This window comes from Granulicatella elegans ATCC 700633, assembly GCF_000162475.2.
In the GTDB taxonomy this organism is placed as follows: Bacteria; Bacillota; Bacilli; order Lactobacillales; family Aerococcaceae; genus Granulicatella; species Granulicatella elegans.
In genome coordinates this window covers 560,901-953,928 of sequence record NZ_KI391971.1, presented here as the reverse complement: position 1 = coordinate 953,928, position 393,028 = coordinate 560,901, and the positions used below count along the sequence as shown (strand labels likewise).

Below are 393,028 nucleotides of genomic sequence, written 5' to 3'. Positions count from 1 at the left end.
AAGAAGATTATGAGTGTTTATGACATGCATAAAGGAGATTCCAAGACAATTACCTTATGAATTTAAGAAGAAGTTTGAAGTATTCAAACGTTTTAAGAATGGGATTTATGAAGCATTTACGACAGGATATTCCAATGGAGCTATTGAAGGGACGAATAATTTCATTAAAGTAATTAAACGAGTGGCATATGGATATCGAAATTTTGAGAATATGAAATTAAGAATAAAGATTATCAAAGGATGTTTCTTTACCCCGGTCAATAGAAAGTCATTATGATTTAAGAAAGGTTGTATAGAGTCATTTTAACTTGACAATGAGCCTCCATGGGCATGTTGAATTGGGGGAAGCGAAAAATAATATCAAATTTCACAGCCCCCAAATCGCTAATCGCGGATAACATGCCCCTGCTCATTATAAAGTTAAAACTAGATTTCATTCATAGTTATGTTTGTGGTGGATTCATCAATAGACTAAATATTTCAGTTTCTCCCACCTTATTTATTAAAAATTAAAGACTTAATTTGGTGTTACATTTGATTCACCAACAGAATTTGTCGATGAGCCTATATTAAGAATGAAGAGGTTGGAATTCCAGCCTCTTTTTGTATGCAACGAGGATTGCTAGAGATTTTAATGAAAATATGATAGACTATCCAGGAAGAAAAGGAGTGGTGATCATGAAAAAATTAGCAATTATAGGCACAGGGTGGATATCTTCATCTTTTGTAGAAGCGGTGCAACAAACAAATAGTTTTGAAGTAGTATCTGTATACAGTAGAACACTACAAAAAGCAGAAGAATTTGCTAAAAAGCACCAGATTCCTTCTTGGACAAATCAATGGGGTGAATTTTTATTAGAAAATAATTGGGATGTTGTCTATATCGGATCACCAAACCATACACATGGTGACTATTCAAAACAATTATTAGAGCATCAAAAAAATATTATTGTTGAAAAACCTTCTTTTTTATCGGTTGAAGAGTGGGATGAAGTTCATCAATTAGCGACGGAAAAAAACTTATTCGTGATTGAGGCTATTCGTCATTATTATGAACCAGCCTTCCAAGAAATTAGAAAAATAATTGCTCCTAGAATGAATGAAGTAAAAGGAGCAGTTTTATCGTACGCAAAATATTCTTCAAAATATGATGCATTTTTAAGAGGCGAAATTGCGAATTCATTTTCATTATCCTCTGGTGGGGGTGCTTTAATGGATTTAGGAGTTTATCCTATTTACAATGCGATTAGTTGGTTTGGAATGCCAGAAAAAGCTCATTATCAAGCACGTAAATTACAAAATCAAGCGGATGGACAAGGAATTGTATCATTGGAGTATCCAACATTTGATGTAACGATTTTTGTTGGGAAAGTATTAAATGTATGTCTTCCTCAAGAAATTTACTTTGGTAAAGAGACACTACAAATAAATGACTGCCAAGAAATTAAAGAAGTCAAAACACTATATATGAGTGAAGTTGTGGAAACAAAGGAATATGAACTTCGTAGAAATCCATTAGAATGGGAAGCTATTGGTTTTGTAAAAATATTAGAACGTACACCAGAATCCCTAAAACAATATGAACAAAGTAAAAAAATAAGTCGTAATGTTTTAGAAGTGATTGAAGCATTAAGAAATTCAGCAGGAATTACATTTAATTAAGGAGAAATCATGAAAGAATATATTCAAAACAAATGGAATGAAAAAGGTTTTAAAGACTTAACGCCGATTCAAGAAGCAACAAAGGAATTGATTCAAAATGGGGAAGATGTAGTAGCAGTCTCTCCAACTGGAACAGGAAAAACATTAGCTTACTTGTTACCCTTATTAGAAAAAATTGAAATCAATCATGAACTACAAGCAGTCATTTTAGTACCTAGTCAAGAATTAGCACAACAAATTGGTGAAGTCATTCGTGAATGGAAATTGCCAGAACTAACTATGTTAGTTTTAGCAGGAGGAGCTAATGTAAAGCGTCAAATTGAAAACTTAAAGAAAAAACCTGAATTAGTTGTTGGAACACCAGGACGATTAACAGAATTAGCGAATCAAAGAAAATTAAAACTTCATCAAGTTCAAACACTTGTTTTAGACGAAGCAGATTATTTATTAGCACAAGAACATTTAGAACAAACTCGTTCCTTTATAAAAAAATGTCCATCACAACGACAAATGATTTGCTTTTCAGCCACTAAAAATGAAATATTAGAATCTATTCACCAATGGATTAATATGACACCAAAATGGGTTGAAAATGAAAAGAAAATGTCAGGAAATGGGAATGTAAAACATGTGTATATAGAATCTCCTGTACGTAAAAAAAATGAATTGTTAAGAAAGTTTGCAAATATGAAGGAATATCAAGCATTAGTATTTGTCAATTCACTCGCAAATGCAGGGATTTTAGCAGAAAAATTACAATATCACAATATTCCTTGTGCCTTATTAACGAGTCAAGAAAATCAAATTAATCGTAAAGCTGCGATTCAGGCGTTTAAAAAAGGAGAAGTTCCTATTTTATTAACAACGGATGTGGCAGCACGTGGATTAGATATTGAAGATTTACCAGTCGTCATTCATTATGATTTACCTGAAAATAAAGAGGTATATACTCACCGTTCAGGTAGAACTGGAAGAATGGGAAAAGATGGATTAGTTATTAGTTTTGTTACAGAAAAAGAAGTAAGAGACTTGAAAAAATTGATCCCAGCTGATGCAACACTAGAAGCATTTCAAGTTCATTCAAGCCAACTACAAGTTGCACAGAAGAAAAAAGTGGTGGAAAAGAAACCTTATAAACCAAAAGAGAAAAAAGGAACTGCAAAAAAAGCTTATCCATCAAAAGATAAAAAATCCTTTAAAACTAAAAAATCATCAGGAAAGAAAAAGTAAAAAGGAGTCTCTTAAATGCTTACATTGGAGTTTTTAAAAAATCATTTAGAAGAATATCATTTACCGTATGAAGACAAAGCTGTGTTCATTCAAGTCAAAAGACTCCCACATGAAGAAAATGCGATTTGCTATTGGTCTTCAAAGGGATGTGTATTTTTGGGGTTAAAAGATGATGCGACTTTTACTGATACAAGACCTCTACTATTTCCAGTTGAACGAGTAGAGAAAGTACAGTATCAAAAGAAATTTTTATCAAATGATGAATTCAGTTTTGAAGTTGAAGGAGAAAAGTTTCAATTTGAAATTCCTCATCGTTCTAAATATTTTTCAAATCAAAAAGAACAATTAAAACTGTTCCGAGTAATGATGGAACAATAAAGGAGACGGACATGGAAATTATTCGTTCGCACCAAAATGCAATGGTAAAAAATTATCAAAAGTTACAAACTTCCAAAGGTAGAAAAAAATCGGAAGCGTATATGATTGAAGGGGAACATTTAGTTGAAGAAGCCATTCAATCAAATATTTCCATTCAACGTTTAGTAGTCAGTGAGGACACGATTCAATTTTATGAAAAATGGACAAAGAGCTATCCAACAATGTTTGTTTCAAAAGAAGTGTTTGAAAAGTTATCGATGACTCAAACGAATCAAGGTATTTTAGCGATTGTACCATTAGAAAAGAAACCATTGGTCGAAGTTCCTCAGGGGCGTTATCTTTTAGCAGATGCGGTTCAAGACCCAGGTAATTTAGGAACGATTATTCGTACTGCCGATGCTGCAGGATTTGATGCAGTTGTTTTAGGAGAAGGCTGTGTGGATTTATACAATGATAAAGTTGTTCGATCCATGCAAGGAAGCCAATTTCACGTAGCGATTTATCATGAAAATTTAATGGATGTATATGGGAAGTTAAAAGAAAATGATATTCCAATCGCGGTAACAGCACTTCATCGTGATGCTAAAGATTTCAAATGGTTAACTGGCAGAGACTCTGTTGCAATTGTGGTTGGAAATGAAGGAAATGGCGTTCGTGACGAATTGATTGAATCTGCGGATTTCATTATTCAGATTCCAATGTTTGGTCAAGCAGAATCGTTGAATGTTGCTATTGCGACGGGGGTACTTATGTACCAAACGAGAATATAGTTTATAGGGATTGGGCTGATGTTGTGAGGCCGCCAGCAGCCTTGCGTTGCAAGTCTCATGGCTAATTTTTGAGCCTTGGGTCTCAAAAATTGCCTTAAAAGCTTCCTGGAAACAGGAAGCTTTTATTTCACAACGGCGCCCAATCCCAGGTGCTTCAGTCATAACATGAGGGGACGTTTAGGATGTAATCTTTTACGTTCTGTCGTGTGGCAGAGGCGCTTCGCTGTCTGCCTAATGAGGGACTATTTGAGGTTAGTGAGTTAGCCCTAGTTTAGTACTTCTCATCGGTTTTGAGCGTTTTGTTTGATTGATATCTTTATCTGTGCTATACTATTTACGAATTAAGATGACGTGGAAAGGAGAGTGAGCAGGAATGCTCACTCTTTTTACGCAGTTATGTAAAGGAGGTTATCTATGAGTAAAGTAGCAGAATTAGTTTCAACACTCGCTTTGCCAGTTATTGAAGCAGAAGGGTTTGAATTAGTCGATTTAGAGTTTGTAAAAGAAGGGAAAAATTGGTTTTTACGTTTTTACCTTGACAAACCAGGTGGAATTGATTTAGATGATTGTGCGTTTATGAGTGAAAAATTTAGTGAATTATTAGATGCACAAGATCCAGATCCGATTCCTCAAGCGTATTTCCTTGAAGTATCTTCTCCTGGTGCTGAACGTCCTCTGAAAACTGAGAAAGATTTGAAAGAAGCGATTGGACAATATGTTCATTTATCTTTCTATCAACAAGTTGAAGGTGAAAAGTTTTTAGAAGGATTTTTAACAGAAGTAACTGATGAGTCAGTGACTTTAGAAGTGAAAATTAAAACGCGTAAAAAATCAGTTACGATTGTGCGTGAAAATATTGCAAAAGCTCGATTAGCGATTCAATTCTAGGAATCAATGAGAAACATTTTTGACAAAGGAGTCACATTATGAGTAAAGAAATGATTAAAGCATTAAATATTCTTGAAGAAGAAAAAGGGATTTCTAAAGAAGTTGTAATTACAGCTTTAGAAGCTGCTCTTGTTTCTGCTTATAAGAAAAACTATGGACAAGCACAAAATGTTGAAGTTGAATTTGATGCGAAAAAAGGAAAAATGCATGTATACGCAGTGAAGGAAGTTGTGGAATATGTATTTGATTCAACACTTGAAGTGAGTATTGACGAAGCTCATGAATTACATAAAGCTTATGAAGTTGGAGATAAAATTCGTTTTGAAGTAACTCCAAAAGACTTCGGACGTATTGCTGCACAAACAGCGAAACAAGTCATTATGCAACGTTTAAGAGATGCTGAACGTACAAATATTTATAACGAATTTATCGAATATGAAAATGAAATTATGACAGGTGTAGTTGATCGTCAAGATTTCCGTTATGTATATGTGAATTTAGGTAAAATTGTTGCAGGAATGACAAAACAAGATCAAATTCCTACTGAAGAATATTTACCAGATCAACGTATTAAAGTATTAGTATCTAAAGTTGATAACACAACTAAAGGTCCATTAATTTTCGTAAGTCGTACACATCCAGATTTATTAAAACGTTTATTTGAACAAGAAGTTCCTGAAATTTACGAAGGAGTTGTAGAAATCGTTTCTATTGCTCGTGAAGCAGGAGATCGTGCCAAAGTTGCAGTACGTTCTAGAGATACGAACTTGGATCCAGTTGGTACTTGCGTTGGACCTCGTGGGCAACGTGTTCAAAATATTGTAAATGAATTAAATGGCGAAAATATGGATATCGTTGAATGGAACGAAGATCCATCTGTATACATTGCGAATGCATTAAATCCTGCACAAGTTGTGAAAGTAGATTTTGACTCTGATCGTAATAGCTGCATTGTTGTAGTTCCAGATCATCAATTATCATTAGCGATTGGGAAACGTGGACAAAATGCTCGTTTAGCAGCTAAATTAACAGGTTTCCGTATTGATATTAAATCAGAATCAGCTTATCAAGAATATTTAGACCAATTAGATTCAGAATTACCTACAGTTGAAGAAGATTCAAGTGAAGAAGTTCAAACTGAAGAATAATCAAGAAGGAGGCATCTTATGAAAAAAAGAAAAGTTCCAATGCGTCGTTGTATAGCTTCTGGAGAAATGATGCCTAAGAAAGAATTGGTACGGATTGTTCGTAACAGTGAAGGTGTCGCTCAAATTGATCCTACTGGAAAAGTCAATGGAAGAGGAGCTTATATTACATTAGAACCGACTCTTGTTGAAAAAGCGTGGAAGAATCATTTATTTGAACGTCAATTAGAAATCGAAATCCCAGATAGTTTCTATGAAGAACTATTGCAATATGTGGATCACCAAAAAGCTAGAAAAGAGTTATTTAGTGATGGAAAGCATTGATAAAAAGAAAGCTCTCAATTTATTAGGTATGGCGACACGTGCTCGTAAACTAATATCTGGAGAAGAGCAAGTACTGCAAAGTATTCAAAAAGAAAAAGTGAATCTCGTTATTTGTACAACAAATAGTAGTGAGAATACCGTAAAGAAAATCAAAAACAAATGTGAATATTATGAAATCCCTTTTATTCAGCAATTTACAACGGAAGAAGTTTCGCAGGCGATTGGAAAACAACGTTCGATTATCGCCATTGCTGATCAAGGTTTTACAAAAAGTCTGATGAAGATGAAAGGATTTAACGATATGAACGAATAGGAAGGTGAACGTATGTCAAAAACACGTGTATATGAACTTGCAAAAGAGTTAAAACTACCTAGTAAGGACATTATCGAAAAAGCAAAACAATTAGGCATTAGTTATAACAGCCATATGTCAACAATGGAAGATGGAGAAATCGCAACAATTAAAGCTTCAATTTCAACAAAGAAAGAAGCTCCAAAAAAAGTTGTTGAAAAGAAAGAAACTCCTGCGCCTAAAAAAGTAGAGGCGAAAAAAGAAGCAGCACAACCTAAAAAGGAAACTGCTAAAAAAGAAGCAGTGAAAAAAGCTGAACATAAATCAGCACATTCACCAAAACAACAGGAAAAAAATCATCAACCAAACCAAAATCAAAATAAACATGGACATAAGAAGGAATCTATGCAAAAACAAGAAACAGTAGCAAACAAAGGACCAAAACATCAGTCACGTGATGAAGAATCATATTCAAATCATCGTGAATCTAAAAAGAATAATGATTTCAAACGTGGAAATCAAAAACGTGGTGGCGAACGTAATCAACAAGAAAACTTTAATAAGAAAAATCGTCATCAAAAAAATAATCGTAAGCAACAAAAGAATGCTGAACAAAAACCAGCAGTTCCAGCACGTAAATTCCATGAATTACCAGATGTATTAGTATATACAGATGGAATGACAGTTGCTGAATTAGCTAAAAAGATTAAACGTGAACCAGCAGAAATTATTAAAAAATTATTCTTATTAGGAGTAATGGCAACATTAAACCAAGGATTATCGAAAGATGCGATTGAATTATTAGCAGCAGACTATGGTATGGAAGCTGAAGAAAAAATCGAAAAAGATATTTCTGATTTAGATGTATACTTTGAAGAAGCAGCTGCTGAGAGCGACTCACACGCAGTTCGTCCTCCAGTTGTTACAATCATGGGACACGTTGACCATGGTAAAACAACTTTACTTGACCAATTAAGAAATTCTTCTGTAGTAGCTGGAGAAGCTGGAGGAATTACACAACATATTGGTGCTTACCAAATTAAAATTGATGGTAAACCAATTACATTCTTAGATACACCAGGTCACGCGGCATTTACAACAATGCGTGCTCGTGGTGCGGATATCACAGATATTACAATTATTGTAGTTGCTGCTGATGACGGTGTAATGCCACAAACAATCGAAGCAATTAACCATGCTAAAGCGGCAGATGTTCCAATTATTGTTGCTGTAAACAAAATTGATAAACCAGCTGCTAATCCAGGTCGTGTAATGCAAGAATTATCTGATTTAGGTTTAGTTCCTGAAGCATGGGGTGGAGATACAATCTTCGTTGAAATTTCTGCTAAATTTAATCAAAATATCGAAGAATTATTAGAAATGATTTTATTAGTAGCTGAAATGCAAGAATTAAGTGCAAATGCGAATCGTTTAGCCTTAGGTACAGTTATTGAAGCTCGTTTAGATAAAACAAAAGGACCTATCGCAACATTATTAGTTCAAGAAGGAACGCTTAAAGTTGGAGACCCAATCGTTGTCGGAAATACATTTGGACGTGTTCGTGTAATGGTGAATGACCAAGGACGTCGTGTGAAAACAGCTGTTCCAGCAACTCCAGTTGAAATTACAGGGTTAAATGCATCTCCACAAGCAGGAGACCGCTTCGTAGTATTTGAAGATGAAAAATCAGCTCGTGCAGCCGGTGAAGAACGTGCAAAACGTGCTTTAATTGAACAACGTAATGCTTCAAGCCGTATTACTTTAGATAACTTATTCTCAACATTAAAAGATGGAGAAATGAAAGAAGTTAACGTCATTATTAAAGCTGACGTACAAGGTTCTGTAGAAGCATTAGCTTCAAGTTTACAAAAAATTGAAGTTGAAGGCGTACGTGTGAAAATTATCCATACAGCTGTTGGGGCAATTAATGAAAGTGATATTACTTTAGCAACAGCAAGTAATGCGATTATTATTGGTTTCAACGTAAGACCTACACCTCAAGCGAAGATTCAAGCTGAATCTGATCAAGTAGATATTCGTTTACACCGTATTATTTATAACGTTATTGATGAAATTGAAACAGCAATGAAAGGTATGTTAGATCCTGAATTTGAAGAGAAAATTACTGGTTCTGCTATCGTTCGTGAAACTTATACAGTATCTAAATTAGGTACAATTGCTGGTTCATATGTTACTGAAGGGGTTGTAAAACGTTCTAGTCAAGTTCGTTTAATCCGTGATAACATTGTTATTTATGAAGGTGAATTAGCAAGCTTGAAACGTTTCAAAGATGATGCTAAAGAAGTGAAATTAGGATTTGAATGTGGAATTATGATTGAAGGCTACAATGATATTAAAGTAGATGATATTATCGAAGCATTTGAAATGGTTGAAATTAAAAGAAAATAGTCGTTAAATGATGGAATGAAGAGAGGAGAGTATCAAATGGCGAATTTCCGTGTTGGACGTGTTTCTCAAGAGATTTTGAGAGAAGTGAATGATATTTTGTCAAAAAAAGTTCGTGATCCTCGTGTGCAAGAAATTACGATTACTGAGGTAGATGTAACGGGCGATTTACAAATTGCGACGGTTTATTATACAACTTTACAAACTTTAGCGAGTGAGCGCCAAGCAACTGAGCGTGGATTGGAAAAATCTAAAGGTTTAATTCGTCGTGAATTAGGGAAACGTTTATCTCTCTATAAAACGCCTGAATTAATTTTTAAACGTGATGAGTCTGTTGATTATGGAAACCATATCGAAGAATTGTTGAAGAGTATCCAACAAGAAGACGAACAACGTTAATTAATAAAAAAAGAAACTCTCTGTAGTAGCTAGGGACGCAAGCAGCCTCGCTGTAGTGACCCCAAAAAGTTAGACTTTTTTGAGACGACTTTAGTCGTCTCTTTTTTCGATTCTTAAAATAAAATGTATGAATAACCCCCTAGGGGGTTCGCTCCAATTTTTGGCGTTTTTTTCTCTATACTAAACGATGTATTCTATATTGTACAGGACTCATCCATCCCAATTTTTCTTTAATACGATCTTCATTATAGTATTTAATAAATCGTTCAATTTCATTTTTTAATTCTTCATAACTATAAAATATTCTGCCATAATAAACTTCTTGCTTAAGCAAGCTGAAAAAATTCTCCATTATAGAATTATCTAAGCATGTTCCTTTTCTGGACATACTTTGAAATATTTGTCCATCCTTTAATCTAGAAGAATATTCTTTTAATTGATAAGCCCATCCTTGATCAGAATGAAAGGTTCTTCTATAAATACAATCTGATGTTATTTTTATTGTTCTGTCTAATACATCCAGAATATTTTTTACGGAAGGATGTTTTGTAATATTATAACTTAAGATTTCATTGTTAAACATATCCATAAATGGATCTAAATACAATTTATGGAGTGTTCTATTTCCTCTTTCATCTACTTCATAATACTTGAATTCTGTTGTATCTGTTGTGATTTTTTGATGTGGAATAGAAGTATGAAATCTTCTCTTAATTCTATTAGGCGCAATAACTCCAATTGTACCTTGATAAGAATTATATTTTCTACTTTTACGTGTAAAAGATGTTACTTGTAGTTTTAATTTTTGAATAATACGTTGAACTTTCTTTTTATTAATAGAATATCCTTGATTACGAAGTGTTGCATGTATCCTTCTATAACCATAATCCTTATACACACTACGAATTTCAAGTATTTTTTCTTCCATATCTTTATCTGGATGTTCTCTATTAAAACGTTTCTGCCAATACATAAAAGTTGATTTAGCCATACCTACATACTCTAAAAGATCTTTTAATTTGTATTTTTCTCGGAGACTGTCAATGACTTTAGCCGTTCTTTCGTTCTTGCTTCGTCCTCTAAATTCAGTCTCCGCATTGCTTTTAAAAAGTCATTTTCCATCCTTAGATGATAATTTTCTTCTTCTATTCTTTTAAATTCTTCTTCAGTTATTTTCTTTTGTTTTTTTGATTTTATTGGATGTTTTTTGTGAAATTCCACAGTATATTCCCTACCTTCCTGAGGGTTTTTCAAAGCTTCAGGGCCATCTTTTTTATATTTTTTAACCCAAGATCCGATGACCCCATGATTTAAAATTCCATATTTTAACCCTAATACACTATATGAACCATTTCCCTTTAGGTAAGATTCTACCACTAATAGTTTCAATTCAAAAGGGTATACACGTCCATTCTCTAAAACTTTTAATCCTTCATTGCCAAACTCATTATAGGCTTTTACCCAATAACCAATTTGTCTAGTGGATTTTAAACCAAATTTTTTACTTAAAATTTGATAGCCACCTTCTCCACGAAGATATGCTTCCACAACTTTCTTCTTAAATTCAAAGTCATATTTAGCCATAAAAATACCGACCTCCAAAAGTTAGATTTTTGGTCCAACTTTTTGGGGTCGGTACACGCTTTTGTGAGTCTCATTGCTAAAAATTTAGCCTAAGGTCTCAATTTTTCCCGTAATGGAATCCTGATAAAGGATTCCATTACTTGAGCTACTACGGAGAGTAATTTTTTATTATAATTTTTTACGTTTTGTACTAAGAAGAATTAGTTCTTAAGATAAAAAGAAACAAAAATTTCTATAGTAATATGCGTAAAAGTAGCCATTTGGCTACTTTTACTAGGGAAATTTGAGACCGTGGCTCAAATTTTAGCCAAGAGACCCCATAGGGGGCTACTGGCGTCCTATATTACTATAGAAAAATATTTTTCCTGCTTTTATTTATTGAAATAACTTCGTGAAAAATTTTCTAACTGTGGTATAATAAAAACACTATGAATAAAAGAGGTGTGTTATGATTTCTGCAAATGAGACTTGGATTCTTTGGTCCATTATTATCGTCATTGCAACAGCAAGTATTTATTTAGAAAATCATTATGAGTGGGCATCGAAAATTAGTGGTCCCATTATTGGTTTATTAGCAGCAGCTACATTAAGTAATGTTGGCATCATTCCTGTTGAATCTCCTGTTTATGATCAAGTATGGGATATTGTAGTTCCATTAGCGATTCCGATGTTGTTATTCACATGTGATTTAAAACAAATTTGGAAAGAAAGTGGACGTCTATTAATGATTTTCTTAATTAGTTCTGTTGGAACTATATTGGGGGCTTTAGTAGGATATGCCTTCTTAGGAAAATTAATTCCCGTATTGAATCATATTGCCGGAATGATGGTTGGAAGTTATATCGGTGGTGGTGTTAACTTTGTGGCAGTTGCTTCTGCATTTGATATTCCAAAAGAATTAATTTCTGCAGCTACTGTGGCGGATAATTTATTAATGGTATTTTATTTCTTAATTTTATTAATGATTCCATCTATGGCATTTTTCAAAAAACATTTTAAATCTGCTTATTCAAATGAAGAATTAGAAGACTCTAAACAATATCATTCAAAAACAGTAGTAACGTTACAAGATATTGCCTTTGTATTTGCGATTGCAGTAGTGATTGTAACGGTAAGCTTTAGTTTATCAAAAGGAATTGCGACTCTTGGACAAAATAGTGTGATTCAATTTATTTCTAATAAATATTTGATTCTAACAACTTTAACAGTTGCAGCTTCAACAATTTTTTCTTCATTTTTCAAGAAAATTCATGGAGCAAATGAAATTGGAACTTTCTTAATTTATTTATTCTTTGTCGTAATTGGAATTCCTGCTTCAATTGAAGCGATTATTGCGAAATCTCCATTACTTTTAGTATTCTGTGCCATTATGGTCTTTGTAAATATGTTCGTGACATTCTTGGGGGCAAAAGTATTTGGATTTACCATTGAAGAAGCTATTTTAGCATCAAATGCAAACATTGGAGGTCCAACAACAGCAGCAGCCATGGCAGTATCAAAAGGCTGGCATCGCTTCGTAGCACCAACCATGCTAGTAGGAACATTAGGATATATATTAGGAACCTATATCGGAATATTAGTAGGAAACTTACTCATGTAAAATAAAAGACAAACATCAACTTAGGAAAACCTAAGAAGATGTTTGTCTTATTTATTTGAAAAAAGACTTCCTATAGTAGTATGGGAAATATAAGCCAAGGCTTATATTTCAGGAAATTTTGAGACCCAGGATCAAAATTTAGGCATATAAGAAGTACAAAACATGTTTAGAGTTATGCTCACCAAAAAAGACTTCCTATAGTAGTATGGGAAATATAAGCCAAGGCTTATATTTCAGGAAATTTTGAGACCAAAGGCTCAAAATTTAGGCATATAAGAAGTACAAAAAAGTTTAGTGTTATGCCCACCAAAAAAGACTTCCTATAGTAGTATGGGAAATATAAGCGAAGGCTTATATTTCAGGAAATTTTGAGACCTAGGCTCAAAATTTAGGCATGAGACCGTAGGTCTGCTGCCGTCCTAATACTACTATAAAAAGGAAGTCTATTAAAGAATTATTTTTCTAGGTAAGTAACCGCCATTGCATCTATGCCTGTATGGCTCATAATAATTGGTGAAGTCATTACAATTGTAAGTTTAGCGTCTGGGAATAACTCACGTAAAGTATCGATTTGAGATTGATTAAACTCATTCAATCCAGCATGCATAATCCCAATTTCTTGAATCCCATTAGGGCAAGCTTTCATTTCCTCAAAAACTTCATCATATTTCTTCTGAAGAGACTTTAGACCTCTCCCTTTTTGAACAATCTCAATTTTACCATTGATGACTTCTAAAAATAGTTTAATGTTTAATAAATTCGAGAAAGCTCCCATGACACGACTAATACGGCCACCCTTAATTAAATTATCCAAATTTAAAACTGTTAAATATAATTTCGTACGTTGACGAGTACTTTCAATAACTTCTAAAACTTCTTCAGCACTTTTGCCTTCTTTGGCAGCATTCGCAGCTTCACGAACAATAATCCCCATTGAACGAGAAGTAAAGTCTGAATCAACAACTGTTACAGTTGATTCTGTAATATCTGCTGCTTGTCTTGCAGCATTTACAGTTCCACTAATTGAATTCATCAAGTGAATCGAAATAATTTCAGAACCGTCTTTTCCTAATTCATCATACAGTTCTACAAAACGACCAATAGAAGGTTGAGCAGTCATTGGTAATTCAGAACTTGCAATCATTTTATTTTTGAATTCTTCTTTTGTAATAGTTTCACCGTCTAAATAATGTTCCTCTTGAATGGTAATATTTAATGGAACTACATGAATATTGAAATCTTGGATTTCTTGTTCGGTTAAATCAGCAGTTGAATCTGTCACTATGATTATACGAGACATGTTGTCACTCCTTTTAACTTAATGTATTTCTATCATATCATATTTTTTTACAAAACACCTAGCATTAATATTTTTTACTAAGGATAGTGAATGGTTCTAGCATAGGATTTGTTTTTTTTTAAGTAAATCTGTGATAAAATATGATAAGTTATTAAGTTAAATTTATTGAAAAAGGAAGAAATCAATGGACGGAATTTTACCACTATGGAAAGAAAAAGGAATGACTTCATTCGACTGTGTCTTTAAAGTTAGACGCTTATTACAAACGAAAAAAGTAGGGCATTCAGGTACATTAGATCCAGAAGTAGATGGCGTTTTACCAATTTGTGTTGGAAAAGCAACAAAAGTGGTAGAGTATTTATTAGAATCCAATAAAGTCTATCAAGGAGAGATTTGTTTAGGCATTGCGACTGAAACAGAAGATGCTCATGGAGAAATCGTGAAACAAGAAGCGATTATGACTCCATTTACAACAGAAGAAATTGATTCCATGATGGAAACTTTCATTGGAGAAATTACTCAAATTCCTCCAATGTATTCTGCTGTGAAAGTTAATGGTAAAAGACTGTACGAATATGCTCGAAAAGGAGAAGTTGTTGAACGTCCAGAAAGAAAAGTTAATATCTACGAGTTTAAACGAACTTCGACTCCTAAATATGATGAAGTGACGAAAACACAAAAATGGACTTTTGAAGTGAGTTGCAGTAAAGGGACTTATGTTCGTACATTAGCTGTTGATTTAGGAGAAAAACTAGGAGTACCTTCTCATATGTCGCAGTTAACTCGTATTAAAAGTGGACCATTTATGTCAGAACAATGTGTGACCTTATCACAATTAGAAGCTTTAGTGGAACAAAAGCAAGCAGAATCGATTCTTCGACCTTTAGAAGAAGTGTTTCGTACATACCCTAGAGTGGATATTAGTGAGGAATTTATGACAAAAGTGAAAAATGGTGCCATTTTAACTACTAAAGAATTACCTCAAGTGATAGAACCTTCAACTTTTTATATTGAAGGTGAATTAATAGCCTTATACGGACCTCATCCTGAGAAAAAAGGACTATTAAAACCGATTAAAATGTTTTAAGGAAAGAGAGATAACATGCAAATTATAAAAATCACCCATCCTTATGAGCCTTCTCAAATTGTTCAAGAGCCGATAGTGTTGGCACTTGGATTTTTTGATGGAATTCATTTAGGGCACCAGGAAGTGATTCAACAAGCAAAGGAAAAAGCTCAAGAATTAGGCGTGAAATTAGCGTTAATGTCATTTGATCATCATCCTTCCATTATTTTCCAAGGAGCAGATCCAGACGAATTACAATATCTATCACCCTTTGAAAGAAAGATAGAGTTATTAGAAGAATTCGGCGTAGATATTTTTTACGTTATTGATTTTACAAAAGAATTTGCTTCATTAAGTCCTCAAGAGTTTGTTGACCAATATATGGTTGGGCTAAATGCTGTAACGGTTGTTGCTGGATTTGATTACACTTATGGAAAAAAAGAGATTGCTAATATGGAATTATTACCTACTTATGCAAAAGAAAGATTTTCAATTGTTACGATTTCTGAACAGCAGACAGAAAAACAAAAAATTGGTTCAACAGCGATTCGAAACTATTTAGAAACGGGTCAAATTGAAGAAGCAAATGCCTTATTAGGCTATGAATATACAATGATTGGAAAAGTTGTTCATGGTTTTGGGCGTGGAAGTGCCTTATTAGGATTTCCAACAGCGAATATTGATGTTTCAACGGACACTTATTTATTGAAAAAAGGAGTTTACATTGTAGAAATTCAAGTAGAAGATAAGTGGTATCCTGCGATGGCTTCAATTGGAGTGAATCCAACGTTTAATGATGTAACGAAAATTACGATTGAAGTGTATATTTTAGATTTCCAAAGAGATATTTATGAATTGCCTGTAAGAGTAAAATGGTTGCATTATTTACGAGACGAATTAAAATTCGATGGAGTAGAGGCACTAATTGCTCAATTAAAAGAAGATGAAGTAAATACAAAAAAATATTTTGAAAAATAATGGTGAAAATATGTGGTACTTGAAAAATTTTGACGAATTATCTAAAAAAGAAGTCATTGAAATTTACAAAACAAGAATTCAAACCTTTATTGTTGAACAACAATTAAATTATCAAGAAATTGATGAGATTGATAAAAGAGCGTGGCATTTATTTGAATCAGATGAAAATGGTAAAGTGATTGCTTATTTACGAATTTTCCAAGAAGTAGATGGAGCTCATATTGGACGTGTCATTGTTGATGAAGATTATCGTAGACAAGGAAAAGGAACTGCACTGATGGAAAGAGCGATAGAAATTTGTCAAGAATGGTATGTCGATCAGCCGATTATGATTCATGCACAAACGTATTTACAACACTTCTATGAATCATTAGGCTTTGAAGTTTGGTCACAACCTTATCAGCTAGTTGGAATTGAACATATGGATATGATTTTAAAATAGGAGGCATTTGTATGATTACTCGTTACACAAGACCGGAAATGGCTAAGATTTGGTCAGATGAAAATCGTTATCGTTGTTGGTTAGAAGTTGAGATTTTAGCTTGCGAAGCTTGGGCAGAGTTGGGAGAAATTCCAAAAGAAGATGTCCAAAAAATTCGTGACAATGCTAGTTTTTCAGTGGAAAGAATTTTAGAAATTGAAGAAGAAACAAGACACGACGTTGTAGCTTTTACTCGTGCAGTGAGTAAAACATTAGGGGAAGAACGAAAATGGGTTCATTATGGTCTAACAAGTACAGACGTTGTGGATACTGCCTATGGTTATCAATTAAAACAAGCGAATGATATTTTACGTAAAGATTTAAGACGTTTTTTAGAGATTATCCAACAAAAAGCACTTGAACATAAATATACCGTCTGTATGGGAAGAACGCATGGGGTACATGCAGAGCCAACGACTTTTGGGTTGAAGCTTGCATTATGGTATTCAGAAATGAAACGTAATATCGAACGATTTGAACGTGCTGCTCAAGGTGTTGAAGCTGGAAAAATTAGTGGAGCCGTTGGAACTTTTGCCAATATTCCAACTTCTGTAGAAGCCTATGTATGTGGTCAGTTACAAATTCGTCCTCAAGAAATTTCAACACAAATCTTATCGAGAGATTTACATGCGGATTATATTTCAACGATTGCTTTAATTGCAACTAGTATTGAAAAATTTGCCACTGAAATTCGTGGTTTACAAAAATCAGAAACACGTGAGGTAGAAGAATTTTTTGCAAAAGGTCAAAAAGGTTCTTCCGCAATGCCACATAAGAGAAATCCAATTGGTTCAGAAAATATGGCTGGCTTATCAAGAGTGATTCGTGGACATATGGTAACAGCGTATGAAAATGTCAATTTATGGCATGAAAGAGATATTTCTCATTCTTCAGCAGAACGTATTATTATTCCAGATAGCACAATTTTACTAAATTATATGTTAAATCGTTTTGGTAATATTGTTAAAAACTTAACGGTATTTCCTGACCGTATGCTTAAAAATATGGATGCAACATTTGGATTAATTTATAGCCAACGTGTTCTATTGAAATTAATTGATAAAGGATTAAGCCGTGAAAAAGCTTATGACTTAGTACAACCATGTACAGCATTGGCGTGGGATGAACAACGTTCATTTAGAGAAATTATTGAAAACCACGAAGAAATTATGTCATATTTAGGTACAGAAGAATTGAATGATGCCTTTGATTATCACTATCATATTCGACAAGTTGATGAAATTTTCCACAGAGTTGGACTTGACTAGTGCATTTTTCTAAAAAATATGGTATAAACGTATAGTAAACAAAATATGAAGGAGAGTTAACATGATTAACGTAAGTGATTTAAAAGCAGGAATGACTTTCATTCTTGATGGAAAATTAATTAAAGTGTTGGAAATCAGCCACCACAAACCAGGTAAAGGAAATACTGTAATGCGTATGAAAATCCGTGACGTTCGTAACGGATCAACAGTTGATACTACAATGAGACCTGATGAAAAAGTAGAACGTGCGCACATCGATACAAAAGACGTTCAATACTTATACAGCCAAGATAACGTTGGTGTATTCATGGACTTAGAAAGCTATGAACAATATGAAATTCCAGAAGAAACAATCGAAAACGAATTGAAATACATTTTGGAAAATATGGAAGTTAAAATCCAATTCTACGGAACAGAAGTAATTGGGGTTTCATTACCTTCAACAGTTGTATTACAAGTAACTGAAACTCAACCATCTATTAAAGGTGCTACTGTTACAGGTTCTGGTAAACCAGCAACAATGGAAACAGGATTAGTCGTAAACGTTCCAGACTTCATCGAAGCTGGCGAGTACCTAGAAGTAAACACTTCAGAAGGTACATACGTACGTCGTGCAACTAAATAATGAATAAAGAAAAGAAACAGTTTGCGAAAGCAAACTGTTTTTTTGATACGCTTCTGTTTCCATTTCTACTATCCTATGTTACACTAGCAAAAAGTGAACAAGAGGTGATTGAGATGAAAATTGCAGTAATGGGAGGTACTCCTGTTGATTCAAGATTAGGAAAGGAATTATTAGAAAAGCATGGCTTTGTCGATATTTTACCAGTGCCTATTTCGAATAATCCGATTGAACAAACAACTTTTCAATCTTCATCTAGTGAATATCGAATGGCTTTTATGAGAGAAAAGGTTGAAGAACTACGAGCGAAATATGATGCTATTTTTGTTTATTGTAATTCTCTTAGTTCGGTAGTAGATTTTGATCAATTATCTCAGGAGTATGAGATGCCTATGATTACGCCAATGCAAATGTATCGTCAATTAGCAATGGATTATCAACAAGTAGCTGTAATGGCAGCAAACTCTCATGGTTTAATGGGAGTTGAGAATAATTTATATAAAGCTAATCCTAGTTTACAAGTCATAGGAATTACGTTACTTGAATTAGTAAAATCAATTGAAGCAAATCTCTCACCAAAAGAAATTGCGATAAAGTTTGACTTTAGTAGTTTATTTACATTTTTTAATGGAAGCAATGTGGAAGCAGTTATTTTAGGATGTACTCATTTTCCATATATCAAAGAAGAATTAGAAAGTTTGACTAAACTCCCAATCATTGACGTTGGAGAATACATGGTTCGCACCTTAAAAGAGAAACTATAATAAAGGTCAAAAAATATTAGACTGCTATGTAGTAGCAAACTACAGGGAAAAATTAAGACTACAGTCTTAATTTTTAGCAATGAGACAGCGTTAGCTGGCTGCTTGCGACCTTGCTACTACATAGTACAGTCTATATATTATTAGATTGTATAAGGTTATGTAAAGGAGAAATCCCGATGCATAGCCTTTTTTATTGTATAAAAAATATTTTTAAAATCAGACTAAAGTCCGAGTGTTTTATTATTGACTTACTTTGACCAATATGATAAATTATACATGTGGTTAGCACTCGTCTTAGTCAAGTGCTAAAGAGAGGTGACCAAAATGTTAACCGATAGACAATTGCTAATCTTACAATCGATTATTCAACTATATACGGAAACATTAGAACCAGTTGGATCAAAAAAGTTGATGCAGCAAACGGGTTTAGCAGTTAGCTCTGCAACCATTCGAAATGAAATGATGAAACTAGAAGAGATGGGATATCTTGAAAAGAATCACTCCTCTTCAGGACGAGTTCCATCGAATCAAGGGTATCGCTATTATTTAGATAATATTTTACCCGTTCAGAACAGTCCCGTTTCATTAAGTATTCGAAATCAAATCCGTGAAACTTTCCAACAATCGACCATGGAAATTCAAGATGTCTTTAAAGTTTCGGCAGATATTTTGTCGACACTGACGAATTACACAACAATTTCCATTGGACCCGAAGTAAGGAGTGCTACATTATCCGGATTTCGACTCGTTCGACTAGGGCTAAACCAAGTGATGGCGATTTTAGTCATGAGCAATGGTTTAGTTGAAAATAAAGTTTACTCGATTCCAAGTGCGATTGATGATTCTGACTTAGATAAAGTTGTTCGAATCATTAATGAGGAATTGATTGGCTTGCCACTAGAAACAGTTCTCCAACGTTTGAAGTCTGATTTACCAGCTTTAATGAATCGATATATGAATTCTCAAATTCAAATTGTTAAAGTGATTCAAGATATGATGAACCAATTTGAACAAGATAGACTCCATGTTGCAGGAAGAAGATATTTATTAAACTACTTCGACTCACATGCCAATGTCCATCATTTAAAAGAAATTTATCGATTAATGGATGACCAATCGAAGATGCACGAATTAGTGATGCCTTCTAACCGAGATATCCAAATTCGTTTAGGGTCTGAGATGGATGATCCATTATTAGGAGAATTTAGTATTATTACAGCAAGCTATGAAACTCCAAAACATGATAGAGGAATCATTGCTTTATTAGGCCCTAAAAATATGCCGTATTCGAATGTCCTATCGATTGTTAAAGGATTACAAGAAGAGCTCACAACAACGATGGAGCAATATTATAAAAATTTATAAAAGGAGATGGAAGCTTGGAAACAAATGAAGAAAAAGACGTTCAACAAACTCAAGAAGTAGAAGAAGAGAAATCTCCTGAAACTGAAGAGTTTGAAGAAACTGTCGAAGAAACCGAAGAAGTTGAACCTTCTGTTGAAGAAAAATTACAACAAGAAGTTTCTCAACTAAATGACCAAGTATATCGCTTATCTGCAGAAATTGCGAATATTCAAAAGAGAAATGCAAAAGAAAGACAAGATGCAGCGAAGTATCGTAGTCAATCTCTAGCACAAAACTTATTGAATGTCATTGATAATCTAGAAAGAGCGATTGCCTCACCTAGTGAATCAGAAGAAGCGAAAAATCTTAAAAAAGGGATTGAAATGGTATATGAAGGTTTCTTATATGCCTTAAAAGAAGAAGGTATTGAAGAAATTGAAGCATTAAATCAACCATTCGATCCAAATAAACATCACGCTGTTCAAGCAATTCCAGCTGAAGAAGGACAAGAAAGTGATGTTGTTGTTCAAGTATTTCAAAAAGGCTACATGTTGAAAGACCGTGTGTTAAGACCAGCAATGGTTATCGTGTCTCAATAAGCCAACTAAAAAATTTAAAATTATAGGAGTGTATGAATTATGAGTAAAATTATTGGTATTGACTTAGGAACTACAAACTCAGCAGTTGCTGTATTAGAAGGAAATGAATCTAAAATTATTCCAAACCCAGAAGGAAATCGTACAACACCATCAGTTGTAGCGTTCAAAAATGGTGAAATTCAAGTAGGGGAAGTTGCAAAACGTCAAGCTGTAACAAACTTAAACACTATTTCATCAATTAAACGTCATATGGGTGACGCATCATATAAAGTTGAAATCGAAGGTAAACAATATACACCACAAGAAATTTCAGCTATGATCTTACAATACTTAAAAGGATATGCTGAAGAATATTTAGGAGAAAAAGTTGAAAAAGCAGTTATTACTGTACCAGCATACTTCAACGATGCTCAACGTCAAGCAACTAAAGATGCAGGACGTATCGCAGGTTTAGAAGTAGAACGTATTGTGAATGAACCAACTGCAGCAGCTTTAGCATACGGTTTAGATAAAGTAGACCACGAAGAAAAAATCTTAGTATTCGACTTAGGTGGTGGTACATTCGACGTATCTATCTTAGAATTAGGAGACGGCGTATTCGATGTATTATCAACATCAGGAGACAACCACTTAGGTGGAGATGACTTCGATAACAAAATTATTGAATTCTTAGTGGCTGAATTTAAACGTGATAACGGAATTGATTTATCTCAAGATAAAATGGCAATGCAACGTTTGAAAGATGCTGCTGAAAAAGCTAAAAAAGATTTATCAGGTGTAACTTCAACACAAATTAGCTTACCATTCATCACTGCTGGTGAAGCTGGACCATTACACTTAGAAGTAACATTAACTCGTGCTAAATTCGACCAATTAACATTAGATTTAGTAGAACGTACAAAAGAACCAGTTCGTCGTGCATTAAGCGATGCAGGATTATCAGCAAGTGAAATCGACCAAGTTATCTTAGTTGGTGGATCAACTCGTATTCCAGCAGTTGTAGAAGCTGTTCGTAAAGAAACTGGTAAAGAACCAAACAAATCAGTAAACCCTGACGAAGTAGTAGCAATGGGTGCTGCAATCCAAGGTGGAGTAATCTCAGGTGATGTGAAAGATATCGTATTATTAGACGTTACTCCATTATCATTAGGGATTGAAACAATGGGTGGTGTATTTACTAAATTAATCGATCGTAATACAACAATTCCAACAAGTAAATCACAAGTGTTCTCAACAGCTGCAGATAACCAACCAGCAGTAGATGTTCACGTATTACAAGGGGAACGTCCAATGGCAGCAGACAACAAAACTTTAGGTCGCTTCCAATTAACAGATATCCCACCTGCACCTCGTAATGTGCCACAAATCGAAGTAACATTTGATATCGATAAAAACGGTATTGTAAATGTTCGTGCAAAAGACTTAGGTACTGGTAAAGAACAAACAATTACAATTAAATCTTCATCAGGTTTAACAGACGAAGAAATTGAACGTATGGTAAAAGATGCTGAAGCGAATGCTGAAGCAGATAAAAAACGTAAAGAAGAAGTAGAGTTACGTAATGAAGTAGATCAATTAATCTTCACTGTAGATAAAACATTGAATGAAATAGAAGGTAAAGTAGACGCTGAAGAAGTTAAGAAAGCTGAAACAGCTCGTGATGAATTAAAAGCAGCTGTAGAAGCAAATGACTTAGAAGCAATGAAAGCTAAACGTGACGCTTTAAATGAAGTTGTTCAAAACTTATCTGTAAAATTATATGAACAAGCAGCAGCAGCTAGCCAAGCAGCTCAAGGAGCAGCAGGAGCTGAACAAGCAAGCTCTCAACCACAAGATGGCGTAGTAGATGCTGACTTCGAAGAAGTACAAGACTAATATAGAGCAAGTAAGAGTGGGAGAACTTCTTCCACTCGCTCTTTTGTAGAATGATATGATAAGGAGGGATAATGGTGGCAAAACGTGATTTATATGAAGTACTCGGAGTCTCCAAAGATGCCTCCGATACAGATATTAAACGAGCTTATCGTAAATTATCCAAACAATACCATCCAGATATTAATAAAGAAGCTGGAGCGGAAGAAAAATTTAAAGAAATAGCAGAAGCTTATGAAATTTTAAGTGATAGTCAAAAACGTGCTGCGTATGATCAATATGGTCACGCTTCATACGATCCAAACTCAGGATTTTCTGGGGGTGGTTTTGGTGGCTTTGGTGGTTTCGGAGGTCAAGGATTCTCTGGAAGTTATACAGGTGGATTCGAAGATATTTTCGATACATTCTTTGGTGGCGGCGGTGGTCGTCGTGGAAATCGTGCCAATATGCCACGTCAAGGGGCAGATTTACAATATGTCATGGACTTAACATTTGAAGAAGCGATTTTTGGTAAAGAAGAAGTGATTCATTACCATCGTAATGCAGAATGTGAAACTTGTCATGGTACTGGTGCAAAACCTGGTACAGATCCTGTGACATGTTCTAAATGTCATGGTTCAGGTGTGATCAATGTTGAAAGAGCAACACCATTTGGTAGAATGATGTCTCAAACAACGTGTGATGTCTGTGGTGGTACTGGACAAGAAATCAAAGAAAAATGTGAGACTTGTCATGGGCACAAACATGTAGAAGAAACGCATAAAGTGAAAGTAAAAGTCCCAGCCGGTGTAGAAAATGGAAATCAAATGCCATTACGTGGACAAGGGGAAGCTGGAGAAAATGGCGGCCCTTATGGTGACTTATATGTGATTTTCCGTGTTGGTAAGAGCGATACGTTTGAACGTGAAGGAGCAGATATTTTCTATGAACTTCCAATCAACTTTGCTCAAGCTGCATTAGGAGATGAAGTGGATGTTCCGACTGTTCACGGCAAAGTGAAATTAAAAGTTCCTGCGGGAACTCAATCTGGTACGGTTCTTCGTTTAAGAGGAAAAGGTGCGCCTAGACTTCGTGGTAGTGGAATGGGTGATCAGCATGTTACAGTACGTGTTGTAACGCCTAAGCATTTAACGGATAAACAACGTGAAGCGATGCAGATTTTCGCTAAAGAAGCGGGTACTCATGTTGAGGGCGAAGGCAATTTCTTCAATAAAATGAAGGATGCTTTTAAGGACAGTTTTAAATAATACAATAAATTTTTGAATGACTTCCTAATTATAGTAGTAAAGGACGGCAGCAGCCCTTCGGTCTCATGCCTAAAACTTGAGCCTAGGTCTCAAGTTTTCCTAGTAACAGTAGCCAATTGGCTACTGTTACGCTTACTACTATAGGAAGTCATCTTTTTTTACGTACCATATGAGAGTCCGTAAATATAGTTCGAATGACTTCCTGTCATAGTAGTATTAGGAAGGCAGTAGCCTCGTGGAACGAGTCTCATGCCTAAACTTTGAGCCTAAGGTCTCAAAGTTTCCTGTAAGATAAGCCTATTTGGCTTATCTTACCCATACTACTATAGGAAGTCTTCTTTTTTTGTTCATTTTATGATTTTTTTCACAAATATATTGTATTTCCTTAATAAATCCATATAATTGTAATTAGAAGGCGGGTAGCGTTTTCATATTTTAAGAATTACGAAACTAGATAATGATTAGGGGGAGTTTAACAATGAAATGGTTTAAAAATGTAAAATATAGTTTATTAGCATTACTTGTCTGTTCGGTTACTCTGTTATCAAGTTGTTTCAACAGTCATCCAATAGGGAAAAAATATTCTTTACCTCCTGAAGTAGACCTAAAAGTTGATTCTGAGAATGATGAAAGCGATGAATTATTACTTGAACACGATGGAGAAATAGATATAACTTATTTAGAAAGAGCTAAGCAAGTATTTTTAGTAGACTATCCCAAAGATGAAAAAGAACAATTAGTTGGTAAGACGATAACGATACGTGAACCATATTCTCTTTATAAGTCAGAGGAAATGGATAATAGAAAAAATTTTGAATTTACGATTTATGTAGAGGATGAACCTTATGCTTATATTGGTTTGAGTAAATACGATGTTAATGATGATAAGTTTGCTACATCATTTAGGCAAGCAAAATATTTCCCTAAGAGATTTCCGATGAAACATGGGTGCTATCGTTTTACAAAAAGCAAAGAAGGATTGCGTATTGAATCTGTGAAGTATGATTCAACAAAGCTATATGGAAATTTGAATAACGTAGTTTATACTTTTGATCCAAACGAATTATAAGATATTTTTGAATGACTTCCTAACATAGTAGTAAAGGACGGCAGCAGCGCTGTGGTTTCATGCCTGAGCATACTACTATAGGAAGTCTTTTTTTTTGTATAAATTTTATTTTTCATTCTTTTTCTGAAATTATTCTGAAGAGGGTACTCTACAATGAATTTATAAAGAGTATGAGGAGTGATTTTATGGAAAAAAATATTGAAATTAAGAATTTGTGTAAAGTATATGGAAATATTACCATATTAGACGATATAAATTTTGTAGCAAAGGAAGGGAGAGTGACTGCATTCTTAGGTCCAAATGGAGCAGGTAAAAGTTCTACCTTAAGAATATTATTAGGATTAGATCAAGCAACTTCGGGTAGCGCAACAATTGCAGGAATAAATTATAAAGATATCCGTAATCCTTTATTTGTTGTAGGAGCAACTTTTGATGGACTAGGGTCACCAAGTGATCGAACGGTATATCAACATTTAAGAATTGTAGCAGCCTCTAATGGAATTAAAAAAAGTAGAATTGATGAAGTATTAGTAGTAACGGATATTGTCCATAAAAAGAATGAATCCATTGGACATTTATCTCTTGGCGAGACACAAAGGGTTAGTCTTGCAACTGCATTACTTGGAAATCCACAATTTCTTATATTGGATGAACCGACAAATGGATTAGATCCTAGCGGTATTCGTTGGCTAAGAAATTTCTTAAAAGAACAATCTGAAAAAGGGAAGACTATCTTATTATCTTCCCATATTTTGTCAGAGGTAGAAGCTGTTACGGATGATGTAGTATTCATTCATAAAGGAAAAATTATTGCAAACGGAGAATTAAAGAAAATTATGAAGGATACGGTAAATCTAGAAGAAGTCTTTTTCAACCTTATTCAAGAAGGAGGAAAAGAAGATGAAGTTATTTTATAGTGAATTATTAAAGATTACTTATTCCAAACTTTTCAAAATTGTTTTGCTAATCCTTTTTATCGTACAACCATTTTTTGCCTATCTTGGTATAAAAGCAGTTTTAGAAATAGGATTACAGGCTACTCCTGAGAATACAGCTATTTTGGCAGAAGCGATTCCTCCGATTGAATATTTAGGATTTGATACAGTTATGTTAGGAATGATGCCAATGATTATTTTGGGTGCTGTTTATGGTGGAAGTGAATTCAAAAATCATCAACTGCGAACTACCTTATTAACTAATTGTAATAAGAAGAGTTTATACTTTTTTAAATTAATGACGTTAACACTTTTATCAGCTATCCTTTCATTTCTATCGATTATAGTTACCATTGAAGTGGCTCATTTTACATTAGGAAATTTAGGACTAAGTGTTTTATTAAGTTTTAAAGTTTGGTACTTTATTTTATTGGCGACACTAGCATGGGTAAGTCTCACGATTTTATCTTACTTTATAGCTTTTCTATTTCGAACAGCCATTGCTAGCTTATTATTTTTAATTCCTCAAATTTATAATGTTGGGGAGTTTCTCTCTACTCATTTTGAATGGGGAAAGGCTCTTCCAGTTGCTTTAGGAAATAGCTTCATTGCATCATCGGAAACTAGATTTTCATCTCATCCATTTTGGACGGCTACTTTATTGTTCCTTTGGGTGTTCATTTTTGGGATAATCGCTTATTGTCAATTTGAAAAAAGGGATGTAGGAGGGAATTTTTAATGCTAGGAAATCAGATAAAAAGTGAATTTTTGAAAATAATATATTACAAAGGATTATCGGTAACGTTAGTATTTTCTATTTTATTTCTATTAGCAATGTTACTGTCATTAAATCCTTCTTCTCTAATGATTAATCGAGATTTTATAGTGACACAGTTTTTGCAAAGTATCTATTTATCGCAAACAGTTTTTGCAGTTTTTTCTGCGGTATTTTGGGGAAGAGAGTTTCTTAAAAGTTCTTTAAGGACAAGTTTATTATCGACCCCTAGTCGTGTGAAATTTTTTTGTATCAAGGTAATCGTAACTTTGTTATCGATTTTATGCTGTTTTTGCATAGCCATTGGAGTGGGGATTGGATTAGTAACTTTTTATTTTAAATTTCAATTAAGTCCAGAATTTGTAAGTTTACTATTGTCAAAACTTATTCCACCTATAATTGCTACGTTTCAAATTAGTATAATTACATTCTGCTTAACGATACTTATGGAATCGATGGTTTCTTCTTTAACAATTGTATTATCCATGTTATTAGGACTAGGGCAATTATTATTACAATATTCTTCTCTAATGAATGTACTTCCTGTATTAGTGACTATGAATAGTTTTTCAATCAAAGAAATTTCTATCTATCCAAGTGTTATAGAAGGACTTTTGATTCAATCATTATGGACAATAGTTTTTATTGGATTAGCCTATTACCATTTGCATCTAAAAAGTGTAAAATGAAAGCAAGATAGGAGTGTTGGGGTATGTCATATAAAATTTTAGTCATTGATGATGATGAAACTATTTTAAGATTAATCAAAAATATATTACAGTTAAATGGTTATGAGGTTACTACTAGAAATGGCATTGAGGAAGTAAATATCTGTGACTTTGTCGACTTTGATTTAATATTATTAGATATTATGATGCCACTAGATGGCATAGCGATTTGTAATGAAATTAGAGAACAGATTAAAGCGCCAATTATTTTTATTACAGCTAAAGATATGGAGGAAGATTTAGTGAATGGATTGTTAGCAGGAGCAGATGACTATATTACTAAACCATTCTCAGTAAAAGAGTTTTTAGCAAGAATTAATATGCATCTTAGACGTGAAGAACGAAATAGACAAAATGGTAAACGATTAGAATTTGGTTCGATTTTAATTGATATGAATTTAAAAATAGTTTTTGTTGAGGAAAATGAAATCAAATTAACGAACCGGGAATTTATGATTATTCAGTTACTAGCTAGTCAAACTTCAAGAATATTTACCATTGAAGAAATTTATACTGTTGTCTATCCTAATAGTTCTAATACTCAATTTAGATCCATCTCTGAATATATGTATCAAATACGTTCAAAATTTAAACCTTACCACTTAAATCCGATTGAAACAATGAGGGGAGGCGGCTATAAATGGAAAATAAAATAAGCTTTAAACAACTTGTTCAAAAGACATGTCTTACCATTATAGTTGAGTTTGTAATTGCTATTTTAGTATTGTACCTACTTCCATTATTGTCGATTTCTATTAAAGTTGCTGGTGAAGAAACAGCTCATCCTGTATTATTGAATATTTTTTCTTGGATATATTTATGTATCGCTTTATTAGTGATTGTTAGTTTTAATATACGACAATTACTATTGAAAATACATAAAGAGATGAATATTGTTTACCATCAATCCATGTGGTTAGAATCTAGTGATTTAACAGAATCCTTAATGATTACAGAATTTATAGAAACGAATCAAAAAATTAATCAAATGCAACAAAAAATCGAAGGGATGCTTGAAAAAGAACGCCAACAAAAGGAAGCATTAGTGTTTAAAGTATCAGCAGCTTCCCATGATTTAAAAACACCATTAACAGTTATTCAAGGAAATTCTGAACTATTATCTCATTCAGCTATTGAAGAAAAATATCTTCCCTATATTCAAGATATCAATATAGCAAGCAATCGTATGATTGAATATATTAACCGATTACTATTGTATTCGAAAACTTTTTATGAGAACGAAAATGAATGGAATGATTATTCCTTACAAGATGTCATCGAATCTATTGAACAAGAAATCCATTATTTGCTAAAAGACAAAACAATTGTTACTTTCCAATATGATGAAAAGCTAGATAAAAATACTACAGTATATCTTCATTTGAATTATGTATTAAGAGCAGTGATGAATATGATGCAAAATGCACTGGAGTATAGCACAGCAGATAAAAAAGCAATCAAAGTTGATTTACAATACGCTCATCAGCAGTTAGTGATTAGTATTTGGAATAATGGTGCGCATTTAACTGATGAAATATTACAACATGCAGATTCATTATTTTACCGAAAAGATAAAAATCGCAATCTGAATGATGCCCATTTTGGAATAGGGCTAGCATTTGTTAAAAGGGTGTCAGAATTACATCATGGAACATTAGAAATTAAAAATGAAGATGATGGAGTGAAGGTAACAATTAGTGTTTATACAGGAAAAAATAAAAAAATAGTGACATAAATTTTATTCATCATGTACTTTTTCAAGTAAAATAATCTTCCAAACAACAGAGATATCTTGAGGGTATCTCTTTTTTTATATCGCTAAAATATGGTATACTACTAATAGTATGTTTACAGAATGGAGTGATAAACGATGGATATGTCCAAAGTCATTGAACAAATGGTGGAATCGAAAGATGTCAAAAGAATTAGGGAATTATTCAACCAGAATTATCCTATCGATATTGCTCTAGGATTGGAAGAAGTAACCGATGAAGTGCTTAAAAACTTCATGTATACTATTTCCAATACACGATTAGCTTCTATTTTAGAAGTTAGTGACCCCGAACTTCAAATTCGAATGTTAGAAAAATTACCTTTCCGACGTGTAGGACTATTGTTCCAACAAATGTCCAATGACGATGTCGTGGATATTTTAGGAAATCTACCAATTGGAATTCGTAAAAAATATTTGAATATGATGAAGGGTTCTTCTCAAGATGAAATTCAAACGATGTTAAAATATCCTCAAGATTCTGCCGGAGGGATTATGACGACAGAATTTATTTCCGTGAAGGAACATTTAACCGTTGAAGAAACATTGACGAAGTTAAGAGAAATTTCTCCAAATACAGAAGTCATTCATACAATATTTGTCACAACATTCCAAAATCAATTAATTGGTTGGATTGATATTCGTGACTTATTTACAAATGAATTAGATGTCAGTTTACACGATTTAATGCATACAAATATTATTTCTGTAGTTCCTGAAGAAGACCAAGAGGAAGTTGCTCGTTTATCTTCAAAATATGACTTATCAGTTGTTCCCGTAGTTAGTACGAAGGGCGTTTTAATTGGGATTATTACCATTGATGATATTGTCCACGTTCTTCAAGAAGAGCATCATGAAGATATGCTTTTAATTAGCGGGGTTGAAGGAACAGAAAGAATTGGTGGACCATTTATTGAATCGATTAAGAAACGGACACCTTGGTTATTAATTAATTTAATTACAGCCTTTATGGCTTCAGCAGTTGTAGGGATGTTCCAATCAACGATTGAACAAGTGGTTGTTCTTGCGGTTGCCATGCCGATAATTACTGGAATGGGAGGAAATTCAGCTTCTCAAACTCTAGCTCTAGCAATTCAAGAAATTGCATTAGGACAATTATCATTGGAAAAAGACAAAAAGTATGTTTGGAATGAAATTGTTTTAGGCTGTATGAACGGACTTATTACTGGAGTTGTAGCGGCACTTGCGCTATATATTCCTTATCAAAACTTTTATTTATCGATTATTGTAGTTTTAGCGATGGCAATGAATTTAATGGTGGGAGCAATTTTTGGGTTCTTTGTACCTTTAGTTTTAAAAGCTATGAAATTAGACCCAGCCATTTCGTCAACCATTTTTGTTACAACGGCAACGGACGTTCTAGGATTCTTCTTTTTCCTAGGAATTGCACAAGTCTTTTTACCGTTATTAATTTAGACATGAAGGAGATTATGAATGAATTTAGAAGAAATGAGAAAACGACAAGAGCGCATCAGAAACTTCTCGATTATTGCGCATATTGACCATGGAAAGTCAACTTTAGCAGACCGTATTTTGCAAGCAACAGATACTGTAGCTGACCGTGAAATGCAAGATCAATTATTAGACTCTATGGATTTAGAACGTGAACGTGGTATTACGATTAAGTTAAATGCGGTGGAATTAACGTATGATGCTAATGATGGAACAGAGTACATTTTTCACTTAATTGATACTCCAGGGCACGTGGACTTTACGTATGAGGTGAGCCGTAGCTTGGCAGCCTGTGAAGGAGCAATTCTTGTAGTAGATGCTGCTCAAGGGATTGAAGCTCAAACATTAGCGAATGTGTATTTAGCGATTGATAATGACTTAGAAATCGTTCCAGTTATTAATAAAATTGACCTACCTGCTGCAGATCCTGAACGTGTGCGTACAGAAATTGAAGATGTAATTGGGATTGACGCAAGTGAAGCTGTTCTTGCCAGTGCTAAAGTGGGAATTGGAATTCCAGAAATTTTAGAACAAATCGTTCATAAAATTCCAGCACCTACTGGAGACTTAGAAGCGCCATTACAAGCGTTGATTTTCGACTCAGTTTATGATGCTTATCGTGGAGTAGTCTTAAATGTTCGTATTCAAAACGGAATTGTAAGACCTGGTGATAAGATTCAATTAATGAGTAATGGAAAAACATTTGATGTTGTTGATGTTGGTATTTTCTCTCCAAAACCAATTAGTCGTGATTACTTAATGGTTGGGGATGTAGGGTATATTACTGCTTCTATTAAAACAATCCAAGATACTCGTGTTGGGGATACTGTTACATTAGCGAACAATCCAGCAAGCGAACCTTTATCTGGGTATCGTAAAATGAATCCAATGGTTTACTGTGGTTTGTATCCAATTGATTCTTCTAAATATAATGATTTACGTGATGCATTAGAAAAATTACAATTAAATGATGCTGCGTTACAATTCGAAGCTGAAACTTCTCAAGCATTAGGATTTGGTTTCCGTTGTGGTTTCTTAGGATTACTTCATATGGACGTTATTCAAGAACGTTTAGAACGTGAATTTGATTTAGACTTAATTACAACCGCTCCATCAGTAATTTACCATGTTCAAAAAACAGATGGTACAGAAGTAGTGGTTTCTAACCCGGCTGAAATGCCAGATCAATCAAGTGTTCAATCGATTCAAGAACCATATGTAAAAGCATCTATTATGGTACCGAATGAATATGTGGGAAGTGTCATGGATATTTGCCAACGTAAACGTGGTACTTTTGTAACGATGGATTACTTGGATGAGTATCGTGTTAATGTGATTTACGAAATGCCTCTATCTGAAATTATTTTTGATTTCTTCGATTCATTGAAATCAAGTACAAAAGGATATGCATCATTAGATTATGATTTAATCGGCTATCGTGAAAGTAAACTAGTGAAGATGGATATTATGTTAAATGGTGAAGTAGTCGATGCTTTAAGTATTATCGTTCATAAAGATTTTGCTTATAATCGTGGTAAAGCCATTACGGAAAAATTAAGAACATTAATTCCTCGTCAACAATTCGAAGTGCCAATTCAAGCAGCAATTGGAAACAAAATTTTATCTCGTACAAACATTAAAGCATTACGTAAGAACGTATTGGCGAAATGTTATGGTGGGGACGTTTCTCGTAAACGTAAGTTGTTAGAGAAACAAAAAGAAGGTAAGAAACGTATGAAACAAGTGGGATCAGTGGAAGTACCACAAGAAGCATTCATGTCAGTGCTTAACCTTAACGAAGAAGAGAAATAGTAATTTAATAAACTTTTCTATTGTAGCAATGGACGGCAGCAGCTTCGCAAATGCGAATCTCATGCCTAAAAATTGAGCCTAAGGTCTCAATTTTTCCAGTAAAAGAAGACTGGAAAGACTTCTTTTACTCGTGCTACAATGGAAATTTTTTTATTTCCATTCATTTATGAAATTTCGTTTAAATAATATATTTTATGTTATAGTCTTGCTTTTTTCAAAAGAAGGACTTAAGCAGCTTCGCTAAAGCGAATCTCATTACTAATACTACGGTAAAAAGTCATTTGTGTTGTAACATCATTCATTAACGTTCCTACAGATGATAAACGTTGAAAAAAATGTTATACTAATACTGTAAATGTTCTAGGGAAGGAGTTTGATGGGATGGAAATCGATCCATTTAAAGATTATTTAATAGAATCAGAGCCAGATAAAAAGAAAAAGGTCTATGCATGGCGTACAGCTATTGGTTTACAAGATGTTGATGGATTAAAACCATCTCAGTATTTAATCGAAACTGCTACCCAGAATATCGAAGGGTACATTACGATTGAAGAAGCATTAGACCGAATTGACTCTTATTATGAAGAAAAGGAAGTTCACTTAGCTGAAAAAGAACGTACTGAAGAAGCAGATAAAGTAGCTTCTCGAATTGCACAACTTCTTTCTGAAACAGCATTTTCCTTCACGCCACAGGAGTATATTTCAATTCATCGAAAATTATTTCAAGGAATTTATCCGCATGCAGGTAAGATAAGAGAGTATAATATTACTAAAAAAGAATGGGTACTAGATGGAGATACCATTTTGTATGGAAGTGCATCTGAATTAGAGGCAACCCTTGAGTATGATTTTTCTAGAGAAAGAGAGTTTAGTTATAAAGGATTGACAATAGAGGAAATCATTCATCATTTAGCGGTGTTTATTTCTAGATTATGGCAAATCCATATTTTTGGAGAAGGAAATACAAGAACAACTGCTGTATTCTTTATTAAATATTTAAGAACTCTTGGGTTTACTGTGACGAATGAGAGTTTTGCAGAACATTCTTGGTATTTTAGAAATGCACTTGTTCGTGCAAATTATACGAATTTACCAAAAGGAATTCATGAAACAACGGAGTATCTAGAGTTATTTCTTAAAAATTTATTGTTGGATGAGAATCATCTGTTATCCAATCGTGATCTTAGAATTCATGAACGATAAATTAATTACACTAATAGCGATAAAGTTTTTCGGAACTTATCTAAAACACCGGACTTAAAACACCGGTGTTCTTTTATTGCTTAAAATTTGAAAAAACTATTTAAAAATATTTTTAAATAACTCTTGCATTTTGATTTCAGAAGGAGTATTATCTATTTAAAGAAAATTTTAAATAGAAAGAGATGATTATATGTCTGTAAATGATATTTTGTCTGCATTATCGGATGAAAACCGTCGTAAGATTTTAGAAATTTTACGACAGGGAAGAACGAATACTGGAGACTTAGCACAGAGCTTACAAATCACACCACAAGCATTGTCGTATCATTTAAAAAAATTAAAACAGGCGGATTTAATTTATGAAACAAAGGAAAAGAACTTTATTTATTATGAATTAAATTTAACGGTTTTAGAAGAGGCAATTGTTTGGATGAATTCAATTATTGGAGGAAAATAATATGTTAGTTGAACAAAGAAAAATTTATTTATTAGATGTCATTTTGACTTTTTTACCTATATTACTTGCTTTATGCGTTGTTTGGTATGCACCTGAGACAATTGCCACTCGTTTTGACTTAGAAGGAAATGTTGTCGCAACTGGTTCACGTTGGACGATTCTAATATTACCAATCCTCATTCTATTATTTTCAGGTTTGATGAAATGGATTGATGATAAAGAATTAGTCGGAAGTCAAAATAAGGAAATTAGCCGTTATATTTTTAGACTCACATTATTATTGTTTAACGCTATTGCCTATTTTCAATTTGTCTTAATTTTGACAGGAGTTAGTGTTGGTACACAAAAGGTACGTTTTCTTGCATTTGTTATGGGGTTATTTATGATATTTATTGGAAATGTTAGTCCTAAAATCAAAGAAACGAATAAACACTTTGGGTTCCGTGTTCCATGGATTATGAATAAAGATGAAGCTTTTCGAAAAACACAACGATTCTTTGGATTTGTGAGCATGGTTTCTGGTGTAATCTTTATCTTAATTTCATTATTTGCGGGGAACAAATTAGCATTGTTTCTTGTAAGTATTGTTTTAGTGTTAACGATTGGCATTACTATGGTGTATTCGTATAAAATTAGCAAATAAAGGATAAATGACTTTTCTTCGTAATAGTTTTGGGCAATATTCTCAATTACTACGGAGAAAAGTCTTTTTTCACATTGATTTTTAATTTAATGAGCAGTATACTGTAAGTGAAAACGATAACAATTTGAAGAATGGAGATTATGATGCAAACAGGGCAAAAAATATTAATCGGTATTTCTATTGTAGTAGGTGTTATTTGTATTGAATTAAGTATGTATATCATTCCTTTTATAGAAGAAGTTAAGGAGTTTGAATTCCCTATGTTTGTTGTAGGTGTTATTCTTTGCATCATCTCGATTATTTTTGGCATTAGACATCAAAAAAGTTAAGGAGGGTAGAAGAATTGGGTTACATTCATTTATTTAACAGTAATAGGGGGAGTCTTTATGTTAGGAAAATATAGAGTAGTTAGTATTGTATTGTTAAGTATTTGTTTAGCTTCTTGTGGTCAACAGAAAAATACTCAAGAAACGACGGTTCAAGAAAGTGTTACAACGGTGGAACAAAGTAAAAACACTAACTTTCAATTAGGAAAAGGAAGTAATCAGTTTAATTCTGTTTCATTTATTGAAACGTTTAGGGACAAGAGTATGGTTGCTCATTATGCAGAGGAGTATCCAGATTTTATTCCGCAAATGTTATCAGAGGATGGAAAATTATATGGTAGTGTGGATCATGTTGGTATTTTGGAAATTGATTTAAAAACAAATACCTATTCATTGGTTCATCAAATGAGTGATGCAACAGTTTCCCATCAATGGGTTCGAGCAGTCGACAAAAATTGGGTATTTTTTGAGGAATATACAGACTCAAAAGAAAATGCAAACTTCTACTTATTGAATCGTACAACGGGTGAAGTTACAACTGTCAAAGAGAATGAAAAGATACCATTGATTCAACACATTACCGCATTCTTTACAGAAGATTCGAAATTAGTATTTAATGTTGTTAAGGATAGTAAAGAAGATACATCTTTAAATATGCTTCATCAATTGGAAACAACAACGATGAAAGATCAAGTCGTTGATCAAAATACTTTTTCACCGATTCAATTCAATGGAAAACTTTATTATATTCGCTATGATGCAAGTGCTAACCATTCAGAAGTTGTTCAATACGATATGAAGAGTGGAGAGAAAGAAGTAACGTTGACTCATCAAAGTGCAACAGAACATTTGAATCAATTATTTACGGATCAACATGAATTATATGTTTCACTAGGCACAGATTTAAAGAGTGGAACCATTTACCACGTCAATCAAGCAGAAAAGAAATATGATTGGGTCTATGGATATACAAGCAGAGGATTTATCCAACAAAATCACCTTGGATTCATGAGTTTCTCAGCAACTGATACTGAATCAGGACGATACAAAACACCTTATCGTTTGATTAACTTACAACATCAACATGAATTTGACTATGATGGAAGCATGATATTCCTATCAGAAAAAGGAATGGCATGGGTAGCCTTCAAGAAAGATACAAAAGATATTCCAAAAGGTGAAACATTCCGAAACGAAAATTCAGAAATTCATTATGTTGAATTTGAATGAGAATAATAGTAATATGACAACAATAAGCTCCTAGTAAGTGCTAGGGGCTTGTTTGCACTATAAAGTTCTTTGAGGAAATTATTAGTATTAACTCTTGACTTTTGTTCTTAAAAACATTATATTTTAAGCACGAAAAGGTGGTGTTAGTATGAGTAAAAAAGAATTATTACTTGAAAAAATAAAGGAAAACAATGGAGTCATTACTACTAAACAAGTTATTGAGTATGGTATTCATAAAGACGTATTAAAAAATATGGTTATTAAAGAAGAACTGGAAAAAATTGCTAATGGACTGTATGGACTTCCTGGAGAAAGTATTGATGAATATTTATACTTTACACATCGAATTCCGAAAGGAATATTTTCTCATGAAACCGCAGCTTATTTACATGGATTTACTACAAGATTGCCATTCAGTTATGTTATGACAGTAGCCGTAGGGGATAATGTCAGTCGTGTAAAATCAGTAAAAAGTAATATACTATTCAAGTATGTTAATAAAGAATTTTATAAAATTGGAAAAAGCACTTCCCTTAGTCCATTTGGTAGAGAAATTGTAGTATATGATAAAGAACGTACGATATTGGATCTTATAAAAGACAAAGATAGAGTGGATACCCAAGTGTTTACTGAAAGCATAAAAACCTACTTTTCAAGTAAAGATAAAAATATTTTACGTTTATCAACTTATGCTATGCAACTAGGAATGGAAAATGAGTTAAGATCTTATACAGAGGTGTTGTTATGAAGACATCAGAACAAATTAAAGGAGCAATAAGAAATATAACTAAGAAAACTGGTGTAAATGCAAATTCTTTACTACAAATGTGTCTGTTTGAAGGGATACTTGAGAAAATTTCTAAATCTAAATACAAGAATCATATTATTTTGAAAGGAGGTTTGTTAATTTCTTCATTAATAGGCGTTGAAATGAGAAGTACACTAGATATGGATACAACTATTAGAGGACTTCCAATAAATGAAGAGAATATTTCAAAAATTCTTTACGAAATACTAGAAATAACTATTGATGCAGATATTGTATATCGTTTAATAAAATTAGAACGTATTAGAAAAGAAGATTTGTATGAAGATTTTTGTGCTACAATATCATGTAGATACGGAAAAATTAATGCAAATTTAAATATTGATATAACAACTGGAGATATTATTACTCCGAAAGAAATACAATATTCTTATGAGAAAATTTTAGAGGAAGGTAGTATTTCAATTTTAACATATACAATTGAAACTATTATTGCTGAAAAATTCGAAACAATTTCAAGTAGAAATATTACAACCACAAGAGCCAGAGATTTTTATGATTTGTATATGTTATATAAACTCTATAAAAGTAAGATTGATAGAAATGTACTCAAGGAAGCTATAACACTGACTAGTCAGCAAAGAAACTCTTTTTCTTTAGTATTACAATATAAAGAGATAGTAAAATTATTTTATCAAAGCAATTCTCTTAAGAATTTGTGGGATAAATATATTCAAAATAATCCATATGCTAATGAGATTTCGTTCGATGATACAATTTCTATCTATGAGGAAATTGGTTCTATTCTTGAAAAATATTAATTGAGAAAATAAGGAGGTAAGTAGTTATGAACATCACACTTTTTGTCTACAGTTTAATGTTATGTATGTTAGCATTTTTTGCTTATAAAAATGAGTTAGGAATATCTATTCCTTCAATTCTACTAGTTGTATTGTTAACATTCTTTGCAGGGATTCATCTCTTTTATACGAATATCATTATTAAAGTAGTAATTTCCTGTTTGTTGTTATTGATTTCGTTCATGTTTTTTGTGGATAGAAAGGAAAGTCTTAAGAAAGTACATATGTCGCATCATATTATTAGATTGCTGCTTCATTTAGTTTTAATATTTAATTTATGGGTATTTTAGATTGAAAGAAAAGATGAAACAAAATAAATCATACTAATACTATTGGTAACAATAAAGGTTAATACTGTTAAATAAAAATGGATTGTATATAAAACAAGCTCCTAGAATCAACTAGGGGCTTGTTTATGTTATCGGTAAGCCTTTTGCGTATGCTTCTTTAGCTTCCGCTAAACTCATAATATTAGGACCTCCATCAATATTTGTTTCACCAGTATTCTGCCATTGGCACGTATCACATATATCATATACCGCAGTAATAGTTCCGCATACTGGACAATGTACATATTCGTCACCATTAATGATTATTAAATTCTCTTTTAGACTCTTATTCAAAATCAATATCACCTATCAATAGATTTTTCATTTCTATAAACTACTTTTTCAATTTCATCGATTGTAATAGTAACCGTATCCCAGTCTTCAGGAGAGTCTCCAATGTCAGCTATAAACGTATCTTCGCTTAATTTATCTACAATTGCTGCAGTTTGTCCATCTTTTAAAAGAACAGTATCAAATTCTTCTATTTTCATATTATCACTACCTTTATTCGTATTTTCAGGTTTATTGTATCGTAAATAGTCGGAAGATGCACAGAAGAAATTTGGGAAAGTTGTAGTACTAATTGAATAATAACTATAAACCATACTTTGACATCACTCAAAAAGGTGAAAATAAGAAATATTACTGGCAACTAGTCTTTGCATCATTCATTGAAATTGAACATTGACTATGTTAACGTTAAGGTACTAACAACAGTTAAAGGATAATGACATGAAAAAGAAAACAACAAGTATCATAGAAGAACAATTACAACGACTCAATCGTTCCCCATTATTTGCCATCTCCTTAAGTGGGAAGGAATTATCTCATTCTAATTTTTGGGCATGGATACTAGAACAAGAAGTCGAAGGAAAACATCCATTTATCGAAGTATTTATCCCTGATTTTTATCAAAACGGATGTACATTCATCTCAGTCGAACGAGAAAAGAAACATGTGGATTTAACGATTACTTATAAAAATAAAGCCAATGAAACAGAAGTACTGATTATTGAAAATAAAATTAAGTCCATTCCAACAAAAGAACAATTGATGAGATATGAAGAAGAATTAGGAAAACAAGACTTATCGATTACAGGAATTCTGACAGGATTATATGCATCACTAGATATCCAAGAATTAGGAAAATGGTTATTCTTAAGTTACCATGAAATTGCTAAACGAATCATGAATATCCAAGAAGTACATGCAACAATGGATTTTGCAGACTATATCCAACAATATGCGGAAGATATCGAAGTACTCTATGACTTATTCCAAAGCAAAATGGAGCAAAATAAAGGCAAATATATCATTGGAGATAAAGACTTAGAAAAAATCCGTTATTCTGATATTTATGTAAAACTAAAAGGGTCAGAATTTATGGAAGAAATTAATAAACGACTAACTTTTGAAGCGTATAAAGATTGGGTAAAACCAGTTTGCGGACTCAGCTTCAACCATAAGAAACCAACCCTCAGTATCGTGTTCTCTCAAAGAATCGATGGAGATCCAACAAAAGAAATTGGAATGATTGGCGTACAGATAGAAGGAGACCAATTCAGAATTTATGGAGGGGCTTCGCAAGAAGGCAATTATCATGAAAAAGTAGTGATTGAAAAACTATACGATTGCGATTACTTCAAGAGAAATTTTGCAGAAAAAATCTCAAAACAAGGTCGCACTTCTAAAATGAGAAACAATTATTGTAAGTATGGGAATATTACAGCTAAATATTGCCATTGTTATCAATATTGGAAAATAGAGGACTTTAGCTATGATGCCATTATTGATGAGTTAATAAAGCAAATGAGAATTGCGGAAGAGAAGATTAAGAACGGTTTGACGTTTGGAGAGTAGGAAGAAATTATTGTAGAAAATGATAAGTTTTCGAAGATGTTAGAAATATTTATTAAGTTAGTGGAAATAGATATGGAAAAAAATAAACGATAAAGGACTTGTTGAAGATGAACTTAGGGAAGAATTTTAATCTTTTTCTAATTGATGGAGAAGTAACAGGAAGAATTAAATGTACACTTTCTAATTGGACTGGTTTAGCTTATAAAATTCCACGATTTTATTTAGAAAAATCCAAAGAACGCCAAGATTTAAAGCAAAGTGGCGTTTATTTGCTAATAGATAAGAATGAAAACGGTGAGGATGAAGTCTATATTGGACAAGCAACTACTCGAAAAAATGGAGAAGGTGTTCTGTTTCGTGTGTTAGAACATTTAAAAGACAATAAATATTTTAGTGAAGTAGTTATTTTAACAACTCAAAATAATTCTTTTGGACCAACGGAGATAAGTTATCTTGAAAATAGATTTACGAATATCGCATTAGAAACTGGTAGATATAAAGTTAGAAATGGAAATGAACCAAATATTGGTAATGTTACAGAAGAAAAAGAATCTGAACTTGAAGAGTTTATTGAATATTCAAAGATGGTATTAGGAGTTTTAGGCTATAAAGTATTTATTCCATTCCTTACTTCAAAAGAGAAAATTATTGTAGAAGATATAATAAAAGCTAAATTCTATCTTTCAAGAAAAAGTAAAAAATCTCAGAAATTAATTCAAGCATCCTGTATTAGAACTAATGAAGGTTTTGTTGTTTTAAAAGATAGTATGATTGAAGAAATTGATTCTGAAGCTATACCACTAGCAATTAAAGAACTGAGAACTAAATGTAAAGCAAATAAAGAAATCTTCAATGGAAAATTGACTAAAAAATTATTATTTAACAGTCCGTCCTATGCAGCAGCATTTGTATTAGGAATGCAAACAAATGGAAGAGTAGACTGGAGAGATGAAAATGGAATGACTCTTAAAGAATTAGAAAATTTAGAATCCTAGTATTACTACAAAGAATATCCACCCTCGCCCAATCGTAGCATCATACATACAATCAGGCGAGTATTTTTGTTAAATCAGAAATAATTATATAAAAAAGTTCATAAATTTCCTGAATTAGACCTTCAATGCTATAATGATGCAAGAAGATAACTACTATTTAATTTTTTGGTGTTTGAAAGGAGTTGTAAAGTGAATCAAAAACCTATCCGAAAGCAATGTGAACAGATATGGGCAAGAAATAAATATTACGTATTAAGTAAATCTTATAAAGTTTATTTGGAAATCAGAGAATATTTAAAAGAAACAGAAGTAGAGTTAGAAGTGTTACTTCAAAAAATCAATAAAGTAAATGAGCTAAAAGAAAGTAAAAAAGATTTTCATAATGCGATTCTCCATGTATGGGGCTATTTTAAACATACAGCTGAAAAAGTCGAAAAAGATGAATTGTTTCGTTTACTGGAGGAGTATAGAACTGGAGTAAGTGATCAAAGTTCTATCATTCATTATATCCATACTTTATTAGAGAAATACCCCAATCACTATTTACAACAATCAACGTTAATAACAGGAGAACAAGATGAGATTATGGCATGAGCAAATGATACCAAAATTACCTAAGAATCAATTGTTAGGGCAGCATAGAGAATGTTGTGCACTTAGGGGAAATGGATGGAATAAAAAACATAAAACAGTCGATTATGTATTTTTATATTCTCCTTATCATCTATTTTGTTATCATACATTGATTATGGATGAGATGAGTAGTAGAGGCTACAAAGTAGCAACTGAGTGGCGAGATAAGAATTATCGTGGGAAGATTGCAGAAAGTTACGTTAATCTTGAGGAAATAGAGATAAGCACCCCAATTTATAAAGAACATAATGAAGCATATCTTCAGGAATGTATCGAGAATTTACGATTAAAAGGTATTGAATTCGAGGGATAGATAATCATATAAATGATGAAACCCTGCACCCAAAAGTATAGAGTTTTGGGTGCAGGGTTCTTTATGTCTTATTGTTTTTTCTGTTTTGCACGTTGTTCTAACATACGTTTGACGAACTCAGGCATTTTAACATTCTCTCTGCCTTTTTTAGCGATTAATTTCTTTACAAATTCCGGCATTTGAATATCAGATTCTTGTTCTAGAATGTCTTTTGATGTTTCTGGTGGTAACATTTCATCCAGTGTTTCTTCTTCATGTGTTTTAAGAGTGAAACTTTCTGTTTCGTGAGCTCGAACAGTTTCGTATAAGGCTTCTACTAAGAGTGGATGAGTATCTGGCATTGGTGGTCTGTGATAATGTACGCCAAACTCATCGCATAAGTCCTTACATTCGATATCATTGTCGTATAAAACTTCGATATGTTCGCTAATAAAGCTAATTGGAATGAAGATATAATGTTCAGGGTGTTCCGTTTGTTCTCTTAAGTATTCTAGAACGTCTGGTTTCATCCATGGTAGTCCAATATCACTTTCGCTTTGCCATGTATGAGTGTACTGATGTTTTTCCAAGCCCAATCTTTCTGCAATGATTTGTCCATTCTTATAAATTTGGTCGATATAAGGATCTTCGAATTCCAATGCAATAACGGGTACGCTATGTGCTGAGAAGACGACTTTAAAGCTGTCTTCTTTAACGTCTTCGGTTAAAATCTTTTTGATTTCATTTTCCCAAAATTGTAGTAAGTTTGGATTATGATACCAATCTTTTACCATGTGGAAACGAATGGTTTTACTTTCGATGAATTTCTCATATCCATAAATGGAGTAGTAAGAGTAATGGGGTTCAAGAGCTAAGCCAAGGCATTCTTCGATTCCGTCTTGTTCCATTTGTTTAACGACTTCTGGAATGAATGGAGAGGAGAATTTATTAGCAAAATAAACCGTATATTCTCCTTGTAGGCGTTCTTGTAATTTTGCGGCTTGCTGTTTCGAAATTTCTTGTAGAGGACTTCCGCCAATTTTTTGGTAGTTGTCATACAAGTGTTGGATTTCTTGATCCGTTGGCCGAACACCACGTCGAATATTTGTAAAAAATCTTGCGATATCTTCAAAAGTATATCCTTCAGGTGTACCAAATGTCATAAGTAAAATTGCTTTTTTTGTCATATAACCACTTTCCTATGTGAATTTTTTATCATCATAACATGATTTAGCTCATCTGCATAGTAGTATACATTGAAAAGCAGTATACGAAGAGTTTATAATAAAGAAAACAAATGATAAGGGGGGGTTTCTATGTATCAAAAAGTAGTAGATCAATTAAATGAATTAGGCATTCCATTTCAAATTGTAGAACATGAACCTGTACTAACAACAGAACAAGCAGATCGTTTTATTGAAGGAATTGAAGGTGTTCGTACAAAGACAATGTTTTTAACAAATAAGAAAAAGAGAAATTTTTACTTAGTCATTATAGATGATGCAAAACGATTAGATATGGATGTTTTTAAAGAAATCGTAGAAGAAAATCGAATCAAAATGGCTTCAGCTGAAACGTTAAATGATAAAATGATGCTCCTACCAGGAACTGTATCTCCATTTGGCTTATTAAATAATAGAGACAAAGATATTCAAGTATATTTCGATCAAGAAATTGTATCTGAAGAACGAATGTGCTTCCATCCAAATACAAATGAGAAGACGATTTTTGTTAATACGGAAGATTTGTTTACCTTCTTAAAAGAGATTGGATATGAACCGCACGTGATTCAGTTGTAAAGTGAAACTGACACTATCAATGAACTGCTAGTTTCCAGAAAAAAATAAACCCCAGAAGATTAGGAGAAATACATGACATATAAATTTTGGACCATTCAAAAAAGAGCAATTTTAAAAGCAATTGAGGAAACAGGGATGTATATTCCGAAACGTCAATTAAGTGAATATATACAAGGGAATGAAGAAATGACGGAGTTATATGAGTTTATAACAGATTCCTTTAATCGATTGAATGATATTGAATTAGAAGGAGTGTTATTTGCCTTTGCAAGAGGAACGGAGAAAGGTGTTTCATTTTTCCAAGATTATGAAGAATTTGTCACTTATATGAGAGAACATAAAGACGCAGTCAAAGGATTATGGAAGAGATTCTTATCAGATGATTACGTAGTCATTGAAGTTGATTTCCCAAGAATTTATAATCCAATGTTTGTGGATTTAAATGACTTCCAATTTATTATGCCACCATTTATGTTAGTTCCACCATATACGGAGCAAGATTTCTTACAGATTGTTCAAGCGTTAGAACAAGGGAAGTTTTACCCTTCTGTATTTCCAAGTTACATTATTCAAGGGCTTGTACCATTTTTAAGAGATGAAAATGTGACAAATATTTATCCAATGTTTGAATTAGAATGAGGTGATGATATGAAAAAACTACAAAAAGGAATGCATATTCGAGTATTAAGTCCGTCTTCATCTATTGAAAGAGTCGGAGGATTTGAAGCAAATAGGGCAGCTAAGGAAACGTTAGAAGAGTTAGGATTTAAGGTTAGCTATTCAAAGCATTATTTTGAACACGATTTACTTGATTCTGCAAGTATTCAGAGTCGTGTTGAAGATTTACATGATGCATTTTTGGATCCTACAGTAGATGTCATTTTGGCAACGATTGGTGGATTTAATTCAAATGAACTTCTTCCGTATTTAAACTATGATTTAATTACGAAACATCCTAAAATTATTTGCGGATATTCCGATACGACTGCTATTTTAAATACGATTTATGCAAAAACAGGATTGCTAACGTATATGGGACCATCTTATTCAAGCTTTAAAATGAAGGAACTACAAGAATACCAAACAGCATCATGGCTGAAAGCATTAAGCAATACTCAGTATCAATTAACACCAAGTGAAAAATGGGGCAGTAATGCATGGTATTTACCAGATGCATCAATGACATTTCAACCTACAAAATGGAAAGTATACAACCACGGTAAAGCTACTGCAACTGCAATCGGTGGAAACTTATCAACCTTTTCATTATTAAGAGGAACTCCTTATGCTCCAAAACCAGAAGAGTATGCCTTTTTTATTGAAAAATCAGAAGATGGAGACTATTTTGAATTTGACAGAAATTTGGCAGCATTACTACAAGCTTATCCAAATCCAAAAGCAGTACTAATTGGAAGATTTCCAAAAGAATGCCGTATGACTGAAGAGTTATTATTGTATATATTAGACAAATATCCAGTCTTAAAACAAATCCCGGTGATGTACGACTTAGACTTTGCACATACACAACCATTATTTACGATTACTATTGGAGCAAAAGTAACGGTGGATACAGAGGAAATGTCTATTATTATAGATGAAGAAGGCTTATAAAATATACAGTAAAAGAAACGAAGAAAAGTACAAATTTTACAAAATTTTCAAAAAGCCTTTTCATTATTGTTATAATTTAGTACAATAGCAATGTAGATCAATGAAGGGAGAGAACTTGCATGAGTACAGGTGTATGGATTTTAATCGTCGTTGTAGCTGCCATCTTAGGAGCAATCGGTGGATTCTTTATCGCACGTAAAACAATGATGAATTACTTTCTAGAAAATCCTCCATTTGATGAAAGTATGATTCGTAGTATGATGACTCAAATGGGTCAAAAACCATCCGAACAAAAAGTTCGTCAAATTGCTGCTTCAATGAAAGCACAAGCAAAGAAAAATGCTAAAAAATAATTGAGTAGAAGAGTAGACAATGTCTGCTCTTTTTTTACGTCAAAAAAAGCAAGAATTACCATTGCTACAGTGAGGACGGCAGTAGCCGCTGCGGATCTCATGCCTAAAATTTTAGCCTTGGTCTCAAATTTTCCTCAGTGATAATCATGACCGATTATCACCGCCACTGTAGAATGGTAATTCTTGTTTTTATAAATGGGATTTTGTTCTAACTTATGAAATAGTAGGATAAAGAAAAACCACTCAACAGTGAGTGGTGTCTAAAATAAATCGGAATGTGAACCAGTATCGATTAAAGTTAAAGTTAAAATATCATTTTCTATAAGATAAATAAGTAGCCAATCCGGTTTAATATGACATTCATAATAACCAGTATAATCGCCTATTAACATATGATTACGATATTTCGGTTCAAGTGGAATCCCTTGACTTAGTTGATAGATAACTTCTTCTAGTAATGAAATATCATAACCACGTTTCTTCATCAACTTATAACTTTTTTTAAACTTATTTGTAAATTTTAATTTATACATGATTATTCTTCTTCCAATGCTTTAAAAAGTTCATTTATGCTTGAGTAACCTTGAACATTTGGATCTCTGGAGATTCTTTTAGCTTCTTCCATTGCTCCCAAAGTTTCTTCATTATATTTTGGAACTTCAACTGAAAAAGGTAAGCCACCTCTTAATAAACATTGACGTAAAAAAATATTTACTGCACTAGACATATCTAGACCGAGTCTAGAGAATAGAGCATTTGCATCTTCTTTAATTGTAGTATCAATTCTAATTTGAGTTGGACTTGTTGCCATATTGATTACCTCCTAATTTTCTTTTATTATATTACAAATGGTATACATTGTAAACTTATTTGAGTTATTCTAGAACCTAATTAGATGAAATAGTATTAAGTATTAAATTTACGAATAACCATCAAGAAACGCAATATACGCCCTATAAAAAGCAAGAACTCCACTCTACAGTGGCAGTAATAATCAGACATGATTATTACAAAGGAAAATTTGAGACCAAGGCTCAAATTTTAGGCATGAGACCCGAAGGGGCTGCTGCCGTCCTCACTGTAAGAGTGGAGATTCTTGCTTTTAATTCATTAGAAGTCAATTCCTATTTACGTTTCTTCTCAGGAATCACGTACACAAAGTTAGGATTGATTTCTTTATCCAATTCATCGAATTTTTGAATTAATAATTCATCATATTGCGCTAATTCTTCCTTAGATAAACGTCCCTCTGGTAAATGGATTGGTTCCCCAATTTTTACAAACATCTTTTGACGTTTCAAAATGTTCATAAAAGTAAAAGGTCCCTGATAAACAATCGGTACAATCGGAACTTTTGCCATACGAGCAATTGTTACAGCCCCACCTTTCATTTCATTAGAGTAACGAGTACCCGTTGGAAAAATCACTAAAGCTTTCTGATGTTCCTTAATCTGAGTCACCGGATGCTTAATTGCACTCGGACCAGGTTTCTCACGATTCACCGGAAAGGCACCTAACTGACGGATGAACCATGCAAAAGGTTTCGGCTTAAACAATTCTTGCTTCGCCATCAACACTAAAGACTTAGGATAAACCGCAATCGCAATTAGTACCGGATCTAACCATGAACGATGTGGAGCAACAATTACATACCCAGAATCCTTTGGTAGATTCTCCAATCCCGTCACTTTCGTAAATCCATTTAAAAGAATAATCAATAAACGAACAATAAATATAGTAATTTTATAAATCATATGAAACTCCTTAAAAGTTGATTACTCAAACAGTATGAAGTAGAAAGGGATATTTTGCAAGATTTTCGATAAATATTTTACAAAAAATCTTAAAGAAATCTTATAAATAAAGAACTTTGACAAAAAAATCATAAAAATGAAAACGTTCATAAAACTCGATTAAAGATTGATTACACAAGAAGCGTTGTGATAGAAAACGGTTTATTATATAATGTTTACATGAATAATTACTAGTAGTTATGAAATGATCATGAATTAAGAGACGTCTTAACGGTTATGATTATTTCAAATTTTTGTGTGGCAAAAGCCCTGAGAGAGAAAAGGAGAATGACAAAATGGCAATTCCAAATTTACAAGTTGCATTAGACCATTTACGTATCGAAGATGCGTTAAAAGATGCACTTGCTGTTGGTAGTGAAGTAGACATTATCGAAGCTGGTACAATTTTAATCTTGAATGAAGGGGACAAAGCAATTAAATGCTTACGTAATGTATTCCCTGATAAAGTTGTCATTGCAGATACAAAATGTGCCGATGCTGGATCAACAGTTGCTAAAAACTGTAAAGATGCTGGTGCCGACTGGATGACTGTCATTTGCTGTGCTACCATTCCTACTATGAAAGCTGCTCAAAAAGAAATTGGCACTTTACAAGTAGAATTATATGGTGACTGGACATTTGAACAAGCAGAGCAATGGCGTGAAGCTGGTATCGACCAAGTAATCTATCACCAAAGTCGTGACGCTCTATTCGCTGGAGCAACTTGGACAGAAAGTGATTTGAACAAAATCAAACGTTTAATTGAGATGGGATTCAAAGTTTCTGCAACTGGAGGATTAACAAAAGATACATTGAAAGTATTCGAAGGTATCGATATTTATACATTCATTGCTGGACGTGGAATTTACGCTACAGAAAATCCTGCACAATCAGCTCGTGAATTTAAAGAAGAAATTAGAAGAATTTGGGGCTAATCTCAAGGAAGGAAAGAAAGAATAATGGCAAACATTAAAGATGTAACAAAAGAATCATGGATTCTATCAACATTCCCAGAATGGGGTACATGGTTAAACGAAGAAATCGAACGTGAGGAAGTTAAACCAGGAACATTCGCTATGTGGTGGTTAGGATGTACAGGTATCTGGTTAAAATCAGAAAAAAATACTAATATCCTATGTGACTTATGGTGTGGAACTGGTAAACGTAGCCACGGAAACGGAAAAATGAAAACTGGACACCAAATGCAACGTATGAGCGGTTGCCAAAACTTACAACCAAACTTACGTACACAACCATTTGTTATCGATCCATTTGAAGTGAAAAATGTAGATGCTTTAGTAGTAACTCACATTCACTCAGACCACTTAGATATCAATACAGCTGCAGCAGTTGCTAACAACTGTCCAGAAGCTAAATTCGTTGGACCACAAGAAGTAGTAAACACTTGGTTAGGTTGGGGAGTTCCAGCTGAACGTACAATCGTTGTACATCCAGGAGACTCAGTGAAAATTAAAGACATTGAAATCGTTGCTTTAGAAGCATTTGACCGTACAGCTTTAGTAACTGCTAAAGATGGCGAAGTATTAAAAGGTAAAATGCCTCAAGATATGGACGAAATCGCAGTTAACTACTTATTCAAAACAAGTGGTGGTAACTTATACCATGCTGGTGACTCTCACTACTCAAACATGTTTGCTAAACATGGTAACGAACATGAAATCGATGTGTGCTTAGGAGCATACGGTGAAAACCCTCGTGGTATCACAGATAAAGTAACTTCAGTTGATATGTTACGTATGGCTGAATCATTAAACGCTAAAGTTGTTATTCCAGTTCACTATGATATCTGGGCTAACTTCCAAGCAGATCCTAAAGAAATTACAGAAATCTGGAAATTCAAAAAAGATCGCTTAGAATATAAATTCAAACCATTCATTTGGCAAGTAGGTGGTAAATACACTTACCCAACAGATAAAGATAAATTAGAATTTAACTTCTACCGTGGATTTGACGACGTATTCTCAGTAGAAAACGACGTACCATTCCCATCATTCTTATAATATAAACATCTGATTGACCGTTACTACGGTAACGGTCAAATCTTAAAAAATGGATGTATACGATTTCTTAACTAAATCGTCAAAAAGGAGTTTTATCAGTGTTAAAAGAAATTATTCAAAACAATCGTTTTAGTTTCCAAAAAGGTTTTTCTTCTTGGGAAGATGCGATTCGCACAGCGTGTCAACCATTGTTAGACCAAAACATTATTACAGCTGACTATCCAGGTTACATTATTAATAATGTTCACGAATTTGGTCCATACATTGTAATCGCACCAGAAATTTGCATTCCACATGCACAAGAAGGAAAAGGTGTTAACGAAACAGCGGTTGCCTTCATGAATGTTGAAGAAGCTGTTGACTTCGGTCCAGCTGCTGAATACAAACCACATTTATTCTTTGTATTAGCATCAACAGATAATGAAAAACATTTAGAGAATTTATCAGAACTTGTAACATTAGTAGAAGATGAAAACATTATCAATGCTTTTGTTAATGCTCGTTCAAAAGAAGATTTAGAAAATATTTTACAAGGATTAGGTGAATAATATGGAATTCTTATTTGGCTTTTGGCAATTTTTCTATTCAAACATTTTTACTAAACCACAATACTTTGTAGGTTTAATCGTTTTAGTAGGTTACTTATTATTAGGCCGTAAATGGTATGACGCATTAGCTGGTTTTATTAAAGCAGTTGTTGGTTATATGATTTTAAACGTAGCAGCTGGTGGATTAGTTTCAAACTTCCGTCCAGTATTAGCAGCTTTAGGTGACCGTTTCGGTTTACAAGCAGCAGTTATCGACCCATATTTTGGTCAAGCAGCAGCAGAAGCAGCTTTAAAACAAGCTGGTCATGCAACTGGTTTAACAGTACAAGTACTTTTAGTAGCATTCTTAACTAACTTAGCACTTGTAATTTTCCGTAAATTAACTAAAGTACGTACTGTTTTCATCACTGGTCACATCATGGTACAACAATCAGCTACAGCTACTTGGTTAATGGCATTAGCTTTAGGTGACAATGTACAACAATTACAATTTGTTGTTTTATTGGGTATCGTTTTAGGGGTTTATTGGGCAGTAGCAGCTAACTTAACTGTAGAAGCAACTCAAGAATTAACTGAAGGTGGCGGATTTGCAATTGGTCACCAACAAATGTTCGGGGTTTGGTTAGTAGATAAATTCGCACACAAATTCTCAGGTAAAAACGACAAGAAAATTGAAGATTTAGAATTACCAGGATTTTTATCAATCTTTAAAGAATCAATCGTAGCAACTTCTATCTTAATGGTAGTATTCTTCGGAGCTATCTTATTAGTATTAGGTAAAGATTACTTAGTAAGCGTAAACGGTCAAGAAATCGTAGTGATGGCTTCTAAATTCAAAATGGCTACATTAAAAGAAGGCGACAACTTCTTCTTCTATATTTTACAAATTGCTTTAACATTTACAGTGTATGTACAAATTTTACAATTAGGGGTTCGTTTATTCGTTGCTGAGTTATCAGAAGCGTTCCAAGGTATCTCTAACAAATTATTACCAGGTTCTATGCCAGCCGTTGACTGTGCTGCTGTATACGGATTTGGTTCTCCAAACGCAGTAACAATCGGTTTCTTATTCGGGGTTTTAGGACAAGTAATCGCAATCTTAGGATTAATCGTGTTCAAATCTCCAGTATTAATTATCACAGGTTTCGTTCCTGTATTCTTCGACAACGCAACATTTGCAGTATATGCTAACCACAAAGGTGGTTTACGTGCTGCTTCAATTATGTCATTCTTATCAGGTGTTATCCAAGTTTTAGGTGGAGCAATCGCAGCTGGAGCATTCGGATTAGCAGCATTCGGTGGATGGCATGGTAACTTCGACTGGGATACAGTTTGGGTTGGATTTGGATTCTTAATGCAACACTTCCAATACATTGGTTTAGGTATTGTATTAGTTATTCTTTTAGCAATCCCTCAATTACAATACAGCCGTAACAAAGAACATTATTTCTTAATCGCTGAAGATTACGAAACATATTTAGAAAACAAACAAGCTTAATCTATTTTAAGTGATTATATTTTATAGTAAAATAGATGACGGGTAAGATTGACTTACCCGTTATCAAATTCTAAAGGAGAGATATCAATGAAAGTATTAGCAGCATGTGGAAGTGGAATGGGATCAAGCCAAATTATTAAAATGAAATTAACAAACGTATTCCGTAAATTAAATATTCCGTTGGAAGTTCATCACTGTGCAGTATCAGAAGCAAAATCATCAGCTAAAAGCTATGACATGGTAGTTGTTTCTTCAGCATTATTAGAAATTTTTGATGGATTAGACTTACCAAACACTAAAATCGTTGGTTTACAAAACTTATTATCAGAAAAAGAAATGACTGAAAAAATTTCAGCAGCTTTAGAGCTTTAATTAAAAAGGAGTCTTTTTATCATGGCATATGAAGCGTTAAAACAACGTGTTCTTGAAGCAAACTTATTATTACCAAAACATAATTTAGTATTATTCACTTGGGGTAATGTTTCAGAATACGACCGTGAAGCTGGCGTTATCGCTATTAAACCTTCAGGGGTAGATTATGATGTAATGAAAGCAGAAGATATCGTTATTGTAGATATCAATGGAAATAAAGTTGAAGGAGCATTAAAACCTTCTTCTGACTTAGATACTCACTTAGAAATTTACCGTAATTTCCCAGATGTTAAAGGGGTAGTTCATACTCACTCAACTTGGGCAACTACAATGGCTCAAAACGGCCAAGAAATTCCTGCATTCGGTACAACACAAGGGGATTACTTCTACGGAACAATCCCATGTACTCGTGCGATGACTGATGCAGAAATTAAAGGTGCTTATGAGTTAGAAACAGGTAAAGTGATCGTTGAAACATTTAAAGATAAAGATCCTAATGCAATTCCTGGTGTATTAGTATTTAACCACGGACCATTTGCATGGGGTAAAGATGCTTTTGATGCTGTTCACAACATTACTGTTTTAGAACAAGTCGCAAATATGGCTTGGCATAACTTAGTATTAAATCCAAACTTACAACCAATGTCTCAAACAATTTTAGACAAGCACTATTTACGTAAACATGGTGCGAATGCATACTATGGACAAGGGTAGGAGTTAAGCATGTACGAATTAGGATTATATGAAAAATCAATGCCAAACACATTATCATTCAAAGAAAAGTTAGAAACGGTTAAAGCAACTGGATTCGACTTTTTAGAAATGAGTGTGGATGAAACTGATGAAAAATTAGCTCGTTTAGAGTGGACGAAAGAAGAACGTCTTGAACTTGTTAAAACAATGTACGAAACTGGCGTTTCAATTCGTTCAATGTGTTTAAGTGGACACCGTAAATATCCATTTGGATCACATGACGCATCTGTACGTGAACGTAGTATGGAAATCATGGAAAAAGCCATTGAATTATCGGACGATTTAGGAATTCGTGTCATTCAATTAGCTGGTTATGATGTATACTATGAAGAAGGGGATGCAGATACATTAGAATTCTTTATTGATAACTTGAAAAAAGCTACTTTATTAGCAGCTCAAAAAGGAATCATTTTAGGATTCGAAACAATGGAAACTCCATTTATGAATACAGTGGAAAAATCAATGCGTTTTGTAAACTTAGTAGATTCACCTTATTTACAAGTTTATCCAGATTCAGGAAACTTAAAAAATGCTTCTTTAGAACCTGGCGCGAAAAATGTTTATGAAGATATTGAATTAGGGAAAGGTCATATTGTGGCTGCTCACTTAAAAGAAACAATTCCTGGACATTATCGTGAAATTCCTTTTGGAACTGGACAAATTGATTTCAAGAAAATGGTGGATACTTTCTTATCAATTGGTGTTCGTCGTTTCACTGGCGAATTCTGGTATGTTGGACAAGAAAACTGGTTAGAGGATATTCATTTCGCTAACAAATTCTTACGTTCATATTTCCCAGAAAAATAATTGAAGAATTTTATGTAACATCCTTAGAGTGTCTAGGGATGTTTTTTAGTACGTATAAGTGAATGAATAGATTATACCTCCCTGGGTTGTTGCAGCGCCGCCAGCAGCCTCGCTTGCGAGTCTCATGGCTAAAATTCGAGCCTGTAGTCTCGAATTTTGCGGGAATATATATTTATATATATTCTTTTTGCAACTGAGGAAGGTATAATCTAGTCATTCACTTTAAATATTTATGTCATTTATTGTATTAGAATACATATTTTACGTACGGATTCAGAATACATAGAAAATACTCTATAGTAATAAAAGCAATATAAGTAGCGTTAGCTATTTTTATTACAGGGAAACTTTGATACCTAGGCTCAAAGTTTAGCCAGCAACCTTGCTGATATATCAACAGTATTTTCTATGTATACTGAATCCTATTGTTTTTTCTATTCTAACAGTTATAATTAATTTAATGATGATACGAAAAAGAGGGGAGTGATTTTTTTGTATTCTTATATGCAAAAGTGTATTGATAAAAATTTTAAACCAGTTACGAAGGACGATTTGATTCATAAATTTTCCCAGTTAGGAATTAAACGTGGAGATACTTTATTAGTTCATGCTTCTTTGTCTTCATTAGGGTATGTGGTTGGTGGAGCTGAAGCTTTATATTTGGCGTTAAGAGAAGTAATAGGTATTGAAGGAACGATTGTAGTTCCGTCTCAAACGGTTGAAATATCAGATCCTGCTAGTTGGCAGTATCCTCCAGTTCCAGATGAATGGCATGATGTCATTCGTGATGCTATGCCTGCATATTCAAAGGAGTTATCGTATAGTAAAGCGATGGGAGCTTTTAGTCAATTTATTGGAATTTTACCTGATTCCATTCGAAGTAATCATCCTATGTATTCTTTTACGGCGATAGGAGAGAAGGCTAGTGAAATTATTGGACAGGATTCTTTGGATTTTCCATTTGGAGACAAATCACCATTAGGAAGAATGTATTCAATAAGTGCTAAAGTATTAATGATTGGCACTGATTTTGAAACGAATACTTCACTCCATTTAGCGGAAAATCGATTGAATAGAGAAGTCATTCATGAAAAAAGTAAAATTTTAACGAAAGATGGAGAAAAATGGATATCGCTTAAAAATATTGAATTAGATATTTACGATGACTATTTAGAAGTTCAAAAGAATTTTATGGAACAGTATACTGTTAATCATATTTCAATTAACGACAGTAATGTTTATTTATTCGATATGAAAGAATGTGTAGATTTTGCGGAACACTATTATCAATTAAAAGAATGAGAAAAGCTATTTGACGTACAGATTCAGAATAACATAGAAAATACTCTATAGTAGCAATTGCAGGGAAACTTTGAGACCTAGGCTCAAAGTTTAGCCATGAGACAGCTTTAGCTGGCTGCTGGCGACCTTGCTACAATGTCTACAGTATTTTCAATGTATTCTGAAGAAGTTAAGGGGAAAAATACCTTTTCAAATCATCACGAAAATAACCGAACGTCATAAATTAAAACGTTCGGTTATTTTTATATTTTTTGATATATAATTTGTTTCATTATTTATTAGTTATTTATTATTCATGCTTTCATACATTTATTGTTCGTATTTTACACGTTTACACTGTTTGAAAATGAATTATTTTTATGAAAATGTAGCTAAAAATGTATTTTTCAAGTAAAAACTCTTGTAATTATCGTTCGTATTTTGTATGATTGTACTTGAGGTTGAGAGTTCAATCTTGTAGAAAACATATCTTAGGGGGATATATTTTATGAAGAAGTCTTTTTGGTCAAAATTAGTACTTGGAGTATCAGCAGCAGCTTTACTTGCAGCTTGTTCAAGTCAATCTAGTGATTCAGGTTCTAAAGGTAATGGATCTAAAACAATTGATACTTTAAAAGTTGCATTTGTACCTTCTCGTGATCCAGAAGCGATTGTAACTGCTACTGAACCATTAAAAGAATTATTGAAGAAACAATTAGCTGATGAAGGTTATACAGTTAATAATGTTGAAATCAATGTTGGAACAAGCTTTGATGCAGTAGGGGAAGCTTTAGCATCAGGTACTGCAGATGTGGGATTCATTCCTGGTGGTACTTATGTATTATTTGACAAAGAGGTAGACGTATTATTAACAGCAACTCGTTCTGGTTTAGAAAAGAATTCAACTAATCCAAAAGATTGGAATGATGGAAAAGAATCTAAACGTTCTAATGAACAAGTTACTTCTTATAAAGGCTTAGTAATTGCTGGGCCAACAGAAAAAGGGAAAGCTATTGCTGAAAAAGTGAATAGTGGTCAAGACATTTCATGGGATGATTTAAATTCAGCAAACTGGGGAGTTTTAGGAACTTCTTCTTCTTCAGGATATATTTATCCTACATTATGGCTACAAGATAAATTTGGTAAAAATATTTCAGATTTACAAAATGTTGTTCAATCTGATTCTTATGCTTCATCTGCAGCTCGTTTAGCTTCAGGACAAATTGATATTATGGTTGGATATGCTGACTTACGTTCTGACTATGCTAAAAAATGGTCAAGTGAATATGGACGTTCAGATGAAATTTGGAAAGAAACAAATGTTATTGGTGTAACTCCAGATATTTATAACGATACAATTTCAGTAAGTAAATCTTCTCCAATTGTAGACGACGCATTCAAAGAAGCTTTTGCTAACGCAATGATCAAACTAGCTGGAACAGATGAAGGTAAAGAAGTCATTAAGATTTACTCTCATTCAGGATATAAGAAAGCTAATGCATCTGATTACGATAAAGAACGTGAAGCTCAAAAAGTTCTTAAAAAATTAAAATCAGGTAACTAAGGAAAGAAATGATGATCAAATGAGGGTTAGGAGCGAATCCTGACCCTTTTTTTGAGAAAGAGGACAGATATGATTAAATTTGAAAATGTTTCAAAAACCTATCCAAATGGAGTTAAAGGGTTAAAAAATATTAATTTAGAAATTGAACAAGGTGAATTTGTTTCAATTATTGGTTTATCAGGAGCTGGTAAATCAACTTTAATTCGTACTATCAATCGTATGATTGAAATTACTGAAGGAACTTTAACCGTTGATGGTACAAATGTATCTTCATTAAAAGGAAAATCTCTTCGTAAATTCCGTAGAAATAAAGTAGGGATGATTTTCCAATCATTTAATTTAGTAACAAGAACAACGGTTATTAAAAACGTATTAACTTCAATTGTTCCGGATATTCCATTTCTTCGTTCATTATTTGGAATTTATACAAAAGAAGAAAAATTACACGCCTTAGAGGCTTTAGATAAAGTAGGGATTGTAGATAAAGCCTTTATCCGTGCTGACCAATTATCTGGTGGACAACAACAACGTGTTGCATTAGCTAGAACTTTAGCACAAAATCCTGAAATTATTTTAGCAGATGAACCTGTTGCGGCATTAGACCCTATTACTGCTAAGCGTGTAATGGAAGACTTTAGAAAGATTAACCAAGATTTAAATATTTCTATTTTACTTAATATTCACCATGTGGAATTAGCTTTAGAATATGCAGATCGCATTATTGGTATTCGTGATGGAGAAATTGTTTATGATGGTCCAAGTAGCCAAGTAACAAAAGAAGTGTTAGATTTAATCTATAAAGGAAAGGCGGAGGAGTTACATGAAGGATAATAAACTCTTCGCTTCAAAAGAATTTACATTAAAAAATGGTACAACTGTTACTGAGCCAAAATCAAAAGCTATTTTTGTTGTCATTGGTTTGTTAATTGCAATGTATTTTTCAGCTAAAATTACTGGGTTTAATCTACATACCATTTTAACACGTGGTGTTCAATTTTTTGTTATTATTGGTCGTATGTTTCCACCTGCCTGGGAATATTCAAGTAATATTTGGCAACCATTAATTGACACGATTAAAATGTCATTATTAGGATCATTATTAGGATCAATTTTAGTAATTCCATTTGCCATTGTAGCTTCTAGTAATATTGTTAAAAATAAATGGATTATTAGTTTAAGTCGTTTATTTTTAAGTGTGGTTCGTACATTACCAACTCTTGTAACAGCCTTAATTGCAACTTATATCTTTGGATTAGGAACAATGGCTGGTACATTTGCGATTGCAACTTATACTTTTGCTTACTGTGGTAAACAATTATATGAACAAATTGAAACTGTAGATATGGGAGCTTTTGAAGCAGCTGAAGCTTTAGGAGCAACAAAAGGTCAAGCATTTACAAGTGCAATTATTCCTCAAATTTTACCAACTTACTTAGCAAGTTCATTATATTGCTTTGAAGGTAATGTTCGTTATGCATCTATTTTAGGATATGTAGGTGCCGGTGGTATCGGGATTATTTTAAATGAGAACCTTGGTTGGCGTGAATATGGTAATGTAGGGATGATTTTAGTAACATTATTCTTTACTGTAGTCATTATTGAATCAGTAAGTTACTACTTACGTACGAAATTAACATAGAAGGGGAGTTAAACACATGAATGAAGCAGTATTAAAACAATATGAAAAAGCTCCTCGTACATGGATTGTTCAATTAGGCGTTTTATTCTTATTCATTATCATTTTTGCATGGTCTGGATCAACGATTGAATTAAGTAAAATTCCAGAAAATGGATTACAAATTTCTCAAAGTATTTTACAAGGGATTGTAACTCCTGAAACATCCTTATTGTTAAACTTTACAACGAAAGGTGTTCCATATTTATTATTAGAAACAATTGCAATTGCATTTCTAGGAACATTAGTAGGAGCAATTTTAGCAATTCCATTTTCATTTATTTCAGCAACAAATATTGTACCAAAGCCAGTTGCAATTATTGGACGTACAGCAATTATGGCTATTCGTACGGTTCCAACTTTAATTTACGGATTAATGTTTATTCGTGTAACAGGTCCTGGTGCCTTTACAGGGTTGCTTACAATGTCTGTAGCATCGATTGGGATGATTTCTAAATTATATATCGAAGCTATTGAAGATTTGGATTACAAGATTTTGGAATCATTAGATGCTAGTGGATGTAATTTCTATCAAAAAATTCGTTTTGGGATTTTGCCACAATTAATTCCGGCATTCATTTCAACAGTAATTTATCGTTTTGATATGAACTTAAGAGATGCGACTGTTTTAGGGATGGTAGGTGCCGGTGGTATCGGTGCTCCGTTAATCTTTGCTATGACAGCTTATAAATGGCATGAAGTAGGGGCTATCCTATGCGGATTAATCGTCTTAGTATTAGTCATTGAATACTTATCAACGAAAATTCGTACTCATTTAGCACGTGGGTAAATTAAAAAAGCATGAGGGTTTATCCTTCATGCTTTTTTTCTACTTTTGAAAACATTTTATGAAACAATGGAGCTAATGCATATCCCATTAACGAAATTCCAATAATTCCCATGAAATATAAGACCGTTTCTTGGAAAATACTAAATCCGATTAAAATAACTGGAATTGCCAGAATAGCAACAGCTTCCTTTAAAGAAATAAAAATAAATAAATATCCATCACGAATATAACTCTTAATCGTACCAAAATATTGTGTTCTTGCTAACGAAATTAACATTGCTGTGATCGTCATACATAGAAATAAAAAGAAAATTATCGCTAACATCATGCAAAAAATATTTTGAAAACTATACCAAAATTGAATCACATATACAGTCGCTGCAATGATTGCTGTATAAATTAAAGAGACAGCAACACGTACAAAGAATAAATGTTTTAATTCGTTCCAAAATGTTTTCACTAAATAACCATCTTCATTTTCGGAAAACTTCATCATTGTATAAAACAAAGCCGCCAAAACAGGTCCAATCGTAACAATAGGAATACTAATTACAATCACTAATAAGTTCAACAAAATAAAATCCGCCAACATCGTAGCAAATCTCCAAAAAGGACTTTCCTCATTAAATTTCATCCAAAACCATCCTTTAACTATATAAAATACAAAATACATTATACGATTAAGCCCCAAATTAAGCAAGTTATCGTATGGAAGTTCATATCATATAATTAAAACACAATAGATAACATTCTAGACTTCTAACGTAAAAAGTAAGAAAATATTTTATGCAGTATTTGTAGTTACTTAACGTAAAAAGGAAGAAATAAATTGATACAGTAGCTAAAGTAAAAGAATCAGATAGGATTCTTTTACAGGGAAACTTTGAGACCAAGGCTCAAAGTTTAGCCATGAGACTCGCAAAGCGAGGCTGCTGGCGACCTAGCTACAGTCAATCAATTATTTCGAACGATATATAGGTTTACATAATATATATTAAAGAAAGTTTCATATCAAGAATCCTACCATCTAAAACAATTCCTCCTCCACAATCCAAACCAAACATAAAAGGACGCTCCTCACGAACGTCCTTCTATCCATTATTCAACATTAGAAATATCTATCGATTGACCAATCGATAATAAACATAACATACGTTTAGTAACTTTCTTTTGATAACTTGTTTCTAATGCCTCAGCATATAAATTTAATTGCTGTTTATACTTATCGACGACTTTTTGGATACCTTTTTGTGTTGGTACCACATGATCCGTTTTATAATCAAATAAGATAATCTCATCATCTAATTCCACAAATCCATCAATAATCCCGTGTATCAACATCGAATCTTCATTATCTGGTAAATGTTTAAAGATACGTTTTGCTGTTACAACGTGTGAAAATGCTTGTTCACGGTTTAATAATGCTTGATGTTCCTGTATCCATTGACCAAATTCACTTTGGAAGAAATGATATACTTGGTCAACTGGAATAACTGCAGCAACTTCTTTTTCTAAAAATTGCGTCTCAACTAATTGCTGAATTGTTTCTTGAATAAATTCTGGTGTAATTTCCTTCGTTAAGTCTAATTTTTGCATTAATAAATGTAAACCGCTTCCACGTTCTGCAGCTGAAACTTTTTGTTTAGACTCAATAAAGCTAGGTTTTGCTAATTCAGATGTTAAATAAACATATTGTTGTACATTTTTTTCTGTTTCTTGAGTTTGTTCTTCCAACTGAGGTAGTTGTTTTACATCTGGTTCTTCATTCATTCGTTTAATTTCAGATACACTTTGATAACTTGCTGTAGTGGATGCTAACAAATAAGGATACGTTTGTTTTAAATCTTCTAATAAATTTGATAAATTTTTAACCGGTTTTCCTTCTACTTGCTTTTGTAACCACTCTACTTCATTAATAGAAGTCGTTTCAGTCTCTTGAATCCAATTGAGTGCATTCTGTTTAATTTGTTCAAAGTCAATGACTTCTTGATGGAAGGAAACTTTCTCTTGCTTTCTCATTGTAGCCATTAAAATCCACGTTAAATAATTATCGACATGATAACGAAGAGAATATGGTAATGTTTCATCATCAATATCTTCTATCATCGAATGTTCTTCTTTAAATTTGTCGAAATCTTTTAAAGAACCGACAATAATGAGTTTTTCACGTGCACGAGTCATTGCTACGTACAATTTTCTCATTTCTTCAGAAAGTAATTTATTTTTTTCTGCTTTATAGGCCATTACATATGGAATGGTTGTCCATTGAATTCTTTCAGGAAGTTGTAAATATTTCACTCCGACACCTAATTCATCACTACGAATGGCTTGTTGGCGAATATCTTGCTGATTGAATTTCTTTCCAGCATTCATTAAAAATACTACTGGATATTCTAATCCCTTACTTGCATGAATTGTCATCACACGAACTGCATCTTCTTCGTCAGAAATTTGTGTAGGTTCTTCTAGATCTTGTTTTTTATGTTGCATTTGTTGAATAAATCGAACAAAGTTACGTAATCCTTTAAAGCTAGAATCTTCGAAATCTTTCGCATATTTATACAAAGCATGTAAATTCAAGACACGTTGCTGTCCAACAGATTGCCCATGAACATATGTTAAATAGTTCGTATCCATATAAATTTGCCAAATAAGCGTACTAATAGATTGATGGTTCGCAATATCTCGCCAAGATTCTAACTGATCTAAGAATGATTTTATACGTTCTTTCAATTGCTGTTGTTGAGAACTATCATAATAATTCACTTCTTCTAATGTAAAATGCTCCACAAAATGAACGCAAGCTTCGTAAAACGAACAAGATTTATTGTTTTTACGAATATGAGCTAATGCTATTTCATCTAATCCAACGATTCCTGAACGTAATACTGAAACAAATGGAATATCTTGGGTAGGATTATCAATAATTTTTAGTGCAGACATCATAATGGCAATTTCTGTTCGTTTAAAATATTGAAGATTTTTTTGTACTAAAACAGGAATTTGATATTGAGTAAATATTTCTTCAATTAATCCATTATTAGCCTTTGTTGGCGCTAAAATAACAATATCTTTATATTGTATTGGTCGTTTTTTCGGGTTTTCCTTTGTACTTTCTTCATGCATTATTTCAAATTGATTTGCCATCAATTCTTTAATCTTACCCGCAATAAAATGGACTTCAGCACTAGCTGAACTATCAATCGGACTTTCCGATTCCAATCCAGAAGATTCTTCTTCCTCTTCTTCTAGATTAGCATTTTGAATAATATAGCATTCGCTAAATTTATCTGTATCATCTGAATAATTTAAGTTTCCAGTTTTTAAAGCAGCTGAATCATCATAATCAATTTGACCTAATTCATGGTCCATAATCTGTCTAAAAATTAAATTTGTAAAGGATAATACTTGATCTCTAGAACGGAAGTTTTCAGCTAAAATAATTCGTTTTCCGCCATTTTCATCTGCATAAGCTTCATATTTATCTCTAAATAATGATGGATCTGCTAAACGGAATGCATATATCGATTGTTTCACATCTCCTACCATGAAGAGATTATTCTCCCTAGCAACACTTGTTAAAATGGCCTCTTGAACTCGGTTTACGTCTTGGTATTCATCGATTAAAACTTCAGTAAATAGTTCTTTATAATATTTTTTAGCGATAAGGACTCCATTTTTCTCAGTAGAAAGAATGGATAATGTATCATGTTCTAAGTCAGAGAAATCAATTTTATTTGAAGTTTTCTTTTCTAATTGGAAAGCTTCATAAAATTTCAATACAACTTGAGATAAATGTAACATCATTGGATAAATATTTCTTAAATGCTTCATTTGCACTTCAGGTGACTCGAAAAATGCTGTTGCTAATACTTGATCTTCCCAATGTTTCTTCAGGCTATCTCTTTTACGTTTAATGGCCTGTACTGCTTCTCTATCTGTAGTTTCATCTTTTTTAGGAACAGTTGGGAAACGGTCAAAACTTACTCCCTGCGCTAATGTGTATGCTGCTGTGTAATTACCACTTGCAAATGCTGTATATACTTCCTGAATTTTTTGGGCATCAGCTTCAACTACGTCTTTACACTTTTCAAATCCAGTTACTTCAGCTAATTTAATTAATTCATCATAGGCAGAAACTAAATACTTTAATTCTTCGACAATATAAGGTGCAAATTGATCCTTTATAATAGGAATTTCACCATATTCATCCTTTGTTTCATATAAATCCGCTAAAGAAGAAATCCATTGTTTTGGATTTGGTTTTGAACGTGAAAAATCATATAGTTGATAAACTAATGTTGTAAATCCATCATCATTACGATCACTAGAAAAATAGCGCATTAAACCATCCATCCAAGAATGTTCTTCTAATAATTCATCTTGTATGTTTCGCCATACTTTTTCTTTTAATAAAGTCCCCTCTACTTCATTTAATAGTGAAAATACAGGGTCTAACTGACTTAAATAGAAATAACGACGAATGACTTTCATACAGAAACTATGAATGGTAGAAATCGTAGCATTTGGTAATAAACTTAGTTGTTTGATATACATATGCTTTTTAGTAATATCTGTTTCTTTTGTAATAGCTTTTTCTAAATTAGTACGCAGACGTTCTTTCATTTCTTTTGCAGCAGCTTCAGTAAAAGTCACAATTAATAAAGAATCAATATTAACGCCATCTTCTATATATCCCATAATTCGGTCAACTAATACTTTAGTTTTTCCTGATCCGGCAGAAGCAGAAACTAATAAATTATCGCCTCTTTGCCAAATTGCTTGCCATTGTTCAGGAGTTGCTTGTACACCCTCTGGTTTTACTGGTATCATAGATTATTCCTCCTTTCCGTCAATTTTATTTCTCATCCAAGTTAAGTTTTCTTGAAGAGGCATTTTCGTTAAAAATTGATAGTTATTTTCTGGATTCGTTGCATCAAACATTGAAATTGCACTGAATTTTCCATTCACTGAATCTGCATATTCTTTTAATTCATCAAATGGAGCAATTTGATTTTCTCCATTTAAAATTCTTTCTCCAGCAGTTTTCAATTGATAGAAAGCAAAGTCCATTAATAAATTAATATCATCAGGAGCATAGACTTGGCTAGTTGCCTTGTATTCTCCATCTTTCTTAACGCCAAATGGCAATACAATAGAGTCTCCTGCTTCAAAATCAGGTTGAACTTGTTGCAGAACGCCTAAATCATTCGTTAATAATCCAGATAATTTATATTTTTTCAGACGAGTTTCTTCAAAATCTGCATCTGATTTCAGATCTTTAGCGTTAAAGCTTGGTTGAAAAACATGCATATATAATCCACCATAAGGCGTCACTGTTTTCTTGAATTGGTCAGAAACAATGTTTCTAGCAACTGATAAATACGTTAATAGTTGCAATTGAATTCCATAACGTAATCGATTGATATCAAATTTTTGTGCTGAGGATTTATAATCGACAATTCCTAAATGATAACCCTTTTCGGTTTCTAAAAGGTCTATACGGTCAATTTTCCCACGAATAAATAACGATTGAGTATCGTTCAATGGGATTTCAATTTTCTTATCAGATTTTGCTCCAAAAACAACTTCTGTTTTCCATGGTGTTACTTGTAATTGTTGTAATTGCAATAATGCTGCTGATAATGTTTGTCGAATCGTATCTTGTAGTAGTACTTTTGTCCAATTCATTCTTGGTGTAGCATTTAAAATTTGGAATCTTGCATCATCATTCATAGAGTCGAAAATTTCTTTTAATACTTTTTCTGTTGTAGCTGCATCTATAGCACGAATATCCAATTTCAATTCATGAACTTTGCGAATGAACTGGTCAAATGTTTCATGGAAATATTCCCCAGATCCAGCAGCCGTTAATTCGAACTCTCTACGCTCTCGTACATTTAACCCATATTGTAAGAAATGACTAAATGGATCCTTATAAAAGGTTTCAACTTGAGAAGTTGATAAGTATAAATGATTTCCGTATAATTCAGCAGCCAATTCTTTTGGTAATTGCTTTGCAATATTTAAATGGAATACACTGTCCACTAATGTATGATACTCCTGTTGGAAATCTTTATCCTGTCTTAATAAATGAGGTAAAGCAATCCAAATAGATGGAATATCTTCTTCTTTTGAAAATTTATACTGACGAAGTTTTTGTAATAAAGTCGTAAATAATTCATGAATCGTTACAAACTCGCCCTGTTCAAATCGTTCTTGTTGCTTTTGATTCCCATCTTGGGTAGTAATCTCATATTGATTTAAAATACGTTCTACAAAACTAGATGATTTTAATTTAGCGCCTTTATCTGTATGATGCATTGATAAGTATAACTTTTCAGTTGCTGAAGTTAACACTTTATAAAATAAAAATGGCTCTACTGATTGTTTTTGAATGGTTGTTGGATGTAGGAAACGACCACTATCTAATTTACTTAATAAATACTCTCTTTCTTCATCTGTCATTAGCCCACTCTCCTCTTCCATTCGAGGAAGGACGCCTTGCGATAAACCAATCGCAAAAGTAACCTTTTTAGGAGAATAACGAACAGAATCGATTCCCGTACAGGTTAATTGGTCTAAAGTAGAAGGAGCCATATTATAGTGTGTATGTTCGAATCCAGTATGTAATAATAATTGGAAGATTTCCCAATCAAACGGTTCATCTCCAAAAATATAAACATACTCCTCTAATAATTTTAAAAATTCATTCCATACTTGATCTTGTCTACGAGCTGTCTGGATATCCCCAATATTGGCAGCATGATTTCTCCAATATAAGAATGCTTCCGTTACACCAATTTTTTCTAATAATTGATATAGAAGAGTTATCGCTTCTTTTGTTGTCTCAACTTTATCCAATTTTTTATAAAATGGTTCTAATAAAGAGACGATTTGTTCTCGTAGTTCTTGTGCTTGTGTTAATTGTTGATGGACTAGAACTTCTCTGCTACTTAAGCTATCTTCATCAATGTTTTCAACTTGATAATTCCATGTTTTTCTTGAAATCCAATCTTTTCCTTCATAGCCTTGAGCTAGTATAATCGTTTCAGTTTCATCTAATTTTTGACGATAGTGAATCAAAGCATCTCTTAGCGTAACTTCTTCATCATGCTTATTCTCTAAATTTGCTCGATTTAAGGGCCAGAAACAATATTCACTTCTTAATAGGTTCATTATGTTATGATAACGCCAAAAATGCTTCTGGATAGCAAAAATCGCATCTAGTACTTGAATGAGTGGATGATGCTCCATTGTATCGGATAAATCCATGAAATAAGGAATTTGATACGTTTCTAATAAAGGTTGTAAGAGTGTTTGTTGTTCTTCTAAATTTCTCGATAAAATTTGAATATCTTGGTAACGATATTTACCACTATCGACTAAGGTTTTAATCGTTGCTAATGTTTCTTGGATTTCTTGACGTTCATCTTCATAAGTCGTCCACTGTAAATCTTCAATTTTTCTTGATGTACGATTAGAAGAAGTTTCAAGTCCTCCACTTGTTTCTAGCCAATATTGTTCGAGTTCTAAAAAGTCGGGATGATAAGCGCAATTCTCTTCGTTTAATTCTTTTAAAACTGGTTTACTTTCATCAATCATTAACCAATTTAGTAAACGAGAAACTAATTGACGATTGGAATCAAATAAACTAGATTCTAGTTTTTCTTTTGGTTTAAAAGCATCTGTTGTTGCAGTAGTATAGAACTCTACTCCTCCGCACGATTTCACTAAAGCATCAATTACTTCTAATTCCATCGCATTTAAGTGATACGATTGATCAATTACGACATAAGTATTAGATAAATCCTTCAATGAAATTTCTTGTGCTAATATTTTTAATAAATCTTCCGATTGAACAAAATCTTGTTTTAAATAATCTAAATAATGTTTATAAATGATGCCAAATTCTTTCAAACGTTGATCAATTTCTTCATAAGAATCCTGTTCGAACCACCCAGAGAAATCCTCTATTTCGATTCCTCCTAAACGAAATTCTTGCATAACAGCAGATAAACGTTCAATAAATCCTTTATGACGAGATTCCTTATTAAATAACACTAATTCATCTTGATATTCAGATAATATTTTTTGTAAAATCATACAAATTCCAACCTTGGATAAAGAAGGACGTTGAAGTGCAGCATGATCTCTTAAAAAATACCAGGCCAATCGCTTAAAACTATAAACTTGCATTTTCGTTACTGCATATGAATTTTGTGGTTGTTGCAATAATTGCCCCACTTGTTGAATCATTTCTAATTCAGCAGAAAACTTAATATGATCTGGTACAAGATAAATAACTTGATTCATGTTAGATTGTTTTAACCAATCTGCAATTTTTCTAGATATTTGCGAAACTTTCGCACTTGTTTCTTTTGTAAGAATGACTTCGAAACTCATAAGAACCTCCAATCGTTTATTCCCTTTAACTTAACCATATAACGATGAATTTGTAAACAAAAATAAAACGATTTTTCTACTTGTAGCGTCGTACTACGAAAGAAAAATCGTTTTTAAAATTTAAGGATAAAGTTAAAATTTTTACCCAACTAATTGTTCTAAAATGTCTGGACGGAAACCAAAGAATGGTTCAATTCCATCGGCTACAACAACTGGTAATGATTGGAAACCTAATGCTTTCACTTCTTCTAAAGCCTCTTCTGATTCAAAAACATCTTTAACCACAAATGGTACTTGATTATCCTCAAAAAATTGTTTTGTAAAGTTACATTGCATACAATTTGGTTTTGAATATAGTGTAATTTGACGATTTGACATAAACATCTCTCCCTTTTGTTTCATACAGGTAGTATGATACCTCATATTAGAGGGAAATACAATATATTGTGCTTAATTTTTTTATTTTATTTTTCATAACACAATATATTGGGATAGAACTGTTGTAGTATAAGTCGTCTAAACCTTGATATAAAGGCAAAAACAGTTTTAAAACAGAGTAAATATAAAAAAGCTAAGCACTATATTTTGTACTTAGCTTTTCTTAGTTATTCATGATCTGAAATTTTAATTCTTTTAATAGTTGCAGCAAAGATAGCAAGTCCAATAGAAGCAAATATCACTAGTACCTTTTTATCATGGTAAAAGATGTTAAAAATTATAAACAAATAAATTACATATAAAACTGCCAATAAAATACTTGTCTTTTTCATAACCCTATCCCCTAACAATTATCTTGATAAAATTATATCATAAATGAGACGGATTAGTATACGCTTGGGTCAAATCCACGGTTTGTTACATATCCATCTTTTTCCCAAATATTTTTCTTTTTCTGCTTCGTTTGTTCTTCTACTTTTTGTAAATCTTTTAATAGCGTTGTATTCGGTGGATGAGCATATCCTACTCTAGCTAAACTTTCTTCTACTAAGGTTTGTTGTAATAATTTTCCATCTAAATATACATACATTAAAGCACGTCCATATTTATCTGTATAATCACCAACATCAAATTTACCTTCAACTTTTTTAGCCTTTTTCAATAATTCTTCTGTTTTTTGTTTTGCTTGATCTGCAAATGGTTGAGCAGTCTTTCCTTCTTTAGCTGTTTCTGGCGTATCAATTAGCAATAAACGAATTTTAAACTCTTTTCCATCTAATCGAACGTGGAATGTATCTCCATCCGCTACTTTACCAACTTGAAGAGTATACATTTTTGATTTGTCATATCCAGAAAAATCTACACTACTTTCTACTTGTGTTTGGTTAGTATTCGATTTATTAGAAGTTTTCTTCTGATTCTTCGAGAACAAACCAAGTCCAGAAATAATGAGGATAATTGCTAATATCGCTAACTTAACCAATAGAAATTGTTGTTTTTTCGTTAATTTCATAAAATCTCCTTTCAACGATTCAAAAAATAAGTGACAACAAATCTATTAAGATTACTAAGATCTGTTGTCACTTGATGAATTATACTTCTAATAATTCTTTTTCTTTCACTTGTGCTAAATGATCAATGTTTTTAACACTGTCATCCGTTAATTTTTGAATATCTTTTTCATATCCACGTAAATCATCTTCAGTGATTTCTTTATTTTTTTCAGCTTTCTTTAAGTGCTCAATAGCATCACGACGAATATTACGAACACTAACTTTAGCGCCTTCTGCTTCTTTTCCTACTTGTTTTGCTAATTCTTTACGACGTTCTTCCGTTAATTGTGGAATGACTAAACGAACAACACTACCATCATTTGTTGGAGTAATGCCAATATCTGACATTAAAATTGCACGTTCAATATCTTGTAAACTTGATTTGTCATAAGGTGTAATTAAAAGCATACGAGCTTCAGGAACCGTTACAGAAGCTAATTGGTTTACTGGAGTTGGAACTCCATAATACTCAACTTGCAGGCGATCTAAAAGACTTGCATTCGCACGACCAGCACGAATTCCGCCTAATTCGCGTTGAAGCGCATCTTCAGTTTTTTTCATACGTTCTTTAGCATTTGCAATAATTTCAGTTGCTGTCATATTATTTCCCCCTTACAGTTGTACCGATATTTTCACCAAGAACAACTCGACGAATATTTCCATTTTCATTTAAATTGAAGACAACTAATGGAATATCATTATCCATTGATAATGAACTTGCAGTAGTATCCATTACTTTTAGTCCTTTTTGAATGACATCTAAATGTGTTAATTCATTAAATTTAATCGCATTTGTATCAATGCGAGGATCCGCACTATAAACACCATCAACATTATTTTTAGCCATTAAAATAGCATCTGCTTCAATTTCAGCAGCGCGTAATGCAGCGGCAGTATCTGTTGAGAAGTATGGGTTACCAGTTCCCCCAGCAAAAATTACAACACGTTCTTTTTCTAAGTTTCTAATCGCTTTACGACGAATGTAAGGTTCAGCAATTTGACGCATTTCGATTGAAGTTTGAACACGTGTAGGAACTCCAATGTTTTCTAATGCATCTTGCAATGCTAATGCATTCATCACTGTTGCAAGCATCCCCATATAGTCTGCTTGAGCACGTTCCATACCTACTTCTTCTCCTGTTACACCACGCCAAATATTTCCGCCACCAACAACGATTGCAATTTGAACGCCAAGATCATGAACTTCTTTAATTTCTTTAACAATTTCCTTAATAGTTGGAGGATTAATACCAAAACCTGTTTGGCCTGCTAATGCTTCTCCACTTAATTTTAATACCACACGTTTATATTTAGGTTCAACCATTGTAAGGACTCCTCTTCTTATACATTTCCTAGTGAATTTAGTCTAAAAAAAAGGGGAATAGAGGGCAGCTTCCTACCTTATTCCCCACTAATTGAAATCAATTATTTTTTAACTTGTCCCATTACTTCTTCAACGAAGTTGTCAACACGTTTTTCTAAACCTTCACCAACTTCATAACGGTGGAATAATTTAACTTTACCACCTTTAGAAGCAGCATATTTAGCAACTGTTGTATCTGGATCTTTAACGAATGGTTGGTCATTCAAGCTGATTTCAGCTAAGAATTTATTTAAACGTCCAGCAATCATTTTTTCAACGATATTAGCTGGTTTACCTTCGTTTAATGCTTGTTCTGTAAGAACTTTTTTCTCATGTTCTAATTCATCAGCAGAAACTTCTGAACGGTCAACATATTTAGGATTGATTGCTGCAACGTGCATAGCAATGTCTTTAGCAGCATCTGCATCTGTAGAACCTTCTAATACAGTTAACACACCGATACGTCCGCCCATGTGTAAGTATGCACCGAATGCATCTGCATCAGATTTTTCAACGATTTCAAAACGACGTAATGAAATTTTTTCTCCGATAACTGTAGTTGCTTCAGCAATTACGTCAGAAACTTTACCTTCTGGAGTAACGATTTCTAAAGCAGCTTCTAAGTTAGCTGGTTTGTTAGCTAAAATTACTTCTGATAATTTTGCTACTAATGCTTGGAATTTGTCGTTTTTAGCAACGAAGTCTGTTTCAGCATTTACTTCTAATACAACTGCAACGTTTCCATCTACTAATACGTTTGTAATACCTTCTGCAGCGATACGGTCAGCTTTTTTTGCTGCTTTTGCTAAACCATTTTCACGTAAATAGTCAACAGCTGCATCGATATCTCCTTCAGTTTGAACTAATGCTTTTTTAGCATCCATCATCCCTACGCCAGTCATGTCACGTAGTTGTTTTACTAATTGTGCTGAAATTTGTGCCATTTCAATTTCCTCCTAAATGTTATAAATTTACAAAAATTATTTTTTAAAAAAAGCTGTTTGGATGAAAGATTTCTTTTCCGATTCCAAACAGCCTACTGGTTAGTGATTATTCAGCGTTGTCGCCTTCAACTAATTTTTCAATATCTTCTAATGAAGTATCTTTATCTAAGTCTTCTTCGTCAACTGCTACGTCTTCACCTTGGTTACCTTCAACGAATGCATCAGCCATTTTAGCTACGATTAATTTAACCGCACGGATTGCATCGTCATTTGATGGAATAACAACATCGATTTCATCAGGGTCACAGTTTGTGTCAACCATAGCAACGATTGGAATGTTTAATTTGTGAGCTTCTTGAACTGCAATGCGTTCTTTACGAGGGTCAACGATAAACATTACATCAGGAATGCGTGGCATATCTTTAATACCACCTAAGTATTTTTCAAGTTTGTCTAATTCTTTTAATAGAACACCAACTTCTTTTTTAGGTAATACATCGAATGTACCGTCTTCTTGCATTTCTTTAATTTTTTTCAAGCGGTTGATACGTGTTTGGATTGTATCCCAGTTAGTCAACATACCACCTAACCAACGATGGTTAACATAGTATTGACCAGTACGGATTGCTTCATCTTTAACAGCATCTTGTGCTTGTTTTTTAGTACCTACGAATAAAGCAATACCTCCGTCTTGAGCAACTTCACGCATGTAGTTGTATGCGTCGTCCACTAATTTAACGGTTTTTTGTAAGTCGATGATATAGATACCATTTCTTTCTGTGAAGATGTATCTCTTCATCTTAGGGTTCCAGCGACGTGTTTGGTGACCGAAATGTACACCAGCTTCTAACAATTGTTTCATTGAAATAACTGCCATTTTTGTTTTCCTCCAATTTTGGTTTTATTTTTCCTCCCCAATTTTCATCGACAAGGGTACTTATTCCTAAGCACCACCCTTATCATCCAATTAGGTGTGAAATATGGTTTTTATACCGTTAGTTATATTACACTAATATGAATTAGAATGCAACTATTTTGATACATTCCTTATACTTTTTTTAAAGTAACACATTCCTCATCGTCAACTTCATGTAATTTCACTAAAATTTCCTCTTTTTTTGAAGTTGGAATGTTTTTTCCTACATAGTCCGGACGAATGGGCAATTCTCTATGACCACGATCAATTAAAACGGCTAAACTAATCGTTTTTGGTCTACCGTATTCCATTAAAGCATTTAATGCAGATCGTACCGTTCTACCAGTAAAGATGACATCATCTACTAAAACGACATTTTTTCCATTTAATGAAAAAGGAATATTCGTTCCATTAATAATTGGATCTACCGTTGGATCTGGTTCGTGGCGATCATCTCTATATAAAGTAATGTCAATTTCACCTAGTAATACTGGTTGATTTTCAATGGATTCGATTTTCTTTTGAAGTCGTTTAGCAATATGAACTCCTCTAGTTTTAATTCCAACAAGTACTAAATCATCAACTGATTTGTATTGTTCAATAATCTCATAAGAAATTCTCGTCATTGATCGATTCATCGTTGCTTCATCTAATAAGAATATTTCTGACATATCCATACTCCTCTACTGTAATTCTTGAATCATTTCTTCAAATTCTTTTGGTAATGGACTTTCAAAATATAGTTTTTCTTGTGTAATAGGATGAACAAATCCTAAAGTCTCTGCATGTAAATATTGACCGAATTCTGTAGCATTTTTTCCATTTGGATGGTACATCGGATCATTTAAAATCGGATGATGAATAAAATCCATATGTGCACGTATTTGATGAGTTCTTCCTGTTTCTAAATTTAGTCGTAAAACACTTGTCTCTTTTAACGCTTGAATGACTGTAAAATGAGTAATCGCTTGTTTTCCTTCTTTTTGAACACAACGCTTTAGACGATTATGTGGATCTCTTGCTAATGGTGCATCTACTGTACCGGTAATATGTTCAAAGCTTCCCTCTACAATTGCAACATAACTACGAGTCATGGAGTGATCCATTAATTGATTCGATAAACCAACATGAGCTTGTGGCGTTTTTGCGACTACTAATAATCCAGATGTATCTTTGTCAATTCGATGAACAATTCCTGGACGATATGATTCAGAACCTTTTGATAATTGATCAACATGATATAGTAATGCATTCACTAATGTTCCTGTTGAATGCCCTTTTGAAGGATGAACCACCATTCCGCTTGGTTTATTAATGACTAATAAATGTTCATCTTCAAAAACAATTTCTAATGGAATATTTTCTGCAAGAACCGTTAATTCTTCCTCTTCTTCAATTTGAATCGTAACATGGTCTCCATCTTTTGCTTTGTAGTTAGCTTTGACTACTTCCCCATTAACAGATACAAATCCTGATTTTAACCATTGTTGAATGACTGAACGTGTATGAGATAATTCTTTTGTTAAAATTTTATCGAGTCTTTCGCTTTTTTCTAATGATAGTGTTAATTCAATAATCTTATTTTCCACTTTTTTCCTTCTTTCTTTCGACAATTAAAATATATAAGAATAACGCCGCTACCCCAACAGTTAAACAAATATCTGCAATATTAAAAATTGGGAAATCGATAAATTCAAGTTGAAACATATCTACAACAAATCCTAATCGAACACGGTCAATAAAATTTCCTAATGCTCCAGCTAATAACAAACTATACGTTGTTAATGCAAATTTTGATTTTCCTCTTTCTTGAAACATCAAGTATAAAATAGCAGAAACTCCAAAAGCTGTAATAATATAGAAAACAAATTGTTGTCCTGCTAAAATTCCCCATGCTGCACCAGTATTTTGAATATAAAATAACTTCACAATACCTGGTAATAATTCTTGTCCTGTATGTAATGCAAAATTAGAAACAATCCACATTTTCATTACTTGGTCTGCTGCAATCAATAATAAACTTAAAACTAAATAAATAATCATAAAATACCTCTTTCTACTCTCAATAGCTCTATTGTACCTATTCTACTATTCTTCGTCAAACATGAGATTAGAACCATTAAAACTTTAAAGATCTACTTTAAAAAGTTTATTTTTTACCAAAATTCACCTATTTTCTCCCCATTTTCACATGAAAAACCTATCAAATCGGTTAATAATTTGTATATTTCACAAAAAAACTGTATAATGACAAAGTAATTTGTGTGTCTATAAATTAAGATGCGCGCATTCTATAAGAATGCAGCCTCAAAGTAAGGAGTGCGTTATGAAAAAAATTGCAACGAAGGTATTCTTGATTAGTGCAAGTTTGCTAGTATTTGCAGCCTGCTCTAATACAAAGAAGAGTGCTGAAAAAACTGTTCAAGAAGTACAAGATACCTTACCTGTGGTTGTTGATCATTTAAACAACATCCAAACTTTTGAAGCCAATTTGCAAAGTGATTGGGAAGATGATATCGCTGATGATTCGACTCTAGCAAATTACGCTAAGAAAAAAGGTAAAGTTTTTGATAATCTTCAACAAAGAAAAGATATTCAAAAACAAATTACTAAAACATTAAAAGTGATTCGCGATGATGCGTCTCACCTTAGTAATTTACAAGACAAGGATTTGCCAAGTGTTGAAATCAAAATTGTAAGTTCAAACTTGCAAAAAATTGTCGACAGTATAACAGATTATATTAAAAAATCTGAAGAACAATTGAATAATGAGCAAAAATTCTTTGTTGAAATATCTGGAAATAAATTATCTAAAGATGATTTGAAAGATAAAATTAAAGAATTAAACGAAGCGGCATTGGAGCGTCAAAAGATTTTAGAAGAAATTAATGACCCTCTTTCAGCAATTGATAAACCAATCCGTATTTTAAAAGCTCGTTTAAATGCTAGAAAGGAGTAAGATGCTGATGAAAACAGTCAACAGAATCATGCGTGTCCTTCTTCTAGGAATATTTGTTCTACTCTTCCAATCTGTTCGTGCTGATGAAGAAGTAACACAAAAATTAACATTAAGAACCTCTAGCTTATTAAAAGTTCCAGTAAACTTCCCTACAACTAGTAGTTATGATTCTGGCATTAATATTCCATACCCTAAAGAAGGTGTAAAAGGAATTTATGTACAAGCTTTTAGAGCGAAAGGTGAAGAACTAGATAAAATAGTTCGTTACGTAGACAAAACAGACATTAATGCTGTTGTCGTGGATGTCCGAGATGGTTATGGTAAAATAACTATGCCATTAGAAACTAATAATCAAACAATCCAAAACAATACTGTTAATGAAATTACAGACACAAAACAATTACTGAAAACTTTGGAAAAACATCAAATTTATCCAATTGCTCGAATCGTAAGTTTTGGGGACCACTTAGTTCCTTATCAAAATCCAGATTTAACCTTCCGTACTCTAGCGGGAACTGTTTGGGAAAATGATGAAGGTGAATCTTTCCTAAATCCTTTCTTAAAAGAAAATTGGGAATACATTGCTGAAATTGCAGTAGGTGCTGCTAAAGCTGGATTTAAAGATATTCAATTAGACTATGTTCGTTTCCCTCTTGGATTTGAATTAGTGGAAAAATACTTAGATTACGATTTAGGTGATTATAGTGATTATACTGATATGGATGAAGCACGTATCGCTGCAGTTACTGATTTCGTCTCATTTGTTCGTGAAAAATTAAAACCATATGGGGTTCACCTTTCGGCTGATATTTTAGCGCACGCGATTACTGCTTCTAAAATTGGTGGTATCGGACAAAAATTCACGAATATTGCAGATCATGTAGATGTTATTTCTCCAATGATTTTCCCAAGTCACTGGGTAAATGGAGCTTTTGGTGTAAAAGATCCAGATAAGCAACCATATGATATTGTGACTCAATATATGAAAATTGAAAATGGATATGTGAAAGATTTAAATCCATCGCCTACTTCAAGACCTTGGATACAAGCTTTTACAGCTGACTATTTAGGTGAAGGAAACTTCCAATTGTACACAGCTGATGTTATTAGCCAAGAAATTAAAGCTTTAAAAGAAGCTGGAATTAAAGAATACTTACTATGGAATGCAGCCAGTCAATATTCAACAGAAATTGATTTTTAAGACAAAGAAAAACGACAGAATCATTTAAGATTCTGTCGTTTTTTATACCAAAAGACTTTCTATAGTTGTATGGGCATGATAAGCCAATCGGCTTATCACTCAGGAAACTTTGAGACTACAGGCTCAAAGTTTAGCAATGAGACAGCAAAGCTGGCTGCTTGCGTCCTAATACTACTATACTAAGAAAGTCTATTAAAAATCATACACAAACTTTTTCAAGACACTCTTCGTAACTCCATCCGCATCATTTAACAATGCTGAACCATTACTTGTACGATCCACTAAACTTAAATCCATTGGACGAATCTCTTTCATTTCTCCATTTGTCGAAACAATAACATATTCTTGTTTTGAAGAAATATTGCCATCTAAATAAACAACACGGTGAGGATTATTCTTCAATTCTCTTAAGACCATTAAACCTCTCTTAGCCCTTGTAAGCATAGAAACTTCTAAAACATTGAAACGTTTCACTGATCCACGTTGAGTAGCCAAGAAAGCAGAAACGACTTTAGATTCTGGACTATAAACCATTGCTCCAGCAACAAAATCATCTTTTCTTAGATTAATTGCCTTAACTCCACTAGCAACAGTACCTACAACAGGAACTTCACTTAATTCATAACGTAATCCAAAACCACAATGAGTCACAATAAAAATTTCTTGTTCTTGATTTGGAACTAGCTCAATAGCTACTACTTCATCCGTTGCAGTTTTTAATTTAATCGCATTACTTGTACGAGTTTTATAGCCTCGATACGTATTAAATTCATTCATCGCAGTTTGTTTCACAAGTCCTTCTTTTGTAAAGAATACAACTGTCCAGTCTTGATAAGCATCATTACTATCTTTTTCTTTCACCATACCGGCTAAAATAATTTCGTTAGTCGCTAAAGAAATGGATTGACTTAAATGATGCCCTACATCTTTCCATTTTGCTTCAGGAATTTCATGAACTGGTAGATGTAAATAATTCCCTTTAGACGTAAATAACACTAAACTATCTAAAGTCGATACTTTTTGAACAAGTAAGACTTCGTCCCCTTCACGCAATCCATTCTCTTCAGGAGCACTCGAAGCAAAGGAACGCGGACTAACTCGTTTGTAATAGCCTTGTTTTGTAGCTACTACATACACTTCTTCTTCTGGAATTAAAATCTCTGTTTCAATTTTAATTTCTTTAATTTCCGCTTGAATTTCTGTTAAACGAGGTGTCGCATATTTTTTCTTTAACTCACGTAATTCTTGTTTCATAACTTGTAATAAAGTTTTTTCTGATTTCAAAATACTTGTTAATGTCGCAACACGTTCATTTAAGTCTAATTTTTCTTCTTGTAAAATTGTAATATCTGTATTCGTTAAACGATATAATTGCAAGCTAACGATTGCTTCTGCTTGTGTCATTGTAAAATCATAAGTTTCTACTAATTTTTCTTTTGCATCTTTTTTATCATTACTATTACGAATTAATGCAATCACTTCGTCTAAAATCGATAAAGCTTTCATTAAACCATCTACAATATGCAAACGATCTTGCGCTTTATTTAAGTCAAACTGTGTTCGTTTTGTAATGACTTCTTTTTGATGGGCAATGTAAGAATCAAGTATTTTCTTCAATCCAACTTGCATTGGACGTCTAGCATCAATCGCAACCATATTGAAATTATAATTAATTTGAAGCTCAGTATTTTTCAGTAAATAATTTAAAATTCCTTCTGCATTTGCTTCTTTTTTCAACTCAATGACAATTTGTAAGCCTGTACGGTCTGATTCGTCCCTTACTTCGGCAATACCTTCAATTTTCTTATTTAAACGAATTTCATCGATTTTCTTCACTAATAAAGCTTTATTCACTTCATAAGGAATTTCAGTGACAACAATTTGACTCTTTCCACCTTTAATGGCTTCAATGGATGTTTTAGAACGAACCACTACTTTACCTTTACCGGTTTCATACGCTTGTTCTAATTCATCAATTCCTTGAATGATCGCTCCAGTTGGAAAATCAGGACCCTTTACAAATTGCATTAATTCCTTAACCGTTGCTTTAGGATGATCAATAGTATGAATCGTTGCATCAATGACTTCACCTAAATTATGTGTTGGAATTTCAGTTGCATAACCAGCAGAAATCCCTGTAGCACCATTGACTAATAAATTCGGGAATCGAGCTGGTAAAACTGTTGGTTCTTCTTCTGTATCGTCAAAGTTTAATACAAAATCAACCGTTTTTTTGTCTAAATCACGTAATAATTCTTCAGAAATTTTTGATAAACGAGCTTCCGTATAACGCATAGCTGCTGCTGGGTCTCCATCCATACTACCGTTGTTCCCATGCATTTCTACTAAAACATCTCTTAATTTCCAATCTTGGCTTAAACGGACCATCGCTTCATAAACCGATGAATCACCGTGAGGATGATAATTACCAATTACATTACCAACAGTTTTAGCAGATTTTCTAAATTGTTTTTCACTCGTATTACCTTCTACAAACATCGCGTATAAAATACGTCTTTGTACAGGTTTTAATCCATCACGAATATCTGGTAAGGCACGATCTTGAATAATATATTTAGAATAACGTCCAAAGCGATCGCCCATTACATCTTCAAGATTTAACTCTTGGATATCTTGCTGCATGCTCATATTATTCCTCCTCCATTAATAGTGATAATTGTTCAACAGATGATGGAGAATTTATTTCTTCTTTTTTTGTTTTAGAAACTTTTGGTTGTTCATTCACTGTTAAATGCCCTTCTGTTTCTAAAATACTCTTTCCATCTTCTAAGCTAAATTCCACATGACTTTCAATCCATTTTCTACGTGGCTCAACTTTATTCCCCATTAATGTACTTACACGACGTTCTGCTTGAGCTTTATCATCAATAACAACACGAATCAATGTTCTAGTATCAGGATTCATCGTTGTTTCCCATAATTGGTCTGCATTCATTTCACCAAGACCTTTATAACGTTGTAATAAGTAGCCTTTACCAACTTTTTTAATTTTTTCCTCTAATTCTTTTTCAGTCCAAGCATATTCTACAACTTGTTTCTTACCAGTTCCTTTTGAAATCTTAAACAATGGTGGTAAAGCTAAATAGACTTTTCCTGCTTCAATTAATGGCTTCATATAACGATAGAAGAATGTTAATAGTAATACTTGAATATGAGCTCCATCGGTATCCGCATCGGTCATAATGACAATTTTATCGTAATTACAATCTTCAATATTAAAGTCATTCCCAACTCCAGCACCAATTGTGTAAATGATTGTATTAATTTCTTCATTTTTTAAAATATCAGATAAAGAAGCTTTCTCAGTATTAATAACTTTTCCTCGTAATGGTAAGATTGCTTGGAATTTACGGTCACGTCCTTGTTTCGCTGAACCACCCGCAGAATCTCCCTCTACCAAGTAAAGCTCATTCTTTTTAGGATTTTTCCCTTGAGCAGGTGTTAATTTACCAGATAGAAGAGTTTCTTTTTTCTTTCCTTTTTTACCATTACGGCTCTCTTCTCTTGCTTTACGACTCGCTTCACGTGCTTCTCTTGCTTTTAGAGCTTTACGAATTAATTCTTGAGCAATTTCCCCATTCTCTGTTAAGAAAATGCCTAGATGTTCAAAAATCGTATTATCAACAATACTTCTTGCTGCAGGAGTTCCTAATTTATCTTTTGTTTGTCCTTCGAATTGTAAAATCTCTTCAGGAACACGTAATGAAACAATCGCTGTTAAGCCTTCACGAACGTCACTACCTTCTAGGTTTTTGTCTTTTTCTTTTAATAGCCCCACTTTACGAGCATATTCATTAAAAGCTTTTGTTAAGGCAGTTTTCATCCCAACTTCGTGAGTACCACCATCTTTTGTACGGACATTATTAACGAATGATAAAATCGTTTCAGAATAACCATCATTATATTGGAAGGCAAACTCTGTTTCTACCCCATCAATCGTACTATTGAAATCTACAATTGGAGATAAAGTATCTTTTTCTTCATTTAAATATTGAATAAAATTACGAATTCCTTCTTCATAACAAAATTCATCACTTGTATCCGTTCTTTCATCCGTTAATGTAATCGTTAATCCTTTTAATAAAAAGGCAGATTCGCGTAAACGTTCAGCTAAAGTTTCATAAGACCAAACGATAGTTGAAAAAATATGTTTGCTTGGTAAGAACCGAACTGTTGTCCCAGAACCTTTACGATTTGTTTTTTCTTTTTTAATGGAACTAACTTTTTCTCCACCTGTTTTAAATGTTTGAGTATATAATACGCCATCACGTAATACTTCAACTTCTAACCAATCCGATAAGGCATTTACAACGCTGGCTCCTACCCCATGAAGTCCTCCAGAAGTTTTATATCCACCTTGTCCAAATTTACCACCAGCATGTAAAACGGTAAAAATGACTTGAATGGTTGGAATTCCTGAAGCATGTTTTCCAGTTGGCATTCCACGTCCATTATCTCTAACAGATAGTGAACCATCTTTATGAATTGTGACATCAATCTTACTTGCATATCCAGATAAGGCTTCATCGACTGCATTATCGACAATTTCATAGGCAAGATGATGCAATCCACGATGGTCAGTTGAACCGATATACATCCCTGGACGTTTTCGAACGGCTTCTAAGCCTTCTAATACTTGAATTGAATCATCATTATATTGGTTAGTGACTTTACTCATTCACGACTCCCCTTCTTCCTATTTATAAAACATATCTACTCTATCATACTTAATTTTTCAAATATTGCAAGAATTCTTCCTAACTCCCTTTAAAAACATACTAATTTTTTTAAAATATGCTATAATCAATAAGTATAAATTAAATTTAACGGATAAAGGAGAAAGACATATCTATGCTATCCATTTTTTTAGGTGCTACGATGGCATACTTATTAGGATCCATTCCTTCTGGATTATGGATTGGACGTAAGTTTTTTCAAATTGATATTAGACAACATGGAAGTGGAAATTTAGGAGCTACGAATTCTTTTAGAATTCTTGGTAAAAAGGCAGGAACGATTGTTTTATTAATGGATCTTTTAAAAGGTTCGATTAGTGTTCTTCTGTTAAAGCAAATGGATTTACACGGGGTTTCCCCTCTCATTATTGCATTATTTGCTGTAGTTGGTCATACGTATCCATTATTTGCAAATTTTAAGGGTGGCAAAGCTGTTGCGACTTTTGCTGGAGTTATATTAGCGTATCAGCCTGTATTATTTCTAATTGGTTTAGGAATCTTTATTTTGACTTTGGCTATTTCAAAAATGGTAAGTTTTACAAGTATGCTTACGATTTCAATTGGTGTTCTTTTATCTCTATATTTTCAAGATATGGTTCTGACAACAATAGCATTACTTGCAGATATCTTTATCATTTATCGACACCGCACAAATATTCAAAGAATATTAAATGGCACAGAAGCTAAAGTTGATATTTTTAAATGGAAGAAATAATTTAAAAAACGTAATAAAAGATAGGAAGAAAAATATTTTTTGGTTGTGAGGTCGCCAGTATCCTCTTCGAGTCTCTTGTAATTTCACTACAAAAAATTTTCTTCCTATTTTTTTTACAAAATTTGCATTTATTTACTACAAGTTCTGAATTTACTAACAAAAAGAATAACCTACTGAAAATGTACTGCCCCCAAAAAGTTAGACACAAAAAACTAACTTTTTGGGGGCACTTCATTTATCCTTGTCTTTTTCGTTTTAGTATTGCTTTTATTTTAATCTTAATAAGTGTGATATTTTTGAATCAGTAACTATTCCAATTTATCAATCTTGAAATAAATAAAATCCCTTTGTAATACTATAAAAAATAACTAACAAAGAAATAATTATAAGGCTCGGTTGCCAGAAACCTGATATATCTACTAAACTACTGCCTAAAACTTGTCCAATAAAGCTTACTAAAATTAAAATTATTAAATTGAAAACTACTGATACTAATAAAATTAACACCGAATGTATTATTGCCTCGGCTATACGTATTTTAAAAAGTTGTAATCTTGACACTCCTAGTGTCTTTAACTGTTTAATGTCCTCAATATCTTTATTAGAAGATAAAATCGTAAGAGAAATAGAACTAGTAATAATCAGAATAATTGGAGCAGACAGATAAGCAATAAAGGAAGCTCTTGCTTCGTCTACACCGTTTGCTGTATTCATAAATGAATATATATTTTGGGTGTAAAGAATAAACCCAGAAATGAGAGTTACTCCTATGGTCATTGAAGTTTGTATACTTTTCAAATAGCTAGGTTTGGATAGTAGATTCCAAAATCCTGTATTGATTACATAATTTTCAGTTGGAAACATCCTCATTAAAAATTTTATTAGAAACATTTGAATCGATGGAGATAGTGATTGGATAATAAGGATGTGAATAATTAATAAAAATAATATTATGCTTGACTGTTTTGCAATTATTTCTTTGTTACTGATAAAACCTGCTGAAACAATAAAACCTATACATAGTAACCATAGGAATAAACTAACAGTGGTGTTAACAAAACCAATTACTGTAACTTTTCTTTTTTTCTTTTTTGGTTTTAATAATGATGATATTTTAAGTATTCGGCTTGAATAAAAGTAAGCCCCTATCCCGACAATTGTTGGGACTATAAAAATACTCAATAAAATTGATTGAATGTTGGCTGTAATAACTAAATCAGGTAACTCATCTCTTCCTAATAAATTTTGTAAAAATTTGTAGTAACTATCTGACATGATAAATGAAAGTATTGTGCCAATACTACTAACAATCACTGCCATTAAATAAAACTGTCCAGATACTAATAAAGATAGCTGAGTTCTGCTTGCTCCTAAGATAGCCCATAATTGGTAATCCTTTTTAAAGATATCTATTAGCAGTCTTATATTATTTGAAATAAGGAAAAATAGAGTAGTCCCGCCAAAAATAATTAGCATTTGAAAAAGTTGTGAAGCGTTAATATTAGCAGTCTTTATTGAACTAGCAATCCCAAATAAAGATGTTCCAACAATCAGGCTAGAAACAAATAGTAATGGGATTGTTCCTAACCATTGTCTTTTTGAGTACTGAAATTGGTAAATGATTAATTTTAGCATAATAACTCCTCCTCAAATTAACCTTTACTAGTTTCAAGTGCTTGGTAGAGCTCATCAGCTGAAGGTTTAATAATTTGTTGAGATATTTTTCCGTCTTTTAAAATGAGTGCTCTGTCAGTTTTTGAAGCCAACTCAATATCATGAGTAACCATAAAAACACATTTTCCTTGACTAGCTAAATTACGAAGTGTTTCAAAAATAAGTTTTCTTGAGACGCTGTCCAGAGCTCCTGTTGGCTCATCAGCAAAAATAATTTTACTATCAGCTATTATTGCACGAGTAATAGCTACTTTTTGCTGTTCTCCACCTGACAAGGTAGAAACTAATGATGATAGTTCTGCTTTAAAATTCAAACTATCCAACATTTTTCTTACTTTATTGCTATCAACACTCTTTCCTGAAAGTCTCAGAGGAAGTGTAACATTTTCTAGTACAGGTAGAGCAGGTACCAGATTATAATTTTGAAAAATAATTGAAATATCTTGTCTTCTAAATTGAGCAAGCTTCCCTTCTTTTAAGGTGTAAGGATTTACACCATTGATAACAACTTCGCCACTTGTTGGTTCAGATAAACTTGATAAGCAACTTAGTAAAGTAGACTTTCCAGAACCGCTGACACCAAGTATTGATACAAAATCTCCATAATTGACAGATAAAGAAATATCTTTCAAAATAGAAACAGTTTTGTCTTGTCCTAACAAAAACTCTTTTGAAAGATTTGAGACTTTAACAGCTACATTATTAACCATAACAAATCCTCCTGATTCCATTGTCATCTTTGATTTAATTATACTATATTGGGTTTATGGGAAAATCCACCAATCCTATTTGACAAAGCGCCATATAAAGACGTAACAAAAGATAGGAATAAAAATCGTTTTGTAGTGAAAGTAATGAAAGCTAGCCACTAGCTTTCATTACAGGTAAAATTCGAGCCTTGGTCTCGAATTTTAGCCATGAGACTCGCTTGCGAGGCTGCTGGCGACCTCACAAACAAATAAGATTTTTCTGCCTATCTTTTAACTTTAATGGCGTTTTTCCACTATAAGTTTTAAATATACGTAAAATAGGAATAACCTATTTTTCGGTAAGTTATTCCTTTTTATCTATAAATTAGCCAGTTCATCATTCAATGCTTGGTGAATGTGTTGGTTCTTGATTCGTAAGAATGTTCCTTTTGTTCCTAAACTTCTACTCTCAAGTACCCCTGCAGATTCTAATTTACGAATCGCATTTACAATTACCGTACGTGTAATATCAAATTCTTTGGCAATTTTTAATGCAGTAAATCGTAATTCAATCCCATCAAATAATGATAAAATAATTTTAATGGCTTCAATTTCGCTATAAGAAAGAGATTTTAAAGCTAAATGGACATTTTGTTTTTCTCGGTTTTCTTGTTCAATTCGTTTTGTTTGCCAGTGCAATAATTCTGTTCCAATAACAGTTGCAGCATGCTCTGCTAAAATCAAATCACCCGCTGAAAAGGACTCTTTAGCTTTTCCCATCACAACAAATCCTAAACGGTTCCCAGAAGCATAAATTGGAATAATCGTTGTTTTTGCTTCAAGATATTCCTGTTTTAATTCCACAGGAAAAATTGTTAATTCAGCATCTACTGATATATTTTCTAAATTTGTTTCAATAGAATTCAAAGCATTCATATAAAAATCAGGAAATTGTCTTGTTGAAACATATTCATGCATCCGAGCATTATTTAACTGGAATTGATCATGAAATCCTAGTATCCTACCTTCTGGTGAAGCAATAAATAAATCCACTTTCAATAGAGTCCCTAATACACCACTTAAATTATTAAATGGTAAATCAGCCTTTTCATCTAATGTCCATAAATTATCATATTGTAAAACCGAATTGATTTTTCTTAAATCCTTTAGTACTTGTTGCAATGGTCTCTCTCCTTCCTATAAAATATAACGACTTAAATCACGATCAGCTGTTATCGTATTTAATTTTGAATCTACATATTGCTCAGTAATTTGAATACTTCCCATTTGCATTTGAGGAGCTTCAAATAATAATTCTTCTAATAATGTTTCTAGAATAGTATGCAATCTTCTTGCACCAATATTTTCCATATTACTATTCACTTCAAATGCTGTTCTAGCAAGTGCTGAGACAGCTTCTTTTGTAAAGATAACTTCAACATTTTCAGTAGCCAATAATGCTTTATATTGTTTTAATAGAGCATTCTTAGGTTCTGTTAAAATACGTTCGAAATCTTCTTTTGATAAATCTTGTAATTCCACACGAATTGGGAAACGACCTTGTAATTCAGGCATTAAATCGCTTGGTTTAGCAACATGGAAAGCTCCAGAAGCAATAAATAAAATATGATCTGTTTGAATGGCACCATATTTTGTTTGAACTTGGCTTCCTTCTACGATAGGTAAAATGTCTCTTTGAACCCCTTCTCTAGAAACTTCCCCGCCATTATGTCCTTTTGCAGCAATTTTATCAATCTCATCAATAAAAATAATTCCTGATGTTTCTGCTAATTTTAATGCTTCTGCATGCACATCATCTTTATTCACTAATTGATCTGCTTCTTGTTCGGTTAAAATATCTAACGCTTCTTCTACACTAACTGTACGTTTTGAACGTTTTTTAGGTGTCATTTGGTCTAACATGGATTGGATTTGCATCATTTGCTCCATTCCATTTGAATTACCAGCCATACGTAATGGTTTTTCTTCTACTTCAATCGTAACTTCTTGATTTTTTAATAAACCATTTCTCAATTGTTGCTCAATTTCACGTCTTGATGCTGCAATTTCCTCTGTTACTTCTTCTTTTTCCTCTTGTGGTAGGTCTGTTTTTGGTAAGCCCATTGATTGGAATAAATTCATTAGAGAATCTTGTTGAGGATTTGCCACTTTTTTCATGATACCAGGTTTTAAAATTTTTGCTAATTTACGAACAGCCTTATCATAAGCTTGTGGACGTACATCTTCTTGCTTTTGTTTCTGAACAATACTAATCGCATTTTCAACTAAGTCACGCACCATTGATTCTACATCACGACCAACATAACCTACTTCTGTAAATTTAGTGGCTTCTACTTTAACAAATGGAGCATCAACTAATTTAGCTAAACGTCTCGCTAATTCTGTTTTCCCTACACCAGTTGGTCCAATCATTAATAAGTTTTTAGGCGTCACTTCTTTTTGCATTTCTTCATCTAATAATAATCGACGATAACGATTACGTAGAGCAACTGCTAAAGCACGCTTGGCACTAGCTTGACCTACAATAAATTGGTCTAATTCTTGTACGACCTCTCTAGGTGTCTTACTAATTTTTGAATTCATTTTCCCGTCTCCTATACTACTTCTGTAATAATTGCATCATTTGTATACACATCAATTTCTGAAGCAACTTTTAAACTTTCTCTTGCAATATCTTCTGCGCTTAAATTTTCATCCCCAAAACGTAATAAAGCTCTAGCAGCTGATAATGCAAAGTTCCCACCTGAACCAATTGTTAAAATCCCATCATCTGGCTCAATTACTTCACCAGTACCTGAAACTAATAATAATTGATCTTTATTCATTACAATTAGCATCGCTTCTAATTTTTGTAAGGTACGGTCAGTTCTCCATTGTTTTGCTAGTTCAATAGCTGCACGTTGCAAATTCCCTTTAAATTGCTTTAATTGGTCTTCAAACATTTCTTCTAATGTAATCGCATCTGCAACTCCACCAGCAAAACCAACAACGACTTCACCACCGAAAATACGTCTAATTTTTCTAGCGCTACCTTTCATAATAATTCTTTCACCCATGGTAATTTGACCGTCACCTGCGATAGCAGATTGATTTCCTTTTTTAACGGCACATATTGTTGTCATTTCAAAACCTCCTATGGTTTATGGTTAAATTTGGATGCATCAAAAGTATCTTCCTCTTGTTTTGCTCTTGGAAAATATAATTGATAATTTTGTTGCAAAGCATCTTTTGTAACATGTGTATAAATTTGAGTAGAACTTAAACTAACGTGTCCTAATAATTCTTGAACAGTCTTCATATCTGCTCCATTATTTAATAAATGAGTCGCAAAAGTATGTCGCAACATATGCGGATGAATTTTCAATTGTAATCCACTTTCTTGTAATAATTGATTTAAAATATAGCGAACACCTGTTGTTGTTATCGGATCACCTAGATGATTCACGAATACAGAAGCATGTTCTTTTTTATATTGGCTCATTAAAGAAGAACGACTTTCTTCTAAATAAAGCTGTAAAGCTTCTGTAGCAAAATCTCCGATTGGAACATAACGTTCTTTTGAACCTTTCCCAATGACCAAAATAACGCCATTTTTTAAATCTAATTGCTGTAAAGTTAATTCAGTTAATTCACTCACACGCATCCCTGTAGCATATAATACTTCAATTAACGCGCGATTACGTTGGTCTAAAGGCTGATTTCCATCAATGGAAGCAATAAATTTTTCCATCTCATCTTCATAAAAAAATTCAGGAAGTCGTTTTTGTCCTTTTTTATAAGAAATACTCGCAAATGGATTTTCTTCAACAAAGTCGTGTTCTAATAAGTATTGATAGAACGAACGAAGACTTGATAAGAAACGAGAAATACTGGAACGGTTATATTGTTGTTGATGTAATTTTCCTAGATAAATTCGTACGTCCACTGCCGTAACTTCTGATAATTTTGTTAATGGAATTTCTTTTAAAAACATTAAAAATTGTTCAATATCTCGTTGGTACGCTTCAACTGTTTTCATCGAATATCTCCGCTCGACGGTTAAATATTGAATAAACGCATGAAATTGTTCTTCCATTTAACGACATCCTTTCTCCATATAAAACTGTAGCATAGTTTCTAACAACTGACAACTAAATTGTCAAAATTTTCCAAACAATTTTCACTACAAAAGAAATTCACTTTAGTAGCAAAGGACGCTAGCAGCCACCTTCGGTGTCTCATAGCTTAAATTTGAGCCATGGTCTCAAATTTACCTGTAATAAAATTCGACTCGAATTTTATTACTAATGCTACTAAAAAAATTTCTTTTTCCGTTTTTTCTATAACCACATAAAAAAGAAGCCTTGCGGCTTCTTCTTCATCATTTTTGAATTTCTTCTTTATAATCACATTGGCTACATACAATTTGTTTGCCACTTTTCACTTTCTTTTCTACAAGATAGTGAGAACATTTCGGACATTCTCTTTCTACAGGTTTATCCCATGATACAAATTCACATTCAGGATAACGATCACAACCATAGAATAAACGATTCTTCTTCGATTTTCTCTCGATTACATGCCCTTGATGACAATGAGGACAAGTTACACCAATCTCTTTTACAATTGCTGCAGTATGACGACAATCAGGGAAATTACTACATGCATAGAATTTTCCAAAACGTCCTAATTTAATGACCATTGGACTACCACAAACTTCACAGTTAAATCCAGCAGGTTCATCTTTAATTTGAACTTTCTCAATTTGAATTTCCGCTTTATCCACTTCAGCTTTAAACGGTTGATAGAATCGATCAATGACTTGAACCCACTCTTGTTTTCCTGCTTCAATTTGGTCTAATTCAGATTCCATTTCAGCAGTAAAATGAGTATCTACAATATTTGGGAAATAATTATTAATCATTTGATGAACAATTTCTCCTAATTCAGTTGGTTCAAAACGTTTCGCTACTAATTTAACATAATAACGTTTTTGAATCGTTTCAATTGTTGGAGCATAAGTCGAAGGACGTCCAACACCAATTTCTTCTAATGTTTTAATTAAAGTTGCTTCTGAATATCTTGCAGGCGGTTGAGTAAAGTGTTGTTCTGGATCTAATTTTTGTACAGATACTGTGTCTCCCTCAACTAATTCAGGTAAAACATTTGATTTTTTTGAATCTGAATTATCTTGATATACTTTTTGATATCCTGCAAATTTAATAGTAGATCCATTTGCTTTAAATACTTGTTGATTTTGCTCTAATTCAACTTGAACCGTATCATAAACAGCTGCAGACATTTGACTTGCCACAAATCTAGACCAAATTAAGGTATATAATTTTAATTGATCTTTTGTTAAATAAGATGCAATTGAATCAGGAGTTCTCATAACTGATGAAGGACGAATTGCTTCGTGGGCATCTTGAGCTCCTTCAGAAACTTTTGTTGAACGTGTTGAGTTTGAATACTCACTACCATACTCAGATAAAATATAAGATTTTGCTTCGTCTTTAGCCGTTTGAGAAACACGAGTTGAGTCTGTACGCATATACGTAATTAAACCGACTGAACCTTGTCTTCCTAATGATACACCTTCATACAATTGTTGAGCGACCATCATTGTTTTACGAGTTCTAAAATTTAATTTATTAGAAGCATCTTGTTGCAAGCTACTTGTTGTAAATGGTGCAGCAGGATTTCTTCTTCTTTCTTTTTTCGTAACTTTTTGAACGGTAAATGGTGATTTTTCATCAATTTGTTTTAAGACTTGATTCACTTCATCTTGAGATTTTAATTCAACTTTTTCAGTAGTTGTTCCATAATAACTAGCTGAAAATTTCTTTGTTGATTTTTGGAAAGTCGCATCTAATGTCCAATATTCTTCTGGGACAAAAGATTGAATTTCTCTTTCTCGATCGATAATTAATTTTACAGCGATACTTTGTACACGACCTGCACTTAAGCCTTTTTTAACTTTTTTCCATAAAATTGGAGAAATCGTATATCCTACTAATCGGTCTAAAATACGTCGAGCTTGTTGTGCATCAACTAAATCCATATCTAAATTTCTTGGATTTTTAAAGGCTTCTTTTACAGCATCCTTTGTAATCTCATTAAATTCTACACGAATCGGTTTAGTCGTATCTAATCCTAATAAATGCGCTAAATGCCATGAAATAGCTTCCCCTTCTCTATCCGGGTCACTTGCAAGGTAAACAGCATCGGCTTTACTCGCTTCTTTTTTCAAGGATTTGATTAAATCTCCTTTACCACGAATAGAAATATAATGAGGTTCATAGTTATTTTCAATATCGATTCCCATTTTACTTTTTGGTAAATCACGTAAGTGACCTTTACTTGCCACTACTTTAAAATTTTTTCCTAAATATCTTTCAATTGTTTTCGCTTTAGTTGGTGATTCGACAATCACCAAGTTCTTCTTAACCATATCGAAACTCCCTTCACAGAAGTAAATGCTTGTTTTCAATAATCGTTATTCATCATAGCGAACGAAAGTTTGTTTGTCAAATCAAAAACTATAAGCGTAAAAATTTTATGGGAAATAATGAAGAGATTCTAAAATATCATTCGCATTTCGAATCGGAAATGCTCCAGCAGTAATCAACTCATTTGTCCCTTTAGAATATTCACTTGTTATGTTTCCTGGTAGTGCAAATACTTGTCGATTTTCACTCAAAGCTACATTAGCGGTAATTAAACTTCCACTATGTAATTTTGCCTCGATTACACATAATCCATGACTTAATCCTGCAATAATTCGATTTCGATAAGGAAAATGAAATTTTAAAGGTGGACTATCTAATGGATATTCAGACAGTATCAGTCCTTTTCTCCCAATTGCATCATACAAAGCTTTATTCTCCTTCGGATAGCAAATATTAATGCCATTTCCGATAACTGCAATCGTTTTGCCCTTTAAATCTAATGTAAGTTGATGCGCTAAACTATCTACTCCTCTAGCTAATCCACTAATAATGGATACTTTTCTTTCAAGTATATCGGGTAATAAATATTCTAGCGCTTCTTTGCTATAGGGAGTATGATTTCTTGCTCCAACAATTCCTATGGATAAACGATTAAATAACTCCAATCGTCCTTTATAAAATAATACAACTGGTGGTAAATAAATTTCTTTTAAACGTTGTGGATATAGAACGTCTTCGTACATTAAAAAGTGAATATTTTCTTTTCGATACTGTAATTCTAAACTAGCAAAATCAGTATTCCTAAGCCATTCAAGCTCTTCTATACTTAACTCCTGGTGAATCGCTTCTAATGTAAATTTTCCCTCTGTCCATTCATTTTGACATAAACGTTGATATAATTCCCATCTTTGTTGGCTGCTTCCCTTATCCCTCATCGCTAGAGCAATCATTAATGTTCTTCTTGTCCATTCCATAAAAATAACCTTCTTTCTCGAAATAACATTTCTACTTGTTATATACGAAAAAAAAGGCTAAAAATATTTTTTATTCTAAATAATCTTTTATTGGAGCAAAAGTTTTACGATGAATTGGACAAATTCCTTTTGATTTTAATCCTTCCAAGTGTTTTGGAGTTCCATAACCCGCATTATTAGAAAAATCATATCCAGGATATAATTCATCAAATTCTTGCATCATTTGATCACGCACTTGTTTTGCAACAATACTTGCTGCTGCAATCGATATACTTTTGGCATCACCTTTAATGATGCCAATTTGAGGTGTGTTCACATCAATTTTCATCGCATCAATTAATAAATAATCCGGTTGAATCTTTAATTCACTGACTGCTTGTTGCATTGCTAAACGACTAGCTTGATAAATATTGACTTGGTCAATAATATCTGCATCCACAATTCCAATACCAATGGCAATAGCTTTTTCTTGAATGAGTCGATAAATTTCTTCTCGTTTAGAAGCAGATAATTTTTTAGAATCATCAAACCCTAAATCTTCAATATTTTTCGGTAAAATTACTGCAGCAGCTACTACAGGGCCTGCTAGCGGGCCACGTCCTACTTCATCGACTCCTGCAATAAAACTAGCTCCTTCTTGATAAGCTAATATTTCATAATATTGCATTTCAATAAAATGTTCTGCACGTTTTTGTTCTTTTTCAATTCTTTTTTGGCACGATTTGAGTGCTGTTTGCACTCCTTTTCTCATATCTAAACTTAATTGTTGAAACATTGGATCTTCAATCGAATGAATCGAACTTAAGATTTCTTTAATCTGACTAATGGTATATTTTTCAGTCATTTTATACACCTTCCAAACTAATTGGTGCAGTATCTAATGTATATCGACCTAATTTACCAGCACGAATATCAAAAATAATACGCTCACTTGCACGTTCGTAATCATCTTTGAATCCTAACTTTTTCGTAATAAGTAATAATAAATCAACATCAGATAATTCTAAATCAGTTGCACTCAAACCATAAGGTTTTCTTAAAGCATCTGTATAGTAGGTTCTGAAAATATTAATCGCAAAAAGTGCTACATCATCCATATGTAATAATGAATCTTTAATCGCTCCTGTTACAGCTAATTTATTCCCAATCTCTTGATTATCAAATTTTGGCCATAAAATACCAGGCGTATCTAATAACTCAAAATCATTACCAATTTTTAACCATCGTTGTCCTTTGGTAACTCCAGGACGATTTGCTGTTTCAGCTTGATTTTTTTGAATCATACGATTAATAAATGTTGATTTTCCAACGTTTGGGATTCCTAATACCATTAAACGAATCGGACGAGGACGAACTCCTTTTGCAGCTAATTTTTCAAATTCTTCAGCCATCAATGCTTTTATCGCTGCTTTTACTTGATTCAATCCTTTACCATCTTTAGCTTCAACGGTTAAAACTTCAATACCTTCTTCTTGATAATATTTCATCCATTTCTTTGTTTGAATCGGATCCGCTAAATCCGTCTTATTTAATAGCATTAATTGTTTCTTTTGTCCTTTAATCTCATTTACAATTGGATTACGACTTGATTCTGGAATACGTGCATCCACTAATTCGATTACAACATCTACTAATTTTAGTTTTTCAATGGCTTCTCTTTTAGCTTTAGCCATATGTCCAGGATACCATTGTATCGTTGCCATCAATTTTCACCCTTTCTTACTACTTGTAACTTTATTCTGAACTATTTTAACATACTCCCTTTTTATTTCAAAATTATTCATAGTCACAGGCAAACTTTTAGTGTATAATCACAATACTATTTTTATTTTGAAAGGAAGAAAGATATGAAAAAATTGATTCAACTGATTGATAAATTTGATGGTTCTCAATCAATATTAAGTAATGAAGAATTTTTTATTCGCGAAAAACTATTGCTATATCTAAAATTATTTTGGGTATTTTCCATTATCATTTTTGTCTTATTAGGAATCATTGTCAGTATTTCTTATTTTTTCTATTTCTTTTATTATGCCATTATTTTATGGATCATTACGAAAGTGTTAGATATGTTGCTATACTTTTACTTAAAAAAATAAATAATACGATTATTAAGCATCAATCATTCCATTAAATAATTGTTCACACTTTTCATCTATTAAAGTTTTATTGGCTATTCTTTCTATCCATTCTTTAGGAATGGATTCAAAAGAGTATTTAGCTCCAGCTAATGTACCTGTAATGGCACCAATTGTGTCTGTATCTTCTCCAAGATTCACGGCTTTCAAAACGGCATCCTTAAAACTGTTTGTTGTTCCTATGCACCATAAACAAGCTTTCAGTGTATCCACCACATAACCTGTAGATTTAATTTCCTCACGACTTTTATGATAAAATTCTTCATCAAAAATTTCCTTAAAATAATTTTCATATTCTTCCCAGTACTCAGAATTTTGGCTAAATATTTCTTCTAATTTTATTTGAACGGAATCTAATACTTTTGGAAGTGAATTATTGAATAGCATATCTTTTAATAGAAAAAGATAGATAATCGAGGCAACAATAGACCTTGGATGCCCATGAGTTACCATTGTATATTTCTTTATTAACTCAACTTGCTCAACTAGATTAGACATTTTAATCAAAAGAAAAACTACTAAAGGAGAAATTCTCATTAAAGCTCCATTACCATTAGATCTCTCATCTTTCCCGCCACACGCTTCTGGTGAAATCCCTGATAAATATCGTTCAATTGCTTCATTTGTTGCAATACCTATATCAAAACAATATCCAAAGGGTGTTAAATAACCATCACGATAAGCTACAAATTTATCCATTAAGATACTTAAGTCTGATTTTTCACCTAAATGTTCCATTAAGGCTAATGTCAATGAAGTATCATCGGACCATGTGCCAATGGGTTGATGATATGTCCCATACCCTATCATCTCTGTAAGACTATAACTATCTCTTGCTTCAAATTCTACTGGAACACCTAATGCGTCACCAACAGCAAGCCCATAAATAACAGCCATAATCATTTTTCTTAGCGATTCTAAATTCTCAAATTTATCCATAGAACTTCTACCTCCTATTGAGTTCATTATATCATAAACAAAAAAGCCTTGAAGTGAGCTATCCTACTCCTTCAAGGCTTTCTAATATAAATTATCCCATTGTTGCTTTAAATTTAACTTTCTTAATTTTAAAATCAATTCCCTTTTCTTGAATTGTCTTTTTAAAATCTTGAACAAAAACACGAGCATCATTATCAATTTGAATATATAACTCGTATCCTTCTGGAATTTTCTTCACTTCAACATTGGCAGCTTGATACTGTTTTAAATTACAATGTCGATGAATATCATGAATAACATTCAAATGACTAATCATTCCAGTAATATTTAATTGATACATTTTTCTATGAACACTGAGTTTGCGATGTGTTAATAATTGAACTATTACCACTACAGCGCAACAAACACTGCCAAAGAACCAGAAACCTCCGCCAATAGCCATTCCAATTCCCGAAGTTGCCCATAAGCCAGCAGCTGTCGTAACACCACTAACACGCATATCACGCATGTAGATAATACCCCCACCGATAAAACTGATACCACTAACGATTTGCGCAGCAATACGTGTCGTATCTGCAGCGTCTGGAGTTTCCCAAAAGGCTTCTTTTGAAACAATCATCATTAAAGCAGAAGCTAATGCAACAATGACATGGGTTTTCACCCCCGCTTGTTTATTACGTGACTTACGCTCATATCCTATCGCCCATCCGCATAAACATGCGAGAACGATGGATAAAAAATGACGTAATTCTAATAAAACATCAAATTGATGTAAAAATATTTGTTCCATTAAACTTCTCCTTTCCATTCTTCCTGATATCGTTCTCATAGAATGCTTATTATCGTATAATTTTTATAAGAAAAAGTCAAGCTGAATGCTGTGAGTGATATAATATTTTAAGTTTTTAACTATATTGATTTAACCACCAATACTTTGATATTTCTTTAATCCTTGTTTCCAAAAGAATTGATAAACTAAATAAAATATAATCCATCCTGAACTAAAATTCATTAATGTTTCTAAAGTAAATCGATTAGTACTTAGTAATAACTCATGTACAGGAAAATATCCAATAAAACTAAATGGTATAATCATTAATACAGCTTTTAACCATTGAGGATAGATTGAAATTGGATAATTTCCAAGTTGAGAAACTTCCCAAAAAATACTTTTAAGCCCATCATTTGATACCCACCAAAATGCAGTAGTACTTAAAAATAAATAAATAGCATATCTAACAAAAATAGAAGAAAGTATAAAGAAAAGTAATTTAATAAAGAAGATAACTGTCCATAATCCAGATAATTGAATGATTGATCCTATTAATAACAATAAAGCTACTACCGTTTCAAATACAGATTCTTCATCTAGTTGAAAAATAATAAATTGAAATAAAATATTTAAAGGTCTTACTAAGAAAATATCTAGCTCTCCACTTTGAATCATATATGGAATTTCAAGTACAGTTACAAAAAATATTTCCCATAGAGCATTTACTAACATTAAATATGAATAAAAAAATAAAACTTCGTATCCACTAAACTCACCTAAAAACCCTGTATTCATAACAATGATATAAAGTACAAATAAGGTTGAAATTGTTTCTAGAAAAAAGCCCATATTTCCTAAAACAAAATCAATAGGATACATCATTATTCGTTTGATATCCATTCTTATAAATTCAGTATAAATTTTTCTATAAAATTTTAACGAACGAATCATCATGTTACCCTCCCATAATTTCAAGTTTTGAGTAGACTCTTTTTTGTATAATGAATAAAACTAAGAGAAAGAAAAGAATCCAACAGAATTGAATTAAAAGTGCAGTCGTATAAGAAAATAATTGACTTCCACTTAATATTGCACTAGGAAAATATTGTAATGCAACAAAAGGCAGTTTTAATACAATAAATTTTAAGGGTTCAGGATAAATATCTATCGGTAAAACTCCCCCTCCAAGTAATAATATTAAGCCAGAAATTAAACTTTTAGTTCCATTTATACTAATTAAATACGGAGAAAGTAATCCTATAATATGACCAATAATTAATGAAAGTATCCAACTAAAACATAAAGATAGTAATGCTAACAAAAGAACACTATTTACAGTCATGAGATTAATTTTGAAAAAAATAATATAAATAACCCAAATCGGAATAATTCGATAAATAATCTTATAAAAACTATTTCCAATTTGAATAGAGGAATTAACAAAAAACAGCATTTGTGGACGCTGTAAATAATTAGCTATTGTTCCCTTTAAAATAATATGATTCATAAAGTCAGCTGAAGAAAATAAAGGTAATAAAGACGATAATGTTAAGGCAAACATAGAATAAATAATAATTTGTTGTGTATTCATTCCATTTGTTTTTTCAACATATGTCCAAATATAATACTGAATTACAATAGCGATAAATGTACTCATAATCGTCATAACATTATTCATGCGATATTTTTTATTAGACTTAAACTGGTAAAGTATGTATGCTAATAAACCTTTCATTCTAACACCCTCTTTACCGTCATTAATTCTGATAAACTTAAATGAACAACTTCTAAATTATCAGGATGATAATTATTTTGAATAAATTCAATAGCTAATGTTTCTGAAATTTCACGAGTATCAAAAAAATACTCAGTAGAAAAAATATTCTTTGCTAATACTTTTATAGTTGAATTCTCTATCAATTCATGCTGTCCTTGTTCGTGATAAATTATAACTTTTTTCAAATAAGAATATTGATTTTTAAACTCTTCAATACTTCCTTGATATGCATTGATGCCTTTGTTCAGAATAATAATTCTTTGACAAACTTTCTCAATCTCTTGAAAATCATGACTGGTAATCATGAATGTCGTATTTTTTTGCTCATTAACTTTTAAAATAATTTCCATCATTTTTTGTTTTGTTTGAACATCAATACCAATTGTAGGTTCATCTAAAATGACTAACTTAGGAGAATGAAGTAAAGCACAAACAAATTCTCCACGCATACGTTGTCCTAAAGAAAGTTCTCGAACTGGTTGATTTATATATTCTTTTACTTCTAATTCATTTACTAGCCATTCTAACCATTTATCATCTTCAACAGAGGATTTAGAATAAATTTTTTGTAAAAATTTGAAAGAATCTAACAGTGGTAAATCCCACCAGAGATGAGACTTCTGTCCAAACATAACTCCAATTTCAGAAGCGTTTTTTCGACGATTCTTGAACGAATCCTTTTCAAAAACTGTTACATTACCAGAATCTGCAGGGATAATTCCTAATAACATCTTTATTGTCGTAGATTTTCCAGCACCATTCTCACCTATATAACCAACAATTTCTCCTTCGTTAATTTCTAAATTTAAATCTTGAATAACTGTTTTCTTTGCCTTTTTTGTAAATAATTTTTCTTTAAAAGACTTTTTTAATTGTATATCTGAATCAATATATTCTTTATATACATTTTCAAAACGAATCATACTCTTCTCCATATATCATAAATAAAATTTTATCCGTACAGACTCTCTATACTCCACACACCAATGACTTGTCTTAGTAGTTTTAGGGATGAAACTTGCAAATGCGAGGCTGCTTCCGCCCCTTACTACTATTTTAGAAGTCATTATATAACATCATAAACGCAGAGGCTCTCTATGCTCCACCACTCAATGACTTCTCATAGTAGTAATGATAAAAGTAGCCTAAATGGCTACTTTTATTGGGAATGAGACTCGCAAATGCGAGGCTGCTTCCGTCCCTTACTACTATTTTAGAAGTCATTATAAATAATATTTACTTTTTGAATAAATTCCTCATCGTAAACAATGGTTTACTACGTACAATATTTTCCTCTCCAACAAATGTACGCATCTCTTTTAAACATTTACCGGCATTTTTTACAACAAAATTAAACGAACCAGCAGATTTCGTATCAATAAAGAATCCTCGAATGTAACGATCCTTAAAGAACAGTTGCGCACGTACTTTATCAATCTCGTTCCAAGGAATTTGAATATAATCCTCCGGATTTTTTTCATTATAAAACTCAAACGCTCTATCTCCAACAAGAATATCGCCATGCTTATTTCCAATCCACCCAACAAAAACATTGGCCTTTGTTGTATAAATAACTTTTGTATTTAGTGACTGTGCCATAACCTTCTCCTTATATAATAAACTAATAAGTTTATTTTAACATAAAACAAAAAAAGATGAACAGATATTAAATCTGTTCATCCTAAATTAATCTTTATATTACATAATTCCTGCTACACGACCAAGAATACCTAATGCAAATAATCCAAAGATAATTAAAATTGGGCTTACTTTACGTTTTAATAACCACATACATGCGAATGTTAATAATAAAGCAGCAAAACCTGGAATTAATTGGTTTAAGTTATCTTGTAATGTTGTAACTTTTTCAGGAGTTAATGAAGTACCACCTGCTAATGCAGATAAGATTTTTTGTAAAGTTGAACCATCAACAGCTCCATCAGGGAATTGAATGTATGCTCCTTCAGATAATTTAGCACGAGCAACAACTAATGGGAAGTTAATAGAAGTCCATCGTTGAACTAAAATCCCCATTACGAACATCCCTAAGATTGAAGCACCTTTAGTGATAGTTTGTAAAATACCACCTGATAAGTCACTTGTAATTTCAGAACCTTGTTTATATCCAACTTCTTGTGTGTACCATAAGAAAGCAATACGTACTAAGTTCCAAGAAATGAAGAAGAATAATGGTGCTAATAATGAACCCCCAGTTGCCAATGAAGCTGCAATCGCTCCAAGAATTGGACGAACTGTAAACCAGAATACTGGATCCCCAATACCTGCTAAAGGTCCCATCATACCAACTTTAACCCCTTGAATAGCAGCATCATCAATATCTGCTCCATTCGCTTTTTCTTCTTCAAGAGCTAATGTTACCCCAAGAATTGGAGCAGCAATATATGGGTGAGTATTAAAGAACTCTAAGTGACGTTTTAAAGCATCACTAGCTTCTTCTTTGTTAGGATATAATTTTTTAAGTGCTGGGATTAATGAGAATGCCCAACCACCATTTTGCATACGCTCATAGTTCCATGAACCTTGAAGGAACTGAGAACGTAACATAACGCTAATACGATCGCTTTTCGTTAATGAAACTTTTTTCTCTGACATATTTGTTCCTCCATTCTAGTAATCATTTAAAATATCGCCAAGTGGGTCTCCTGAACCAGAATTTGATCCTGAACCACCTGAGTTATTTTTTTGTAAGTTTAAGTAAATTACAGCAATTGCTAAACCGATAATACCAGTTGCAATTAAAGTTAATTCTTTAATTGGTGCTAAAGCAAAACCTAAGAAGAAGAATGGCCATACTTCTTTAGTTGCCATTAAGTTAATAACCATTGCATAACCAACGGCTACTACCATTCCCCCACCTACTGTCATACCACCAGTAAACCATGCTGGTAATGAACCTAAAGCAGCTTGTACTGCTGAAGAAGGGATGAATAATAAAGCTCCTGCAGGAATTGCAATACGTAAACCTTGTGTAGCTAATGCTACATAGTGCCAAAATTCAACACCACGGAAGTTTCCTTGTTCTGCTGCTCTGTCAGCTTGGTGAACAAGAACAACTGATAAAGTACGAACAATCATAGTTGTTACTAAACCTACAGTTGCTAAAGTGATAGCTGCTGCAATCGCGATATTACGACCATCTGTAGAGAAGTCACCAGCTTTTACATAAATAATGGCAGATGCTACTGAAGCTAACGCTGCATCGGGAGCAACCGCTGCACCGATATTAGCCCAACCTAGAGCTAATAATTGTAAAGCTCCACCTAAAATAATACATTCAGATAAATGTCCTGTTGCTAATCCAATTAATGAACATGCAATAATTGGTTGATGGAATTGGAATTGGTCTAAAATACTTTCCATACCAGCTAAAAAGGCAACAACTAGGACTGCAATAATTGCTACAATATTAAAATCCATAATGACCTCCTATTAAATGCTTAATCCTTCGCCTGCTTTTGCAGCGATTAATTTGAATAAATCAGAAGGTGAATCTCCTGATACTTTTCTAACATCGAATTTTACGCCTAAATCACGTAATTTCTTATACGTATCAACATCTGCTTGGTCAACAGATAATACATTATTAATTTGAACTTTACCTACTGAATGAGCCATAGAACCAATATTTAATTCTGGAATTTCTACACCTTTTTCAATAACTGCTAAAGCATCTTGTGGGTTTTCAAATAATAATAATGCTTTTGTATCGCCAAAACGTGGGTCGTTATAAACTTGAACTAATTTATCCAATGGGATAACGTGAGCACGAACTCCTGGAGGAGCTGCTTGTTCAATTAATTTTTTACGTAAATCATCTTTTGATACTGAATCAGATACAACAATAATACGATTTGGATTTGTTGCTTTAGTCCAGTTAGTAGCAACTTGTCCATGAAGTAAACGAGTATCAATACGAGCTAATACAAACTTAATTTTGCCATCTCCTAAAACTGTTCCTTCTGGAATAGCTCCTTTAGGTGCAACCGTTTGTTCTTCGGCTACTTCTTCTTTCTTTTGCAATTCCTCTGGGCGAACTTTCACACCTTCAATTGCAGTTGGAGCAATCGCTTGCGCAATTTCGTGAGCTGTATTCATTGAGAAACGACTCGCATACGCTTCGATTAACATTGGTAAGTTTAATCCAGCAACAATCGCACGATGTTCAGGAGCTTCTTCAAACAATTTATTTGCTTGATTGAATGGACTACCGCCCCATAAATCGACTAAGAATAAGATTTCTTCTGAATCAACTTTCGCAATGGCTTCTTGCAATTTTCTTTGCAAATCATCTGGTCCTTCACTTGGCATAAATACAACAGATTCAACTTTTTCTTGTTCTCCAAAAATCATTGAACCAGATTGCTTAATACCAGCAGCAAATTCACCATGGCTTGCAATAATAATTCCAACCATATGATTTCCTCCTATAAATCTATATTAATGCATCCTTTTTATGCACCACTCGAAGTTTAACATTATTTTTTTATTTTGTAAAAGAAAACGTTTAATAAATAATAATGATTTTAACTAATTATATAGAATATCTCCTCAAATATTGGAAATTTGTTATAAAAAAAAGAAAACTGGACATTAAAATTCCAGCTTTCCTTTGCATAAATATGACTTTTTAAGAAAGATTAGAAAAAGAAATTACTTATAAAGTAGCTATAGCAATGATACACCGTTAGGTGGCTGCTAGCATCCTAACTACTTTAAATAAATCACAATTATAAACGTACTCTCATATCTTTACGTCAAATAGAAAAAACTTTTCAGAGTAGTATGGGTACAAGAAGTATTCTATACTTCTTGTACAGGAAAATTTGAGACTACAGGCTCAAATTTTAGCCAAGAGACCCCACAGGGGGCTACTGGCGTCCTAATACTACTTTAAGAAAAGTCAATTTCTATCGTTTATTCAGAATATAAATAACCGTAATTCTTTTGTCCTCCAATTCGACCAAATGGCCAAATTGTAAAGACTGCTTTCCCTTCAATTGCTGAACGATCAATAAAACCAATCATTCGACTATCTTTAGAAACTCCACGATTATCCCCTAAAACAAAATACTTTCCTTCAGGAACCTTGGCTTCACCAGTAAGACTCTCTAAAGTAAAATCATCAATAAAAACCGTTTGTTTTGCCAATGCTTCAGTATTAATAAAAGGTTGGTCCACTTTTTTACCATTAATATAAAGAACACCACTCTTCATTTCTACTGTATCACCAGGCATTCCAATAACACGTTTAATATATTCAACATTTTCATCTGGAGCCTTTAGAATAACAACATCAAAACGATGAACATCTCCAACTTTAGATAGCACCATTCGATCACCATTATGTAATGTTGGGTACATTGAAGCTCCACTCACTGTAAAAGGTCTTCCAAGGAAGAAATACACTCCCCCTACAATAATGAACGCTACTATAAATGACCAAATCCAAGACCAAATAATAGACAATATAGAAGGTTTATATTCATACTCATCTTCATAACTCATTTAAAATCTCTCCTTATCATTCAGAATATAAATAAGAGTAATTTGTTTGACCACCAATTCGATTTAATGGCCAAATTGTAAAGACTGCTTTCCCTTCAATTGCAGAGCGTTCAATAAATCCAATCATTCGACTATCTCTTGAAACTCCACGATTATCTCCCATTACAAAATATTTTCCTTCAGGTACTTTTGATTCTCCAGTTAATTCTTGTAAAGTGAAATCATCAATATAGACGGTTTTATTCACAAGTATTTCTTTATTAATAAATGGTTGGTCCACTACTTGACCATTGATATATAATTTGCCATCTTTAACTTCAATTGTATCACCTGGCATTCCAATCACTCGTTTAATATATTCTTTATCTTGATCAGGTGCATGTAAAACGACAACATCAAATCGATGAATATCCCCTAATTTTGACATAAACATGCGATCTGAATCATGTAGTGTTGGATACATCGATTGTCCACTAACCGTAAAAGGTTTTCCAACAAATACAAATAATAAAGCTAATATCGCAAATGATACGGCAAAGGAGGCAAACCAACTCAGTAATTCTTCCCATATTGTTGGTTTAGGAAGTTTTCTTTTACGCATATTACGAGGAATAAATGAACTTACTTCTTCCATTTAAAAACCTCCATTCTATTTTAATAATTCTTTTGCTGCTTGATACTGTGTATCGTTTTGTTGAATTAATTCTCTGACACTATTCATTAATTTTTGAGCAGTCTCTTCATCAACTTCTCCTGTTGCAGTTAATCCTTCTTTTTGTTGATAGGCTTTTACTGCCTCTTTTGTAGCTTCATCAAAATAGCCATCTGCTGTAACAGAATATCCTAAGCCTTTTAAAATCGTCTCAACAGAAAGTACATTTTGTGAAACTGTGCCTACTTTTAATGTTTCTCTTGCATCAATAATTTTTAGAAATGCATAATCAGGTAAATTCACTTCTTTCGTTGGAGTGACTCCTTCTTTATGAATCCAATTTCCCTTTGGGGTTAACCATTTAGCATTCGTATATTTTAGCTCACTATTATCAGTAATATCGACAACACTTTGTACAGTACCTTTACCATAAGTTTTTGTTCCTACAATTTGTCCTCCAGCACCTTCTTTAATAGCTGCTGCTAAAATTTCAGAAGCACTTGCACTTCCTTCATTCACTAGAAGAACATATGGCTGAGTAATTTTGAATTCACCAATGGATGAAGAAGCTTTATAGATTTTTTTCTCGCCAAATCTATCTTCTACTTGAACAATTGGCTCACCATCTTTTAAAAACATATTGGCAACTTTATAAGCTTGATCTAAAAGACCTCCGGGATTATATCGTACATCGAATACAAATGATTTTGCCCCTTTTTCAGTTAAATCTTTTACTGCTTTTTCTAATTCTTCAGCAGTATTTTTTGCAAAACTAGTAATGCGAACATGACCAATTGTTGTATCCTCTTTATCTAATTCAGCTTTTACAGTATTAATCGCAATGCTAGCTCTTGTTAATTTTACTTCTAAAGAAGTGCCCGCGCGTTCAATTGTTAAAACAACATCTGTACCAACTTCTCCACGTACTTTTTTTACAACTTCGGAAATGGTCTTACCAGTCATATCCTCGCCATTAACTTTTGTAATCACATCATCAGCTTGAAGTCCTACTTGTTGTGAAGGACTTCCTTCCATCGTTGTACTAATTACTACTCGGCTTTGATCTGATTTTAATTCAGCTCCAATTCCACCAAATGCTCCATTGACGGTTTCATCTAATTGTGCTGTCTCGTCATTTACTAAATAAGTAGTATAAGGATCTCCAACTGATTCAGCCATTCCTTTTAAAGCACCTTGAATTAATTGTTCACTAGTAACATCTTTATCTAAATAATTTTGTTTTAAATAATAAAATACTTTTTCAATTTGAAAAATTTCATTCTTTTTAAATATACCAAATGCTAATTTGTTATCTGCTTTTGGCAGTTGTGTAATCACTAATGCAACTGTTATAAAAACTGAAATGAGCATTGTAGCAATTAATGAAACGATAAAAACCCATACTCGAATTCCTTTTTTAGGTTTATTAACAACTTTTTCTTGATTTTCTTCCATATATTTTACCTATACATTAACCTTTATGAACTGTTTCTAAAGCAATTTCCATCATTTCATTAAATGTTTTTTCACGTTCTTCTGCTGTCGTTTCTTCACCTGTTAAAATATGGTCACTGATTGTTACAATTGCTAGAGCTTGTTTTTTATGTTGTGCCGCTAATGCATATAAACCAGCAGCTTCCATTTCAATGGCAAGTACGCCATATTCTTGTAATTTTTTTTTGTTTAATTCAGCATTATAGAAACGATCTGAAGATAAAATATTTCCAACGTGAACAGTTGCACCACGTTCTTTTGCTAAATGATAAGCTTTATCTAATAAATCAAATGAAGCTAAAGGTGCGAAGTTTACTTGTCCTTGGAAAATATTTGTAATAATTGATGAATCTGTTGTAGCTCCTTGAGCTAATACGATATCACGAACATTTACATCAGGTTGAATTGAACCAGCTGAACCAATACGAATAATCTTTTCAACTCCAAATTCAGTATATAATTCATTGGCATAAATCATCATTGAAGGAATACCCATTCCACTACCTTGAACAGATACTCGTTGTCCTTTGTATAAACCTGTATATCCAAACATATTTCTTACACTATTATATTGTTCAACATCTGTTAAATAATGCTCCGCAATGTATTTTGCACGAAGTGGGTCTCCCGGCATTAAAACTACCTCAGCGATTTGTCCTTTTGTTGCATTAATATGTACACTCATGTGTGATCTCCTAACTGTCTTATAGACTTTTAAATTTTTCTTACTGTAGATATTCTACTATATTGTCATTAGAAATTGAAATAGAAAAAATAAATTCATTCGATTTTAAATTAATTTTTTTTGCTTTAATCGTACTTCCTTCATGAATTCCTGATAAATTTAATAAGAAATATTGTTTCTCAGTATTTAATTGGAACCATTCTGGAAATTCTATTTGTTGTAATCTTCCTAAAGCTAAAAATACTGGTAAAGAGAAACCTCCTAATTGAACAGACTCTATTTTTAATTGAATGGTTCCTTCTTCCGTTACATAAGGAACTGTCGTCATTTTGTATGGTACAGTTACCCCTAACGCGTTAGCATCTCCAGTAATTTGAATGACTGAATCATTCATCACAAAGTTTGGAAAATTTGGATTTTCTACTTGATTCTTTTTGGAAACAATTTCTAAAATATTTTGAATTTCATTTTTACTTAATGTGACTTCCATCCAATTCTCTCCTTGTTCTACAATTTGCGTTGTTGAAACTTGATGTTTAGTTCGACTAGGAATTATTGAGGAAATCACTACAAATAAATTGATTGCAATTAAGGCAAAAAAAGCAATTTTCCAATAATTCCTTTTCTTTTTAGTTCTTCTTAATAGTGTCATTCTATCACCTCTTTCATCTCTTTACAGCAATTCATATAAAATCTTAACCTAATCTTCTAAAAGAAATGCTTGGAATACATTATTTCCTAAAAACTTTCCTTTATGAGTTAACGCAATTCCCTCTGTTGTTAATTGGATCAATTCCTGTTCTAATAAATCCTCAATAATATCTTGATAAATTTCATTCATATTTCGTCCAAATCTTCTCTTAAATTCAAGATTAGAAACACCAGACATTTTTCTTAATCCTAAAAACATAAATTCTTCGATTTGAGATTTTTTACTTAATACATCCTTTTGTAAAATTGGAAGTGCAAAATTCCGTAATGGTTCTAAATAATGTTGAATGGGACCACAATTTTGATAGCGTTCTTGATTTAAATAACCATGAGCACCAGCACCAAACCCTAAATACTCATCTGCTTTCCAGTAATGTAAATTATGTCTAGATTCGAAACCTGGAAGTGCATAATTACTAATTTCATAATGATGCCGTCCAAAACTTTCCATAGAATCCATGGCTAATTGAAACATATCTGCTTCCTCATCTTGAGTTGGCAAAGGAAGTTTTCCCTGTCTCATTAAATTATAAAAAACGGTCTTTTGTTCTAAAATTAAGGAATAAATCGAATAATGTGGTAAATCTAAATCCATTGCAATTTTTAAACTATCTTCGAAATCTTGAATCGTTTGTTGAGGCAATCTAAAAATCAAATCAATACTTATATTCTCAAATCCTAATTTTCGAGCATTTCCTATACTTTCTAAAACTGTCTTTTTACTATGTTTACGTCCAATTTTTTTTAATAATTCATCATTAAAAGATTGAACTCCCATACTAATACGGTTAACCCCATACTCTTTCATTACTTCTAACCGTTCCATTTGCCCATCATCTGGATTTAATTCCATTGTAAATTCGCAATTCTTCTCTAGTGGTAAATAGCGATGAATTCCTTCAAATAATGTTGCTAATTGCTTTGGCGTTAAAGTTGAAGGTGTTCCTCCCCCGATATATAAAGTCTCTAAAGGAGAGATGGGATGAGCCTTTGCTCGTAATTGCATTTCTCTTACTAATAAATCAACATATTCATCAACCGGTTGCCCCTCAATAAATACCTTATTAAAATCGCAATAATAGCAAATATGAGAACAAAATGGAATATGAATATAAGCTGCTCTTACTGCGTTCATTTGTTTCTCCTTATTCTTTTGGTTTATTTTCCCGAATTTGTTGAATCACTGCTTCATCTGGAGTGATATACGTATTTTGTTGTCCTTCATACACTACAAATCCCGGTTTAGCTCCATTTGGCTTTCTAATTTTTGAAACAGAAACATAGTCCACTGGAACAGTTGCTGAATGACGATATTTAGAATAGTACGCTGCTAACATCGCTGCTTGCCCAATCGTTTCATCGGTTGGATTTGCTGATTCTACAATAACGTGTGATCCAGGAATATTTTGCGCATGTAACCATAAATATTCTTTTTTGGCTTGTTTTAATGTTAAGGTATCATTTTGCAAATTATTTCTACCCACTAAAATTCTTGTACCATCATTTGAGTAGAAAACATATGGTTTTGAAGGTTTTATTTTTTGCTTTCCTTTTTTCATAGCGGAACGCTTTAAGTAACCACTTGCTACTAATTCTTCGCGAATAATTTCTAAGTTTTGCACATCTGCTTCTTCAATTTGATATAGTACTTGTTCTAAATATTGAATTTCTTGATGAGTAACTTCCTGTTGTTTTTCAATATGTTCAATTGAATTTCTTAATTTCTGATATTTTTTAAAATAAGCTTGCGCATTTTGAGAAGGTGTCAACCATGTAGATAATTGAATCGTTAGTAATTCATTATTATCGTAATAATTCTCCACTTGAATTTCAGTTTGACCTTTTTCTATTTGGTACAGACAAGTATTTAATAACTCCCCTTTAATACGATATTGTTCAGCTTTCTCACTCTTTTGTAAATCTTCTTCAAATTTAACCAATTTTTCTCGATTTTTTTTCAATTCTGATTTCAACATTTGAAGTAAATTACCCGCCAACTGTTGAATTTTTTCTTCCTGAACTTTATGAACATAATAGGCTGTTAATAATTCAGACAATGTTTCAAATGATTGATTTTCAGCATTTTGGAATGAATAATATGGACAAACTGTAAAATAGCTTTTTCCATTCGAAAGTTTTGCTAAGGTAGGTGTTGGCTTTTCATTATTTTGTTCTAAAAACTTCCATAAACTTTCAGCAATCGTCTCATCAAACATCATGGAACGTTCAACAATTTCATTTGCTGTTAATGTACTCATCCCTTGTACAAGACTCATTAATGATTTTGCAAGAGAATCTTCTCCTAATCCCTTTGTTAATCTTGCATCTAGTTCAAATAACGTCATTTCAAATGGGTTCATTTTTGTTTGATGAGGAGGTAATTGATAAGTAGCACCCGGTTGTAATGTACGATAAGTATTTTGACTTAATGGAATTCGTTTTAAACAATCAATAATTTGCTGGTTTCTTCGATCCACTAAGAAAACATTACTATGTTTTCCCATCATTTCAAGTGTCAAACGCCATTTTGCTTCATCTCCAAGTTCATCCCTTGTATCCACGTCTAAATGAATAATACGGTCAGCTCCAACTTGAGTAAAATCTTGAATAATCGCTCCTTCTAGGTATTTTCTTAAAATCATACAAAAATTAGGAGCAATTTCAGGATTATCCCCTTTTTCTGTAATAAATTGGAAACGTGCCATCATGGGATGAGCACATAATAATAGTAAGTAATTTTTACGATTGGAGCGAATGGTTAATTGAATTTCATATGGGAGGGGCTGATGAATTTTACTAATTCTCCCTCCAATAATTTCTTTAGAAACTTCATCCGTCATCCATTTTGTAAATAAACCGTCAAATGTCATAAGTTCCTCCATATAGATAAAAAAATAGATTTGAATTTATCTAATTATAAATCCAAATCTATTATATTTTGTGTCGTCATTAGATTAGATTTTACTGTTAAACTCTACTCTATTGTAACGATTTTTAGAAAATTTATCTACTGATATGATAAGAAAGCATAGACAATAAATACAATTGGCTTTCCTACAGTAGCTAAGGACGGCAGCAACCAGCTCTGCTGATTCATGCCTAAAAATTGAGCCTAAGGTCTCAATTTTTCCTGCACTATAAGCCCATCTGGCTTATAGTGCTAAAGCTACAGAGAAAAGCCATTTGTATTTTGTCAGATGTTGATGTATTTTCGATAAATATGGGATTTTCAACTGTAGATAACATATTTCGACTAATCCTTTTTCAACCTCTTTTTGACTTTCAAATAGATTAATAAGAGTAAAATCAAATTCCATAATAATAATAGAATATGACTAGAAGACATTGCTGATATTTTGAAACTTTCAGCAATAGCTTCAGAATAGATGTATGGTAATACTACAGGAAGTACACGTTCAATATAGGGAATAACTAATATTGGAAATAGTAACAAAGTAGCTAATGCTGTCATCGAACTCTTAAAAAATAAAGTTAAATAATATGCAATCAAGAAACACAAAATGCTACTAAAAAGATAAGAGAAAAACTGTATTAAGCTAACTTCCTTAATAGTTCCTTTAACAATGAAGAAACTTACGATAACTAACAATGATAGAATTGCTTGTAATACACAGTCTATTATCTCAACAATCATAATTTTTTGTGTACTGTTATTTTTGTTTCCGGTTAATAAATAGACTATTTTAGATTCTGAATTCTCGACTTCTATAGAGCCATTTATCAGTCCGCCTATCATAAATAAATAAGATGAAATTACCAAAATTTGATTATTAGATAGTATAATATCATTATCATTGATTTCAAATGTTATTAAACTAAGAATACAGATAAATAAAGTAAGCAATAACTGACTTAAAATTTGTATTTTCACAGTAATTAAACTATATTTTTTATACATAAGAGCATATATCATTTCATCCATGTTTCTTCTCCTTCTTATTTTTATACCAAGCTTTAATATACATCATTATAGTTACTATTGATGCTTGAGATAATAATAATAATAAACCATACATTTCTGAAGGATTGTTATTTTCTACTCTTCCAAATGCGAATGACTTTGCACCTGTTAAAGGAAATAAATTTTCAAGCGTCGGAGAAACAATTCTCAATATGCCTGATAAAGTTATAACAAGAATACTTACAATAATAATGACAGACGGAATAGGCTTTCTTGTTATCTTTACTAAAAACATTGAAAGTAATGTCAGTGTTATGGAAAAGATAATAATTCTTAACGTTACTTCTAAAACAAGACCTAAGTTAAGATAATTTTGTAATGTTTCATCTAACATTGCATAGAGCATCGCACTATTTATTAAAGATAGAACAACCGTCAATATACTAGATACAATTATTCCAGAACAAATCTGACCTGTTAAAACTGTCTGCCATTTTGGTGTTAATAATTTAGTAAATGATTCCTGTCCAAATTTATACTCCGTAGATAGAATCAGTGCAAATAAGATTGGAAAAAATAATATACTAGATTGGTAAGGAGAAGATAATATCGCATCTCTTACTGTTTGAAACTCTGTTAATTGACTAGTCGTATCTTCTAGTATAAGAATTTCTGTATTCCCATTTGCTATCGCATTAATTACTTGAATATTTTGAAAGGTAAAGAATACACTGATTCCAATCAAAATTGCTACTCCCCTCCAAAAGAGTGGCAATGAGAATATTTTGTATAATTCACTACTTATATTTTTCATAAAAGTTTACCCCCCTTTAATTTATAACAGATTTAAAATAGGCTTCCTCAAAAGAGCCATATTCTTCAAGAACATCTTTGCTACTACCATCAATTACTATCTTACCATTTGATAATCCTACAATTTTATCAACTGTAAGTTCTAATTCATTCATATAATGACTTGTGATTAAAACTATTTTACCGCCTCTAACAAATTCTCTTAGAAACTCTCTAACCCATCTAATTCCATCTGGATCGAGTCCATTAATGGGTTCATCCAAAATAAGTATTTTAGGATTCGCTAAAATAGCCGTAGCCAGCCCCAATCTTTGTTTCATTCCAAGGGAGTAGTCTTTTATCCTTTTATTACCAACATCATGAAGACCAACTAATTTTAAACATTCTAAACATCTCTTCTTATCTATACCACTAGTTAAAGCAATCCACCTTAAGTGACTATAGGCTGTCCTTGTTGGATTTGGTTGAAAACTATCTAAAAATGCACCTACATATCTAAAGGGGTATTTACCTAATTCTTCATAACTTTTTCCATCAAAAGTCGCTCTGCCTTCATCTGGGGAAATCAAACCTAGTAATATTTTTATTAAAGTCGATTTACCAGACCCATTTGGACCAATTAGTGCCGTTATTTCTCCCTCTTTTGCCGTAAACGAAACTTCTGAAAGAACACTCTTACTAATAAAACCTTTGCTAATTTTCTCAAATTGTATCATTTATCTTTTCCACCTTTTACAAATATAATTTTTGAGACTTAAATAAATTTATCTCTTTATCAATTGGTATACCATCAAATTCCATATATATATATATGTCGTCTACACTTCTTGTTATACAAAATAAATATCAGAAAAATATCAGAAATTCTTATCATAGAAATAGATATAAAAGTAAATCAACCCAATAAAAAATCGCCACCTTAAACAAGATGACGAAAGTAGTTATTAATTTAAAGTTTGAAGATTATCATAGTTGAAAACTAAAGACTAGACTGGTATAGAAATAGTGACAAGAGCACCATTCTCAAAATTACTCAACTTCACTTCTCCACCATGAATTTTCGCTACCCGATTAACAAATGCTAATCCAATTCCGAAATGATTTCCTTGTTCTAAATTTGTTTCCTGATTATCTTGATAGAAAAGTAAGCCATATTTTTCAAGTATATTCTCCGAAAATGAGGAATCGCTATTCCATATAGAAATAAAAAATTTATTATCCATTAACTGATAGTCTATTCTTATGACTGGATAATTACTTATGGAATGGTCAATTGCATTATTGATAATATTTAGGATAGCTCGTAAAAATAAGTTTAAATTAAGTGTTAAATTAATAGGGATTGGTAGGTTATTTGAAATTTGGATTTTAGCCTTTTTGTCAGTACGTAACTTAATTTCTTGTTCAAATAATTCAACTAAGTAATCCGATGAGAAACTCTCCCAATTGGAAGTATCATTATAGAATGTTTTAGAATAATTGATTAGTTGGTTAAAGTATTTATTAAGTTGTTGGCTAGCAAGTTCGATATCTCCTAAACATTGACCAATATTTCCAGTGATGTCCATAGATTGTAAAAATTGAGCATTTCCTTGAATAATTGTTAAAGGTGTCTTCAAATCATGCGCTGCAGCTGAGACTTGAAACATCAATTCCTTTTTTTGCTGTTTTTCAGATTGAATCATTTTTTTAATCGTTGACTGCATTTCCTGAATTTTTTGTCTTGTTTCAATCAGTTCAATTAAAGTTAACTTAGCTGAGGATTGTTCATTTATATCCCCAAGTAGGCTTTGATTATAAACAATATTTGTTTCTTGCTTTATCTTTTCTAAAAGATTGCTAATATTTTTAGCAATAATAGAAAACAAAATAAGACTAATATAAATCCAAGAAATCGTGCTAAAATAAATGGTAAATGCCCCTGCATTTTTTTCAGTAATATTAGTAAATGCAGTAAATAACATTGGTAGAAAATAAAATAGAAAAAGACTAATAAGAAATTGTCTTAAAATTTTAAAGTATGTTTGTCTAATCAGTTGGTTAAAAGTCAGAGCGTTATCCACTGATAACCACCTCCCCAGATTGTTTTAATTGGATTAATTTCATAAGGTTTTAATTTTTGCCTGATTTGGTATACATACTCTGTAATTGACCTCCCCTGAGTTTCAGAATCATGAGGGTAAAGATAATCAAAGAGTTCTTCGTTTGAAAATATTCTATTAGGATTGCTGGAGAGTAACAAAATTAATTGGAATTCTCTTTTTGTAGTGGGAATATGTATATCCGCAATTCTAAGCTCTTCTTTCGTTTTATCAATTGCCAGTGCTCCAAATTGTAGAATCTCACTAGAATTATTATTGCGTACTTCTCGACGGATATGCATCTGTACTCTAGCTACTAGTTCAGGTATGCTAAATGGTTTTGTGATATAGTCATCTGCACCGGACTGTATTCCATATACAATATCTTCTTCTAAATTTTTGGCTGTTAAAAATATGATTGGAACAGGAATAAATTCTCGGATATACTTACAGATTTCAATTCCATCGTGGGGCATCATGATATCTAAAATAATTAAATCATAGCCGATAAAATGACAGATATCAATTTCAGGAATAGTAGTTCGTGTGTCCACAACAAAGTTTTTACTCTCTAGAACATTTTTAATAAGTCTTAAAATAGCAATATCATCATCTACGACTAGAACTTTAGATTTCATAATTGACTCTCCTTTGAAAATATATTTCAAGCATATTCTAGCATAATTTAATAATAGTCTACAATAAACTATGTGAACACAAAATAGTGTACCCTTCCACTAAAAGCTCAGTTTTAAACGTCCACTCATAAACTTTCGTCAAAATAAAATTGGCTTTTCTCTGTAGCTTTAGCACTATAGCCAGATTGGCTTATAGTGTAGGAAAAATTGAGCCTTAGGCTCAATTTTTAGGCATGAGATTCGCTTTGCGAAGCTGCTGCCGTCCTTAGCTACTATAAGAAAAGCCATATTATTATTTCGCTAGTAATTGTGCGATTTCAATAATGACATCACGTGCTTTTTCCATTGATTCTACAGCGACGAATTCATATCGTCCGTGGAAGTTTTCTCCGCCTGCAAAAATGTTTGGCGTTGGTAAGCCCATAAATGAAATTTTAGAACCATCTGTACCACCACGAATTGGTTCAATAATCGGCGTAATGGATAAGTTTTCCATTGCTTTTTGAGCAACTTCAACAGCTCTAAAGTCTTTTTCAATGATTTCAGCCATATTGTAATATTGATCTTTCATATCAATTGAAATGCGATTACTATCTAATGATGCGTTTAGTCGATCTGCAACTAATTGTAAATAAGCTTTTTTCGCTTCGAATAATTTACGATCATGGTCACGAATAATATAAACTAATTTTGCTTCTTCAACAACACCATTAGCATACATTAAGTGATAGAATCCTTCACGACCAGAAGTATGTTCTGGAACTTCAAATTCAGGCAAAGCATTTTGAAATTGTCGAGCAATTTCTAAGGCATTTACCATTGTGTCTTTTGCAGTTCCTGGGTGAACATTTTTCCCTTGGATTGTAATTTCAGCTTGAGCAGCATTGAAACTTTCGTATTCTAATTCTCCTACTGGGCCTCCATCCATAGTATAGGCAAAGTCACATCCAAATTCTTCCACATCAAATAAATCAGCACCACGTCCAATTTCTTCATCTGGACCAAATGCTACACGAATTTTTCCGTGTTCGATTTCAGGATGAGCTAATAAGTATGCACCTGCAGTAACAATTTCACTAACACCTGCTTTATCGTCAGCTCCTAATAATGTTGTACCACCTGTTGTAATTAATGTTTTCCCTACATAATTTTTTAAATTTGGAAAATCTTTTGGAGATAAAACAAATTTACCTTCTTTATCTAATACAATCGCTTCTCCATCATAATTTTCATGGAATTGAGGTTGTACATTACGAGCTTCAAAATCAGCTGTATCTACGTGAGCAATAAAACCAACAACTGGTACTTCTTTTGTAGTTGTAGCTGGAATTGTTGCCGTTACGAAACTATTTTTAGGATTTAATCTTACATCTTGATATCCTAATTCTACTAATTCTTCTACTAAGTCTTTTAAAAACTCTGTTTGACTTGGTGTTGATGGAACAGTTGTGCTTGCTTCATCTGAACGAGTTTCCTTTTTTACATAACGAATAAAACGATCAATTAATTGATTTGGCATATTACATTCCTACTTTCTTATAAAAATTCAAATGGATCTGTATCAATCGTACTTTTAATCACTGATACATTCCAATTTTCTTCTTGATTCCATTGTACAAGCCAGTTCGCTAATTTTTCAATACAAACGACTTCAATATGATGTCCTGCATCTACTAATAACATCGGTGATTCTTGAATATCATGAGCCACATGATACGTAATATCACCTGTTACAAATGCATCTGCCCCTTTACCTACAGCTGCTTGGTAAAAACTTCCACCAGAACCTCCTAGAACGGCAACTTTACGAATCTTGTCTAACGAACGATTTCGTGGAGTGACAAAACGTAATCCTTTTAATTGGAATTGATTTTTTACATAAGTGACAAAATCATCGACAGATAATGGTTCAGGTAATTTTCCAATTCGTCCAATTCCTAGTGTTTTTGCATCATTTTCTAATGCCCAAACTTCATAAGCTGGAACTTCATAAGGATGACTAGCTTTCATAGCAGTAATAATAGCATCTACTTGATTTTCATAACAAATGACTTCTACTTTTTCTTCTACTACTTGTTCTGCTTGATTCACTTGTCCAATTGCAGGATTCGCTCCTTCAGTTGGTGTAAAGCGTCCTACTCCACTAGTTGTAAAACTACATTCCTTGTAACAATTACCGATTTGACCTGCTCCTGCTTCATGCATTGCTTGACGAACTGTGCTTGCTTGTTCTTCAGGCACGAATACGGCAATTTTCATTTGACGAAGTTTTCCTGTTGGAGATAGTACTTCTACTTTTTCTAATTGTAAGACTTCACTTAACCAATCATTTACACCGCCTGAAACAACATCCAAGTTTGTATGAGCCGCATAAATCGCAATATCATGTTTTAAAATTTCTTGATACATTTTATGTTGCGGATTTGTTAAATCAAATTGTTGTACCGGTCTAAAAATTGGTGGATGATGCGCTATAATTAAATCAACATTTTTTTCAATTGCTTCTTGAATGATTGAAGGACGAATATCTAAAGTCGTCATCACTACTTGGACTTCTTGATTCCAATCCCCAAAATGTAAGCCAATTGGATCTTTTCCCATTGCTAAAGACTTCGGAACTCTTTGTTCAAATTTACGGATAATCTCTCTAACGGTTGGCATGATCAATCAATCCTTTCAACTCAAGATATTGATGGTTAAATGTTTCTACTTTTTCAATTGGAATTTCTTTGCTCTGTTTCAATTGCGTTAAAATTTCTTCAATTTTACGTAATTGTCGTTCCCATTTACGAATCACTAAATCCGTTGGGTTCTCAATTAATTTTGGACCGAATTTAATTTGCGTTGCTGTTAATGGGACACTCTCTTCTCTTTTTTCAGCTACAATAATTTCATATAAGCGATGATGATCTTCCACTACAACTTCTTCTAAAATTTCATAGTGATGGTCCACTAACCACTGTCTTAATAAATGTTCTGCAACATTTGGCTGTAACACTAATTTCTCATTACCCGTTAAAGTTCCATTTACACGACCCTGTTCTAAAATACGAGCAATCAATTCTCCTCCCATACCACAAATAGAAATGGCTTTAACTTCATCTTCAGAAGTAACGACATCTAAACCGTCCCCTAAACGAACAGAAATTTTATCGTTTAAAACATAATCTTGAACGGTTTGCATTGCAGACTCGTATGGACCTTTTACAACTTCTCCGGCAATTGCATGTGTGATCAATCCCTGCTGAATGGCATACACCGGTAAATAAGCATGGTCAGAACCAACATCACATAATAATGTCACCCCTTCTAAAAAAGAAGCAACAGTTTTCAGTCTTGGGCCTAATTCTACCGACATTTCTTACTCCTTTCTTTCCATTAGGAAATAAATAAAACTTTTACACCAATACTCTTTAAATACGCAACTGTTTCAGCATCAGCGGAATAATCCGTAATTAAATGAGTAATCATAGAACAATCTGCAGTGTGGAAGTTGGATTCTCTTCCAACTTTAGCTCCTTCAGCTACAATGATTTTAGGGCCATTCGTGCGCTCTAAAATGACACGATTTACCGCAGTTTCAGGTAATGCTACAGTTGTAATTCCATTTTTATTAATACCACCCACTCCTAAAAAGCAAATATTCGCACGTGCTTTTGAAAATGAATTAATGGCAAAATCTCCGACTAAAGATTTCTTTTGCTCAAAAATTTCTCCTCCACTTAACACAACCGAAGCTTTTGAAGAAGCTTTTTTAAAAATAGAACGTCCATTATTCGTTAATATCGTTACATTCTCGTCTGCTAAATAATTCAATAATAAAAAGGCTGTAGAACCTGAATTAATAAAGACCATATCATGTTCGCGAACTAAGCCAGATGCTCGACGAGCAATATTTTTTTTAGTGGAATTATATTGTTTTTGTTCAATATTTTCTTTTTCGATTTTACCTGAAATATATTTTGCTCCACCATAAAAACGTTCAATCAGTCCTTGATCTTCAAAACGTTGTAAATCTCTACGGATTGTAATTTCAGAAACTTCTAATCTGGCAGATAATTCTTCAACAGATAATTGCCTATGTTCCTGTAATAATTTCAAAATTTCTTGTTGTCTCTTAAACACAACACCTTTGCTATTTTTCATTAGTATTCGTTCCTTTTTTCTCTATGAAGAACAGAGGAGAAGCCTTCATTGACGACTTCTCCATTGTTCATTGATTTTAGCGAATTTTTAATGATAATTCTTGTAATTGTTGTTCAGATACTGGACTTGGTGCTTGTGTCATTGTATCCATTGCTGAACCATTTTTAGGGAATGCAATTACTTCACGGATGTTGTCTTCTCCAGCTAATAACATAACTAAACGGTCTAATCCTAATGCAATTCCTCCATGTGGTGGGAATCCATAATCTAATGCATCCATTAAGAATCCAAATTGTTCTTGTGCAGATTCTTTTGTGAATCCTAATACGTTAAACATTGCTTCTTGCATGTCTCTTCTATAAATTCTTAATGAACCTCCACCTAATTCATATCCATTTAATACAATATCATAAGCTTGAGCTTTAGCTGCTGCTGGATCTTCTAATAAAGCATTGAAATCTTCATTTACTGGACGAGTAAATGGATGGTGCATTGCAACATAACGATTTGCATCTTCGTCATATTCTAATAATGGCCAATCAACAACCCATAAGAAGTTGAATTTAGATTGATCAATTAATTCATGTTTTCTACCGAAGTGTAAACGTAATTCTGATAATGATTGAGCTACAACACTTGGTTTATCCGCACAGAAGAAAATAATATCTCCCACTTCTGCATCTAAACGTTCTCTTAATGCTGTTTCTTGGTTTACTAAGAATTTAGCGATTGGTCCTTTTAGACCATCTTCTTCAACTTTCAACCAAGCTAATCCTTTAGCACCGTATTTAGCAACAAATTGTGCTAAGCTATCTGCATCTTTACGTGAATATTCATCTGCTAATCCTTTTAAGTTTAAGGCTTTAACATGTCCACCATTTTCAACAACTGTACTGAACACTTTTAAGTCAGAATCTTTTACAATATCTGCTACATCAATTAATTCTAATGCAAAACGAGTATCTGGTTTATCATTACCATAACGGCTCATTGCTTCAGCAAATGAAAGACGTGGGAATGGAGTTGTTACTTCTACTCCTAATGTATCTTTCATCACTTTTTTCAATAAACCTTCCATCATTTCTTGAATTTCTTCAGCTGATAAGAAACTTGTTTCAATATCAACTTGTGTAAATTCAGGTTGACGGTCTCCACGTAAATCTTCGTCACGGAAGCAACGAACGATTTGGTAGTAACGGTCTAATCCCCCACCCATTAATAATTGTTTAAATGTTTGAGGTGATTGTGGTAAAGCATAGAAACTTCCTTCATGTACACGTGAAGGTACTAAATAGTCACGAGCTCCTTCTGGAGTTGATTTTGCTAAGTATGGAGTTTCTACATCGATAAATCCTTCAGTATCTAAATATTCACGAATCGCACGAGTTGTTTTATGACGTAAACGTAAGTTTTCTAAGACAGGTTTACGACGCATATCTAAATAACGATATTTCATACGTAATTCATCTGAAGCTACTTTGTCATCTTCAATGTAAATTGGTGGAGTTTTAGCTTTCGATAATAATTCAACTTGGTGAACTTCTAATTCCATTGTTCCTGTTTTTAAGTTTGGATTTGTTAATCCTTCTCCACGTAATGCAACGGTACCTGTTACTTCAATAACGTACTCTGGACGTAAGGTATCTGCAATTTCAAAAGCTGCTTGGTTATGTTGTGGGTTAAATACCACTTGCATTACACCTTCACGGTCACGTAAGTCGATAAAAATAACTCCACCATGGTCACGACGTTTTTGTACCCAACCATGTAATGTAATTTCTTTTCCTACTAATTCTTCTGTGACTAATCCACAATAAATTGATCTCTTTTTCATACAAATCCCTACTTTCTATTTTCCAAAATATTCATCAATTGCTGTTGTATCCATTGTTGCTTGGCGGAATAGACTATCAAAATCTTCATATACATCTGCTAAGTCAACTTTTACTTCTTTACCAGTGTTCATTACTTTTAGTGGAACTTGACGACTTGCCAATTCTTCTTCACCTAAAGTAATCACAACTTTTGCTCCATATTTTTGAGCATTTTTAAATTGAGGTTTTGCTTTTCTACCGAAGAAATCACGATCTACAGAATAACCTTGTTGGCGTAAAGAGATAGAAAGTTTTAATACTTCCTCTTCCGTTTCTTCTCCTAACCCAACAATATAAGCATCTAATTCTTGTAAATCAGGAATTTCTACTTGTTCATCTTTCATTAATAACACAAGTCTTTCCATTCCTAATCCAAATCCGAATCCTGGTGTTTCTGGTCCATCTAATTCTTGTACAAGACCATCATAACGTCCTCCACCACAAATCGTTGTTTTAGCACCAAATGATTTTGAATCCGTCATAATTTCAAAAATCGTATCTTGATAATAATCTAATCCACGAACCATTGTTTCATCAATTTCAAATGGAATTTCTAAGGCAGTTAGATATTGTTGCACTTTTTCAAAGTGAGTACGTGCTTCATCTGATAAAAATTCTAAAATACGTGGTGCATTTTTTACGATTTCGATATCACGTTTATCTTTACTATCTAATACACGTAATGGATTTTTATGAAGACGATTTTTAGAATCTTCACTCAATTCTTCAGTAAATGGTTCTAAATAATCAATTAAAGCTTGGCGGTATGCAATACGGTCTGCGGTTTTTCCAAGTGAATTAATCACTAAACGCATATTTGATAAGCCAAGTTCTTTTAATAAATCCCATGCCATTGCAATTGTCTCAACATCCGTTGCTGGATTTGTTGATCCAAATACTTCCACACCTAATTGGTGGAATTGTCTTAAACGTCCTGATTGTGGACGTTCATAACGGAACATTGGAGCCATGTAATAAACTTTATAAGGTTTCTTATGTTCTGGTCCAAATAATTTATTTTCTACATACGCACGAACGATAGCTGCTGTTCCTTCTGGACGTAATGTAATATGACGGTCACCCTTATCATAAAAGTCATACATTTCTTTAGAAACGATATCCGAAGTATCACCCACACCTCTACTAAATAATTCATAACTTTCAAACATTGGTGTACGCATTTCTTCAAATTGATAATCTCCTAAAATAATGCGAGCAGTTTCTTCAATATAGTGCCAAATTTTTATTTCCTCTGGTAATAAATCGGCTGTTCCTTTTGGTTTTTGAATCATTTTATCCCTACTTTCTATGTATAAAAATATGTAAAAAAAAATCCTGACTCAAATGAATGAGTCAGGACGATTATTTCGTGGTACCACCTAAATTTGAATAGAGCTACCTCTATTCCTCTACTAAATAACGGCTCCTTTGCCGGAATAACTTTGCATTATTCTCCTCCAGAGTGTCTTTCAATTCTTTCAGTCTTTATGAGAAACTTTCAGCCATGATTTCTCTCTCTAATTGCTGTGAATCTACTTAGCTCCTTCATTGGATTTCCTATGAAATTGATACTAATTTACTAAAAAGTTAACTGTTTGTCAAGTAATGTGAATAGAAATGTTAACTTTTGATGATAAATCATATTTTAATTATTAACTTACTTATTTTTTTACTTTTTCTCTATTAAATCTATTGTCTCCATCAATTGACCCTCTTTTAACACAATAACATTCGAACAAATCGCTTCAATTAATGTCTGATTATGACTAATCAATACTATCGTCATATTAGTTTCTTCCTGAACTTTTTGTAACACTTGTATAACTTTTTCCTGATTCGCATCATCTAGTGAACTTGTTATTTCATCACAAATTAAGCATTCTGGTTGTGCTAAAATAGCCCTTGCAATGGCACAGCGTTGACATTGCCCTCCAGATAATTGATAAGGATATTTTTCTAGCCAATCGAATTCTAACTCTAGACTAGTAAATAATTCCTGTATCTTTTGAATTCGTTCTGTCTTATTCTTTATTTTCTGCATAAATCTTAACGGTTCTTCTAAGCTTTTCACTATCGTTTGATTCGGATTAAAAGATAGTAAACTATTTTGGAATAAATATTGAACTCTTCGGTAATAGCTTTGTTTTTCATGAGTCAATACTTCTCTTAATTCTTTTTCTTCAATCTTAATACTACCTTCATATGGAATAAAGCCAGATAAAATCTTTGCAAGAGTTGTCTTCCCTGCTCCTGAATGTCCGATGATTCCTGTTACTTCATATTTTGGAATATCAAGTGTAAGATTTTGAAGAATAACATCCTCATCTTTATAATGATTTGTTACATTTTTCAATTGAAAAAATACTTCTTTTTGATCACCACGGTCACGAACAATAGAAATTTTTTCTTCTACTTTTTCCTCTTTCTCTACAAAATAACCCTCTTCTAAAGTCAACACTTTCGTACAAAATTGATACGCTAACTCTCGTTGATGTGTCACCATAATCGTTGCAGTATCATATTGCTTTGCAAGATTAACAATTAATTGCATCATCTCCTTTTGTAAAGGAGCGTCTAAAGCACTAAAGGGTTCATCAGCAATAATTAATTTCGGCTGATTGATAAACGCCATTGCAATCATCACTCTTTGTAGCATTCCTCCAGATAACTCATGTGGATATAATTGTAATACTTTTTCTTCTAATTGAACCATTTTAAGAACTGCAATCATTGTTTGATGATTGGGTTCTACCATTAATTCTTCCAACTGTTTACCGATTTTAAATAAAGGATCTAAACTATGTTGTCCATTTTGGAAAATGATGCCAATATCCTGCCTCAAATAATCTCTTCTCTTTTTAATAGATAAGGTCAACCAGTTTTCTTCTAAAAACTTCATTTTAGTCGCATTCATCATTACCTTTTGATGAATATTACCAAGTAAACATTCTAAAAATGTTGATTTTCCAATACCAGATTCTCCAATAATTCCAATGACTTCTCCTTCTTTAATGGAAAAGTCTAAATCTTTGAGGACTACTTCTTGTCCATATGCAGCATTTAATTGCTTAACGTCAATAATTATTTTTCCCATTAGTCTTTTACCAATTTATTCGTAATATGATAGAAATCAGATGGAGAAAGTTCAAAATTGTGAATATAATTGTTCATCGCTCCATGTAAGTTCACAAATCCAATGTAATCTACAACTGCTTCTTCTCTTGCATAATCTTGAATTTCTGCGACTTCATTACGAATTTTTTCTAAATCTACTTCATGACCTAAGGTAGAAATTTTTTCATCCAACCATGAGTCTGCATTCTTCACATAGTTTAAAGCTCCATCACTAGATAAAGTTGCTGCTAGGAAGTAGTGAGGATCTCCCGTTGGCAATGTTAATGCTGAAGCTAATGCAATGTCATAATCTAATTGATTTAATCCATCAACTTTTTCTTGAATATCAATTTTTAAATCAATTCCTACTTGTTTGAATTGTTGTTGCAGTGCTGTAGCAATTTTTTCATTTGCTAATCTCTTATAAGTTTTTAGAACAATTTGTAATGGTTCATTTTGAGCATTCACTAAAATACCATCTGCATTTTTTGTTTGATAGCCAGCTTCTTCTAATAATTTAGTTGTCATTTCTGGTTGGTAATGTTTATTTGCAAATGTACCACTTGAATAAATACTAGAATCTAAAAAAGCACCGTCTGCAGGAGTGACATGACCTTTTAAGAAGTCTTGTGTCAATTCTTGTTTATTAATCGCATGTAAAATTGCTTGACGTACTTTTTTATCTTGTAATCTTGCTTTATTCAATTCTAAATGGTACGTTCTCGTACTTGGTTGATTATACACTTGAACAGAAGAATCTTTCATTAATGAATCTGCTACGTCATCATTCAAATCTAATCCACCATCAACTTCTTTTGATTTAATCGCTAATTCCAATGTTTTTTGATCTGGAATTAATTGATAATGAACTTCTTTAATCGATGCATTACCATCCCAATAATGAGTGGAAGCTGTTAATGAAATGGAATCATTTGGTTTAAATTCTGCCACTTCATAAGGGCCTGTTCCTATAATTTTGTCACTACTTGTTACATCTACAATAGCTGTTTTAGCATCCACTAATTCATGAATAAATTGAGGACTCGGTTTTTCAGTATGTACTGTAAACGTTAATGAATCATTAGCTGCATAAGTAGCTGTTTTAAAAATTTTTCCTGACTTATGATTTTCTCCTACTCTTTGAAGGCTAGCAATAACTGCATCAGTAGTCACAGGTTTTCCATTAGAAAAAGTAAGATTTTCTTTTAAATGAATTTCCCATGTTTGATCATCAATTTTCTTATATGAGGATGCTAACCAAGGTTCTACATCAAAGTCCTTTGTTAAACGGAATAATGTTTCCCCAATTCCAAAACGAATCGTATACCAACCTTCCCAATCTTTTGCTGGGTCAATTCCGGCTGTGAATTGAGAATATCCAATTTTAAAAGTTGAATTTTGGCTACTTTCTTGTTGTTGAGATGCTGGCTGGACAGGTGCACATCCCACTAATACTACTGCTGCAATGGTTAATAACATATTTTTTAATTTCATCATGATCTCCCTTTCTGTTGAATCCAAATATGAATTCCGTTAAACATAATAATCGTTATCGTAATCGCAAGTCCTGGAGCAACCATTAACCATGGCGCTTGTTCAAATGATAATCTTCCCTCATTTAACATTGTTCCCCATTCTGGTTGAGGAACTTTTACTCCTATTCCTAAAAAAGATAAAGTTGCTAAACTTAAAATAGTACTCGAAATATTGACGATCATATACGTCACTAATGGTTTTTGAATATTTTTTAAAATCGTAATCATCCGATACCATAATGGAGCTCCTTGCATATACATTACGGTCACATATTCTCGAACTTTTATTTTACGAATTTCTCCTCTTGTTAATTTGGCATAATACGGTAAATAACTTATTACAAGAGCGATGACTCCATTTCTTAATCCTCCACCTAATACTCCAGCTACCGTAATGGCAATCAATAAACTAGGAATGGCTAACAAAATATCTAACATACTTGTTATGATTCTGTCGATCCATCCACCAAAGACTCCCGCTAGTCCTCCTAGAAGAATACCGCCTAAATAAGATAATCCAACAATGAACAGAGAAGCTCCAATTGAATATCTAGCTCCTACAATCACTCGAATAAAAACATCACGACCAAAATCATCCGTACCAAACCAATGACGAGAACTTGGTGGACTTAACAAATCATTCGCATTCATAGTTTCGTAGTTTAACAATAAAGTACTCCACAATAGTAATAGAACTACTAAAATAATAATGCCAATTCTGCATTTTTCCCTTTTTATCATGGCAAATCACCGCCTTTAATACGGATATCTGTCCAATTTTGTAATCCATCAGAAATTTGAGTGAGCACTAAATATAAAAAGCTAATAGAAACTACAATCATTTGTACGAGTGGATAATCTCTCGAACTAATACTATCCACTAATAACTTCCCAATTCCTGGCCAATAGAAAATGGTTTCTACTACAACGACACCCGCCATTAAAGAACCAAACGATAATAAAATAATGGTCACCATCGTAGGAAATATATTTTTCAATAAATGTCGTTGAAAGATTTTGGACTCTTCCATTCCACGGTAATAAAGCACTTTAACATATTCATGTTGTAATTCTTGTTCTAACAACGCTGAAAATTGTTGAATAAATTTTGCGCTTACTGGAATAATAATCGTTATTATCGGTAATATTAATCCAGTACCACCTTGCTTAGCTAGTAAAGGAAACCATTTTAATTGAACACTAAATACATACATCAAAAGATATCCTATCACAAAAGACGGCAATGACATTTTGAAAAATAAAATCATTTGAAAGAGTGATTTTACAATCCGGTTTTGACATTGTACAAAAAATATCGACAATGGAATGGAGATTCCTAGTGAAACCACTAAAGTTATCACTGCCAATTGAATCGTATTCATAGCAGCCGGAATGATTAATTTCTCAGTCTTGATATCAGACATTAAACTCTTTCCAAAATCTCCTTGAAGAAATTTAAAAAGCCAATTTCCATATTGTACAAGTAATGGTTGATTCAGTCCCATTTCCTCACGCATGAGTGCAAGAGCTTCTGTAGAGACACGACCTGTTCCTGCTGACATTTTTACAGAAGCTGGGTCACTAGGTGCTAGATGAATGAGTAAAAACACAAAAAATGAAATACCAACAAATAATACAACTATCGTTAAAAATTTTTTCAATACTTTAAACATCCACAACCACTCCTTACTTTTTAGCACATAGTAAGAATAAAGGGGTCGGATTATAAAATTCATCTTTTTCAAGATAAATTCTTTGGCTAATTGATTGATCAATTTGAAGAGAGTCAACTTCTTGATTTAATAAATATTGCACATCCCATTGAGGTCGAACTTCGCTAGAAATGGTTAAACTTCTTTGAATCATTTCGCATTCTGTTAAAGTATCTTGACTTAAATGATGATGGGCATGATGCTGTGGTAAATGACTTGTATCTGTCATACTTGAAGCACCATAATTCCCATCGATATTTATGAGTAATCCACCTTTATTTAATACTCGAAGCCATTCCTGATAAGCTTTTGGAACATCTGGTAATGTCCAAGTAACATTTCTTGCAATGACGATATCAAAACTTGCACCTTTAAACTCAAGATTTTGAGCATCCATCACTAAAAATTGCGCATCAAACTTCTCCTGTTTAGCAAATACAGCAGCCAAATGAATCATTTCCTTTGTTAAGTCAATTCCTATTACTTCATGACCCATTTGACTTAAAATGCCTGTAAAGAATCCTGTTCCACATCCAATATCTAATATTTTTAACTCAGTCTTTTGTGGTAAATATTTTTCAAATTCTGTAATCCATCTATCTTTTAATGGGCTATGAAATTCTCTTGTTCGTTGTTCTAAAAAAGAGGAACTTCGATTTGTCCAATAATTTTCAACACGTTCTTGTATTGTTTGATTCGATGTCATTACGCATCCCCCTTTACAACTTTAATACAAAACATTGGTGTTGCACCGTAATTCAATAGTTCTTCATAATCCCACACTAAATCTCCAAAGTTTTCTTCCGTTTCTACTACTATGCCTTCTTGTGCAGAAAAATATTCCGTATCCCATTGCGGTCTTAGTTGATAAGTTAAAGGCAATTGTTGAACAATCCAGTCCATTTTTTCTTCATCAACACCTTCACCTTGCCAATAATCTTCTAACTTTTCTTCTATAGCTTTTTTCCGTTTTGCTTCAAATTCTTTTTCTAATGATTCATTTTGAAGAAATGCATACCAATTCGCATCAAAAATAAATAAAGCTCCATTGGGTTTCAACACTCTTAACCATTCTGAATAAGCTTGTTGAGGTTTTTCTAAATTCCAAGTTAAATTTCGACTAACAATAATATCAAAACTTTCTGGTTTAAATTCTAACTTTTGGGCATCCATTTGAATGAGTTCTATACTTGAATCTTTTTTACCATATTTTTGAATATTCTCTTTGGCAACTTCTAGCATTTTTTCGGAAACATCAATACCCATTATATTTGTATAACCTAATTCTTCTAAAATAATTGTAAAAAATCCAGGTCCAGTTCCTATATCTAGAACTTTAAGATTTTTATTAGCTGGTAACAATCGTTCAAATTGTTTTTTCCATCTTTCTCTTTGAATTCCCTCTAATTCTTTTTGATTCACTTTGGAATATCCTGAGTAACGATGATTCCAATAATGTTGTATTTCTTCTAACAAGTTCACATTTGTTACTCCCTTTTCACCTTACTTTTATAAATTCTGTTACAAGTTTATCAAAGAGTTTTTGAATTAATGTTAACAAATCATCACATCAAAAATATATTTTTCAATTAAACGTATGTTAACAAAAAAAGAATTTCAGATTTAATCTGAAATACTTCTTAATTCATCACTTTTATCGTAATTTTTCTTCTTCCAAAATCCATTGCCTGTTGTACTTCCGGATAATGTAAATCAATTCGATTTCCTTTAATATCTCCACCTGTATCACCAGCAATCGCAATTCCATAGCCTGGTACTTCCACTAAAGTACCTAAAGGAATTTGAGAAGGATCGACAGCAATAACATTAGGATTTGATCTTAAATCAATTCCCATTGCTGTATAATTACTTAATCCAGGTTGTTTATAAGAATAAGCAGTTGCTTCTGCAGCGAATTCTTTTCCACTCGAAGTAGATTTTACTTCATTTGAAACTGCTTGACTCTTAGGAGAAGTCTCAATACTACCTTTAGATTCAATTTTATTTTCAATAGTGGAAGATTTGACTCCCGTTGAACTAACTTGTTTTGTTTCTTGAACTACTTCATCTTTTTTCTTCTCCTCAGGAGCATGATGTGTCGTAGGTTCCGTATTTTCACTTAATTGTTGAATCTTACTTTCTTGTTCATGGATTGCAAACAATGCTTCTTTATTATTCGCAAGATTTTGTTTTAACTCTTGAATACTATCCGCATAAAGGATAGATTCTGTTTGTAAATCTTCTTGTTTTTTCAATAAAGTATCTTCTGTATCTTTTAATTCTTTATGCGAATTTACTAATGATTGAACCTCTTTATGATAATTTTGAATCGTTAAAATATCCGATTTGAATAATTCTTGAATAACGATTAATCGATGAAAGAAATCCGAAATACTTGTTGCTTGAAGCAGTTGTACAAATCGTTGATAAATTACTCCACTTGATTGTAAAGCTACCATTCTTTCTTTAACGACGGTTTCCTTTTCTGCTAATTTTTCTTGTTGTTCATTTATTTGAAGTTCTAATTCTTTTTGATTGGATTTCAATTCATTTAAGTCTTGTTTCAATCGTTCAACTTGTCGATATTTCTCATTAACATCATTTAACTTTCGAGAAATTTCTTGTTCTAATTGTTGAATCGATTCTTGAGAAAGTTCCTGCGCATGAATGGACATTGGATAACTAGTCATTAATAGACATACTAATCCACTAAAAATAAAACTTTTTCTTAATCGATTATCCAGTACAATACACCACACTTTCTCCATAATATTCTTCATTATACAATTTACATATAAAAAAAACGTAACAACCGTATTACAGTGTTGTTACGTTTCATAATTCAGCATTATTTATTGGAAAAATTTTTTATCGACAAACCTTTCATTTTCTCTAATAATAAAATACAAATGAATAAGATAATCATTATTATAGGGATAATAGTTAATCCCATACTCCCACTTAATTGTGCATTATGAATATTTTGAGGTAATCTTCCTGTTAAAATTTCAACGGAACGTAAATAAGTAAATGGAATAATATGCGCTACTCTCTGTAGAGGTTCAATAACATTAATACCAAAAACTAATCCACCGATTGAAATTAACGAGATAAATAAAGCTACTGTCTTTTGTTTGAAAAAGAAACTAATCAAATAGACTACTTCAACAATAACAATAAATACTAGAAATTCTAACGCTAAACTCCTAAATAATATATCCTGTATTTTAACAATCACTATCTCTTGCTTCACCAAATCAAAAATTGGAAATGGATATTCTAAAGTTCCTAATCCTTGATTAAAAATACCTAGAATTAATGAAATTCCACAAATTGCTATAAATACAGCCATTACATACACCACACCTACTCCAAGAGAGCTAATAGCAAACTTCACTTTTGAAAAAGGAAGTAACTTAGCGGTATCCAAATTGCCTTTAAATCGATCCGTAAATAATTGTGTTAATATAAAAATGATCGAAATTAAAAATAAAGTTGGAATAATGGTAGTTAATGTCCATACTACTTGATCAATGCCATAAGTTGGAAAATCCAAAAGATGCGCCTTAATATTTAATGGATATAAAGCTTCATAAACCTTCCATTCACGATATACTGCCTGTTTAGATTCCGAACTAGAATAAGACTCTTTTGAAATGATTCCGAAAATCTTTTCTTCATATTTAGCTTGTAAATAATAAGCCTCTTTCCACTTTTGTTGTTCTAATAAAGATAAAATTTCTTTTCTTTTTTCTAACTTATTCTGATTCAATTCTAAATTATTCTTTGTAAACTGATATTTTTCTGATTCACTGTCCGTCTCTTTAGATAAAGTATCTTCATTTTCTTTAATCATTTGTTCATTTTTTACAATATTACTTTGTAGTTGACTTTCCAAACTAAGATTCTGTGCCGTTCTACTATTCAAATAAAATGCAATACTGATGACAATTGCTAGCAATGCAACTATAATCACATTTAATCGACTTTTAAAAACTTTTTTCACTAAAAACAAACTAAAATGTTTCATTACTGTACCTCTTCTATTCGACAATTTTCAATCTTGACAATTTTGTCGCAAACATTCATCAGTTCTTCTTTATAGTGAGAACTAATGATAATCAGTTGTTGTGAATGAATTTCTGTTATTCGATTGAAAAACTTAGTGCGATAATACTCATCTAAACCATTTGTAATCTCATCCATTAACCAACACTCTGCTTGACTCATAAAATACATTGCTATTAATAATCTTTGTTTCATACCTAATGAATACTTCCGAATTGGTAAATGAATATAGTCAGCCATTTCCCAATACTCAATTTCATGTTCTAAATTTTGTGAAGAATTCCAAACATTTTTGATATAAAGTAAATAGTCCATTCCACTCAGATTTCCATCAAACCATTCAATCGTTTCATAGTAAAATAGTGAAGAAGGAGCTATAATCTTTCCACTATTTACCGAAATTAACTGACTAATTGCACGAAATAATGTAGTTTTTCCAGAACCATTAATGGCAACCATTCCATAAATATTTCCCTTTTCAAAGGTAAAGTCTATATCTTTTAAAATCATTTCTCTTGTTTTTAGACGAACTTGATTCAGTGTAATCATACAATTCCCCACTTTTTGCTAATTTACATTTTTAAATTGATATCGTTTTCATTTTATCATTTGATATAATTTTTTACAATACAGAAATTACCAACCTCGTATATCTTATCTGAAAAACATATTTTTACGCCTGGATTTGTCTGTTCTTACTTTGTATAAAAAAGACAATAGAAATCATCCTACTGTCTCATCACATCTGTATTATTTTTATATTAATTCCATACATTCCTCTAAAGTCATATCCGAGGCATTATACACAACTGTCTGAAACTCAGTTTCTCCTTTGTCTCTACATAAAATCAAATCAACTTTCACTTCATTCTGCAATTGATATCCCTTTAATATCGTTTGTGGTTTAGTAATTTTCGTTTTTGTGAATCCAATTGTACAAACTTTGTCTGAAGAAGCAAAAGAACAAGAAATCCTATTTTTATTAAAATTCTCTTCAACGATAATTGCTTCTGATGAAAATATTTGAATTGCATTCTCTAAAACACTCATCTTCCTACGAATAGAACCTTTTTGGCTCTTATCATTGATTTCAAAATCACCATCCTCTAAAGTCTTTTGATAACATTTTTCAAAAAACTTTGAGTATTCGGATTTTATGGTGGAAAAGGGCTTATAAATCACCCTTCTCCAAATTCTTAATAAGTGTGGAAAAATCGACACCTAAGTTGTCTGTAATGTCGTGATCATTCACTTCATACCAATTGAAAGTATCGTATAACATAGCTTTATTGAAAGCACTTGAATTAAATCGTGGCTTACGCTTTTTATGGCGCTTCTCATTGAAAAGGATTTTGGCTCGTAAGGCATCAAACGAGTAACCTCTACCCATTCGCTCTACCTGCCTAATAATGCTGTTAATTGACTCCGTATAAGCATTAGTGAGCCTTTTATCAAAGTAGTTGAATATTTCAACATGCCAGTTGTCTACGGCTCTCACGAGGGCTTTATATGCGTCTTTAGAGTTGCCGGACATACAACGGTGTCTCCATTGACTATAACGAAGATGACCTTCATCTGGATCAGGAGTATCCCATATCCAGTAAAACTCTTCTTTGAGTTCATAGGCTTCTTTTAAAGCAGGAAGATTACCTAACCAAGTATCTAAGAGGAATTATTCACGTTCATTTAGATCGTGTTTACGCTTTAGAAGGATAAACCTTTCACGCATAAGGGTACGTCTTTCTTTTTGGCTCATATGGGCTTTCAAATACTTTCTGACGTTATCTAAGGCTTGATTAGCCATTCTAACTACATGAAACTTATCTACGACAACTTTAGCTTGTGGAAGGATAGTGTTCACTGCGTCTTTGTAGGGCTTCCACATATCCATTGTGACGTACTCAATGTAAGTCCTGTCACTGATTTCTGAAAGACGTTGGATGACTGTTTCCTTGTTACGGTTAGGCTTGATGTCATAAATAGTCCTGCGTTCAATATTAGTCAATACAAGCCGAGGTCTACGGATAATATGTATCTCGTCTATCCCAAGCCACTTAGGAGTTTCAAACTGGTATTCACGTTCTTTGAGTACCACATAGTCCTTAAAAACGTTCCTAATGGTTTTCTCGTCAACACCAACGCTTTCTGCGACTTCTACAAAGGTCTTAGACATGGATTGCTCTTGAATGGACTTTAAAAGCCTTTTGGTCATACTACGCTTTTCATCTACAGATATTAGGCGTTCCCAGAAGGTAGATCCGCATTCACGACACTTGTATCGTCTACGGTTCAATTGTAAGCCCACTCGCTTTAAACGAATGGGCAAATCCATAATTAGTTGATTTCTTGAACTGTGTTTGTACAACTTGTCAAAACCACATTCAGGACAACGTTCAGGTGGTCCGACTGCTTCAACTTTAAACATCATATCGGTTTCATTTTCTTGTGGCAGTTCTATTGTTTTAATGTCTGGTAGGGATAATAAGTCTGACATATTATCCATCCTTTATTACTCTGCGGTGTTAAGGTATCAATTATAGATTTGATGTCGAAATCATCAGTGTTAAATTATTTTTGTGACCACAAATGCACTTAGAAAATCCCTTAAAGCATTAGCTGGTTCACTTGAATAGGGAGTTGTAAAAAAGTTCCCTTAGCCTGCACAACAAGATAATTTCGAAATATCTTTATCGAACGTAAGTGCAACTAATTTTAGCCCTTCAGCCATTGTTAAATATGGTGCTAGGGTTTCTGTTAAATCTTCTATCGTTAAGCCCAATTTAACAGCTAATGATGCTGCATAGATGACATCTCCTGCATTTTCAGATACAATATGAACCCCTAATACTTTTAGTGTTTCTGCATCTGCTACTAGTTTAAATACACCGGTTGTTTCACGGTTTACAATTGCTCTTGGAACAGCATCTAAAGGTAATACAGATGTCTTCACATCATACCCTTTCTCTTTTGCTTGTTCTTCTGTTAAACCAACCGTTGCAACCGTCGGATTCGTAAACGTAACAGCAGGAACTACCGATAAATCTATTTTTTTGTTTAATCCACCAATAGCATTATCAGTAATAATTCCACCTTCATAGGCTGCTACATATACAAATTGTGGTCCTAAAGTCACATCTCCTGCTGCATAAATCTTTTCATTACTTGTTTGACCAAAATCATTGATCAGGATTTCATTATTTTTTCCAGTTTCAACACCTGCTGCACTTAAATTTAAAGAATCCGTATTTGGTTTTCTTCCAGTGGCAACAAGTAACTGATCTGATTCAATGATTTCTCTACTGCCATTTACTGTTACGTAAACCCTTTTTATCTCTCCACTTTGTTCAACACGCTCAAAAGTTGCCCCTTTGACAAGGTTTATACCCTGTTCAATTAACGCTTTTTCAACTGACTCTGAAATCTCAGGATCATACTCCTTTAAAAGTCGCTCACTTCTTTGCATAAGCGTTATTTCTGAACCTAAATGATGAAATAGTTGTCCAAGTTCCATTCCAATGTATCCTGAACCAATTACAGTTAATCGTTTTGGTATTTTCTTTAACTCAAGAAGTGTTGTACTAGTTAAATAGTCCATTTTTTCAAGTCCTGAAATTTGGGGCAACGAAGGCGATGCACCTGTTGCAATTAAAAAGCGTTTTGCAGATAACTTTGTCCCATTGACCTCAACCGTACTAGCATCAACGAATTTTGCTTCACCTTTAATTAAATCAAAATTATATTCATCAATTAAATCCATATATTTTTGATTCCGAAGTTCGCTCACCAATTTATCCTTTTGCGTGATTAAACTAGCTAAATCCACTTCTCCAGCGGATGTTTGTAAACCTATAAACGGATTGTCTTTTGATAAATGATTGATTTCCCCTGCCCTAAGAAGAGTTTTTGACGGAACACAGCCAATATTCACACAGGTTCCCCCAACCGTTCCACGCTCAATCATTCCAACTTTTGCACCGTATTCTATAGCTTTAATTGCCGAAGAAAAGGCAGCAGCACCAGAACCAATAATAAGAAGGTCATAATTGTCTTCATTAATTAACGCCACGTTTTCTAGTGATGATACTTCTTCAATTTCTCCGGCTTGGTAATTTGCTTCATCAATCGCCTTTATTGCACTTTCAACCTCAATATCATCGGGCAGTTCAAATACTGCTTCACCACGACGATAACTAGACTCAATATTTTTAGCACCTATCTTTTCAAGTGCTGATTCTACGTGTTTTTCACAACCCGTACAAGTCATTCCTGAAATGTTTACCTTAAATTTATTCATAAAAAAGCTCCTTTCGTTAATTAATCTCTCATGTTAATATTTCTATTATTGGACACAAATGTAATTTCTTTTCATCTGGACATCGTTGTTTTAAGTCGTCTAACATAGTTTCAATTCGTTTTAAATCCTCTATTTGTTTTTGCACTTCCTTTTGTTTTTTAGAAACAAATTCGAACATATCTTGACAACGAACTTCATCTTTATCTACAACACCAAGTATTTTATAAATCTCGCTTAAAGAGAAACCAAGTTCCTGTATTCGTTTAATAAACCCAACACGCTTAACGTCATCATATGAATATAACCGATAACCAGCTTCCGTTCGGTGAGGTTCTTGTAATAAATTTTTTCGCTCGTAATATCTGATCGTTTCTTTATTAACTCCACATTTATCTGCAAACTCACTAATGCGATAAATCATCTTATTTCACCCCCTGAATATTATAAACCATGTACCATAGTACACGGTCAAGTAAATTGGACTATTTTATTTTTTTCCCAAAGTATCACTCGTATGTGATTGATACTTTTATATAATACTATTGATTATCCTAACATCCCACCAGAAAATCCGATTTAAACACCAGTTGTTTTTAAACTATTAAGAAAGTAATTCCACTATATATTCCGAAGACCCAAAACTTTTTTGCTTTTAAGTTTGTGTGAACTCCTGTTAAATGTAAAAAATTATCCTCAAAAGCAGAAACGATATAATATTTCTGATATTTAAAATCCCTGGAGAAAATTAGGTAATCTTTCCGAACTAGCAAATCATAGTATAAAACTGCACAGTCCATCAATTTTAATCGTACTTTTTCTTTAAATGATTGTTCTACCATCGTCTCACCTCAAAAAAAAGGAGGCTGAAAAATCAACCTCCTTTGGTTTTTCACAGTTTCCTTCTGCACTGGATATGGGTTTTCAGTCTCCATTCCGACCTCTGGAAGTAGGTTTAACGTCTCTACTCCGACTCATCACTAATAGTATAAAAATTATCATTCAATTTCCAAGTAAAAATACTATCATAATTGACAAAACCATTGTAACTGGAAATAAAATTAATATTTTTTCAATGTTGTTCATAAGAAATAAACAAAAACACAGTACTTAAGCCATAATATAAGCTGGTAAAGCTTCTAGTAATTCTTGCGTACTTGAGAAGACTTCCCCTCTTAATTTAATGAGACCTACTGTATATAAATTTGCATATGGGAATTGAGATTCAGCAACTTCTTGTAATGCTACTAATTTTTCTGCATTTTCAGCCCCATATTGACGACTATCACTATATAAAGCCAAAATTGGAATACCAGCTTGATACGCAATTCCAATCTCACTAGCAACACCTGCATCAATAATCGCACCATCTAAAATGGCAATAACTAAATCTGCATCTAGTAAAGCATCTGTATCATATCTAGCAATCATCGTTGAATCTGCAAAAGAATTTTTATCATTAATCGCCATTTGTTCTTGTGGAAGATAAACCTCCAATTGAGGATATTCTTCTCGAATTCGTTTAACAAAACTTTCGTTAAAAGCTAATTCCATTTCTGAAAATAATGGACTGGCAAAATAAATTTTTTTCATAGCGCTTCTCTCCTATAGCAAATTAAAGTCGAACTTATTGATATAAAGCATCTACACGTGCTTGAACTTCGTCATTTTCTAAGAACTCATCATATGTTGATTCTAGACGATCCACGACACCTTTTGGTCCGATTTCAATAATACGGTTTGCTGTTGTTTGAATAAACTCATGGTCATGACTTGAGAATAATAATGAACCTTTGAAGGCAATTAAGCCATCATTTAATGCTGTAATAGATTCTAAGTCTAAGTGGTTTGTTGGGTCATCTAATAATAAAACATTTGCTTTTGATAACATTAATTTAGATAACATACAACGTACTTTTTCTCCTCCTGAAAGAACTGTTACTTGTTTCATAACATCGTCTCCAGAGAATAACATACGACCTAAGAAACTACGTAAGAATGTATTATCTTGTTCTTCAACCGGTGCATATTGACGTAACCATTCTAAAATATTTAATTGTGGATTTGAGAATTCTTCCGTCATATCTTTTGGTAAGTAAGCTTGACTAGTTGTTACTCCCCATTTGAATGTACCGCTATCTGCTTCCATTTCCCCAGTTAAAATTTTGAATAATGTTGTAATCGCAATATCTGAACGACTTAAGAAAGCAACTTTATCATCTTTTTTCAATTGGAAGCTTACATTTTCAAAAATTACTTCGCCATCAATAGTTTTTGATAATCCTTCAACCATTAATAAGTCATTTCCGATTTCTCTTGCAGGAGTAAATCCAACGAATGGATATTTACGGCTTGATGGTTGAATATCGTCTAGTGTAATTTTATCTAACATTTTCTTACGAGATGTCGCTTGTTTTGATTTAGAAGCGTTCGCAGAGAAACGAGCTATAAATTCTTGTAATTCTTTAATTTTTTCTTCTTTTTTAGCATTTTGGTCTGCCATTAATTTAGCTGCTAATTGACTTGAATGTAACCAGAAATCATAGTTCCCTACGAATAATTTAATTTTACCAAAGTCAACGTCAGCCATATGTGTACATACTTTATTTAAGAAGTGACGGTCATGGGAAACAACGATAACCGTATTTTCAAAATTAATTAAAAATTCTTCTAACCATGCGATTGATTTAGCATCTAAACCGTTTGTTGGCTCGTCTAGTAATAGTACATCAGGTTTACCGAATAATGCTTGAGCTAATAATACTTTTACTTTTTCAGCTTCCACTAATTCACTCATTAATTTATAGTGTAATTCTTCTGCAATTCCTAAACCTTGTAATAATTGTGAAGCATCACTTTCCGCTTCCCAACCATTTAATTCTGCAAACTCTCCTTCAAGTTCTGCAGCACGAATTCCATCCTCATCAGAAAAATCTTCTTTCATGTAGATGGCATCTTTTTCTTTCATAATATCAAATAATTGTTTATGCCCCATAATAACAGTATCAATAACACGTTCATCTTCAAAAGCGAAGTGATCTTGTTTTAAGACTGTTAAACGTTCATGAGGATCTAAAATAACTTCCCCTGTTGTTGGTTGTAATTCACCAGACAAGATTTTTAAAAATGTAGATTTACCCGCACCGTTTGCACCGATAACTCCATAACAGTTGCCAGGTGTGAATGTAATATTTACTTCATCAAATAATTTACGATCTGAAAATAATAAACTTACGTTTGAAACTTTTAACATGAAATTCTCCTTTTATAACATTTTTATCCTTATTGATTGTACTATAATTATCTATAAATAACAATTAATCACTAAAAAAGATGACACCAAATGGCATCATCTTCTCATCAATTTATTCTGTTACGACCACTGGACGACCTAATCTTTGAACAGTCTCTCCAATATTTCTAAAGTGGTCACTAATACGTTCTAAATTACTTAGTAAATCCATGACGAAAATACCTGAATCGGCACTCGCAATTCCCTTATTCATTCGTTTCATATATTTATCACGAATTTCAATTTTCAATCGGTCAATTTCTCGCTCAATCGTAATGACTTCTTTTACTTTTTCAATATTACCAGTTGATAAAGTATCAATCGACATCGCAAATCCTTTTTGAACTAAACCAAATACATGTTCTAATTCAGATAATGTCTTTTCATCTAATACGATATCACGTTCCAATACCGCTTTCGCAAAGTCTGCAATATTTTCTGCATGGTCACTAATACGTTCCACATCATTTACAGTACTAAATAATTCATCAATAGTTTCTTGGTCAGACGTTGAAACACTTTGTTGAGATATTTCTACTAAATATTCAATAATTGCTTTTTGGAACTGATTCACTTGTTGCTCACTAGCAAATGCTTTTTCAATTTTTTCTTGACTACGTAAGCGAATGGCATCAATCGCATACGTTAAAGTTTTGTCTGCAGCATGAGACATAGCAGCAAATTCATACATTGTATTTTGTAACGCAATCGATGGTGATACTAAAATACGTTTGTCTAAATAAGATACTAGTTTTTCTTCTTCTTCCATTATTTCAGCTTGTGGTTCTGGAATAATGAAGTCTGCTAATTTTACTAGTAGATTTGCAAATGGGAATAATACTATCACGTTCACGATATTAAAAATAGTATGAGCATTTGCAATTTGTCTTGCTATATCAGTAGCATTCATAGAAGTAACAATATTTGTTAAAATTCCAGTAAAAAATAACATAAAATAGATAGTACCAATAATATTAATACTTAAATGAATCACTGCGACTTGTTTTCCACGTCTTGAAGTACCTAAACTACTAATTAACGCTGTTGTACATGTACCAATGTTATCTCCAAAAATAATATATAGAGCTGTAGCAAATGGTAAAACACCTTGTGAAGCTAAGGCAATTAATACCCCAATCGTTGCGGATGAACTTTGAAGAGCTAATGTCATAATAAATCCAAGTGCTACCCCAAATAGTGGATTATGTCCATAATTAACAATCCATTCTGTAAAGGCTGGTAAATCTTTTAGTGGCGCTAAAGCATCTTTTAAATAGTTCATACCGATGAACAAAATTCCAAACCCTACTAAGATTTCAGCAAATTCTTTTACCTTAGGATTTTTCACAATTGCTCCCATTAAAATTCCTGTACCAATTGCAATAGGTGCCCATTGAGAAAGATTAAAGGAAACCATTTGCCCTGTAATTGTCGTACCAATATTGGCCCCAAAAATTACACCAACTGCTTGTTGAATCGTCATAATACTAGCATTCACAAATCCGACTACCATTACTGATGTAGCACTTGAACTTTGAATCACCATTGTTACGAACATCCCAACTAAAACAGCCATCAAACGATTTTTTGTTAATGTACGAACGATACTTTTTAGCTTATCTCCTGCAAATTTTTGCAATCCATCTGCCATTAATTTCATTCCGTACAAGAACAAACTTAAACCTGCAACTGCACCTAAAAACATCTCTAAATACATGGTGTTTTTAACTCCTTTGTTGTCTATTAAATTTTAAATGTTTATGTTCTATAAACAACACGATTGTAACATAGCCACTAGCGCTTGAAAAGAGAAAAATACAAATAACTCCAACCTCTAAATAGACAGAATCTATCTAGAAATTGGAGTTGTTCAATTGAATCGTTACTATAAATCTTTTATCAGTTTTTCTAAATTGCTTGAAGCATGAAACACTCTAAGTATAGTAACTATATGATTCTCATATTTATAAAATATAGCATGGTTATTGACATTAAGACGTCTAATTTTAATTCCTAGTTTAATAAATTCTTTAACTATTGGACATCTCTCAGGAAATAAATTTAAACTATTTATTGATGATGCTAATTGATTGAAATATTTTAATGCAGTTTGTGGAGATTTCAAGTCATTTAAAATATATTCATAAATTAACATCATATCTTTTTCAGCATTTTTAGTAATTTTTACTTCTATCTTAGTCATCAATTTTCATCCTAAACTCATTAAAAAATTCATTAACTGGACGAACATGTTCCCCTTCAGCATTATGATATTCTTGAACCATCATTTTACCAAATTCTTCAGAAGTCATATTTTCAATACTTTCTGAATAAGGAGTCACAGGTAAAGAAATATTAAATGGTATGCTCTTAGTTAGCGAAACTTGCTTTAAAAGTAAAGTAACTAGCGTAGACATTGGCATACCTAGTTGATTTAACACAAATTCAGCAGATTTTTTATCATCTTCATCAACTCTTACATTAATGGTTGCAGTTTTTCCCATCATCACACCTCCTTAAAATGTAATGCAATTGTATTGTAAATTACTACAAATGTCAAATTATATAGGATCATTTCTTTACTCCATAATTAGTGGGCTTGTATAAGCATCTTAATACCTCTTAAAAAGCCAACATAGCAAATTATAACGGTATTTTTTCAATGCATCATTCTTCCATCAACTTTACCTTATATCTAAAAATTTTATGAATAGATAATTCGTAACATAAAAAGTCAACAACATACACGTAGTTAATAATAAAAATCCCATAGTAAGAGACTGATTATTTTGAATCATTGGTAACACTATCATCATCCCAAAAGGAGTATTAAATAGACCAAAAATACTACAAGTACCAATTAAAGTGAGGAGACAAATAATCGACAATATTTCATCTTTAAAAAGGAACACAAAAATTTTTTCTAAAATAAAGTAAATGTAAGTTGACACTACTGGATAAAAAATTGATATTAATAACAAATGAGAAGCTGGATAGATCTTAGAACCTTCTATAGTTCCAATAAGAAATGGATAATTAAAAAAATTAATCCCTAAAGCTATACAATATAAAGAAATTCCAATCAAAATTATTATTACTGGTAAGAAATAAAATAAGCCAAGCGTATAAAACCACTCATCTTTATTTAGCTGTGCCATTGAAATAGGTAATGCTTTGAGTAAACTTTTATGAGATAATTTTCGCTTATGGAAATTAGTAACCATAAAAATATAAAGAAATAAAAATCCACCTAAAGAAAGAAAATAAAGAATAATTTTTATCACTACATAACTAGTTTTATAATGCAAATAATCTTGATTACTTTCACTTAAATATTCTAAAATAATCTTTTCATCTTCCAATTTACTAATATCAGGCAACTTATCAATATAATTGGGTAACAAAGTTTTAAGAGTATTTAATAACCTAATACGTTCTGTATAAATGGACAATAGTTTTTTTGAAGTAACAGGCTTTTTATAACTAAAATTTTCTTCAGACAAGTTTTGATAGATTTGAGCAATTTGTATTTCCGACTCTTCTCGAACATTACTTGGTATACTGTAATCTTTAGCAATTAATGCCTGCAAGTCATCCATCATCATAAATTGAGTATTTAATACTTTTTGTGGTGTTTCTGTAGGAACCCATTTGTTATACCCTATCAATAATATAAACATAACAACCATAATGATAGGAAGCTTTATAAAGTAACCCGTTGAAACTAAATAGTTATAATCTAATTTAATGGAGGAAAATTTTTTCATAACGCTCCCTCTTCTCTTTCAAAGTCATTATTCCAATAGAAAATATAAACCAAATTACACTAGTAATTACAAGTACTAACACTCCTCGAACCATTGAAAAGTGTCCATTTAAATAGAACTCATTTTTAACACCATATATTACTGGTCCAAAACTAAAATAAGACGAAGGAATAAAACCAATATACGGCATTTCAACATTTAAAACTTTCATGACCGTTTCTAAAAATATAACGATTATTCCAAAAAGAAAAGTTAGGATTTGATTACTAAATAGTTGGTTTAATAAACTACATAAGCTTACAATAAATAAATTCAATAACAGTACAAAGCATAAGATAATAAGAAACAGACTGAAATAAGAAATAGTTATAGGTGTATCATTTTCAAATATGACCGTTTTTAAAGTAAAATCTCCTATTCCATTTTTGATTGAAATCACCCCAAAATAGAACAGAAATGCTACAAATTGAACAAAACTTATAACAATCCATTTACTAATCATTTTTTGAAAACTATACCTAAAATTACTGATTGGTTTTGTATTCAATAAACTCCTATGTTTAGAATCTGATAAAAATATAGAATTAGACATCACTAGCGTAAATAAGAAAAGGAATGGTAAGAAAAAAATATTTGGAATTTTATAATCCAATAATGGTAAGAAAGACTGAACAGCAGTTATACCTATCAATTCATTCATTACATTCTTATCATCAAAATTTTTGTCTTCTAATTGTTGATAATGTAACATTGACTGTTGTGTTTGCTTTTTAAATAATATTCCATTTTTAGATGCAGTAGATCCTAAAGTATTTTTATTTGTAATCGTAATCTCATACTTTTCACGAATAGAGTCTTCTACTTCCCAAGCTTTAATCATTAATTGAATATATTTTCTATAATTTCTATTCTGAAAAGCATTTCCAGCATCTATATATGCATTATCAATCTCAACGAATAATTTTTCATCTTCATGTAACTCTCGTTGTGACATTTTACTATCCATTAATAGACTATTTTTGGATTGTTCATGGATTTTTATATTTGTTTGAGTAAATTCATTCATCAATTGATACTGATGATTTAGCTCATAGAGACGTAAAATTGAAAAAATAAATACAATAGAGAGAAAAATGATTACCTGAATTCTTACCAGTCGATTCGTCAATACCATGATAATCTGGCTTTTCATATTACTCTCTCCCTTCATCATTTGAATGGAACAGTTCTTGATAAATGATTTCGCACCCTTTTATTCCATAAGCCAAACTGTATATGTCCTTCAAATTTGATTGAATCCACGAAAATATAAGATCTAGCTCATTCAAATCTATAATACTGATGGTCAATTCTGACGGATTAGATAGCCTATTCAAATTCATAAATTGTTCAGTAAACTCTTTATAACTATCCAATGATGAAAATTGTATTTCGATTGATTGATTACACTGATCTTCAAGTTGATATTTTAAAGCAATCCTCTTATCTTTTAAGAAATACACCTCATCAGCAATACTATTTAAATTATTCAATAAATGTGACGCAATGATAATAATTTTACCTTCATTTTTTAAACTTTGAAGTACCTTAGATATTAATTGCACGTTATCTGGATCCAGTCCATTCATCACTTCATCTAATAGCATCACTTCACAATTTGTTACAACAACTAACGCAAAACAAAGTCTCTGTTTCATTCCTAACGAGTAACTAGACACTTTATTGGAGATATATTCAGTCATTTGTAATTTTGAGACAACTTCATCCACAAATGATGGTTTAATATTCCACATTTCAGCGTAAAATTGTAAATGTTGTAACCCTGTCAACTCAGAATACAAATCATCTTGATTACACATTCTCACGATTTTTCGTTTCATTTCCAAATAATGATTCTTATAATTTTTATCATCCAACAAAACACTTACATCTCTACTATTTAAGTTACCCGCAATAATCTCTATCAGTGTAGATTTTCCAGTTCCATTTGGCGCTACTAATCCAATAATTCTAGGCTTGTCAATTTGAATATGAATATCATTTAATACTTCTTTTTCCCCATATGAAAACTTAGCTATACTAATATTTAACATTCTACCCCTCCTCATTATACCTACCTTTTTAAATAATTGAGCCTCACTTTTTTTCTCAACAGTTCGAAAAAATTCCCAAATCTTTTAATGCTTTTTTAAATTATATTCTTCCTGTAAATCAATGTAAAGGCTTTATTTGTAAAAATGAAGAGCCTTCCGAATCTGTACTGCAACTTATTTGGGATATTTTTTAATGAAATTAACTTATAACAATAGAATAGAAATTTATCAAATAAGGAGTTATGGTTTTAGGTTAACGAATCTTTTAAATGGGACGTAAGCCAAAGAAAAACGCGCCAAAAAATTTGGCGCGAATCCCTAGGTTTTATAAAAAATAAATTTTATCTAATTTTGAACTTATCTTATCATCTAAATGATGTGAAATGATAATGACCGTTTTCTCAGAATCTTCTACAATTTGCTCTTCTATGGCAACCGCCGTTTTAGCATCAATAGCTGAAGTTGCTTCATCTAAAATAATACATGGTGTATTACGTATTAATGCTCGAGCTAATGTAAGACGCTGTTTTTCTCCACCTGATAAATTATTTCCATCTAAAGAAATAATCGTATCTAATTTTTCAGGTAAGTTATTTACTAAATCATACAGTTTAACCTTTTTCAAAATATCAAAAATTTCTTCATCAGTTTTCTTCATACCAAGTAGAATATTTTCTCTAATTGACATATTAAAAATTGCACCTTCTTGACTCACATATGCAATCTCTTTTGAAAAAAGAACATCCTTATTCTTTTCTTTAACAACGCCATTTACTTTTAATTCTCCATCAAAATTATTTATTCTACCTAAAAGAATATTGAGCAAAGTAGACTTTCCACTTCCACTAGGACCTAAAATTGCGTATTTTTTACCTTTTTCAAATTTAAAAGATAAATTATCAAAAATCTTTTTCTCGTCAATAGAATATGTTATATTGTTCCCTTCAATTAAGGATAAATTATCATATTCTATTGTTTCTGCTATCATTTTAGTTTCTAACTTCTCAATAATATCATTCATACCTTGCATTTGTATAACTATTTCTAGGAACATACCTGTAGAATTTAAAAATAACGCTAGAATTGCTGGAACTGATAGTAACATTCCAATACTGATTTCCTTTTGTAATACTAAATAAAGAACAAACATAAACATAATACCTTCAAATATTCTTTGTGAACCATAAAATGCTAAGGTAGCAAAAGAAGTATATTTCTTAGCTACAACTCTCTGATTCTCAAGATCTGTTTGAGCTTGTTTGATTTTTTCTTTTAATATAGAAAGTGCATTAAAATTTTTTAAAACATCATAAGCAGAAGTATATTCCTGCAATGTATTTGTGTATATACCACTTAATTGAGAAAACTTCTGATAAGCCATACCTATTTTCTTTCCAAACCGAGTTCCTACTATCATTAAAATTATTAGTAATAAAAGTGACACAGATCCTATCTTCCAATTAATAGAAAATAATATAATTAGAGATACAGTTGATAATACTACATTACTAAACAGATTTAAAAACGGTTCAAAATAACTTGTTGAAATACGCTCTAAGTCAGTTGTGTACCAAGATATGTACTCTCCATGTTTTATCTTATGATAGTTATCGTATCCCATTTTTTCAATATTTTCACTAACACCACTACCAATTGAAACAATCCAATCTTTAATCAACTTTGCATTATTTATTGATAGACAAGACTTTAGTATTTCAGTAATTGCCATTACTAGAATTAATACAATACCGTATAAAAAATAATTATGATTATTTGCTAAAAAATTATCGAGTATCAGAGTTCTTCCATAACTGCTAAAGATTGTTCCTAATGCAATTAAAATAGTAAGAATTATTGTTCCAAACCATCGATATAAATTTATTGTAATATATTTTTTCATAAGTTCTCCTTTTGCAAAATATTTTATTTTGATATTTTCATTTATACTTCTTCTTATGAACATATATTAACATATCTTTTTTATTTTTTCATCATTTTTTAATTTAAAAATTTTTTTATTGTTTTATCAATTTTAAATAAAGATAATTTATAACCAAAATTTAATGTTTATATTATCATAAAAATAATCTTTTAATAATAAAAAACTCTCCGAATCACTCGGAGAGTCCGTTTTTATTATTTACAACTTCATTGTTAGAAGTTACTGATAATTTAAAACTCATTTTAAGCTTCTCAGGTTAAGACAACTCTCGCTTAAGAGTTTGACTTTCAAAATTCTTCACGTATGGTGCAATATTTTGGACATATTCTAACACGCCCATATACTCTCCTTGAGCATTTCGTACGGCATGATACGTGACATGAATCATTTTATCTTCTTTTTTAAACCACATTTCTTCTTTTTCTTTTTGACCAGATCGTAATTGTTCAAATAATTGTGTCACAATGGCATGGCTTTTTGGTGGATGACAATTAATGACATCTCGACCAATCGCACTCTTTGTGCGTTTGAAGATTTTTTCTTCTCCATTTCCTTCGTTGTAATATTTAACAATATTATCCTTATCCACAAATGACAATTCCATTGGAAGTAAGTTTAATAATAAGTCTAATTGTTCTAAGGATAAGGATCCAGTTGATAATGGGATATCTCCTGTTTCTTGAATTTCTTCTTTAGACTGAATGGTAGATGGTTTCTTTTCTACTTTCCATTCTGCTTCAGGGGTGACAATGCAATAGCCGTATTGTGGGGTATCTTGTGCCATCTTCTCCCAATCATCCACATGAAAAGCTTGCGCAACCATTGGAATCAAAATATTTTCTTCTTTAAAAATCATTTCTAGCAGTTCTTCTTTAGCTACTAGAAACTGTTCCATAACATCATCTGATTGTTCATCAAAAGCTTGTTTGAAATTTTTATAAATTTCTCTAATTTCATCATGGACTCCCCACATCACTTTCGGAGGAGCTGTAATTCCTTTTGATTCCATAATCGGAAATAGAGCATATTCTTTTCTTAAATAATGATTTTCAAACTGATCCAGTAAGCTGATTTGGCGTTTTAGTCCTTTTAACAGTTCTTCATCTTTTGAAGATACATAAGCCTGTAGCAATCGTTCAATACGGTCAATCGCTCCTCTGAGGGCTAAATTTTCCTTTTTAAGAACCATTACTGGGTGTCCTTCTTTTTCAAAATCAGGCATTCCTTCTCCAGATTCTACTTTTGCACTCATTAATGAAGCATGAATCTTACAAAGACGCATAATTTCTTCATAAGTAATTCCTTCTTGCATTAAGTTTCGTTCCATCACTTGAATTTCATAAGGGGAAACGGAATCAAAATGTTTGTTAAATTCTTCTTGAATAATTTCTTCTTTTTCCCCTTGATGTAATCGGAGCATTAATTCTTTTAATTTTTCTTGACGTTCTAATGGTGACATCGCATCATTACTCATTGCTCTCCCTACTTTCTTTTACAATGTATCCATTCAATTCTAATTGACGAATAATTGTATCCAGTGGGATTTTAGCTATTTTAGATCCTTTTTTTAAGCTTGTAATTCTTCCAACTGTTTGAACCATCTGTGGCTGAGATAAAGGCGTGAATCCTAATTCAATAAGTAGCTCTTTTACCTCCGGATGATTTTGTAGAGTTGTATATACTGAATCTTCTAAATAAATCGTATTCATCGAATCTCTCCCATCTTATAATCGTTGTAAGCCTAATAAACCAACTAATAAACAAATCACAACATAAATCCAAAATCTCAATGTTGTAAAGACAACAGGATAAGTTCCTTTTGGAGTTCTATTTGCTTTAATATATGAAATGATTTCTTTACGATAAAGGATTAAGAAAATCACTGATGCACTACCAGTAATCACTAAAAGCATAGTTGTAACAGTATCTGCTAATTCCGGTCCTAAAAGTAAAGGTAATCCACTTTCTACTAAAAAACTAAATCCAAAATTATTTAAGATATGGAAAAATACTGCCCATAAAAAGCTATATTCAAGCGCAATATAGGCAAATAATATCCCGACAAAGAAAGCAAAAAATCCTTGAATTAAGTTCATATGGAATAATCCGAAGATTACTGCTGATAATAATATACTGAAAATCTTCCCATAATCTTTTAAGCGATAAACCACACCGCCTCGAACTAATAATTCTTCTACAAATGGCCCAACAAGCGCTGCATAAATGACTAACATAAAGGAATCATCACCACTTGTGGCAGCTTCAATTGCACTTTTAGTACTTAACCCAATTTGATTTAAGAAAAATTCGAATAAATTAGCACTTTGAGTAAAAATAAACTGACATCCAAATAGTATAATCGCAAACACTGCAAAATATTCTAATGTCATCTTTTTTTGACGATAAAATACGGTCTGGAAAAAATTAATTTTTTGAGTTTTATAAAAAATCGTGATAGCAATAATGACCGCAACAATATAACCAGAATCTGTAAAATTTTGTAGTTGTTCAACCGTTAAACCTGGCATAAAACTTGGACTAAGGGATTTGATCATTTTTACGATTTCACTAGCTACTACAAACACTAAGATAATTCCAATAAAAATACCAAGATAAATTAACAAATGTTTAAACATATCTTTTATAGACTGTTTTAAAGGTGACTCCGGTTTATTCACACTTATTACTTCAGGTACATCCACTATTTCAATAGATTCATTTTCCATATACTAATCCCCTTTCATCATATTTCTTTTGGACACTTCTTAATCGTAGCATTAATAAGAAACAGTTCGACATTAAGCCTGCAATCAAAGCAATCCAATAAGCATAAGGCCCTAAATCGGTCATCCAATCCAACATAATCCCTACTGGAAGACCAATGACCCAAAATCCTAATAAGCATAAAATAAATGGCATTTTCGCATCTTTATACCCTCGTAAAATTCCTTGAATCGGTGCCGCAATCGCATCAAACATTTGAAATAACAAACTATACGATAAGAACACCATTGTTAATTGGATAAAACTTTCTGAAGTTCCATAAAGTCCAGCAATCATTGGACGGTTGAAATATAGCCACACTAATGTTAAAAAGGCAATAATGACAGATGTAGATATCCCTAAACGAATATATTCTTTGGCTGATTGTTGATTTTTTTGCCCAATCTCATACGATACAATAATCGTCAAGGCATTCGAAATACTCATTGGAAAAGCATATGCTAAATAAGAAAAATTCATAGCAGCTTGATGCGATGCAATAACTTGTGATCCGAATTTTGCCATTAACAAACCAACAAGTGCAAAAATTGCTACTTCCCCAAAGACATTAAATCCAATTGGTAAACCTAATGCAAATGGCTCTTTCCACAATAGTAAATGCGGTCTTTCAAAACTTAATACATGATAAGGTTTCAATTTTGGATGTTTTTTAAGAACAATAATCGCTACGATTAATAATACCCAATAAGCCATTGCTGTTCCAAGACCTGCCCCTGGACCACCTAGTTCGGGTAATCCAAATTTTCCATAAATTAATGAATAATTAAAGAACATATTTAATGGAACTAGTAAAATCATTAAAAACATAGAGACTCTTGTTAATCCTAATGCATCAATGAAAGATCGGATTACACTAAAGAGTAAAAATGGAATAAATCCAATCGATAAGAGTAATAAATATTCTCTTGCAATCGTGGATACTTCAGCTTCTAAATGCATTTGATTTAATGCTGGATTCAATCCAATTAAGCCAATACAAAATAAAATAATCGCTAATAAAATTCCAATATACATGAATTGGAATACAATTTTTTGAATTCCATTTTTATCGTTTTTTCCTAGTAATTGCCCTACAATTGGAATAAGTGCTGCTACAATCCCATTTAACAGTGTAAAAAATGGATTATATAAACTTCCTGCAATGGAAACTCCTGCTAGGTGCATTTCATGATATTGTCCTGTCATAACCGTATCAATAAATTGAGCTGAAAAATTTGCTAATTGATAAATTAAAACTGGAATTAAAATTTTAAATAATAATTTCAAACGTTCACTTGTATGATTTGTTTCGTACATATTCACTCTCCTATTACAAAATCTAGTAATTGTTCAACAGAATCTAATACTAATACCGATTGCTCTTTCATTTTTTGAATATCACTACCACTCGTTAAAACAGCAATTCCTCCACCACAATGTTTGGCATATTCCATATCTAAGTAAGAATCTCCAACATAAAAAATTTCATTCAAGGGTACTCCTAATTGCTGACTTGCACCAATGAGTGAATCTGCTATCGGTTTAGCAGCATAATCATCTGGAGTAGCTACAAAATCAAATAAATACCAAACCTTCAATATTTCAAAAATCGTTTTTGTAGGGACATAACTATCATTTGTCACAACTCCAACTTTGATTCCTTTATTTTTTAATTCAGAAATTAAAAAAGCTACATCGCCAATTGGAACAATCATATCTGGATGTGCTAATAAATAATTTCTAAAATCTTTCAATACTTCATCATATAAAGCAGTTTTAGCAATTGGAAAATATTTTCCAATCTCGTCTAACATATCTTCAACTGTCCCAGAAGCAATGACGCTATTGGGTACAATCTCACCTTCTACAATTCCTAATAACTCAAGCATTTGTTCAATTGTAACAGTTGAATCTTCTTTTATATGCTGCTTTAAAATTTTACGGATGACCATTTCTGTTGGCTCAATCCACAAATTGTCTATATTAGTTAAAGTGCCATCCTTATCAAAAAGAATGGCCTTTACTTCAAGATTTCCTTTATTCGTTTGTAATTTCATTTGAATTCCTACTCTACATTTTGTAATTCAACACCAATAATATTATCCATTTTTTCTAATTTTTTTAAAATCACAGATAGATCAGTCGTTGATTCAGAAATATCTAACATTAATTGAACGATTGCTACACTATGAATTGCTAATCCTTGGAATATTGTTAATACATTCATATTATAACTTGCAAATAAATCTAATGTTTTGGATAATGTTCCTTTTTCATTTTTCATATGAATATTTAACGAAGCTTTCCGTCCATAAGTCACTGATGAGAATCCTTGAACTTTTCGATAATATTTATAATATACACTACGTGAAATTCCTACTAATTTTACTGCTTCTGTAACGTCCTTTGCTTGGTTAGTTGCTAATAATTCTTTTGCTTTTAGTACTTTAGAAAACACAGGAGGTACAGCATCTGCTGATACTAAAAAATGTTTTTGGTTTTCCATATTTTTCACCTCGAAACTATTGTATACAATATAAAGACAAAATACTAGGCACCCGCTTCATTTTTTATAAAAATTGTTATAAAAAAAACACTTATTTCACTAACAGATAACCAATCGTTATTACGTGAAATAAGTGTTTGTTATATCACTCTAAAATTTCTTAAAAACTAACTTTTAACTCTATATTATTTTGACATGAAGTCATATGGCGTCAATTCTTCCATTCCAATCATAGGGTCAATACTATAGGAATCAATTAATTCCATTGTTAAAACAAATGGTTTATTTTTTGCTATTGTTTGACTCTCTGAAGGGACTTGAAATTCTTCAACTGTTTCTTCTACTTTTAATGCTACTGTTTTCTCTTCAGAATACTGTTTAGTATCACTTGTTGGTTGAGAAACTTGTTCTGTAGTATCTTCAGACTTATCATCAGTTTGCGGATTTACTTTAATCGTTGTTGAATTTTCTTCTTCAATGGTTAAGCTATCAAAGCTATTACCTTGCAACAAATCTTTTAAGCACGTTTGACGTCTTGCACTTTGACGATTTGCTGCTTCTTGGAAAGCTTCGTATTGCCCACACATAATTAAAAACTTTTTACTTCTTGTTACAGCAGTATACAATAAGTTACGTTCTAACATTCGCTGATATTGACCGACCATTGGTAAAATCACCATTTGGAATTCACTACCTTGAGATTTATGAATCGAACAACAATAAGCATGCGTCAATTGAATAAAGTCATTTCGTTTATATTCCACTTCTACATTATCAAAAGCAACGTATAATTTATCGACTTGATCTTCATTTTCTTTGGCAAATATAATCGCAGTTACTTCTCCAATATCCCCATTATAAATATTTTCTTCTGCGACATTGACTAACTGCAATACTTTATCTCCTACACGGAAAACACGGTCAAATGATTCAATTTCTCGAACGGAATTTCCAATTTTGGGATTTAAAATATTTTGCATCATTTTATTAATTTCATGAATACCAGCTTCTCCTTTATACATTGGAGCAAGTACTTGAATATCTTTTTTCTGATATCCTTTTTTTATCGCCTTCACGACAATTTGTTCAATCACATCTAAAATCTGAGTCGAACGGCACGGAATAAAGGTTCTATCTGGTTGATTTTGAGTAAAGTCCATCGGTAAATGCCCATCTTTAATCGAGTGCGCTAATGTCACAATACTTGAAGAATCTTTTTGTCGATGAATATGCGTTAATTCAATCGATGGAATCTTATTCGATAATAGAAAATCTGTTAACACTTGACCTGGTCCAACCGAAGGTAATTGATTTTTATCTCCTACAAACAAAATCTTCGTTTTTCCTGGAGTTGCACGAAGCAGACGATTCATTAACCAAGTATCAACCATCGACATCTCATCAATAATTAAGAAGTCACAACTTAATGAACGAGTATCATCAGAATCGTCACTTTCTAATTCAACATTTTCTTCTGCAGAAATACCTAACATTCGATGAATCGTAGACGCAGAAATTCCTGTTAACTCATTCATACGTTTTGCAGCTCTTCCAGTTGGAGCAGCTAATTGAATCGCATCAGAATCTACATCAATCTCTTCTAAATAGCGATACATTTCTACAACACCATTAATAATCGTTGTTTTCCCTGTTCCTGGTCCACCAGTTAAAATAAACAAGGATTCTTGCATAATTTTTATGAGTGCTTGTTTTTGAGAATCATCATAAATAATGCCAAATTTCTTTTGAACATGCTGAATGGCTTCTTCAATATCTTCTTCTGAATAATGAGATTTCTTAGAAAGTTCTAAACGATGATGAATTGCATTCACAATACCAATTTCAGCATAATATAACGAAGCTAATGATAGATGATTTTCTTCAGAAATAATGATTCCTTCTCGGATTAATTCATTTAACGCATTGACGATTTGATCGGGTTCAATTAAAAATGAACGAGTTTGCTCCAATAATTTTTGAGCTGCAAGAACCACTTCTTTATCGATTAAATACGTATGCCCTTCTTGATAAGATAAATCCCTTACCACTACATAAACGGCACCTTTAATCCGGTATAAACTATCTGCTGCAATCTCTAATTGTTGGGCAATAGCATCAATTCGTCTAAAACCAAGTCCTTCAATGGACTGTAATAACACATATGGATCTTCTTTAATAATTTCCATTGTTTTCTCTTTATAGAGCACCATAATTTTTTGAGCAAAAATTGGAGTAAAGCCCATATTTGTTAATTCAAATAAAATACGTTCAGTCCCTTGATTTTCGATAATAATGCTACGAATACTCTCGCATTTCTTAGTCGATAATCCGGGTACATTTTTTAAACAATCCTCGTCTTGAATAATTTGCTCAATCGCATTTTCACCTAAGCAATCTACTATTTTTTCAGCAGTTTTTTCTCCAATTCCTGGAAATCGTCCACTAGAAAAATAAGCAATAAGTCCTTTTTTCCCAGTAGGTTGATGTTGCTGATAACTTAAAACGGAAAACTGTTGTCCATATTTTGGATGCGAAACGACTTTCCCATTAAAACGATAGGGAGAATTATCATGAATGGTACCAATAATTCCCGTCACAACTATCTCATCTGAGTCTAGTTGCATACTACTTTCTTGTACTCGAATTAATAATACTTTGTAAAAATTTTGCGGATTTTCAAAAAATGTCGCTAAAACTTCTCCTACAATGTATTCTTCACTCATGACTTCCCTCTTTTCTATCTATTTTAAACGTATTGACGTTCGTTTCCTTCCATATAAGCTTTATCAATAATACCTCCACCTAAGCAGATGTCTCCATCATAAAATACAACTGCTTGTCCAGGTGTAATCGCACGTACTGGCTCTTCAAAGTATACCATAGCTTTTGTCTTGTCGTCTTCTTGGAATACAACACGTACTTTTGTATCTTGTTGACGATATCTGAATTTGGCAGTACATTCAAATTCATTTGGTTTTTCTTCATCTGTATTAAATTGCAAATCTGTTGCAAATAATGAGTCAGAATAAAGGTTTGGATGATGGAATCCTTGTCCAACATAAAGTGTATTGGTGCTTAAATCTTTTCCTACAACAAACCATGGATCATTGGTTTTTCCACCGCCACCGATTCCTAATCCTTGACGTTGACCAATCGTATAATACATTAAACCAGCATGGTCTCCTTTAACCTCGCCATCTAATGTTACCATTTTACCAGGTTTAGCTGGTAAATAATGAGACAAGAATTCATTGAAGTTTCTCTCTCCGATAAAACATACACCTGTAGAATCTTTTTTCTTAGCCGTTGCTAAGTCAAATTCTTCTGCAATTTTACGCACTTCTTTTTTCTCTAAATGCCCAATTGGGAACATTGCTTTTGATAATTGTTGTTGATTTAATTGACTTAAGAAATACGTTTGATCTTTATTATTATCCACTCCACGTAATAAACGAACTACTCCATTCTCGTCTTTTTCCACACGAGCATAATGTCCCATTGCTACATAGTCTGCTCCTAATTGAAGGGCGTATTCTAAGAAAGCTTGGAATTTTACTTCTTTATTACACATTACATCCGGATTAGGTGTTCGTCCTAATCGATATTCTTTTAAGAAATATTCAAATACACGATCCCAATATTCCTTTTCAAAATTAACAGAATAATATGGAATCCCAATTTGTTCAGCTACTGCTGCTACATCTTTATAATCTTCTGTTGCTGTACATACACCATTTTCATCTGTATCATCCCAGTTTTTCATGAAGATACCAATCACATCGTATCCAGCTTGTTTTAATAAAAGAGCAGTCACTGAAGAATCAACTCCACCACTCATTCCGACTATTACACGGATATTTTCCTTATTCATTCATTCACCATCATTTCTAAATTTTTTCTGTTTTAACGATTTGAAGGTCGCTGTATCATTTTTATATCACTTTCTAAAAATTTTTTCAAAAAATTTTTCTCAAAATCTTCTTAAATACGATAACGATAGGAATTATAGCCTTATACACATTTGACAAATAAATTTATTTTCACTACAATTATTATTGGTAAAAGGGGGGCATAAGTGTATGATAATATCTTTACGAGCAGCACGGGTTAATCGTAATTTGACACTCTTAGAAGCCGCCAAATACCTAAAAATTAATAAAGATACTTTAACGAAGTATGAAAAAGATTCTACGAATCTTCCATACTCTTTAAGTAAACGCATGCAGGAACTCTATGAGATCCCAGGCGAAAATCTTTATTTTGGCGATACTTTAAGCTTCGTGGCGCAGTTTAAGCCACTCCCTCACGAAGAAGATCTACAATAATAGTGATCGGAATACCTTCCCGTGCTATGTATAGAAACGAGACAGAGTAAACTCTGTCTCGTTTTTTTATACTTCTTCTAATACGCCACGTTCTACTAATCCTTCTAGAATAAATTCTAGTTTTTCAATCGCATATGCGTTTTTTTCATTTCCATATAATTGAACAGTTTGAAGTCCATCTTTTGTTGTTGTTGAAATTTTTAATTGTTTCATTGCTTTATCGACTGAAACTTTTAATTTTAATCCACGGTGTCCGACTACTAAGTCATCTAAACTGCGAATTAATTGAAAATTACCTGCTTTTGTTTCGACAAATCCATTATCTCTTAATGTATATCCTTTTACTGTTGGAGATACACGATACACATGATTTGAATTTTTTAATGTTGCTGTTTGAGTAAATGCCATATGAACACTTCCTTTCATCACTTTCTTCTAGTTTAGCATACTATGAACGTTTAATCGAGGATATTGAGGAAATAAATGCATCAATATCTTCTTTAGTTGTCTCTCCTCCAAATGATAAACGAACAGATTCTACTACTCTATTTTTATTCTGAGGATACATGAGTGATAATACTGGACTAGGCTCTAAACTTCCTGCAGAACAAGCAGAACCCGCTGAAACAGCTACTTGATTTAAATCACACATAATTAATGTTTGACTAGCAGGAATGCCTTTTAACCATACATTACAAATATGAGGACTCTTTTTTGATGCATCCCCATTGATTTCAAAAGGAATTTGTCGAGCCGTTAATTGTTCTTGTAAATACTCTGACAATTCAATATATCTATTCTTCTTCTCATTTCTAGTTTGAATCGCTAGTGCAAGAGCTTTTTGGAAACCAACAATATATGGAACATTTTCAGTTCCTGCTCTCCACCCTTGTTCTTGTCCTCCACCTTTAATAAGTGCATGAATCGGAGCTTCTTTTTTCTTATATAAAAATCCAATTCCTTTTGGCGCATGAATTTTATGACCTGAAGCAGATAAATAATCAATATGAGAAGTCGCTACATCTATTTCTTCTTGAGCAAATGCCTGAACGGCATCTGTATGGAAATAAGCAGGATGTTCCACTAATAACTCACCGATTTCATGAATCGGTTGATACGCTCCAGTTTCATTATTAACGGTCATAATCGTTACTAAACGTGTCTTCTCCGTTAAAGCCTCTTCCACTTGTTTAACAGAAATACAACCTGTTTCATCAGGAACTAACGCAATAATCGTGAATCCTAATTGCTCAGCATAAGCTGCAGCTTTTTTGACCGATGGATGCTCGATTCCTGAAATAATGATTTCTCCTTTTTCTTCTGCAAAATGCTGGCAAATGGATTCAAACACTAAATTATTCGCTTCTGAACCTGAACCTGTAAAAATAATGGAATCATTCGTAGCAGCATGTAATTCTTGTAATATATCTTTTTTAGCAGCTTGAATCTTTTGTTTTTGAGTACGACCAATTTGATATACACTAGAAGGATTTCCAAAATATGCCATTTCTTCAAAAATTGCTTGTTTCACTTCCTCTACAACTGGTGTAGTGGCAGCATAATCTAAATAATGCAACGATATCGTCCTTTCTTTTGGATAAAATTTTACATCTATCATTTTCTACTCTTACTAGTATAGTATATTTTTCAAAATAAGGTAAATATTTTTGACTCACGTAAGTATTTAAACTATGCTACAATAGAAAGAACAGAAAGTGAGGAGAATTATGAAAAATCAACCATTAGCCTACCGAATGAGACCCACTTGCTTAGAAGAAATTGTCGGACAACAACATTTAGTAGCACCTGGAAAAATTATTGCTCGAATGATTGCCGCTAAACAACTCTCTTCCATGATTTTATATGGCCCTCCTGGAATTGGAAAAACAAGTATTGCCAGTGCCATCGCAGGAACAACGAAGTATGCCTTTCGTACATTAAATGCTGCCACAGATACAAAAAAAGAATTACAAATCGTTATTGAAGAAGCAAAGATGAGCGGAACGGTTATTTTATTACTCGATGAAATTCACCGCTTAGACAAACCAAAACAAGATTTCCTCCTTCCACACTTAGAAAATGGACGTGTAATTTTAATAGGAGCCACTACTGAAAATCCTTATATAGCGATTAACCCAGCGATTCGCAGTAGAACACAAATTTTTGAACTCATCCCTCTTACACCAGAAGAAATTCATCAAGCACTTAACCGTGCATTAACAGATGAAACAAAGGGCTTAGGACAATATGATGTAGAAGTCGAAGACGGAGCAATGCACACCTTTACCCATTTTTCAAATGGAGATGTCAGAAGTTCACTAAACGCCTTAGAATTAGCTGTGAAATCTACTCCAGAAAATGAAGACAGAAAAATTATCATCACAGAAGAAATCGCAGGAAACTGCCTACAAAGAAAAGTATTCGCACACGATAAAAACGGAGATCAACATTATGATGTCATCTCCGCATTCCAAAAATCAATTCGAGGAAGTGACGTAGATGCAGCACTCCACTATATGGCAAGACTCATTGAAGCAGGTGAACTCATTACATTAATCAGACGATTATTAGTCATAGCGTATGAAGATATCGGATTAGCAAACCCCGCAGGAGCTAGTCGTGCCGTATTAGCTGTACAAGCTGCGGAAAAACTCGGCTTACCCGAAGCAAGAATCCCACTTGCCAATGCAGTGATTGAATTAGCCCTCTCCCCTAAATCAAATACAGCCATTCTCTCCATTGATGCAGCACTCTCAGATGTCAGACAAGGAAAATCAGGAAAAATCCCTTCGCACTTACAAGATGCACACTATCAAGGAGCCCAAAAATTAGGACGAGGAACAAATTACCAATATCCGCATAACTATCCAAACCACTGGGTAAAACAACAATACTTACCAGATACCCTCAAACATACACAATACTTCCACCCAGACCCAACTTCGAAATTCGAAGAAGCGTTGAAAGAACAGTATAAGAAATTTCGATAATATGGAAATATCCCCAACAGGAATAGGCGTGCTATTTCTGTTGGGGATGTTTTTGTAGAATGCTATACAATTGAAATATATTATAGTTTCACGCAAAGTGTAGCTATATAGTCATTACCATAATGAGATAATCTATTTCTTTTATCACATGATTCATAAAAATCGATCATAGCAAGACCATTTTTAAGTTGTCCTCTAATCTGACTTTCTAATGTATGGCTAAATTCATATCCATATTCTGGATTTATGGTTAATTTTCCTTCTTCTTCAAGCTCTTTTGAATTAAAAGGGAGTGAATACTTTAAAAGTAATTCTTCATCAGGCTTATCCCATACAATATCAGCATCATACATGTATATCCATGGATTCATAAATCCTACCATTAACAGTCCACCTTTTTTCAATACTCGGGCGGCTTCTTTATACATGTTTTCTAAATCTTCAATATAAACATTTGAAACTGGATTGAAAATAATATCAAAAGTTTCATTTTCAAATGGGAATGGTTTTGTCATATCACCTTGAACTGTGTTGATTGTTAAGCCTTCTCTTTTAGCAACCATTTCATCTCTTTCTAATTGTGAGGTAGAGAAATCCATTATGGTTACATCATAACCTTTTAACGCAAAAACTGGTCCCTGCTGTCCCCCACCACAAGCTAACCCTAATATCTTTTTTCCGTTAGCTTTTTCAAACCATTCTTCGGGAACTTTTTTCCCAATCGTTAATGCAACAGAAATGGGCTTATTTTTAAGTTCTTCTAATTGTTCATGTGTTAATGGAGCAGTATAGTCATTATTCACATTATTCCATCTATTTTCATTAAATTTTATATAATTACTCATCTTATTATCTCCTCGTAATTTTCACCATTATAATTTATGTTAGATGTATTGTCAGTACATTTTTTCAGATCTATAAGTTTTTCATAGTTGTTACAAAAATTTCTATTAAACAACGTTACAATCACACCACTATCAGAGAATGTTTATTTGTTTTTCTTCATTTCTTGTTTTTCTTTTTCACGACTTAAATACCAAAATGAAATATACACTATCAGTGCAATGAAAATATTATGGAGCAAACCTAATTTCATTTGATTGAAAACAAAATAATATATCGTAAAAACTAACGCAATCACAATATTACTTTTAATAATTTTTTTCAGACCAAACTGTTCTTTTCCAATCAGTATAATGAATAAATGGCCTAATAGTATTATTATAATTGACAGTATTATAGAAAACTCTGTTGACCTTAACAAAAGTGTATTCCCTAAGAAGAGTAGAATAAATCCGTAAAACCATTTTTTATTGTGTACCATAATACTCATCTCCTTTACATTTTATATTGTAAATCTAGAAGTTTAGTATGTCACCTGTTTTTTATTTCATTTTCAATTATCGATAACTCACTAAAAAAAGAATACAACTCTCCAATAGTAAAACTAATGACAAAACATACTGTCATCTTCTCCTACATCGAAAAGTCATATTCCTATTTTCTTACGCTTCAATTACTCGAACACTGTCATCCAACTTCGCCCAGTGATTTGTTGGGCCGTGTCCATTTCCTACATAGATTGGTTGAGCAATTGCACCTTGAATAAATTTGCGAGCTGTAATAATGCTTTCTTTCAAAGGCTGTCCTTTTGCTAATTCAGCTGTAATACAAGCGGAGAATGTATCACCTGTTCCATGGGTAGAAGCTGTTTTAATTCGTTTAGCTTCTGTCCAAAATGCTGTTCCGTCTTCTAATAAGACAAAGTCTTTTACAATATCCAACGTTCCATGTCCGCCTTTAATAATGACATTTTTCACTCCAAGATTTTGTAAAATAGCTGCAGCTTGCATCATATCTGTTTCTGTTAAGATTTTCTTGCCAATTAATTCTTCTGCTTCTGGTAAATTTGGCGTACAAACTGTGGCAATGGGTAATAATTCTTTTTTAATCGTTTCAATTGCTTCTGGTTGTAATAATGGATGTCCGCCTTTAGCAATCATAACTGGATCCACAATTAATGGACCAAAATTTACTTTTTTATAATTTTCTACTACAGTGCGAACAACTCGACTATCTGCTAACATTCCTGTTTTTGCTGCACGAATATGAAAATCACTTGCCAATGATTGAAACTGCGCATCAATAAATGCACTTGGCACTTCATGAACTGCTTGTACTCCTAAAGTATTTTGCGCTGTTAAAGCTACAAAAATACTCATTCCGAAAACTTGTCGAGCTTGAAATGTTTTTAAATCTGCTTGAGCTCCTGCTCCGCCGCCTGAATCAGATCCAGCAATAGTCACTACTTGTATAGTTTCATTACTCATTTGCTTCCCCTCCTAAAATTTCCGTTACTTTCTTTCTTAAACAGTAACATTTTTGTTTGATATCTTGAGCTTTCATAATCTCACTAACAATGGCAATTCCTGCAATCCCTGTCCCTTTTAAAGGTTCCATATTGTCTTCTTTAATACCACCAATGGCTACGATAGGAATCGTTACAGTTGTGGCAATTTCCCTAAGCGTTTCAATAGATGTTGGTTGAGTAATGACTTTTGTCGTAGTTGGATAGATAGCTCCTACACCTAAGTAATCTGCTCCGTGTTGTTCTGCTTCTAATGCTCGTTCAACTGTTTTAGCTGTAACTCCTAGAATTTTGTCTTTTCCAATGAGTTTGCGAACTACTTCAACAGGTAATTCATCTGCTCCAATATGCACACCACTAGCATCAATGGCTAAACAAATATCTACTCGATCATCAATCATCAAAGGAATTTGATACGTATCTGTGATAGTCTTAACTTTTTGAGCTAATTCATAATATTCTCTTGTACTGCATTCTTTTTCTCTTAATTGCACAAGAGTCACACCAGACCTACAAGCTTCTTCTACTTTATTCAAAAAGTCTTCTTCTTTCCAATCATAACGTGCCGTTACTAAATAAAGGGCTAATATTTTATCTAACTTCTTCATTTGTCCAGTCCTCCATTTTTAGCATTTCTTGCCAATTTTCTTTGTACAATTTGGATAATTGATTACAAGTTTCTATACGAAAACTTTCCATTCCTTGCTGGAGTACCTTGCTTGCTTTTTCTCCACATACATTAAAGTAAGTAATCGCACCAATCGTAGCTTCCAATGGTTCAATGCCGTTTCCTAAAACACCTGTAATTAAAGCTCCCACTACATCTCCTGTACCGGTAAATAATTCTAAAGAATCTACTCCATTTTTTAGGCAAAAACAGTTTGAATCCGTAAGGATTAAGTCTTGTTCACCCGTTGCTAGAAAAACTGTTTGAGGATAAGTTTTAGCCAACTTTCTTAATGCGTGAGCTAAGTCTTTTAATTCCATTGTACTTTGGTCTTCCTTAGCACTATCGACTCCTTTGGCACTACTCTTTAGTCCAGCTAGTCTTCTCATTTCTGAAATATTTCCCTTTACAACGGTAACGCCAATGTCTAATAAACGTTGTACTAAAGCAAGACGATTGGATAGTCCCACTATTCCAACAGCATCTACTACAAGTGGTTTTTGAGCCTTATTCGCAAGTTTTGCTGCTTTAATAATGCAAGCTTCTTTTTGCTCTGTTAAATGTCCAATATTTAGTAATAAGGCAGATGATACTTGAATAACTGATTCAATTTCTCGTTGGTCTTCAGCCATAATTGGTTTTGCCCCTACGTATAATAATGCATTTGCCACTAATTCTTTTGTAATCCCATTCGTAATGCAATGAATCAGAGGGCGTTGTAATGGGAAAATATTTTCTAAAACTTTTTGCATAATGGACATTCCTTAGTTGGTGCAAATAATTTTTGAATACGTTGGATAGTTGATACGTTTTTTAATTTTACCCAAACTAACCAAGCAATCGTTGAACCAATAATTGCTCCTCCACAAAAACGTGGTGTATAAACAAACCAGAATAATCCAGTTGTTGTTCCAGTAAACCAAACCATTACGGGATAAGATAATAAGGAACCAATTAATCCTGTTCCAATAAATTCACCAATCATCGCTCCATAAATGTTCTTAGTCATTCTTGCTCCAATACCTGCTAATAACGCTCCAAATACTGCACCAGTTAATGCTAAAGGTGGAATTGCTAATAAAGTCATGCGAAGAATCGCTGTTAAAAATGCCATTGCTACTCCGTATACTGGTCCCATTAACATAGCTGCAATGACATTAATCGTACTAGACATTGGTGCCATTCCTTCAATGCGCATTAATGGGGATAAAACCACATCTAACGCTACCATCATTGCTAAAAACATAATTTTTTTATTTCTACTCATTTTTTAAACCTACCTAACCTTCTAATTTCCATGTTTCGTGTGTATATGCCATTTCCCAAAATAGATACTCAAATTGGCAACTACGATAAAATGCTTCTATCATTTCTTCTTTTGTTTCATCTGTTGCTTCTTCATACAAACGTTCAATAACACCACATTCATATTGAACCGCTTCTTTACTATCTTCACCCGCATAGGTCATAATCCATCGTTGATACATTTCATGAGGCGAACCTTGCTTGATTAATTGTTCTCCAATGGCTTGATATAACCACGGACAAGGTAACATTCCTGCACAAGCTACAACAACATTTTTTTCTGCTAGTTGTCGATATAAATGTGATACATAATTATAAGCAGTTGGAGCAATCGGTGTATTTTTGATTTCTTCTTCATCGATACCTAATTCTTGAAAAAATTCTTCTCGAATTAATTGTTCCCCTTCTGCTAAATGTTGCGAATTTCTACGCATTAATTCTTTCACTTCTGCATCATCAGATGCATCAGAAATAATTTGATATAATTTACTAAAATGTTCTAAATAATAACGATCTTGTAATAAATAATAACGAAATATCGAATCCCCCAATGTCCCATCTTGTAATCCCGTTACAAATGGATGTTCAAAACTTCCTTGCCAATAACGTTTAGAAACTTCCATGGCTTTTTCTGTAAATGTCATTTTCCTACCTCCATAACCATGCAATACTATTTCCTACTACAAATAATAAAATCATCCATCCCAAAGCTTTACCATCATTTTTCCAAATAATCGATGGTGTTCGTTTTCCTTTTTCATCAAATCCATGGCTAATCATTGCTTGTTCATATTGCTCTTGTAAGTGATAAGCTGTAAAAATAACTTTGATATAATATAAGCTTGACCAAAAATGTAAGGGACGACCTCTTAATTGACTCGCTTCCTTCATTTGCACAACTTCTCTTCTAATATATGGAAAAGCATGAATAATGACTAATAAGCCATAGACAAAATGAGGAGGCAGCCCTTTTTGTTCCAAAACTAATAATAATTCTTCCAAATCCACACTAAATGCCAATAAAAATCCTAATAGAGCAAATGCAAATGTTCTTGTAAACATCACTGAAGCAAGCTCTAGATGAATTCCTTGAACACGAATCGACCAATAACTACCAATCGCTGGAAATAATGGAACAATCATTGTAGCACCAATAACACCCCACTGCTTCTTCCAAAGAAGATACAGAAATCCAACAACTAATACAAAACTATTCAAGACATTTGAAGGAACAAACGATAATTCAATCGTTACTATGATTAGAAAAAGAGAAAAAGCTAAACTTTTAGACTGTTTTTCCATGTTGCATGCCCCCTTTTTTCAATGTCTGCTCAGTGATTTGAATATGATGTTGACTCACACCTTCTAAAGGAGCTAATCGATGAGAAACGACTAATAATTGTTGATTATGAGTTTGTTGATTCCACTTCATCCATTCTCCTATCAATTGACAACTTTTTTTATCTAATCCGGTAAAAGGTTCATCTAATAATAAAAATGGAATCTCTAAACTTAGCATACAGATTAGCTGAATCAATTTTTGTTCTCCACCACTTAAATACATCAAACTTGTATCCAGTTTTGAACCTAAAGGAGTTTCTGCGAGTATTCGTTCTTGCCATTTATGAGCATGAGCAAATCTCTTCATTCCAAAATTCATTTCATCCCTTGGCATTAAAGTAACAAATTGATGCATTGCTTCTTGAACAGTCAATGTTAAAAATTTTGAACGATTTCTCTTAGTTATTTTTTGCCCCTCATACATAAAATTTCCCTTTACTTTTGACAATTGAACCATCGCTCTTAGTAAAGTTGATTTGCCGACACCATTATCTCCTGTTAAAGTCGTAATCCCTTTTTCTAAAGAAAACTCTGGAATCGACCATAAACCTTCTTTTATAACATTTTGAAAGGTGAAAAACTTCTCTGTTGATGCGCCTTCTTGTTCTAATGAAATAACTGAATGGTTCGATAAGGAACTAATCGGAACCGTCTGTAAGCAACCTTTCTGAATCTGTAATACACGACTAACATATTCGCTGTATCCATTCGTATCATGATCACTGACAATGACTAATTTCCCCTTTTGAGAAAGTTCAAATAATAATTTCATTAAGGAGCGTCTACTTTTTTCATCTACACTCGCAAATGGCTCATCTAATAATAAAATCGGAACATCCATTGCTAATAAGACTGCAATCGCAGAACGTTGTTGCTCCCCTCCAGATAATTGAACAAAAGGTCGATCTAATAGATGTTGCGTTACTGTATCCATCGTAACGTGATGAATTCGTTTTTGAATTTGTTCATAATTAAACCCTAAATTTTCAAGAGTAAACGTTAATTCACTCCTTAAATTTTTCATCGTAAATTGACGATATGCTTTTTGAAATACAGTTCCAGCAATCGTTGCTCTTTCTACAGGTGTCATGGAAGAAATATCTTTTCCTAACAAGTAACACTGGCCTTCAAAATTCATCGGTTTAATACCCGATAAAAATTGAAATAGAGTTGACTTTCCACTCCCCGTATCACCTGTTAATAAAATGAATTCGCCCATTTCTAGCTTGCAATGGAGATGTTGAAGAATGTTAGTTTTCCCTTGCCAAACGCTCACATCTTCTAAAGTGATACCATTCATTGATTAATTTCCTCTTGTAGCTTTTACTTTTTCCAATAAGTTCATTACAATTTTTACAAATACTACACCAAAAACAAAAACAGAAATAAAACGAACAACGATTAATGCAACTAAAAATCCTAAAGAATAAGCGCCATATCCTAATTTGAAATACTCATAAATAAAGCTAAAGACAACTGTACCAATCGCACCTAATGTAAGAGAGAAAGTATCATATCTCTTATAACCCGTTGCAAAAAATCCTGCTTCAGTACCTAAACCTTGAACAAAACCAGAAACTAAAACTCCAACTCCAAAATGAGAACCCATTAACATTTCTGCTAACGCAGCTAACATTTCTCCAAGAGTCGAACTTCCTTTCTTCTTCAACAGTACTCCAATCATCGGAGCAGCCATCGTCCATAATCCAAATAAAATTTCATTCGCAAAAGGCTGATACCCTCCAGACGTTAATGCCACTTCTAATGCAACATACAAAAATCCTGCTCCCATAAATACGCCCCCAAAAAGAAACGCTAATAATGCCATTAAAATGACATCTTTCAAACTCCATTTTTCCATAAAAAAAACTCCCTTCGTTTTCAAAACAAAAGGAGGCACATTCACTAACATTATTAACAGAAGCAATGGAAACTAAATCTTTGAGTTCCGACATAAATACATCATAAAAAATAATATCATTATATATCGAGAAAACAAATCATTAGAAAACATTACTATCGTAACATTCCACATTTCCCTTCGCTGGTACTATCCAGATCAGGTTCAATGGGTATAATCTCAGCCAATTGGCACCCCAAATGTTTTGGTTTTATTAAATTTTCCTTTATCATATCATATTTGAAATCATTTTCAACTTATCTGCTTAAAAAAATATTTGCGCTTTAATTATAAGTAAACGCTATCAATATAAGTATTGATTTTTTATATAAGGAGTGCTACTATAGTGACATAGAAATCTGAGATGTGCGCGGTATTTACTAAGTGTTGACCGAACAATTAATGACTTTTTAGGGATTCAGATTGTTGTTATGGATAACAAGCCATTGCACTTGGAAGTTAAGAAGTAACTCATAGAAGCCCACCTGCTTAGAATGCGGGTTCAAAACTATCAAATACATCAAACGGCATCACCGGAAATCTATCAATAAAGTTTTTACTTTGGACCACTCTTTGAGTGGTTTTTTCTTTTATAAACGGATTTTATCTTTATGAAACCCCTTTTAAAACTATTTCATAGTGGTATAATAAAGATATAAAGATGAAGGAGTGATTGTTATGTTCCATGAATATTCAAAAATTCTAGTTCCGGTAGATGGATCAAATGAAGCTAGATTAGCTTTTGAAAAAGCAATTGAAGTCGCTAAAAGAAATCGTGCTCAAGTGTTAATTGCCCATATTATTGATACACGTGTCCTTCAAACTCCTACTGGTTTCGAAGGAAACTTTAATGAAGAAATTCAAAGACAAACAGAAAACTTATTCCAAGAATATCGTCAATATGCCCAAGAACATGATTTTAATGACATCGATTTTGTTTTAGAATATGGTTCTCCAAAAGTTTATATTTCAAAAAATATTCCAAAGGATTATCAAATTGATTTAATTATGATGGGCGCAACAGGACTAAACGCAGTCGAACGATTATTTATCGGTTCAGTATCAGAATACGTCATCCGAAACGCTAGCTGTGACGTCTTAGTAGTCCGCACAGACCTAGAAAACCAACGACAATAAAAGTCTTCAACACCTTATATGTTAGTGACACTAAAAAAGTATAGAAAAAGAGAACTGGAAAAATTTCCCGTAGTAGCACAGGTAATAGAAGCCAAGTTGGCTTCTATTACTGGAAAAATTGAGACCTTAGGCTCAATTTTTAGGCATGAGACTCGTGTTTTTGCGAGTCTGCTACCGTCCATTGCTACTACAACAAGAAATTCTTTCCAGTTCTCTTTTTCTATTACGCCCCATTAACGGTTTTTTGAATCCAACAGGATTGTCACTGGTCCGTCATTTAGTAACTCTACCTTCATATCCGCACCAAACTGCCCCGTTTCAACAGGAATCCCAGTATCTCTTAACAAACCATTAAACTGCTCAAACATCTTAAGCGCAACATCCCCAGGAGCAGCCTTTGAAAACGAAGGACGATTCCCCTTCTTCGTATCCGCATATAAAGTAAACTGCGAAACCGATAAAATCTCACCGCCAATATCTTGAATACTACGATTCAATTTCCCCTCTTCATCTTCAAAAATTCTCATCTGAACAATCTTACGAACAAGATATTCCATATCATCCATCGCATCATCATGCGTTACACCCACTAATAAAAGAAAACCACGTTGAATCTTTCCAATGATTTCCCCATCAACCGTAACACTAGCATGAGCAACACGCTGTAAAACAACTCTCATAACTCTTCCCTCTTTCTCGCATCCGATTATGAAATTACACGACGAACACTATAAACATCAGGAATTTGATTAATTTTCTTCACAATAAATTCTAATTGTTCCGTATTATGAATTCCAATATTGACCGTAATTGTAGCCATCTTATTAGAATCCACTTTACCATTCACAGAATTTAAAGACTTCGTAATACTATTGATGACATTTAATACCTCATTCAATAAACCATTACGATTGTATCCTTCAACAACTAATTCTGTATCATATTGTTGCTTAGAATTACCCGTATCTTCCCAATCCACATCAATAAGACGAGTTTGTTGATCTTGTTGAACTTTCACATTCGGACAGTCCTTACGATGGACAGAAATGCCACGCCCCTTTGTAATATATCCAACAATTTCATCCCCCGGTACTGGATTACAACAACGACTTAAGCGAATTAATAAGTTATTAACCCCTTCAATAATGACGCCATTTTCATGTTTAATACTCATCTTTTGAGTATCTTTTCGTTGAATTTTTTCAGTCGTTTGTTCAAAAGCTTCTTCTTGCATTTTTTGCTTTTCAATTTCTCGACGAGCTTTATCCGTTAATCGATTCGCAACTGTTTGAACAGAAACTTCTCCAAATCCAATCGCTGCAAATAAATCATCTTCATTGGCAAAATTAAATCGACCAGAAATTTCTTTTAATTGAGTTTTTGATAAAAAGTCTTTTGGAGAAAACTCTAAATCAACAATTTGTTTTTCTAGTAAATCACGTCCACGAAGAATACTTTCTTCACGATTTTGTAATTTAAAGAATCGACGAATTTTATTTTTCGCACGAGTCGTAAAGACTAAATTAATCCAGTCTCTTGATGGACCAAATGAATTAGCAGAAGTTAATACTTCTACAATATCTCCTGTTTTTAACTGATAATTTAATGGTACAATTTTATTATTAACTTTTGCACCAACTGTTTTATTTCCAACTTCCGTATGAATATTGTAGGCAAAATCTAACGGCCCTGAACCTAATGGTAACTCAGAAACATCTCCTTTTGGAGTAAAGACATATACTTTATCACCAAAAATATCTTCCTTCACACTATTCATAAAGTCATTCGCATCTTTTGAATCATCTTGTAATTCAATTAAATCTTTAAACCAATCTAATTGTTTTTGAAGTGGATCAGCCGATACTTTTTGAGTATTTCCTTCTTTATACGCCCAGTGAGCAGCAACACCGTATTCTGCAACAGCATGCATTTCAAATGTACGAATTTGAATTTCTACCGGTTTACCTCCTGGTCCAATAACTGTCGTATGAATGGATTGATACATATTTGCCTTCGGCATTGCAATATAATCTTTGAAACGACGAGGCATTGGTTTCCATTTTGTATGGATTGCCCCAACAACTGCATAACAATCACGAATACTATTCACTAAAACACGAATCGCTAATAAATCATAGATTTCATTAAAATCTTTCTTTTTATCTTTCATTTTTCGATAAATTGAATAAATATGTTTTGGTCTACCATATATTTCAGCTTCGATTTCTAATTCTTTTGTAGCTTCTTCGATATTCACCACTGTTTCATGGATATATGCTTCACGTTCATCACGTTTTGAATCCATTAATTGAACAATACGATAATATTGTTGTGGGTTTAAATATCTTAATGATGTATCCTCTAATTCCCACTTAATTTTATTCATCCCTAGTCGATGTGCTAAAGGAGCATAAATCTCTAATGTTTCATTCGCAATCATGCGTTGTTTTTCTGGTTTATGGAATTTTAGAGTTCTTAAATTATGTAAACGGTCAGCCAGTTTTACCATAATAACTCTTAAATCATTCGCCATTGCTAATAACATTTTACGATGATTTTCTGCTTGTTGTTCTTCATGAGATTTATATTTAATTTTTCCTAATTTTGTAACACCATCTACTAAAAATGCAACATCTTTGCCAAATACATATTCAATGTCTTCAATCGTAAATCCTGTATCTTCAACAACATCGTGCAAAAATCCAGTTGCAATTGTATCTGGATCTAATCGCAATTCTGCTAAAATTCCAGCTACTTGAATTGGGTGAACAATATATGCTTCTCCAGATTTTCTTACTTGATCTTTATGAGCGAAGGTCGCATATTCAAGGGCTTTTTCAATGAACTGAATACTCTTTTCATTCATATATTCACGACAGAGTGAAATCACATCTTCAGCCGTATAATTTTTATTTTTTGACATATACGTTTTTCCCCTTAATTCATGACAGTAACCGTATTAAACTATTATTTGTTACTGCTTTCTTAACTTTAGATAATACTTATCCTATCTCTTTCTTAGCCTTCCGTCAACTATTTCTAACCTTTTAAAAGCTCGAAATGATAGGACACTGCAGCAAGTGCATACATGGGTGCTGTTTCAGCTCTTAAAATTCTTGGACCTAAGGCACAAGAATGTACTTCCTGGCTATTTAAATACTCAATTTCTTGTAGATCGAATCCACCTTCTGGACCAAAATAAAAGGCAATCGAATCTCCTTTTTGTAAGGAAGTCAACGTTTGAACAAATACTGCCGCTTCTCCTTCTTTAGCAACTTCTTCAAATGCAACTAATGCTTTTGTCGATTGTTTTGCTAAAACTACACTTTCCTTTAAAGTCATTAAATCTAACACTTTTGGAACATGTAGTCGATGGGATTGTTCTGCAGCTTCTTGAGCAATTTTTTGTAATCTTTCTATTTTCTTTTGAGATTTATCCTTTGTCCATTTCACCATATTCCGTTTCATTTCTACTGGTACAATCGTGTGAACGCCTAATTCCGTTGCTTTTTGGACAATGGTTTCTAATTTATCTCCTTTAGAAAGTCCTACAAAAATTGTAACATCAATCGGTAATTCCACCTGTTGTTCTTTATGTTCTTCTATTCTTAACTCGAATGGAGATAGTTGAGTAATTTTTGCGATATACAATTGTTCATTTTCATCTACAACTTCACAACTTTCCTCGATATTCATACGCATCACTTTTAGCATATGATGCTCTTGATCTTTTAGAACGGAAATCTTTTCTCCGACTGATTGAACGACTTGATTAATAAAATAACGTTGCATCCTCTTTCACCTAGTCTTTCACTTTTGTCATAACAAATGTATTCCATTCACCCATTGTGAGTTGTTGTTTTAAAGTAAATCCTGCATTTTCATAAGCAGAACGTACTTCCTCTGCTTTTGACTGAATAATTCCTGATAAAATTAAAACACCATTTTCATTTAAATTATGATAGGCATCAACTGGCATCATTAATAATATCTCAGCTAAAATATTCGCTACAATGAAATCAGAAGGTTGTTGAATACCTTGTAATAAATTATTTTCATAAACAGCAATTTCACCAACTTCTGGGTTTAATGAAATGTTTTCTTTTGAAACTCTTGTTGCCATTTCATCAATATCAAAAGCTGTGACTGTACTTGCACCTAATAGTTTAGCAGCAATACTTAACACACCAGATCCTGTTCCAACATCTAATACACTCTCTCCACCACGAACATATTGTTCTAAAGCTGCTAGTGATAATTGAGTCGTTGGATGTGTACCTGTTCCGAATGCTAAACCTGGATCTAATCGAATTAAGAGCTCATCTTCTTGTTGTTTTTGATACTCTAACCAACTAGGCACAACAGTTAAATATCTTGTGACACGAACTGGGAAATAATATTTTTTCCAAGCTTCTGCCCAGTCTGCTTCTCCTACTGTTTGTAATGTCACAATTCCCTTACCAATTGTTAATCCGAAAGATTTTAGTTCTTGAACTCTATTCGTAACTGTTTCTGTCATTCCATCATTCCATTGATTTGGTTGAAAATAAGCTTTAACAAAAACTTCATCTGTTTCATATAAAGACTTTCTTTCTACTGAAAGCCATTCTAATTGTTCTTGGTTTAATTGATCATAATCGAGAGGATCTTCAATCGAAACTCCTTTTGCTCCAATTTCCATAAAAATTTCACTAACTGCCTCTACACTTTCTGTATGAGTTACTACTGTAACTTCTAACCAATCCATTTATTGACTCTCCTTTAATCATTTATCATTGTTCACAAGACATTATAACAAAGAAAATAAAAATTGCCTAAAAATTTAATGTAACATATTTGTAATTTTTCTGATTTTTTAGTATGATATTGAAGATAGAAAAACAAAAGATTTTTCACTGCTTGCAAAAGACATTTTTGCATCGAGTAGCAAGCATCCTAACAAAAAAGATGATTGATTATAGATATTAAGGAGTAATGAAACCATGGCAAGACATTTATCAACAAAAGATATTTTAAATAAACAATTTAAACGCTCATTTAGAGGATTTGACATTGAAGAAGTAGATGCATTTTTAGATTTAATTATTCGTGATTATGATACATTCCAAAAAGAAATTAGCTTTTTACAAAGTGAAAATGAACGTTTAGTAAATAAAGTTGACGAATTATCAAAACAAGCAACTGTCACAAAAGGAACTCGCTCAGCTAGCATTCCTTCTGCTGGAGTTACAAACTTTGATATTTTAAAACGTTTAGCAAATTTAGAAAAACATGTCTTTGATGAAAAATTAGAAGACGATAACGAGGACGATTTAGACAAAACTCGTGTCATTACCCCAATTAAAGATTAATAAAACTTGTAAACTTTGAGTAATCGCGGTAGTGATTGCACTACTGAGGAAAGTCCATGCTCGCACAGACTGAGATGTCTGTAGTGTTCGTGCTTAGCGAAACAATAAGCTAAGGCAACAATTTGTTGACGGCAGAAAAAATGGCTAAGGATTTCTATGCCAAAGTATTCTTGAAAGTGCCACAGTGACGAAGCATTTCTGGAAACGGAAATGGTGGAACGCGGTAAACCCCTCGAGCGAGCAACCCAAACATATGGTAGGGGCACTCTTTATTAGGAAATGAACGAAATAAGAGGCACATTTGTGTAGACAGATGATTACTGAAATCAATTAGAACCTGCTAATTGATGGAACAGAACATGGCTTATAGAAGTTTGCATTCAGGTTATTTACCGGGGTCTCCCGGTATTTTTTTTGAAAAACAAAACTTTCATAGAAAGGAAATCATTATGACAACTTATAAATTAGTCGCCACTGCTGCAGCTGGCATTGAAGCACTTGTTGGAAAAGAATTAAGAACTCTTGGATATGATTGCCAAGTAGAAAATGGAAAAGCTTATTTTACTGGAAATGATTATGATATTGCAAAAACGAATATTTATTTACGTACAGCAGATCGTATTAAAATTGTTTTTGGTCAATTTACCGCTAAAACTTTTGATGCTTTATTTGAACAAACAAAAGCACTCCCTTGGGAACAAATTTTACCAGTTGATGCAGAATTTCCCGTATCAGGAAAATCTGTTAAATCAACGTTACATAGTGTTCCTAACTGCCAATCTATTGTAAAAAAAGCAATTGTTAATCGTTTAAGTGCAGCATATGCACGTAGAACACATTTACCAGAAACAGGAGCACTCTATCCTATCGAAGTTTCTATCCTTAAAGATGTCGTAACATTAACGATTGATACAAGTGGAACAAGTTTATTTAAACGTGGCTACCGTACTGAAAAAGGTGGCGCACCATTAAAAGAAAATATGGCTGCTGCTCTTGTCATGTTAACGAATTGGTTCCCTGATAAACCATTTTACGATCCATGTTGTGGTTCAGGTACCATTCCAATCGAAGCTGCTTTAATTGGATTAAACATTGCACCTGGATTAAATCGTTCCTTTGCAGCTGAAAAATGGACATTCTTTGATCCAAAAGCATTTGACACTGTTCGTCAAGAAGCAAGAAAAGAAATTCGTACAGATGTAACATTAGACATTCTTGGAGCTGATATTGATGGTTCTATGATTGAGATTGCAAAACAAAATGCAATTAAAGCTGGCGTTAGCGAGCATATTGAATTTAAACAAATGCAATTAAAAGATTTCCGTACGAAAAAAGAAAATGGTGTATTAGTCGCTAATCCACCATATGGTGATCGTTTATTATCTGAAGAACAAGCTCAAAATATTTACCGTCAAATGGGACAAACGTATGAACCATTAGAAACTTGGAGTAAGTATATTTTAACGAGTGATTTAAGTTTTGAAGAACATTATGGAAAACAAGCCACTAAGAAACGTAAACTATACAATGGTGCAATTCGTACCGACTACTTCCAATTCTGGGGAGTGCGTAAACGTAAACCGGTTAGTGAATAAATACAAAAAGAAAACTTTTCAATGTAGTAGTACTATAAGCCACACGACTGTGGCTTATAGTACAGGAAACTTTGAGACCTAGGCTCAAAGTTTAGCCATGAGACCGCAGGTCTGCTGGCGTCCTAACTACATAGAAAAGTTTTTCTTTTTTATTTTAATTCCTCTACTACATGAAACGTAACGTGGTCTGCTACTACATCACATTGTACAGTATTTCCTGGTAAAATACTTGAACGAATTAATTCTTTTGCTAATGGTGTTTCAATTTCACGTTGAATATAACGAGCAATTGGTCTAGCACCATAAACTGGATTATAAGCATTTTCAGAAATCCAATCTTTCAATTCATCCGTGAACTCTAATTGAATCTCTTGCTCTTGTAAACGAAGATTCAAATCTTTCAACATCTTATCAATGATGCCATGAATATGAGTTTTTGATAATGGTGTAAAGAAAATTGTTTCATCAATACGGTTTAAAAATTCAGGTTTAAATGTAGCCTTCAAGACACTTTCCACTGCTTGTCTCGTTTCAGCATCAATTGTCTCCCCTTCAATTTCTAATAAGAATTGAGAACCGATATTACTTGTCATAATAAAGACCGTATTTTTAAAGTCAACAACTCTACCTTTTGAATCTGTTAGACGACCATCATCTAATACTTGTAATAAAATATTAAAGACATCTGGATGTGCTTTTTCGATTTCATCTAATAAAACAATCGTATATGGATTACGACGAACTGCTTCTGTTAATTGACCGCCTTCTTCATAACCAACATATCCTGGAGGTGCTCCAACTAAACGACTCACAGAGAATTTCTCCATATATTCACTCATATCAATTCTGACCATATGGTCTTGACTATCAAATAAGTTTTCTGCCAATGTTTTCGCTAATTCTGTTTTACCAACACCAGTTGGTCCTAAGAATAAGAAGCTACCAATTGGTCTATTTGGATTTTGTAAGCCTGCACGAGAACGTAAGACTGCATCTGCCACTTTTTGAACAGCTTCATCTTGCCCAATCACACGTTCATGTAAAGTATCTTCTAATTGAAGAAGTTTTTCTCTTTCTCCTTCTACTAATTTAGTCACTGGAATACCTGTTAATCTACCAACAACACGAGCGATTTCTTCATCTGTTACAGCTTCTTGCACTAATCGATTATCTTCTTGAGCATGAAGTTTTGCTTGAGCTTCTAATTCTTGAATTTCTTTTTCTAATTTAGGAATACGACCATGACGAAGTTCAGCAGCCTTTTCTAAATTATATTCAGCTTCAGCTTCTTCTAATTCATGTTTTAAGCGATCAATTTCTTCACGTTTATCACGAATTTTATTCACTTCTTCTTTTTCAATTTCCCATTTCATTTTCAAGCTATTTGCTTCTTCACGTAATGTTGCTAATTCTTCTTGAAGAATCGATAAGCGTTTTTTACTTGCTTCATCTTTTTCCATTTTTAATGCTTGTTCTTCAATTTCTAATTGCATTAAACGACGAATGACAGCATCTAATTGTGTTGGCATTGAATTCATTTCTACACGTATCGTTGCACATGCCTCATCGACTAAATCAATCGCTTTATCTGGTAAATATCGATCTGTAATATAACGATTTGATAAAGTTGCTGCCGCTACTAAAGCATTATCATGAATATTAACACTATGGTGAATTTCAAAACGTTCTTTTAATCCACGTAAAATAGAAATTGTATCTTCTACAGTTGGTTCATGAACTAATACTTTTTGGAAACGTCTTTCTAAAGCTTTATCTTTTTCCATATTTTCACGATATTCATCTAATGTTGTTGCTCCAATACAGTGTAATTCTCCACGAGCTAACATTGGTTTTAGTAAGTTACCGGCATCCATAGACCCTTCTGTTTTACCAGCTCCAACAATTGTATGAATCTCATCAATAAATAAAATGATTTGCCCTTCTGATTTTGTCACTTCTGATAACACTGCTTTTAGACGTTCTTCAAATTCTCCACGGAATTTTGCCCCCGCAATTAAAGCTCCCATATCTAATGAGTAAATCACTTTATCCTTTAAATTTTCAGGAACATCTTTACGCACAATTCTTTGTGCAAGACCTTCTACGATAGCTGTTTTACCTACCCCAGGTTCTCCAATTAATACAGGATTATTTTTTGTTTTTCTAGATAAAATACGAATGACATCACGAATTTCTTCATCACGTCCAATAACTGGATCTTGTTTTCCAGATTTTACTGCTTCATTTAAATTTTGTGCATATTGTTTTAATGCTTCATATTGATTTTCTTGATTTTGACTAGTCACACGACTTCCTCCTCTCAATTTTTCAATTCTTTCTTGTAATACTTGTTTTGTTACTTGATGTTTCAATAAAAATTCTTTAATTGGATGATTACTTTCCATTAAAGCTAATACAATCACTTCAGTTGCTAAATATTCATCTTGAAATTGTTGTCGAATTTCATCAGCTTTTGTTAGTATTTGGTATAAAGATTGACTTAAGCTTTGACCATATTGGACTTGGCTTCCTTCTACGACTGGTAATTGATCAATTTTTTCATCCACAAACTTTTCTAATTCTGAAATTGGAACATGGACATCTTCATATAGATTTCTCACAAAATGATTTGGCGTTAAAAATACTTTCCACAAATGTGAGACATCGATTTCTTGATGTTTTCTATTTTGCGCAATTTCTTGTGCCTGAGCAAGTGATTGTTGCATCATTGTTGTCATTTTTTCAATATTCATCTTGCTTCCCCCATTCTTTTTCTTCCATTTCTTGCTATCAAATCTCTTTGATGTTTATATTATAACTCATTAGTCAATAAAGGTCAAACATTTTCTTTGACTTTTTTTGACTTTTTGACAAAAAAATAAAAGACTAATTCAAAGCAGCATTAACAAAACAATGAAACCGCAAGGTTTGCTTGCGTCCTTAGCTATTATAAACTAGTCTTATGTTTTTATACGTCCTCTAATTATCACATAAAAAATAATAGAAAATTCATAGTAGCTGAAACAACATGAGCCAAAAATGGCTTATACGAAGCTGCTACCGTCCTATGTACAATAAAATTTTATATTTTTAACGTCTATACATTATAACTCTTCAAAAAGAGAAAAGACTATTTCATAGTAGCATTAACACAATAAGACAAATATGGCTTATTGTGCAGGAAAATTTGAGACCTTGGCTCAAATTTTAGCAATGAAACCGTAGGTTTGCTTGCGTCCTTTGCTACTATGAATAGTCTTTTCGATGCCATTTCACTTCAAATCGATACGTATAACTCTTCTTACACAGTAATATCCAGGTATTAAATCCTTCTCCTGATCCTCAATCCCCTCGCCACGATAATACGACGATAAAGGTAATAAATTAATAATCGGTGCCTTGTGAGTCTCCTCTAACCAACCACCTTTAGTATAATATTCATCATCAATTAATTCCGGACCAAATTCAGCATTTGCAATAAATAATCCAAACATATTTTCTTTCCATAATGGAGAAATATTTTTTTTGAATAACTGACGTTTTAACTGATTTCCCCATTTGAATAAACGACGACAACTTCCACCACAACAATATTCCCATTCATCTTCTTTTAGTAATCCCATACCATTACGCTCAATATCTCGTTTCAAATCTGAATAAGAAACAGCATCATCTACATAACAATCAAACACATCAGGATTTAATGGATTTTGTTGAATCAATAAAGAAGATTTTCTTCCTACAGTTGGATAATCTTGTAGAAAGTGATGATCTTGACCTTCAGGGTGTAATATTTGTTGAATCAATTGAAGCCTTTCATCAGATTGATAATCATGATTGGATAATTGACCTGAAACGACATTATATTCTCCAATGTATTTTAATCCAACAAACTTTGGTTTCTTTTCAACTAATAATGCTGGAATATCAACTTCCCTTAATGGAGACGTTGAAGCATTAATTTTTTCATCAATATAATCTGTCGATAATCGAATATGTGAAAAATCCTGATTTAAAAAACCTATTTCAGTCAAAAGTGTACTTGTTAAGTGTTGATTACAATAACGTTTTATTTCATATCTTAATTCTTGACGCTCTTCACTACAATCTAGACCTGACAAACCAGATAATCCATTATCCCATCCTAAAATACACTTCTTCTGACCTGGGACAAAAACATACTCTACTCCGTCAATAGTTATTTCAAATGTATCTATTTTAAATCCTCCAAATTGATAACTAACAGGACTAATTTCTGTAACTTCTAATATTGGATTTACAAAATGCCTTACAACATTTTGAATGACTAGAGTTTTCATTTCATTTGATAATGTTTTCCATGTAGGATTTAATACCGCTTCAAAAAAATTATTGGACATTCTTATCACCTCAGTTCTATTATAAATCATAAATTTAAAATTCTCCATTTCATTTATATTGTAGATTTGTTATAATATAGTTTAATAAAAATTAGGGAGTCTTTTATGGAGTACATCATTATCGCAAACCCTCATTCTGGTGCTGGAATGGGAATGAAACAATTTAATTTACTAATTCAATATTTCAACGATCATTCTCTATCTTATTCGAGTCATTTAACTCATTATGCTGGTGAAGTGTATCAAATTATAAAAAAAATATTACCAGCTCTTAATGCTAATCATCGTATCATTATTATTGGTGGAGATGGAACATTAAATGAAGCAATTGCCACTTTTATTAAATTTCAAAAATCTATTCCAATCAGTTATTTACCGGCAGGAACAGGCAATGATTTTTCAAGAGAAATGAATTTTACACATGACATTCCAACCTTTATAGAACGATTAAATAATGAAATGATATCAACACTAGAACTAATTTCCTACAATGAAAAATTATCTCATACTTGTGGTATTGCACTAAACTCTCTAGGTTTTGGAATTGATGCTGCAATTTGCCAGCTAAATACATTAAAATCTAAAAAACAAAAAAGTAAACTAGGCTTAAATAAATTATCTTATTTAACACCTATTATCAATGCTTTTAAAAATCATAAAGAATTTCAAGCTTCCATTCAAATTAATAACGAACCTGTTCAAGTTTCAGATAAAAATTTATTGGTTGGACTATTCAATCACTCTTATTTTGGGGGTGGAATTCGTTTTGTTCCAACTGCTAAACAAAATTCACATAACTTTGAAGTAGTAGTTGCTAGAGATGTTACTACTCCAACTATACTAAAAGCATTTCCATTTATTTTATGGAATAAACAACATTTTGAACGTTTTCCTAAACATTTAATCAAACAAACTGCTACTACAGCTTCTATCAAAATTGAACAGCCAATTTTGATGCAGACTGATGGTGAATTTTATTCATTTGAAGAAGTTGAACTAGACGCTAAACTAATTACTTATCCAATCTATTTAACATAAAAAAAAGGAGTCTTACGACTCCTTTTTTCTTTTTCAACTAACCTCTCACTTCTGCTACATATTGTTGAATAGCATCACATGCATATTGCCCAACACCTTCTCCATATTTATCTAGGTTCGTTCTGAACTCATCATTTTTAGCATATCCAAGCCCAATACTTGAAAATACATCAATCGAACAATCAAATGCATATTGACACATATGCTGATGTAATTCTTTTGCAAGAGTTACGTTTACTTCATCAGTTGCTGGAATTCCTTTTTGAATATTATCTGCATAAGCAAAGAAAATGCGATTGAATCCTTCAGCTACAATGTCCTCTTTTCCTTGTTGCTTTTCTTCAGCTTCATTAATCACTTCTTCACCATATTTTTTTATGGCTTCATTTTTATATTTTTTATTATCTGAAACACTAAATCCTTTAAATTTTTCTTCTGATGACATCCTAATTTTCCTTTCTGTAGACAGAATTGTCTTTTCTAATGTATCAATTAATGTTAGAAGTTTTTCCTTTTCATTTTGCATTAACATTAATTGTTTTTGTAAGTGTGGTAATAAGTCCTCTTCCTTCTGTTGCAAAAGTGACTGAATTTCTTTTAGAGAAAATCCTAAATATTTATAATAAAGAATCGTTTGTAGATAAGATAAGTCTTCCTCACTATAATATCGATAACCATTTTCGTCTTTTTGTGGTGAAAGTAAACCTATATTGTCATAATGATGTAAAGTGCGCACCGATACACCACTAAGTTCACTCACTTGTTTAATGAAATACATCTTTATCCCTCCTAACAATTACAGTATAAGGTATGACGTTAGGTTATAGTCAAGATTTTTTTCAAAAAAATACACCTCCAAAATGGAAGTGTATCAAATTTATGATTTTGGTTGATAGGTAAATCCTTCACCGATAACATGTGTTACTTCGGTAATAATGATAAAAGCTTTAGGATCTACATCATGAATAATCCTTTGTAAAGTCATCACTTGTAGACGGTTTACTGCTACAAATAATACTTTTCGTTCTTCGCGAGAATAAAAACCATGACCGTCTAGAATCGTTGTTCCACGACCAATTTTTTCTTGAATTTGACTTCCAATCTCTTCATATTTCTTAGAAATAATCATAAATGATTTCTTAGAGTTAAATCCTTCTAAAACAAGGTTAATCATTCTACTAGCTGTAAATAAATAAATTAATGTAATAATTACTTTTTCTAAATCTGAAATAATCGATAATGGACTTACAACAATAATATCTAACAATAATAATGAAACAGATACATTCCAACCTAAATACTTTTTCAACATCATGGCAATAATATCTGTACCGGCAGTAGTTCCATTTCCTAGCATTACAAGACCTAAAGCTGCACCACCTACAACACCACCACCAATAGCGGCTAACAATGTATTATGTGGAATAAATTGATACATACCTCTAGTAATATCTAGAAAGACAGACATTAAAATTACAGCATAAATGGTATAAAACATTGTTCTTCTCTCTAAAAATTGATACCCAATTAATAATAAAACAATATTAATAACTAAGTTAGAAGTCCCTGGATTAATGCCCAAAATATAATATAGCAACAATGTAATTCCTGTTACTCCACCACTCCCAAATTGGTTGGGAATCACGACAGCATTAATCGTAAACGAAAAAATAAAGGAACCAATAGTTACCATTAGTATTGAAGTGAGTGTATCTTGATTAATATATTTTTTCATATAGACTTCTCCTTTCTCTTACTCTGGCTCTCGATGAAATCTTCCATAAAAGTTTTCCGTTGCGAATTGATTAATAATAACACGAGGATCTGCTTCCTTTAATACAGAAATGGCATCAATCAATTCATAAGAAGACAACACCGTATGTAATAAATACATTTTTTCATGACTAAATCCACCAATAGCTTCTACACAAGAAATTCCGTGGCGAATATTTTTTAAATAAGCTTGCATAACTTCCTCACCATAACGTGTCGTAATTTGTAAAGTTACACGATGATACCGTTGATGGAAAGTACTAATAACTTTTGTAGAAATAAATTGGAAAATAATAGAATAACCAGCATATTTCCAACCAAAAATAGCACCAAATATTAATAATAATAATGTATTAAAGAAAAATACTTCTTGCCAAATTGTTTTTCCATTTCTATTTGAGAAGTACAACGCAACAAAGTCAGTTCCCCCTGTTGAAGCATTTCCTTTTAACGCAATCGAAATATAAATTCCATTTAATACTCCACCAAAAATTACATTTAATAATACATCATCAAAAATTGGCTCAAAATTCAATATTCGAATAAAGAAACTTCCAAAAAATACTTGTAATATTGAATAAAATGTAAATCTAGGGCTAATTCCTCGATAACAAATAATAGCTACAGGAATATTTAATACTAACATCATTAAAGAAATTGAAATATCCAACCCAAATAATTCAGCAATTTGATGAATTAAAATAGATACCCCTAAAAATCCACTAGAAAGTAAATTTGAAGGTTGAATAAATACTTTTAGAGTAAATGCTTGTAAAAAACCAGACAAAATAATAGTTAATAGACTAACTAAATGACGAACTTTAGGATTTTTACGATATTTACGATACATTGCGGGATTTAATAAACTCATAATCGTTCCCCCACTTTAAAGTGATAACGAATATGATCAGGCGTTAATACTTTTAATTCAGAGTCTTGATATAAATAAGGCCATTCAATTTCTTCTAAACGTTCTACAATAGCTTCTATGACTTTGATTTCTGGAACAAAAAACATAATTTCTCTTACCCCATACATTGTATGAGTAGCATCAATTACCTGCCACTCATTCACTGCAATGGAATAATAATGTTCATTGATTTGAAAATTAATACGTTCTGCAACATAATCATAAGTTGTTTTAAATTGAAAATTCTTTGTTAAAAAATCCGATGTTTTTTGAATATCATTCACAATATAATGTACTTGATTTAATCGTGTTTTAGCAGGTAAACCATGGACTCCCGTATCTCCTAATTGGATAAATTCTTGGATAGGAATCGTCACTTCGTTACCTTCTAAATATTGCATTTCATGATTCACATCTTCTAGTAATAAATCTTTTTTTACACAATAAAATTTCAAACGATTTTGTTCGGGATCCATAATATAAAATCCTTCACTATACCCATCATCACAAGTTGCCATAATCATTTGTTCTTCTAGTAGAAAATGATTACTCAAATCTCCCAATAATTGTTTCTTTGGAATTTCAAACCCTAAATAATACGTTAAATTAGTCTTACGTGTTCCAGTATTTTCAGCTGTCATTAGACGAATCATTGGAATACTTCCTTGAGGTAATCCTAACAAAACTTCTGTTTCAAAGTCTTGTAAAATGGTTAACCCAAGAACTTGTGTATAAAACCTTTTCATGCTATGAATATTTTCTACAAATAATGTTACTTGAGCTATATCCCATTCTTTTTTTGAACCAGAAGGCAATAAATTTTTTAAATAGTCAAATAAATTTTTCACTGCTCTTCATCCTTTATTATTTCAATTTAAAAATAAAATAATCCGAACATAATATCAATAGTTCGGATTCAACATCAATTCATTCTAGTTTTCGAATGCAACTGTTAAAGGTGGTACCACTTGTTTTTTACGAGATACAACACCTGGTAAAATCAATAGACCATTTTCATACTCTGTATTAAATGCTTTTGCAACAGTTTCTAATGCTTCTCCGACAACTAAGCCAGTAGAAACACTTGTTAAAATATTTGTTACAACTAATAAGAATGTATCATAGCCATGAGTTGCGTTTGCTTCTTTCATACTAAATTCTAATGCTTCTCTACGAGCTAATAGTTCTTGTTCATCTACAACATTCACTTGAGCAATACGCATATTGTATGAGCCCATTGGGAATGATTTTGCATCTAAATCAATTAACTCAGCTTCAGATTTAGTAGATAAATTTGTACCTGCTTTTAACATTTCTAATCCATAAGAATTTACATCAATTTCTGCAATACGAGCTAATTCAGTTGCAGCTTCGATATCTTGTTGTGTACATGTTGGTGATTTAAATAATAATGTATCAGAAACAATTGCTGAAACCATTAAACCTGCAATTTCTTTTGGAATTTCAATTCCATATTCTTTATACATTTTAAATAAAATTGTATTTGTACATCCTACTGGTTCACAACGATAGAATAGAGGATTTGCAGTTTGGAAATTCGCAATTCGATGGTGATCTACAACATATTGTACTTCAACTTTTTCAACATCAGAAGCACTTTGTTGAACTTCATTATGGTCTACTAATGCTACTCTATCTGTTTCTTCACTAACTGAAGATACGACACGTGGAGCTGTTCGATTAAAATAATTTAATGCATATTGAGTTTCTTCATTAGGTTCTCCTAATGCAACTGCTTCTGCTTCTTCACCTAATTGTTTTAATAAATAAGCATACGAAATTGCTGATGTAATCGCATCTGTATCTGGATTTTGGTGTCCAAAAACTAATAATTTACTCATCTTTAATCCTCACTTTTATAAATTTTATAATGACTATTTTACCACACAATGTTTAGAAAACCAAACTAAACTTCTAAATACCCTTTGTATTCTTGTGTTCTTAAAATACGGTTTGCATTTGCAACACGTTCTTTTGTTGGTGGCTCAATATGTTCTAATTTATATGGAATACCTAAATTTTTCCATTTATAAACACCTAAACGATGATATGGTAAAACTTCAAATTTTAATACATTTTTTAATCCAGCAACAAATTCGCTTAAACGTTCTAAATACTCGTCATAATCTGAACGTTCTGGAACTAATACGTGACGAATCCAAACAGGTTGACCTTTCTCTGATAAATATTCTGCTAATTGTAAAATATTTTTATTAGTCCAAGCTGTTAATTTTTTATGTTGTTCATCATCAATATGTTTAATATCTAATAAAATTAAATCTGTATATTCTAATAATTCCTCAAATTTACTAAAGAATGGTTCATCATACGTGAATGGCATTCCACAGCTATCTAATGTAGTATGGATTCCCATTGCTTTACAACGTTTAAAGAAATCAATTAAAAAATCAACTTGTAGTAAAGGTTCTCCTCCACTGACTGTTACGCCACCTTTTTTACCCCAAAAGGCACGATAACGTAAAGCTTCTTCCAATAATTCTTGACTTGTAATTTTTTTCCCTCCGCCAATATTCCATGTATCTGGATTATGGCAAAACTCGCAACGCATACGACATCCTTGCATAAATGTTACAAATCGAACCCCAGGTCCATCAACAGAACCAAAACTTTCTGTAGAATGAATATATCCAACAACTGGTTCACTCATTCATTATCCCTCCATTTTGTCATTAGTTGTTACCATTATAACACATTTTAATAAAAAACGGTTGATGCTTTCTTCAAACTCTTCTAATTTTATAGAAAAAAAGAACGTTGATTACTCAACGTTCTCGAATCTAGCGTTCTAGGAGGGATTCGAACCCCCGACCGTTCGCTTAGAAGGCGAATGCTCTATCCTGCTGAGCTACTAGAACAGTACAAAAGTTATTATAACAATATGTATAATAACTGTCAATACTTGAAAAATAAATTCTACTTTTATAAATTGTACTTTTTATAGACAACAATTATAAAATAAATGAACTTGTTTTAACTTGCTTTTGATAATATTTTTTGCGAAATTCTAATAATTGACTCAATACGATATCAACCATTTCACCATAAGTCATTGAAATTTCCGTTGTTTTGTATTCTAATTCATCTTCAGAAATAACATTACCATTATCGTCTACATATTCTACTGTATCATTTTCATTACGATACGATAATAAAAATTTATGTTGAAATTCTGGATAATACGTAAATGAGGCATATATTGTATTCTTTTCTCTAAAACTTGATGCACAAGCTAACACTTCTGAGGTAAATTCCTTTAAATATTCATGCAATTCATCAATTTCACGTTGGTTCATCTCACTCACTCCTTTACAACATTATACTAAATACAGTATCTATTTCAACAGAAACTTTCATTATGATAAAAACTATACTACAATAATGAAAAGGAGGTATTTTATGAACGTTTATTTAACAATTTCTCATGCTACAAATTGTTCTCCCTTGCTTATTTCAATTCCTCATTCAGGTACTGAAATTCCTGAATCGATTCAAAATCGAATCAATCAGCAAGCAAAAAGAATTCATACCGATTGGCAATTAGATTTATTCATAAAAGATTTTCCATTTACAACAATTACTTCAAATTTATCTAGATATGTTGTAGATGTTAATCGTTCAAAATATAGTTCTAAAAATGCTACATTTCCAATCATTCCCAAATATGACGAATTTGGAAGTCCTTTATTTAAACAATATCCTTCAAAATCCATTCAACAACAATGGATAAAGGAATATTATACTCCTTATTACGATGCAATATTCAAACAAATAACTGTAAAGAAACAAAATAATTCAATCGTTTGTTTACTAGATTTACATAGCTATGATGATCAATACTTTCATACAAATAAAATTATTATTAGTACTAAAGGACATTCAACAATATCAAAAGAATCGTTAAATTATATTTTAAATTGTTTTGAAAAAGCAGCTTTATCAACTCAGCTAGATAAGCCTTTTAAAGGTGGAAATATTATTCATGAAGTATCTAAACAAGCAAATATAGAAGCGATTCAAATAGAAATACCTTATTCACTCTATCTTCATAACAATACATTGGATCCACAAAAATCGAAAAACTTACAAGAAAAATTACTACAAATCTTTTTACAAATTGAAGAATATTATAAAAAATAGACGACCGAAGTCGTCTATTTTGCTTTTCTATTAAAAATCAAATAAGGATAATTGATTCTCATCTGGTAAGTCGTCTAATACTTTATTCTCAGTCATATAATCAATTAAAGTTTTAGAAACTTTCCCACGTGTTGCTAAATCTTTTTTAGAAATAAATGGTTGTTCTTGTCTTGCTTCAACAATTTTGTTGGCTACGTTTAGTCCTAATCCTGGAATTGATCTAAATGGAGCAATTAAACTATCTCCTTCAATGACAAAATTCACTGCATCAGACTTTTCAATATCGACCATTTTAAAATTAAATCCACGTTCACACATTTCATTGGCTAGTTCAAGTACAGTTAATAAGTTTACTTCTTTAGTACTTGCATCATTTCCTTTATCACGGATTTCCTTCATTCTTTGTTTAATCATTTCTTTTCCCTGTGACATTGCCACAATATCAAAGTCTTGAGCACGAACTGAGAAATAAGCACAGTAATATAATAAAGGTTTATGAACTTTAAACCATGCTACACGTAAGGCCATTAATACATAAGCTGCAGCATGGGCTTTCGGGAACATGTACTTAATCTTCAAGCACGATTCGATATACCATTCTGGAACATTATTTTCTCGCATCATTGCTTGATAGTCTTCCGGTATTCCCTTTCCTTTACGTACACCTTCCATAATTTTGAAAGCAGCCCCGTTTTCAACACCTTTATGAATTAAGTACACCATAATATCATCACGACATCCAATTACTTCAGAAAGTGGGATACCATGTAGTCGAATTAATTCTTCTGCATTTCCAAGATATACGTCTGTACCATGAGATAGTCCTGAAATTTGTAGTAACTCTGTAAATGTAGTTGGCTTTGTTTGTTCTAACATTCCACGTACAAATTTTGTACCAAATTCAGGGATTCCGAGTGTACCCGTATTAGAATCAATTTGTTCTGGCGTAACGCCTAATACTTCTGTTCCACCGAAGATTTTCATCACTTCTGGATCATCTGGTGGAATATCCTTCGGTTCAATTCCTGACAAATCTTGTAGCATTCTAATCACAGTCGGATCATCGTGTCCAAGTATATCAAGTTTTAACACATTATCATGGATGGAATGGAAATCAAAGTGAGTTGTTTTCCACTCTGCATTTTGGTCATCTGCTGGGAATTGGATTGGAGTAAAGTCGTAAACATCCATATAATCTGGAATTACAATAATTCCCCCAGGGTGTTGTCCAGTACTTCTTTTTACTCCCGTACATCCTTTTGCTAAACGATCAATTTCCGCTTGCCTAAATTCTAATCCTAAATCTCGTTCATATCCTTTTACATATCCAAAGGCTGTTTTATCTGCAACAGTACCAATGGTTCCTGCACGATACACATAGTCTTCTCCGAATAATACTTTCGTATAGTTGTGCGCTTGTGGCTGATATTCCCCTGAGAAGTTTAAATCGATATCGGGTACTTTATCCCCATAGAATCCTAAGAACGTTTCAAATGGAATATCATGTCCATCTTTTGCAAGTCGTGTTCCACATTTAGGACAATCTTTTTCAGGCAAGTCAAAACCAGAACCTACAGAACCATCATCAAAAAATTCTGAATAACAACAATTTGGACAACGATAGTGAGGTGCTAATGGATTTACTTCCGTAATCCCTGTTAATGTCGCTACTAATGAGGAACCAACGGATCCACGAGATCCTACTAAATACCCATCTTCATTACTCTTATGCACTAATTTTTGAGAAATTAAGTAAATAACCGAGAATCCATTTCCGATAATACTCTTTAATTCTTTATCGATACGTTTCTCAACGATTTCTGGTAATTCTTCGCCATACCATTCATGAGCTTTGTCATAACTTAATTTTGTAATTTCATCTTCTGCTCCTTCAATTTTAGGCGTATATAAGTCATCTTTAATTGGAATAATTACTTCTAGTTGATCATTAACCCAATGAGTATTTGTCACAACGACTTCAAAAGCTTTTTCTTCTCCTAAAAAAGCGAATTCATCTAGCATTTCATTCGTCGTTCTAAAATGAACATCTGGATAATTTAATTTTTGACCATTATTCACAGATGTTAATAAAATTTCTCGATAGATTTTATCTTCCGGATTTAAGTAGTGAACATTTCCTGTTGCGACAACTGGAATATCTAGTTCTTCTCCTAATTTCACGAGATTTTTAATAATTTCTTCTAGATGGTGTTCATTTCGAATGAGTTCTTTGTCAATTAATGGGCGATAGACTGCTTTTGGCATAATTTCAATATAATCATAAAACTTAGCCTTTTCTTTAGCTTCTTCATAGCCTTTTTGCATCATTGCTTCAAAGACTTCCCCTTCGCTACATCCAGATCCAATTAAAAATGAATCTCTATTTTCAATTAACATACTTCGTAAAATTCTAGGAACTCTATAAAAATATTGTACATTGGAAGCAGAGACTACTTTAAAGAGTTCTTTCAATCCTGCTTGATGCTTTGCAAAAATCGTAGCATGGAATGGACGACCATTTTTGAACACTTCTTCTGGGTGTAAGTTCGTATTCAATTGGTCATGATATATTAATCCATGATCATTAGCTGCTTCTTTTAAGAAAATATGACATAAATGACCAGTTGTTTCTGAGTCAAATACCGCACGGTGATGTTGTTCTAAGGCAACATTATAACGTTTGGCTAATGTATTTAAACGGTGAGATTTTAAATGTGGATGTAGTAATCTAGATAACTCTAATGTATCAATGACCGGTTGAGTCGTTTTCTCCAAGCCTTCTTTTTCATATCCAGTATTTAAAAATCCCATATCGAAACTAGCATTATGTGCAACTAAAATCGTATCTTTTGTAAAAGCTGCAAATTCTTTTAATACTTGAGCTTGTGATTTAGAACCACGAACCATATCATCTGTAATGCCTGTTAATTGAATCGTTGTCGCAGATAAAGGATGTCCTGGGTCAATAAATTCTTCAAACTTATCGATAACATTTCCTTTATGCATTTTAACAGCGGCTAATTCAATAATAGAATCATAAATGGCTGATAAACCTGTTGTTTCCACGTCAAACACTACATAAGTCGCATCTTCTAATAAAATATGTTGTGGATTATAGGCAACATTCACTTGGTCATCGACAATATTTCCTTCTAACCCGTATAAGATTTTAATATTATTTCCTTTTCCTGCTCCATGAGCTTCTGGATACGATTGTAAGTTTGCGTGGTCTGTAATGGCTACTGCAGGATGTCCCCATTTTGCTGCTTGTTTGACTAAATCACTAGCAGAATTTGTTGCATCCATGACCGACATATTTGTGTGTAAATGTAATTCAATACGTTTTTGGTCTTCAGGCGCACGATCAATTCGACCAATATGCTCGACTTTATTCATATCTCGAACAATCATATTTAATTCTTGAGAAAATTTATTAATCTCAATATTTCCATATGCTTTTACCCATGTTCCTTTTTTTAAGGCAGCTAAACGTTCTTCATCTTCAGCTGTTGAAGGAAATAAAGTTGCCCCAATCGATGAAGTATAGTCCGTCATTTTAATATTGGCAAAGGATTTCCCACTTGCTTTTCTTGTACGAATTTCAATATCAAAAATTTGCGCTTCAACTAATACATTTCGCTCTTCTTCATAAATATCTGCTATCTCTCTTGTTTCTAAATTACTACGAATCGCTTTTCCATATAAAATAGATGAGTCTGAATTAACTGCAGCAGGTTTAGAAGCTGCTGTTTCTTGAACTTCTTTTTGTTGAACAGCTTTTTCTTGATACTCTTGTTCAATCGTTTCATGTTTGATTCGTAACTCTTCTTCTAATTGACTACCTAATTCGTCATTGACAATAATATCCACACCCATTTTTGGAAAACCAAAATTCTCAAAATATTGTTGAATTTTTTTGATGTAATTTTCATTGACATGAGATTTAGTAATTTCATTTGGACAATGAAATTGTATTTTTTTCTGATTCCAAGTTGGGATTTGTCCAGATAGTAATTGAACTACAAGAGGTGATTCTTGTTGCAATTGGAAGAGAACCATTTCCCAATACGCTTGAATTTGTTCTTGGGTAATTTGAGACTCTTCTCTCGTTTTGACTACTAATCTTACCTGAGCAATTTTTTCATAAGTCTGTTTCAATTGTTCATAGAAACGTTTGAATTTCTCGTACTGTATCACATGATTCGTCTCAATATTAAAACACCATTCCGGAATACTTTTTGTAATATCAATTTTTGTTAATGAGGCTTGATCAAAATCTGGTTGTAAAAACTGTTCATTGTCTAGCTGCAATTGATTCATTAACGTTAAAAATAATTGTTGTTGATGTTCTGACACTTGATCACTCCTCTCTAAAACTGAAAAAATAAGTGTGGTTTTCTATTAAATTACTATAGAAAACCATCACTTACCTCCTGTTACTTGTTAAAATAATTTACTAATATCATTCCATGTCACTAAAATCATTAAAATGATTAAAAATACTGCCCCGGCAATTGTAATATAAGATTCATATTCCTCTTTTAGAGGTTTCTTACGAATCCCTTCGATGATATTTAATACTAATTTTCCTCCATCTAAAGCTGGAATTGGTAATAAATTCATAATCCCAATATTGGCACTAATTAATCCTAAGAAATTCAAAACTGAAACAACTCCACTTTGAGCAACTTGAGAAGTTAGTGAGAACATTGCTACTGGACCACCTAAATGATTAATAGAAAATCCTTTTGTAAAGAATGATGCAATCGTTAAGAATACCGAACTAATGACAAACCAAGTTTGAGTAAACCCATAAAGTACTTTAGACAATACATCTGTTTTCTTCGCACGTTCAATTCCTAACACACCGATTTTAGATCCATCAGATAAATCATACGGTTTAGGAGTCACCACAACTGTTTGTTGATTTCCATTTCGTTCAATCACAAGTTTTGTTTCAAGGTCAGCACGTGGAGAAATTTGTTTACTAATATCTCCCCATTTTTGTACTGCTTGTCCTTCAATTTCAATAATCTTATCGCCAACTTGTAATCCGGCTACTTGAGCTACAGATTCACTTGCAAAGTTTCCAACTACTGCTTCATTAGAAGGAACTCCTCCTGTTAAAAATGCGACGATAATAAATGTAATAATCGATAAAATAAAATTATTCATCGGTCCAGCAAAATTTGTTAACATACGGTCTTTTAAACTAGCAGAATTAAATTGACGTTCAATTGGAGCAACAGATACTTCAGTACCATCTTCTTCAATAATGGTTGCTGTTTTAGAAACCTTTAATTTTTCTAATTTTTCTGTTTGAGGTTTATATCCTTTTACTACCATCTTTTTTTCTAAATCACAAGATTCAATTTGGAAAGGAATACCTTGTTCTAATTCAGTAGATGGATCAAATGAAATTTGCTGAACAATTCCATCTTCTAATCGAAGTGTCACCATCATACCAGGTTTAATCTCTTGATCACTTTCCTCATGACCCGCCATACGAACATATCCACCAACGGGTAGTAATCGTAATGTATAAACCGTCTCACCTTTACGCACTTGGAATACCTTTGGTCCCATTCCAATGGCAAATTCTTTTACTAAAATACCTGCACGTTTTGCAAAATAAAAGTGTCCAAATTCATGAATAGTCACAATGACACCAAATACAAATATAAATGCAATAATTGTTTTAATCATATGTCCTCCTTAATGAGTACCAATAAATTTCAATACAATTTGAAACATAAACATTGCAAAAAATGTTGAATCAAATCGGTCTAATACTCCTCCATGACCTGGGAAAATTTTCCCAGAATCTTTTACATTAAATCTACGTTTATAAGCAGATTCTACTAAATCGCCTAATTGTCCAAATACGGATAAGGCAATCATTAAAATGGTCATTTCGATAAAATGAAACCCTAATGGGTTAAATAATTTTAAAGCAATAGTCCCTAAACCAATCGCTCCAATCACTCCACCAATGGAACCTTCAATCGTTTTATTTGGGCTAATAGCAGGTGCTAATTTATGTTTGCCAAAAGCTCTTCCTGTAAAATAAGCAAACGTATCAGTTCCCCATATAATACAAAAAACAAAAACGACCATTCCAAAACCATATTCACGTACATATAAAATTCCGGAAAATCCTCCGCCAACATATAAAGCTATAAGAGATAAGAAACTGACATCTTCAATAAATAATGTCTCACTTTTATATACCGTTAATGACATTAATACCATGACACAAAGGAAGAAAATATAAAAGAAATCAACTCCGACTGGCAATTCAATAATTGGCGCTCTTGCAAAAATAATCGATAGGGTAGCTATAAGAGTTAAGACTCCTTCAATAGAAAAAATAGATAATTTCTTCATTTGAAAAAACTCAAAAATAGCAACAAATGATAAAAATGCAATAACTGCTTTTAATAAATGCCCACCAATAATTAAAGCAGGAATAAACAACATCAAGGAAACAATGGCAGTGATGATTCGTGTCTTCATTAAATTAATCCCCCATATCGTCTCTGACGTTTCTGGTACGTTAAAATCGCTTCTTCTAAATCTTCTTTACTAAAATCTGGCCAAAAAATATCTGTAAAATAATATTCACTATAGGCTAATTGCCATAAAAGAAAATTACTTAAACGTTGTTCTCCACTTGTACGGATCATTAAATCTGGCTCTGATAAATCTCCTAAAAAATTCGTTTGTAAATGGTTCGCAAATACTTCTTCATTAATAGATTCAGCATCATACTTACCATTAGAAACATCTACTGCAATTTCTTTTACCGCTTGAAGAATTTCTGCTCTAGAACCATAATTTAAAGCAAAACATAACGTCATTCCTGTATTGTCTTTTGTATCCTCAACAGCTTTTTCAACGACTCGTCTTGTTGCTTCAGGCAATTGATCGGTAAATCCAATTAAACGAATACGCATATTTCTCTCCTGCAATTCAGGCATAAATGAACTAAAAAAGTCACCAGGAAGTTTCATTAAAAAGCTCACTTCTTCGGTTGGTCTCTTCCAATTTTCTGTACTAAATGCATACATTGTCATAGCCTTTACTCCTAATTCATCAGCAGCAATAGCTATTCTTTTAACCGTACTCATACCCTCTTTATGACCAGCAATTCGAGGTAAATTTCTACTTTTCGCCCAACGTCCATTACCATCCATAATAACAGCAATATGTTGAGGAATATTTGTTTTATCTAATTCAATAGTTTTCGTTTCTTTTTTCTTTTTCCAAAAAAGCATCATTTCAATTCCTTTACTTATGAAATACTCTTTCATTGTAACAGAAAAATAGAACATTGGGTAGTTTATTCCCTCCTTTTAAACCATTCTTAGTCTTTCTAGAATAAACTCTTGAAAGAAGCTTTCTACCATGGTCTTCTTAGGAAAAAAATGGTATAATGCTAGAGGAAAAGAAGCAAATAGGAGGTAGAAAAATTAAAATGATTACAATGAAAGATATTGTCTTAGAAGGTCATCCTGCCTTGAGAAAGCGAGCGGGAAAAATTAGTTTTCCACTATCAGATGACTTGCAGCATTTAGCAAAAGAAATGCTTGAATTTTTACATAATAGTCAAGACGAAGAAATTGCTGCAAAATATGAATTACGTGCTGGAGTTGGTTTAGCTGCTCCACAGTTAGGAAAAGAAATTCAAATGATTGCTCTTTTAATTCCTGGATATGAAGATGAACCTGCCCTACTTGATGAAGTCTGGATTAATCCTCGCATTTTAAGAGAATCTGTTAAGAAAACTTGCTTAAAAGAAGGCGAAGGTTGTCTATCTGTGAATAGAGACGTTCCTGGAGTCGTATTACGACCTCAAAGAATTACTGTAAAATATTTCACACCAGAAGGTGAAGAAAAAGTTAAAACTTTGACGGATTATGAAGCGATTGTTGTTCAGCACGAAATTGATCACTTAAACGGAGTCATGTTCTATGATCATATTAACCAAGCTCAACCACAATATATTCCTGAAGGAGCTGTCGTAATTGGATAAAAAAATTGCAGTGATATTTGATTTAGATGATACCCTTTATTCTAAGAGTGAAGTGTTTTTTAAAACGTTATGTCAATTCGCAACACCAAGTATAGATGCGGAAAGTCTCTATTCAACTTATCAAAAACGAAGTGATGAGGCTTTTGAAAAATTTTCTGCAGGAGAAATTACTCTTTCTCAATCGCATCAAACACGAGTTGCCAATACTTTTAAAGATGTAGGGATTGAGTTATCCTCTGAAAAAACTCAAGCTTTTATTAAAGCTTACCAAGACACTTTAAATGCTATTACCCTTTCTGAAGAATGGATTGAAGTATTTCAACAATGCAATAAAGAATCATATCAAATCGCTATTTTGACGAATGGTCCAACAAACCATCAGAAAAATAAACTGTATCAATTGAACTTATCCAAATGGATTCCTGAAGATTTTTGGTTTATTTCAGAATCTATTCAAGCGAAAAAACCAAGCATTCAAGCTTTCCATCATGTCGAATCAAAAATTTCTGCTGATGAGTATTTTATGATTGGAGACGATATAAAAACTGATATTACTGGAGCTATTCAAGCGAATTGGCATCCGATTCAATTTATAAAATATCATCAAATGGATCAAGGAAAGCTCTCTTGTGATGTAGCTAAAGAACCGAAGGATATATTTCCTTTAATCCAACAAAAACTACACAGATAATTGTACTTAAAGTGTACTTTTATGTTAAAATAATTTTTGAAAATAAATTGAACAAATAAGGAGTTATAAAATGATTTTTAAAATTACTTACCAACCATCAAAAACTGAAGCACCACGTCGTGAAAATACTTTATCTCTATATGTAGAAGCACAAGATAAAGTTGAAGCTCGTCGTTTAGTTGACGAAAATACTGAATATAATGTTGAATTCATTCAAGAATTAGATGAAAAACATTTAGCATATGAACAAAAAAATCCTGATTTCAAAGTTACGGTGTTTAACTAATGAAACCAACAATCAAAAATAATGAAACGGGCGTATTCGCTTTTGGTGGTTTAGGTGAAATCGGAAAGAATACCTATGGCGTCCAATTCCAGGATGAATTAATTATTCTAGATGCTGGAATTAAGTTCCCTGAAGATGATTTATTAGGAATTGACTATGTTATTCCTGACTATAGCTACATTATTCAAAACCAAAGTAAAGTTAAAGGTCTCTTCATCTCTCATGGACACGAAGACCATATTGGTGGTATTCCTTTCTTAATTAAACAAGTGAATATTCCAATTTATGCGACTAAATTGGCAATGTCACTCATTCGAAACAAACTTGAAGAACATGGCTTACTTCGAGATGCTATCTTACATGAAATAGATGAAGATTCGGTTATTAAATTTAGAAAAACTCAAGTAAGTTTTTACCGCACTACTCACTCTATTCCAGATGCATTTGGAATTGTCATTAAAACTCCTCCTGGAAATATTGTATTTACGGGAGACTATAAATTTGACTTTACACCAGTAGGACAACCTGCTAATTTACACAAAATGGCTCAAATTGGCGAAGAAGGTGTCCTAGTTCTTTTAGGGGATAGTACGAACTCAGAAGTTCCAGGATTCACGAAATCAGAACAAGTCGTTGGACAATCGATTAAAGAAATCATCCAACGTGTGGAAGGTCGTATTATTTTCGCTACTTTTGCATCGAATGTTTCTCGTTTAAAACAAGTAACAGATGTTGCAGTAGCAACTGGACGTAAAATTGCTGTCTTTGGACGTAGTATGGAAGCTAGCTTTGCTACTTCTCGTGAATTAGGCTATATTTCTGCGCCAGATGATACATTTATCGATGGTCGTGATATTAACCAATATCCTGCTGAAGAAGTGATTATTTTATGTACAGGATCTCAAGGTGAACCAATGGCTGCCTTAAGCCGTATTGCCAATGGAAATCACCGTCAAATTTCTGTACAACCTGGAGATACGGTCATCTTCTCAAGCTCTCCTATTCCAGGAAATACAGCTGCAGTAAATCGTGTGATTAACTTACTATCTGAAGCTGGAGCTGAAGTTATTCATGGTAAATTAAATAATATTCACACTTCAGGACATGGTTCTCAAGAAGAACAAAAACTAATGTTACGATTAATGAAACCGAAGTATTTCATGCCAGTTCACGGTGAATACAGAATGCAAAAAATCCAAGCTAACTTAGCAAGTCAAGTTGGAATTCCTAAAGAGAATTCATTCATTTTAAGTAATGGAGATATTTTAGCTGTAACAAGTGACTCTGCTCGTCGTGCTGGACATTTCTATGCTGGAGATGTTTATGTAGACGGAAATGGTATTGGAGATATCGGAAATATCGTTTTACGTGACCGTAAAACTTTATCTCAAGACGGTTTAGTGATTGTCGTTGCAACTGTTGATTATGATGAACGTGAATTAGTAACAGGACCTGAAATTTTATCTCGTGGATTCATTTATATGCGTGAGTCCGGTGAACTATTAAATCAAGCTCAGCAAATATTAAAAGAAGAATTACAAGCCTTCATTAATGAAGCTGATGAGCCTTTAAATGAGAGATCATTACGTAATCTCATTATCGATACGTTAAATCCTTATTTATATAAACAAACCGCTCGTCGCCCAATGATTTTACCAGTCTTAATGGGTGTTAGCGCAGAAGATGTGGAAGAATAAAAAAAGTCGACTCTTGTACTGCACCCCAAAAGTTAGACATAAAAAATCTAACTTTTGGGGTGTTTTTTATGAAATTAACTTATGAAGATAAAATAGAAATTTATCAACTAAGAAAACAAGGTGAAAGCTTAAAGAATCTTTCACAGAAATACGATATCGCCGTTTCTAATATTAAATACTTAGTTCGATTGATTGATCGATATGGGATAGAAATTGTTAAAAAAGAAAAAAATCGTTACTATTCACCAGAGCTAAAGCAGGAAATAATGAATAAAGTTCTTTTAGAAGGTCGTTCACAATCAAGTGTATCTATTGATTATGCACTTCCAAATTGGGGTTTACTTTCGAATTGGCTAGCACACTATAAGAAAAATGGGTATACTATTGTTGAGAAAACAAAAGGGAGACCAAGAATAATGGGACGTAAACCAAAGAAAAAAATAGAAGAAATGACAGATTTAGAACGTCTTCAACTAGAGAATGAATACTTAAGAGCGGAGAATGCCATTCTAAAAAAGTTGAGGGAACTACGATTGAAGGAGGAAAAAGAGAAAGAAAAAAAACTGAAATTGTTCAAGAATTAATCAGTGAGTTTTCATTAGATATTCTTCTTAAAGTGATTAAATTAGCTCGTTCAACATACTATTACCATTTAAAACAAATCAACCAACCAGATAAGGATCAACAGATTAAAGATGAAATACAAGCCATTTTTACCGAACATAAGGAAAATTATGGTTACCGTAGAATTCATTTAGAATTAAGAAATCGTGGCTTTAAAGTGAATCATAAGAAGGTACAACGCTTAATGAAAGCACTTGGTTTAATTGCCCGTATTCGTCGTAAACGTAAATATTATTCATACCAAGGAGATGTTGGAAAGAAATCAGATAATCTGATTCAACGTGATTTTGAAGGAGTTAAACCAATGGAAAAATGTTACACAGATGTAACAGAGTTTGCCATTCCAAATAGTGAACAGAAACTATATTTATCACCAGTCTTAGATGGATTTAACAATGAAATTATTGCGTTCAATCTTTCTCGTTCACCTAACTTACATCAACTAAAGGCAATGTTAAACGAAGCATTTACAGATGACAAATACGAAAATACTATTCTTCACAGTGACCAAGGTTGGCAATATCAGCATGATTCTTATCATCGATTTTTAGAAAGTAAAGATATAAAGCCGTCTATGTCACGTAAGGGGAACAGTGCAGATAATGGTATGATGGAATCTTTCTTTGGTATTTTGAAATCAGAAATGTTTTATGGATTTGAAAAGAAATTTAAGTCTCTTTACGAATTAGAGAAAGCTATTATCAATTATATTGATTATTACAACAATAAACGTATAAAAATTAAACTGGATGGACTAAGTCCAGTAAACTATAGAATGTGTCATTCAAACTCTTCTTGTAGTGCTTAGCTAGTAAATCTAATTGAAAGTTTAATAATATTTCCAAGAAAAAACGCGCCAAAAATTTTGGCGCGAACCCCCTAGGGGGTTATTCATACATTTGTTTTATTCATCAAAAAGAGACGACTTAAGTCGTCTCAAAAAAAATCTAAGTTTTTGGGGTCACTTCATCTCGTCGACTTTTTTCTATATTTGTACGATTTTATTCGCAATATGATTTACAAACCGTTGATCATGTTCAATTAAAACTAAGGTTGGTTTCACTTCTTTGATTAGTTCTTCAATTTGTATTCTTGAAATCACATCAATATAATTTAGAGGTTCGTCCCAAATATATAGATGAGCAGGTTTCGAAAGACTAATAGAAATTAATACTTTCTTTTTTTGACCATCACTATACAATTTCATATTTGTATCAAATAATTCTTTCGGAAAATCTAATTTACTTAAAATGGTCCGACAAGTAGTTTCATCTACTCCTTGACTATGAATATACTTCATTAAATCTCCTTCCAAGAATGAAGTATCTTGTGAAATATATGAAATTTCTAAATGATTCGCCATTTTTAACTCACCAATATAATCAAGATATTGCCCCAATAAAATTTTAATAAGAGTTGATTTTCCACTACCATTTGCTCCATTTATAGCAATTACATCCCCTTGATGAATTTCAAAATTGAGATCAGAAAATAGTTTTCTTTCTCCAAATTGATAACTCAACTCACTAGCAGATACAATCAAAGATTTATAATGTTGTAATGGACGAAGAAATAGACTATCTTTTCTTTCAAGATCTTTTAATAATTTTTCTTTTTCTTCGATTGCTTTTTGCTGACGCTTTTCCAAGTTTTTTGTCTTTTGCATCATTTTTGCCGCCAAATGTCCAATACGTCCTTTATCTGGCTTTATACCAGAAATTTTCACACCATTCTTCGTATTTTCAACTTTATTCGACCAAACTTTTGTCTGTCTTGCTGCTTTATTTAATCGCTCAATCTCACTTTTAATTTTTTCATTTTGATTGAACTCATACTGATCTTTCGATACTTTATTTTCATACCATGACGTAAAATTACCTGATTGTACATCAATTGAGTTTCGATTAAAAGAAATGACATGATTAATACATCCATCTAAAAAATCTCTATCATGAGAAATCAATAAAAATCCTTTTTTACTCTTCAGATAATCACATACAATTTTTCTTCCATTCACATCAAGATGATTTGTTGGTTCGTCAATCAATAAAAATCCATTATCTTTCGTAAATAATATCGCCAAAAGAACTTTAGTTTGTTCTCCTTTAGAAAGAGTTTCAAATTTTCTATCCATAATACTTTCATCTAACTTCAACTGATGAAGCTCACGATACACTTTCCACTCATCTTCTTGCACTGTCCACTCTTCCAGCAATTCTATCCCAGTCTTTGAAAAATCCAGATGATTAGGTGGAAATTGAACAAATTCAACACTTTTATGAATCTTTCCTTGGTAAGATTCTTGTTCTAATAATAACTTAAACAAGGTTGATTTTCCGATTCCATTTCTACCAATTAACCCAGTTTTCCAATTGGTATCTAAAGAAAAACTCACGTCATCAAACACAGGTTTTGTAGATGAAAAATACGAAAATGTTAAGTTTTCAATTTTAATCAATGACATCATATCACCTTCATTTTGAATAAACTTTAGCATTATTATAGCAAAATTTTATTTCATTTTCGACCTTAAACGAAGTTTAGATTATTAAGAAAATATCTCAAAAGTTACATTAACAGTACAACACTTAGCTTGCACAAAACTAAATCTTTTTTATAAATATAAATCAGCTAAAATTTTTTCAATGTTTTTTGCTTAAATAAGAAAGAAATCATTCTTGTTATTCAATTTTTCTAAAAAATTTCAATTGCCATTTTTGTGTTTCTAAAGCCGTTGTATTCAAATTTACGCTCCAAGGTGGATAAAATCGCATAGACATTTTTCCTTTACTATCCTTTGTCGAGAGAATTTTTCTACGGATAGCCTCCTCTTTAGGAATAATAAAAAGTCCTCTCTTGTCGTTATCAATCACAACAATAACGATTTCATTCTCCAAATCTTTGTTTGTGTAAGGAATGTTCTTATTATTTTGATCTTTTTTCCAAAAAACTGTAAAATATCCTTCTTTTTTTGGTGTTCTTTTTGCCAAGCGACACCTTTTATAACCTTGTTCCTCCGTTATTTTTATAAGGATACCTTCATATTTTTCGTTCCACTTTTCTTTAATGAATTCAAAATCACCATAAAACTCATTAAGAACCTCAAGTATTTTCATTATGATATATATCCTCCTTAACAAAAAATTTTCATTCAAATCATAGCATGCTAAAGATATTATAACCTCTTCATACGATTTATAATTTTTCGTTCTGAAAAATTAAGAAATTTATTCCATATTTTATTATCCTTACTTTATAAATATTATATCATATTGATACTGTACTTAAGCGCCTTTAAATTAAGTTTAAATTACTAATGTTTTATTATAAAAAACTCCCAGAATTTCTTCCAGGAGTTAACTTTTCTATTCACCTAATCAAATTACCATATCGCAGATTGATAATGTTGATTTATTGTGTGAAATTATTATTGTTATCTTATCTTTTTTACTTTCTTCTAAAGCTTTAGCACTTAGATTCCACTGAAGATATCGATGTTTGCTGTTGCTTCATCAAGTATCAGAACTTTACTATCATTGTAGAATGAACGAGCTACTGATAAACGTTGTTTTTTTCCATAACTTATGTTCGAACTTCTCTCACCAACGATTTCATTTTCACGACGTTTCAAGCTATCTACAAAATTTCTTAAATTAGTTTTTTTTAATGATACCATCCAACTCTTCTATATCTAAATCTTTATCGAAGAATGTGATGTTTTCTTTAATTTTTGCATTGAATAAGTAGCTATCTTGTAAAATTATCGAGCTATTTTCTCTAAAGTAGCGGTTATCTATCATTATTGAAATACATGTTGTAAGTCTTGTAGCATTAATTTAGTAGATTCTAATCCTCCACCACTTAAATACCATAAGTCAGAAGTTAAGTTTACTACTTTATTATTTTTTACAGCATTTGTAGCTTGAATTAATTCATTTTTCATTAAGGCATCTGCTTTAGAATTATCTCCACCAATTGCTAATGTACGATTTAATACAAATAAGACATCAGGATTTAATTCGCTAACACCTTCAAAACTAATTTCTTGTCCGTGTCTACTTTCTTCAATTTTAGCATCTGTTGGACGGAATTTTAAATCTTGGTATAAGAAGCCAAAACGTGATTGTGCGCCAAATGCAGACATTTTACCTTCATTTAACATAATCGCTAAACTTTTTTCGCTATGTTTTTCATTTTGAGCTGCAATCGTATCAATAGTTGTTTGTAATTCTTTTACTTGAGCACTTGCTTTTTGTTGAGTTGCTTCGTTAAATAAACTTGCTAAGCTTTTAACATTTTTTTGAACAGAACCCCAATAATCTTTGCTATCTACATTAAAGATAACTGTTGGAGCAATTTCTTTTAATTGAGGAATAAAATCTTTTGTACGTGTAGAAGCAATAATTAAGTCTGGCTGCATTGCTGCAATTGCTTCGATATCTGGTTCTTTCATGCTTCCTACATTTTGTACTTTATCTCCTAAATCTTTAATATACGTTGGTAATGGTTTTGTTGGCATTCCAACGATTGTTTCACCTTGTCCAATGGCACGTAATGTATCTGCAGCACCTAAGTCAAAAGTCACAATTTTCTTTGGATTTGACTTCACTTCAACAGTTTCTGATCCATCTGTTAATTGTACTTGTTTCACTGAATTTTCTTGTGTAGTTGATGTTACATTTGTTGTTTTTGTTCCACAAGAAGCTAATAAAAATGTTGCCCCCATAACTACGGTTGTTAATAATTTTTTCATATTTTTCTCCTACTTTACTGTAATATATTTTTTTCCTGAAACTTCTATCACTTCGATATCAATTTCATATAATTCTGATAAGGTTTGATTCGTAACCACATCCATGGTTTGGCCATGAAACTCACATTTTCCTTCTTTAAAGGCTACTAAATAATCAGAAAAGTTAATCGCCATATTTAAATCATGCATGACAATGACCACTGTTTTATCCAAATTCTCTACCATATAACGCAGTAATTTCATAATTTCTACCGCTTGTTTTAAATCTAAATGATTTAAAGGTTCATCTAATAAAATAATTTCTGTATCTTGAGCTAATACCATTGCGATAAAAACTCTTTGCATTTGTCCGCCTGATAAAGTTTGTATCGAACGTTCTCTTAACTCTAATAAATTCGTATGTTTTAATGCTTGATCAATCATTTGATAATCAAGTGTCGATAACTTTCCTTTTGAATAAGGATAACGACCAAAGCTAACTAACTCTTCTACTGTTAAAGATACTTGAAATGTTTGATTTTGTTTTAAAACGGATAATTCTTTTGCGAGTTCTTTTGAATTCCAAGCTTCAATTTCTTTACCTTTAATCCATAATTGACCAGAATCTTTTTGTAATAATCGACTCATAATGGAAACTAAAGTCGATTTTCCTGCTCCATTTGGTCCGATAAAAGCTGTTAACTGATTTTTTGGAATCGTTAATGAAACGGAATCGACAACTACCGTATCATATGCTTTATGAATATTTTTTAATTCCACTACGGTACCTTCCTTTCAATAACAATACAAAATATAATAATCCTCCAAACCATTCAATAACAACGCTAATTGGAATATTTAATTGGAAGAGCTTCTCGATAACCAGTTGTCCTCCTAGCAATAAAATACTTCCTAATAAAAATGCGATAGTCCACATTTGTAAGTGTCGGTAATCTTTAATCCATTGATACGTTACATTGGCAATCATAAATCCTAAAAATTGCATCGGACCTACTAATGTTGTCGATAGACTTGTTAGTAACACAATTACTAATAAAATCCACTTCTCTTCTTTAGCTACATTTACACCTAGTATTTGTGCTTGAACTTTCCCAAGGTGAAATACATTTAACACCATATGTTTTCTTATTAAATAGATTACTGAGATAGCTGTTAATATGACCACTACAATGACTAATTCACTTTGATGATGCATTCTTTGGAAGGAGTGAAATAATTTTCCTTGCAATTTATCAAATTCATTTGGATCCATTAATACTTGAACAAATGTACTTAAACTTCTAAACAATGTTCCAAACGCTAAACAAATGAATAATAGCATCGAAAATGGAATCGATAATAAATCATTAAAGGCTCGATAAATAAGAAAGAAAAAGATTATCTGCAACACAATTGTGAAGATTGAAATCCATAGATTTGGCGCTGTTTCCATTCCTAGACTTAATTGCCCCCAATAAACCAATGTTTGAAACAATACAAAGACACTCTCAACTCCAAGAACACCCGGTGTTAAAAATCGGTTTTGTACAATTGTTTGGAAACTAATGGTCGATATCGAAACACATAAACTAACTAATAAAATGACTAGCCATTTTATAACTCTCTTTTTAAATAAGAGGACAGAGAATTTTCCCATATTTCCGATTGGAAAAAATAAGAAAATAGCACTGATAATGAGTAATAAGCTTACTAATGTAATTGTTAATAGAAGGGTTCTTTTCTTCATCGAATGCTCCCCCTTCTTTGCGAGCTAATTCTTAAGATTTGACTAATTAAGAGTCCAGCTCCAACAATCCCTAAAATCAGACTAACTGATACTTCATAAGGCGGAATAACTAATCGAGCTACAATATCGCATGCTAGAACTAGTACTGCACCTAATAGAGCTGTTTGTGGAATCGTCTTTTTTAAATCATCTCCCGATAAATAGCGTACTAAATTTGGAATAATAATTCCTATAAAAGGAAGTGAGCCTACTGTTATCATCGTGACACTCGTTGTAAGTGAAACGAGTAATAATGTTAACCATTCTAAAGTCTTATAAGAAATTCCTAAATTCAAACTAATCGATTCTCCTAAATTAGCAATCGTATAAACATGCGCCAATTTTGTAGAAACAATAATGATAATTAAACCAAAGAATAACCATTCGTATTGGTGAGTTTGAATCATGGAGAAGGATCCTTGTGTCCATGACGTTAAACTTTGTACAAGATGAAATTGATACGATATCATATTTGTAAAGGCTGAAATCATTCCACTAAAAATTAATCCTACTAAAGGAATCATCCACTTCTCTTTCAATTGTAAGGATTGCTGAATCATAATAAAAACAATCGTAAGTGCAAAGGAACATATAAAGGCACATAGCATTTTCTGAAATAAGCTAGGTCCATTAAAAAAGAATAAACTTAATAGTAGTCCTAATTTTGCTGCTTCAGTGGTACCAATCGTACTAGGTGCTGCAAATTCATTTTGCGTCATTGTCTGCATTAATAATCCTGCAATACTCATAGAACTTCCAGCTAATATCACACTCAATAGTCTTGGAACTCGAGATAACCAAAAGACTTGTTGCATTTTATCATCTTGATGGATGAATAGTCCCCAAGAAAATGTTTGTGCTCCAACTGATAAAGATATTAATGATAGAATGAGCAAAAGGATGCTTAAATGTTTAAATTTCATAGTCTCTCCTTCCTAATTGATAATCATTCTCAATTACATAATTATTAGTTTACCAAAAATTTCTGTGATTGCAATGGTTTTGGGGAAGATTGGACTTATTCTAAAATAGTACATCTTGTTTATAGACTTCTTGGGTACCGTAGTATTTGGACGCCAGTAGCCACCTTTGGTGTCTCTTGGCTATACAACTACTTTAAAAAGTCTGTGAGGGGATCTTTCTTTTGATTTTTCTCAATTCAAAATTTATTCACTGCTACTTTATTTAGCGTACTAAATAAGGTATAATATTCGCAAGAAAACGTTATCAAATCTTAATTTAATTAATTGGAGGTTTTGTTATGATGGTTATAGATCCTCAAAGGTATAAAAATGGAGATTCTTTTTATCAATTTTAAGATAGAATTCTATTAGATAAACTGTTTAAAATCATAACAGTATTTAGTCACTTTCTATAAAGGAGGAATTTATATGTTAGGTGCTGAAATCGCCACAGTAATCTTTGCGTTAATTGTTATTGGATTGGTAATTAATTTTAAAAAAATAGTTAGATGGATTAAAAATATTTAATTTCTAGTTCCAACACAAAAAAGGTATAAAAGCAAGGCTGTACTCGCTTTTATACCTTTTCTTCTTATACAAATCTTCTATGTTTTGATTGGCTCCATTTTACGGTGATCCAGCCGCTGAATGTTCCTACGATTGCTCCTGCTAGTACATCTGTTGGATAATGAACGTATAAATACATTCTTGAAAAAGCAATGAGGCTTGCTAAAACGAAAGCCATAATCCAGTACTTTTTCATACGAAGGAAATACAATACACTAACTACTGTAAATGAAATAGCTGTATGCCCTGATGGGAATGAATAATCTAATGGTTTTGTAATTAATAAAGAAACTGCTGAATTAACCTCATACGGACGTGTTCTAGCTACAATTGGTTTAATGAGACCATTACACAAAATTGTATTGATTACTACCGCAATAGCTAACAGAATCCCTAGAGATCTTGTTTTCTTATTCATTAACAAAACTGCAATTATCGCTAGCCAAATGAATCCAACATTTCCTAATGAAGTAATAAAAATCATGATAAAATCTAATATTGGATTGTGTAATTTTTGAAATCCATCAAGAATTTGTAATTCTGTCATCTATTTAGAATCCTTTTCTTTTAATTTTTGTAATCCTAATACTAATAACAAACCAACTAAAGCCGCAATTGGTGAAAATGTTGAGAAATTCATTGCTTCTTGAGGAATTTTTAATGTCGTTGGTCCCATTACAATCGCATAAAATGAACCAATCATCATTCCAATGATGCCATAAATCATTTGACTACGGTAATGTTCTAAACAATATTTAATGGCTTTAACTACAAATAAAGCTCCAGCTAACACTCCTAAAGCAAAAATAGCTAAACTTGGAACATATGCTAATTGGAAAGTTAATACTGCTTTTACAGCAAAAACGACTGGAATATAAGCTCCAAAAATTAATAATAAAGTTGAACCAGAGATTCCTGGTAAAAACATTGCTGAAATAGCAATCATTCCAATAAAGAATAATTTAATGGAAGCTACAAGAGAAAACTGGCTTAAATCAAAACTACCTTTACCTGTACGAGAATTCATCCAAGTAATTCCTGCAACAATAGCCACCCCTACTAAAATATAAAAAATTCCCATTAATGGTTTTTTCAAAGATTCTTTTTCTTCCATCATCATTAAAGGAATGGCTCCTGCAATGAATCCAATAAATAAAGAACTTACTCCATAAATATGTGATTCAAATAATGAAGATAATACTAAAATGGCACTGACCATTCCAATAACCCAACCAATTCCTAATTTTACTAAATAAGTAAAAGCTTCTTTCTTCTCCTTTTTACTTCCAAATGCCATATCATGAATGGAACCAATAAATTGGTCATAAAACCCCATAATAAAAGCTACTGTTCCTCCAGAAACTCCAGGAACACTATCGGCTAATGCCATACAAAAACCATTTAAAATTTGACGAAACATAAGTTTCTCCTTTCATTTATAAATAAAGAGACTAGGCTACTGCCCAGTCTCCATCAATATTAGTCTAAGAAATCTTTCAATTGTTTTGAACGACTTGGATGACGTAATTTGCGAAGTGCTTTCGCTTCAATTTGACGGATTCTTTCACGAGTAACTCCAAATACTTGGCCTACTTGTTCTAATGTACGGATTTCTCCATTTTTGTCTAGACCAAAACGTAAACGTAATACATTTTCTTCACGATCCGTTAATTGTTCTAATACTTCATCTAATTGTTCTTTTAATAATGCATAAGCTGTATGTTCAGCTGGACTTGTTGCATTATCATCTTCAATAAAGTCTCCTAAATGTGAATCATCTTCTTCCCCAATTGGAGTTTCTAACGACACTGGTTCTTGAGCAATTTTTAGAATTTCTCTTACTTTTTCAGTTGGTAAATCCATTTCTGCTCCAATTTCTTCAGGAGTAGGTTCGCGTCCTAAATCTTGTAATAGTTGTCTTTGGATACGAACTAATTTATTGATTGTTTCTACCATATGAACTGGAATACGAATAGTACGTGCTTGGTCAGCAATCGCACGAGTAATTGCTTGACGAATCCACCATGTAGCATAAGTTGAAAACTTAAATCCTTTTGTATGGTCAAATTTTTCAACAGCTTTCATTAAGCCCATATTTCCTTCTTGAATTAAATCTAAAAATTGCATTCCACGTCCTACATAACGTTTTGCAATCGAAACTACTAAACGTAAGTTAGCTTCTGCTAATTCTTGTTTTGCTTCTTGATCTCCTTGTTGAATACGTAAAGCAAGGTTTACTTCTTCATCCGCACTTAATAATGGAACACGTCCAATTTCTTTTAAATACATACGAACAGAGTCATTAATTTTTACATTTGACGATAAAGCTGTTTCGTCTTCTGTCATTTCTACTTCAGGTTCTTTTGCAGATTCTGAAGATAATTGACGACTAGTTGGTCCACCATCTGCATCTACTACACTCACACCAGCATCTTCGAATTGTTGGATTAATTTATCCATTCCTTCTGCATCTAATTCATATGGAATCGCAATTTGCGCTGATAAATCATCATATAAAATTTGCCCAAACAATTTTCGTTCTGCTAGCAATTTACTTGTAGCTTCTTTTAGCGTTTGACCATTCTTATTGTTTTCAACTGTCATCCACTATTCCTCCATTCATGATTTTTTTAATTGTTTCTGAATATTAACTAACTCCATCATCAATTGATTTGCTCTAGTAGCATCATTTGATAATTGAGCTTCTTTCATTTCTTGCATACATCTTTGATATTGTTGTTTTAAATCTTCTTTTTTCGATAAAAAATACATTAAGTCATGAATTTCTTTTTCCGTACATTCTTCAGGCATTTCTAGCCATTCAATCATCGATAATAGATTACGATTCACTGCATCGGATTCATCTAAAAAATTCATAAATTCTTGTACAAGTAATTCTTCAAGATGCTGCTCACGATAGCTTCTCAACAAAATATAAAATTGTTGATAATCTACATAAGGAAATTCAAACTCTTCATTTTCTCTTGCTAAATAACTCCATGCTTCCGGAGAATGTAATAGACGATACAGAAGTTGCTTTTGAGAAACTTCCATTGGACCATCCTGTGAAATTCTCATAGGACTTGCCGTCCACTCCCCTGTTGAGTGAGAAGATTGTTGCTTGAATTTTCGTTGAACAAAATTGACTTGACTGGAAAGTAATTCTGCGGATATTCCGTATTCATCTGCCAATGATTTAATCGCAAATTCACGTTCAATTGGTTTAGAAATTTTTGCCAATTCAATCGTCATTTGTTCTAAAAATTGTACTTTTTCTCGTTCAATTTCTAATCGATATTGTTTTGAAAAATATCTCTTTTTAAACTGGAAAACAGATTCTGTATGATGAGCTAATTGTTCAAGATAAGCTTCTGCACCTCTTTGTTGAATAAATTCATCTGGGTCCTTTCCAGCATCTAAAGATAAGATTGAAATCGTTAAAGCTGAATTTTCTTGCAATAATTCAATTGCCCGATTCGTTGCATCTAAACCTGCCCTATCACTATCATAAGCAATAATAATTTCATTTGCTACTCGTGATAAAATTTGGATTTGTTCTTTTGTTAAAGAAGTCCCCATTGATGCTACACCGTTTTTAGCACCAGCTTGCCAAGAAGCAATGACATCCATATATCCTTCATATAAGACAACTTGTCCAGTTTTACGAATCGCTGATTTTGCTAAATCATAATTAAATAAGAACTGTCGCTTATTAAAAATAGGTGTTTCAGAACTATTTAAATATTTCGCTTCTTGTTCATCGACCATTTCCTCATCATTAGGTAAAATCCGACCAGAAAAAGCAATCACTTTTCCTTGCTCATTACGAAGCGGAATCATAATTCTATGATAAAAACGATCGATAAAATCATCATTTCTTGCAATGAATAGTCCTGATTCTTCCATTTGTTGAGGTGTTAATGGGATTTGTTTAATCAAATTCGTCACATAAGTGCGATCTTTTAATGCTAGTCCCATTTTAAAGGTTTGAATCGTCTCTAGTGTATATCCTCTATGTTGAAGATACTCTAAAGCTTTTTCACCTCCACGTGTTTGTAATAACACATGTTGATAAAATTCAGCAGCTTTTTCATGAGCCGCAACAATCGGTTGATAAGTATCTTGAACAGATGGTCGAGAACTCAAATATTTATTTTCAAATGGGATTTGAGCTAATTCTGCAACTTTTGCTACGGATTCAACAAAAGAAAGTCCTTCAATCTCTGATATAAATGAAAAAACAGTTCCTCCTCTACCACAACTAAAGCAATGATAGATTTGTTTTTCCTCAGTTACTGAAAATGAAGGTGTCCGTTCATCATGAAAAGGACAATGGCCAAAATAGTTCTTCCCTCGTTTTTTCAAAGAAACATACTGACTTACAATATCGACAATATTTACTTGCGATTGAATCTGATTCAGCGTTTCTTCAGGGATGACTTGACTCATAAACTGCCTCCTTTTCCTGAATTATTAAGGAACTTTTCCTTTTACACCTAATATCCCTAATGATACAGGATATATATTATCATCAATTGAAAATTGTTTCAACTAATTTAGCTTTTCTATTATAAAAAATTTCATTCTATTTTAACTGAAATTTAAAATATAAAAAACTCAAGAATCGCTACTATTTTAACGATTCTTGAGTTCGATAAATCTAGGAATAATCCTAGCCTAATTTGTTATAGTATTCAACGATTAATGATTCGTCAACATCAGATGTTAACTCATCACGTAATGGTAGACGGTTTAATGAACCTTCTAATTTTTCTTCATCAAATGTAACAAATTCTGGACGTCCATATAAAGATTCTAAAGATTCTTTAATGATTGTTAAGTTACGTGATTTTTCACGAACACCAACAACATCTCCAACTTGTACTTGGAATGAAGGGATATCTACACGTTTACCATTTACAGTAACGTGACCGTGGTTTACTAATTGACGAGCTTGACGACGAGTTGAAGCTAATCCTAAACGGTAAACTACGTTATCTAAACGTTGTTCTAGAAGGATCATGAAGTTTTCACCATGTTTTCCTTCTTTAATTTTGCCAGCTTTTTTGAATAAAGTAGCAAATTGACGTTCGTTCATACCATACATATGACGTAATTTTTGTTTTTCTTGTAATTGTTGACCATACTCAGATAATTTACTACGGTTATTTGGTCCGTGTTGACCTGGTGCGTATGGACGACGAGCGATTTCTTTTCCTGTTCCTGAAAGTGAAATTCCTAAACGACGAGATAACTTCCAGCTTGGTCCAGTGTAACGTGACATTGAACATTCCTCCAATAATAAAAAATTTTTTTTGGAGTAAAATAATTGCGAAACAGTAGATTCGTGCAGTCTCTACTAGGGTTCACCTTTGCAGCCGTGGTTACTACCTTCCTCTTAATGGATAGGACTGTTGACGAGCTTCTCTTATTTCTGCTGCATATTTTACACAAAAATTATTGTATCAGATGTTTGAATAAAATGCAAACTATTTTATACGATTTCTTCCCATTTCATTTGAATATTCGCACATCGATTTCCATCCTGCGAAATTAAATGATACGTTTGTCTTCTCTCTTGACTTTCTAATGTATTTTCTTCCCATAAAGTCGAACATGAAATCGTTGATTCTGGTAATACTTCTTTTTCATATTTAATCACAACTTGTTTCAACTGATGATCCTCTATAAACTCCATTCCTAATTCACTAAAAGCAAAATCAAAGTATCGAGCATTATTAACGTGGAGATTAGCATCAATATCATTGATTCGAATTTTGTATTCCCCCGTTGTAGCATCTGAAAAATCTTTTTTAGGAATTCGAGTTGCTTTTCTCATTTCTTTTCCAATAGATAGTGGATATTCCAACACAACTTCTTCATCTATTGAAACAATTTTGCGTGCCTTCATATCAAGCATTGCAAATGTCGTGATACATTTAAACAACTCTTCTCTTTCTTTTGAAAGAATACGATATTCACGGTAAGTAAAAAATTTATTATAGCTAATCGCTTGTGTTTCAATGATCACTTCTTCATCTACTTTTGGCATACGCTGAATCTCAATTTCGTGTTGAATCACGATCCATGTATAGCCTTTTTCATAAATTAAGTTTGGATTTTGTAATTGTTGTTGTTGCTTTCTAGAAGCTAACATCATCATTCCTAGAGCTTGGCTTAATAATAAATTCTCTTTCCAATCACATTCATAAGGAAGAATTGTACGCTCTATTTGGCAAATTACGTCAACCGTCATAGCAGCCTCCTATTAGTTCCAAATATCTTCACTATTTTCATTTAATACCGATACAATTTCTCCTTTATGGAAAATCACAATTGTATCTGTTGGTAAATGCATCATATCATAAAAGCTAGGATAATCCGGGAAAATTTCATAAGCTTTTGCTCCTGATAATGGTTGAGATTCAATTTCTTGATCCACAGGTGCTACATACCATGTTTCATCATCAAAACGATGCGCATAAAAATCTTCCACTTCAAATGTATGATTTGCAATAATAACAGGACTATCAAAACGGAATGGAACTAACTTTCCTAATGTTTTCGTACGTTTCCCTGCTTTAAATGTTTTTTGAACAATCTCTAAGAAATAACTACAATCTGTAATCCATTCCTCTAATTGTTTTTGTTCATAATTCGGAACGCAAACATGATACTCATTTTCAATGGACACAACTTTAATATTTCCATAATGAATTGGAATCAATTGATTTAATTCTTCTAAATTTTCTTCAAAATACTCTTCTACAATCGTTAATAAATCTTCTACTTCTTTTTGATAAGCCTCTTTGGCTTCTACAATAAATAAATGTTCTTGAATTGTTCTCGTAAATTTCATTTCATCACTCCTTGTATTCTAGTATACAGTATTTGAAACATTTTTTCTTGTATCTTCCCCTCATACTAATAAATTTGTTATACTAGAGTCACTAAGGGGGCTTATTATGAACGAGCATTTATTTTATAAATTTTATCAAAAAACACCGCTAGAAAGAAAAAATATTTTAACAAACTTATCTCATTTATCAGATGAAAAAAAAGCAAACTTATTAACTGGATTTAACTTACCAGAATCTGTAGCTAATCAAATGATTGAAAATCAAATCGGACTATATGATTTACCACTTGGAATTGTTCCTGAAGTTACCGTAAATGGTAAAACTTATACTGTTCCAATGGTAACAGAGGAACCTTCCGTCATTGCTGCAGCAAGTAATGGTTGTAAAATCATTCATCGTTCTGGGGGATTTACTACTACTCAAGAAAAGAGAGAAATGATTGGTGAAATTGCAATCTATGATTCCCCATATTCTATAGAAGAAATAGAGAAAAAACTTTCAAAGGAAATCGATCATTTATTTACTATTGCTCATGAAGCCCACCCTTCTATTGTGAAACGCGGTGGTGGAATCCAATCGATTTGGGTAGAGAAAAAACAACATCCAAATCATACGTTTTATGTATTTTATATTTCTGTAGATACAAAGGAAGCAATGGGGGCAAATATTTTAAATACGATTTTAGAAGCCTTAGTTTCTCCTATCGAAACTTTTACAAATGGAACTTGTATTATGGCAATTTTATCGAATTTGTCAACTCATTCCGTTGTCACGACTACATGCCATATTCCTTTTGAAAATTTAGAAACAAAGACAATCTCAGGTGAAGAAATTGCCCGTAGAATTGAAATTGCTAGCGAACTATCCCAAGTCGATCCTTATCGTGCTGCTACTCATAATAAAGGAATTATGAATGGAATTGATGCAGTTGTTATTGCAACTGGAAATGATTGGCGAGCCATTGAAGCTGGAGCACATGCATATGCAACTCTATCAGGAACTTATCAACCTTTTAGTAAATGGTTTATCCATAATGATAAGAAATTAGTAGGAACATTAAGTATTCCAATGCCTATCGGAACAGTTGGTGGTTCTATATCAATTCATCCTGCTGCTCAATTTTCTCATGAATTATTGATGAATCCATCTGCTAAAGAATTAGCAGTAATTATTGCTTCTATAGGTTTAGCACAAAATTTTGCCGCCTTAAAAGCATTAGTAACCGATGGGATTCAAAAAGGACATATGAATTTACAAGTAAAATCTCTAGCTTTAACGGCTGGAGCAACAGAAGAAGAAATTCCACAAATTATCCAATTACTGAAAGAACAAAAACATTTAAATTTAGAAACCGTACAAAAAATATTAGAAAGCATTAGATAAGCATAAAAGCCATGATATTCGCAAATCCGAATATCATGGCTTTCGTTACTACTTCAGAAAAATCTATTTCTTTATCTTTCGTCTTCTGTGTATTCCATCAATGTAAAGATGTCATATCCTTCGATTTTTTCACGGCCTTTTAAGTCTGTTAATTCCACTAAAAATGCTAAACCAACAACTTCTCCACCTAATTTTTCAACTAATTTAGCACAAGCATCCATTGTTCCACCTGTTGCTAATAAGTCATCACAAATTAATACTTTTTGACCTGGTTTTACAGCATCTTTATGTAAATGTAATTCTGCAGTACCATATTCTAAATCATATTCTACAGAAACTGTTTCACGAGGTAATTTTCCTTTTTTTCGTGCTGGTGCAAAACCAATTCCTAATTCATATGCAACAGGACACCCAACGATAAATCCACGAGCTTCAGGACCAACAATCATGTCAGCTCCTCTACTTTTCGCATAGTCTACAATTTGTTGTGTCGCATATTGGTATGCTTTCCCATCTGCCATTAAAGGTGAAATATCTCTAAAAATAATACCTTCTTTAGGGTAGTTTGGTACACTTGCAATGTAATTTTTTAAATTCATTTTTATTCCTCCATATTTGTCAGCCAATTTGTTAATTCAGAAAATTGACTATAGATAAATACTCTTTCGAGCCAAAGTTCTTCTTGCAATTGTTTCATTAAGGTTGACTGCATTAAATCCATTGATGTGGATTCTGGATTTAAACTTAAACAGCCGTTTTCTATTATAACAAATTTTAATTCAAAAAACACTTTTAAAATTACTTTAAATTGATCTAAAGGAATTTTTAAATAAGTGGCTAATTCTCCTGTTTTTTCATTATAGGGTACATTTGAATGTGTTTTTAAATATTGATAAACAGCCACAAATCGTTCCCTTGTGGGGATTCCCATTGTCATAATAGATTTAGGTGTATACGCAATAATATACATTTTTTGCGTATAGGAATGTTTACGAAATTCTTGAATCACTTCTTTAGATTGCGGACAATCAAAGAATACAATCGAATTAAAATCCTCTTGTTTTTCTTCTTTTATCCATTCTTCCATTGAAAAGACTTTAGAACTTGTATCAATTCTTTCACTCACTAATGGTTTTAGAGCATCTCTTTCAACTAAATAAGCTGCCTTCTTCACTGATAAATGTTCTGGTCGAATTTTATTGGTACGCCAATCAAAAATTAACGCATCTTTAACAGAGATATCTTTTAACATTAATTGAGGTAAACGATTTTGTTGCCATTCATTAATTTCTAAAGTCCCAATGACTTCAACCTCTGCTTGAAGATTTAAGCTATCTGCCCATTCTCCTTTATTAAAAATTAAAGCCTGTAACTGATTCTGTTCAGAATTCAACGTTAATTTTAAATGCTGCTGTTGAGCACCAATCTTTTGTTTTTGACCTACTAATATATTACTAATTTTAAAAATCGGTTCAGCATTATTCGTTCCATATGGTTTTAATGCTTGAAGAGAATCGATAAACTCAACATTTACTTGCGAAAGTGATAATGCTTCTTCGATAGGAATTACTTTTTCATCTTCCAACAATTCGGGATGCTGTTTCGCATAAGTTTCGATAGCTTCCATAAATCCTGGTAACATCACTGTTTCGACACTTAGTCCAGCAGCCATATGATGGCCTCCAAATTTAGCTAAAGTCTCTTGGCAATAAGATAGTGCATCATAGAGATTAAACTGAGCGCAAGATCTTGCAGAACCTTTTGCCATTAATCCATCTGATTGAATTCCTAAAACAATCGTCGGTTTTTGTAATTGTTCGACGATTCGACTCGCAACAATTCCCAATACACCTTCATGCCAATTAGATTGAGCTAATACTAACACTTTGTGATCTATTTGAGCTTTGGCTAATTCTAATGCTTCTTTTGTAATATCATCTACAATTTGTTTTCTCTTAGCATTTTCTTGTTGCATTAAAGTCACAACTTCTTGAGCGACTTCATCATCAAAAGTCGTAAATAAAGCAACCCCTGGAGTCGCATCTCCAAGTCTTCCAAGAGCATTTAAACAAGGACCTACTTGAAACCCTATTGTTTTTTCATCTATTGAACCAGGAATTAATTGTAATTCTTGAAATAAGTAACTTAACCCAATTCGCTCCGTTTGATTTAATTGTTGCAAACCTAATTTTACTAAACTACGATTTTCATCCGTTAAACTAACTAGGTCTGCAATTGTTCCAATACAAGCAATTTCTGCTAATTCAACAGGAAGTTCTCCTAATAATGCATGTGCTAATTTAAAAGCAACTCCTGCTCCAGATAAATCTCCAAATGGATACTCACCATCGGGATGGCGAGGATGTATCACTGCATAAGCTTTAGGGAGAACAGGAGGAATCTCATGGTGATCTGTTACAATAACATCACATTGTTGACTCATTGCCCATTCAACACTTTCATGAGCCGCAATTCCACAGTCAACCGTTATAATTAAAGATACTCCTTTTTCAAGATACTCTTCAAAAACACGGATATTCGGACCATATCCATCTATAAAACGATTTGGTAGATAATATTCTACTTGTGCACCCATCATTTCTAATGTTTCGTATAATACTGCAGTACTAGTAATACCGTCAGCATCATAGTCCCCGAATATTAAAATACTTTCATCCGTTTCAATCGCTTGTTGAATACGTTGAATTGCTTTTTCCATATCATACATTAAATATGGATCATGCCATAATGTCGGTGAAGATGATAGAAATTCTTGAATTTGTTCCTCAGTTTGATATCCTCTTCTCCTACAAATTTGAATCAATAAAGGAGAAAGTCCTAATGCTTTCGCAATTTCTTTTGAACTTTCCTCTATCTCATTATTGATTAAATCCCATTTAGCATTTGCAAAAGACATCCTATCACCTCCAGAACTTATTTTTTATTAAATAATTTTAAAATACTCATGTCTCCAATTTTTGGGAAACAGAAGTTTAATTTTGCTGCAAGATTCATACTATACGGTACATTCACTTCTCTTTTTTGAAGTTTCATTCCTCGAACAATTTTTCTTGCAACTTCCTTACTTGTTAAAACATACCTAGACACACTTGCTAAATATTTTCCTGTGGGTTCTGCTTTTTCAAAAAATTGAGTAGCAATTGGTCCAGGATTGACCGTCATTACATGAATGCCTTGTTCTTTTAATTCTAATCGTAAAGCATTGGAATAACCTAACACTCCAAATTTTGAAGCTGAATAAACCGAAGTTTTTGGAGTTGCTGTTTTTCCAGCTTGAGAAGCAATTTGTACGAACATTCCTGATTTTTTCTGAATGAATTTAGGAAGATATTGTTGAGTGATTTGAATCAAAGTATATAAATTCAATTGTAACATTTCTTCAATTTCTTCTTTTGATAAATCAACAGCTTGTTTTAAATATCCTCTACCTGCATTATTAATGACAATATCGACATCAATGGATTGAATTTTTTCTAATAGTAATTCTACTTTAACTACATTCGATAAATCACAGGCATAATAATAGACGGGTTGATTTGTCCATTGTTGACAAGTGTTAGCTACTTTCTTTAAGACTTCCTCACGTCTTGCCACTAATATTAAACCGGCTTGTTGTTTGGCACATTCATAAGCTAATTGTTCGCCTAAGCCTCCACTAGCTCCTGTAATCAATACCATTTTCCCATTTATTGAAAACTGTTCACGTTTTACCATATTAATTTCTTCCAATCGTAAATGTATCAAAATCTTTAACTACTTTTGTTTGTGGGAATACTTTACGAGCTTCCTGTTCTAATTGACTCACTTGATGCCCTAAATAACGCGCACTAATATGAGTTAAATACAATTGTTGAACATTCGCTTCTAAAGCAATCGTTGCCGCTTGTTTACTTGTTGAATGGAAATGTTGACGAGCAGTTTTTTCTTTATCCGCTTCATAAGTAGCTTCATGAACGAGAACATTAGCATTTTGCGATAAAGTAATACTTTTTGGAGTAAATCTTGTATCTCCACAGATTACAACAACACGTCCCTTAATATCCTCGCTCACATAGTCTTTTCCATCAATGACACGACCATCCTCTAAAGTAACAACTTCTCCACGTTTTAATCGACCAAAGACAGGACCAAATGGGACTCCTATAGCTCTTAATTCTTCTGCCTTTAACTCACCAATTTGGTCAGATTCTGTAATTCGAAATCCATAAGAAGGAATTCCATGTTCTAACTTCATCGCTTCTACTCTGAATTGTTGATCAGAAAATAATACTCCATCCTCTTCAAATTCCACAACTTTCAATGGATAGCCCAATTTCGAATAAGAAACAGAAATACTCGCATCAATAAAACGTTTAATGCCTTTTGGCCCATAAACGATTAATTCATCTTCTCCACCTTGGAATGATCGACTCGTTAATAAGCCTGGCAACCCAAAAATATGATCTCCATGAAGATGGGTAATAAATATTTTTTAATTTTTCCTGGTCGAATGGTTGTATTTAAAATTTGTTGTTGCGTTGCTTCTCCGCAATCAAATAACCAAATTTCATTTCTTTCATCTAATAGTTTCAAAGCGATTGACGAAACATTTCTCATTTTGGCTGGAACCCCAGCACCTGTACCTAAAAATTGTAATTCCATAATGGCTCCTAACTACCTCTTAATGTTTGATAAATCATTTTTGCAATCCACAAACCTTGTTGATGTGCCCCAGTTGTATTTACGATAGACGCTTTTTCATAAAACCAATCTGGATGTGTACTTGATTCAGATTTCCAATCAATATAATGAACATTTGAATATTTTTGTGCCAAACTTTCAGAAATATGATTAATTTCTTGTTGCCAAGTGCGATTAATCGTATTTGACACTAAGAAGATTTGTTTGTCCATACCAATATTTTTTAAAACAGCATCTAATTGTCCTTTAGTATATGCTCCATTACTTCCTACCATTAATACAATGATATCCCCTAATTGTTTTTGTTCTTTCAATTGGTCAATCATTTCTCCTAATTCAAATACTTGAAGATCTCTATTTGCACTAATTACTGCATTTGGATATAATGTCGGAATTTCTTGTGCCATTGCTAATAACATCGTATCTCCAATAAATGTAATAGAAGTATTTGAACTAAAGACTGTTTCTTCTCTACTAAGTCCTTGAATATTATTAATCGTTTTAACAACTTTCTTATCAGTATTACGTGTGTTTTGTGACAAGGATTCACTTGCCAATATTACTTCTTGTAAAGCTGATTCTTGAGCTGATAATCTCGGACTTGCTTGAATAAATCCAATCAATAAAATCAATACAACTGCAGCACTATAAACCATTTTTACAGTTCTACGAGTCGAATGAGTCCATTGAGCAGATAATTGATTCATCACTTTAGAGAATTTCCCTTTTTCAAACAATTGATACCAAAGTTCCCCTAAAATAACTAATAACACAATTTCTACAATTCTATGTAAAAAAGGCGTAGAACTTGTATCCCCAATTTTAGCTTGGTATAAAACCGATAAAGGTAAATACCATAAGTAATAAGAAAGACTTCTTCTTCCAATAACTGTTAAAGGTTTTAAACGGAAAAATAATGATGTTACTGATTTAGGATGCAATGAAATCATTATTAAAGCAGCCACAATTACATCAAAGATAAACATTCCACCTCTAAATGTTAAATGACTATGCTCTTTCATTATAAATAAGGTTAGAACTAATAATACAATTGGTACAAAACGAATGACTGACTCATAACGATATTTTTGAATATATTCCCCATAAAATCTTTGAATTGGAAATAATAAGGCTACAACTGCTCCTGTTAAAACAGAAAAAGCTCGTGTGTCCGTACCAAAGAAAATTCTTAGGAAGTGAACATTTGAAAAATCTTTTGTAATCATTAATAAAACAGAAGCTACTAAAAGAGCAAGCACTACCTTTTGTAACACTTGATGTTTTTTAATCATCACACTTAAAAATACAAATAAAATTGGCCACAATAAATAATATTGAACTGCTAATGACATATACCATAAATGAGAAAATGGCGATTGCGTTAATACCGTTATCGCATGATCATTTTCCTGAATAATTTGCCACCAGTTATTCATAAAGAATAAATTGGAAACCATTGTACTTCTTAAATTCACTAAGAGTTCCCTTTGAAATAGCAATAAATAAAAAATAACTGCTACTATCATCGCAAACGTTGGAATAATAATTCGTTTTAATCTTTTCGTTAAAAATGACTTTAATGGTACTTTTCCATTTTTCATTAAAGAATCCATTAGACTAGCAGTCATAAAATAGCCTGATAATAGTAAAAAGATATTTAAGCCTAGAAATCCACCTGGAATACGGTAAGCCATCATTTGATGGCCTACTATACTCATAATCGCAATGGCTCTTAAACCATCAAAAGCTGCGATATAATCTCGTTTTTCAATTTCAGTTCTATCAATCATGACATCACCTAATCGACAAACTCAAAGACAAATTTACGAATTCTAACCATATCACCGTTTTCAGCACCTTGACTACGTAAGGCAGCATCGACACCCATTCCACGTAATTGACGTGAAAAACGCATCACAGATTCATCATGTTCCATATTCGTCATTAAGAATAATTTTTCTAGTTTTTCTCCATATAATACCCATGTACCATCAGGATCTCTTGTAATATCAAATGGACGTTCTTCTTCTTCCAATCCATAAACCATATGAGTTTGAGCTTCTTGTACTTCATCTAATGGGAAGAATTCTGTTTCTTCTAATATTTCTGCTGTTCTTGCTAGTAGTGCTTGTAAGCCATCTTTACGATAAGCAGAAATCGGGAAAATTTCAGGCATTTCTTGACCATCTGGTAAGTTTTCTTGTAAATCTTTTTTAAATTGTTCTAATAATTCTTCAGACTGTGGCTGATCCATTTTATTTGCAACAATAATCATTGGACGTTCTAGTAATCTTAAATGATAAGAACCTAGTTCTTGCATAATGACTTGATAATCTTCATAAGGATTTCTTCCTTCCATTGAAGCCATATCAATGACATGTAGTAATACTTTTGTACGTTCAATATGTTTTAAGAAATGGATTCCTAAACCAACGCCCATATGAGCTCCTTCGATTAATCCAGGAAGGTCAGCTACAACAAATTGTTCACCATTTGGAGCTTGTGTCATCCCTAATTGTGGATTTAAAGTTGTAAAATGATAATCCGCAATTTTTGGTTTTGCGCTAGAAATTACCGATAATAAAGTTGATTTTCCTACAGATGGGAATCCAACTAAACCGACATCTGCTAATACTTTTAATTCTAATTCAATTTCAAATTCTTCTCCTGGTTCTCCATTTTCAGCAATATCTGGAGCCGGATTTTTATGAGTAGCAAAGCGAATATTTCCACGGCCTCCACGACCACCCTTTGCTACTACTACTTCTTGATCTACTTCTACTAAGTCTGCAATCAATTCTTTTGTTTGAGCATTACGAACAATTGTTCCAGCAGGTACTTTAACAATTAAGTCATCTGCTCCACGACCATACATACTTTTACTCATCCCATTTTCACCAGGTTTTGCCTTAAAATGACGTTTGTGACGGAAATCTAATAACGTTCTAAGTCCTGAATCGACTTTAAAAATGACACTACCGCCTCGTCCGCCATCTCCACCAGCAGGACCTCCATCTGGGACGTATTTTTCTCTTCTAAATGCTACCATACCGTTACCACCGTCTCCGGCTTTCACCCATATCGTCGCACGATCATAAAAAACTGCCATTAGGATTTACTCCTTTCTTATTTTTAGTAACTATTTAACAATTAACTCTGTGAAGTCAGCAAACTCTAAAATCATTAGCGCTAATTCACGTAAGAAACGTAAACGATTTGTACGAATTTCTTCATTATCAACCATGACCATATTTTCATTAAAGAATTCATGAATTTTTGGAGTAATCGATGCAAATGCTGCAAATTTTTCTTCAGCTGAATAGTTCTCGAAGTCTTTTCTTAAAGTAGCAATTGATTCTACTAATTGACGTTCACTTTCTGTCTCAACTTTATCTAATGAGTATTCTGAAGAATGACGAGCTTCGTCAAATCCTTTTGCACTAATATTAATCACACGGTTTAAAGCTTCAGTAATATCTTTGATTTCTGAAGTAGTCACTTCTTTTTCTAATACTGCTACTGCCTGCATTTTTTCTGGAACACTATTAGAGTTAGAATTTAATACTGCTTCAATCACATCATGACGTTTTGAAATTGAAGTCATTCTTTGTGCAAGTCTTTCACGAATAAATCCTAAAATAAATGCTTGAACATCTTCTTTCTTATCCACTAAGAATGATGCATAATCCAATGCTAATAATGTTTTAGCGAAATCATCAATGTCTAAGTGCCATTCGAACGCTTCTAAAATTTGTACTAATCCCATTACTTGACGACGTAATGCATAAGGGTCATTTGATCCTGTTGGTAACATACCTGCTGCTGTAAAGCTTAAGAATGTATCTAATTTATCTGCAATCGCTAATAATGCACCTGGAACTGATGAAGGTAATTCAGCATCTGCACTAATTGGCATGTAATGTTCACGAATCGCTCTAGCTACTTCTGGAGTTTCTCCATAATTTTTCGAATAAATTTCACCCATAATTCCTTGTAATTCTGGGAATTCACCAACCATATTCGTTACTAAGTCAAATTTATAAATTTCAGCTGCACGTTGAGCTGTTTCAACATCTTTTGCATCTAAGTTTAATTCACTTGCAATACGCCCTACTAATAATTGAACACGATTCATTTTTTCAGTCATTGAACCAATTTTCGCATGGAAGTTTAATGTTTCTAATTTCTTCAAGAATGCTGTCATTGGAACTTTTTTATCTTCTTCATAGAAGAATAAAGCATCTTCTAGACGAGCTGTTAATACTTTTTGATTTCCTTTTGCGACATTTTCAATCATGTAGTCATTTCCGTTACGTGCAGAAATGAAATAAGGTTGTAATTTACCTTTAGCATTATACACAACAAAGTAACGTTGGTGTTCTTTCATAGAAGTGACTAATACTGGTTCTGGAACAACTAAATATTTTTCATCAAATGTTCCAGCAAATGCTGTTGGATATTCTAAAATAGAACTTACTTCTTCTAATAATTCTTCATCAATTGGAACTATCCAAGCATTTTTAGCTGCTAATTCTTCAATTTGTTTACGAACTAACGCTTTTCTTTCATCTTGATTTACAATTACAAATTGTTCCGCTAAAGCTTTTTCATATTGTTCTGGGCTAGCAATCTCAGTATCTTTTCCTAAGAAACGATGTCCTCTTGAAACTCGACCAGCTTTCACATCTAATACTTGAATTTCTTCAATGACTTCTTCTCCATATAAAGCAACAATCCAATGAATTGGACGTAAATATTCAAAAGTATGAGCAGCCCAACGCATTGTAACTGGGAATTTCATATCTGTAATAACTGAAGATAAATTCTTAACAACTTCTTTTGTAGATTTACCTTTTAATAATTGTTTAACGTGAATATAGTCCACATCTTTAATTGTTTCCACATAAATGTCGTCTGTTGTTAATCCTTTTCCACGAACAAATCCTTCAGCAGCTTTTGTCCAAGCTCCATCTTTTTGAGCAATCGCTAATGATGGACCTTTGAAAATTTCAATACGGTCCTTTTGCTCTTCTTCTAATCCATTTACACGAACAGCTAATCTTCTTGGTGTTGCAAAAGCTTCTACAGATTCAAAAGCTAAGTTTTCTTGTTTGAAAAAGTCTTCTACACGAGTTGCTAATTGTTCTGAACTTGTACGAACATATTGTGCTGGTAATTCTTCTAAACCAATTTCTAATAATAATGATTTTGTCATAATTGTCCTCCTAATGTTACTAGACTATCCTATTAGTCTTTCAATAATGGGAATCCTAAAGATTCTCTTTCAGCTACGAATGTTTTAGCAATTGTACGGGCCATTTTACGAATACGACCTAAAAATCCTGCACGGTCTGTCGCAGAAATAATGCCACGTGCATCCATTAAGTTAAAGGCATGAGAGCATTTTAATACACAGTCATAAGCTGGGTGAACAAGACCTTTTTCCATTAGGATTGTTGCTTCTTTTTCATATTCAGTAAATAATTGCATTAATAATTCAGGATTACTTTCTTCAAATGCATATTTAGAATGTTCAAATTCTGGTTGTTTGAAAATATCTCCATATTTTACATCACCAGTCCACACTAAATCATATACACTTTCTACTTCTTGGATATAAGAAGCTAAACGTTCTAGTCCATAAGTAATTTCACTTGTTACTGGGTGACATTCTAATCCCCCTACTTGTTGGAAGTATGTAAATTGAGTGACTTCCATTCCATCTAACCATACTTCCCATCCAAGACCAGCACAGCCTAGTGATGGATTTTCCCAGTTATCTTCAACGAAACGAATATCATGTTCTAATGGGTCAATCCCTAATGCAATTAAACTTCCGATATATAACTCTTGAATGTTTTCAGGAGATGGTTTCATAACAACTTGGAATTGATGATGTTGGAATAAACGATTTGGATTTTCACCATAACGACCATCAGCTGGACGGCGAGATGGTTCTACATAGGCAGCATTCCATGGTTCTGGTCCAATCGCACGTAAAAAAGTATATGGACTCATTGTTCCAGCACCTTTTTCAGTATCATAAGCTTGTAATAATAAACAGCCTTGATTTGACCAATAATTTTGTAATGTTAAAATAATTTCTTGTACTGTTAATTTTTTTGACATAGTATTCCTACTTTCTATAATTTTTATGACAGGATAAAATTCATCTAGAATCTCTTATTGTAAAATGAAGTCTTTCCTCCTTTTCCCTATAAAAAAATCCCTATGTACACTAAAAAAGCATACATAGGGACGATTCATCGCGGTTCCACCCTAATTTCTTAGAAAACTCTAAGCTTCATTGTTGATTGACTCCAATGCGCCACTATTAATTCTCTATCAAACGGATTCCACCTAGCCCGCTCTCTCTATACATATCTAGAATTAAAGTCTCATTTTCAACATCATATTTACTGCATTAATATTACTGATTTTTCCTTCAAAAGTCAAGTTATATCAATCATTTGTTAGCTTTTAACACTTCATCATGATATAATTTTTTCATTCTTAAAGGGGGGAAATTTTATGCGTTGTGCTTGGGCAACTATTTCTGAACTCGATCAAAAATATCATGATGAAGAATGGGGAGTTCCTTGTTTTGATGATCAAAAACTATTTGAGATATTGACTTTAGAAGTGATGCAAGCGGGACTTAGTTGGTCGACCATTTTGAAAAAACGAGAAGGTTTCAGAGAATCCTTCGAACAATTTGAAATCCATAAAGTTAGTCAATTTACAAAAGATGATGTAGAAACATTACTCCAAAATCCTAAAATTATTCGTCATCGTCAAAAGATTGAAGCGACTATTCAAAATGCGAAAATTATTTTGCAACTACAAAAACAATACGGAAGTTTTCATGAATTTTTATGGAGCAAGTTTGAACACACTCCCATCATCAATCATTGGGAAAAAATGGAAGATGTTCCATCTTCTACTCCACTAACTGAACAATTATGTAAAGAATTTAAAAAAATGGGTTTTAAGTTTATCGGACCGACTACTCTCTATTCATTTTTACAAGCATCTGGCATCATCAATGATCACCTTGATTCTTGTCCATTTAAACACAAATAAAGACTTTTATGCGCGCATAAAAGTCTTTATTTTGATTACATCCATTTAGAATAATCGTCATCTTCCATAGCTTCTACTGTTCCAAGTAAATAACCATTCCCTACTTGAGAGAAGAAGTCATGGTTACTTGTACCTGTTGAAATACCATTCATCACAATTGGATCCACATCTTCAGCTGTGTCTGGGAATAATGGATCAAACCCTAAATTTTGTAAAGCCTTATTCGCATTATATCGAATGAATACTTTTACTTTTTCAGTCCAACCAACTTGATCATAAATTGATTGTGTATACTTCACTTCATTTTGATACAATTCTAAACATAATTGATAAACCCACATTTTAAGAGTTTCTTGTTCTTCTAATGGTAATTCATTGTATCCTTGTTGGAATTTATAGCCTGTATAAGTTCCGTGAACAGATTCATCACGAATAATTAATTTAATAATTTCCGCTACATTAGCTAATTTATTATTTCCTAAATAATACAATGGTGTAAAGAAGCCGCTATAGAATAAAAATGTTTCTAACATAGTTGAAGCTACTTTCATTTTTAGTGCATCTCTACTTTGATAAATTTCATTAATTTTTTGAGCTTTATATTGTAAAAACTCATTATTATTTGTCCACTCAAAAATTTCTTCGATTTCAGCTTTTGTATGTAAAGTACTGAAAATCGTTGAATAACTTTTCGCATGAACAGATTCCATAAATTGAATATTATTCCATACTGCTTCTTCATGTTGTGTACGAACATAGTCTTTCATCAGACTTGCACCTTCTTCAGATTGCAATGTATCTAATAAAGTCAATCCTCCAAATACTTTCCCTACAACATCTTTTTCAGCTGGTGATAATGTTCTCCAGTCATCTAAGTCATTTGAAACAGGAATACGAGTATCTAACCAAAATTGCTCGGTTAACTTTTCCCATGTCATTTTGTCGATCATATCTTCTACTTGGTTCCAGTCGATTGCTTTATAATAAGCTACTGGTGCAGAAGCATTTTGTGACAAAATCTCATTAAAATAACGTTTCTCACTCATGATAAGTCTCCTTTTTTGAATTAAATACTACAACTTTCGCAACCATTACTTCCAATTTCATCATTATTTTCTGTAAATGTACGAACATAATAAATTGATTTGATTCCTTTATTCCAAGCATAGTTTCTTAAGATATTTAAATCTCTTGTTGTCATTTTTCTTGTACGTCCATTTTTCCATTCATATAAACCTTCTGGTAATTCAGAACGCATGAATAATGTTAAACTCATTCCTTGGTCAATATGTTTTTGAGCTGCTGCATATACATCAATCACTTTACGCATATCAATATCATAAGCTGATTTATAATATGGTAATGTTTCATTTGATAAGAATGGTGCTGGATAATATGTTTTACCAGTTTTCTTCTCTTGACGCTCCTCAATTAAACGAGTAATTGGATGCAAGCTTGCACTTGTTTCATTTACATAGCTGATTGAGCCTGTTGGAGCAATTGCTAAACGATTTTGGTGATATAATCCATCAGCCATAACATCTGCTTTTAATTGTTTCCAATCTTCTGCCGTTGGAATTGGTAAGTTTTCAAAAATTTCTTTTACTTTTTCAGATTTAATTTCTACATCTGATTCCGTGTAAGCATCGAAATAAGTTCCTGATGCATAGGCAGATTTTTCAAAGCCATCAAATGTTACACCACGTTCTTTCGCAATTTTATGACTTGCTTTTAATGTATAGAAATTCAATAGACGGAAGTATAAATCTGTTACTTCAATCGATTCAGGCGAACCATATTCCATTTGATTTAACGCAAAGAATGTATGTAAGCCCATTGCTCCTAAACCAATTGTATGAGCTTTTTGGTTTCCATTTTTCACTGTTGGAACTGCATCGATACTTGAGTGATCTGTGACAAATGTTAATGCACGAACTGCTACTTCAATTGAACGTTCAAAATCAGGTGATTGCATTAAATTAACAATATTTGTAGAACCTAAATTACAACTAATATCCGTTCCAAGCACTTCATACTCTTGGGCATTATTAATTACTGAAGGACTTTGTACTTGTAAAATTTCTGAACATAAGTTACTCATAATGATTTTTCCATCAATTGGATTTGCTTTGTTCACTGTATCGATATTTACGATATATGGATAACCAGATTCTTGTTGTAATTTACTAATTTCTTGTTCTAAATCACGTGCACGCAATTTTGATTTACGAATTTCTGAATTATTCACCATATTCTCATACTCTTTTGTAATATCTACATAAGAGAAAGGAACACCATAAATACGTTCCACATCATATGGACTAAATAAGTACATCATATCATCATTCTTAATTAACTCGTAAAACTTATCTGGAACTACTAGCCCTAATGATAATGTTTTAACACGAATTTTTTCATCCGCATTTTCTTTTTTAGTCGACAAGAATGATACGATATCTGGGTGGAAAACATTTAAATAAACGGCTCCTGCACCATTACGTTGTCCTAATTGGTTTGAATAACTGAAACTATCTTCTAATAATTTCATAATTGGAACAACCCCGCTAGAAGCATTTTCAATTTTCTTAATTGGGTCTCCAGCTGCACGAACGTTTGATAAGCTTACTCCAACGCCTCCACCAATTCTTGATAATTGTAATGCAGAGTTAATCGTACGGCCAATACTATTCATGTCATCCGTTGTTTGAATTAAGAAACAAGAAACTAATTCACCACGACGCTTTCTTCCAGCATTTAAAAATGTTGGAGTCGCTGGTTGGTAACGTTGATGAATCATCTCTTCAGCTAAGTCTCTAGCTAATTGTTCATCTCCATCTGCTAAAAATAAAGCATTAAAGACAATACGATCTTCAAAACGTTCTAAATAACGTTCGCCATCATTTGTTTTTAAAGCATATTGCTTATAAAACTTAAATGCTGACATAAATGAACGAAAACGGAATTTTTTCTTATAAATTTCTTGCATTAAGCTTTTAACAAATTCACGATCATATTTATTTAAAAACTCTTCTTCTAAATAATCATGTTCAAGTAAATAATCTAATTTTTCATCTAATGTATAGAAAAATACCGTGTTTGGATTGACATGTTCTAAGAAGAAAGCACGTACTGCTTCTTTATCCTTATGCAACGGAATTTTTCCATCAACCGGACGGTTCAATTCATTATTTAATGAAAAATATGTTACTTCTTGAGATTTACTAATTAATTTTGGACTATCCAAGTTCGCTCACCTTTTCCTTTATTATAGTTACGTCTTTTTGAGTTCCATGAAACTCAAAACAATGCAATAGTGGAACTTCATAAGTAGCAGAAATAATTTTTGCTGTTTGACAAAAGGACGTATTAAAATTGCGATTTCCAGAACCAGCTACTCCTTTTAATAAAGCTTGGTTATTACCTGTTTCAATAAAATCTTGAAAATATTCAAATACTTCCATATCATAAGTAGGACTTATAATAATATATGGCTCATCCATTGTTTGAAATACATTTTGTGGTGTAATTTCTACAGTGGGAAACTCCAATTTTTGAACAAATCTTCTCGTCTGTCCTGTCAATGATAAAAAAACTACTTTCATACTTACTCCTCTATTTCATACCTCCCTATTATATCTACTTTCCAGTCTTATATCAACAAAAAAAATTCTATATTTAGTATTTCATAAAAACAATAACACAAAATATAGTGATAAAATTAAGTCTCCATCAATATATTGACAAAGAGATTTTTCAGATTTACACTAATAAATATCAAAGAAAGGAGAATAAAAATGACACTTTCTCATACAATTAGTGCTTCAGAAAGACAAGTTCTTCGAGTAATATGGGCAAACCCAAAATGCACGAGTTCTTTTATTATTGAAGCATTATCTACAAATTTCAATTGGCAAGCTGCTACGATTAAAACTCTCATCAATCGACTTTTGAAAAAAGAATTTATTGTACCAACTTCTAAAAGACCTTATCAATATATTGCAACATTAACAGAAGAAGAACTACTAGATATAGAATGCAATGAGTTATTAAGTCATGTTTGCCAAAAAAAACAAGGTGAATTACTAGCCTTACTTATTCAAAAAGCTCAATTATCAAAACAAGATACTCATCAATTACAAAAATTATTACAAGAAAAAGAAATGGATGCTCCTGAACATTTAGCTTGTACATGTATTCCAGGGCAATGTCGTTGTTGTCATCACTAAAAAAAGCCAGACTTATGTCTGACTTTTTTTATATTTCTTAAATTCATTAATACCAAACGCTAACGTCTACTTTTCCGCTAATACCTTTTAAGTATTCGCTTGAAGTATATTGCCAACCTTTAGATCCTGAATAATGAGGATTATTCCAATCTAATGCATCTGTATAAGCAGCTACCCAGTCCACATATTTTAAAATATCTGGATGATTTAAACGTGTTTGTAATAAATGTCTATAGCTATAAATTCTTACATTCGTATAGCCTGCTTTATGCATGGTATCCATATATTTATTTACAATTTTTACCCATGTTTTTGTATCTTTAGGAGCAGCTTTTGTTTTATTCACATATTCCCAATTTTCAACATCATAATAAATTGGGTAACTTGGTTGAATATGATATTTTTCCATTAGTTTAATAGTATGTTTCGCTTCTAATTCAGCATCTGATTCATTTTCTGCATAAGTATATAAATAAACACCATATGGAATCCCCAAACGGTTCAATTCTTTAATATTATAAGCCAACTGTTTATCTTCATCATAAGCGTAATATCCTAAACGAACGATAACTCCATCAATGCCATTATCACGAATCACTTGACTCCAGTTTTGGATTTTTCCATTATGTTCACTCACATCGATGACTTTCTTGGCATTACTTCCACCAACTTGTTCAGATCGTCCATTATAGAAATAACGTTGACCATTTTTTTGAACCCAACCTCTATTGACTTTTTCTTGCTTTTCAATCGTTCCAGAATTTGAGAATGTATATTTTGTATCTCCAACTGTTACAACACCGGTAGCCATTGCACCAGCGTCACCTAAATAATAATTACCTACCCATTCTCTTTCAGCTCTAGCACCGTTTGCTTTAAAGTAATACCAATCTCCGTCAATTTGAACCCATTCATTACGTGCATAACGGCCATCTGCATTTAAATAAAACATAGATTGATAACTTGGATCAAATAACCATTCTTTAGTCATCATCGCTCCACTACCATTCACAAAATAATCACCAACCCATTGACGAGTTGCTAAATATCCAGCAGATAGTAAGTAATACCATTTTCCTCCATCTTGAATCCATTCTTTTTCAGCATATTTTCCATCTTTTTTTGCATAGAAATAAGATTTATACTGATCATCATAAATCCATTCTTGTTTCGCCATTGCTCCATTTGGATTTAAATAATAATTCCCTTTCCACTCGTTTTTAGCCATGAATCCTGATTCTTTAAAATAATACCATTTAGTCCCAATTTCCAACCATTGATTTTCAGCGTAACTACCATCTGCTTTAACATAAAAGGCTTCTGGTGTATAAACCCATTCATTAATAGCCATCTGACCATTATCTTTTAAATAATAACGATCTTTCCATTGATTTTTAGCCATGTATCCACCAGCTTTGAAGTAATACCATTTTCCATTAATTTCAAGCCATTGATTTTCAGCAAATGTTCCATCTGCTTTTAAGAAAAATGATGCTTTATAATTTTCATCATAAATGAATTCAGAAACAACTTTTTTTCCTTCTTTATTTACATAGAAATGATCGATCCATGAAGAAGTTGCTTTTGTACCATCTTCATTATAAAAATATTGTTGGCCATTAACCGTTTGCCATCCTGTTAATTTTTCAGTTTTTTCTTCTTTTGCATTAACTGTCGGTAAAGATAACAGTACCAATGCAGACAATGTCAATGCGATATTTCTTAATTTCATCTAGTCTAATTCTCCTTTACTAAAAGTCTCACTTTGACATTGTATAATTAAAAGCTTAAAAACTCAAACAAAATCTTAAAACATCCCCCCTCATAATTGTTCAAATAAATAAAAAAGGAATTTCTACTAAATAGAAAATTCCTCTTTTAACGATAGATGAAATTAAGTCAAATGATTAGTCATTGAATAATGAACGAATTGTTTTGAAAATTTCCTTATTTTGTTCGATTTTTACATCATTTCCAACTACTACAAAGGCATTTTGATCTAATACTTTTTTCATTGTTGGAGCAAATGAACGAACTTTTTCAGGTGTTACATTTAAAACTTCATCACGAGTTTTTTGAACAAGTTCATTTGTCACATGAGTAAAGTAACGAGTAAAGGCAATATTTCCTTTTTGATTTGCAGAAAGTGGACGATCAATACTGCTAAATGTTCCAATGAGATTTTTCTCAAATTCTTCTTTTGATGGATTGTAATTTTCTAAATATTGAACTTGTCCATCATAAGTTTTCAGAGTTTCTACTAAGTTTGGATCACGATAGGACACAGCAGCTACTTCACCTTTTCCACCAATCACACTCATTCCACCGTACGCACCACCTTTAACACGAACTGTATTCCATAAATAATCTAACCCTAAAACCGTTTGTAAGAATGCATTAGATCCTTCAAATGGAACACCTAGTAATGTTTGATTGTACCCTTTTGCTACATATTGAATTTCTTGAGCAGTTTTAAATCCTTCATTCAATACTTCAACAGGAGTTGTGAATGGTTGTGGTGTCACTACTTCTTGTGATAAGTGTTGGAAGAATGATTGAGATAAAGCTTTAAATTGTTCAAAATCCTCTTTACTTCCGACAAATGTAGCAGTTACTCCATGAATATTTAAGATTTGACGAAGTACAGCAATCAATTGTTGACTAAAGCTTTCTTTTCTCTCATCATAATGTTTCACTAAATTAGAAATATAATCATAGTAATCAATACCTTCTAATGCTTGAGCATATTTTGCTCCTTCTGAATAGTAAGATTCTAATCTACGGACTGCAATGGTATGCGAAGCATAATTCATATGCATTTCTAAATTCGCTTTTGTATTTAATAACAGTTCTTTAATCTTATCATAATCTTCCAAGTTTGAACGGAAGACAATTTCTTCCACTAATTCAATTAATTTTGGTAAATATTGAGATAAAGCTTTTCCTGAAACTGTGAAGAATGGATAATACACATTTTTCGCAACATCTTCTGTCATGACAAAAGCATTTGTTGAAATTCCACCGGTATAGAAATCCATCTCCGTATTTAAATCTTCATCAGCAAAATGTTTTGTACTAATTTCACCTAATAATTCAGTGACAAAAGCAGCTACCGGAATTTCTTCCGTTTTAATCCCTCTCATATCAAAGAAATATTTCGCATATGAAATACCTGCTGTGAAGTCTTCATAATGTAAGAAAGTCGGTGTATCGTTTCCTTCTTCAACGGTTAATGGATATTGAGTTGCTTTCTTTTGAATATCATCAATGGATAGTGTTGGAATTTTCGCTAAATCTTCTGGTCTATCAGGAGATTCTTGTCTTTCGATTAATTTTTGAGTCGTTTCGACTAATTGATCTAACTCTTCTTCACTTAGACTTGCTTTGTACTCTGCTAATTTTTTAGCTAATTCTGCTTCTTTTTCTTCTAATAAACCTGCTTCTGGTTTTAAAGTAATAATAGCAGCATGAGTATTGTCTAATAAATATTTTTGAATAATGTTTTCAAAATATCCTTCTTCAACTTTAGCTTGAATGGCATCTAAATGTTGTTGGTATTCAAATGATACATATGGACTTCCATCATATAACCAACTTGTTAAAGCATTCATTCCATACATAACACCTTTTGGTGTACTACCTTCCAAAGCTGTTAATTCTTTATAACGGAAAGCTGTTTTATTTAAAGCAGCTTGAATCGCTTTTCTAGAAATTCCTTCTTTCACTAAACGTTGTAATTCCTGTTGAATAATTTGAACAAATTGTTCTTTTTTATCAGCATCTGTATCTTTTAAAACAACTTCAAATGTTGGAGAATACGTATAAGCAGAATATCCACCCATAACATCACTACCAATATTCGCTTTTAATAAAGCTTTCTTCAATGGTGCTGTATTACTACCTAATAGTAATTCATCTAAAATACTTAAAGCAATTCCTTCTTCTCCATTAGTACTCGTTCCTGTAGCCCAAGCATATTCTAACAATGTTTTATTCTCAGTTGAGTCGCCTTTAGAAACAGAATACGTACTTGTTAGTTCTTTAACACTTGTAAATGGTTCTTGTTGGTATCCTACAAATGGAACTTCTTTTGCTTCAAAAGCATCAAAGTATTCTGATAATTGTTCCATTGCTTTTGCTAAATCTAAATTCCCATATAAAGTTACTCGAGCATTACTTGGGTGATAATACGTTTGATGGAAATCAATGAATTTTTCTTGTGTCAGTGTTGGAATTGAAGCTGGCATTCCTCCAGAAACATGTTTATAAAATGTATCTGGGAATAATGTTGGTTCAACTAGGCGATTTAATTCTGATTCTGGTTGAGAAAATGCTCCCTTCATTTCATTATAAACAACGCCTTTATAAGTTAATTCATCTTCTTTATTTTCTAAATGATAATGCCATCCTTCTTGCATTAAAATTTGTGGGTTTGATAAAAGATTTGGATAAAATACTGCGTCTAAATATACGTCCATTAAATTCTCAAAATCTTTCTGATTTCTTGAAGCTACTGGGTACATTGTTTTATCAGAAAATGTCCATGCGTTTAAAAATGTTTGTAGGGAACCTTTTAATAATTCTACGAATGGTTCTTTTGTTGGGTATTTTTTTGATCCGTTTAATACGGAGTGTTCGATAATGTGCGCAATTCCGTTGTCGTCATATGGTGGTGTACGGAATGCGATGGAGAATGCTTTGTTGTCATCGTCTGTTTTTAAGTACATGACTTGAGCACCTGTTTTGTCATGTTTATATAAATAGTAATCGCAACGGATATCTGGTAATGGTTTTTGTTCTACGAGTGTAAAACTGTTAAATTCTTTTGTCATGAAATGACCTCCATTTCTAAATTGAATCTGCTTGTCTTTTATTCAAACACGATTTCTAACAATAAGCAAGAAAAAATCATTGGAACATAAAAGTTTTAGACGTAGAATAAAGAAATAAAAAAATAATTTTTCGTATAGCTAGGACGCCAGCAGACCTGACGGTCTCATGGCTAAAATTTGAGCCTTGGTCTCAAATTTTCCTTTGTGATAGAATCGCTATTCAGCAATTCTATCACCTCAGCTATAAAAAAATTATTTTTTATTTCTTTATTTTAGTTATTTAGTTTTCTGACGTTACGTTCTTACGCATCTTACAAAAATAGAAATCAATTTTTGATGTAGTAAGACAATTAAATTATTTTAAAGTTATTTTACAAAATTTTTTTGAATAAATTTTTCTAACAACTTAATAACAAGAGGTGTAGTGATTAATGTAATTAGGAAAAAGATTATAAAACGATAATCAAATGAACTTAGCACGCAACCGGTAAAAGTTCCTAGATTCCAAATAACAGCTAAACAAATTTTTTGCAAACGATTCATGATAGTTTCCCCCTTTTATTAATCTATCTATGTATACGCTTATTTTACTACCATGATAAGTTTTTAACAAGATGTTAAAGAAAAGTTCTTAGCCTAGAATAAAGAAATAAAAAATGATTTTTCGTATAGCTAGGACGTCAGCAGACCTCGCGGTCTCATGGCTAAAATTTGAACCTTGGTCTCAAATTTTCCTTAGCGATTAAATCGCTATAGCTATAAAAAATTATTTTTTATTTCTTTATTAATGTTATTTAGTTTTCTTAGACGATATTCTTACGTATCATATATAAACGCAATTACCATTTCTATCACTTCAGCTACCAAATGTTCACTACGTAAAAAATAAAGAATATAAAAAATATTTCCTTTTTAGCTTTAGTGACAGAAACACTAGGAAGTGTTTTTGTCACTATTGGAAAAATTGAGACCTTAGGCTCAAATTTTAGCCATGAGATTCGCAAAGCGAAGCTGCTGGCGTCCTAGCTAAATCAGGAAATATTTTTTGTATTCTTTATTTGTTATTTGTACGTTTAACTTTCACACGATTCGCAATTAATTTAAACAATGCTGTTGCGAAAATGGCAATCAAAATTGAATTAATCATACTAAAAATCCAACCATTAATAAAAACAACTGCCGTAGAAGCTTGATAGAAAAAGACCTCTAACGTCGGTAAAATCAAACCAAAAATAATCACATTCGCAACCACTTGAATCACATTAAAACGCAAAGCATCATGACGAGAAAAAGTACCCGCTAAAAATGACTTACGTCGAATACCTAGACCAAAAACATATCCAAGAATCCCTACAGAAATCGCAATTGCAATCCACTGCTCTGTCGTCCCTAATAATAAATCAATAATAATCGTTGCTACACCAACAATTGCAGCAAATAACGAACCCGCTAAACCAGCCACAATCGCTAATAAAATATAAAAGAAGTTAATATCCACTCCATTAAAAATTGGCAATGTAATCCCTACATAGTGATAACTTAGAACTAAAACAATTAACGAAACTACATGAAGAAGACCTGTTTGTAAGAATTTATTCTCTTTCATCATTTTTTCTCCTCTATCTTGACTCTTCACCAATAATTTTCACTTCGGGCTCGAGTCTTACTTGGAATTGTTCGAACACAATTTCTTGAACATGTTGAATCACCGCTAAATAATCTGTAGCTGTTGCATGATCAATGTTTACAATAAACCCTGCATGTTTTTTAGACACTTGAGCACCACCAATTTGGAATCCTTGAAGTCCTGCATCTTGGATTAATTTTCCAGTAAAATGACCTTCTGGTCGCTTAAACACACTTCCACAAGAAGGATATTCTAATGGCTGTTTACTTTCACGTAAATGAGTTAATTCTTCCATTTTTGCTTTAATTGATTCCCTTTTCCCTGGACTTAAATTAAAGCAGACATCAATCACTAAATCTCCACTTTCTTGTAAAGCACTATGACGATATGAAAACTCTAATTCTTCATTTGTTAGACGTTTGATTTCACCTGTACGAGTGACAACATCCACAAATTCTACTACTTCGCAAACTTCACCACCATAGGCACCTGCGTTCATATACATGGCTCCACCAACACTTCCTGGGATACCACATGCGAATTCTAATCCTGTTAAAGATTGTTCTAATGCGCATTTTGTCACTTCAATTAAAGACACACCAGCTTCTGCTAAAATTTTATTTCCCATTACTTTCATAGCCGTCATTTCATTTAATAAAATAACAGCTCCTTTTATGCCACCATCTCTAACAATGACATTGCTGGCATTTCCTAATACTGTAATTGGAATTTGTTTTTCTTGTAAAGCTTTAATAATTTTGGCAGTTTCATGTTTATCTTTTGGGAAAATTAAACATTCAGCTTCCCCACCTGTTTTTGTATAAGTATATTTTTTTAAAGGTTCATGGAAGCATACTTTCACTTCTGGAAATTGCTCTTTCCACCATTCTTTCATCTTCTTCTCTCCTATTTATGCAATATCTTTTTTATGATACTATTCATCAGTTTCTACGTCAAATGATAAAAAGCCTTCAGATGCTTTTGCATGTGCTAATCTCTCACAAATAAAATGACTTAATAAGCTTGAAATAGGAGAAACTGGATTTTCACCATTAGTTTGAACAGCAATAATAAAGGAATGAACAATACTTTCAAATCCTCTCTTATATAAAGTAGAATCCCAGGATGAAAAATGATCTTTAATTTCTTCTCCACCTTGATAAATGGTTAAGTCTGTTAAATTTTGTAATGAAAAAGTACCCGTTTCAGCTTGAACTTCAATTCTTTCAAGATTCGCACCAGATTCTGTATTCATCATTACAATAGCTGATTGTTCTTCATTTTCTAAATAAATTGTACATTGTTCAATAACACCGCGATTTTTCTTATAATAGAATGATCCACGGTTTGGTTTTTCATCCATTAAAAATAATGCTGTATCTAAAGGATGAATAAAAACATCAAAAATACGTGTACGATTATCAAAACTTGGAATCGTACAATTCTTCTCTGTAATAATTCTCTTCTTATGAAGGACATTTTTTAATTCCACTACTTTGGGAGCAAAACGTCGATTAAATCCTGCTGTTAAAAAAGTTTGATTTTCTTTGGCTAATCGATATAATTCAAGCGTTTCTTCATAACTAGGAGCAATCGGTTTATCTAAATATACTGGAATTCCTTTTTCTAAAAATTGCTTGGCAACTTCAACATGAGCCTCCGTTGAAACATGAATCATGACTCCATCTAAATCAAACTGTAATAATTCCTCTACACTACTACATGGAATACAACGCCCTAATAATTTTGATTCTCGTTGTAAAACTTCTACATTTCTAGTACACATATACCATTTTACATTACCAATTGAACGCATTACTGGTAAATAGGCTTTTTGTGCAATCGCACCAATCCCAACTACTCCAATATTTAACAAGAGAACTCCCCCTAATCATTAATCTTCTTTTAAATGATGTAATAATTGATGAACAATCAATGCTGATTTACGACCTGCTTCAACAATAAATGTATCAAAATCAACTGCTGATGTTCCTTTTTGTGGCATATCCGAGATTGCTCTGACAACAATGACTGGAGTTTGTAATGCATAACAAGCTTGTGCAATAGAGGCTCCTTCCATTTCAGTTGCTAAAACATCTGGGAAATGTTTTAAAATTAATAATCGTTGATCTTCACGATGAATAAAACTATCTGCTGAAACAACCAGTCCTTTATACACAGATAAATTCAACTCAGATTGAATTGCTTTTATAACGTCATCTTCAATCACTTGAGCTTGGAAGCGTGCAGGCATTCCTGGCATTTGTCCATATTCATATTGAAAAGCTGTTACATCTGCATCACTGTACGCTAATTCTGTAGCAACCACAATATCTCCAATATTCATTTCTGTTCCAAATCCACCTGCTGATCCTGTATTAATGACTAGGGTCACATTAAAATGGTGAATTAATAAAGCAGCTGTTACACTAGACATTACTTTACCAATACCAGATTGCACTAATACAATAGATACGCCATTTAAACGTCCTTCTAAAAATGTCCATCCTGCAATTTTTACTTCCTGTTCAATTGTCATTTCTTCAGATAGAAGACGTTTTTCCTCTTCCATCGCTGCAATAATTCCGACTTTCATGTATTACTCCTTTTCTACGAAATAGGCCATTTGAATGACATCATAATATTGACCATTTACTTTCATTTCTTTTTCTTCAATCGCTACTATTTCAAACCCAAACTTTTTATATAAAGCAATTGCTGCAACATTTTCTTGAACAACTGCTAATCTAATTTTTTCAAGAGGTGAATAGTCTTTTGCCCATGAAAGTAATTCTTCCATTAAGGCACTTCCTAATCCTTGACCCCAATATTCTTTTAAAATACTAATGCCTAGTTCACCCACATGTTGAAATTTTTCTTTTGAATTTCCACCAATTGAAGCGACTGCAATAATTTCTTGCCCTAATTTTGCAAGTAGCAACATTTGATTATCACTTTCTAAAACAGATTGAATATATAATTCTTCTTGTTGGACAGTTAACTCTAATCCTTCTTCACCAAAACTTAAAAAATTTGTTTCTTTTCCAACTTTTTTTGTATATTCAATTAAAGCTTCTGCATCTTCTACAGACACTACTTCAATTTCTAATTCAACTTTCTCTTTCATTTGTCCACCAACCCTCAAATTGATTCAACCATTTTTCGTATTCTTTTCCTATAGCATCAAGTGTAATGGATCGAGTAGTGAGAGAAGTTTGTTCAATAGAAATAATTAATCGATTCATAGGTAATTCTTCTTCGATAAAATTTGCCCATTCAACCATTACGACACCTTCACGATGAAAATACTCCTCTAAACCAATTTCACTCGCTCCTCCACTTTCTTCAATACGATACATATCCATATGAAATAAAGGTAAGCGACCTTTAGTATATTCACGAATTAAAGTATAGGTTGGACTTTTAATGACACGTGTAATGTCTAATCCTAAAGCAAATCCTTTTGTAAAAGTCGTTTTACCAGCTCCTAAATCTCCAGACAAAATGATTGTACTGTTAGAAAAGGCACCTTTTGCTAATAATTCTCCTATTTTCATTGTTTCTTCTTGTGATGTCGTTTGAATTGTGATCGTCATATTTTTCCTCATTTCAGTGAAAATTCCTCAAAAACATTATAACATAATTCAGTGATTGATTAGTATGAAAAACAAAAATGACTTTACCTAGTAGTTTGCCCATAACCAGTAAAAACTGGCTACAGGCATTCATAACTACTTCAGAAAAGTCAATTAAATCTCATTTTTTGCTAAACGAACTAATTTTTGAACTTCAAATGCACGAAGTTCACGATAATCTCCCGGTCTTAAATTTTCTAATGTTAAAAATCCGAATTCTTCACGTTTTAATTTTTGAACGGGTAATTCTACCGCTTCAAACATTTTCTTCACTTGGTGATTCCAACCTTCGTGAATCGTTAAAGAAACAATTCCTGTATTTTTTTCAGTATCAACGGATAAAATTCTGGCAACTGCTTTAGAAGTTTTCTTGCCATCAATCCAAATACCTCTTTCTAATTGTCTCATATGGCGTGGTGTTGGAACACCTTTTACTTTAGCAATATATTTCTTTTCAACATGATGTTTTGGATGCGTCATTAAATTCGCAAATTCACCATCATTCGTTAATAAAATTAATCCTGTTGTATCATAGTCTAATCTTCCTACTGGATAGACACGTTGTGGGATATCTTTAAAATAATCACTAATAACGGTACGTCCTCTATCATCTGTTACACTGGATAATACAGATTTTGGTTTATAAAACATAAAGTAAACTGGTTCTTCTTTATAAATCGGAATGCCATCTACTTCAATTTTATCCGATTGAGACACTTTATATCCCAATTCTCTCACAACTGTGCCATTTACTTTAACACGACCTTCTTCAATAAATGCTTCGCATTTTCTACGAGATGCAATTCCGGCATGTGCCATGACTTTTTGTAATCTTTCCACTAGATACTCCTTCTTCCCTTACGAAATAGTTTCTTCATCTTGATGCATTTGTTCTAATTCTGCAAACAAATCTTCATTATTTTTAAATAATTGCTTACTTTCTTCTTGATTTAATTCTAGTAATGATTCAACATCTGGCAATTGATCTAATGTTTCTAATCCGAAATAATCCATAAAATAAGTAGTCGTACGATATAATTTTGGACGACCTGGACTATCCATTCGACCTGCTTCTTCAATTAAATCTCTTAACAATAATTTTTGAATGGCTCCACTACATTGAACTCCACGTATACTTTCAACTTCTAATCTTGTGATTGGTTGTTTATAAGCAATAATGGCCAATGTTTCAAGAGCTGCACTAGATAATTGAGAAGAAAATGGGGAAACAGCATATTTTTCAAGATAGGGTTTTAACGATGCTTTCGTTACAAATTTATATCGTTGCGCCGTTAAAATCAATTCTAAGCCGCTTGTTTCATCTTTTAATTGTTCCATTAATTCTTCCAATAGTTGTCGAACTGCCGTTTTATCAATGCCAACGACATAACTAATTTCTTCTAGTGTTAAGCCATCATCTCCTGCTACAAATAATAAAGCTTGAGTTGCTGCTAAATAATTATTCACTAAATGCACCACCTTTATCGAAAGTTTCTAAAACAATATCTTCATAAGGCACATGTTGTACCAATCGAATTTTATGTTCTCTTACTAATTGTAACATCGCCAAAAATGTTGTTACAATGGCATGACGATGAAACGAAGGAAAACATTTATCAAATCGAATACTTTTTTGAGGATTTTCTTGAATTTTTGTTAAAATCGAATCCATCATTTCCTCTACTGTATGTGTTTCATGTTGAATATTTGCTTGTAGAGGCATTTTATCAAGATTTCTTCTTGCGATTTTCTTTAATGCATTCCATAAATCTTGAGTCGTTACTTGACCTTCTTGTAATGGAATAATTTCTTGAAGAGTAGATAAATCACTAGCTTCTTTTCCATAATGCATGCCTCTTTGAAAAGAAAGTTCTTCCAATTTTTTGGCACCTTCTTGGAATTGCTTATATTCCATTAATTTTTCAACTAACTCGTCCCTAGGATCTTCTTCTACTTCTACTTCATCAATTTCCACTTTTGGTTTCGGTAAAAGCATTCTTGCTTTAATTTCTAATAAAGTTGCTGCCATTAATAAATACTCGCTAGCTACTTCTAATTCCATTTCTTGCATGGAATGAATATAGGATAAATATTGATGCGTTAATTCCACCATTGGAATGTTATAAATATCAATTTTCATCTCTTTAATTAAATGTAATAACAAATCCATTGGGCCTTCAAATTCCCCAATACGTAGCGTTAACGCATCCACTTTCTCTACTCCTATTCTAATTAATAAATTTCAATGACTTTACGAACTAAACCTTTGAATGATTCTTTTACACGTTGAGTTGTTTCTACAACTTCCTCATGGTTTAAGTTTGCTTGTAATCCAGCTGCTAAGTTTGTAATACAAGAAATACCGATCACTTTAATTCCTGAATGGTTTGCAATAATGACTTCCGGAACCGTTGACATACCAACTGCATCTCCACCTAATACTTGTACCATACGAACTTCAGCAGGTGTTTCATAAGTTGGGCCAGATAAACCTGTATAAACTCCTTCTTGTAATTGCACTCCTACTTCTTTTGCAGCCTTACGAACAACTTCTTGTCCATAGACATGATAAGCATGAGACATATCAGGGAAACGAGGTCCAAAACTATCAGCATTTGGTCCAATTAATGGATTTGTCCCTGTAATATTAATATGGTCTGTAATTAACATTAAGTCCCCTGGTTTGAAGTTTGGATTGCTTCCTCCTGCAGAGTTTGTCACAATCATTGTTTCAACTTCCAATAATTTCATTAAACGAATTGGGAACGTAACTGTTTCCATTGGATATCCTTCATAAAAATGGAAACGTCCATCCATAATTAAAACTTTTTTACCACATAATTCGCCGTATACTAAACGACCAGCGTGACCTACTACTGTAGATACTGGGAAGTGTGGAATATCTTTGTAATTGAAGATAATTGGATTTTCTACTTCTGTTGCTAATTCTCCTAATCCTGAACCTAAAATTAGTCCAAAATCAATGTTTTGAACTCCATTGTTTTGTAAAAATCGTTTTGTTTGTTCTAAATGTAGTAATTGATCATCTAAAGCCATGCTACTCTGTCCTCTCTTTATTTAGGTTATTTAAAAAAGAAGTGGAAATCCAATAATGGAACTCATTGAATTTCCACAATTATATTATTGTAATTCACTTAAGAAGCTTTGTCCGTTTCCAGTTGAAGATACGCCAAAGTTTTCAGAAATGGTTTCAGCAATATCTGAAAAATGTCCTTGAGTTAAGCGTGTTGGATGTTGAAGAGATTTACTAATTGCTAACACTGGAATATACTCACGAGTATGGTCAGTTCCTGGGAATGTTGGGTCATTACCATGGTCAGCTGTAATAATTAATAAGTCATCTTCATGCATATGCTCTAAAATTTCTGGAATACGGGCATCGAATTCTTCTAATGCATTCCCATATCCAACAGTATCTCTACGGTGTCCATAAGCAGCATCAAAGTCTACTAAGTTTAAGAAACTCATTCCAGTGAAATCTTTTTTCAAGATATCTACTAATTTATCGACACCATCCATATTGTTTTTCGTACGAACAAATTCAGTAATTCCTTGACCGTTGAAAATGTCATTAATTTTACCAATCGCAATAACATCAAATCCTTTTTCTTTTAAGAAATCTAATGTTGTTTGACCAAATGGACTTAATGCATAGTCATGACGGTTTGAAGTACGTTGGAAGTTACCAGGAGTTCCTACATATGGACGAGCAATAATACGACCAATCATATATGGATCATCTTTTGTAATTTCTCTTGTATATTCACAAATACGATATAATTCTTCTAAAGGAATAATTTCTTCATGAGCTGCAATTTGTAATACTGGGTCAGCACTTGTATAAACGATTAAATCGCCTGTTTCCATTTGATGTTTACCAAAATCATCAATAACAGCTGTTCCACTATATGGTTTATTACAAACAATATTTCTTCCAGAGAATTCTGTAATTTTATCTAATAAATCTTGAGGGAATCCATCAGGGAATACTCTAAATGGTGTTTTAATATTTAATCCCATTAATTCCCAGTGACCTGTCATTGTATCTTTTCCTACAGAAACTTCTTCTAATTTAGTGTAACTTCCTTTTGGATTTTCAACTGGCGGTACAGTTTTTAATGGAGCAATATTTCCTAATCCATATGCTTGCATATTTGGAACATTTAAACCAACTCGTTCTGAAATATGTCCTAATGTATGAGAACCTGCATCATTAAATGCAGCAGCATCAGGTGCTTCTCCAATCCCTACTGAGTCCATTACAATTACGTGAATTCTTTTAAATTTCATCTGGCATTCTTCTTTCTAGTATAAATTTTATTTTTTAGCACGTGGGTGTGCCTGTTGATAAATTTCTTTCATTCGTTCATTGGTTAAGTGTGTATAAATTTGAGTTGTACTAATATCGCTATGTCCTAATAATTCTTGTACAATTCTCAAATCAGCCCCTGCTTCTAAAATATGTGTCGCAAAAGAATGACGCAATGTATGGGGACTTACGTCTTTATGAACGCCTGCTTCTTGAACAATTTTCTTTAAATTTTTCCAAAATCCTTGTCTTGTAAATCCATTTCCACGGTGATTTAAAAACAAATATTCTACTGGATTTGATTCTTGCTCTAAAACCACTCTTGCATAAGTTAAATAATGCTGAACCCAATTAGTGGCAGCTTGTCCAATAGGAATAATTCTTTGTTTATTTCCTTTACCAATCGTTTGAAGAAATCCTAATTCTAAATGTAAATCACTAAGTTTTAAAGTAATTAACTCACTAACACGCATTCCGGTCGCATAAAGGAGTTCTAACATTGCTTTATCTCTTAATCCTAATACCGTTGAAGTATCACAGGAATTTAATACTTGTGTCACTTCATCAACCGTTAATGCTTTTGGTAACATCTTACTCTTTTTAGGAACTTTCAGGGGTTGTACTGGATTTGTTTCAACTAATTGTTCTTGTTGTAAAAATTTAAAAAATTTTTTTAGACAACTAATCATTCTACTAGTAGAACTTGTCGCATAACCATCCTGTTTTAAGTCTTGTAAAAATAATACAATTAGAGAATAATCGACTTCTTTCCAATCTCGAATTTGCTGCTCTTTCAAAAATTGGTAAAATTTCATTAAATCTCTTTGATAACTCATCACTGTATTTTGAGATAATCCTTGAATTGCTAATGAATCCACAAAATAATCCAAATTACGTTGCATGAGTTTCACCTTCTCTACATTTTTGACAAATGCCATGGAAAGTTAAACGATGATCTTCCACTTTGAAATGAAATCGTTCTTCAACTACTTTTTCCACTTCACCTAATAAGTTTTCATGAATTTCTTCAATATTCCCACATTTATTACATAGTAAATGATGGTGGAAACGATTGGATTCATCTCGTTTTAAATCATAACGAGCTAATCCATCATCGAACACAACTCGATAAGTAATATTTAAATCTGTTAATATTTCTAAAGTTCGATAGACTGTTGCTAATCCAATATCAGGATATTTCCGTTTAACGAGCATATATATAGCCTCAGCACTCAGATGGTCATCTTCTTTTTCTAATAAAATTGCAACCGTAGCTTGTCTTTGAGGAGTTAGCTTAAATCCCTCTTCTTGCAATTTCTTTTTGATGCCTTCCATTGTTAACACAGTCCTATCCCCCCATTTCAATCCTTATTTTTCTTCTACTAATTGAATAAATCCTTCTGATTGTGTAATCTTTTTTGCTTTTAATAAGGAACCAATCGCACGTTTGAATTGTCCCTTACTAATTCCAAAAATTTCTTTAATAATCGTTGGATCTGTTTTATCCCAATACGGTAATGTATGCGTTGGACGATTTCTTAACATTGTTAAAATCATTTCTGCATCATCCCCAATTGCTTCAAATGCTCTTGGTCTCATGGATACATTTAATACACCATCTGGACGAACACCAATCACTCGTACATTGACTAATTCACCAAGTGTTGGTTCATATAATCGTTCACTTGGATGTAAGAAGCATCGATACCCTTCTTCTGTTATTAAAAATGTCCCTACTAATTTTACATTGGTTACAGTAGCAGATACATCTTTATTTTTCAACGTTTGATTCGCTCTAATGGATTTAGCTTTTAACTCTGTTCCATCTCCCATAGTTGCCCAAGTACGATTTTTCTTATCTTTAATTAAAGTTACATATAATCGATTATTTTTCTTTGGCCATAATTCTTTTAAGTTTGGTAATTCATCTAATGAAACAACCATATCTTTATCAGGTAATCCAATCGATACGAATACGCCTAAATCTTTTCTCACTTGAGTAACCGTTGCCCATCCATAAGTTTCATTAGTTACTTCTGGAATATCAAGGGTCATGATTTTCTTACGATCACTATTTTCATATACAAAGCCTGTTACGACATCTCCGATGGCTAATGTTACATCGGGATTTTTTGAAACACGATAAGTTTCACCTTGTTTTTGAACAAAGTACGCTTTATCATTTTCATCCGTTACGATAGCTTGAATAATAGTAGATAAATCATTTGTCATCGCTTTCCCTCCTTTACTTATTTAGCATTCCTATTCTAACACAGAAATCATAAAAGCCAAAATAAAAAAATAGACATTCCCATATTGCTATGGGAATGTCTATTTTTAGCGTTTCTCTTCTTTTTCGTAAGCTTTCAAGTCTTTGAAGAAGCTTGCCACAATTAAAATAATAATTAATCCAATTGGGAATGCTGCAATAATCGCAACAGATTGTAAATTATACATTGAATTTTCTGAGAATATTAATGCAATCGGTAAAATAATAAACACTACTGCCCAAAACATACGAACACGTTTATCAGAATCATGCGTATCCTCTAATGTCTTATAAGAATAAGCAGAAATGACTAAAGTCAATGCATCAAATGTTGTCGCATAAAAAGCAACCATTGTCACAGCTAATAAAATTAACCCTAACTGACTTAAAGGCATTGTGTCAAAAATTTTCAAGATAATACCTGCATAATCTGGAGTATCCGTAACTAAATTACTAGAAATATCTAAACCATGTTTTAATTGTTGTGCTAAACCATAATTTCCTAAAATAATAAATGAAGTAAATGTTCCAGCAATTCCCCAAGAATAAGCCCCTAAAATGGTTTGCTTAATCGTACGCCCTTTACTAATACTACCAATAAAGAAAGGAGTTGCGACACACCAAACCATCCAATAAGCCCAGTAATAAATTGTCCATTTTTGTGGGAATGATGTTTCACGCAATGGATCTAACCAAGTTGATAATCCAATAAAGTTTTGCGCTAAATTCCCAATAGAGCTAAACCCAGTTTCTAAAATATAAACTGTTTCTCCACCCGCAAATAAGAAATAAGCTAATAGAGCAAAGAATAAATATGAACAATACGTTGCTAATTTAGAAACAGCTTCCATTCCTAATAACACTGTTGAAGTGTAAACTAAAGCAATTAATAATAAAATAACAATTGTTGCACCAGTTGAGTTTTCAAATCCAAAAACATGACCCATTGCTGCTGATAATAAAGGAGTTGCTAATGAGAACGTTGTTGCAGTTCCAGCAATTAACGCAAAAATCGCAATTAAATCAATGACTTTCCCCATCCATCCATCTACTTTATCTTTTAAAATAGGACGACATGCTTCAGAGAATTTTTGTTTTTCTACTTTACGCACATGTAACATAAAACCAAATGCAACAGCTAACATAATATAAAATCCCCAAGCAATTGGTCCCCAGTGGAATAATGGAAATGTAGGAGCCCATCTTTGAATGCCACCTAATTGAGCCACATAATCTTCATTTGCATATAGTGCCCATTCACATAGAGAATAGAACAAAATATCTGCAGCCATTGTAGAAGTAAAAATCATCACTCCCCATTGGAATGAAGTATATTCAGGCTTTTCTCCTTTTCCTAATACAATAGAACCATATTTTGAAAAGGCTACATACATACTACAACTAAAAATTCCCACACCTAAAAGTGCATAATAAATACTAAATTGATCTCCTAACCAAGTACGAATTCCGCCTAGAATTAATGATGATTGTTCTGGAATGACTAAAAATAGTACTCCTAGTAACAAAACTCCTAACAAAGGTACTATAGTAGATACCCAGTCAATTTCTTGATGTAATCTCTTTTGCATGTTAAACTTCCTCACCTTCATCCAAGATACTTTGATAACTTGGATCTAAGTCTAATAATTCTTCTAAATTATCGATTTCCACAATATCTGTTTTTTCCATTGGATAAATTCCTAATTCATATTCTTCTGGATAACAAAACATCGCTACATCGTCCCAATAAATTTGACGATTTTGTTTCACATCAAATTCTTGTTCTAAATGACGTGCTAAACGCTGTCCATCTTCTTTATTCCAACGAGAAATACTATATAATTGCCAGCCTTTTTCTCCACCAGTACGTGAACATTGAATAACTTTTTCTTGTTCATTTACTGTCATTAACCATTCATCGGTATGTCCTTCAGTCCACACACAGTTATAACCTGAGTGAGTAAAGTCAGCATGAAGAATTTCCTGATTATAAATTAATTGGTCGCTATCTAAAATAATCACATCTTCTAAATATTGTCTTGCTACATATAGAGAAGAAATATTATTACAAGTATCATAATAAGGATTTTCAATAATTTTTAATCCTGGATATTCTTGTTCTAATGCATAAAATTGGTCTTTTAAATATCCAACTACTACATAAATTTCCGTAATGCCATTCTTATGTAGTACCTGAATAACCGTATCAATCATTCGAACTCCATTTACTTTTACAAGCGGTTTTGGAGTATGGTTTGTAATAGGTCTCATTCTTGTTCCTTGACCTGCAGCCATTAAAATGGCTCTTTTAATTGTATTTGTCATAATTCTCCTCTTTTCATAGTTCTTCTAATGTAGACAGCACTAATTTAGAATATTCTTTTGCATAGCGATACTGACATAATGAATATTCCCCAAAATCAATTCCTAAACTTCTCTTATATTCGCACCAATTACTCCATAATAATCCCGCACTTGCAATATACGCATAAATTTTAGTGCGAATGATTGGAGAAACTTCTTCTTTAAAGTATAAATCAATTAAATGATCCACTTGTTCTCTTGAATACAATGAATAAATACTAAACATCGCAATATCAACATGAGGATCTTGCATTCCCGCATATTCCCAGTCGATAATTCGAATGCCATCTTTTATAAATAAGAAGTTATCTGGAACAGCATCAATATGAACAAGAGTTTCATTCTTCTCTAATGTATCAATCCACTTTTTCAACTCGAAAATAGCTGTTTTTGTAGTTTCGTAATCTTTAAAATAAGATTTTTCACCATTCCACAAACTTTCATAAAAATCAATTTGACCAAAAATATCAAAACGATGATCTACTTTTAAATTTAATTCGTGAAATTCTCTTAATTTTGTCATACAAGCTTCCACTTCATCCCAGTTTTCTGCATCACAATTTGTTGCATCTTCTAAATAAGCAGTAATTTTATACCCATTATCTGGATTCATATATAAAACATCATCACAAATTTGTCGATTTTCTAAAGCTTGATAAACATCTGCTTCTTCTTTTCGATTAATTAGATAATCTGTTCCTTCACCAGGAATTCGCATAATATATTTTTGATTTTGACATTCAAATAAAAACGAGCGATTCGTCATTCCTTTTTTCAAAACAGTAATATTTTTAATTTCATCAACTTCAACATTGAAACAATCTTGAATAATTGAAATTGCATCTGTTTGTAAGTTAGCAGAATTTCCATCTATTTCCCGCAATTGTTCATATGTGTTAATTTCAATCAATTGTTTTGAATTTACAACCTTAGAAGGAATAATCCATTTATTTTTATCTTGTAAAGTACATTCCCAAAATTCATGATCATAAGAAGATTTCTTTGAAAATTCTTGTAATTTTTCTTGAATAAGCGTAGCTTCTTCTCCCATTACATAAGATAGACCAATCATTTGGTTACCTTCCTCAGTTTCATCAATCATCACTAATTCTCTTTTGCGATTCACACGAACGGTACTTTCAATTGACTGTTCATTCGTAACCATATACCATGAATATGGTTCAAAATCACTAAACGGATTTTCTTCAGACCAAATATCACAAGGAATAATATACGTTTTGTCTAATGATGATTTTACCTTACTTAATGAATGTAAATTATTTTTTACTTGGTATTCAGAATTTACGACTAATTTCACTTGGAATTCATCGATTAAATATTCATATCTTTCTTTCATAAAGCCAACTACTACTTGAATATCTGTAATACCTACTTCATGAAGATGACGAATCATTCTTTCAATTAATACTTCTCCCTTTACTTCCATTAATCCTTTAGGAATTTCCGTATTAATTGGAACCATTCGCATCCCAAATCCCGCTGCTAAAATAATCGCGCGCTGTGGTTGATTTTCTTTTATAAATGTTTTAGCCTTTTTACTTAATTCTCCAGTAGGAGAAAGCCATTTTTCTTCCTGTAATTCTTTTACTACACGATTAACAAACCCTAATGAATATCCTGATTGATTTGCAATTTCTCGTTGATTCACCTTAGGATTCTTTCGAATTGCGTTCAGAATATCTAATTCTTGAACGTTCATGTAATCACCACTTTCTGTTTTTGTGAACTAAGGATAGTTTACACCTATCATCTTTAAATAGCAACACTAAAATGTATAAGAAATTTTAAAATAAAAAAAGTGGATGACAACATAAAAGTTATCAATCCACTTAATGTAATCAGCTTCATCCCCACTACCCATTTGAAGAATCATGCTAACAAAATGATGATTATTCTATTTAATACTGTATTACTAATACCCAACACAATAATAGTATAGTTTTAAATTAGACTAAACTGATGACTATCGTATAGACAGAATTTTTAATTTTTTCCAAATCTTTTGGAAATTCAATCCATTAGATTCGGCTTCCATCACTTCTTCAATTGTCTTGAAATGTAACTCATTTTTAGTCGTGTAATTAATTAATACATATTCATCATTAATATGTGAAAATCGATAGAGATTTCCATTAAATTCAAATTCGATACTATGACCTTTTTCTATGATTTCTATAAACAATTTCAATGATTTTAACTGACGATTCATCGCATACATAGCTATCACCCATACAAAATATATTCAGAATGAAGAGTCATTACTCTCCAATTCCTGTCGTTTCTTGATCAAACTATTCTTTTCTAAATCCCCATTTTTGTATTAAATAATCATCATTACGGTACTAGAGGGATTTGAACCCCCGACCTAACGTTTAGGAAACGTTTGCTCTATCCTGCTGAGCTATAGTACCCCTCGAGTGTATTCTGTCATAAAATACACACAAAGTCTAGTAATTCGTATATATTTTTATCAGATTTTAATAAGATTTTTTCCGTTTTATCCTTTTATTATTTCCTTTTATGGCTTCGTCTTTTTTTAGCTCGACTCTCTCCAAACAATACTAAAAGAAATAAAATTGAACCACCAATTATAACTGCAAAAGCAAAAGCATTTTGTATAATATACACTTGAAGTGTTTGTTGTCTTTTCTCTGGTTCTTTGGGTAAATCTGCAAATCCACTTTCTGCTACTACTTCAACGCTCGGATTTTTTTGGTTTTCTTTTAAGAAAACACCTGGCAAATCAATACTTACTCTTTTATTGGCTACCTCCCATTCAGGTTTTTTTCCATTTTCAACAATCATTTGAAGAGGTTGATTAGTTGTAATCTTATGCCCATCAAAATTATGCTCTCCTGCGGGTAATATCGTTTGGAATGAGAAATGTTCTAATACATAATTCAAAATTGCATTCCCAAATGTATGTCGAATCATTTCACCAGCTTGATTATACCAATCTCCAACTCCAAGAACAACTTCCACTAACTTCATTTGATCCTTTTCATACGTTGCAATATAGTTAAAAGCACCATAGCCACTTGATCCAGTTTTTAATCCATTAACTCCTTCAATTCCATACTTTGCTCCAGGAAGAGAATAATTATACGTATCAAATTTTTCTTCATATGGCGTTCCTTCCATTGTTTTTACAACAGCAGAATTAGTGTATTGTAATACTTGTGGATAATGATTCATTAAATCCATAGCTAAAATTGCTAAATCACGAGCAGTTGTTTGATTTGGTTTTGAAGCATCATAACCTTCCGGTTGATAATAACCTTGAAACAATTCAGCCACTGCACCAGAAGCATTATTGAATGTCGTATGATTCATTCCTAATTCTTTTGCTTTAGCATTCATTTTTCCAATAAATGCTGCAGAATCTTTATCCAATGTATTTGCTAACATTATCGTTGCGGCATTTGAAGAAGGAACAAGAGTCATCTTAATTAATTCTTCAATTGGATATTCAACACCCTCAATAATTTTATTATTACTAATTGCATAAATATTGGAAATAGCTTCATCCTCTTTTGTCGCTGTAATCTTTTGAGATAAAGATAATTCACCTTTTTGAATAGCCTCCATCACTAAATATACTGTCAAAACTTTACTAATACTTGCTGGATCCCGCTCTTCATCAATATTATCTTGCCATAAAATTCTACCAGTATATGCATCAACCACAATCGATGACTTAGGTTTATCATCAGGATTTACTTCATATCCTGCATTTTTTGTTAATTCAACAATATCTACAGTTTCTGCTGCTATTGGTTTTACTAAACCTATTAAGCATAATACAGAAATAGTTCCAAAAAATTTCGTTAATTTCCTCAAAAATTTTTCACCTTTTCTTTTATATTCTAAATTAATTATACCATATCCAACATCATAGTTCACATTCTTTCTTAAACAAAAAAACTGTAAGAGAAACTCATTCTCTTACAGTTCACAAAAGATTTCTTATACAGATTCAATTTTAGTAATTTTTACCTTCATGTCTCCACCAGGAGTTTGGATAACAACTTCGTCATTTAATTTCTTACCAATGATTCCTTTAGCAATTGGAGAATCATTTGAAATTTTTCCTTCGATTGGATTTGCTTCTGCACTACCAACGATTGTATAAGACTCTTCTTCACCATCTGGTAATTCGATAAAAGTAATTTTACGCCCTAATGAAACGACATCTTTTTCGACATTATTATCATCGATAATTTCAGCAAAACGAATCATTTTTTCAAGAGTTGTAATTCTTCCTTCAACAAATGCTTGTTCATCTTTAGCTGATTCGTACTCTGAATTTTCAGATAAGTCGCCATAACTACGAGCAATTTTAATACGCTCAACGATTTCTTTACGTTTAACTACTTTTAATTCTTCCAATTCAGCTTCTAATTTTGCTTTCCCTTCAAGCGTCATTGGATATAATTTCTCAGTCATTTGGCTTCTCCCTCTTTTCCATTTTACTGTTTTGACAGTGGTAAAAACATACCATTTTATGAAGAAGATTGCAAGCTTTATTTTAAAATTTCTGAGAAATTTATGTTAAATCACTTAAAATAGATGCTATTTTCGTTGTCATTAAGTCAATTGCTACAACATTTGAGCCACCTTCAGGAATAATAATATCTGCAAATTTCTTAGTAGGCTCAATAAACTGATGATACATTGGTTTTACAACAGTAACATATTGATGGATAATGGAATCAAGAGTTCTACCACGTTCAACCATATCTCGTTTAATACGACGAATAATTCGAATATCATCGTCTGTATCTACATATACTTTAATATCCATTAAATCACGTAAGCGTTCATCTTCCAAAATTAAGATTCCTTCAATTAAAATAACATCTTTAGGTTCTTGATGAATGGTTTGATTACTTCTCGTATGATTTTCATAATCATATACGGGTTCATCAATAGATTCAAAATTGATTAACTTATTCATATGTTCAATTAATAAATCCGTATCAAACGCAAATGGATGGTCATAATTTGTTTTTAAACGTTCTTCAAAAGGCATATCACTTTGGTCTTTATAATAGAAGTCTTGGTCAATTTTTACAATACTCAATTCTGGAAAGTGTTCCAAAATTTTTCTACTAACAGTAGTTTTACCACTACCAGAACCACCAGTCACTCCAATAACAATTGGCTTCTTTTTCATAAATTACTCCTTATCAACGTATTTAGCTTTTAAGGCTAAGTGTTCTTCATATGTTTTTGCAAAATAAACTTCTTTTGTTTGAATATCTGCTACGAAATATTCATAATCTGTTTGAGCTGGATCAATAGCCGCTAAAATCGCTTCTTCACTTGGACTATTAAACGGTCCCGGTCCCAAGCCTCTGTACTTATATAAATTATATGGAGAATTTACTTCTAAATCTTTTAATGTTACGACTTCTTTATGCTCGCCTAAAGCATATAGAACAGAAATATCTGTTTGTAACATCATATTCTTTTTAATCCGATTATAAAATACACTTGCAATTTTTTGACGGTCTTCTAATTTAAATCCTTCTTTTTCTACTAAAGAAGCCATCGTTAAAATTTCATGAACATTATAATCTCCTTGAGAAATTTTTGCATAATATTTTGATAAAATACTATCTGTTTTCGCAACCATTTCTTCAATAATCATTTGTAAAGTTTTGCTTTCATCTGCATCATAAGTTGCAGGATATAAATATCCTTCTAAGAAATATCGAACATTTTGAGCTTTTTGAGCATCTTTAAATAATCGAGGGAATTTTTGTACCAATTGATCAATAAAACCTTGCTCTTGTACTTTATTCATAAAGTCTTCTTTAGAATATTTCGTAGATTTTTCTACTTCTTCTGCAATTCCTGTTAATGTTTCACCTTCACGCACGACTACTTTAGCTACATTAGCAGATTTATCTTTACCGCCATCTGCTAATTGTCCTAAAATTTGATCAATATCCATAGATGGAGATAATTGATAAAATCCTGCTTTAAATCCAGCTACATTTTTAAATTTAATATAAAAATTAAAAATTTTTGAATTACGTATAAGCTTATTATCTTCTAAAATTTTTGCAATTTGTTTTACAGAAGATCCTGCTGGAATTTCTACTTCTACTGTTTGAGTTTGTTTTGTATCCACTGGTTTTAATGAGTTGGAAACATAATAGTAACCATACACTCCTCCACCAATCACAATTACTGCAAATAGAATGGCAAATAAGCGAACAATATTTCGAGTAATTTTTGATTCTTTTTTTCGAATAGCTCTAAGTTCTTCATTTTCATACATAAAATTTGTTTTAAAACGCTCTTTTTTTGACATAATCCGCCTCCTTTTAACTTCGTTGTCATTATACATGAATTCATATAACAATTGAAGACTAGGAGTTCTACAATTATGTTACAAATTCTATCAAGATATACTATGAAAGCAAAATAGACTTAACGCAGTGCCATGAAATTCGCTTGCAAAGCTGCTTGCGTCCTTGCTACTTCAGGAAAGTCCCATAATTTAAACGCCCTCTCATAAACACACGTCCAGCGAAATGGACTTGACGACGTAGCGTTAGTACTAGAAGCCATACCGGCTTCTAGTACAGGAAATTTTGAGACCTTAGGCTCAAAATTTAGGCATGAGACCGAAGGGCTGCTGCCGTCCTCCGCTACTTCAGTCAAGTCCAATTTCGCCCCATAAAAGTAAAAGAAGACACCAAATAGCATTCTATCAGGCGTCTTCCCACATCATTATTCTTCTTCTTCATCTAAGAAAGTATTTAAAACTTCCTCAATCATATCCCATTCTTCATCAGTTTCAATAGGAAGTAAGTCGCCTTCAGTACCATCTTCAGCTTCAACATATGAAAATGCTTGAAGTTCAACTTCTTCTCCTTCTGGAATTCCTGCTGGGTATACTAAAACATATGATTTACCAAAATCTTCTGAATCGAAAGTAAATAAAACCTCGTGTAAGACTTCATTTCCTTCTTCATCAATAATTGTAATATGTTCATGTCCATCATGTTCATGTGTATGTTCTGTCATTACGTTTCCTCTTTTCTATTTAATATTTAAATCTAAATAATTTTGTAAAATGATGACGGCTGCTAACTTATCAATGACTTCTTTTCTCTTTTTACGAGAAACATTCGCCTCCTCAACAAGCATTCTTTCTGCTTGCATCGTTGTTAACCGTTCATCGTGAAAAACGATTGGAATTTCTAATCGCTTTTCTAAACTTCTACCATATTTTTGTGAAGCTTCTGCTCTGGGTCCAGCTGTATTATTCATGTTTTTCGGCATACCGATAACAATCTTTTCAACTTCGTATTCTTTAACCAATTCCACCACACGGTTAAAACCAAATTCACTTGCAGCTTCATTAATCACAATCGTTTCAACACCTTGAGCAGTCCAACCTAATGGGTCACTAATCGCAACTCCAACCGTTTTACTGCCGACATCTAATCCCATTACTCTCATTAACAATCTCTACCTGTCGAACGAATATAATGGCGGATTAATTCTTCGATAATTTCATCACGCTCGTGACGTCTTACTAGATTTCTAGCATCACGATGTCGAGGAATATAAGCTGGATCGCCAGATAATAAGTACCCAACAATTTGATTCACTGCACTATAACCTTTTTCGTTTAATGCATCATAAACAATTGTTAGTGTCTCTTGTACTGTTTTTTCATCTTTATCATGAAAGTTAAATAGAACTGTTTCATCCATTGAACTCATATTAACACCTCATTTCTTTGTATCTTCATTCTACTAGATTTTACTAAAAACTACAATAAATACGATAGAGATTAAACTTTCCTTAAAAAAATGAAGTAGAATGGATCACATCCTACTCCATTTCAATTTAATAATTATGCTTGAGTTAAGAACTCTTCTACTGCTTTTAACGCAGCTGGAATACCTGCTGGATTTTTACCACCTGCTTGAGCCATATCTGGACGGCCACCACCGCCACCTTGGATATGTGAAGCAATAGATTTGATAATATCACCTGCTTTAATTCCTTTTTCATTCGCATCTTTAGAAACTGCAGCTAATAAATTCGCTTTTTCACCTTCATTTGTAGCAACTACAAATACATCGCTTGCTGCTTTTTGTCTCCAAGTATCTGCTAATTGACGTAATTCATTCATATCTTTGTTTGGTAAGTGAACAGTAATGAATGAGTAGTTTCCTGCTGTAGAAACAGATTCGAATAAGTCTGCTACTTCAGATTTCATTAATTTAGCTTTTAGAGCTGAAATTTCATGTTGAGCTTCTTTTAATTCTTGTTGTAAGTGAGAAACTCGTTCTGGAGTACTATCTAATTGTACCGATTTAACATCACTTGCAATTTGTTTTAATAACAATTCATGTTTTGCTAATAACTCAAAGGCTTCTTGACTAGTTACAGCTTCAATACGGCGAACTCCTGCACCAATACCAGATTCAGAAAGAATCTTGAATAGACCGATTTCTTGAGTATTTGAAACGTGAACCCCACCACATAATTCAATAGACCAGTTTGCAATGTTTACCATACGAACTTTATTACCATATTTTTCACCGAATAAAGCCATTGCACCTAATTTTTTCGCTTCTTCTAATGTAGTTTCCACAGTCACTACATCTAAAGCTGCCCAAATTTTTTCATTTACAATACGTTCCATTTCAGCTAATTCTTCAGCTGTTACTTGACCAAAGTGGCTAAAGTCAAAACGTAAGTATCCTGGAGCTACTAATGAACCTGCTTGGTTAGCATGTGTTCCTAATACTTCTTTTAATGCTTGGTGTAATAAGTGAGTGGCAGTGTGGTTTTTAATTAATTTAGCACGCTCTTGTTGATCCACTTCTAATACATAAGTTGAATTTAATTGCATTGGAGCAATAACATCAATTGTATGTAAAGGTTGACCATTTGGAGCTTTCTTCACTTGAACAACAGTTGCAACTACTTGACCTGATTCATCCTTAATCACACCATGATCAGATAATTGTCCACCCATTTCAGCATAGAATGGAGTTTGATTGAAGACAACTTGTACTCTTGTGTCTTCTAAAGCAGATTCTACTAATTCATCTTCATATACAATCGCACTTAATAGACCTTTTTCAGTTGTACGGTCATATCCCACAAATGTACTTTCTACTGTAATATCACGTAGAACAGCTGATTGAACATTCATAGAAGTTTCTGTATTACGAGCTGCACGAGCACGTTCTTTTTGTGCTTTCATTTCAGCTTGGAATCCTTCTTCATCCACTTCATAACCATTATCACTAGCATATTCTAATGTTAATTCATAAGGGAATCCATAAGTATCATATAGTTTAAAGGCATTTTCACCTGATAATACAGTTTGATTTTGTTCTTTCATTTCAGCAAATACTGTTTCTAAAATTGCAAGTCCATCATGAATTGTTTCTTGGAAACGATTTTCTTCATTTGCAATAACTTTTTGAATGAACTCCATATTTTCAGTTACTTCAGGATAGTAGCTATGCATAATGCTTGCAACAGTTGGCACTAATTTTGTTAAGAATGAACCTTGAATGCCTAAACGTTGACCATGCATTACTGAACGACGGATTAAACGACGAATAATATATCCACGTCCTTCATTTGAAGGTAACGCACCATCACCAATCGCAAAGCTAACTGCACGAATATGGTCAGCAATAACTTTAAATGAAACATCTAAATCTTTTGAAGTATTATATTTTTTACCAGCACTTAGTTGTTCTAATTGTTGAATAATTGGCATGAATAAATCTGTTTCAAAGTTTGTTGGAGTATCTTGAATTACAGAAACAACACGCTCTAATCCCATCCCCGTATCGACGTTTTTATGTGGTAATGGAGGATAAGTTCCATCTGGCATATGGTTAAATTGAGAGAATACTAAGTTCCAGATTTCTAAGTAACGTTCGTTTTCTCCTCCTGGGTAATTTTCAGGATCATCTTCCGCTAATGTTTGATATTTTTCACCACGGTCATAGAAAATCTCAGTATCTGGTCCACATGGTCCAGCACCGATATCCCAGAAGTTATCTTCTACTGGAATAATATGGTCTTCTGGTAATCCAACTTTTTCCATCCATAAGTATTTTGTTTCAGGATCTTTTGGATAATAAGTTACATATAAACGATTTGGGTCTAATGCTAACCATTTTTCGCTTGTTAAAAATTCCCAAGCCCATGGAATTACTTCTTCTTTGAAGTAATCGCCGATTGAGAAGTTCCCCATCATTTCAAATAATGTATGGTGTCTTGCCGTATGACCTACATTTTCAATATCGTTTGTACGAATACTCTTTTGAGCATTTGTAATTCTTGGAACTTCAGGTGTTTCTGTTCCATCAAAATATTTTTTCAAAGTAGCTACCCCTGAGTTGATCCATAATAATGTTGGATCATTCACAGGAATTAAACTTGCACTTGGATGTACCTTATGTCCTTTCTCTTGGAAGAAATCAAGATACATTTGACGAATTTCACTACTAGATAATTTTTTCATCTTTACCATCCTTTTCGTTTATTATAAAAAAATAAAAACTGCCCCATTGTTACAAGGGCGTCTACCACGCGGTACCACCTTGCTTACAATGAAACAGCATTTCATCCTCATTCATTCCGATAACGCGGGAAGCGTCTGTATTTCTACAAAATTCCAATCAGGAGCATAAATTTTGTGGTCATTTTCACCGACTAGACCTCTCTACGATTAAAATTCTTTTATCTGACTGGTTCATACTCAATTAGTATAAGAAAATCTGTTTTATTTGTCAAATAATTCAATAGGAGTCTGTTACTTTATCAGCTTCGCTAAGCTTGCTAAAGAAGGTTGCTTTTGTACTTTGATTTTAATATTTCGACGGTACAGAAGCAACACGTTAGAAAGCTTTCTTGTGCTCTATCAAATTCATATCAAAAAAATAAACTCTTAGGAAATCCTAAAAGTTTATTTTTCTTTCGACAATTGCTTCCGTTAAAGTTTGAGAAAAATTTAAACCTAATTCTCTGCCTAACTTATCAGCCCATCTCGGTATCGTTAAAGTTTTTTTTACTGGTTCTTGATTTCCTAAATAATGATTTACATTTACACCTACCATAGAAATAAATGATTTTTTTGAATCAAATTTTAATTCAATATCTTTATCATCCTTGAAAGGATTATGCTCAACTAAGGATAAAGAATTTATATCTGATGGCTTAGGTAAATCGATATCATTTTCGATACAATCAGCAGCATTCATGCCTAGCCACTCACTTGCCATTTCCAATGCATCACTAATATCTTTTCCTTGAGTACCAGAAATATTTGAAAAATCTGGAAAATGTACAAAATAAGGTGCACTAGTACCATCTGAATCATCATAATAAAATAACGCTGGATAAGTTACTAACATTTTCATACCTCCAATTAGAAAAGCAGAGGCTGAGTTTTACAACCCAGCTTGCTTTTTTATCCCTTTTTCAGTGAATTTATTTAACTCACCGTGGGGAATTATGATAGGTCTTTCTCCTTGTTTCTCCATTTTTACATGGGAACCTTTACCACCCTTTGTCTTTGACCAACCATGAGCGATAAGAAGTTTGACCATCTCATTTTGCGTCATCGGCATAGCGCTCTACCTCCTGACACAAATATTATAGCACGTGTTACACGTGTTAATCAAGAATGATTACCTTCTCTCTCATATTTCGTAAAACGAAGAAAGACTTCCCATAGTAGCATATATCATAGTAGTCGAAACATCGGTTACTATGATTAGGAAATTTCGAGACCAAGGCTCGAAATTTAGGCATGAGACTCGCTTTTTGCGAGGCCGCTACCGTCCTATGCTACTATAACAGAAGTCTTTCGTAGTTTCGTATAAAAAGTCTGTCCTACTTCAATTCCGGAACGTACTCCTCATCTCCACGATTGAAAAATAATTCAGTAGGTCCCTTTTGTTCAAAAATGTCTAACATTTGATCCAAATGCCATAATGGTTCTCTCTTCTTCAAATCTTCTAAAGAAATCCAAAACATATCTCCCTCAGAAGAAGAACGAAGTTCGCCAGTGTAATGACTCGTTTTATATAAAAAGACAATATAACGTGTACCATCTGGTTGAATCCAATCTTTAATTCCACAAAACTCTAGCTGACTAATCGTTAGACCTGTTTCTTCTTTAATTTCTCTAATAGTCGAATCTACAATCGATTCCATTGGTTCAATATGACCACCAGGAAAGATTAATCCTTGTGCATAACTCAAATTTTTCTCTTGCACTAAAACATTACCCTCTTGGTCATAAATCATACACATATTTGTCAATTCAGTATGAACAGTACGACTCATTTTCTAACTCCATTTCTCTTTAAAAGTATTGAAGAAATTCTCCATATCCTTCTTTTTCTAAATCTGCCTTTGGAATAAATCTTAATGCAGCAGAATTAATACAATAACGTAATCCACCTAATTCTTCAGGTCCATCTGGAAATACATGCCCTAAATGAGAATCCGCTTTTTGACTACGAACTTCTGTACGAACACGATTTAATTTATGGTCTTCTTTTTCTGTTAATGTTGTATTTTGAATTGGTTTTGAAAATGATGGCCAGCCACAACCTGCATCGAATTTATCTTTTGAACTAAATAATGGTTCACCACTCACTACATCTACATAAATACCTTCTTCAAAAAATTCATCATATTCTCCTGAAAACGGACGTTCTGTCGCTTCATTTTGCGTCACTTCATATTGAATTTCTGTTAATCGTTGTTTTAATGCTTCTTTTGAAAAATCTGACATTTTTCTTCCTCCTAATCTTCAAACTTCCACTTCGATTGATGTGGATCTTGAATTCGTTTAAATAATTTTTCCAAATCTTTATTGCTTAAATGAACTAATACTGGTCTACCATGCGGGCAATTATACGGATTTTTACATTTTGCTAAGTCCACTAATAATTGTTCCGCCTCAAGCGTTGTTAAACGATGATTCGCCTTAATCGACCCTTTACAGCTCATCATAATGGCAGTTGCCTTCCGTAACTGAGCAACTGTTACTTTTTGATTTGAGAGAACTAAATCAATAATTTCCTCAATGATTTCCTTTTCTTCTCCCTGTTTAATCCAACTAGGGTGAGATTGAATTTGAAACGTATGAGTCCCAAATGGTTCAATTTCAATACCAAATTCACGAATCATTTCTAAGGACTCTTGTAATTTTAGCGCTTCTTTTTTCGAAAATTCCATGATAATCGGAATCATTAAGGATTGACTCACTGGTGCTACTTCTCCAATAGAAACTTTAAATATTTCATATTTAATCCGTTCTTGAGCAGCATGTTGGTCAATCATGTATAACCCTTTTTCATTTTGCGCAAATAAATACGTCCCATGCATTTGTCCAAAATAATGTAATTCTGGAAAATCAGTTTCAAAATTTTCTTCATCCAATTCTTGAGATAATTTCCAATAATTCGCTTTTTCTTGGTGAAAATCTATTCGGCAATCTTCACAGCCCTCTTTGTTATGATTCGTTATTTGAACTGGAATTTCCTCTGTTAGTTCTTTGGAAATCTCTCCCTTAAATGGACTCTCTTCAGTTTCTAAAGGTAACTCTTCTAAACTTACAGCTTCACTCGTATACGAAGTAATCTCATCCTCTTGTATCCACTCGCTAGGAGTTTCAACTCGAATGGATGGCTGAACTGGTTTTAAGTCAAAATTTAACGTTTCCTGTTCCACTACCGGTCGAGCAGTTGTCGATTCCGTTGATTTACGTTTAAATGGTAAATCTTCTAATGATTCAGGAATTCGTTGTACCCCTTGAATCGACTCATGGATCGCTTTTTGAATAAGTGCTGATAGCTCCACTTCTTTACTAATACGCACTTCTTGCTTTGTTGGATGCACATTGACATCGACTAATTGGAAATCCATTTCAATATCAATTACTGTAATTGGAAAACGTCCCACCATTAAAGTAGAACCATATCCTGCCACAATTGCTTTAGAAATGGCAATGTTACGAATTGAACGACCATTGATAAAAATCGAAATATAATTTCGATTGGACCTTGTTAATTCTGGCAAAGAAGTATATCCACTGACTTTGAAATCATCATCTTCCCCACTAAATGCTAACATTTTACGAGCGTTAGTAGGACCTAAATTACCCGCAATCGCTTGACGTAAGTCACCATTTCCTGCTGTTCGAATTAATTCATTTCCTTCATTTCTTAAAATAATCGAAATTTCTGGATGACTTAAAGAGATTTTACTCACAACATCTGTAATATGAGCAATTTCCGTTTGAAGTGTTCGAACAAATTTCAACCGAGCAGGAGTATTATAAAATAAATCTGAAACTTCAATGGTAGTCCCTTTTAATGGAGGTACTTGAGTTTCTTCCACAATCGTTCCTGACTCCACTTTTAACTGAGTTCCCACTTCTTCTCCTGTTGAAGTCGTTACAGTCACTTTTGAAACTGCTGTAATACTCGCTAAAGCTTCTCCTCTGAATCCTAATGTTTTAATGCGAAATAATTGTTCAGGCGAATAAATTTTACTCGTCGTATGACGGCGAATCGATAGTACAGCATCTTCACGACTCATCCCTGAACCATTATCGGTGATTCGTATGAGTTTTAATCCTGCTTCTTCAATTTCAATGACAATCCTTGTACTGCCAGCATCTACTGCATTTTCCAATAATTCTTTGACAACAGATGACGGTCGTTCAATGACTTCCCCTGCTGCTATCTGATTGGTTAATAAAGCACTTAATTCTTTAATTTTCCCCATAGACTCACCCTTTCAGTCTTGTTTGCCATTGGTCGATGAATTGCAACGCTTGAAGTGGCGTTAAATTCATCACTCGAACAGATTTTATCTCCTCTAATACTTCTTGATCGAGATTACTTGTAAATAAATCCAATTGTTCTGATTCAACACGTGGAACTTCAACAGTAGCACTAGTTTCTACAATTTCCACTTCAGCCTTTTCCACGGGAGCATCTTCTTGAAGACTTATATTCGCTTGCGAATTAGTTTCTAAAATCGTTAAAATATTTTCCGCATGATTTAATAATGATGAAGGTAATCCAGCTAATTTAGCGACATGAATTCCGTAACTCTTATCTGCTGGCCCTTCCATAATTTTATGAAGGAAGACCACTTCGCCATCTTTTTCAATGGCTCCTACATGGACATTTTTCAAATCTTCATATGTATCACTTAAAGCTGTTAATTCATGATAATGAGTTGAAAAAAGGACTTTCGCAGTTAAATGTTCATGAATATATCCAATAATGGCATGAGCAAGAGCCATCCCGTCATAAGTAGCTGTTCCTCTTCCAATTTCATCAAATAATAATAAACTTGTTGGATCAGCTTGTCGTAATGCTGTATTGGTTTCCATCATTTCTACCATGAAGGTACTTTGACCAGAGATTAAATCATCTGCTGCTCCAATTCGTGTAAAGATTTTTGTAAAAATTGGAATTTTTGCACTTGTCGCTGGAACAAAGCAACCAATTTGAGATAGAATCACACAAAGCGCCAACTGTCTCATATACGTTGATTTACCAGACATATTTGGTCCTGTAATTAATAAAATATGGTCTTCTGGCGACATTTGAATCGAATTAGGGACATAGCTAGAACGTCCCATCACTTTTTCAACAACTGGGTGACGACCATCGATAATTTCTAACGAGCGATCCATTAATGAAATCGTAGGTCTTGTTAATTGATACGCTTCACTCACGGTACTAAACGATTGCAATACATCGATGGTTGCGACTGCTTTTGCTAATTCTTGTAATTGCTCCGTATAAGTTTTCACTTCTTCACGAACAGCCACAAATAATTCATATTCTAGTAAACTTGATTTCTCTTCAGCTTCTAAAATCAACGCTTCTTTTTCTTTTAATTCAGGTGTAATAAAACGTTCTGCATTACTCAATGTTTGTTTTCGTTCATAACGACTATCATCTAACTGAGAAAGATTTGCTTTTGTCACTTCGATATAATACCCAAACACTTTATTATAACTAATTTTTAACGATTTGATTCCAGTAGCTTCTCTCTCTGTTTGTTGTAATTGAGCAATCCATTCTTTCCCATGTGCCATCGTTTCACGGTAAAGGTCTAGTTTTTCATGATAGCCTTTTTTAATAATATTTCCATCTGATAAAGATACCGGAGCATCTTCATCAATGGCTCTTTCGATGCGTTCATATAATTCTGGAATCGCATGTAATTGTTGTTTTAACTTTTGCCACTTCGGATGATTCAAACTATCTGCAATCGCTCTAAAAACAGGAACTTTCGCTAATGTTTGTTTTAATTGTAATAAATCTCTCGCATTAGCAGTTCCAAATGAAACTTTCCCAACAATGCGCTCTAAATCATATACACCTTTTAACGCTTCAATAAAATCTATCCGTTCAAAATAATGTTGCGTCAAACTTTCTACTAAATCATGTCGTTCTTCAATATCAGTTTGAAGCACTAATGGTTTTTCAATCCATTGCTTTAATAAACGAGCACCCATCGCTGTTTGAGTTTCATCTAAGAACCAATAAAGTGAACCTTGTTTTTGCTGTGTACGAATCGTACTCGTTAACTCTAAGTTTCTTTTTGCTTCATAATTCATGAATAAGTAAAAATCTCGTTCATAATAACTCGCTTTTTGCAGGTGAGTAAAACTTTTCTTTTGAGTTTTCGCTAAATAAGATAATAAACCTTCCAGAACTTCATAGACATCTTCTTGTTCAATATCTTCTAACAACGCATCAAAACTACCTTTTTGAATGTCTTCAGTTGCTAAGGTAGATGGTAAAATATCAAAATACAAGCACATTTCTTCTAATGCTTCCGAAGAAAAATCTCCAACTTTGACTAATTCTCTCGTTTTTAAACTTGAACATTCACTACGAACTTCTTCCATTGATTGAACACAAGTTCCTTTTAATTCCCCTGTTGCAACATCAACATAGCCTAAAGCATAAGAATCTTGCGCCAATGGTTTTAATGCTACTAAATAATTATTAGCATGTTGTTGAGAATACTCCGTATATGTCCCAGGCGTTAAAACTTGGACAACATCTCTTTTGACCATTCCTTTAGTAAATTTGGGGTCTTCTAATTGCTCACAAATCGCAACTTTCTTTCCATATTCAATTAATGTTCGAATATATTCTTTAGCAGAATGATGAGGAACTCCACACATCGGAATTGGATCTTCTGCATTTTTATTTCGACTTGTTAATGTAATTTCTAATAGACGAGCAGCTTCTAGTGCATCATCATAAAATAATTCATAAAAATCTCCCAAACGATAAAACAATAAACAATCCGGATATTGTTCCTTAATCGAAAAATATTGTTCCATCATGGGCGTTCTCTTCGTTTTTTGAGGCATTCGTAAAATTTTCTCCTTTATTATTCCATAAATGGTTGATCTGGTGAAATTTTAATAGGTAAAATTTTCTTCACTTTTCCAGTTGTATCATCACATTCAATAAAACAAGCGGATAATTGAATCTCATCAGGATCAGACACTTCGAACCGTGTTGGTAATTGGTTTAAAAATTTACCAATAATCGCTTCTCTTTCCATTCCTAAAATTCCATTATAAGGACCTGTCATACCCACATCACACATGACTGCCGTTCCCTGAGGTAAAATACGGGCATCATTCGTTTGCACATGCGTATGCGTTCCAATCACGGCGGTTACTTTCCCATCTAAAAACCAACCCATTGCTTGTTTTTCACTTGTCACTTCCGCATGGAAATCTACAAAAATAATGGGCGTTCTCTTACGAGCTATTTCAATGAGTGACTGAATCACTTGAAATGGATCATCTAGCGTATTCATAAACACACGGCCTTGTAAGTTAATCACACAAACTTCCACTTGATTACACTTTACAAATACCATTCCTTGCCCTGGAACACCTGCTGGATAATTCGCTGGACGAACCATTTTTTTTGCATCATCAATAAATTCAAAAATATCACGATTATCAAATGCATGATTTCCTAATGTCACAACATCTGCACCAGCCTGTAATAATTGCTTATAAATTTTCTCCGTAATGCCCTTTCCATTCGCAGCATTTTCCCCATTGACAATTGTTACTTGAGGTTTATATTTTTTCTTTAATTTTGGTAAATAATCTTCAATAGCTTGACGACCTGGAGCACCAACAACGTCTCCAACAAATAATAACTTCATGTGACTCCTCTTTCTATTTCATCTTCTATTAGTGTAACAACAAATGTTTTGAAATGATAGTGTTTTGCTGAAAGAAATTCGAATAGAATGCAAAAAACTCCTAAAGCCTTATAAAGACTTTAGGAGCTTTTATTACTTTTTACATTTAAGCAAATACTACTTGAATTAAAAACATATATATCATCGTTGGAACAAAGATGCTTAATAAAGTATTTTGTTTCCACCAATGTAAAACTACTACACAAGCAATACTAATGAGTTCTGCTGCCCCAAATGGTGCTTGTGTCCAAGCTACATCTTTGACACAGTATATAACTAATGTCGTCATAATTGCTTTAGGCAATACTTGTGCAATAAATTGCAAGCGAGGGGGTAATACATCATGATGACGAAACATCACATAAGGGAATAATCTTAATCCGAATGTTACAATCGTTGCAACCATCATACTTAAAAAAATCATCATTGGTGTCATTTCGATACTCCCTCCTTCAATGGATGTTTCATATTTCTTTCAAAAATTACCATTAATAAAATGACTGTACAAGCTAAACTTGGTAATAAGAAATATTTTGGTCCAACTGTAATTAACCAGAATAATGCACTACTTCCACCGATTAAGAATGGATAATAACGATCACTTTGCATGATTTGATTCACAACAATTAACACGAATAATGCCGTCATTGAAAAATCAATTCCTTTTGCAGAAAAAGGAATAAAGTTTCCAGCGATAACACCAACCATCGTCCCGAATACCCAGTACACATGATTTAAAAACGCAAGATACACATGAACAATATCAGAATAAGTTCCCTCTTCCTCTTGCTTCATCCCTACCATTACTGAAAATGTTTCATCCGATAAAGCGAAGATTAAATAAAAAGCTTTCCATCCTAATCGCTTAAATAATTCAATAAAACTAATTCCATAAAACATCATACGTGCATTAATGAGTAAAGTCATAATAGCAATCATTCCAAGTCCTAAACCGGCATTCATAAAGCTGACAATGGCAAATTGCATTGAGCCTGCATACATAAAAATACTAGAAAAAATTGCCCACCAACCTGAGTAACCATCTTGAACCATTAAAATAGCAAATGCAATTCCTAAAAATAAATAGCCAAAGAAAATTGGTAATGATAATTTAAATGCTTGTTTCCACTCTTTCATTCCTTAACTCCTTTTCATTCATATACAAATGACAGTGTACCTAATCTTCTATGACCTTGCAACTAATACGTAATAAAAGAAAGAAGAAAAATGCTTTTTGTTTGCGAGGTCGCCAGCAGCCCCTATGGGTCTCATGGCTAAAAATCGAGCCGTTGTCTCGATTTTCACCTGCAATAGAAGCCTACCTTGGCTTCTATTGCTTTCGCTACAAAAAGATTTTTCTGCTTTCTTTTATACTGTATTTACGTTTCTTCACTGATTAAATTTTTAACCCTTATAAACACTACTTAAAAAATGCTTGCTCACGATATCGTAAACAAGCATTCAACAATAAAGATATTCTTCTTTGTTTCACTTCATCAATTATTGAATAACTTCTCTAAATTCCGAGTTGCGGATTCAATCTCATATCCTGCTTCATCAATTTTTTTCTTCACTTTTTCTGTATCCAATTCTCGACTATTTCGAACAGATAAAATCTTGTCCGCCCAGTTTTCTAGTGAGTCCGTTAAAGCTAAAGAATTATCGAAATTCTCTAAAATCTTCGCATTCGGTAAGTGACACGCTGTGACTACAGGTAACCCATTGGTTTGAGCTTCAATTAATACAATCGGTAACCCTTCAAAATTAGATGGGAAGAAGAACACATCAAGTAAATTGAGCATCTCGCCTATATTGGTTTTCAATCCTGTAAAAATCACTTTATCAGCTACTCCATATTGTTCAGCTATATTTTGTAAAAAAGCAGTATCTCCTCTTCCAATAAAAACTAAACGGGAATTCGGTTCTTTTTTAACTAATTCAGCAAAAACTTTAATACAAAAACTTTGATTTTTTTGTTTTTCATATAAACGAGAAACTTGTCCTACAACAAAACAATCTTCTGGAATATGGTATTCCTTTCGAAGTTGAACTTTTTTTTCGTCATCATATAAAAACTTTTCTACCTCAATCGCATTATGTATCACCAAAGCTTTATTTCTTTCTTTACCATGATAAAAATGGTTCAATGCTTCTATTCCACATGCCCAAAAATCTGTTGCATATTTCCCAACAAAAAGTCGATTAATAGGGTGAATAAAACGATAAAATTTATCGGCTGTAGCACAATGTCCATGAACAATTCTTTTTTCAATTCCATATTTCTTTGCTAATTTTAGAAATTCTAAATGAGTCAATCCATTTTGATTCGACCATAAAATATCATAACGATGAGCATTCTCCTTGAAGAAAAGATCCCATTCTTTTAATGCTTGTTTCATATGAGGTCTTAACTTAGGAATTCTATGCACGATTAATGGATTACGACAGAGATTCTTAAAATGATTACTAAATTCAACATCTTCAGAACCCTGTAGTAGAAATTCCAGTTCAAATTCGTTGGTATCAATATGATTATAAAAATCTACCACAATTTTTTCTAGTCCACCGATATCTGGAACTAATCCACAGACCAAAATTCTTTTCATTGATTTTCTCCTTATTTTTTTAACTTTAATACTTTTTGAATCATTAATATAATTTGTTTTCCACCTTCATGATTTCTAAACATGAAGACATATACACACAATATTGCTAAATAAAGGACAATTTTAATAAGGATACTCCAGATGAAATCCATTTCTGTAAACACAAATAATTCTAATAAGCTAATACATAGAATACTTAATCCTGCTACGATAAAATGTTTTATCATCGTTTTAAAATATTCTTTTGAGGAAGCTTTCAATCCATACTTAAATACACTATAAGGTTCATACCATGTACAAGTTAGTATTGTGGAGCCAATTGTTCCTAATAATATTCCAGCGACTCCTAAATCTAAAATCGATAAAAAATACAGTGAAAGAATGATATTTAATAGAATTTCTGCAATAGTTTTTTTATTTTGTTCATAACTTAAGCCATACACTGAAATCATCACTAAAATCGGTCTTCTATAAAAAGTAAAGAAAAAATGAAGAACAATTAGAATTTCAATCATACGATTAAATGAAAAACTCTCTCCTAACCAGATCGTTATAAACGGATGAATAAATAGTAGATATCCCATACTAGCAAAATAAATCATACTAAAAACAATAAACTGAAATTTTTTTAAAAAATGGATTTTATCTTCTACTGTTCTATCTTCTGAATGAACTAAATTTCCAACAGAAGAAACCACCGAATTAATAGCCGTATTTAAAACCATTAAAACAAATCCTAAAACATAAGTATAATTTCCATAAATTCCAATCGTTGCTAAACTAATAAATTTCGCCATTAAAATACTATCCGTTTGAAATACTACCGTTTCTCCAATACTTCCAATGATATTGCCTTTAATATTCCGAATAAATTTCTCTCTTTCGTCTTGATTAATTGGAGATATTTCTTCGTTATACAAATAATCGTATAATCGATCTACCATCAGTGACATTACAATATTTCCAGTAACATTCATAATAATACTAATCAATAAATAGAAAATAAAATTATGAGTTAAAACTACTACTGCAATTTGTAATAATACTCGCAAAGTGTTTAATCCAAAATCAATTAACGTCATCACATAATTTCTCTGGTCAACATACAACAATGTTCGTTTGTATGAGAAAAAATAGCTGGAACCAGCATTAAATACAAATAAAAAATAAATCCAATAGACTTCCTGATTAATCGTATAATCCTTAATCAAATGAGGAAGAAATAATGATAATATGGTTCCTAGTATAAAAATAGATACACCAATGATTCGATATAATTTTTTAAAAAGAATCATAAATGCATTAACTTTTCCATGTTCTTCTCTCACTAATGGTGCATATAGAGCATAACTTATAGCTCCAGCTACTCCCAATTCTGCCAAAGACAAAATCGATACTAAACTAGATAAATAATTGCTTAATCCTAAATAAGTAATTCCAAGAATATTAACAAAAACTGTTCGATTGACAAATCCAAGAATCACTTGAAACGGTTGAAGCGCAAGAGCTATACTTGTATTCAAAGTGGCAAATTCTGTTCTACTTTTTTTCATGCATTCCCTCTATTCATTTAATTCTCCATGGAAGAGTTTATATAAATAGCTATTAGGAATTAACTCTTCTTTATTAATTTTATAGGTTGTTTTCATAATTGGTGTGTGTTTTAACACTTCTCTCCATTCATTTTCATCAAAAAAATCCATAGCATGATCTCTTAAAAACCATACTCGCTCAGCATGAGCTAAGATTGGTAACTCATCCACTAATCCTTTAAATTCAGGATTACACTCATATTCGGATAAAATAAAATAATCCATGATTAGATAATGAATAAAAATTGGGAATTTACGGATATAGTACAAATATAAATCCCGAATATGTTTAAAATATGGCTTCCCTTTTTTCCCTGCTAAAAAGAAACCTGACCATTTAAAATCACCAATAGCTCGTTCTATTTTATCCGTATGTAAAGGTGGATGATTCAAACTAAAAAAATCACCTTTAAACATTTCTAAAGTTGCATAAGGAGAGACAAATAAAGTTGCATCCATCCATATTCCACCATATTGGTATAACAAACTAAAACGAATAATATCTGAATAATGTGCAGCTGATAATTCTTTTTTCTTGTATTTTTCAGCGATATCTGCTGGAATATTAATGAAATCCGCAAGATTTTCATCCGTTAATAAATGTAATTCACAACCATTTCTTTTAGCAAAGTCTTTAATTGTCTTCAGTGAAGCTTTTACCGTTTCAGGTATTTGTGCTTCTCCCTGTTGCCACATTGTCCAAATGATTTTTGGGAACTCTTTGTCAACTTCTTCGTTCTCATTACTCGATTCATCTATTTGAGCTTCTTTACGTAATTTCAATACAAAATCTAAAAGAATTTTTTTATGAAAATCATAGAACTTTGTCTCAGATTGTTGCGCAAGATAATAAGCTACTGTCTGCTTAACTCCATAATATTTTACGATTTGACAATATCGAATGATTTTTTCTCGTAATGTTTGTAGTTTCATAGGTTACAAGCTCCTTTCACACTTTTCTAAAGCTGTTTTTAGAAAAATACCATTACGAATTTTTTTTCCAATTCTTTTACTATTTTTAATCATCTCTTGATAGTCATTCTCTGAAAGTGATTCTAAAGATTCTGCAATTTCAAATAATGAATCAACAAGTATTCCACATTTATTTTGTCTTACGAAATCAGCCAAGGCAGATTGGCTCCACACAATAATTGGAAACCCTGAGGCTAAATAAAGAGAAGCTTTATGCGGGTTATTCATCTTTAAATATTCTCCATACATTCCACTACAAGTATGCGGACTATCTCCATCCCATACTAAACCAAAGCCACCTTGAAGATGATGAGAAAGTTCATCAGGTGAAAAAGCACCTTTATAATGAACATTTTTAGGAAGATGCTCTTCTTCAAAGTTAATGCCATAAATGGAAAATTCCGGATTTCCAGGTAATTGTCTTGCATATTTTGTTTTTCGAATATCAAAATTACCTGCAACGATAACTGTATTCTTCTCATAAGCTGTCTTCTCTTCATAATGAGGAATGACATAATCAAACATTTCTAATGCAACAATCTTCTCCTCTGGTATTCCTAATCTCACTAATTCTGCTTTCATCTTATCATTATGAGCAATAATACCATCTACTTTTTCAAGTACCGTTTTATTTTGTAAAAAATAAATAATAGAATGTTTAAAATCTTTAACTGTCTTTATCTTTCTATTTCTAAGTGATTCTATATCATGGATGAGTAAATAAGCTTTGAACTTTCTATTTTTCAAAAATCTAGTTAAAATTTGTTTTTTTAACGACTGCCATAATAATGGAAATTGAAGAACGATTACATCGTCTTTTGTTAAAGGAACAGCATTTGAATGATTATTTAAGAAATAAGGGGCATATCCTGCTTCTACCATTATTTTTTCAGCATCTAATCTAGCTTTAGATCCTGCATGTTTAGCTTTAGCATAATTTTCTTTTAAATAATAGTTCATGCTACTACATCCCTTTCCATAATCCTTTTATAATATATTTTTCAAATCTCCATTTAATCGCTCCAACAACTCTTGAAATGAAGACAATATTTTTTGGGAATAATCGATAAGCTCTCATTAAAAATGATGGGCTTGAACTTTTAGCGTATCGATTCAAATATTCCACATATTTCTCTTGATATGGATTTCCCTCGAATATATGATAGTCGACAACGTGCATCAAGACTAAATGGAACAAGCGACGATAAATGTATGGAAGTAGCTCTACATCTCCTTCATATAATTGTTCGACTTTATCACATATTGTAAATAAATCTAAATTTTTCAAATTAAATTCTCGATTCATAATACTACCTTGTCGTACACGGTAATAATATCCTATATAATCGATTTTCACCATTCTACGAATCTGTTTTAAGATTCCCATTCCTCCATAAACATCTTCATAAAATAAACCTTCTAAAAATGGAAAATTGAGAATTACTTCTCTTCGAAATAATTTAGCAACTGCATTCAAACGAACAATATTATCTCTACATAAAGAAACTAAAGCTTCTTTAGTATTCCCTTGAAAAATAATTTTTACATTTTCTGGTGAAGGTATTAATATTTCTTTTTGATCATTCGTATACCAACACTCTACAATATCAATATCATCTATGGTAACCTGTTTTATCAATTGTTCCAACATATCTTCTTTAAGAACATCATCACTGTCTACAAAAGTGATGAATTCACCGTGGGATTCGCTCATACCACGGTTTCTTGCACCACTTAATCCTTTATTTTCTTGATTGATTAAATGAAAACGACTGTCCTGCCTACAAAATCTCTCACAAATTTCTTTTGAAGCATCTGTTGATCCATCGTTGACTAATATTACTTCAATATTGTTATAAGTTTGACATTGAATACTATCTAAACATTCTTCTAAATATTCTTCAACATTATAAATGGGTACAATGATACTAATCAATTTATCGTATTCCACCTTTATTCCCCTTTATATATAAGTTCTTTTAAACTATGAATCTTTCTCCATATTCTATTTACAATTGGAAATGTATATCGTAAATAATGTTTTGGCGATAGTTGATACATCCAAATCATTTTACTACTTCTTGCCACTTCTGGAGATTTTTCAACCAATTTTATATATTCTCTTAACTTATCTTCATACAATTTTTGGTATGGATTCCCTTTTTCTATAAAATCTTTATGATGAGTCGTAACAATTTGAACTAAAAACTTTCCGATATAAGTGATTAAGGTTTCATCTGAAGCAAACAAATCCACGAGTTTATCACAACAAGTAAATAAATCTAGATTCTTCTCAGAAAATTGTTTATGCATCGTACTGTTTGAACGTTTTCGATAATAATATCCTACATAGTCAAGTCTTACCATTTTACGGATAAATTTCAACATTCCAACGCCGTGATAAATATCTTCATAAATCACTCCCGTCAAAAATGGAAAATCTTCTAATAACTTTCTTCGATATAATTTACAGACTGGAGAATATGATATCCCATAATTACAAGCTTTAATAACAGATTCTTCTGAATTCCCCTCAAACTCAATTTGAATATTTTCTGCTTCCTTTAAGTGTTCAAAAACACTTCGAGTTGCTCTATAATTGCATTCTACCAAATCAATGTCTTCTGTCATGTAACGATTCAAGATCTCTAAATATTTGATAGAAAGGACATCATCGCTATCCACAAAAGTGAGCAATTCACCTATAGAAGCGCTAACTCCATGATTTCTTGCAACACTTTGCCCTTGGTTTTCTTGATTTATTAAACGAAAACGACTATCTAGTTCACAATATCGTTCACATATTTCTTTTGAACCATCAGTAGATTCATCATTGACTAGTATTACTTCGATATCTGTATACGTTTGATTTTTTATACTCTCTAAACATTCTTCCAGATAATTTTCTACATTATAAACTGGTACTATTATACTAATCATATTCTTTCTAACATTTCCTTTTAAATTCATTGTATTATCCTACTTATTTAAATACTCAATTTTTTCTTATATGTAATTTATCGTTTAGATGATTCATTACTTTTTTAGCAGCAATCCATCTCTTTTGTAAACTTTTATAAATAGGATGAGTAATCGTTGTATAATATTTTGGAGCAAGTAAGTACAGTCGCAATAAACGATATTTTCGAACAACTTCCTTGGATTGCTTTGCTATAAAAGCAGCATTTCGAATAAAATCTTCATATAAATCAACATACGGACTCTTCGTATTAATCCCATCTTTTAAATAGTGTCCATGACCAAGATAAAACAAAAAATAACCAATGTACGGAAGCATATTTTCATCATCTTTAAAAGAATCTACTAACTTATTTCCCACTTTAAAAATATCTAAATCTTTTTCATTAAAGGATTTCGTCATAGTACTATTTGCATGAACACGGTAATAATAACCAATATAATCAATAACTACTATTTTTCGAATATGTTTTAGATAATTAATTCCTGTAAAGACATCTTCATAAATATATCCTTCTAAAAATGGAATCTTTTGAACAATTTCTCTTCTATATAATTTTTTAAAAGCACAATACTTCACTTCTTTAAACGCAATACAGTTAAGAATTGCTTCTTTAGAGTTCCCTTCGAATACAATTGTAGAAGTCTTATTAAGAAAGAATTCTTCTTTTTTTCTTGTCATTCTACATTCTACGATATCCACATCCGTCTTCATGTAAGGAAGTAACACTTCTAGTACATTTGTATTGATAACATCATCGCTATCCACAAACATAATAAATTGTCCAACAGATTCTTTAACACCGCGATTTCTAGCGACACTTTGTCCTTGATTTTCTTGATTGATTAATTTAAAGCGATTATCTACCTGGCAAAATCGTTCGCAAATCTCTTTTGAGCTGTCCGTTGAACCATCGTTTACTAAGATCACTTCAATATCTGTGAAAGTTTGCTGCCTTATACTTTCTAGACATTCTTCTAAATATTCTTCCACATTATAAACTGGTACAATTACACTAATCATAAAACAATTTCCTTCTCACTTATTTTTATTCATCTACCTTTACTTCTTTAATGCCATTTTTGAATTTCCAAATTGCATAGTAGATTGGGAATACAATTGAATTATAATATTTGGGGCAAAAGTTATAGAGCTTAATCAAACGTGATGCTCTAGCTAACTCTGGATTTTTCTTTGTTAATGTTACATACTCTGTTAACTTTTGATTATAAAATTCTGCGTATGGATTTCCTTTTTCGATATAATCTTGATAATGCATCGTTGCTACATGCACTAAGAAGCTTCCAATATAAGGAAGAAGTTCTTCACTATCAGAATACAACTCTATTAACTTGTCACAAACCAGGAATATGTCTAAATTTTTTTCAGTAAATGTTCGATGCATAGTACTCGATTGATGTTGACGGTAATAATAGCCTACATAGTCGATTTTAACAATCTTTCGAATATACTTCAGCATACCAACACCACTATAAATATCTTCAAAAATAACCCCTTCTAAATAAGGAACCGATTCAACGATTGATTTTCTATAGAGTTTTGTAACTGGGTTAACGCTCAATATATGACGAGGAACAGCTCTCACAGCTTCGATAGAATTCCCTTCAAATAGAATCGTTCTTTTTTCAAAATCATCAGTAAAAAAATCTTTTTTATGTACTGTAAACTTACTTTCCACAATGTCTACATCTGCAGTCATATATTTCATTAATTCTTCTAAATAATTTGCTTTAATAACATCATCACTATCGACAAATGCAATATACTCTCCTGTTGAAGCCGATACTCCAACATTTCTTGCGACACTTTGCCCTTGATTTTCTTGACTGATTAAGTGAAAACGACTATCCTCTTGACAATAATGTTCACAAATATGTTTAGAATTATCCGTAGATCCGTCATTTATTAATAGTACTTCAATATTCGTATATGTTTGATTTTGAATACTTTTTAAACATTCTTCTAAATAATTTTCTACATTATAAACGGGAATAATTACGCTAATCATTTTTATCCTAACCTTATTTCTTTAATCCAATTTCATTCAAAAGGGTCTTTGTAAAACCTTTTTGAATGGCATTGACTTTATCATTTACTTTTGTTCTTTCTTCAATGTAACTATCTTCAGATTTCATGACACTCTCTAGGAACTCTAATAAATCGTGAGAATCACGAATGACACTCCCAACCATAAGACTCTTAACATCTTCAAATACAAAACCACGTTTGTCCTTATATTCTTCGTAATCATTAATCGTAAAGGCTACTGGTCTATTTAATAAATAATAATCTAAAAATACTGAAGAATAATCAGTAATTAATGCGCTAGTAGTCCCTAAAAATGTATATAAAGTCCCATATTGCTCACTAATAATCTCTTCTGTTAATAGATGAATAGTTGAGTGATTCATTTGTACTTGAAGGCAAGATTCTTCTAAAGGATGTAATTTAATATATAATTGGTAACCATATTTCAATAATAATTGTTCTATTTTTCTAAAATCAACTTCTTCAAGAGAAAATATTAGTGCATCCTGACTATCATGATAATTTTTGGAATTTCGGTAAGTTGGCATCCAAATAACTCTCTTATCTTGTTTTTCTTTAAATAATTCATCATTTCGAATATTTCCTACCAATAACATTTGCTCATCAGTAGCATTAAAGGCAGCTTTCATAATTGGTGTAAAGTAATCTGAAGACGATACTAATTTTGTAAAAAAGTTATAGTCAACATTCTCTAGCCCCTCTTCGAGGTTTCCAATTTTTTTTAAAGGCATTCCATGCCATAAATTTACTACCATCTGATTTGGTGCAGGCTTAATAGGATACTTACCAAATGAATAGAAAAAATATTTTGAAGTTAAAAAATAATAGAGTCCTCGATAAATTGAAACATACTTCACGTTCTTATCTTTTTCTAGATGATAAAAATCATTTGACGCACAAATAATGTCATATTCTTCTTGATAGCCATTATCCACTAAATACTGATAAAGCGTTCTAAGATTATCTCTGAATCCCCAATTGGAATATAAAACAATTCTCTTACTTTTCTTTGGAATCATCGTATTTATTTTCGAAGTAATCGATTTAAGGTTAAACATAAGTATTTTGAAATATTGATTCATATCATCTCTCCAAGCCTTGCTTATAAATTGCTTTCAAATATTCTCTGTTTTCATCAATATTGAACGGTTTTAACGCTTCCTCTAATGAACGATGTTGATCTAAAAGAGGTGCTTCTTTAATAGTATTCATCCAAACTTCCTTCTTTAAAGGTAAAGCTGTACAAAGCTTCTGATTCAGTTGCGTTGTGGAATCAATCGTTTCATTCATAATAATATTCACTCCAGAGCATTGTGCCTCTACTATTACCATCGGAAATCCTTCATAAAGGGACGGAAATGCAAAAATATCAAACGCTGAATAAAATTTATGCACATCATTTCTACGACCCGTAAAAATAACATTCTCTAATTCTTTACATTGTTCTTCTAACATTAAACGATCCGGACCTTCACCAACAAATATAAAAGTAACTTCCGGCATCAGTTTTGCAATTTCAATTAAAAATTGTTGATTTTTAAACGGATTTAAAATCCCAACCATTCCAACTACTTTTTGATGGTTAGGAATTTGGAACTCTTCTCGAATCTCATTTCTATATTCTGATGAAAATTTAAATTTTTCTACCTGTATAGCATTTGGAATAATTTGAAACGACTGATTTCCAAAAATTTTTACTCCAGCTAATTGACCACAAGAAATACGATGTGTCGCATTTTTTAATGCTAAAAACACCAAAAATCGATTTCGAATACTTTTTAACCAATGATCAGAAAACTGACTACTATGATTATGATAAATTCTTACAGGAACACCATTTTTTCGTGCATAATAATTATGTATAAAGGCAGTAATAGGATTATGAACATGCAAAATATCGATTGAGTTATTTTCATAAAACTTTTTACATTCTCTTGCATATTGAATCATGTTAGAAATCTTCAATTCTGGAAATACGATTCGTTTAATTTGTTTTTCATCTAAATATTGATTAAAAGGAAAATAAGGCTCGCCATTAGATTCCCCAACTATATAGTTAAACTCAGAATCATCTTCTTGAATATGGTTTTTTATAAAACTTTGTACCCCACTCATCGTATTTCGCACTCCACCAGTCACGTGGAAAACATGATATTTCATCCTATCACCCTTGGTTTAAGTCTTTTTTAATTTTAGAAGTGGAAATTTCTTCCGTTCTTGGCAAATAAACAACTTCGACTCCTAAGTCTTCTAAATGATCAAACTTTCCTTTCCAGTCATCTCCAATTACAAACACATCCGCATGATATTTCTCGATATCAGAAACTTTTTGTTCCCAATTTTCCTCTGGTATGACAAGGTCCACATATCTAATTGCCTCTAAAAGAGACTTTCTCTTATCATAGTCAAAATAACAGTCTTTATTTTTTTCTTTTTGATTAAATTCATTCGTAGATAATCCAACAATTAAATAATCTCCTAATGCTTTTGCACGTTTTAATAGATTAATATGACCATAGTGTAGTAAGTCAAATGTCCCATATGTAATAACTCTTCTCATTTCTTCTAATTCACCTCAATCTTATCTGGAAATATTATTTAATAGTTGGAATTTTTTCTACTTCATCTCTCATTTTTTTCTTGTAGATCCATTTTCGAACCTTATTAGGCAAAATTCGTACAACGTTGCGAAGAAAAATATTTCTCACCAATTCCAACAAATTTATATCCCCTCTACGATAAAAATCTAACTGCAGAATAAAATCTGTCTTCACATACAATAAACCGCCTCTTCGTAAATAACTAGAATCATTTGTTTGCATCACTACTAAAGGTTCTTGAATATTATAAAAATCTTTAGTCGGATTATCATGTAATAACCTCATCGTCAAATCGTAGTCTTCTAAATAACGAAATTCCCGATAGTTTCCAGATTTTAAAACGTACTGTTTTTTCATCATACTAGAAGGATTATTAAATGGATTTCGCATTTTTGAATATTGTCGAATTTCTGCACTTGTTTCTGGTACTTTCTTTAATGCGATAAATTCTGTATTCTTTTCTAAAATATTGGAACCAACCATAATCAAATTAGGATTATTCTTAAAAGCGTTCATTTGCTTTTCAAATCGTGTCTCCACACAATAATCATCACTATCGATTCGAGCAATGAATTCCGTTTGACAGCGATTTACTCCAAAACGAGACGTTGGCCCTGAACCTAAATTTTCAGGCAAATAATAAACCGATAAAATAGGAATTTCTTTTTTTAATCTCTCAATTTCTTCATTTAATTCTTCTGTTAATTCCCCATCACAAACTAAAATAATTTCTTTTGGTTTTACAGTCTGTTTATAAGAACTTAATAAACATTTTCTTAAATTTTCAGGAATTTCTTTCTTATAAACAGTTACTAAAACGGAAAACTCCATACCTACACCTCTATCTAATTTCCTATCAACCAATCTGTAATAACGGAACGATAAGGAACTATACGATACCAGTCTGGTTTATAATAAATCAGTACTAAAAGCATCATCAAATAAACTAAAATAATCCCATAAAACAAAATCCATTTTATTTTTCTTTGTGAAACTTTGGATAACACCATTGGAATATACAATGCTACAAATGGAGAAAAGTAATGCGCAAATCTACCAATAAGACTTGTTTGTAATGTCATAGCTGTTAACACTAAATAAGCTAAAAATAACGTTCTAATGGATTCTTCCACCTTTGTTAATGTTTGCTTATTTAAAATTATCTCTCCAATTATAAAAACCAATACATATAAAATTGTTAGTAATAGAGGAGCCCACCTATTACTATCTAAAAACCAGGATGATTCTAAATAAGAATTATATTGTGGAAAATATTTAATGATAGCAATCGTAATTAATTTTACAAATGGAAATAAAGCTATAAAACCTAATATAATAGCTGGATAATATTTCACACTTAGTCTTATTTTTCTAATAAAGATCAATAGAATACAAATAATTCCTGAAGTATGAAATAGTGGCGCTAATAATACAAAAAGAATCCCTCTTATTTTCTTTTCTTCTGATAAAAAATAAAATCCTAAAAAACCAAAAGCAACTGCTAGTCCTTGGCGAATATTTGATAAAGAATATAAAAACATTCCTAAAGAGCTTAAATAAATAATTAAACTCATATACACATTTTTAGAATACTTGTCTAATACATAGAACCATATCCATAATGTTAGGAAAGCAAATAAAAAGAGTAATATCGAGTAATTTTCAGTCAAGCTACGAATGAATTGGTTAGTGAAAACATATCCTAGTTCAAATCTTGATTTAAAGATTTTAGAAAATTCTGGAAGTTTTAAAGCATTTTGTTCAAAAATAGACACATAAACACTTAAATCTCCTCCTACACTTGATTTTCTAAACCCATCAATTAGTAAGAAGAACATAAATGTTGGAAAAATAAAAAAGTTTATTTCTCTTTTTCTTTCTTCAAAATAAAAAGATAAGAACGCAAGTAAGGTAAGATACATAAACATTAAAATATATATCATAAATTTAACTCCTTCCCTTTGCTTTCTTATCTTTTTCACCAATTAGTATTTGTAATAGTAATAATAATTATTACCTTCTGTTAATTTTAATTTATTCATCACTGTTCCTAATAGTCTAGCTCCAACATTGTCCAATCTTTTTTTAGCTTCTACGATTTGTCTACGTTTGCTTTGTTTAGGATCAACTACTAATAAAGTTGCATCTGCAATTCTCGCCAATACTTGTGCATCAGTAGCTGCTAATAAAGGTGGTGTATCAATAATGACATAATCATAATACTCTACAAATGCTTTAATACTTTGCTCCATCGCCATACTAGCTAACATTTCTGAAGGATTTGGCGGAACAGGACCTGAAGTTAAAACATCAAATTTCACATCAAGAATATTTAAATGTTGAATAGCCTCTGCACCTGTTTCGCGTAATAAAAACTTACTCAATCCTTCAGTATTCATAACTTCAATAATTTTATGTTGAGTGGGTTTTCTCATATCCGCATCAATTAATAAAACTCTCTTTCCTTGTTGAGCTAATGAAGCTACAAGATTAATACTCACTTCACTCTTTCCTTCATTAGGATTGGAACTCGTCACAACAATTGTTTGAATACTTTGCCCAAAATTTGAAAATTGAATATTACTTCGTAAAGTTCTGAAAGATTCTGATGCAATCGATTTACTATTATGAATGACTTCAATATGCATATTTCTACCTTCTTCCTTTTTTCTCTATATCAGGAATCATTCCTAAAGTTGGAACACCTGTTAATTCTTCCAAATCTTCAGAAGAATCAATGGAATCACTTAAAATATAACGGAAAAATATCATATTAAAGGCTATAAATGTTAAAACGATTAAAGATATGAACATATTTTTCCATAAAATTGGATAAACAGGTTTTGAACTTCCTAATGCCTCACTTACTACTTCTAAATCATCACGACCAAATTTTTCTGCTGTAAATTTTTTATATTGTTTTACATATTGTTGAATATAATTAACAGCCAGCTCTCTATCTGTAGCTCGTATTGTTAAAGTCATCAATTGCGAACCTGAATCATTCGTTAGTTTAACACTCTTAATTTTAGATGATTCTTCAGGAGAAAGTGCTAACGCTTGATTAGTTGCTTCCTTTACAGGCGGTAATGCTGCAATTTCTAAATAGGTTTTTGCCTGTCTTTGAAACAAGTTTAAAGATTCTATTACTTGAGAATCATTTTTTTCCGTACTCATATTTTTCATAATAAGAGTAGATGACACACTATATACTGGTTTAATAGCTACAATGGTATATAATGTAACACAACCAACTCCTAAAAGTATAAAGCTTATTAAAAAAATAAATTTCGACTTAATAAGACTATAAAATCTTGTCATATTATTAAAAATATCCATTTATTGTTCTCCTCTATTTAATTTTTACCTAGATCCATCTCCGGTAAAAACAACTTGTACTGTTTTTATCCAAATTAAAATATCTAATTTTAAACTTTCATGTTCTATATAGTATTTATCGTATTTTAACTTTTCTTTTGGGGATAATTCATAACCACCATTGACTTGTGCCCAACCTGTAATTCCTGGTTTTATCGTTATACGATCATTAAAATCTGGAATCTCTTGTAAAAATTCTTCAATAAATTCAGGTCTTTCTGGACGTGGCCCTATAATAGCCATATCGCCTTTAATAATATTAATTAATTGAGGTAATTCATCAATTCGACTTTTCCGAAGAAATTGACCCACTTTTGTAATACGAACATCATTTTTCATTGCCCATTGATAACCATCTTTTTCGGCATCTGAATACATCGATCTTAGTTTATAAATTTTAAATTTTTTTCCGTTTAATCCAACTCTTTCTTGGATGTACAAAGGATTTCCTTTTGTTTCTAATATAATAAATAAAGCACTAATACTACAAATCAACATAACTGGTATTAATAATACTATACTTATAAAGAAATCAATCCCTCTTTTTATAATTCTATAAGCACACATAATTTCCTCTTTCATAGTAATCTCACAACTTTTACAATGATTAACATCTTATCGATACTGTTCGTAAAATATTTAATTTTATTCTATCATTTGATTAGTAACTATCCGATTAGGATTTTCTACAAATAACTCTTTTGCTTTTTTTCGCCCATATGTATGAGAAATAATCTCAAATGCTTCTTTCATATAAGATGGCCTCTTTGATAGATGATGCATATCACTTGCTATACAATGAACTAAATCTCTATCTAAAAAATACTTTGCTCTTTTCTTAAACAACCTATTTTTATCAAAAAACCATTTATATTTTAACACACTTGAACTATTAATTTGAATATAGCAACCTATATTAATCAATTCTTTCAAAAAATTTTCATTATTCTCAAGAGATTGATAACGTTCTACATGAGCAATAACTGGAATAAATCCCAGTCTTAAAACATTTGTTAAACTTGTTTTAATTTCCCAGAATTTTGCATTTTGACTAAACTCTATTAGAACATAAGAGCTTCCATTTATACTTGGAATCATCTTTTTCTCTAATTTATCCATTAATTCACTAGAATAATAAATCTCTGCCCCGTATAAAACGGTTAAATCTGATGCTACTTCTTTAGAAAGTTTTTGAACTCTTTTAAAATTCTTTTCTATTGTATCTTCAGATGTCTCAAACATTCCTATTCTACGATGTGAAGTTGCAACAATAGTACGTACACCTTGATTATAAGCATCCATTAAAAGACTTCTACTCTCTTCGATTGTCTGTGGTCCGTCATCGACTCCAAAAATAATATGTGAATGAATATCGATCAAATTATCTCCCCCTATGATTTCCTTCATCCCATTTTATATAAATTATAAACTTTTTTTATCAACTTTTATCATATAGAAATTACTTATCTATCATAGAATGTCAGTAAAACAGTTTTCAAAGAAACGTATTTATTTCTGATTCTTACAAATCTATTTTTAAGCATAAAATCACTTCTTCAAACATTCATTATAGAACAAAAAGAGTAAGAATAATACTCTAAACACTTAGAAATCTGCTTTAATTGTTAAATTTTTAATAAAATCAAAACATTTTCCCTCTTCTGCAGGAATAATTCTTTTGATTCATTTTTATCATCTAATTACAATAAAAAAGACCTCTCTGACGACGTTATTTACAACATCAGAGAAGTCCATTCCTATTCTTTTATTAAATTAATGATAAATAACTTGCCACTACATTTTCTACTGTAAATCCATATTCTTTCATAACCGTATTTCCGTTACCAGAAGCACCGAATTTATCAATCGTTACTAATTCCCCATCAAATCCTACATAACGATGCCATCCTAAGCTTGCACCCATTTCAATGGCAACGCGTTTGCGAACTGAACTTGGTAATACAGATTCTTGATATTCTTTTGATTGTTCTTCAAAACGATTCATCGCTGGCATTGACACTACTGAAACATCATGTCCTGTTTCTCGTAAAACTTTTTGAGCTTCTACTGCTAAATTCACTTCAGAACCAGTTGCGATCAAAATTCCTTCTGGAACTTCCCCTTCTTGAGGGCTCACAACATATGCACCTTTATCCACTCCATTGAAAGCTAATTCCAATGAATGTTCTAATACTGGAAGATTTTGTCTTGATAAGACTAATAAGGATGGTCTAGTAGTATCTTCTAAAGCTGTTTTCCATGCTGCAGCTACTTCATTTCCATCTGCTGGTCTAAAGACATTTGTATTTGGAGTAGCACGGAATGCTGCTAATTGTTCAATTGGTTCATGAGTTGGGCCATCTTCCCCTACTGCAATTGAATCATGCGTATAAACATAAATGGTTGGTAATTTAGATAATGCAGCTACCCTCATAGCTGGTTTAACATAGTCTGCAAATACAAAGAAAGTTCCAATATACCCTCTTGTACCACCATGTAATAAAATACCATTTAAAGCAGCACCCATTGAAAACTCACGTACTCCAAACCAAATATTACGTCCAACATAATTCCCTGCAGAAAAATCAGTATCTGCTTTATTCATTGTGTTGTTTGAAGAAGATAAATCAGCTGAACCTCCCCAGAATGATGGGATATGTTTTCCTAATTCTTGAATCACTTCTTGGCTTGTCACACGTGAAGCTTTTGCTGAGCTACCAAATTCATATTTTGGCAAGATTTCTTTCCAATCTACTTCAACTTTTCCAGAAAAAGCATCTTCAAATTGTTTCGCTAATTCAGGATATTCTTTACGATAGGCTTCGAATAATTCTTGCCATTCTTGGTAATCATTTTCTCCTGTTTGAATTAATAATTTTTCAAAACGATGAGCTACTTCTTCTGGAACTTCAAATGGAGCATACTCCCAGCCATAATTTTGTTTCATGATTTTAATGCCTTCTTCACCTAAAGGAGTTCCATGAATTTTATTTGTTCCTTGATTTGGAGCGCCATATCCAATAATCGTTTTTACTTCGATTAAAGTTGGTTTTTCAGTTTCACCTTGCGCTTCTTCAATGGCTTCTGCAATTTCATCTAAATCATTACCATCTTCAACACGAATATAATTCCAACCTTGGGCAATAAATCGATCTTTTACACTTTCATTGAATGATTTTGATAATTCACCATCTAATGTAATATCATTTGAATCGTATAAAACGATTAATTTATTTAATTTCAAAGTACCTGCTAATGAAGTTGCTTCATAAGAAATACCTTCCATTAAATCTCCATCCCCACACATCACATAAGTATGGTGATCTACAATTGGAAATCCTGGACGATTATAAGTTGCAGCTAGATGTGCTTCAGCCATGGCCATCCCTACACCATTTGCGAACCCTTGCCCTAGAGGTCCAGTTGTTGCTTCTACTCCATCAGTGTGAGCAACTTCAGGGTGACCTGGAGTTTTACTATTAAATTGACGGAAATTTTTTACATCTTCAATTGAAACTTGATAGCCAGATAAATGTAACAATGAATATAAGAGCGCTGAACCATGTCCACCTGATAAAACAAATCGATCACGATCGACCCACTTAGATTGTTTTGGATTTACTTTTAAATATTTTGACCACAATACATAAGCCATTGGAGCAGCACCAATTGGTAACCCTGGATGTCCAGAATTTGCGGCTTGAATGGCATCCACACTCATTGTACGAATCGTATCTACTGCTAACTGATCTACTTTATCAAACATATTAACACTCCTATTCAAATGATTATTTTATTCATTCACTATTTTAATTAAAAACTATTCTTCGTTACGATTATGTAATCCTTTTTCTTTTTGGATTTGTTTCAATTTTTCAGGAGTTACATCGTTTCCATCTTCATCAACAACTTTTAACCCTTCAATATGATTTCTCATTCCTCCACGGAATGCTTCTAAATATTCTTGACGTAATAACAATTGTTCATCTTGTTCAACTTGAGTTAATCCAACTGTTTTTTTCTTACGAGCTAATTCATTGATTCTTTCGATTTTTTTAGGATCTAACATATAAGACTTCCTTTCTAACATTCAATGTTTACCTATTTATCATACCATTATTTGGATAAAAAGAAAACATTCTAACATACGAACATTTGTTTGATTTAGTGTTCAATTTGTGCTATGATTACGTAAAAGATATAGAGAAGGTGATACAATGTCAAATGGAAAAGATTCAAAGCAAATTGATGTCCTACGTTTTATATATGAAGAAGTTAAAGAACATGGTTATCCACCAACAGTTCGAGAAATTTGTAATGCAGTTGGGCTTTCTTCCACTTCGACTGTACATGGACACCTTTCTCGTTTAGAAAAGAATGGATATATTCAACGAGATCCTAGTAAACCTAGAGCAATTGAATTAACACAAATTGGACTAAAAGCAATCGGAGCTACAGCTACTGCTATTCCAATGTTAGGAACTGTTTCTGCGGGTTCTCCTATTTTAGCAATTGAAGAAGCAAATGGATTCTTTCCAATTCCACCAGACTTACAACAAGATGCAGAAGATTTATTCATGTTAACTATTAAAGGTGACAGTATGATTAATGCAGGAATCTTCGATGGCGATTCTGTTATCGTAAGAAAACAATCCACTGCTTCTAATGGTGAAATTGTGATTGCCATGACAGAAGAAGATACTGCTACATGTAAAAGATTTTATAGAGAATCTGACCATATTCGCTTAGAACCAGAAAACGATCAACTTGATCCAATTATCTTACCAAATGTAACCATCTTAGGAAAAGTAGTCAGCCTCTATCGTAATCGAATTTTTTAACCGAACGAATAATAAACTCTTTGTTTTCGAAGCAAAGAGTTTTTTTATACACAAAAAAGACTTCCCATAACAGTATGAGCCAGCAAAGCTGGCTACTTGCATCCTTTACTACTAAATAAGAGCCAACTCTCCAACGCTCTCTCATAATTATCCATTCAAACAGAAAAGACTTTTCATAATAGTAAACTCAAAAGTTGCCACCATGCTTTACGACTTTTACTACAAGAAACTACTCACCGTACACTCTCCCATAATTATTCGTCCAAATAGAAAAGACTCTTATAGTAGTAAGCGTAAAAGTTGCCTATTAGGCAACTTTTACTAGGAACTTTCGAGACCTTAGGCTCGAAAGTTAGGCATGAGACTCGCTTTTGCGAGTCTGCTGCCGTCCTTTACTACTATACAAGAGTCTATTTCGAATTCTTAAAATGTTTTTTGGACCTTCAACATATTTGTTGAACCTGTTTCTCCAACTTTAAGACCTGCAGTAAGAATTAATAATTCTCCTTTTTCAGCAAATCCTTTTTCTAATACGATATCATTTGCAAGCTTAAACATTTCATCAGTTGATGCAGGTCTATCAATTACAAAAGGTTGAACACCCCATACTAATGCTAAAGCACGTTGTTGACGTTCAGTGTATGTCACAGCCATAATATTTGCACTTGGGCGATACTTAGAAATCATTTTTGGAGTATGACCAGATTGAGTTGCAGCCACAATTGTTTTAATATCTAAGTTTTTAGCTGTATGAGCTACTGAACGAGCAATTGCTTCAGCTACATCTGATGCATCATAAGTTTTTAATTTAAATTTATCTTGTCCACGTAATTCACGTTCAGTACGTACACAAATACTTGCCATTGTTTTAACAGCTTCTACTGGGTAGTCCCCTGCTGCAGATTCACCAGATAACATTACAGCATCTGTTCCATCGAAGATAGCATTTGCTACGTCCCCTGCTTCCGCACGAGTTGGACGTGGGTTACGTTGCATTGAATCTAACATTTGTGTAGCTGTGATTACTGGTTTACCACAAGCATTACATTTCTTAATTAAAGCTTTTTGAACGATTGGAACTTCCTCTGCAGGAATTTCAACACCCATGTCTCCACGAGCAACCATTAAACCATCAGATAAAGCTAAGATTTCGTCAATGTTGTCAATACCTTCTTGGTTTTCAATTTTTGGAATAATTTGAATATGAGTTGCATTGTGTTCTTCTAATAAATCTCTGATTTCTTGAACGTCAGATGCACGACGAACGAAACTTGCTGCAATATAGTCAATATCATTTTCAATACCGAAGATGATATCTGCTCTATCTTTTTCAGTGATTCCTGGTAATTTAGTGCTTACGCCTGGAACGTTAACACCTTTTTTGTTTTTAACAACACCGCTATTGTTTACTACTGTTACAATTTCACCATTTGCATGATCAATTTCAGTAACTGTTAAACCTACTAAACCATCATCGATTAAGATAGTAGAACCAACTTTAACATCGTTAATTAATTCTGGATAAGTAATAGAAATTTTTTCTTTAGTTCCTAAAACTTGAGTCATTGAAATACGTAATACATCACCAGTGAAGAATTCTAAAGCTCCACCTTCCATATCATGTGTACGAATTTCTGGTCCTTTTGTATCTAATAAGATAGCAATCATTTTACCAGTTTCTTGACGTACTTTTTTGATATTGTTAATACGTGCTAAATGTTCTTCATGGTCACCATGAGAGAAGTTTAAACGTGATACGTTCATTCCTGCTTCTACTAATGCTGTTAATTTTTCAATTGATTCACTTGCTGGTCCAATTGTACATACAATTTTAGTTTTTTTCATAACAAATTACTCCTTAATTAAAATGAAATTTCTTTATTTAATTGATATAATTCTAGATTTGGTACATGTTTACCATTTGCCAATGTTTCTACGATATCGTTATAAACAACTTCTTCGCCACGAACACCAACGCAAACTCCACCAACGCCTTCTTTTAATAGGTCGATAGCTTTTGCACCTAAACGACTTGCTAACACACGGTCACGAGCAGTTGGTGAACCACCACGTTGAACGTGTCCTAATACTGTTACACGAGTATGGAAATCTTCATCGTATTCCCATAATTTCTTAGCAAATTCATCGCCACTCATTACCCCTTCAGCTAAAAGGATAATTGTATGCTTTTTACCATTTAAGCGACCACGTTTTAAATCTTTTGCAACTTCAGCAATGTCAAATTCTTGCTCAGGAATTAAAATTTGTTCTGCTCCACTACCGATACCAGTCCATAGAGCAATATCTCCTGCATTACGTCCCATTACTTCAACAATAAATGTACGTACGTGACTTGTTGCAGTATCTCTTAAGCGATCAACTGCTTCTAATACAGTATTAATCGCTGTATCAAAACCAATTGTATAATCTGTACCTGGAATGTCATTGTCGATTGTTCCAGGTACCCCAATTGTAGGGAACCCTAATTTTGTTAAAGCTACTGCACCTTGGTAACTTCCATCTCCACCAATAACAACTAAACCTTCGATACCGAATTTTTTCAATTGTTCGATTCCTTTTTCTTGACCTTCACGGTGTGCAAATTCAGGATAACGAGCAGAATATAAGAAAGTACCTCCACGGCCAATCATATCTCCTACATCAGAAGCTTCCATTTTACGGATGTCTCCTGCTACTAATCCTGCATATCCATAGTTAATCCCATAGACTTCAAATCCTTCATAAATCCCTTTACGAACGATGGCACGAACTGCAGCATTCATACCTGGTGCATCTCCACCACTTGTTAAAACAGCAATACGTTTCAAGCTATTCACCTCTTATTTATTATTTGGAACTCATCCAATATCTTACCCTATTTTAACACTTTTCTTAAAAAATGTCTTTTCTTTTCATCAATGAAAAGGTTTTTATTTTATAATTTTTACATTTTTTTCTCCTACAATAGAAGAAAGGGCTTTTATCGTCTCAGCATCAACTGCTAATCCGGAGTTAAAATTCATTTTTAATAGTTGATCTTTACTTTCTATATATAAAAGAACCGTTGTATCGCCAGGATTATTAATAATGACATTTCTAATTTGATCAAAGACTTCTTTAGTTTGTAATTTTTCAGTGATTTTAATATAACATTTAATTGAAGTTGCTTGTGCTAAACCTTCTACTTCCAATAAACTTAATACTTCCTGAACTTGTACTTGCCATTTAGACTGTAGATTTTTTCTTGATTTTCCTTTTAATAATACTAACTGATTTTCTTCTAATAATGAGAAAACAATTGGATACACTTCAAAAAATACAACAAAATCAATTTCACCCGTTTCATCTTGTATCGTCCCAAAAGCCATAGGTTCGCCTTTTTTTGTACGAGTTTTACGAATATTTTTTAGTATTCCTAATACTGATACTAGCTTTGATTCATAAATTGTTGAAATACGATTTGCTTTTTGTTCTTTATATAAGATTTCATAAGGTTCTGTTGGAAAAGCAGAAACCGGAAATCCTAATACAGCAATTTCTCGTTCAATTTTTTCAATAATATTACTATCTTCTTCTTCAAAATATTTTGGATACATTTCTTCATTTAACTCTAGTGCAATATTACTTCCATGAAATTTTACACTTTCAATCACAGCATCAATAGTTGCTCGTAATGTCGCTCGATTTTTTCCTAATTCATCAAAAGCTCCTGCATCAATTAATGCTTCTAACACTTCTTTTTTACAATACCTTTTACCAATTCTAAATGCAAAATCCATAAAGTCAATAAATGGACCATTTTGTTTACGTTGAGTAAGAATTTCTTGAATGAAATCTCTTCTTAATCCTTTAATTGCATTTAATCCAATAAAAATCCCATCTATTGTTGCAGTATAATCGTCTACACTTGTATTAATCGATGGATTTTTAATCGAAATTCCTCTTTGTTTCGCCTCGATAAAGTAAGTTTGTAATTTTGGAGAACGATCTCCAACAAATCTTAAAATTGCCGTATAAAATGCACGTGGATAATGAGCTTTAAAATAAGCTAATTGGTACGCTAATAATGAATACGCAAATGCATGCGAACGGTTAAACCCATAATTCGCAAATCGCTCGATATATTGATAAACTTCTGTCGCACTAGCTACATCAATCCCTTTTCCGATTGCTCCTTCAATAAAATGAGCTTTTTCTGTTTCAATCACTTTGGCATCTTTTTTCCCAATAGCTCGTCTTAAAATATCTGCTTGTCCCAATGTAAATCCTGCCATTTGAGAAGTTACTTGCATAACTTGTTCTTGATAGACCATGACACCATATGTTGATTGGAGAATTGACTCTAAAATTGGATGAGGATATTTCACAACTTCTTGTCCATGTTTGCGTTTAATAAAAGTATCAATTTGTTCCATAGGACCAGGTCGGTATAAAGCATTTACTGCAGCAATATCTTCTAAATTCGTTGGTCGAAGCTTTTTAAGCACTCTACGAATTCCATCTGACTCAAATTGGAATATTCCATTTGTATCAGCCATTTGGAATAATTCAAGAGTCTTCTCATCATCTAATGGAATTTCATTTAAAATAATTTCATGTTGATAAATTGATTTTGTTAATTCAATTGAATCATGTAAAATCGATAAATTCGTTAACCCTAAAAAGTCCATTTTTAATAATCCAATTTGTTCGACATACTTCATTGTATATTGCGTTATTGGCATTTGTTGGTCTTTATAAATTAGAGGAATGACATCCGTTAACGGTTTATCATATAGCACTACACCAGCAGCATGGGTTGATAGATGTCGAGGTAATCCTTCAATTCGACAAGCTGTCTCAAATATCAATTGATTTTTTGGACTTCTCGAAACTAATGTTTGTAAATTTTTTGACTGTTCATAAGCTGTTTTCAGATTAATTCCTAGTTGATTTGGAATAGCTTTAGACCATTCTCCCGCTTGCACTGTTGTTAGCCCTAACACACGGCATACATCTCTCAATGCTTGCTTACTTCCAAATGTTCCAAAAGTTGCAATTTGAGCGACATGATTTTCCCCATATTTTCTTCGAACATAGTCTAATATATCTTCTCTTCGATTATCCGGAAAATCTAAATCGATATCCGGCATTGTATATCGTTCCGGATTTAAGAAACGTTCAAATAATAATTGATACTCAATTGGATCAACTTTAGTTATATTTAACAAATAAGATACTAATGAACCCGCCGCCGAACCACGTCCAGGGCCTGTTTGAATGCCTGCTTCATGAGCGTACTTCATAATATCCCATACAATTAAGAAATAATCGTCAAATCCCATTTGATGAATAATGGACAATTCATAATTCAGGCGCGATTCATACTCGTCTTTTACTAATTCTTTGTCTTTTAAAGATTGCTGACAAATTTCTTGTAAATATTCCTGACTCATTTTTCCTTCAGGAGTTTGAAATTTTGGAAGTAAAAGTTTGTGTTTCGAGAGTTTCCATTTTAAGGAATCGACAAATTCTTCTAATTGACGAACTAATTTTCCTTCTAATATAGTTGACGATTGTTGAGTTAATGTCTTCTCATCTTGTAAATAGTATTGTCCACTCACTTCTGCTTGAGTCGTACTTAGTGTTTCCCCATCTCCAATAGCTTTTAATACTCGATAACTAAAATCATCCTCAGCTTTTAAATAGAAAGTTTTAACAAAAGGAAGAAGTTTCATTGAAAAATCTTGTCCCCATGCTTCTAATTCTTCTAGAGGAATTGGTAAAATTTGGTTTGATTCAATACCTAGATGAATATTTGGAAAATAACGTTCTTCAGCCTCAAACAACCAACGTTGAAAAGCAACTTCTCCGTTTGAACATTCCAATGCCCATTCACTATTTTCTTGTGGGAATACTATTTGTAAATGCTCAGAAGCTTCTTTTATGATTTTTTCCATATCTTTTGAAACAAGTTTTGATTTTTGATATTGAGTTGATAATTCGATTAATGATTGGTAACCAATTTCATCTTTTGCGTAAACAATCATAGACGAAAAAGCTTCTGCATTTCTCCATTGCTTATATTGGAATAAACAGCCAATAATAGGTTCAATATTTTGATTACGACATAAATTATAAAATTCAATTGCCCCATGTAAAACACCTTCATCGGTTAAAGCTAATTTTTGATACCCTAATTCCTTAGCAGTCATAACATATCTATATAAATCAATGGTACTTCTCAGTAAGCTATAGCCACTAGTAACTTGTAAAATCGTAAATGTCATAATGATTCCTTTCTATCATTTCTTCTCATTCATTATAACGGCTGAATAGAATTTTGTACAAATATTGTGATGTTGTTTTTTAAACAATTTGATTCATGCAAGTTTAAGAAATTTTACTTGTATGAATTAGTAGGATTGACTATAATGAAAATGAAAGAAGGTGTCGAAATGAAATACCTCGTAACTTTTGTTTGGGGATTTATTTTAAGTCAAGTAACCTATTATTTAGGCTCTGCATTAGCACAATCTCCATATAACTTTACAAATGCAGTTATTGTTGGAGTTTTAGTTTCATGTGGGATTGTATTAATCCAACACGTCTTCATGAAACCAACAAAAACAGCACCACAATCACATCAATAAAAAAGCATCTCAAGAGAGATGCTTTTTTTATTTTAAGAAATTACACAAACCAAAAAGACTACCTATAGTAGCTCAAGTACAAGAAGCCAAGTGGCTTCTTGTACAGGAAATTTCGAGACCTAGGCTCGAAATTTAGGCATGAGACTCGCTTTTGCAAGGCTACTGCCGCCCTAGCTACTATAGACTAATCTTATTTAAAACGTCTCTTATAAATGAATAAGTAAACAGAAAAATTATACTCCTAAACGCCCCCTCATTAATGAATGACCAAAACAAAAAGACTACCATAGTAGCCCAAGTACTAGAAGCCAAGAGGCTTCTAGTACAGGAAATTTCGAGACCTAGGCTCGAAATTTAGCAATGAGACAGCTTCGCTGGCTGCTTGCGTCCTGGCTACTATAGACTAGTCTTATTAAAATTATGGTTATTATTGTTCGATTTCACGTTCTTGCGCCCATTCGAAGTGGAACACTCCAGGTTTATCCACACGATTATAAGTGTGAGCACCAAAGTAGTCACGTTGCGCTTGAATTAAGTTAGCTGGTAAAACTTCTGAACGATAAGAATCATAGTAAGCTAATGCACTTGAGAATGTTGGAACAGGAATTCCTGCTTGAACAGCTGTCACAACAACTTCACGAACTGCTGCTTGATAAGATTCTGTAACATATAAGAAGTATTTATCTAATAATAAGTTTTTCAATTCTGGATCACGTTCAAATGCATCTGTAATCTTTTGTAAAAATTGAGCACGAATAATACATCCAGCACGGAAAATTTTTGCAATTTCCCCATAATTTAAGTTCCAATCAAACTCTTCACTTGCTACACGCATTTGAGCGAATCCTTGCGCATAACTCATAATTTTAGAGAAATACAAACCTTTACGAACTGATTCGATTAACGCTTGTTTTTCAGTATTAGATAATTCAGGAACTTTAATTGGAGATAATTCTTTACTAGCAATTTCACGTTCTTCTTTTAATGTAGAAATATAACGTGCAAATACTGATTCTGTAATTAATGGAAGTGGCACCCCTAAATCTAATGCACTTTGAGAAGTCCATTTACCAGTCCCTTTATTTCCAGCAGTATCCATAATCACTTCAACCATTGGTTTACCTGTTTCAGGATCTTTTTTCGTTAAAATATCAGCAGTAATTTCAATTAAGTAACTATCCAATTCGCCAGTATTCCAAGATTTGAATACTTCTGCAGTTTCTTCTACTGTTAATCCACCTACACGGCGTAAAATATCATAACTTTCAGCGATTAATTGCATATCACCATATTCAATTCCGTTATGAACCATTTTTACATAATGACCTGCTCCATTTGGACCAACATAAGTCACACATGGTGCACCATCATCAGCTTTTGCAGCAATTTCTTCTAAGATTGGCGCTACTAAATCATAAGCATCTTTTTGTCCACCAGGCATAATAGCAGGACCTTTTAATGCCCCTTCTTCACCACCAGAAACTCCAGTACCGATAAAGTTAATACCTGAGTTTGCTAACATTTCATTACGACGGATTGTATCTTGGAAGAATGTATTTCCTCCATCAATTAAGATATCCCCTTTATCTAAATGTGGTAATAAACTTTGAATTGTTTTATCAGTTGCTTCACCAGCTTTAACCATTAATAAAATTCTTCTTGGTTTTTCTAATGAATCCACGAACTCTTCCACTGTATAAGTTGGAACTAATTTTTTGTCAGGATGTAATGCAATCACTTCATCTGTTTTTGAAGATGAACGGTTAAAAATTGAAACCGAATAACCACGACTTTCAATATTTAAAGCTAAATTACGACCCATTACTGCCATACCAACGACACCAATTTGTTGTTTTGACATTTAAAATTCCTCCAATAATCAAAATAATTTACTTACACATCATACCAAAATTTGCAATTTTAGGAAAGCCATTTGCACTTAAAGAAAATTTTCATAACTGTTCTACTTGTTTATTTGAAGCAATTCATGTAAACTAACAATGATTTGAAATAAAGGAGAGATACTAGTGTCAAGAAAACCAAGAAAAAAACAAAAACGTAATCTTTCAACAATGGAAAAAATTACTCGTGTTGTTGTATGGTTTATGTTATTAGCAACTTTAGGCGTAATTGTATTCCAATTTGCAATGACTGTTATGAATTATAAATAGTAAAAAAACGATTATAACTCAAATGTTATAATCGTTTTTTTATTAGAATTCCGCTTTTAAAGCTTCTACTTTATCTAATTGTTCCCATGGTAAATCTACATCTTTACGTCCAAAATGTCCGTAAGCAGCAGTTTGTTGGTAAATTGGTCTACGTAATTGTAATGTTTCAATAATTCCTTTTGGAGTTAACTTGAATACTTTACGAATCGCAGCAATTAATTTTTCTTCAGAAACATGATTTGTTCCAAAAGTATCCACAGAAATTGATACTGGTTGAGCTACCCCAATCGCATAAGCTAATTGAATTTCACATTTATCCGCTAAACCTGCAGCTACTACGTTTTTAGCAATATAACGTGCAGCATAACTTGCAGAACGGTCAACTTTTGTTGCATCTTTTCCTGAGAATGCTCCTCCACCATGACGAGCATATCCACCGTAAGTATCTACGATAATTTTGCGTCCTGTTAATCCAGAATCTCCAACTGGTCCACCAATTACGAATTTTCCTGTTGGATTAATGAAATAACGTGTCTCATCATCTAATAATTCACTTGGGACAACTGGTTTAACAACATACTCTAAAACATCACGATGAATTTGTTCTTGAGAAATTTCTTCATCATGTTGTGTACTAACAACAATCGTATCAATACGTTTTACTTTATGGTCTGTTGTATATTCAACCGTTACTTGAACTTTACCATCTGGTCCTAAATAATCTAATTGTTTTTCCTTACGAACTTTTGCTAATTGATAAGCTAATTGATGACTTAGGTAAATTGGCATTGGTAAGTAAGTATCTGTTTCGTTTGTTGCAAAACCAAACATTAACCCTTGGTCTCCAGCACCAAACTCTTCTTGCTGTCCACGAGTTTCTAAAGCATCATTAACCCCCATTGCAATGTCAGGTGATTGCTTATCTAAAGAAACCATTACTGCAACACTATCCGCATCATAGCCATACTTACGATCAGCATAACCAATTTTACGAATGGTATCTCTTGCAATTTGTTGATAATCGACTGTAGCTGTTGTTGTAATTTCACCAACTAATACGACTAAACCTGTATTAACGACAGTTTCACAAGCCACACGAGCGGTTGGATCTTGAGCTAAAATAGCATCTAATACTCCATCACTAATTTGGTCTGCGATTTTATCGGGATGTCCTTCTGTAACTGACTCCGACGTAAATAAAATTTTTTCCATTGTTTTTCCCCCATTCAATTCCGGTTACAAGGCATCTACACATTGTGTATCCTCTCGGGAATATCATATTTTTTAAGACTCAACTATTATAGCATTATTTTTAAAAATTCCTAGTATTATTTCTCTTTTTTATACATTTATTTTGTGAAAATGTTATGAAATCGTTTAAATATTGCTTGACAAGCTAGATTAATTTACCTATCATGAAAATAAAAAAGTATTATCGAGGTAATTTATATGTCCGCAAATTCTATGGTACATCCAGAAATACCTTATATGAAGCAATTGACAAATCCTTTATGGAGTTTATTTTTAGCTCCACTCAGTTATTCATTTTTAGGTTTTTTGCTAGCCATTAAAACAAATGCTATCCCACTTTCAGGGGTACTCGTATTATATTTTTTCTTGTTTATGATTAACTTACAAGAAATGATGTATTCTAAATTTTATAAAGTTCCAAAACGTGGGCAATCCGTTGTATTACTCTTAACAAATTTTTTATTACTGCTACCAATTGTTTATTTTGTACAAACTTTTGGAATTCGAATTGGAATTATCGCAGCTTTAGTTGTCGGAGTAAATCATAGTTGGATTTTCCATTTACAATCAAATCATCCTGCATATGCATATCATGTACTATTAAATACTTTAGCAAAATTCACAGTTGGAAACTTTTTAATGTATTATACAATTACACATCAAATCTCAAATAGTATTTTCCAAGTATTTTTATGCTATGCAATCTTTGGAATTAGTATGATTCAATTTAAACAAAAATCAGTTGAACGACATAATCCTGAGAAGTTAGACTATCCTGTTTGGAGTATGTTTTTATCTCTTATTTTTAACTTATGTTGGTTCATTGCTTATCCAATTAGTTTTTATGTAGTAGGAACACATTTCTCATTAGTTGCATTTATTCTAATTGGAATCAGTGGAATTGTACCAATTCTATACCATATTCTTTTAAAGAAAAATGCTAAGCCAAGTAGAATTAGTACTTATTTTTATTGGTACGCGACAGTATTAACAATTTTAATTGGTATCTTTTATCAATTTTAAAACAATCCCTTCATCAAATACAGATGAAGGGATTTTTGTATATCTCTTATTTAACAATCATTATTGCTTGTATATTGACTTTATGTTACGATAGCTAAAAATATAAGTGAGGTGAACTCAAGATGGCAAACTACTCTTATGATCCAACTAATAATCGTGGATACATTCCAGGTAGATATGTTAATAAAGTAATTTTATTAGTATTAATGTTCTTTTTAGGAGCCTTTGGAATTCATTATTTTTACGAAGGTAAAAATTTAAAAGGAATACTTTCAATCCTATTTTCTTGGACATTTATCCCTTCTATTATTGCTTTCTTTAGATTTATTGCGACAATTTTCAAACCAACAAATGAATATGGAGATATTTTTATTCCATACAATTAAAATCTATACAAAGAAACCCCTTGATTTCTCAAGGGGTTTTGTCTTTCTATTAACGACGACGTTCTTGGATACGCGCTGCTTTACCACGTAAGTTACGTAAGTAATATAATTTAGCACGACGAACTTTACCGTAACGAACTACTTCGATTTGTGCTACACGTGGAGTGTGTAATGGGAATGTACGTTCCACACCAACACCGTTAGAAACTTTACGTACTGTATAAGTTTCGCTGATACCAGCACCACGACGTTTAATAACAACACCTTCGAAGATTTGGATACGCTCACGAGTTCCTTCAACTACCTTAGCGTGAACACGTACAGTGTCCCCAGGACGGAATGCAGGAATATCAGAACGTAATTGTTCTTGTGTTAAGCTATCGATTAATTTGCTCATGTTTTTTCTCCTTCCAACAAACATTCATGATTTGGCCGAATGTCCAATCAGCGGAATATCGTTTTATATGGATAGTCTCCTACCCACTTTTGAGAGTTTATCATAGATATGATTAGTTGTAAAGTATTTTTACTTTACTTTTTTAAATTTTCTTTTGAGTGTTCAAAATCCATACGATATACGGATAATACATGTGAATCATCTAAGGAATACCAATGCTATTTCCCAACTTTTCTTGAATTGTTTATACTGGATCATTATTCGATTATTTCTGATTCATACTCTCTTCTTGCATAATTTCTTTTAGTAATTTTTCTTCTTCTTTATCTAATGAATAACTTTCTAATAAATCGGGTCTTCTTTGATACGTTCTTCTTAAGGATTCTTTTTTCTGCCATGTAGCAATTTTTGCATGATTTCCACTAAATAATACTTCTGGAACTTCCATTCCCTCATATTCTCTTGGACGAGTATACTGAGGATGCTCTAATAATCCCATGGAATGAGAATCCCCAATAGCTGATTCGTAATTGCCAAGTACATCTGGAATTAATCGAACCGTTGCATCAATCATCACCATAGCTCCCAATTCTCCACCCGTTAATACAAAATCTCCAATAGAATATTCATCTGTTACTAGTGTTCGAATACGTTCATCATATCCTTCGTAATGACCGCAAATAAAAACTAAATGTTCTTCCTTTGCTAATTCTTCTGCATCAGATTGACTAAATTTCTTTCCTGCTGGATCTAGTAAAATCACTCTCTTTTTAGTTTCCGGAGTTCTCTGTTCTAAATCTTTTAATGCACGGTCAATCGGTTCTACTTTTAATAATAAACCAGCTCCTCCACCAAAGACATAATCATCTACTCGATTGTGCTTATGAAATGCAAAGTCTCTAAAATCAATCGTATCAAATGTAATTTTTTCTTTCTCAATAGCTCTTTTCATCATCGATTGTTCCATTGGAGCAAACATTTCAGGGAATAATGTTAAGACATCGATTCTCATTTTAGTCAAACAACCCTTCTAATACATGAATAAAAGCTTGCTTATTTTCTTTATCGATTTTATAAACAACTGGTTCAATAAATGGAATTAATAAGTCTTTCTTTCCTTTTTGTTTAACAACCCATACATCATTGGAACCTGGAGATAAAATTTCAGATACTTTTCCTAAATGTTCTCCTTCATCTGTAATAATCTCTAAACCAACTACTTCATGATAATATAGTTCATCTTCTTCTAATTCTTCTAGAGCATCACTTGACACTTTTAATAAACAATCTCTATATCCTTCCACATCTTCAATTCGAGAATGATCTTCAAACGTTAATAAATCAAAATTTTTATGACGTCTGTGACTTTTAATCGTAAGTAATTTTTCGAATTCGCCATCTCTAAATAAAGCTAATTCTACTCCTTTTTGATAACGATCTTCTGCAAAGTCCGTTGTAGAAATCACACGAACTTCTCCTCTTAATCCTTGTGTATTAACTATTTTTCCTACTTTAAAATATTGTGACATCTTTTTTACTTTCCTCCTCACAATTCATTACTGTTATCATACGTGAGAATTGAACAAAATTGCAAACAAAATCCATTTTAAGTGCTAGGTATAAACAAAAAAGTTCAACAACTCCTAAGCGAAATTGTTGAACTTTTTTCTAGTCATTGTTTTCAATGCTTAAACGAACACGTTTTTGGTTTCTAGTGCGAACACTATAAACAATTGTACGAATTGCACGAGCAACACGTCCTTGTTTTCCAATTACACGTCCAATATCTTCAGAATTCACACGTAATGTGTATTCTAAAAATTCATCTGATTCTGCAACTTCAATTGTTACATCATCTGGAAAATCAACCAATGGTTGAACGATTGCTAAAATTAATTCACGAATATCAGGCATTCTTTTCACCTCTTTACCGAATTATCTCGATGAGAAAAATTACTTAGAAAACTTTGATTCGTGGAATTTCTTCATGATACCTTGTTGTGATAATAAGTTACGAACAGTATCTGAAGGTTGAGCTCCGTTAGCTAACCATTTTAATGCTAATTCTTCGTTGATTGAAACTTGTGCTGGGTTTGCAACTGGGTTGTAAGTACCAACTGTTTCAATGAAACGTCCATCACGTGGAGAACGTGAATCTGCAACTACTACACGGTAGAAAGGATTTTTCTTAGAACCCATACGTTTTAAACGAATTTTAACTGCCATTTTTTTACACCTCCATGTTTTCATCTCACAGTTAGATATATTATCAGAAAAAAAATCAGTTGTAAAGTATTTTTTCTTTACACCCCTATTTTTTTATTCAAATTTCTACTTTCCCCTCTCAAAACCCTTGTTTTATTAAGAAATTAGCGTTTTCTTGAATTATTTGATATAATATGGCTGATATTATACTTAAAAAGAAAAGAGTTGAGAGTATGCCAAATTCAAATAACTTTCGAGAATTTTCAAAAGAATTCTTGGCTTTTTGGAATCAACCTTTGCAAAAACATTTACGTTTCATCTTTAATGTAAGTTTTTCTGTTATTAAAAATTTATTATTCATTCTTTTATGTGGATTGATATTATTAGGAATTTTTGGTACAGGAATTGGATTAGGATATTTTGCAAGTTTGACTGCTAATGAAAAACCATTAACTCAAGAAGAAATGGCTGATGCAATAACGAATTTAAACTTAGTTTCTAGTTTTTATTATCAAGATGGCGAAAAAATTTCTGATGTTACTAGTGATGAAGTTCGTTTAGTAACTACACTGGATAAAATTTCCCCATTTGTTAAAGATGGAATTGTTGCTACTGAAGATAGCTATTTCTATCAGCATAATGGTATTGTTCCAAAAGCACTCGTTCGTGCACTTATCCAAGAAGCTGGTTCATCAAGTTCAGGTGTTTCTGGTGGCTCTACCTTAACACAACAATTAATTAAACAACAAATCTTAACAAGTGAAGTAACCTTTAAACGTAAAGCTAATGAAATTTTATATGCACTTCGTTTAGAAAAACATTTTTCAAAGGATCAAATTTTAGAAGCCTACTTAAATGTTTCTCCATTCGGACGAAATCATAATGGCTTAAATATTTCAGGTATTGAGGAAGCAGCTCAAGGAGTATTTGGAGTATCTGCAAAAGACTTAACTCTACCTCAAGCAGCTTACTTAGTTGGAATGCCTCAAAATCCAATTACATATACTCCATATACAAACTACGCAACACTAAAAGAAGACGTTTCTGCGGGATTAACTCGTATGAAAACTGTTCTTTTTAGTATGTATCGTGAGAAGAAAATTACAAAACAACAATATGATGAAGCTCTTGCTTATGATATCACTCAAGACTTTTTAGCTCCTGAAGAAATCTCAACTCAACGTCAATCTTATTTATATCAAGCCGTTAATCGTGAAGCAACGAAAATCTTAATGAAAAAAATGGCTGAGAAAGACCGATTAACATATGAGCAATTAAAAAAAGATACAGAATTATTTAATCGATATTATGATCGTGCTAATGCTGAATTAGCAACAGGTGGATATAAAATTACTTCTACTGTTGACCAAGGTATTTACGAAGCGATGCAAGAATCCACGGCTATTAATGGAAGTAAAATTGGTCCAACTTACCAAACACCTTATATTGATCAAAATACTGGTGAAGCAAAAAAACAAACAGATATGGCACAAAATGGTGCTGTATTAATTGAGAACAATAGTGGACGTATATTAGGTTTCGTTGCTGGACGTGATTTCCAAGTAAACCAAGTAGACCATGCTTTTACAACCCATCGTTCTCCGGGTTCAACCATTAAACCATTACTTGTTTATGCTCCTGCAATGGAAAATAATATTATTTATCCAGCTAGTATTATTCCAGATACAAAAATTAGTATTTTACAACAAAATGGAACTTATTGGGAACCTACCAACTACGGTAATCGAATTTCCAATAATTTCTTAACCGCTCGTCATTCATTAAAAAATTCATTAAATAACCCAACAATCAAAATTTTCCAAACAATGCTTTCTAAAGGAATCAATGCTGGTGGATATTTGAAGAAAATGGGGATTCAAGGAATTGGCGAAGAAGAATATCAAAATATTGCTTTATCTATCGGTGGAACAAAAACTGGTCCTACCGTATTGGAACAAACAAGTGCCTTTTCTACGTTAGCAAATGGTGGTGTTCATCACGAAGCTTATTTAATTGAAAAAATTGAAGATATTCGTGGAAAAGTTGTTTATCAACATGAAGACAACTCGACTGAAGTCTTCTCCCCTGCAACAGCTTATTTAACAACAGATATTTTACGTCAAGTAGCTGCAACTACTGATTTCTATAATATTAAAGGTAACTTGAAATTTTCAGCAGATATAGCTGGTAAAACAGGTACGTCAGAATTTGAAGTAGATAACTGGTTTGTAGGATATACTCCTGAAGTAACTCTTGGTTCATGGATTGGATATGATAATTTCTACAGTGCTCGTTACTCTATTACAGAATCTGATGGCTATGGACATCCAACTATGAGAAGTTTACGAAATTGGACGAGTCTTATGAATGCAGTCTATAGTGCAAAACCAAGTTTGTTTAATCAAAGTGCAAAATTTGTCCAACCTTCAACAGTTTATCAAGATTCCGTTGTATCTGTAACAGGAACAAAACCTGGAACAGCTACTTATAATGGTCAAACTTATTCTATTGGTGGAAGTACTACAACAGATCTATTCAAAAAAGATTTTGGACCAATTGCACCAACTTACCATTTTGCAGTCGGTGCAACGAATAATGAATTAGATAGATATTGGAACGGACTTAGCGATCAAGAAAAAGAAGCTGAAAAGAAAAAAGCTGAGAAGGAAAAAGAAGCTAGCGAAGATAAAGATAAGAAAAAATCATCATCTTCTTCAACACAGACTACAAAATCAAGAAATTAATAAAACGACTTCGAGATAAAACTCGAAGTCGTTTTTATAATTATTTAGTTGTTTGGCGATACTCAATCTTATAAGGTAAGGTGATTTCAGCATCGACAATTTCTTCTTTATTCATAATTTTTGTTAACAATCTCATAGCTACTGCTCCAATATCATATAATGGTGGAGCAATAGTTGTTAGTGTTGGACGAGTCATTTTAGTTAATTTTGAATTATGGCTTGAAATTACTTCGAAGTCTTTAGGAACATTCACTCCATGATCATATAACCCATTTAATAAGCCAACTGCTGCTTCATCATCTGTTACAACTGCAGCTGTAATTCCAGCATGTAATAACTTATCTGCTAAAGCTTCTCCTGCTTGATACGTTAATGGAATTTCATATACAAATTTTTCATTGTAGTCAATTTTAGCTACTGCTAAAGCTTCTTTATACCCATCTAAACGTAAATCAGTTGCAAAAGTATTTTTTAACGATGGAGTTACAAATGCAATTTTTTTATGCCCATTTTCAATTAATTTTTGTACTGCTTCTTGTGTAGCTACTTTATAATCAATATTTACTGACGCAACTACATGATCAGAATCAATTGTTCCTGCTAGTACGATTGGAGTTTTAGAACGTACAATTTCTGCACGCAACTCTGGAGTTAAATTATTTCCCATGTATAAAATACCATCTACTTGTTTAGATAATAAAGTATTTAATACTTGGATTTCTTTATGATTATTTTGATCCGAATTTGCTAAAATAATATTATATTTGTACATTGTAGCAATATCATCAATCCCTCTTGCTAAGCTTGCAAAATATAAATTCGTTACATCTGGAATAATAACTCCAACTGTAGTAGTTTTTTTACTTGCTAGTCCTCGCGCAACTGCATTTGGACGGTAATCTAATTCATCGATAACATCTAACACTTTTTTTCTTGTTGCTGGTTTAACATTTGGGTTCCCATTTACCACTCTGGAAACAGTTGCCATTGAAACATTCGCTTCACGAGCAACATCATAAATTGTAATTGTTTGTTTTTCCATATAAATTCTCCTCTAAATATTTAAAAAAATATGTATTTGTACACCATTCTAGGTAAAGGTTATCATTTTTCACGAAGTTTTGCAAGCGTTTCATATAACTATTTTCATATTTTTTGAAACTCTTTACATTTTCCGTGCTATTTGTGCTAAAATATGCTTACCAATTGAAAAATATGGAGGATTTATTATGAGTAATAAACAAACTTATATTCATTTTACCAACGTTTTACAACAACTAAATTGTGATATTGCATTTATTCAAGATCCAACAACGATTAGTTTATTGACCCACTATACAACAGATCCACATGAACGTGTTTTAGCGATGGTTGTATCTGCCAATCATACTCCTCTACTCTTTGTACCTGCTCTTGAAAAGAATATGGCAAAAGCGGCTGAACCAACTTATACTGTTGTAAGTTATCAAGACCATGAAAATCCATGGGAAATTTTAACTTCTGCTATTCAACAGCAATTTGATTTACCTACTAAATGGTCGGTAGAGAAAAATTTTATTACATTACATACTGTTGAAAATTTGAAAAAAGAAAACTCAAAAATTCAATGGACAGATGACTTAACACCTATCATTAATGATTTACGTTTAAGAAAAGATGCCGATGCGATTCAAAAATTAAAAGATTCAGGAACATACGCAGATAAAGCAGTAGAAATTGGGATTCAAAGCTTAACAGAAGGCATTACAGAATTAGAAGTTGTTGCTAAAATCGAATATGAAATGAAAAAATTAGGCATTACTTCTATGAGTTTTGATACGATGGTATTGTTTGGAGACCATGCTGCTGATCCTCATGGAGTTCCGGGAGATAGAAAATTAAGAAAGAACGAATGGGTACTTTTTGATTTAGGAACTATGCATAATGGTTATGCGAGCGATATGACTCGTACTATTTTCTTTGGTGAAGAAAATGCAAAAGATGTTCGCCACCAAGAAATTTTTAATATTGTCAAAACTGCTCATGATTTAGCAATTCAATCTGTTAAACCAGGAATGAAAGCTAGTGAAATCGATGCGATTGCACGTGATTATATTACAGAAAAAGGATACGGTGAATACTTTATCCATCGTTTAGGGCATGGAATTGGTCAAAGTTGTCATGAATTTCCATCCATTATGGAAGGCAATGATATGATTCTAGAAGAAGGCATGTGCTTCTCTGTTGAACCAGGTGTATACATTGCAAAAGATTATGGAGTTCGTGTAGAAGACTGTTTAGTTGTTACAAAAGACGGTTGCGAACTATTTACCCATTTCCCACAAGAAGTTACAAAAAATTAGAATATAACAAAAACCGAGGAATTTTTATTTCCTCGGTTTATTATTTATTGTCTTAGAAAACATAACTTAAGCAATGAGACTCGCTTTTTTGCGAGGCTGCTTGCGTCCTTAGCTACTTAAGGGAAGTCAAATTTACTATTTAACTTCTTCTTTTAACTCTGCAACAACTTCTTCTGCTTCTTCTTTTTTAGCTGAGAAAGTATCTTGAACTTTACTTACAGTTTGAGAAACTTCTTCTTTTAAATTAGTCGCAGATTTTTTAACTGTATCTTTAAATTGAGAAGCTGAATCTTTTAAATTTACACGAATATCTTCTGTAGCATTTAAAGCTACTTCTGATAATTCAACTCCTTTTTCAATTGAAATATCTACATAGTCAGATAATTGTTCTTTCAATTCATCTGCTTTTACTGCTAAATCTTCACGTAATTCCTTACCTGATTTTGGTGCAAATAATAATGCAGTCGTTGCTGCTGCCACACTTCCGATAAATGCTCCTAAAAGAAATCCGCCTGTTTTTTTACCCATTTTTCTTCACTCCGTTCATTATTTTTTCTTTCTTGATAAAATCGCTTTTCCAACAGATAAAGCCCCTAAAGTACGAGCTGGTTTAATGCTTGATACTCTAGTCGCAAGGGAACGAGTTGAATGATTTACATCAGAAACTGTTAATCCTAAATCTCCAATAGCTGTAAATAATGGATCTGTTCTTTTTACTTTTCCATTAATATCGTCTACTAAAGCATTTGTTTTATTCAATAATCCCTCTACTTCGATAGATAAATTATCGACATCCCTTGTAATAATTTCAATAGAGTTGTTCACATGGTTCACTGTTTTATCTAATTTATTTAAAACTGGATTAAGTTTTAAAACTAGAAATACTACTAAACCTAATAATGAACATGCTGCAATTAAAGCTGCAACTTCTATTCCAGACATTTTGAACATCCCTCCTCAATTTCCGATATTATTAATCATAATACCATTATCATGCATAAAACGCTACTAAAAGTGATATAGTATTTTCTAAATTATTTTAATTATGATAAACTATATAAAAGAATCTCAAAAAAGGAGGAAACCTCATGGATATTCGTTCAACTGTACAAAGTTTTTTCGAACAATATTGGCTTTCAATTCCATGGCAAATGATTTTATCTGAAATTTTATCGAAATTAATATCATTAACTTTTCTATGTATTTTATTTATCATTGGAAAAAAAGTATTGCATAAAGTTTTTCAAAAAACAGTTCTTTCATCGATTCGACTATCGTCACAAAGTATAGCTCGTAAAAATACTTTAATGCGATTATTAGAAAACTGTTTAGACTATTTACTTTACTTTGTTTTAATTTATTGGATTTTAGTGATTTTAGGAATTCCTATTACAAGCTTATTAGCTGGTGCAGGAATTGCTGGGGTTGCGATTGGATTAGGGGCTCAAGGATTTTTAAGTGATGTTGTAAATGGATTCTTCATTTTACTGGAACGTCAATATGATGTTGGAGACATTGTCATTATTGGTGCTGTTTCTGGAACTGTTGCGAATGTTGGAGTTAGAACAACTCAAGTCCGTGGATTCGATGGTACTCTTCATTTTATCCCAAATCGAAGCATCTCTGTCGTAAGTAATCAGTCTAGAGGTGATATGAGAGCCTTAATTGAAATTCCACTTTTTAGCGACGCTGACTTAACGGTTGTATATGATACGGTTGATCAAGTCAATACAAAGAATGCATCACAATATCCAGAAATTGTAAAAGGTCCAACTATTATCGGTCCACAAACTCTTCCAAATGGACAATTTGTTTTCAGAATTAGTATTTTTACGAAAAATGGAAAACAGCATATGATTTATAATCAATTTTTAAAACTTTATCAAGAAGCATTAATTGAAGCTGGCATTTCACTTCCAACAACAAATACCGCTATCAATCCTGCATCGTAACAAAAAAGTTACTCCCGCAAAAGGAGTAACTTTTTATTATTTTTCAACTAATTCATATTTACGATTCAATTCATGAACCATATAATTCACTCGTTTTAACACTTCTTTTCTAGTCACAATTCCTACAAATTCTTGTTCATCATTTGTTATACATAAGAAACTATGATCGACTAATTCATTCAATACATCTTCAATATCTGTATTAAATGTAATCGTTGGAAATTCTGTTTCCATGGCTTCTTTTACTTGAAAATCATGTAATCGACTTAAATCAATTTCTTCCAATGTGGCAACTTGATTTAAAATCATCGCTAATGAAATTAATCCGGTTAATTTATTTTGGCGATTCACAACTGGAATAAGAGAATAACGAACATGAGTTAAAACTAACATGGCATGATCTAATGTATGGTCTTCTTCCAAAATTGCTACTTTATCAGCTGCAATAAATAATTTATCCTTTTCTTCTAGTAATAAGTCTTGTACTACTCGATTAATCATGAATAAATCCTCTTTCTGAATCTAAATGATACGAATAATGAAGTCCCTCTAATGGTTGATGCTTCATATCAAAATATTGTAATTCAATTTCTGATTCTGAATGAATTGTTAAAACAGCATAAGTTGGAGTCATTGCAAAATGTCCTCTTGGATAAGAAACACTTCCTGAATTTATACATAATACGCCTTCATACGTTTCCTCATACAATTTATGTGTATGACCATAGAAAGCTACTTGAATTCCTTGTTCTTTTGCAAATTTCGCTAAGCGATACACCCCACTATTGACTGCTTGCATATGACCATGCGTTACTAAAAAACAAATGCCACCTTCTTCAAACACTTCTACTTCCGGATAATTTGTATCATAATCACAATTTCCCGTTACTCGAAGGCATCCTTGAAAAACTTCATCTTCATAAGGAAACTCTGAATCCCCACAATGAATAAAACGAACATCTGATTCTGATTGATAGTGTTCAAATACTTTTTGTAATGCTATTTTTTGTCCATGGTTATCACTCATAATAATAATTTTCATACATTCACCTCTTACTAACGATTCACTAGTGCTAGCCATTCTTCCCATTGTTCCACTAATAAGTTCACAGCTTTTGCACGGTGACTGATTTGATTTTTTTCTTCACGAGATAATTGCCCAAATGTTTTTTGAATTTCAGGGACGAAAAATAATGGATCGTATCCAAATCCTCCTTCTCCTGAAGGAAATTTCGCAATTTCTCCATCACAAATACCTTCAACGACTAAAGATTCATGATTAGGAGCAGCCATCACTAAACAACAATGGAAATGTGCACTTCTTTTATCAGAAGGTAATTCTCCTAATTCAGCTAATAATTTTGCATTATTGGCAGCATCACTTTTTTGATTTCCAGCATATCTTGCGGAATAAACACCCGGTTGTCCCTCTAATGCATCCACACATAATCCAGAATCATCCGCTAATACAATTTTTTGAAGTCTTTCAGCAATTGTTTCTGCTTTTAAACGGGCATTTTCTTCAAATGTTTGACCTGTTTCTGCTACATCTTCCAATTCTGGAAAATCTAATAATGTTTTGACGCTATATCCTTTAGGTTCAAAAATACTAGCAAACTCCTTTGCTTTACCAGCATTTTTCGTTGCAATAACTAATTCTTTTTGAGACATCTCTTCCTCCTTATAAGGTTCTAAACTCACTTTTTCAACAGTTAACGGACTTCTATTCAACCAATTTTCTGCAATTTCTTTAAATAAAATAGGTGAACCAGTTGTATAAATTTCTAATGTTGGAGAAGGATTCGTTTCGTAATTTTCTGCTAAATAATTAAAATCTAATAACGCACTAACGGTAGAAACCGTTTCTGCACCTGAATCGATTAATGTAACTTGAGGACCCACAACTGCTTGAATTCTTTGCTTTAATAAAGGATAATGAGTACAGCCTAATATTAAAGTATCAAATTCTTTTCCCATTAAAGGTTGTAATGTTTGTGCGACCACTTTTTTAGCAATTGGAGAATCCGTCTGATTACTTTCTACTAAAGGAACAAATTTTGGACATTCTAAACTGGTAACCATTAATTGATGATTTTTCTTTTGGATTGTTTTACGATATACATCACTTTGAATCGTTGCATGAGTTCCTAAGACTGCAATTTTCTGTGATTTTGTTTGTTTAATCGCTGCTAAACTTCCTGGCTGAATCACGCCCACTACTGGTATGTCTAATGTTTCTTGTAATTCTTCTAGGATCACCGCTGTTGCTGTATTGCAGGCAATCACAATCATCTTTACATCTTTTTTAAGGAGAAATTGAACCATTTCTTTTGTAAATTTTCTAATTTCTTCAACTGTTCGATTTCCATACGGGCATCTTGCAGAATCTCCTAAAAAAATCATTGATTCATGAGGTAATTGTTTCAAGGCTTCTTTTAAAACAGTCAATCCTCCTACACCCGAATCAATGAATCCTATTGCTTTCGACATGTTGTTCACTCTTTCTTCTTTTCTCTTGATTCATTATACCATGGATTGTTCAATTTTGTAGGAAAAGCCTATTTTTCTTAAATTTCTCATAATAAATAAAACATGTTAGCAAAAACTACTAACATGTTTTATCATTAAATAACTGAAACTGTAATCTTACTTTGATGTTTATATACAACAAGGAAGAAAAAGAGGAGCATTACCCCACAAACAATAAAAGTTCCCAAAATTGGAAATTGAAAATAATAATATAAAAGTGTAAATACGATTACGTAAAAATTCGGTATCAATATTGAAATCAAAAAGAATGTTCCCGCAAATGGATAAATTAAAAAGAAAAGAATTATAATCATCTTTTTAGATGTAAACTTATTAACAATAAAGAATAAAATAGTCCATCCTAAATAATCTGCAAATAGTTTTAGTATCATTGCACTTAAAGGAAATTCTCTAAAAGGAGGAAACATTGAGCTAAACGATATACGAACTAGTCCCCAATTCCAATCAATCTTTATAAAATTTAAAACAAAAATACTAATCAATACATATACACTAATAATCAATAATTCATTCACAATAATTTGTTTTCGAGTTAATCCTGCCAATGTACTCAATTGAAATTGAGAAATACATTTTAAAAATATACTCACTATGATACCAATCATAAGGATGATATTTCCTTCTATAGTAGGTCTAAAATTATCCGAATAGTAAATCGAGAAATCTGGAAGAATCCAATTTCTTAAGAAATTAAAAATCGGAAATAGAGAAAGTACCGCACTTAAAGCGGCAAAAAATAGTAAAGTAATTCCAATAACTTTTAACCGTTCTAATAAAAACATCTTCAACAATCTTTTTTGTAAATTTGACATCATTCTCTCCTCTTGCTTTTAAAATATCGTTCCTTCTTCCTTAAATTCTCTTGGTTCATTATACCATGGATTGTTTGATTATGTAGGAAAAACATATTTTCATAATAAATAAAACATGTTAGCAATAACTACTAACATGTTTTATCCTTAAACATCTGAAACTGTACTCTTACTTTCGTGCTTATAAATTGCAAGTAGGAATAAAACTGTCATCACTCCACAAAGGATGACATTTCCAATAAATAGATTTTGAATATAGAAATTGTAGCTCGCTATTAAGAAGCTTAATAAATTTGGAATCGATGTCACAATCATGACAAGCAGTCCAACGATTGGATACATTAAAAATATCATAAACACAAATGCTTTTTTCGATGTAAACTTGTTCATTACAAAGAAGAAAGTTGTCACACCCATAAAACTTGCAAACAAGCTAAGAAAAATGGCAATCATTCCTGTCATAGAATTTAAACCAAACTGTATCATCTCAGGGCTAAAATAAATATGAACCGATCCGATTGTCCAATTAATCTTTAAAACGGAAGCAATCAAAAAGATGATTAAAGTAATTAGTACATTGATAGTGTTCAACAACAATTCATTCATAATAATTTTCTTTCGAGTTAACCCTGCCATCGTACTCAATTGAAATTGAGGGATACATTTTAAAAATATACTGAATATCATCGCAAACGTGATCAATGTACTTCCCTCAAACTCAAACTCAAACACAAAAGTTTCCATACGAGGAATCAATGAAAAAATAACTACTATAGCACTAAAGAATAAAAATGTTAGCCCCATCACTTTTAAACGTTCCATTAAAAATAACTTTAGTAATCTTTTTTGTAAATTTGACATGACAAGCACCTCTACATTCCTACACCGACTTCTTTACTTTCATGATGACGAATCACTACGTATAATAGTAAAACACAAATAGCAATCATCATATAACTAAGTGGGATATTGTATTGAATCATTCTATCTAGGAAATTATTCACTACTTCTGAACGAGCAAATATTCCAAAAAGTGCAAATATTCCCCCTAAACTTGTTGCAGTAACGATTAACACAATCTTTTGATTGTTAAACTTATTTAGAATAAACCCTATAATTGATGAGAATAAAAACATTACTAGTAACCAACCCCATAAAGAAAGAGTTCCTAAAACAAAGTCATTTTCTAAATCAGTCCATTGAATTAATTTAATTCCCACTGAAGCTGCTTTACTAGCTAATACATAAAAGAAAATATTTTTGAGTGTTAATAATGTTGTCATAATAACTCCCATATAAATCGGAAATTGATATTGTTCTCTTCTTGTAAAACTCAATTGGTTCATTATTCTAAAATCAGCAACTGAAAAAGCTATTCCTAATAAAGTAATTGCTAAAAAACTTATAGCAGGTAAATTAATTGTAAATGAAAATCCCTCAGATCTATCGATAAAATTTAGAACATTAATGACACCCAAATAAGAACCTAACCCAATTAGTAAAATACGTAAATAATCTAAAATTTGAATTTTCAACAATTGATAAAATCGAGTCATCTTATTCACCTTCCTTGCGTGTTAGCTGAATAAAGTACTCTTGTAATGTCAAGCGACGAACGGAAAAATCGGCTGTTTCTTGAGGAACTTGTTGTGAGATAATCACTGCTTGAAATTGATTTCCAACTTCCTCTTGATGAATAATAGTTTGATTTGCAATAATTTCACTCACAACTGTTTTTGATCCTGTTACTAAATAAGCATGTTGTAAAATTTCTTCAACACTTGATTGTTGGAAAGTAACCCCGTCACGAATAACAATGACTTCTTCTAATAAGTAGGAAATTTCTTCAATCAAATGCGTCGCAATCACAAAAGTTCTCGGTCTACGAGCATACGCTTCTAATAATTTTTTATTAAATAATTGACGGTGGTTTGCATCTAATCCTAAAACTGGTTCATCTAAAAATACATAGGATACAGGTACACTTAGTGCTAATGTTAACTTTACAATACTCTTATATCCTGTAGATAATTCGACTAATTTCTTTTTCTCGTCAACTCCAAATGCTTTCATGCATTCTTCGGCAAACTCGGTATCAAATTCTGGATAAATTTGTTGGAAAACTTTAACAATTTTTTTCACTTTCCAATCAATTGGGAACCAATTTTCAGGACTTGATAAGTAAATATCACTCATTGCTTCTGGAGTTGTCCATAAAGGCTGATTATCTAATAAGATTTCCCCTGAATTCTTTTCAATTCGATGAGCAATCATATTCAAAACTGTACTTTTTCCAGCACCATTTCTTCCAAGTAATCCATAAATACTTTCTGGTTGTAATGTAAAGCTCACATCTTTTACTGCAAGATTTTTTTTATATTTTTTTGATACATTTCTAACTTCTAATGTCATATCTTTCACTCCCTTATCGAGTCATTTCTTTTTCAATCATTGATAAAAGTTCCTGACTACTAATGCCTAATGTTTGTGCTTCTTGAACGATGGTTGGAATGGTCGATTCCAAAAATTCTTTTTGTCGTTTTGTTTGGATAATATGCATTGCACCTACGCTAACATAAGTTCCTAATCCTCTACGTTTTTCTAAAATATCTTGTGCAACCAATAAATTCATCCCCTTTAATACTGTTGCTGGATTAATTTGATAACTCGTGGATATCTCTGTTGTTGAAGGAACTTGATCCCCTTCTTGGTAAGTTCCTCTAAAAATTTCTAATTCTAGTTGATAAGCCACTTGTTGAAATAATGGCAAGTCACTTTGAAAATCAAATTTCATTCCTCTCTTCCTTTCTATAAAATCAAACACTTTACCGGTTAACTACTTGTGTAACTAACTATAATCCTTTTATCTCCTTTTGTCAACAGTTAAGAAAATATTTTTTAAAATCTATCAAATAAAATTTAAGAAGAAAAAATTCCCTTTGTTTGCAAGGTCGCCAGCAGCCTCGACAATCGAGTCTCATGGCTAAAATTCGAGCCTAGGTCTCGAATTTCCCCTGTAAAAATCCATAAAGAACTGGATTTTTACTAATGCTACAAAGAAAATTTTTTCTTCTTAAATTTTTCTATCCGTAAACAAAACTATTGTGAGTTTTTAGATTGCCGTTTATAGATGTTTATAAGCAGAGCGATGATTGCTCGAATAATTTGTATATTACACAATTTGTGTTATACTAAAGATACAAAAAGAGCCGAGCGCGAACTCGACTCTCTTGTAGACCGTTAAAAAGACGGTGGCTTATTTTTAGTGTATTAACACCGCAAACTCGTCAAAGTTATAGGCGGTGTTATTTTTTTGTCATTATTTCTATGATTTTGACAATTAATGACAACAATGCCAATAGTACCATGGCAAATGATACAGTTATTTCATCTTTTACTAAAATTTAAGAAGAAAAAATTCCCTTTGTCTACAAGGTCGCCAGCAGCCTCGCAACGCGAGTCTCATGGCTAAAATTCGAGCCTTGGTCTCGAATTTCCCCTGTAAAAATCCATGAAGAACTGGAGTTTTACTAATGCTACAAAGAAAATTTTTTCTTCTTAAATTTTTCTATAGACCAAACAAATCATTCCACTTCTTATTTTTTATAAAAAGAAAAGACTTTTCCCAGTAGCAAGCGTACTAGTATCCAAAAGCATGGATACTAGTATCCATGCTTTTGGATACTAGTACTAGGGAAAATTGAGACTTTAGGCTCAATTTTTAGGCATGAGACTCGCATTTTTGCGAGGCTGCTGCCGTCCTTTGCTACATTTAGAAAAGTCTATTTCTTATAAATATTGTTCTAACAATTCTTCTAATTGTTCTTTAGAATGGTAGCCGATTACTTTATTTACGACTTCTCCATCTTTCTTAACAAGTAAAGTTGGAATACTCATTACTCCAAATTGACGAGCAGTATTAGGATTTTCATCAACATCAACTTTTGCAAAAGTCACTTTATCTCCCAATTCTTCGTCTAATGCATCGATAACTGGAGCTTGCATACGACATGGTCCACACCAAGGTGCCCAAAAGTCTACTAACACAACTCCTTCATTTGTTTTTTCTACAAAATTGCTATCATTTAATGATTGTACCATTAAAATCACCCTTTCTTCTCACTTGTAAACATAGTATATCAAGGCTTATGCTATTTACAAAATATTCTGCTCACGAAAAATTCCACAATAATAAAAACAACGAGCCTCGCATTTTGCGAGGCTGCTGCCGTCTTTTGCTACATCAGAAAAATCTATTTATATATTATTTAAATAATACTACAGTAGCACCGTTTCCTCCCATATTCATTGGAGCAAATTCATAAGAAGCCACACTACGATGTTTCTTTAGAGTCTTATGAACACCTTGTTGAATTGCACCCGTACCACGACCATGAATAATCGTCACACGAGGATATCCCGCTAATAAAGCTGCATCTAAGAACAATTCTAAATCCTTGATAGCTTCTTCATAACGTTTCCCACGCAAATCTAATTCCGTTGAAACATGACTCGAACGATGACTCTTCACAATCACTTGAGTTGGTTTACTTGGTTCTTCCTCAATACTAATCAAATCTTCAACAGGCAATTTCATCTTAATAATGCCCATTTGAACAACCCATTCTTGTTCGGAAATTTTTTCAACTAATGTTCCTCTTTGTCCAAAACTTGTGACTTCTACACTTTGTCCTGGACGTAATGATTTTTTAGCCTTTTCGCGTTTTAAAACTTTATTTTTCTTCAACACTTGTTCATGTTTTAAATCCGTTAAAGCTGTTTTCTTCTCAATCAATTCGTGTTCTTTGACAACTGTTTCCTTACTCTTCAATTGCATTGCACGAATATCCGACAAGATTTTTTCTGCATCTTCTTGACTTTGAGCTACTAATTCATTGGCTTTTTCTTTTGCTTGTTCAATAAGTCGAGCTTTATTTTCTTTGAAGTTTTCTGTTTCAAGTTTCAATGCTTCTAGTAATTGCGAACTTTCTTTTAATTGTTGTTGAATCACTGATTTTTCTTGGTCTACAATACGACGTTTTCTTTCTAAATCAGAAATCATTTCATTTAATTCTTGGCTCTCAACAGAAATAAATTGTCGTGCTTGTTCAATCACAACTTTTGGAAGTCCTAGTCTTGCTGAAATATCAAAGGCATTACTTCTTCCTGGAACTCCTAATAAGAATCGATACGTTGGTTGAAGTGTATCACTATCAAACTCCATACTTGCATTAATCGTTCCTACTCGATTATATCCATAGACTTTCAACTCAGGGTAGTGAGTCGTTGCAATTACATAACTTTGTTTTGTTCCAATATAATCTAAAATCGCAATTGCGAGTGATGCTCCTTCTTGTGGATCCGTTCCCGAACCAATTTCATCCATTAATACTAAACTTTTTTCATCAATTTTATTTAAAATTGAAACGATATTAGACATATGGGATGAAAATGTACTCAAGTTTTGTTCAATCGATTGTTCATCCCCAATATCTGCGAAAATTTGAGTAAAGACTCCTACACGACTGTCCGGTAGTGCTGGAATATATAATCCCATTTGTGCCATTAATTGGATAATCCCAATCGTTTTTAAAAGAATAGTTTTACCACCCGTATTTGGACCAGTAATAACAATTGACTGATATTCTTGCCCTAAAATAATATCATTAGCGACTACTGATTTTGGCGAAATAAGCGGATGTCTTGCTTGCCAAATCGCAACGTGATTTTCTTCATCAATAATTGGCTCATTTGCTTTTATTTGTTTGGCATAGAGTGCTTTTGCATTTGCGATATCTAAACGAGATAATACATAATGATTTTGTGTTAGTGAAGGTGTATGAGGCATTAATTTTTCAGATAATTCCAATAAAATGCGCTCGACTTCTTTCTTTTCTTGTAATTGATAATCTCGTAATTTATTATTCAAGTTTACAATCGCTTGTGGTTCCATAAATAATGTTTGCCCTGTTGCACTTTGGTCATGCACAATTCCACCAAAGGTTGATTTGTATTCTGCTTTAACAGGAACAACATAACGATCATTACGAATTGTAATTAAAGAGTCCGTTAAATATTTTGCATATTTCCCAGTGACATACGTATCTAATTGTCCTTTAATTTCTTGTTCAGTTCTGGAAATTCCTTGACGAATTCCTTTTAATGGGATGGAAGCATCATCTAATACATATCCATCTTCACGGATAGATAACTGTAATTGTTTCGAAATTTCAGGTAAATATTCTAATTTTTCTACTAATTGTGGCAATCGATCTAATGTAATCTCTTCTTCCTTCACTTTTTCAAAGAAATTAGCCACTTGATTCGTTGTTTGTAATACTTTTAAAATTTCACTTAATTCTCTTCCATTTAATCCTGCTTCTACTTCTAATCGTTTAATTGATACACTAATATCTTCTAATTTAGGAATGGGGATTCCTTGCTTTAATCGTAAAAGCGTCACTGCATCTCTTGTTTCTTCAATTTTATGGCGAATTTTTTTAGCATTCGTTTCAATTGGTAATTGAAGAATCATTGTTTTTGCTTTTTGAGTATTCGCAAATTCTTTTACAGCATGTCTTATTTTATGAAATTCTAAAATATCTTCAATTTTTTGATTCATGCTTTCTCCTCCTTTTAGACAGAAAAAAAGTGAAAAATAAAATTATTTTCCACTCTTATAGATTCTACTATTCTTTGTTGAATGGATTTCTAATCATAGATTATGAAAACAACCACATTTTAACAATTCCTGAGAATAATGGTGTATTAGTCACAATCCAATTTGCTAGAGTATGTCCTTCAAAAATCTTTTGTACTGAATCTGTAGGAATCATCGCTACTAAATATAATACAAAGAAAATCGCTACATAGTGGAAAACAAATCCTAAAATTGCTCCCCCTAATGTATTAAATTGTTTAATAATTGGTAATTTTATCATTTCTTTAATCACTGTTGTAATCAAACGAACAATTGCCCAGTTCACAACCATAATAATAATAAACGAGAATAAATAATAAAATGATTGGTCCATTTCTAATGCTTGTCCATCTGAAAAAACTGCTAAATGTGTTCCAGGAATGTAAGATGGGAATGGTACGTACATTTCAATCATTTTAGAAAATGCTCGATAACCAAATACTGCAATAAATGTTGATAGAATATATCCAACAAGATGAAGGATTTGTAAAGCTAATCCTCTTCTAGCACCTGTATAAATTCCTAATAATAAAAATATGATAATTCCTATTGTTACCATTTAGTACCTACTTTCTCCATAAATCTTCTTGTTCTGCAAATTGTTTTTCAAATTGTTCCTTACGTTCTAGAGCAATACTTTGACGTTTACTTCCTCTATGATGAGGAACATTTTTCTTCAATTGTTGATTTTCTTCTTCTAACATCATTAATTGTTCTTGTTTTTCTAATTGTAAACTCACTGCATTAATGGCTAATAAAATGGCCTTTTCTTCATTAGAGCATTCTTTCGCAACTTCACTAAGTTCATTCCACTGTTCATTTAATAATTTAATGACGCTATGCATATGCTGATGGGATTTTGTACCTAAAATGGTATAAGTCTTTCCAGCAATATTTGCACGATAACGCTGTTTCTTTTGAGACACAACTTTCATCCTTTCATTCGTTACCATATTATTTTAAGTGTACCATTTTTTTGTAAAAAAAACACGTAAAATGAGATTTTAAAAACAAAAAAGAAGCCTCACGGCTTCTTTTTTACTTTAGAAGAATAGACTATTATTCTTTTCTGATTGATAATTATCACGTACACGTTGAGCAGAACCAGGGTCCACTTGATTCAATGCTTTTTCAATAATCGCTAATGATTCTTCATAACGATAGAAATGATTAAATTGTTCTAAAGCTTGTTGAATAGCTGTATCAATTTCTGGATGATCTAAACGATAACGGTTCGCATGTTGAATCATGAACTCTGTTAATTGAGCATGGTCAACAATTTCTTCTGTCATAATATCTAATTTTTCAACATCATCTTCAATCGTTTGATTTAATCCTGTAATTTCAGTCATATCTAATTTTACACGATTCATTAATTGAGATAATTGTTCGATACGAGAACTTGTTGCAAAGAATAATTCTAAATATTCTTTTGGTAAGCCTGGTAAATGATATTTTTCAATCGTACGTTTCATATTACGTAAATCTAATTCAAAAACATCTAATCCATCACGAATACTCTTTTCTTGTTGACTTAAATCAGTCAATGTATTTACTAATGATAATTGATTTTCATCAATTTCTTTTAAGGTATTTAATACAATTTCATAGTGTTCTTTCACAATAGAATAAGGAACTTGTTGATTTTGTAATGCTTTACTGTAGTAAGCAACTGCCTCTTGTTCTTTTTCTAATTGTTTTGCAAAATCTTGCACACGATTAAATTCATTATTCGATAATACAAAGTTTTGAGATACACGATCCACTTCGATATTAACATAACGGTTGCTTTGTAATACTTGATTTAATTTTCTTTCAACTTGAGCACGATTTCTTTGTACAAATGCTTTTGCTTCGATTTCAGTTTCCATTACTGCATATAATTGATCAATTTCACGCGCAACTTTATCTAATTGTTGACGAGCATCTTCTAATTCAGTTGCCTTAATATGTTCTCTTGCAACAGCAATAATTTCTTCAATTTTTTGAATTTCAGTCGGAATAGAAATTTTAGGGAATTGATAATGCTCTTCCACCATTTTTTGATAGCCTTCTTTTAAGTCAGCTACTTGGTCTTCATATTCTTCTTCGATTTCTTTTAAGTATTTAGGAACTTCTTCAACGATTTGTTCGAAATCTTGCATTTCAGCTTCGATTCGACCTAATACTTCTTTAGCTTCTAAGTGGTCACCTTCATTTGTTAGAGTATTAAATTTTGTAAAATCTAATTCTAAATAAGATAAACGTTTTTCTAATGACTCTAGTGCTTCACCAAATGAGAAACTATGTGCTAATAAATCTTTACGCATACTTGCATAACGTTCTTGTAATACTTCTAATTCTTCACGGTTTTTCTTTTCGCTATCTAATAATTTTTGTAATGCTGTGTAAATTTTATCGACTTCTGCTTTCGTTTCTTCAATTAATTGACTAGCTTGATTTGAAATTTGAGAACCTTTAACAAAATTCAAACGTTGTGTATATTGTTCAGCACTTACTAATGCTGCTTCAATCTCTGGAAAACGGAAACGAGTAATGGTTTGCCAAGTTGCTTGCCAAGTTTCATACGTACGTTTTGTTTGTCCTGTCAAATTCAGATTTTTTAAAGTAAATAAAATATCTGCAATTGGAACAGTCATTAATTTTTGTTTTTTAACTCCTAATTCTTCGATAACTTTACTTTGTTTTTGACTTAAGTAATGTGCTACTCCATAACCAATGGCACCGGCTACCACGATTATAAGTAAGAAATATACAAATCCCATATCTCTTCCTCCAAAATTTATTTATCTACATATTAATTTACATACAGGACTAGTATATCACGTTTGTATACTTTATAGCAAAAATTTTTTCGAAAAAAAGAACCAAAATCCGTCATTTATAGCGAATATTTGGTCCTTTAGAAAGATTCTTTTATTGATTATTTGATTAATTCATAAATCGCTTCTGCATAGATTGCTGCTGAACGGAATAAATCATCTAGTGCAAAGAATTCATTTGCTTGGTGCATTGTATCAATTGAATCTGGGAATAAAGCTCCATACGCTACTCCACGTTCAAAAATACGACCATAAGTTCCTCCACCGATGGATTGTTCATGAGCTGGAAGTCCTGTTTGTTTTGCATATACCTCTAATAATGTTGCTACCAATGGATCTTCTGGTGAAACATAGTGAGGCACTTGAGATTTACCTGCAGAAACAGTCAATCCATAATTAGATGACACAGCATTTGCTTTTGTTTCTACTGTTTTTGCATCAATTCCACGTGGGTAACGGAAGTTAACCACTAATTTTCCTCCTACTTCAGGGGTAAATGTTAAAATACCTGCATTTGCAGTTAATGGTCCCATTACTGAATCTTCAAATGCTACATTTAATTTTGCGCCATCTGTATCTAAGTGAAGCACATCTGCAGCAAATGATAAGAATTTTTTCGCTTGTCCTGCAAACTCATATTGATTTAAGAATGCTGCTAAATAAGTAGCTGCATTAATTCCTGCATGAGGAGTTGAACCATGAGCTGATTTACCAACTACATCTAATACAACTACATCTTCATTAACTGAAGCTGTTCCTTCAACTGGATTTGCTGCAATATACGCTTCAAATGCTGCTACAAATTCAGAAGAATTTGGAACAACTACTTCTGCATGAGCATCTTGAGGTACCATGTTTTCTCTTAATCCAGAATTGAAGTTTTTCAATTGGAATTCTCCAGCACTTTCTCCTGCTGCTAACTCAAAATGTAGTGATAAAATTCCTTTTTCTCCGTTAATAATTGGGAATTCAGCATCTGGTGAAAAACCAAAATCTGGCATTTCTTCAGTTTTGAAGTAACGATCCATACATTTCCAACCAGATTCTTCATCTGTACCAATAATGAAACGAACACGTTTTGAGACTGGTAATCCTAATTCTTTAATAATTTTTAGCGCATAATAAGCTGCCATACTTGGCCCTTTATCATCACTTGAACCACGTGCATAAATACGGTCATTGATAATTTGTGGTTCAAAAGGATCTGTTTCCCAACCTGTTCCAACAGGAACAACGTCCACATGTCCTAATACTCCTAATGTTTCTTTATAATCAGGATTTGGAGCAAATTCAATATGACCTGCTAAATTTCCAACCATTTTTGTTGTAAATCCATCACGTTCCCCAATAGCTAAAAAGGCTTCTAAAGCTTTTTTAGGACCAGGGCCTACTGGTGCATCCTCACTTGCTTTTGAATCATCACGAACACTATCAATACGTAATAAATCAAATAAATCTTTTAATAAGTCTTCTTTACGGCTTTCGACTTCTTTTTTCCAATCAATTGTCATATTATCGCTCCTTTACGAAATTCATTAGGTTTATCTTATCATTTTTCCATATATTTTGCTAGAAGAGATAACTAAAAAAGGAATAAGAAACATTCATTTCTTACTCCTCTATTGATTACAATTCTACATTAAAAATTTTTAAGGCTTCTAATTCGGAATCCTTTAAACTACGAAACTCTCCAAGTTTTAAGGATTTATCTAAGTGTAATGGTCCCATACTGATTCGTTGTAAATCTATGACCGTTTTTCCGCAAGCTTTCACCATACGTTTCACTTGATGAAATTTACCTTCTTTTATCTTAATTTGAACAAGTGAAGCTTGATGATTTTTATCTACGGAAAGAATCTCTAAATGAGCCGGCATACATTCATAACCATCATCCAATGTAATTCCCTTTTCAAAAGAAACTTGATCCTCCTGAGTCATGATTCCTTCAATTTTAGCAACATAAGTTTTTTCCACATGTTTTTTTGGAGATAACATTGCATGACTTAAAGCTCCATTATTCGTTAATAATAGAAATCCATGCGTATCAATATCCAGTCTTCCTACAGGAAAGACTCCTCGTTTTTGTGCTAATTCACCAATTAAGTCTAACACGGTTGCATGTTTCGTATCCTCTGTTGCTGAAACAACCCCTTTTGGCTTATTCATCACATAGTACAAATATTTTTCATAATAGACTCTTTCATCATCTAAATAGATTTCATCTAATTTTTCATCGATTTGTACTTTACCATTCGTCACAGTTTCTTGATTTTTTCGAACACGCTTTTGTTTTAAAATTAATTTTACTTGAGAACGTGTTGCTATTCCAGAATCGGCTAAAAACTTATCTAGTCTCACTAAACCTACTCCTTCATTTTTAGTTTTCTACGAATCGCAACCATTCTTTGCCCTAATAATTCGTCTGCTAATCTTGTATATAAGCTCATTAATCCATAAACAATCGCTCCAACAAAACCAACAATCGCAACAGCAATCAACGCCATTAATTTCCCATCAATATTAATGATTTGTTTTAATCCTACTAGAGTTAAGGAACTGACAATCAGCATAACCAATGAAATTCCCATTACTTTGACTAATTGAATAGCGACTTTTTTTAGATTAAATAAGGTTTGGTAATATAAGTGATACCCCATATAAACGGTTGCTAAAATAAATCCAAGACTTGTCGCCCATAATGGTCCCGCACCTTCAAAGAAATAAATCATCATTGGTTGCCATAACATTTTCACCACTAAAGCAATCACTAAAGCTTTAATAGCAATCATATGTTGCTGCATCGATTGTTGAATCGATGTAAAGACTGTAAAGGCCCCCATAAAAATACATAAAACACAAGAAACCATTAATAAATACGTTCCATCTTTACTTGGAGAATAAAACACATTATAAATTGGCTCTGCTACCACTGCCATTCCAACAGAAGCTGGAATCATAATAAAGGAATACAAACCAATATTTTCCTCAATCACATTTTTCACTTCTACATGATTTTTCACAGAAAAATGAGAAGCTAACAATGGTAATGCCGCTGTTGAAATACTAATGGCAAGAGATAAAATAATCATAATAATTTTATTGGCATTAAATCCAAAAATTGTTAATAATTCTTTACTTTGTTCAAAATTCAAATGAGTAAATGTCATCGCTAGTGGTTGGAAAGTTTCTTGATCCAAAATACTAATTAACTGAATACTTGAAGTCACAATCACAAATGGTAAGGCTTCACGAATCACTTCAAATACAATTCGCCCAAAACTCATATTACGAGCAGGTCGCCCTTCACTCATTAATTGCTTCATACCAGGCATATCTTTCCACATTTTATACCCTAAATAGATAAATGCAACAACCGCCCCAACAAATGCAGCAAAAGTTGAATGCGCAACTGCGACAGCATAACTGCCACCGAATAATTTCATGACAATGAACGTTAAGAGTAACATATAAATAATACGCACGATTTGTTCCCATAACTGAGATTTAGCAGAAGGTGCCATATCACTATATCCTTGATAATATCCTCTTAATAAACTTAATGGTGGAATAATCACTACTGCTGGAACAAGTGAACGAATGACCATGATACTATCTTGAATTTCTTGAGCAGAACCTCCTTTTGCAAAATAAGGAGCCGTTACATACATGACAATCGCACTGACAATTCCTGTTGCGGTCATAAATAACATTCCGCCTTTAAAAATATTCCAACTTGTCTCGTAATCTTTTCTTGATTGATTATCTGCCACAATTTTTGAAATCGCTACTGGAATTCCAGCAGTTGAAATTTGTAATACTAAAGCATAAATATTGTATGCAATGAAATATAAGAAGTTTGCATCATCCCTTTGAGTCGCAAACATTGCTCCCCATGGAATAATATATAATGCTCCTAATAATCTCGAAACCATACTACCAATCGTTAGCCAAGAAGATCCTTCTAATAATATTTCTTTTGAATCTCTTTGCATACGGATTTTATCGCTTAATCCCATTGATTTTTTACTATTCCGTATCATAATATCCTACTTTCATGAAAAGTTTTTCTAATCCTAAGCGTACAATATTTTTTGGCTATTGTAAAATAAAAAATAGAATGACTATTTTAGCATTTTTCTACTAAAATAATCACTCTATTTTACGTACTCTAATATATACAAAACAACCCACAAAGACTTTTCATAGTAGTATTCGTGATAAAAGCCAAGAATGGCTTTTATCACTGGAAAATTTGAGACCCCAGGCTCAAATTTTAGGCATGAGATTCGCTCTGCGAAGCTGCTGCCGTCCACTACTACTATAATCAGAAAAGTCTTTAAAAATTTATGCCTTTATGGTTGGACTAAATGATGCTTAAAAGCATATATCGTCGCTTGTGTACGGTCTTCTACTTGCAACTTCGATAAAATATTCGAAACATGCGTTTTCACCGTTTTCAACGTAATAAAACACTCGTCCGCAATTTCTTGGTTCGATTTCCCTTGCGCAATCAATAAAAGCACTTCTTTTTCACGACTCGTTAATTCTTCAAACAAACGAAATTCTTCTTCTACTTCATGACGATGTTCTAACTTCTCACTTACTTCTTTTTCGAATACTCCTTCTCCACGATAAGTATCACGAATCGCTTGAGCAATTTCAGAAGCAGACGAAGTTTTTAGTAAATAACTTTTTGCCCCAGCACTAATAGCTGGATAAACTTTTTCATCATCTATAAAGCTTGTCACAATAATAATTTTAGCTTCTTTCCATTTAGATAAAATTTCTTTTGTCGCTTCAATTCCATCCATCACAGGCATTACTAAATCCATTAAAATAATATCTGGTTTTAATTCTAGTGCTTTTTCAACACCGATTTTTCCATTTTCTGCTTGAGCTATTACTTCAATATCCTCTTGAACAGATAAATAGGCTGATACACCTAATCGAACCATTTCATGGTCATCTACTAATAGAACTTTAATCATTCAACTACTCCTTCTCCTGCTTTTGAGGAATTTTAATTTCAATAATCGTTCCTTGATTGGCAATACTAATAATTTTGCATTGTCCTCCCATTCCTGCAACACGTTCTTCAATATTTTTCAAACCATAACTACCTGCTTTTGAAACACTTGTATCAAATCCAATTCCATCATCGACTAGTTTTAAAATAATATAATCATCCTTTTGTTTTAAAAAGACTTCTAATTGTTTGGCTTTTGCATGTCGTAATGTATTGGACACCAATTCTTGTACAATTCTAAAAAGATGATCTTCAAAAGTACTAGGTAGTGTCACTTCATCTAATTCCCAGTGAAGCGATAATTGCACTTTTGTCGTTAATTCTTTTAATAAGCTTTCAATCCCTTGAACTAATGTTTTATTTTCAAGTGAAATCGGACGTAAGTGTAATAATAAAGCTCTCATTTCTGATTGAGAATCATTGATAACTTTCTCTACTAATGCTAATTGTTGCTGGATTACTGGAGATAATTGTTCTTTTTGCTCATTCATCGCAGAAAGCATCATCATCGCAGCAAATAATTGTTGACTCACCGAATCATGTAATTCTCGAGCAATACGATGTCTTTCCAATTCAATAATTTCTTCCTTCGTTTCTTCACCAATATATTCTGGTCTAGAAGAAATCTGTTGAAGATTTTGAACCAGTTGTTCCTGCATTTCTGCTATTTTAGCAGTTTCTTGGAAAAATGTATCCAATCGAATCATTAATAAAGGACGATACCAAATTTCATCCACTGATTTTTTTACATTTGAATATTGTTGATTTCTAATGGCTTCTAATTGATTGTACATAACAGAATCCGTTAATCGCTGCAAGAAAAATACAATACTTGCTGCCATAAAAGTAATAACAAATACAATTAATGTCACTACTAGAAATAATATAATTAACTGATTAGACGACAGTTTTTCAAATAACTCAATTCCAAATAAAGAATGAATAACATTTACACCAATTAGAAAAATACTGGAGACAAAGAGAAACACAACAAAACAGATTCGTAAAAACCACTTTTTCATGCTTCAATCACCTCAATTTCTCCTACAAGAACTGATGAGATAATGATAATTTTTTTATGACTCGATTCAAAGCGTTCCGAATACATTGTAATCGTCTCATTTTTTAATTCTAACTGTTGCCCATCAAACTTTGCTTCACCAATAAATGCATTATGACAAAGTTTCACGCCAACCCCAATAGGAACAATAACACGAATACGTCCAATACCTTTTCGAATCATAATGGTATTTTGTTCATTTGGAAGAACCGTATTTCCTAAATCAATAATCGTGTCTCCCATTAATTGACTAATATTAATATCATCCCATTCAAATGTGTCTTTTCCAATTTTTTGGACTCCAATCCATTCCTGTCTTTGTGTTCCAAATCGGTCTGACGGTTCTTCTAGCTTAACGGAAACATATCTTTTTTTCTTCCAAATCCATTCACTATCAGCTGAAAAGTATTTTTTAATTAATTTTCTACCATAAGAAAGACCATAAACTATTAAAATACTTCCTGCTAACCAAATTCCCCATGTAGAAAATACAGATAATAAAATCATTAATATTCCAAAGAAAAGCCCATTTGTCCGAATAAAACGATTTTTTAGTTGGATGGCAATTCCTACAAAAATAATTCCTAAAACAAATAAATACAGTAAATGGTGATTCGTGAATAATTGAAATCCCGTTAAAAACATCCCAATCGCTATAATAAATAGTATTAAGATGAATCGATTATTTTTCATTTCTACCCTTCTTTCTTTAGAGTAATTTCTCACTATAAAAGTAACATATTCCTTCTTTCCTGACTATCCATCTAAAGACTGATTTCAAAAAAATGCTAGGTTAGCGAACCTTTTTGTTAGGTTTTATTCTAACATTTCGGCATCACTTGTCCTAGCATTTCATTTGTTACACAGTTGGTGGATTTTGTGAGTCATTTTCATGATCAAAAGCATCTAAGTTTACTTTTCTTGGCTTACTTCCTTCTGAAGGCCCTACGTAACCTCTTGCTTCTAACTCTTCAATTAAACGAGCTGCACGATTGAATCCAATTTTAAATCGGCGTTGAATATAAGAAGTACTAATCGTTTCTAATTCTCGAATCATTTCTAATACTTCATAAAACAAATCATCTTCAGGATCATCCGAACTACCCTCTGATGTTTCTGGAAGCATCATTGTCTCGTCATATTCCACCTCTTGTTGTGTTTTTACAAATTCGACAATTCTTTCTACTTCTTCATCGGTTAAATAAGCTCCTTGCACACGAATCGGCTTATTCTCACCCATTGGAATATATAACATATCTCCTCGACCAAGTAATTTTTCAGCACCACTTGAATCAATAATCGTACGAGAATCTGTACCACTGGATACTGCAAAGGCAATTCTTGAAGGTACATTTGCTTTAATAATCCCGGTAATAACATCAACTGATGGACGTTGCGTTGCTAAAATCATATGAATCCCCGCTGCACGAGCCATTTGCGCTAAACGAATAATCGCATCTTCGACTTCATTACTCGCAACCATCATTAAGTCTGCTAACTCATCCACAATAACTACAATATATGGAAGTAATGGATTCTCTTCTCCAGTTTCAGCATTATAAGAAGCTACATGCGCATTATAACCATCGATATTTTTCATTCCCATTGCCGCAAACATTTCATAACGTTTTTCCATTTCACTCACAACTTTTTTCAAAGCTTGCGCTGCTTTTCTTGGATTCGTTACAACAGGCGTTAATAAATGAGGAATCCCATTATAGCCATTTAACTCTACCATTTTAGGGTCAATCATCATTAATTTAACTTCATGCGGTTTTGTCTTCATCAAAATACTTGTAATAATCCCATTAATACAAACGGACTTACCACTACCCGTTGAACCAGCAATTAATAAGTGCGGCATTTTAGAAATATCGCATAATCGAACATTTCCAGAAATGTCTCTTCCTAGAGGCACATCCAATGGTTTTGGTGATTGAAGAGCTGCTTGAATCACATCACTGAAAGCCACAAAACTCGTTTTACTATTTGGAACTTCAATTCCTACATAAGGTTTTCCAGGAATTGGCGCTTCAATACGGATATCTTTTGCAGCAAGAGCTAAAGCAATATCATCACTTAAATTCACAATTTTACTAACCTTCACTCCAATAGCAGGCTTAATTTCAAATTTAGTTACAGCAGGCCCTACTAATGGATTTGGCATCACTTTTGCCTCTACTCCAAAACTTTCAAACGTTCTTTCTAAAATTTTAAGATTCTTCTCAACAATCATCTTCTCATCTGATTGATCAGATGGTGGAATTGGATTTAATAATGTTAATGGTGGCAATTGATAATCTGAATCATCAGTTCCTCCATTAATGACAAAGTCTTCTAAATCTTCCGTATCTTCCTCTACTTCTGTTGGTTCGACAAAAGGATTGAAAGAAGTTGGTTCTTCTCTTTTCGGTTGAACAAACTCTTCTTCTACAACTGGTTTTGTAACAGGTGGTGGTGTTACTTCTGGATAAATTTCTTCAAACTCATCCTCTTCTTCCTCTTCATCAAAAACAAAGTTTTTCATCTTGTCTATTAAAGAAGCTTTCTTTTCTTTTACTTCTTTTGGTTTTGCTTCAATCACTTCTGGTTTTGTTTCACGAACTTGAGAAGCTTTTTCCACTTTATTTTCTTCTAATTGGTGTTTAACTTGGGCTGTCCAATTTCTTAAAACTTCGAAAACATCTCTTAAGTGAATTTCAAATGCTACGAATATGGCAATCATAAATAGTACGAAAATCGTCAAATAAGTTCCCCATTGAGAAACTAAGAAATAAGTAATCGTATAAAATAATGCTCCAATTATCCCCGAACCTAAATTTTGTTCGATAGCATTTGCTTTAAAATCAATCGCATAACGAGCCATCATTTCTTTAAATAACTGACCGCCTTCTTGAACATGATTACTAAATACAGCCACTTCTACCCAAAGAAAAATCCCAATTAAAAGACATGTAGCGACTCCAATCCATTTTTTCGGAATAGAATGTATTCTTCCACGGAATAAAACTCCTATTGAAGCGAGTACTCCAACAATCCCTGCATATATAAATAAATCTCCTACAAAAAAACGAATACTATTGGCAAAAAATCGTCCTAAAAATCCTAATTTAAAAATGGCTAACAATTGAATTAGAATCAATATCGCCATCACAATTTCAATGGACATTGTAGACTCAGTCTTCTTTTTTGTAGATTTTCTTTTTCTCTTTTGTTCTTGCTTAGCCACTTTACTCTCCTTCTGAATATAGTTTTCCTTCTGGTGTTAAAATGAGTACTCCATAATAAATTTGCAAACAATCCTCACAGGACTCACAATATTCACATTCATTCTCATCCCAAAATGCGCAAGAAAAATGTTTCTCACGTTTCATTTGATATTTAGCTGTATATGTTTCTACTAATTGTTTATAAAGTTCTTTTGCTTCTTCTAGAGTGGAACAAAATTCTTCTAAAACAATCATCTCTTTCCAGTCGTCCATCATCCACCAAGGTTCATCGACCCCTTTTGTTTGGATAACACAATACATATCTATCACCTCTCTTGAACAGTATACCAGACTTTTTCAAAACTTGTTATCTTCATCCATTGAAATTTCATATATTTTTGATAGGATAGTTAAAAAGGAGGAATTCAAATGATTACTTTACGTCTAAGAGTTTGGGGACTTGTTCAAGGAGTTGGATTTCGTTTTTATACAAAACGTTTAGCAGACCAATTACAGATAAACGGAATGGTAAAAAATAAAATCGATGCTTCCGTTGAAATCATTGTCCAGGATACCCCGGAGAGAGCCTATGCTTTTGTAGACCGAGTAAAAACCTCTCCCCCATCTCCGTATGCAAAAATCCGTTCATCAACATTAGAAATTATTGAAAACGAACCAATTTATAAAGGATTCTCAATTTATTATTAATGATAAAAAATAAAAGAGAGAGAGCCACATACGACTGATTTTCATTGCTATTCTATTCAATATAAAGTAAAATGATTGTGTTTAACAGAAAAAAATAAAGGAATGTGATTCATGAAATTAACAAAAAAAGTTCAATTAGCAGCTCTATCGAGCTTACTTGTACTATTCCTTTCTGGATGTGTACAAATCGACAAAGCCACTAATCAACCGTATGGAATTGTGTATGATTATTTAGCAGTACCAACTCAAACCATTTTAAACTGGATTGCTTCAGCAATCGGTGGAAACTATGTCATTTCTATTATGATTGTTTCAATTGTAGTTCGTATTATTTTAATGCCAACGATGTTTAAACAAATGAAAACAATGTTAATGAACCAAGAAAAAATGGCATTATTAAAACCATATATTGATAAAATGAACGAACGTTATGGGGATAACCCAACACCAGAACAACGTATGGAAGTTCAACAATATACAATGGATATTTATCGTTTAAATAATGTTTCATTAACAGGTGGGGTTGCTTCTGGATGTCTTCCAGTATTAGTCACAATGCCCGTCTATAGTGCTTTATATAATGCGATTTTATACTCTCCTGAAATTTCAAATAGTTCATTTATGGGAGTTTCATTAGGTAGTACGTATTTACCAATTGCAATTGCAACTGCCGTTATTTATTTAATCCAAGGATATATTAGCCAATTATATATGGATGAAACGCAAAAGGCTCAAGCTAAAGCTACGCTATTTTTGATGCCAGTCATGATGCTAATGTTCACGGTTGGTACAGCTGCAGGGATTGGGATTTACTTCTTCACTTCTGGATTAACAGCTATTTTACAAACTTGGATTCAAAACCAATTCATTCGTCCAAAAGTAAAAGCTGAAATCGATGCTGAATTAGAGGCACAAGGAAATTCAGTTATCTTACCAGATACAACTAACACTGTTAAGAATCCTAATAATACAACTGTTTCACCTGCTCAACAAACATTTGCGCAAAGAAACCGCACATCAACAGGAAAAAACAGCGGAAAACAAAACAGAAAATAACTATTATAAATTAATAAAGACCTTTATGAAGTTGCTAAGGACGCCAGCAACCCCTTCGGGTTTCATGGCTAAATTTTGAGCCTGTAGTCTCAAAATTTCCTGTAATATAAGCTTGAAAAACTTATATTACTCAAGCTACTTCATAAAGGTCTTTTTCTCATTAAAATCCTAACCTCTAAAAATTAAAAAAACGTGAAGTTCTGAGTTTACACTCTCTACTTCACGACAATTGTTCCGTCTATTAAATAACTTTTCTTTCGAATGGGTCAATGCTGATTCCTTGTTCTAATACTTGTTTTGCGTATTCTTTTGCACCGAACAATGAATGATCTTTATAGTTTCCACATTGTACTGCTGAAATTCCTTGAATATCTTCAAAACGAATTTCATGAACAATTTGTTCTAATGTTGCTTTTAGCTCAACAGCAATTGTTTCTGCACTTGGTGTTCCCCATGTAATTAAATGGAATCCTGTACGGCATCCAAATGGAGAAATATCAATAATTCCATCTACTCGATCTCTTAATAAATCCGCTAATAAATGTTCAAATGTATGAATGACCCCTGTTGGCATTTCTTGCTTATTTGGTTGTAAGAAACGAATATCGAAATTCGTAATACGATCTCCTTTTTCTCCAACTTCTTCTGTAATTTTACGCACATAAGGTGCAATCACTTTATTATGATCTAATGTAAAACTTTCTACTTCTGTCATAACAAAACCTCCTAGTAATCTGTATAACAGAGCCACTATACACCAAAATAGAAAGCACTGTCAATGAAATGAAATTCATTCCTTTATGTAGTTTTAAATTATCGTGCTATAATCTATAAAGAAATTATTGACAGTAAAAGGAATTTATTATGAAAAGAAAAACAGCATTCAGACGAAAACTATTTTATTTTTTAAGTCCTATAATTATTTTTATCAGTTTGATTATTGGCTATTTTATTTATGGTTATACGGCTTATTATCGTTTAGAAGATAATCTGACTTTATCAATTACAAGCCATACAGATCAATCTCTCAATACTGGAAAAGAGTATACCATATCCTCTTTTAATATTGGATATGGAGCCTATCCTCAAGATTATAGCTTCTTTATGGATGGCGGGAAATATTCAAGAGCTTACAATCGAGAAACTGTATTAGACAATATGCAAGGAATCCAAAATGCTATTCAAATGATTCAACCAGATATTGCTCTATTTCAAGAAATAGACACGGATGGAGATCGTTCCCAACATGTGGATGAAGTAGAATTCATCACTCAGGCTTTTGAGAAGCAAAATTGGGTATTTGGACAAAACTATGATTCACCGTATTTATTTTATCCAATATTAGACCCAATTGGAAAAGCAACTTCTGGACTCCTAACGATGTCCAAATATACGATTCAATCGAGCCAACGATATAGTTTACCAATTGAAACGAACTTTAATAAATTTTTCGATTTAGACAGAGCTTTTACTGTTAGTTACTTACCCGTGTCAAATCAGAAACAATTAGCATTAATCAATATTCACTTATCTGCATATACAAAAGATCCAACAATTGGAAAAAGCCAGTTAGAAAAGCTATTCCATTATATGGAAAGTGAATATGAAAAAGGAAACTATGTTATTGTCGGTGGTGACTTTAATCATGATATTTTACTTGGAAAAAGTCCGGAAGTCTTCCAAACATCTGATGAACCACAAACTTGGACTCACCCATTCCCAGTAGAAAATCTTTCAAAGCATTTTACATTAGCCACTCAAGGATTAGCACAACAAAAAATTCCTTCAGCTCGTGCATTAGATGAAGGATACCAAAAAGGAAGAACTTTTGTAACATTAGTCGATGGATTCATTATTTCAGACAATGTACAATTCAATCATGTCCAAGCACATGACTTAGAATTCCAACATTCCGATCACAACCCAGTTTCAATGAGTTTTACATTAAAATAAAAAATAGCGCTATAATGCGCTATTTTTTTATTTTTCAAATTCATCAAGGTACAATACTTCTACTTGCCCTGACCAATCTAATATACAACCAATGAAGTCAACAATATCTAAATCCTTCATTTCATACGTTTCCCCATTATTCACACTGGCAGTTGCATCTTCAATATAAGTTACTTTATAACCTCTATCTGAAGCAATAATAGCAGAAAATAAACAACAATATTCCGCATTTAATCCTGTAATCACAACTTCTTTAATTTGATGCTTCAATAAAATCTCCGTCAAATCTTTACATTGAAAAATATTTGGACTTTCTTTTTCAATAATATAGTCTGCTAAAACTGACAATTCTTCATCTAAACTTCCACTTTCATTTCCATTGTAAATAATGCTATTTTCATCATTATCAATATGTCTCGTATTAATAATAATATCTCCATTTTGCTTAAAAATGTTTTGTAATGTTAAAATGTTTTTTCTTAACTCGTCAAAATTTCCACGTTCTAACATGCCTTTTTGACAATCTAATACAATTAGTGCTTTCATTTGTTCTCCTTTATAACATTCTTATATATTATAGTTACATAGCGACAATATCAATTTTACCTCAATTTACATTAAACAAAAATTAGTAAACTATTATTCTCAACAAGAGTCATTTCGGATAATATATTTATGTTCTTTCGAGAGTTGTTTCAGTTTCTCCAATCATTGTATCTAATAATCCCATTCCATGTCTCACAACATTTTTACTAAAGTCAGATTTTACATCCATTCTATTAAGACAATGAACAAGTTTTTCTAAAAATATGGAAAGCGTATCATCTTGAATAAAGGATAAAAATACTATAATTGCATTCCAATCATTACTCCCTATTCCTGAGGCATACATTTCTTCATTTATGCCTATTCTTTCATGAATATATTTTACAAAATTAATTTTTCTTCTTTGTGGTTTAAAATTATAAATTCTATTACCATGGGCTGCTCTATTTCTAAACTCTAATATCAAATATAATGAATCCATAAAAAAATTTTTTTCTTTTTCAGTAATTTCATTAATATCTCTTAGAAAAAAATCTGCTATAATCTTTTCTTTTATTTCTTTCTTTTGCAATCTAATAAATACAATGAGATTTCCTAAACTAGTACCTTTTAATAAAATCCAAGGAGGACAGTTTTTATATTTTTCTCTATAATGTTTATAAGGATGAATATCATCCTGTAATATCTTTTCAAATTTATAAAACAATTTATCTAATTCATATTTTTATCAAACTTATGACCTAAATTATAATTTTCACGACACAAATAGTTTACTTCTTCAGAACCATAAGATTCTGCAATTCTATAGGAAGTAATACTTCTTAACACATGTTCAATTTTTTGAATTGTACTTAACGTTAAATCTCTAAGATTAGAATCAAATAAATATAAAGAGAATAAATCTTCAAGTGTAACTCCTGATAAAAATGTTTCCTCTTCTAAATTTTTATCTATAAAATAAGACTTATATCCATTGACGATGTCATAATAACTATACCGATGTAAAATTAATTTAGAGAAATTTTCGTCTCTTATATCCAACCCTCTATTTTTAAGAATTTCAATTTGTTCTTCTAAAGTTCTAAATGGCTTTTTCATATACCCTCCTAACACAAAAAGGCTACAAGTTTTCACTTGTAGCCTTTTTTGGACGTCACTACGTCCCCCCATTAATAATAAACATATTCTACAAGTAAATTGCTCTATTGTCAAATCCTATGTTTCATTACTCATATCTTTTACACCTAAATAATAAGACCAGATTTTATTTTTTTCAATAGAATTTTGCAAAACATTTAGGATTTTAGCAATCTATGACAAAATCTATGACAAAATTCAAAAAACAAACAAAAAAGCAAGCCTAAAAACGTTGTTATATCAACGTTTCTAGCACTTGCTAGGGTTTTATCCCACACTACCCTCCATCTCATAAGCAATTAATCGGTTTAATTCAACTGCATATTCCATTGGAAGTTCTTTTGTAAATGGTTCAACGAATCCCATGACAATCATCTCTGTTGCTTCAGATTCACTAATTCCTCTACTCATTAAGTAGAATAATTGTTCTTCAGAAATTTTTGATACTTTTGCTTCATGTTCTAAAGCGACTTTATCATTATGAATTTCGTTAAATGGAATTGTATCTGATTTTGATAAATCATCCATAATAATCGTGTCACATTCGATATGAGAAATAGAATAATCAGATTTCTTACTAAAGGTTACTTGTCCACGATAGTTTACGACACCACCATCTTTTGCGATTGATTTTGAAACAATCGAACTAGAAGTATGAGGTGCATTATGAATCATTTTTGCTCCTGTATCTTGGTGTTGACCTTCTCCAGCAAAGGCAATTGATAACATTGTCCCTTTTGCATAAGGTCCTTCTAAAAATACAGAAGGATATTTCATTGTTGTTTTTGCTCCTAAGTTTCCATCGATCCATTCAACTGTTCCATGAGCTGCTGCACGAGCACGTTTAGTTACAAGATTGTAGACATTATCAGACCAGTTTTGAATCGTTGTATAACGGCAGTATCCACCTTCTTCTACGAAGATTTCTACAATCGCAGCGTGTAAGCTGTTTGATGAGTATGTTGGTGCTGTACATCCTTCTACATAGTGTACGCTTGCCCCTTCATCTACAATAATTAATGTACGTTCAAATTGTCCCATATTTTGGTCATTAATACGGAAGTACGTTTGAAGTGGAACATCACATTTTACGCCTTTTGGTACGTAAATAAACGTTCCTCCTGACCATACTGCTGAGTTTAATGCTGCTAATTTATTGTCTGTTGGTGGTACTAATTTTGCAAAATATTTTTCGAATAATTCTGGGTATTCTTTTAATGCTGAGTCTGTATCGGTGAAGACAATTCCTAGTTTATCGAATTCTTCTTTCATATTGTGATACACAACTTCTGACTCAAACTGTGCAGATGCCCCTGCTAAATAAGCACGTTCTGCTTCTGGAATCCCAATTTTTTCAAATGTATCTTTGATTTTCTCAGGAACATCATCCCAAGAACGAGCTGGTTTATCACTCGCACGTTTGAAATAGGTAATCGCATCAAAATCAATATCTGATAAATCTGCTCCCCATGTTTGCATTGGCATTTTTTCAAATGCTTTTAAAGATTTTAGTCGGAATTCAAGCATCCATTCTGGTTCGTTTTTCATTTTTGAAATTGTACGAACGACTTCTTCGCTTAATCCAACTCCACTATCAAATACGGGCGTTACATCTTCATGAAAGCCATACTTGTAATCTTCTAATTCTGGAACTCCACTCATTTTTAAATTCCTTTCTTGTTTTTCTGTTCAACTGCTTTTTCTAATGCTTTCCATGCTAAGGTTGCACATTTAATACGTGCAGGGAATTTAGAAACTCCACTTAGTAAGGCAGCATCTTCTAATCGATCTTCATTCACACTTTGTCCTTGCACTAATTTTGAAAAATCTTCTGCTAATTCCAAAGCTTCTGGTAAAGTTTTTCCTTCTAAAATAACACACATCATACTGGCACTTGCCATACTAATCGAACAACCTTGTCCATCAAAGCGAGCACTTGTAATATGACCATCGTCTGATAATTCTAATTGTAACTGTAATACATCGCCACAAGTCGGATTATTCAACTCGATAACTTCAGCTTTTTTTTCAGTTTGAATCCCTTTATGACGAGGAAAATTCGAATGGTCTAAAATCACTTGACGATATAATTGATCTAATTTAGATAAAGCCATCTGAGAAAAACTCCTTTACTTTTTGTAATGCTTCTATGAAAAATTCAGCTTCTTCCATTGTATTATAAATATAAAAACTAACACGGGCAGTTGAAGAAACGCATAAATCTCTCATTAATGGTTGCGCACAATGATGTCCTGCACGAATTGCGACTCCTTCCATATCTAAGGCAGTTGCTAAATCGTGAGGGTGAACGCCATCCATTGTAAATGAAATGACGCCACTTCTTCTTGAAACATCCGTTGGACCATGGACGGTCACACCTTCCATTTTTGTTAATTGGTCATAAACATACGCTACTAATTGTTGTTCATGAGCATGAATGTGATCCATACCAATTTGTTCTAAATAATCAATCGCTGCTCCTAGTGCTATTCCACCGGCAATATTAGGCGTGCCTGCTTCAAATTTCCATGGAAGTTCATTCCATGTACTTTCTGTATCATACACGAAATCAATCATTTCCCCACCAAATTCAATGGGTTGCATTTCTTCTAATAGTGCTTGCTTCCCATATAAGACACCAATACCTGTTGGAGCTAACATTTTATGACCACTAAACGCATAAAAATCACAATCTAAGTCTTGTACATCGATTTTCATATGCGGTGCTGCTTGAGCTCCATCAACAACTAATACTCCTCCAACTTCATGGACGATTTGTGCTAATTCTTTAATTGGCTGAATGGTTCCTAACACATTTGAAGCATGAGCAATTGAAACGATTTTTGCTTGATGAGTCAACACTTCTTTTGTAGCTTGTAAATCTAGCTCCCCTTCCTCGGTTAATGGAAGGAAGTTTAAACTAGCTCCTGTTTGAAGTGCTAATTGTTGCCATGGAACAAAATTAGAATGATGCTCCGTTTTACTAATCCAAATCTCGTCTCCTTCATGCAGGCGATATTTGGCAAAACCTTGCGCCACCCAATTGATTCCAGTCGTTGTCCCTCTTGTAAACAATACTTCCTTTATCGAAGAAGCATTAATAAATGTTTGCACTTTTTGACGACTCGCTTCATAGGCATCAGTTGCTAGTTGAGCGAGTGTATGCACGCCACGATGAATATTGGCATTATAATTTCGATAATACTCTTCTATACAACGAATCACACTTTCAGGCTTTTGCGTTGTAGCAGCATTATCCAAATACACTAATGGTTCATCATTAACGGTTCTAGTTAAAATTGGAAAATCTTTTCGAATGTCATTACTGTTCATCATTTTTCGCCAACTTTTGATCAATCATTTCTACTAATTCTTTTTGTGTATTTTGTGCTGGAATTGCACTAATAACAGAACCTAAGAATCCACGAATTACTAAACGTTTCGCTTCTGCTTGACTAATTCCACGGCTTGTTAAGTAGAATAATTGTTCGTCATCCACTTGTCCTACACTTGCCGCATGTCCTGCTGTTACTTCATTTTCATCAATTAATAAAATTGGGTTTGCATCTCCACGTCCGCCTTCAGAAAGCATTAATACACGGCTCTCTTGTTGTGCATCTGCGAATTTTGCTCCTTTAATAATATGTCCAATTCCGTTAAATGTTAACGTTGATTTATCAAGAATAACTCCATGTTGTAAAATATGTCCCACTGAGTGGTTTGCATAGTTTGTCACTCTTGTATCAATTCCTTGAACTTGTTTACCAGTTGAAATAGCAACCACATTTACTTTTGCAGTAGAACCTACTCCACGTAATTCACTATCAAAGTCTGCGATTACATTTCCGTCATTCATAATCCCTAATGCCCATTCAATAGTCGCATCTTTTTCTAAATAACCACGGCGGTTAATGTAGGCATCCGTTGGTTGTCCTAATGTATCAACTGCTGCAAAATGAACTTTTGCACCTTCTTTTGCAATCACTTCTACAATAATATTCGCAGTATTTTTACAATCTCCAATACTTTCGAAACGTTCCACATAAGAGAGTGAACTATTTTCTTCTGCAACAATTAATACGTGTTTAACAAATGCTTCGTCTATTGTATTATTTTGTACAAAATGAGATTCAATAATGTCTTCTAAAACAACATTTTTAGGAACATAAATGAAAATTCCTGAATTAACCATTGCTGCATGATATGCTGTTAAGCTATCTTCATCCACTGGTACAGCTTTTGTCATATAGTATGGTTTCACTAATTCTGGATATTGTTGTAATGCTTCAAATAAATCCATTACTAATACATCTTGCATCGCTGTTTCAACATTCATCTCTTCCCAGTAAGAAACTGCTCCTAATTGAACAATTTTTGCACTTCCTACTGCACTTGGAATGTCTTTTTCTAATTCTGTAATGAGTGAGTTTGCTTCTCCAATTTCACTTTGGAATAAATTCCAGCGATGGAATTTTACACGCTCAATAAATGGTAATGGTAATTGTTTCGCTAATTCCAATGCTTTTAAACGAATGTCTAAAAACCAATCTGGTTCATTCTTTAGAAGTGAGAATGAAGTCAGTTGTTCTGGTGATACGGTTAATTTCTCTGCCATTCTCTTTCTCCTATTCTTGATGTTCTAAAGAAATTCCTAATTCTTCACTAATTCCTTTATATCCTTCTGCTTCTAGACGTTTTGCTAATGCAGCATCTCCAGTCATTACAACACGTCCGTCCATCATAATATGAACAACATCTGGTTCAATATAGTTTAATAAACGTTGATAGTGAGTAATAATTAATGATCCAAAGTTTTCCCCACGCATAGCATTAACACCACGAGAAACAACTTTAAGCGCATCAATATCTAACCCTGAGTCAATTTCATCTAAAATAGCAAAACTTGGCTCAATCATCATTAATTGAAGAATTTCATTACGTTTCTTTTCTCCACCAGAGAATCCTTCATTCAAGTAACGTTCTGCCATTTCTTCTGGCATATCTAAAATCGCCATTTTTTCATCTAATTTTTTGATGAACTCACGAACACCCATTTTATTGTCTTCATCACGACGAGCATTGATAGCTGAACGCATAAATTCTGCATTTGTTACGCCGGCAATTTCACTTGGATATTGCATTGCTAAAAATAGACCTGCACGAGCACGTTCATCTACTTCCATTTCAAGAACGTTTTCTCCATCTAATAAGATTTCTCCTTCTGTTACTTCATAACTTGGATGTCCCATAATCGCTGCAGAAAGAGTTGATTTTCCTGTTCCATTCGGTCCCATGACTGCATGAATTTCTCCAGTATTGATGGTTAAATTCACACCTTTTAAAATTTCTTTATCTTCAATTGACACATGTAAATTTTTAATTTCTAATGTTGCCATTATTAAGCCCCTTTCAAAATAAATCCTCAATGATATAACAGAATTTTTTATCTGTCACATTATTAATATTTTATCTTAAATGAGAACGATTATCAAAAGATAACGTTTCGAATTCATATCTTCTATTGTAAGTTTTTCACTTATTTTCACATAAAAAACTTTTCATTTTCATGAAAATGGAGTATCATATAAACTACTTACAATGCGAAAGGGGAAAAATAGATGCAACAATATCCTTTAATAGGAATTTCAGGGAATCATCGTCAAGATAATACTGAACATGATACCTATATCCTATCTTATGCACCTAACGGATTTGTTACTGGTTTAGAAAAAGCAAAAGCCATTCCAGTAATCTTACCGATTGTTTCTCAAGAAACAGCTCACGAATATATTTCAAGAGTTGACGCATTAGTTTTATCAGGAGGGCAAGATGTTTCACCTCTTTTATATGGAGAAGAACCTCATATTAACTTAGGAAGAACTTATCCAGTAAGAGATGCGTATGAACTTGCGCTAATTGAAGAAGCTTATCGTCAACGTAAACCAATTCTTGCCATCTGTAGAGGTATTCAAATTTTAAATGTTGCTTTTGGAGGTACTTTGTATCAAGACATTCAATCGCAATATCCAGAATCAACGATTTTACATGTTCAAAAAACAATGCCTTCTACTGCTACTCATACGATTGAAATAGCAGAAGGTAGTGAATTATCTAAAATATTTGGAACAAAAACAGCGATTAATTCGTATCATCATCAAGCGGTTAAAGAACTTGCTCCTAACTTCAAAGCTGTTGCTTGGAGTTCAGATGGATTAATCGAAGCTTTTGAATCAAATGAAGAAGGACAATATGTTCTTGCTATACAAGGGCATCCAGAAACAATGGTGAACGATTACGACGAAATGCAAGAATTGTTCAACCATTTTGTACGTTACATTAAGGAGAACAGACTTTTCTAACATGTAGTATTTAGGACGCAAATAAAGAGAAAACGAATGGCAGTCAACTGTCTCACACGTTTTCTCTTTTTGCATACACTAAAATCGGAAGAAATAGACTTTTCTCCGTAGCAAAAGTAATAAAAGCCACTAAAAAGTGGCTTTTGTTACTGGAAAATTCGAGACCTTGGCTCGAATTTTAGGTATGAGACTTTCAAAGCAAGGCTGCTACCGTCCTTTTTGCTACTTCACAGAAAAGGCTATTTCTGTAGATTGTTATATCTTCTTAAATTTCGCAATAAACCCTAATACTGGACTTAGTGTTTTTGTGAAGTTACCGACTGGTTGTACGAGTCTTCCTCCAAATTGACGTTTGAAGTTAAAGTTTCCTTCATTTTGGTTCGCTTGGTTCGTTTCAATCGTTCCATAGAAATTATAATACTTAAATCCATTGTCTTTCGCATATTTCATCATTTCCCAGTTCAATAAGCTTGAACCTCCAAAGTTTAAGTATTCTTCATGAGAACCACCAAATACTGAAATCACTTCATCCCCATAACACATAAATAAGTATCCTGATAAAGCTAACATAGGATTATGAATATCTAATGCTTCAAAAGTCTTTTTACGTTTTTGATAACTCGCTAATTGATCTTTTGCATCTGTAATCAATCCACGTGTTTTCTTCACATGTTTTCCTTCTTCTTCACGGACTGCTAATTCTTTTTCCAACTCTTCCACTCGATTCGTAAAGAATTCAATTCTTTCATGATAATAAGCTTTATAAGCTTCAACATCTAAGAAAGCAACCATGTATTTCACTTTACCTTGGAAAGCTTCTTTCATTTGTTGGAAATAACTGAAATCTTGTACTCGGAATCCTTTTCTAACAGAAGTTTCACTTAAAATAGAGTAGAAAATTTCTAAATCATCTAATTCTAATTCACGAATCGTAATATGAGATTCTACCGCTTTACGTAAGTCACGTTTTAATGAATTCGAATAATCTTTATAAATCGCTTCGCTATCTTCATATTCTGATAAGTCTTTTCTAAACAATTGCCCCATAACTGCTCGACCATCTAAATCTAAGAAACGGTCATATCCAGCTTTTTCAAAATTCGCTAATAATTCTGGATAACGACACTCTTCTACGACTTCTAAAGATTCATTAATCACTTTATTCATCATATATGGATTCATTTCTACTCTGGCAATGCCTTGTTCTTTCAAGAATTCTTCTAAACTTTCTAACATTTGAGGAAGTTGGGCAATTTTATCTTCTTCAAATAATGGACCTTGAATCATTACGGCTTCTTTGAAAAATCTAAAACGTCTACGGATTCCTACTAAACCTTGCGCAATCCATTCGTCGCCTTCTGTCCAAGCAATAAAGAATACTTCTTCAAATACACTACGTTGCTCATGAACTTCTGCCATTTGTCTTGTTTGTAAAAAATTGGCACACTCAAAACTTTCTTGACGTTGTTCAAAAGTTTCTGCTGAAATCATTTGTACTTGCATTCTAGTTTTCACACCCTTCTTTCTTCTCACAAACGATTGGTAAATCTTTATCTAATAAGCTCGCAAATGCTGCTTCATCCACTTCTTCTAATGTATAAATCCAGTTCACAGCTGTATCCACTTGGTTTAACATTTCAGGATTATCTTCTAATTCTGTATGCCAAGCAACTACTTTTCCTGATAATGGACTGACAAATTCTGTAACAGCTTTTGCTGCTTCCACACTCATAAATGAATCTTCTATTGTTAAATTTTCTTGGTTAAATAATTCTACAAAACTAACATCTCCAATATCATCTTGACCTTTTGGAGAAATGCCTACTGTATAACGGTTGTCCTCTTGTTTAATCCATAATCCATTTTCACTATATTTAATCATTTGATTCACCTTTCAATAATTGTTCATATTGTTCTTCTTTAAACCCGAAAAACACTGCTTCATCTGATACTAATAATGGTCGTTTAATTAACATTCCATCACTGGCTAATAATTCCATCGCTTTAGAAGTTTCCATTGTTTTAATGACATCTTTTAATCCCAATTTACGATATAATTCTCCACTAGTGTTGAATACTTTTGTTAGTGGTAATGCACTTCTTTCAAATAAGACTTGTAATTCTTCTGAAGTTGGATGATCTTCACGAATATCTTTTACTTCAAATGGAATATTGTGTAGCTCTAACCATTTTAAGGCTTTCTTACAAGTTGTACATTTTGGATGGCTATAAATAATCATGTTTGTTCTCCCTTACGCTCTTGCTTTTAAAAATTCTTCTGGTAGTTGTTGTTGTTGTCTTGTTTGTTGGTTAAATGGATCCTCATCTTCTCCAAAAATATTACTCTTGAAGTGGTATCTCATCGACATCATTAACCCAATCCCCATCATATTTCCTAATAGAGAAGATCCCCCTTGAGAAATGAATGGTAATGGAATCCCTGTTAATGGTAATAACCCAATTGTCATTCCGATATTTTCTACAACGTGGAATAAAATCATCATAATTACTCCCGTTGCAATATAAGAATAAAACTCATTTTTTGTATCAAAACATACACGAATCATTTGATAAATTAAAATGAAATACACGGTAATTAAGAATGTTCCTCCTAGGAATCCGAAGTTTTCACCGATTGTCGCAAAAATTAAGTCTGATTCACGAACAGGAACGTAAACTTCTGAGTGTCCATATCCTTTACCGAACATTTTCCCTGAACCGATAGCTTTCAAGCTTTGGAATAATTGGAATCCTGCTCCACCTTGGTCACGATATGGATCTAACCATGAATCGATACGGCCGAATTGATAATTTTTGAATCCAATATTTAATAATAATTGTCGGTTATACACTACAAGGTAGATGAGTAATGAACCGATTAAAATGGCTGTTAAAATTAATGGTAATAAGATTTTCCAGCTAATTCCTGACATAATCATAACGCCGCCTAGAATCATTAAGAATACTAAAGTTGTTCCTAAGTCGTTTTGTAGGATAACGAGTAATAACGCTGGTAATGCATATGCGATTAGTTTTCCGAATAAATACCAGTCGGTACTTTTTGTACGGTACTTCGTTAACATGTTATGATGGGTCGCTACTTTTGCGAGCATCAAGATGTAGAAGATTTTTACGATTTCGGATGGTTGGAATGAGAAGCTTGCGATTCTGAACCAACTTTTCGCACCGGTTGCGGCTGCGGTTCCTCTATCGTAGAGGAATAGGACGGCTACTAGGAGTATAAGTCCTATGATGTAACTCAGGGTGGTTAGTTTCCATAGTTGTTCTGAGTCAAATTGCATGATAACGATAATAGCGATTGTGCCGACTACGTACCAAGCAAATTGCATGAAGACGGTTCTGAGGGATCCGTGTGCTACTTGGATATAGGTGGTTGATAATAGTGTCGCTATGCTGATTAGTGCTAGTAATAAGACGGGTAGGATGATTCCGTAATCGATACGGGAATCTTGTTCGTCGTACATAATTTTCCTTTTCATTGGTAACTCCTTTTCTGTTATTGTATCTAATGTCTGAGTTCTATATTCTGATGGAATATAACGTACTTATTGTAACATAGAAACGAACAGAAATGCTAATTCAATTGTTACCTTAATTCTTTTTTTAGAGAATACTCGTGAATAGAAACAGAAAATAATTTTTATTGTAGCCGGACGCCAGCAAACCCATTCGGGTTTCATGGCTAAAAATTGAGCCTTGGTCTCAATTTTTCCTAATAATATAAGCCACTGTTGCTGTGGCTTATATTATTGCTACGATGAAAATTTTTTCTGTTTCTGTTCACTCTCCTTAATGTGAAGGGCGGTTATGTCTTTTCTGCTACTATAAATTTTTTTCTATTTTCAAACAACCGATTTGTCAGGGGTAAGAAACGCAAAAAACGACAAGTGTCGTTTAGATACTTGTCGTTTTTGTTTCATCTTTTAATTAAATTATTTGCCTTCAGCTAATACACGTTCTTGTTCTACTGCAGCTTGTCCTAAGATGTTTAAGTAGTTCCATGGACGGTCGAATACTGGTTGGAAGAAGAAGTCTACGTATGCTAAGTCTTCGATTGTCATTTTGTTTTGGATTGCTAATGACAATGTGTTTGCAGAAGCTGTACAGTCGTATTTAGACATTACTTGTCCACCTACGATACGGTTTGTACCTACTTCGTAAACTAATTTCATGTAGATTTTTTCGTATGTTGGCATGAATTCTGGACGGTGGTTATCTACCACGTATACAGAACGCACATCTAAACCAAAGTGAGGTGCGCTACCTACGTTTACACCTGTTGAACCAATGTTCCATCCGAATAAGTGTAATCCTGATGTAGATTGTGTTCCACGGTATTTAACTTTGTGTCCGTTAATGTTTTTACCAACTAAAGCACCCATACGTACAGCGTTTGTTGCTAATGGAATGTATGCGTGTCCTCCGTTAGGATTGTAGTTAACAGCACAGCTATCTCCAGCTGCGAATACATCTTTAACAGATGTTTCCATGTAGTCGTTAACGATGATAGCACCGTTAGGCATTGTTTCTAATTGGTCTTTAACTAAGTCGTTATTTGGACGGAAACCTACACATAGGATAACCATGTCAGCTTCGTATTCGCCACCAGAAGTTACAACTTTGTTTACAACTCCGTTTTCGCCTTCGAATGATTTAACCATTTCGTTTAAGCGAACTTGTACACCACGTTCACGTAAGTCTTCTTCTAAGATATCAGTGAATTCTGGGTCTAAGTATTTGTTTAAGATACGGTCTAAACCGTCAACTAATGTTACTTCTTTACCTTCTAAAGCAAATGCTTCTACTAATTCGATACCAATGTATCCACCACCGACAACAACGATTTTCTTCTTGTCAGTTTTCTTAGCAAAGATTTCTTTAGCTTGGTTATAGTTTTTACATAATTGAACGTTTTCTAACTCACGTCCTGGAATTGGAGGAAGAATTGGCCAAGAACCAGTTGTTAAAACTAATTTATCAAAAGTTTCTGTTTTTTCTTCTCCTGATTTTAAATCTTTAACAGTTAAAGATTTACCTTTTGTATCGATGCTTGTTACATCGTGTTCCATATGAACTTCTGCTCCTAATGAAGCTAATTCTTCTGGACTAGAATAGAATAAGCCTTGAGGGTCTTTAACAACTCCTCCAACGTATAACGCAATACCGCATGATAAGAAAGATACATTGTCATTTCTTTCATATACTACGACTTGTGCTCCTGGGTTATCATTTAAAATTGTTTTTACTGCAGCAGTACCCGCATGAGTACATCCAACTACTACAACTTTCATGTATGTTAGCCTCCTATGTTTTCATAATAAATAAGAATGATTCTCATCTACAAGTGATATCGTATACAATTTCAAAGGAAATTGCAAACTTTTAGCTTACTTTTTTAATAAATTTTTTAATTTATTTTTAAGCCTGTAAGTGTTTCATATGTTATAACATTTTTTATAGACAAGAAAAGGATTTTTAAGTTTATAAAAACGTCCAAAATATCTGAGTATCTCTTTGCAAAAGACGCTTATGTTCTTTTAAATGAAAATACCGTGGACAACATGTATCCACGGTAAATTATTTTACAAAATATACTCAGCGAGTAAACGTTCAAAGGTACGAATATTAATATCTCTCTTCAATTGAATCTTAATATTACCTGCCCTTGTCCATAATTCTACTTCTGAAGTAAAATCTAACATTCCGGCATTTTCAGTAGACCACATATGAACAGAACTATATGGTAAAGAATAAATCTCCACCTTACTTCCAGTTAAGCCTTGAACATCCTTAACAATCAATCGCTTATTGGTAAAAATCGCCACATCACGAACGGTTCTAAATGCTCGTTCTGCTACTTCACCATTAATTAATAATTCCTGAACATCATGCGGTACTGGAATTTCTTTATAAAATATCCAACTTAAATTAGTCATAGTTTTAGTTCTCCATTCCTAAGGCGATTCTTTATATATTTCATCAATTAGTATACTCATTTTTTAAGCTATTTTCCATATTTTATGAAATCATAAAATATAATCATAAAATTTCTTCTATTATTAATTAAGATCTATACAGATCAAGCGTATTGTCATATACTATGAATAAATATAAGGGGGGATTTTTTATGGATATTAAAGTAACAAAATGTGCAATTTCTGAATTAATGCCCATAGAGGGAAAAGGGAATTACAATATTCCTGAATACCAACGAAACTATTCTTGGTCCGAAGATAACATAGAAACATTAATTCAAGATATTATCAATGAAGATGATGGATACTATTTGGGAAATATTATCATTACTTCTAAAAGCGATTCAGAAGATACTTATGATATAGTTGATGGACAACAAAGATTTACAACTATTACTCTAATTTTCTTAGCTATTTATGACATACTTAATGATGCTACTGAAATCACTACTTTATCAAAGGAACAAAAGACACGTTATGAAAGAAAAAAATTTGATATAGAACGTAGATTAACTTTTGAAGAAAAATTTAATAAAGTTAGTTTTAATTTTAGCGAACAAATTAAATTAAATTTACTTGAACCTGATAGAAGTATTTATTTTGATCTAATTGATAGAGTAATTAATTTTAAAACTGATAAAAAGCAACACAAAAATAAAATTTTAGGTAAGAGATATCAAAGCATTAAGAAAAACCTTCTTAATAAATTCTTTGAATCAGATATGATTCTTGAAGACAACAATATTGACACAAAAGTAAATAACTTAATTGATTTTTATACTAAATTAATTGATGCAAATATTTTAAAAATCGAAGTTACTAATTTAAATGATGCATTTACTATCTTTACATCATTCAACGCCAAAGGAGTTCCATTAACTCTAATTGACCTATTTAAATCATATTATATACGTGAAGCTGGAGATTCTCCTGGTGTAATAGATAAATGGTATCAATTATTAAATATTTTTAATAACAAAAATGAAGAACCTATTTCTGATGTGGTTACTCAATTTTTATTAAACAATTATGATACATTTGAAAACACTTCTAAATCTTCAATTACTAGAGGATCAGCTTTAAATGCATATGATACTATTTTTTCAGAAAAAAAAGGCGATTATATTGAAGCTTTGATTTATAGGGCTAAATTATTTTCACTGTTGAATCCAAAGATTAACACTATCAATAATAATTTAAACACCTCTACAGTAATAAAACTAGAAAAGTTATCCACTCTAGAATCTACTCAAGTTATACCGGTTGTACTATTCTTATTGGATAAATTAATTCAAAATAAAACTAGTATTGATATCTTTGAAGATTTTATAGATTTCTTAATTAGTTATTATGTACGTAGAAACTTTATTTTACGCCCTAAATCATCAAATATTAGAGCTAAATCTCTTCAATGTATTAGAGACTATCAGAATGTAGATATCATTGACCAAACTATTATTAATAAATTTAAAGAATATTTTAAATCTATTGCAGCTCCTGACGAATTTTTCCGACAATCTCTTTCAGACTCAGTTTATACAACTTCAAAACGAACTACTCGTTTCGTATTAGTTGAACTTGAAAGAAAAAATAGCAAATTCTTTACTAAGCAAAATCCAGAAAACTTAGAAAGTGTAAATTCATCTGGTGCATATATTTGGACATTAGAGCATATTTTACCTCAATCTGCTGAAGGAAATAAATTATGGCGTACTGAATTAATTGAATCTGGAGTTAATGAAGACGATTTATCTTCTAAACTTGAAGAGTATACCCACAAAATTGGAAACTTAACTCTAACTGGATATAATTCAGAAATGAGTAGTAAAAGTTTTAAAGACAAAAGAGATTACCGAGAAAAAGAATCTCTTTCTGAAGTTGGTTTAAAAACAAGACTTTGGTTAAATGAGTCTATTCCAAATAATAATGAAACAATTGATCAGAAAGAAAGATGGACTTTAGAAGACATTGACAGAAGAACAGATTTCTTAGTTAATGAAATTTTATCAATGTATACATTAGATTAAACTTACACAGCAAAAAGGTTGGTAGAGACATTCTATCAACCTTTTTTTATGCATTTAAAGTTTTAAAACTATCTTACACTCTAACTACCGTAATCATCTCATCAAACTCATCATTCAACAAATGCATTTCATCTGTGTTCATATATTTTTGGTACATCATGTCTAATACATCTTGATTATTGATGTCTTTTTCGATACTTATTAATGCTGTAAAAAACGTTTTGTAATCTTTTTGCATCATCTCTTCAATTGCTTGTTTTGTTTTTAAAAAAGTCCATTTTTCTACTTCCCATCTTTTCATTTTGTATTCATAGTATAGCATTATTCCACCCACATTTCCCTATCAAAAAAGTACTCTACAAAACGTAAAGTACTTTTTGATTTCTTTATTTCACTGGAATTTCTTTAATGACTCGTGCTGGGTTTCCTGCTAGGACGACATTGTCTCCGAATGATTTTGTGATGACTGATCCGGCTCCTGCAACGACATTATTGCCTAATGTGACTCCTGGTAGGACTGTGACTCCTCCTCCTGCCCAGAAGTTATCTCCTATTGTGATAGGTGCTCCATATTCTTTTCCTGAATTTCGTTCGGTTGGATCTAATGGGTGAAGGGGTGTCAAGAATTGACAATTTGGTCCAATCATAGCATTCTTTCCTATAGTAATCGGGCAAACGTCTAACATCGTTAGATTGTAATTTGAATAAAAGTTTTCTCCAATATGAATGTTAATGCCGTAATCGACGACTACCAATCTGTTAATGTATACATTTTCTCCTGTTGAGCCAAACCATTTTTTGATGATTTTAGCCCCTTCTTTAGGATTTTCTTCGTTGTTGAAGGCATTTTGTTTTTGTCTAGATTCTTTTGATAACTGAACTAATTCTGAATCTGATGGACAATACGGTTCTCCTGCAATCATTTTTTGATATTCACTTGTCATTTTACCTCTCCTTATTAAACAAATTTTGTGTCATAAACTATTCCTCTATTAATATTATTTACTATCAGTTTTTCTTAGATATGCACTGCTTCAATCATCTCATCAAACTTATCATTCAATAAATGCATTTCATCTGTGTTCATATATTTTTGGTATATCATATCTAATACTTCCTGATTGTTAATGTCTTTTTCGATACTGATTAATGCTGTTACAAAAGTTTTGTAATCTTTTTGCATCATCTCCTCAATAGTTTTTTTTATTCCAGTTTTCTACTTCCAATCTTTTTATTTTGTACTCATAGTATAGCATTAAACCTTTTAGAATTCCCCAACAAAAAAGTACTCTACTAATCGTAAAGTACTTTTATCACTTTTTTTCAAATTTTATATCAGATTTAAAGAATAAATATTAATAGAACAAGAAGTGCAACGATTTCTAAAATATAAGTCAGTGCTAGTATGAGAAACCAGTTTAGCAATACTTTAATATAAAAATTTTGTTTGATGAGTTCTATTTTTTTCCAATTTAATAACCAGACACTTCCAACAGCAGGGACGATACTCCATTGATGTACTAGTATCCATCTAAAAATGGAATATTCGTATTCTCCGTTTTTTTCAATATATAGATGAGCCATTTCCGATGTTACTAGTGCAGAAACTAAAAATACGATAGCCACCAGTATCTTCTGTTTTCGTGTTAATGATTGTTGTGTTTCCATCCTTTTGATTCCACTCTTTCTTGAATTTAAGCAAATTGTACATTATTTCTTTTTATTAGTAAATATTTTTTAAAGTATATCCAATCATCTAAAAACATTGTCTTTATATCATAAATGTCTTATAATAAACTACGTTCAAAAAGGAGGTTTATTATGAAATTTTATTCATATGAATATGTATTAAGTCAAATCAGTCAGCAAGATTGGGTAATGGTTATTATTTCTGCAGTATTGATTTTTGTCACTGCATTTTTCGCTTTTAAAGCTTATCAAGATAAGCGTGGCAGTAAATTTCGTGAATTGTCGCTTATTTCAATTTTAGCTTTAGTAGCTGTTGTTTTAATTAGTATTTCTAATTTTCAAAGTAATCAATCTACAAATAATCAGTTCCGTAACTCTCTACACTTTATTGAAATTGTTTCAAAAGAATTAGGTGTAGATAAGGAAAAGATATATGTCAACACTTCTGCTACGACTGATGGAGTTATTATCAAAGTTGGAGATCAATTTTATCGTGCTTTAAATGGCTCTAACAAGGATAGTTATTTATTAGAGAAGATGGAATTATATAAATCAGATGTTGAACTTGTGGAGGTTAAAAAATAATGAGCTTTTTTATTACAATTGCGATTAAGTTAGCACTAGGTCTTATTTCTTTAGTATTTGTTATCAATGTAACTGGTAAAGGAAATTTAGCACCAAGTTCTGCAGTAGACCAAGTACAAAACTTTGTTCTCGGGGGACTTCTTGGTGGGATTATTTACAATAGTTCGATTTCACTTCTTCAGTATGTTGTTATTTTAATTATTTGGACAATCTTAATCTTACTATTGAAATGGTTGAACACGAATGTCTTAGTGATTAAGCAATTAATTGATGGTAAACCTGTTTTGATTATTAAAAATGGAAAATTAGATTCTGAAGCATGTCGTTCTAAAGGATTATCTGCTTCAGAAGTGGCTCTTAAATTACGTTCTCAAGGTATCTTCCAATTAAAAGATGTTAAAAGAGCTGTGATTGAACAAAATGGGCAATTTATTATTGTAAGAATGGGCGATGAAAATCCTAAATACCCTATTATTACAGACGGTGTTATTCAAACGGAAATTTTAGATACAATTGGCAAATCTGAAGAATGGTTAATGGCTAAGTTAGAAGAAGAAGGCTATGATAATGTAGCGGATATCTTTATTGCTGAATACGACAAAGGGCAAATTAATGTTGTAACGTATTAATATTTTGATGAATGTTCAGTAAAATTTCTGAGCATTTAATTTGCTTTTGAAAATCAGAATAGATATACTTTAGCTACTATCTAGTTTAATGATGATTACTCTTCTTTGAATTAGATATAAACTAATAAATGGAGGTAATCTCATGTCAGCAGAAGAAAAATTAAACCAAGTTGCTGGTTCTATCAAAGAAGGTTTTGGTAAATTAACTGGCGACAAAAAACTTGAATCTGAAGGTGCTACTGAACAAGTAGTTTCTAAAGTAAAAGAAGTTGCTGAAGACGCTAAAGAAGCTGTTGAAGGCGCTATTGAAGGTGTTAAAAACATCTTTAAAAAAGATTAATAACGATTAAATCGTATAAATCAAAACACGCTCAATATGAAACTGAGCGTGTTTTTTTAGTTTTATAAATTTAATGGTTCAATCACGAACATATAAAGATACTTTATTCAGAAATATCTGAAGTTGGATTTGTTTTTTCTTTCTTTTCTCGATAACAGAAATGAATCGCTATAATTGAGAATACCATCGTCCATTGAAGGCTATATGGATGTAAAAGAAAACTAAAGATACTATAAACAAGGATTAATAAATATTGAATTCCTCTTCTTTTTCTAAAAATATAAAATAACCAACCTAATATTACCATCATTACGCCAGTAGGAACTACAAAGAGACTTGGTAACATTAACATTACTGCTCCCACGATATAATACACAATAGCTTTCGAAAACCTTGGTTTCAAAAAGAACATTCCAATTTCAAATACTAAAAACGATAGGATAAAAGGTAATAAAATCATTACTATTCCTTGGAACCGTGGAATATAATTTTTCTTTCCTAATTGTTTACGATACTTTCTTAAATAATCAGTTCCAACATTGAACATAGCAACAATTAGTAATGTCGTAAAGATATTTTTATAACTTTGCCATCCTATCGGTACAATAAAATGATCAATCAGTCCATACCCAAGAGATAGCAACCAACTCAATAGGAGTAATCCAATCATTATTTTCTTTTTATTAGTTGTATGGTAGAAACTATCTGCAAATAAGAATAACAAAATAGGATAAACAATGCGACCTACGATTGATAAATAAAGTGAAGTATCCAAACTAAATAGTAATGGTCGAAAACTATCGATTATCATTAAAAAAATTGCAAAATACATTAATTTTGAACGATGTGTATAAATTTTCATAAGTTCTCCTTTTTATTAAGATAATAGTTGAATGATAACAGTTAATTTAGGATAAGTAAATGTTTTTTGACACAAAAAAGGAATTAAGACACTAAATAGCGCCTAATTCCTTTTCTAACTTTTCGCTTCAACTACGAACTATAAACTCTTATATTCTATGTCTAGTGCTTTTTGAACAGCAGGTCTATTCTCAATTCGTTTTGCCCATTCCACTAAGTGTGTGTAGCTAGATGCATCTAAAAACTCTGCTGAATTTTTGTATAGTTTATCTAATACTAATTGTCCATACCAAGACCAAATCGCAATATCTGCAATTGTATACTCGTCTCCTGCAATATAAGGTCTTGTTGCTAATTCTTTATCTAGTAAATCTAATTGACGTTTTGTTTCCATTGTAAAACGATTGATGGCATATTCAATTTTTTCAGGAGCATAATTAAAGAAATGTCCAAATCCTCCACCGACAAATGGTGCAGATCCAGCTTGCCAAAATAGCCAGTTTAATACTTCTGTACGTTTTTCAACTTCTTTTGGAATAAACTGTTCAAATTTTTCAGCGAGGTATAATAAGATATTCGCTGATTCAAAGATTCTAATATCGTTTGCACTAGATTGATCTAATAAAGCAGGAATTTTTGAGTTTGGATTTACTTCGACAAAGCCAGCTCCGAACTGTTCTCCATCCATAATAGAGATTTTATATAAGTCATAGTCTGCTTCTTTTATTCCTAATGCTAATAATTCTTCTAATAAAATCGTCACTTTTACACCATTTGGAGTTCCTAGAGAATATAATTGGAAAGGTTTCTCCCCTTTTGGTAATACTTGTTCAAAGCGAGATCCAGCAGTTGGACGATTAATTCCTGAAAATTTTCCTTGATTACTATCTGCTGCACTCCACACACGTGGTAATTCATAATTTGTCATATTCATTCTCCTTTATTTATCTAATGATAAATGTAAAATTTCATAAATATTTGTACCTTCCATTTGTTCTGGAAGTTCTTCAAAGAAATAATATTCCTTACATTGCCATTTTTCTGGATTATAAACTAATAATTGACTCGTACTATTATCAAAGGTACTTGAGAAGCCTAATCGTTCCATTTGAGCTGATTCTGAGATTTCTCTTGTTATTTCTAAACAATAATGACTATTATTAAAGTTTTCCTTTTTCTCAAATGCTAATGGAATTGCTGTAGAAATAGTTTGCCATCCAAATGATTTCAGAATATTATCATAAAATCCATCCCATATAAATTGATTCATTCCTACTGAATTTTTCCATAAATATAATGGAGCATATTCTTTTTTGATGTCATTTTTACTATTTTCTACAGAGATAAGATACGCTTTAAAAAGTAAATCTTTAAAACCGTCCATTTTATATCCATTTTCTCGAACTCGTTCTCTAATGATGTTCATGTCAAACGAATCTGGTAATTGAATTTTATATTGCATTGATATCATATTAAATTTCCTTTCTAAAAAAGACTTTTATCCGTAGCTTCACTGCTTCTACATCAAAAAGTCTAAGTCTAATCTTATTTCAAATTATTCGCTCTTTGATTCATTTCATCTGCAGCTCGATTTAAGCCACGGCTTTGGTATTCATAAGCTGCTCTTTCGTAACGATCAATATCTTGTTGTCTTCTACGTTCTGCATCTTGCTCACTTGCAAGTCTAGATTGTTCAGCATTGAAAGCATCATTGTTATTACCAGATGGAGCCGAATAATCTCCACCTCCACTATAACTACCTGAGCTCGATCCAAATTCATTGAAAAGAATGCCAAGAGCTACAGCTAGTACAACAACGGTAAAGACAATGACTAAAGCTACTTGTAATAAAAATGCAAATAGTAAAATCAAACCTGCACTGAGTAATGTTTTCAGAATAAATCCTTTACGAATTAAATGGATTTTAAAGTAATCAAGAATCAATACACTCACTGGTGCAAAAACTAATCCAATTTTATGGAAATTTAACCATCCTAAAATAGAATTGTCCGGTGCTGAAGGTAATTGAGCACTTTGGAATCCTGTAAGAGAGTTCGTAGTCACAACAGGGGCTTGACTTTGTTTATACCCAAGATACATCGTCATAGCTGCAATCACTGTATAAACTACAATTGTAATGATTTGTTGTTTACGTGTTAATTGTAAAAAATTCTTTATCATCTTTATACCTCGCTTTTTAAACTAACCTTTATTTTACAAGATAAGAGATTTCTAGTAAACAATTATGAATACTTGTAGAATATCCCCGACTCTATCCTTCGTTAATCCTAATAAAGTTCGCATTTCAATATCCAGGTATGTAAAAAAGGTTAGGATTCTTTCCTAACCTTTTTCCTACTTTTATTTCCAGTTTAATTGAGCATTTAAACCAAAGTGGTCACTCACTTGAGGACTATGATTCCCATCAAAAACGACATGTAGGTTTTCTATCTCTAACTCTTTAGTGGTAAAAACATAGTCAATGCGGAGTGGTTCTGTATTCCCCTTCCATCCATCAATTTCTGGTGGAACAGTATAGCTACCACTTTTCTCTTTAGCAACTTCAAATGCATCTTGTAAGCCTAATGGACTAGCTAAAATAGCTTGGTACCCTTCTTGACCTGCTGGGTTGTTAAAATCTCCCGCTAACAAAAGAGGCTTGTTCAAAGTTTTCAGTACAGTCTCAAATCTTGCCCATTCTTCTTGGAAACCTTTATCCCACCAAGAAAGGTGCACACTAGCAACTGCTAGTTCCTTACCATCTACTACCGTTTCAGCTAAGGCAACACGACGGGTATGATAGTCTGTTGGATCATCTACGTCTGAGACCAAAACTTCTCTGGCTTCGATTGGTGTTTTAGATAAGATCGCTACACCTTCATGGTATCGATCATAACCAATATGATTATAAGACCAAGTCCAATAATAATTTCTGCCGCTTTCAGCTAATTTTTCTAACAAAAGTCTAACGTAGTGATCTTGATGAATCGGTTCTGCTGATGGCAAAGCTTTGTAGTAGTCATCAACTTTTACCTCTGGTAAAGTAATTTCCTGATTGACTTCTTGAAAACAAATCAAATCATAATTCTTATCAAGAATATCTTGAAGTAAAAGATTGAATTTTTCTTCTGCTTCTTTCTCCATCCAGCTATGAGTATTCAGTGTTAAAAATTTCATATTTTTCTCCTAAAACAAGAGGTTGGAAAATAGATTCCAACCTCAAGACTATTATAATTCTACTTTAGCAACTACTGTTTTAGCTGCATGAGAACCTGTTTGTTCTAAATTAACTGATTTAATAACGTCACCATTTGTGAAAACAACGATTGTTGAAGTTTCACGACCTGCTGCACGAATAGCATCCAAGTCAGCTGTAACAAGTAAATCACCTGCTGTAACTTTTTGTCCTTCAGCAACATGAACGGTAAATGGTTTTCCTTCAAGACTTACTGTGTCCAATCCAATGTGAACAAGTACTTCAAGACCTGCTTCAGTCACAAGACCAAGAGCATGTTTTGTTGGGAAAATGCTTGAAACAGTACCTGAAACTGGAGATACAATATTTCCATTTGCAGGTTCTACAGCAAATCCATCACCCATCATTTTTTGAGAAAATACTGGATCTTTTACTTGTTCTAATGCAATTACTTCACCATCTGCTACTGAGTAAACTTCCTCAGTTAGACCTTTGTATTGAACAGCATTTTGTTGTGCTTCCGTCATTTGAGTTGGAAGAGTTTCAGGAATGATTTCACCTGAATCAAGGATATCTTGGATATCTGATTTCAATACGTCGGCTTTTGGACCGTAGATAGCTTGAACTCCTTGTCCTTTCATAACAAGACCCATAGCTCCTTCTGCTTTCCATTGCTCTGCATCACCGACTTTATCAGCGTCTTTAACCGTTACACGTAGACGAGTCATACATGCATCCACATCAACGATGTTTGCACGTCCACCAAGAAGGTTAATAATGTTTACAGCTTGAGAACCTTCTGCAACTTTTACTTCACTACTAGATTCTTCTGAAGCTTCAGCAGTTTCGTAGTTTCCGTTACGTCCTGGAGTTGCATAGTTGAATTTTTGAATCATGAAGTTTGCGATAAAGTACATAATTACTGCAAATAGAACTGTTACCCAAATAAAGTTAATAATATCCATACCGATACCAGCGCTAATCGCAATTGGTGTACGAGTTAAGAACTCGATTGAACCAAATGAGTGCATACGTAAGTTCACTACGTCAGCCATAGCAAATGCTGCACCTTGAACTAGTGAATAAACAAGATATAAAGGTGTTGCGATAAACATAAACATGTATTCGATTGGCTCAGTAACCCCTGTTAAGAATGTTGCAAGAGCAGTTGCAATCATCATACCTTTATATTTATGTTTCTTGTCATTATCAACATTACGGTAGATAGCAACAAGCACACCCATCAAGATACCGAATGAACCAATCATTTGTCCAACTTTAAAACGAGCTGGATGAACAGTATCTAATAATTGTTGGTAGTGACTTGCATCTGTACCTTTAAGGTTCACAAGGTCTGTGATCCATGCAAGCCATAATGGATCTTGTCCAAATACTTGAGTGCCTTTCGCTGCACCTGTCAAGATTTCATAAGTACCACCAAGAGCTGTATAGTTCATTGGGATAGTTAACATATGATGAAGACCGAATGGCAATAGCAAACGTTCCAAAGTACCATATAAGAATGGTGCAAGGATTGGAGCATTTTCTTGTGAGTTGGCAATCCAAATACCAAAATTATTGATACCAGTTTGAACAAGTGGCCATAAAACTGAAAGTACGATTGCAGCAATTGCTGAACGAAGAATTACTACAAATGGTACAAAACGTTTCCCGTTAAAGAATGAAAGTGCATCTGGAAGTTTACGGAAGTTGTAGTATTTGTTGAAAGCAGTAGCCCCTACAAAACCAGAGATAATCCCTACAAACACACCCATGTTCAATGCTGGAGCTTCCATAACACTGATAAAGTAATCAGCAACTTTAATTGAACCGCCAAACAGAGTTGTTACCATTGCTTGAGGATCTTTCAACATAGCGCCTGATACACCAAAGATGGTACCAGTGATACGATTAATTAAAATGAAGGCAAGACCAGCAGCAAAAGCACCACCAGCACGTTCTTTAGCCCAGCTTCCTCCAATAGCAAGGGCAAATAAAATATGTAGGTTACCAATTACACCCCAACCAATTTGCTCAAGAATTCCACCTGTGATTACAAGTGGTGCAAAAGTTGGATTAATCATTACAAGTGACTTACCGATTGAAATCATCAAACCAGCAGCCGGCATAACAGCGATAACCACCATCAAAGCCTTACCGAATTTTTGCCAAAACTCGAAAGACAAGATATTTTTGAATGTCTCTTTCATCATTCAAATCTCCTTTATTTTTTAATTTAGGCAAACGTTTGCATTACCTATACAGTTATTATAACATTTTAGTTTACTTTGTAAAGTATTTTATAAAAAGAATTCTTTCCATACTTAAAGTGACCCCAAAAAGTTTGACTTTTTGGGGTCACTTTATTTTTCATATATTTTTATAGTCTTTATTCCTCCATTAAAAACTATATAACAGGTAGATAAATAAATAGAAAATTAGTACAAAGGAAAGTTCTATTAATATTGTGGCGACTATCGTTAGAAACCAATTCAATAATCCTTTAACGATGAAATTTCCAGTTATCAATTCTAGTTTTGTCCATTTCAATATCCAAACACTAGCAAAGGCTGGAATAATACTCCAGAAATGTACTTTCATCCATCCTAAAATAGTAAAATCAAAATCACCATCTTTTAATATATGAATTCTAGCAAAAATCATCGTAATCAATGCTGAAACTAAAAAAACGGAAATTGTATTCCCTTTCTGTTCACGGGTCAGTCTTTTAAACTGTTGCATCATGCTCTTCCATTCTCCCTTCTTGATTTAACTTCATACAATTATAGTAATATAACGGAATAATTGTAAATACCCTCATCCAGTCAAATCTAGATGGATATAAGAGAAAAATAAGTATACTAAAAATCAATAAAATTAGAGCTTGAATCTTTCTTTTTTCTCTAAAGATATAAAACAACCAACCTAATAATACTATTGCTGCTCCACCTCCGACTGTTAAAAGACTAGGTGTTATTATAAAAATGAATGAAGCTATATCTTCTAACATTCGTGGAAGAGCTCTTTCATGTCCAAATGTCATTCCTATTTCAAATAATGGAATCGTTATAAGAATAGGTGTTAAAATCATTCCTATTCCCTTAAATAATGAAGATGCAGATTTATGTTTATAAGCATCGACTAGAAAATCCCAACCATAATTTAATAAACCAATGATAAATAATGTAGTGAAGATATTTTTATAAATGAGCCATTCAAACGTTCTAAAGAATGTAGCCCCCATATCATTAAAACCAAACCATGTTAGCAAACTAAAAAATTTTTGATTTATTAAAATGACAATGGGCATGACCACACTCATTATAAATAAGTGTAACATGAATTTCTTTTTATTATTACTAGAGTAGAAACTATCTGCAAAGAAGACTAAGAGCATCGTAAAAACGATACGATCAACGATTCTTAAGTACGGTAATAACTTAAAATTAAATAATGATTCGATAATTGAAATAATGATTAAAAAGAAAGTTGTGGCATATACTAATTTTGTTTGTTGTTTAAATAATTTCATAACAGTTCCTTTCCTATTTAAATTTCATTTTAATTTTATCGTATATAAACAATTCCGTAAATCATTTACAATAGCTACACAAGTGTCTTTACAAATTGACAAGTATTTCTTCCTTTGTTAGACTACACACATTGGATATCATTTTTTTAAACCAAATAATTCTTCAAGTTAGAGTGATTGCTCTGTACTCCTATTCAAGGGAATCACTTATTGAATACTTTGAGAATTTGGTCTTGTATTTTTCGGTATCCAATATTAGTTCTAACATTCGGTGGTATGATTGACAACCGAAAACTTTCAAAATGTCTTTCAGCAGTCTGCGGCACTGTCTCACCACAGAGAAGAGCCGCTTTTTTATTTCTTAAAATTCTTTTTCCTCACTGCAAATCTTTTGTATTTACAACTCTCTTATATAAAAACAATCAAAATAAAAATGACTTTTCATTGTAACTCTAAGAACATGGATTTGTTTATTCCTATTGCTACATTTGAAAAAGTCATTTGTAAACTTTTATATAAAAATATTTTTAATTCTAAAACGAGACAATGAATCCTTACATAATATCCCGACCATAGGAAACGAAATAAACGATTATTACTAGAATCAAAAGAAGAATCAATTTCATGATGATCGTTGTTATAAGAACTAGAACCCAACTAATAAGAAATTTAAAGAAAAAATTCTTATTCGTTAATTGAATTTGATAATGATTCCATACAAATACATTGATAAATGCGGGTAAAACACTCCATAGATGATTTTTTATCCAACCTAAAATTGAGAAATCGACTCCTGGATTCATAAAAAAGGCTAACATCATTGTTATAATTGCAGAAACCACGAGGTTTGAAAATAAAATTAATTTTTGTTCTGAGTTTAATGGTTTAAAATTTTGTAGCATTATCTTTTCTCACTTTCGAAAATATGAACTCATTGGTCGAACTAAATTTACAGTCTAACATCACTGTTCTCCTTCATTATACTCCAATAATCAGACTTTTTTGAAGAAAATTTTTAGTTTTAAAATGCTATATGACAAAAATAACTTTAAAGCACTATATCACTTCAATATCTTTTATAATACTCTCATTAAATCCAACGTAAGGATGTTTGTTTGTTTCTATTGTTATTTCATCATATAATTCCTCTTCCGTATCTAATTTTCCGGTAAAAGTATTACAATGTCCTTCTAAAATATGTCCATCCTTAAATGTAACTCGTATATTTTTTCCTAAATATTGTTGTAAATTCATTTTCGATTTCCCCTTTCTTCACTTTCTTATCGTACACCGTAATTCTAGTATTTCTTTATCAAAAAAACAATCTCATAAATTCACATAAAAATAGAAATGACTTTTTCTGTGACAACAAGCCTTACGTTTGAGAATTACTTGCGTCCAATACTATATTAAAAAATACTTTTTAAACAAAAAAAGGAATTAATTAATTCCCCCGATAATACTATGTTATCATTTCAATTTTACAATGAGCGTAATTTTTAAAGTAGTTTCAAATACGTTATCTATTTAATTACAAGATTTATGATATCACCCTCATTTACTTCTAAACATATTAATTTTGTTTAATCTTTATGAGCTTCTACAAGAGACAAATGAGCTTGCTTCAAACATTCTTCACATTTTTCCTTATCATTCTTAATGATACTTTATTCTTATTTTTAAAGATGAATATGTAGATCTTTTCCTAACACTCCGTCTAAAATAAACGAATCGAAATTAGGATTCAACTTATTTAATTTGAACTTTTGAATTTTTGTTATTTCAGGCTGAAAAGAGATACTTCCCTTTGGATAATTCTTTTTCAAAATTTTATCATAAACTTCCTTTATAAAATCTTCCCAGGATTTCGATAAGCGATTTGCAAAAATGGCCTCTCCTTCAAGTAAATATTGTATACCGTCTGCTCGATGAAAAGCTAATAAGGCAACAGGGAGAGTACAATTAGGATGATTAATAATTGCCTCTGGCACTTCAAAACCATTATCCCAGTTATAATTATCAAGTAAGACAAAGAGTTCATCTTCACTATTAATAGATTTAACTAGTTCCACAGCTTCAGCATTGCTTTCAGAATATAAAATATATGATAGTTTATTTAATTTTGTTACATCCATTTTTAATACCTCAATCTAATTTATTGTCAAAACGTTCCTATAGTTTCTGAGTTGCACCTTGATTTTGATTAGATTATCAAGAGTATGATTACTTTTAATCTCCTATAGGACCAGCGAATTGAGTAATTAGTAAAATATGTTCATATATTTTTACCTTATTCAGATGATTTACGTCTTTAAAGCCACCTAAAGCCAAAAGTGGCACAAATCCAAAACACTGTGTATAATCAAGCGAGCCATATTTCTCTATCGCCTCGTGATAAAGCGGTAGGTCAAAATAATCATCTGTAAAATCTTTATCGTTTACAAATTTTATAAACAGAGGCATCTTTTCAAATATGGTATCAAATATTCCATCCTTATATTTGACCATTCTTAAATATTGTTTTTCTTCACAAACAATAACATCCCCAAAAGCTGTCGCAAAAATAGGAACGGAGATGTCTCCTCTGAAATAAGTTTCCTGAACCAGTTCAAGATACTCATCCGGATTAATCACTTTCAGATAACCGTCTAAAAAGGTTCCCAGACCGTCTTCCTCCCAGATTTGAACCAGCTCTGCCGGAACTTGATCCTTGTACTTTTCAATCACTTCTTGAGGCATAGCTGCCACTCTTGTAATATCTTTTAACATATAGACTCCTTTTTTAATAAATAAAGCGAACATTTAGATAGGTAGAAAGAAAAAGGGCACTACATGTTCGATAAAAACTGGGTGGAAACCCAGTTTCCTTAGTTTTCTTGGACTAGAAGGTCATATGGGAAGTACTCTAAGTCTTTCAAGCGTTCATCGTAAATCCCTTTGATTTTGCAGGTTGCGGCGGTGTCAAAACTCCAGTAGCCATAATAACCACAGTGTTCATATTGATGAGAATTATACCAAGGTTCATCCGAGTGGCTATAGTACCAGAAACCCTGCGCTTTGGCTACACTCTCATAAGTGTCCTCTATCATATTTTGATACTCTAGAATCGAGTGAAAAGGAACTATCTTGTCATGGAATAGATAAACCATGTAGTATTCAATCAATCCATCTGTGTGGTCCATCTGCTCATAAATAGCCTTCAAATCATCCAGAAACTCTTCCTTGCGCTCACTGTAAAGCACTCCCAGGGCAAAGATGTTAACTGCCAAGTCAAATTGGAATCCCTCTGAGGCAATGAGCTTTAAATTAGAAAGAATCCCTTGATAATAGGGGAAAAGAGTTTGAACAGAATCCCCTAGAGAATAACATATTTTAAATAAAGTTTCATTATCAATTACTAGATTTCGAAAATAAACACTTTTATTTTCTGGTTTAATTTTATCATATTTTGCTAATCTCCTATTTAGCGAACCTAGATACAATTCTCTGTCTTCTCGGAAGTATTCCTCTGTTTTGATTCTATCTCTTATCATATGTTAACTCCTTTTCTCAACCTACTCTCCTTGCAACAACAAATCATATGGGAAGTACTCTAAGTCTTTCAAGCGTTCATCGTAAATCCCTTTGATTTTGCAGGTTGCGGCAGTGTCAAAACTCCAGTAGCCCACATAAGTATCTTTGGTATGATTATTATACCATGGAGCATCTGAGTGGCTATAGTACCAGAAACCCTGTGCCTTAGCCACACTCTTATAAGCATCCTCAATCATATTTTGATACTCTAAAATCGAATGAAAAGGAACTATCTTGTCATGGAATAGATAAACCATGTAGTATTCAATCAAGCCATCTGTGTGGTCCATCTGCTCATAAATAGCCTTTAAATCATCTAGAAACTCTTCCTTACGCTCACTATAAAGAACTCCTAAGGCAAATATATCAACCGCCAAGTCAAAAGGAACTCCCTCTGAGGCAACCTCTTTTAAGTTGGAGAGAATCCCTTGGTAATAAGGGAAGAGCTCCTGAATATCCTTTCCTAGAGAGTAGCCAACTCTTAATAAATCTTCATAATTAATAACTCTAAATCGAAAATGATCCGAAAGATTTTCTGGTTTTACCTTATCAAAACGTTCCAACTTCTTGCGCAAACTTCCAGAATACCATTCAAATGCTTCCTGAAAGTATTCTTCAGTTTTGATTCTATCTCTTATCATATGTTAACTCCTTTTCTCAACCTACTCTCCTTGCAACAACAAATCATATGGGAAGTACTCTAAGTCTTTCAAGCGTTCGTCGAAAATCCCTTTGATTTTGCAGGTTGCGGCGGTATCAAAACTCCAATAGCCCTTATAGGTATCTTTTGTATGATTGTTATACCATGGAGCATCTGAGTGGCTATAGTACCAGAAACCTTGCGCCTTGGCTACACTCTCATAAGTATCCTCAATCATATTTTGATACTCTAAAATCGAATGAAAAGGGACTATCTTATCATGGAATAGATAGACCATAAAGTATTCAATCAAACCATCTGTATGATCCATCTGCTCATAAATAGCCTTTAAATCATCCAGAAACTCTTCCTTACGCTCACTATAGAGAACTCCCAGGGCAAAGACATCAACTGCACGATAAAAGGGGACTCCCTGCGAAGCAATAACTTTGAGATGAGACAGAATACCTTGATAATAGGGAAAAATCTCCTCTTTCGAAGCCCCTATAGAATAGGAAAGTTTCACTAGTTCTTCATTATCCAAAACCAAATCTTGATAATGGAACAACAAATACTTCTCCGAAATTTCATCTGTCATCTCGATATCTTCTCTTAAACGTTTTTGTAACCGATTCAAACGTTTTTCAAAATATGCATGATCTTTATGTTTGTCTCTTAACATGTATTCACTCCTTTTTTTCTTATCTCACAGCTAGTCTAATATATCAGATAGTTTCTTTAGTATCTTTTCTTTGTTCTTTTCTTTGTCATCTAATAAATAGTTTTTAAAGTCATCTAGGTGTTGGATTTTACTTCCAAGAATGTTTTCCAATTGCTCACTATAGAATTCTTCTTGTTGGGCTGAATCAATTTCTTCTAGTAATGCAGGTATATATTTTTTCCCTTCTAACTTATAAGCTAATGAGGCTATAGAAGCACCCGCTTCAAAAATACAGTTCCACTCTGATTCATATTTTGGTTCATCCACTTGCATATAAATAAAAGCCCCTCCGAAATCAGTTCCATCATCAAGAAGGGAATAGAGGACATCTGCAGATACCTCATGATTCTCTACCCATTTCCAGCATTCTTCGAGAAGCTCTTCAATCTTGTTATAAAACTGACTTTCCTGCATTGACTTAGATAACCATGTAGCTATTCCTAATTTAAATAATGCGTTATAGTGATTCATACTCACGATTTCCTTCCAATTTTCATACTTATATACTCAACAATGGTCATTTACTACTATACATCTTAAAAAAGATTCCCAATTAGACTAGAAAAACTGAAACAAACAAAGGTTGACTCTTTAAAATCATCATGGTTCTTTTCATGATCCCAAAAAACGATGTTTTTATCAGCTGAATAATCAAAACATAATAAATTTCCAAATCCATCTTCTGCAAATGGAATCAGTTGATCGCCGATTCTATCTTGTAAATCTTCAAGAATTTCATATATATTATTGTATTCATTCTCATCTAGGCTGATCAAATTGTTGAAAATTTCTACCTTTCCATCTACCTTAAAATGATTAGGATTAGGATAACCACCATCATATTTTAAAACAAATTGTTTATAATCCTCTGGTAGAGTAATTTGTAATCTATGCTCCACACTTTCTATTATATCTATAGAACTATCTTTATAATTCAACCACTTCATATTCTTACTTCATTCCTTTTTTGAAAATAGCTCATCTACTTATCTAGAAAATCTTCAAAGTTAGAAAAATTAATAATAAAAAGCATCGTCCTCTAACAATTTTTCTAAAAATTCTCCAAGATTTTTGGATATCTCTTTATCATAATAATAAATCTTGCCATTATTATCTGAACCAAAGCCAATTGATATCAGGACAGATTCATTTGCTTCAAAGAAAATCATTTTATCTTCTTCAAATTCATTATATATTTCAATATCCGGATAAAATTCAAAATCATTTTGTCTCAATCTAAAGTCCAAAACAGACTCTGGATCCATAATTCGATTGATGTTACCTACTTCACTTCCAATAAAACCATAGCCAATTTCTAATTAAAATTCTCTAAGTAATTTCGGAAATATTATTTCTAACTTTGATTCGCTGTTTTTAATTTCATCCTTGGTAAGTGGATGGAACTGATGAGAGGGATTTGATTTTATTTTTCCAAACATCTAGTGATGCCTCCTATGCTATCGTCGATTTTAAAGTTACTATAGGTGAAGATATTCCCCTTTTCAATTAAAACTGGTTAGAACCCCATCCCTCCTAGTTTTCTTGGACTAGAAGGTCATACGGGAAATATGCTAGGTCTTTCAAGCGTTCGTCAAAGATGTTTAACTTTTGTTTTGATATTCTTCCATTTCTTTAAAAAGTTGAAGTAAATCATTATTTTCAGGTTCTTCTCCTAAATATTTATATTTAAAAAAAGACAGCCTTTGATTCGAGGTAAATGAACTAGCAAACCAATCAGTATAATCAAACTCAACCTTTAATTGTTTCCGAGATTTCACTATGAAAACCATTGCATACCATTTAGGTTGATTATTATCTTCTAAAACCTCTAAAATATTTCTAGAAATGCTCATTAATTGATTAAAGGTGTCCATATATTCAGAAAATGGAATGTCATAAATTACTGGTATATCATGTGAAAAAATATATTTTTCAGGATTTTCTTTCGTATTAAAATAAAATAAAACTTCTCCATCTCCTTCCTTTAACTCAACATTAAAGTATAAATCATTCCAAGTTACTGGAATAATACGATTTACATTATTTGCTATATCATTAAACAATTGGCTTAATTGATTTTCTAACATTTTTAACCTCCTGGTTTATTCCTTATCTGCTTAATTCTAAGCAACCCTCCTTCAATTTGATAGAGTACATTAAACATTTTTAGTCTGACTGATATAGAATCTTTTTCAAAAGCAGTATCTATCCTTACTGAAACTTTCTTTGGCGGAATATCATTTAGTGCGGCTTTCCATATGAGCTTTTCAGTTTAACATCCCCAAAATATAGGCTGCCACTAACTATTTGTTCAGATCATCATCCAGATCAATCGTAACCAAACTTTTAATAACATCATCATATATTTTCATAACTAACCTTCATTTCATTTGGGAAGATTCATTTTCCCTGGTATTCTAGGAACAAGTTTTTCAGTTGTTAATTCATAAGAAATCTGCTGATCCATAGCTTAGGATACAACATCCTTGGTTTCATTTGGCGTAAATCCTGCATCAATCAATGTTTTCTCTAAAGCAACATTATATTCTACCATAGTCGGACTTATACCATAGAGTTCCCCACCGTTTCTATTCTAAACACAGAATCACTCTAAGGATTTATGAGCTTTTTTCAACAATTCTTCAAATTCTTTTTCGGAGAAATAGTGTCTCTTTCTATCTGTATCAATAAGAAGAAATTCTGGATTATCTCTTAAAAATTGTTTGTTAGCATCTTCTTGACTAATTTTTGATTCCCAAAATCCGAAATTAGCATAATTAATTAATTCTTCACCATTATGTTCTCCTGCTAAATAGCTATCCACTACTTCTTTAGGGATTTCTTTAGATACCTCTGGCATGGTGATATTGAAAGTCGGATACTTTAAAATATATTTACCATTGGCTTCATAAATTTCTAACATATCACCTTTTTTTGTTGGTATTTCTTTCACTATTATTCACTCCATAATTCTTTAATGTTCAATTTATCTTAAGAACTCTATCAATCACGAATTCTACTACACCACCCGAATAGTTTTTAACACTCGGACACCATTGAACATTCTCCCCCATAATTCCCAAACTTTTATCTGACATCATCCCTAAATAAACAATCTCAGAATATTACTTTGATATAATCATATCAACTATTTTTCCCGTTTTTATATCGACTTTTACCCTTCTGGCATAAAAATCAGTCGCATAAAGCCAGCCATCTCTTAAAGTCATCTGTTCAAAGGGATAACTATTATTACTGTATCCATTATTATTTATCGTCCAGACTACATTTCCACTCGCACCAATCCTAAAAATGTTATCCTTTTCACTCGCATTATCAAAAGGAATCTCCAATAAAACAATAAATTCGTCACCCTGTTCAATTACTTTTCGGATTTCAAATTTAAATGATTTTATAACTTTACCGTTTACTATTAGCTGATGTTTTTTATATTCTAACATTGTATCAACCTTTCATCTGAGAATTCCTACCTTAATCAGTCTTTTATTCGTTTCTTCGGATTCGCGTTAAATTAATATCCATCACATAGCTAATCCTGTAGCATTGCTAAAAACTCTGTGAAGTTGTTAGCTAAAAACTCTATAGCAGGCTCCAGCTCATAGGACTCTTCATGATACCAGATACAAATACTCGGATTTTCAGTCTCCTTAACATAATTTAGACAAACAAAATCACCACCAAACAATGCTGCTATAGGGATTAGTTGCATTCCAACATTATCTTCATCAAATACAATACGACCTTCTAATTGCGTACTCACAACTCCTATATCGTAATCCTCTTCTGTCTTCTCCCCTGAAATAGCTAGTATAGATAAAAAACGATCAATTACTTTCTCATTATGCTCAAAATGAAAATACCTTTTTGAGGGAATGACTCCATTCTCTTTCTTTATAAATCCCTTATAATCATCAGGCAGTTTAACTCTCCACGCTACTTCTCTTTCCTGTAATAGCGTATCAGTTGGCAAGGGATAGATAATTGATTGATTTTGTTGGTACATATCTTATTCTCCTACATTTCTTCACTTTTTACTTCCTCAAACCATTTTTCAAACTCTAAACGTGGAAGCAATTCTTCATCCTTGTCATAACGCCCTTCATAGCTATAGCGACTATTAAGGGTATTTTTCTGTGCATCATAAATCAACCACATCTCAGTCGGATGTTCACGATTATATTCTTGGCAAACCTCCTGCAATTTCTGCATATCTTCAGTTCCATATTTCAATAAAGTAAATGCCATATTATCAGAATCATCTACTGTTTTTGTCACAACTTCATTAACTTTTTCCATTTCAATCACAATACCATTAATTTTATAAAATGGCTTAAAACTATACAAACTGTCCGCTATTGCATAGATATATACTTTTTCTGCCTGATTTTGAACATATTCCATTGCTAACGAAATCATACCAACTTGAACTTCCATAAATTTATCTTCAAAAGTCATTTTTTAACCTCTTTTATATCTGATTTATTCAACAAACATTTGTAATTTAAACCTCATTATACGGAAAAACACTATCCTTCTCAACCAAAAATGACAATATAGAAATGAAATTCGCTGTGCGAAGCTGCTTGTGTCCACTACTACATTTAGAAAAGTCAATCTCCCAAACGCCCTCCCATAATCTCACGCCAAAATAGAAATGACTTTTCTCAGTAGCACGAGTACTAGAATCCGTCCCATCGGATTCTAGTACTGGAAAATTTGAGACCCTAGGCTCAAATTTTAGCAATGAGACTCGCTATTGCGAGGCTGCTTGCGTCCATTGCTACAACCGGAAAAATCAATTTCTATGCTCATATACGCAAAAAACACCCTGTGGTATAACCACAGAGTGTTGAAATGTTGATATATAAAATATTAACGTTTTGAGAATTGTGAAGCTTTACGAGCTTTTTTAAGACCTGGTTTTTTACGTTCTTTCATACGAGGATCACGAGTTAATAAACCAGCAGCTTTTAAAGCGCCACGGAAATCAGGATCAACTGTTAATAATGCACGAGCGATACCATGACGGATAGCTCCTGATTGACCAGTGAATCCACCACCATTAACGTTTACTAATACATCGTAAGTTCCGATTGTTTCAGTAATGTTTAAAGGTTGTTTGATTACTTCGTGTAAGTAAGCAAATGGAATGTATTCTTCGATTGATTTTTTGTTAATAGTAATTTTACCTGTCCCTGGTACTAAGATAACACGGGCAGTTGAGTTTTTACGGCGTCCAGTGCCGCGGTATTGTGCTTGAGCCAATGCTTTTTCCTCCTTAAATTAGTGATTGGATGTCTACTGCTACTGGTTGTTGTGCAGCATGTGGATGTTCAGCTCCACCGTAAACATGTAATTTAGTAAATTGACGACGTCCTAAAGAGTTTTTAGGTAACATGCCTTTGATTGATAATTCAACTAATTTACGAGAGTTGTTTGCACGTAATTCACCAGCTGTACGAGCAGTCAATCCACCTGGGTGGTTTGAGTGGTGATAGTAAACTTTATCAGATGCTTTTTTACCTGTTAAAGCAACTTTATCAGCGTTGATGATGATTACGAAATCACCTGTGTCAACGTTAGGTGTAAATGTTGGTTTGTTTTTTCCACGTAAAATGCTTGCAGCAACAGCTGAAAGACGTCCTAATGGTACATCAGTAGCGTCGATTACAACCCAGTTACGTTCAGTAGTGCTAGCTTTTGCCATAAATGTTGTACGCACGATTATTTCCTCCAAATTCTTCTTGGTATTTCTTCACATTGAGTTTAACGGGGCTCAATGGTGGTTTATCTTATTGGAATATCGAGTGATTCCTTTACTTGATGTAAATAATCTCTCAGATAATTATTTAGCTAATGCTGATTTAGCTTGTTCAGCTAAAACAGTGAATGCTGCTGCATCGTTAACTGCTAAGTCAGCTAACATTTTGCGGTTCATTTCGATACCAGCTAATTTTAAGCCGTGCATTAATTTGCTGTAGCTTAATCCGTTTAAGCGAGCTGCCGCATTGATACGTGCAATCCATAATTTACGGAAGTCACGTTTCTTTTGACGACGGTCACGGTAAGCATACATGTATGATTTCATGACTGCTTGTTTAGCTGTTTTAAATAATTTTGATTTCGCTCCGTAGTAACCTTTAGCTAATTTTAAAACACGGTTACGACGACGACGAGTAACTGTTCCACCTTTAACACGTGGCATAATTAATTCCTCCTTGGTCTTTCAGTCTCTTGCGACTGTCTAGAAAATGTAATAGTTTTGCGTGCTGAATTAACGCATTTGACTTAATTGTTGTTTAATACGTTTGATGTCAGTAGCGTGAACCATTGTTTGTTTACGCAAGTGACGACGTTGTTTCTTAGTTTTACCATGGAAACGGTGGCTTGTGAAGGCTTGTGAACGTTTTAATCCTCCACCACCTGTACGTTTGAAACGTTTAGCTGAACCACGGTGTGTTTTTTGTTTTGGCATGAGACTTTCCTCCTGTTACTTTTTACTTGTCATTTTTGGGCGCTAACATCAAGAACATGCTTCGTCCGTCCATTTTTGCCTTTTGTTCGACAGTTGCAAGTTCGCTAACTTGTTCTGCCAAACGTTCTAAAACCTTTTGTCCAATCTCTTTATGAGTAATGGCACGGCCTTTAAAGCGGATTGTAGCTTTCACTTTGTCGCCTTTTTCAAGAAACTTTTGTGCTGCTTTCAATTTCGTATTAAAGTCGTTTTCATCGATTGTAGGGCTTAGACGCACTTCTTTGATATTGATGACTTTTTGATTTTTACGAGCTTCACGTTCTTTCTTTTGTTGCTCAAAGCGATACTTACCATAATCCATAATTCGAGCAACTGGTGGTTTTGCATTTGGCGAAACTAAAACTAAATCTAGTCCAGCTTGTTCTGCTAAACGCAATGCATCGTTTTTTGTTTGAACACCAATTTGTTCACCGTTATTGTCAATTACACGTAATTCACGAGCTCGAATTCCATCATTGACCATCATATCTTTTGCTATGATTGTTCACCTCCAAAATTTTTGAGAGAAAAAAGCAAAAAAGCAACGAGAACAAAATATCCCCGCTGCCAATGTCTTCATTAAATAAACATTACTATCGGCCCAAGGACTTCAGTCAACTTAGGCGAGAAGCGGGATGCTTCTGCTTGTTTTCTCAACTTCTGTAGTTTACAGTAATCCTCTACTCTTGTCAACAGTTTTCTACAAAATTATTTTATATTTTTTAAATTTTCTCAAACTTCATCGTCTTTTTATGCAATTTGTTCTATAATATAAGTACTTAAGGGAGGAAATTTTATGAAAAAACAGTATTTAGTTTTATTATCCAGTTTATTTGTTTTAACAGCTTGTAAGAGTTCATCTACAAAACCTACTGAAACAACTACTACTCCAACAACCGTTACTACAAAGACAACCTCAACTACAAAAGTAACAACGACTAAAGAACAGCCAACTACAACTAAAACAGCTTCTGAAACAAAACAAGAAACAACTACTCAAGAAGCTAAGAAAGCTACTGTTCAAAATAAAACTACGGTCGCTTCTACTTCAATGAATATAGAAGAAATTAAAACAGGAAATCTTTCAAGTATTAAAGGAACGTGGAGAAATGACTATGGTCAAGAATTAACTTTCCATGATAATGGGACAGTTTCTGTTAAAGAATCTACCTATAAAGTTCAACCAACTCAAACTCAATATCAAGAAGGACTGTTAAACTGGATTTTCACTCCATTAGAAAATCAACCAACCGTTGGGAGTGCCATTATGACTTTTGTTCCTAAAAATCAAGTTGTTACTTATGGACTCATTGAAGGAAATAAAGATACTTCTGATACATCAAAAGATCGTTTATTCGGTACTCAATCTGCCCTAACTTCAGACGCACTGAAAAAAGCAATGTATTACAAAGTTTCTGAATAATTAAAAATGGCTCGCCCTTTTTGAGGTGGAGCCATTTTTTTGTTAAATTCCTAAAAATTTCTCAAGAAACATGCTTGCAATCGTGAAATATACAAATACACTCGTTAAGTCACTGACTGTAGTAATGAATAAACCACTCGCGAATGAAGGGTCAAACCCCATAGAGTCGATTAATAATGGAATTAAACTTCCGGCAATGGTTGCTACTGTAATCGCAAAGAACATTGACACTCCAATGATTCCACCTAAAATCCAGTTTGCTTGCCATAAACCTACTACAACAAAAATAATTAATCCTGTCGCAATCCCACTAATAATCCCTGTTGCAACTTCTGATAATATCGTTTTTACAAAAACTGACTCATCTTCATTTAATCCTATTTTACGAACTGCTACCGCTAAAGATTGTGTTCCCGCATTCCCTGCTGTACCTGTAATTAATGTAATGAAAATTGAGAGTACACTAGCTTGTCCGATAATTCCTTCATAACGACTTAATAAAGCTGCTGTTGTTAATCCTAAGAATAATAAACTAATTAACCATGGCAAACGTTTTGAGGCTGCAATAAATGGGTTCACAGATTGTTCATCTACGTCTACCCCTGCTAAACCTGAGTAATCACTTGTTGCTTCTTCATCGATAACGTCAATCGCATCATCGACTGTAATAATTCCAATGAGTTTTTCTTCTTCATCAACAACTGGAATTGCTAAGAAGTCATAGTCTCGAATCATTTTCGCTACAGCATCTTGTGCTTCTTGTACTTCTACAGAAACAACACGATCTACCATGATTTCACTAATTTTCACATCTTCTTTATGAACGATTAAATCTTTAAGTGTCAAGACCCCTTTTAATCGATTTTCTTCATCTACTACATACACGTAATAAATCGTTTCTGCTTCTTCTGCCATTTTTTTAACAGTCGTCATCGCACTTCCAACTGTTTGACTTTCATGAATAGCGATAATTTCTGTTGTCATCATCGCTCCAGCTGTATCATCTTCATAATTTAATAAGTTACGAATTTCGTTAGAAGTTTTATGAGGCATCATGCGCAAATATTTTCTGACTTCATCTTCTTGTACTTGTTGCAAAATATCTACTGCATTATCAGCATACATTTCTGCCAACATTCTTGCAGCATATCGCTCATCCATTTCTCGAAGATATTCTTCCACATCTTCGACATCTTCTTCAATAATTTCAAATACAGGTGCCATGTCTTCTGGCGACAGATATTGATACACCAATTGACGTTGTTCCTCACTTAACGACAAGTAAATTTGTGCTTGGTCATAAGTATGGTTTTCTAAAAATATTTCTTTAAATTGCTGCTTATCATCTGTTTTTAACGTATGATGAATTTGTTCTAAAATTTCATCAAATTCATAAGCCATTTCAGACATCGAATCACCTCTATTAATCATTATTTTTTTGCATAAAATGATTATACCTTTAATTAGTCAATAATGACAATATGAACCTTTATATTTTCATAGATTTTATTCAATGATTTTGCTAAACTGATAACAAATAAAAGATTAGGAGACACATTATGAAAAAGAAAATATTCTTATCAACTTTACTCATAGGAGCTTGCCTATGTGCTTCAACTCCAATTTTTGCACAAGAAACTACTACCACTACTGCTCCAAAACAAGAGCAAAAAGAAAATAAAAAGAATACTGAAGTACCTACACCTCCAAAAGAGGAAGTAATCAAAAATCAGTGGAAACAAGTTGGAAATCATTGGTATTACTATAATGAACAAGGTGTTATGTTAAAACATACCTTTTGGAATTCCTACTACTTCCATAAAGATGGAAAAATGGCGAGTCAAGAGTGGATTTATGAAAACAACCATTGGTACTATGCAAAGTCCTCTGGATCTTTAGCACTAAATGAATGGATGTCTATTAATCAAAGATGGTATGTCTTTAACGCTCAAGAGATGATGTTAGCCAATCAATGGAAAGACGTTTACTATCTAAAACCTTCAGGTGCAATGGCTGAAAACGAATGGGTCTTTGATCCAACGTATCAATCATGGTTTTATCTTACTTCTACTGGACGCTATGCCCAAAACACTTGGAAAGGTGATTATTACTTAAAGTCTGGTGGATACATGGCGAAAAAAGAATGGATTTATGATTCTAGTTATCAAGCATGGTTCTATCTTGATGAAAATGGTGCATATGTAACAGGTTCTCATTTAATTAATGGCGCTCTTCATAGCTTTAAAGGAAATGGTGCATGGATTAAAGAAATTAAAGAAGAAAAATCTTCAAATGAATTACCTTTTGCGACAAGCAACTATCAAAAAGTCATCTTCTTAGACCCTGGTCACGGTGGAAAAGATCCTGGTGCCCAATATTTAGGATTAAAGGAAAAAGACTTAAATCTTCAAGTATCTATGCAATTAAAAACAAAATTAGAATCGTTAGGTTACAAAGTGATTATGAGTCGTTCGTCAGATATTGATGTTGATTTCATTACTGAACGTTCTAGAATGTCAAATGAGACAAATGCTGATATGTTCATTAGTATTCACTTTAATGCGACAGGTCACGGACTAGACAGTGGTGAAGATGGTATTCAAACCTATACGTACTTACCAACTGGAAATATCCCTTCTGTCATTAATAAAAAATGGCATGACAATCCTACTCGCTTGAAATATAGTTATAAACTTGGTTCTTATATTCATCAATCTGTTTTAGCAACGACTCATGCTAAAGATGCTGGATTATTAGCGAAGAGTTTTGCTGTATTACGTGAAACAAACAAACCTGCAGTTTTATTAGAATTAGGATACATGGATGATTCAAAAGAATCACAAAAAATCCGTACAAAAGAATACCAACAAAAATTAGTAGACGGAATCACTCAAGGAATCCAAAAATATTATAATAACTAAAAGAAACACCCGAGAAAGCATCAGGCTCTCTCGGGTGTTATTCGTATACGGACGCTTGTTCAACAAATCAAAAAAAGTTACCATAAAAATTATTTTCCTCCATTTTTTTCATATTTATAGTTGAAGAGATGGTTACAAGTGACAAGTCATTAGTAGTCTCCTTCAAATAACTATAGGAAGTGGTAAAAATGATAGAACGTATTAAAGATGCAAGGCCAATGATGGATTTAATGGCAAAGAAAGTTTTCAGTAATCCTGAAATAACAGCACAGTTTATTCGAGACATCCTAGACTTACCTGTTCACCATGTAAAAATACTTGATGGAACACAAATACACAATCATCAATTCGAAGATATAAAGACTTATGTAACTAGTATCGATGTATTAGCAGAATTGAATGATGGTACACAGGTCATTATAGAAATCCAAGTAGCCTATCAATTTGACTTTATTAAACGTTTATGGTTATATCTATGTAATCAAGTGACTAAAAATGCAGATGAACATAAAAAAGATAGAGTAGAAACCCATAAACTCGCAGAAGAATTGTTACCAGTGTACACCATTGCCATCACTCAAAAAAGGTATTTTAAGGACGATAAAATGGTTCACGTATACTGCTTCAAAGAAAAAAATACAAACGATGAATTGAAAGTTTATTTTAAAGGATTTGAAGAAGAACAAAACTTAGCCTTAATGGCATTTTTAGAATTAGAGAAGTATAATAGAGACAAGATACAAGAATACAAGAAAGTTAGATGGATTGAATTTTTTGGAAATCAACCATACACACAAAGCCCTGAAAAAATATTAGAACAAGCAGATCGAATTGTGAGTCGAGTAGACTGGACAAAGGAGGAACGAGAAATGTACGATGAAAGAACACGATATCTTCAAGCATATTCAAGTTTTTTAGCTACTATAGAAAAAGAAAAGAAAGATGCAAGAATGGAAGGGTTAGCGGAAGGTATCGAAAAAGGAAAAGTACGCGGCATTGAACATGGAAAGAAAATGATGATTATCAGCTTAATAAAAGATGGTCTTCTCTCTAAAGAAGAAGGCGCAAAACAATTGAGCATTTCCGTAATAGAATTAGACGAATATATGTCTGCTAACGAATAACAGAATAAGGATATTTCAAGACGACTTCGGTCGTCTTTTTTGATACAGAAAATAAAGAATTTGTCGAACAACCAAACTTTCCCATAGTACGATAAGACAGCATAGATGACTTCTGGCATCCTAGTACTATAGGAAACCTCATTCTTGTACGTATTCTTCCTCCCTTCTCCCTGAAGATAAAAATAACTTTCCCATAGTACAAGTAATAAAAGCCAAGCGGATTTTATTACAGGGAAAATCAAGACCTTAGGCTTGATTTTTAGCTATGAGACCCCGCAAGGGGGCTGCTAGCATCCTAGTACTATAGGAAAGTTCCTATTTATATCTAAAATATTTATCTATCTTTCTCTATCCACTCTGCCATGTCTTTCGGCAACAGAGCCTTAACACACATCTTCTCCCCCGTCATCGGATGAACAAAATCCAACTGACTACAATGAAGTGCCTGCCTCATCAGTGGCTCAATCTTCTCGCCACCATATAAATCGTCCCCTAACAACGGACAACCAAGCCAACTAAAATGCACACGAATCTGATGCGTACGTCCCGTATGTAAACGAATCTTCACCAATTGACTATGCTGATACGTTTCTTCTAACCAATATTCCGTTAAAGACGGCTTCCCATCCGGTCTCACACAACGATTAATAATCGAATCATCCGTTCGTCCAATCGGCGCATCAATCAAATCATGTTCTTTTAAAACATCCTGTTTCGTCACAATCGCATGATACGTTTTTTGAATCGTCTTATTTCGAAGCGCTTGATCCATCCACGCGTGAACTACACGATGTTTGGCAAACATCATCACTCCCGTTGTATCACGGTCTAATCTTGTTACAACATGAGTCACACAATCTTGGGTTCTTGTCGTTTGTAAATAACCTTTTACACGATTTGCCATTGATTGGTCTGGATGTAGTTGTGATGGAATCGAAGCTGTCCCTTGTGGCTTGTTCACAATTAATAAGTAGTCATCCTCGAATAAAATATCCAAAGGAATATGACTGGGAACAACTGTTTCATGCTCGCCTTCTGGAGGAATCACCATCGTCAGTACATCTCCAGGCACTAAAGTCTTTAAAACAATTTCCTCTCGACCATTGACGAGTAATTTCCCATTTCGTTTGACATGGGCTAAAAATGTTTTTGTAATTCCCTTTTCTTGTAAAAAACTACGCATCATCATGGGTGATGAATACGGATAAGTCCATGTTAAATTCAATGATTTCCCTCATTATCTTTCTTCTAATCTATTTCTCTTGCTCCAATAAAAGAGTTTTCTACTCTATCCCAAAAATGAGTATGACGATATCGAACAAATGATACACGTTGTGTACTAATATGTAAATGTACTTTGACAATATCATTGGCATCATAGGTTAAATGATCCATTGATAGAACCATTCCATTTTCACTATGGGGTAATAACGTTAACACTTCTTCTGGTGCAAAAATCATTGGAGAACTTAATGTACGATACACACGATTATTAATTGAAGCCATTTCTGTCATTTGCATCACTTCTGCTCTTGGATGAACGATGGCTCCTCCTAATGACTTATTAACTCCTGTTGAGCCTGTTGGAGTTGCAACACATACGCCATCTCCTCTAAAATTTTCGAATAATTCACCATTAATTAAGACTTCGCATACAAGAGTTCCGTTTACTTTTCTCAATGTTGCTTCATTTAATGCAATATGATTTTCGATTGTTCCATCTGCTTTTTCTAAAGTCACATCTAATAGAGGATAACTCACACTTTCTCCTTGATCATGCTTCAAGCTTTCAATTAATTCACCTGCTTGAAAATCACGCCAATCTGTATAAAATCCTAAATGACCTGTATGAATAGCTGCGAAGCGAATATGATCTAGTTGTGATTTATAATGGTGGACAGCACCTAGCAAAGTCCCATCTCCCCCAATTGTAATTACAACATCTGGATTTTCATCATCTCGTTCAAATTCCTTATGGCAACATACATTTAAAAATTCTTCTGCTACCTTTTGGCTTTTTTCTGACTGATTATAATATAACCCTACTTTCATCAATTCACTTCACCCTCTCTTTAATTTTCTAACATGAACACTTATGATTTTCTTTTACGTTGATTTTCTTTATTTGTTGAGAAAATATATTGCGCTTCTTGAATTTCTTCTCGAATTTGCGACATTTCTTCATCTAATAAAAAGGCCGCTTCTGCTGCTCTTTCTAATCGTTCATGGATAATTTCTGGAAATTCTCCTTTATACTTATAGTTTAAAGAATGTTCAATTGTTGCCCAGAAATTCATCGCTAATGTTCGAATTTGAATTTCTACTAGAATTTTCTCTTCTCCTTCAATTCTTTGAACAGGATATTCTAATACAACATGGTACGAACGATATCCACTTGCTTTCTTTTGATGGATATAATCACGTTCAATAATAATCGTAAAGTCATTTCGTTGACGAAGTAATCGTACGACTTCAAAAATATCATCTACAAATTGGCACATAATCCGTAATCCTGCAATATCTTGAACTCCTTCTAAGAAATCTTCTGTTAAAATCTTTCTCACTTGCATTTTTTCACGAATACTTTCAGGAGTTTTCACACGTCCTGTAATAAATTCAATTGGAGCATGTTTCCCTTTTTGTCGATATTGAAGGCGAATGCCTTTTAATTTAATTTTTAATTCTTCTATTGCTTGACTATAGGGTGCTAAAAAAGCATCCCAGTCTTCAACTTCTGGTAAATATTTTTCTTCCATTTACTCACCTACTTTAATCTCATCCTTCCTATCATAGCATATTTTTTACTGAGTCTAAAAGAATTTTGATAATCTTAAACTCTTCAATGGTTATTATTTGTAATTCACAGTAATTTAAGATAAAGTAGAAAAAGCTTTGTGATAGAAAGAGGTAGAAACATGGCCCATTTAGAAAAAGAATATAAAAATCTTCTAACAAAAGAGCAATACGAAGCTTTAAAAGAAGAATTTCAATCTATTTTCACGAAAGATATTACGCAAACGAATCAATATTATGATTGTCACCAACAATTAGAAAATAATCGTTCTGCTTTACGAATTCGTCTTATTGACGGACAAAAAACAGGAGAAATTACATTAAAACTTCCTCAATCAGACTGCGAAGTCATTGAAATTACTGAAGAATTACCTACAGAACAATTACAATGGTGGGTCGAAGAAGATATTTTCTTACTTCCAACAAGTATTAAGCTAGCACTTGAAGAACAAGGGATTGAATTATCCAATATCTCTCCAACTGCTACTCTAACAACCCATCGATTAGAAGGAATGTTAAGTCCTGGCTGTTTACTAGTATTAGACGAAAGTCACTATGCAGGTCAAAAAGATTATGAAATAGAAATGGAAGTTGAAGATTTAGAAGCAGGAAAAGAAGTCTTCTTAGAAATTTTAAATCGTCATGGTATTACACCACAAAAACCAATTAGCAAAATCAGACGTGCATTACTTGCTACTAAAAATCTTGGCTAATCCAAGGCTTTTTATTCAGAATTTTTTCAGTTTTCTGATACAATAAAGATACAAATTAACGAAAGGAGATTTAGTTAGAGGTGAAGAATAGTGAACTGAGTCATATTCAACCTAGTCCATTATCTACTGAGAGAATTTTCGACTGTTACTTATTTATTAATCCAATAGGAAAACAATGTTATCATTGTGAACAAGAAGTGATGAAATTTATTGAACGAACTCCTTATAAAGTACACGTTCATTTCATACCTTTTCATAATTTTAAATCAGTAACGCAATATATGAAAAATAATCAGTTAAATAACAAGAATATTGACTTACGAAACGAAATCTATACAAAAATCTATGATGCTTGCCTATCTTATAAGGCTGCTCTTCTACAAGGAAAAAAATTAGGTAGAGCCTTTTTAATGGAATTGCAAACACAACTACATCTTCTTCATAAAGAATACACTCCTGAATTATTACAGGAAATTATTCAAACTATTGGACTTGATGAAAAAATGTTCTACGAAGATAAATCGAGTAAACTCGTTCATCAAGAATATGAAAGAGATCAACAAATTGCACAAGAAATGATGGTCGAATCAAACCCTTCTCTTGTTATTTTTGATAATTTAAATCAACAATTTGGAGTTATCTTACATGAAAATATTTCTGCAGATATGATTGAACATGTCTGTGAAAATCTACATCATGCAATAGATAAATGCCCTAAAAAAACACAAAAGCATCAACCTTGCTGCGTAATTAAAATGGTACATTAAACTATAAGAGACTGAATTTCAGTCTCTTTTTATTCATTGGAGGTTATTTATGGCAACAACCGTTTTATTATTAGATGAACATACAATCCAACAATTGGGTGAAATTTATCAAGATGCTATCCATCAAATCCCCCCTCATGCACATTATCAATTAAAACTTCCTTCTTTAACAGTTACAGCTTACCATTCTGGAAAAGTTGTTTTACAAGGAACTAATGTAGATGCATTTGTTCAAAAACATGATTTAACAGCTTCAACAAGTACAAAGAAATCCAAAGTTGAAACAAATGGACTTCCAGAAGGCTTTTCAAACTGGGGCGTCATTGGTAGTGATGAAGTTGGAACAGGAAGTTATTTTGGACCATTAACCGTTGCTTGTGCTTTTGTTCCTGAAAATCTTATTAAAGAATTGCAAATACTAGGTGTTAAAGACTCAAAAATTTTAACAGACTCTCAAATTCAAGAAATCGTTCCAAAAATTAAAGAATTAGTTCCATACAAATTACTTACACTTTGGCCTGAAAAATATAATGAAGTACAACAAACAAAAAATCTAAACGAAATGAAAGCACTACTTCATAATCAAGCCATCAAACGATTATACCAACAAATCAATGCTGATTTACTTCAAGCTGTATTAATTGATGAATTTTGTTCTCCTTCAAACTATTACCGTTATTTAGGGGATCAATCTGCTCCTCTTAAAGCAATTACATATTTTAAAACAAAAGGTGAAAGCCATCATATTGCAGTAGCTGCAGCATCGATGATTGCACGAGATGCATTTTTAGAAGGATTAAAAACTTTATCGAAAGAATATGGATATCCTCTACTATCTGGGGCTAACGCTTCAGTAGATGAATTAGCAAGTAAAATTTTAAAACAAGAAGGTATGGACGGTTTAAGAAAAGTTGCTAAATTACACTTTGCCAACACACAAAAAGCCATTGATTTAACAAAATAATCCCATAACGAACAAAGGCGTACAATTAAGTTCAAACACCTGATTGTACGCCTGATTTTATGCTCTCTAATATTTTTCGATACATCGTAAAAACGGAGTTTTTTGATATAGTAGTACTAAGACGCCAGTAGCCCCTATCGGGTCTCTTGGCTAAAATTTGAGCCTGTAGGCTCAAATTTCCTTGTGATAGAATCTGGTGTGAAAGATTCTATCACTCGTACTACTATAAAAACTCCTTCTTTTACTCTATCTAATAAGGTATTCGTTAAAGTGAAAAATAAATTATTACGTAATTTTTTGAATATCGTTTCAAGAAGCATTTGACATTTCATAGTGGCATGACCCATGAGACCGAAGGTCTACACTAATATACCAAAAACTCACTGTATCATACGCACTCTCATACTTATCGTTCCAAGTAGAAATGATATTTTATAGTAGTATGAGTAAAAGAATCTGTGTGACAGATTCTTTTACAGGGAAAATTGAGACCTTAGGCTCAATTTTTAGCCAAGAGACCGTAAGGGCTTCTGGCGTCCTAATACTACTATAAAAATATCAATTTCCACGCCCTTCACTTTTTCATAAGACGCCCCAATATCACACTGACTAGTATCCAAATTCCTAAAATAATTCCTAATGCAATTCCCCAACCATGAGAATGTTCTGTAAAAGGAATTTGCACATTCATTCCAAAAAATCCCGTCACAATATCAGGAATCGTTAAAAGAATAGAAATAACAGTTAACATACGCATCGTATCATTCAAATTATTATTCAAAACATTATTATATGTACCCGATAATTGCTGCAAAATTTGAAGATTAATCGAAGTCATTTCCACTAGCTGCTTTGCTTCAATTAAACTATCTTCTAACTCTTCTTTTTCTACATCATCTAAGACTTTAAATACAGATTGAGTTTTCAATTGCTCCAATACAATCGCATTTTGTTTAGTGGCTGAAACTAAATAAACACTACCGATTTCCAAATCTGATAAAGCAAATAAATTTTTCTTTGTTGTTTTTTGTCGTAACATTTGACTTAATAACCCTTGTTCTTTTTTTAATTTTTCAATTTTTGGGAAATAATATTCCGTAATCATAAACAAACTGGAAAATAAAAATGTAAACAGAGATATATCTGGTCTTTCTTTTAATTCCTCTTTCATTGCTTGAACAATGTATTCATTATGATGGTTTGTAATTGTAATAATTTGATTTTTACGTACAATAAATGTCATAGGAATTGTTTCGTATTGATTTGAATTTAATGATTGTTTAATCACATTATAAATAACAATCAGTGTTTCTTTACGTCGATCGTATTCAATATGAGCACGCTCATGTTCATCAAGGGCATACTCCAACATTTCACTATCAATTTCATACGTTTCATAGATAGACGAATACTCACTAATTAAATCTGAATTTATATTAATCCACGAACAAGAATTTCCAAAATTTACTACCGCCATAACCTTCTCCTTTAAAATATTTTTATACCAATTTATTATATTTTAAATAAAGAAGAATAACAAATAGTATAAATAAAAAAGAGTCTTCATAGTAGCAGAATTCAAGAGACCGAAGATCTACTGGCGTCCAAGTGCTACTATACAGAAAACTCTATTCACTAACGTTCTCTCATAATATCCATTAAAATACAAAAGACTTTCCATAGCAGTATGAGCGATAGAATCTGTTATACAGATTCTATCGCAGGGAAATTTGAGACCTTAGGCTCAAATTTTAGCTATGAGACAGCAAAGCTGTCTGCTAGCGTCCTAATACTGCTATACTAGGAAAGTCTATTTATAGTCTTTTACTCTTCGTTCATCAACGCTTCTAATTGCTCTAGTCGTTGTTCGAATACATTCATTGCATCATATAGATATTGAGTTTGAGTCATATCTACCCCTGCTTTTTTCATAACCTCAATTGGTTTGTCGCTACGTCCAGCACGTAAGTAGTTCAAGTAAGCCTCTAAATCTTCAGGAGTACCATGTAAAATCTTATCTGCTAAAGCAGTTGCTGCAGCCATACCAGTTGCATATTGATATACATAGTAATTCATATAGAAGTGAGGAATACGAGTCCACTCATATGCAATCTCTTCATCTTGAATAACATTTGCATAATATTTTTTATTAATTGCACCATAAATCTCAGCCATCGCTGCTTGAGTTAAAGGCTCACCTTTTTGATCTGCCACATGAATTTGATGTTCAAATTCAGCAAATTGAGTTTGACGGAAAATAGTCGATTTAAAACGATTTAAATAATTATTTAAAATATATTTTTGACTCTCTTTATCCGTATGTTTCTTCAATAAGTAATCTGTTAATAAGTTTTCATTCGTTGTAGAAGCAATTTCCGCTAAGAAAATTGAATAATCCCCATATTGGAATGGTTGAGTATGACGAGTGAAATAACTATGCGCACTATGTCCTAATTCATGCACTAATGTAAAGAAATTACTTAAATCATCATGCCAGTTTAATAAAATATAAGGAGCAGTAGCATAACCACCTGATGAATAACCACCACTACGTTTTCCAACATTTTCAGCAACATCAATCCAACGTTGATCATAAGCTTGTTTAAGAATATCTTGATATTCTTCCCCTAATGGTTTCAATGCTTCAAAAGTTGCTTTAGAAGCTTCTTCATAATTGTAAGTAATTGGAGCTTCACCAGTAATTGGAACATACATATCATACATATGTAACTCATCTAAACCTAAAGCTTTTTGTTGTAAAGCAATATAACGATGTAATAATGGTAATTTTTCATTCACTACTTTTACTAAAGCATCATATACTTCTTCAGGAACTTGGTTAGAAGATAAGGCAGCTTGACGGGCTGATTCATAATTATGAGCTAACGCTTTAAAATTATGAGCTTTCACTTCTGAACCTAGCGTGCTAGCAAATGTATTTTTAAATTGAATATATGGTTTATATTTTGTTTCAAATGCATTTTTACGAACTTCAGCATTTGTTGATTCTAAGAATGTTGTATAGTTTCCGTGAGTTAATTCTACTTCTTCCCCTTTTTCATTCTTAACTGTTCCAAATTTAATGTCCGCATTATTTAAAAAGTTAAATGTTTTTGATGGCCCAGAGAATACTTCATTTGCTTTTGATAATAAAGCTTCTTCACGATCTGATAATACGTGACCTTTTTGAATACGAGCCGCTTCTAATGCAACACGGAATTCTTCTAAGCGTGGTTCTTCTTTAAAGAAGTTCTCAAATTCTTCATCTGTTTTTTCTAAGATAGCTGGTTCAAACCATGATGAAGCACCTGATAATTCAACATATACTGAGAAAGCACGTTGATTTAATACTTGATTTTCATCATTTGTAGTATCTTGGTCAGCTTTTAAATGTGAATACACATAAGCTGTTTCAATTTTTTCTTCTACTTGATTTGATAACAATAAGTAGTTATATAAATTTTCTCCAGATTGTAAAGCTGTTTCTTTACTTGCAGCAATTACTGGAATTTTTTCTGATACAAAAGCTAAATCAGCTTCAAAACCAGAATTATCTGGATAAATTAATGTTAAGTCCCATGTTAATTCTACAGGAACTTCTTCACGAGTTAATGGTTTTTTATCACTCATTTGTTCTCCCACCTTCATTTTAAGATATGAAACCATTCTACTATGAATTTTTAAATTTATAAAGGGAAAATCCTTAAAAATTAAGACTTTCTTATTTTCTCTCATTCTCAATAAGCTAATTGAGAATGAATTTCACTCTCATCTAGTTTAGAATTATTCTAATCTAGGAAAATTTATGCTATGATATATTCAACAAATAAAATACGAGGTGAAAAAATATGAACATTTTAGAACAAAAACAAATTCGATATACAATTACTTGCGGAACATTAATTATTTTGGGACTAGCTGCTAGCTTCCACGGATTGAATATAGTATCTGTGATTTGCTACTTGACAGCGTTCTTAGTTGGAGGATTCCACTCAGCCGTTGAAGGAATTCAAGAAACTTTACAAGAACAACATTTAAATGTTGACTTATTAATGGTATTAGCGGCAATTGGTGCTTCTATTATTGGTTACTGGTTAGAAGGAGCTTTATTAATTTTTATTTTCTCATTAAGTGGAGCTCTTGAAGAATATGCTATGGCAAAAAGTGAAAAATCAATGACAGAATTATTAAACTTACAACCAAAAACAGCTACACGTATTCGTGATGGTCACTATGAAACAGTAGATGTTGAAGACTTAGCAATTAATGATGTTATTTTCATTAAAAAAGGAGAAGCTGTTCCAATGGACGCTATCCTAACAGAAGGTGAAAGTTTATTCGATGAAAGTATGATTAATGGTGAACCACTTCCAGCTAACAAAAAAGTAGGCGAAGAAATTTTCGCAGGAAGTATTAATTTACACCAATCTTGTACAGCTACTGTACACAAAAATGCAGATGAAACTGTGATGGCTTCTATCATTCGATTAGTAGAAGAAGCTCAAGAACAAGAAACAAAAACAAGTAGCTTCTTAAACAAAATCGAAGATCAATATGTAAAATTTGTATTAGTATTCGTACCATTAGCAATTGCATTCTTCTACTTCGGTTTCCAATGGTCATGGCAAGAATCTTTCTATAGAGGAATGATTTTGTTAACAGTAATGTCTCCATGTGCCTTAGTTGCTTCCGCTAGCCCTGCGATTTTAGCAAGTTTATCTAATGCAGCAAAACAAGGGATCTTATTAAAAGGTGGAGAAGCCTTAGAACAATTATCTTCAATTGAATCAATTGTTTTAGATAAAACTGGTACATTAACAAAAGGAAAACCAACTGTTCAAAAGGCAGTAATTGTAAATGAAAACGAAGAAGAAGTTCATGCAATGATGTATGAAATGGAAATTCGTTCAACTCACCCATTAGGAAAATCTATTACAGCGTATACACAAGCTTACAAAAATTCTGATGCGATTTCATTTGACAGCTTTGAAGAAGTAATCGGAAATGGATTAGTAGCAACAACTCAAGGTTCAACTTGGAAAATTGGTAAATTAGCTTGGATTGATGAAGACTGGAAACAACACACAGCATTAGCTTCTGATATTGAAAAGCACTTAGAACAAGGTGAAATTGTTTTAGCAATCGAGAAAAATGGACAATTCATTGGTTTCTATGCTATTACAGATGAAATTAAAGAAAGTAGCCAATCTGTATTACACTACTTTAACAAAGAAAATATTCAAACGATTATGATGACTGGGGATTCAGAATCAACTGCTGAAGCTGTAGCAAAACACTTAGAAATCTCTGATTATCAAGCAAACTGTTTACCTGAAGATAAAGCAACTTATGTTAAGAACTTAGCTGATAAAGGTGTTTCTGTAGCCATGGTTGGGGATGGTATTAATGACGCTCCTGCTCTTGCAAATGCAACCGTTGGAATTGCGATTGGTGAAGGAACTGCTTTAGCAATTGAAGCAAGTGATATTGTCTTATTAAAAAATAATTTATCATTAATTAAATATGGTCACGAATTATCTAAAAAAATGAAACGCATCATTTTACAAAATATTGTGTTCTCATTATCAGTGATTACAATTTTAATTTTAGCAAATGTTTTCCAATTCATTAACTTACCTTTAGGTGTTATCGGACACGAAGGAAGTACCATCTTAGTAATCTTAAACGGATTACGTTTACTTAAGAAATTATAAAAGCCGAATTTAAACAAAAGAAAAATGACTTTTTAAATAGTAGCATAGGACGCAAGCAGCCTCGCTAAAGCGAGTCTCATTGCTAAATTTCGAGCCTTAGGTCTCGAAATTTCCTGTACTAGAAGCCACTCAGCTTCTAGTACTTTTGCTACTATTAGAAAGTCATTTTTTATTTACTATTAATTTTTCATTATTTTTCTAAAAACTCTAATAACGTTTCAGAAAATTCTTTTGCGTATTGGAAAATAGACCCATGCCCCGCATTTGGATAGATGATCAATTCACTTCCAGCAATTTTTTCATGCATCTCATATGAATTTTGAGTTGGCACTTGTAAGTCATTATCCCCATTCACAATTAAAGTTGACTGAGTTATAAAAGAAAGACTATCCTTTTCATCTTGTCCCCAACGTTTAATCGCTTTTAATTGAGTTAAAAATCCTGGAACATTCATTTCTTTGTCCGCATTTTCTTTCGTTCTCTCACCCATACGATTCAATACTTTCATCGCTTCTTGATATCCTTTTTCATCATGATTATAGAAAATATAACGTTTTGGATCTACTCGATGTAACATTGCTTTAAACATAAAACGGAATGTTTTACTAGTGACTTTATCCATTTCAAGACCACCTCGTGGACCAGTTCCTGCTAATACTAAACAATTAACTAAAGAAGAATTTAAACGGACAATTTCTTGAGCAACCATTCCACCCATAGATAATCCTAATAAATTAATTCGTCCATAACCTAATGCTGTAATGATCTCAATAGCTTGCTCTGCCATTCCAGGAATTGTATCAGCAACTTTTCCCTGACTAGCTCCAACTCCAGGTAAATCCATTACGATAATATGATGTTTTGCTGCGATTAAATCTAATAATTTTGGATCCCAATTATCTAAAACTGCCGCTAAATGCGTAAGCATAACTAATGGAATGTCTGAATTTCCTTTCCCTAATTCTCGATAAGCAATTTGATTTCCTTTTACACTAATGAATTGATTTTTAGTTTGAATATAAGACATGTTATTTTTCTCCTTCGAATGTTAAAACTGTTTTTCCTTTTGAACGACCATTAGCTACTTTATCTAGTGCTTTATTCACTTCTTCAAAAGAATATACGGTATCAATGGATGGTTTAATTTTTAATTGTTCAAAAATATTTGCTACTTCTTGTAATTGGCGTCCGTTACTTTGAACAAAGATAAAGTGATAATGAATATTGTATTTTTTAGCTAATGTATCAAATTTACGTCCTGCTAACCAAAATAGTATTTGTTTCCATTTAGGTAATTTCATTCTTTTAGCAAAATCACCATTCGGCATTGCTCTTAATGAAACTAATTCTCCTCCTGGTTTCATGATTGACATTTGTTTTTCAGTTTCTGCACCACCTAGAGTATCTAAAACATAATCCACATTTTGTAATGTTTGAGTATAGTCTTCTGTCTTATAATCAATAAATCGATCCACTCCAAGTGCCATTACACGTTCTTTATTAGCTACATCACCATTTGTAATAACGGTTAATCCCTTTGCTTTTGCAATTGGAATTGCCATTCCACCAACTCCACCAGTACCACCTGAAATGAAAATTGTTTTTCCTGCTTCTGCTTTCATTAATTCCAATGCTTGCATAATCGTTAAAGCTGTAAGTGGAATCGCTGCTGCTTCTTCATCGCTTAAATATTCTGGAACTTTTGCTAAGGCTTCACTATCTACTGCAATATATTCAGCAAAGGCACCAATTGAATCAAGTGGTAATCTAGCAAATACACGCTCCCCTAATTTAAAATTCTTTACTTGATTTCCAACTTCTTCTACTACTCCTACAAATTCATTTCCCGCTGTTTGAGGGATTGAATAAGGAACAATAAGTTTCACTTCTCCTCTTGAAATCATGTTATCTAATGGATTCACACCTGCTGCTTTTACTCTTACTAAAACTTGTTCACTAGAAATTTTTGGTTTTTCAATTTCTGTTATCGTTACTGTAATATTTTCTTTATGGTATTTTGTATGTTGTGCTGCTTTCATTTTAATTCCTCTTCTTTCTTGTATCCAATAAGGATACATGTTTTCTAAAATATTACTGACTTATTTCTAAGTCAGCGTTTTGAATCTTTTGCTGTTTGATATAAATTATCGATAACATCTTTCAATGTTTTATTTTTTAATTCTCTTTCTAATTCTTCTTCTACGTCAGAAAAAATAGGTGAAATAGCTCCTTCGATATATCTTCCAACTGGACAGTTTAAATTTCTATTTTGATGAACTGGGAATAAACTAATACGTTCTACTTCCTGTGTTGCAAAATAAATTTCTAATAAACTAAGATCTTTTGGAGATTTTGTTAATTCATATCCTGATTTTCCTTGATGTGAAGAAATAATCTCTGCTTTTTTTAATAAAGCAATGACTTTACGAATATAACTTGCATTAGTTCCAACACTTTCTGCTAAAGATTGAGAACTTAAAATAGTACTACTCTCACTTATCATTGAAAGAATATGTAATGCAACTGAAAATTTAGTATCCATAATTCCGCTCCTCTTAAAGTTGTATCTGATACAAGAACAAGTTTACCCTATTTTAAAATTAAAAGCAAGTAGTTTTTCAAATAAAATAAACTTTCCAATGTAGCGTTAGTGGTATGAAACTCGCTTTGCGAGGTTGCTACCGTCCATTGCTACATTAGAAAGTTCTCTTGTATTTGTTTTATTTAATTTACTATTTATCCACTACTTCGTATTCTACTTCTTCACCAAAGAATTCGTCATATAATGCTTGAATCGCACGTTTTTCGTACTCTTCTCTAATACCAAACATCATAGAAACTTCGGATACCCCTTGGTTGTACAATTCAATATTGATTTGTTCACGGGCTAATGTGCTAGCAACACGAGCAGTTGTACCG

Annotated in this window: 389 protein-coding genes, 2 tRNA genes, 2 other RNA genes, 3 pseudogenes, 2 riboswitches and 2 other annotated features; of the genes and pseudogenes, 101 read left to right on the top strand and 295 right to left on the bottom strand. The window is 32.6% G+C overall.

Features of this window, described 5'->3' with window-relative positions:
• The first annotated feature begins 19 nt into the window (after positions 1 to 19).
• From HMPREF0446_RS08135 to rbfA, 11 genes are all read left to right on the top strand, one after another.
• The gene (locus HMPREF0446_RS08135; protein ID WP_020991365.1) at positions 20 to 277 is read left to right on the top strand and encodes a transposase; all 258 of its coding nucleotides are present in this window, start codon (positions 20 to 22) and stop codon (positions 275 to 277) included.
• 401 nt (positions 278 to 678) lie between these two features.
• Positions 679 to 1,662 carry a Gfo/Idh/MocA family protein gene (locus HMPREF0446_RS04535; RefSeq protein WP_020991364.1) on the top strand — a complete coding sequence of 328 codons (984 nt, stop codon included), beginning with the start codon at positions 679 to 681 and terminating at the stop codon, positions 1,660 to 1,662.
• 9 nt (positions 1,663 to 1,671) lie between these two features.
• A complete protein-coding gene (locus tag HMPREF0446_RS04530; RefSeq protein WP_006702584.1) occupies positions 1,672 to 2,892 on the top strand; it encodes a DEAD/DEAH box helicase in 1,221 nt (406 codons plus the stop codon).
• A gap of 15 nt (positions 2,893 to 2,907) precedes the next feature.
• A complete protein-coding gene (locus HMPREF0446_RS04525; protein ID WP_006702585.1) occupies positions 2,908 to 3,270 on the top strand; it encodes a hypothetical protein in 363 nt (120 codons plus the stop codon).
• 11 nt (positions 3,271 to 3,281) lie between these two features.
• Positions 3,282 to 4,040: a TrmH family RNA methyltransferase gene (locus HMPREF0446_RS04520; RefSeq protein ID WP_006702586.1), complete on the top strand. Its 759-nt coding sequence runs from the start codon at positions 3,282 to 3,284 to the stop codon at positions 4,038 to 4,040.
• Between the two features lie 414 nt (positions 4,041 to 4,454).
• Positions 4,455 to 4,928: a ribosome maturation factor RimP gene (rimP, locus tag HMPREF0446_RS04515; protein WP_006702587.1), complete on the top strand. Its 474-nt coding sequence runs from the start codon at positions 4,455 to 4,457 to the stop codon at positions 4,926 to 4,928.
• Positions 4,929 to 4,966: 38 nt separating this feature from the next.
• The gene (gene nusA, locus HMPREF0446_RS04510; RefSeq protein ID WP_006702588.1) at positions 4,967 to 6,076 is read left to right on the top strand and encodes a transcription termination factor NusA; all 1,110 of its coding nucleotides are present in this window, start codon (positions 4,967 to 4,969) and stop codon (positions 6,074 to 6,076) included.
• An 18-nt stretch (positions 6,077 to 6,094) separates the two neighbouring features.
• Positions 6,095 to 6,397, top strand: a complete 303-nt coding sequence (rnpM, locus tag HMPREF0446_RS04505; RefSeq protein ID WP_006702589.1) for an RNase P modulator RnpM — start codon at positions 6,095 to 6,097, stop codon at positions 6,395 to 6,397.
• A complete protein-coding gene (locus tag HMPREF0446_RS04500; RefSeq protein WP_006702590.1) occupies positions 6,384 to 6,710 on the top strand; it encodes a L7Ae/L30e/S12e/Gadd45 family ribosomal protein in 327 nt (108 codons plus the stop codon). Before rnpM ends, HMPREF0446_RS04500 begins: the two co-directional genes overlap by 14 nt.
• 12 nt (positions 6,711 to 6,722) lie before the next feature.
• Complete coding sequence (gene infB, locus HMPREF0446_RS04495) at positions 6,723 to 9,098, top strand: translation initiation factor IF-2 (protein ID WP_020991363.1); 2,376 nt, start codon at positions 6,723 to 6,725, stop codon at positions 9,096 to 9,098.
• A gap of 36 nt (positions 9,099 to 9,134) precedes the next feature.
• Entirely contained in the window at positions 9,135 to 9,494 is a 360-nt protein-coding gene (gene rbfA, locus HMPREF0446_RS04490; protein ID WP_006702592.1) for a 30S ribosome-binding factor RbfA, read from the top strand.
• A gap of 175 nt (positions 9,495 to 9,669) precedes the next feature.
• On the opposite strand, the gene HMPREF0446_RS08865 is transcribed toward rbfA, so the two are convergent.
• Positions 9,670 to 10,539, bottom strand: coding sequence for an IS3 family transposase (locus tag HMPREF0446_RS08865; RefSeq protein WP_407635482.1), 870 nt, complete (start codon positions 10,537 to 10,539; stop codon positions 9,670 to 9,672).
• Positions 10,509 to 11,078: a helix-turn-helix domain-containing protein gene (locus HMPREF0446_RS08860; RefSeq protein ID WP_006702594.1), complete on the bottom strand. Its 570-nt coding sequence runs from the start codon at positions 11,076 to 11,078 to the stop codon at positions 10,509 to 10,511. Before HMPREF0446_RS08860 ends, HMPREF0446_RS08865 begins: the two co-directional genes overlap by 31 nt.
• 448 nt (positions 11,079 to 11,526) lie before the next feature.
• Here HMPREF0446_RS08860 and HMPREF0446_RS04475 point away from each other — a divergent pair, with 448 nt between their 5' ends.
• Complete coding sequence (locus tag HMPREF0446_RS04475) at positions 11,527 to 12,678, top strand: DUF819 family protein (protein ID WP_006702595.1); 1,152 nt, start codon at positions 11,527 to 11,529, stop codon at positions 12,676 to 12,678.
• 454 nt (positions 12,679 to 13,132) lie between these two features.
• Here HMPREF0446_RS04475 and HMPREF0446_RS04470 read toward each other — a convergent pair whose 3' ends face one another.
• Positions 13,133 to 13,978, bottom strand: coding sequence for a DegV family protein (locus HMPREF0446_RS04470; RefSeq protein WP_006702596.1), 846 nt, complete (start codon positions 13,976 to 13,978; stop codon positions 13,133 to 13,135).
• 184 nt (positions 13,979 to 14,162) lie between these two features.
• On the opposite strand from HMPREF0446_RS04470, the gene truB reads away from it, so the two are divergent.
• From truB to HMPREF0446_RS04345, 25 genes are all read left to right on the top strand, one after another.
• Positions 14,163 to 15,065, top strand: coding sequence for a tRNA pseudouridine(55) synthase TruB (truB, locus tag HMPREF0446_RS04465; protein ID WP_006702597.1), 903 nt, complete (start codon positions 14,163 to 14,165; stop codon positions 15,063 to 15,065).
• 15 nt (positions 15,066 to 15,080) lie between these two features.
• Positions 15,081 to 16,022 (top strand): riboflavin biosynthesis protein RibF, encoded by a 942-nt coding sequence (ribF, locus tag HMPREF0446_RS04460; protein WP_006702598.1) that lies wholly within the window; start codon positions 15,081 to 15,083, stop codon positions 16,020 to 16,022.
• 10 nt (positions 16,023 to 16,032) lie between these two features.
• Entirely contained in the window at positions 16,033 to 16,464 is a 432-nt protein-coding gene (locus HMPREF0446_RS04455; protein ID WP_020991362.1) for a GNAT family N-acetyltransferase, read from the top strand.
• A gap of 11 nt (positions 16,465 to 16,475) precedes the next feature.
• Positions 16,476 to 17,771, top strand: a complete 1,296-nt coding sequence (gene purB, locus HMPREF0446_RS04450; RefSeq protein ID WP_006702600.1) for an adenylosuccinate lyase — start codon at positions 16,476 to 16,478, stop codon at positions 17,769 to 17,771.
• 61 nt (positions 17,772 to 17,832) lie between these two features.
• A complete protein-coding gene (gene efp, locus HMPREF0446_RS04445; protein ID WP_006702601.1) occupies positions 17,833 to 18,396 on the top strand; it encodes an elongation factor P in 564 nt (187 codons plus the stop codon).
• 113 nt (positions 18,397 to 18,509) lie between these two features.
• Positions 18,510 to 19,157, top strand: coding sequence for an aspartate/glutamate racemase family protein (locus HMPREF0446_RS04440; RefSeq protein WP_006702602.1), 648 nt, complete (start codon positions 18,510 to 18,512; stop codon positions 19,155 to 19,157).
• Positions 19,158 to 19,481: 324 nt separating this feature from the next.
• Positions 19,482 to 20,522: a heat-inducible transcriptional repressor HrcA gene (hrcA, locus tag HMPREF0446_RS04435; protein WP_006702603.1), complete on the top strand. Its 1,041-nt coding sequence runs from the start codon at positions 19,482 to 19,484 to the stop codon at positions 20,520 to 20,522.
• Positions 20,523 to 20,536: 14 nt separating this feature from the next.
• The gene (gene grpE / locus HMPREF0446_RS04430; RefSeq protein WP_006702604.1) at positions 20,537 to 21,100 is read left to right on the top strand and encodes a nucleotide exchange factor GrpE; all 564 of its coding nucleotides are present in this window, start codon (positions 20,537 to 20,539) and stop codon (positions 21,098 to 21,100) included.
• Between the two features lie 39 nt (positions 21,101 to 21,139).
• On the top strand, positions 21,140 to 22,975 hold the full coding sequence (gene dnaK / locus HMPREF0446_RS04425) for a molecular chaperone DnaK (protein ID WP_006702605.1): 1,836 nt from the start codon (positions 21,140 to 21,142) through the stop codon (positions 22,973 to 22,975).
• Between the two features lie 71 nt (positions 22,976 to 23,046).
• Positions 23,047 to 24,219: a molecular chaperone DnaJ gene (gene dnaJ / locus HMPREF0446_RS04420; protein WP_006702606.1), complete on the top strand. Its 1,173-nt coding sequence runs from the start codon at positions 23,047 to 23,049 to the stop codon at positions 24,217 to 24,219.
• A gap of 478 nt (positions 24,220 to 24,697) precedes the next feature.
• Positions 24,698 to 25,288: a hypothetical protein gene (locus HMPREF0446_RS04415; protein WP_006702607.1), complete on the top strand. Its 591-nt coding sequence runs from the start codon at positions 24,698 to 24,700 to the stop codon at positions 25,286 to 25,288.
• A 185-nt stretch (positions 25,289 to 25,473) separates the two neighbouring features.
• Entirely contained in the window at positions 25,474 to 26,205 is a 732-nt protein-coding gene (locus HMPREF0446_RS04410; RefSeq protein WP_006702608.1) for an ABC transporter ATP-binding protein, read from the top strand.
• Positions 26,189 to 26,962, top strand: coding sequence for an ABC transporter permease (locus tag HMPREF0446_RS04405; RefSeq protein WP_006702609.1), 774 nt, complete (start codon positions 26,189 to 26,191; stop codon positions 26,960 to 26,962). The genes HMPREF0446_RS04410 and HMPREF0446_RS04405 overlap by 17 nt, the downstream gene beginning before the upstream one ends.
• Complete coding sequence (locus HMPREF0446_RS04400; protein WP_006702610.1) at positions 26,962 to 27,687, top strand: ABC transporter permease; 726 nt, start codon at positions 26,962 to 26,964, stop codon at positions 27,685 to 27,687. Before HMPREF0446_RS04405 ends, HMPREF0446_RS04400 begins: the two co-directional genes overlap by 1 nt.
• 23 nt (positions 27,688 to 27,710) lie before the next feature.
• Positions 27,711 to 28,382, top strand: a complete 672-nt coding sequence (locus HMPREF0446_RS04395; RefSeq protein WP_006702611.1) for a response regulator transcription factor — start codon at positions 27,711 to 27,713, stop codon at positions 28,380 to 28,382.
• Positions 28,367 to 29,461 (top strand): sensor histidine kinase, encoded by a 1,095-nt coding sequence (locus HMPREF0446_RS04390; RefSeq protein ID WP_006702612.1) that lies wholly within the window; start codon positions 28,367 to 28,369, stop codon positions 29,459 to 29,461. Before HMPREF0446_RS04395 ends, HMPREF0446_RS04390 begins: the two co-directional genes overlap by 16 nt.
• A gap of 141 nt (positions 29,462 to 29,602) precedes the next feature.
• The gene (gene mgtE, locus HMPREF0446_RS04385) at positions 29,603 to 30,934 is read left to right on the top strand and encodes a magnesium transporter (RefSeq protein WP_040507875.1); all 1,332 of its coding nucleotides are present in this window, start codon (positions 29,603 to 29,605) and stop codon (positions 30,932 to 30,934) included.
• Between the two features lie 18 nt (positions 30,935 to 30,952).
• On the top strand, positions 30,953 to 32,782 hold the full coding sequence (gene lepA / locus HMPREF0446_RS04380) for a translation elongation factor 4 (protein WP_006702614.1): 1,830 nt from the start codon (positions 30,953 to 30,955) through the stop codon (positions 32,780 to 32,782).
• A 381-nt stretch (positions 32,783 to 33,163) separates the two neighbouring features.
• A complete protein-coding gene (locus HMPREF0446_RS04375) occupies positions 33,164 to 33,985 on the top strand; it encodes a Fic family protein (protein ID WP_006702615.1) in 822 nt (273 codons plus the stop codon).
• Between the two features lie 190 nt (positions 33,986 to 34,175).
• Positions 34,176 to 34,442: a metalloregulator ArsR/SmtB family transcription factor gene (locus HMPREF0446_RS04370; RefSeq protein WP_006702616.1), complete on the top strand. Its 267-nt coding sequence runs from the start codon at positions 34,176 to 34,178 to the stop codon at positions 34,440 to 34,442.
• Between the two features lies 1 nt (position 34,443).
• Entirely contained in the window at positions 34,444 to 35,085 is a 642-nt protein-coding gene (locus HMPREF0446_RS04365; RefSeq protein WP_006702617.1) for an SdpI family protein, read from the top strand.
• A gap of 143 nt (positions 35,086 to 35,228) precedes the next feature.
• Positions 35,229 to 35,414: a hypothetical protein gene (locus tag HMPREF0446_RS04360; RefSeq protein ID WP_006702618.1), complete on the top strand. Its 186-nt coding sequence runs from the start codon at positions 35,229 to 35,231 to the stop codon at positions 35,412 to 35,414.
• Positions 35,415 to 35,471: 57 nt separating this feature from the next.
• Positions 35,472 to 36,641, top strand: coding sequence for a hypothetical protein (locus tag HMPREF0446_RS04355; protein WP_006702619.1), 1,170 nt, complete (start codon positions 35,472 to 35,474; stop codon positions 36,639 to 36,641).
• Between the two features lie 148 nt (positions 36,642 to 36,789).
• On the top strand, positions 36,790 to 37,389 hold the full coding sequence (locus HMPREF0446_RS04350) for a type IV toxin-antitoxin system AbiEi family antitoxin domain-containing protein (protein WP_006702620.1): 600 nt from the start codon (positions 36,790 to 36,792) through the stop codon (positions 37,387 to 37,389).
• A complete protein-coding gene (locus tag HMPREF0446_RS04345) occupies positions 37,386 to 38,228 on the top strand; it encodes a nucleotidyl transferase AbiEii/AbiGii toxin family protein (RefSeq protein ID WP_006702621.1) in 843 nt (280 codons plus the stop codon). Before HMPREF0446_RS04350 ends, HMPREF0446_RS04345 begins: the two co-directional genes overlap by 4 nt.
• A gap of 452 nt (positions 38,229 to 38,680) precedes the next feature.
• On the opposite strand, the gene HMPREF0446_RS04335 is transcribed toward HMPREF0446_RS04345, so the two are convergent.
• Both HMPREF0446_RS04335 and HMPREF0446_RS08715 read right to left on the bottom strand, forming a co-directional pair.
• On the bottom strand, positions 38,681 to 38,890 hold the full coding sequence (locus tag HMPREF0446_RS04335) for a CPCC family cysteine-rich protein (protein ID WP_006702623.1): 210 nt from the start codon (positions 38,888 to 38,890) through the stop codon (positions 38,681 to 38,683).
• A gap of 8 nt (positions 38,891 to 38,898) precedes the next feature.
• Positions 38,899 to 39,201 carry a hypothetical protein gene (locus HMPREF0446_RS08715; RefSeq protein WP_020991359.1) on the bottom strand — a complete coding sequence of 101 codons (303 nt, stop codon included), beginning with the start codon at positions 39,199 to 39,201 and terminating at the stop codon, positions 38,899 to 38,901.
• A gap of 127 nt (positions 39,202 to 39,328) precedes the next feature.
• Here HMPREF0446_RS08715 and HMPREF0446_RS04325 point away from each other — a divergent pair, with 127 nt between their 5' ends.
• The 4 genes from HMPREF0446_RS04325 to HMPREF0446_RS04310 all read left to right on the top strand — a co-directional run bounded on the left by HMPREF0446_RS04325 (position 39,329) and on the right by HMPREF0446_RS04310 (position 42,397).
• Positions 39,329 to 40,456 carry a PD-(D/E)XK nuclease family protein gene (locus tag HMPREF0446_RS04325; protein WP_006702625.1) on the top strand — a complete coding sequence of 376 codons (1,128 nt, stop codon included), beginning with the start codon at positions 39,329 to 39,331 and terminating at the stop codon, positions 40,454 to 40,456.
• 107 nt (positions 40,457 to 40,563) lie between these two features.
• Positions 40,564 to 41,451 carry a GIY-YIG nuclease family protein gene (locus HMPREF0446_RS04320; protein WP_020991358.1) on the top strand — a complete coding sequence of 296 codons (888 nt, stop codon included), beginning with the start codon at positions 40,564 to 40,566 and terminating at the stop codon, positions 41,449 to 41,451.
• 189 nt (positions 41,452 to 41,640) lie between these two features.
• A complete protein-coding gene (locus HMPREF0446_RS04315) occupies positions 41,641 to 42,045 on the top strand; it encodes a YbgA family protein (protein ID WP_006702627.1) in 405 nt (134 codons plus the stop codon).
• Entirely contained in the window at positions 42,029 to 42,397 is a 369-nt protein-coding gene (locus tag HMPREF0446_RS04310) for a TIGR02328 family protein (RefSeq protein WP_006702628.1), read from the top strand. Before HMPREF0446_RS04315 ends, HMPREF0446_RS04310 begins: the two co-directional genes overlap by 17 nt.
• Positions 42,398 to 42,465: 68 nt before the next feature.
• On the opposite strand, the gene hemH is transcribed toward HMPREF0446_RS04310, so the two are convergent.
• Positions 42,466 to 43,563: a ferrochelatase gene (gene hemH, locus HMPREF0446_RS04305; RefSeq protein ID WP_006702629.1), complete on the bottom strand. Its 1,098-nt coding sequence runs from the start codon at positions 43,561 to 43,563 to the stop codon at positions 42,466 to 42,468.
• A gap of 129 nt (positions 43,564 to 43,692) precedes the next feature.
• Between hemH and HMPREF0446_RS04300 the strand changes: the two genes are divergently transcribed.
• From HMPREF0446_RS04300 to HMPREF0446_RS04285, 4 genes are all read left to right on the top strand, one after another.
• Positions 43,693 to 44,175, top strand: a complete 483-nt coding sequence (locus HMPREF0446_RS04300; RefSeq protein ID WP_006702630.1) for a prolyl-tRNA synthetase associated domain-containing protein — start codon at positions 43,693 to 43,695, stop codon at positions 44,173 to 44,175.
• A gap of 72 nt (positions 44,176 to 44,247) precedes the next feature.
• Positions 44,248 to 44,814 carry a hypothetical protein gene (locus HMPREF0446_RS04295; protein ID WP_006702631.1) on the top strand — a complete coding sequence of 189 codons (567 nt, stop codon included), beginning with the start codon at positions 44,248 to 44,250 and terminating at the stop codon, positions 44,812 to 44,814.
• A 9-nt stretch (positions 44,815 to 44,823) separates the two neighbouring features.
• Positions 44,824 to 45,786 (top strand): S66 family peptidase, encoded by a 963-nt coding sequence (locus HMPREF0446_RS04290; protein WP_006702632.1) that lies wholly within the window; start codon positions 44,824 to 44,826, stop codon positions 45,784 to 45,786.
• A gap of 119 nt (positions 45,787 to 45,905) precedes the next feature.
• Positions 45,906 to 46,139: a YneF family protein gene (locus HMPREF0446_RS04285; protein WP_006702633.1), complete on the top strand. Its 234-nt coding sequence runs from the start codon at positions 45,906 to 45,908 to the stop codon at positions 46,137 to 46,139.
• A gap of 260 nt (positions 46,140 to 46,399) precedes the next feature.
• On the opposite strand, the gene HMPREF0446_RS04280 is transcribed toward HMPREF0446_RS04285, so the two are convergent.
• The 3 genes from HMPREF0446_RS04280 to HMPREF0446_RS04270 all read right to left on the bottom strand — a co-directional run bounded on the left by HMPREF0446_RS04280 (position 46,400) and on the right by HMPREF0446_RS04270 (position 47,893).
• Positions 46,400 to 46,672 (bottom strand): type II toxin-antitoxin system YafQ family toxin, encoded by a 273-nt coding sequence (locus HMPREF0446_RS04280; protein ID WP_006702634.1) that lies wholly within the window; start codon positions 46,670 to 46,672, stop codon positions 46,400 to 46,402.
• Positions 46,673 to 46,674: 2 nt separating this feature from the next.
• On the bottom strand, positions 46,675 to 46,950 hold the full coding sequence (locus HMPREF0446_RS04275) for a type II toxin-antitoxin system RelB/DinJ family antitoxin (protein WP_006702635.1): 276 nt from the start codon (positions 46,948 to 46,950) through the stop codon (positions 46,675 to 46,677).
• A gap of 313 nt (positions 46,951 to 47,263) precedes the next feature.
• A complete protein-coding gene (locus tag HMPREF0446_RS04270; RefSeq protein ID WP_006702636.1) occupies positions 47,264 to 47,893 on the bottom strand; it encodes a lysophospholipid acyltransferase family protein in 630 nt (209 codons plus the stop codon).
• A 335-nt stretch (positions 47,894 to 48,228) separates the two neighbouring features.
• On the opposite strand from HMPREF0446_RS04270, the gene HMPREF0446_RS04265 reads away from it, so the two are divergent.
• The 12 genes from HMPREF0446_RS04265 (at position 48,229) to phnE (HMPREF0446_RS04210) (ending at position 59,241) form a co-directional block, all read left to right on the top strand.
• Complete coding sequence (locus HMPREF0446_RS04265) at positions 48,229 to 48,867, top strand: 3-keto-L-gulonate-6-phosphate decarboxylase UlaD (RefSeq protein WP_006702637.1); 639 nt, start codon at positions 48,229 to 48,231, stop codon at positions 48,865 to 48,867.
• Between the two features lie 24 nt (positions 48,868 to 48,891).
• Positions 48,892 to 49,953, top strand: a complete 1,062-nt coding sequence (gene ulaG, locus HMPREF0446_RS04260) for an L-ascorbate 6-phosphate lactonase (protein ID WP_006702638.1) — start codon at positions 48,892 to 48,894, stop codon at positions 49,951 to 49,953.
• A 98-nt stretch (positions 49,954 to 50,051) separates the two neighbouring features.
• Positions 50,052 to 50,501 (top strand): PTS sugar transporter subunit IIA, encoded by a 450-nt coding sequence (locus tag HMPREF0446_RS04255; RefSeq protein ID WP_006702639.1) that lies wholly within the window; start codon positions 50,052 to 50,054, stop codon positions 50,499 to 50,501.
• 1 nt (position 50,502) lies between these two features.
• Entirely contained in the window at positions 50,503 to 51,999 is a 1,497-nt protein-coding gene (locus tag HMPREF0446_RS04250; RefSeq protein ID WP_020991357.1) for a PTS ascorbate transporter subunit IIC, read from the top strand.
• A gap of 87 nt (positions 52,000 to 52,086) precedes the next feature.
• On the top strand, positions 52,087 to 52,371 hold the full coding sequence (locus tag HMPREF0446_RS04245; protein ID WP_006702641.1) for a PTS sugar transporter subunit IIB: 285 nt from the start codon (positions 52,087 to 52,089) through the stop codon (positions 52,369 to 52,371).
• Positions 52,372 to 52,392: 21 nt separating this feature from the next.
• Positions 52,393 to 53,085: an L-ribulose-5-phosphate 4-epimerase gene (locus HMPREF0446_RS04240; RefSeq protein ID WP_006702642.1), complete on the top strand. Its 693-nt coding sequence runs from the start codon at positions 52,393 to 52,395 to the stop codon at positions 53,083 to 53,085.
• Between the two features lie 9 nt (positions 53,086 to 53,094).
• Complete coding sequence (locus HMPREF0446_RS04235) at positions 53,095 to 53,931, top strand: L-ribulose-5-phosphate 3-epimerase (RefSeq protein WP_006702643.1); 837 nt, start codon at positions 53,095 to 53,097, stop codon at positions 53,929 to 53,931.
• 483 nt (positions 53,932 to 54,414) lie between these two features.
• Positions 54,415 to 55,233, top strand: a complete 819-nt coding sequence (locus tag HMPREF0446_RS04230; RefSeq protein WP_006702644.1) for an aminoglycoside N(3)-acetyltransferase — start codon at positions 54,415 to 54,417, stop codon at positions 55,231 to 55,233.
• 487 nt (positions 55,234 to 55,720) lie between these two features.
• The gene (locus tag HMPREF0446_RS04225; RefSeq protein ID WP_006702645.1) at positions 55,721 to 56,776 is read left to right on the top strand and encodes a phosphate/phosphite/phosphonate ABC transporter substrate-binding protein; all 1,056 of its coding nucleotides are present in this window, start codon (positions 55,721 to 55,723) and stop codon (positions 56,774 to 56,776) included.
• A 69-nt stretch (positions 56,777 to 56,845) separates the two neighbouring features.
• Positions 56,846 to 57,607: a phosphonate ABC transporter ATP-binding protein gene (gene phnC, locus HMPREF0446_RS04220; RefSeq protein ID WP_006702646.1), complete on the top strand. Its 762-nt coding sequence runs from the start codon at positions 56,846 to 56,848 to the stop codon at positions 57,605 to 57,607.
• Positions 57,597 to 58,415, top strand: a complete 819-nt coding sequence (gene phnE / locus HMPREF0446_RS04215) for a phosphonate ABC transporter, permease protein PhnE (protein WP_006702647.1) — start codon at positions 57,597 to 57,599, stop codon at positions 58,413 to 58,415. The genes phnC and phnE (HMPREF0446_RS04215) overlap by 11 nt, the downstream gene beginning before the upstream one ends.
• A 16-nt stretch (positions 58,416 to 58,431) precedes the next feature.
• Positions 58,432 to 59,241: a phosphonate ABC transporter, permease protein PhnE gene (gene phnE / locus HMPREF0446_RS04210; RefSeq protein ID WP_006702648.1), complete on the top strand. Its 810-nt coding sequence runs from the start codon at positions 58,432 to 58,434 to the stop codon at positions 59,239 to 59,241.
• A gap of 19 nt (positions 59,242 to 59,260) precedes the next feature.
• Here phnE (HMPREF0446_RS04210) and HMPREF0446_RS04205 read toward each other — a convergent pair whose 3' ends face one another.
• From HMPREF0446_RS04205 to lspA, 13 genes are all read right to left on the bottom strand, one after another.
• Positions 59,261 to 59,875, bottom strand: coding sequence for a DUF624 domain-containing protein (locus HMPREF0446_RS04205; RefSeq protein WP_006702649.1), 615 nt, complete (start codon positions 59,873 to 59,875; stop codon positions 59,261 to 59,263).
• Positions 59,876 to 60,339: 464 nt separating this feature from the next.
• The gene (gene addA, locus HMPREF0446_RS04200) at positions 60,340 to 64,074 is read right to left on the bottom strand and encodes a helicase-exonuclease AddAB subunit AddA (RefSeq protein ID WP_006702650.1); all 3,735 of its coding nucleotides are present in this window, start codon (positions 64,072 to 64,074) and stop codon (positions 60,340 to 60,342) included.
• 3 nt (positions 64,075 to 64,077) lie between these two features.
• Positions 64,078 to 67,647: a PD-(D/E)XK nuclease family protein gene (locus HMPREF0446_RS04195; protein ID WP_006702651.1), complete on the bottom strand. Its 3,570-nt coding sequence runs from the start codon at positions 67,645 to 67,647 to the stop codon at positions 64,078 to 64,080.
• A gap of 141 nt (positions 67,648 to 67,788) precedes the next feature.
• Positions 67,789 to 68,025 (bottom strand): glutaredoxin-like protein NrdH, encoded by a 237-nt coding sequence (gene nrdH / locus HMPREF0446_RS04190; RefSeq protein ID WP_006702652.1) that lies wholly within the window; start codon positions 68,023 to 68,025, stop codon positions 67,789 to 67,791.
• Positions 68,026 to 68,252: 227 nt separating this feature from the next.
• Positions 68,253 to 68,417 carry a hypothetical protein gene (locus HMPREF0446_RS08465; protein WP_006702653.1) on the bottom strand — a complete coding sequence of 55 codons (165 nt, stop codon included), beginning with the start codon at positions 68,415 to 68,417 and terminating at the stop codon, positions 68,253 to 68,255.
• A gap of 53 nt (positions 68,418 to 68,470) precedes the next feature.
• Positions 68,471 to 69,097 carry a thermonuclease family protein gene (locus HMPREF0446_RS04185; protein WP_020991355.1) on the bottom strand — a complete coding sequence of 209 codons (627 nt, stop codon included), beginning with the start codon at positions 69,095 to 69,097 and terminating at the stop codon, positions 68,471 to 68,473.
• A gap of 79 nt (positions 69,098 to 69,176) precedes the next feature.
• Positions 69,177 to 69,737, bottom strand: coding sequence for a ribosome recycling factor (frr, locus tag HMPREF0446_RS04180; protein WP_006702655.1), 561 nt, complete (start codon positions 69,735 to 69,737; stop codon positions 69,177 to 69,179).
• Between the two features lies 1 nt (position 69,738).
• The gene (pyrH, locus tag HMPREF0446_RS04175; protein WP_006702656.1) at positions 69,739 to 70,461 is read right to left on the bottom strand and encodes a UMP kinase; all 723 of its coding nucleotides are present in this window, start codon (positions 70,459 to 70,461) and stop codon (positions 69,739 to 69,741) included.
• A gap of 101 nt (positions 70,462 to 70,562) precedes the next feature.
• On the bottom strand, positions 70,563 to 71,444 hold the full coding sequence (gene tsf / locus HMPREF0446_RS04170; RefSeq protein WP_006702657.1) for a translation elongation factor Ts: 882 nt from the start codon (positions 71,442 to 71,444) through the stop codon (positions 70,563 to 70,565).
• A gap of 106 nt (positions 71,445 to 71,550) precedes the next feature.
• Complete coding sequence (rpsB, locus tag HMPREF0446_RS04165) at positions 71,551 to 72,321, bottom strand: 30S ribosomal protein S2 (protein ID WP_006702658.1); 771 nt, start codon at positions 72,319 to 72,321, stop codon at positions 71,551 to 71,553.
• 170 nt (positions 72,322 to 72,491) lie between these two features.
• Complete coding sequence (pyrR, locus tag HMPREF0446_RS04160) at positions 72,492 to 73,031, bottom strand: bifunctional pyr operon transcriptional regulator/uracil phosphoribosyltransferase PyrR (RefSeq protein WP_006702659.1); 540 nt, start codon at positions 73,029 to 73,031, stop codon at positions 72,492 to 72,494.
• A gap of 12 nt (positions 73,032 to 73,043) precedes the next feature.
• Positions 73,044 to 73,937 (bottom strand): RluA family pseudouridine synthase, encoded by an 894-nt coding sequence (locus tag HMPREF0446_RS04155; RefSeq protein ID WP_211228176.1) that lies wholly within the window; start codon positions 73,935 to 73,937, stop codon positions 73,044 to 73,046.
• A gap of 1 nt (position 73,938) precedes the next feature.
• Positions 73,939 to 74,403, bottom strand: a complete 465-nt coding sequence (lspA, locus tag HMPREF0446_RS04150; protein ID WP_006702661.1) for a signal peptidase II — start codon at positions 74,401 to 74,403, stop codon at positions 73,939 to 73,941.
• Between the two features lie 283 nt (positions 74,404 to 74,686).
• On the opposite strand from lspA, the gene HMPREF0446_RS04145 reads away from it, so the two are divergent.
• On the top strand, positions 74,687 to 75,319 hold the full coding sequence (locus HMPREF0446_RS04145; RefSeq protein WP_006702662.1) for a YkyA family protein: 633 nt from the start codon (positions 74,687 to 74,689) through the stop codon (positions 75,317 to 75,319).
• A 7-nt stretch (positions 75,320 to 75,326) separates the two neighbouring features.
• Positions 75,327 to 76,520, top strand: a complete 1,194-nt coding sequence (locus HMPREF0446_RS04140) for a putative glycoside hydrolase (protein WP_020991354.1) — start codon at positions 75,327 to 75,329, stop codon at positions 76,518 to 76,520.
• Positions 76,521 to 76,712: 192 nt separating this feature from the next.
• On the opposite strand, the gene parC is transcribed toward HMPREF0446_RS04140, so the two are convergent.
• The gene (parC, locus tag HMPREF0446_RS04135; RefSeq protein ID WP_006702664.1) at positions 76,713 to 79,169 is read right to left on the bottom strand and encodes a DNA topoisomerase IV subunit A; all 2,457 of its coding nucleotides are present in this window, start codon (positions 79,167 to 79,169) and stop codon (positions 76,713 to 76,715) included.
• A 1-nt stretch (position 79,170) separates the two neighbouring features.
• A complete protein-coding gene (gene parE / locus HMPREF0446_RS04130; protein ID WP_006702665.1) occupies positions 79,171 to 81,219 on the bottom strand; it encodes a DNA topoisomerase IV subunit B in 2,049 nt (682 codons plus the stop codon).
• 173 nt (positions 81,220 to 81,392) lie between these two features.
• On the opposite strand from parE, the gene plsY reads away from it, so the two are divergent.
• The gene (gene plsY / locus HMPREF0446_RS04125) at positions 81,393 to 81,992 is read left to right on the top strand and encodes a glycerol-3-phosphate 1-O-acyltransferase PlsY (protein WP_006702666.1); all 600 of its coding nucleotides are present in this window, start codon (positions 81,393 to 81,395) and stop codon (positions 81,990 to 81,992) included.
• 321 nt (positions 81,993 to 82,313) lie between these two features.
• On the opposite strand, the gene HMPREF0446_RS04120 is transcribed toward plsY, so the two are convergent.
• From HMPREF0446_RS04120 to ylqF, 10 genes are all read right to left on the bottom strand, one after another.
• Positions 82,314 to 83,627: a hypothetical protein gene (locus tag HMPREF0446_RS04120; RefSeq protein ID WP_006702667.1), complete on the bottom strand. Its 1,314-nt coding sequence runs from the start codon at positions 83,625 to 83,627 to the stop codon at positions 82,314 to 82,316.
• 17 nt (positions 83,628 to 83,644) lie between these two features.
• On the bottom strand, positions 83,645 to 84,376 hold the full coding sequence (locus HMPREF0446_RS04115; RefSeq protein WP_020991352.1) for an ABC transporter ATP-binding protein: 732 nt from the start codon (positions 84,374 to 84,376) through the stop codon (positions 83,645 to 83,647).
• Between the two features lie 357 nt (positions 84,377 to 84,733).
• Positions 84,734 to 85,537 carry a GTP-sensing pleiotropic transcriptional regulator CodY gene (gene codY / locus HMPREF0446_RS04110; RefSeq protein ID WP_006702669.1) on the bottom strand — a complete coding sequence of 268 codons (804 nt, stop codon included), beginning with the start codon at positions 85,535 to 85,537 and terminating at the stop codon, positions 84,734 to 84,736.
• A 15-nt stretch (positions 85,538 to 85,552) separates the two neighbouring features.
• Positions 85,553 to 86,959 carry an ATP-dependent protease ATPase subunit HslU gene (gene hslU, locus HMPREF0446_RS04105; RefSeq protein WP_006702670.1) on the bottom strand — a complete coding sequence of 469 codons (1,407 nt, stop codon included), beginning with the start codon at positions 86,957 to 86,959 and terminating at the stop codon, positions 85,553 to 85,555.
• An 11-nt stretch (positions 86,960 to 86,970) separates the two neighbouring features.
• Positions 86,971 to 87,498 (bottom strand): HslVU peptidase proteolytic subunit, encoded by a 528-nt coding sequence (hslV, locus tag HMPREF0446_RS04100; protein ID WP_006702671.1) that lies wholly within the window; start codon positions 87,496 to 87,498, stop codon positions 86,971 to 86,973.
• An 11-nt stretch (positions 87,499 to 87,509) separates the two neighbouring features.
• A complete protein-coding gene (gene xerC / locus HMPREF0446_RS04095; RefSeq protein WP_020991351.1) occupies positions 87,510 to 88,451 on the bottom strand; it encodes a tyrosine recombinase XerC in 942 nt (313 codons plus the stop codon).
• 285 nt (positions 88,452 to 88,736) lie between these two features.
• On the bottom strand, positions 88,737 to 90,806 hold the full coding sequence (topA, locus tag HMPREF0446_RS04090) for a type I DNA topoisomerase (protein ID WP_006702673.1): 2,070 nt from the start codon (positions 90,804 to 90,806) through the stop codon (positions 88,737 to 88,739).
• A 105-nt stretch (positions 90,807 to 90,911) separates the two neighbouring features.
• Positions 90,912 to 91,778, bottom strand: coding sequence for a DNA-processing protein DprA (gene dprA, locus HMPREF0446_RS04085; protein WP_006702674.1), 867 nt, complete (start codon positions 91,776 to 91,778; stop codon positions 90,912 to 90,914).
• A 70-nt stretch (positions 91,779 to 91,848) separates the two neighbouring features.
• A complete protein-coding gene (locus tag HMPREF0446_RS04080) occupies positions 91,849 to 92,622 on the bottom strand; it encodes a ribonuclease HII (protein ID WP_006702675.1) in 774 nt (257 codons plus the stop codon).
• A gap of 1 nt (position 92,623) precedes the next feature.
• On the bottom strand, positions 92,624 to 93,481 hold the full coding sequence (gene ylqF, locus HMPREF0446_RS04075) for a ribosome biogenesis GTPase YlqF (RefSeq protein WP_006702676.1): 858 nt from the start codon (positions 93,479 to 93,481) through the stop codon (positions 92,624 to 92,626).
• A 144-nt stretch (positions 93,482 to 93,625) separates the two neighbouring features.
• Here ylqF and HMPREF0446_RS04070 point away from each other — a divergent pair, with 144 nt between their 5' ends.
• On the top strand, positions 93,626 to 93,877 hold the full coding sequence (locus HMPREF0446_RS04070; RefSeq protein WP_006702677.1) for a hypothetical protein: 252 nt from the start codon (positions 93,626 to 93,628) through the stop codon (positions 93,875 to 93,877).
• Between the two features lie 12 nt (positions 93,878 to 93,889).
• Here HMPREF0446_RS04070 and HMPREF0446_RS04065 read toward each other — a convergent pair whose 3' ends face one another.
• From HMPREF0446_RS04065 to mnmA, 58 genes and pseudogenes are all read right to left on the bottom strand, one after another.
• Positions 93,890 to 94,855, bottom strand: coding sequence for an ADP-ribosylglycohydrolase family protein (locus HMPREF0446_RS04065; protein ID WP_006702678.1), 966 nt, complete (start codon positions 94,853 to 94,855; stop codon positions 93,890 to 93,892).
• Positions 94,856 to 94,946: 91 nt separating this feature from the next.
• Positions 94,947 to 95,645 (bottom strand): MgtC/SapB family protein, encoded by a 699-nt coding sequence (locus HMPREF0446_RS04060; RefSeq protein ID WP_006702679.1) that lies wholly within the window; start codon positions 95,643 to 95,645, stop codon positions 94,947 to 94,949.
• Positions 95,646 to 95,774: 129 nt separating this feature from the next.
• Positions 95,775 to 96,578 (bottom strand): ABC transporter permease, encoded by an 804-nt coding sequence (locus HMPREF0446_RS04055; protein ID WP_040507872.1) that lies wholly within the window; start codon positions 96,576 to 96,578, stop codon positions 95,775 to 95,777.
• A gap of 4 nt (positions 96,579 to 96,582) precedes the next feature.
• Complete coding sequence (locus HMPREF0446_RS04050) at positions 96,583 to 97,362, bottom strand: hypothetical protein (RefSeq protein WP_006702681.1); 780 nt, start codon at positions 97,360 to 97,362, stop codon at positions 96,583 to 96,585.
• The gene (locus HMPREF0446_RS04045; protein WP_020991350.1) at positions 97,359 to 98,327 is read right to left on the bottom strand and encodes an ATP-binding cassette domain-containing protein; all 969 of its coding nucleotides are present in this window, start codon (positions 98,325 to 98,327) and stop codon (positions 97,359 to 97,361) included. The genes HMPREF0446_RS04050 and HMPREF0446_RS04045 overlap by 4 nt, the downstream gene beginning before the upstream one ends.
• 313 nt (positions 98,328 to 98,640) lie before the next feature.
• Complete coding sequence (locus tag HMPREF0446_RS04040) at positions 98,641 to 99,003, bottom strand: DUF956 family protein (protein ID WP_006702683.1); 363 nt, start codon at positions 99,001 to 99,003, stop codon at positions 98,641 to 98,643.
• Positions 99,004 to 99,102: 99 nt separating this feature from the next.
• Positions 99,103 to 100,017, bottom strand: coding sequence for a PTS system mannose/fructose/sorbose family transporter subunit IID (locus HMPREF0446_RS04035; protein WP_006702684.1), 915 nt, complete (start codon positions 100,015 to 100,017; stop codon positions 99,103 to 99,105).
• Between the two features lie 15 nt (positions 100,018 to 100,032).
• Complete coding sequence (locus tag HMPREF0446_RS04030) at positions 100,033 to 100,845, bottom strand: mannose/fructose/sorbose family PTS transporter subunit IIC (RefSeq protein ID WP_211228175.1); 813 nt, start codon at positions 100,843 to 100,845, stop codon at positions 100,033 to 100,035.
• A gap of 9 nt (positions 100,846 to 100,854) precedes the next feature.
• Positions 100,855 to 101,838: a mannose/fructose/sorbose PTS transporter subunit IIA gene (locus tag HMPREF0446_RS04025; protein ID WP_006702686.1), complete on the bottom strand. Its 984-nt coding sequence runs from the start codon at positions 101,836 to 101,838 to the stop codon at positions 100,855 to 100,857.
• Positions 101,839 to 102,339: 501 nt separating this feature from the next.
• Complete coding sequence (gene lepB, locus HMPREF0446_RS04020; RefSeq protein WP_006702687.1) at positions 102,340 to 102,930, bottom strand: signal peptidase I; 591 nt, start codon at positions 102,928 to 102,930, stop codon at positions 102,340 to 102,342.
• A gap of 16 nt (positions 102,931 to 102,946) precedes the next feature.
• Positions 102,947 to 103,564 (bottom strand): signal peptidase I, encoded by a 618-nt coding sequence (lepB, locus tag HMPREF0446_RS04015; RefSeq protein WP_006702688.1) that lies wholly within the window; start codon positions 103,562 to 103,564, stop codon positions 102,947 to 102,949.
• Positions 103,565 to 103,579: 15 nt separating this feature from the next.
• Positions 103,580 to 105,037 carry a S41 family peptidase gene (locus HMPREF0446_RS04010; RefSeq protein WP_006702689.1) on the bottom strand — a complete coding sequence of 486 codons (1,458 nt, stop codon included), beginning with the start codon at positions 105,035 to 105,037 and terminating at the stop codon, positions 103,580 to 103,582.
• Between the two features lie 16 nt (positions 105,038 to 105,053).
• Positions 105,054 to 105,761 carry a purine-nucleoside phosphorylase gene (gene deoD / locus HMPREF0446_RS04005; protein ID WP_006702690.1) on the bottom strand — a complete coding sequence of 236 codons (708 nt, stop codon included), beginning with the start codon at positions 105,759 to 105,761 and terminating at the stop codon, positions 105,054 to 105,056.
• A gap of 40 nt (positions 105,762 to 105,801) precedes the next feature.
• Entirely contained in the window at positions 105,802 to 106,413 is a 612-nt protein-coding gene (locus HMPREF0446_RS04000; protein ID WP_006702691.1) for a DUF2140 family protein, read from the bottom strand.
• Between the two features lie 48 nt (positions 106,414 to 106,461).
• Positions 106,462 to 107,607: a radical SAM family heme chaperone HemW gene (hemW, locus tag HMPREF0446_RS03995; RefSeq protein ID WP_006702692.1), complete on the bottom strand. Its 1,146-nt coding sequence runs from the start codon at positions 107,605 to 107,607 to the stop codon at positions 106,462 to 106,464.
• Positions 107,608 to 107,617: 10 nt separating this feature from the next.
• Positions 107,618 to 109,342 (bottom strand): Rqc2 family fibronectin-binding protein, encoded by a 1,725-nt coding sequence (locus HMPREF0446_RS03990; protein ID WP_006702693.1) that lies wholly within the window; start codon positions 109,340 to 109,342, stop codon positions 107,618 to 107,620.
• A gap of 383 nt (positions 109,343 to 109,725) precedes the next feature.
• Positions 109,726 to 110,415: a hypothetical protein gene (locus HMPREF0446_RS03985; protein ID WP_006702695.1), complete on the bottom strand. Its 690-nt coding sequence runs from the start codon at positions 110,413 to 110,415 to the stop codon at positions 109,726 to 109,728.
• Positions 110,408 to 111,139 (bottom strand): hypothetical protein, encoded by a 732-nt coding sequence (locus HMPREF0446_RS03980; protein ID WP_244875064.1) that lies wholly within the window; start codon positions 111,137 to 111,139, stop codon positions 110,408 to 110,410. Before HMPREF0446_RS03980 ends, HMPREF0446_RS03985 begins: the two co-directional genes overlap by 8 nt.
• 85 nt (positions 111,140 to 111,224) lie before the next feature.
• Positions 111,225 to 111,923 (bottom strand): ABC transporter ATP-binding protein, encoded by a 699-nt coding sequence (locus tag HMPREF0446_RS03975; RefSeq protein WP_006702697.1) that lies wholly within the window; start codon positions 111,921 to 111,923, stop codon positions 111,225 to 111,227.
• Between the two features lie 270 nt (positions 111,924 to 112,193).
• Entirely contained in the window at positions 112,194 to 113,270 is a 1,077-nt protein-coding gene (locus HMPREF0446_RS03970; RefSeq protein WP_020991349.1) for a sensor histidine kinase, read from the bottom strand.
• The gene (locus HMPREF0446_RS03965; protein ID WP_020991348.1) at positions 113,255 to 113,926 is read right to left on the bottom strand and encodes a response regulator transcription factor; all 672 of its coding nucleotides are present in this window, start codon (positions 113,924 to 113,926) and stop codon (positions 113,255 to 113,257) included. Before HMPREF0446_RS03965 ends, HMPREF0446_RS03970 begins: the two co-directional genes overlap by 16 nt.
• A 292-nt stretch (positions 113,927 to 114,218) precedes the next feature.
• Positions 114,219 to 115,445: a peptidase T gene (gene pepT / locus HMPREF0446_RS03960; protein ID WP_006702700.1), complete on the bottom strand. Its 1,227-nt coding sequence runs from the start codon at positions 115,443 to 115,445 to the stop codon at positions 114,219 to 114,221.
• 17 nt (positions 115,446 to 115,462) lie between these two features.
• Positions 115,463 to 116,587 (bottom strand): Nif3-like dinuclear metal center hexameric protein, encoded by a 1,125-nt coding sequence (locus tag HMPREF0446_RS03955; protein ID WP_006702701.1) that lies wholly within the window; start codon positions 116,585 to 116,587, stop codon positions 115,463 to 115,465.
• Positions 116,574 to 117,284, bottom strand: a complete 711-nt coding sequence (locus HMPREF0446_RS03950) for a tRNA (adenine(22)-N(1))-methyltransferase (protein ID WP_006702702.1) — start codon at positions 117,282 to 117,284, stop codon at positions 116,574 to 116,576. Before HMPREF0446_RS03950 ends, HMPREF0446_RS03955 begins: the two co-directional genes overlap by 14 nt.
• Positions 117,285 to 117,304: 20 nt before the next feature.
• Positions 117,305 to 118,072 (bottom strand): DeoR/GlpR family DNA-binding transcription regulator, encoded by a 768-nt coding sequence (locus HMPREF0446_RS03945; RefSeq protein WP_006702703.1) that lies wholly within the window; start codon positions 118,070 to 118,072, stop codon positions 117,305 to 117,307.
• A gap of 76 nt (positions 118,073 to 118,148) precedes the next feature.
• Positions 118,149 to 119,906, bottom strand: a complete 1,758-nt coding sequence (aspS, locus tag HMPREF0446_RS03940) for an aspartate--tRNA ligase (RefSeq protein WP_006702704.1) — start codon at positions 119,904 to 119,906, stop codon at positions 118,149 to 118,151.
• Positions 119,907 to 119,921: 15 nt separating this feature from the next.
• Entirely contained in the window at positions 119,922 to 121,238 is a 1,317-nt protein-coding gene (hisS, locus tag HMPREF0446_RS03935) for a histidine--tRNA ligase (protein ID WP_006702705.1), read from the bottom strand.
• A 59-nt stretch (positions 121,239 to 121,297) separates the two neighbouring features.
• Positions 121,298 to 121,504 (bottom strand) — a binding site (T-box leader).
• A gap of 111 nt (positions 121,505 to 121,615) precedes the next feature.
• Positions 121,616 to 123,040: an ABC transporter ATP-binding protein gene (locus HMPREF0446_RS03930; RefSeq protein WP_006702706.1), complete on the bottom strand. Its 1,425-nt coding sequence runs from the start codon at positions 123,038 to 123,040 to the stop codon at positions 121,616 to 121,618.
• On the bottom strand, positions 123,040 to 124,554 hold the full coding sequence (locus HMPREF0446_RS03925; RefSeq protein WP_020991347.1) for an ABC transporter substrate-binding protein: 1,515 nt from the start codon (positions 124,552 to 124,554) through the stop codon (positions 123,040 to 123,042). The genes HMPREF0446_RS03930 and HMPREF0446_RS03925 overlap by 1 nt, the downstream gene beginning before the upstream one ends.
• On the bottom strand, positions 124,554 to 125,264 hold the full coding sequence (locus HMPREF0446_RS03920; protein WP_051349237.1) for an ABC transporter permease: 711 nt from the start codon (positions 125,262 to 125,264) through the stop codon (positions 124,554 to 124,556). The genes HMPREF0446_RS03925 and HMPREF0446_RS03920 overlap by 1 nt, the downstream gene beginning before the upstream one ends.
• A 68-nt stretch (positions 125,265 to 125,332) precedes the next feature.
• Positions 125,333 to 126,268 (bottom strand): ABC transporter permease, encoded by a 936-nt coding sequence (locus HMPREF0446_RS03915; protein WP_006702709.1) that lies wholly within the window; start codon positions 126,266 to 126,268, stop codon positions 125,333 to 125,335.
• Between the two features lie 13 nt (positions 126,269 to 126,281).
• A complete protein-coding gene (locus HMPREF0446_RS03910; protein ID WP_006702710.1) occupies positions 126,282 to 127,013 on the bottom strand; it encodes a class I SAM-dependent methyltransferase in 732 nt (243 codons plus the stop codon).
• A complete protein-coding gene (locus HMPREF0446_RS03905) occupies positions 127,013 to 127,789 on the bottom strand; it encodes a class I SAM-dependent methyltransferase (RefSeq protein WP_006702711.1) in 777 nt (258 codons plus the stop codon). The genes HMPREF0446_RS03910 and HMPREF0446_RS03905 overlap by 1 nt, the downstream gene beginning before the upstream one ends.
• 158 nt (positions 127,790 to 127,947) lie before the next feature.
• A complete protein-coding gene (locus tag HMPREF0446_RS08130; RefSeq protein WP_006702712.1) occupies positions 127,948 to 129,075 on the bottom strand; it encodes a 3D domain-containing protein in 1,128 nt (375 codons plus the stop codon).
• Between the two features lie 80 nt (positions 129,076 to 129,155).
• Positions 129,156 to 130,337 carry a hypothetical protein gene (locus HMPREF0446_RS03895; RefSeq protein WP_006702713.1) on the bottom strand — a complete coding sequence of 394 codons (1,182 nt, stop codon included), beginning with the start codon at positions 130,335 to 130,337 and terminating at the stop codon, positions 129,156 to 129,158.
• On the bottom strand, positions 130,337 to 130,924 hold the full coding sequence (locus tag HMPREF0446_RS03890; RefSeq protein ID WP_006702714.1) for an ATP-binding cassette domain-containing protein: 588 nt from the start codon (positions 130,922 to 130,924) through the stop codon (positions 130,337 to 130,339). The genes HMPREF0446_RS03895 and HMPREF0446_RS03890 overlap by 1 nt, the downstream gene beginning before the upstream one ends.
• A 207-nt stretch (positions 130,925 to 131,131) precedes the next feature.
• A complete protein-coding gene (locus tag HMPREF0446_RS03885; protein WP_006702715.1) occupies positions 131,132 to 131,557 on the bottom strand; it encodes a hypothetical protein in 426 nt (141 codons plus the stop codon).
• Positions 131,547 to 132,869, bottom strand: a pseudogene (locus tag HMPREF0446_RS08460) (ISL3 family transposase). The gene HMPREF0446_RS03885 and the pseudogene HMPREF0446_RS08460 overlap by 11 nt, the downstream one beginning before the upstream one ends.
• Positions 132,870 to 133,028: 159 nt before the next feature.
• A complete protein-coding gene (merA, locus tag HMPREF0446_RS03875; RefSeq protein ID WP_006702717.1) occupies positions 133,029 to 134,669 on the bottom strand; it encodes a mercury(II) reductase in 1,641 nt (546 codons plus the stop codon).
• A 28-nt stretch (positions 134,670 to 134,697) separates the two neighbouring features.
• On the bottom strand, positions 134,698 to 135,090 hold the full coding sequence (gene merR / locus HMPREF0446_RS03870; RefSeq protein WP_006702718.1) for an Hg(II)-responsive transcriptional regulator: 393 nt from the start codon (positions 135,088 to 135,090) through the stop codon (positions 134,698 to 134,700).
• A 172-nt stretch (positions 135,091 to 135,262) separates the two neighbouring features.
• Positions 135,263 to 135,508, bottom strand: a complete 246-nt coding sequence (locus HMPREF0446_RS03865; RefSeq protein ID WP_020991346.1) for a PBECR4 domain-containing protein — start codon at positions 135,506 to 135,508, stop codon at positions 135,263 to 135,265.
• Positions 135,509 to 135,776: 268 nt separating this feature from the next.
• Positions 135,777 to 136,259, bottom strand: coding sequence for a nucleoside 2-deoxyribosyltransferase (locus HMPREF0446_RS03860; protein WP_006702719.1), 483 nt, complete (start codon positions 136,257 to 136,259; stop codon positions 135,777 to 135,779).
• Positions 136,260 to 136,293: 34 nt separating this feature from the next.
• Complete coding sequence (locus tag HMPREF0446_RS03855) at positions 136,294 to 137,919, bottom strand: ABC-F family ATP-binding cassette domain-containing protein (RefSeq protein WP_006702720.1); 1,626 nt, start codon at positions 137,917 to 137,919, stop codon at positions 136,294 to 136,296.
• Between the two features lie 112 nt (positions 137,920 to 138,031).
• The gene (locus tag HMPREF0446_RS03850) at positions 138,032 to 139,675 is read right to left on the bottom strand and encodes a Na/Pi cotransporter family protein (RefSeq protein WP_006702721.1); all 1,644 of its coding nucleotides are present in this window, start codon (positions 139,673 to 139,675) and stop codon (positions 138,032 to 138,034) included.
• Between the two features lie 168 nt (positions 139,676 to 139,843).
• Entirely contained in the window at positions 139,844 to 140,161 is a 318-nt protein-coding gene (locus HMPREF0446_RS03845) for a type II toxin-antitoxin system RelE/ParE family toxin (RefSeq protein WP_006702722.1), read from the bottom strand.
• Positions 140,154 to 140,462 (bottom strand): type II toxin-antitoxin system RelB/DinJ family antitoxin, encoded by a 309-nt coding sequence (locus tag HMPREF0446_RS03840; RefSeq protein WP_020991345.1) that lies wholly within the window; start codon positions 140,460 to 140,462, stop codon positions 140,154 to 140,156. Before HMPREF0446_RS03840 ends, HMPREF0446_RS03845 begins: the two co-directional genes overlap by 8 nt.
• Positions 140,463 to 140,642: 180 nt before the next feature.
• Positions 140,643 to 141,725, bottom strand: coding sequence for a hypothetical protein (locus tag HMPREF0446_RS03835; RefSeq protein ID WP_006702724.1), 1,083 nt, complete (start codon positions 141,723 to 141,725; stop codon positions 140,643 to 140,645).
• The gene (locus HMPREF0446_RS03830; RefSeq protein ID WP_006702725.1) at positions 141,703 to 142,917 is read right to left on the bottom strand and encodes a hypothetical protein; all 1,215 of its coding nucleotides are present in this window, start codon (positions 142,915 to 142,917) and stop codon (positions 141,703 to 141,705) included. Before HMPREF0446_RS03830 ends, HMPREF0446_RS03835 begins: the two co-directional genes overlap by 23 nt.
• Position 142,918: 1 nt before the next feature.
• Entirely contained in the window at positions 142,919 to 143,818 is a 900-nt protein-coding gene (locus tag HMPREF0446_RS03825) for an ATP-binding cassette domain-containing protein (RefSeq protein ID WP_006702726.1), read from the bottom strand.
• A 325-nt stretch (positions 143,819 to 144,143) separates the two neighbouring features.
• On the bottom strand, positions 144,144 to 145,718 hold the full coding sequence (locus HMPREF0446_RS03820; RefSeq protein WP_006702727.1) for an ABC transporter ATP-binding protein: 1,575 nt from the start codon (positions 145,716 to 145,718) through the stop codon (positions 144,144 to 144,146).
• 298 nt (positions 145,719 to 146,016) lie between these two features.
• Entirely contained in the window at positions 146,017 to 147,234 is a 1,218-nt protein-coding gene (locus tag HMPREF0446_RS03815) for a DUF438 domain-containing protein (RefSeq protein ID WP_006702728.1), read from the bottom strand.
• Positions 147,227 to 147,469, bottom strand: a complete 243-nt coding sequence (locus tag HMPREF0446_RS03810) for a DUF1858 domain-containing protein (RefSeq protein ID WP_006702729.1) — start codon at positions 147,467 to 147,469, stop codon at positions 147,227 to 147,229. The genes HMPREF0446_RS03815 and HMPREF0446_RS03810 overlap by 8 nt, the downstream gene beginning before the upstream one ends.
• A gap of 15 nt (positions 147,470 to 147,484) precedes the next feature.
• Entirely contained in the window at positions 147,485 to 148,486 is a 1,002-nt protein-coding gene (locus HMPREF0446_RS03805; RefSeq protein WP_020991344.1) for a CPBP family intramembrane glutamic endopeptidase, read from the bottom strand.
• Positions 148,476 to 149,840 (bottom strand): MATE family efflux transporter, encoded by a 1,365-nt coding sequence (locus HMPREF0446_RS03800; protein WP_006702731.1) that lies wholly within the window; start codon positions 149,838 to 149,840, stop codon positions 148,476 to 148,478. The genes HMPREF0446_RS03805 and HMPREF0446_RS03800 overlap by 11 nt, the downstream gene beginning before the upstream one ends.
• A 2-nt stretch (positions 149,841 to 149,842) precedes the next feature.
• On the bottom strand, positions 149,843 to 150,580 hold the full coding sequence (locus tag HMPREF0446_RS03795) for an HAD family hydrolase (protein ID WP_006702732.1): 738 nt from the start codon (positions 150,578 to 150,580) through the stop codon (positions 149,843 to 149,845).
• Between the two features lie 8 nt (positions 150,581 to 150,588).
• A complete protein-coding gene (locus HMPREF0446_RS03790; protein WP_020991343.1) occupies positions 150,589 to 151,029 on the bottom strand; it encodes an ACT domain-containing protein in 441 nt (146 codons plus the stop codon).
• Positions 151,030 to 151,214: 185 nt separating this feature from the next.
• Positions 151,215 to 153,752 carry an SF1B family DNA helicase RecD2 gene (recD2, locus tag HMPREF0446_RS03785; RefSeq protein ID WP_006702734.1) on the bottom strand — a complete coding sequence of 846 codons (2,538 nt, stop codon included), beginning with the start codon at positions 153,750 to 153,752 and terminating at the stop codon, positions 151,215 to 151,217.
• Positions 153,753 to 153,775: 23 nt separating this feature from the next.
• Complete coding sequence (mnmA, locus tag HMPREF0446_RS03780) at positions 153,776 to 154,900, bottom strand: tRNA 2-thiouridine(34) synthase MnmA (RefSeq protein WP_006702735.1); 1,125 nt, start codon at positions 154,898 to 154,900, stop codon at positions 153,776 to 153,778.
• A 208-nt stretch (positions 154,901 to 155,108) separates the two neighbouring features.
• Between mnmA and HMPREF0446_RS03775 the strand changes: the two genes are divergently transcribed.
• On the top strand, positions 155,109 to 155,354 hold the full coding sequence (locus HMPREF0446_RS03775; protein ID WP_006702736.1) for a helix-turn-helix domain-containing protein: 246 nt from the start codon (positions 155,109 to 155,111) through the stop codon (positions 155,352 to 155,354).
• 66 nt (positions 155,355 to 155,420) lie between these two features.
• Here HMPREF0446_RS03775 and HMPREF0446_RS03770 read toward each other — a convergent pair whose 3' ends face one another.
• Complete coding sequence (locus HMPREF0446_RS03770) at positions 155,421 to 155,762, bottom strand: cysteine desulfurase (RefSeq protein ID WP_006702737.1); 342 nt, start codon at positions 155,760 to 155,762, stop codon at positions 155,421 to 155,423.
• A gap of 40 nt (positions 155,763 to 155,802) precedes the next feature.
• On the bottom strand, positions 155,803 to 156,972 hold the full coding sequence (locus tag HMPREF0446_RS03765) for a cysteine desulfurase family protein (RefSeq protein WP_051349236.1): 1,170 nt from the start codon (positions 156,970 to 156,972) through the stop codon (positions 155,803 to 155,805).
• Between the two features lie 109 nt (positions 156,973 to 157,081).
• On the opposite strand from HMPREF0446_RS03765, the gene HMPREF0446_RS03760 reads away from it, so the two are divergent.
• Positions 157,082 to 158,344, top strand: coding sequence for a replication-associated recombination protein A (locus HMPREF0446_RS03760; RefSeq protein ID WP_020991342.1), 1,263 nt, complete (start codon positions 157,082 to 157,084; stop codon positions 158,342 to 158,344).
• Positions 158,345 to 158,424: 80 nt separating this feature from the next.
• Here HMPREF0446_RS03760 and HMPREF0446_RS03755 read toward each other — a convergent pair whose 3' ends face one another.
• The 10 genes from HMPREF0446_RS03755 to HMPREF0446_RS03710 form a co-directional block, all read right to left on the bottom strand.
• Positions 158,425 to 159,189, bottom strand: coding sequence for a class I SAM-dependent methyltransferase (locus HMPREF0446_RS03755; protein ID WP_006702740.1), 765 nt, complete (start codon positions 159,187 to 159,189; stop codon positions 158,425 to 158,427).
• A gap of 143 nt (positions 159,190 to 159,332) precedes the next feature.
• Positions 159,333 to 159,668 carry a hypothetical protein gene (locus HMPREF0446_RS03750; RefSeq protein WP_020991341.1) on the bottom strand — a complete coding sequence of 112 codons (336 nt, stop codon included), beginning with the start codon at positions 159,666 to 159,668 and terminating at the stop codon, positions 159,333 to 159,335.
• A gap of 181 nt (positions 159,669 to 159,849) precedes the next feature.
• Positions 159,850 to 160,674: a bifunctional hydroxymethylpyrimidine kinase/phosphomethylpyrimidine kinase gene (gene thiD / locus HMPREF0446_RS03745; RefSeq protein ID WP_006702741.1), complete on the bottom strand. Its 825-nt coding sequence runs from the start codon at positions 160,672 to 160,674 to the stop codon at positions 159,850 to 159,852.
• Positions 160,667 to 161,320: a thiamine phosphate synthase gene (gene thiE, locus HMPREF0446_RS03740; RefSeq protein WP_006702742.1), complete on the bottom strand. Its 654-nt coding sequence runs from the start codon at positions 161,318 to 161,320 to the stop codon at positions 160,667 to 160,669. The genes thiD and thiE overlap by 8 nt, the downstream gene beginning before the upstream one ends.
• Complete coding sequence (gene thiM, locus HMPREF0446_RS03735) at positions 161,304 to 162,131, bottom strand: hydroxyethylthiazole kinase (RefSeq protein ID WP_020991340.1); 828 nt, start codon at positions 162,129 to 162,131, stop codon at positions 161,304 to 161,306. Before thiM ends, thiE begins: the two co-directional genes overlap by 17 nt.
• Complete coding sequence (gene thiW / locus HMPREF0446_RS03730) at positions 162,116 to 162,646, bottom strand: energy coupling factor transporter S component ThiW (protein ID WP_006702744.1); 531 nt, start codon at positions 162,644 to 162,646, stop codon at positions 162,116 to 162,118. Before thiW ends, thiM begins: the two co-directional genes overlap by 16 nt.
• Before the next feature lie 13 nt (positions 162,647 to 162,659).
• A complete protein-coding gene (gene tenA / locus HMPREF0446_RS03725; protein ID WP_006702745.1) occupies positions 162,660 to 163,328 on the bottom strand; it encodes a thiaminase II in 669 nt (222 codons plus the stop codon).
• A gap of 4 nt (positions 163,329 to 163,332) precedes the next feature.
• The gene (locus HMPREF0446_RS03720; RefSeq protein WP_006702746.1) at positions 163,333 to 163,986 is read right to left on the bottom strand and encodes an energy-coupling factor transporter transmembrane component T; all 654 of its coding nucleotides are present in this window, start codon (positions 163,984 to 163,986) and stop codon (positions 163,333 to 163,335) included.
• Positions 163,970 to 165,325 carry an ABC transporter ATP-binding protein gene (locus tag HMPREF0446_RS03715; protein ID WP_006702747.1) on the bottom strand — a complete coding sequence of 452 codons (1,356 nt, stop codon included), beginning with the start codon at positions 165,323 to 165,325 and terminating at the stop codon, positions 163,970 to 163,972. The genes HMPREF0446_RS03720 and HMPREF0446_RS03715 overlap by 17 nt, the downstream gene beginning before the upstream one ends.
• A 3-nt stretch (positions 165,326 to 165,328) precedes the next feature.
• Positions 165,329 to 165,886: an ECF transporter S component gene (locus tag HMPREF0446_RS03710; RefSeq protein ID WP_006702748.1), complete on the bottom strand. Its 558-nt coding sequence runs from the start codon at positions 165,884 to 165,886 to the stop codon at positions 165,329 to 165,331.
• A gap of 158 nt (positions 165,887 to 166,044) precedes the next feature.
• A riboswitch (TPP riboswitch) is annotated at positions 166,045 to 166,134 on the bottom strand.
• 144 nt (positions 166,135 to 166,278) lie between these two features.
• Between HMPREF0446_RS03710 and ssrS the strand changes: the two genes are divergently transcribed.
• A non-coding RNA gene (gene ssrS, locus HMPREF0446_RS08310) (6S RNA) lies at positions 166,279 to 166,469 on the top strand.
• Between the two features lie 134 nt (positions 166,470 to 166,603).
• Positions 166,604 to 167,062, top strand: coding sequence for a universal stress protein (locus HMPREF0446_RS03705; protein WP_006702749.1), 459 nt, complete (start codon positions 166,604 to 166,606; stop codon positions 167,060 to 167,062).
• A 233-nt stretch (positions 167,063 to 167,295) separates the two neighbouring features.
• On the opposite strand, the gene dtd is transcribed toward HMPREF0446_RS03705, so the two are convergent.
• The 4 genes from dtd to prmA form a co-directional block, all read right to left on the bottom strand.
• Positions 167,296 to 167,742, bottom strand: a complete 447-nt coding sequence (dtd, locus tag HMPREF0446_RS03700; RefSeq protein WP_006702750.1) for a D-aminoacyl-tRNA deacylase — start codon at positions 167,740 to 167,742, stop codon at positions 167,296 to 167,298.
• A gap of 26 nt (positions 167,743 to 167,768) precedes the next feature.
• Complete coding sequence (locus tag HMPREF0446_RS03695; protein ID WP_006702751.1) at positions 167,769 to 169,985, bottom strand: RelA/SpoT family protein; 2,217 nt, start codon at positions 169,983 to 169,985, stop codon at positions 167,769 to 167,771.
• Positions 169,986 to 170,101: 116 nt separating this feature from the next.
• Complete coding sequence (locus tag HMPREF0446_RS03690; RefSeq protein ID WP_006702752.1) at positions 170,102 to 170,854, bottom strand: 16S rRNA (uracil(1498)-N(3))-methyltransferase; 753 nt, start codon at positions 170,852 to 170,854, stop codon at positions 170,102 to 170,104.
• Positions 170,855 to 170,864: 10 nt separating this feature from the next.
• Positions 170,865 to 171,809, bottom strand: coding sequence for a 50S ribosomal protein L11 methyltransferase (gene prmA / locus HMPREF0446_RS03685; RefSeq protein WP_006702753.1), 945 nt, complete (start codon positions 171,807 to 171,809; stop codon positions 170,865 to 170,867).
• 235 nt (positions 171,810 to 172,044) lie between these two features.
• On the opposite strand from prmA, the gene gpsB reads away from it, so the two are divergent.
• From gpsB to HMPREF0446_RS03675, 3 genes are all read left to right on the top strand, one after another.
• Positions 172,045 to 172,413: a cell division regulator GpsB gene (gpsB, locus tag HMPREF0446_RS03680; RefSeq protein ID WP_006702754.1), complete on the top strand. Its 369-nt coding sequence runs from the start codon at positions 172,045 to 172,047 to the stop codon at positions 172,411 to 172,413.
• Between the two features lie 11 nt (positions 172,414 to 172,424).
• An RNA gene (gene rnpB, locus HMPREF0446_RS08305) (RNase P RNA component class B) lies at positions 172,425 to 172,785 on the top strand.
• Between the two features lie 77 nt (positions 172,786 to 172,862).
• Entirely contained in the window at positions 172,863 to 174,008 is a 1,146-nt protein-coding gene (locus tag HMPREF0446_RS03675; protein WP_006702755.1) for a THUMP domain-containing class I SAM-dependent RNA methyltransferase, read from the top strand.
• A gap of 149 nt (positions 174,009 to 174,157) precedes the next feature.
• Here HMPREF0446_RS03675 and clpB read toward each other — a convergent pair whose 3' ends face one another.
• Positions 174,158 to 176,761: an ATP-dependent chaperone ClpB gene (clpB, locus tag HMPREF0446_RS03670; RefSeq protein WP_006702756.1), complete on the bottom strand. Its 2,604-nt coding sequence runs from the start codon at positions 176,759 to 176,761 to the stop codon at positions 174,158 to 174,160.
• Positions 176,762 to 177,280: 519 nt separating this feature from the next.
• Positions 177,281 to 178,387, bottom strand: a complete 1,107-nt coding sequence (locus HMPREF0446_RS03665) for a formylglycine-generating enzyme family protein (protein WP_006702757.1) — start codon at positions 178,385 to 178,387, stop codon at positions 177,281 to 177,283.
• Between the two features lie 105 nt (positions 178,388 to 178,492).
• Between HMPREF0446_RS03665 and HMPREF0446_RS03660 the strand changes: the two genes are divergently transcribed.
• The gene (locus HMPREF0446_RS03660; RefSeq protein ID WP_006702758.1) at positions 178,493 to 179,425 is read left to right on the top strand and encodes a diacylglycerol/lipid kinase family protein; all 933 of its coding nucleotides are present in this window, start codon (positions 178,493 to 178,495) and stop codon (positions 179,423 to 179,425) included.
• A 37-nt stretch (positions 179,426 to 179,462) separates the two neighbouring features.
• On the opposite strand, the gene HMPREF0446_RS03655 is transcribed toward HMPREF0446_RS03660, so the two are convergent.
• The 8 genes from HMPREF0446_RS03655 to HMPREF0446_RS03620 form a co-directional block, all read right to left on the bottom strand.
• On the bottom strand, positions 179,463 to 180,203 hold the full coding sequence (locus HMPREF0446_RS03655) for a MerR family transcriptional regulator (protein ID WP_006702759.1): 741 nt from the start codon (positions 180,201 to 180,203) through the stop codon (positions 179,463 to 179,465).
• Between the two features lie 99 nt (positions 180,204 to 180,302).
• On the bottom strand, positions 180,303 to 181,160 hold the full coding sequence (locus tag HMPREF0446_RS03650) for a YitT family protein (RefSeq protein ID WP_006702760.1): 858 nt from the start codon (positions 181,158 to 181,160) through the stop codon (positions 180,303 to 180,305).
• Positions 181,161 to 181,178: 18 nt separating this feature from the next.
• The gene (locus HMPREF0446_RS03645) at positions 181,179 to 182,069 is read right to left on the bottom strand and encodes a YitT family protein (protein ID WP_020991338.1); all 891 of its coding nucleotides are present in this window, start codon (positions 182,067 to 182,069) and stop codon (positions 181,179 to 181,181) included.
• Entirely contained in the window at positions 182,066 to 182,956 is an 891-nt protein-coding gene (locus HMPREF0446_RS03640) for a VOC family protein (RefSeq protein WP_006702762.1), read from the bottom strand. The genes HMPREF0446_RS03645 and HMPREF0446_RS03640 overlap by 4 nt, the downstream gene beginning before the upstream one ends.
• Before the next feature lie 84 nt (positions 182,957 to 183,040).
• Positions 183,041 to 183,970, bottom strand: coding sequence for a manganese-dependent inorganic pyrophosphatase (locus tag HMPREF0446_RS03635; RefSeq protein ID WP_006702763.1), 930 nt, complete (start codon positions 183,968 to 183,970; stop codon positions 183,041 to 183,043).
• Between the two features lie 65 nt (positions 183,971 to 184,035).
• Positions 184,036 to 184,797, bottom strand: coding sequence for a pyruvate formate-lyase-activating protein (gene pflA, locus HMPREF0446_RS03630; protein WP_006702764.1), 762 nt, complete (start codon positions 184,795 to 184,797; stop codon positions 184,036 to 184,038).
• Between the two features lie 134 nt (positions 184,798 to 184,931).
• Positions 184,932 to 185,005, bottom strand: a tRNA-Arg gene (locus HMPREF0446_RS03625).
• Between the two features lie 93 nt (positions 185,006 to 185,098).
• Positions 185,099 to 185,443 carry a hypothetical protein gene (locus tag HMPREF0446_RS03620; protein WP_006702765.1) on the bottom strand — a complete coding sequence of 115 codons (345 nt, stop codon included), beginning with the start codon at positions 185,441 to 185,443 and terminating at the stop codon, positions 185,099 to 185,101.
• Between the two features lie 103 nt (positions 185,444 to 185,546).
• Here HMPREF0446_RS03620 and HMPREF0446_RS03615 point away from each other — a divergent pair, with 103 nt between their 5' ends.
• A complete protein-coding gene (locus tag HMPREF0446_RS03615) occupies positions 185,547 to 186,287 on the top strand; it encodes an N-formylglutamate amidohydrolase (RefSeq protein WP_020991337.1) in 741 nt (246 codons plus the stop codon).
• A 30-nt stretch (positions 186,288 to 186,317) separates the two neighbouring features.
• On the opposite strand, the gene HMPREF0446_RS03610 is transcribed toward HMPREF0446_RS03615, so the two are convergent.
• The 4 genes from HMPREF0446_RS03610 to HMPREF0446_RS03595 form a co-directional block, all read right to left on the bottom strand.
• Positions 186,318 to 190,643, bottom strand: coding sequence for a PolC-type DNA polymerase III (locus tag HMPREF0446_RS03610; RefSeq protein ID WP_006702767.1), 4,326 nt, complete (start codon positions 190,641 to 190,643; stop codon positions 186,318 to 186,320).
• A gap of 87 nt (positions 190,644 to 190,730) precedes the next feature.
• On the bottom strand, positions 190,731 to 191,993 hold the full coding sequence (gene rseP / locus HMPREF0446_RS03605; RefSeq protein WP_006702768.1) for an RIP metalloprotease RseP: 1,263 nt from the start codon (positions 191,991 to 191,993) through the stop codon (positions 190,731 to 190,733).
• Between the two features lie 9 nt (positions 191,994 to 192,002).
• Entirely contained in the window at positions 192,003 to 192,803 is an 801-nt protein-coding gene (locus HMPREF0446_RS03600; RefSeq protein ID WP_006702769.1) for a phosphatidate cytidylyltransferase, read from the bottom strand.
• Complete coding sequence (locus HMPREF0446_RS03595; RefSeq protein ID WP_040507852.1) at positions 192,803 to 193,567, bottom strand: isoprenyl transferase; 765 nt, start codon at positions 193,565 to 193,567, stop codon at positions 192,803 to 192,805. The genes HMPREF0446_RS03600 and HMPREF0446_RS03595 overlap by 1 nt, the downstream gene beginning before the upstream one ends.
• A 197-nt stretch (positions 193,568 to 193,764) precedes the next feature.
• Here HMPREF0446_RS03595 and def point away from each other — a divergent pair, with 197 nt between their 5' ends.
• The 5 genes from def to HMPREF0446_RS08300 all read left to right on the top strand — a co-directional run bounded on the left by def (position 193,765) and on the right by HMPREF0446_RS08300 (position 198,428).
• Positions 193,765 to 194,322 carry a peptide deformylase gene (gene def / locus HMPREF0446_RS03590; protein ID WP_006702771.1) on the top strand — a complete coding sequence of 186 codons (558 nt, stop codon included), beginning with the start codon at positions 193,765 to 193,767 and terminating at the stop codon, positions 194,320 to 194,322.
• The gene (locus HMPREF0446_RS03585; protein WP_006702772.1) at positions 194,315 to 195,013 is read left to right on the top strand and encodes an HAD family hydrolase; all 699 of its coding nucleotides are present in this window, start codon (positions 194,315 to 194,317) and stop codon (positions 195,011 to 195,013) included. The genes def and HMPREF0446_RS03585 overlap by 8 nt, the downstream gene beginning before the upstream one ends.
• A gap of 70 nt (positions 195,014 to 195,083) precedes the next feature.
• Positions 195,084 to 195,299, top strand: coding sequence for a DNA-directed RNA polymerase subunit epsilon (locus tag HMPREF0446_RS03580; protein ID WP_006702773.1), 216 nt, complete (start codon positions 195,084 to 195,086; stop codon positions 195,297 to 195,299).
• Positions 195,299 to 196,996 (top strand): ribonuclease J1, encoded by a 1,698-nt coding sequence (rnjA, locus tag HMPREF0446_RS03575; protein WP_006702774.1) that lies wholly within the window; start codon positions 195,299 to 195,301, stop codon positions 196,994 to 196,996. The genes HMPREF0446_RS03580 and rnjA overlap by 1 nt, the downstream gene beginning before the upstream one ends.
• Before the next feature lie 68 nt (positions 196,997 to 197,064).
• Positions 197,065 to 198,428 (top strand): IS3 family transposase gene (locus HMPREF0446_RS08300; protein WP_156902336.1). Its coding sequence is split into 2 segments (ribosomal slippage): positions 197,065 to 197,506 and positions 197,506 to 198,428, totalling 1,365 coding nucleotides; the frame shifts between segments, so codons are not numbered across the junction.
• A 177-nt stretch (positions 198,429 to 198,605) separates the two neighbouring features.
• Here HMPREF0446_RS08300 and abc-f read toward each other — a convergent pair.
• From abc-f to HMPREF0446_RS03495, 14 genes are all read right to left on the bottom strand, one after another.
• Positions 198,606 to 200,084: a ribosomal protection-like ABC-F family protein gene (abc-f, locus tag HMPREF0446_RS03560; protein ID WP_006702777.1), complete on the bottom strand. Its 1,479-nt coding sequence runs from the start codon at positions 200,082 to 200,084 to the stop codon at positions 198,606 to 198,608.
• Between the two features lie 217 nt (positions 200,085 to 200,301).
• Positions 200,302 to 200,736: a MepB family protein gene (locus HMPREF0446_RS03555; RefSeq protein WP_006702778.1), complete on the bottom strand. Its 435-nt coding sequence runs from the start codon at positions 200,734 to 200,736 to the stop codon at positions 200,302 to 200,304.
• Positions 200,737 to 201,092: 356 nt separating this feature from the next.
• A complete protein-coding gene (locus HMPREF0446_RS08615) occupies positions 201,093 to 201,296 on the bottom strand; it encodes an ATP-binding cassette domain-containing protein (RefSeq protein WP_006702779.1) in 204 nt (67 codons plus the stop codon).
• 123 nt (positions 201,297 to 201,419) lie between these two features.
• The gene (locus HMPREF0446_RS03545; protein WP_006702780.1) at positions 201,420 to 202,373 is read right to left on the bottom strand and encodes a siderophore ABC transporter substrate-binding protein; all 954 of its coding nucleotides are present in this window, start codon (positions 202,371 to 202,373) and stop codon (positions 201,420 to 201,422) included.
• 9 nt (positions 202,374 to 202,382) lie between these two features.
• Positions 202,383 to 203,132 carry an iron ABC transporter ATP-binding protein gene (locus HMPREF0446_RS03540; protein WP_006702781.1) on the bottom strand — a complete coding sequence of 250 codons (750 nt, stop codon included), beginning with the start codon at positions 203,130 to 203,132 and terminating at the stop codon, positions 202,383 to 202,385.
• Complete coding sequence (locus HMPREF0446_RS03535) at positions 203,110 to 204,099, bottom strand: iron chelate uptake ABC transporter family permease subunit (protein ID WP_006702782.1); 990 nt, start codon at positions 204,097 to 204,099, stop codon at positions 203,110 to 203,112. The genes HMPREF0446_RS03540 and HMPREF0446_RS03535 overlap by 23 nt, the downstream gene beginning before the upstream one ends.
• The gene (locus tag HMPREF0446_RS03530; protein WP_006702783.1) at positions 204,096 to 205,061 is read right to left on the bottom strand and encodes an iron chelate uptake ABC transporter family permease subunit; all 966 of its coding nucleotides are present in this window, start codon (positions 205,059 to 205,061) and stop codon (positions 204,096 to 204,098) included. Before HMPREF0446_RS03530 ends, HMPREF0446_RS03535 begins: the two co-directional genes overlap by 4 nt.
• A 631-nt stretch (positions 205,062 to 205,692) precedes the next feature.
• A complete protein-coding gene (locus tag HMPREF0446_RS03525) occupies positions 205,693 to 206,214 on the bottom strand; it encodes a phosphatase PAP2 family protein (protein WP_006702784.1) in 522 nt (173 codons plus the stop codon).
• Positions 206,215 to 207,087, bottom strand: a complete 873-nt coding sequence (locus HMPREF0446_RS03520) for a DUF368 domain-containing protein (protein ID WP_006702785.1) — start codon at positions 207,085 to 207,087, stop codon at positions 206,215 to 206,217. It lies immediately after the preceding gene.
• Positions 207,088 to 207,146: 59 nt separating this feature from the next.
• On the bottom strand, positions 207,147 to 208,271 hold the full coding sequence (rpoD, locus tag HMPREF0446_RS03515) for an RNA polymerase sigma factor RpoD (protein ID WP_006702786.1): 1,125 nt from the start codon (positions 208,269 to 208,271) through the stop codon (positions 207,147 to 207,149).
• A 15-nt stretch (positions 208,272 to 208,286) separates the two neighbouring features.
• The gene (dnaG, locus tag HMPREF0446_RS03510) at positions 208,287 to 210,116 is read right to left on the bottom strand and encodes a DNA primase (protein WP_006702787.1); all 1,830 of its coding nucleotides are present in this window, start codon (positions 210,114 to 210,116) and stop codon (positions 208,287 to 208,289) included.
• Between the two features lie 223 nt (positions 210,117 to 210,339).
• Positions 210,340 to 210,951 (bottom strand): 30S ribosomal protein S4, encoded by a 612-nt coding sequence (gene rpsD / locus HMPREF0446_RS03505; RefSeq protein ID WP_006702788.1) that lies wholly within the window; start codon positions 210,949 to 210,951, stop codon positions 210,340 to 210,342.
• A gap of 210 nt (positions 210,952 to 211,161) precedes the next feature.
• Positions 211,162 to 211,923, bottom strand: a complete 762-nt coding sequence (locus HMPREF0446_RS03500; protein ID WP_006702789.1) for an acyl-[acyl-carrier-protein] thioesterase — start codon at positions 211,921 to 211,923, stop codon at positions 211,162 to 211,164.
• Positions 211,924 to 211,935: 12 nt separating this feature from the next.
• A complete protein-coding gene (locus HMPREF0446_RS03495; protein ID WP_006702790.1) occupies positions 211,936 to 212,526 on the bottom strand; it encodes a hypothetical protein in 591 nt (196 codons plus the stop codon).
• Positions 212,527 to 212,632: 106 nt separating this feature from the next.
• Between HMPREF0446_RS03495 and HMPREF0446_RS03490 the strand changes: the two genes are divergently transcribed.
• Positions 212,633 to 213,910, top strand: coding sequence for a hydroxymethylglutaryl-CoA reductase, degradative (locus tag HMPREF0446_RS03490; protein ID WP_006702791.1), 1,278 nt, complete (start codon positions 212,633 to 212,635; stop codon positions 213,908 to 213,910).
• A gap of 71 nt (positions 213,911 to 213,981) precedes the next feature.
• Here HMPREF0446_RS03490 and HMPREF0446_RS03485 read toward each other — a convergent pair whose 3' ends face one another.
• The 8 genes and pseudogenes from HMPREF0446_RS03485 to glyQ form a co-directional block, all read right to left on the bottom strand.
• A complete protein-coding gene (locus HMPREF0446_RS03485) occupies positions 213,982 to 214,509 on the bottom strand; it encodes an adenine phosphoribosyltransferase (RefSeq protein WP_006702792.1) in 528 nt (175 codons plus the stop codon).
• Positions 214,510 to 214,511: 2 nt separating this feature from the next.
• Positions 214,512 to 216,827, bottom strand: a complete 2,316-nt coding sequence (recJ, locus tag HMPREF0446_RS03480) for a single-stranded-DNA-specific exonuclease RecJ (protein ID WP_006702793.1) — start codon at positions 216,825 to 216,827, stop codon at positions 214,512 to 214,514.
• Positions 216,828 to 216,844: 17 nt separating this feature from the next.
• Positions 216,845 to 217,645 (bottom strand): SDR family NAD(P)-dependent oxidoreductase, encoded by an 801-nt coding sequence (locus tag HMPREF0446_RS03475; RefSeq protein WP_006702794.1) that lies wholly within the window; start codon positions 217,643 to 217,645, stop codon positions 216,845 to 216,847.
• 1 nt (position 217,646) lies between these two features.
• Positions 217,647 to 218,572: pseudogene (gene rnz / locus HMPREF0446_RS03470) on the bottom strand (ribonuclease Z).
• A gap of 8 nt (positions 218,573 to 218,580) precedes the next feature.
• Positions 218,581 to 220,401, bottom strand: a complete 1,821-nt coding sequence (locus HMPREF0446_RS03465; protein ID WP_006702796.1) for an acyltransferase family protein — start codon at positions 220,399 to 220,401, stop codon at positions 218,581 to 218,583.
• A gap of 8 nt (positions 220,402 to 220,409) precedes the next feature.
• The gene (obgE, locus tag HMPREF0446_RS03460; RefSeq protein WP_006702797.1) at positions 220,410 to 221,720 is read right to left on the bottom strand and encodes a GTPase ObgE; all 1,311 of its coding nucleotides are present in this window, start codon (positions 221,718 to 221,720) and stop codon (positions 220,410 to 220,412) included.
• Between the two features lie 30 nt (positions 221,721 to 221,750).
• Entirely contained in the window at positions 221,751 to 223,826 is a 2,076-nt protein-coding gene (glyS, locus tag HMPREF0446_RS03455) for a glycine--tRNA ligase subunit beta (RefSeq protein WP_006702798.1), read from the bottom strand.
• 32 nt (positions 223,827 to 223,858) lie between these two features.
• The gene (gene glyQ / locus HMPREF0446_RS03450) at positions 223,859 to 224,740 is read right to left on the bottom strand and encodes a glycine--tRNA ligase subunit alpha (RefSeq protein WP_040507500.1); all 882 of its coding nucleotides are present in this window, start codon (positions 224,738 to 224,740) and stop codon (positions 223,859 to 223,861) included.
• 402 nt (positions 224,741 to 225,142) lie between these two features.
• On the opposite strand from glyQ, the gene HMPREF0446_RS03445 reads away from it, so the two are divergent.
• Positions 225,143 to 225,694, top strand: a complete 552-nt coding sequence (locus tag HMPREF0446_RS03445) for a DNA-3-methyladenine glycosylase I (protein ID WP_006702799.1) — start codon at positions 225,143 to 225,145, stop codon at positions 225,692 to 225,694.
• Positions 225,695 to 225,729: 35 nt separating this feature from the next.
• Here HMPREF0446_RS03445 and nrdF read toward each other — a convergent pair whose 3' ends face one another.
• Genes nrdF through nrdI form a run of 3 tightly spaced genes read right to left on the bottom strand, consistent with a single transcriptional unit; the run spans position 225,730 to position 229,296 of the window.
• The gene (gene nrdF, locus HMPREF0446_RS03440) at positions 225,730 to 226,740 is read right to left on the bottom strand and encodes a class 1b ribonucleoside-diphosphate reductase subunit beta (protein ID WP_006702800.1); all 1,011 of its coding nucleotides are present in this window, start codon (positions 226,738 to 226,740) and stop codon (positions 225,730 to 225,732) included.
• 20 nt (positions 226,741 to 226,760) lie between these two features.
• Positions 226,761 to 228,938: a class 1b ribonucleoside-diphosphate reductase subunit alpha gene (nrdE, locus tag HMPREF0446_RS03435; protein ID WP_006702801.1), complete on the bottom strand. Its 2,178-nt coding sequence runs from the start codon at positions 228,936 to 228,938 to the stop codon at positions 226,761 to 226,763.
• Positions 228,931 to 229,296, bottom strand: coding sequence for a class Ib ribonucleoside-diphosphate reductase assembly flavoprotein NrdI (nrdI, locus tag HMPREF0446_RS03430; RefSeq protein WP_006702802.1), 366 nt, complete (start codon positions 229,294 to 229,296; stop codon positions 228,931 to 228,933). The genes nrdE and nrdI overlap by 8 nt, the downstream gene beginning before the upstream one ends.
• Positions 229,297 to 229,488: 192 nt before the next feature.
• On the opposite strand from nrdI, the gene HMPREF0446_RS03425 reads away from it, so the two are divergent.
• A complete protein-coding gene (locus HMPREF0446_RS03425) occupies positions 229,489 to 229,920 on the top strand; it encodes a BlaI/MecI/CopY family transcriptional regulator (RefSeq protein WP_020991331.1) in 432 nt (143 codons plus the stop codon).
• Between the two features lie 46 nt (positions 229,921 to 229,966).
• Here the strand turns inward: HMPREF0446_RS03425 and HMPREF0446_RS03420 are convergent, their stop codons facing one another.
• The 58 genes from HMPREF0446_RS03420 to HMPREF0446_RS03135 form a co-directional block, all read right to left on the bottom strand.
• Positions 229,967 to 231,652: a GH25 family lysozyme gene (locus tag HMPREF0446_RS03420; protein WP_020991330.1), complete on the bottom strand. Its 1,686-nt coding sequence runs from the start codon at positions 231,650 to 231,652 to the stop codon at positions 229,967 to 229,969.
• A 175-nt stretch (positions 231,653 to 231,827) separates the two neighbouring features.
• Positions 231,828 to 234,752: an insulinase family protein gene (locus HMPREF0446_RS03415; protein WP_006702805.1), complete on the bottom strand. Its 2,925-nt coding sequence runs from the start codon at positions 234,750 to 234,752 to the stop codon at positions 231,828 to 231,830.
• A 366-nt stretch (positions 234,753 to 235,118) separates the two neighbouring features.
• The gene (locus HMPREF0446_RS08455; RefSeq protein ID WP_006702806.1) at positions 235,119 to 235,295 is read right to left on the bottom strand and encodes a hypothetical protein; all 177 of its coding nucleotides are present in this window, start codon (positions 235,293 to 235,295) and stop codon (positions 235,119 to 235,121) included.
• A gap of 511 nt (positions 235,296 to 235,806) precedes the next feature.
• Entirely contained in the window at positions 235,807 to 236,358 is a 552-nt protein-coding gene (locus HMPREF0446_RS03410) for an ECF transporter S component (protein ID WP_040507497.1), read from the bottom strand.
• A gap of 13 nt (positions 236,359 to 236,371) precedes the next feature.
• Entirely contained in the window at positions 236,372 to 237,274 is a 903-nt protein-coding gene (gene murB, locus HMPREF0446_RS03405) for a UDP-N-acetylmuramate dehydrogenase (protein WP_006702808.1), read from the bottom strand.
• A 39-nt stretch (positions 237,275 to 237,313) separates the two neighbouring features.
• A complete protein-coding gene (locus HMPREF0446_RS03400) occupies positions 237,314 to 238,255 on the bottom strand; it encodes a Gfo/Idh/MocA family protein (protein ID WP_006702809.1) in 942 nt (313 codons plus the stop codon).
• Between the two features lie 18 nt (positions 238,256 to 238,273).
• On the bottom strand, positions 238,274 to 238,975 hold the full coding sequence (locus tag HMPREF0446_RS03395) for a 5'-methylthioadenosine/adenosylhomocysteine nucleosidase (RefSeq protein WP_006702810.1): 702 nt from the start codon (positions 238,973 to 238,975) through the stop codon (positions 238,274 to 238,276).
• A 3-nt stretch (positions 238,976 to 238,978) separates the two neighbouring features.
• Positions 238,979 to 239,506: a GNAT family N-acetyltransferase gene (locus HMPREF0446_RS03390; protein ID WP_020991329.1), complete on the bottom strand. Its 528-nt coding sequence runs from the start codon at positions 239,504 to 239,506 to the stop codon at positions 238,979 to 238,981.
• Positions 239,490 to 239,975 (bottom strand): tRNA (adenosine(37)-N6)-threonylcarbamoyltransferase complex ATPase subunit type 1 TsaE, encoded by a 486-nt coding sequence (gene tsaE / locus HMPREF0446_RS03385; RefSeq protein ID WP_006702812.1) that lies wholly within the window; start codon positions 239,973 to 239,975, stop codon positions 239,490 to 239,492. Before tsaE ends, HMPREF0446_RS03390 begins: the two co-directional genes overlap by 17 nt.
• A gap of 153 nt (positions 239,976 to 240,128) precedes the next feature.
• Positions 240,129 to 240,854: a pseudouridine synthase gene (locus tag HMPREF0446_RS03380; RefSeq protein ID WP_006702813.1), complete on the bottom strand. Its 726-nt coding sequence runs from the start codon at positions 240,852 to 240,854 to the stop codon at positions 240,129 to 240,131.
• Positions 240,855 to 240,872: 18 nt separating this feature from the next.
• Positions 240,873 to 241,481 carry an SMC-Scp complex subunit ScpB gene (scpB, locus tag HMPREF0446_RS03375; RefSeq protein ID WP_006702814.1) on the bottom strand — a complete coding sequence of 203 codons (609 nt, stop codon included), beginning with the start codon at positions 241,479 to 241,481 and terminating at the stop codon, positions 240,873 to 240,875.
• On the bottom strand, positions 241,474 to 242,226 hold the full coding sequence (locus HMPREF0446_RS03370; RefSeq protein WP_006702815.1) for a segregation and condensation protein A: 753 nt from the start codon (positions 242,224 to 242,226) through the stop codon (positions 241,474 to 241,476). Before HMPREF0446_RS03370 ends, scpB begins: the two co-directional genes overlap by 8 nt.
• Before the next feature lie 20 nt (positions 242,227 to 242,246).
• The gene (locus HMPREF0446_RS03365) at positions 242,247 to 243,071 is read right to left on the bottom strand and encodes a purine-nucleoside phosphorylase (RefSeq protein ID WP_006702816.1); all 825 of its coding nucleotides are present in this window, start codon (positions 243,069 to 243,071) and stop codon (positions 242,247 to 242,249) included.
• A gap of 84 nt (positions 243,072 to 243,155) precedes the next feature.
• A complete protein-coding gene (gene deoB / locus HMPREF0446_RS03360) occupies positions 243,156 to 244,325 on the bottom strand; it encodes a phosphopentomutase (protein WP_006702817.1) in 1,170 nt (389 codons plus the stop codon).
• Positions 244,326 to 244,352: 27 nt separating this feature from the next.
• Entirely contained in the window at positions 244,353 to 245,246 is an 894-nt protein-coding gene (gene xerD / locus HMPREF0446_RS03355) for a site-specific tyrosine recombinase XerD (RefSeq protein WP_006702818.1), read from the bottom strand.
• Complete coding sequence (gene fur, locus HMPREF0446_RS03350) at positions 245,236 to 245,679, bottom strand: ferric iron uptake transcriptional regulator (RefSeq protein ID WP_006702819.1); 444 nt, start codon at positions 245,677 to 245,679, stop codon at positions 245,236 to 245,238. Before fur ends, xerD begins: the two co-directional genes overlap by 11 nt.
• A gap of 33 nt (positions 245,680 to 245,712) precedes the next feature.
• Entirely contained in the window at positions 245,713 to 246,576 is an 864-nt protein-coding gene (locus HMPREF0446_RS03345) for a CvfB family protein (RefSeq protein WP_006702820.1), read from the bottom strand.
• Positions 246,577 to 246,681: 105 nt separating this feature from the next.
• Positions 246,682 to 248,202 carry a BCCT family transporter gene (locus HMPREF0446_RS03340; RefSeq protein WP_020991328.1) on the bottom strand — a complete coding sequence of 507 codons (1,521 nt, stop codon included), beginning with the start codon at positions 248,200 to 248,202 and terminating at the stop codon, positions 246,682 to 246,684.
• 1 nt (position 248,203) lies between these two features.
• Positions 248,204 to 248,938, bottom strand: a complete 735-nt coding sequence (locus tag HMPREF0446_RS03335) for an NTP transferase domain-containing protein (RefSeq protein WP_006702822.1) — start codon at positions 248,936 to 248,938, stop codon at positions 248,204 to 248,206.
• 13 nt (positions 248,939 to 248,951) lie between these two features.
• Complete coding sequence (locus tag HMPREF0446_RS03330) at positions 248,952 to 250,697, bottom strand: phosphotransferase (RefSeq protein WP_006702823.1); 1,746 nt, start codon at positions 250,695 to 250,697, stop codon at positions 248,952 to 248,954.
• A gap of 264 nt (positions 250,698 to 250,961) precedes the next feature.
• The gene (locus HMPREF0446_RS03325) at positions 250,962 to 251,216 is read right to left on the bottom strand and encodes a hypothetical protein (RefSeq protein WP_006702824.1); all 255 of its coding nucleotides are present in this window, start codon (positions 251,214 to 251,216) and stop codon (positions 250,962 to 250,964) included.
• Between the two features lie 119 nt (positions 251,217 to 251,335).
• Positions 251,336 to 251,409: transfer RNA gene (locus HMPREF0446_RS03320), tRNA-Arg, on the bottom strand.
• A gap of 97 nt (positions 251,410 to 251,506) precedes the next feature.
• Positions 251,507 to 252,838: a serine hydrolase gene (locus HMPREF0446_RS03315; RefSeq protein WP_020991327.1), complete on the bottom strand. Its 1,332-nt coding sequence runs from the start codon at positions 252,836 to 252,838 to the stop codon at positions 251,507 to 251,509.
• Between the two features lie 126 nt (positions 252,839 to 252,964).
• Positions 252,965 to 253,444: a transcription elongation factor GreA gene (gene greA, locus HMPREF0446_RS03310; protein WP_006702826.1), complete on the bottom strand. Its 480-nt coding sequence runs from the start codon at positions 253,442 to 253,444 to the stop codon at positions 252,965 to 252,967.
• A gap of 100 nt (positions 253,445 to 253,544) precedes the next feature.
• Positions 253,545 to 254,174 (bottom strand): uridine kinase, encoded by a 630-nt coding sequence (gene udk, locus HMPREF0446_RS03305; protein WP_006702827.1) that lies wholly within the window; start codon positions 254,172 to 254,174, stop codon positions 253,545 to 253,547.
• Positions 254,175 to 254,177: 3 nt separating this feature from the next.
• Entirely contained in the window at positions 254,178 to 255,320 is a 1,143-nt protein-coding gene (gene mltG / locus HMPREF0446_RS03300) for an endolytic transglycosylase MltG (RefSeq protein ID WP_020991326.1), read from the bottom strand.
• 422 nt (positions 255,321 to 255,742) lie between these two features.
• Positions 255,743 to 256,039 carry a DUF1292 domain-containing protein gene (locus HMPREF0446_RS03290; protein WP_006702829.1) on the bottom strand — a complete coding sequence of 99 codons (297 nt, stop codon included), beginning with the start codon at positions 256,037 to 256,039 and terminating at the stop codon, positions 255,743 to 255,745.
• Positions 256,040 to 256,054: 15 nt separating this feature from the next.
• Complete coding sequence (ruvX, locus tag HMPREF0446_RS03285; RefSeq protein WP_006702830.1) at positions 256,055 to 256,477, bottom strand: Holliday junction resolvase RuvX; 423 nt, start codon at positions 256,475 to 256,477, stop codon at positions 256,055 to 256,057.
• Positions 256,477 to 256,743 (bottom strand): IreB family regulatory phosphoprotein, encoded by a 267-nt coding sequence (locus tag HMPREF0446_RS03280; protein ID WP_006702831.1) that lies wholly within the window; start codon positions 256,741 to 256,743, stop codon positions 256,477 to 256,479. The genes ruvX and HMPREF0446_RS03280 overlap by 1 nt, the downstream gene beginning before the upstream one ends.
• 134 nt (positions 256,744 to 256,877) lie before the next feature.
• Entirely contained in the window at positions 256,878 to 259,523 is a 2,646-nt protein-coding gene (gene alaS, locus HMPREF0446_RS03275; RefSeq protein ID WP_006702832.1) for an alanine--tRNA ligase, read from the bottom strand.
• A gap of 436 nt (positions 259,524 to 259,959) precedes the next feature.
• Positions 259,960 to 260,415 (bottom strand): type II toxin-antitoxin system HicB family antitoxin, encoded by a 456-nt coding sequence (locus tag HMPREF0446_RS03270; RefSeq protein ID WP_006702833.1) that lies wholly within the window; start codon positions 260,413 to 260,415, stop codon positions 259,960 to 259,962.
• 36 nt (positions 260,416 to 260,451) lie between these two features.
• Positions 260,452 to 260,631, bottom strand: a complete 180-nt coding sequence (locus HMPREF0446_RS03265) for a type II toxin-antitoxin system HicA family toxin (RefSeq protein ID WP_006702834.1) — start codon at positions 260,629 to 260,631, stop codon at positions 260,452 to 260,454.
• Positions 260,632 to 260,896: 265 nt separating this feature from the next.
• Entirely contained in the window at positions 260,897 to 261,352 is a 456-nt protein-coding gene (locus tag HMPREF0446_RS03260) for an 8-oxo-dGTP diphosphatase (protein WP_006702835.1), read from the bottom strand.
• Between the two features lie 19 nt (positions 261,353 to 261,371).
• Positions 261,372 to 261,806: a peptide-methionine (R)-S-oxide reductase MsrB gene (gene msrB / locus HMPREF0446_RS03255; RefSeq protein ID WP_006702836.1), complete on the bottom strand. Its 435-nt coding sequence runs from the start codon at positions 261,804 to 261,806 to the stop codon at positions 261,372 to 261,374.
• An 11-nt stretch (positions 261,807 to 261,817) separates the two neighbouring features.
• Positions 261,818 to 263,806, bottom strand: coding sequence for a DNA mismatch repair endonuclease MutL (gene mutL, locus HMPREF0446_RS03250; protein ID WP_006702837.1), 1,989 nt, complete (start codon positions 263,804 to 263,806; stop codon positions 261,818 to 261,820).
• A 4-nt stretch (positions 263,807 to 263,810) separates the two neighbouring features.
• Complete coding sequence (gene mutS / locus HMPREF0446_RS03245) at positions 263,811 to 266,429, bottom strand: DNA mismatch repair protein MutS (protein ID WP_020991325.1); 2,619 nt, start codon at positions 266,427 to 266,429, stop codon at positions 263,811 to 263,813.
• Between the two features lie 20 nt (positions 266,430 to 266,449).
• Positions 266,450 to 267,247, bottom strand: coding sequence for a TIGR00282 family metallophosphoesterase (locus HMPREF0446_RS03240; protein WP_006702839.1), 798 nt, complete (start codon positions 267,245 to 267,247; stop codon positions 266,450 to 266,452).
• A gap of 145 nt (positions 267,248 to 267,392) precedes the next feature.
• Positions 267,393 to 267,722, bottom strand: coding sequence for a branched-chain amino acid transporter permease (locus tag HMPREF0446_RS03235; RefSeq protein WP_006702840.1), 330 nt, complete (start codon positions 267,720 to 267,722; stop codon positions 267,393 to 267,395).
• Positions 267,719 to 268,423: an AzlC family ABC transporter permease gene (locus tag HMPREF0446_RS03230; protein ID WP_006702841.1), complete on the bottom strand. Its 705-nt coding sequence runs from the start codon at positions 268,421 to 268,423 to the stop codon at positions 267,719 to 267,721. Before HMPREF0446_RS03230 ends, HMPREF0446_RS03235 begins: the two co-directional genes overlap by 4 nt.
• Positions 268,424 to 268,782: 359 nt before the next feature.
• Entirely contained in the window at positions 268,783 to 269,892 is a 1,110-nt protein-coding gene (locus tag HMPREF0446_RS03225; protein ID WP_006702842.1) for a glycosyltransferase, read from the bottom strand.
• Between the two features lie 11 nt (positions 269,893 to 269,903).
• Entirely contained in the window at positions 269,904 to 271,445 is a 1,542-nt protein-coding gene (locus HMPREF0446_RS03220) for a lipopolysaccharide biosynthesis protein (protein WP_006702843.1), read from the bottom strand.
• Between the two features lie 9 nt (positions 271,446 to 271,454).
• Entirely contained in the window at positions 271,455 to 272,417 is a 963-nt protein-coding gene (locus HMPREF0446_RS03215; protein ID WP_006702844.1) for a capsular polysaccharide synthesis protein, read from the bottom strand.
• A gap of 3 nt (positions 272,418 to 272,420) precedes the next feature.
• Complete coding sequence (locus tag HMPREF0446_RS03210) at positions 272,421 to 273,416, bottom strand: hypothetical protein (RefSeq protein ID WP_006702845.1); 996 nt, start codon at positions 273,414 to 273,416, stop codon at positions 272,421 to 272,423.
• Positions 273,417 to 273,420: 4 nt separating this feature from the next.
• The gene (locus tag HMPREF0446_RS03205; RefSeq protein WP_006702846.1) at positions 273,421 to 274,407 is read right to left on the bottom strand and encodes a glycosyltransferase family 2 protein; all 987 of its coding nucleotides are present in this window, start codon (positions 274,405 to 274,407) and stop codon (positions 273,421 to 273,423) included.
• 2 nt (positions 274,408 to 274,409) lie between these two features.
• Entirely contained in the window at positions 274,410 to 275,396 is a 987-nt protein-coding gene (locus HMPREF0446_RS03200; RefSeq protein ID WP_040507840.1) for a glycosyltransferase family 2 protein, read from the bottom strand.
• Between the two features lie 55 nt (positions 275,397 to 275,451).
• Complete coding sequence (locus HMPREF0446_RS03195) at positions 275,452 to 276,459, bottom strand: glycosyltransferase family 2 protein (protein ID WP_006702848.1); 1,008 nt, start codon at positions 276,457 to 276,459, stop codon at positions 275,452 to 275,454.
• A gap of 25 nt (positions 276,460 to 276,484) precedes the next feature.
• Positions 276,485 to 277,465, bottom strand: a complete 981-nt coding sequence (locus tag HMPREF0446_RS03190) for a glycosyltransferase family 2 protein (protein WP_006702849.1) — start codon at positions 277,463 to 277,465, stop codon at positions 276,485 to 276,487.
• A 13-nt stretch (positions 277,466 to 277,478) separates the two neighbouring features.
• Positions 277,479 to 278,588 carry a CDP-glycerol glycerophosphotransferase family protein gene (locus tag HMPREF0446_RS03185; protein WP_006702850.1) on the bottom strand — a complete coding sequence of 370 codons (1,110 nt, stop codon included), beginning with the start codon at positions 278,586 to 278,588 and terminating at the stop codon, positions 277,479 to 277,481.
• Position 278,589: 1 nt separating this feature from the next.
• On the bottom strand, positions 278,590 to 279,666 hold the full coding sequence (locus HMPREF0446_RS03180) for a glycosyltransferase (RefSeq protein ID WP_006702851.1): 1,077 nt from the start codon (positions 279,664 to 279,666) through the stop codon (positions 278,590 to 278,592).
• Between the two features lie 4 nt (positions 279,667 to 279,670).
• The gene (tagD, locus tag HMPREF0446_RS03175) at positions 279,671 to 280,066 is read right to left on the bottom strand and encodes a glycerol-3-phosphate cytidylyltransferase (protein WP_006702852.1); all 396 of its coding nucleotides are present in this window, start codon (positions 280,064 to 280,066) and stop codon (positions 279,671 to 279,673) included.
• 34 nt (positions 280,067 to 280,100) lie between these two features.
• Positions 280,101 to 280,937: a glycosyltransferase gene (locus tag HMPREF0446_RS03170; protein WP_006702853.1), complete on the bottom strand. Its 837-nt coding sequence runs from the start codon at positions 280,935 to 280,937 to the stop codon at positions 280,101 to 280,103.
• A gap of 14 nt (positions 280,938 to 280,951) precedes the next feature.
• Entirely contained in the window at positions 280,952 to 282,049 is a 1,098-nt protein-coding gene (locus HMPREF0446_RS03165) for an EpsG family protein (RefSeq protein ID WP_006702854.1), read from the bottom strand.
• Positions 282,050 to 282,091: 42 nt separating this feature from the next.
• The gene (locus HMPREF0446_RS03160) at positions 282,092 to 282,754 is read right to left on the bottom strand and encodes a CpsD/CapB family tyrosine-protein kinase (protein ID WP_006702855.1); all 663 of its coding nucleotides are present in this window, start codon (positions 282,752 to 282,754) and stop codon (positions 282,092 to 282,094) included.
• 4 nt (positions 282,755 to 282,758) lie between these two features.
• Positions 282,759 to 283,445, bottom strand: coding sequence for a YveK family protein (locus HMPREF0446_RS03155; protein ID WP_006702856.1), 687 nt, complete (start codon positions 283,443 to 283,445; stop codon positions 282,759 to 282,761).
• 24 nt (positions 283,446 to 283,469) lie between these two features.
• Complete coding sequence (locus HMPREF0446_RS03150; RefSeq protein ID WP_020991323.1) at positions 283,470 to 284,051, bottom strand: sugar transferase; 582 nt, start codon at positions 284,049 to 284,051, stop codon at positions 283,470 to 283,472.
• A 78-nt stretch (positions 284,052 to 284,129) separates the two neighbouring features.
• Complete coding sequence (locus tag HMPREF0446_RS03145; RefSeq protein WP_006702858.1) at positions 284,130 to 284,864, bottom strand: CpsB/CapC family capsule biosynthesis tyrosine phosphatase; 735 nt, start codon at positions 284,862 to 284,864, stop codon at positions 284,130 to 284,132.
• A gap of 388 nt (positions 284,865 to 285,252) precedes the next feature.
• Positions 285,253 to 287,250, bottom strand: a complete 1,998-nt coding sequence (gene tkt, locus HMPREF0446_RS03140; RefSeq protein WP_006702859.1) for a transketolase — start codon at positions 287,248 to 287,250, stop codon at positions 285,253 to 285,255.
• 54 nt (positions 287,251 to 287,304) lie between these two features.
• Positions 287,305 to 287,553, bottom strand: a complete 249-nt coding sequence (locus tag HMPREF0446_RS03135; protein ID WP_006702860.1) for a DUF896 family protein — start codon at positions 287,551 to 287,553, stop codon at positions 287,305 to 287,307.
• 148 nt (positions 287,554 to 287,701) lie between these two features.
• Between HMPREF0446_RS03135 and lexA the strand changes: the two genes are divergently transcribed.
• Complete coding sequence (gene lexA, locus HMPREF0446_RS03130) at positions 287,702 to 288,325, top strand: transcriptional repressor LexA (RefSeq protein WP_006702861.1); 624 nt, start codon at positions 287,702 to 287,704, stop codon at positions 288,323 to 288,325.
• A gap of 435 nt (positions 288,326 to 288,760) precedes the next feature.
• On the opposite strand, the pseudogene pyk reads toward lexA, so the two are convergent.
• The 3 genes and pseudogenes from pyk to HMPREF0446_RS03115 all read right to left on the bottom strand — a co-directional run.
• Positions 288,761 to 290,170 (bottom strand): annotated as a pseudogene (gene pyk, locus HMPREF0446_RS03125) (pyruvate kinase); the annotation flags it as partial.
• A gap of 17 nt (positions 290,171 to 290,187) precedes the next feature.
• On the bottom strand, positions 290,188 to 291,153 hold the full coding sequence (gene pfkA, locus HMPREF0446_RS03120; protein ID WP_006702863.1) for a 6-phosphofructokinase: 966 nt from the start codon (positions 291,151 to 291,153) through the stop codon (positions 290,188 to 290,190).
• 102 nt (positions 291,154 to 291,255) lie between these two features.
• Positions 291,256 to 294,594, bottom strand: coding sequence for a DNA polymerase III subunit alpha (locus tag HMPREF0446_RS03115; protein WP_006702864.1), 3,339 nt, complete (start codon positions 294,592 to 294,594; stop codon positions 291,256 to 291,258).
• Positions 294,595 to 294,738: 144 nt separating this feature from the next.
• On the opposite strand from HMPREF0446_RS03115, the gene HMPREF0446_RS03110 reads away from it, so the two are divergent.
• Positions 294,739 to 294,957 carry a YjzD family protein gene (locus tag HMPREF0446_RS03110; protein ID WP_006702865.1) on the top strand — a complete coding sequence of 73 codons (219 nt, stop codon included), beginning with the start codon at positions 294,739 to 294,741 and terminating at the stop codon, positions 294,955 to 294,957.
• 427 nt (positions 294,958 to 295,384) lie between these two features.
• On the opposite strand, the gene gndA is transcribed toward HMPREF0446_RS03110, so the two are convergent.
• Complete coding sequence (gene gndA / locus HMPREF0446_RS03105) at positions 295,385 to 296,818, bottom strand: NADP-dependent phosphogluconate dehydrogenase (RefSeq protein ID WP_006702866.1); 1,434 nt, start codon at positions 296,816 to 296,818, stop codon at positions 295,385 to 295,387.
• Between the two features lie 166 nt (positions 296,819 to 296,984).
• Here gndA and HMPREF0446_RS08290 point away from each other — a divergent pair, with 166 nt between their 5' ends.
• The gene (locus HMPREF0446_RS08290) at positions 296,985 to 297,128 is read left to right on the top strand and encodes a DUF4044 domain-containing protein (RefSeq protein WP_020991322.1); all 144 of its coding nucleotides are present in this window, start codon (positions 296,985 to 296,987) and stop codon (positions 297,126 to 297,128) included.
• Positions 297,129 to 297,170: 42 nt separating this feature from the next.
• Here HMPREF0446_RS08290 and metK read toward each other — a convergent pair whose 3' ends face one another.
• Entirely contained in the window at positions 297,171 to 298,340 is a 1,170-nt protein-coding gene (gene metK, locus HMPREF0446_RS03100) for a methionine adenosyltransferase (RefSeq protein ID WP_020991321.1), read from the bottom strand.
• A riboswitch (SMK box riboswitch) is annotated at positions 298,338 to 298,414 on the bottom strand. (Overlaps the previous gene by 3 nt.)
• A 163-nt stretch (positions 298,415 to 298,577) precedes the next feature.
• On the opposite strand from metK, the gene HMPREF0446_RS03095 reads away from it, so the two are divergent.
• A complete protein-coding gene (locus HMPREF0446_RS03095) occupies positions 298,578 to 299,402 on the top strand; it encodes a hypothetical protein (RefSeq protein WP_006702868.1) in 825 nt (274 codons plus the stop codon).
• Between the two features lie 122 nt (positions 299,403 to 299,524).
• A complete protein-coding gene (locus HMPREF0446_RS03090; protein ID WP_006702869.1) occupies positions 299,525 to 299,788 on the top strand; it encodes a TM2 domain-containing protein in 264 nt (87 codons plus the stop codon).
• Positions 299,789 to 299,837: 49 nt separating this feature from the next.
• On the opposite strand, the gene rplS is transcribed toward HMPREF0446_RS03090, so the two are convergent.
• From rplS to rpsP, 5 genes are all read right to left on the bottom strand, one after another.
• Positions 299,838 to 300,185, bottom strand: a complete 348-nt coding sequence (gene rplS, locus HMPREF0446_RS03085; RefSeq protein WP_006702870.1) for a 50S ribosomal protein L19 — start codon at positions 300,183 to 300,185, stop codon at positions 299,838 to 299,840.
• 265 nt (positions 300,186 to 300,450) lie between these two features.
• Entirely contained in the window at positions 300,451 to 301,197 is a 747-nt protein-coding gene (trmD, locus tag HMPREF0446_RS03080) for a tRNA (guanosine(37)-N1)-methyltransferase TrmD (protein WP_006702871.1), read from the bottom strand.
• 1 nt (position 301,198) lies between these two features.
• Positions 301,199 to 301,714, bottom strand: coding sequence for a ribosome maturation factor RimM (rimM, locus tag HMPREF0446_RS03075; RefSeq protein WP_006702872.1), 516 nt, complete (start codon positions 301,712 to 301,714; stop codon positions 301,199 to 301,201).
• A 139-nt stretch (positions 301,715 to 301,853) separates the two neighbouring features.
• Positions 301,854 to 302,099: a KH domain-containing protein gene (locus tag HMPREF0446_RS03070; protein ID WP_006702873.1), complete on the bottom strand. Its 246-nt coding sequence runs from the start codon at positions 302,097 to 302,099 to the stop codon at positions 301,854 to 301,856.
• A 39-nt stretch (positions 302,100 to 302,138) separates the two neighbouring features.
• Positions 302,139 to 302,411 carry a 30S ribosomal protein S16 gene (gene rpsP, locus HMPREF0446_RS03065; protein WP_006702874.1) on the bottom strand — a complete coding sequence of 91 codons (273 nt, stop codon included), beginning with the start codon at positions 302,409 to 302,411 and terminating at the stop codon, positions 302,139 to 302,141.
• Between the two features lie 212 nt (positions 302,412 to 302,623).
• Here rpsP and HMPREF0446_RS03060 point away from each other — a divergent pair, with 212 nt between their 5' ends.
• A complete protein-coding gene (locus HMPREF0446_RS03060; protein WP_020991319.1) occupies positions 302,624 to 305,134 on the top strand; it encodes a transglycosylase domain-containing protein in 2,511 nt (836 codons plus the stop codon).
• 40 nt (positions 305,135 to 305,174) lie between these two features.
• Here HMPREF0446_RS03060 and ccpA read toward each other — a convergent pair whose 3' ends face one another.
• Positions 305,175 to 306,176: a catabolite control protein A gene (gene ccpA / locus HMPREF0446_RS03055; RefSeq protein ID WP_006702876.1), complete on the bottom strand. Its 1,002-nt coding sequence runs from the start codon at positions 306,174 to 306,176 to the stop codon at positions 305,175 to 305,177.
• 187 nt (positions 306,177 to 306,363) lie between these two features.
• Here ccpA and HMPREF0446_RS03050 point away from each other — a divergent pair, with 187 nt between their 5' ends.
• Positions 306,364 to 307,476, top strand: coding sequence for an aminopeptidase P family protein (locus HMPREF0446_RS03050; protein ID WP_006702877.1), 1,113 nt, complete (start codon positions 306,364 to 306,366; stop codon positions 307,474 to 307,476).
• Between the two features lie 135 nt (positions 307,477 to 307,611).
• On the opposite strand, the gene HMPREF0446_RS03045 is transcribed toward HMPREF0446_RS03050, so the two are convergent.
• Entirely contained in the window at positions 307,612 to 308,004 is a 393-nt protein-coding gene (locus tag HMPREF0446_RS03045; protein WP_006702878.1) for a YtxH domain-containing protein, read from the bottom strand.
• A gap of 18 nt (positions 308,005 to 308,022) precedes the next feature.
• Positions 308,023 to 308,418, bottom strand: coding sequence for a DUF948 domain-containing protein (locus HMPREF0446_RS03040; protein WP_020991318.1), 396 nt, complete (start codon positions 308,416 to 308,418; stop codon positions 308,023 to 308,025).
• 146 nt (positions 308,419 to 308,564) lie between these two features.
• On the opposite strand from HMPREF0446_RS03040, the gene HMPREF0446_RS03035 reads away from it, so the two are divergent.
• Positions 308,565 to 309,428, top strand: a complete 864-nt coding sequence (locus HMPREF0446_RS03035; protein WP_020991317.1) for a mechanosensitive ion channel family protein — start codon at positions 308,565 to 308,567, stop codon at positions 309,426 to 309,428.
• A gap of 36 nt (positions 309,429 to 309,464) precedes the next feature.
• Here HMPREF0446_RS03035 and cbpB read toward each other — a convergent pair whose 3' ends face one another.
• From cbpB to HMPREF0446_RS02930, 21 genes are all read right to left on the bottom strand, one after another.
• A complete protein-coding gene (gene cbpB, locus HMPREF0446_RS03030) occupies positions 309,465 to 309,929 on the bottom strand; it encodes a cyclic-di-AMP-binding protein CbpB (protein ID WP_006702881.1) in 465 nt (154 codons plus the stop codon).
• Positions 309,922 to 310,470 (bottom strand): YfcE family phosphodiesterase, encoded by a 549-nt coding sequence (locus tag HMPREF0446_RS03025; protein ID WP_006702882.1) that lies wholly within the window; start codon positions 310,468 to 310,470, stop codon positions 309,922 to 309,924. The genes cbpB and HMPREF0446_RS03025 overlap by 8 nt, the downstream gene beginning before the upstream one ends.
• A gap of 14 nt (positions 310,471 to 310,484) precedes the next feature.
• Entirely contained in the window at positions 310,485 to 311,918 is a 1,434-nt protein-coding gene (gene racE, locus HMPREF0446_RS03020; protein ID WP_020991316.1) for a glutamate racemase, read from the bottom strand.
• A gap of 134 nt (positions 311,919 to 312,052) precedes the next feature.
• Complete coding sequence (locus HMPREF0446_RS03015) at positions 312,053 to 312,790, bottom strand: hypothetical protein (RefSeq protein WP_006702884.1); 738 nt, start codon at positions 312,788 to 312,790, stop codon at positions 312,053 to 312,055.
• Between the two features lie 147 nt (positions 312,791 to 312,937).
• Positions 312,938 to 313,651 (bottom strand): hypothetical protein, encoded by a 714-nt coding sequence (locus tag HMPREF0446_RS03010; protein WP_006702885.1) that lies wholly within the window; start codon positions 313,649 to 313,651, stop codon positions 312,938 to 312,940.
• Positions 313,652 to 313,662: 11 nt separating this feature from the next.
• Positions 313,663 to 314,346, bottom strand: a complete 684-nt coding sequence (locus HMPREF0446_RS03005) for a hypothetical protein (RefSeq protein ID WP_006702886.1) — start codon at positions 314,344 to 314,346, stop codon at positions 313,663 to 313,665.
• A gap of 1 nt (position 314,347) precedes the next feature.
• The gene (locus tag HMPREF0446_RS03000; RefSeq protein ID WP_006702887.1) at positions 314,348 to 315,202 is read right to left on the bottom strand and encodes an ATP-binding cassette domain-containing protein; all 855 of its coding nucleotides are present in this window, start codon (positions 315,200 to 315,202) and stop codon (positions 314,348 to 314,350) included.
• A 13-nt stretch (positions 315,203 to 315,215) separates the two neighbouring features.
• A complete protein-coding gene (locus HMPREF0446_RS02995; protein ID WP_006702888.1) occupies positions 315,216 to 315,584 on the bottom strand; it encodes a GntR family transcriptional regulator in 369 nt (122 codons plus the stop codon).
• Between the two features lie 995 nt (positions 315,585 to 316,579).
• A complete protein-coding gene (trxA, locus tag HMPREF0446_RS02990) occupies positions 316,580 to 316,891 on the bottom strand; it encodes a thioredoxin (protein WP_006702889.1) in 312 nt (103 codons plus the stop codon).
• A 163-nt stretch (positions 316,892 to 317,054) separates the two neighbouring features.
• A complete protein-coding gene (locus tag HMPREF0446_RS02985; RefSeq protein ID WP_006702890.1) occupies positions 317,055 to 319,412 on the bottom strand; it encodes an endonuclease MutS2 in 2,358 nt (785 codons plus the stop codon).
• A gap of 100 nt (positions 319,413 to 319,512) precedes the next feature.
• Positions 319,513 to 320,049, bottom strand: coding sequence for a CvpA family protein (locus tag HMPREF0446_RS02980; RefSeq protein WP_006702891.1), 537 nt, complete (start codon positions 320,047 to 320,049; stop codon positions 319,513 to 319,515).
• A 7-nt stretch (positions 320,050 to 320,056) separates the two neighbouring features.
• Positions 320,057 to 320,416 (bottom strand): cell division protein ZapA, encoded by a 360-nt coding sequence (gene zapA / locus HMPREF0446_RS02975; protein WP_020991315.1) that lies wholly within the window; start codon positions 320,414 to 320,416, stop codon positions 320,057 to 320,059.
• A gap of 117 nt (positions 320,417 to 320,533) precedes the next feature.
• Positions 320,534 to 322,255 (bottom strand): septation ring formation regulator EzrA, encoded by a 1,722-nt coding sequence (locus HMPREF0446_RS02970; protein ID WP_006702893.1) that lies wholly within the window; start codon positions 322,253 to 322,255, stop codon positions 320,534 to 320,536.
• Positions 322,256 to 322,413: 158 nt separating this feature from the next.
• A complete protein-coding gene (gene pepV, locus HMPREF0446_RS02965) occupies positions 322,414 to 323,823 on the bottom strand; it encodes a dipeptidase PepV (protein ID WP_006702894.1) in 1,410 nt (469 codons plus the stop codon).
• Between the two features lie 115 nt (positions 323,824 to 323,938).
• The gene (locus tag HMPREF0446_RS02960) at positions 323,939 to 324,670 is read right to left on the bottom strand and encodes a pseudouridine synthase (RefSeq protein WP_006702895.1); all 732 of its coding nucleotides are present in this window, start codon (positions 324,668 to 324,670) and stop codon (positions 323,939 to 323,941) included.
• Between the two features lie 5 nt (positions 324,671 to 324,675).
• Positions 324,676 to 326,352 (bottom strand): putative polysaccharide biosynthesis protein, encoded by a 1,677-nt coding sequence (locus HMPREF0446_RS02955; protein WP_020991314.1) that lies wholly within the window; start codon positions 326,350 to 326,352, stop codon positions 324,676 to 324,678.
• 312 nt (positions 326,353 to 326,664) lie between these two features.
• Positions 326,665 to 327,300 (bottom strand): response regulator transcription factor, encoded by a 636-nt coding sequence (locus HMPREF0446_RS02950; RefSeq protein ID WP_006702897.1) that lies wholly within the window; start codon positions 327,298 to 327,300, stop codon positions 326,665 to 326,667.
• 4 nt (positions 327,301 to 327,304) lie between these two features.
• Positions 327,305 to 328,360, bottom strand: a complete 1,056-nt coding sequence (locus HMPREF0446_RS02945) for a sensor histidine kinase (RefSeq protein ID WP_006702898.1) — start codon at positions 328,358 to 328,360, stop codon at positions 327,305 to 327,307.
• The gene (liaF, locus tag HMPREF0446_RS02940; RefSeq protein ID WP_006702899.1) at positions 328,357 to 329,091 is read right to left on the bottom strand and encodes a cell wall-active antibiotics response protein LiaF; all 735 of its coding nucleotides are present in this window, start codon (positions 329,089 to 329,091) and stop codon (positions 328,357 to 328,359) included. Before liaF ends, HMPREF0446_RS02945 begins: the two co-directional genes overlap by 4 nt.
• Before the next feature lie 166 nt (positions 329,092 to 329,257).
• Positions 329,258 to 331,567: a DNA translocase FtsK gene (locus HMPREF0446_RS02935; RefSeq protein WP_006702900.1), complete on the bottom strand. Its 2,310-nt coding sequence runs from the start codon at positions 331,565 to 331,567 to the stop codon at positions 329,258 to 329,260.
• Positions 331,568 to 331,628: 61 nt separating this feature from the next.
• A complete protein-coding gene (locus HMPREF0446_RS02930) occupies positions 331,629 to 331,928 on the bottom strand; it encodes a DUF1033 family protein (protein WP_006702901.1) in 300 nt (99 codons plus the stop codon).
• Positions 331,929 to 332,036: 108 nt separating this feature from the next.
• Here HMPREF0446_RS02930 and HMPREF0446_RS02925 point away from each other — a divergent pair, with 108 nt between their 5' ends.
• On the top strand, positions 332,037 to 332,315 hold the full coding sequence (locus HMPREF0446_RS02925) for an acylphosphatase (protein WP_006702902.1): 279 nt from the start codon (positions 332,037 to 332,039) through the stop codon (positions 332,313 to 332,315).
• A gap of 111 nt (positions 332,316 to 332,426) precedes the next feature.
• Positions 332,427 to 333,371 (top strand): membrane protein insertase YidC, encoded by a 945-nt coding sequence (gene yidC, locus HMPREF0446_RS02920; RefSeq protein ID WP_006702903.1) that lies wholly within the window; start codon positions 332,427 to 332,429, stop codon positions 333,369 to 333,371.
• 241 nt (positions 333,372 to 333,612) lie between these two features.
• On the opposite strand, the gene HMPREF0446_RS02915 is transcribed toward yidC, so the two are convergent.
• Positions 333,613 to 334,086, bottom strand: a complete 474-nt coding sequence (locus HMPREF0446_RS02915; RefSeq protein ID WP_006702904.1) for an S-ribosylhomocysteine lyase — start codon at positions 334,084 to 334,086, stop codon at positions 333,613 to 333,615.
• A 149-nt stretch (positions 334,087 to 334,235) separates the two neighbouring features.
• Between HMPREF0446_RS02915 and HMPREF0446_RS02910 the strand changes: the two genes are divergently transcribed.
• Positions 334,236 to 335,324 carry an endonuclease/exonuclease/phosphatase family protein gene (locus HMPREF0446_RS02910; RefSeq protein WP_006702905.1) on the top strand — a complete coding sequence of 363 codons (1,089 nt, stop codon included), beginning with the start codon at positions 334,236 to 334,238 and terminating at the stop codon, positions 335,322 to 335,324.
• A 27-nt stretch (positions 335,325 to 335,351) separates the two neighbouring features.
• Here the strand turns inward: HMPREF0446_RS02910 and HMPREF0446_RS02905 are convergent, their stop codons facing one another.
• The 8 genes from HMPREF0446_RS02905 to sufC all read right to left on the bottom strand — a co-directional run bounded on the left by HMPREF0446_RS02905 (position 335,352) and on the right by sufC (position 342,403).
• Complete coding sequence (locus HMPREF0446_RS02905) at positions 335,352 to 335,870, bottom strand: cysteine hydrolase family protein (RefSeq protein WP_006702906.1); 519 nt, start codon at positions 335,868 to 335,870, stop codon at positions 335,352 to 335,354.
• A gap of 127 nt (positions 335,871 to 335,997) precedes the next feature.
• Entirely contained in the window at positions 335,998 to 336,576 is a 579-nt protein-coding gene (locus HMPREF0446_RS08780; RefSeq protein ID WP_006702907.1) for an Abi family protein, read from the bottom strand.
• Between the two features lie 5 nt (positions 336,577 to 336,581).
• Complete coding sequence (locus HMPREF0446_RS08775) at positions 336,582 to 336,968, bottom strand: Abi family protein (RefSeq protein ID WP_040507480.1); 387 nt, start codon at positions 336,966 to 336,968, stop codon at positions 336,582 to 336,584.
• Positions 336,969 to 337,274: 306 nt separating this feature from the next.
• Positions 337,275 to 338,669, bottom strand: coding sequence for a Fe-S cluster assembly protein SufB (gene sufB / locus HMPREF0446_RS02890; RefSeq protein ID WP_006702908.1), 1,395 nt, complete (start codon positions 338,667 to 338,669; stop codon positions 337,275 to 337,277).
• 2 nt (positions 338,670 to 338,671) lie between these two features.
• On the bottom strand, positions 338,672 to 339,121 hold the full coding sequence (gene sufU, locus HMPREF0446_RS02885; protein ID WP_006702909.1) for a Fe-S cluster assembly sulfur transfer protein SufU: 450 nt from the start codon (positions 339,119 to 339,121) through the stop codon (positions 338,672 to 338,674).
• Positions 339,108 to 340,343: a cysteine desulfurase gene (locus HMPREF0446_RS02880; RefSeq protein ID WP_040507478.1), complete on the bottom strand. Its 1,236-nt coding sequence runs from the start codon at positions 340,341 to 340,343 to the stop codon at positions 339,108 to 339,110. Before HMPREF0446_RS02880 ends, sufU begins: the two co-directional genes overlap by 14 nt.
• Complete coding sequence (sufD, locus tag HMPREF0446_RS02875) at positions 340,330 to 341,622, bottom strand: Fe-S cluster assembly protein SufD (RefSeq protein WP_006702911.1); 1,293 nt, start codon at positions 341,620 to 341,622, stop codon at positions 340,330 to 340,332. The genes HMPREF0446_RS02880 and sufD overlap by 14 nt, the downstream gene beginning before the upstream one ends.
• 10 nt (positions 341,623 to 341,632) lie before the next feature.
• Positions 341,633 to 342,403, bottom strand: coding sequence for a Fe-S cluster assembly ATPase SufC (gene sufC, locus HMPREF0446_RS02870; RefSeq protein ID WP_006702912.1), 771 nt, complete (start codon positions 342,401 to 342,403; stop codon positions 341,633 to 341,635).
• Between the two features lie 222 nt (positions 342,404 to 342,625).
• On the opposite strand from sufC, the gene HMPREF0446_RS02865 reads away from it, so the two are divergent.
• Positions 342,626 to 343,366: a gamma-glutamyl-gamma-aminobutyrate hydrolase family protein gene (locus tag HMPREF0446_RS02865; protein WP_006702913.1), complete on the top strand. Its 741-nt coding sequence runs from the start codon at positions 342,626 to 342,628 to the stop codon at positions 343,364 to 343,366.
• 255 nt (positions 343,367 to 343,621) lie between these two features.
• Here HMPREF0446_RS02865 and HMPREF0446_RS02860 read toward each other — a convergent pair whose 3' ends face one another.
• The 6 genes from HMPREF0446_RS02860 to HMPREF0446_RS02835 form a co-directional block, all read right to left on the bottom strand.
• Positions 343,622 to 344,881, bottom strand: coding sequence for a lipid II:glycine glycyltransferase FemX (locus HMPREF0446_RS02860; protein WP_156902310.1), 1,260 nt, complete (start codon positions 344,879 to 344,881; stop codon positions 343,622 to 343,624).
• The gene (locus HMPREF0446_RS02855) at positions 344,871 to 345,248 is read right to left on the bottom strand and encodes a glycine cleavage system protein H (RefSeq protein WP_006702915.1); all 378 of its coding nucleotides are present in this window, start codon (positions 345,246 to 345,248) and stop codon (positions 344,871 to 344,873) included. Before HMPREF0446_RS02855 ends, HMPREF0446_RS02860 begins: the two co-directional genes overlap by 11 nt.
• The gene (locus HMPREF0446_RS02850) at positions 345,241 to 345,606 is read right to left on the bottom strand and encodes an arsenate reductase family protein (protein ID WP_006702916.1); all 366 of its coding nucleotides are present in this window, start codon (positions 345,604 to 345,606) and stop codon (positions 345,241 to 345,243) included. The genes HMPREF0446_RS02855 and HMPREF0446_RS02850 overlap by 8 nt, the downstream gene beginning before the upstream one ends.
• Positions 345,607 to 345,618: 12 nt before the next feature.
• On the bottom strand, positions 345,619 to 346,866 hold the full coding sequence (locus HMPREF0446_RS02845; protein ID WP_020991312.1) for an FtsW/RodA/SpoVE family cell cycle protein: 1,248 nt from the start codon (positions 346,864 to 346,866) through the stop codon (positions 345,619 to 345,621).
• A 453-nt stretch (positions 346,867 to 347,319) separates the two neighbouring features.
• Positions 347,320 to 348,678, bottom strand: a complete 1,359-nt coding sequence (locus HMPREF0446_RS02840) for an FAD-dependent oxidoreductase (protein WP_006702918.1) — start codon at positions 348,676 to 348,678, stop codon at positions 347,320 to 347,322.
• Between the two features lie 291 nt (positions 348,679 to 348,969).
• A complete protein-coding gene (locus HMPREF0446_RS02835) occupies positions 348,970 to 349,323 on the bottom strand; it encodes a PH domain-containing protein (protein ID WP_006702919.1) in 354 nt (117 codons plus the stop codon).
• 191 nt (positions 349,324 to 349,514) lie between these two features.
• Between HMPREF0446_RS02835 and HMPREF0446_RS02830 the strand changes: the two genes are divergently transcribed.
• A complete protein-coding gene (locus HMPREF0446_RS02830; RefSeq protein WP_020991311.1) occupies positions 349,515 to 351,389 on the top strand; it encodes a DUF262 domain-containing protein in 1,875 nt (624 codons plus the stop codon).
• 73 nt (positions 351,390 to 351,462) lie between these two features.
• Here the strand turns inward: HMPREF0446_RS02830 and HMPREF0446_RS02825 are convergent, their stop codons facing one another.
• The 4 genes from HMPREF0446_RS02825 to HMPREF0446_RS02815 all read right to left on the bottom strand — a co-directional run bounded on the left by HMPREF0446_RS02825 (position 351,463) and on the right by HMPREF0446_RS02815 (position 353,057).
• Positions 351,463 to 351,711, bottom strand: coding sequence for a hypothetical protein (locus tag HMPREF0446_RS02825; protein WP_020991310.1), 249 nt, complete (start codon positions 351,709 to 351,711; stop codon positions 351,463 to 351,465).
• A 64-nt stretch (positions 351,712 to 351,775) separates the two neighbouring features.
• Positions 351,776 to 352,333: a sugar O-acetyltransferase gene (locus HMPREF0446_RS02820; RefSeq protein ID WP_006702922.1), complete on the bottom strand. Its 558-nt coding sequence runs from the start codon at positions 352,331 to 352,333 to the stop codon at positions 351,776 to 351,778.
• 74 nt (positions 352,334 to 352,407) lie between these two features.
• Positions 352,408 to 352,572 carry a hypothetical protein gene (locus HMPREF0446_RS08555; protein ID WP_006702923.1) on the bottom strand — a complete coding sequence of 55 codons (165 nt, stop codon included), beginning with the start codon at positions 352,570 to 352,572 and terminating at the stop codon, positions 352,408 to 352,410.
• Between the two features lie 158 nt (positions 352,573 to 352,730).
• The gene (locus HMPREF0446_RS02815) at positions 352,731 to 353,057 is read right to left on the bottom strand and encodes a hypothetical protein (RefSeq protein WP_006702924.1); all 327 of its coding nucleotides are present in this window, start codon (positions 353,055 to 353,057) and stop codon (positions 352,731 to 352,733) included.
• 153 nt (positions 353,058 to 353,210) lie between these two features.
• Here HMPREF0446_RS02815 and HMPREF0446_RS02810 point away from each other — a divergent pair, with 153 nt between their 5' ends.
• The 3 genes from HMPREF0446_RS02810 to HMPREF0446_RS02800 all read left to right on the top strand — a co-directional run bounded on the left by HMPREF0446_RS02810 (position 353,211) and on the right by HMPREF0446_RS02800 (position 354,632).
• On the top strand, positions 353,211 to 353,663 hold the full coding sequence (locus HMPREF0446_RS02810; protein ID WP_006702925.1) for a DUF3290 family protein: 453 nt from the start codon (positions 353,211 to 353,213) through the stop codon (positions 353,661 to 353,663).
• On the top strand, positions 353,663 to 354,292 hold the full coding sequence (locus tag HMPREF0446_RS02805) for a DUF421 domain-containing protein (protein ID WP_006702926.1): 630 nt from the start codon (positions 353,663 to 353,665) through the stop codon (positions 354,290 to 354,292). Before HMPREF0446_RS02810 ends, HMPREF0446_RS02805 begins: the two co-directional genes overlap by 1 nt.
• A 142-nt stretch (positions 354,293 to 354,434) precedes the next feature.
• Positions 354,435 to 354,632 (top strand): CsbD family protein, encoded by a 198-nt coding sequence (locus tag HMPREF0446_RS02800; RefSeq protein WP_006702927.1) that lies wholly within the window; start codon positions 354,435 to 354,437, stop codon positions 354,630 to 354,632.
• 103 nt (positions 354,633 to 354,735) lie between these two features.
• Here HMPREF0446_RS02800 and HMPREF0446_RS02795 read toward each other — a convergent pair whose 3' ends face one another.
• The 27 genes from HMPREF0446_RS02795 to infC form a co-directional block, all read right to left on the bottom strand.
• On the bottom strand, positions 354,736 to 355,494 hold the full coding sequence (locus HMPREF0446_RS02795; protein ID WP_020991309.1) for a TraX family protein: 759 nt from the start codon (positions 355,492 to 355,494) through the stop codon (positions 354,736 to 354,738).
• A gap of 138 nt (positions 355,495 to 355,632) precedes the next feature.
• Entirely contained in the window at positions 355,633 to 356,421 is a 789-nt protein-coding gene (gene yghU, locus HMPREF0446_RS02790; RefSeq protein ID WP_006702929.1) for a glutathione-dependent disulfide-bond oxidoreductase, read from the bottom strand.
• Between the two features lie 12 nt (positions 356,422 to 356,433).
• Positions 356,434 to 356,964: a DUF4865 family protein gene (locus HMPREF0446_RS02785; RefSeq protein ID WP_006702930.1), complete on the bottom strand. Its 531-nt coding sequence runs from the start codon at positions 356,962 to 356,964 to the stop codon at positions 356,434 to 356,436.
• Between the two features lie 74 nt (positions 356,965 to 357,038).
• A complete protein-coding gene (locus HMPREF0446_RS02780; RefSeq protein ID WP_006702931.1) occupies positions 357,039 to 357,674 on the bottom strand; it encodes a hypothetical protein in 636 nt (211 codons plus the stop codon).
• A 180-nt stretch (positions 357,675 to 357,854) separates the two neighbouring features.
• Positions 357,855 to 358,670: an endonuclease/exonuclease/phosphatase family protein gene (locus tag HMPREF0446_RS02775; protein WP_006702932.1), complete on the bottom strand. Its 816-nt coding sequence runs from the start codon at positions 358,668 to 358,670 to the stop codon at positions 357,855 to 357,857.
• Positions 358,671 to 358,721: 51 nt separating this feature from the next.
• Positions 358,722 to 360,902: a PTS transporter subunit IIBC gene (locus HMPREF0446_RS02770; protein ID WP_006702933.1), complete on the bottom strand. Its 2,181-nt coding sequence runs from the start codon at positions 360,900 to 360,902 to the stop codon at positions 358,722 to 358,724.
• A 187-nt stretch (positions 360,903 to 361,089) separates the two neighbouring features.
• Complete coding sequence (locus HMPREF0446_RS02765) at positions 361,090 to 361,434, bottom strand: hypothetical protein (protein ID WP_020991308.1); 345 nt, start codon at positions 361,432 to 361,434, stop codon at positions 361,090 to 361,092.
• Positions 361,418 to 362,221 (bottom strand): hypothetical protein, encoded by an 804-nt coding sequence (locus HMPREF0446_RS08125; protein ID WP_006702935.1) that lies wholly within the window; start codon positions 362,219 to 362,221, stop codon positions 361,418 to 361,420. Before HMPREF0446_RS08125 ends, HMPREF0446_RS02765 begins: the two co-directional genes overlap by 17 nt.
• A gap of 1,056 nt (positions 362,222 to 363,277) precedes the next feature.
• The gene (locus HMPREF0446_RS02750) at positions 363,278 to 363,475 is read right to left on the bottom strand and encodes a hypothetical protein (RefSeq protein WP_006702936.1); all 198 of its coding nucleotides are present in this window, start codon (positions 363,473 to 363,475) and stop codon (positions 363,278 to 363,280) included.
• Between the two features lie 425 nt (positions 363,476 to 363,900).
• Positions 363,901 to 364,356 carry a DUF4274 domain-containing protein gene (locus tag HMPREF0446_RS02745; RefSeq protein WP_006702937.1) on the bottom strand — a complete coding sequence of 152 codons (456 nt, stop codon included), beginning with the start codon at positions 364,354 to 364,356 and terminating at the stop codon, positions 363,901 to 363,903.
• A 94-nt stretch (positions 364,357 to 364,450) separates the two neighbouring features.
• A complete protein-coding gene (locus HMPREF0446_RS02740; protein ID WP_006702938.1) occupies positions 364,451 to 364,990 on the bottom strand; it encodes a T6SS immunity protein Tdi1 domain-containing protein in 540 nt (179 codons plus the stop codon).
• 98 nt (positions 364,991 to 365,088) lie between these two features.
• On the bottom strand, positions 365,089 to 365,754 hold the full coding sequence (locus HMPREF0446_RS02735) for a PoNe immunity protein domain-containing protein (protein ID WP_006702939.1): 666 nt from the start codon (positions 365,752 to 365,754) through the stop codon (positions 365,089 to 365,091).
• 21 nt (positions 365,755 to 365,775) lie between these two features.
• Complete coding sequence (locus HMPREF0446_RS02730; protein WP_006702940.1) at positions 365,776 to 366,435, bottom strand: PoNe immunity protein domain-containing protein; 660 nt, start codon at positions 366,433 to 366,435, stop codon at positions 365,776 to 365,778.
• A 21-nt stretch (positions 366,436 to 366,456) separates the two neighbouring features.
• The gene (locus HMPREF0446_RS02725) at positions 366,457 to 367,116 is read right to left on the bottom strand and encodes a PoNe immunity protein domain-containing protein (RefSeq protein WP_006702941.1); all 660 of its coding nucleotides are present in this window, start codon (positions 367,114 to 367,116) and stop codon (positions 366,457 to 366,459) included.
• 30 nt (positions 367,117 to 367,146) lie between these two features.
• Positions 367,147 to 367,626, bottom strand: a complete 480-nt coding sequence (locus tag HMPREF0446_RS02720; protein WP_006702942.1) for an Imm6 family immunity protein — start codon at positions 367,624 to 367,626, stop codon at positions 367,147 to 367,149.
• A 65-nt stretch (positions 367,627 to 367,691) separates the two neighbouring features.
• The gene (locus HMPREF0446_RS02715) at positions 367,692 to 368,102 is read right to left on the bottom strand and encodes an SMI1/KNR4 family protein (protein ID WP_006702943.1); all 411 of its coding nucleotides are present in this window, start codon (positions 368,100 to 368,102) and stop codon (positions 367,692 to 367,694) included.
• Between the two features lie 69 nt (positions 368,103 to 368,171).
• Positions 368,172 to 368,420 carry an SMI1/KNR4 family protein gene (locus tag HMPREF0446_RS08550; RefSeq protein ID WP_169816066.1) on the bottom strand — a complete coding sequence of 83 codons (249 nt, stop codon included), beginning with the start codon at positions 368,418 to 368,420 and terminating at the stop codon, positions 368,172 to 368,174.
• Positions 368,421 to 368,756: 336 nt separating this feature from the next.
• A complete protein-coding gene (locus HMPREF0446_RS02705) occupies positions 368,757 to 369,242 on the bottom strand; it encodes an immunity protein YezG family protein (protein ID WP_006702945.1) in 486 nt (161 codons plus the stop codon).
• A 518-nt stretch (positions 369,243 to 369,760) separates the two neighbouring features.
• Positions 369,761 to 370,108 (bottom strand): hypothetical protein, encoded by a 348-nt coding sequence (locus tag HMPREF0446_RS02700; RefSeq protein ID WP_006702946.1) that lies wholly within the window; start codon positions 370,106 to 370,108, stop codon positions 369,761 to 369,763.
• Between the two features lie 172 nt (positions 370,109 to 370,280).
• The gene (locus HMPREF0446_RS02695; protein WP_006702947.1) at positions 370,281 to 370,616 is read right to left on the bottom strand and encodes a hypothetical protein; all 336 of its coding nucleotides are present in this window, start codon (positions 370,614 to 370,616) and stop codon (positions 370,281 to 370,283) included.
• Between the two features lie 89 nt (positions 370,617 to 370,705).
• Positions 370,706 to 371,179: an SMI1/KNR4 family protein gene (locus tag HMPREF0446_RS02690; RefSeq protein WP_006702948.1), complete on the bottom strand. Its 474-nt coding sequence runs from the start codon at positions 371,177 to 371,179 to the stop codon at positions 370,706 to 370,708.
• Positions 371,180 to 371,190: 11 nt separating this feature from the next.
• Positions 371,191 to 371,631: a hypothetical protein gene (locus HMPREF0446_RS02685; RefSeq protein WP_006702949.1), complete on the bottom strand. Its 441-nt coding sequence runs from the start codon at positions 371,629 to 371,631 to the stop codon at positions 371,191 to 371,193.
• 417 nt (positions 371,632 to 372,048) lie between these two features.
• Entirely contained in the window at positions 372,049 to 372,441 is a 393-nt protein-coding gene (rpsI, locus tag HMPREF0446_RS02680) for a 30S ribosomal protein S9 (RefSeq protein WP_006702950.1), read from the bottom strand.
• Between the two features lie 13 nt (positions 372,442 to 372,454).
• Positions 372,455 to 372,898, bottom strand: coding sequence for a 50S ribosomal protein L13 (rplM, locus tag HMPREF0446_RS02675; protein WP_006702951.1), 444 nt, complete (start codon positions 372,896 to 372,898; stop codon positions 372,455 to 372,457).
• Between the two features lie 123 nt (positions 372,899 to 373,021).
• Entirely contained in the window at positions 373,022 to 373,381 is a 360-nt protein-coding gene (gene rplT, locus HMPREF0446_RS02670) for a 50S ribosomal protein L20 (RefSeq protein WP_006702952.1), read from the bottom strand.
• Positions 373,382 to 373,450: 69 nt separating this feature from the next.
• The gene (gene rpmI / locus HMPREF0446_RS02665) at positions 373,451 to 373,651 is read right to left on the bottom strand and encodes a 50S ribosomal protein L35 (protein ID WP_005605917.1); all 201 of its coding nucleotides are present in this window, start codon (positions 373,649 to 373,651) and stop codon (positions 373,451 to 373,453) included.
• Between the two features lie 22 nt (positions 373,652 to 373,673).
• On the bottom strand, positions 373,674 to 374,177 hold the full coding sequence (infC, locus tag HMPREF0446_RS02660; RefSeq protein ID WP_006702953.1) for a translation initiation factor IF-3: 504 nt from the start codon (positions 374,175 to 374,177) through the stop codon (positions 373,674 to 373,676).
• A gap of 43 nt (positions 374,178 to 374,220) precedes the next feature.
• Positions 374,221 to 374,343, bottom strand: a sequence feature (ribosomal protein L20 leader region).
• 143 nt (positions 374,344 to 374,486) lie between these two features.
• Between infC and HMPREF0446_RS02655 the strand changes: the two genes are divergently transcribed.
• The gene (locus HMPREF0446_RS02655) at positions 374,487 to 375,113 is read left to right on the top strand and encodes a DUF6287 domain-containing protein (RefSeq protein WP_006702954.1); all 627 of its coding nucleotides are present in this window, start codon (positions 374,487 to 374,489) and stop codon (positions 375,111 to 375,113) included.
• Between the two features lie 42 nt (positions 375,114 to 375,155).
• Here the strand turns inward: HMPREF0446_RS02655 and mgtE (HMPREF0446_RS02650) are convergent, their stop codons facing one another.
• Entirely contained in the window at positions 375,156 to 376,523 is a 1,368-nt protein-coding gene (mgtE, locus tag HMPREF0446_RS02650; RefSeq protein ID WP_006702955.1) for a magnesium transporter, read from the bottom strand.
• A 149-nt stretch (positions 376,524 to 376,672) separates the two neighbouring features.
• Between mgtE (HMPREF0446_RS02650) and HMPREF0446_RS02645 the strand changes: the two genes are divergently transcribed.
• A complete protein-coding gene (locus tag HMPREF0446_RS02645) occupies positions 376,673 to 378,034 on the top strand; it encodes an N-acetylmuramoyl-L-alanine amidase (protein WP_006702956.1) in 1,362 nt (453 codons plus the stop codon).
• A gap of 188 nt (positions 378,035 to 378,222) precedes the next feature.
• Positions 378,223 to 379,158: an Rpn family recombination-promoting nuclease/putative transposase gene (locus tag HMPREF0446_RS02640; protein WP_006702957.1), complete on the top strand. Its 936-nt coding sequence runs from the start codon at positions 378,223 to 378,225 to the stop codon at positions 379,156 to 379,158.
• Between the two features lie 334 nt (positions 379,159 to 379,492).
• On the opposite strand, the gene HMPREF0446_RS02635 is transcribed toward HMPREF0446_RS02640, so the two are convergent.
• From HMPREF0446_RS02635 to HMPREF0446_RS02625, 3 genes are read right to left on the bottom strand one after another with little or no spacing between them, the layout of a single operon-like run.
• The gene (locus tag HMPREF0446_RS02635; RefSeq protein ID WP_006702958.1) at positions 379,493 to 380,383 is read right to left on the bottom strand and encodes an RluA family pseudouridine synthase; all 891 of its coding nucleotides are present in this window, start codon (positions 380,381 to 380,383) and stop codon (positions 379,493 to 379,495) included.
• Positions 380,384 to 380,406: 23 nt separating this feature from the next.
• A complete protein-coding gene (locus tag HMPREF0446_RS02630; RefSeq protein ID WP_006702959.1) occupies positions 380,407 to 381,210 on the bottom strand; it encodes an NAD kinase in 804 nt (267 codons plus the stop codon).
• Between the two features lie 41 nt (positions 381,211 to 381,251).
• Entirely contained in the window at positions 381,252 to 381,914 is a 663-nt protein-coding gene (locus HMPREF0446_RS02625) for a GTP pyrophosphokinase (protein WP_006702960.1), read from the bottom strand.
• Between the two features lie 159 nt (positions 381,915 to 382,073).
• Here HMPREF0446_RS02625 and HMPREF0446_RS02620 point away from each other — a divergent pair, with 159 nt between their 5' ends.
• From HMPREF0446_RS02620 to rnhC, 3 genes are all read left to right on the top strand, one after another.
• The gene (locus HMPREF0446_RS02620; protein ID WP_006702961.1) at positions 382,074 to 382,664 is read left to right on the top strand and encodes a CYTH domain-containing protein; all 591 of its coding nucleotides are present in this window, start codon (positions 382,074 to 382,076) and stop codon (positions 382,662 to 382,664) included.
• Between the two features lie 80 nt (positions 382,665 to 382,744).
• On the top strand, positions 382,745 to 383,431 hold the full coding sequence (locus HMPREF0446_RS02615) for a DsbA family protein (protein ID WP_020991306.1): 687 nt from the start codon (positions 382,745 to 382,747) through the stop codon (positions 383,429 to 383,431).
• A 49-nt stretch (positions 383,432 to 383,480) separates the two neighbouring features.
• Complete coding sequence (rnhC, locus tag HMPREF0446_RS02610; protein ID WP_006702963.1) at positions 383,481 to 384,395, top strand: ribonuclease HIII; 915 nt, start codon at positions 383,481 to 383,483, stop codon at positions 384,393 to 384,395.
• Positions 384,396 to 384,969: 574 nt separating this feature from the next.
• Here rnhC and HMPREF0446_RS02605 read toward each other — a convergent pair.
• Positions 384,970 to 385,872, bottom strand: a complete 903-nt coding sequence (locus HMPREF0446_RS02605) for a magnesium transporter CorA family protein (RefSeq protein WP_006702964.1) — start codon at positions 385,870 to 385,872, stop codon at positions 384,970 to 384,972.
• Between the two features lie 347 nt (positions 385,873 to 386,219).
• A complete protein-coding gene (gene pepF, locus HMPREF0446_RS02600) occupies positions 386,220 to 388,025 on the bottom strand; it encodes an oligoendopeptidase F (RefSeq protein ID WP_006702965.1) in 1,806 nt (601 codons plus the stop codon).
• A gap of 218 nt (positions 388,026 to 388,243) precedes the next feature.
• On the opposite strand from pepF, the gene HMPREF0446_RS02595 reads away from it, so the two are divergent.
• Positions 388,244 to 390,109, top strand: coding sequence for a heavy metal translocating P-type ATPase (locus tag HMPREF0446_RS02595; protein ID WP_006702966.1), 1,866 nt, complete (start codon positions 388,244 to 388,246; stop codon positions 390,107 to 390,109).
• A gap of 190 nt (positions 390,110 to 390,299) precedes the next feature.
• Here HMPREF0446_RS02595 and HMPREF0446_RS02590 read toward each other — a convergent pair whose 3' ends face one another.
• From HMPREF0446_RS02590 to HMPREF0446_RS08450, 4 genes are all read right to left on the bottom strand, one after another.
• A complete protein-coding gene (locus tag HMPREF0446_RS02590) occupies positions 390,300 to 391,136 on the bottom strand; it encodes an alpha/beta fold hydrolase (RefSeq protein ID WP_006702967.1) in 837 nt (278 codons plus the stop codon).
• Position 391,137: 1 nt separating this feature from the next.
• Entirely contained in the window at positions 391,138 to 392,148 is a 1,011-nt protein-coding gene (locus tag HMPREF0446_RS02585) for an NADP-dependent oxidoreductase (protein WP_006702968.1), read from the bottom strand.
• A 71-nt stretch (positions 392,149 to 392,219) separates the two neighbouring features.
• On the bottom strand, positions 392,220 to 392,651 hold the full coding sequence (locus HMPREF0446_RS02580; RefSeq protein WP_020991305.1) for an Rrf2 family transcriptional regulator: 432 nt from the start codon (positions 392,649 to 392,651) through the stop codon (positions 392,220 to 392,222).
• 190 nt (positions 392,652 to 392,841) lie between these two features.
• Positions 392,842 to 393,028 (bottom strand): ACT domain-containing protein (locus HMPREF0446_RS08450; RefSeq protein WP_020991304.1); only part of this gene is annotated, 187 nt, incomplete at its 5' end.

Coding starts and splice junctions, on each gene's coding strand:
- tkt (WP_006702859.1), bottom strand. CDS start 287,250: ATGTTTGATAAAGTAGATCAGTTAGCAGTAGATACGATTCGTACAATG.
- topA (WP_006702673.1), bottom strand. CDS start 90,806: ATGGTTAAGAAGAACTTGGTGATTGTCGAATCACCAACTAAAGCGAAA.
- tenA (WP_006702745.1), bottom strand. CDS start 163,328: ATGACATTTACAGAAAAAGCCATGGAAGTTTCTAAACGTTATTGGCAA.
- HMPREF0446_RS03345 (WP_006702820.1), bottom strand. CDS start 246,576: ATGACAAATGATTTATCTACTATTATTCAAGCTATCGTAACGGATGAA.
- HMPREF0446_RS02630 (WP_006702959.1), bottom strand. CDS start 381,210: ATGAAAGTAGGGTTATATTATAATCAGTCAGAAAAAAGCCAAAAGGTA.
- HMPREF0446_RS02780 (WP_006702931.1), bottom strand. CDS start 357,674: ATGATAAAGAATTTTTTACAATTAACACGTAAACAACAAATCATTACA.
- HMPREF0446_RS02880 (WP_040507478.1), bottom strand. CDS start 340,343: ATGATGAACAGTAATGACATTCGAAAAGATTTTCCAATTTTAACTAGA.
- gpsB (WP_006702754.1), top strand. CDS start 172,045: ATGGCAAGACATTTATCAACAAAAGATATTTTAAATAAACAATTTAAA.
- HMPREF0446_RS03160 (WP_006702855.1), bottom strand. CDS start 282,754: ATGCATATTGAAGTCATTCATAATAGTAAATCGATTGCATCAGAATCT.
- HMPREF0446_RS03230 (WP_006702841.1), bottom strand. CDS start 268,423: ATGAAAGAGTGGAAACAAGCATTTAAATTATCATTACCAATTTTCTTT.
- clpB (WP_006702756.1), bottom strand. CDS start 176,761: ATGAATATTGAAAAAATGACAACAATGATGCAACAATCACTTGCTCAG.
- HMPREF0446_RS03240 (WP_006702839.1), bottom strand. CDS start 267,247: ATGAAGTTATTATTTGTTGGAGACGTTGTTGGTGCTCCAGGTCGTCAA.
- mltG (WP_020991326.1), bottom strand. CDS start 255,320: ATGTCAAAAAAAGAGCGTTTTAAAACAAATTTTATGTATGAAAATGAA.
- dnaJ (WP_006702606.1), top strand. CDS start 23,047: ATGGTGGCAAAACGTGATTTATATGAAGTACTCGGAGTCTCCAAAGAT.
- pepT (WP_006702700.1), bottom strand. CDS start 115,445: ATGCCAAATCAATTAATTGATCGTTTTATTCGTTATGTAAAAAAGGAA.
- HMPREF0446_RS04245 (WP_006702641.1), top strand. CDS start 52,087: ATGAAAGTATTAGCAGCATGTGGAAGTGGAATGGGATCAAGCCAAATT.
- infC (WP_006702953.1), bottom strand. CDS start 374,177: ATGATGGTCAATGATGGAATTCGAGCTCGTGAATTACGTGTAATTGAC.
- HMPREF0446_RS03820 (WP_006702727.1), bottom strand. CDS start 145,718: ATGAAAAAATATATTACAATAAATTTATATCGATGGTTTGGAACAATA.
- phnC (WP_006702646.1), top strand. CDS start 56,846: ATGATTAAATTTGAAAATGTTTCAAAAACCTATCCAAATGGAGTTAAA.
- HMPREF0446_RS03415 (WP_006702805.1), bottom strand. CDS start 234,752: ATGACAAAAGAATTTAACAGTTTTACACTCGTAGAACAAAAACCATTA.
- mutL (WP_006702837.1), bottom strand. CDS start 263,806: ATGGGGAAAATTAAAGAATTAAGTGCTTTATTAACCAATCAGATAGCA.
- hemH (WP_006702629.1), bottom strand. CDS start 43,563: ATGACAAAAAAAGCAATTTTACTTATGACATTTGGTACACCTGAAGGA.
- HMPREF0446_RS03215 (WP_006702844.1), bottom strand. CDS start 272,417: ATGAAACTACAAACATTACGAGAAAAAATCATTCGATATTGTCAAATC.
- HMPREF0446_RS03710 (WP_006702748.1), bottom strand. CDS start 165,886: ATGGAAAAATGGAGTTTGAAAGATGTCATTTTAATGGCATTATTAGCG.
- HMPREF0446_RS03520 (WP_006702785.1), bottom strand. CDS start 207,087: ATGTTTCGTCAAATTTTAAATGGTTTTTGTATGGCATTAGCCGATAGT.
- rnpM (WP_006702589.1), top strand. CDS start 6,095: ATGAAAAAAAGAAAAGTTCCAATGCGTCGTTGTATAGCTTCTGGAGAA.
- HMPREF0446_RS03500 (WP_006702789.1), bottom strand. CDS start 211,923: ATGACGGTTGACGTAATTTGCCAAATAGAGCGTACAATTCTTCCTTAT.
- HMPREF0446_RS08715 (WP_020991359.1), bottom strand. CDS start 39,201: ATGGTTTATAGTTATTATTCAATTAGTACTACAACTTTCCCAAATTTC.
- HMPREF0446_RS03600 (WP_006702769.1), bottom strand. CDS start 192,803: ATGAAGACACGAATCATCACTGCCATTGTTTCCTTGATGTTGTTTATT.
- HMPREF0446_RS04325 (WP_006702625.1), top strand. CDS start 39,329: ATGAAAAAGAAAACAACAAGTATCATAGAAGAACAATTACAACGACTC.
- msrB (WP_006702836.1), bottom strand. CDS start 261,806: ATGTCAGATTTTTCAAAAGAAGCATTAAAACAACGATTAACAGAAATT.
- HMPREF0446_RS04395 (WP_006702611.1), top strand. CDS start 27,711: ATGTCATATAAAATTTTAGTCATTGATGATGATGAAACTATTTTAAGA.
- lepB (WP_006702687.1), bottom strand. CDS start 102,930: ATGAGTTATGAAGATGAGTATGAATATAAACCTTCTATATTGTCTATT.
- HMPREF0446_RS03485 (WP_006702792.1), bottom strand. CDS start 214,509: ATGAATTTAAAAAATTACATTGCAAGTGTACCAAACTACCCTAAAGAA.
- HMPREF0446_RS03010 (WP_006702885.1), bottom strand. CDS start 313,651: ATGTCAAATTTACAAAAAAGATTACTAAAGTTATTTTTAATGGAACGT.
- HMPREF0446_RS03045 (WP_006702878.1), bottom strand. CDS start 308,004: ATGGGTAAAAAAACAGGCGGATTTCTTTTAGGAGCATTTATCGGAAGT.
- HMPREF0446_RS04390 (WP_006702612.1), top strand. CDS start 28,367: ATGGAAAATAAAATAAGCTTTAAACAACTTGTTCAAAAGACATGTCTT.
- HMPREF0446_RS04365 (WP_006702617.1), top strand. CDS start 34,444: ATGTTAGTTGAACAAAGAAAAATTTATTTATTAGATGTCATTTTGACT.
- HMPREF0446_RS08860 (WP_006702594.1), bottom strand. CDS start 11,078: ATGGCTAAATATGACTTTGAATTTAAGAAGAAAGTTGTGGAAGCATAT.
- HMPREF0446_RS03975 (WP_006702697.1), bottom strand. CDS start 111,923: ATGATACAATTTGAGAAAATTAGCAAAGGTTTTATTAGTAAGAGTGTT.
- rimM (WP_006702872.1), bottom strand. CDS start 301,714: ATGTCACAATATTTTAAAGTAGGAAAAATAGTTAATACACAAGGATTA.
- HMPREF0446_RS04055 (WP_040507872.1), bottom strand. CDS start 96,578: ATGATTCGTTCGTTAAAATTTTATAGAAAAATTTATACTGAATTTATA.
- HMPREF0446_RS03650 (WP_006702760.1), bottom strand. CDS start 181,160: ATGAAAAAATATATTAATCAAGATACACTCACTTCAATACTAATGGTA.
- HMPREF0446_RS03895 (WP_006702713.1), bottom strand. CDS start 130,337: ATGAAACATTTTAGTTTGTTTTTAGTGAAAAAAGTTTTTAAAAGTCGA.
- HMPREF0446_RS03910 (WP_006702710.1), bottom strand. CDS start 127,013: ATGACATCGAATCAAACAATACAAGAACGTGTTGAAAATTATTGGACA.
- HMPREF0446_RS04440 (WP_006702602.1), top strand. CDS start 18,510: ATGAAAATTGCAGTAATGGGAGGTACTCCTGTTGATTCAAGATTAGGA.
- trmD (WP_006702871.1), bottom strand. CDS start 301,197: ATGAGAATCGATGTCTTAACATTATTCCCTGAAATGTTTGCTCCAATG.
- frr (WP_006702655.1), bottom strand. CDS start 69,737: ATGACAGCAACTGAAATTATTGCAAATGCTAAAGAACGTATGAAAAAA.
- HMPREF0446_RS02805 (WP_006702926.1), top strand. CDS start 353,663: ATGAGCTTTTTTATTACAATTGCGATTAAGTTAGCACTAGGTCTTATT.
- HMPREF0446_RS03060 (WP_020991319.1), top strand. CDS start 302,624: ATGCCAAATTCAAATAACTTTCGAGAATTTTCAAAAGAATTCTTGGCT.
- nusA (WP_006702588.1), top strand. CDS start 4,967: ATGAGTAAAGAAATGATTAAAGCATTAAATATTCTTGAAGAAGAAAAA.
- ccpA (WP_006702876.1), bottom strand. CDS start 306,176: ATGGAAAAACAAACAATTACAATTTATGATGTTGCTCGTGAAGCGAAT.
- HMPREF0446_RS03070 (WP_006702873.1), bottom strand. CDS start 302,099: ATGCCTGATATTCGTGAATTAATTTTAGCAATCGTTCAACCATTGGTT.
- HMPREF0446_RS04120 (WP_006702667.1), bottom strand. CDS start 83,627: ATGCTAAAATTAATCATTTACCAATTTCAGTACTCAAAAAGACAATGG.
- HMPREF0446_RS02595 (WP_006702966.1), top strand. CDS start 388,244: ATGAACATTTTAGAACAAAAACAAATTCGATATACAATTACTTGCGGA.
- phnE (WP_006702648.1), top strand. CDS start 58,432: ATGAATGAAGCAGTATTAAAACAATATGAAAAAGCTCCTCGTACATGG.
- HMPREF0446_RS02945 (WP_006702898.1), bottom strand. CDS start 328,360: ATGAAAAAGTGGTTTTTACGAATCTGTTTTGTTGTGTTTCTCTTTGTC.
- HMPREF0446_RS03410 (WP_040507497.1), bottom strand. CDS start 236,358: ATGAAAGAGAATAAATTCTTACAAACAGGTCTTCTTCATGTAGTTTCG.
- HMPREF0446_RS02925 (WP_006702902.1), top strand. CDS start 332,037: ATGATTACTTTACGTCTAAGAGTTTGGGGACTTGTTCAAGGAGTTGGA.
- HMPREF0446_RS04145 (WP_006702662.1), top strand. CDS start 74,687: ATGAAAAAAATTGCAACGAAGGTATTCTTGATTAGTGCAAGTTTGCTA.
- HMPREF0446_RS03170 (WP_006702853.1), bottom strand. CDS start 280,937: ATGGAGTTTTCCGTTTTAGTAACTGTTTATAAGAAAGAAATTCCTGAA.
- HMPREF0446_RS04050 (WP_006702681.1), bottom strand. CDS start 97,362: ATGAAAGGTTTATTAGCATACATACTTTACCAGTTTAAGTCTAATAAA.
- HMPREF0446_RS03655 (WP_006702759.1), bottom strand. CDS start 180,203: ATGTATTTCATTAAACAAGTGAGTGAACTTAGTGGTGTATCGGTGCGC.
- HMPREF0446_RS02730 (WP_006702940.1), bottom strand. CDS start 366,435: ATGATAAGAGATAGAATCAAAACTGAAGAATACTTTCAGGAAGCATTT.
- HMPREF0446_RS03635 (WP_006702763.1), bottom strand. CDS start 183,970: ATGAGTAAATTATTAGTTTTTGGACACCAAAATCCAGATACAGATGCG.
- HMPREF0446_RS04040 (WP_006702683.1), bottom strand. CDS start 99,003: ATGGCACAGTCACTAAATACAAAAGTTATTTATACAACAAAGGCCAAT.
- HMPREF0446_RS02655 (WP_006702954.1), top strand. CDS start 374,487: ATGAAAAAACAGTATTTAGTTTTATTATCCAGTTTATTTGTTTTAACA.
- HMPREF0446_RS03845 (WP_006702722.1), bottom strand. CDS start 140,161: ATGACTAAGATAGAAGTAAAAATTACTAAAAATGCTGAAAAAGATATG.
- rimP (WP_006702587.1), top strand. CDS start 4,455: ATGAGTAAAGTAGCAGAATTAGTTTCAACACTCGCTTTGCCAGTTATT.
- HMPREF0446_RS03855 (WP_006702720.1), bottom strand. CDS start 137,919: ATGTTAAAAGTTTCAAACGTAAGTTTATTATTTTCAGATCGTAAATTA.
- HMPREF0446_RS04470 (WP_006702596.1), bottom strand. CDS start 13,978: ATGTCTCGTATAATCATAGTGACAGATTCAACTGCTGATTTAACCGAA.
- HMPREF0446_RS03545 (WP_006702780.1), bottom strand. CDS start 202,373: ATGAAAAAATTATTAACAACCGTAGTTATGGGGGCAACATTTTTATTA.
- HMPREF0446_RS02625 (WP_006702960.1), bottom strand. CDS start 381,914: ATGGAAGAAAAATATTTACCAGAAGTTGAAGACTGGGATGCTTTTTTA.
- HMPREF0446_RS04115 (WP_020991352.1), bottom strand. CDS start 84,376: ATGGTTAATAATGTAGCTGTTAAAGTCTCAAATCTTTCAAAAGAGTTT.
- HMPREF0446_RS02695 (WP_006702947.1), bottom strand. CDS start 370,616: ATGTTAGAATATAAAAAACATCAGCTAATAGTAAACGGTAAAGTTATA.
- HMPREF0446_RS02840 (WP_006702918.1), bottom strand. CDS start 348,678: ATGAAAGTTGTAGTAGTTGGATGTACTCATGCGGGTACTGCTGCAGTA.
- HMPREF0446_RS03620 (WP_006702765.1), bottom strand. CDS start 185,443: ATGAACCAACGTGAAATTGATGAATTGCATGAATATTTAAAGGAATTT.
- HMPREF0446_RS04400 (WP_006702610.1), top strand. CDS start 26,962: ATGCTAGGAAATCAGATAAAAAGTGAATTTTTGAAAATAATATATTAC.
- mgtE (WP_040507875.1), top strand. CDS start 29,603: ATGTCCAAAGTCATTGAACAAATGGTGGAATCGAAAGATGTCAAAAGA.
- HMPREF0446_RS04355 (WP_006702619.1), top strand. CDS start 35,472: ATGTTAGGAAAATATAGAGTAGTTAGTATTGTATTGTTAAGTATTTGT.
- HMPREF0446_RS02810 (WP_006702925.1), top strand. CDS start 353,211: ATGAAATTTTATTCATATGAATATGTATTAAGTCAAATCAGTCAGCAA.
- rpoD (WP_006702786.1), bottom strand. CDS start 208,271: ATGACAGTTGAAAACAATAAGAATGGTCAAACGCTAAAAGAAGCTACA.
- ylqF (WP_006702676.1), bottom strand. CDS start 93,481: ATGGCAACGATACAATGGTATCCTGGACATATGGCTAAAGCTAAAAGA.
- HMPREF0446_RS03925 (WP_020991347.1), bottom strand. CDS start 124,554: ATGAAATTAAAAAATATGTTATTAACCATTGCAGCAGTAGTATTAGTG.
- HMPREF0446_RS03945 (WP_006702703.1), bottom strand. CDS start 118,072: ATGAAAAATAGCAAAGGTGTTGTGTTTAAGAGACAACAAGAAATTTTG.
- HMPREF0446_RS02835 (WP_006702919.1), bottom strand. CDS start 349,323: ATGACTAATTTAAGTTGGATATTTTATAAAGAAATTCCAGTACCGCAT.
- HMPREF0446_RS02740 (WP_006702938.1), bottom strand. CDS start 364,990: ATGTTAAAAGATATTACAAGAGTGGCAGCTATGCCTCAAGAAGTGATT.
- HMPREF0446_RS04405 (WP_006702609.1), top strand. CDS start 26,189: ATGAAGTTATTTTATAGTGAATTATTAAAGATTACTTATTCCAAACTT.
- HMPREF0446_RS03290 (WP_006702829.1), bottom strand. CDS start 256,039: ATGACAGAACATACACATGAACATGATGGACATGAACATATTACAATT.
- HMPREF0446_RS03760 (WP_020991342.1), top strand. CDS start 157,082: ATGAAAAATCAACCATTAGCCTACCGAATGAGACCCACTTGCTTAGAA.
- racE (WP_020991316.1), bottom strand. CDS start 311,918: ATGTCGAAAGCAATAGGATTCATTGATTCGGGTGTAGGAGGATTGACT.
- HMPREF0446_RS03555 (WP_006702778.1), bottom strand. CDS start 200,736: ATGAAAATACTTGAGGTTCTTAATGAGTTTTATGGTGATTTTGAATTC.
- HMPREF0446_RS03015 (WP_006702884.1), bottom strand. CDS start 312,790: ATGTCAAATTTACAAAAAAGATTGTTGAAGATGTTTTTATTAGAACGG.
- HMPREF0446_RS02640 (WP_006702957.1), top strand. CDS start 378,223: ATGATAGAACGTATTAAAGATGCAAGGCCAATGATGGATTTAATGGCA.
- HMPREF0446_RS03270 (WP_006702833.1), bottom strand. CDS start 260,415: ATGTTAGTAACTTATCCAGCGTTATTTTATTATGATGATTCAGATGGT.
- HMPREF0446_RS04270 (WP_006702636.1), bottom strand. CDS start 47,893: ATGATTTATAAAATTACTATATTTATTGTTCGTTTATTGATTATTCTT.
- sufU (WP_006702909.1), bottom strand. CDS start 339,121: ATGGCTTTATCTAAATTAGATCAATTATATCGTCAAGTGATTTTAGAC.
- HMPREF0446_RS03445 (WP_006702799.1), top strand. CDS start 225,143: ATGCGTTGTGCTTGGGCAACTATTTCTGAACTCGATCAAAAATATCAT.
- HMPREF0446_RS03765 (WP_051349236.1), bottom strand. CDS start 156,972: ATGATAGATGTAAAATTTTATCCAAAAGAAAGGACGATATCGTTGCAT.
- HMPREF0446_RS04285 (WP_006702633.1), top strand. CDS start 45,906: ATGAGTACAGGTGTATGGATTTTAATCGTCGTTGTAGCTGCCATCTTA.
- HMPREF0446_RS03340 (WP_020991328.1), bottom strand. CDS start 248,202: ATGCAAAAGAGATTACATCAAGAAATTGACTGGGTATCTACTATAGTA.
- HMPREF0446_RS03365 (WP_006702816.1), bottom strand. CDS start 243,071: ATGGCTTTAGATGATCAATTACTACATTTAGAACAAACAAAACGATTT.
- hslV (WP_006702671.1), bottom strand. CDS start 87,498: ATGACAACAATATGTGCCGTTAAAAAAGGAAATCAATCTGCTATCGCA.
- HMPREF0446_RS02910 (WP_006702905.1), top strand. CDS start 334,236: ATGAAAAGAAAAACAGCATTCAGACGAAAACTATTTTATTTTTTAAGT.
- abc-f (WP_006702777.1), bottom strand. CDS start 200,084: ATGTCATTGATTAAAATTGAAAACTTAACATTTTCGTATTTTTCATCT.
- HMPREF0446_RS04140 (WP_020991354.1), top strand. CDS start 75,327: ATGAAAACAGTCAACAGAATCATGCGTGTCCTTCTTCTAGGAATATTT.
- HMPREF0446_RS02970 (WP_006702893.1), bottom strand. CDS start 322,255: ATGGGATTTGTATATTTCTTACTTATAATCGTGGTAGCCGGTGCCATT.
- lexA (WP_006702861.1), top strand. CDS start 287,702: ATGTCAAATGGAAAAGATTCAAAGCAAATTGATGTCCTACGTTTTATA.
- HMPREF0446_RS03695 (WP_006702751.1), bottom strand. CDS start 169,985: ATGTCAAAAAATAAAAATTATACGGCTGAAGATGTGATTTCACTCTGT.
- merA (WP_006702717.1), bottom strand. CDS start 134,669: ATGAATAAATTTAAGGTAAACATTTCAGGAATGACTTGTACGGGTTGT.
- HMPREF0446_RS03475 (WP_006702794.1), bottom strand. CDS start 217,645: ATGGTAAAACGTGAACAGTTTTCAATAAATGGGAAAATGGTATTGATT.
- HMPREF0446_RS03225 (WP_006702842.1), bottom strand. CDS start 269,892: ATGAAAAGAATTTTGGTCTGTGGATTAGTTCCAGATATCGGTGGACTA.
- fur (WP_006702819.1), bottom strand. CDS start 245,679: ATGGAAGGCATCAAAAAGAAATTGCAAGAAGAGGGATTTAAGCTAACT.
- ribF (WP_006702598.1), top strand. CDS start 15,081: ATGCAAATTATAAAAATCACCCATCCTTATGAGCCTTCTCAAATTGTT.
- thiE (WP_006702742.1), bottom strand. CDS start 161,320: ATGAAGAAGTTAGATAAAATATTAGCCCTTTATTTAGTAACGGCACGT.
- HMPREF0446_RS03950 (WP_006702702.1), bottom strand. CDS start 117,284: ATGTCGGTAGAATTAGGCCCAAGACTGAAAACTGTTGCTTCTTTTTTA.
- mnmA (WP_006702735.1), bottom strand. CDS start 154,900: ATGAATAAGGAAAATATCCGTGTAATAGTCGGAATGAGTGGTGGAGTT.
- HMPREF0446_RS04300 (WP_006702630.1), top strand. CDS start 43,693: ATGTATCAAAAAGTAGTAGATCAATTAAATGAATTAGGCATTCCATTT.
- HMPREF0446_RS04000 (WP_006702691.1), bottom strand. CDS start 106,413: ATGACACTATTAAGAAGAACTAAAAAGAAAAGGAATTATTGGAAAATT.
- HMPREF0446_RS03165 (WP_006702854.1), bottom strand. CDS start 282,049: ATGATATATATTTTAATGTTTATGTATCTTACCTTACTTGCGTTCTTA.
- HMPREF0446_RS03815 (WP_006702728.1), bottom strand. CDS start 147,234: ATGAGTAATGATGCGATGTCACCATTAGAACGTCAAGAAAAATTAAAA.
- HMPREF0446_RS03210 (WP_006702845.1), bottom strand. CDS start 273,416: ATGAACTATTATTTAAAAGAAAATTATGCTAAAGCTAAACATGCAGGA.
- HMPREF0446_RS03035 (WP_020991317.1), top strand. CDS start 308,565: ATGGATATTCGTTCAACTGTACAAAGTTTTTTCGAACAATATTGGCTT.
- HMPREF0446_RS02935 (WP_006702900.1), bottom strand. CDS start 331,567: ATGTCCATTGAAATTGTGATGGCGATATTGATTCTAATTCAATTGTTA.
- HMPREF0446_RS03595 (WP_040507852.1), bottom strand. CDS start 193,567: ATGATGCTTTTTTGGAAAAAGAAAAAAGAAACGAAAACTATTGAATTA.
- lepA (WP_006702614.1), top strand. CDS start 30,953: ATGAATTTAGAAGAAATGAGAAAACGACAAGAGCGCATCAGAAACTTC.
- HMPREF0446_RS02955 (WP_020991314.1), bottom strand. CDS start 326,352: ATGATACGGAATAGTAAAAAATCAATGGGATTAAGCGATAAAATCCGT.
- HMPREF0446_RS03425 (WP_020991331.1), top strand. CDS start 229,489: ATGACACTTTCTCATACAATTAGTGCTTCAGAAAGACAAGTTCTTCGA.
- HMPREF0446_RS04205 (WP_006702649.1), bottom strand. CDS start 59,875: ATGAAATTTAATGAGGAAAGTCCTTTTTGGAGATTTGCTACGATGTTG.
- nrdI (WP_006702802.1), bottom strand. CDS start 229,296: ATGAAAGTAGTTTTTTTATCATTGACAGGACAGACGAGAAGATTTGTT.
- HMPREF0446_RS03890 (WP_006702714.1), bottom strand. CDS start 130,924: ATGATTACACTGAATCAAGTTCGTCTAAAAACAAGAGAAATGATTTTA.
- HMPREF0446_RS03465 (WP_006702796.1), bottom strand. CDS start 220,401: ATGATTGATAGAACTGAAATTGAAAAACGAGATTATATCGCAGCTTTT.
- HMPREF0446_RS04415 (WP_006702607.1), top strand. CDS start 24,698: ATGAAATGGTTTAAAAATGTAAAATATAGTTTATTAGCATTACTTGTC.
- HMPREF0446_RS04345 (WP_006702621.1), top strand. CDS start 37,386: ATGAAGACATCAGAACAAATTAAAGGAGCAATAAGAAATATAACTAAG.
- glyS (WP_006702798.1), bottom strand. CDS start 223,826: ATGACAAAATCATTATTATTAGAAATTGGTTTAGAAGAATTACCAGCA.
- sufD (WP_006702911.1), bottom strand. CDS start 341,622: ATGGCAGAGAAATTAACCGTATCACCAGAACAACTGACTTCATTCTCA.
- HMPREF0446_RS03040 (WP_020991318.1), bottom strand. CDS start 308,418: ATGTCTGGAATAGAAGTTGCAGCTTTAATTGCAGCATGTTCATTATTA.
- pflA (WP_006702764.1), bottom strand. CDS start 184,797: ATGAGTGAACCAGTTGTTGGATATATTCATTCTACAGAAAGTTTTGGT.
- HMPREF0446_RS03190 (WP_006702849.1), bottom strand. CDS start 277,465: ATGATTAGCGTAATTATTCCCGTTTATAATGTAGAAAATTATTTAGAA.
- yidC (WP_006702903.1), top strand. CDS start 332,427: ATGAAATTAACAAAAAAAGTTCAATTAGCAGCTCTATCGAGCTTACTT.
- rpmI (WP_005605917.1), bottom strand. CDS start 373,651: ATGCCAAAACAAAAAACACACCGTGGTTCAGCTAAACGTTTCAAACGT.
- deoD (WP_006702690.1), bottom strand. CDS start 105,761: ATGAGTGTACATATTAATGCAACAAAAGGACAAATCGCTGAGGTAGTT.
- HMPREF0446_RS04375 (WP_006702615.1), top strand. CDS start 33,164: ATGGAAATCGATCCATTTAAAGATTATTTAATAGAATCAGAGCCAGAT.
- rplS (WP_006702870.1), bottom strand. CDS start 300,185: ATGAGCAAATTAATCGATAGCTTAACACAAGAACAATTACGTTCTGAT.
- HMPREF0446_RS03795 (WP_006702732.1), bottom strand. CDS start 150,580: ATGAAATTACAAACGAATAAAGGAAATCTTGAAGTAAAGGCCATTCTT.
- parE (WP_006702665.1), bottom strand. CDS start 81,219: ATGAGTAAAGTCACTAACCAATATAATGATGATTCAATTCAAGTATTA.
- mutS (WP_020991325.1), bottom strand. CDS start 266,429: ATGCCTCAAAAAACGAAGAGAACGCCCATGATGGAACAATATTTTTCG.
- HMPREF0446_RS04025 (WP_006702686.1), bottom strand. CDS start 101,838: ATGGTTGGAATTATTATTGCAAGCCATGGTGAATTTGCTGCTGGTATT.
- HMPREF0446_RS03645 (WP_020991338.1), bottom strand. CDS start 182,069: ATGAGTTTATTAAATCCCGCAATGTATCGTAAATATCGTAAAAATCCT.
- HMPREF0446_RS02930 (WP_006702901.1), bottom strand. CDS start 331,928: ATGTATTGTGTTATCCAAACAAAAGGGGTCGATGAACCTTGGTGGATG.
- xerD (WP_006702818.1), bottom strand. CDS start 245,246: ATGCAACGTAATTTGGATTATTTTGTGGATTCATTAGCAATTCAAGGA.
- HMPREF0446_RS02720 (WP_006702942.1), bottom strand. CDS start 367,626: ATGAATCACTATAACGCATTATTTAAATTAGGAATAGCTACATGGTTA.
- HMPREF0446_RS03850 (WP_006702721.1), bottom strand. CDS start 139,675: ATGTATTTAGAGATGTTTTTAGGTGCAGTTGCAGGTTTAAGTTTGTTC.
- rpsP (WP_006702874.1), bottom strand. CDS start 302,411: ATGGCAGTTAAAATTCGTTTAAAACGTATGGGTTCTAAGAAAAATCCT.
- cbpB (WP_006702881.1), bottom strand. CDS start 309,929: ATGATTAATCGAGTAGTACAAGACTTATTACTAGAAGAAAAGGATAAA.
- HMPREF0446_RS03660 (WP_006702758.1), top strand. CDS start 178,493: ATGGAGTACATCATTATCGCAAACCCTCATTCTGGTGCTGGAATGGGA.
- HMPREF0446_RS03775 (WP_006702736.1), top strand. CDS start 155,109: ATGATAATATCTTTACGAGCAGCACGGGTTAATCGTAATTTGACACTC.
- pyrR (WP_006702659.1), bottom strand. CDS start 73,031: ATGTCAGAAATATTCTTATTAGATGAAGCAACGATGAATCGATCAATG.
- aspS (WP_006702704.1), bottom strand. CDS start 119,906: ATGAAAAAGAGATCAATTTATTGTGGATTAGTCACAGAAGAATTAGTA.
- phnE (WP_006702647.1), top strand. CDS start 57,597: ATGAAGGATAATAAACTCTTCGCTTCAAAAGAATTTACATTAAAAAAT.
- HMPREF0446_RS02705 (WP_006702945.1), bottom strand. CDS start 369,242: ATGTTAGAAAATCAATTAAGCCAATTGTTTAATGATATAGCAAATAAT.
- greA (WP_006702826.1), bottom strand. CDS start 253,444: ATGACTGAGAAATTATATCCAATGACGCTTGAAGGGAAAGCAAAATTA.
- HMPREF0446_RS04520 (WP_006702586.1), top strand. CDS start 3,282: ATGGAAATTATTCGTTCGCACCAAAATGCAATGGTAAAAAATTATCAA.
- HMPREF0446_RS03110 (WP_006702865.1), top strand. CDS start 294,739: ATGAAAATGAAAGAAGGTGTCGAAATGAAATACCTCGTAACTTTTGTT.
- nrdF (WP_006702800.1), bottom strand. CDS start 226,740: ATGAGTGAGAAACGTTATTTTAATGAGATTTTGTCACAAAATGCTTCT.
- HMPREF0446_RS08135 (WP_020991365.1), top strand. CDS start 20: ATGACATGCATAAAGGAGATTCCAAGACAATTACCTTATGAATTTAAG.
- HMPREF0446_RS02850 (WP_006702916.1), bottom strand. CDS start 345,606: ATGATTATTTATAGCCATCCAAAATGTACAACTTGTAAGAAAGCCTTA.
- HMPREF0446_RS03535 (WP_006702782.1), bottom strand. CDS start 204,099: ATGAAGAAAAGAACCCTTCTATTAACAATTACATTAGTAAGCTTATTA.
- HMPREF0446_RS03095 (WP_006702868.1), top strand. CDS start 298,578: ATGTCCGCAAATTCTATGGTACATCCAGAAATACCTTATATGAAGCAA.
- HMPREF0446_RS03675 (WP_006702755.1), top strand. CDS start 172,863: ATGACAACTTATAAATTAGTCGCCACTGCTGCAGCTGGCATTGAAGCA.
- HMPREF0446_RS04185 (WP_020991355.1), bottom strand. CDS start 69,097: ATGAAATTAACGAAAAAACAACAATTTCTATTGGTTAAGTTAGCGATA.
- trxA (WP_006702889.1), bottom strand. CDS start 316,891: ATGGTACAATCATTAAATGATAGCAATTTTGTAGAAAAAACAAATGAA.
- HMPREF0446_RS02855 (WP_006702915.1), bottom strand. CDS start 345,248: ATGATTAAATATAGTGAAAATGGATTATGGATTAAACAAGAGGACAAC.
- HMPREF0446_RS02825 (WP_020991310.1), bottom strand. CDS start 351,711: ATGCTATACTATGAATACAAAATGAAAAGATGGGAAGTAGAAAAATGG.
- HMPREF0446_RS03915 (WP_006702709.1), bottom strand. CDS start 126,268: ATGTTTAAAGTATTGAAAAAATTTTTAACGATAGTTGTATTATTTGTT.
- xerC (WP_020991351.1), bottom strand. CDS start 88,451: ATGGAAGAACAATTTCATGCGTTTATTCAATATTTAACCGTCGAGCGG.
- HMPREF0446_RS03840 (WP_020991345.1), bottom strand. CDS start 140,462: ATGGGAAAAACTGCAACCATTAATGTAAGAGTTGATGAAGATGATAAA.
- ruvX (WP_006702830.1), bottom strand. CDS start 256,477: ATGAGAGTAATGGGATTAGATGTCGGCAGTAAAACGGTTGGAGTTGCG.
- glyQ (WP_040507500.1), bottom strand. CDS start 224,740: ATGTCAAAAAAATTAACAGTACAAGAAATTATTTTAACATTACAAAAT.
- HMPREF0446_RS04455 (WP_020991362.1), top strand. CDS start 16,033: ATGTGGTACTTGAAAAATTTTGACGAATTATCTAAAAAAGAAGTCATT.
- HMPREF0446_RS03835 (WP_006702724.1), bottom strand. CDS start 141,725: ATGAAAAAATTTTCCTCCATTAAATTAGATTATAACTATTTAGTTTCA.
- HMPREF0446_RS03185 (WP_006702850.1), bottom strand. CDS start 278,588: ATGAATCAATATTTCAAAATACTTATGTTTAACCTTAAATCGATTACT.
- HMPREF0446_RS03665 (WP_006702757.1), bottom strand. CDS start 178,387: ATGTCCAATAATTTTTTTGAAGCGGTATTAAATCCTACATGGAAAACA.
- tsaE (WP_006702812.1), bottom strand. CDS start 239,975: ATGACGATCACAATTCAAACGACATCACAAGAAGAAACAATGAAAATA.
- HMPREF0446_RS03930 (WP_006702706.1), bottom strand. CDS start 123,040: ATGGGAAAAATAATTATTGACGTTAAGCAATTAAATGCTGCATATGGA.
- HMPREF0446_RS03280 (WP_006702831.1), bottom strand. CDS start 256,743: ATGAGTTCAATGGATGAAACAGTTCTATTTAACTTTCATGATAAAGAT.
- HMPREF0446_RS04535 (WP_020991364.1), top strand. CDS start 679: ATGAAAAAATTAGCAATTATAGGCACAGGGTGGATATCTTCATCTTTT.
- HMPREF0446_RS03755 (WP_006702740.1), bottom strand. CDS start 159,189: ATGAGTAATTATATAAAATTTAATGAAAATAGATGGAATAATGTGAAT.
- HMPREF0446_RS03860 (WP_006702719.1), bottom strand. CDS start 136,259: ATGAAAAAAATTTATTTTGCCAGTCCATTATTTTCAGAAATGGAATTA.
- HMPREF0446_RS08455 (WP_006702806.1), bottom strand. CDS start 235,295: ATGAATCGTTTGCAAAAAATTTGTTTAGCTGTTATTTGGAATCTAGGA.
- gndA (WP_006702866.1), bottom strand. CDS start 296,818: ATGTCAAAACAACAAATTGGTGTCGTTGGTATGGCAGTAATGGGTCGT.
- HMPREF0446_RS02765 (WP_020991308.1), bottom strand. CDS start 361,434: ATGATGCAACAGTTTAAAAGACTGACCCGTGAACAGAAAGGGAATACA.
- purB (WP_006702600.1), top strand. CDS start 16,476: ATGATTACTCGTTACACAAGACCGGAAATGGCTAAGATTTGGTCAGAT.
- HMPREF0446_RS03805 (WP_020991344.1), bottom strand. CDS start 148,486: ATGGAAAATGAATCTATTGAAATAGTGGATGTACCTGAAGTAATAAGT.
- prmA (WP_006702753.1), bottom strand. CDS start 171,809: ATGGATTGGTTAGAAGTTACAGTAGTAACTCATACAGAAAGTGTAGAG.
- HMPREF0446_RS03325 (WP_006702824.1), bottom strand. CDS start 251,216: ATGTATGCGATGAATCGTCAGTTAAAATCATTGAAATTGTTTATAGAA.
- HMPREF0446_RS03220 (WP_006702843.1), bottom strand. CDS start 271,445: ATGAAAAAAAGTAGAACAGAATTTGCCACTTTGAATACAAGTATAGCT.
- HMPREF0446_RS03335 (WP_006702822.1), bottom strand. CDS start 248,938: ATGACAAATACAATTAAAAGAGCCATTTTAATGGCTGCAGGTCAAGGA.
- obgE (WP_006702797.1), bottom strand. CDS start 221,720: ATGGCAGTTTTTTATGATCGTGCGACGATATGGGTGAAAGCCGGAGAC.
- HMPREF0446_RS03810 (WP_006702729.1), bottom strand. CDS start 147,469: ATGAATACGATTTATTTAGAAGATTCAGTATATACAACTCTACAAAAT.
- tagD (WP_006702852.1), bottom strand. CDS start 280,066: ATGAGAAGAGTTATTACATATGGGACATTTGACTTACTACACTATGGT.
- HMPREF0446_RS04070 (WP_006702677.1), top strand. CDS start 93,626: ATGAAAAAATTGATTCAACTGATTGATAAATTTGATGGTTCTCAATCA.
- HMPREF0446_RS04195 (WP_006702651.1), bottom strand. CDS start 67,647: ATGAGTTTCGAAGTCATTCTTACAAAAGAAACAAGTGCGAAAGTTTCG.
- HMPREF0446_RS04240 (WP_006702642.1), top strand. CDS start 52,393: ATGGCATATGAAGCGTTAAAACAACGTGTTCTTGAAGCAAACTTATTA.
- HMPREF0446_RS03115 (WP_006702864.1), bottom strand. CDS start 294,594: ATGACATTTACGATTTTACAAGTTACTAGTGGCTATAGCTTACTGAGA.
- parC (WP_006702664.1), bottom strand. CDS start 79,169: ATGAGCATGCAGCAAGATATCCAAGAGTTAAATCTTGAAGATGTAATG.
- HMPREF0446_RS03800 (WP_006702731.1), bottom strand. CDS start 149,840: ATGTACGAAACAAATCATACAAGTGAACGTTTGAAATTATTATTTAAA.
- HMPREF0446_RS03150 (WP_020991323.1), bottom strand. CDS start 284,051: ATGTGTGCTTATAGAATTATAAAAAGAGGGATTGATTTCTTTATAAGT.
- yghU (WP_006702929.1), bottom strand. CDS start 356,421: ATGACAAATTATGAATTACCACGTGTGTGGAGTGCAGCAGATAGTAAT.
- HMPREF0446_RS03865 (WP_020991346.1), bottom strand. CDS start 135,508: ATGGTAGAACAATCATTTAAAGAAAAAGTACGATTAAAATTGATGGAC.
- pyrH (WP_006702656.1), bottom strand. CDS start 70,461: ATGGTTGAACCTAAATATAAACGTGTGGTATTAAAATTAAGTGGAGAA.
- HMPREF0446_RS03260 (WP_006702835.1), bottom strand. CDS start 261,352: ATGAGTCGTACTGTTCATACTGAATTGACAAATATGTGTATGATTTAT.
- udk (WP_006702827.1), bottom strand. CDS start 254,174: ATGAAAAAGAAGCCAATTGTTATTGGAGTGACTGGTGGTTCTGGTAGT.
- nrdH (WP_006702652.1), bottom strand. CDS start 68,025: ATGTCAAATCGTCAAATTACACTATATTCAAAACCAAATTGTATGCAA.
- HMPREF0446_RS04530 (WP_006702584.1), top strand. CDS start 1,672: ATGAAAGAATATATTCAAAACAAATGGAATGAAAAAGGTTTTAAAGAC.
- rnjA (WP_006702774.1), top strand. CDS start 195,299: ATGAAACCAACAATCAAAAATAATGAAACGGGCGTATTCGCTTTTGGT.
- HMPREF0446_RS02795 (WP_020991309.1), bottom strand. CDS start 355,494: ATGAAAATTTATACACATCGTTCAAAATTAATGTATTTTGCAATTTTT.
- HMPREF0446_RS02715 (WP_006702943.1), bottom strand. CDS start 368,102: ATGAAGTGGTTGAATTATAAAGATAGTTCTATAGATATAATAGAAAGT.
- HMPREF0446_RS02830 (WP_020991311.1), top strand. CDS start 349,515: ATGGATATTAAAGTAACAAAATGTGCAATTTCTGAATTAATGCCCATA.
- deoB (WP_006702817.1), bottom strand. CDS start 244,325: ATGAAATTTAAAAGAATTCACGTAATTGTAATGGACTCAGTAGGGATT.
- rplT (WP_006702952.1), bottom strand. CDS start 373,381: ATGCCACGTGTTAAAGGTGGAACAGTTACTCGTCGTCGTCGTAACCGT.
- HMPREF0446_RS03525 (WP_006702784.1), bottom strand. CDS start 206,214: ATGACAGAATTACAAATTCTTGATGGATTTCAAAAATTACACAATCCA.
- metK (WP_020991321.1), bottom strand. CDS start 298,340: ATGGAAAAAATTTTATTTACGTCGGAGTCAGTTACAGAAGGACATCCC.
- HMPREF0446_RS04010 (WP_006702689.1), bottom strand. CDS start 105,037: ATGGAAGAAAATCAAGAAAAAGTTGTTAATAAACCTAAAAAAGGAATT.
- thiD (WP_006702741.1), bottom strand. CDS start 160,674: ATGAGTAATGAAACTATACAAGTAGTGACTATTGCTGGATCTGATTCA.
- lspA (WP_006702661.1), bottom strand. CDS start 74,403: ATGATTATTTATTTAGTTTTAAGTTTATTATTGATTGCAGCAGACCAA.
- HMPREF0446_RS02590 (WP_006702967.1), bottom strand. CDS start 391,136: ATGTCTTATATTCAAACTAAAAATCAATTCATTAGTGTAAAAGGAAAT.
- HMPREF0446_RS03790 (WP_020991343.1), bottom strand. CDS start 151,029: ATGGAAAACCAAAAACATTTTTTAGTATCAGCAGATGCTGTACCTCCT.
- HMPREF0446_RS04250 (WP_020991357.1), top strand. CDS start 50,503: ATGGAATTCTTATTTGGCTTTTGGCAATTTTTCTATTCAAACATTTTT.
- HMPREF0446_RS03025 (WP_006702882.1), bottom strand. CDS start 310,470: ATGAAAATTATTATTATGAGTGATAACCATGGACAAAAAATAGCATTA.
- lepB (WP_006702688.1), bottom strand. CDS start 103,564: ATGGAAGAAGTAAGTTCATTTATTCCTCGTAATATGCGTAAAAGAAAA.
- HMPREF0446_RS03265 (WP_006702834.1), bottom strand. CDS start 260,631: ATGCCGATGACGCAAAATGAGATGGTCAAACTTCTTATCGCTCATGGT.
- HMPREF0446_RS02775 (WP_006702932.1), bottom strand. CDS start 358,670: ATGAAATTTTTAACACTGAATACTCATAGCTGGATGGAGAAAGAAGCA.
- HMPREF0446_RS02950 (WP_006702897.1), bottom strand. CDS start 327,300: ATGATTAAAGTTCTATTAGTAGATGACCATGAAATGGTTCGATTAGGT.
- recD2 (WP_006702734.1), bottom strand. CDS start 153,752: ATGAGTGAAGAATACATTGTAGGAGAAGTTTTAGCGACATTTTTTGAA.
- rpsD (WP_006702788.1), bottom strand. CDS start 210,951: ATGTCACGTTACACTGGACCAAGCTGGAAGTTATCTCGTCGTTTAGGA.
- addA (WP_006702650.1), bottom strand. CDS start 64,074: ATGATACCAGTAAAACCAGAGGGTGTACAAGCAACTCCTGAACAATGG.
- thiW (WP_006702744.1), bottom strand. CDS start 162,646: ATGAGTAGAAATAAAAAAATTATGTTTTTAGCAATGATGGTAGCGTTA.
- HMPREF0446_RS03180 (WP_006702851.1), bottom strand. CDS start 279,666: ATGAAATATCATGTTTTCCACGTGACTGGTGGAGTGCGAAATACGATG.
- HMPREF0446_RS04060 (WP_006702679.1), bottom strand. CDS start 95,645: ATGGAACAAATATTTTTACATCAATTTGATGTTTTATTAGAATTACGT.
- HMPREF0446_RS04525 (WP_006702585.1), top strand. CDS start 2,908: ATGCTTACATTGGAGTTTTTAAAAAATCATTTAGAAGAATATCATTTA.
- HMPREF0446_RS03955 (WP_006702701.1), bottom strand. CDS start 116,587: ATGCCAACCGTTAGAGAGATTATCCGTAAATTTGAACAAAGAGTTCCG.
- HMPREF0446_RS04035 (WP_006702684.1), bottom strand. CDS start 100,017: ATGTCAGAGAAAAAAGTTTCATTAACGAAAAGCGATCGTATTAGCGTT.
- murB (WP_006702808.1), bottom strand. CDS start 237,274: ATGAAAGAATGGTGGAAAGAGCAATTTCCAGAAGTGAAAGTATGCTTC.
- HMPREF0446_RS03395 (WP_006702810.1), bottom strand. CDS start 238,975: ATGAAAGTCGGAATTATTGCAGCGATGGAAGAGGAAAAACGTCTTCTA.
- plsY (WP_006702666.1), top strand. CDS start 81,393: ATGCTATCCATTTTTTTAGGTGCTACGATGGCATACTTATTAGGATCC.
- HMPREF0446_RS04410 (WP_006702608.1), top strand. CDS start 25,474: ATGGAAAAAAATATTGAAATTAAGAATTTGTGTAAAGTATATGGAAAT.
- HMPREF0446_RS03705 (WP_006702749.1), top strand. CDS start 166,604: ATGTTCCATGAATATTCAAAAATTCTAGTTCCGGTAGATGGATCAAAT.
- HMPREF0446_RS08125 (WP_006702935.1), bottom strand. CDS start 362,221: ATGAAATTATTTAAACAACAAACAAAATTAGTATATGCCACAACTTTC.
- HMPREF0446_RS08555 (WP_006702923.1), bottom strand. CDS start 352,572: ATGCAAAAAGATTACAAAACTTTTGTAACAGCATTAATCAGTATCGAA.
- HMPREF0446_RS02690 (WP_006702948.1), bottom strand. CDS start 371,179: ATGTACCAACAAAATCAATCAATTATCTATCCCTTGCCAACTGATACG.
- HMPREF0446_RS04295 (WP_006702631.1), top strand. CDS start 44,248: ATGACATATAAATTTTGGACCATTCAAAAAAGAGCAATTTTAAAAGCA.
- HMPREF0446_RS08615 (WP_006702779.1), bottom strand. CDS start 201,296: ATGGTATCATTAAAAAAAACTAATTTAAGAAATTTTGTAGATAGCTTG.
- HMPREF0446_RS02735 (WP_006702939.1), bottom strand. CDS start 365,754: ATGATAAGAGATAGAATCAAAACAGAGGAATACTTCCGAGAAGACAGA.
- HMPREF0446_RS08775 (WP_040507480.1), bottom strand. CDS start 336,968: ATGAAAAAGCCATTTAGAACTTTAGAAGAACAAATTGAAATTCTTAAA.
- sufC (WP_006702912.1), bottom strand. CDS start 342,403: ATGGCAACATTAGAAATTAAAAATTTACATGTGTCAATTGAAGATAAA.
- HMPREF0446_RS02645 (WP_006702956.1), top strand. CDS start 376,673: ATGAAAAAGAAAATATTCTTATCAACTTTACTCATAGGAGCTTGCCTA.
- HMPREF0446_RS03690 (WP_006702752.1), bottom strand. CDS start 170,854: ATGCAACGTTATTTTATTAATCAAGTCGTTCAATCAGTCGGAGAAAAG.
- alaS (WP_006702832.1), bottom strand. CDS start 259,523: ATGAAAAAATTATCTAGTAGTGAAATTCGTCAAATGTATCTTGATTTC.
- HMPREF0446_RS03770 (WP_006702737.1), bottom strand. CDS start 155,762: ATGGCATTTACTCAAACAGCAACATTAAAAAATTCAAATCATGTGTAT.
- hisS (WP_006702705.1), bottom strand. CDS start 121,238: ATGATTCAAAAACCAAAAGGAACAGCCGATTTATTACCAGAGGAAATA.
- HMPREF0446_RS03830 (WP_006702725.1), bottom strand. CDS start 142,917: ATGAAAAGCCAGATTATCATGGTATTGACGAATCGACTGGTAAGAATT.
- HMPREF0446_RS02815 (WP_006702924.1), bottom strand. CDS start 353,057: ATGGAAACACAACAATCATTAACACGAAAACAGAAGATACTGGTGGCT.
- HMPREF0446_RS02905 (WP_006702906.1), bottom strand. CDS start 335,870: ATGAAAGCACTAATTGTATTAGATTGTCAAAAAGGCATGTTAGAACGT.
- dnaK (WP_006702605.1), top strand. CDS start 21,140: ATGAGTAAAATTATTGGTATTGACTTAGGAACTACAAACTCAGCAGTT.
- HMPREF0446_RS02915 (WP_006702904.1), bottom strand. CDS start 334,086: ATGACAGAAGTAGAAAGTTTTACATTAGATCATAATAAAGTGATTGCA.
- HMPREF0446_RS03155 (WP_006702856.1), bottom strand. CDS start 283,445: ATGGATATTTTTAATAATATGACAAGATTTTATAGTCTTATTAAGTCG.
- rnhC (WP_006702963.1), top strand. CDS start 383,481: ATGGCAACAACCGTTTTATTATTAGATGAACATACAATCCAACAATTG.
- HMPREF0446_RS02605 (WP_006702964.1), bottom strand. CDS start 385,872: ATGGCGGTAGTAAATTTTGGAAATTCTTGTTCGTGGATTAATATAAAT.
- HMPREF0446_RS02745 (WP_006702937.1), bottom strand. CDS start 364,356: ATGGATGTAACAAAATTAAATAAACTATCATATATTTTATATTCTGAA.
- efp (WP_006702601.1), top strand. CDS start 17,833: ATGATTAACGTAAGTGATTTAAAAGCAGGAATGACTTTCATTCTTGAT.
- HMPREF0446_RS03495 (WP_006702790.1), bottom strand. CDS start 212,526: ATGAAATTTACGAGAACAATTCAAGAACATTTATTTATTGTAGAAGCC.
- HMPREF0446_RS08550 (WP_169816066.1), bottom strand. CDS start 368,420: ATGGATCCAGAGTCTGTTTTGGACTTTAGATTGAGACAAAATGATTTT.
- HMPREF0446_RS03720 (WP_006702746.1), bottom strand. CDS start 163,986: ATGGAAAAACAGTCTAAAAGTTTAGCTTTTTCTCTTTTTCTAATCATA.
- HMPREF0446_RS02800 (WP_006702927.1), top strand. CDS start 354,435: ATGTCAGCAGAAGAAAAATTAAACCAAGTTGCTGGTTCTATCAAAGAA.
- HMPREF0446_RS02750 (WP_006702936.1), bottom strand. CDS start 363,475: ATGAATTTACAACAATATTTAGGAAAAAATATACGAGTTACATTTAAG.
- hemW (WP_006702692.1), bottom strand. CDS start 107,607: ATGAACGCAGTAAGAGCAGCTTATATTCATATTCCATTTTGTTCTCAT.
- HMPREF0446_RS04280 (WP_006702634.1), bottom strand. CDS start 46,672: ATGTATAAATTAAAATTTACAAATAAGTTTAAAAAAAGTTATAAGTTG.
- dtd (WP_006702750.1), bottom strand. CDS start 167,742: ATGAGAGTTGTTTTACAGCGTGTTGCTCATGCTAGTGTTACGGTTGAT.
- ulaG (WP_006702638.1), top strand. CDS start 48,892: ATGGCAAACATTAAAGATGTAACAAAAGAATCATGGATTCTATCAACA.
- HMPREF0446_RS04320 (WP_020991358.1), top strand. CDS start 40,564: ATGAACTTAGGGAAGAATTTTAATCTTTTTCTAATTGATGGAGAAGTA.
- HMPREF0446_RS03985 (WP_006702695.1), bottom strand. CDS start 110,415: ATGGATGAAATGATATATGCTCTTATGTATAAAAAATATAGTTTAATT.
- dnaG (WP_006702787.1), bottom strand. CDS start 210,116: ATGAGTCAAGTCATCCCTGAAGAAACGCTGAATCAGATTCAATCGCAA.
- pepV (WP_006702894.1), bottom strand. CDS start 323,823: ATGACAATTGATTGGAAAAAAGAAGTCGAAAGCCGTAAAGAAGACTTA.
- HMPREF0446_RS04080 (WP_006702675.1), bottom strand. CDS start 92,622: ATGACTGAAAAATATACCATTAGTCAGATTAAAGAAATCTTAAGTTCG.
- HMPREF0446_RS04045 (WP_020991350.1), bottom strand. CDS start 98,327: ATGATTCGTTTTGAAAATGTATATAAAGAATATATTGATTCAGATATA.
- HMPREF0446_RS03615 (WP_020991337.1), top strand. CDS start 185,547: ATGAACGTTTATTTAACAATTTCTCATGCTACAAATTGTTCTCCCTTG.
- merR (WP_006702718.1), bottom strand. CDS start 135,090: ATGATTTATCGCATTAGTGAGTTTGCAGATAAATGTGGAGTTAATAAA.
- HMPREF0446_RS04500 (WP_006702590.1), top strand. CDS start 6,384: ATGGAAAGCATTGATAAAAAGAAAGCTCTCAATTTATTAGGTATGGCG.
- HMPREF0446_RS03090 (WP_006702869.1), top strand. CDS start 299,525: ATGGCAAACTACTCTTATGATCCAACTAATAATCGTGGATACATTCCA.
- rseP (WP_006702768.1), bottom strand. CDS start 191,993: ATGATTAAAACAATTATTGCATTTATATTTGTATTTGGTGTCATTGTG.
- def (WP_006702771.1), top strand. CDS start 193,765: ATGATTACAATGAAAGATATTGTCTTAGAAGGTCATCCTGCCTTGAGA.
- HMPREF0446_RS08130 (WP_006702712.1), bottom strand. CDS start 129,075: ATGGAGAAAGTGTGGTGTATTGTACTGGATAATCGATTAAGAAAAAGT.
- HMPREF0446_RS03050 (WP_006702877.1), top strand. CDS start 306,364: ATGAGTAATAAACAAACTTATATTCATTTTACCAACGTTTTACAACAA.
- HMPREF0446_RS04350 (WP_006702620.1), top strand. CDS start 36,790: ATGAGTAAAAAAGAATTATTACTTGAAAAAATAAAGGAAAACAATGGA.
- HMPREF0446_RS03005 (WP_006702886.1), bottom strand. CDS start 314,346: ATGACTCGATTTTATCAATTGTTGAAAATTCAAATTTTAGATTATTTA.
- HMPREF0446_RS02725 (WP_006702941.1), bottom strand. CDS start 367,116: ATGTTAAGAGACAAACATAAAGATCATGCATATTTTGAAAAACGTTTG.
- truB (WP_006702597.1), top strand. CDS start 14,163: ATGGACGGAATTTTACCACTATGGAAAGAAAAAGGAATGACTTCATTC.
- HMPREF0446_RS03750 (WP_020991341.1), bottom strand. CDS start 159,668: ATGGTACACAATAAAAAATGGTTTTACGGATTTATTCTACTCTTCTTA.
- HMPREF0446_RS04310 (WP_006702628.1), top strand. CDS start 42,029: ATGAGATTATGGCATGAGCAAATGATACCAAAATTACCTAAGAATCAA.
- dprA (WP_006702674.1), bottom strand. CDS start 91,778: ATGGAATGGACAAGAAGAACATTAATGATTGCTCTAGCGATGAGGGAT.
- HMPREF0446_RS02585 (WP_006702968.1), bottom strand. CDS start 392,148: ATGAAAGCAGCACAACATACAAAATACCATAAAGAAAATATTACAGTA.
- HMPREF0446_RS03825 (WP_006702726.1), bottom strand. CDS start 143,818: ATGTTAAATATTAGTATAGCTAAGTTTTCATATGGGGAAAAAGAAGTA.
- HMPREF0446_RS03135 (WP_006702860.1), bottom strand. CDS start 287,553: ATGTTAGATCCTAAAAAAATCGAAAGAATCAATGAATTAGCTCGTAAG.
- HMPREF0446_RS03420 (WP_020991330.1), bottom strand. CDS start 231,652: ATGAAATTAAGAAATATCGCATTGACATTGTCTGCATTGGTACTGTTA.
- tsf (WP_006702657.1), bottom strand. CDS start 71,444: ATGGCACAAATTTCAGCACAATTAGTAAAACAACTACGTGACATGACT.
- HMPREF0446_RS03195 (WP_006702848.1), bottom strand. CDS start 276,459: ATGATTAGTGTAATTGTACCAGTTTATAATGTGGAAGAATATTTAGAA.
- hslU (WP_006702670.1), bottom strand. CDS start 86,959: ATGAATTCAAAAATTAGTAAGACACCTAGAGAGGTCGTACAAGAATTA.
- sufB (WP_006702908.1), bottom strand. CDS start 338,669: ATGAGTGGAGTTCCAGAATTAGAAGATTACAAGTATGGCTTTCATGAA.
- HMPREF0446_RS03200 (WP_040507840.1), bottom strand. CDS start 275,396: ATGATTAGTATAATAGTACCAGTTTATAATGTAGAAAATTATCTGGAA.
- HMPREF0446_RS02620 (WP_006702961.1), top strand. CDS start 382,074: ATGGCCCATTTAGAAAAAGAATATAAAAATCTTCTAACAAAAGAGCAA.
- HMPREF0446_RS04065 (WP_006702678.1), bottom strand. CDS start 94,855: ATGGATAAATTTGAGAATTTAGAATCGCTAAGAAAAATGATTATGGCT.
- pepF (WP_006702965.1), bottom strand. CDS start 388,025: ATGAGTGATAAAAAACCATTAACTCGTGAAGAAGTTCCTGTAGAATTA.
- HMPREF0446_RS02770 (WP_006702933.1), bottom strand. CDS start 360,902: ATGATGAAAGAGACATTCAAAAATATCTTGTCTTTCGAGTTTTGGCAA.
- HMPREF0446_RS04475 (WP_006702595.1), top strand. CDS start 11,527: ATGATTTCTGCAAATGAGACTTGGATTCTTTGGTCCATTATTATCGTC.
- HMPREF0446_RS03965 (WP_020991348.1), bottom strand. CDS start 113,926: ATGAAATCTAAAGTTCTAGTCGTAGATGATGATATTGCTATTTTAAGA.
- HMPREF0446_RS03330 (WP_006702823.1), bottom strand. CDS start 250,697: ATGAACGTTCAAGAATTAGATATTCTGAACGCAATTCGAAAGAATCCT.
- HMPREF0446_RS02985 (WP_006702890.1), bottom strand. CDS start 319,412: ATGAATCAAAAAATTGAAGATATTTTAGAATTTCATAAAATAAGACAT.
- HMPREF0446_RS04275 (WP_006702635.1), bottom strand. CDS start 46,950: ATGGCAACAAGTCCAACTCAAATTAGAATTGATACTACAATTAAAGAA.
- HMPREF0446_RS02580 (WP_020991305.1), bottom strand. CDS start 392,651: ATGGATACTAAATTTTCAGTTGCATTACATATTCTTTCAATGATAAGT.
- HMPREF0446_RS03490 (WP_006702791.1), top strand. CDS start 212,633: ATGAACGAGCATTTATTTTATAAATTTTATCAAAAAACACCGCTAGAA.
- HMPREF0446_RS02865 (WP_006702913.1), top strand. CDS start 342,626: ATGCAACAATATCCTTTAATAGGAATTTCAGGGAATCATCGTCAAGAT.
- HMPREF0446_RS02820 (WP_006702922.1), bottom strand. CDS start 352,333: ATGACAAGTGAATATCAAAAAATGATTGCAGGAGAACCGTATTGTCCA.
- HMPREF0446_RS04235 (WP_006702643.1), top strand. CDS start 53,095: ATGTACGAATTAGGATTATATGAAAAATCAATGCCAAACACATTATCA.
- HMPREF0446_RS04290 (WP_006702632.1), top strand. CDS start 44,824: ATGAAAAAACTACAAAAAGGAATGCATATTCGAGTATTAAGTCCGTCT.
- HMPREF0446_RS03530 (WP_006702783.1), bottom strand. CDS start 205,061: ATGAAATTTAAACATTTAAGCATCCTTTTGCTCATTCTATCATTAATA.
- HMPREF0446_RS03990 (WP_006702693.1), bottom strand. CDS start 109,342: ATGACATTTGACGGTTTATTTACAAAATGGATGACGGATGAAGTTTCT.
- HMPREF0446_RS03715 (WP_006702747.1), bottom strand. CDS start 165,325: ATGAATGGTATCACTTTAGAAGATGTGAGCGTTTGGCAAGGGAAAACT.
- HMPREF0446_RS02785 (WP_006702930.1), bottom strand. CDS start 356,964: ATGATATCAATGCAATATAAAATTCAATTACCAGATTCGTTTGACATG.
- HMPREF0446_RS04370 (WP_006702616.1), top strand. CDS start 34,176: ATGTCTGTAAATGATATTTTGTCTGCATTATCGGATGAAAACCGTCGT.
- HMPREF0446_RS04265 (WP_006702637.1), top strand. CDS start 48,229: ATGGCAATTCCAAATTTACAAGTTGCATTAGACCATTTACGTATCGAA.
- HMPREF0446_RS02685 (WP_006702949.1), bottom strand. CDS start 371,631: ATGACTTTTGAAGATAAATTTATGGAAGTTCAAGTTGGTATGATTTCG.
- hrcA (WP_006702603.1), top strand. CDS start 19,482: ATGTTAACCGATAGACAATTGCTAATCTTACAATCGATTATTCAACTA.
- HMPREF0446_RS04360 (WP_006702618.1), top strand. CDS start 35,229: ATGCAAACAGGGCAAAAAATATTAATCGGTATTTCTATTGTAGTAGGT.
- liaF (WP_006702899.1), bottom strand. CDS start 329,091: ATGAAAAATAATCGATTCATCTTAATACTATTTATTATAGCGATTGGG.
- HMPREF0446_RS04225 (WP_006702645.1), top strand. CDS start 55,721: ATGAAGAAGTCTTTTTGGTCAAAATTAGTACTTGGAGTATCAGCAGCA.
- thiM (WP_020991340.1), bottom strand. CDS start 162,131: ATGCAAAAAGTTTTAGAAAATATTTTCCCATTACAACGCCCTCTGATT.
- recJ (WP_006702793.1), bottom strand. CDS start 216,827: ATGTCTTTTGCAAATGCTAAATGGGATTTAATCAATAATGAGATAGAG.
- infB (WP_020991363.1), top strand. CDS start 6,723: ATGTCAAAAACACGTGTATATGAACTTGCAAAAGAGTTAAAACTACCT.
- rpsB (WP_006702658.1), bottom strand. CDS start 72,321: ATGGCAGTTATTTCAATGAAACAATTGTTAGAAGCTGGTGTACATTTC.
- HMPREF0446_RS03580 (WP_006702773.1), top strand. CDS start 195,084: ATGATTTTTAAAATTACTTACCAACCATCAAAAACTGAAGCACCACGT.
- rbfA (WP_006702592.1), top strand. CDS start 9,135: ATGGCGAATTTCCGTGTTGGACGTGTTTCTCAAGAGATTTTGAGAGAA.
- HMPREF0446_RS08465 (WP_006702653.1), bottom strand. CDS start 68,417: ATGAAAAAGACAAGTATTTTATTGGCAGTTTTATATGTAATTTATTTG.
- HMPREF0446_RS03000 (WP_006702887.1), bottom strand. CDS start 315,202: ATGACATTAGAAGTTAGAAATGTATCAAAAAAATATAAAAAAAATCTT.
- HMPREF0446_RS02980 (WP_006702891.1), bottom strand. CDS start 320,049: ATGGTAACAATAGGAATTATCATATTTTTATTATTAGGAATTTATACA.
- mgtE (WP_006702955.1), bottom strand. CDS start 376,523: ATGTCTGAAATGGCTTATGAATTTGATGAAATTTTAGAACAAATTCAT.
- HMPREF0446_RS02995 (WP_006702888.1), bottom strand. CDS start 315,584: ATGAAATTTGATTTTCAAAGTGACTTGCCATTATTTCAACAAGTGGCT.
- HMPREF0446_RS03390 (WP_020991329.1), bottom strand. CDS start 239,506: ATGAAAGAGAAAGTTGAATTAGAAATTGAAGTAGTGTCTGTAGAAGAT.
- HMPREF0446_RS02845 (WP_020991312.1), bottom strand. CDS start 346,866: ATGAAAAGGAAAATTATGTACGACGAACAAGATTCCCGTATCGATTAC.
- HMPREF0446_RS03235 (WP_006702840.1), bottom strand. CDS start 267,722: ATGACACCAATGATGATTTTTTTAAGTATGATGGTTGCAACGATTGTA.